General features: G+C 58.9%; 295 protein-coding genes, 3 tRNA genes, 1 rRNA gene, 1 other RNA gene, 4 pseudogenes and 1 riboswitch. Of the genes and pseudogenes, 162 read left to right on the forward strand and 142 right to left on the reverse strand.

Going from position 1 to position 333,315, the window contains the following annotated elements:
* The first annotated feature begins 97 nt into the window (after positions 1-97).
* The 4 genes from rrf to BMS17_RS16595 all read left to right on the forward strand — a co-directional run bounded on the left by rrf (position 98) and on the right by BMS17_RS16595 (position 3,926).
* A 5S ribosomal RNA gene (gene rrf / locus BMS17_RS16580) occupies positions 98-213 on the forward strand.
* 147 nt (positions 214-360) lie between these two features.
* Entirely contained in the window at positions 361-1,020 is a 660-nt protein-coding gene (locus BMS17_RS16585) for a paraquat-inducible protein A (protein ID WP_046030087.1), read from the forward strand.
* Positions 1,007-1,630: a paraquat-inducible protein A gene (locus BMS17_RS16590; protein WP_046030089.1), complete on the forward strand. Its 624-nt coding sequence runs from the start codon at positions 1,007-1,009 to the stop codon at positions 1,628-1,630. The genes BMS17_RS16585 and BMS17_RS16590 overlap by 14 nt, the downstream gene beginning before the upstream one ends.
* Entirely contained in the window at positions 1,623-3,926 is a 2,304-nt protein-coding gene (locus BMS17_RS16595) for an intermembrane transport protein PqiB (RefSeq protein ID WP_077431259.1), read from the forward strand. Before BMS17_RS16590 ends, BMS17_RS16595 begins: the two co-directional genes overlap by 8 nt.
* A gap of 71 nt (positions 3,927-3,997) precedes the next feature.
* On the opposite strand, the gene mksF is transcribed toward BMS17_RS16595, so the two are convergent.
* From mksF to mksB, 3 genes are read right to left on the reverse strand one after another with little or no spacing between them, the layout of a single operon-like run.
* A complete protein-coding gene (mksF, locus tag BMS17_RS16600; RefSeq protein ID WP_077431260.1) occupies positions 3,998-6,838 on the reverse strand; it encodes an Mks condensin complex protein MksF in 2,841 nt (946 codons plus the stop codon).
* On the reverse strand, positions 6,835-7,536 hold the full coding sequence (mksE, locus tag BMS17_RS16605; RefSeq protein ID WP_046030094.1) for an Mks condensin complex protein MksE: 702 nt from the start codon (positions 7,534-7,536) through the stop codon (positions 6,835-6,837). Before mksE ends, mksF begins: the two co-directional genes overlap by 4 nt.
* Positions 7,526-8,800 (reverse strand): Mks condensin complex protein MksB, encoded by a 1,275-nt coding sequence (mksB, locus tag BMS17_RS16610; protein ID WP_046030232.1) that lies wholly within the window; start codon positions 8,798-8,800, stop codon positions 7,526-7,528. The genes mksE and mksB overlap by 11 nt, the downstream gene beginning before the upstream one ends.
* A gap of 207 nt (positions 8,801-9,007) precedes the next feature.
* Between mksB and BMS17_RS16615 the strand changes: the two genes are divergently transcribed.
* Positions 9,008-9,748, forward strand: a complete 741-nt coding sequence (locus tag BMS17_RS16615) for a hypothetical protein (protein WP_046030104.1) — start codon at positions 9,008-9,010, stop codon at positions 9,746-9,748.
* The gene (gene rimI / locus BMS17_RS16620; protein ID WP_046030107.1) at positions 9,741-10,193 is read left to right on the forward strand and encodes a ribosomal protein S18-alanine N-acetyltransferase; all 453 of its coding nucleotides are present in this window, start codon (positions 9,741-9,743) and stop codon (positions 10,191-10,193) included. The genes BMS17_RS16615 and rimI overlap by 8 nt, the downstream gene beginning before the upstream one ends.
* Before the next feature lie 43 nt (positions 10,194-10,236).
* Here rimI and BMS17_RS16625 read toward each other — a convergent pair whose 3' ends face one another.
* Positions 10,237-10,641: a hypothetical protein gene (locus tag BMS17_RS16625; RefSeq protein ID WP_046030108.1), complete on the reverse strand. Its 405-nt coding sequence runs from the start codon at positions 10,639-10,641 to the stop codon at positions 10,237-10,239.
* Positions 10,642-10,808: 167 nt separating this feature from the next.
* Here BMS17_RS16625 and can point away from each other — a divergent pair, with 167 nt between their 5' ends.
* Positions 10,809-11,453: a carbonate dehydratase gene (gene can / locus BMS17_RS16630; RefSeq protein WP_046030109.1), complete on the forward strand. Its 645-nt coding sequence runs from the start codon at positions 10,809-10,811 to the stop codon at positions 11,451-11,453.
* Positions 11,454-11,471: 18 nt separating this feature from the next.
* On the opposite strand, the gene BMS17_RS16635 is transcribed toward can, so the two are convergent.
* The 4 genes from BMS17_RS16635 to BMS17_RS16650 form a co-directional block, all read right to left on the reverse strand.
* Positions 11,472-11,993: an SET domain-containing protein-lysine N-methyltransferase gene (locus BMS17_RS16635; RefSeq protein ID WP_046030110.1), complete on the reverse strand. Its 522-nt coding sequence runs from the start codon at positions 11,991-11,993 to the stop codon at positions 11,472-11,474.
* Between the two features lie 180 nt (positions 11,994-12,173).
* Positions 12,174-13,346 carry a hypothetical protein gene (locus tag BMS17_RS16640; RefSeq protein ID WP_046030111.1) on the reverse strand — a complete coding sequence of 391 codons (1,173 nt, stop codon included), beginning with the start codon at positions 13,344-13,346 and terminating at the stop codon, positions 12,174-12,176.
* A 185-nt stretch (positions 13,347-13,531) separates the two neighbouring features.
* Positions 13,532-13,852, reverse strand: coding sequence for a hypothetical protein (locus BMS17_RS16645; protein WP_046030112.1), 321 nt, complete (start codon positions 13,850-13,852; stop codon positions 13,532-13,534).
* A 215-nt stretch (positions 13,853-14,067) separates the two neighbouring features.
* A complete protein-coding gene (locus tag BMS17_RS16650; RefSeq protein WP_046030114.1) occupies positions 14,068-15,486 on the reverse strand; it encodes a short-chain fatty acid transporter in 1,419 nt (472 codons plus the stop codon).
* Between the two features lie 202 nt (positions 15,487-15,688).
* On the opposite strand from BMS17_RS16650, the gene BMS17_RS16655 reads away from it, so the two are divergent.
* The 4 genes and pseudogenes from BMS17_RS16655 to BMS17_RS16665 all read left to right on the forward strand — a co-directional run bounded on the left by BMS17_RS16655 (position 15,689) and on the right by BMS17_RS16665 (position 19,095).
* On the forward strand, positions 15,689-17,002 hold the full coding sequence (locus tag BMS17_RS16655; RefSeq protein WP_077431262.1) for an MFS transporter: 1,314 nt from the start codon (positions 15,689-15,691) through the stop codon (positions 17,000-17,002).
* Positions 17,003-17,220: 218 nt separating this feature from the next.
* A pseudogene (locus tag BMS17_RS30945) lies at positions 17,221-17,907 on the forward strand (PAS domain-containing protein); the annotation flags it as partial.
* A 102-nt stretch (positions 17,908-18,009) separates the two neighbouring features.
* A pseudogene (locus tag BMS17_RS30950) lies at positions 18,010-18,447 on the forward strand (methyl-accepting chemotaxis protein); the annotation flags it as partial.
* A 51-nt stretch (positions 18,448-18,498) separates the two neighbouring features.
* The gene (locus tag BMS17_RS16665; protein WP_046030119.1) at positions 18,499-19,095 is read left to right on the forward strand and encodes a flavin reductase family protein; all 597 of its coding nucleotides are present in this window, start codon (positions 18,499-18,501) and stop codon (positions 19,093-19,095) included.
* 11 nt (positions 19,096-19,106) lie between these two features.
* On the opposite strand, the gene BMS17_RS16670 is transcribed toward BMS17_RS16665, so the two are convergent.
* Together BMS17_RS16670 and BMS17_RS16675 are read right to left on the reverse strand one after the other, a co-directional pair.
* Positions 19,107-19,475: a cupin domain-containing protein gene (locus BMS17_RS16670; RefSeq protein ID WP_046030120.1), complete on the reverse strand. Its 369-nt coding sequence runs from the start codon at positions 19,473-19,475 to the stop codon at positions 19,107-19,109.
* 76 nt (positions 19,476-19,551) lie between these two features.
* Positions 19,552-20,364 (reverse strand): AraC family transcriptional regulator, encoded by an 813-nt coding sequence (locus BMS17_RS16675; protein WP_046030121.1) that lies wholly within the window; start codon positions 20,362-20,364, stop codon positions 19,552-19,554.
* Between the two features lie 165 nt (positions 20,365-20,529).
* Between BMS17_RS16675 and ddlA the strand changes: the two genes are divergently transcribed.
* A complete protein-coding gene (gene ddlA, locus BMS17_RS16680) occupies positions 20,530-21,624 on the forward strand; it encodes a D-alanine--D-alanine ligase (RefSeq protein WP_046030122.1) in 1,095 nt (364 codons plus the stop codon).
* 135 nt (positions 21,625-21,759) lie between these two features.
* Positions 21,760-22,188: a molybdopterin-binding protein gene (locus BMS17_RS16685; protein ID WP_046030123.1), complete on the forward strand. Its 429-nt coding sequence runs from the start codon at positions 21,760-21,762 to the stop codon at positions 22,186-22,188.
* A gap of 106 nt (positions 22,189-22,294) precedes the next feature.
* Here BMS17_RS16685 and ggt read toward each other — a convergent pair whose 3' ends face one another.
* Entirely contained in the window at positions 22,295-24,112 is a 1,818-nt protein-coding gene (gene ggt / locus BMS17_RS16690; protein ID WP_046030125.1) for a gamma-glutamyltransferase, read from the reverse strand.
* 164 nt (positions 24,113-24,276) lie between these two features.
* On the opposite strand from ggt, the gene BMS17_RS16695 reads away from it, so the two are divergent.
* Positions 24,277-25,386 carry a DUF2817 domain-containing protein gene (locus tag BMS17_RS16695; RefSeq protein ID WP_077431263.1) on the forward strand — a complete coding sequence of 370 codons (1,110 nt, stop codon included), beginning with the start codon at positions 24,277-24,279 and terminating at the stop codon, positions 25,384-25,386.
* A gap of 89 nt (positions 25,387-25,475) precedes the next feature.
* Here the strand turns inward: BMS17_RS16695 and BMS17_RS16700 are convergent.
* A tRNA-Met gene (locus BMS17_RS16700) sits at positions 25,476-25,552 on the reverse strand.
* A 116-nt stretch (positions 25,553-25,668) separates the two neighbouring features.
* Positions 25,669-27,723, reverse strand: a complete 2,055-nt coding sequence (locus BMS17_RS16705; RefSeq protein WP_046030127.1) for a methyl-accepting chemotaxis protein — start codon at positions 27,721-27,723, stop codon at positions 25,669-25,671.
* A 333-nt stretch (positions 27,724-28,056) separates the two neighbouring features.
* Between BMS17_RS16705 and BMS17_RS16710 the strand changes: the two genes are divergently transcribed.
* Positions 28,057-29,274: an MFS transporter gene (locus BMS17_RS16710; RefSeq protein WP_046030128.1), complete on the forward strand. Its 1,218-nt coding sequence runs from the start codon at positions 28,057-28,059 to the stop codon at positions 29,272-29,274.
* Positions 29,275-29,434: 160 nt separating this feature from the next.
* On the opposite strand, the gene BMS17_RS16715 is transcribed toward BMS17_RS16710, so the two are convergent.
* Positions 29,435-30,280: an AraC family transcriptional regulator gene (locus BMS17_RS16715; protein WP_077431264.1), complete on the reverse strand. Its 846-nt coding sequence runs from the start codon at positions 30,278-30,280 to the stop codon at positions 29,435-29,437.
* A gap of 83 nt (positions 30,281-30,363) precedes the next feature.
* Between BMS17_RS16715 and BMS17_RS16720 the strand changes: the two genes are divergently transcribed.
* Positions 30,364-30,987 (forward strand): glutathione S-transferase family protein, encoded by a 624-nt coding sequence (locus tag BMS17_RS16720; protein ID WP_046030130.1) that lies wholly within the window; start codon positions 30,364-30,366, stop codon positions 30,985-30,987.
* Between the two features lie 170 nt (positions 30,988-31,157).
* Positions 31,158-32,063 carry a DMT family transporter gene (locus BMS17_RS16725; protein ID WP_046030133.1) on the forward strand — a complete coding sequence of 302 codons (906 nt, stop codon included), beginning with the start codon at positions 31,158-31,160 and terminating at the stop codon, positions 32,061-32,063.
* 172 nt (positions 32,064-32,235) lie between these two features.
* Here the strand turns inward: BMS17_RS16725 and ychF are convergent, their stop codons facing one another.
* The 8 genes from ychF to BMS17_RS16765 all read right to left on the reverse strand — a co-directional run bounded on the left by ychF (position 32,236) and on the right by BMS17_RS16765 (position 39,152).
* Entirely contained in the window at positions 32,236-33,336 is a 1,101-nt protein-coding gene (gene ychF, locus BMS17_RS16730) for a redox-regulated ATPase YchF (RefSeq protein WP_077431265.1), read from the reverse strand.
* A 22-nt stretch (positions 33,337-33,358) separates the two neighbouring features.
* Positions 33,359-33,943, reverse strand: coding sequence for an aminoacyl-tRNA hydrolase (pth, locus tag BMS17_RS16735; protein ID WP_046030136.1), 585 nt, complete (start codon positions 33,941-33,943; stop codon positions 33,359-33,361).
* 168 nt (positions 33,944-34,111) lie between these two features.
* Entirely contained in the window at positions 34,112-34,711 is a 600-nt protein-coding gene (locus BMS17_RS16740; RefSeq protein WP_018929567.1) for a 50S ribosomal protein L25/general stress protein Ctc, read from the reverse strand.
* Between the two features lie 141 nt (positions 34,712-34,852).
* The gene (locus tag BMS17_RS16745; RefSeq protein WP_003208392.1) at positions 34,853-35,794 is read right to left on the reverse strand and encodes a ribose-phosphate pyrophosphokinase; all 942 of its coding nucleotides are present in this window, start codon (positions 35,792-35,794) and stop codon (positions 34,853-34,855) included.
* A gap of 46 nt (positions 35,795-35,840) precedes the next feature.
* Positions 35,841-35,915: transfer RNA gene (locus BMS17_RS16750), tRNA-Gln, on the reverse strand.
* A gap of 36 nt (positions 35,916-35,951) precedes the next feature.
* Positions 35,952-36,803 (reverse strand): 4-(cytidine 5'-diphospho)-2-C-methyl-D-erythritol kinase, encoded by an 852-nt coding sequence (gene ispE, locus BMS17_RS16755; protein ID WP_077432189.1) that lies wholly within the window; start codon positions 36,801-36,803, stop codon positions 35,952-35,954.
* Positions 36,804-36,805: 2 nt separating this feature from the next.
* Positions 36,806-37,423 carry a lipoprotein insertase outer membrane protein LolB gene (gene lolB / locus BMS17_RS16760; RefSeq protein WP_077431266.1) on the reverse strand — a complete coding sequence of 206 codons (618 nt, stop codon included), beginning with the start codon at positions 37,421-37,423 and terminating at the stop codon, positions 36,806-36,808.
* 4 nt (positions 37,424-37,427) lie between these two features.
* Positions 37,428-39,152 (reverse strand): tetratricopeptide repeat protein, encoded by a 1,725-nt coding sequence (locus BMS17_RS16765; RefSeq protein ID WP_046030143.1) that lies wholly within the window; start codon positions 39,150-39,152, stop codon positions 37,428-37,430.
* 182 nt (positions 39,153-39,334) lie between these two features.
* On the opposite strand from BMS17_RS16765, the gene hemA reads away from it, so the two are divergent.
* The 6 genes from hemA (at position 39,335) to BMS17_RS16795 (ending at position 44,698) form a co-directional block, all read left to right on the forward strand.
* Positions 39,335-40,624: a glutamyl-tRNA reductase gene (gene hemA, locus BMS17_RS16770; RefSeq protein ID WP_046030145.1), complete on the forward strand. Its 1,290-nt coding sequence runs from the start codon at positions 39,335-39,337 to the stop codon at positions 40,622-40,624.
* A complete protein-coding gene (gene prfA / locus BMS17_RS16775) occupies positions 40,621-41,703 on the forward strand; it encodes a peptide chain release factor 1 (protein ID WP_046030148.1) in 1,083 nt (360 codons plus the stop codon). The genes hemA and prfA overlap by 4 nt, the downstream gene beginning before the upstream one ends.
* Positions 41,704-42,534 (forward strand): peptide chain release factor N(5)-glutamine methyltransferase, encoded by an 831-nt coding sequence (gene prmC / locus BMS17_RS16780; protein ID WP_046030150.1) that lies wholly within the window; start codon positions 41,704-41,706, stop codon positions 42,532-42,534.
* On the forward strand, positions 42,528-43,283 hold the full coding sequence (locus BMS17_RS16785; RefSeq protein WP_046030153.1) for a molybdopterin-synthase adenylyltransferase MoeB: 756 nt from the start codon (positions 42,528-42,530) through the stop codon (positions 43,281-43,283). The genes prmC and BMS17_RS16785 overlap by 7 nt, the downstream gene beginning before the upstream one ends.
* Positions 43,276-44,067, forward strand: coding sequence for a glutamate racemase (gene murI / locus BMS17_RS16790; protein WP_046030156.1), 792 nt, complete (start codon positions 43,276-43,278; stop codon positions 44,065-44,067). The genes BMS17_RS16785 and murI overlap by 8 nt, the downstream gene beginning before the upstream one ends.
* Positions 44,068-44,179: 112 nt before the next feature.
* Positions 44,180-44,698, forward strand: coding sequence for an acyloxyacyl hydrolase (locus BMS17_RS16795; RefSeq protein WP_046030158.1), 519 nt, complete (start codon positions 44,180-44,182; stop codon positions 44,696-44,698).
* A 70-nt stretch (positions 44,699-44,768) separates the two neighbouring features.
* Here BMS17_RS16795 and BMS17_RS16800 read toward each other — a convergent pair whose 3' ends face one another.
* The 6 genes from BMS17_RS16800 to BMS17_RS16825 form a co-directional block, all read right to left on the reverse strand.
* Complete coding sequence (locus BMS17_RS16800; RefSeq protein ID WP_046030160.1) at positions 44,769-45,074, reverse strand: YkgJ family cysteine cluster protein; 306 nt, start codon at positions 45,072-45,074, stop codon at positions 44,769-44,771.
* Between the two features lie 118 nt (positions 45,075-45,192).
* Complete coding sequence (locus BMS17_RS16805) at positions 45,193-45,975, reverse strand: SDR family oxidoreductase (protein ID WP_046030163.1); 783 nt, start codon at positions 45,973-45,975, stop codon at positions 45,193-45,195.
* A 105-nt stretch (positions 45,976-46,080) separates the two neighbouring features.
* On the reverse strand, positions 46,081-47,526 hold the full coding sequence (gene phrB / locus BMS17_RS16810; protein WP_139348141.1) for a deoxyribodipyrimidine photo-lyase: 1,446 nt from the start codon (positions 47,524-47,526) through the stop codon (positions 46,081-46,083).
* 20 nt (positions 47,527-47,546) lie between these two features.
* The gene (locus BMS17_RS16815; protein WP_077431268.1) at positions 47,547-48,488 is read right to left on the reverse strand and encodes a MerR family transcriptional regulator; all 942 of its coding nucleotides are present in this window, start codon (positions 48,486-48,488) and stop codon (positions 47,547-47,549) included.
* Positions 48,488-49,450 carry a DUF523 and DUF1722 domain-containing protein gene (locus BMS17_RS16820; RefSeq protein ID WP_077431269.1) on the reverse strand — a complete coding sequence of 321 codons (963 nt, stop codon included), beginning with the start codon at positions 49,448-49,450 and terminating at the stop codon, positions 48,488-48,490. The genes BMS17_RS16815 and BMS17_RS16820 overlap by 1 nt, the downstream gene beginning before the upstream one ends.
* Before the next feature lie 169 nt (positions 49,451-49,619).
* Complete coding sequence (locus tag BMS17_RS16825; RefSeq protein WP_046030179.1) at positions 49,620-50,606, reverse strand: NAD(P)/FAD-dependent oxidoreductase; 987 nt, start codon at positions 50,604-50,606, stop codon at positions 49,620-49,622.
* Positions 50,607-50,802: 196 nt separating this feature from the next.
* Here BMS17_RS16825 and BMS17_RS16830 point away from each other — a divergent pair, with 196 nt between their 5' ends.
* Positions 50,803-51,705, forward strand: coding sequence for a TIGR01777 family oxidoreductase (locus BMS17_RS16830; protein ID WP_077431270.1), 903 nt, complete (start codon positions 50,803-50,805; stop codon positions 51,703-51,705).
* 13 nt (positions 51,706-51,718) lie between these two features.
* Positions 51,719-52,741 (forward strand): ferrochelatase, encoded by a 1,023-nt coding sequence (gene hemH, locus BMS17_RS16835; RefSeq protein WP_046030184.1) that lies wholly within the window; start codon positions 51,719-51,721, stop codon positions 52,739-52,741.
* 89 nt (positions 52,742-52,830) lie between these two features.
* Here the strand turns inward: hemH and BMS17_RS16840 are convergent, their stop codons facing one another.
* Both BMS17_RS16840 and upp read right to left on the reverse strand, forming a co-directional pair.
* Entirely contained in the window at positions 52,831-54,105 is a 1,275-nt protein-coding gene (locus BMS17_RS16840; protein WP_046030185.1) for a uracil-xanthine permease family protein, read from the reverse strand.
* A 2-nt stretch (positions 54,106-54,107) separates the two neighbouring features.
* Positions 54,108-54,746 carry a uracil phosphoribosyltransferase gene (gene upp / locus BMS17_RS16845; protein WP_077431271.1) on the reverse strand — a complete coding sequence of 213 codons (639 nt, stop codon included), beginning with the start codon at positions 54,744-54,746 and terminating at the stop codon, positions 54,108-54,110.
* Positions 54,747-54,910: 164 nt separating this feature from the next.
* On the opposite strand from upp, the gene BMS17_RS16850 reads away from it, so the two are divergent.
* The 4 genes from BMS17_RS16850 (at position 54,911) to BMS17_RS16865 (ending at position 56,861) form a co-directional block, all read left to right on the forward strand.
* On the forward strand, positions 54,911-55,468 hold the full coding sequence (locus tag BMS17_RS16850; RefSeq protein WP_046030190.1) for a hypoxanthine-guanine phosphoribosyltransferase: 558 nt from the start codon (positions 54,911-54,913) through the stop codon (positions 55,466-55,468).
* Between the two features lie 3 nt (positions 55,469-55,471).
* Entirely contained in the window at positions 55,472-55,945 is a 474-nt protein-coding gene (locus tag BMS17_RS16855) for a WbuC family cupin fold metalloprotein (RefSeq protein WP_077431272.1), read from the forward strand.
* Positions 55,946-56,024: 79 nt separating this feature from the next.
* Positions 56,025-56,510, forward strand: a complete 486-nt coding sequence (locus BMS17_RS16860) for a hypothetical protein (protein WP_077431273.1) — start codon at positions 56,025-56,027, stop codon at positions 56,508-56,510.
* A 63-nt stretch (positions 56,511-56,573) separates the two neighbouring features.
* On the forward strand, positions 56,574-56,861 hold the full coding sequence (locus BMS17_RS16865) for a PA4642 family protein (RefSeq protein WP_046030198.1): 288 nt from the start codon (positions 56,574-56,576) through the stop codon (positions 56,859-56,861).
* 96 nt (positions 56,862-56,957) lie between these two features.
* Here BMS17_RS16865 and mqo read toward each other — a convergent pair whose 3' ends face one another.
* Entirely contained in the window at positions 56,958-58,466 is a 1,509-nt protein-coding gene (gene mqo, locus BMS17_RS16870) for a malate dehydrogenase (quinone) (protein ID WP_077431274.1), read from the reverse strand.
* Positions 58,467-59,203: 737 nt separating this feature from the next.
* Positions 59,204-59,437: a hypothetical protein gene (locus tag BMS17_RS16875; RefSeq protein ID WP_046030204.1), complete on the reverse strand. Its 234-nt coding sequence runs from the start codon at positions 59,435-59,437 to the stop codon at positions 59,204-59,206.
* Between the two features lie 205 nt (positions 59,438-59,642).
* Here BMS17_RS16875 and BMS17_RS16880 point away from each other — a divergent pair, with 205 nt between their 5' ends.
* Positions 59,643-60,227: a YajG family lipoprotein gene (locus BMS17_RS16880; protein WP_046030238.1), complete on the forward strand. Its 585-nt coding sequence runs from the start codon at positions 59,643-59,645 to the stop codon at positions 60,225-60,227.
* A 181-nt stretch (positions 60,228-60,408) separates the two neighbouring features.
* On the opposite strand, the gene BMS17_RS16885 is transcribed toward BMS17_RS16880, so the two are convergent.
* A complete protein-coding gene (locus BMS17_RS16885; protein ID WP_046030206.1) occupies positions 60,409-60,615 on the reverse strand; it encodes a hypothetical protein in 207 nt (68 codons plus the stop codon).
* A 194-nt stretch (positions 60,616-60,809) separates the two neighbouring features.
* Here BMS17_RS16885 and BMS17_RS16890 point away from each other — a divergent pair, with 194 nt between their 5' ends.
* Positions 60,810-61,088 (forward strand): hypothetical protein, encoded by a 279-nt coding sequence (locus BMS17_RS16890; RefSeq protein ID WP_046030208.1) that lies wholly within the window; start codon positions 60,810-60,812, stop codon positions 61,086-61,088.
* Between the two features lie 64 nt (positions 61,089-61,152).
* Here the strand turns inward: BMS17_RS16890 and BMS17_RS16895 are convergent, their stop codons facing one another.
* The gene (locus BMS17_RS16895) at positions 61,153-62,319 is read right to left on the reverse strand and encodes a 1-acyl-sn-glycerol-3-phosphate acyltransferase (RefSeq protein ID WP_077431275.1); all 1,167 of its coding nucleotides are present in this window, start codon (positions 62,317-62,319) and stop codon (positions 61,153-61,155) included.
* A 139-nt stretch (positions 62,320-62,458) separates the two neighbouring features.
* Between BMS17_RS16895 and BMS17_RS16900 the strand changes: the two genes are divergently transcribed.
* The 3 genes from BMS17_RS16900 to BMS17_RS16910 are packed head-to-tail and all read left to right on the forward strand — an operon-like array spanning position 62,459 to position 63,570.
* A complete protein-coding gene (locus BMS17_RS16900; RefSeq protein WP_077431276.1) occupies positions 62,459-62,641 on the forward strand; it encodes a CPXCG motif-containing cysteine-rich protein in 183 nt (60 codons plus the stop codon).
* A gap of 9 nt (positions 62,642-62,650) precedes the next feature.
* Entirely contained in the window at positions 62,651-62,911 is a 261-nt protein-coding gene (locus BMS17_RS16905) for a putative signal transducing protein (RefSeq protein WP_046030221.1), read from the forward strand.
* 35 nt (positions 62,912-62,946) lie between these two features.
* Entirely contained in the window at positions 62,947-63,570 is a 624-nt protein-coding gene (locus BMS17_RS16910; RefSeq protein WP_046030223.1) for an SOS response-associated peptidase, read from the forward strand.
* Between the two features lie 114 nt (positions 63,571-63,684).
* On the opposite strand, the gene BMS17_RS30955 is transcribed toward BMS17_RS16910, so the two are convergent.
* Positions 63,685-64,527 carry a methyl-accepting chemotaxis protein gene (locus BMS17_RS30955; protein WP_371916729.1) on the reverse strand — a complete coding sequence of 281 codons (843 nt, stop codon included), beginning with the start codon at positions 64,525-64,527 and terminating at the stop codon, positions 63,685-63,687.
* A gap of 12 nt (positions 64,528-64,539) precedes the next feature.
* Positions 64,540-65,826: pseudogene (locus tag BMS17_RS30960) on the reverse strand (HAMP domain-containing protein); the annotation flags it as partial.
* Positions 65,827-66,040: 214 nt separating this feature from the next.
* Between BMS17_RS30960 and BMS17_RS16925 the strand changes: the two are divergent.
* On the forward strand, positions 66,041-66,856 hold the full coding sequence (locus tag BMS17_RS16925) for a M48 family metallopeptidase (protein ID WP_046030226.1): 816 nt from the start codon (positions 66,041-66,043) through the stop codon (positions 66,854-66,856).
* Positions 66,857-66,978: 122 nt separating this feature from the next.
* Here the strand turns inward: BMS17_RS16925 and BMS17_RS16930 are convergent, their stop codons facing one another.
* The 3 genes from BMS17_RS16930 to BMS17_RS16940 form a co-directional block, all read right to left on the reverse strand.
* Complete coding sequence (locus tag BMS17_RS16930; protein ID WP_046030240.1) at positions 66,979-67,560, reverse strand: TMEM165/GDT1 family protein; 582 nt, start codon at positions 67,558-67,560, stop codon at positions 66,979-66,981.
* 93 nt (positions 67,561-67,653) lie between these two features.
* Positions 67,654-67,776, reverse strand: a riboswitch (yybP-ykoY riboswitch).
* A gap of 41 nt (positions 67,777-67,817) precedes the next feature.
* A complete protein-coding gene (locus tag BMS17_RS16935) occupies positions 67,818-68,816 on the reverse strand; it encodes a class I SAM-dependent methyltransferase (RefSeq protein WP_046030228.1) in 999 nt (332 codons plus the stop codon).
* Positions 68,817-68,849: 33 nt separating this feature from the next.
* Positions 68,850-69,815 carry a 2-hydroxyacid dehydrogenase gene (locus tag BMS17_RS16940; protein ID WP_046030230.1) on the reverse strand — a complete coding sequence of 322 codons (966 nt, stop codon included), beginning with the start codon at positions 69,813-69,815 and terminating at the stop codon, positions 68,850-68,852.
* 315 nt (positions 69,816-70,130) lie between these two features.
* On the opposite strand from BMS17_RS16940, the gene BMS17_RS16945 reads away from it, so the two are divergent.
* From BMS17_RS16945 to BMS17_RS16965, 5 genes are all read left to right on the forward strand, one after another.
* Entirely contained in the window at positions 70,131-70,760 is a 630-nt protein-coding gene (locus tag BMS17_RS16945) for a LysE family translocator (protein ID WP_046033378.1), read from the forward strand.
* A gap of 162 nt (positions 70,761-70,922) precedes the next feature.
* The gene (locus tag BMS17_RS16950) at positions 70,923-72,605 is read left to right on the forward strand and encodes a fatty acid--CoA ligase (RefSeq protein ID WP_046033377.1); all 1,683 of its coding nucleotides are present in this window, start codon (positions 70,923-70,925) and stop codon (positions 72,603-72,605) included.
* A gap of 336 nt (positions 72,606-72,941) precedes the next feature.
* Positions 72,942-74,828: a DUF1302 domain-containing protein gene (locus BMS17_RS16955; protein ID WP_046033376.1), complete on the forward strand. Its 1,887-nt coding sequence runs from the start codon at positions 72,942-72,944 to the stop codon at positions 74,826-74,828.
* A 28-nt stretch (positions 74,829-74,856) separates the two neighbouring features.
* Positions 74,857-76,221 (forward strand): DUF1329 domain-containing protein, encoded by a 1,365-nt coding sequence (locus tag BMS17_RS16960; protein ID WP_046033375.1) that lies wholly within the window; start codon positions 74,857-74,859, stop codon positions 76,219-76,221.
* A 376-nt stretch (positions 76,222-76,597) separates the two neighbouring features.
* A complete protein-coding gene (locus BMS17_RS16965; protein WP_046033374.1) occupies positions 76,598-79,336 on the forward strand; it encodes a LuxR C-terminal-related transcriptional regulator in 2,739 nt (912 codons plus the stop codon).
* Between the two features lie 100 nt (positions 79,337-79,436).
* Here the strand turns inward: BMS17_RS16965 and BMS17_RS29925 are convergent, their stop codons facing one another.
* From BMS17_RS29925 to BMS17_RS16970, 3 genes and pseudogenes are all read right to left on the reverse strand, one after another.
* Positions 79,437-81,479, reverse strand: coding sequence for a beta strand repeat-containing protein (locus tag BMS17_RS29925; RefSeq protein WP_371916730.1), 2,043 nt, complete (start codon positions 81,477-81,479; stop codon positions 79,437-79,439).
* 3 nt (positions 81,480-81,482) lie between these two features.
* Positions 81,483-81,740 (reverse strand): annotated as a pseudogene (locus BMS17_RS30965) (hypothetical protein); the annotation flags it as partial.
* Complete coding sequence (locus BMS17_RS16970; protein WP_077431279.1) at positions 81,688-87,528, reverse strand: matrixin family metalloprotease; 5,841 nt, start codon at positions 87,526-87,528, stop codon at positions 81,688-81,690. The gene BMS17_RS16970 and the pseudogene BMS17_RS30965, both read right to left, overlap by 53 nt.
* A 210-nt stretch (positions 87,529-87,738) precedes the next feature.
* On the opposite strand from BMS17_RS16970, the gene BMS17_RS16975 reads away from it, so the two are divergent.
* Both BMS17_RS16975 and BMS17_RS16980 read left to right on the forward strand, forming a co-directional pair.
* Entirely contained in the window at positions 87,739-88,383 is a 645-nt protein-coding gene (locus BMS17_RS16975; protein ID WP_046026720.1) for an MBL fold metallo-hydrolase, read from the forward strand.
* A gap of 104 nt (positions 88,384-88,487) precedes the next feature.
* On the forward strand, positions 88,488-89,198 hold the full coding sequence (locus BMS17_RS16980) for an OmpA family protein (RefSeq protein WP_046026719.1): 711 nt from the start codon (positions 88,488-88,490) through the stop codon (positions 89,196-89,198).
* Between the two features lie 99 nt (positions 89,199-89,297).
* On the opposite strand, the gene BMS17_RS16985 is transcribed toward BMS17_RS16980, so the two are convergent.
* Complete coding sequence (locus BMS17_RS16985; protein WP_046026718.1) at positions 89,298-89,732, reverse strand: YhcB family protein; 435 nt, start codon at positions 89,730-89,732, stop codon at positions 89,298-89,300.
* A gap of 144 nt (positions 89,733-89,876) precedes the next feature.
* Between BMS17_RS16985 and BMS17_RS16990 the strand changes: the two genes are divergently transcribed.
* The 3 genes from BMS17_RS16990 (at position 89,877) to zapE (ending at position 93,072) form a co-directional block, all read left to right on the forward strand.
* Positions 89,877-90,506, forward strand: a complete 630-nt coding sequence (locus tag BMS17_RS16990) for an alpha/beta hydrolase (RefSeq protein WP_046026717.1) — start codon at positions 89,877-89,879, stop codon at positions 90,504-90,506.
* A 24-nt stretch (positions 90,507-90,530) separates the two neighbouring features.
* Complete coding sequence (locus BMS17_RS16995) at positions 90,531-91,886, forward strand: tryptophan--tRNA ligase (protein ID WP_046026716.1); 1,356 nt, start codon at positions 90,531-90,533, stop codon at positions 91,884-91,886.
* 91 nt (positions 91,887-91,977) lie between these two features.
* Complete coding sequence (gene zapE, locus BMS17_RS17000) at positions 91,978-93,072, forward strand: cell division protein ZapE (RefSeq protein ID WP_046026715.1); 1,095 nt, start codon at positions 91,978-91,980, stop codon at positions 93,070-93,072.
* Between the two features lie 58 nt (positions 93,073-93,130).
* Here the strand turns inward: zapE and BMS17_RS17005 are convergent, their stop codons facing one another.
* Positions 93,131-94,027, reverse strand: coding sequence for a GlxA family transcriptional regulator (locus BMS17_RS17005; protein ID WP_175649035.1), 897 nt, complete (start codon positions 94,025-94,027; stop codon positions 93,131-93,133).
* A 243-nt stretch (positions 94,028-94,270) separates the two neighbouring features.
* Between BMS17_RS17005 and BMS17_RS17010 the strand changes: the two genes are divergently transcribed.
* Positions 94,271-95,407 (forward strand): acyl-CoA dehydrogenase family protein, encoded by a 1,137-nt coding sequence (locus tag BMS17_RS17010; RefSeq protein ID WP_046026713.1) that lies wholly within the window; start codon positions 94,271-94,273, stop codon positions 95,405-95,407.
* 122 nt (positions 95,408-95,529) lie between these two features.
* On the opposite strand, the gene BMS17_RS17015 is transcribed toward BMS17_RS17010, so the two are convergent.
* Positions 95,530-96,570, reverse strand: a complete 1,041-nt coding sequence (locus tag BMS17_RS17015; RefSeq protein ID WP_046026712.1) for an NADP(H)-dependent aldo-keto reductase — start codon at positions 96,568-96,570, stop codon at positions 95,530-95,532.
* A gap of 245 nt (positions 96,571-96,815) precedes the next feature.
* Between BMS17_RS17015 and rplM the strand changes: the two genes are divergently transcribed.
* The 7 genes from rplM to BMS17_RS17050 all read left to right on the forward strand — a co-directional run bounded on the left by rplM (position 96,816) and on the right by BMS17_RS17050 (position 101,704).
* Positions 96,816-97,244 carry a 50S ribosomal protein L13 gene (gene rplM, locus BMS17_RS17020; RefSeq protein ID WP_007905295.1) on the forward strand — a complete coding sequence of 143 codons (429 nt, stop codon included), beginning with the start codon at positions 96,816-96,818 and terminating at the stop codon, positions 97,242-97,244.
* Positions 97,245-97,258: 14 nt separating this feature from the next.
* On the forward strand, positions 97,259-97,651 hold the full coding sequence (gene rpsI, locus BMS17_RS17025; protein ID WP_002555064.1) for a 30S ribosomal protein S9: 393 nt from the start codon (positions 97,259-97,261) through the stop codon (positions 97,649-97,651).
* A gap of 268 nt (positions 97,652-97,919) precedes the next feature.
* Positions 97,920-98,513: a ubiquinol-cytochrome c reductase iron-sulfur subunit gene (gene petA, locus BMS17_RS17030; protein WP_046026711.1), complete on the forward strand. Its 594-nt coding sequence runs from the start codon at positions 97,920-97,922 to the stop codon at positions 98,511-98,513.
* A complete protein-coding gene (locus tag BMS17_RS17035; RefSeq protein WP_046026710.1) occupies positions 98,513-99,724 on the forward strand; it encodes a cytochrome bc complex cytochrome b subunit in 1,212 nt (403 codons plus the stop codon). Before petA ends, BMS17_RS17035 begins: the two co-directional genes overlap by 1 nt.
* Positions 99,724-100,506, forward strand: a complete 783-nt coding sequence (locus BMS17_RS17040) for a cytochrome c1 (RefSeq protein WP_046026709.1) — start codon at positions 99,724-99,726, stop codon at positions 100,504-100,506. Before BMS17_RS17035 ends, BMS17_RS17040 begins: the two co-directional genes overlap by 1 nt.
* A gap of 150 nt (positions 100,507-100,656) precedes the next feature.
* Positions 100,657-101,274 (forward strand): glutathione S-transferase N-terminal domain-containing protein, encoded by a 618-nt coding sequence (locus BMS17_RS17045; protein WP_007905304.1) that lies wholly within the window; start codon positions 100,657-100,659, stop codon positions 101,272-101,274.
* 16 nt (positions 101,275-101,290) lie between these two features.
* Positions 101,291-101,704, forward strand: a complete 414-nt coding sequence (locus BMS17_RS17050) for a ClpXP protease specificity-enhancing factor (RefSeq protein ID WP_046026708.1) — start codon at positions 101,291-101,293, stop codon at positions 101,702-101,704.
* A 167-nt stretch (positions 101,705-101,871) separates the two neighbouring features.
* Here the strand turns inward: BMS17_RS17050 and BMS17_RS17055 are convergent, their stop codons facing one another.
* From BMS17_RS17055 to BMS17_RS17070, 4 genes are all read right to left on the reverse strand, one after another.
* Positions 101,872-102,450 carry a BON domain-containing protein gene (locus tag BMS17_RS17055; protein ID WP_046026707.1) on the reverse strand — a complete coding sequence of 193 codons (579 nt, stop codon included), beginning with the start codon at positions 102,448-102,450 and terminating at the stop codon, positions 101,872-101,874.
* Positions 102,447-103,040: a phosphoheptose isomerase gene (locus BMS17_RS17060; protein WP_046026706.1), complete on the reverse strand. Its 594-nt coding sequence runs from the start codon at positions 103,038-103,040 to the stop codon at positions 102,447-102,449. The genes BMS17_RS17055 and BMS17_RS17060 overlap by 4 nt, the downstream gene beginning before the upstream one ends.
* A gap of 104 nt (positions 103,041-103,144) precedes the next feature.
* Positions 103,145-103,507 carry a YraN family protein gene (locus BMS17_RS17065; protein ID WP_046026705.1) on the reverse strand — a complete coding sequence of 121 codons (363 nt, stop codon included), beginning with the start codon at positions 103,505-103,507 and terminating at the stop codon, positions 103,145-103,147.
* Positions 103,507-105,318 carry a penicillin-binding protein activator gene (locus BMS17_RS17070; protein WP_046026704.1) on the reverse strand — a complete coding sequence of 604 codons (1,812 nt, stop codon included), beginning with the start codon at positions 105,316-105,318 and terminating at the stop codon, positions 103,507-103,509. Before BMS17_RS17070 ends, BMS17_RS17065 begins: the two co-directional genes overlap by 1 nt.
* Positions 105,319-105,494: 176 nt before the next feature.
* On the opposite strand from BMS17_RS17070, the gene rsmI reads away from it, so the two are divergent.
* From rsmI to lpxC, 18 genes are all read left to right on the forward strand, one after another.
* Complete coding sequence (gene rsmI, locus BMS17_RS17075) at positions 105,495-106,400, forward strand: 16S rRNA (cytidine(1402)-2'-O)-methyltransferase (RefSeq protein WP_175648973.1); 906 nt, start codon at positions 105,495-105,497, stop codon at positions 106,398-106,400.
* A gap of 75 nt (positions 106,401-106,475) precedes the next feature.
* Positions 106,476-106,829: RNase P RNA component class A (rnpB, locus tag BMS17_RS17080), an RNA gene on the forward strand.
* Positions 106,830-107,185: 356 nt separating this feature from the next.
* Positions 107,186-107,641, forward strand: coding sequence for a division/cell wall cluster transcriptional repressor MraZ (mraZ, locus tag BMS17_RS17085; protein WP_008025967.1), 456 nt, complete (start codon positions 107,186-107,188; stop codon positions 107,639-107,641).
* Positions 107,638-108,585, forward strand: coding sequence for a 16S rRNA (cytosine(1402)-N(4))-methyltransferase RsmH (gene rsmH / locus BMS17_RS17090; protein WP_046026703.1), 948 nt, complete (start codon positions 107,638-107,640; stop codon positions 108,583-108,585). The genes mraZ and rsmH overlap by 4 nt, the downstream gene beginning before the upstream one ends.
* The gene (gene ftsL, locus BMS17_RS17095) at positions 108,582-108,875 is read left to right on the forward strand and encodes a cell division protein FtsL (protein WP_046026702.1); all 294 of its coding nucleotides are present in this window, start codon (positions 108,582-108,584) and stop codon (positions 108,873-108,875) included. Before rsmH ends, ftsL begins: the two co-directional genes overlap by 4 nt.
* Positions 108,875-110,614, forward strand: coding sequence for a penicillin-binding protein 2 (locus tag BMS17_RS17100; protein WP_175649036.1), 1,740 nt, complete (start codon positions 108,875-108,877; stop codon positions 110,612-110,614). Before ftsL ends, BMS17_RS17100 begins: the two co-directional genes overlap by 1 nt.
* Positions 110,614-112,077, forward strand: coding sequence for a UDP-N-acetylmuramoyl-L-alanyl-D-glutamate--2,6-diaminopimelate ligase (locus BMS17_RS17105; protein WP_077431280.1), 1,464 nt, complete (start codon positions 110,614-110,616; stop codon positions 112,075-112,077). The genes BMS17_RS17100 and BMS17_RS17105 overlap by 1 nt, the downstream gene beginning before the upstream one ends.
* Positions 112,070-113,437 carry a UDP-N-acetylmuramoyl-tripeptide--D-alanyl-D-alanine ligase gene (murF, locus tag BMS17_RS17110; RefSeq protein ID WP_046026699.1) on the forward strand — a complete coding sequence of 456 codons (1,368 nt, stop codon included), beginning with the start codon at positions 112,070-112,072 and terminating at the stop codon, positions 113,435-113,437. The genes BMS17_RS17105 and murF overlap by 8 nt, the downstream gene beginning before the upstream one ends.
* Positions 113,437-114,519 carry a phospho-N-acetylmuramoyl-pentapeptide-transferase gene (gene mraY / locus BMS17_RS17115; protein ID WP_046026697.1) on the forward strand — a complete coding sequence of 361 codons (1,083 nt, stop codon included), beginning with the start codon at positions 113,437-113,439 and terminating at the stop codon, positions 114,517-114,519. The genes murF and mraY overlap by 1 nt, the downstream gene beginning before the upstream one ends.
* A gap of 6 nt (positions 114,520-114,525) precedes the next feature.
* Positions 114,526-115,872 carry a UDP-N-acetylmuramoyl-L-alanine--D-glutamate ligase gene (murD, locus tag BMS17_RS17120; RefSeq protein ID WP_077431281.1) on the forward strand — a complete coding sequence of 449 codons (1,347 nt, stop codon included), beginning with the start codon at positions 114,526-114,528 and terminating at the stop codon, positions 115,870-115,872.
* Positions 115,869-117,086, forward strand: coding sequence for a putative lipid II flippase FtsW (gene ftsW / locus BMS17_RS17125; protein WP_046026695.1), 1,218 nt, complete (start codon positions 115,869-115,871; stop codon positions 117,084-117,086). Before murD ends, ftsW begins: the two co-directional genes overlap by 4 nt.
* On the forward strand, positions 117,076-118,146 hold the full coding sequence (gene murG / locus BMS17_RS17130; protein WP_046026694.1) for an undecaprenyldiphospho-muramoylpentapeptide beta-N-acetylglucosaminyltransferase: 1,071 nt from the start codon (positions 117,076-117,078) through the stop codon (positions 118,144-118,146). Before ftsW ends, murG begins: the two co-directional genes overlap by 11 nt.
* A complete protein-coding gene (gene murC / locus BMS17_RS17135; RefSeq protein ID WP_046026693.1) occupies positions 118,139-119,599 on the forward strand; it encodes a UDP-N-acetylmuramate--L-alanine ligase in 1,461 nt (486 codons plus the stop codon). Before murG ends, murC begins: the two co-directional genes overlap by 8 nt.
* Positions 119,596-120,552 carry a D-alanine--D-alanine ligase gene (locus BMS17_RS17140; RefSeq protein ID WP_046026692.1) on the forward strand — a complete coding sequence of 319 codons (957 nt, stop codon included), beginning with the start codon at positions 119,596-119,598 and terminating at the stop codon, positions 120,550-120,552. Before murC ends, BMS17_RS17140 begins: the two co-directional genes overlap by 4 nt.
* 4 nt (positions 120,553-120,556) lie before the next feature.
* Complete coding sequence (locus tag BMS17_RS17145) at positions 120,557-121,426, forward strand: cell division protein FtsQ/DivIB (protein WP_046026691.1); 870 nt, start codon at positions 120,557-120,559, stop codon at positions 121,424-121,426.
* Positions 121,427-121,441: 15 nt separating this feature from the next.
* Positions 121,442-122,701: a cell division protein FtsA gene (gene ftsA / locus BMS17_RS17150; RefSeq protein WP_046026690.1), complete on the forward strand. Its 1,260-nt coding sequence runs from the start codon at positions 121,442-121,444 to the stop codon at positions 122,699-122,701.
* 71 nt (positions 122,702-122,772) lie between these two features.
* Positions 122,773-123,966: a cell division protein FtsZ gene (ftsZ, locus tag BMS17_RS17155; RefSeq protein ID WP_077431282.1), complete on the forward strand. Its 1,194-nt coding sequence runs from the start codon at positions 122,773-122,775 to the stop codon at positions 123,964-123,966.
* Positions 123,967-124,078: 112 nt separating this feature from the next.
* Complete coding sequence (gene lpxC / locus BMS17_RS17160; protein ID WP_008060300.1) at positions 124,079-124,990, forward strand: UDP-3-O-acyl-N-acetylglucosamine deacetylase; 912 nt, start codon at positions 124,079-124,081, stop codon at positions 124,988-124,990.
* Positions 124,991-125,195: 205 nt separating this feature from the next.
* Here lpxC and BMS17_RS17165 read toward each other — a convergent pair whose 3' ends face one another.
* The 6 genes from BMS17_RS17165 to BMS17_RS17190 form a co-directional block, all read right to left on the reverse strand.
* The gene (locus tag BMS17_RS17165; RefSeq protein WP_175649038.1) at positions 125,196-126,644 is read right to left on the reverse strand and encodes a sensor domain-containing diguanylate cyclase; all 1,449 of its coding nucleotides are present in this window, start codon (positions 126,642-126,644) and stop codon (positions 125,196-125,198) included.
* Between the two features lie 258 nt (positions 126,645-126,902).
* On the reverse strand, positions 126,903-127,127 hold the full coding sequence (locus BMS17_RS17170) for a hypothetical protein (protein WP_046026687.1): 225 nt from the start codon (positions 127,125-127,127) through the stop codon (positions 126,903-126,905).
* A gap of 280 nt (positions 127,128-127,407) precedes the next feature.
* Positions 127,408-128,772: a heavy metal sensor histidine kinase gene (locus BMS17_RS17175; protein ID WP_046026686.1), complete on the reverse strand. Its 1,365-nt coding sequence runs from the start codon at positions 128,770-128,772 to the stop codon at positions 127,408-127,410.
* Complete coding sequence (locus BMS17_RS17180; RefSeq protein ID WP_007916978.1) at positions 128,762-129,439, reverse strand: heavy metal response regulator transcription factor; 678 nt, start codon at positions 129,437-129,439, stop codon at positions 128,762-128,764. Before BMS17_RS17180 ends, BMS17_RS17175 begins: the two co-directional genes overlap by 11 nt.
* A 9-nt stretch (positions 129,440-129,448) precedes the next feature.
* Positions 129,449-132,550 (reverse strand): multidrug efflux RND transporter permease subunit, encoded by a 3,102-nt coding sequence (locus tag BMS17_RS17185; RefSeq protein WP_077431283.1) that lies wholly within the window; start codon positions 132,548-132,550, stop codon positions 129,449-129,451.
* Positions 132,547-133,707, reverse strand: coding sequence for an efflux RND transporter periplasmic adaptor subunit (locus BMS17_RS17190; RefSeq protein WP_077431284.1), 1,161 nt, complete (start codon positions 133,705-133,707; stop codon positions 132,547-132,549). Before BMS17_RS17190 ends, BMS17_RS17185 begins: the two co-directional genes overlap by 4 nt.
* Before the next feature lie 370 nt (positions 133,708-134,077).
* Here BMS17_RS17190 and BMS17_RS17195 point away from each other — a divergent pair, with 370 nt between their 5' ends.
* Both BMS17_RS17195 and BMS17_RS17200 read left to right on the forward strand, forming a co-directional pair.
* Complete coding sequence (locus tag BMS17_RS17195) at positions 134,078-134,335, forward strand: hypothetical protein (RefSeq protein WP_007905458.1); 258 nt, start codon at positions 134,078-134,080, stop codon at positions 134,333-134,335.
* 141 nt (positions 134,336-134,476) lie between these two features.
* A complete protein-coding gene (locus BMS17_RS17200; RefSeq protein ID WP_077431285.1) occupies positions 134,477-135,616 on the forward strand; it encodes a transporter substrate-binding domain-containing protein in 1,140 nt (379 codons plus the stop codon).
* Between the two features lie 67 nt (positions 135,617-135,683).
* Here the strand turns inward: BMS17_RS17200 and BMS17_RS17205 are convergent, their stop codons facing one another.
* The 5 genes from BMS17_RS17205 to norR form a co-directional block, all read right to left on the reverse strand.
* On the reverse strand, positions 135,684-136,433 hold the full coding sequence (locus tag BMS17_RS17205) for a YkgJ family cysteine cluster protein (protein WP_046026681.1): 750 nt from the start codon (positions 136,431-136,433) through the stop codon (positions 135,684-135,686).
* An 83-nt stretch (positions 136,434-136,516) separates the two neighbouring features.
* The gene (locus BMS17_RS17210) at positions 136,517-136,843 is read right to left on the reverse strand and encodes a hypothetical protein (RefSeq protein WP_046026680.1); all 327 of its coding nucleotides are present in this window, start codon (positions 136,841-136,843) and stop codon (positions 136,517-136,519) included.
* Positions 136,844-136,885: 42 nt separating this feature from the next.
* Positions 136,886-137,344 (reverse strand): GNAT family N-acetyltransferase, encoded by a 459-nt coding sequence (locus BMS17_RS17215; protein ID WP_077432190.1) that lies wholly within the window; start codon positions 137,342-137,344, stop codon positions 136,886-136,888.
* Between the two features lie 27 nt (positions 137,345-137,371).
* Positions 137,372-138,274 carry a chemotaxis protein CheV gene (locus BMS17_RS17220; RefSeq protein WP_046026679.1) on the reverse strand — a complete coding sequence of 301 codons (903 nt, stop codon included), beginning with the start codon at positions 138,272-138,274 and terminating at the stop codon, positions 137,372-137,374.
* 281 nt (positions 138,275-138,555) lie between these two features.
* Entirely contained in the window at positions 138,556-140,106 is a 1,551-nt protein-coding gene (norR, locus tag BMS17_RS17225) for a nitric oxide reductase transcriptional regulator NorR (RefSeq protein WP_046026678.1), read from the reverse strand.
* 148 nt (positions 140,107-140,254) lie between these two features.
* On the opposite strand from norR, the gene hmpA reads away from it, so the two are divergent.
* From hmpA to cyoE, 7 genes are all read left to right on the forward strand, one after another.
* Complete coding sequence (gene hmpA / locus BMS17_RS17230) at positions 140,255-141,436, forward strand: NO-inducible flavohemoprotein (RefSeq protein ID WP_077431286.1); 1,182 nt, start codon at positions 140,255-140,257, stop codon at positions 141,434-141,436.
* Between the two features lie 261 nt (positions 141,437-141,697).
* Complete coding sequence (locus tag BMS17_RS17235) at positions 141,698-142,207, forward strand: disulfide bond formation protein B (protein WP_046026676.1); 510 nt, start codon at positions 141,698-141,700, stop codon at positions 142,205-142,207.
* Between the two features lie 830 nt (positions 142,208-143,037).
* Positions 143,038-143,982: a ubiquinol oxidase subunit II gene (gene cyoA, locus BMS17_RS17245; RefSeq protein WP_046026675.1), complete on the forward strand. Its 945-nt coding sequence runs from the start codon at positions 143,038-143,040 to the stop codon at positions 143,980-143,982.
* A 3-nt stretch (positions 143,983-143,985) separates the two neighbouring features.
* The gene (cyoB, locus tag BMS17_RS17250) at positions 143,986-146,016 is read left to right on the forward strand and encodes a cytochrome o ubiquinol oxidase subunit I (RefSeq protein WP_046026674.1); all 2,031 of its coding nucleotides are present in this window, start codon (positions 143,986-143,988) and stop codon (positions 146,014-146,016) included.
* Positions 146,017-146,019: 3 nt separating this feature from the next.
* Entirely contained in the window at positions 146,020-146,646 is a 627-nt protein-coding gene (locus tag BMS17_RS17255) for a cytochrome o ubiquinol oxidase subunit III (RefSeq protein ID WP_046026672.1), read from the forward strand.
* Positions 146,646-146,993, forward strand: a complete 348-nt coding sequence (gene cyoD, locus BMS17_RS17260; RefSeq protein WP_046026671.1) for a cytochrome o ubiquinol oxidase subunit IV — start codon at positions 146,646-146,648, stop codon at positions 146,991-146,993. Before BMS17_RS17255 ends, cyoD begins: the two co-directional genes overlap by 1 nt.
* Positions 146,994-147,004: 11 nt before the next feature.
* Positions 147,005-147,892, forward strand: a complete 888-nt coding sequence (gene cyoE, locus BMS17_RS17265) for a heme o synthase (protein WP_046026670.1) — start codon at positions 147,005-147,007, stop codon at positions 147,890-147,892.
* 76 nt (positions 147,893-147,968) lie between these two features.
* Here cyoE and BMS17_RS17270 read toward each other — a convergent pair whose 3' ends face one another.
* On the reverse strand, positions 147,969-149,378 hold the full coding sequence (locus tag BMS17_RS17270; protein WP_077431287.1) for a PLP-dependent aminotransferase family protein: 1,410 nt from the start codon (positions 149,376-149,378) through the stop codon (positions 147,969-147,971).
* 123 nt (positions 149,379-149,501) lie between these two features.
* On the opposite strand from BMS17_RS17270, the gene BMS17_RS17275 reads away from it, so the two are divergent.
* Positions 149,502-150,002 carry a RidA family protein gene (locus tag BMS17_RS17275; RefSeq protein WP_046026667.1) on the forward strand — a complete coding sequence of 167 codons (501 nt, stop codon included), beginning with the start codon at positions 149,502-149,504 and terminating at the stop codon, positions 150,000-150,002.
* A gap of 63 nt (positions 150,003-150,065) precedes the next feature.
* Here the strand turns inward: BMS17_RS17275 and BMS17_RS17280 are convergent, their stop codons facing one another.
* The 3 genes from BMS17_RS17280 to BMS17_RS17290 all read right to left on the reverse strand — a co-directional run bounded on the left by BMS17_RS17280 (position 150,066) and on the right by BMS17_RS17290 (position 153,155).
* Positions 150,066-150,770: a hypothetical protein gene (locus tag BMS17_RS17280; RefSeq protein ID WP_077431288.1), complete on the reverse strand. Its 705-nt coding sequence runs from the start codon at positions 150,768-150,770 to the stop codon at positions 150,066-150,068.
* Between the two features lie 154 nt (positions 150,771-150,924).
* Positions 150,925-152,442 (reverse strand): HAMP domain-containing sensor histidine kinase, encoded by a 1,518-nt coding sequence (locus tag BMS17_RS17285; RefSeq protein WP_077431289.1) that lies wholly within the window; start codon positions 152,440-152,442, stop codon positions 150,925-150,927.
* Positions 152,439-153,155 (reverse strand): response regulator transcription factor, encoded by a 717-nt coding sequence (locus BMS17_RS17290; RefSeq protein ID WP_046026664.1) that lies wholly within the window; start codon positions 153,153-153,155, stop codon positions 152,439-152,441. The genes BMS17_RS17285 and BMS17_RS17290 overlap by 4 nt, the downstream gene beginning before the upstream one ends.
* Positions 153,156-153,306: 151 nt before the next feature.
* On the opposite strand from BMS17_RS17290, the gene msrB reads away from it, so the two are divergent.
* Genes msrB through msrA form a run of 3 tightly spaced genes read left to right on the forward strand, consistent with a single transcriptional unit; the run spans position 153,307 to position 156,368 of the window.
* Positions 153,307-153,825 (forward strand): peptide-methionine (R)-S-oxide reductase MsrB, encoded by a 519-nt coding sequence (gene msrB / locus BMS17_RS17295; RefSeq protein ID WP_046026663.1) that lies wholly within the window; start codon positions 153,307-153,309, stop codon positions 153,823-153,825.
* 43 nt (positions 153,826-153,868) lie between these two features.
* Positions 153,869-155,632 (forward strand): cytochrome c biogenesis protein DipZ, encoded by a 1,764-nt coding sequence (locus BMS17_RS17300; RefSeq protein ID WP_077431290.1) that lies wholly within the window; start codon positions 153,869-153,871, stop codon positions 155,630-155,632.
* A 31-nt stretch (positions 155,633-155,663) separates the two neighbouring features.
* The gene (gene msrA, locus BMS17_RS17305) at positions 155,664-156,368 is read left to right on the forward strand and encodes a peptide-methionine (S)-S-oxide reductase MsrA (RefSeq protein WP_077431291.1); all 705 of its coding nucleotides are present in this window, start codon (positions 155,664-155,666) and stop codon (positions 156,366-156,368) included.
* Between the two features lie 19 nt (positions 156,369-156,387).
* Here the strand turns inward: msrA and BMS17_RS17310 are convergent, their stop codons facing one another.
* Both BMS17_RS17310 and BMS17_RS17315 read right to left on the reverse strand, forming a co-directional pair.
* Entirely contained in the window at positions 156,388-157,401 is a 1,014-nt protein-coding gene (locus BMS17_RS17310) for a sensor domain-containing diguanylate cyclase (protein WP_046026660.1), read from the reverse strand.
* A 74-nt stretch (positions 157,402-157,475) separates the two neighbouring features.
* Positions 157,476-158,381, reverse strand: a complete 906-nt coding sequence (locus tag BMS17_RS17315; RefSeq protein ID WP_077431292.1) for a LysR family transcriptional regulator — start codon at positions 158,379-158,381, stop codon at positions 157,476-157,478.
* Between the two features lie 102 nt (positions 158,382-158,483).
* Here BMS17_RS17315 and BMS17_RS17320 point away from each other — a divergent pair, with 102 nt between their 5' ends.
* Positions 158,484-159,659: an aspartate aminotransferase family protein gene (locus BMS17_RS17320; protein ID WP_046026658.1), complete on the forward strand. Its 1,176-nt coding sequence runs from the start codon at positions 158,484-158,486 to the stop codon at positions 159,657-159,659.
* A 251-nt stretch (positions 159,660-159,910) separates the two neighbouring features.
* Here BMS17_RS17320 and BMS17_RS17325 read toward each other — a convergent pair whose 3' ends face one another.
* The 7 genes from BMS17_RS17325 to BMS17_RS17355 form a co-directional block, all read right to left on the reverse strand.
* Positions 159,911-160,405, reverse strand: coding sequence for an adenylate kinase (locus tag BMS17_RS17325; protein ID WP_077431293.1), 495 nt, complete (start codon positions 160,403-160,405; stop codon positions 159,911-159,913).
* Positions 160,406-160,419: 14 nt separating this feature from the next.
* Complete coding sequence (locus BMS17_RS17330; protein WP_077431294.1) at positions 160,420-162,342, reverse strand: alkaline phosphatase D family protein; 1,923 nt, start codon at positions 162,340-162,342, stop codon at positions 160,420-160,422.
* 128 nt (positions 162,343-162,470) lie between these two features.
* A complete protein-coding gene (locus tag BMS17_RS17335) occupies positions 162,471-162,836 on the reverse strand; it encodes a hypothetical protein (protein WP_077431295.1) in 366 nt (121 codons plus the stop codon).
* Between the two features lie 229 nt (positions 162,837-163,065).
* Positions 163,066-163,287, reverse strand: a complete 222-nt coding sequence (locus BMS17_RS17340; RefSeq protein WP_077431296.1) for a formate dehydrogenase subunit delta — start codon at positions 163,285-163,287, stop codon at positions 163,066-163,068.
* A complete protein-coding gene (gene fdhF / locus BMS17_RS17345) occupies positions 163,284-166,172 on the reverse strand; it encodes a formate dehydrogenase subunit alpha (protein WP_077431297.1) in 2,889 nt (962 codons plus the stop codon). Before fdhF ends, BMS17_RS17340 begins: the two co-directional genes overlap by 4 nt.
* Positions 166,169-167,731, reverse strand: a complete 1,563-nt coding sequence (locus BMS17_RS17350; protein WP_077431298.1) for an NADH-quinone oxidoreductase subunit NuoF — start codon at positions 167,729-167,731, stop codon at positions 166,169-166,171. Before BMS17_RS17350 ends, fdhF begins: the two co-directional genes overlap by 4 nt.
* Positions 167,728-168,204 carry a formate dehydrogenase subunit gamma gene (locus tag BMS17_RS17355; RefSeq protein ID WP_077431299.1) on the reverse strand — a complete coding sequence of 159 codons (477 nt, stop codon included), beginning with the start codon at positions 168,202-168,204 and terminating at the stop codon, positions 167,728-167,730. Before BMS17_RS17355 ends, BMS17_RS17350 begins: the two co-directional genes overlap by 4 nt.
* Before the next feature lie 374 nt (positions 168,205-168,578).
* On the opposite strand from BMS17_RS17355, the gene BMS17_RS17360 reads away from it, so the two are divergent.
* Together BMS17_RS17360 and BMS17_RS17365 are read left to right on the forward strand one after the other, a co-directional pair.
* Entirely contained in the window at positions 168,579-169,031 is a 453-nt protein-coding gene (locus tag BMS17_RS17360) for a hypothetical protein (protein WP_077431300.1), read from the forward strand.
* Between the two features lie 12 nt (positions 169,032-169,043).
* A complete protein-coding gene (locus tag BMS17_RS17365) occupies positions 169,044-169,412 on the forward strand; it encodes a PH domain-containing protein (protein ID WP_077431301.1) in 369 nt (122 codons plus the stop codon).
* Positions 169,413-169,567: 155 nt separating this feature from the next.
* Here BMS17_RS17365 and BMS17_RS17370 read toward each other — a convergent pair whose 3' ends face one another.
* From BMS17_RS17370 to BMS17_RS17400, 7 genes are all read right to left on the reverse strand, one after another.
* Complete coding sequence (locus BMS17_RS17370; protein ID WP_077431302.1) at positions 169,568-169,879, reverse strand: DUF3077 domain-containing protein; 312 nt, start codon at positions 169,877-169,879, stop codon at positions 169,568-169,570.
* A gap of 538 nt (positions 169,880-170,417) precedes the next feature.
* On the reverse strand, positions 170,418-171,344 hold the full coding sequence (locus BMS17_RS17375) for a TIR domain-containing protein (RefSeq protein WP_175648974.1): 927 nt from the start codon (positions 171,342-171,344) through the stop codon (positions 170,418-170,420).
* Positions 171,345-171,453: 109 nt separating this feature from the next.
* Positions 171,454-173,208, reverse strand: coding sequence for a hypothetical protein (locus BMS17_RS30670; protein WP_256577191.1), 1,755 nt, complete (start codon positions 173,206-173,208; stop codon positions 171,454-171,456).
* A complete protein-coding gene (locus tag BMS17_RS17385) occupies positions 173,205-173,684 on the reverse strand; it encodes a hypothetical protein (protein ID WP_077431304.1) in 480 nt (159 codons plus the stop codon). Before BMS17_RS17385 ends, BMS17_RS30670 begins: the two co-directional genes overlap by 4 nt.
* On the reverse strand, positions 173,681-174,943 hold the full coding sequence (locus BMS17_RS17390; RefSeq protein WP_077431305.1) for a dsDNA nuclease domain-containing protein: 1,263 nt from the start codon (positions 174,941-174,943) through the stop codon (positions 173,681-173,683). The genes BMS17_RS17385 and BMS17_RS17390 overlap by 4 nt, the downstream gene beginning before the upstream one ends.
* Positions 174,944-175,160: 217 nt before the next feature.
* Positions 175,161-175,490: a hypothetical protein gene (locus BMS17_RS17395; protein WP_077431306.1), complete on the reverse strand. Its 330-nt coding sequence runs from the start codon at positions 175,488-175,490 to the stop codon at positions 175,161-175,163.
* 149 nt (positions 175,491-175,639) lie between these two features.
* Positions 175,640-175,724: transfer RNA gene (locus BMS17_RS17400), tRNA-Leu, on the reverse strand.
* Between the two features lie 107 nt (positions 175,725-175,831).
* Between BMS17_RS17400 and queA the strand changes: the two genes are divergently transcribed.
* From queA to BMS17_RS17430, 6 genes are all read left to right on the forward strand, one after another.
* The gene (queA, locus tag BMS17_RS17405) at positions 175,832-176,881 is read left to right on the forward strand and encodes a tRNA preQ1(34) S-adenosylmethionine ribosyltransferase-isomerase QueA (protein ID WP_077431307.1); all 1,050 of its coding nucleotides are present in this window, start codon (positions 175,832-175,834) and stop codon (positions 176,879-176,881) included.
* Positions 176,882-176,895: 14 nt separating this feature from the next.
* Complete coding sequence (gene tgt, locus BMS17_RS17410; RefSeq protein ID WP_128870527.1) at positions 176,896-178,011, forward strand: tRNA guanosine(34) transglycosylase Tgt; 1,116 nt, start codon at positions 176,896-176,898, stop codon at positions 178,009-178,011.
* 43 nt (positions 178,012-178,054) lie between these two features.
* Positions 178,055-178,390, forward strand: a complete 336-nt coding sequence (gene yajC, locus BMS17_RS17415) for a preprotein translocase subunit YajC (protein WP_007982729.1) — start codon at positions 178,055-178,057, stop codon at positions 178,388-178,390.
* Between the two features lie 64 nt (positions 178,391-178,454).
* Complete coding sequence (gene secD, locus BMS17_RS17420) at positions 178,455-180,323, forward strand: protein translocase subunit SecD (RefSeq protein WP_077431309.1); 1,869 nt, start codon at positions 178,455-178,457, stop codon at positions 180,321-180,323.
* 9 nt (positions 180,324-180,332) lie between these two features.
* Positions 180,333-181,247, forward strand: coding sequence for a protein translocase subunit SecF (gene secF, locus BMS17_RS17425; RefSeq protein WP_046026635.1), 915 nt, complete (start codon positions 180,333-180,335; stop codon positions 181,245-181,247).
* Positions 181,248-181,368: 121 nt separating this feature from the next.
* Complete coding sequence (locus BMS17_RS17430) at positions 181,369-181,917, forward strand: glycine zipper 2TM domain-containing protein (RefSeq protein ID WP_046026633.1); 549 nt, start codon at positions 181,369-181,371, stop codon at positions 181,915-181,917.
* Positions 181,918-182,167: 250 nt separating this feature from the next.
* Here BMS17_RS17430 and suhB read toward each other — a convergent pair whose 3' ends face one another.
* Positions 182,168-182,986, reverse strand: coding sequence for an inositol-phosphate phosphatase (suhB, locus tag BMS17_RS17435; protein ID WP_046026631.1), 819 nt, complete (start codon positions 182,984-182,986; stop codon positions 182,168-182,170).
* Positions 182,987-183,132: 146 nt separating this feature from the next.
* Here suhB and trmJ point away from each other — a divergent pair, with 146 nt between their 5' ends.
* From trmJ to BMS17_RS17545, 22 genes are all read left to right on the forward strand, one after another.
* Positions 183,133-183,903, forward strand: coding sequence for a tRNA (cytosine(32)/uridine(32)-2'-O)-methyltransferase TrmJ (gene trmJ, locus BMS17_RS17440; RefSeq protein ID WP_046026630.1), 771 nt, complete (start codon positions 183,133-183,135; stop codon positions 183,901-183,903).
* A 2-nt stretch (positions 183,904-183,905) separates the two neighbouring features.
* Positions 183,906-184,682, forward strand: a complete 777-nt coding sequence (gene cysE / locus BMS17_RS17445) for a serine O-acetyltransferase (RefSeq protein ID WP_046026629.1) — start codon at positions 183,906-183,908, stop codon at positions 184,680-184,682.
* 263 nt (positions 184,683-184,945) lie between these two features.
* The gene (iscR, locus tag BMS17_RS17450) at positions 184,946-185,437 is read left to right on the forward strand and encodes a Fe-S cluster assembly transcriptional regulator IscR (protein ID WP_007948177.1); all 492 of its coding nucleotides are present in this window, start codon (positions 184,946-184,948) and stop codon (positions 185,435-185,437) included.
* A gap of 50 nt (positions 185,438-185,487) precedes the next feature.
* Positions 185,488-186,702 carry an IscS subfamily cysteine desulfurase gene (locus BMS17_RS17455; RefSeq protein ID WP_046026628.1) on the forward strand — a complete coding sequence of 405 codons (1,215 nt, stop codon included), beginning with the start codon at positions 185,488-185,490 and terminating at the stop codon, positions 186,700-186,702.
* Between the two features lie 85 nt (positions 186,703-186,787).
* Entirely contained in the window at positions 186,788-187,174 is a 387-nt protein-coding gene (gene iscU, locus BMS17_RS17460; RefSeq protein ID WP_003443374.1) for a Fe-S cluster assembly scaffold IscU, read from the forward strand.
* A gap of 34 nt (positions 187,175-187,208) precedes the next feature.
* Positions 187,209-187,532, forward strand: coding sequence for an iron-sulfur cluster assembly protein IscA (iscA, locus tag BMS17_RS17465; protein ID WP_003227904.1), 324 nt, complete (start codon positions 187,209-187,211; stop codon positions 187,530-187,532).
* Positions 187,533-187,540: 8 nt separating this feature from the next.
* Positions 187,541-188,062: a co-chaperone HscB gene (hscB, locus tag BMS17_RS17470; RefSeq protein WP_046026627.1), complete on the forward strand. Its 522-nt coding sequence runs from the start codon at positions 187,541-187,543 to the stop codon at positions 188,060-188,062.
* A 51-nt stretch (positions 188,063-188,113) separates the two neighbouring features.
* A complete protein-coding gene (hscA, locus tag BMS17_RS17475; RefSeq protein ID WP_077431310.1) occupies positions 188,114-189,976 on the forward strand; it encodes a Fe-S protein assembly chaperone HscA in 1,863 nt (620 codons plus the stop codon).
* Positions 189,977-189,978: 2 nt separating this feature from the next.
* Positions 189,979-190,320, forward strand: coding sequence for an ISC system 2Fe-2S type ferredoxin (gene fdx, locus BMS17_RS17480; RefSeq protein WP_046026625.1), 342 nt, complete (start codon positions 189,979-189,981; stop codon positions 190,318-190,320).
* Positions 190,321-190,334: 14 nt separating this feature from the next.
* Positions 190,335-190,535 carry a Fe-S cluster assembly protein IscX gene (iscX, locus tag BMS17_RS17485; protein ID WP_007903597.1) on the forward strand — a complete coding sequence of 67 codons (201 nt, stop codon included), beginning with the start codon at positions 190,335-190,337 and terminating at the stop codon, positions 190,533-190,535.
* Positions 190,536-190,627: 92 nt separating this feature from the next.
* Positions 190,628-191,053, forward strand: a complete 426-nt coding sequence (gene ndk / locus BMS17_RS17490) for a nucleoside-diphosphate kinase (protein ID WP_007916882.1) — start codon at positions 190,628-190,630, stop codon at positions 191,051-191,053.
* Between the two features lie 28 nt (positions 191,054-191,081).
* Entirely contained in the window at positions 191,082-192,224 is a 1,143-nt protein-coding gene (gene rlmN, locus BMS17_RS17495) for a 23S rRNA (adenine(2503)-C(2))-methyltransferase RlmN (RefSeq protein WP_007948172.1), read from the forward strand.
* Between the two features lie 17 nt (positions 192,225-192,241).
* The gene (pilW, locus tag BMS17_RS17500) at positions 192,242-193,000 is read left to right on the forward strand and encodes a type IV pilus biogenesis/stability protein PilW (RefSeq protein WP_077431311.1); all 759 of its coding nucleotides are present in this window, start codon (positions 192,242-192,244) and stop codon (positions 192,998-193,000) included.
* Positions 193,000-194,064, forward strand: coding sequence for a RodZ family helix-turn-helix domain-containing protein (locus tag BMS17_RS17505; RefSeq protein ID WP_046026622.1), 1,065 nt, complete (start codon positions 193,000-193,002; stop codon positions 194,062-194,064). Before pilW ends, BMS17_RS17505 begins: the two co-directional genes overlap by 1 nt.
* Before the next feature lie 3 nt (positions 194,065-194,067).
* Entirely contained in the window at positions 194,068-195,177 is a 1,110-nt protein-coding gene (gene ispG, locus BMS17_RS17510; RefSeq protein ID WP_007944259.1) for a flavodoxin-dependent (E)-4-hydroxy-3-methylbut-2-enyl-diphosphate synthase, read from the forward strand.
* A 37-nt stretch (positions 195,178-195,214) separates the two neighbouring features.
* Positions 195,215-196,504 carry a histidine--tRNA ligase gene (hisS, locus tag BMS17_RS17515; RefSeq protein ID WP_046026621.1) on the forward strand — a complete coding sequence of 430 codons (1,290 nt, stop codon included), beginning with the start codon at positions 195,215-195,217 and terminating at the stop codon, positions 196,502-196,504.
* 41 nt (positions 196,505-196,545) lie between these two features.
* Entirely contained in the window at positions 196,546-197,187 is a 642-nt protein-coding gene (locus BMS17_RS17520; protein ID WP_046026620.1) for a tetratricopeptide repeat protein, read from the forward strand.
* Complete coding sequence (gene bamB / locus BMS17_RS17525) at positions 197,180-198,331, forward strand: outer membrane protein assembly factor BamB (RefSeq protein ID WP_077431312.1); 1,152 nt, start codon at positions 197,180-197,182, stop codon at positions 198,329-198,331. The genes BMS17_RS17520 and bamB overlap by 8 nt, the downstream gene beginning before the upstream one ends.
* A 140-nt stretch (positions 198,332-198,471) precedes the next feature.
* Positions 198,472-199,941 (forward strand): ribosome biogenesis GTPase Der, encoded by a 1,470-nt coding sequence (der, locus tag BMS17_RS17530; RefSeq protein WP_046026618.1) that lies wholly within the window; start codon positions 198,472-198,474, stop codon positions 199,939-199,941.
* A 226-nt stretch (positions 199,942-200,167) separates the two neighbouring features.
* The gene (locus BMS17_RS17535; RefSeq protein ID WP_077432192.1) at positions 200,168-201,316 is read left to right on the forward strand and encodes a pyridoxal phosphate-dependent aminotransferase; all 1,149 of its coding nucleotides are present in this window, start codon (positions 200,168-200,170) and stop codon (positions 201,314-201,316) included.
* Positions 201,304-202,095 (forward strand): amidohydrolase, encoded by a 792-nt coding sequence (locus BMS17_RS17540; protein ID WP_077431313.1) that lies wholly within the window; start codon positions 201,304-201,306, stop codon positions 202,093-202,095. Before BMS17_RS17535 ends, BMS17_RS17540 begins: the two co-directional genes overlap by 13 nt.
* A 79-nt stretch (positions 202,096-202,174) precedes the next feature.
* Positions 202,175-202,573, forward strand: coding sequence for a hypothetical protein (locus BMS17_RS17545; protein ID WP_077431314.1), 399 nt, complete (start codon positions 202,175-202,177; stop codon positions 202,571-202,573).
* Positions 202,574-202,751: 178 nt separating this feature from the next.
* Here BMS17_RS17545 and leuA read toward each other — a convergent pair whose 3' ends face one another.
* Together leuA and BMS17_RS30370 are read right to left on the reverse strand one after the other, a co-directional pair.
* Complete coding sequence (leuA, locus tag BMS17_RS17550; protein ID WP_046026615.1) at positions 202,752-204,431, reverse strand: 2-isopropylmalate synthase; 1,680 nt, start codon at positions 204,429-204,431, stop codon at positions 202,752-202,754.
* 91 nt (positions 204,432-204,522) lie between these two features.
* The gene (locus BMS17_RS30370) at positions 204,523-204,819 is read right to left on the reverse strand and encodes a hypothetical protein (protein ID WP_175648975.1); all 297 of its coding nucleotides are present in this window, start codon (positions 204,817-204,819) and stop codon (positions 204,523-204,525) included.
* Between BMS17_RS30370 and BMS17_RS17560 the strand changes: the two genes are divergently transcribed.
* A complete protein-coding gene (locus BMS17_RS17560) occupies positions 204,818-205,174 on the forward strand; it encodes a hypothetical protein (RefSeq protein ID WP_046026612.1) in 357 nt (118 codons plus the stop codon). The genes BMS17_RS30370 and BMS17_RS17560 overlap by 2 nt on opposite strands.
* A gap of 125 nt (positions 205,175-205,299) precedes the next feature.
* Here the strand turns inward: BMS17_RS17560 and BMS17_RS17565 are convergent, their stop codons facing one another.
* Positions 205,300-206,121: a peptidoglycan DD-metalloendopeptidase family protein gene (locus BMS17_RS17565; RefSeq protein ID WP_077431315.1), complete on the reverse strand. Its 822-nt coding sequence runs from the start codon at positions 206,119-206,121 to the stop codon at positions 205,300-205,302.
* Positions 206,122-206,124: 3 nt separating this feature from the next.
* Positions 206,125-207,504, reverse strand: a complete 1,380-nt coding sequence (xseA, locus tag BMS17_RS17570; RefSeq protein ID WP_046026610.1) for an exodeoxyribonuclease VII large subunit — start codon at positions 207,502-207,504, stop codon at positions 206,125-206,127.
* A 252-nt stretch (positions 207,505-207,756) separates the two neighbouring features.
* Between xseA and BMS17_RS17575 the strand changes: the two genes are divergently transcribed.
* From BMS17_RS17575 to tadA, 6 genes are all read left to right on the forward strand, one after another.
* A complete protein-coding gene (locus BMS17_RS17575; protein WP_077431316.1) occupies positions 207,757-208,524 on the forward strand; it encodes a sulfite exporter TauE/SafE family protein in 768 nt (255 codons plus the stop codon).
* Between the two features lie 183 nt (positions 208,525-208,707).
* Complete coding sequence (locus BMS17_RS17580; RefSeq protein WP_046026608.1) at positions 208,708-209,256, forward strand: hypothetical protein; 549 nt, start codon at positions 208,708-208,710, stop codon at positions 209,254-209,256.
* A gap of 185 nt (positions 209,257-209,441) precedes the next feature.
* A complete protein-coding gene (gene guaB, locus BMS17_RS17585; RefSeq protein ID WP_046026607.1) occupies positions 209,442-210,911 on the forward strand; it encodes an IMP dehydrogenase in 1,470 nt (489 codons plus the stop codon).
* 99 nt (positions 210,912-211,010) lie between these two features.
* Positions 211,011-212,588: a glutamine-hydrolyzing GMP synthase gene (gene guaA / locus BMS17_RS17590; RefSeq protein WP_077431317.1), complete on the forward strand. Its 1,578-nt coding sequence runs from the start codon at positions 211,011-211,013 to the stop codon at positions 212,586-212,588.
* A 212-nt stretch (positions 212,589-212,800) separates the two neighbouring features.
* A complete protein-coding gene (locus BMS17_RS17595; RefSeq protein ID WP_077431318.1) occupies positions 212,801-214,177 on the forward strand; it encodes a multicopper oxidase family protein in 1,377 nt (458 codons plus the stop codon).
* Positions 214,177-214,674: a tRNA adenosine(34) deaminase TadA gene (tadA, locus tag BMS17_RS17600; protein ID WP_077431319.1), complete on the forward strand. Its 498-nt coding sequence runs from the start codon at positions 214,177-214,179 to the stop codon at positions 214,672-214,674. Before BMS17_RS17595 ends, tadA begins: the two co-directional genes overlap by 1 nt.
* Positions 214,675-214,830: 156 nt before the next feature.
* Here the strand turns inward: tadA and cmoB are convergent, their stop codons facing one another.
* From cmoB to BMS17_RS17655, 11 genes are all read right to left on the reverse strand, one after another.
* Positions 214,831-215,787, reverse strand: coding sequence for a tRNA 5-methoxyuridine(34)/uridine 5-oxyacetic acid(34) synthase CmoB (cmoB, locus tag BMS17_RS17605; protein WP_046026602.1), 957 nt, complete (start codon positions 215,785-215,787; stop codon positions 214,831-214,833).
* Positions 215,784-216,563 carry a carboxy-S-adenosyl-L-methionine synthase CmoA gene (gene cmoA, locus BMS17_RS17610; RefSeq protein WP_175648976.1) on the reverse strand — a complete coding sequence of 260 codons (780 nt, stop codon included), beginning with the start codon at positions 216,561-216,563 and terminating at the stop codon, positions 215,784-215,786. Before cmoA ends, cmoB begins: the two co-directional genes overlap by 4 nt.
* 152 nt (positions 216,564-216,715) lie before the next feature.
* On the reverse strand, positions 216,716-217,351 hold the full coding sequence (locus BMS17_RS17615; protein ID WP_077431321.1) for a lysoplasmalogenase: 636 nt from the start codon (positions 217,349-217,351) through the stop codon (positions 216,716-216,718).
* 2 nt (positions 217,352-217,353) lie between these two features.
* The gene (locus BMS17_RS17620) at positions 217,354-217,746 is read right to left on the reverse strand and encodes a protease inhibitor I42 family protein (RefSeq protein ID WP_046026598.1); all 393 of its coding nucleotides are present in this window, start codon (positions 217,744-217,746) and stop codon (positions 217,354-217,356) included.
* A gap of 218 nt (positions 217,747-217,964) precedes the next feature.
* Positions 217,965-220,382, reverse strand: a complete 2,418-nt coding sequence (gene lon, locus BMS17_RS17625; protein ID WP_046026597.1) for an endopeptidase La — start codon at positions 220,380-220,382, stop codon at positions 217,965-217,967.
* Between the two features lie 137 nt (positions 220,383-220,519).
* Positions 220,520-221,518, reverse strand: a complete 999-nt coding sequence (gene mvaD / locus BMS17_RS17630; protein ID WP_052961847.1) for a diphosphomevalonate decarboxylase — start codon at positions 221,516-221,518, stop codon at positions 220,520-220,522.
* Entirely contained in the window at positions 221,515-222,582 is a 1,068-nt protein-coding gene (locus tag BMS17_RS17635) for a mevalonate kinase (protein ID WP_077431322.1), read from the reverse strand. Before BMS17_RS17635 ends, mvaD begins: the two co-directional genes overlap by 4 nt.
* Before the next feature lie 3 nt (positions 222,583-222,585).
* Positions 222,586-223,812 (reverse strand): hydroxymethylglutaryl-CoA reductase, encoded by a 1,227-nt coding sequence (locus BMS17_RS17640; protein WP_077431323.1) that lies wholly within the window; start codon positions 223,810-223,812, stop codon positions 222,586-222,588.
* A 203-nt stretch (positions 223,813-224,015) separates the two neighbouring features.
* Positions 224,016-224,393 carry a DUF6124 family protein gene (locus tag BMS17_RS17645; protein WP_046026594.1) on the reverse strand — a complete coding sequence of 126 codons (378 nt, stop codon included), beginning with the start codon at positions 224,391-224,393 and terminating at the stop codon, positions 224,016-224,018.
* Between the two features lie 499 nt (positions 224,394-224,892).
* Positions 224,893-227,301, reverse strand: a complete 2,409-nt coding sequence (locus tag BMS17_RS17650; protein WP_077431324.1) for a glucose/quinate/shikimate family membrane-bound PQQ-dependent dehydrogenase — start codon at positions 227,299-227,301, stop codon at positions 224,893-224,895.
* A 234-nt stretch (positions 227,302-227,535) separates the two neighbouring features.
* The gene (locus tag BMS17_RS17655; protein ID WP_046026591.1) at positions 227,536-228,918 is read right to left on the reverse strand and encodes a carbohydrate porin; all 1,383 of its coding nucleotides are present in this window, start codon (positions 228,916-228,918) and stop codon (positions 227,536-227,538) included.
* Between the two features lie 39 nt (positions 228,919-228,957).
* On the opposite strand from BMS17_RS17655, the gene BMS17_RS30375 reads away from it, so the two are divergent.
* The 3 genes from BMS17_RS30375 (at position 228,958) to BMS17_RS17665 (ending at position 230,099) form a co-directional block, all read left to right on the forward strand.
* Positions 228,958-229,116, forward strand: a complete 159-nt coding sequence (locus BMS17_RS30375; RefSeq protein ID WP_158283918.1) for a hypothetical protein — start codon at positions 228,958-228,960, stop codon at positions 229,114-229,116.
* Between the two features lie 93 nt (positions 229,117-229,209).
* Positions 229,210-229,440: a VF530 family DNA-binding protein gene (locus BMS17_RS17660; protein ID WP_046026590.1), complete on the forward strand. Its 231-nt coding sequence runs from the start codon at positions 229,210-229,212 to the stop codon at positions 229,438-229,440.
* 2 nt (positions 229,441-229,442) lie between these two features.
* Positions 229,443-230,099 carry a Pr6Pr family membrane protein gene (locus tag BMS17_RS17665; RefSeq protein WP_046026589.1) on the forward strand — a complete coding sequence of 219 codons (657 nt, stop codon included), beginning with the start codon at positions 229,443-229,445 and terminating at the stop codon, positions 230,097-230,099.
* A 15-nt stretch (positions 230,100-230,114) separates the two neighbouring features.
* Here the strand turns inward: BMS17_RS17665 and BMS17_RS17670 are convergent, their stop codons facing one another.
* Positions 230,115-230,900 carry a siderophore-interacting protein gene (locus BMS17_RS17670; RefSeq protein WP_077431325.1) on the reverse strand — a complete coding sequence of 262 codons (786 nt, stop codon included), beginning with the start codon at positions 230,898-230,900 and terminating at the stop codon, positions 230,115-230,117.
* The gene (locus tag BMS17_RS17675) at positions 230,897-231,475 is read right to left on the reverse strand and encodes a PadR family transcriptional regulator (protein ID WP_046026587.1); all 579 of its coding nucleotides are present in this window, start codon (positions 231,473-231,475) and stop codon (positions 230,897-230,899) included. Before BMS17_RS17675 ends, BMS17_RS17670 begins: the two co-directional genes overlap by 4 nt.
* Positions 231,476-231,965: 490 nt before the next feature.
* On the opposite strand from BMS17_RS17675, the gene BMS17_RS17680 reads away from it, so the two are divergent.
* The 7 genes from BMS17_RS17680 to BMS17_RS17710 all read left to right on the forward strand — a co-directional run bounded on the left by BMS17_RS17680 (position 231,966) and on the right by BMS17_RS17710 (position 240,218).
* A complete protein-coding gene (locus BMS17_RS17680) occupies positions 231,966-232,451 on the forward strand; it encodes a CS1 type fimbrial major subunit (protein ID WP_046026586.1) in 486 nt (161 codons plus the stop codon).
* A gap of 112 nt (positions 232,452-232,563) precedes the next feature.
* Positions 232,564-235,086 (forward strand): TcfC E-set like domain-containing protein, encoded by a 2,523-nt coding sequence (locus BMS17_RS17685; RefSeq protein ID WP_077431326.1) that lies wholly within the window; start codon positions 232,564-232,566, stop codon positions 235,084-235,086.
* A 40-nt stretch (positions 235,087-235,126) separates the two neighbouring features.
* Complete coding sequence (locus BMS17_RS17690) at positions 235,127-235,867, forward strand: pilus assembly protein (protein WP_046026583.1); 741 nt, start codon at positions 235,127-235,129, stop codon at positions 235,865-235,867.
* A gap of 9 nt (positions 235,868-235,876) precedes the next feature.
* Complete coding sequence (locus BMS17_RS17695) at positions 235,877-236,374, forward strand: CS1 type fimbrial major subunit (protein ID WP_371916699.1); 498 nt, start codon at positions 235,877-235,879, stop codon at positions 236,372-236,374.
* 10 nt (positions 236,375-236,384) lie between these two features.
* Positions 236,385-237,653 carry a hypothetical protein gene (locus BMS17_RS17700; protein ID WP_052961846.1) on the forward strand — a complete coding sequence of 423 codons (1,269 nt, stop codon included), beginning with the start codon at positions 236,385-236,387 and terminating at the stop codon, positions 237,651-237,653.
* Positions 237,654-237,701: 48 nt separating this feature from the next.
* Positions 237,702-238,961, forward strand: coding sequence for a hypothetical protein (locus tag BMS17_RS17705; protein ID WP_046026582.1), 1,260 nt, complete (start codon positions 237,702-237,704; stop codon positions 238,959-238,961).
* A gap of 39 nt (positions 238,962-239,000) precedes the next feature.
* Positions 239,001-240,218, forward strand: a complete 1,218-nt coding sequence (locus tag BMS17_RS17710) for a hypothetical protein (RefSeq protein ID WP_077431327.1) — start codon at positions 239,001-239,003, stop codon at positions 240,216-240,218.
* Positions 240,219-240,266: 48 nt separating this feature from the next.
* Here the strand turns inward: BMS17_RS17710 and BMS17_RS17715 are convergent, their stop codons facing one another.
* Both BMS17_RS17715 and BMS17_RS17720 read right to left on the reverse strand, forming a co-directional pair.
* On the reverse strand, positions 240,267-245,297 hold the full coding sequence (locus tag BMS17_RS17715) for an NEL-type E3 ubiquitin ligase domain-containing protein (RefSeq protein ID WP_077431328.1): 5,031 nt from the start codon (positions 245,295-245,297) through the stop codon (positions 240,267-240,269).
* Positions 245,298-245,450: 153 nt separating this feature from the next.
* The gene (locus tag BMS17_RS17720) at positions 245,451-248,567 is read right to left on the reverse strand and encodes a transglycosylase domain-containing protein (protein WP_077431329.1); all 3,117 of its coding nucleotides are present in this window, start codon (positions 248,565-248,567) and stop codon (positions 245,451-245,453) included.
* A 631-nt stretch (positions 248,568-249,198) separates the two neighbouring features.
* On the opposite strand from BMS17_RS17720, the gene BMS17_RS17725 reads away from it, so the two are divergent.
* Positions 249,199-250,620, forward strand: a complete 1,422-nt coding sequence (locus tag BMS17_RS17725; RefSeq protein WP_046026578.1) for an amino acid permease — start codon at positions 249,199-249,201, stop codon at positions 250,618-250,620.
* 54 nt (positions 250,621-250,674) lie between these two features.
* Here the strand turns inward: BMS17_RS17725 and BMS17_RS17730 are convergent, their stop codons facing one another.
* Complete coding sequence (locus BMS17_RS17730; protein WP_077431330.1) at positions 250,675-251,799, reverse strand: OpgC family protein; 1,125 nt, start codon at positions 251,797-251,799, stop codon at positions 250,675-250,677.
* Between the two features lie 226 nt (positions 251,800-252,025).
* Between BMS17_RS17730 and BMS17_RS17735 the strand changes: the two genes are divergently transcribed.
* Together BMS17_RS17735 and BMS17_RS17740 are read left to right on the forward strand one after the other, a co-directional pair.
* Positions 252,026-253,531, forward strand: coding sequence for a glucosyltransferase domain-containing protein (locus BMS17_RS17735; RefSeq protein WP_077431331.1), 1,506 nt, complete (start codon positions 252,026-252,028; stop codon positions 253,529-253,531).
* Between the two features lie 128 nt (positions 253,532-253,659).
* Entirely contained in the window at positions 253,660-254,034 is a 375-nt protein-coding gene (locus tag BMS17_RS17740) for a GtrA family protein (RefSeq protein WP_046026574.1), read from the forward strand.
* Between the two features lie 145 nt (positions 254,035-254,179).
* Here BMS17_RS17740 and BMS17_RS17745 read toward each other — a convergent pair whose 3' ends face one another.
* Entirely contained in the window at positions 254,180-255,799 is a 1,620-nt protein-coding gene (locus tag BMS17_RS17745) for an FMN-binding glutamate synthase family protein (RefSeq protein WP_077431332.1), read from the reverse strand.
* A 149-nt stretch (positions 255,800-255,948) separates the two neighbouring features.
* Complete coding sequence (locus BMS17_RS17750; RefSeq protein ID WP_027922800.1) at positions 255,949-256,749, reverse strand: LuxR C-terminal-related transcriptional regulator; 801 nt, start codon at positions 256,747-256,749, stop codon at positions 255,949-255,951.
* A 129-nt stretch (positions 256,750-256,878) separates the two neighbouring features.
* On the opposite strand from BMS17_RS17750, the gene BMS17_RS17755 reads away from it, so the two are divergent.
* The 5 genes from BMS17_RS17755 to BMS17_RS17775 all read left to right on the forward strand — a co-directional run bounded on the left by BMS17_RS17755 (position 256,879) and on the right by BMS17_RS17775 (position 261,006).
* Positions 256,879-257,700, forward strand: a complete 822-nt coding sequence (locus BMS17_RS17755; RefSeq protein ID WP_077431333.1) for a carbon-nitrogen hydrolase family protein — start codon at positions 256,879-256,881, stop codon at positions 257,698-257,700.
* 238 nt (positions 257,701-257,938) lie between these two features.
* The gene (locus tag BMS17_RS17760) at positions 257,939-259,264 is read left to right on the forward strand and encodes an APC family permease (RefSeq protein WP_077431334.1); all 1,326 of its coding nucleotides are present in this window, start codon (positions 257,939-257,941) and stop codon (positions 259,262-259,264) included.
* Positions 259,265-259,408: 144 nt separating this feature from the next.
* Complete coding sequence (locus BMS17_RS17765; RefSeq protein WP_077431335.1) at positions 259,409-259,843, forward strand: NUDIX domain-containing protein; 435 nt, start codon at positions 259,409-259,411, stop codon at positions 259,841-259,843.
* A 24-nt stretch (positions 259,844-259,867) separates the two neighbouring features.
* The gene (locus BMS17_RS17770; protein ID WP_046026567.1) at positions 259,868-260,506 is read left to right on the forward strand and encodes a LysE family translocator; all 639 of its coding nucleotides are present in this window, start codon (positions 259,868-259,870) and stop codon (positions 260,504-260,506) included.
* A 2-nt stretch (positions 260,507-260,508) separates the two neighbouring features.
* Positions 260,509-261,006, forward strand: a complete 498-nt coding sequence (locus tag BMS17_RS17775) for a GNAT family N-acetyltransferase (RefSeq protein ID WP_046026566.1) — start codon at positions 260,509-260,511, stop codon at positions 261,004-261,006.
* 124 nt (positions 261,007-261,130) lie between these two features.
* On the opposite strand, the gene metR is transcribed toward BMS17_RS17775, so the two are convergent.
* Positions 261,131-262,048: a transcriptional regulator MetR gene (gene metR / locus BMS17_RS17780; RefSeq protein ID WP_046026564.1), complete on the reverse strand. Its 918-nt coding sequence runs from the start codon at positions 262,046-262,048 to the stop codon at positions 261,131-261,133.
* Positions 262,049-262,156: 108 nt separating this feature from the next.
* On the opposite strand from metR, the gene metE reads away from it, so the two are divergent.
* Positions 262,157-264,469: a 5-methyltetrahydropteroyltriglutamate--homocysteine S-methyltransferase gene (gene metE, locus BMS17_RS17785; RefSeq protein WP_077431336.1), complete on the forward strand. Its 2,313-nt coding sequence runs from the start codon at positions 262,157-262,159 to the stop codon at positions 264,467-264,469.
* Positions 264,470-264,512: 43 nt separating this feature from the next.
* On the opposite strand, the gene BMS17_RS17790 is transcribed toward metE, so the two are convergent.
* Positions 264,513-269,729 carry a dermonecrotic toxin domain-containing protein gene (locus BMS17_RS17790; RefSeq protein WP_077431337.1) on the reverse strand — a complete coding sequence of 1,739 codons (5,217 nt, stop codon included), beginning with the start codon at positions 269,727-269,729 and terminating at the stop codon, positions 264,513-264,515.
* A 204-nt stretch (positions 269,730-269,933) separates the two neighbouring features.
* On the opposite strand from BMS17_RS17790, the gene BMS17_RS17795 reads away from it, so the two are divergent.
* Entirely contained in the window at positions 269,934-270,968 is a 1,035-nt protein-coding gene (locus tag BMS17_RS17795) for an alpha/beta fold hydrolase (protein ID WP_077431338.1), read from the forward strand.
* Positions 270,969-271,082: 114 nt separating this feature from the next.
* Here the strand turns inward: BMS17_RS17795 and BMS17_RS17800 are convergent, their stop codons facing one another.
* Positions 271,083-271,439, reverse strand: coding sequence for a DUF6124 family protein (locus tag BMS17_RS17800; protein WP_077431339.1), 357 nt, complete (start codon positions 271,437-271,439; stop codon positions 271,083-271,085).
* A 545-nt stretch (positions 271,440-271,984) separates the two neighbouring features.
* Between BMS17_RS17800 and BMS17_RS17805 the strand changes: the two genes are divergently transcribed.
* Positions 271,985-272,650, forward strand: a complete 666-nt coding sequence (locus BMS17_RS17805; RefSeq protein ID WP_077431340.1) for a DsbA family oxidoreductase — start codon at positions 271,985-271,987, stop codon at positions 272,648-272,650.
* Between the two features lie 39 nt (positions 272,651-272,689).
* On the opposite strand, the gene BMS17_RS17810 is transcribed toward BMS17_RS17805, so the two are convergent.
* The 11 genes from BMS17_RS17810 to BMS17_RS17860 form a co-directional block, all read right to left on the reverse strand.
* Positions 272,690-273,019, reverse strand: coding sequence for a GlpM family protein (locus BMS17_RS17810; RefSeq protein WP_175649040.1), 330 nt, complete (start codon positions 273,017-273,019; stop codon positions 272,690-272,692).
* A gap of 8 nt (positions 273,020-273,027) precedes the next feature.
* Complete coding sequence (locus tag BMS17_RS17815) at positions 273,028-274,356, reverse strand: sigma-54 dependent transcriptional regulator (protein WP_077431341.1); 1,329 nt, start codon at positions 274,354-274,356, stop codon at positions 273,028-273,030.
* A complete protein-coding gene (locus BMS17_RS17820; protein WP_077431342.1) occupies positions 274,353-276,254 on the reverse strand; it encodes a sensor histidine kinase in 1,902 nt (633 codons plus the stop codon). Before BMS17_RS17820 ends, BMS17_RS17815 begins: the two co-directional genes overlap by 4 nt.
* A 138-nt stretch (positions 276,255-276,392) precedes the next feature.
* A complete protein-coding gene (locus BMS17_RS17825) occupies positions 276,393-277,127 on the reverse strand; it encodes an amino acid ABC transporter ATP-binding protein (protein ID WP_046026553.1) in 735 nt (244 codons plus the stop codon).
* Complete coding sequence (locus tag BMS17_RS17830) at positions 277,124-277,795, reverse strand: amino acid ABC transporter permease (protein ID WP_046026552.1); 672 nt, start codon at positions 277,793-277,795, stop codon at positions 277,124-277,126. Before BMS17_RS17830 ends, BMS17_RS17825 begins: the two co-directional genes overlap by 4 nt.
* Positions 277,795-278,541 carry an amino acid ABC transporter permease gene (locus BMS17_RS17835; RefSeq protein ID WP_046026551.1) on the reverse strand — a complete coding sequence of 249 codons (747 nt, stop codon included), beginning with the start codon at positions 278,539-278,541 and terminating at the stop codon, positions 277,795-277,797. The genes BMS17_RS17830 and BMS17_RS17835 overlap by 1 nt, the downstream gene beginning before the upstream one ends.
* Before the next feature lie 194 nt (positions 278,542-278,735).
* The gene (locus BMS17_RS17840; RefSeq protein ID WP_046026732.1) at positions 278,736-279,650 is read right to left on the reverse strand and encodes a glutamate/aspartate ABC transporter substrate-binding protein; all 915 of its coding nucleotides are present in this window, start codon (positions 279,648-279,650) and stop codon (positions 278,736-278,738) included.
* A gap of 442 nt (positions 279,651-280,092) precedes the next feature.
* Positions 280,093-281,631 carry a glycerol-3-phosphate dehydrogenase gene (glpD, locus tag BMS17_RS17845; RefSeq protein WP_046026550.1) on the reverse strand — a complete coding sequence of 513 codons (1,539 nt, stop codon included), beginning with the start codon at positions 281,629-281,631 and terminating at the stop codon, positions 280,093-280,095.
* Positions 281,632-281,902: 271 nt separating this feature from the next.
* Positions 281,903-282,658, reverse strand: a complete 756-nt coding sequence (locus BMS17_RS17850; RefSeq protein ID WP_007943555.1) for a DeoR family transcriptional regulator — start codon at positions 282,656-282,658, stop codon at positions 281,903-281,905.
* 95 nt (positions 282,659-282,753) lie between these two features.
* Positions 282,754-284,256, reverse strand: a complete 1,503-nt coding sequence (glpK, locus tag BMS17_RS17855) for a glycerol kinase GlpK (RefSeq protein ID WP_046026549.1) — start codon at positions 284,254-284,256, stop codon at positions 282,754-282,756.
* A gap of 75 nt (positions 284,257-284,331) precedes the next feature.
* A complete protein-coding gene (locus tag BMS17_RS17860; protein WP_046026548.1) occupies positions 284,332-285,183 on the reverse strand; it encodes an MIP/aquaporin family protein in 852 nt (283 codons plus the stop codon).
* Between the two features lie 371 nt (positions 285,184-285,554).
* Between BMS17_RS17860 and ybaK the strand changes: the two genes are divergently transcribed.
* Positions 285,555-286,025: a Cys-tRNA(Pro) deacylase gene (ybaK, locus tag BMS17_RS17865; protein ID WP_046026546.1), complete on the forward strand. Its 471-nt coding sequence runs from the start codon at positions 285,555-285,557 to the stop codon at positions 286,023-286,025.
* Positions 286,026-286,131: 106 nt separating this feature from the next.
* Positions 286,132-286,914: a PhzF family phenazine biosynthesis protein gene (locus BMS17_RS17870; RefSeq protein WP_077431343.1), complete on the forward strand. Its 783-nt coding sequence runs from the start codon at positions 286,132-286,134 to the stop codon at positions 286,912-286,914.
* Between the two features lie 112 nt (positions 286,915-287,026).
* Here BMS17_RS17870 and BMS17_RS17875 read toward each other — a convergent pair whose 3' ends face one another.
* Together BMS17_RS17875 and argF are read right to left on the reverse strand one after the other, a co-directional pair.
* Complete coding sequence (locus BMS17_RS17875) at positions 287,027-288,136, reverse strand: ABC transporter ATP-binding protein (protein ID WP_046026542.1); 1,110 nt, start codon at positions 288,134-288,136, stop codon at positions 287,027-287,029.
* Positions 288,133-289,053, reverse strand: a complete 921-nt coding sequence (gene argF / locus BMS17_RS17880; protein ID WP_046026541.1) for an ornithine carbamoyltransferase — start codon at positions 289,051-289,053, stop codon at positions 288,133-288,135. Before argF ends, BMS17_RS17875 begins: the two co-directional genes overlap by 4 nt.
* Positions 289,054-289,460: 407 nt before the next feature.
* Here argF and BMS17_RS17885 point away from each other — a divergent pair, with 407 nt between their 5' ends.
* The 3 genes from BMS17_RS17885 (at position 289,461) to grxD (ending at position 292,433) form a co-directional block, all read left to right on the forward strand.
* Complete coding sequence (locus BMS17_RS17885) at positions 289,461-289,751, forward strand: hypothetical protein (RefSeq protein WP_046026488.1); 291 nt, start codon at positions 289,461-289,463, stop codon at positions 289,749-289,751.
* A 134-nt stretch (positions 289,752-289,885) separates the two neighbouring features.
* Complete coding sequence (locus BMS17_RS17890; RefSeq protein WP_046026487.1) at positions 289,886-291,994, forward strand: molybdopterin oxidoreductase family protein; 2,109 nt, start codon at positions 289,886-289,888, stop codon at positions 291,992-291,994.
* Between the two features lie 97 nt (positions 291,995-292,091).
* Positions 292,092-292,433, forward strand: coding sequence for a Grx4 family monothiol glutaredoxin (gene grxD, locus BMS17_RS17895; RefSeq protein ID WP_007943565.1), 342 nt, complete (start codon positions 292,092-292,094; stop codon positions 292,431-292,433).
* Positions 292,434-292,604: 171 nt separating this feature from the next.
* Here grxD and bfr read toward each other — a convergent pair whose 3' ends face one another.
* Together bfr and BMS17_RS17905 are read right to left on the reverse strand one after the other, a co-directional pair.
* Positions 292,605-293,081, reverse strand: coding sequence for a bacterioferritin (bfr, locus tag BMS17_RS17900; RefSeq protein WP_046026484.1), 477 nt, complete (start codon positions 293,079-293,081; stop codon positions 292,605-292,607).
* Positions 293,082-293,280: 199 nt separating this feature from the next.
* Positions 293,281-293,499 carry a bacterioferritin-associated ferredoxin gene (locus BMS17_RS17905; RefSeq protein WP_007943567.1) on the reverse strand — a complete coding sequence of 73 codons (219 nt, stop codon included), beginning with the start codon at positions 293,497-293,499 and terminating at the stop codon, positions 293,281-293,283.
* A gap of 312 nt (positions 293,500-293,811) precedes the next feature.
* Between BMS17_RS17905 and BMS17_RS17910 the strand changes: the two genes are divergently transcribed.
* A complete protein-coding gene (locus BMS17_RS17910) occupies positions 293,812-294,414 on the forward strand; it encodes a peroxiredoxin (protein ID WP_046026483.1) in 603 nt (200 codons plus the stop codon).
* A gap of 73 nt (positions 294,415-294,487) precedes the next feature.
* On the opposite strand, the gene rnt is transcribed toward BMS17_RS17910, so the two are convergent.
* Positions 294,488-295,165 (reverse strand): ribonuclease T, encoded by a 678-nt coding sequence (gene rnt, locus BMS17_RS17915; RefSeq protein ID WP_046026482.1) that lies wholly within the window; start codon positions 295,163-295,165, stop codon positions 294,488-294,490.
* On the reverse strand, positions 295,162-296,208 hold the full coding sequence (gene pyrC, locus BMS17_RS17920) for a dihydroorotase (RefSeq protein ID WP_077431344.1): 1,047 nt from the start codon (positions 296,206-296,208) through the stop codon (positions 295,162-295,164). The genes rnt and pyrC overlap by 4 nt, the downstream gene beginning before the upstream one ends.
* A gap of 158 nt (positions 296,209-296,366) precedes the next feature.
* Here pyrC and BMS17_RS17925 point away from each other — a divergent pair, with 158 nt between their 5' ends.
* Together BMS17_RS17925 and BMS17_RS17930 are read left to right on the forward strand one after the other, a co-directional pair.
* Positions 296,367-297,272 carry an OmpA family protein gene (locus BMS17_RS17925; protein ID WP_046026723.1) on the forward strand — a complete coding sequence of 302 codons (906 nt, stop codon included), beginning with the start codon at positions 296,367-296,369 and terminating at the stop codon, positions 297,270-297,272.
* A 129-nt stretch (positions 297,273-297,401) separates the two neighbouring features.
* Positions 297,402-298,619: an argininosuccinate synthase gene (locus BMS17_RS17930; protein ID WP_027922848.1), complete on the forward strand. Its 1,218-nt coding sequence runs from the start codon at positions 297,402-297,404 to the stop codon at positions 298,617-298,619.
* Positions 298,620-298,796: 177 nt separating this feature from the next.
* On the opposite strand, the gene BMS17_RS17935 is transcribed toward BMS17_RS17930, so the two are convergent.
* Entirely contained in the window at positions 298,797-299,378 is a 582-nt protein-coding gene (locus BMS17_RS17935; protein ID WP_046026479.1) for a hypothetical protein, read from the reverse strand.
* Between the two features lie 595 nt (positions 299,379-299,973).
* Between BMS17_RS17935 and BMS17_RS17940 the strand changes: the two genes are divergently transcribed.
* Positions 299,974-300,600, forward strand: coding sequence for a response regulator transcription factor (locus tag BMS17_RS17940; protein ID WP_007943575.1), 627 nt, complete (start codon positions 299,974-299,976; stop codon positions 300,598-300,600).
* Between the two features lie 93 nt (positions 300,601-300,693).
* Here BMS17_RS17940 and BMS17_RS17945 read toward each other — a convergent pair whose 3' ends face one another.
* The 8 genes from BMS17_RS17945 to metG form a co-directional block, all read right to left on the reverse strand.
* Complete coding sequence (locus BMS17_RS17945; RefSeq protein ID WP_007898493.1) at positions 300,694-300,873, reverse strand: PA3496 family putative envelope integrity protein; 180 nt, start codon at positions 300,871-300,873, stop codon at positions 300,694-300,696.
* A gap of 107 nt (positions 300,874-300,980) precedes the next feature.
* Positions 300,981-301,619 (reverse strand): endonuclease III, encoded by a 639-nt coding sequence (gene nth, locus BMS17_RS17950; RefSeq protein WP_046026478.1) that lies wholly within the window; start codon positions 301,617-301,619, stop codon positions 300,981-300,983.
* A gap of 29 nt (positions 301,620-301,648) precedes the next feature.
* A complete protein-coding gene (locus BMS17_RS17955; RefSeq protein WP_077431345.1) occupies positions 301,649-302,158 on the reverse strand; it encodes an Rnf-Nqr domain containing protein in 510 nt (169 codons plus the stop codon).
* The gene (locus tag BMS17_RS17960; protein WP_046026476.1) at positions 302,151-302,762 is read right to left on the reverse strand and encodes an RnfABCDGE type electron transport complex subunit G; all 612 of its coding nucleotides are present in this window, start codon (positions 302,760-302,762) and stop codon (positions 302,151-302,153) included. Before BMS17_RS17960 ends, BMS17_RS17955 begins: the two co-directional genes overlap by 8 nt.
* Positions 302,759-303,748, reverse strand: a complete 990-nt coding sequence (locus BMS17_RS17965; RefSeq protein WP_046026475.1) for an RnfABCDGE type electron transport complex subunit D — start codon at positions 303,746-303,748, stop codon at positions 302,759-302,761. Before BMS17_RS17965 ends, BMS17_RS17960 begins: the two co-directional genes overlap by 4 nt.
* Positions 303,735-304,952, reverse strand: coding sequence for an electron transport complex subunit RsxB (gene rsxB, locus BMS17_RS17970; protein WP_077431346.1), 1,218 nt, complete (start codon positions 304,950-304,952; stop codon positions 303,735-303,737). The genes BMS17_RS17965 and rsxB overlap by 14 nt, the downstream gene beginning before the upstream one ends.
* Entirely contained in the window at positions 304,949-305,518 is a 570-nt protein-coding gene (locus BMS17_RS17975) for an electron transport complex protein RnfA (RefSeq protein WP_046026472.1), read from the reverse strand. The genes rsxB and BMS17_RS17975 overlap by 4 nt, the downstream gene beginning before the upstream one ends.
* 144 nt (positions 305,519-305,662) lie before the next feature.
* Positions 305,663-307,714: a methionine--tRNA ligase gene (gene metG, locus BMS17_RS17980; RefSeq protein WP_077431347.1), complete on the reverse strand. Its 2,052-nt coding sequence runs from the start codon at positions 307,712-307,714 to the stop codon at positions 305,663-305,665.
* A gap of 330 nt (positions 307,715-308,044) precedes the next feature.
* Here metG and apbC point away from each other — a divergent pair, with 330 nt between their 5' ends.
* On the forward strand, positions 308,045-309,139 hold the full coding sequence (gene apbC / locus BMS17_RS17985; RefSeq protein ID WP_046026470.1) for an iron-sulfur cluster carrier protein ApbC: 1,095 nt from the start codon (positions 308,045-308,047) through the stop codon (positions 309,137-309,139).
* 135 nt (positions 309,140-309,274) lie between these two features.
* On the opposite strand, the gene BMS17_RS17990 is transcribed toward apbC, so the two are convergent.
* The gene (locus tag BMS17_RS17990) at positions 309,275-310,033 is read right to left on the reverse strand and encodes an SDR family oxidoreductase (protein WP_046026469.1); all 759 of its coding nucleotides are present in this window, start codon (positions 310,031-310,033) and stop codon (positions 309,275-309,277) included.
* A 165-nt stretch (positions 310,034-310,198) separates the two neighbouring features.
* Here BMS17_RS17990 and BMS17_RS17995 point away from each other — a divergent pair, with 165 nt between their 5' ends.
* The 4 genes from BMS17_RS17995 to groL all read left to right on the forward strand — a co-directional run bounded on the left by BMS17_RS17995 (position 310,199) and on the right by groL (position 313,711).
* Entirely contained in the window at positions 310,199-310,930 is a 732-nt protein-coding gene (locus tag BMS17_RS17995) for a HugZ family protein (RefSeq protein WP_077431348.1), read from the forward strand.
* Positions 310,931-310,996: 66 nt separating this feature from the next.
* Positions 310,997-311,476 carry an FxsA family protein gene (locus tag BMS17_RS18000; RefSeq protein ID WP_077431349.1) on the forward strand — a complete coding sequence of 160 codons (480 nt, stop codon included), beginning with the start codon at positions 310,997-310,999 and terminating at the stop codon, positions 311,474-311,476.
* A 248-nt stretch (positions 311,477-311,724) separates the two neighbouring features.
* Positions 311,725-312,018: a co-chaperone GroES gene (locus BMS17_RS18005; RefSeq protein WP_019827816.1), complete on the forward strand. Its 294-nt coding sequence runs from the start codon at positions 311,725-311,727 to the stop codon at positions 312,016-312,018.
* Positions 312,019-312,067: 49 nt separating this feature from the next.
* The gene (gene groL, locus BMS17_RS18010; protein WP_046026465.1) at positions 312,068-313,711 is read left to right on the forward strand and encodes a chaperonin GroEL; all 1,644 of its coding nucleotides are present in this window, start codon (positions 312,068-312,070) and stop codon (positions 313,709-313,711) included.
* Positions 313,712-313,897: 186 nt separating this feature from the next.
* On the opposite strand, the gene BMS17_RS18015 is transcribed toward groL, so the two are convergent.
* Positions 313,898-314,641 (reverse strand): phosphatase PAP2 family protein, encoded by a 744-nt coding sequence (locus BMS17_RS18015; protein ID WP_046026463.1) that lies wholly within the window; start codon positions 314,639-314,641, stop codon positions 313,898-313,900.
* A 54-nt stretch (positions 314,642-314,695) separates the two neighbouring features.
* Complete coding sequence (locus BMS17_RS18020) at positions 314,696-316,645, reverse strand: LTA synthase family protein (RefSeq protein WP_046026459.1); 1,950 nt, start codon at positions 316,643-316,645, stop codon at positions 314,696-314,698.
* A 204-nt stretch (positions 316,646-316,849) separates the two neighbouring features.
* On the opposite strand from BMS17_RS18020, the gene colR reads away from it, so the two are divergent.
* The 5 genes from colR (at position 316,850) to BMS17_RS18045 (ending at position 320,584) form a co-directional block, all read left to right on the forward strand.
* Positions 316,850-317,533 carry a two-component system response regulator ColR gene (colR, locus tag BMS17_RS18025; protein ID WP_046026458.1) on the forward strand — a complete coding sequence of 228 codons (684 nt, stop codon included), beginning with the start codon at positions 316,850-316,852 and terminating at the stop codon, positions 317,531-317,533.
* On the forward strand, positions 317,523-318,806 hold the full coding sequence (locus BMS17_RS18030) for a HAMP domain-containing sensor histidine kinase (RefSeq protein ID WP_046026457.1): 1,284 nt from the start codon (positions 317,523-317,525) through the stop codon (positions 318,804-318,806). Before colR ends, BMS17_RS18030 begins: the two co-directional genes overlap by 11 nt.
* Before the next feature lie 161 nt (positions 318,807-318,967).
* Positions 318,968-319,636 (forward strand): class I SAM-dependent methyltransferase, encoded by a 669-nt coding sequence (locus BMS17_RS18035; RefSeq protein WP_046026456.1) that lies wholly within the window; start codon positions 318,968-318,970, stop codon positions 319,634-319,636.
* Positions 319,637-319,640: 4 nt separating this feature from the next.
* Positions 319,641-320,354 carry a lipopolysaccharide kinase InaA family protein gene (locus BMS17_RS18040; protein WP_046026455.1) on the forward strand — a complete coding sequence of 238 codons (714 nt, stop codon included), beginning with the start codon at positions 319,641-319,643 and terminating at the stop codon, positions 320,352-320,354.
* Positions 320,355-320,356: 2 nt separating this feature from the next.
* Positions 320,357-320,584: a hypothetical protein gene (locus tag BMS17_RS18045; RefSeq protein ID WP_077431350.1), complete on the forward strand. Its 228-nt coding sequence runs from the start codon at positions 320,357-320,359 to the stop codon at positions 320,582-320,584.
* A 197-nt stretch (positions 320,585-320,781) separates the two neighbouring features.
* On the opposite strand, the gene BMS17_RS18050 is transcribed toward BMS17_RS18045, so the two are convergent.
* The 7 genes from BMS17_RS18050 to BMS17_RS18080 form a co-directional block, all read right to left on the reverse strand.
* Positions 320,782-323,817, reverse strand: a complete 3,036-nt coding sequence (locus BMS17_RS18050) for a multidrug efflux RND transporter permease subunit (RefSeq protein WP_077431351.1) — start codon at positions 323,815-323,817, stop codon at positions 320,782-320,784.
* 13 nt (positions 323,818-323,830) lie between these two features.
* The gene (locus BMS17_RS18055) at positions 323,831-324,979 is read right to left on the reverse strand and encodes an efflux RND transporter periplasmic adaptor subunit (protein WP_046026453.1); all 1,149 of its coding nucleotides are present in this window, start codon (positions 324,977-324,979) and stop codon (positions 323,831-323,833) included.
* Between the two features lie 205 nt (positions 324,980-325,184).
* Positions 325,185-326,282 (reverse strand): DUF1513 domain-containing protein, encoded by a 1,098-nt coding sequence (locus BMS17_RS18060; RefSeq protein WP_077431352.1) that lies wholly within the window; start codon positions 326,280-326,282, stop codon positions 325,185-325,187.
* 14 nt (positions 326,283-326,296) lie between these two features.
* Entirely contained in the window at positions 326,297-327,361 is a 1,065-nt protein-coding gene (locus BMS17_RS18065) for an imelysin family protein (protein WP_046026451.1), read from the reverse strand.
* Between the two features lie 27 nt (positions 327,362-327,388).
* Positions 327,389-328,816, reverse strand: coding sequence for a di-heme oxidoredictase family protein (locus BMS17_RS18070; RefSeq protein WP_077431353.1), 1,428 nt, complete (start codon positions 328,814-328,816; stop codon positions 327,389-327,391).
* A 276-nt stretch (positions 328,817-329,092) separates the two neighbouring features.
* Positions 329,093-330,442 (reverse strand): imelysin family protein, encoded by a 1,350-nt coding sequence (locus BMS17_RS18075; protein WP_077432194.1) that lies wholly within the window; start codon positions 330,440-330,442, stop codon positions 329,093-329,095.
* A gap of 245 nt (positions 330,443-330,687) precedes the next feature.
* The gene (locus BMS17_RS18080) at positions 330,688-332,739 is read right to left on the reverse strand and encodes a bifunctional diguanylate cyclase/phosphodiesterase (RefSeq protein WP_046026449.1); all 2,052 of its coding nucleotides are present in this window, start codon (positions 332,737-332,739) and stop codon (positions 330,688-330,690) included.
* Positions 332,740-333,315: the final 576 nt, after the last annotated feature.

Consider the following 333,315-nt stretch of genomic DNA (forward strand, 5'->3'; position numbering starts at 1 on the left):
ACGAACCGAAAGTTCGAGATACTCACAAAACACCCAACTATCGCATACCCAATTTGCTGAAGCGCGGCCAGCTGGCCACGATTCGGTACCCGAATTTCTTGACGACCATAGAGCATTGGAACCACCTGATCCCATCCCGAACTCAGCAGTGAAACGATGCATCGCCGATGGTAGTGTGGGGTTTCCCCATGTGAGAGTAGGTCATCGTCAAGATTAAATTCCGAAACCCCAATTGCGAAAGCAGTTGGGGTTTTGTTTTGCCTTCGAAAAAGTACTCACCTGCTTAACGCACAAAATGGCGCAGTTATTTTCGACTCATGCCTCTAGAATAGGACCAACTTTTTCGGAATCAGAGTCTTTATGTCAGATCCGGTTGACGCCACCAGGCTGTCAGAATTACCGCTGAACGATTTGGTCGCGTGTCATGAGTGCGATTTGCTGATGCGCAAACCCGAACTCGCTCACGATGAGAAAGCGCTGTGCCCGCGTTGTGGTTATGAACTCTACGCACATAGGCATAACGTCGTGCAGCGCAGCCTCGCCTTGGTCATCGCCGCTTTATTGTTGTATGTGCCGGCGAACTTTTTACCCATCATGGAGCTCAATCTACTCGGGCAATCGACGCAGGACACTGTCTGGAGCGGCGTTGTCGGCTTGTTTGATACGGGTATGCAAAGCGTTTCTGTGATTGTGTTCCTGTGCAGCATGGGCATTCCGTTGCTCAAACTGCTCTGTCAATTAATCGTGCTGTTGAGCATTCGCTTTGATATCGGACGCAGCTACGGCTTGCTGCTCTATCGCATTTATCACCATTTACGGGACTGGGGAATGCTCGAGGTTTACCTCATGGGCGTACTGGTCGCGATCGTAAAGCTGGCAGATATGGCGGCCATTACCGTAGGTCTTGGCCTGGTGTGCTTTATCAGTTTGTTGTTGATTCAGGTCTGGTTGGAGGTGGTGATGTCGCCTCATCAGGTCTGGCAGGCGTTATCAGGAGAGGATGCCCATGCGGGCGATTGATGCAGGCATTCTGATTTGTGCGGAATGCCATGAGTTGAACAAGCAGGAAGCTGACACCGACGAGCAAGTTTGCACCCGTTGTGGTGCGCTGGTTCATGCCCGTCGCCCGAACAGCCTGGTGCGCACCTGGGCGCTGCTGATTACCGCGGCGATTCTTTACATTCCGGCCAACCTGCTGCCGATTATGACCATCAATTCACTCGGTAAGGGCGCCCCGAGCACCATCATGTCCGGCGTGATTGATCTGGTTCATTACGGCATGTTTCCCATCGCGGCAGTGGTGTTCATTGCCAGTATTCTAGTGCCGACGTTCAAATTGGTGGGCATCGGCTTGCTGCTGTTTTCGATACAGCGCCGCCAGCCACTCTCGGCTCGCCAACGAATCTGGATGTACCGCTTTATCGAGTTCATCGGCCGCTGGTCGATGCTGGATATCTTTGTGATCGCCATCCTGGTGGCGGTCGTTAATTTCGGACGGCTTGCCAGTATCGAAGCCAATCTTGGCGCCATCGCCTTCGCCAGCGTGGTGATTTTGACGATGCTTGCCGCAGTATCTTTCGATCCCCGACTGATTTGGGATAACACGGAGTCGGACGACGACCATGACTGATTTGCCTACAGCAAAAACCCGACCGGCCTCGAACTGGTCGGCTATCTGGATTCTGCCCCTCATTGCGTTGATCATCGGTGGCTGGCTCGGGTGGCGTGCCTACAACGAGACCGGAATCGAAATTCAGGTGCGGTTCGAAAGCGGTGAAGGCATCCAGGCCAACAAGACTGAAGTGGTCTACAAAGGGATGTCGGTCGGCAAGGTCAAAGCCCTCAAGCTCGATGACGAAGGCGCTTCCAAGGGGGTGATCGCGACCGTCGAGATGAATAAGGATGTCGAGCAATACCTCAGGACCAGCACGCGCTTCTGGCTGGTCAAACCGAGCGTGACCCTGGCCGGGATCACCGGTCTGGAAACGCTGGTCTCTGGTAACTATGTAGCGATCAGCCCGGGTGAAGGCGAGCCTGTTCGCAAATTCAAGGCGCTGGCTGAAGAGCCTCCCTTGTCAGACGCGAAGCCGGGTTTGCACCTGACCATCAAGGCTGATCGACTTGGTTCGCTCAACCGTGGCAGCCCGGTGTTCTACAAGCAGATCAAGGTCGGCCAGATCAAAAGCTACGTGCTCTCGCAGGATCAGAGCACGGTCGAGCTCAAAGTTTTCATCGAACCCACCTACGCCAATCTGGTGCGCAAACACACGCGCTTCTGGAACGCCAGTGGCGTTAGCATCGACGCGAACCTGTCCGGTGTGAAGATTCGCAGTGAGTCGCTTGCCAGCATTGTCGCCGGTGGTATCGCGTTCGCCACGCCGGAGAACCGTAAGGACAGCCCGCCCACCGATCCTAGCCTGCCGTTCCGTCTTTATGAAGACTTTGACGCCGCTGCCGCCGGTATTCGGGTCAAGGTCAAACTCACCGACTTCGAAGGATTGCAGGCTGGCCGTACGCCGGTGATGTACAAAGGCATCCAGGTCGGCAACCTGAAAGCGCTGAAGATCGATCCGGACCTGTCCGGCGCCACCGCCGAATTGACCCTTGATCCGTTGGCTGAAGATTATCTGGTGACCGGCACTCAGTTCTGGGTGGTCAAGCCATCGATTTCCCTGGCGGGTATCACCGGTCTGGAAGCGCTGGTCAAAGGTAACTACATTGCCGTGCGCCCTGGCGACAAAGGCTCTGCGCCGCAACGTGAATACGTGGCGCGGCCCAAGGCGCCGCCGCTGGATTTGCGTTCGCCGGGCCTGCACCTGGTGTTGTTTACCGAGAGCCTGGGCTCACTGGAGGTCGGCAGTCCGATTCTCTACAAGCAGGTCAAGGTCGGTTCCGTTCAGAGTTATCAATTCTCCAAAACCAAGAAGCAATTGGTGATTGGCGTTCACATCGAGAAGGAATACGAAGGGCTGGTCAACGCCTCGACGCGATTCTGGAATGCCAGCGGCATCACACTCTCGGGCGGATTGACGGGCGGAATCCAGGTTAAAAGTGAGTCGCTGCAAAGCCTGATGGCCGGCGGCATTGCCTTCGAAACCCCGCAAGCCAAGGCGCCGCTGCAAAAGAAAATTCCGCGTTTTCGTTTGTTCGCCAACCATGAAGAAGCCAATCAGAAAGGCACACTGGTCACCATCAAGGTCGAGCGCGCCGACGGTTTGCGTGACGGTACGCCTGTGCGATTCAAAGGGCTGGATGTCGGCAAGATTGAAGACGTTGACCTCAGCGATGACCTGCAATCGGTGTTGCTCACCGCGCGGATCACCGAAGTGCCGGAACGCATCGCTCGGGTAGGCACCCAGTTCTGGGTGGTTAAACCTGAGTTAGGGCTGATCAAGACCTCCAATCTCGAAACCCTGGTCACTGGTCAATACATCGAAGTACAGCCCGCACCGAAGAACCTCGGCCCGCAGAAGAATTTCGTCGCATTGGCCAACCCGCCGGAAGCCGCCAAGTCAGAGACTGGCTTGAGTCTGGTCTTGAGCGCCGCTCGGCGTGGTTCGCTGAAAACCGGCGTGCCGGTAACGTACCGCGAAATCACCGTGGGCAAAGTGACGGGCTACGAACTTGGGCAGACCGCAGACCGCGTGTTGGTGCACATCCAGATTGAGCCGAAATACGCGCCGCTGGTGCGCAGTGGTACGCGATTCTGGAACAGCAGCGGATTTGGTTTCGACTTCGGTTTGTTCAAAGGCGCGACGGTGCGTACTGAATCCCTGGAAACGATGATCCAGGGCGGCATCGCCTTTGCCACGCCAGACGGCGACCGGATGGGCAGCGCGGTGCGGCCTGGTCAGACGTTCCCGCTGTTCGACAAGTTCGAAGACGAATGGCTGACCTGGGCACCGAAAATCCCCCTCGGCAAATAAGCTCAGGCAACAGGCATAAAAAAGGCCGCGATCCATTGGATCGCGGCCTTTTCCGTATCTAACGGATTAACTCAGACCGCATCCAGCTCCGGCTCATCCGCTTGCACAACGACGCTGGCCTTCACTTCATCATGACGACGGATGTACTTCCAGTCCGCCTCGTCGATGTAGATCCCGTTCGGCCCGCTGCCACCTTCCAGGTCAATCGCGACACTGGCGCACACTTGTGGCTTCACGCTTGCCAGGATTGGCACGAAGCCCAGTTGCAGGCTGGTTTCCAGCAAGGCTGCCTGGTTTTTCTCGTCGATGTCCGCCGCCTCGTCGAGGTAGTACGGCAGACGCACGCGACCGGCCTGGTCGCGGTCCATCAAGTGCAGCAACAAATACATGTTGGTCAGCGCCTTGATGGTCATCGTGGTGCCGTTGGAGGCGGCGCCGTCGATGTCGGTGTGAATTACCGGCTGGCCGTTGACCTTGGTGATCTCGAACGCGAGTTCGAACAAGTCCTTGAGACCGAGCTGGTTGTGGTTGGCCGCCACCAGCCGTGCCAGATATTCCTTGGCTTCTTCGTTCTTGTTGTCCTGCTCGGCGCTTTGGCTCAGGTCGAACACGGAGAGGGTTTCGCCTTCTTCGTATTGGCCGGCACTGTGGATGATCTGGTCGATGTGCTTGAGCGCTTCCTTGTTCGGCGCGAGCACAATGCGGAAGCTTTGCAGGTTGGACACCTGACGCTTGTTGATCTCGCGGTTGAACAGCGCCAGTTGATGTTCGAGGCTGTCGTAGTCGCTGCGAATGTTGCGCAGGGTCCGGGCGATGTCGGTGACCGCCGCCCGGCGTGCCTTGCCCAGCGTCAGGGCTTCGTCGGTGCGGTGCGCGTAGGCGTTGATCAGCAGTTGCAGGCGACGTTCCATATCGTCTTCGCTGTCGAACTTGGCCACGCCCTTGAGACGGACCTGTGCGTACAGCGCTTCGATCTGACCGTCGCTGCGCAGCAAACCCTGCCAGCTGTCCTGATAGTCATTGAGCAGCGGCAGCAGGTTGTCCATGGAGTCGTCGATCGGGTCCATGAACGGGGTGCCGAACGGCAAGTCTGCCGGCAGCAACTGACGGCGACGCAGGGCGTCGTCGAGGGTGCGTTGCTTGGCTTCCATGTCGCCGATCTGACGACCGACCAGTTGCAGCTTGGCCGACAGTTGCTGGACACGCTCGGTGAAGGCGTCGCTGGAGCGTTTCAATTCATCCTGCGCCGCTTCCATCTGCGCCAATTGCTCAAGTTTGTCGCCTTCTTCGGCGCTCAAGGTTTGCGCGCGACGGAAGTCTTCCAGGGCTTTCTGTGCATCCAGCACTTGCTGGTACAGCGCTTCCGTCTGGGTCTTGCTCGCGGCGCGGTCGGCGGCGACGGCTTGTTGGGTCTTCAGTTGCTTGAGTTCTTTGTCCAGACGCTCTTTTTGATCGCGCAACGCTGCACGGTCAGCCAGGGCTTGCAGCGCCGGCGGCTCGATGTTCGAGATGTCGATGGACAGGCCCGGCACTTCGAAGCGCTCGCCTTTGAAGCCGTCGAGGATCAGCTCCATGGATTTGACCCACTGACCGTCCTCGTCCAGCGTAATCCCATGCTCGCCCAGCGGCAGGCTGAACAGTGCGCTGTTGAACAGGCGCATCAGGCGCTCGACATCCTGTTGCGAGAACTCTTCGCGCAGTCGGGCGTAGCTGTTGTTGTCGGCGTGATCGAGTTGCTGCTTGACCGACTTCAGGCGTTTTTCCAGATCGCGCAGACGCTCTTCGAGGTCTTCGGCGCTGAACTGACGGGACTGCGCCAGCGCACCGGCCAGTTCATCGTGAGCGTCCTTGGCCGCCAGCAGTTGCTGTTCCAGCACCTTGACGTCATCGACCAGGGCGAAGCGATGCTTGAGCACCGACAACTCGCCGAGCCAGCGCTGGATCCCGGTGATTTCCCGCTCCAGACGCATCAGCTCTTGCGTGCCGCCACGCTGATCGTTTTGCAGCGCGTCTTGTTCATTGCGGTAATGCTCGGCCTGAATCGTCAGCTCTTCCTTGCGTGCACTGGCGTAGTCCGACCAAGTGCCGAGCAGGGAATCGAGCAGCGGCGAGATACGGTGCAGCTTGCCACGCAGAATATTGCGCTGGGCAACGCCCGCGGCCAGGGCTTCAACCAGCGGGCCGGCGGTGACCAGCGAGTTGTAATCCTGCTCCATGCGCCGTACATCGCGGAACGCCTCTTCACACGCGGCGATGTAATCGACGCTGCCGGAACGCAGGCTGTGCTCGAACGCATCGAGGAACAGCTGCTTGAGTTTCGCCGCCGTAATTTCGCGCATGTGCAGCAAGTTGATGAACAGCGCACGGAAGGTTTTCAGGCTCTGTTCACTGGTGGAGCGCAGCGGGATCAAGGTCAGGTCGAGTGGAGTCGACGTGTGACCGCCGACCAGCAAACGACGCAGCTCATCCGGCTTCAACTCGTAGGCTTTGAGGCCTTCGCGTTCAAGGTTGGTGAACAATTCTTTCTGGCGCAGGCAGGTGTCGTTCTTCTGGTAATGGGCCAGATCGAGTTTGCCAGCGTAGGCAAAGAATTGGTGACCGAAACCACCGCCCGGGCCGCGGCCGACCACGCCGATCACGTGCGGGCCGTGGGGCAGGGAGACTTCAACGAGAATGTAACTGGTGTCCGAGGCGAAGTAGAAACGCCGGGATTGCTCCAGGCTGTACTTGCCGAAACTCATGTCCGACATGCGCGCCAGAATCGGGAACTGCAAGGCGTTGATCGAGGCGGATTTACCGAGGTTGTTCGCGCCGTAAACCGACAGCGGTTCCTCCAGCGGAAACAGGCCGAGGCTGTATCCGGCGGTGTTCAAAAGGGCAAAGCGGCGAATGCCGTAGCGTTCCTTGCTCATGCGTCGAGCTCCTGTTCTTCGGCAATGGCGCGGGCCATGGCGTCTTCTTCGCTTTCACCCTCGAATTCGCTGAGGTCCAACGGGTCATCGGTTTCCAACAGTTTTTCGTCACTGTCGTCATCGATCAGCACCGGCACCGGCAGTGGCAACACGCTGTGCAGGCTGGCCGCCAGGTCACGGTCCTGCTGCACCGACAGGCAGACATCAAGGAAGCGGTGCATCGGCGGCAGGAAACGGTAGATGCCGTTTTCTTCACTGGCGAAACCGAGTTGAGTCATGCGGCGCATGATTTTTTCTTCGAGTTCTTCCTGAGTCTGCACCTCGGCCTGAATGAACAGGTCGCGGTACTTCTCCAGCAGCGACGGCAGTTCATCGCGACCGAGGCTACCGCCGTCGAGCACGGCGACCGGGTCACGGCCCTGATCGGCCAGATGCTCGACGAGGATGAAGGTGAACAGCGCCAGACGTTGCGCGGTCTTGTTCACCGCCGCGGCGGCCAGGTCCGGCACGAAGTAGTAGAAACCACGGGTGTCGCATACCAGTTCAAAGCCCAATGCCTTGAACAGCGTGCGGTACTGGTCCTGGAAATTCGACAGTTGCGCGTACAGCTCCGGGTCGCGGCGGCTGACGTGGTAGCCCTTGAACAGCTCGCGAAAGATCGGCGCCAGCTGAGACAGTTCGGATAGATCAAGATGCATAGGGAGTGCTCGCAGAATCCTCGGCGGTGTCGCTGGCCGAGAGCAGGGCGAAGGAGCGCAGGCTGACCTGGTGCTCATGAGTGTGGTATTCGCGGCGTTCCAGACGCTCGCGTTTGAAGCGTTTTTCCCGCGACAGGCGCGAGAACCAATAAAGCAATTCGTCGGTCGCGCCGTCCGGTTCCTGCTCCAGCAGCCAAGTCATCAAGTCGGGCATCGGCAGGGCGTCTTCGCAGCGTTCGAGCATTTCGCGAACGGTACGTGGTGCGCGCGGTGCTTCGCCTTTCTGGGTCTTGTGGGCCTTGGGGAAACGCGCCGGTTTTGGTTCGAACCGGGCCAGCGCATACACGTAGGCTTCAACCTGACTGGCGCTGCCAAGGAAGGTGCTTTGCGGACGGGTGAACATCGGCATCGCCGCTTGCGGTACGGCGTCGATGCCCTTGCGACGGATCATCGACAGCGCCAGCGCAGCGCCACGGGTCACGGCGTTGTGGCGGCGGGCTTCTTCACGCAGCGGCAGCAGCAACTCGCGGGCGTGGCGCAGGGTCAATTGGGCGCTGGTCTGCATTTCGAGGATGCGTGCGTGGGTACGCAGCAGCATGTCGTCATCGACCAGGTGGCCAAGGCGCTGCTGCTCGCTGAGCATCTTGAGCAGGACGGTTTCGACCTTGCGCACACCTTGTTCGAAGGCGCCGTCGGCGTTCACCAGGTCGATCATCGGCTCGACGTATTCGTCCCAGGTCGCCAGGACTTCGGCGTAGCGCTGACGCAACGGAATCTGCCGGTCGCTGGTCTTGGCCCTTTCGGCCACGGCCACCAGCGCCTGTTCGTCGTTGTCGAGCTTCTTCAATACGTCGCGTACGCGCATATCGAGCAAGCGCAACTGGCGCGCCAGATCGTTGCCGTCACGAATGTCGAAAGCGTCCTGAATGTAACCGGCCAGGCGTTCGAGGTGACGCAAGTAGGCTTCGATTTCCAGGCACAGGCCAAGACGGTGCTCACGGCGCAGGTAAGCGAGGAAGTCGTGGATCTGCGCATTGAGCTCGAAGCGGTTCGGGCTTTTCGCCACCGGAACCAGAATATCGAGGCGGATCCACACGTCCAGCAGGCTGGTGATGTCCTGCGGCGTACTGTCGAGTTGCTGGGCGGCCAACTGTGAACGCAATTCGTTGAGGCTCAGAGTGCCTTGGTCGAAGTGCTCGCACAGTGGCTCCAGAAGTGCCCAGTGTTCAGCGAGGGCGCGCAAGACGCGCTTGGGTTCGATCATCGGAATGGCCGGCTGGTTGGCGATTAAAAGCCGCGATTGTACTGCATCGCGGGCGTGTCGATTCACTCTCGGGACAGACTGTCGGGTTTCTATCGATCAAGCGCGGGCGATCTTGAGCGAACGGCGGTAGAATCAGCGCACTTTTAGTTATCCACAAGTGGCCGACCTTTGCTTATCGAGTCTCGTCGTCGCGCTTATTTGACCGCCATGCAGGTGGTCAACTGGCTACCGCGCACCGAATTGCCCTTTGCCGCGCCCTCGCGCCCCGAACTGCTCGAGATGCCTGAGCCGTTGGTCGTCGCCCCGGTAGTGCTGGCTCCAGTGCCTGAAACGCCTGTGGAGCCGCTGGTCAAACCGGCCGAACGGGTGAAAATCGAGGTGCCGCGTCCATCGTTGGCCAGTACGCGCACCAACGCCAAGGTCGAAGAAGAGGCTGCTCCGGTCGTCGCCAAGGCGGTACAAGTGCCGCCACCGCGCTTCGCCCTGCAATTGCTGCGCGCCGGTCGTTGCCTGCTGCTGGTGGAGTTACCCACAGGCGAAACGTTCCAGACCCGCGATCCCGCTTATCTGCTACTCAAGGACATGCTGCGCGCTGCCGGTTTGCCGGACAGCCCGCAGATCGTCGGCGAGCCGGTACGCTGGCCGCTGCTGGCTCGCGGCACCATGGATCAGGGCCCGGAAGCGGCTCGCGACTTCGTGCAAGGCTTTCTTTCGGCGCGCATCGAAGACGCGCCATGCGTCTGCGTGTGGCTGATCGGCCTGCCTGCGGTGCGTTTTGCCGGTGAGGCGAACGCCGAATCGTTCAACCGTGAACTCCAGGTCGAAGGCCTGGGCTCGGTCTGGGCCCTGCCGGGTCTGGAATTATTAATGGAAGAGCCACAGCGTAAGGCTGATGTCTGGCAAGCCATGCGTCGGCTGATGGCGCGCTGGAAAGAATCAAATGAGTGACGCTGTATCGTTCCGCCCGATGACCGAGGCGGACCTGGACGCTGTACTGAAAATCGAATACGCGGCGTATAGCCATCCCTGGACACGCGGGATATTCCTCGATGGCCTGGGCAAGTACCAGATCTGGCTGATGTTCGAAGGGCAGCAGCAGGTGGGTCATGGCGTGGTGCAGATCATTCTTGATGAGGCGCACCTGCTCAACATCACCGTCAAGCCGGAAAACCAGGGCCGCGGCCTGGGTTTGACGCTGCTTGAACACTTGATGTCGATTGCCTACAAGGCCGAGGCGCGGGAGTGCTTCCTGGAAGTTCGCGACAGCAATCGGTCGGCGTTTCGCCTGTATGAACGGTACGGGTTCAACGAGATCGGCCGGCGCCGGGATTACTACCCGGCGGTGGGGGGGCGCGAAGATGCGGTGGTCATGGCCTGTACGCTGGTCGACTGAGTCACAGCTATTGCGGCGAGGGAGCAAGCCCCCTCACCGCAGATCAGCGTTTACCGTCCATCGGATCGCGCTGCGCCATCTGCTCCTCGTCCAACCCGTTCCCACCGCCGATGTCATCTTCATCGACAATACTCAAATCCCAATCTGCCTGATCACCGTCGCCCGCCTCATGCGCGTCCCGCGCACCATCCTCATGGATCAGTGTTTCGGGGCTCATGTCGTCATCGGTAGGCTCGTGGTCATCGATCGAGGCACCGGTTATGCCGGCTGTACGCACACGCTCGGCGGACATCAGCCGTTCGCGTTCGGTTTGAGGCAGTTCGTCACCGATTTTGGCGCTGGTCTCTTCGTCGTCAAAATCCAGTTCGTGCATCGAACCCATGCGGTCTTCGTTGTCGTCGATCGGCTCGGGCTGCACCGCATCGAACGGACGTCGTGAATCATTCATGGCAATTGCTCATACTGTGGGCTTACTAGGGTGGACCCACCGGGCTGCCGAGAATTCCGTCGGCATGGAACGCCAGTTTTAAATGTCAGCGGCTATCCGCATTGCGCGCGTGACCCCGACGGGCGGTTGTCTGTCAAAGCTGCGCACCATTCTCGAGGCTTCTTTGTATGAACGACTTACAAGATCTGATTGATAACAACGAGCGTTGGGCTGACGCGATCAAGAAAGAAGATCCTGACTTCTTCGCCAAGCTGGCCCGCCAACAGACACCGGAATTCCTCTGGATCGGCTGTTCCGATGCACGGGTGCCGGCCAACGAGATCGTAGGCATGTTGCCGGGTGATCTGTTCGTCCACCGCAATGTGGCCAACGTGGTACTGCACACCGATCTCAACTGCCTGTCAGTGATTCAGTACGCGGTCGACGTCCTCAAGGTCAAACACATCCTGGTCACCGGTCACTACGGCTGCGGTGGCGTGCGCGCCTCGATGCAGGATCGTCAGCTGGGCCTGATCGATGGCTGGCTGCGCTCGATTCGCGATCTTTACTATGAAAAGCGCGAAGAGCTCGCCAAGTTGGCGACTGAGGAGGAGCGGGTCGACCGTCTCTGCGAACTCAACGTGATTCAGCAAGTGGCCAACGTCGGGCATACCAGCATTGTGCAGAACGCCTGGCATCGCGGGCAGAGTCTGTCGATCCACGGTTGCATCTACGGCATCAAGGACGGTCGCTGGAAAAGCCTGAACGCGACCATCAGCGGGTTTGAACAATTGCCGCCGCAATACCGCCTGCGCCCGGTCGAAACGTTGTAAGACTGATCGAGCCTCGGGTCAACTGAGGCTCCGTCGGTGCAAATGCTGATAGAACAACTCACCGTCGGCATTCGGTGGCTCGTCGTAGCCGGTGATCCATTCGCGGCACTCGGCCGACCCGCAGCGGCAGGCAAATTGTCGCAACAGTTTGTCTTCGGTGCTGGCGTAATCCATCGTCAGGATATCGCCGGGGGCAATGTCCTTCAGCGCCCAGATCCACAGTTCACTCATGTCGAGAAAGATGTTCGGCTCGCACGAGTGGCGCAAGAGTCCGCAGAAGCGTGGGTCGTAGAGGTGAATGCCGGACGACAGCTGCCGGGTATGGCGCTGGCGATAAGGCAGCAGATGCCCGGAGACACGGCAAACCCGGCTGATTCGCGGGAATGCGCGCAAGGCCGCAACGGCCGTCGCTGACTCATTGACGTGGATAATCCTGAAGTCTTTGAAGGAGGGAAACCCGAAACGAACGGGTAACTCTTCAAAGGGATAAATCCCGTCCGGTGGTTGTGCACGCGTTCCGTTCAGGGAATGAGGTTTCATAACGATCCTTGTCGGTTGGGTGTTGCGACGTCCAACGCCAACGATCCTGCCGGCCCCTGCAACACTTGGGTGTGTCTCAAGACTCTCGCAATTGAAACGTTCGGTCTACTGTCAGAACTGACAGGGGAAAAGTGCGCTTTCCCGCATCAGCCATGACGCACGCGGGAAAGCGTTTTTGCATTAAAGGTGGGGCGTCGGTATCGCCATTGCAGGCGCCGGGGCCTGCAGTAGTTTGAGCTGGGATTTGATCGGCGTTGTCGCGCACTGGGCCACGGCTTGTTCGGGTGTCAGATTGCGAATCGAGGTGTAGAACAACTCGCAGGTTTTTTCCGTCTCGGTCACTTGCCAGGTTTGTGTGCAGCTTTTCAGTTGAACATCAGGGTCGCTGCCCGGTTTGCTGCCCATGCCGGCCTGCCAGCACGCAGCACTCAAGTCCTGGCCCATGACCTTCAGGCCCGCAGCATCGGCCTTGGCCTGGGCATCGTCGCCGGTATAGCTGTCCGGGTTGGCGGCGTACCAGATGTAGCTCGGGTGGTTGGACCCCAGCACCGGCACCTTCACGCCGGCTTTCGGGCTGATCGTGGCCAGCCCCAGCACGTTGACGGTCGGACCATATTGCTGCTTGAGCCAGTTACGCACCGGAGCGCCAAAGGCGACCATTGGCAGCGCCTTGCCTTTGGCGTTCAGGCTGACTTCATTGACCATGGTGGTCTGGTAGTCCTTGAAGTAATCGTAAACACCCTCCAGGTCCTTGCCGGCACTGGCCGGCGCGGCGATTGGCGCGATGTCGATGATGGTCTGATAGCCCGGCGTCTGGTCGGCGGGGATGCCGTTGGCGGTCAGCAGCGTGGCCCAGCGATCAGTGGTCGCCGAACGCAGGTAATCCTGGGCTTGTGTCAGGGAGTAATCCGGCGGGAAGTGCAGCAGTTCGACACTTTTACGGTTTTCCAGGGCCATGCCCAGCGGCAGGAACAAGTACCAGTTGTAGGCCCATTTGCCATCCGCATTGAGCTTGCTGGCGCCGGTGTACGCCAGATCGCCTGCGTCGAGCAGCGCTGCCAGTGGTTTTTCGTAGCCTTTTGGTACGCCGCTGATGTCGGCGTAGAGCTGATGGTTATCGGTTTTGACCCGCACTTTGGCCGCGCCATAACCATCGCGTTGCACGCTTTGGGTCAGGTAGTGCTCGACGGTCTGCTCGAGCGTCCAGTTGCGAAAGCAGATCACATTGCAGTTGTTGGGGTAGGCGAACAGCCGGGTGACGCGTTCGGTGCTGCCCAGCTTCAGATCGACATCGGCATGGACGGCGGCACTCAGGGTGAGGGCCGCCAGGGTGAGTCCTGTGAGTTTTAACATGCTCAGATCCTTTTCAGCGTGACCCGTTGATTGGGGGGGGGCACGCCATAGTGGATCAGCGACGTTACACAGAACAATGGGCTTCCCTGATTTTTTGCGCAGGAATTGCGCTGCGTATTTACGGGATTTCCCCGACAGGGTGTCCGGCCCGGGGTAAGTGCCGAGTCGGACGCAAAGCGCAGGCGTTACAACAGTTTCACTGCCAGATGAGTGCCTGCGCGCAAGTACTCGACTTGTGCCAATACGGCATCCTTGACGATGGCCTCTCCGGTATCGGTCAGCTTGGCTTTTTTTGCATCAATGATGGACGTTTGCATCAATTGCATCACGACATCCATCGCTTTTTGAAGGGCGGTCAGATTGTTGTGTTGGCCAAACTCACGGACAACTGCGTCCATACGGCGGTCCGCGTCATCACGAAGTTTTGTGTATTCAACGACTGAAACCCTGCCGTCCTGGTAAATTTCATTAATCATCTCTTCCAGCGTTTTCGATATTAAAGACATGTGCTTGTTCATCCTTGGTCAGTACTGTTTTTACTTTAGAAAATTGTATGAGCTGTCGAAGTTTACTCAGCGATTTTCAGATTGGAGATAGGAACCGACCGGGTTTTATGTCAGGCGCAATCGAGTGTTTACGTAGGAAAAGTCGTGTTGTTTGCGTTATGTCCAAGCGAGTCAACCGATTGCACCTGCCCGAGGCAGGTGCAATCACTGATGTATCAAGGCATCACCGGCGCCGTATACGTCAGCGTCGTGCCCAGTGCCCACAGCAGAAACAGCACCAGCGGCGTGTGCACCAGCAACTGCACAAACGAAAACCCGATCAGGTCCCGTGCCTTCAACCCGAGCACGCCCAGCAGCGGCAGCATGTAGAACGGGTTGATCAGGTTCGGCAGGGCTTCGGCTGCGTTGTAGATCTGCACGGCCCAGCCCAAGTGGTAGTTGAGGTCGGTGGCCACTTGCATGACGTATGGCGCTTCGATGATCCACTTGCCGCCGCCGGACGGGATGAAGAAGCCGAGAATCGCCGAGTACACGCCCATCAGCACCGCATAGGTGTCGTGGGAGGCGATGCTGACGAAGAAGGTCGAGATGTGGTGTGCCAAGGTCTGGGCATCAGCGCCTTTGACCGTGGTCATCAAGGCGGCGATCGAGCCGTACAGCGGGAACTGGATCAGCACGCCGGTGGTGGTCGGCACCGCGCGGGCCACGGCATCGAGGAAGCTGCGCGGGCGCCAGTGCAGCAGCGCGCCGAGCATCAGGAACAGGAAGTTGTAGGTGTTCAGCCCGGAGATGGCACTGAGCAACGGTTTGGTCGAAAACTCGTGAAACAGCCAGCCAGCTGCCAGCAGCACCAGCAAGAGGGTCAGCAGCGGGCTGTATTCCAGCCATTCGCCGGGGCGAGTGCGTGGTTGCAGTGGCGGCAGATTGAAACTCGGGTCGACGCCACAGGCTTTGGCGTCTCGGGCCGTGTTGGGGCCTGGTGCGGTGGCGTAGGCAACGATCAGCGAGACCACGATCAGCGCCAGCAGCATTACACCGGACTGCCACAAAAAGATCGTTTGGGTGAAGGGAATGACTCCGGTGATCGCCAGGATAGACGGCGGCAGGCTGGCCGGGTTGGCTTGAAGTTGTGCAGCGGAGGACGACAGGCCCAAGGCCCACACCGCACCAAGACCCAGATAGACGGCAGCGCCGGCGGCACGGTAATCCATTTTCAGATCGGTACGGCGGGCGAGGGCGCGCACCAGCAAGCCGCCAAACACCAGCGACAGACCCCAGTTCAATAGCGAAGCGACCATGGAAATCAACGCCACCCAAGCCACGGCCGAGCGACCGTTTTTCGGAAGACGGGCCAGACGGTTGATCAGTTTCACCGCCGGCGGCGAACTGGCGACCACATAGCCGCCAATGACCACGAACGCCATCTGCATGGTGAATGGAATCAGGCTCCAGAAGCCGTCGCCGAACGCCATGGCGGCATCAGTCGGTTTGGCGCCCATGAACAGCGTGGCCACGGCGACGATGATCACCGCCAGCGCGGCAAATACCCAAGAGTCGGGGAACCAGCGCTCGGCAAAACTTGAGCAGCGCAGGGCAAAACGGGCGGAGCGGGTATCTTCGATAGCAGCAGCCACGGGAAAACCTCGAATTGTTATGTTTATTGTGGTCTTTCGGGCCATTGAGGCCCGTCTAGACAGATGCCAACAGTAAAACAACCGTTGCTGTTTTGTGACCAGGTTTCACCTAAACAGGACTATGGTCTAACGGCTTGTCCGTGGAAGCGTTTGCGTAGACCATGGGCGCCTTGGTTTTTTACCGGTTGCAGAGTTCTTTTTCATGACCGCCAACACCCCTTCGCGCCCGACGCCTTTTACCCGTTCGGACTACAAGACCCTCGGCCTTGCGGCCCTGGGCGGTGCGCTGGAAATCTACGATTTCATCATCTTCGTGTTTTTCGCCCTGACCCTTAGCCAACTGTTTTTCCCGCCAGAAATGCCCGAATGGCTGCGCCTGCTGCAAAGTTTCGGCATCTTCGTCACCGGCTATCTGGCGCGGCCGTTGGGCGGGATTCTGATGGCGCATTTCGCCGACCGACTGGGTCGCAAGAAGGTCTTCAGCCTAAGCATTCTGATGATGGCGCTGCCGTGCCTGCTGATCGGGATCATGCCGACCTACGCGCAAATCGGATATTTCGCGCCGCTACTGCTGTTGGCCCTGCGCGTTTTGCAAGGCGCGGCGGTGGGCGGGGAAGTGCCGAGTGCCTGGGTGTTTGTCGCCGAGCACGCGCCGGCCGGGCATCGCGGTTATGCGCTCGGTTTCCTGCAGGCGGGATTGACCTTTGGCTACTTGATCGGCGCCCTGACGGCGACCTTTCTGGCGCAAGCGTTCACCCCGGCCGAAATCCTTGATTACGCCTGGCGTTATCCGTTCCTGTTGGGCGGTGTGTTCGGCGTGATTGGCGTCTGGCTGCGCCGCTGGCTGAATGAAACCCCGGTGTTCATGGCGATGCAGGCCCAGCGCGATGCCGCCGTCGAACTGCCGCTGCGCACGGTCTTGCGCGAACATCGCCTGGCGATGTTGCCGGCGATGATCCTCACCTGCGTGCTGACCTCAGCGGTGGTGGTCTTCGTGGTCATCACGCCGACCATGATGCAAAAGACCTTCGGCATGACCGCCAGCCACACCTTCGCCTTGAGTGCATTGGGCATCGTGTTCCTCAATATCGGCTGCGTGCTCGCCGGTTGGCTGGTCGATCGCATCGGCGCCTGGCGCACGGTTATGTTTTATAGCCTGTTGTTGCCGCTGGGTATTGGCGTGCTCTATACCTGCCTGATTACTGGCGGCAACTGGATCGGTCTGGCGTATACGATTGCCGGGCTGAGTTGCGGCGTGGTCGGTGCGGTGCCGTCGGTGATGGTCAGCCTGTTCCCGGCGCGGGTTCGCGTTTCGGGAATTTCCTTCACCTACAACATTGCCTACGCCGCGTGGGCGAGTATCACACCGTTGTTGCTGATCGGCCTGATGCCGTGGAGCCCATGGATTTGCGTGATGTTCTGTTCGGTCATGGGGGCCGTAGGCGTCGGCAGCGCGGCGTATTTTGGTGCGCGGATGCCCAGAGCCGGCCAATGCGCAGCGGCTGGCGCGATGTAATCGCAGGGTAGATCCCTCGCGTTGCAATTATTTTTGTAGGACAACCCTGAGGCACTCTTCAGAAAACACCCACAAGGCCGATGGCTAGGCTGCATCCCGCTCTATTTCCTGCCTATCGGTACCTTCCCATGTTCAACAAACGCTTGAAGCAGGAGCTGTCGGCTCTTCGCGAAGAACTCTCCAGCCTTCAGCAAGTGAAGGACAGCCTGGAAAGCGAGATGCTGGTCCTGACCCTTGATCCTCAAGGGCGGATTCAGTCGGCCAACCAGAACTTCATCGGCGAAATGCTCTACAAGAGCGCCGACCTGGTTGGCCGGCACATCGAAGACATCGTCCCCGTGCATGTGAAGTCCGATGAGTTCCACCGCCGCTTTCAAAGCGCGCTGTCCCGCGGCGAACATTTCGCCGGGGCCGTTCGCTTGCTGCGTGGCAATGGCCGGGAAGCGTGGTTGCGTTCGATTTTTCAGCCGGTGCGCTCGGCGGATGGCCGGATCAAACACTTCTCGCTTTACTCCAGCGACCTGACGCGCACCATCGAAGCGTCTCGCGAGCACGAGAACCTGATCGGCGCGCTGGTGCGTTCAACGGCAGTCATCGAGTTCGATCTGGACGGCAACGTGCTGACAGCCAATGATCGGTTCCTCAGCGGCATGGGTTACAGCCTGGCGCAAATCAAAGGTAAACATCACCGCACGTTCTGTGATCCGCAGGAATTCAACAGCACTGAATACCAGGATTTCTGGCGCCGCCTGAACGCCGGTGAGTTTGTCGCCGGCCGTTTCAAACGCTTCGACAGCCATGGGCGTATGGTCTGGCTGGAGGCCTCTTACAACCCGGTGGTCGACGCCAATAACAAGCTCTACAAAGTGGTGAAGTTCGCCACTGTGATTACCGATCAGGTCAATCAGGAAAACGCCGTGGCGCAAGCGGCGAACATCGCCTACAGCACCTCTCAGCAGACCGACCAGAGCGCCCAGCGCGGCACGGCCGTGGTGACTCAGGCGGTGGATGTGATGCGCGACCTGGCGAAGCACATGCAAACCGCGGGCGATGGCATCGAAGCCTTGAATGAGCAATCGCTGGTGATCGGCACCATCGTCAAAACCATCAGCGGCATCGCTGAACAGACCAACCTGCTGGCGCTCAACGCGGCCATCGAGGCGGCTCGGGCTGGCGAACAGGGCCGAGGGTTTGCCGTGGTCGCGGACGAGGTTCGACAGTTGGCCTCTCGCACCAGCCAGGCCACCGATGAGATTGTCGGTGTCGTGCGTCAGAACCAGGAGATGGCGCGCAATGCCGTGGCCCTGATGACCGACGGCAAGCTCCAGGCCGAACAAGGCCTGGCGCTGGCGGCGGAGGCGGGCACAGTGATCGTCGAGATTCAGGACGGTGCGCAGAAAGTGGTGAACGCGGTCGGGCAGTTTGCCAATCAGCTCACGACTTGATGCCAGCGCGGTGGAAATCGCTACAATCGGCTCTTTTCAGGAGCAGACACCATGAGCGCTTCCCACCGCCGGCCGGTTCCTTTGCCCAAGGCTTACCGTTTGCTCAATCACGGGCCCACCGTACTGGTGAGCGCAGCCCATGACGGTCAGCGCAACATCATGGCCGCCGCCTGGGCCATGCCGCTGGATTTCGAACCGCCGAAAATTGCCGTGGTGCTGGATAAATCCACCTGGACCCGGCAACTGCTCGAGGCCTCGGGGACGTTCGTGCTGAACGTTCCTTGCGCGGCTCAAGCCGATATCACGCAGACCGTTGGTTCGACATCAGGCCTGGAATTGACCCAAGGCCAAGGCCAGGACAAGTTTCAGACTTATGGCTTGCAAACTTTCAGTGGCGAATTGATTGACGCGCCGATGCTCGAAGGCTGCGTTGCATGGCTGGAATGTCGACTGCTGCCGGAGCCCAACAATCATCAGCAGTACGATCTGTTCCTGGCTGAGGTGATTGCCGCTCAGGCCGATGAGCGGGTATTCAGCGACGGACGCTGGCACTTCGAAGGGCAGGATGCATTGCGCACCCTGCACCATGTGGCAGGCGGGCATTTCTTGACAATCGGCGACCCGGTGGACGGCAAGACCCTGGCGTAAACCCGCCAGGTTCACACCCAGACGTCATTCAATGCGGTCCGTTCGCCACCTTCGCTGCCGGTGTTCAGCACACCCTTGGGCTCGATCAGCAGCAACTTTACTTCCTGATCGGCCGACGGTTTGTGCTCGACGCCCTTGGGCACCACAAACATTTCGCCGGCGTTCACCAGCACGTGGCCATCGCGAAAGTCGAGGCGCAACTGCCCTTCGATGACGATGAAGGTTTCGTCGGTTTCCAGGTGATCGTGCCAGATGAAATCCCCTAGCAGCTTTACTACCTTGAACTGATAGTCGTTCATTTCGGCGATGACCCGAGGCGCCCAGTGTGCGTCGATCCGGGCGATTTTTTCAGCGAAGTTCAGGCTTTTGTAAGCGCTCATGAAGCGGTTCTCCAGGTTGATCGTGAACCCACGATAACCCGCGTATCGGTCAGCTTCTTGTACGATTGTGCGAGGCTCAGCGACGGTGCATTTTCATCCAGCGAGCCGGCGACAGGCCGTAGGTTTTGCTGAATTGCCGGGTCATGTGGCTCTGGTCGGTGAAGCCGGCAATCAGCGCGGCACTGACCAGTGGCTGGCCCTGGATCAGCAGCGAGCGGACCAGATCCAGGCGTCGCATCGTCAGGTATCGATAGGGGCTGGTGCCAAACAGAAGGCGAAAGTCGCGTGACAGGCTCCACCGATCACGACCGCTGTGGTGCGCCAGTTCCTCCAGGGTCACAGTGCGATCGAGTGCGCTGTGGATGAACTCCCGCGCACGTTCGGCGGCCACGTAATCGAAGGATTGGCGCGGGACGCCGGTCGCTCCCGAAACGCTGCTCAGGGCTTGCGCCAGATCGTACAGCGCGTCCTGTTCTTCCAACGGGTCGAGCGGGCAATCGAGGCTTCGCAGCAGCACATCGGTGGCGGCGAACAGGCGAGGGTCCGTCGATAGTCCGGTCTTGATGAACGGCAGCGGCTGACCGCCGAGCATCTGCTGGATCAGTGCCGGTTCGATGTACATCATTCGGTATTTGAAACCGGCCTCGGTGCCGGCCTCGCCATCGTGGACTTCGTCCGGGTGCAACACCAGGGTCCCGCCCGGCAGGCTATGGCGCCATCCTCCTCGGTACTGAAAACTCTGCACGCCGGCCAGGGTTCGGCCGATGGCGTAGGTGTCGTGACGATGAAGGTCGTAGCCGTGGCCGGAAAAAAACGCTTCGAAACGCTGCAGCCCGCCGACGTCGGGCGCGCGGTGGAACCAGTCGATGGGGAGCGTCTGCTTGGTCATGGTGTTGTGTCTTGAGCGCGATGAAGAACACGTTAACCCAGTGGTTGACCCTCTGTCTTCCCACCGATAAAACGCGTCCGTCGGGTAGAAAACCGTAGGCAAATGTTGCATGGTTCCCTCTGCTGTCCGGTACACAGTGGGTGGCCAATCGTTGAGGTGTCTTGAATGAGTAAACTGCGGGTAGGCATTATTTTTGGCGGTCGTTCGGCGGAGCACGAAGTGTCGCTGCAATCGGCGAAGAACATTGTCGATGCACTGGACCGCTCGCGCTTCGAGCCGGTGCTGATCGGCATCGACAAGCAAGGCCACTGGCACCTCAACGACCCTTCGAACTTCCTGCTCAATCAGGAAAACCCGGCGCTGATCGCCCTCAATCAGTCCAATCGTGAACTGGCGGTGGTGCCGGGAAAAGCCAGCCAGCAATTGGTGGAAACCTCCAGCCAGGAACTGCTGGGCCACGTCGATGTGATCTTCCCGATTGTCCACGGCACCCTGGGTGAAGACGGTTGCCTGCAGGGCCTGTTGCGCATGGCCGACTTGCCCTTTGTCGGTTCCGACGTGCTGGGCTCGGCGGTGTGCATGGACAAGGACATCAGCAAACGCCTGCTGCGTGACGCCGGGTTGGCGGTCACGCCGTTCCTCACCCTGACCCGCGCCACGGCGGCGCGTACCGGGTTCGCCGAGGTGCAGGGCAAGCTCGGCCTGCCGTTGTTCGTCAAACCGGCGAACCAGGGTTCGTCCGTGGGCGTGAGCAAGGTCAACGACGCAACCGAGTACGAAGCGGCTGTGGAGCTGGCCCTGGGTTTCGATGAAAAAGTCCTGATCGAATCCGCCGTCAAAGGCCGTGAGATCGAGTGTGCAGTGCTTGGCAACGAAGACGCTATCGCCAGCGGGTGTGGTGAAATCGTTGTGAGCAGCGGCTTCTATTCCTACGACAGCAAATACATCGATGACCAGGCGGCGCAGGTCGTGGTGCCGGCAGACATCAGCGTGGAGGCCAGCGAACGCATCCGGGCGTTGGCCGTGGAAGCGTTCCAGGTGCTGGGTTGCTCCGGGCTGGCGCGGGTCGATGTGTTCCTCACCGACAGCGGCGAAGTACTGATCAACGAGATCAACTCGTTACCTGGCTTCACCCGAATCAGCATGTACCCCAAGCTCTGGCAGGCCACCGGCATGACCTACAGCGAACTGGTCAGCCGTTTGATCGATCTGGCGCTGGAAAAGCACCAGCGGCGGCAGGTTTTGAAGATCACGCGCTAAGCTGTTTATTCCAGCGTCGTACTGAATCCCGGGTTTGAAGCGTGGATGTAGCCGAGTGCGTCGTTGCGTCACACAACGTTATCCGGAATGATAGGTTAATTTGTATACAATAATTTCCATTCATGGAGACAAAACGTGAAAGTCAGCGCGCGTAACGTATTCAAAGGCACCATCAGTCAACTGCAGCCGGGCGCGGTCAACGCCGAAGTCTCGTTGACACTCCCGGGCGGCAACGAACTGGTCGCCGTGGTGACCATGGCGAGCGTGAAGAGCCTGGGCCTGGCGGTCGGCAAGGAAGCGGTCGCGCTGGTGAAGGCGCCGTGGGTCATGCTGATGACCGAGTCGAGCGACATTCGCCTCTCGGCGCGTAACTGCCTGGAAGGCATCGTCACCAATGTCACCGATGGCGCGGTGAATGCCGAAGTGGTGATCAAGCTCGATGGCGGCAGCGAGGTTTATTCAATCGTCACCCGTGAAGCGGTTGCAGAGCTGGGCCTGGCTCCGGGTGTGAGTGCGACGGCGGTGATCAAGGCGTCGCATATTATTTTGGGTGTGCCGGCCTGAAGCGTTTGCGTGTAGGAAATGTCTATACGCGACAACCGATCAAAATGTGAAACCTGTAAAAAAGGGCCTACCTCCCGGTAAGCCCTTGTTCATTCCCGCGTACGAATCAATCCCCCAGCGCTTCCCCCTCACGCCGAGGATCGGCCCCTCCGGCCAGCGACGCATTCCCCTGTGGATCCTTCACCCGGACAATCGCCTGGGTGCCGCTGGTCATGTCGATCTCACTCACGCTGTGCCCCTTGTCCTTCAGCGCCTGAATCAACGTCGCGCTGAACTGCCCCCGTTCCAGTTCGGTCGGGCCGTTACGGCTGCCGAAGTTGGGCAGGTTGATGGCGGCTTGTGGGTCGAGGTTCCAGTCGAGCAGGCCGAGGGTGGTTTTGGTGACGTACTCGATAATTTGCGAGCCGCCGGGAGAGCCGAGGGTGGCGAGGAATTCACCGCTCTGACGATCGAAGATCAGGGTCGGCGCCATGGAGGAGCGCGGGCGTTTGCCGGGCTCGACTCGGTTGGCAACTTTTTGCCCGTTTTCTTCGGGGATGAACGAGAAGTCGGTCATCTCGTTGTTGAGCAGGAATCCCTGGACCATCACGTGCGAGCCAAAGGCCGATTCAATGGTGGTGGTCATGGATACGGCGCCGCCTTCGTCATCCACTGCCACCACTTGTGAGGTGGAAATGCGTAGCGGTGAACGGTCCGGTGCATAGGCGACTTGAATGCCTGGCGGGGTGCCGGGTTTGGCCGTGCCCATGCTGTGGTCACCGATCAGGGCGGCGCGGCTGGCCAGATAAGTTGGGTCCACCAGCCCTTTGACCGGCACGGGCACGAAGTCGGTGTCGGCGACGTACTGTGCGCGGTCGGCGTAGGCCAGGCGCTCGGCTTCCGAGATCAGATGCACGGCTTCGGGGGCGGGTTCGGTGCCTGCCGGTTTGTCAGTCTTGACTGGTTTTAGCGGCGCGAGGGCAAAGCGTGGGTCGCGGTTTTCCAGAGCCTGCAAGGTGCCGAGGATCTGCGCCACGGCGATCCCGCCGGACGATGGCGGCGGCATGCCGCAAATCTGCCAGCGTTTGTAGTCGGTGCACAGAGGCACACGTTCCTTGGCCTTGTAGCCTTGCAGATCGTTCAGCGACAGGCTGCCGGGGTTAGCGTGGCCCTGAACCTTGGCGACGATCTCTTGCGCGACAGCGCCTGTGTACAACGCGTTAGGCCCTTCCTTGGCAATGCGTTTCAGCATCGCGGCCAGTGCCGGATTCTTCAACAGCGTGCCGGCAGCTTTCGGGCTGCCATCCGCGTTCATAAAGTAGGCCACCATGTCTGGCGAACTGCGCATGGACGCATCCGAAGCGATCAGTTGATGAAGGCGCGGCGAGATGGCGAAGCCTTGCTCCGCGAGTTTGATGGCCGGCTCGAACAGCTTCGCCCACGGCAGGCGACCGTGCTTGCGATGGGCCAATTCAAGCGCCCGCAACACGCCCGGCGTCCCCACCGAGCGCCCCCCGATCTGCGCCTGGGTAAACGCCATCGGGGTGCCGTCGGTCTGTAGGAAAAGCTTCTCGGTGGCGTCGTGCGGTGCGGTTTCGCGACCGTCGAAGGTGCGCACCGCCTTGCCATCCCAGAGCACGATCAACGCGCCGCCACCAATGCCGGAGGATTGCGGCTCGACCAGCGTCAACACCGCTTGCATCGCAATCGCAGCATCAATTGCCGAACCACCCTGGCGCAGCATCTCCCGGCCGGCTTCAGCCGCCAGTGGATTAGCCGCTGCTGCCATGTGTCTGGACGCGTGGCGGGTTTGCAGGTCGGTGCGATAGCCAGAGGCGACTTCCGGAGCGACAGGCAAGGTCGAGGAGGGCGGAGAATGACAAGCAGCGAGGGTTAACGCGGCGGCGATCAACGAAAGGGTTGAAAGGCGAAGGGTTGAGAACATGTTGGGGCACTCCGTCCGTGGGAAAGTTACCGGGACTTTATCGGCCGACTCGGCATGGCGCAAACCAAGGCCTACAGTAAAGCTGCATTTGCCCTTCAGGAGTCGAAGGATTTTCTGTAGGGTCGAGCGCAACAGATTGGCCAGAAGATCAACAAGAGGCAGACATGCAGACCGAGTTCCCCACCCAGCCAAGTTACCGCACCCAGCGCGAGCAGTTCCTCGCGGCAGCCACCGCGGCCGGTGCGACGTTGACCGAGTACCCGCATCCGCTCAAGGGGCCTTTCGGTGAGTCGTTGAGCACCGATGTGGCGGTGCTGGGCGATCCGGGCGCCAAGCGGTTGCTCATCGCGTTGAGTGGCACCCATGGCGTCGAAGGCTTCTACGGGTCGGGTTGCCAGATCAAATGGCTGCAGGAGTTGGGCAAGCGCTCACTGCCGACTGACGTCGCCGTGGTGTTCATACACCTGATTAATCCTTGGGGCACCGCGTGGCTGCGCCGGGTCAACGAGGACAACATCGACCTGAACCGCAATCACCTGAACTTCGAGCGTGCGTTGCCGGACAATCAGGCTTATGCAGCGCTGCATGAGATCTATGCCTGCACCGAACTGCAAGGTCCTGAGCGTGAGCGTACCGATGCCTTGCTCGACGAGCAGATTCGCCAGCATGGCTGGCCGGCGGTGATGTCGATTGTCGAGGGCGGCCAGCACAGTCACCCTGATGGCCTGTTTTACGGCGGGCTGGCGCCGAGCTGGTCGAACCGCACATTGCACGCGATCATGCAAAAGCACATGGCCCATGCCGATGTGGCCATGTGTTTCGATTTGCACACAGGGGCCGGTGAGTACGGTCATCCGATGTTGCTGACGATCACCGAAACGGCTTATCCGGCCCTTCCAGACGCGCAGGCCATTTACGGCCCATGGCTCTATACGCTGCTGACCGGCGCCGACACATTGAGCGAAACCGGCGTGGCGGCCACGGCGACCGGCTACACCTCGCAGGCGTTGGTCGATGCCTTGCCCCACGTACGGCTGATGCCGTTTGTCATCGAGTGTGGGACGTATCCGGGCGCGGACGTGCATCGCCATTTGCGCGATGACCACTGGCTGCATCTGCATGGTAATCCGAGTGATGCCGTGGGGCGCGGGATCAAGCTGAATCTGCTGGAGCAGTTCTATCCGGCCGACAGCGACTGGCAGGCGATGGTCTGGCTGCGCACCTGGCAGATTTGGGAGGGGGCGCTGTCTGCACTGCCGGCGATTCGCACCTGACGCGGATGACCTTGAACCCTTGCGGTTCAAGGTACTTTTCTCGAGGCATAAAAAAACGGCCTACCTTTCGGTAAGCCGTTTTTAGTACTTGGTGGCTACACAGGGACTTGAACCCCGGACCCCAGCATTATGAATGCTATGCTCTAACCAACTGAGCTATGTAGCCAAGTGGCGCGCATTATTGGCTTGGAACGATGATGTGTCAAGCGTAAATCTAAAATATTTCTCTACGCTTTCAACTGCTTATCCTCCTGACCCGAAAAATCGGGCCAGGGGAGGGTGTTAACCGAGCTGAAATCTCCCGGTATTTGCGCTCAGGGCCTTGCTGCCCTGGCTCAAGGTATCTGCTGCCAGGTTCACTGCCCGCGCGCCTTCAAGCAACCTCACTGCCGCCTGATCGACTTGCTGGATGTTGCCGCTGACCTCATCGGCGGTACTGGCCTGTTCTTCCACGGCGGTCGCGATCTGCGCCAGAGTGTCAGTCACGCCTTGCACCGCATGGGCAATTTCGCCAAGGCGTTCGCCCAGGCCGGTGACCGACTGGGCATCACTTTGTGCCTGGCTACAGGCTGCTTCCATCAGGCTGACCGCCTCATTCACGGTACTGCGCAGGCTGTCGACCGTGCCGGCGATTTGCGCGGTGGAAGACTGAGTGCGTTGCGACAGGCTGCGCACTTCATCGGCGACCACGGCAAAACCGCGACCTTGTTCGCCTGCGCGAGCCGCCTCGATCGCAGCGTTGAGTGCCAACAGGTTGGTTTGTTCGGCGACCCCGCGAATGGTGTCCACCACCAACTGAATCTGTTGCCCTTGTTCACTGACCCTGCCCAGTGCCGCGGCGGTGTCGTTCAAGCGTTGATTGAGCTGCTGAATGCTGGCGGTCGTGCGCTGACTGTCTCGACTGCTGTCGGCGGCAATGCGCTGGGTGTGCTGAGCGCTGCCTGACGCCTGTTCACAGCTCTGGGCGACCCCTTGAGAAGTAGCCGCCAGTTGCGTGGCCGCAGCGGCGATCTGGCTGATTTGCAATTGCTGCGCTTCGACTTCGCCGAGTGCGCCACTGGAGTGCTGATTGAGCGTGCGTACGGCGTTGCTCACTTGCAGGGTTTCGTGATCGACCCCCAGCAAGCTGTTGCGCAATTGCACCACGGCGACGTTAAGGGCGGTGCTGATGGCCGCCAGTTCGTCACGGCCCTGCACCGGGGCTTGCAGGCTCAGATTGCCGTCACGCAAGGCTTCGGCCAGCAGCGTGATACCGCTGGCGCTACGACGGATCGAGGCTTGCAGGCAGATAAACAGGTACAGCGCGGCCAGGAGCAGACAGCCAAAGATTGTCGCCACCACAATGAATTGGCGAATCGCCGAGCCGTGGTAGTAATCCAGGCGCTGATCCAGCGACGTCAATGACTGCTGGCGCAACGCGGCGAGGTCGGTGAGCAGGGCGTCCAGGTTGCGTTCGAACTCTTCCGGCTTGAGCGTAATGCTGCCGCCGAACACCCCGTCATCCAGGACTTTCAGGCTCGCGTCCAGGTGTTTCAGGTTGTCATGGTATTGCCCGGCCCAGCTTTGCAAAGCACTTGGCAAGCGGGCTTCCAGGAGCGTGGCGGTTTTCACCAGCTGCTCCCGGGCATCACCGATACGGCTGCGCAAATCACGCAGTTGCAGACGACTTTGCAACGTGAACTGTCCCGAGACAACAGACGCCTGACCCACGCTGGCCAGGCGGCCGACCCGTTCGATCAGGTCAGGCGCGTGTTGCGTCGAGATCTGCGTCAGCAGGTAGGTTTCCAGCCAGGGCGCGAGTGTCAGGCGATTGTCCATGGCGATCTGTTCACGCAGGGCTTGCAGTGCGCTCAAGGCGTTGGTGAAACGGTCGTAACCGTCTGGCCACCAGCCGACACTGCTCAGGCTTTTCGAGTCCAGGCCATTGAGGGCAGTTTGCAGGGCTTGATACCGGGTCAGCGTCTCGCCCTCGGCCCCTTCGGTTTTCAGTGCATTGCCCAGGTCCGACGTGGCTTGAGCGACGGCAGGCTGAACCGCATCAAACGCGCCCATCGCGGCGATGGTCGCCGGCGTCGGCTGGCGATTGGTTTCCGTGGCGCGCCAGCGAGCAGCGCGATCCCGCTGGGCGGCGAGCAGGTTGTCGAGCGCATCCAGCGCGAGCAACTGACGCACACCGGCACGTTCGCCGGAGATCAGATTGAGTTTGTCGCGATAATCCTGACCAATCATCCACAGGCTGCCCGTCAGCGGCAGGATGAACAGCAGAAACAACAGCTGAAATTTGCGTGCGAAGCCAAAACGCCCCAGCAACCCGATCCCCGGTGATAAAAAAGACATGCCCCATGACTCCTCTGGACACCACGCACCATCGGCGTGCGTCGAGGTCATTGCGACCGCGACATGTGCCCTTTTAAAAGGCCTCGAAAGTTCACCCTCGCCAGCTCCGTAGGCCGACTCTGTAGCGAAACTTCCCATTCTCGGTCCTCTTTGTAAGAGGCCCGCGTTGAAGGTGTTAAACAAGGCAAGATTCAGACCATGGCGTTACGCTATCACCTATCGGCCGATGAAAGATTAGTTCGTTAGCTGGCTAAGGGGATGGCGTTGTCGCACCGAAAAATGGCACATTGATGCACCTGCCCGCATGCACCCATCTGCTATACGGAAATACTCATGGCTATCAGCACTACCCAGACCGGCACGACGTCGGCTCCCGCGACTTCACAAAGCAGCCCTCTAGTCATGCGCATCATCGGCGCGGTGGCGCTGGCGCACCTCATCAATGACCTGATCCAGTCGGTGCTGCCGTCGATTTATCCGATGCTCAAGGCCAGCTATGGCCTGACCTTTACCCAGATCGGATTGATCACGTTGACCTTCCAGCTGACCGCTTCGCTATTGCAGCCGTGGGTCGGTTACTACACGGACAGACATCCCAAGCCCTGGCTGCTGCCCGCTGGCACGGTGTGCACGCTGATCGGCATTTTGATGATGTCGGTGGTTGGCACCTTCCCGTTGATTCTGCTGGCGGCGGGGTTGATCGGTATCGGGTCGTCGACCTTTCACCCCGAAGCATCTCGCGTGGCGCGACTGGCCTCGGGCGGACGATTTGGCCTGGCGCAATCGACCTTTCAGGTGGGCGGTAATGCCGGCTCGGCGTTCGGTCCGTTGTTGGCGGCGGCGATCATTATTCCTTATGGCCAGGGGCATGTGGCCTGGTTCGGATTATTCGCGGTGTTCGCGCTGTTCGTGCTCTACCGGATCAGCCGCTGGTACGCCAACCACTTGAGCCTGTTCAAGCTCAAACAAGGCCAGGCGGCGACTCATGGCCTGTCCAAGGGGCGGGTGACCAGTGCGCTGGTGGTGCTCGGTTTGCTGGTGTTCTCCAAGTATTTCTACATGTCCAGCCTCACCAGCTACTTCACGTTCTACCTGATCGAGAAGTTCGACCTGTCGGTGGCCAGTTCGCAGTTGCACCTGTTCCTGTTTCTGGGCGCGGTCGCGGCGGGGACCTTCTTTGGTGGGCCGATTGGCGACAAGATCGGGCGTAAGGCAGTGATCTGGTTCTCGATCCTGGGTGTGGCGCCGTTCACGCTGTTGCTGCCGCATGTCGATCTGTTCTGGACCAGCATCCTCAGCGTGATCATCGGTTTTATCCTGGCTTCGGCATTCTCGGCCATTGTGGTTTACGCGCAGGAGCTGGTGCCGGGCAATGTCGGAATGATTGCCGGTGTGTTCTTCGGTTTGATGTTCGGCTTTGGCGGGATCGGCGCGGCGTTGCTCGGGCATCTGGCGGACGTGCACGGCATCGAATACGTGTACTTCCTGTGCTCGTTCCTGCCGTTGTTTGGTGTGTTGGCGATCTTTTTGCCGCGAACCAAAAAGGCCTGATAGCTCACCGTCCTGTAGGAGCAAAGCTTGCTCGCGATGGCCGTTACGCGATTTACCATTAGCACCGCGTTATCGTTCATCGCGAGCAAGCTTTGCTCCTACAGGCACAAAAAAGCCGCGTATCAAACGCGGCTTTTTCTTGGGCGGGTGTTTTACAGGCTCAGGCACTGCTATTGCGGAAACTACCGGGTGTGATGCCCACTACTTTTTTGAACGCTCGGGTCATGTGGCTTTGATCGAAGAAGCCGCAAGTGAATGACGCTTCTGCGAGACTGGATCCGGTGCGCAGCAGTTTTTGGACCTGGGCGACTCTTTTCTGAATCTGATAGCTGTGGGGCGAGACGCCAACGCTTTTTTTGAACACCCGGATCAGGTAAAGAGGGTCAAGGTTCACCAGTTGCGCCAGTTCTTCCAGAGACAGATGTTTGTCGAACTCGTCTTCGAGCTTCCTCTTGATCCTTTGCACGGCGTGCTGCTCAACCGCACTGACGGGTTCGATGGGCGCTCCGCTGCGCTCGAAGAGCTGCGTCACCAGATCCAGCAGGATCGTTTCCCGTTCAAGGCTGGAGGGCGATTTTTCAATGATTTGATGTTGATGCAAAAAGGTCCGGGCGAAGTCGGGGGCCTGGCTCAGCGCTGTTTGAAAAAGATGAATATGATCGTCTGAAAAACGCCCTTGAAACACCATCCGATTGACCCATACGGGGTCGATGTAGAGCATTCGATACATCCAGCCCTCATCATGGCCTGGCAAGCCGTCGTGGATCTCCCCGGGGGTAATGGTGACCACACTGTCAGCGACCCCCATGTAGTAATTGCCGCGATAAAAAAGTTTTTCAACGCCGCTACTTATAACGCCGATAGCGTATCGGTCATGTGAATGTCGACCGAAAGATTGAGTGCTGTAACGCGCAGATAGCAACTCACAGTCGCCTTCGGGTATACGCCAGAATTGAACAAAGTCCTTGTCTTTTTGAGGGGCTTTGTTGCGACGACTTTTGTCCATGAATTGTCCAGTTTTGTGCAATACGTATGAAAAAAAGGTCGCTAAATTTAGCACCTGTTTCATAACACAAGCTAGGGGGGACGATGTCTACAAAACTGGTAGTTGGGGATTTTAATAAGTCTTCATGGTCATTTCGTGCGTGGCTGGTTCTTGTGACAGCGGATGTTGAATTTGAAACCCTTCAGATCAAACTGGAACAAAACGACACCCGCCAGCGCATTCTGGAGCACTCGCCTTCCGGCAAGGTGCCGGCGCTGCTGCTTGATGATGTCGTCATCAACGACAGCCTGGCCATCAGCGAATACATTGCCGATTCCTGTCCGGCCGCCAACCTTTGGCCCCGTGATTCAAGGGTCAAGGCTCTGGCACGCGCTGCTGCGGCAGAGATGCACTCCGGTTTCATCCACCTGCGCACGCAGATGTCGTTTGGCCTGAACACAGGCGACATCCCGGAAAGCCTGACCGCCGAGACGGAAGGGGAAATCATGCGGATATTCGCTATCTGGAACCAGCTCCGTGAGGTGAGTGGTTCAACAAAGTTCCTCTGCGGTGACTTCGGCATTGTGGATGCGATGTTTGTTCCGGTGGTGTTCCGCTTCCGTCGTTATGGTATTGCCATCCCTGCGCAACTGCAGGGCTATGTCGAAAATATTCTGGGTTTTGCACCGGTACAACAATGGTTGAAGTTGTCCGCGCAAGAAGTTTAAAGAGAGGTGTTACTGCTAATGCTTAATGCCAATTAATAGTGAGTGGATTTTTGGCACATGGCAGAAAAGACCTTTGGGGGTTTTCTGCTTTGTCGAATCTGATAGTTGCTCACCTGGGGAGTTGTGAGTACTCATAAAGTTAATGCCGGTCTTTATCAATGAGGTTTCTCATGGCGACTAATAATAATCGGGCAATCATTGAATTGACCATCGGTGGACTGATGCTCAGTCTGTCTGCTCTAGCCGTCGCTTTCGCCCATATCGGCGCGGGTGGCGCAGGGTTCTATCGGATGGTGTTCGCCTCGATCCTGTTCTTCCTGCTGCTCAAGGTGCGCAAAACACCGGTGCTCCTCAAAAGTGCGAAGGCGCAGCTGTACACCGCGTTGGCTGGGGTGTTTTTGGCCATTGACCTGGTGCTTTGGCATCAGAGCATCTATATCGTCGGCCCGGGCATCGGGTCGATCCTGACCAACTGTCAGGTGTTCTTCATGACCCTGTTGGGGTTGTACCTGTTGAAGGAAAAACCTTCGATCTACTTCCTGGTCTCCATTAGCTTGGCATTTGTCGGGCTCTATCTGTTGTTGCTACCCGAGATGACCAGTGCGGTAGGGATCAAGGGCGTGGTGTATGGCGTGCTGTCGGGGCTGGCGTATGCCATCTGTGTGTATTTTCTGAAGATCAACACCCAATTGCCGGACGGCGGGGGTGACAAGATCGCACAGATGCTCAATTTGAGTCTTTGGGCGGCATTGGTTCTGCTGACATACGCGCTGGCAACTGGGGAAAGCCTGGCCATCGTGGATGGGCAAACCTTGCTGATGCTGATCATCTACGGGGTACTGGTGCAGTTTGTCGGCTGGTTGCTGGTCAATCGGTCGATCGGAGCAATCAGCCTGGGGTTGGCTGGTCTGATCCTGTTACTGGAGCCGGTGATCACCTATTTCATTGATGTCACCTTTCTCGGCAAGGCCAGCTCAACGCTGCAGATTTGTGGCGCGCTGCTGACTGTCTTTGCGGTTTATATCGGTTCAATCAAACCCCCTGAGAAAGCGCAGCCTTTGCCCGAGGCGACCTGACAGAAGGTTTGTCACTGTGAGCCGTGACCCCGGTCAATACGTTACGCGCAGGCCCGCAAAGTTTGCTTGTAGTCGAGGAGAATGGCGATCCCAAGACGCAAAAATCCCCGTATCAGCAAGTGATTACGGGGATTTTCAGTCTATCGGGTTCCGTGTTAATCCACGGTCACCGTTACACGTTGAAGCGGAAGTGCATCACGTCGCCGTCTTTGACGATGTAGTCCTTGCCTTCCAGACGCCATTTACCGGCTTCTTTGGTGCCGGCTTCGCCCTTGTACTGGATGAAGTCGTCATAGGCGATGACTTCGGCGCGGATGAAGCCTTTTTCGAAGTCGGTGTGGATCACGCCAGCGGCTTGCGGTGCGGTGGCACCGACGCGAACGGTCCAGGCGCGGACTTCTTCAACACCAGCGGTGAAGTAGGTCTGCAGGTGCAGCATTTCGTAGCCAGCGCGGATCACGCGGTTCAGGCCAGGCTCTTCGAGGCCCAGGGCTTCGAGGAACATGTCTTTCTCTTCGCCGTCTTCCAGCTCGGCGATTTCGGCTTCGATCTTGTTGCAGACCGGAACCACCATGGCGCCTTCTTCGTCGGCGATGGCCTTGACGATGTCCAGCAGCGGGTTGTTCTCGAAACCGTCTTCAGCGACGTTGGCGATGTACATGACCGGCTTGGTGGTCAGCAGGTGGAAGCCACGAATCACTGCCTTGTCGTCGGCGCCCATGTTCTTCATCAGCGTGCGCGCAGGCTTGCCGAGGGTGAAGTGAGCGATCAGTTGCTCCAGCAGGCCTTTCTGGACCACGGCGTCCTTGTCGCCACCCTTGGCGTTGCGGGCGACTTTCTGCAGTTGCTTCTCGCAGCTGTCGAGGTCGGCGAAGATCAACTCCAGGTCGATGATCTCGATGTCGCGTTTCGGGTCGACGCTGTTGGAGACGTGAATCACGTTCTCGTCTTCGAAGCAGCGGACCACGTGGGCGATGGCATCGGTTTCACGGATGTTGGCGAGGAACTTGTTGCCCAGGCCTTCACCTTTCGAAGCGCCGGCAACCAGGCCTGCGATGTCGACGAATTCCATGGTGGTCGGCAGGATGCGCTTTGGATTGACGATGGCCGCCAGGGCATCCAGACGCGGATCCGGCATCGGCACGATACCGGTGTTCGGCTCGATGGTGCAGAAGGGGAAGTTTTCGGCCGCGATCCCGGATTTGGTCAGGGCGTTGAACAGGGTGGACTTGCCGACGTTAGGCAGGCCGACGATGCCGCAATTGAATCCCATGGTGTTTCCCCTCGGATTAGAGTCAGGCCTTCTGGCTGTGCAGGTTTTTCATCGCGCGGTTCCATTCACCGGCGAGGATATCCGGCAGCACGCCGAGGGCAAAGTCGATGCTGGCATCGAGTTTTTCCTGTTCGGCGCGTGGCGCACGACCCAGGACGAAATTTGAAACCATACTGGCAACGCCCGGGTGGCCAATGCCAAGCCGCAAGCGATGAAAGGTGTTCTGATTGCCCAGTTGCGCAATGATGTCGCGCAACCCGTTGTGACCGCCATGGCCGCCGCCCTGCTTGAGCTTGGCAACGCCCGGAGGCAGGTCGAGTTCGTCATGCGCCACGAGGATTTCTTCAGGCTTGATGCGGAAGAAACCTGCCAGGGCTGCTACAGCCTGGCCGCTACGGTTCATGTAGGTGGTGGGAATCAGCAGACGAACATCCTGACCCTGATGCGAATAGCGTCCGGTCAGGCCAAAATATTTGCGATCGGCGACAAGGTTTACACCTTGTGCGTTCGCGATGCGCTCAACAAAAAGGGCCCCTGCGTTATGCCGGGTCTGTTCGTATTCAGCACCTGGATTTCCCAGGCCAACGATCAGTTTAATGGCGGTCACGATAGGGGCCCTTCCTTGGAGTGGTGGATAACATCGCTGCAATCGGTGTGTGCGGCGAAAGTGGACGAAAATTGCTCATTTACCATTATGTAAACTCCGCGTTCCCGCCCGCTTTCTCGCTACGTTCCAGTCCGCGATGTTTCCGGTCACTCCGGCGTACAGAGTGAATTACTCTGCAGCGCCTTCTGCAGCTTCTGGAGCAACACGTGGAGCGTGAACGTTGGCAACAGCCAGGTCGTTACCGTGAGCCAGAGCAACAAATTCAACGCCTTTAGGAGCACTGATGTCGGACAGGTGAATGATCGAGCCGACTTCGGCGTTAGCCAGGTCAACTTCGATGAATTCAGGCAGGTCTTTTGGCAGGCAGGACACTTCGATTTCAGCAACAACGTGCGAAATCTCGCCGCCTTTCTTCACTGGAGCAGCTTCGTTGATGAAGTGCACAGGAACGATAGCGGTCAGCTTTTGGCCGGCAACTACACGTACGAAGTCAGCGTGCATCACGTGGCCTTTGGCCGGGTGACGCTGCAGAGCCTTGATGATTACGTTTTGCTTGGTGCCGCCAACGTTCAGCTCGATGATGTGGCTGTAAGCCGCTTCGTTTTCGAGCAGTTTGGCAACTTCTTTAGCCAGCATGCTGATGGATTCAGGGGCTTTTTCGCCACCGTAAACTACAGCTGGTACCAGGCTTGCGAGACGACGCAGGCGGCGGCTCGCACCTTTCCCCAGGTCGGAACGCACTTCAGCATTCAGAGTAAAATCGTTCATGTTGTATCTCCAAAATAACCACATTCGCCCCAGCGTTTGCGACCAGCGCTAAAGGCGATATGGGCAAAAAAGCCCCGCCCCGACAGGAATGCCGGGGCGGGGCGCTTTTCGTCAACGCGATGATTGAAAAGGGCAGGGCCCTTAACGGAACATCGCGCTGATCGATTCTTCATTGCTGATGCGGCGGACCGCCTCGGCAACTACCGGCGCGATATCCAGTTGACGGATACGCGAGCAGGCTTGTGCAGCAGCGGACAACGGGATGGTGTTAGTCACCACCAGTTCGTCCAGCATGGAATTTTCAATGTTTTCGATCGCCCGACCGGACAGCACAGGGTGTGTGCAGTAGGCGAAAACCTTGGCAGCGCCATGCTCTTTCAAGGCCTTGGCCGCGTGGCACAAAGTGCCGGCGGTATCGACCATGTCATCGACCAGAATACAGGTACGCCCTTCGACATCACCGATGATATGCATCACTTCAGAGTGATTGGCTTTCTCACGGCGTTTGTCGATGATCCCGAGATCCACGCCCAGGGATTTGGCAACAGCACGTGCACGCACGACGCCACCAATGTCCGGGGACACGATCATCAGGTTTTCGAAGCGCTGATCTTCAATGTCATCCACCAATACAGGGGAGCCGTAGATGTTATCTACCGGAATATCGAAGAAACCCTGGATTTGGTCAGCATGCAGATCAACCGTGAGAACACGGTCGATGCCGACTACGGTAAGCATGTCAGCAACAACTTTCGCGCTGATAGCCACACGTGCGGAACGCGGACGGCGATCCTGACGGGCATAACCAAAGTAAGGAATAACAGCAGTGATACGAGTAGCCGAGGAGCGGCGGAAGGCATCAGCCATCACTACCAGTTCCATCAGGTTATCGTTGGTCGGAGCGCAAGTCGGCTGAATAATGAAGACATCTTTACCGCGGACGTTTTCATTGATCTCGGCTGTAATTTCGCCGTCGGAAAACTTACCGACAGAGATGTCACCGAGAGGGATATGCAGCTGACGTACAACACGCCGAGCCAGATCGGGGTTAGCGTTCCCCGTAAAGACCATCATCTTGGACACGCGCAGTACCTGAAGGCTGAGGGTAACCTGGATGAGTATAGGAAAATGGCAGGGGCGGCTGGATTCGAACCAACGCATGGCAGGATCAAAACCTGCTGCCTTACCGCTTGGCGACGCCCCTGTATCTGTTGCAACGATTACCCAGTAATCGGTTCCTTTAGAGCAGACTTTGCAGCTTGCGATGCAACATCGAAACGTTGCTTCCTTTTGCTACAAACCCTGTAAGGGTCTCTGTAAGAAGGGCCGAGACTTTATCAGCTTCAGCTTTGCTTGGGAAGCCCCCAAACACACAACTTCCAGTGCCAGTGAGTTTTGCTTCGGTAAATTTACCTAACAAATTCAATGCGTTACGTACCTCTGGATAACGCCTTGCTACTACCGGCAAGCAGTCATTACGACTGTTTCCCTTGGGAACGGGGCGCACTTTAATGGGAGGAGAGTTACGTGTCAACAGCGGATCTGAAAAAATTTCTGCTGTACTTACAGATACTTGCGGTATCAGCACGACATACCACGGTTCTTCGGGGTCTACAGGGGTCAGTTTCTCCCCGACGCCCTCGGCAAAAGCCGCATGGCCACGCACGAAAACCGGGACGTCAGCCCCCAGTCTCAGGCCCAGTGCCGCCAGTCGATCCTCGTCCCAACCCAATTGCCAAAGATGGTTGAGGCCCAGCAATGTCGTCGCGGCATTGGAGCTGCCGCCACCAATTCCACCGCCCATGGGCAGGACTTTTTCGATCCAGATATCAATGCCGAGTGCGCAACCGGATTGCTCCTGCAGTTGCTTCGCGGCCTTGACGATCAAATTGCTGTCGTGGGGAACACCCTCGAACTCGGTATGCAACCGGATCACACCGTCGTCGCGAACGGCAAAAGTAATTTCATCGCCGTAGTCGAGGAACTGAAAAATCGTCTGCAACTCGTGATAGCCGTCATCACGGCGACCGAGGATGTGCAGCATCAGATTGAGTTTGGCCGGGGAGGGCAGTGTCAGGCGAGGCACGGTCATGTTCATTGCCCCAGCTTGCGTGGTTGCCATTCCTTGATCACCAGCGTGACATCAAGGTCAGTGCCGTGAAGTTTTATCTTCTCGGGCAGCCAGAAACCGTTTTGTTGTGTGTAAGTGGTGTATTCAACCTGCCAGCCATCCTGTTCGAGACTGGCCAGGCGACTGTCGGCATCCAGCGTCAGTTTGCTTTTGCTGTCGGGTGCCGGGAGTCCGCGGACCCACCAGGCCAGGTTGGACACCGGTAGTTTCCAGCCCAGTTGTTCTTCGAGCAGCACTTCCGGATTCGGTGCGTCATAGCGACCCTGGTTCGCCACTTCCAGCGAGACCTTGCCAGGTCGGCCGGTCAGGCGTGCGGCGCCGCGACCCAGCGGGCCGGAAAGGCGGATGTCGTAGTAATCCTTACGCTGCAGCCAGAACAGGGTGCCGCTGCCCGAGTCTTTGGGTGCGCGGATGCCGATCTTGCCGTTGATCTGCCAGCCGTCGAGGGCGGTCAATTGCTGTTTGTGTTCACGCCATTGGGCCGGGTTGCCGTGACCTTCGACGGATTCGCGAGCGCCGAAGCCCGCGCAACCGGCGAGCAGGGCAATAAAACTGAAAACAATGAAATGGCGCAAAAACATAATCTTAAAGAGTCTCTGATCCGGTCAGGCGCTTGATGGTGCCGCGCAGGGTAGGGCTGTCAGGTTGTTCCTTGAGGAATTTGCCCCAGACTTGTTTGGCTTCGCGCTGTTTGCCATTGGCCCACAGCACTTCACCCAGGTGGGCGGCCACTTCCTGATCGGGGAAACGCTCCAGTGCCTGGCGCAGATAGCGCTCGGCTACATCGAGATTACCCAGGCGGAAGTTTACCCAGCCGAGGCTGTCGAGCACCGCCGGGTCTTCCGGATTGATCTGGTGAGCCTGTTCGATCAAGGCCTTCGCCTCGGTATACCGCGTGGTGCGGTCGGACAGGGTGTAGCCGAGCGCATTCAGTGCCATGGCATTGTCCGGGTCGCGCTTGATGATCAGGCGCAGGTCTTTTTCCATCTGCGCCAGGTCATTGCGTTTTTCCGCCTGCATGGCGCGGGTATACAGAAGGTTCAGATCGTCCGGATATTGCTGCAAGGCTTTTTGCAGGACACCGAAGGCTTTGTCGCTCTGATTGTTGGCTGACAAGGTTTCGGCTTCGATCAGGTACAGCTGAATCGCGTAGTCAGGTTGCTCGTCGCGCTCTGCAGCCAGACGGCGTTGGGCTTCAGCGGTCCTGCCGTTATTGATCAGAATGTCGGTCTGGCGCAATTGGGCTGGCAAGTAGTCGTTACCAGGCCCGACTTTGCCGTACTCGATCAACGCGCCTTGGGGATCGTTGCGCTCCTCTGCGATACGGCCCAGGTTCAGGTGGGCGGAGTCGACGTGGCTTTCGCGGGCGATCAAGTCTTCAAGCAGGCTCTTGGCCTCGTCCCAGGATTTTGCCTCCAGGCAGACCAGTGCCAGGGAATAACGCAGCTCGTCATCCTCTGGGTACTGTTGCACCAGGCTCGAAAACTCGGCTTTGGCGTCTTCTATGCGGTCTTGCTCAACCAGCATGCGTGCGTAGGTCAGGCGCAGGCGCTTGTCGTCTGGGTATTTCTTGATGCTTTTTTGCAGCAGTGGCAAGGCTTCGTCGCCGCGGTTGAGCACCTGCAGCAGGCGCGCGCGCAGCAGGATCGGAGCAATTTCACCGTCATCGGGCGGATTGTTTTCCAGCAGGGCCAGCGCACCCTTGGCGTCGCCGTCCTGTTGCATCAACAGGGCCTTGCCGAAAATCAACTGACTGTTGTTCGGGTGGCGTTGCAGCAAACGGTCGAAGCTGTTCATCAAACCGTTGCGCGTGTCCTGGTCGGTATCGGCCGCGGACAGGGCCAGAAAGTCAAAATGCGTGTCGCCTTTGCCTTGCAGGACTTTCTCCATATAAACCATGGAGTCGTCGTAACGACCGGCACGGGCCAGTTGCACGGCAGCCGCACGTTGCGCTTCGAGGTCTTGCGGGGCGTTTTTTGCCCAGATCAGCGCGGTGTCCAGGGCAGCCTGATCGGCGCCCAGGTATTCGGCAATGCGGAATGCTCGCTCGGAGATGCCCGGGTCCTGTGTGTTGATGGCCTGGGTCACGTAGTTATCCAGCGCAATGTCGAAACGATTGCGCTGGCCAGCCAGTTCGGCGCTCAGCAGGCTGAAGATGGTTTCTTCACTGAATGAGCTGTAAACCTTGGGCTTTTCAGGGGCCGGAGTGCTGTCTTCGACCGGCGACGTACCGTCCGGCGACACGGGGGCCAAGGCTTGGCAGCCGCTCAGGAAGACAAAAGCGAGGAGCAACGCGGAAGATCTATTCATATAGGAAGAGGACGACTAACCTGCGGTCGGATCATCATGACACAAGCCTTCGGCCAAACATAACCGAGTCTCAATCGATGTCTTTATAGAGACGGGACATGGGGACAATAGTCAGCGGTAGTTGTTCTGGCTGTGACGAAGTAGGACAATTGCCGGCTTCACGTCACCATCAGCGACCTTGAATGGCCTTCCTTGCACTCGGTATCAACCACAAGACTGCTTCTGTAGACGTCCGCGAGCGCGTGGCCTTTACCCCTGAGCAGCTGGTGGAGGCCTTGCAGCAGCTCTGCCGCCTCACCGACAGCCGCGAAGCTGCGATCCTCTCCACCTGCAATCGCAGTGAACTTTATATAGAACAGGATCACCTTTCGGCCGACGTTGTGTTGCGCTGGCTGGCCGACTATCACCATTTGAGCCTCGACGAGCTGCGCGCGAGCGCTTATGTGCATGAAGATGATGCGGCAGTTCGTCACATGATGCGGGTCGCCTCCGGGCTCGATTCGCTGGTGTTGGGCGAACCGCAGATTCTCGGCCAGATGAAATCGGCCTATGCCGTCGCCCGCGAGGCCGGGACCATTGGCCCGTTGCTTGGCCGGTTGTTTCAGGCCACGTTCAACGCGGCCAAACAAGTGCGCACTGACACCGCCATCGGCGAGAACCCGGTGTCCGTGGCGTTTGCCGCGGTCAGCCTGGCGAAACAGATTTTCAGTGACTTGCAACGCAGCCAGGCATTGCTGATCGGCGCTGGCGAGACCATCACCCTGGTGGCCCGTCATCTGCACGAGCTGGGTGTGAAGCGCATCGTGGTCGCCAACCGAACCCTGGAGCGCGCGAGTATTCTGGCCGAGCAGTTCGGTGCCCACGCCGTGCTGCTTTCGGACATTCCGGCAGAACTGGTGCGCAGCGACATCGTGATCAGTTCCACCGCCAGCCAGTTGCCGATCCTCGGCAAAGGCGCGGTGGAAAGCGCGCTGAAGCTGCGCAAGCACAAACCGATCTTTATGGTGGACATCGCCGTCCCGCGCGATATCGAGCCGGAAGTCGGCGAACTGGACGACGTTTACCTGTACAGCGTCGACGATCTTCATGAAGTGGTCGCCGAGAACCTCAAGAGCCGTCAGGGAGCAGCGCAAGCGGCGGAAGAGATGGTCTCGGTCGGCGCCGAAGATTTCATGGTCCGCCTGCGCGAACTGGCGGCGGTGGATGTTCTCAAGGCCTATCGTCAGCAAAGCGAGCGCATGCGCGACGAGGAATTACTGAAGGCCCAGCGCCTGCTGGCCAATGGCAGCAGCGCCGAAGACGTGCTGGTGCAACTGGCGCGCGGCCTGACCAATAAACTCTTGCACGCGCCCAGCGTGCAATTGAAAAAGCTCTCTGCCGAAGGCCGCCTCGATGCGCTGGCCATGGCCCAGGAACTCTTTGCCCTCGGTGAGGGCTCATCGGATAGCTTTTCGGATAAAAAACCGCAATGAAAGCGTCACTGCTCAATAAGCTGGACATCCTCCAGGACCGTTTCGAGGAATTGACCGCCTTGCTTGGTGATGGCGAAGTCATTTCCGATCAGAACAAATTCCGCACCTATTCCAAGGAATACGCGGAAGTCGAGCCAATTGTCGGCGCCTATCAACAGTTGCTCAAAGTGCAAGGCGACCTCGAAGGCGCCCAGGCACTGCTCAAGGACAGCGACCCGGACATGCGTGAAATGGCCGTGGAGGAAGTCCGCGAAGCCAAGGAGCAATTGATCGAGCTCGAAGCCAGCCTGCAACGCATGCTGCTGCCCAAGGACCCGAACGACGGGCGCAACGTGTTCCTCGAAATCCGTGCCGGCACCGGTGGCGACGAGGCGGCGATTTTCTCCGGCGACCTGTTCCGCATGTATTCGCGGTATGCCGAGCGTCGCGGCTGGCGGGTGGAAATCCTCTCCGAGAACATCGGCGAGCATGGCGGCTATAAAGAAGTCATCGCCCGGGTCGAAGGTGACAACGTCTACGGCAAGCTCAAGTTCGAATCCGGCGCACACCGCGTGCAGCGGGTTCCGGCCACTGAATCCCAAGGACGCATCCACACCTCGGCCTGCACCGTGGCGGTGTTGCCCGAGCCGGACGAACAGGAAGCGATCGAGATCAACCCCGCGGACCTGCGGGTCGATACCTACCGCTCTTCCGGGGCCGGTGGTCAGCACGTCAACAAGACCGACTCGGCGATCCGCATCACGCACTTGCCGTCCGGAATTGTCGTGGAATGCCAGGAAGAACGTTCCCAGCACAAAAACCGCGCCCGGGCGATGTCCTGGCTGTCGGCCAAGCTGAACGATCAGCAGACCAGCGCCGCCGCCAATGCCATCGCCAGTGAACGTAAATTGCTGGTGGGTTCCGGTGATCGTTCGGAGCGGATTCGCACGTACAACTTTGCCCAGGGCCGGGTCACCGACCACCGGGTCAACCTGACGCTGTATTCGCTCGACGAAATCCTCGCTGGCGGGGTCGAGGCGGTCATCGAGCCATTGCTGGCCGAGTACCAGGCCGATCAATTGGCGGCGATAGGTGAGTAAATGACGATCATTGCCAGTTTGTTACGCGCCGCAGATTTGCCCGACTCGCCCACCGCGCGCCTGGATGCCGAATTGCTGCTGGCTGCCGCCCTGGGCAAACCCCGCAGTTTTTTGCACACCTGGCCAGAACGCATCGTTCCCAGTGAAGCGGCGCTGACGTTTGCCAGTTACTTGCAACGTCGCCGTGGCGGTGAGCCGGTGGCTTACATTCTGGGGCAGCAAGGGTTCTGGAAGCTGGATCTGGAAGTGGCGCCGCACACGCTGATCCCGCGTCCGGACACTGAATTGCTGGTGGAGGCCGCGCTTGAGCTGTTGCCGGCCACTCCGGCCAAGGTCCTCGACCTCGGTACCGGCAGCGGCGCCATTGCCCTGGCCCTGGCCAGCGAGCGTCCGGCCTGGAAAGTGACGGCAGTGGATCGCGTGCTTGAAGCGGTGGCCCTGGCCGAGCGCAATCGCCAGCGTCTGCACCTCAACAACGCCACGGTGCTGAGCAGCCATTGGTTCAGCGCCCTGGACGGTCAGCGTTTTCAACTGATCATCAGCAACCCGCCTTACATCCCTAGCTCCGATCCGCATCTGGTGGAAGGCGATGTGCGCTTTGAGCCGGCCAGTGCCCTGGTGGCCGGTGTCGACGGGCTCGACGATCTGCGTTTGATCGTCGCCCAGGCGCCGGATTATCTGGACGCGGGTGGCTGGCTGATGCTCGAACACGGCTACGATCAAGCCAATGCCGTACGCGATTTGCTGCTGAGCCGTGGCTTTGAAGACGTCCACAGCCGTACGGATTTGGGTGGACACGAACGAATCAGCCTGGGGCGCCTGCCGTGCTGAATGATCAGGAATTGTTGCGCTACAGTCGGCAGATTCTGCTGCAACACGTCGACATCGACGGCCAGTTGCGCTTGAAAGAAAGCCGCGTGTTGATCGTCGGCCTCGGCGGTCTGGGCTCGCCGGTTGCGCTTTACCTCGCCGCTGCTGGCGTGGGTGAGCTGCACCTCGCTGACTTCGATACGGTCGACTTGACCAATCTGCAACGCCAGATTGTTCACGACACCGACAGCGTCGGCCTGAGCAAGGTCGATTCGGCGATCAAACGCCTGAGCGCGATCAATCCCGAGATCAAACTGATCGCCCATCGCACCGCCCTGGACGAAGACTCCCTGGCCGCCGCCGTGGCTGCGGTGGATCTGGTGCTCGATTGTTCCGACAATTTCTCCACCCGCGAAGCGGTCAACGCCGCTTGCGTCAACGCCGCTAAACCGCTGGTCAGTGGCGCGGCGATTCGCCTTGAAGGGCAATTGTCGGTGTTCGATCCGCGCCGCCCGGAGAGTCCGTGCTACCACTGTTTATACGGGCATGGCAGTGAAGCCGAGCTGACGTGCAGCGAGGCCGGCGTCGTCGGGCCGCTGGTAGGGTTGGTGGGCAGCCTTCAGGCACTGGAAGCGCTGAAACTGCTGGTCGGTTTCGGCGAGCCGCTGGTGGGACGCCTGCTGTTGATTGATGCGCTAGGCTCACGCTTTCGCGAATTGCGCGTCAAGCGTGATCCGGGGTGCAGTGTCTGCGGTTCCACACATGCGTGAAGCGCCGATCGGCGTGTTCGACTCCGGCGTCGGTGGGCTCTCGGTGCTGGCCGAAATCCAGCGTTTGCTGCCCAACGAGTCACTGCTGTACGTGGCCGACTGCGGGAATGTACCCTACGGTGAGAAAACGCCAGAGTTCATCCGCCAGCGTTGCAGCGTTATGGCCGATTTTTTCCAGCAGCAGGGTGCCAAAGCCCTGGTGCTGGCGTGCAATACCGCGACCGTTGCGGGTGTTGCGGACTTGCGACGCGATTACCCGCAATGGCCAATTGTCGGCATGGAACCGGCCGTCAAACCTGCCGCTGCCGCGACCCGCAGCGGTGTGGTCGGCGTGCTCGCCACCACCGGCACTTTGCAGAGTGCCAAGTTCGCCGCATTGCTCGACCGTTTCGCCACCGATGTGCGCGTCATCACTCAGCCCTGTCCCGGGCTGGTCGAACTGATTGAGAATGGCGATCTGCACAGTTCAGCCCTGCGTCAGCTACTGGCCAGGTATGTCGAACCGCTGCTCGGCGCCGGGTGCGACACCTTGATTCTGGGGTGTACGCATTATCCGTTTCTGAAGCCTTTGCTCAAACAGATGATCCCGGATGACATCAGCCTGATCGACACGGGGGCTGCTGTCGCACGGCAACTTCAGCGGCTGTTGGCCGAGCGTGACTTGCTCGCCGAGGGGCCCGTTCGTGCTGCTGAGTTCTGGACGAGTGCCGATCCGGTTCATTTCAGAAATATCTTGCCGATACTGTGGAATACGCCCGGTGTTGTGAGAAGCTTCGACGGGTAACCACATAGCGGGGCGAGCGAGCCATTGGGATGAACTTCTGATCAAACGTCGACTTCTATAGCGTTGAGCAACAAAAAAACCATACGAAATTGTTCGGAAAAGGATGTTTCTAGTGAAGCGACTATTCTGTTTGGCCGCGATTGCGGCCGCTTTAATGGGGCAAAGTTTTACTGCACAGGCAGCAGGTGTGGAGTTCGGGGTCGGTCAGACCAGCGATTCAACCATGACTTATCGACTGGGCATGCAATTCGATTGGGACCAGAGCTGGTTACAAAGTGACGTCGGTCGTGTGACCGGTTACTGGAGTGGTGCCTATACCTATTGGGAAGGTGACAAGCTCTCCAGCAACAACAGCCTGTCGTTCTCGCCCGTATTTGTTTACGAGTTTGCCGGTCAGTCCGTTAAACCCTACGTCGAGGCGGGGATCGGTGTAGCGGTGTTCTCTCATATAAGAGTTGAAGACAACAATCTTGGCTCGGCCTTCCAGTTTGAAGACCGTCTCGGGTTTGGCCTGCGCTTTACCGGCGGACATGAAGTCGGGGTTCGCGCGACGCACTATTCCAATGCCGGTTTGAGCAGTCACAACGATGGCGTAGAAAGCTACTCGCTGCACTACACCTTGCCGTTGTAACGTCAACAGCATCGCGGGCAAGCCATGCTCCCAAATGTGGGGACGTGGCTTGCCCGCGATGGCGTCAGATCTAGCGATACGCCGTAGTAATCCCTTGGCGTTCGTCGATGCACTCCGGTGCGCCCATCTCGAATTCCCGGCAGATCAGCGGGCGCTTTTCGTAGATGGTGCACATCATGCTGTTGCGATCCAGCGCGGCGCACCAGCCGTCGTCCAGGCGCAGCATGACTTCCCCACCCCAATCATCGGTATCGATAAAGCGTTCGGGTACGCCCGTGTCGGTGATCAACATCACTTCGAGCTGACAGCAGCAAGCCGCACAGGTCGAGCACGTAACGACCGGCTCGGCGATTTGCGTATGGGGAATGGTTTTCATGGCACGCAGTGTAAGGCAGTGGGGCGCTGCTGTGTGAAAGCCCTGACGGACGCTTGGTTGTGTGTCTACCCATCCTCGGGCTATGAAGTGGGGAAACCGTCGTCGATGACGGCGATGTTCATGGTCGATCCTGGATCGGCGCAGGGCTGCGCACCATGCGTTTGCCGATGGCCAGTTTCACCTCGCTCGGCGATGTCGACAGGGGCCAAAGCGCCGCCATGAACAGACCCGGAAAAACGATCTCCGCTGGCCGGTTCTTGAGTTTGGCGAAGATGTGCCGGGCGGCTTTACTTACCGGCCAACTGAACGATTTCGGGGCGTCATTATTTGCGGGCTGCGGGGGAGCGACAAACCCAGGGCTGACCACCGTGACTTCGATACCGTCCGGCGCCAGGTCCATGCGCAGCGATTCGAACTGGTAACGCAGTCCGGCTTTTGATGCACCATAGGCCTCGGCACGTGGCAGCGGCAAGTACGTCGCCGGGCTCGCGATGCCCACCAGGTGCGGCGCGGTGCCTTTGCGCAACAGAGGTATCGCGACCTGGATGCAGTAGGCACAGGCGAGCAAATTGGTGCGCACCACATGTTCGACAATCGAAGAGTCGAATTGCTGAATGTCGACGTACTCGCAGGTGCCTGCGTTGAGAATCACGGTGTCCAGCGAACCCCAGTCCTGGACGATTTGCTCGCCGATTTCGCGCACCCGCTGACTGTTGGTCAGGTCACCGGGCACCACCATCACCTGTCCGGGATAGCGCAGGGACAAGACTTTCAGTGCTGGCACCGAGCGTGAACTGACGGCCAGATGAGCGCCGGTTTTCAGTATTTGTTCGGCCAGCGAGGCGCCAATACCGCTGCTGGCGCCGGTTAACCAGTATCGCCGTGGAGGTGTAAAACTCATCCCATTTTCCTTTTCGGCCAGGCAATCGCCGGTCCCAATACGGGTAAGTACAGCAGACTATCTTTGTTCGCCTTGGCAAACGGTGCGGCAAAACGCCTCAGTCCATCACTCATGGCAACCTCCGGCATCGAGTCGCGCGGGCAGGTTCTTGAACGCGGCCAGCGCTCGTTGGCGGGAGGTACTCAGGTTGACGATGGGCGACGGATAATCCGCCACACCGAACAGGCCACCCAGGTTGGCCGGGTTATGCACATCTTTTTGGTTGAGTCCGGCCAGTTCTGGCAGCCAGTGCTTGATGAACGCACCGTCAGCGTCGAATTTCTGTGACTGGCTCAATGGATTGAAAATCCGGAAGTAGGGCGCCGAATCTGTGCCGGTGGACGAGCTCCACTGCCAGCCACCGTTGTTTGCCGCCAGATCACCGTCGATCAAATGCCGCATGAAAAAGCGCTCGCCTTCACGCCAGTCGATCAGCAAATTCTTGGTCAGGAACATCGCCACGACCATGCGCAGCCGGTTGTGCATCCAGCCGGTATCCAGCAATTGGCGCATGGCCGCATCGATGATAGGCACACCGGTGCGGGCTTCTTGCCAGGCCAGCAGTTCTTGTGGGGCGTTGCGCCAGGCGAGGGCTTCGGTTTCCGGTCGAAAGGCGCGATGGCGCGAGACCCGTGGGTAACCCACCAAAACATGTTTGTAGAACTCGCGCCATAGCAGCTCGTTGATCCAGGTGACGGCACCGATCTTACCGCTTTCGAATTCGCCTTGATTGGCTTGCAGGGCGGCGTGCAGGCATTGGCGGGGGGAAATAACCCCGGCGGCGAGATAGGCCGAGAGCTGGCTGGTTCCGGGTTTGGCCGGGAAATCCCGCTCGTTTTTGTAGTCGTCGATCCGGGCGTCGGCGAAGGCATCGAGTCGACGCCGGGCTTGGGCTTCACCGGCGGGCCAGTATTGGCGCAGGCCGTCGCTTGGCGTTTCGAACCCCTCGATGGTTGCCGGGATCAAGTCGCTGCTTACCGTCAGCGGCAACTGGGGGGCGGGTGTTGCGACCAGCCCCGGTAATGAAACCCGCAGCCGGTCGTAGCACACCTTGCGGAACTGGCTGAAGACCTGGAAGTAGGTGCCGCTCTTGGTCAACACGGAGCCTGGCTTGAATAGCAGTTGATCGAGGTAACGGTGGAACTGAATGCCCTTGGCGTTCAGCGTTTCGGCCACTGCTGCATCACGACGGCTTTCATTGACGCCGTAGTCCTCGTTGACGTGCAGGGCGTCGACCTTCAACTGCTGGCACAGGTCGAGCAGCACCGTTGGTGCGTCATCCCAGTGCGATGCCTGGCGGATCAGCAAGGGAATGTTCAGCTCGCCCAGCGCGCGACTCAGTTCGCTCAGGTTGCGCAGCCAGAAATCCACTTTGCACGGTGCATCGTCGTGTTCCAGCCACTGCTGCGGGCTCAACAGATACACCGCCACCGTCGGGCCGCTGGCTGCGGCGGCCGAGAGGGCGGTGTTGTCGTGTACGCGCAAATCGTTGCGCAACCAGATCAAATGCATGTTGGTGTCCGCACGCTTCATTAAAGGAGTCCACGCTGAACCAGGTACTGATGCGCCGATAACGGGCCTTCAGCGAGGGACAAATCAGCGATTTCCGTGGTTCTTGCGGACAGCTCGGCGTGGTGAATGCATACCGTAGGTCCGACAATCATTTTTGGGCATCTGATACCGTTCAATAGTTTCGGCAGCTGCGAAAGATTTATGGCTTTGCTGGAATACAGCAGTACGCCGCGGGCTTGCAGGTGGTCGACCGCCATCGCGAGTTCACCGGCGGGCAGGGGCCAGTCGAACACCTCTACCGGACAATCGGCGCTGCTGATCAGCCAGGCGGTGAGCCATAGGTGAGGTTCCAGTGGCAAATCCGATTGATTGATCAACAGCAGCGGCGCGGCGCGTAACTGACGGTTGTTATGGTAGATGCGTGCGCCGAACTTGCTGCGCAACCAGGAATAAAAAAACACCCGCTCCATCTGCGCGCCAAACTGTCCCTGCCAACGCTGTTCCAGTTCGGCCAGTAACGGGATCAACAAGTGTTCGCACAAGGTTCGCGGTGGATACAGCGCCATGGCTTGATTGACGGTTTCATCGAGGGCGCGTTCGTTCAACTGCAACACGGCTTGCAGCAGTGTGCGGCGCAGTACTTGCCAATCATTTTCGACGGTTTCGGTAAACGCTTGCGGCGTGTCCAGCAGTTGCTTGACCTGGCTGACAGCCACGCCACGGTTGAGCCAGGTGAGGATCATCAGGATGCGCTGGACGTGTTCGGCACTGAACAGCCGATGGCCCTTGGGGGTGCGTTGCGGAACGATCAGGCCATAACGCCGTTCCCAGGCGCGCAGGGTCACGGCGTTGACGCCGGTCTGGCGCGCGACTTCACGGATCGGCAGCCAGCCTTCGTCCAGGGCTTTGTTGAAGTTATCGCCCAGGTCTTCGCTGGCGCTGGTATCGAGTGGGGTTTTCATCAAATTGCGTTTCGCAGGCTGAGGTTTTCCGGATGCGGTTGCAGGTAAATCTGCTGTGCAATGTAGGGAACCGGATGCTGGCGGAAATGGTGCTTGAGCAGGGTCAGGGGCACGACCAGCGGCACGATGCCGTGTCGGTACTGGCCGATGACTTGTTGCATTTCCTGTTTGTCCTCGGGGCTGATGACTCGCTTGAGGTAGCCGCTGATGTGTTGCAGGACGTTGGTGTGGGTGCGGCGTGTGGCGCATTTTTTCAAGGCGCCCATCAGTTCGCTGAAGTAGCGCGGGCCGAGCTCCTCGACGCTGGTCAGGCCCATGTTGCCGAGCAAATTGCCCAAGGTCTTGTATTGCACCGGGTGATGGGCCATCAGCAAGTATTTATAGCGTGAGTGAAATTCGATGAGGCCGTGGCGGGTCAGGCCTTTTTGCAGCAATTGCTGCCAGTTGCTGTAGGCAAACACGCGGGTGAGGAAGTTTTCGCGCAATACCGGGTCGTTGAGGCGCCCGTCTTCCTCTACCGGCAAGTCTGGGTGCCGTGCACAGAAAGCCTGGGCATAGAGGCCGCGACCACTTCCTTGCAGCGACGCACCGTTGGCGTGATAGACCTTTACGCGTTCCAGGCCGCAGGAGGGAGATTTGTGCATGAAGATGTAGCCGCAGATATCGTTCAGTTCGGCGGCCATTTGCTCACCGAATTCAATCAGTGGCCGGGTGACATTGAGTTGTGGGTTAACGGTGCCGACCGCTTGGGGGTCTTCAGGGTCACCCACCAGGCGGATCGGTTCGCGAGGAATACCCAGGCCGATAGCGACTTCCGGGCACACGGCGATGAAATCGAAATAGTCCGTGAGGGTGTGGCTGCACAAGCTCGATTGCTTGTGCCCTCCGTTGTAGCGAACCTCGGCCCCCATCAAGCAGGCGCTAATGGCGATTTTCGGTCGAGTCGCTGGCTGGTCGTGCATCGAAGCACCTCGAATCCGAAACTGTACGGAGGGACGTCTCTGTACAACATTTCTTCATCATAGATCCAAAGATGTACAAGTCAATTTTTCTGTATAAGTTTTTAAGCGTGATAGCGAGGAAGGGCTGCTGTCCATGTCGACAGCAGCAATTGACGCAGGGTGATGCGGTTCACTGCAAGTGTTCCAGCAGGCGGCGAGCCGCTTCCTGGCCGCTGAGCCAGGCACCTTCGACACGACCGGACAGGCACCAGTCGCCACACACGTACAGGCCCAGGTCGGCATCCGCCAACACGCCCCATTCGTGGCTGTTGGCAGGGCGAGCGTAGAGCCAGCGATGGGCGAGGCTGAAGCTCGGGGCGGGCATGGAGTCGTGCAACAGCTCGGCGAATGCCCCGTGCAGTTGCTCGATCACCGCTTCCTTGGACAAGTCGATATGTTGCCGGCTCCAGGCGCTGGTTGCGTGCAGCACCCAGGTGTCCATGGTGTTGTCGCGTCCTGGTTTACTGCGGTTGCGCGCCAGCCAGTCGAGTGGGCTGTCCTGCACAAAACAGCCTTCAATGGGCGTATCCAGTGGCGTTTCGAAGGCCAGGGCGACGGCCCAGGTCGGGTCCATTTTTACCCCGGCGGCGGCCCCGGCGAGCTTCGATGCTGCGGCCAGCAGCGCGGTGGCCTGAGGGGCCGGCGTGGCGATCACCACATGACTGAACGGGCCGTGAGTGAAGCCTTCGGCGTCCTGCAAATGCCAGTGTTCTTCGCCTCGATAGACCTCGGTGATCCGGCAGGCAAACTGCACTTCCAGATCGCCGAGCAGGCCTCGGGTGATGGCGCTCATGCGTGGCGTGCCGACCCAGCGGGTCTGTTCGTCCGGCGACAGGTTGAGTTGGCCGCCTTGGTAGGTGTAGAGCTGCGGCGTCCATTCGGCGACCCAGCCCTGGGTTTGCCAGCGCTGGACTTCGGTCACGAAGCGGCGGTCGCGGGCAGTGAAATATTGCGCGCCCATGTCCAGAGCACCCGCATCGCTGCGCTTGCTCGACATGCGTCCGCCACTGCCGCGGCTTTTATCGAAAAGTTGAACGACATGCCCTGCGTCGGTCAGGGCCTGAGCGGCTGAAAGCCCGGCGATGCCGGTGCCGATGATTGCGATGGGTACAGTCATAGGGGCCTCGTTTACCTCTCTGTACAGACTACGCCGTGGTTCAAACCTGTACAATATTGTTTTTTGGTATAACTTTTAGCGTTCTCGATCTGACAGCTTGGCCTATTGTTAAACACAGAACCTGCCCGATACCAAAGATCCCTGCTTATAAAAATAGACTAGTGATCAGGGTTAAACGCCACGCGAGGAAGAAGTCATGCACATATTGCTGACCGGCGGTACTGGTTTGATAGGACGTCAGCTCTGCCGGCACTGGTTGAGTCAGGGACATCGCCTGACAGTCTGGAGTCGCAAGCCTGAAAAGGTCGCGAAAATATGCGGCGCTCAAGTGCGCGGTATTGCCCGGCTGGAGGACCTCGACCCGGCGCCGCTGGACGCCATTATCAACCTGGCAGGTGCACCGATCGCCGACCGCCCCTGGACGCACAAACGCAAGGCGTTGCTCTGGAGTAGTCGCATCACCCTGACGGAAACGCTGCTGGCCTGGCTCGAAAAACGCGAGCAAAAACCCTCGCTGTTGATTTCCGGTTCGGCGGTGGGCTGGTATGGCGATGGCGGGGAGCGTGAGCTGACCGAGGTCTCGCCCCCCGTCATCGATGATTTCGCCAGCCAGTTGTGCATCGCTTGGGAGGAGACCGCTCAGCGTGCTGAAGCCTTGGGACTTCGCGTGGTACTGATCCGCACTGGCCTTGTGCTGTCCGCGGAGGGCGGCTTTTTGTCGCGGCTGTTGCTGCCGTTCAAACTGGGGCTGGGCGGGCCTATCGGCAATGGTCGGCAGTGGATGCCGTGGATTCATATCAACGATCAAATCGCCCTGATTGATTTTCTTCTGCATCAGAAAGACGCCAGCGGTCCTTATAATGCGTGCGCGCCCAAACCGGTGCGCAATCGCGAGTTTGCCAAGACGCTGGGCAGCGTGCTGCGCCGCCCCTCGTTCATGCCGATGCCCGCCCTGGCGTTGAAAGTGACGCTCGGCGAGTTGTCGCTGTTATTGCTGGGTGGCCAGAAGGCGCTCCCGGTACGCGTGCTGGACGCGGGCTTCACTTTCCAGTTCACCGATTTGCGCGCGGCCCTGGACGATCTGTCCAGCCGCCTCTGAAATAGGACGTTGCATGACCGATCACGCATTGCTTCTGGTTAACCTGGGTTCACCTGCCTCCACCTCGGTGGCGGATGTGCGCAGCTACCTCAATCAATTTCTGATGGACCCGTATGTGATCGACCTGCCATGGCCAGTGCGACGCTTGCTGGTGTCGCTGATCCTGATCAAACGCCCGGAGCAGTCAGCCCACGCCTACGCGTCGATCTGGTGGGAAGAGGGTTCGCCCCTGGTGGTGCTCAGCCGTCGTTTGCAGCAGGCCATGACATCGCAGTGGACCCACGGTCCGGTCGAATTGGCGATGCGTTACGGCGAGCCGTCGCTCGAGTCGACGCTGGTGCGCATGGCAGCGACCGGTCACAGGCGAATCACGCTGGCGCCGCTTTATCCACAGTTCGCCGACAGCACCACCACGACAGTCATCGAAGAGGCCAAGCGTGTTGTGCGCGAGAAAGGGCTCGACCTGCAGTTGTCGATTCTCCAGCCGTTCTACGATCAGCCGGAATACCTCGATGCGCTGGTGGCCACGGCCAAGCCCCATCTGGCGCAGGATTACGATCACTTGCTGCTGAGCTTTCACGGGTTGCCGGAACGGCACCTGAAGAAGCTCAACCCTGGCCACAGTTTTGAAGGGGGTGGTGATTGCTGCGCCGGGGCGCCGCCGGAAGTGGTCGCCACCTGTTATCGCGGGCAATGCCTGCGTACGGCGGCAGAATTTGCCAAGCGCATGGGCTTGCCGGACGGCAAATGGTCGGTGTCGTTTCAGTCGCGTCTGGGCCGGGCCAAGTGGATCGAGCCCTATACCGAAGCGCGCCTTGATGAGTTGGCCAAAAGCGGCGTGAAGAAAATTCTGGTGATGTGCCCGGCGTTCGTGGCTGATTGCATCGAGACGCTGGAAGAAATTGGTGATCGCGGGCTGGAGCAGTTCCGCGAAGCCGGAGGAGAGGAATTGGTGCTGGTACCGTGCCTCAATGATGACCCGCAGTGGGCGCGGGCGCTGAGCGCGTTGTGTGAGCGAGCGCCGCTGGCCCTCTAAAGGCATCGCGGGCAAGCCTTGCTCCTACAGTGTTCGACACAGAACCTGTAGGAGCAAGGCTTGCCCGCGATAGCTATCTTGAGGCCGACTTACAACAGCGGATCATCCGCCTTCTTGTGCTTCCAGCTGTCATTACCCGGCAGGATCAGGTTCAGCGCAATCGCCACCACCGCGCACAGCGCAATGCCTTTGAGGCCGAAGTCGTCCGGGCCGGTCCCGGTGCCGACCAGTACACCACCAATCCCGAACACCAGGGTCACCGACACAATCACCAGGTTGCGCGCTTCGCCCAGATCGATCTTGTGGCGAATCAGCGTGTTCATGCCCACGGCCGCAATCGAGCCGAACAACAGGCACAGAATCCCGCCCATGACCGGCACCGGAATGCTTTGCAGCAGCGCGCCGAATTTGCCGATGAATGCCAGGCTGATGGCAAAGATCGCCGCCCAGGTCATGATTTTCGGGTTGTAGTTCTTGGTCAGCATCACCGCGCCCGTCACTTCGGCGTACGTGGTGTTGGGTGGGCCGCCAAACAAGCCGGCTGCGGTGGTGGCAATGCCATCGCCGAGCAACGTGCGGTGCAGGCCAGGCTTCTTCAGATAATCGCGACCGGTGACGCTACCCACGGCGATCACGCCGCCGATGTGCTCGATGGCCGGGGCCAGGGCGACCGGAACGATGAACAGAATCGCTTGCCAGTTGAACTCGGGTGCCGTGAAGTGCGGAATCGCGAACCACGGTGCGGCGGCAATCTTTGCGGTGTCCACCACGCCGAAATAGAACGCCATGGCAAACCCGACCAGTACACCGGAGATGATTGGCACCAGGCGGAAAATACCTTTACCAAACACCGCGACGATCAGGGTGGTCAGCAGCGCCGGCATCGAAATCAGCATCGCCGTCTGGTAGTGAATCAGCTCAGAGCCGTCGCCGGTCTTGCCCATCGCCATGTTGGCGGCAATCGGCGCCATGGCCAGGCCGATGGAAATGATCACTGGACCAATCACCACCGGTGGCAGCAGGCGGTCGATGAAACCGGTGCCTTTGATCTTCACGGCAAGGCCGAGGAAGGTGTAGACGAAACCCGCCGCCATCACCCCGCCCATGGTCGCCGCGAGGCCGAACTGGCCCTTGGCGAGGATGATCGGGGTGATGAAGGCAAAGCTCGACGCCAGGAACACGGGCACCTGACGCCCGGTGACGATCTGGAACAGAATCGTCCCCAGGCCGGCGGTGAACAGCGCCACGTTCGGGTCGAGGCCGGTAATCAGCGGCATCAACACCAGGGCGCCGAAGGCCACGAACAGCATCTGTGCACCCGACAGCACCGTGCGCCAGAGCGGATCGTTGAACTCTTGCTGCATGCTCAAGCGTCCTTCTGCTTGGTACCGAAGATCTTGTCTCCGGCATCGCCCAGGCCCGGGATGATGTAGCCGTGCTCGTTGAGTTTCTGATCGATGGAAGCAGTGTAGATAATCACGTCCGGGTGAGCTTTCTCGACCGCGGCAATGCCTTCCGGCGCGGCGACCAGCACCATGGCGCGGATGTCCTTGCAACCGGCCTTTTTCAGCAGGTCAATGGTGGCGACCATCGAGCCGCCGGTGGCGAGCATCGGGTCGATGATCATGGCCAGGCGTTCGTCGATTTCCGGGACCAGTTTTTCCAGGTAGGTGTGGGCTTCGAGGGTTTTCTCGTTACGGGCCACGCCCACGGCGCTGACTTTGGCGCCCGGGATCAGGCTCAGCACGCCTTCGAGCATGCCGATACCGGCGCGCAGAATCGGTACTACAGTAATTTTCTTGCCGGCGATTTTCTCGACCGACACAGTGCCGCACCAGCCTTCGATATCGTAGGTTTCCAGCGGCAGGTCTTTGGTGGCTTCATAGGTCAGCAGGGCGCCGACTTCCTGAGCGAGCTCACGGAAATTCTTGGTGCTGATGTCTGCACGGCGCATGAGGCCAAGTTTATGACGGATCAGCGGGTGGCGGATCTCGAGGATGGGCATGGGAAAGGCTCCGGCGGCGGGCAAAAAAACCGGCCTAGATTAATCTATCCGAGGGTGTTGTCCTATAGACATACAGAACGTTAGTCCACAAACGCTTGATCTGACCGTGCGGGATGCGTACCTTTGCCCGCTTTTCCTGAATACGCCACCCCTTGGAGAGCGCCATGTCCGCTGATCTCGAGCATATCCGTCAAATCATGCGAGAGGCTGACTGCCTGTACACCGAAGCTGAAGTCGAGGCGGCTATCGCCCGCGTTGGTGCACACATCAACGAACAACTGGCAGACACTAACCCAGTGGTGTTCTGTGTGATGAACGGCGGCCTGATTTTCGCCGGCAAGCTGCTCACCCATTTACAGTTCCCGCTGGAAGCGTCCTACCTGCACGCCACCCGCTATCGCAATGAAACCAGCGGCGGCGAGCTGTTCTGGAAAGCCAAGCCGGAAGTGTCGTTTATCGACCGTGACGTGCTGATCATCGACGACATCCTCGACGAAGGTCACACCCTGGGCGCGATCATCGATTTCTGCAAACACGCTGGCGCGCGCAAAGTGCACACCGCCGTGTTGATCGACAAAGACCACGACCGCAAGGCTCGCCCGGACCTGAAAGCCGATTTCGTCGGCCTGCCGTGCATCGACCGCTACATCTTCGGTTACGGCATGGATTACAAAGGCTACTGGCGTAACGCTAACGGGATCTTCGCTGTTAAAGGCATGTAAACGATGACTACGCCGCGCTTTCTTGATCAATCCTTGTTCACTGATTTGGCCGGGAAAGCGGCGGCTAATCCTCGTGGGCGTCAACATCATAACTTCCATCAGATGGAAGATGCCTGTCATCGGATGGCCGTAGGCCTGCAGCCGAACACCTACATCCCGCCGCACCGCCATCTGGGTGAAAACAAGGCTGAAACCCTGTTGGTGCTCAAAGGGCGGCTTGGGGTGTTGATCTTCGATGAGTCCGGCACGTTGCTGACAAAGCAGATCCTGCAAGCCGGTGGTGATTGTGTCGGCGTGGATCTGCCCGGTGGTGTGTTCCACGGCATTGTGGTGCTGGAAGCCGACAGCCTGATGTTCGAGTGCAAGGCCGGTCCTTACCGTCCCGTGGGTGAAGGTGAGCTCGCACACTGGGCGCCGCGTGAAGGTGAGCCGGGTGTGGCCGAGTATCAGGCGTGGATGCGCGCTCAATTCGATTGATGTCCGGTACACCACCGCGATTTCCTGTAGCAGCCTTCGGCAGCTGCTACAGTGCTCCGCTTCGTCCCAGGAGCCCGTCATGAGTCTATTGATCCGCAGTTGCGCCGCTGTGTTGCTGACCCTCAGTTTGCCCCTGGCCGCCGCACCTGCGCCGATGCACGCGCAGTACCTGCCACCGGATGACCTGACCCTGCGCGACGCGGAGCCCGAGCAGCAACAGCTCATGCAGGTCACCGAGTATTCCGTGGTCGTGGGTAGCCAACGCCAATCCAGTCAACAGCCGATTCCGGTCACGTCACCGTTGTTGATCCGTCTCAAGGGTAAATCCCTGAACAAAGGCGCGACCATCAGCCAGGTCCTGGTCAACTTCGATGGCGAAAGCAAAAGCCTGAAAAAGCCGGTCTACGACGATAAAAGCAAAACCCTGACGCTGTATTACCCGTTGGCGCAATACCGGGTCGCCATCGACTTGTTGCGCAATGACACGGTGTATTGCCAGTTCTTGAGCTATGCCAATGGCCATGTCTGGGCTGATTTACACACCGCAGCCACTCGTCCGCGTTGAGCCCGGCGGCAAGGGAGGGGTAAACTGCCCGCCCCGTGAAATGTCTGCGAGCTGGAGTCGGCAATGCGTAAAGATAAGAAGCAAGTGATTGGTGACGAGATCGGCGACGAGCAGATCAAGTTGTTCCTCGATTTCGAGCCAGTCGACGCCACTTCGCCGTCGCTGCACAAATTGATCAAGGCCTACCGTGGCCTGCGAATCGATGACTTCGAGCGTTTTCTGACGTTCTTCGTTGCAGCCGGCTTCGACGTTGACGGCCAGGATGAGCACGGCAAAACCTTCGTTGACCTGATCCAGGATCAGCGCAACGCCCCGGATTACATCGAGCTGATCAAAAAGGCTCGCGGCTGATCTCCCAGCCAAACCGATATGTGTGGCGCGGGTTTTACCGGCCATAAAAAAACGCCCCGCTCTCAATGAGAGCGGGGCGTTTTTTATGCGGCCCAATCAAGCGAAGCTTGGGGTCTCGCTGCTTTCTTCAACCAGTTCCAGCGCGATGTTGTTCTGCGTGTTGATCTTGCGATACAGCGCAGCATCGGTTTCCAGGACTTTCTCACGGGCCGGGAAGATTTCCGCCAGTTTGGCAGCCCATTCGCCCTTGGTCTTGCCCGCGAAGCATTTTTCGATCAGCTCGAGCATGATCGAAACCGTCACCGAAGCGCCTGGGGAGGCGCCGAGCAGGGCAGCAAGGGAACCGTCCTTGGCCGCGACCAGTTCGGTACCGAACTGCAGAACGCCGCCCTTTTTCGGGTCTTTCTTGATGATCTGCACACGTTGGCCGGCCACTTCCAGGCGCCAGTCTTCGGCTTTCGCTTCAGGGTAGAAACGACGCAGGGATTCCAGGCGCTGCTCCATCGACTGCATCACTTCGCTGACCAGGTACTTGGTCAGGTCCATGTTGTTTTTCGCCACGGCCAGCATCGGGCCGATGTTGCCAGCGCGTACCGACATCGGCAGGTCCATGAAGGAACCGTGCTTGAGGAACTTGGTGGTGAAACCGGCGTAAGGTCCGAACAACAGGGACTTGTTGCCGTCAACGACGCGGGTGTCCAGGTGAGGTACGGACATTGGTGGCGAACCCACGGCGGCCTGGCTGTAAACCTTGGCCTGGTGGTGCTTGACCACTTCCGGGTTGTCGCAACGCAGCCACTGGCCACTGATCGGGAAGCCGCCGAAGCCTTTGCTTTCTTCGATGCCCGAGGCCTGCAGCAGCGGCAACGCCGCGCCGCCAGCGCCCAGGAAGACGAACTTCGCGTCGACGTCACGGGTATTGCCGCTGTTGACGTCCTTGATGCTGACGGTCCAACCACCGTTGTTACGCTTGAGGCCAGTCACGCGCTTGCAGTACTTGACCTGTGCATCGGGTGCGCTGGTCAGGTGCTTGAGCAGTTGATTGGTCAGGGCGCCGAAGTTGACGTCGGTGCCATTCAAGACGCGGGTGGCGGCGACGACTTCGTCGGCCGGACGGCCCGGCATCATCAGCGGCATCCAGTCGGCCATTTTGGCTTTGTCTTCGGTGTATTCCATGTCCGCGAAGGCGTGGTGCTTGCTCAGCACCTTGAAGCGTTCCTTGAGGAAGGAAATACCGCTTTCACCTTGCACGAAGCTCAGGTGCGGCACCGGGCTGATGAACGTCTTGCACGAGCCGAACGTGCCTTTTTTGGTCAGGTAGGACCAAAACTGCTTCGACACCTCGAACTGGGTGTTGATGTGCACGGCTTTCTTGATGTCGACGGTGCCATCGGCAGCCTGCGGCGTGTAGTTGAGCTCACACAGCCCGGCGTGACCGGTACCGGCGTTGTTCCATGGGTTGGAACTCTCTGCGGCACCGGAATCCATCAGCTCGACGACTTCCAGCTTGATCGCGGGGTCGAGCTCTTTGAGCAATACCGCAAGGGTGGCACTCATGATGCCGGCCCCAACCAGTACTACGTCGACTGCTTCGTTATGCGCCATTTAACGCGTCTCCAAAATCTGCAGCACCAAATTGTCGGCATGGCTGCCAGGCGTTCCGGGGCGTGTCAGTGATGCCCCTGGTACCCATGTCAGTATCGCCATGTCCGAATCTTCGCAATTTTTCGCAACTTCGACGGACGCTACCGGCCGGGCTAATGAGGTCTATGAACTCATTTCAACACGCGACTGGCAATTCGACTTATGGTCGATACATCCGTTTGTGCAACCAAATCCGTAGCGGACAGGCTTCAGGCTCCGGTGTTCGAGGAGTACTCGGTCCTGTGTCGTTGGGCTGTTTCAGACGCTAATGGTGCATGTTCAGACGCAAAACTATTCATTTGCTCGCCACACTCTTGTGAAGTTGTGAAAACCCGTTTTTTTCACGCTCTTTTGAAGACGTGAACCTCAAAAAAGGGCTGTCCCTGCCTGGCACCGTGCCCGGAAGGATTGCCGTCATGGGGTACATGACTGGCAAAACGGGCAAACAGCTCAGTGACCGAGCGTAATGACAGCTCTGCAGATTCGCGAAAAGTGGGGGTTTTGCTCAAGGAGCAGCAAGCGCGCCAGCTTCACTCGATCTGTGTGGGCGGCTCTCTGTGGGCGGTGCGGGGTGTCAATACCGAGGCATTGACGATGCTGCGAGGCCCGATCAGGAGACGTCCTTATAATCGGGGGGAGATTGTATCTAAGAAACGCAGGGAAATGGACGTGTTTAATGACTTTTATTAGGCGTCTGGTCAGGTGGTCAACAGTTGTTGCGCTCGTGCACGTGGCTGACGGGTGCTAACCCGGGCACTCGGCGGCAGGGGATGGTGCAACCAGTTGAGGCGGATTTCTTCGATTTCGACCCAGCCATCGCCCATCGGCTGGAGGCTGCACTGCTTGAATGCCTGGCAATGACCATTGCTGTCGAGCAGGGCAAAGCAGCGATGCAGTGGGCGTGGCGCGAACAAAGAGACGAGATAGCGCATGGCGAAGAACCTTGTGAGGTGACTGCAGTGAAGATTGCCCATTAGCCGTTACGTGCGAGTGTATGGGCGATGACAGGTGTGTGACAGGAACCGCTTTCCCAAGGGTATGTCAGATATTTCTGTATTGATTGACGGCCACTGGTTCGCCGCAGTGGCCCACCGCTATACTGCCAGCCTGTTTGTGCCTGATTCTGGAGAGAAGCGCATGTTGCAACGCCTGTTGTTCGGTTTGATCACTGTGACCAGTTTGACCCTCGTCGGCTGCGCCCACAGCCCGCAACAACTGAACCCTGAACCCAAGCTGACGACTCAGCTGGCACCGGTCGGTCATGGTCAGCCCGTGGTGGTGCGCGTGGTGGACGGTCGTCCGTCGCCAACGCTGGGCACGCGCGGCGGCCTGTACCCGGAAACCAGCGCGATTACCGTGCAGAGCGCGCAGATTCTGCCGAAGTTGCAGGCGCAAGCCGAAGCGGCCGTGCGGTTGCTGGGTTTCACACCGAACGCCAATGCAATGAATGCCCCGCAAATCACCGTGACCCTGACCGAGCTGAAGTATCAGTCGCCTAAAGAAGGCATGTATGTGACTGAAGCGACCATCGGTGCGACGTTCCGCTCCGATGTGCAGAACGCCAACCGTCGTTACAGCGGCCGTTACGGTGCATCGCTGGATCAGCGTTTTGGTATGGCACCCAACCAGGAAACCAACACCAAGCTGGTCAGCGATGTGTTGAGTGATGCGTTGACGCGACTGTTCAAGGACCCGACTGTGGGTCAGGTTCTCGGCGAGTAACTTTTCCGCAGAATCAACAAAGCCCGGAGCCAGCCATGGCCCCGGGCTTTTTTATGTCTGCAATACACCGTTGGCCTGTAGGAGCCGAGCTTGCTCGCGATGGCGAACTGTCAGTCAACGTCAATATTGAATGTGATGCCGCCATCGCGAGCAAGCTCGGCTCCTACAGGTTGGGGTGGTGTCAGGCCGCTTCGGAATAGAAGTCCAGCACGCTCACACCGGTCAGCAAATCCGCTTCCGGCAAGTCCGCATGTTGATGCCCGCCCAGCGCGCAATAGACAAGCCAGTGACGGTCTTGAACGTTGAAGGCGAGGCTTCCCACAAGGTTTTGTTGCTCGTCGCTTGGGGCAATGAGGTAGAGGCGGTCCTGGTTTTCGGCGTGAAGCATGACGGTTTCCATGTCTGTTTGCGTGGGGCCGCAGACTGACGGATTCAGATGACGAAGCCGTGACGCAGGACAGGAATCTGCCAAATGGTGAGTTATTTGTCGTAAAGCAAGTGCAGGCGCAGAGGCTTTCGGTAGAATCCGCGCCGCCGTCGTCGGTTCGACGTCTGCCACACCTGTTTTGCTTGAGGTCCGTGATGTCGCTGCATTTGATGACGCTGTTTACTGCCCATCCCGCCAAGCTGGTCAATCTGCTGGCCTTGCTGCTTGCCTTCCCGGGCGGTTGGCTGCTGCATGCAACCCGTCGTCGCGAGCAACGTGCCATGGCCAGTATCCTGGCCCAGCGCCAGAGCCAGCCTGGCATCGAGCCGACCCTCGATTGGGCGACCTTGCGCATGAACCGCTTTTTCTATCGCTTCGGTTTTGCCTGCCTGGGGCTTGCGTTGCTGGTGTCGTGGATCAGCACGCGGGTTTGACAGCAAACAACGCAGCAATGAAAACGGCGCCCGAAGGCGCCGTTGTCGTATCCAGCCAAAAACCTTACAGCGGCAAGCCTGCCTTGACGCGGTACTGATTACGCACCGGCGTCGCATATTGCAGCACCATGAATGGGCGATGTTCCATCGGGCAGGCCTCCAGACGGCGCTGCCACTCTTCCTGCGCCTTGGCCAACTCATCGGCCGCAAACACTTGCGACGCTGTCGGCACCTGCAATTGCGGGTCGGCGTCTGTCCACTGGGCGTAAGCCAGGTAATGCACCGGGAACAACCGGTAGCCGCCCAGAATCTGCTTGTCCATCTCGACCGCCAATTGCTTGGTGTCATCAAACAGCTCGGTGATCGGCGCGGCGAAGTTCACATGGACCCGGCCCTTGTAGCCCGTGATGCCCTTGGCGATGCTCACATCGTCTTCGCCCGGTACTTTGGTGTAGCTGCCGGTGGTGGCGCGGATAAACAACTCGCGTGCCTTGGCCTGATCGCACGGGTCGTATTCATAGCTGATCGACACCGGGGTGAGGTTCAGCGACTGAATGACTTCGCCGAACGGCTCGTCCTTGCGGCTCATGTGGAACATTTTGAGGATGGCCGATTCGGTGCGGTCGTCGCCGTCTTTCGCCCGGCCTTCGGCCTGGGCGATCCAGATCGAGGCGCAATCGTTGCGGATCGAGTGGTTGATGTAGGCCGACAGCAGTTGATAGGCCGCCATCTTCTCGCGACGACCGGTGATCGAACGGTGCACGATGAAGCTCTTGTTCAGGCGCATCAGGTCGCTGACGAAGGGCTTTTGCAGCAGGTTGTCGCCGATCGCGATGCGCGGTGTCGGCAGGCCTGCGTGATACACGGCGTAGTTGACGAAGGCCGGATCCATCACGATGTCGCGGTGGTTGGCGATGAACAAGTAAGCGCTGCCGGACTTGAACTGTTCGACACCGGTGTACGTGACACCGTCGGTCGCGCGTTCGATGGTGTGGTCGACGTACATCTCGACCTTGTCCTGCAATGTGGCTACCGATGTCACACCGGCGAACTCTCGACGCAGCCGATGAGCTATAAGAGGTTTAAGCATCCAGCCCAAAGTGCCGGCAAAACGCGGGAAGCGGAAGTGGGTGAGGATATCTAGAAACGCCTTGTCGCCGAGCAGCCTGTCCAGTACCGCTGGGACTTCGCTATCGTCGTAAGGTCGGATGGCATCGAATTCGCCCATCATGCTCTCTTGTTAGAAACGGCTAGGGTAAGTAAAGGTTTTGATCGAAAACCAGCGGGGCACGGTCTGAAAAATTAGCCAGACAAAAATAGCCCTGCAAATAGACCGGCGATTATACGCACAAGTCACTTGGGAGACCGCGATGCTGGAACCTGCGCTGTATGAATGTCCGTATTGCGGTGAAGAGGTCGAGACGACGCTGGACTTGTCCGGTGGCGATCAGACCTATATTGAAGACTGTCAGGTCTGTTGTCGGCCGATTACCTTTGTTTTACAGGTTCATGAAGGCGAATGGCATCTCGAAGTCTTCAGTGAAAACGAATGAGGGGTGTCTATGCAGCGCATCTACGAACCTGAAAACCTGATGGAAGGCGAGTTGCTGCAAGGCATGTTGGCCAGCGAGGGCGTCGAGGCGCATCTGGTGGGGCGTGATTTGCTCGGCGGCACGGGCGAACTGCCGATCTTTGGCCTGTTGGGCCTGTCGGTGGATAACGACCAGGCCGAGTACGCCCGCGAGCTGATCACCGCGTACAATGCCGCGCTGCCGCTGCCTGGCGATGAACCCGAGAGCTTTCCCGGCACGCTGGTCTGTTAGGCTGGCGTTCGTTTGATCAAGAGTCGTGTCAGCCCATGTGTGGACGTTATGCCCTGTTTCGCTGGAACCCCGCCTTCGCGGCCCTGCCCGGTTTTCCCGCCGATCAGCAGGCCCAGTGGAATATCTCCCCCAACGACTCGGTATTGATGCTGCGCGCTGGTGCCGAAGGCCAGCGTGAACTGGCCCGTGCCCGCTGGGGCCTGACGCCGCCATGGCTGACCGACCTGTCCCGCACTCCGGCTCACGCCCGTGCCGAAACCGTGGCGGAGCAACCGATGTTCCGCCAGGCCTTTCGTGAACGTCGTTGCCTGCTGCCAGCCAACGGTTTCTATGAATGGCGCGGGACCACGCGCAAGCGCCCGTACTGGTTGACGCCGGGGGAGGGCTCTTCGCTGTTTTTTGCCGCTATCTGGGAAGCGTACCCGGTGCAGGAGCAGGTATGGCTGAGCACTGCGGTGATTACGCAACCGGCGTCGAGCCAGCGGCGACCGTTGATTCTCGATGCGGCGGGGCAGGAGGCGTGGCTCGATCCCGAGACGCCGTTGCATGTGTTGCAGGCATTGCTCGCCAGTGAACCCGCCGCGTTGCGCGAGCGGGTGCTGGCCAATCTGGTGAATGATCCGAAGCTGAATGCGCCGGAGTGTCTGACCCCCGGCTGATTGATCGTTCCCACGCTCCGCGTGGGAATGCCGCCATGGACGCTCCGCGTCCAAAGTGACGCGGAGCGTCACGGGATTCACTCCCACGCAGAGCGTGGGAACGATCGCAACACACTAAACCTTGAACTGATTGATCAACCGCCGCTGTTGTTCGGCCAGTTTGGTCAAATCCGCACTCGCCGCACTTGATTCATCCGCCCCGCCAGCCACTTCATTGGCCACTTGCCCAATGTTGATCACGTTACGGTTGATGTCATCGGCGACTGCACTCTGTTCCTCGGCCGCACTGGCAATCTGGGTGTTCATGTCATTGATCACCGACACCGCCTGCGTAATGGTTTCCAGCGCCTCGGCCGCTTTCGCCGCATGCTGCACGCTTTCGTCCGTGCGGTTCTGGCTGTCTTCCATAACCCGCACCACGTCGCGGGTGCCTTGTTGCAGTTGCTGAATCATGGTCTGGATTTCTTCGGTGGCCTTCTGGGTCTTTTGCGCCAGGTTGCGCACTTCATCGGCCACCACCGCAAATCCACGGCCCTGTTCACCGGCGCGGGCCGCTTCGATGGCGGCGTTTAAGGCCAGCAGGTTGGTCTGTTCGGCGATTCCGCGAATGGCCGTGAGGATCGCGTTGATGTTCTCGCTGTCCTTGGCCAGTGTTTGCACCACGCCGACAGCCTTGCCAATTTCCACGGCCAGCACGCCAATCGAGTTCGAGGTGTCCCGCACAATTTGCATACCTTGGGCCGCCGCCTGATCAGCATGACTGGCCGCTTGCGCAGCCTGGGTGGCGTTACGTGCCACGTCCTGGGCGGTGGCGGTCATTTCATGCACTGCCGTGGCCACCTGGTCGATCTCGGCCATTTGTTTCTGCACGCCGATGTTGGTACGGATGGCGATGTCGGCGGTGTGTTCCGAGGAGTCACTGACACTCTGCACCGAGGTCACCACCTGCGTGATCATCGCCTGCAATTTGGCCAGGAACGTATTGAAGCCTTTGGCGATCGAGCCCAATTCATCGGCGCGGTCACTGGTCAGACGGCGTGTCAGGTCGCCTTCGCCTTTGGCGATGTCGTCGAGCATGGCGACCATTTGCTTGAGTGGCCGGGCAATGCCGTGGCCCACCAGCCAGATCACCAGCAAGCCGACACCGGCGATCAACAAACCGACCATGGCCATGCCGAACGTGTCGGATTTGCGCTGGGCGTTCAGGTCGGCCTGCAGTTTTTGCAGGTCGGCCATCACCGCATTCAGCGGCAGTTGCAACATCAAGGTCCAGCGGGCGTCGGTCTGGCCAATGCCGAACGGCAGGTACAACTCGATCCGCCCTTGGGCCTGGTCGACGGTGTAGGTCACTTCGCCGCGCTTGAGGTTGGCCATGTTGGCAATCTGTTGGCTGTCGAGGATGTCGCTGACCTTTTCACCGAATTTGCTCGGGTCTTTGGTGTAGGCAACAATTCGGCCGTTGCCGCCGATCAGCGCCATTTCCCCGGCACCGCGGTACAGTTTGTGATTCGCGCCCAGGAGCATTTCCTGAATGAAGTTCACTGACAGGTCGGCGCCGACGATGCCCTGGAAGGCGCCGTTGAGCATGATCGGTTCAATAAACGAGGCGAGCATGACGACTTTGTCGCCGACCTTGTAGGGCGCCGGATCGATCACGCAGGATTTTTTGGTTTCCTTGGAGCACAGGTAGTACTCGCTGGCGCGCACGCCGGTGGACAGGGTTTTCTGGTCGTCGACGTCCACCAGTTTGTCCAGGCCAAGGGTGCCGTCCTCATTGCGGAACCACCACGGCAGGAAGCGCCCGTTGCTGGCGTCGATGCCGTTCACTTGGGTGCCGACGTAGGCCGCATCGTTGTGGTCGAGAGCGTTTTTTTCCCAGCCGATGTAGGTGCCGAGGATCTTCGGGTTCTTGACCACGTTTTCCTTGATCAGGCTGATCAACTGCTCGCGGCTGACGGTCAGTTGTGGCTGGCCATCGGCGCCCGGGGTCCCGATCAGTGCGTTGACCCGCACCAGTCCCCCGGCAATCAGCAGTGGCGCTTCAAGTTCGCGCTGGATCTGGCTGACCTGGGTTTGCGCCAGGGACGTCAGGCGTTGTTCGATGACTTGCTCGAATTGCGCCTGGGTCCGTTCCTGGACCATGTCTTGCGTTCGTGCGCCGGAAAACAGCGCGTACAGCACCAGGGCTGCTACTACGCTAAGTACGATGGCGCCAGCAAGGGCCGCTACGGAGAACTGGATCGACTTGAATTTCATGGGTGCTCCGCACGCAAGAGGACGTCTGCGGTGGTGTATCGGCAGCGGGGCAGTCAGCAATGAGCAAGTGCGGCTTAAATGACTGTTTTGGATGTGCCCGTGTCGCAATCAGAAAGGTGTCGAACCTTTGTGCTGCAAGGCAGTCAGTGCTGTATGAATTTTTTGCTACTACCGTCATCCCCAGTCGGGGCGGCGGATTTGAAGGAGTGCCGTGATGAACAAGTCTCTGGTTGCGTGCGTGTTGGGTTCAGCGTTGCTGCTTAACGGCTGCGAGACCGTCAACACGACCAGTGCGGGTGAAGTCGGCGTCGTTCGCCAGCAACACATGACCACATTATTGTCGAGCGCACAGGTCAATCAGTCCTACGCGCAGGATTACAAGCAGACCCTGGGGGAAGCGAGCAACAAAAACGTCCTCGACAAGACCAGTACTGAAGCCACGCGTGTTCAGGCGATTGCCGATCGTCTCATCGCCCAGGCGCCAACGTTTCGCCCGGATGCCGCGCAATGGCAGTGGGAGGTCAATCTGATCAAGAGTGAGGATATGAACGCCAACTGCGGTCCTGGCGGGAAGATCATTGTGTACACCGGTCTGATCGACAAACTGCAACTGACCGACGACGAACTGGCTGCGGTGATGGGGCATGAAATCGCCCACGCCTTGCGCGAGCATGGCCGTGAAGCGTTATCCAAAGCCTATGGCGTGAGTCTCGCGCAGCAATTGGCGATAGCGGCGGGTGCACCCGCCTTGATGGTCGAGGCAGGGAATAACGGCGTGAACCTGTTGATGACCTTGCCCAACAGTCGCACCAATGAAAACGAAGCAGACCTGATTGGCCTGGAGCTGGCGGCGCGTGCGGGCTACAACCCGAATGCGGCGATCACCCTGTGGGAAAAGATGAGCAAGGCTGACGAAGGTGCGCCACCCGAGTTCCTCAGCACTCACCCTTCTTCCAGCAGCCGCACCGCAGCGTTGCAGGCGGCGATTCCGAAGGTGATGCCGTTGTACGAGAACGCGCGCAAATCGTGATGTTTTTGTATCGCCAGTGAGGGCCTCATCGCGAGCAGGCTCGCTCCTGCATTGGAACTCGGTCAAATGTGGGAGCGGGCTTGCCCGCGATGAACGATAACGCGGTCTACCGTCTTAACGCATCAAACCCAACCGCTGCTCTGCATCGCCTTGTACACCGCCACAATCGCCAAGATAAGGAATGCCGACGCCGCCAGGCGACGGATCAGGGTCAACGGCAGCTTGTCTGCGGCAAAGTTACCCGCCAGTACCACCGGTACGTTGGCAATCAGCATGCCGGCGGTGGTGCCGATGATGACCAGCCACAAATCCGGGTATTGCGCCGCCAGCATCACGGTAGCGACTTGGGTCTTGTCACCCATTTCCGCCAGGAAGAAGGCGATCAATGTGGTCAGGAACGGCCCGAACTTGCGCGCGGTGCTGACGTCGTCGTCCATCTTGTCCGGTACCAGGGTCCACAGGGCGGTGGCGGTGAAGCTGGCGGCCAGGATCCAGTGCAGCGTCGCATTCGAGAAGAAACTGCCGAACCAGGCACCTACCGCACCGGCGGCTGCGTGGTTGGCCAGGGTCGCGGCGACGATGCCGGCGATGATTGGCCAGGGCTTGCGAAAGCGGGCAGCGAGAATGAGCGCGAGCAGTTGCGTCTTGTCGCCGATTTCGGCCAAGGCAACGATTGCGGTAGGAACGAGAAGTGAATCCAGCATCATCAGGGTTTTTCCTAAGGGGCGGGTCGACACGGCTATGACACGTACAGCCTTCCCGCCCCGGGTAAGGTGTTCGTGTCATAGGTCTTGTCAAACCCTGCGATCCGTCTGATGCGGACGCTTGGGTCGCATACGCCATGGTCTGAGGACCAAGTATGTTGACGTATGCCGGACGAGCATGGCGCTCGTGGGAGACTACTCCCCTAGGACGGAGCGGATTCTGCCTAGGCACAATCCGTTAGGCAAGCACTTATTTATCAGCCGCGTTTGGCCCGATAGATTCGAAACCCCTGGCCCTCAGCCTTGATGGCGCACACGCCGAGGTGCTCTTCGATCAGCGGTTGGTACTTCAGGAAGCTGTTGGCGACCAGGCGAAGTTCGCCGCCGTTTTTCAGATGTTTGGCTGCTTTTCGCAGCAAGTTCTCGGTGGCGTAGTAGTCGGTGTGAACGCCGACATGGAACGGCGGATTGCTCAGAATCGCACTCAAACCCATGGGCGCGGCGTCGATACCGTCACCGGTAATGACGTCAGCTTCCAGACCGTTGGCCGCCAGGGTCAGGCGACTACTGGCAGCGGCAAAGGCATCGACGTCGAGCAACGTCACCTGATTGTGCGGATAACGACGCTTAACCGCGGCACCCAGTACGCCCGCGCCGCAACCGAAGTCCAGCAAGTGGCCGCTCGGTAGCTTGTCCAGGTGCTCCAGCAGCAACGCGCTGCCACGATCCAGTCGGCCGTGACTGAAAACCCCCGGCAAACTGATGACTTTCAATGGCCCCTCAGCCAGTGGCAATTCGTAGGTCTGGGCCAGGCTTTCCAGCGATTTGGCTTCTGGCGCATTGGCCACCGTGACCAGCCAGAGCTGGCAATGACGGGCGCTGTCGAGCTTGCGCGGCTTGCCGAACGGATTCAGTTGTTTGGCTGCCCCTTCGATGCCGCTGCGTTTTTCGCCCACCAGGTACAATTCGCGACCGGCCAGGCGCGAGGCGAGGGCGTTGAGGATGTAGTCGGTCAGGTCCTTGGACTTGGGCAAGAACACCACGGCGGTTGCGAACTCACGCTCGGGGGCGTCTACACCAAAATGGCTGCGCTCGGCGAAACGTGCGTCCAGCGCGGCTTGATCGCCGGCGTGCCAGCACCAGCCGTGGGCATCGGGCAAGCGGCCCAGCAGGTCATCGGCGGGCAAACCGGCGAGTAACACCGAGCCCTGGAATAATTCGGCCTGACGAAGCAGTACTTCACTGCGCGGATCCATACTCTGCTCCTTGAAAAAAAGTGCGGCAGTTTATCAACTGACGACCCGCAGCGCTGTACCGCTGAAGTAGGCCTGCGCGTTTTCGCTCAACTGCCCGACGATTCGCTGCCGCGCCTCGCGACTGCCCCAGGCGTTATGCGGGGTGACGATCAATCGCGGGATGTCATCGGCCAGCAAGGGATTGCCCGCTGTCGGGGGCTCGACGCTCAGCACATCGGTGGCGGCGCCGCCCAGATGACCCTTGCGCAGCGCATCGGCCAGCGCCTGCTCATCGATCAAGCCACCGCGCGCGGTATTGACCACGAAGGCACTGGGTTTCATCGAGGCCAGTTCGCGGGCGCCGATGAAATGGCGGGTGTGTTCGTTGAGCGGGCAATGCAGGGTCAGCGCATCGATTTGCGGCAGCAATTCATTTAACGGCAGCCGATCCGGGCGGGCAGGTCGGCCGGGAATCTGACCGAGCAGCACACGCATGCCGAACGCTTCGGCCAGCCGCGCGACTGCGCTACCAAGTTCGCCATGGCCGAGCAAGCCGAGGGTTTTGCCTTCCAGTTCGACGATCGGGTAATCGAGCAGGCAGAACTGTTTCGCTTGCTGCCAGCGGCCTTCACCCACGGCTTTTTGGTAGTCAGCCAGGCGTGTCGCCAGGTTGAGCAGCAGCATGATCGTGTGCTGTGCCACCGATGGCGTGCCGTAACCCTGGCAGTTGCAAACGGTAACGCCATGGGCGCGGGCGGCGGCGAGGTCGACATTGTTGGTGCCGGTGGCCGTGATCAGGATCAGCTTGAGCCCGGGGCTGGCGGCGATGGCGGCAGCATCGATCAGGATCTTGTTGGTGATGGCGACGGTGGCGCCCTTTATACGTTCGATCACTTGATCCGGCGTGGTCTGTGCGAACAGTTGCAACTCGTCGAAACAGGCTTGCAGCGGGCCGAGGTCGAGGTCGCCGAGGTCCAGGGACGGGTGGTCGAGGAAAACGGCGCGGCGAGAGTTCGTCATCAACTGTACCTTTTGTGCATTGAACTGAAGGCGTAATCTGCCGAGCCTACCAGATGAAACAAATAGTTACCCATTGCACAAAAGTAGCTAAGTTGACGCGCTATGCGATGAAGCACCGACATCCCTGTAGCAGCTGGCGAAGCCTGCGTTCGGCTGCGCAGCAGTCGTAAACACAGAGCATGCGGACTTCCTGTAAGAGCGCGGTGCCTGATTTCACGACTGCTGCGCAGCCGAACGCAGGCTTCGCCAGCTGCTACAGGGATGTTGTCAGCCTGGATTTTTCATTTCGACCGATCTGCCCCCAAAGGAGCCCCGATGTACTGGACAGAGTTTTTGACCGTTGCCCTGATTCACTTGTTGGCCGTGGCCAGTCCCGGCCCGGACTTTGCCGTGGTGGTGCGTGAGAGCGTGACCCATGGTCGTCGCGCCGGCACCTGGACGGCGCTGGGTGTCGGTACGGCGATTTTCCTCCACGTCGGCTATTCGTTGCTCGGCATCGGTCTGATCGTGTCCCAGTCGATCGTGCTGTTCAACGCGCTGAAATGGGCCGCTGCCGCGTACTTGTTGTACATCGGCTACAAGGCCCTGCGTGCGCAACCGGCCAAAGCGGTCGATGACAATCTGCACAAGGAGGCCGGCGAACGCACCGCACGTGGCGCCTTCACGTCCGGTTTCGTGACCAACGGTCTGAACCCCAAAGCCACGCTGTTCTTCCTGTCGCTGTTCACGGTCGTCATCAACCCGCACACGCCGCTGGCGGTGCAAGCCGGTTACGGGGTTTATCTGGCGGCGGCGACGGCGGTATGGTTTTGCCTGGTGGCGCGCCTGTTCAGCCAGCAGCGTGTGCGCGCCGGCTTCGCCCGCATGGGCCATTGGTTCGACCGGACCATGGGCGTGGTGCTGATTGCCATCGGCGTGAAGCTCGCTTTCACCGAGATGCATTGATCGCGCCGGCGCGTTACTGACATCGAACTCCCACAAATGCTGGCGTAAAGCTAGCATTTGATCGGCTCTGCAAATCATTCCTTTGGCTGATTTGGCTGTCATGGAAGGGCACTAGAGTGCTTAACATTCAGCCAACACCGTGCAGTCAGAAAAGGGATTCTTATGTTGCAGACTCGCGTTATCCCCCCAGCCGAAGGCGCTTACCAGTATCCGCTGCTGATCAAGCGGCTGCTGATGTCCGGCGCTCGTTATGAGAAAACCCGCGAGATCATCTACCGCGACCAGTTGCGCTACAGCTATCCGACCCTGATCGAGCGGGTTGCGCGGCTGGCCAACGTGTTGACGGCAGCCGGCGTCAAGGCCGGGGATACCGTGGCGGTGATGGATTGGGACAGCCATCGATACCTGGAATGCATGTTCGCCATCCCGATGATCGGCGCGGTGATCCACACGATCAACGTGCGTCTGTCGCCGGAACAAATCCTCTACACCATGAACCATGCCGAGGACCGCTTTGTGCTGGTCAACAGCGAGTTCGTGGGGCTGTACCAGGCGATTGCCGGGCACCTGACCACGGTCGAGAAAACCCTGCTGCTCACCGACCTGCCGGAAAAGACCGCCGACCTGCCCAACCTGGTCGGCGAGTACGAGCAATTGCTGGCGGGGGCCAGTCCCCGGTACGACTTCCAGGACTTCGACGAAAACTCGGTCGCGACCACGTTCTACACCACCGGTACCACCGGTAATCCCAAAGGTGTGTATTTCACCCATCGGCAATTGGTGCTGCACACCATGGGCGTCTCGACGATCATGGGCGCCATCGACAGCGTACGCCTGCTGGGCACCAACGACGTGTACATGCCGATCACCCCGATGTTCCATGTGCATGCCTGGGGCTTGCCGTATGTGGCGACCATGCTCGGGCTCAAGCAGGTTTATCCGGGCCGTTACGATCCGGAATACCTGGTGGAGCTGTGGCGAAAGGAGAAGGTCACCTTTTCCCACTGCGTGCCGACCATTCTGCAAATGGTCCTCAATGCCAAGGCGGCGCAAGGCACGGACTTCGGCGGCTGGAAAATTGTCATCGGCGGCAGCGCACTGAATCGCACCCTGTACGACGCGGCCAAGGCCAAGGGCATTCAGTTGACGGCCGCTTACGGCATGTCGGAAACCGGGCCACTGGTGTCGTGTGCTCACCTCAACGATGAGTTGATGGCGGGTAGCGAAGACGAACGCACCACCTATCGCATCAAGGCCGGCGTACCGGGGCCTCTTGTCGAGGCGGCGATCGTCGACACCGACGGCAATTTCCTGCCCGCCGATGGCGAAACCCAGGGCGAACTCGTGCTGCGTGCGCCATGGCTGACCGAGGGTTACTTCAACGAGCCGCAGAAGGGCGCCGAGCTGTGGGCCGGGGGCTGGCTGCATACCGGCGACGTGGCGACGCTGGACAGCATGGGCGTGATCGACATTCGTGATCGCATCAAAGATGTGATCAAGACCGGTGGCGAGTGGATCTCGTCGCTGGACCTTGAAGACTTGATCAGTCGCCACGAGGCGGTACGTGAAGTAGCAGTGGTGGGCATCGCCGATCCGCAGTGGGGCGAGCGGCCGTTTGCGCTGCTGGTGATCCGCGATGGGTATGAGATCGGGGCCCGGGAACTCAAGGAACACCTCAAGCCATTCGTGGAGTTGGGGCACCTGAGCAAGTGGGCGATTCCCAGCCAGATTGCCCTTGTTACTGAAATTCCCAAGACCAGCGTCGGCAAGCTCGACAAGAAGCGCATCCGCCTCGACATCACTGAATGGCAGGCCAATAACAGCGCCTTTCTCTCGACGCTTTAAGCGTCTCCCGGTGTGCCCGAAAGGGCACGCCAGGCCCACCAAGCAAGCGCTTGGCTTGTGAAATCCGAATTTTCAGCCATCCTTGGCGTGCCGACAGGTGTCGGACTGGCAAAGGACTGTTCCAGAGTGGCCGGCAGCTGCAAATCACACTTTAGAGGGATCAAGCTCTACTACCTGCTGGCTATAGTCCGCTCAAGGATTTTTAAGAACGGAGCTCACGTACAAAACGGGGCGATGCATTTTTGGAGTGACTTCGGGACGCCTTGGCTCCCCGTCACCCACAACGTTTTTAGAAGTACTCACTGCCATAACAATAATGCACATGGAGTAGCGTCGATGACATCAGTAAACACGTTCTGGCGCCGGGCGAAATTGCCTCTGGCGGTCAGTCTCGCCTCTACGCTCGCCGGGCCTGCATTCGGCGTCAGTTTCAACGTTGGTGAAATCGAAGGTCAGTTCGATTCGTCGCTCTCCCTGGGTATGAGCGTCTCCACTCAGTCGCCGAACAAGAACCTGATTGGCGTCAACAACGGCGGGCACGGCCTGTCACAGACCTCCGATGACGGTCACTTGAACTTCAAGAGCGGGCAAGCGTTCTCGAAGATCTTCAAGGGTATCCATGACCTTGAACTGAAATACGGCGACACCGGCGTCTTTGTCCGGGGCAAATACTGGTACGACTTCGCGCTGCAAGACGAAGACCTGGAATTCAAGAACGTCGAAAACGACGGTCGCAAAGAGGGCGCAAAATCTTCCGGCGGCCAAATCCTCGACGCCTTTGTCTATCACAACTACTCCATTGCCGATCAGCCGGGCTCCGTGCGTTTGGGCAAGCAGGTGGTGAGCTGGGGTGAAAGTACCTTCATCGGCGGCGGCATCAACTCGATCAACCCGATTGACGTGTCCGCGTTCCGTCGTCCAGGCGCCGAGATCAAGGAAGGCCTGATCCCGGTCAACATGTTCTACGTGTCGCAGAGCCTGACCGAGAACCTGTCGGCTGAAGCCTTCTACCAACTGGAATGGGACCAGACCGTCGTCGATAACTGCGGCACGTTCTTCTCTCAGCCAGACATCGTGGCCGACGGTTGCGACAACAACTTGCGAGTGCTGAACAAACGTTCGCAGATTCCAGCCGTTGCATTGGGCCCATTGGCCACTGCGGGTGTCGACGTCAACGAAGAAGGTGTTCTGGTTCGGCGTGGCGGTGATCGTGATGCCCGCGACAGCGGCCAGTGGGGCGCGTCGTTCAAGTACATGTTCGACCCGCTGGACACCGAGTTCGGTGCCTACTTCATGAACTACCACAGCCGTGCGCCGATCTTCAGCGCCACCGGTGCACCTCAGTCGGTCTATAACACGGCGGCTGCCCTGCCAGGTCCCTTCGCCGCACTCGCACCGTTGCTGGTGGCCGGTAACTCGAAGTACTTCATCGAATACCCTGAAGACATTCGCCTTTATGGCTTGAGCTTCTCCACCACCCTGCCTACCGGTACCGCGTGGCAAGGTGAACTCAGCTACCGTCCAAACGCGCCGGTGCAGTTGAACTCCACTGACATCCTGTTCGCCGGTGTACGTCCTTTGGGCGGCGCACTGGGTAACGCTTCGTTGCTCTCTGCGGCTCCGGGTCAAGATCTGCACGGTTACAACCGTAAAGAAGTCACCCAATTCCAGACCACCCTGACGCACTTCTTTGATCAGGTCATGGGCGCCAGCCGTCTGACCCTGGTCGGTGAAGTGGGCGTGACTCACGTCGGCGGCCTGGAAAGTACCGACGACGTCCGTTATGGCCGCGATCCGGTCTATGGTCCGGGTATGTTGCCAGCCACTGGCGCGGTCAATACGTGCGTGGCGCTCAACACCAGCACCATCAACGGCGCCGGTCCGGGCACCGCCACCAACAACCGCAGCCGCAACTGCAACAGCGATGGCTTCACCACGGCGACTTCGTGGGGCTACCGCGGTCGTGCGATCTGGGAATACAACGACGTGTTCGCCGGTGTGAACCTCAAGCCTAACGTGGCCTGGTCCCACGACGTAGACGGTTACTCGCCAGGTCCTGGCGGCAACTTTGAGGAAGGTCGTAAAGCGGTGAGCCTGGGTGTCGATGCCGAGTACCAGAACACCTACAACGCGAGCCTGGCCTACACCAACTTCTTCGACGGCAAGTACACCACCGTAGATGACCGCGACTTTGTTGCGCTCAGCGTCGGCGTGAACTTCTAAGCACTGTTTTTTCAGGACGAACACACATATGAAAATAACAAAGAGTCTGTTCCACGCTGGTGTTCTGGGGCTTTCGCTGCTGGCGACGAGCGTCATGGCGGCGGTCCCTGCGGCCGAAGCCGACAAGCTGGGCAAGAGCCTGACCCCGATGGGGGCCGAGATGGCGGGTAATGCCGACGGTTCGATCCCGGCCTGGAAACCAATGCCGAAAAACGCCGGCACCGTCGACAGCAAAGGTTTCCTGTCCGACCCGTTCGCCAGTGAAAAACCGCTGTTCACCATCACGGCGCAGAACGTCGACCAGTACAAGGAAAAGCTTGCCCCGGGCCAGTACGCGATGTTCAAGCGCTACCCGGAAACCTACAAGATGCCGGTTTATCCGTCCCATCGCGGTTCCACCGTGCCGGATGACGTGTTCGCCGCCATCAAGAAGAACGCCACCACTACCACCCTGGTGTCCGGTGGCAACGGTCTGGAAAACTTCGAAACCGCTGTGCCGTTCCCGATTCCGAAAAGCGGTGTGGAAGTCATCTGGAACCACATCACCCGCTATCGTGGCGGCAGTGTGACCCGTCTGGTGACCCAGGCCACGCCACAGCCGAACGGCTCGTACAGCCTGGTGTACTTCCAGGATCAGTTCGTGTTCCGCGACAAAATGAAGGACTACGACCCGAAAAACCCGGGCAACATCCTGTTCTACTTCAAGCAGAAAGTGACCGCGCCGGCACGTCTGGCGGGTGGTGTGTTGCTGGTACACGAAACCCTCGATCAGGTGAAGGAACCGCGTTCGGCGTGGGTCTACAACGCCGGTCAGCGTCGTGTGCGTCGTGCACCACAAGTGTCCTATGACGGGCCGGGTACCGCGGCGGATGGCCTGCGTACCTCCGACAACCTGGACATGTTCAACGGTGCGCCGGATCGCTACGACTGGAAGCTCGAAGGCAAAAAAGAGATGTACATCGCCTCCGACAGCTACAAGCTCGACTCGCCGAGCCTGAAGTACGACGACATCATCAAGGCCGGTCACATCAACCAGGACCTGTCGCGTTACGAGTTGCGTCGGGTCTGGCATGTGGTCGCTACTTTGAAGGAAGGCCAGCGTCACATCTACGCCAAACGTGACTTCTACATCGACGAAGATACCTGGCAAGCCGCTGTGATCGATCACTATGACGGTCGCAATCAGCTATGGCGTGTGGCGGAAGCTCACTCCCAGCAGTATTACAACGTGCAAGTGCCGTGGTACACCCTGGAAGCCCTGTACGACCTGCAATCGGGTCGCTACCTGGCGCTGGGCATGAAGAACGAAGAGAAGTCGGCGTATGACTTCGGCTTCACCGCTACCACCAGCGACTTCACACCTGCTGCACTGCGTCAGGACGGGGTTCGCTAACCTGTACTGATCAGAGGCCGCATCCTCAAAAAACGCCCCGACTGGTTCGGGGCGTTTTTTTTTGGACGTTCATAAAGGCCTGTGTAGCAGCTGCCGAACCTGCGAGGCTGCGTCCGGCTGCGCAGCAGTCGTAAAAGCTGAGTGCAAGGTAGTTCTGGAGAGTCGCAACGATTGATTTCACGACTGCTGCGCAGCCGGACGCAGCCTCGCAGGCTCGGCAGCTGCTACGGGGCAGTGTGGTTGCCGGATTGATCGACATATTTGCTTGTAGACTTTTTGTAGCCATTTGTAGCAATTACCTTCATTCCCTATCCGTTTACCGCTAGTCTGCGGACATCTGCAACGCCGCCACCCGTAATTCAAACAAGAGCCGGCCATGACTGATCTGTCCTCATCCCCGGGCCCATCAAGCGTTTCCATCGCGACATTGGACGGACGCTTTTTTCGGCCCCCATTGCCCGACGGCCATGTGCTGCGGCCTCGTTTGTGCGAGCGCCTGAGTGCCGGTCTCGGTGGCAGGCTGTTGCTGGTCAGCGCACCTGCCGGCTTCGGCAAGAGTTCATTGGCGGTAGAGTTCTGTCAGGCGCTGCCGGAGCATTGGCGAAGTCTGTGGCTGGGGTTGAGCCCTCGAGACAGTGATCCGGGGCGATTCCTTGAGCGGTTGCTCGAAGGGCTTCAGGACTACTTTCCGACATTGGGCTGTCAGGCGTTGGGTCTACTGAAAATGCGCCAGCGTCATCAGCCGTTCGCCTTTGAAGAATGGCTGGATGGATTGCTTGATGAGCTGGCCTTCCACCTGTCGCCCAGTACGCCTTTGCTGCTGGTGCTCGATGACTATCATCTGGCGCAAGGTCCGGTACTCGATCGTTGCCTGCAGTTTTTCCTCAATCACTTGCCCGATGGCCTGCTGGTCATGGTCACCAGTCGACAGCGTCCGGACTGGCACCTGGCGCGCTTGCGCCTGTCGCGCCAACTGCTCGAGCTGCATGAGCAAGACCTTCGATTGACCCATGAGGAAGCGCTCACGTTGCTTGATCGCCACAGCAGCTCATTGCGTGGCGAGGCCTTGGAAAATCTGATCCAGCGTAGCGAAGGCTGGGTCGCGGGCCTGCGATTCTGGTTGCTGGCAGCCTCCGAGGCGGGGACTGACAGCGCATTGCCACAGTCGCTGCACGGTGGGGAAGGGCTGATTCGTGATTACCTGCTCGAAGAGGTCATCGATTGTCTGCCGGCTGAAGTGCAGCAGTTTCTTTATGACACCGCGCCTCAGGAACGTTTTTGCAGCGAGCTCTGCGACGCGGTACGCGAAGCCCATGACAGCGCCGAAATTCTGCGATTCCTTCAGGCACACCAAGTGTTTCTGGTGCCGCTGGACGAGCACGGCCACTGGTATCGCTATCACCACCTGTTTTCTGACTTGCTGCGCACTCGGCCTACCGCTCAGACGATAGTGCCGGTCGCCAGTCTGCATTTACGCGCGTGTCGCTGGTTCAATGCCCAGGGGCTGCTCGACGAGGCTGTGGAGCAGGCGTTGCGTGCCGGGCATCTGGATGTTGCCGCGAACCTGGTGCAAAACCTCTCGGAGGAACAACTGCTGGCCGAGCAAAACGTCGGCATGCTGTTGCGCTGGAAAATGGACTTGCCCGATAGCTTGTTGATCAGCACGCCCAGGCTCATCGTGCTCTACAGTTGGGCGTTGGGGATGGCCTGTCAGCTGGACGCGGCGCAGGAACTGGCGGCTCACTTGAGTCGCTTCCTGCCGGCCCCTTCGGCCACTGCGCAGAAGTCGATGCTGGCGCAGTGGCTGGCCCTGAGTGGCATCATCGCCCGGGGGCGTGGCAATCGCGAACTGACGCTGCTCTATTGCACCGAAGCGCTGCAGAGCCTGCCGGCCAAGCGCTACGGACAACGCTTGATGTGCCTCTCGACCCTGTCCAACCTGGCCATTGCCGACGGCGATTTGTGGCGCGCGCGCAGTTTGAATCGAGAGTCGCTGGAATTGGCACAAAGGGTCGGCAACCCGTTGTTTGAAGCACTGGCCCATTACGATCGCGCCCGTGTGTTGCAGGCGCGCGGGGAAATCCTGCGCTCGTTGCAAGAGGTCCGTCAGGGGCTGCAACGCCTGCAAGGGTTATCCCCACAACGACTTTACGCGGTACGTGCACGGCTGACGTTATACGAAGGGCTCTTGCTGGCCTTGCGCATGCAACCGCAAGCCGCTCGGTCGCGCTTGCAAGCGGGTCTGAGTGAAGCGCGTGCCTGTCGCGACATCAGCGTGCTCATCGGCCATTGTGTGATCGCCCGGCTTGAGGGCAGCAGCGGCGAGTTCGCCAACGCCTTCGCCGAACTGGCCGAGGCCGAGCGCCTGATGCACATCTGGGACGTGCCACCGATTTACTATCTGGCAATGATTACCCTAGTCAAATGTGAACTATGGCTGGCCCAGGGGCGCACCGATCTGGCCGAAGCCTGGCTGGCGCGCCTGGGGCAGACCTACACCGGTGAGCACGCCGCAGCGCCACCGGAATTCCATCCACAGTTGCCGCTGCATATCGAGTTACAGCAAGCCTTGCTGGACGTCATTCAAGGGCAATTGATGATCGCCGAAGGGCGGTTGAATGCATTGCTCGAGCATGGGCAGCAATCTGGCCGACAAATGCTCTGCACCTTGGCACTGACTCAAAAAGTCACCTTGTTTTTGGCCAGCGGGCGCGAACCCGAGGCCCGCAAGGCACTGGCCCAGGCGCTGGAAGCGGCGACCGGTGGCGCCTTGCAACCGTTCGACGGGTTGCTGGCTGAACATCCGTGCTGGCTGCGTGGGCAACTGCAATTGAGTGCTGCGACGGATGTTTCGCAGCAACTTGCAGAAAAACTACCGTCGGTGGCCCTTCGTCCGACAGTGGAGTCGTGTTCGGGGGCAGAGCAGCTCAGCGCGCGTGAATTGGCGGTTCTTCAGCTGATTGCCCAAGGGTGCTCGAATCAACAAATCAGCGACCAGCTGTTCATTTCGCTGCACACGGTTAAAACCCATGCGAGTCATATCAACAGCAAGCTTGGGGTGGAACGGCGTACGCAGGCGGTGGCACGGGCGAAGGCATTAGGCGTGTTGGTTTAGCCGAAAACAGTGCACTTGAAACAAAAACGCCCCGATCAAGTCGGGGCGTTTTTGTTTGTATACCCGACCTGTTCGACAGGTCGGGTCTTTCTATCGAGGCTTACGCCACCAGATCGTTGGCGTTGAACGTGTTGACGCCCACCAACTGGATTTCGAAGTCTGCCCCCGCGTTGCCACTGACGTTGCCCGACAACACGTGATCGATGAAACGCACTTGTCCTGCGCCGGTGAAGTCATTGGCACCGATAAAGGTGAAACCGTTGAAACCACCCTGCAGCAGGTTGGCATCGAACTTCGTCAGATCGATTTTATCGCCTTGCAGACTGCTGAAGTCAGTGATGACGTCGCGGCTGGCGCCGGTGCCCATTTGGTTGACGGCACCGAACACGAACGTATCGCCACCAGCACCACCGGTCAGGGTATCGACACCCGCGCCACCGTCGAGGATGTTGTTTTGGCCGTTGCCGGTGATCGAGTTATTCAGGCTGTTGCCCAGGGCCGTGAAGGCACCGGTGCCCAGTAACATAACGTTTTCAACGTTGACCAGGTTGCTTGTAGACAAATTGACCACATTGTCCTGGGCCGTTGCATTGAAGGTGAGGTAAAGGGTGTCGGTCCCTTCATTGGCGTTTTCCTGCACCAGTCCCAGTTCCGAACTCTGGTCGAGAGCGTAGGCATCGTTGCCCTTGCCGCCGATCATCGTGTCGGTACCGAGGCCACCGTCCAAAACGTTGTTGCCGTCGTTGCCGGTCAGCACGTTGTTGAGGCTGTTGCCGCTGCCAGTGAGGTCGGCACTGCCGGTGAGGGTCAGGTTTTCCAGGTTGGCGCCCAAGGTCCAACTTACCGAAGAGCGTACGCTGTCGATCTCGCCGACCAGAGTGCTGGTTTCGCTGACCACATCGCCGAGGTTGTCGACGATATACGTGTCATTGCCGGTGTCGCCGGCCATGAAGTCGGCACCCGCGCCGCCATTGAGGGTGTTGTTGCCGACGCTGCCTTTGAGGGTGTTGTTGAGGCTGTTGCCGGTGCCGTTGAGGTTGGCGCCGATCAGGCTCAGGTTCTCGACATTGGCGCCCAGGGTGTAATCGCCGAGGTTGTCGACGACATAGGTGTCATTGCCGGTGTCGCCGGCCATGAAGTCGGCACCCGCGCCGCCATCGAGGGTGTTGTTGCCGACGCTGCCTTTGAGGGTGTTGTTGAGGCTGTTGCCGGTGCCGTTGAGGTTGGCGCCGATCAGGCTCAGGTTCTCGACGTTGTTGCCCAGGGTGTAATCGATGTAGGAGTAGACCGTGTCGATTTCCGTGGCCGAGGTGCCTTGCTCGACGACCACGTCGCCGATGTTGTCGACCACGTAGGCATCGTTGCCAGCACCGCCGTCCAGGGTGTCCGCGCCGGCCATGCCGTCGAGGATGTTGTCGCCGGCGTTGCCGGTCAGCACGTTGCTCAGGCTGTTGCCATAGCCATTGAGGCTGGCATTGCCGGTGAGGGTCAGGTTCTCGACGTTGTCGCCCAGGGTGAAGGTCACCGAGGACCGCACGCTGTCGATCTCGCTGATCAGAGTGTTGGTTTCGCTGACGATATCGCCCACGTTGTCGACAAAATAGGTGTCGTTGCCGGTGCCGCCGGCCAGGAAGTCGACGCCTGCACCACCATCCAGAGTGTTATTACCAGCGTTTCCGATCATCGTATTGTTGAGGCTGTTGCCAATACCGATGAGGTCGGCACTGCCGGTGAGAGCCAGATTTTCCAGGTTGGCGCCCAGGGTCCAGTTTACCGACGACCGAACGGTGTCAATCTCACTGGCCAGGGTGCTCGTTTCACTGACCACATCACCGAGGTTGTCGACGATGTAAGTGTCATTGCCGGTGTCGCCGGCCATGAAGTCGGCACCCGCTCCGCCATCGAGGATGTTGTTGCCGGCGCTGCCTTTAATGACGTTGTTGAGGCTGTTGCCGGTACCGCTGAGGTTGGCACCGATCAGGGTCAGGTTCTCGAGGTTGGCACCCAAGAAGTAATCGATGTAGGAATAGACCGTGTCGATTTCCGAGGCCGAGGTGCCTTGCTCGATGATCACGTCACCGACGTTGTCGACCACGTAGCTGTCGTTGCCGGCACCGCCATCCAGGGTGTCCGCACCCGCCATGCCGTCGAGGATGTTGTCGCCGGCATTGCCTGTCAGCACGTTGTTCAGGTTGTTGCCATAGCCATAGAGATTGGCGCTGCCGGTGAGGGTCAGGTTCTCGACGTTGGCACCCAGGGTGAAGGTCACCGAGGACTGCACGCTGTCGATCTCGCCGACCAGAGTGCTGGTTTCGCTGACCACATCGCCGAGGTTGTCGACGATATACGTGTCATTGCCGGTGTCGCCGGCCATGAAGTCGGCACCCGCGCCGCCATTGAGGGTGTTGTTGCCGACGCTGCCTTTGAGGGTGTTGTTGAGGCTGTTGCCGGTGCCGTTGAGGTTGGCGCCGATCAGGCTCAGGTTCTCGACATTGGCGCCCAGGGTGTAATCGTACGCTGTCGATCTCGCCGACCAGAGTGCTGGTTTCGCTGACCACATCGCCGAGGTTGTCGACGATATACGTGTCATTGCCGGTGTCGCCGGCCATGAAGTCGGCACCCGCGCCGCCATTGAGGGTGTTGTTGCCGACGCTGCCTTTGAGGGTGTTGTTGAGGCTGTTGCCGGTGCCGTTGAGGTTGGCGCCGATCAGGCTCAGGTTCTCGACATTGGCGCCCAGGGTGTAATCGATGTAGGAGTAGACCGTATCGATTTCCGTGGCCGAGGTGCCTTGTTCGACGATCACGTCACCGGCGTTATCCACCACATAGGCGTCGTTGCCGGCGCCCCCGATCAGGGTGTCCGCGCCAGCCTTGCCGTCGAGGATGTTGTCGCTGGCGTTGCCAGTGATCGTGTTGTCCAGGCTGTTGCCGTAAGCCATGAAGGCGCCGGTGCCCAGTARCAGGACGTTTTCAACGTTTTGCAGGTTGCTCTGGCCCAGATCGACCACGCTGCTCTGGCTCGCATTGAAGGTGAGGTAGAGGGTGTCGGTCCCTTCGTTGGCATTTTCCTGCACCAGTCCCAGTTCCGCACTCTGGTCGAGAGCGTAGGCATCGTTGCCCCGGCCGCCGATCATCGTGTCGATGCCGAGACCACCGTCCAGAATGTTGTTGCCGTCGTTCCCGGTCAGCACGTTGTTCAGGGTGTTGCCGCTGCCATTGAGGTCGGCGCTACCGGTGAGGGTCAGGTTTTCCAGGTTGGCGCCCAGGGTCCAGTTCACCGACGAGCGCACGGTGTCGATCTCGCCGGCCAGGGTGCTGGTTTCGCTGACCACATCGCCGAGGTTGTCGACGACATAGGTGTCATTGCCGGTGTCGCCGGCCATGAAGTCGGCACCCGCGCCGCCATCGAGGGTGTTGTTGCCGACGCTGCCTTTGAGGGTGTTGTTGAGGCTGTTGCCGGTGCCGTTGAGGTTGGCGCCGATCAGGCTCAGGTTCTCGACGTTGTTGCCCAGGGTGTAATCGATGTAGGAGTAGACCGTGTCGATTTCCGTGGCCGAGGTGCCTTGCTCGATGCCGAGGTTGTCGACGACATAGGTGTCATTGCCGGTGTCGCCGGCCATGAAGTCGGCACCCGCGCCGCCATCGAGGGTGTTGTTGCCGACGCTGCCTTTGAGGGTGTTGTTGAGGCTGTTGCCGGTGCCGTTGAGGTTGGCGCCGATCAGGCTCAGGTTCTCGACGTTGTTGCCCAGGGTGTAATCGATGTAGGAGTAGACCGTGTCGATTTCCGTGGCCGAGGTGCCTTGCTCGATGACCACGTCGCCGATGTTGTCGACCACGTAGGCATCGTTGCCAGCACCGCCGTCCAGGGTGTCCGCGCCGGCCATGCCGTCGAGGATGTTGTCGCCGGCGTTGCCGGTCAGCACGTTGTTCTGACTGTTGCCGTAGCCGTTGAGGCTGGCATTGCCAGTCAGGGTCAGGTTTTCGATGTTGTCGGAAAGGGTATAGCTGACGGTGGTTTTTACCAGGTCAACACCTTCATTGGCGCCTTCGACCACGGCGTCGGCAATGTTATCGACGATGTAGATATCGTTGCCCGTCCCACCCGACAAGCTGTCGGCGCCTGCGCCACCGTCCAGTATGTCGTTGCCCGCACCGCCCGATAGCGTATTGCTGGATGCGTTGCCGGTGAGGGCGTTGTCGAGCGTGTTGCCAATGACGGTAAAGGCCCCTGTCCCTACCAGAACGACATTTTCGACGTTCTGCAAGTTGCTCGCGCTCAGATTGACGACGCTGCCCTGGGCTGTTGCGTTGTAGGCGAGGTAAAGGGTGTCGATGCCTTCGTTGCTGTTTTCCTGTAGCAGTCCCAGTTCCGCACTCTGATCGAGGGCATAGGCATCGTTGCCCCGGCCACCGATCATCGTGTCGATCCCGAGGCCACCGTCCAGAACGTTGTTGCCGTCGTTACCGGTCAGCACGTTGTTGAGGCTGTTGCCGCTGCCAGTGAGGTCGACGCTGCCGGTAAGGGTCAGGTTTTCCAGGTTGGCGCCCAGGCTCCAGCTTACCGACGAGCGCACGGTGTCAATCTCGTCAGCCAGGGTGCTGGTTTCGCTGACCACATCGCCGAGGTTGTCGACGATGTAGGTGTCATTGCCGGTGTCGCCGGCCATGAAGTCGGCACCCGCACCGCCATCCAGGGTGTTATTGCCAGCGCTGCCTTTGAGTGTGTTGTTGAGGCTGTTGCCAGTGCCACTGATGTTGGCGCCGATCAGGCTCAAGTTCTCGACGTTGGTGCCCAGGGTGTAATCGATGTAGGAATAGACCGTGTCGATTTCCGTGGCCGAGGTGCCTTGCTCGATGATCACGTCACCGACGTTGTCCACCACGTAACTGTCGTTGCCGGCCCCCCCATCCAGGGTGTCCGCACCGGCCATGCCGTCGAGGATGTTGTCGCCGGCGTTGCCGGACAGTGCGTTGCTCTGGTTGTTGCCATAACCGTTGAGGTTGGCATTGCCGCTGAGGATCAGGGTCTCGACGTTGGCGCCCAGGGTGAAGGTCACCGAGGAAAACACAGTGTCGATTTCGCCGGCCAGGGTGCTGGTTTCGCTGACAACATCGCCGACGTTTTCGACGTAGTAAGTGTCTTCGCCGGTACCACCGGCCATGAAGTCGGCGCCTGCACCACCGAAAAGAACGTTGTTGCCGGCGTTGCCGATCAACGTGTTATTGAGGTTATTGCCGGTACCATTGATGTTGGCGTTGCCGGTGAGCGTCAGGTTTTCCAGGTTGGCGCCGAGTGTGAAGCCCACTGAGGACTGCACAGTGTCGATCTCGCCGGCCAGGGTGCTGGTTTCGCTGACCACATCGCCGAGGTTGTCGACGATGTACGTGTCATTGCCGGTGTCGCCGGCCATAAAGTCGGCACCTATGCCGCCATCCAGGATGTTGTTGCCGGCGCTGCCTTTGAGGACGTTGTTAAGGCTGTTGCCAGTGCCGCTGATGTTGGCGCCGATCAGGCTCAGGTTCTCGACATTGGCGCCCAGGGTGTAATCCACATAGCTGTAAACCGTGTCGACTTCCGAGGCCGAGGTGCCTTGCTCGATGACCACGTCGCCGATGTTGTCCACCATATAGGCGTCATTACCAGCACCTCCGTCCATGGTGTCTGCACCCTCTTGACCATTGAGGGTATTGTTCCCGGCGTTGCCGGTCAGGACGTTGTTCTGGGTGTTGCCGATCGCATCAATGTTGGCACTGCCGGCAAGGGTCAGGTTTTCGACGTTGGCGCCCAGGGTGAAGGTTACCGAGGACAGCACGCTGTCGATCTCGCCGACCAGGGTGCTGGTCTCGCTGACCACATCGCCGGCACTGTCGACGATGTAGGTGTCATTACCGGTGCCGCCGATCAACCAGTCGGTGCCCGCACCACCATTGAGGATGTTGTTGCCGTTGTTGCCGGTGATGATGTTATTGAGGTTGTTGCCGGTACCGTTGAGGTTGGCGCTGCCGGTGAGGGTCAGGTTCTCGACGTTATTGCCCAAGGTGTAATCGATAGAGGCAATCACCGTATCGACTTGGTCGGGGAAGACAATGTATTCGGTGACCACGTCGCCGACGTTGTCTACGTAATAGGTGTCGTTACCGGCACCGCCTTCCATGATGTCTGCACCGGCGCCGCCATCGAGGATATTGTTTGCGCTGTTGCCGGTGAGGCTGTTGTTCAGATTGTTGCCGGTCAGGTTGACCTGCGCGCTGCCCAGCAGTTGGCCGTTCTCGACATTGGCGGCCAGGGTGTAGCTGACGTTGGTCTGGACCAGGTCGGTGCCTTCGTTTTCGGCTTCGATCACCGTGTCCGCAGCGTCGGCAAAGATGTAGGTGTCGTTGCCGACCCCACCGACCAGCGTATCGGCACCTGCACCACCATTGAGGGTGTCGTTGCCCAACCCCCCTATCAATGTGTTGGCAGAGGCATTGCCGGTCAGGGTGTTGTCCAGGTCGTTGCCGGTGACGTTAAATGCACCGGAGCCCAACACCTGAACGTTTTCGAAGTTTTGCAGGGTGGCCACGTTCATGTCGACGAGGCTGTTCTGGGCGTTCGCGTCGTAGGTGAGGTAAAGCGTATCGGTGCCTTCGCCGACATTTTCCTGAACCAGGGTCAGTTCAATGCTCTGGTCGAGGATGTATTCATCACTGCCTTTGCCACCGATCATCGTGTCGATACCGGCGGCGCCATTGAGGATGTTGTTGCCAGCATTGCCAGTCAACACGTTGTCCTGCGTGTTACCGATAGCAAAAGCGAGGTCGGTGCCGGTAAGCGTCAGGTTTTCCAGGTTGGCGCTCAAAGTAAAGCTCGCCGAGGCCAGCACGGTGTCGATTTCGCTCACCAGGGTGCTGGTTTCGATGATGACATCGCCGATGTTGTCGACGATGTAAGTGTCATTGCCTGCACCACCGATAAGCGTGTCTGCCCCGGTGCCACCATCGAGGATGTTATTGCCGGCGTTACCTGTGAGTGTGTTGTTCGAGGCGTTGCCGGTGGCATTGAGGTTGCCATTGGTCAGCAGCGTAAGGTTCTCGACATAGGGGCTGAAGGCGAGGTTGTAGCTGACGGTGGACAAAACCGAATCGATTTCCAGGGGAGAAGACCCCGTCTCGACGACCACGTCATCTTTGTTGTCGACGATGTAAGTATCGTTGCCTGCACCGCCATACATGCGGTCTGCACCGGTTCCGCCATCCAGGACATTGTTCAGGGCATTGCCTTTCAAGACATCGTTGAACGTTGAACCTGTGGCGTTTTCGATCTGACTGCCGTAAGCAATCGCAAGTCCACTGTTGAAGGAGTAGGTGGTCCCGTCTGCGTAGTAGTCGAAGGCGATACCGATCGAACTGAACGCGCCCTCATTCAAGTCCAGGCTGACGCCGCTCAGTTGGTTGCTCGCATCGATCGTGTCGGTACCACCCGAATCCCAGATGGTCTCGAATACGCTTTTGTAGTAGTCCCAGCGATAGACAGTATCGCCCGCCTGGTTATGGGTGTTGGCACCATACAGTGCCTGGATGGCAACGATGTCCAGAAGCATCGGTGTCGTCGGCAGATAGGAATAGTTGCTGTTGTAACTCATGACCGTGTAGCGGACATCGTCCAGCGACGGGTCAAGTATTGTGGAGTTCAACGCATTGGGCGAAAACGGATGTTTCAGACCGATTGCATGACCGATTTCGTGGATGACGGTCAGGTAATCGTAGGAACCTTTGATCGGGTATGGATCACTTGGATCACCGATCCATACGTCTCCGCCCTTGGGCGAATTGGAGGGAATGTATGCCCAGGCAGCCGCCTGGTCCTTCATCAGCGAGTAACCACCAAATCGCAAATCACCGACATTGGTGATGTCGTCGGTGGTCTGTGTGAAGTTGATGTTGGCAACGGAACTCCAGGCCCCCAGCGCATTGATAACCGCACCGCGCTGATCTGAACTCAGGGTGTAAATCGCCTTGTACTCGTTATCCGGGCTGTAGTTGGTCACGAAGTAAGACGTGTTCGGAGCAACAAAGCTATAGCTCAGGTTTGTCGGACCGCCGATGGTCCAGTTGGAACCCAGCCAGTAGGATCCGGCCAGCAGGCTGTCGACTGCTTTGTTGCCGGTTAGTGACGAATTTAAGCTAAACGAGTAACCAGAAGGAGAAGGCATGCGAAATTCCTGAGTGCGCTGCGGCCCTTCCTGGGTGCGGCCGCTACAAAAGTACAATTCTGCACCAGAATCGGCACGGTTGACATCATCTGGCCACTACTTTTTTTTTGCTGACGTCAAGTAATTGGCCTGGCGAACTGTATCGGCGAGTGGCGTAGAATCCTGAGTCACCGTGACTGCCTACTGTCTGATACAGGCCATCGAGTTCCCATGACCGTTACAACCCCTGCACTCATTCGCGAAACCTTCCCCGTCGGCCCTTTGCAGTGCAACTGCACGATCATCGGCGACCCGATCAGCAAAAAAGCGATCGTGGTCGACCCGGGTGGCAACCATGAACTGATCCTGGCGCGCCTCGACGCACTGGGCTTGAAGGTGGTCAGTATCATCCACACCCACGCGCACCTTGATCATTTCCTGGCCTCCGGTCAGTTGAAAGAGAAAACCGGCGCCACCCTGCACCTGCATAAAGAAGATCAATTCCTCTGGGACAACCTGGAGATGCAGTGTCAGATGTTTGGTGTGCCTTACACACCAGTGCCATCGCCGGACCGATGGTTGGCCGATGATGAAGAGCTGGCCTGCGGGTGTGGCGTGGCGTTGCACACGCCGGGTCATACGCCAGGCTCCATGAGTTTCTGGTTTTCAGAGGCCAAGCTGCTGATCGCCGGAGACACGTTGTTCCGTCGCGGAGTCGGGCGCACGGATTTGTGGGGAGGCGATCAGGCGACCATCGTGCGGTCGATCAAGCAGCGGCTGTATACCCTTGACGAAGACGCGACGGTGGTGACCGGCCATGGTCCGGACACGCGTTTGGGTGATGAAATGCGCGAAAATCCGTTTGTGCGAGCCTGATTTGTAACACAGGGAATTTTTGACCGGCGAGGCGATCCAACGCCCGCAAAGGTCCAATGCTTAATTCCGTTGCACCATAGAATGCAAAAAAGTAGGAGCTCTTAATGTTCACCACGCGTCGTTTGATTATTGTCGCTACTGCAGTGGCCTTGCTGTCTGGCTGCGCCTCGCCCAACCCTTACAATGGCCAAAGCCAGGGTCAGGCTGATAGCGGCTCCCAAGGCATGAGCAAAACCGCCAAGTACGGCGGTCTCGGCGCCTTGGCCGGCGCTTTGGCGGGTGCCGCCATCAACCACGATAACCGTGGCAAGGGCGCGTTGATCGGCGCAGCAGTGGTGGGTGCTTCCGCCGCCGGTTATGGCTACTACGCCGACCAGCAAGAGAAAAAGCTGCGTGCCAGCATGGCCAACACCGGGGTTGAAGTGCAGCGCCAGGGTGACCAGATCAAACTGATCATGCCAGGCAACATTACGTTCGCGACGGATTCGGCGAACATTGCCCCAGGTTTCTATCAGCCATTGAACAACCTGGCGGGCTCGCTCAAAGAGTTCAACCAGAACCAGATCGAGATTGTCGGCTACACCGACAGCACCGGTGCACGTCAGCACAACATGGACCTGTCCCAGCGTCGTGCGCAGAGCGTGGCGACCTACCTGACTTCGCAGGGTGTGAGCGGTGCCAACCTCTCGGCTCGCGGTGCCGGCCCGGATAACCCGATTGCCAGCAACGGTGATGCCAACGGTCGGGCACAGAACCGTCGCGTTGAAGTCAACTTGAAGGCGATCCCGGGTCAGCAGTATGGTGCCGTGCAATAAGCGCAATCCCTTTACCAACCTGACTGAACCCCAGGCGTAAAAAAGCCCGCCCGATCCTCAACAGATCGGGCGGGCTTTTTTGTGTCGCGCGAAACCTGATTACTTCTTCAGGCCGTAATGCTCATCGAGCATGCCCGGCGCGTTCGGGGTCTTGGGTGCGTAGTCGCGAGGCGGCTCCTGATTGCGCGGCGGCGTCAGACGCTCCCGTGGGGCTACTGCTGCGTCGGCGTGCAGGGCAGCCAGCAATCGTTGGCGAGTCTGCTCGTCCAGGGCCAGGCGATTGGCACCCTCGGCGAGATGATCCTGAACTTCCTGATAGCTCGCAGTCAGTTTTTTGACCAGGTTTGCAGTGCTGTTGAAGTGGGTGACCACCTCGTTCTGATAACTGTCGAAACGTTCCTGAATGTCATCCAGCTGACGTTGCGTGCTGCTCGGCGCGGCATTCGGCACCAGGCGAGCGATCAGGAATCCAATGGCGACACCCACAACCAGGGCAAGAGTCGGTAACAACCAAACTAAGAGCGAGTGTTCCACGAGTCCTTCCTCTATAAACGGCTTTGCTTTACGTTAACGGCTCGAACCTGCGCTGTATACCGCGATTCACTCGCAATAGATTGGCACAGACAATTTGCTAGACGAGTCGACCCGATTCGAGGTCACGGAGTTCCTTCCTTGCTTATGCGCGAAACCCCTGTAGTGATTGATGGCCCGGTGGGTCAACTGGAAGCCCTTTATCTTGATAATGAGCAGCCGTGCGGCATTGCGCTGATCTGCCATCCGAACCCGGTGCAGGGCGGCACCATGCTCAACAAAGTGGTCTCGACCTTACAGCGTACTGCGCGTGACGCCGGTTTGATTACTTTGCGTTTCAACTACCGTGGCGTCGGTGCCAGCGAAGGCACCCACGACATGGGCACCGGTGAAGTCGACGATGCTCAAGCCGCGGCCGAATGGCTGCGGGCCAAACATCCAGATTTGCCACTGACCCTGTTCGGTTTCTCGTTCGGCGGTTTTGTTGCCGCCAGTCTCGGTGGACGCCTGGAAGCCAACGGTGAACAGCTGAAACATGTGTTCATGGTCGCACCGGCAGTCATGCGGCTGGGCGATCAGGATCAACTGCCGCATCAGGGCCAGTTGACCCTGATCCAACCGGAAACCGACGAAGTGATCGACCCGCAAGCCGTCTACGACTGGTCCGAAAAACTCGAGCGTCCCCATGAGCTGCTGAAAGTGGCAGAATGCGGACACTTTTTTCATGGCAAGCTGACCGATCTCAAGGATCTGATCCTGCCGCGTCTTTCGAATTGATTGCAGTCTGACAAGCGATTACCCATGACGACTCGTACCCGTATCCTCACCGGCATCACCACTACCGGCACGCCACACTTGGGCAACTACGCCGGCGCCATCCGCCCGGCGATTGTCGCCAGCCGTGACAGCAATGCCGATTCGTTCTACTTCCTGGCCGACTACCACGCCCTGATCAAATGCGATGACCCGCTGCGCATCCAGCGCTCGCGTCTGGAAATCGCCGCGACCTGGCTGGCCGGTGGCCTGGATGTGGACCGCGTGACGTTCTATCGCCAGTCCGACATCCCAGAAATCCCCGAGCTGACCTGGCTGCTGACCTGCGTTGCCGCCAAGGGCCTGCTCAACCGCGCCCATGCCTACAAGGCTTCGGTGGACAAGAACGTCGAGACCGGCGAAGACCCGGACGCCGGCATCACCATGGGCTTGTACAGCTACCCGGTGCTGATGGCGGCGGACATTCTGATGTTCAACGCGCACAAGGTGCCGGTCGGTCGTGACCAGATCCAGCACGTGGAAATGGCCCGCGACATCGGCCAACGCTTCAACCACCTGTTCGGTCAGGGCAAAGAATTCTTCACCATGCCTGAAGCGCTGATCGAAGAAAGCGTTGCCACGCTGCCAGGCCTCGACGGTCGCAAGATGTCGAAGAGCTACGACAACACCATCCCGTTGTTCAGCAGCGCCAAAGAGATGAAGGACGCCATTTCGCGGATCGTCACCGATTCGCGCGCGCCGGGCGAAGCCAAGGACCCGGACAATTCGCACTTGTTTACCTTGTTCCAGGCGTTTGCTACGCCGGCTCAGGCCGACGAATTCCGCAGCGAACTGTTGCAGGGTCTGGGTTGGGGTGAGGCGAAGAATCGTCTGTTCCAATTGCTGGACAGCGAACTGGGCGAGTCCCGCGAGCGTTATCACCAGCTGATCGAACGCCCGGCGGACCTGGAAGACATGCTGCAAGTGGGTGCCAAAAAGGCCCGTGCAGTAGCGACGCCGTTCCTCAACGAATTGCGTGAAGCGGTCGGCCTGCGTTCTTTCGTGGCCCAGACTCAAGTCGCCGCCACCACCAAGAAAAAAGCCGCGAAAGCTGCACGTTTTGTCAGCTTCCGCGAAGACGACGGCAGTTTCCGCTTCCGTTTGCTGGCGGCCGATGGCGAGCAACTGCTGTTGTCGCGCAACTTCGCCGACGGCAAAACCGCAGGCCAAGTGACCAAGCAACTGCAAGCGGGCCAGCCTCTGGACGTGCGCAGCGAAGACCTGAGCTTCAGCGTCTGGCTGGAAGGCGAGTGCGTGGCAGATAGCCCGGCATTCGCCGACAGCGCCGCGCGTGACGTCGCCATCGACGCCCTGCGCGTTGCGTTGACGCCGGTTCAGGAATAAATCAGCGGCTCGACCCGACCAAGGGCCGATTGCCATTCCCCCGGGCCGTCGCTACAGTGACGGCCCGTTTTTGTTGCCTTGCTAACGAATTATGACGCCCCTAGAACGATATCAAGCTGATCTGAAGCGCCCGGAATTCTTCCATGACGCCGCGCAGGAAACTGCCGTGCGCCATTTGCAGCGCCTGTACGACGATCTGGTCGCGGCCTCGCAGAGCAAGCCGGGCCTATTCGGCAAACTGTTTGGCAAGAAAGAGCAGGCGCCGGTCAAGGGCCTGTACTTCTGGGGCGGCGTGGGTCGCGGCAAGACTTACCTGGTCGACACCTTCTTCGAAGCGCTGCCGTTCAAGGAAAAGACCCGTACTCACTTCCACCGCTTCATGAAGCGTGTGCACGAAGAGATGAAGACCCTCGGCGGCGAAAAGAACCCGCTGACCATCATCGCCAAGCGTTTCTCCGACGAGTCGCGAGTGATCTGCTTCGATGAATTCTTCGTTTCCGACATCACCGACGCCATGATTCTCGGCACCTTGATGGAAGAACTGTTCAAGAACGGCGTGACCCTGGTCGCGACTTCGAACATCGTGCCGGACGGTCTGTACAAGGACGGTCTGCAACGTGCGCGCTTCCTGCCGGCCATCGCGCTGATCAAGCAGAACACCGACATCGTCAACGTCGACAGCGGCGTTGACTACCGTCTGCGTCACCTTGAACAAGCGGAGCTGTTCCACTTTCCGCTGGATGAAGCCGCTCAGGAAAGCCTGCGCAAGAGCTTCCGTGCGCTGACGCCGGAATGCACGGCAGCGGTCGAAAACGACGTGCTGATGATCGAGAATCGCGCTATCCGTGCCGTGCGCACCTGCGATGACGTGGCCTGGTTCGACTTCCGTGAACTGTGCGATGGCCCGCGTAGCCAGAACGATTACATCGAATTGGGCAAGATTTTCCACGCCGTATTGCTCAGCAATGTCGAGCAGATGAGTGTCACCACTGATGATATCGCCCGTCGCTTTATCAACATGGTCGACGAGTTCTACGACCGTAACGTCAAACTGATCATTTCTGCCGAAGTCGAGCTTAAAGACCTCTACACCGGCGGCCGCTTGAACTTCGAGTTCCAGCGCACGCTCAGCCGTCTGCTGGAGATGCAGTCCCACGAATTCCTGTCTCGGGCGCATAAGCCTTAAACAGATTCGGTAAATAAAAAGGGCCTGCAAATGCAGGCCCTTTTTTATGCGCTGAAGACTAAGCCGCCTGCTGAAACTGCTGCCGATACTGGTTCGGGGAAAGTTCGGTGTGTTGACGGAACAGGCGCGCAAAGAAGCTCGCATCGTCGTAACCGACCTCATAGCTGATGGTCTTGATGCTCTTGCGGCTGCCGGACAGCAAGCCCTTGGCTGTTTCGATGCGCAGGCGTTGCAAGTAATGCAGGGGCTTGTCGCCGGTCGCGGTCTGGAAGCGGCGCATGAAGTTGCGAATGCTCATGCCATGTTCGCGGGCCACGTCTTCAAAACGGAATTTGTCGGCGAAATGGTCTTCGAGCCAGTGCTGGATCTGCAGGATGATCACGTCCTGGTGCAGCTTCTGCCCACCAAAACCGATGCGCCCCGGTGAATAGCTGCGCTGGACTTCATACAGAATGTCCCGCGCCACGGCTTGCGATACGTTGGCGCCGCAGAAGCGCTCGATCAGGTAGATGTAGAGGTCGCAGGCCGAGGTGGTGCCTCCAGCGCAATACAGGTTGTCGGCGTCGGTCAGGTGTTTGTCCTGATTGAGCTGAACCTGTGGGAAGCGCTCGGCGAAAGCGTTGAAGAAACGCCAGTAAGTGGTCGCTTCCTTGCCGTTGAGCAGGCCCGCCTCTGCGAGCCAGAACACCCCGGTCGCTTCGCCGCACAACACCGCGCCGCGAGCGTGTTGCTCGCGTAGCCATGGCAGGACCTGTGGATAACGTTTGCAGAGGGTGTCGAAGTCGTCCCAGAAGGCAGGGAGGATGATGACATCGGCATTTTCCAGGCCGCCGTCCACTGGAATGATCACATCGCTGAAGCTGTTCACCGGTTTGCCATCGGGGCTGACCAGACGGGTTTCGAAGGTCGGCGTCAGGCCCTGGCCCAGCTGTTTTCCATAGCGCAGGCTGGCCAGATGGAAGAAATCCTTGGCTTGCATGAGGGTGGAAGCGAAAACCCGGTCGATCGCCAGGATGCTGACGCGCCGCAGGGGCGTGGAGACTTGCTTAGACATAATTCAACTTTATTTTTATAAGGGAAAGTGGTCATCAAACGGCTGGATCGTCTTATTTTTTGTCGGATGTGTCCAGTGTCCTGTGTCGGACGCGAGGCTTAGTCTCTGGAGGTCAAGTCCTCTAACAATAACGACAGGTGCCGCATGATCCCCAGAACCTTGTTCAGTTCCGAGCACGAACTCTTTCGCGACAGCGTGCGAACGTTCCTCGAAAAAGAAGCCGTGCCGTTCCATGCACAATGGGAAAAACAAGGCTATATCGACCGCAAGCTCTGGAACAAGGCAGGGGAGGCGGGGATGCTGTGCTCGCACTTGCCGGAGGAATACGGAGGGCTGGGGGCAGACTTTTTGTACAGCACGGTGGTGATCGAAGAGGTCGGGCGCCTGGGGTTGACCGGGATCGGTTTTTCCCTGCATTCGGACATCGTGGCGCCGTATATCCTGCATTACGGCAGTGAAGCGCTGAAGCATAAATACCTGCCAAAACTGGTGTCGGGCGAGATGGTCACGGCGATCGCCATGACCGAGCCGGGTGCAGGTTCCGACCTGCAAGGGGTAAAGACCACGGCGGTACTGGATGGCGACGAGTACGTCATCAATGGGTCGAAAACCTTCATCACCAACGGCTTTCTGGCGGACCTTGTGATTGTCGTGGCCAAGACTGATCCAAAGGCCGGGGCGAAGGGCACCAGCCTGTTTCTGGTGGAGGCCGACACACCGGGTTTTGACAAGGGCAAGCGTCTGGAAAAGGTCGGGATGAAGGCTCAGGACACGTCGGAGCTGTTCTTTCAGGACGTTCGTGTCCCCAAGGAAAACCTGCTGGGACAGGCCGGTATGGGCTTCGCTTACCTGATGCAGGAACTGCCGCAAGAACGCCTCACCGTGGCCGTCGGCGGGCTTGCGTCCGCTGAAGCTGCGTTGCAATGGACGCTGGACTACACCCGCGAGCGCAAGGCGTTTGGCAAAGCGATTGCCGACTTCCAGAACACTCGCTTCAAGCTGGCGGAAATGGCCACCGAGATCCAGATTGGCCGGGTTTTCGTCGACCGCTGCCTGGAGTTGCACCTGCAAGGCAAACTGGATGTGCCGACAGCGGCGATGGCCAAGTATTGGGGCACAGACCTGCAATGCAAGGTGCTCGACGAATGCGTGCAGTTGCATGGCGGCTACGGCTTCATGTGGGAATACCCGATTGCCCGGGCGTGGGCGGATGCGCGAGTGCAGCGGATTTATGCCGGCACTAACGAGATCATGAAAGAGATTATTGCGCGGTCGCTGTAATTTGCAGCGAATGGACTGACGCCTTCGCGAGCAAGCCCGCTCCCACATTCGACCGCATTCTTATGGGAGAACTCGGTTAAATGTGGGAGCGGGCTTGCTCGCGAAGGTTTTTTATCAGGCGATCAAGGCGCGGGGTTCGGGTGGTCCTTGTGGATCGCCTCAATCCCCTCCAGCACTTCATCCGACAGCTTCAGCTCGAAGCTGGCGATGTTGCTCTCCAGTTGTTCCATCGTCGTTGCACCAATGATGTTGCTGGTGACGAACGGTTGCTGGGTCACGAATGCCAATGCCATCTGCGCCGGGTCCAGACCATGTTCACGGGCCAGGGCGACGTAACGGCTGCACGCTGCTTCCGATTGTGGATTGAAATAGCGGCTGAAGCGGCTGTAGAGGCTCAGGCGGCCTTTCGGTGGGCGCGCGCCACCTTCGTACTTGCCCGAGAGAAAACCGAACGCCAGCGGCGAATAAGCGAGCAGGCCGCATTGTTCGCGAATGGCGATTTCTGCCAGGCCGACTTCAAAGCTGCGGTTGAGCAGGTTGTACGGGTTCTGGATTGATACGGCGCGAGGCCAGCCGCGGGCTTCGGCCAGGGCGAGGAAGCGCATGGTGCCCCATGGCGTTTCGTTGGACAGGCCGATGTGGCGGATCTTGCCGGCCTTGACCTGCTCGTCCAGCGCTTCGAGGGTGTCTTCCAGCGGCGTGAGGTTGGCTTCGCTCTTGTGTTTGTAGCCCAATTGGCCGAAGAAATTGGTGCTGCGTTCGGGCCAGTGCAGTTGATACAGATCGATGTAGTCGGTTTGCAAGCGCTTGAGGCTGGCATCTACGGCTTCTGTGATGTGCTGGCGGTTGTGGCGCAGGTTCTTGTCGCGGATGTAATCGATGGTGTTGCCGGGGCCGGCGATCTTGCTGGCGAGGATCCAGTCGGCGCGATCACCGCGACTTTTGAAGTAATTGCCGATGTAGCGTTCGGTGGTGGCGTAGGTTTCGGCCTTGGGTGGCACCGGGTACATTTCGGCGGTGTCGATGAAATTGATCCCGGCATTTTTGGCCCGTTCAATCTGGGCGAAGGCTTCAGCTTCACTGTTTTGCTCGCCCCAGGTCATGGTTCCGAGGCAGATGGCACTCACATTCAGATTGGTTCGGCCTAGCTGGCGATAGTCCATCGGGTGCTCCTTGAGCAAAACAATCATAAAAGCAGGTTGAATTATTTTTCGCAATCTGCATAATTGCGCACCTCTTTCTGCAGTGGAAGTGATGCGCCGCCGCCGAAGAATCTTGCCGTTGAACGGACGCGCCGACCCGAGCCCCCGAAAGCGTCTGTATCCGGCTGCCTTTGACTTGTCAAAGTACGCACTATTCAGTAAGATCCGCCGTCTAATTTACAGGGCGGCCCCTGAGGCTATAAAGAATGAAAACTTTTACTGCTAAACCGGAAACAGTACAGCGCGACTGGTTTGTCGTCGACGCTGCAGGTCAGACCCTGGGTCGTCTGGCCACCGAAATCGCGAGCCGTCTGCGTGGCAAGCATAAAGCTGAGTACACTCCTCACGTTGACACCGGCGATTACATCGTCGTTATCAATGCCGAGCAGATTCGTGTAACCGGTGCTAAAACCACCGACAAAATCTACTACTCCCACTCCGGTTTCCCGGGCGGCATCAAGTCGATCAACTTCGAAAAGCTGATCGCTAAAGCCCCTGAGCGCGTGATCGAGACCGCGGTCAAAGGCATGCTGCCTAAGAACCCGCTGGGTCGCGACATGTATCGTAAGCTGAAAGTCTATGCGGGCGCTGTACACCCTCATACTGCTCAGCAGCCCCAAGAACTGAAGTTTTAACGGAATAGTTCATTATGTCGGCGACTCAAAATTACGGCACTGGCCGTCGCAAGACCGCAACCGCACGCGTTTTCCTGCGTCCGGGTACTGGTAACATCTCCATCAACAACCGTTCGCTGGATAATTTCTTCGGCCGCGAAACTGCCCGCATGGTAGTTCGTCAGCCGCTGGAATTGACTGAGACTGTCGAGAAGTTCGACATCTACGTCACCGTGATCGGCGGTGGTGTAAGTGGTCAAGCTGGCGCAATCCGCCACGGTATCACTCGCGCTCTGATGCAGTACGACGAAACCCTGCGTGGCGCTCTGCGCAAAGCTGGCTTCGTTACTCGCGATGCTCGTGAAGTTGAACGTAAGAAAGTCGGTCTGCGTAAAGCGCGTAAGCGTCCGCAGTACTCGAAGCGTTAATACGCTTTCGCGTTCAAAAAAGAACGCCCAGTTTCCTCACGGAGCTGGGCGTTTTTTTGTGCGTGCGATTTATCAAAGAATTGCGCTGTGACAACTTGCCACATCCGTAGAGCCCCTATACTACAAGGCTTGGCAGTGGAGCCCCTCGGTAATTACCTTGTCAGAATTGGGGCTTTTCATTACCATTCGGCAAAATTTTTATAAGCACATAGATTTACTTAGTAGATGCCTGATTTAACAGGCCACAAAGCTGATGGGAGAGGACTGAATGAGCAATGACGGCGTGAATGCAGGCCGGCGTCGCTTCTTGGTAGCAGCCACATCCGTGGTGGGTGCTGCAGGAGCGGTGGGGGCTGCGGTCCCGTTCGTGGGGTCATGGTTTCCCAGTGCCAAGGCGAAAGCCGCAGGTGCACCGGTGAAAGTGAATGTCAGCAAAATCGAGCCAGGCCAGCAGATGATTGCTGAGTGGCGCGGCCAGCCGGTTTTCATTGTCCGCCGTACCGAGGAAATCCTGGGGAACCTGAAAAAGATCGAGGGCCAGCTCTCCGATCCGGATTCCAAGAACTCCACGCAACCTACATATGTTGATCCGGAGCTGCGTTCGATCAAGCCAGAGATTCTGCTGCTGATCGGTATTTGCACGCACCTGGGTTGCTCTCCGACCTTCCGTCCCGAAGTGGCACCCGCCGATCTGGGCAAGGACTGGGTAGGTGGCTATTTCTGCCCTTGCCACGGTTCCCATTACGATCTGGCTGGTCGCGTCTACAAGTCGCAACCTGCGCCTTTGAACCTGCCAGTTCCCCCGCATTCCTATGAGACCAATGACATCATTGTCATTGGCGTCGATACGGAGAAAGCGTGATGAGCAAGTTCATGGATTGGGTTGATGCGCGCTTTCCCGCGACCAAAATGTGGGAAGACCATCTCAGCAAGTACTACGCCCCGAAGAACTTCAACTTCTTCTATTTCTTTGGTTCCCTGGCATTGCTCGTTCTGGTCAACCAGATCGTCACCGGTGTCTGGCTGACCATGAGCTACACCCCGTCGGCGGAAGAGGCGTTTGCGTCCGTCGAATACATCATGCGCGACGTCGAGTACGGCTCGATCCTGCGTCTGCTGCACTCCACTGGCGCTTCGGCGTTCTTCATCGTGGTCTATCTGCACATGTTCCGTGGCTTGCTCTACGGTTCGTACCAGAAGCCGCGTGAGCTGGTGTGGGTGTTCGGCATGCTGATCTACCTGGCACTGATGGCCGAAGCCTTCATGGGTTACCTGCTGCCGTGGGGCCAGATGTCCTACTGGGGTGCCCAGGTGATCATCTCGCTGTTCGGTGCGATCCCGGTCATCGGTAACGACCTGACCCAGTGGATCCGTGGTGACTACCTGATTTCCGGGATTACCCTGAACCGCTTCTTCGCCTTGCACGTTGTTGCCCTGCCAATCGTGATTCTCGGTCTGGTGGTGCTGCACGTTCTGGCGTTGCACGAAGTCGGCTCGAACAACCCGGACGGCGTGGACATCAAGAAGTACAAAGACGAAAACGGCGTACCGCTGGACGGCATTGCCTTCCACCCGTACTACACCGTGAAAGATATCGTCGGCGTGGTGGTGTTCCTGTTCATCTTCTGCTCGATCGTGTTCTTCTTCCCGGAAATGGGCGGCTACTTCCTCGAGAAGCCAAACTTCGAAGTGGCGAACGCCTTCAAGACCCCAGAGCACATTGCTCCGGTCTGGTACTTCACGCCGTTCTACGCGATTCTGCGGGCGATTCCGGACAAGCTCCTGGGCGTTATCGCCATGGGCGCCGCCATTGCTGTGCTGTTCGTCCTGCCGTGGCTGGACCGTAGCCCGGTCAAGTCGATGCGCTACAAAGGCTGGCTGAGCAAGATCTGGCTGTGGGTGTTCTGCATTTCGTTCGTGATCCTGGGCGTGCTGGGCGTGTTGGCGCCAACTCCAGAGCGGACGTTGCTGTCGCAGGTGTGCACCTTCCTGTACTTCGCCTACTTCATTCTGATGCCGTTCTACACCAGGCTCGAGAAGACCAAACCGGTTCCGGAAAGGGTGACTGGCTGATGAAAAAGTTATTTTTTGCACTGATTTTTGCTGCTCTGCCTGTCCTGTCCTTCGCGGCCGAACACGGTGGTCCCGAGCTGGAAAAGGTCGATATCGACGTTTCTGACAAGGCTGCCCTGCAGGATGGCGCGCGTACCTTTGCCAACTATTGCATGGGTTGCCACAGCGCCAAGTTCCAGCGTTACGAACGTGTCGCCGATGACTTGGGCATTCCCCATGATCTGATGCTCTCGAACCTGGTGTTCACGGGCGCCAAGATTGGCGACCACATGAGCATCGGCATGCAGCCGGCGGACGCCAAGGCCTGGTTCGGTGCGGCTCCGCCCGACCTGACGCTGGTGGCTCGTGTTCGTGGTACTGACTGGCTCTACGGCTACCTGAAGTCGTTCTACGAAGATCCGTCGCGTCCATGGGGCGTGAACAACAAGGTCTTCCCGAACGTGGGTATGCCTAACGTCCTGGCGGGTCTGCAAGGCCGTCAGGTCGTGGGTTGCAAGCAGGTTCAGATCGTCGAAGACGGCAAGAAGCAATTTGATCCTCTGACCGGTACGGCGCTGACCCATGAAGCGTGCGATCAGTTGACCATCGTGCCGAAAAGCGGTGCTTTGACCCAAGAGCAGTTCGATGAGAAGGTCAAGAATCTGGTAACCTTCCTGGCTTACTCGGCTAACCCGGTTAAGCTGCAACATCAGCGCATAGGTACATACGTTTTGCTGTACCTGGCATTCTTCTTCGTATTCGCTTATTTGCTCAAGCGCGAATACTGGAAAGATGTGCACTGATAAAGCTTCAAGCTATTGCTGTTAATCGCGCGCGCCCAAGGGCGCCTCTGAAGGTGTAACGAGCCTGGTGAACCAGTCGTTACGGGAGGCGCCCTCTGGGCGCGCTCGTTTTTCCGCTTTCGATAATTTCTACAAGCGAGGAGGACCGCCATGGGCGTGACCAATCGGTTGGCCTGTTACTCCGACCCCGCCGACCACTATTCCCACCGAGTGCGTATCGTACTTGCAGAGAAGGGTGTCAGCGCCGAGATCATTTACGTGGAAGCTGGTCGTCAGCCGCCTAAACTGATTGAGGTGAACCCTTACGGAAGCCTGCCCACCCTGGTCGATCGTGACCTGGCGTTGTGGGAGTCGACCGTGGTGATGGAATATCTGGATGAGCGTTACCCGCACCCGCCCTTGCTGCCGGTTTATCCTGTGGCGCGTGCCAACAGCCGTTTGCTGATTCATCGTATACAGCGTGATTGGTGTGGCCTGGTGGATCTGATCCTGGATTCGCGGACCAAGGAAGCCGCCCGCGTTGTCGCTCGTAAAGAGTTGCGCGAAAGCCTGACGGGTGTGTCGCCGTTGTTCGCCGACAAGCCATTTTTCCTCAGCGAGGAACAAAGTCTGGTGGATTGCTGCCTATTGCCAATACTCTGGCGATTGCCAATTTTGGGTATTGAACTGCCGCGGCCTGCCAAGCCGCTGCTTGATTACATGGAGCGCTCGTTTGCGCGTGAGGCTTTCCAGGCAAGTCTGTCTGGTGTCGAACGCGATATGCGCTAAGGCTTAAGGAGCCGCTATGAACTCCAGTCGACCTTATCTGGTCCGCGCGCTCTACGAGTGGATTGTGGACAACGATTGCACCCCGCACATGCTGGTCAATTCCGAATATCCATCGGTGCAGGTGCCTCAGGGTTTTGCCAGTGACGGACAGATTGTCCTGAACGTGTCGCCACAAGCTGTGCGTCACCTGCACATGGATAACGAGGCGGTCAGTTTTGAAGGGCGTTTCGGCGGTGTGCCGCACACCTTGTACGTGCCTATCGCATCGATTCTGGGTATTTACGCCCGGGAGAATGGCCAGGGCATGGTGTTCGATCTGGAATCGCCTATGGAAGACGAGGAAGAGATCGAGCCGGATGATGATCTTCCGCCACCCGACAGCGAGCCGCCGCGTCCCAGTGGTCGACCCAGTTTGAAAGTGGTGAAGTAATAAAAAAGGCGATCCGGATGGATCGCCTTTTTTATTGTGTGTAGGAGCACGGCTTGCCGGCGATGGCGATCTTGAAGGCGCTATCGCCAGCAAGCTGTGCTCCTACAGGTTGATGGCGATTTCAAGGGCGCCATTGCCGGCAAGCCGTGCTCCTTGCAAGGTGGATGTCAGTCGATGTACTCAAACAGCTTCACGATCTTCTGTACACCTGAAACGCCTTGTACCAGGTTGGTCGCCTGAGCGGCTTCCTGTTTGGTCAGCAGGCCCAACAGGTAGACGATGCCGTTTTCGGTCACAACCTTGATCCGCGAGCCGGGGATGTTGGCATCGGTGAGCATCTGGGCCTTGATCTTGGTGGTCAGCCACGCGTCGTTCTGGCGGGCCAGCAAAGAGGAGGGCGGCAGAATCTGCAATTCGTTGTGGACGGTTTTTACCCGTTGAACAGCGGCAGCGGCCTGTTCGGCTTTGACCTTGAGGTCTTCGCGAGGTGTCTGCCCGGCGAGTAGTACCACGCCGTTGAAGCTGGTGACGACAATGTGTGAGTCCTTGTCCAGGGCCGGGTCGGCCTTGGCGACGTTTACACCGACTTTGGTATCGATCAGGGAGTCGTCGATTTTGCTGCCGAAGGTGCGTGTGCCACGGTCATCCTCAATCGGCGCTTCACGGCTGGCATTAACCACCGAGGTGCAGCCGCTGATGCCGAGGCACAGGGTCAAGGCCAGTAGGCCTAGGCGATTAGGGGTCATTCTTCACTCCCGAACAATTGGCTGTCGATCAAATCGCAAAGGCAATGGATCGCCAGCAGGTGAACTTCCTGAATGCGTGCGGTGACATTGGCCGGTACGCGAATCTCGACGTCTTCGTGCAATAGCAGTGACGCCATGCCGCCACCATCGCGACCGGTCAATGCTACGACAATCATTTCGCGATCATGTGCGGCCTGGATTGCCTGAATTATGTTTGCCGAGTTGCCGCTGGTGGAAATCGCGAGTAATACGTCGCCCGGCTGGCCCAGGGCGCGGATCTGTTTGGAGAAGATTTCGTTGTAGCTGTAGTCGTTGGCAATCGAGGTGATTGTCGAGCTGTCGGTAGTCAGCGCGATGGCTGGCAGGCTCGGGCGTTCACGCTCGAAGCGGTTGAGCAGCTCCGAGGAAAAGTGCTGGGCATCGCCGGCGGAACCGCCGTTGCCGCAGGAAAGCATTTTGCCCTCATTGAGCAGGGCGTTGACCATCACTTGGCTGGCTTGCTCGATGTGCGGTGCAAGTACGTCCATCGCCATTTGCTTGGTGTCGATACTGGCCTGAAAAAGCTGGCGAATTCGGGATTGCATGTCCATCTGTGTGACCTTAATTAGCGCGGCTACTTGGCACATGAATGTGCAGCCCGCAAAGCAAAGAGCAAAAATGTTGGGTGAAGGTGTCCGGTTCGTGACGCATGCGCTTAGCTGTCGAAGGCATTCTGCAGCCAGTTCAACTGATCAACGTTGCTGTCGATGGCAATCACGTCGAAGCGGCAAGGGGAATTGGCCCAACGCGACTCGCGCTGAAGAAAATACTGTGCGGCGAAAATCAGTTTCTGCCGTTTGCGCTCATCGATGCTATCGAGCGCGCCACCCCACTGGGTGTTTTTTCTGTAGCGGACTTCAACGAATACTACTGTATCGCCATCAAGCATGACCAGATCAAGCTCGCCACGTTTACACAACCAGTTCTGCGCCAACAGGCGCAGACCTTGTTGTTGCAGATGCTCGAGCGCATGGCGCTCGGCATCTTTACCGCTTTGCTGGCGTGACCTGTCGGGCATCAGTTCGGGGTATCCGGCAGGCGTTGAACCTGGCCGTTGACGAACTGGGCCCATGGCAACTGGCGCACGACGCGTTGGTTCGCAGTCATCCCCAGGCTGCCCGACTCACCCGCGATGCGGCTGTCCGGCAAGGCCTTGAGTTGCCCCAGGCGTGGTGCCAGACGGTAAGCATCAACGCCCATGGCGTACAGACGGCCGAGGCTGCCTGCCGCTTGTGGCCATTGAGCCGTGACTTGTTTGCGCAGGGGGTCGTTGGCGTCCAGCAACCACGGGGTTTCGCAGAAGCGGATGCCGTTCATGTCGTTGTACTGATTCACGTCGCCGCTGGCGCTGAACACGTGGGACGTGGCGTACACAGGGACGTCGCCGGCGTACTGGAAGTTCAGGGTCGGTTTGATCTGCTGGGCCTGTTGCGGTGTGGCGGCCAGGAAGATGAATTCGATGTCCTGACGACGCGAGGGCTGGGCTGCTACCTGCCCGCCGACAGTGCTTTGCAGGCTTTTGGCGCGGCCTTCGCTCTGGCGCAGCTGGAACATGTCAGCGATTTGCTGGGCCAGTTGAACCGGTTGGTCTACGCGCTCGGTGGCGACGATGCTGCCGCCGTTGGCTTGCCAGTCCTGGCTGAAGGCGCGCAGTACACGGTCGCCCCATTCACCTTTCGGCACCATGATGGCGGCGCGATGCAAGCCGTCGGCGCGAGCACGGCGAGACACTTCACGGGCTTCGTCTTCAGCAGCCAGACCAAACTGGAACAGTTGGGCCGGGCCTTGTTCACCTTCGCTGTAATTGAGCGCCAGGGTGGTAATCGGCAATTGCGGGCGAGCGCTGAGTTGTTTAACCAGTGGTTTTTCCAGCGGGCCGATCACCAGTTGCACGCCATCGGCCTGGGCCTTGCGGTAGAACTCGTCCATCGACGTCAGCTTCGAGCTGTCATAAAACTCGATGGCCGGTGGCTTCTGCCCGGATTGTTGGGCCTGGTAGTGAGCCGCCATGAAGCCTTCACGCAACGCTTTGCCGACCGATGCCAGCGGGCCGTCTTGTGGCAGCAGCAGGCCGATCTTGTTCAGCGGTTGGCTGGCCAGTTGCTTGAGATTGGTCAGTGCCAGCGGCAGATGTACGGCGGCCGGGTGTTTCGGGTTCTGGGCGCGCCAGTTATCGATTGCGGCTTGCTGTTGCTCCAGCGTCCCGGCTGTTTTCACAGCCAATGCCAGGCCCATCCAGCCGCCGAGGTCGTCGGAGGTGTTTGGCTGCAATTGGTCGGTAGGCAGGGAGGCAATCAGGGTCCAGATCGCTTCGTGGTTTTTGCTGGCCGCTTCACCACTCAGCATCGGCGCGATGAAAATACGCTCCCGTGCGGCAGCCAGGGTCTGGCCATCCGCTTCAAGGGCGCGGGCGTGAACAGTGCCAGTGCGAACTTGCTGTTCGGCTGGCAGCTCTCCCAGATATTTCAGGCTCGGATGGCTCAAGGCAGTCAGCGCTGCTTTGGGCTGATTGCGCACCATCGCCAGTTCTGCCGCCAGGGTACTGGCGAAAACTTGTGGGCCTGGCTTGAGTTGCTCGACCGGGACCTGTTGCAGGATTTGCGCGGATTGACCGGCATTCCCCTGACGGTAGGCCTGGTCAGCAGCGCTCAGGCGTAGCAGGGCGGCTTTTTCCGGGTCCTTGCTTTGGTTGGCCTGATCGAGCAGTTGCTCGATGCTGGCATCCGGGGTCCGTGGAAGTTCGCCAAGGCTGGAGGAGGGCGAGCTGGCGCAAGCCGCCAGCAAGGCAGCGAGGCAGAGGGCAGTGAACAGCCGCAGGCAAGCGATCATGTAGTGTTCCTGATACTCGATCAAATTAGCGTGGAATTGTACCCAAGCACTGGCCGGGGCGCGATGTTACTGGCGTGAATCGATCAATTTAGCTCGTGCAAATGTTGCAGCACCGCACAATTGGCAGAAAAAATCGGGAATGGCGAGGCGTATCGCAAGTGTCGCTACGCGCTACAATGTCGCCTTTTACCGATCATGAGGTGTGCGCTTTGACTGCTCCAGGTGCTTTGAATTCCGCTGCTGGCTCGCTTTATGTGGTGGCGACGCCCATCGGCAACCTGGACGACATCAGTGCACGCGCGCTGAAGATCCTGCGCGAGGTCGCGCTGATTGCTGCCGAAGATACGCGCCACTCCCAGCGGTTGATGCAGCATTTCGGCATCTCCACGCCGCTGGCGGCCTGCCACGAACACAATGAGCGAGATGAAGGTAGCCGTTTTATTACGCGTCTGCTGGCCGGCGATGATGTGGCGCTGATTTCGGATGCCGGCACACCGCTGATTTCCGATCCCGGCTATCACTTGGTGCGCCAGGCTCGTGCTGCGGGGATCAATGTGGTGCCGGTCCCGGGAGCGTGCGCCTTGATCGCGGCGTTATCGGCGGCGGGTCTGCCGTCCGACCGTTTTATCTTTGAAGGCTTCCTGCCGGCCAAGGCTGTCGGTCGCCGCGCTCGGCTGGAACTGGTTAAGGAAGAGCCGCGTACGCTGATTTTCTACGAGGCGCCGCACCGCATCCTTGAATGCCTGCAGGACATGGAATTGGTGTTCGGTGGCGAGCGTCCGGCATTGCTTGCTCGTGAAATCACCAAAACCTTTGAAACCCTTAAAGGTTTGCCATTGGCCGAGCTGCGCGAATTCGTTGAGGCGGACAGCAATCAGCAGCGTGGCGAATGTGTGGTGCTGGTCGCCGGCTGGACCGTGCCCGAGACGGAAGGCGCTGTCAGCAGCGAAGCCATGCGCATCCTCAATCTGCTGCTGGAAGAGATGCCACTCAAGCGTGCCGCGGCATTGGCGGCGCAAATCACCGGTGAGCGCAAAAATGTGTTGTATCAGATCGCGCTGGATCAGCAGAAGGGTGAGTAAAACCCGACGTGCAGGAGTGGCCAAAGGCGTTTAGCGCTTGTTCTTCGGCCGCTCTGCCGTTAACCTTCGCGGCGGAGAGTCGATCGGACAGTCGCTGCCCTCTATGAAAATTAGGGGGGGGAGGAAAGTCCGGGCTCCATAGGGCGAAGTGCCAGGTAATGCCTGGGAGGCGTGAGCCTACGGAAAGTGCCACAGAAAATAACCGCCTAAGCGCTTCGGCGCCGGTAAGGGTGAAAAGGTGCGGTAAGAGCGCACCGCACGTCTGGCAACAGTTCGTGGCTAGGTAAACCCCACTTGGAGCAAGACCAAATAGGGTCCCAAGGCGTGGCCCGCGCTGGGACCGGGTAGGTTGCTAAAGATGTCCAGTGATGGCCATCGTAGACGAATGACTGTTCAAGACAGAACCCGGCTTACAGATCGACTCTCCACCTTTTTTATCCCCCCTGTTTGAATCATTGAACAGGGCGCTGGTAGTAGCATTTTCCCTTCGTACAGAATCATCAGCAGAAGCGCTTTCGTAATACCGAAAAAATCTTACTCTTAACAAACTACTTTAACTTTCGAACGCAGCCTTCTGTGCTGATTCAAGTTATCGAACAAATTCATCTGTCAGATTCTCGTTCCTCCTCCTTTCCCTCTCCTAAATCTCAGTTCTGTAAGGGTTTTCCTTCAATCCGCGCCTTGACGGTGCGGTGGCCGCATTCCTATAGTGTGCGCAAGTGGCGGAAAGTGGCATGAAGTGGGTTTTTTGAACGTAAAACGCTAAAATTTGGAGAAACGCTGACGTGTTTCGCGGAGCTAACGCTATCAGTCTCGATGCAAAGGGCCGTCTCGCCATGCCGAGCCGGTACCGTGACGAGCTCGTTTCGCGTAGTTCCGGTCAGTTAATCGTCACCATTGATGCCGTTGATCCATGTTTGTGTGTTTACCCACTCGATGAGTGGGAAATAATTGAAACCAAACTGCGCGCACTGCCTTCGCTTCGCGAAGAGAACCGCCGCCTGCAACGTTTACTGATTGGTAATGCCGTCGATCTCGAGCTCGATGGCAGTGGTCGTTTTCTGGTTCCACCGCGTCTTCGTGAATATGCCAGGTTGGATAAGCGCGCGATGCTGGTAGGCCAACTGAACAAGTTCCAATTGTGGGACGAGGATGCCTGGGACGCGGTTTCTGCCGCTGACCTGGCTGCTATTCAACAACCGGGCGCCATGCCTGATGAACTGCGTGATTTGATCCTGTGACTATTGATAGCGGCTTTAACCACATCACCGTACTGCTTGACGAAGCCGTCGAGGCTCTCGCCGTACGTCCTGATGGCTGCTATCTGGATGGCACGTTCGGGCGCGGCGGGCACAGTCGGCTGATCTTGAGTCAGCTGGGGCCTGATGGTCGGTTGCTGGGATTTGATAAAGATCCTCAAGCGATTGCCACCGGGCAGACGCTAGCGGCCGAAGACGGCCGCTTTGTCGTTGTGCAGCGTAGCTTTGCCGAGCTCGGTTCGGAAGTGGCTGATCGCGGTCTGGCCGGCAAGGTCAGCGGCGTTTTGCTCGACCTCGGCGTGTCTTCGCCGCAACTCGACGACCCTGAACGCGGTTTCAGCTTCCTCAATGACGGCCCGCTGGACATGCGCATGGACCCCTCCCGCGGGATCAGCGCTGCCGAATTCGTCAACACCGCGCCGGTGGAAGAAATTGCTCGTGTGTTCAAAGAATATGGCGAAGAGCGTTTCTCCGGCCGCATGGCTCGTGCCGTGGCCGAGCGTCGTGACATCAAGCCGTTCGAGCGCACCGCTGACCTGGCCGAAGTCCTGAAAATTGCCAACCCTGCGTGGGAAAAAGGCAAGAACCCGGCGACCCGTGCGTTCCAGGGCCTGCGCATTCACGTCAACAACGAATTGGGCGATCTGGAAGCCGGCCTCGAAGCCGCACTGGAATGCCTGGAAGTCGGCGGCCGCCTGGTCGTTATCAGCTTCCATTCGCTGGAAGACCGCATCGTCAAACTGTTCATGCGCAAACTGGTGAAAGGCGAAGCCGACAACCTGCCGCGCAACCTGCCGGTTCGCCACGTTGCATTCGAACCGAAAATCAAAGTCCATGGCAAAGCGCAGACGGCCTCCGACGCCGAACTCAAAGCCAACCCACGTTCCCGTAGCGCCGTCATGCGCGTCGCGGAGAAGCTGCGGTGAGCAAGCTGTTCGCCAAGCCACTGCCCGGCGGAAGCTTTTTCATGCTGCTGCTGTTTGTTGGCGTGCTCGTTTCAGCGATCGGCGTGTCGTACAGCGCCCACTGGAACCGTCAGCTGTTGAACTCGCTGTACAACGAGTTGAGCGTGCGCGACAAGGCACAGGCAGAGTGGGGCCGCTTGATTCTCGAGCAAAGCACCTGGACCGCCCACAGCCGTATCGAAGTGCTGGCGAGCGAACAACTGAAGATGCACATTCCTGGCGCGGCTGACGTGAAGATGGTGGCGCCATGATGAAACTCGAAGGCGCAATGTTCCCATGGCGTTTCCGCGTGGTGCTGGGGTTGCTTGGCATCATGGTCGCGGCGATTTCCTGGCGCATCATCGATTTGCAAGTCGTCGACCGTGCCTTCCTCAAGGGGCAGGGTGATGCACGCAGCGTGCGCCATATTCCGATTCCGGCTCACCGTGGCCTGATCACGGATCGTAACGGCGAGCCTCTGGCCGTGAGTACGCCGGTCACTACCTTGTGGGCCAACGCCAAGGAAATGCAGCTGGCCAAAGAAAAGTGGCCTGCACTGGCGGCCGCGCTGGGTCAGGACCCGAAAGCGCTGGCTGAGCGTCTCGAAGCCCAGGCCAATAAAGAATTCATCTATCTGGTGCGCGGGCTGACCCCCGAGCAGGGCCAGTCGGTGCTCGACCTGAAAGTACCGGGCGTCTACGGCATCGAAGAATTCCGGCGTTTCTACCCGGCCGGTGAAGTCACCGCGCACATGGTTGGATTTACCGACATCGATGACCACGGTCGTGAAGGTGTCGAGCTGGCCTATGACGAATGGCTCGCCGGGGTTGCCGGTAAGCGTCAGGTCATAAAGGACCGGCGTGGACGACTGATCAAGGATGTCCAGGTCACCAAAAACGCCAAGGCCGGCAAGCCCTTGGCGTTGTCCATTGATCTGCGCCTGCAATACCTGGCCAACCGTGAACTGCGCAACGCGATCATCGAGAACGGTGCCAAGGCCGGCAGCCTGGTGATCATGGACGTGAAGACCGGCGAGATCCTCGCCATGGTCAACCAGCCGACCTACAACCCGAACAACCGTCGCAATCTGCAGCCAGCGATGATGCGTAACCGCGCGATGATCGACGTGTTCGAGCCTGGTTCGACCATGAAAGCGATCTCGATGAGCGCCGCGATCGAAACTGGCCGCTGGAAACCAAGTGACACCGTCGAGGTGTATCCGGGCTCCTTGCAGATCGGCAAGTACACCATCAAGGACGTATCCAAGACCGAAGGCCCGGTACTCGACTTGACCGGCATCCTGATCAATTCCAGTAACGTCGGCATGAGTAAGGTCGCGTTCGATATCGGCGGCGAAACCATTTTCCGTCTCGCGCAAAAAGTCGGTCTCGGCCAGGACACCGGCCTCGGCTTCCCGGGCGAGCGCGTCGGCAACCTGCCGAACTACCGCGAGTGGCGCAAGGCTGAAACCGCGACGCTGTCCTACGGCTACGGTATTTCCGTGACGGCGATTCAGCTGGTTCACGCCTTTTCGGCGTTGGCCAACAACGGTCGCCTCGCTCCTTTGACCCTGATCAAAACCGACAAGGCGCCGCAGACCACGCAAGTGCTGCCGGAAGCCGTCGCAAAAACCATGCAAGGCATGCTGACCCAGGTGATCGAGGCGCCGCGCGGTGTGTTCCGTGCGCAGGTGCCGGCCTATCACGTGGCTGGCAAGTCGGGTACTGCGCGTAAGACGTCGGTGGGCACCAAGGGCTACGCCGAGAACTCTTACCGCTCGCTGTTCGCCGGCTTCGGCCCGATGAGCGATCCGCGTTATGCCATCGTCGTGGTGATCGACGAACCGACCAAGGCCGGTTACTTCGGTGGTCTGGTGTCGGCGCCGGTGTTCAGCAAAGTGATGTCCGGGACGCTGCGCCTGATGAACATCACGCCGGACAACCTGCCGCCGACACAAACCGCGAACGCCACCCCCGTTGTTCCGCTGAAAGCCAATGGAGGGCGCGGCTGATGTCTCTGAGTCTCAACAAGATTTTCGCCCACGCTGGCCGCGATCTATTGATCCGCGAATTGGCGCTCGACAGCCGCAACGTGCGCGCTGGCGACTTGTTTCTCGCTGTTCCTGGCGGGCGTTTCGATGGGCGCGCGCACATCGCCGACGCCTTGCAGCGTGGCGCTGCCGCTGTGGCTTACGAAGTCGAAGGCGCGACCGTATTGCCGATCACCGACGTGCCGCTGATTCCGGTCAAAGGCCTGGCGGCGCAGCTGTCGGACATCGCCGGGCGTTTTTATGGCGACCCGAGCCGTCACTTGAATCTGGTGGGCGTGACCGGTACCAACGGTAAAACCAGCGTGACCCAATTGGTGGCCCAGGCGCTCGATCTGCTCGGTCAACACTGCGGCATCGTCGGCACGTTGGGCTCCGGTTTCTACGGGGCGCTGGAAAGCGGCCTGCACACCACACCGAATCCAATCGCCGTGCAAGCAACCCTGGCCGACCTGAAAAAGGCCGGTGCCAAAGCCGTTGCCATGGAGGTCTCCTCTCACGGCCTGGATCAGGGCCGTGTGAGCGCGCTGGCCTTCGATGTGGCGGTGATGACCAACCTGTCCCGCGATCACCTCGATTATCACGGCACCATGCAGGCCTACGGCGAAGCCAAGGCCAAGTTGTTTGCGTGGAGCGATCTGAAGTGCCGGGTGGTTAACCTCGACGACGCATTCGGACGGCAACTGGCCGCCGAAAGGCGTGAGTCGCGTTTGATCACCTACAGCCTGGAAGACAGCAGCGCCTACCTGTATTGCCGCGAAGCGCAATTTGACGACGAAGGCGTGCGCGCCACATTGGTCACGCCGCAGGGCGAGCACCATTTGCGCAGCACGTTGCTCGGTCGCTTCAACCTGAGCAACGTCCTGGCCGCAGTCGGCGCGTTGCTCGGTCTGGACTATGCGCTGGACGAAATTCTCAACATTCTGCCGAAGCTTGAAGGCCCGGCCGGTCGCATGCAGCGCCTCGGTGGCGGTACTCAGCCGCTGGTGGTGGTCGATTACGCCCACACCCCGGACGCGCTGGAAAAAGTCCTGATGGCCCTGCGTCCGCACGCCAAGGGTCGCCTGCTGTGCCTGTTCGGCTGCGGCGGTGATCGTGATCGCGGCAAGCGTCCGCTGATGGCCGAAGTGGTCGAGCGCCTGGCCGACGGCGTACTGGTCACCGATGACAACCCACGTACCGAAGACCCGTCAGTGATATTCGATGACATCCGCGCCGGCTTCAAGGCTGTGGATAAAGTGACGTTCGTGGCTGGCCGTGGCCAGGCGATTGCCCAGTTGATCGCTGGCGCTTCAGTGGATGACGTGATTGTCCTGGCCGGTAAAGGTCACGAGGACTATCAGGAAATCAACGGTGAGCGTCACGACTTCTCCGATTTGGTCGAGGCCGATCACGCCCTGACCGCATGGGAGGTGGCGCATGCTTAAAGCCTTGAAACTCAGTGAATTGACCGGTGCGCTGAACGCTCGTCTGATCGCAGCCGATGCCACGTTCGACGGCGTCAGCATCGACAGTCGCGCGATCAAGCCTGGCCAATTGTTTATTGCCCTGACTGGCCCGCGTTTTGACGGTCATGACTATTTGAACGATGTCGCCGCCAAGGGCGCTGTCGGTGCATTGGTCGAACGCGAAGTTGCCAACAGTGCGTTGCCGCAATTGCTGGTCAAGGACACCCGTCAGGCACTGGGTCAACTGGGCGCGCTGAACCGTTTGGCGTTCACCAACCCGGTTGCGGCCGTCACCGGCTCAAGTGGCAAGACCACCGTCAAGGAAATGCTCGCCAGCATCCTGCGCACGCGCGGTCCGGTACTGGCCACCCGTGGCAACCTGAACAATGACCTCGGCGTGCCGCTGACCTTGCTTGAATTGGCGCCGGAACACACCGCTGCCGTAATCGAACTCGGTGCTTCGCGTCTTGGCGAAATTGCCTACACCGTAGGCATGACCAAGCCTCACGTGGCCATCCTCAACAATGCCGGGACTGCTCACGTTGGCGAGTTCGGCGGGCCGGAAAAAATCGTTGAAGCCAAAGGCGAAATTATTGAAGGGCTAGAGGCCGATGGCATCGCCGTTCTTAATCTCGACGACAAGGCTTTTGAAATCTGGAAGACCCGCGCTGCCGGTCGCAAAGTGCTGACATTTGCCCTGAGCAACCTCAGTGCCGACTTCTACGCCAGCGACCTGGACCGCGATGCTCGCGGTTGCCCGGCGTTCAACCTGCACACACCTGAAGGGGTGGAGCGCGTTCAACTGAACCTGCTCGGCACCCATAACGTTGCCAACGCCATGGCCGCCGCCGCCGCTGCTCATGCCTTGGGCGTGTCGTTGTCGGGCATCGCCGCCGGCCTGGGCGCCGTGCAACCGGTCAAGGGGCGCACCGTTGCGCAACTGGCCACCAACGGCGTGCGCGTAATTGACGACACGTACAACGCGAACCCGACCTCCATGTGCGCCGCCGTTGATATACTCGCCGGCTTTTCCGGTCGCACCGTCCTGGTGCTCGGGGATATCGGCGAGTTGGGCGATTGGGCGGAGCAGGGGCACCGTGATGTGGGCGAATACGCCCGCGGCAAGGTGTCCGCGCTGTATGCCGTCGGCCCCAACATGGTTCACGCCGTAAACGCTTTCGGTCCACAGGCCTTTCACTTCAGCACTCAGGCTGAGCTGATCAAGGCCCTGGGCGCCGAGCAAGACACCAACACCACCATTTTGATCAAGGGCTCGCGCAGCGCTGCGATGGAAAACATCGTCGCCGCATTGTGCGGGTCCAGTCTGGAGAAACATTAATGCTGCTGCTGCTAGCGGAGTATCTGCAACAGTTCTACAAAGGCTTCGCGGTCTTTCAGTACCTGACCCTGCGCGGGATTCTCGGTGTGCTGACCGCGCTGGTCTTGTCGCTGTGCTATGGCCCATGGATGATCCGCACGTTGCAGAACCGTCAGATCGGTCAATCCGTTCGCAATGATGGCCCGCAGTCGCACCTGTCCAAGTCGGGTACACCGACCATGGGCGGCGCGCTGATTCTGTCGTCCATCGGTGTCAGCACCTTGCTTTGGGCCGACCTGAGCAACCGTTATGTCTGGACGGTGCTGCTGGTGACGTTGCTGTTCGGCGCGATCGGCTGGGTCGACGACTACCGCAAAGTGATCGAGAAGAACTCCCGTGGCTTGCCGAGCCGCTGGAAGTATTTCTGGCAGTCGGTGTTTGGCCTGGGCGCAGCCATCTTCCTTTATATGACCGCTGCTACACCGGTGGAAACCACCCTGATCCTGCCGATGCTCAAGGATTACAGTATTCCGTTGGGTGCAGGCTTCATCGTCCTGACCTACTTCGTGATTGTCGGTTCGAGCAACGCGGTCAACCTGACCGACGGTCTCGACGGCCTGGCAATCATGCCGACCGTGATGGTTGGTGGTGGTCTGGGGATCTTCTGCTACCTCTCGGGTAACGTGAAATTTGCTGAATACCTGCTGATCCCTTATGTACCGGGCGCGGGCGAATTGATTGTGTTCTGCGGCGCCCTGATCGGTGCGGGCCTCGGCTTCCTGTGGTTCAACACCTACCCGGCACAGGTTTTCATGGGTGACGTCGGCGCGCTGGCGCTGGGCGCGGCCCTGGGCACCATCGCGGTGATCGTCCGTCAGGAAATCGTCCTGTTCATCATGGGCGGTGTGTTCGTCATGGAAACCCTGTCCGTCGTCATCCAGGTTGCGTCTTTCAAGTTGACCGGTCGCCGCGTGTTCCGCATGGCACCGATCCATCACCACTTTGAACTCAAGGGCTGGCCTGAGCCGCGCGTGATCGTCCGTTTCTGGATCATCACCGTGATTCTCGTGCTGGTTGGCCTTGCCACCCTGAAGCTGAGGTAGAAACTCGTGTCTCTGATCGCTTCTGACCACTTCCGCATCGTTGTCGGCCTCGGCAAGAGCGGCATGTCCCTGGTTCGCTTCCTGGCGAACCGGGGCACGTCGTTTGCTGTCGCCGATACGCGGGAAAATCCACCGGAACTGGCCACGCTCAAGCGTGACTATCCGCACGTGGAAGTGCGTTGTGGCGAACTGGACGTCGAGTTCCTCTGCCGTGCCGACGAGCTCTACGTGAGCCCCGGCCTGGCGCTGGCGACCCCGGCCCTGCAAGCCGCCGCCGCCCGAGGTGTGAAATTGTCCGGCGACATCGAGCTGTTCGCGCGTAACGCGAAGGCGCCGATCGTGGCCATCAGCGGTTCCAACGCCAAAAGCACCGTCACCACGCTGGTCGGGGAGATGGCGGCTGCGGCGGGCAAGCGTGTTGCCGTCGGCGGCAATCTTGGTACGCCGGCACTGGACCTGCTCAGCGATGACATCGAGCTGTACGTGATGGAACTGTCGAGCTTCCAGCTCGAAACCACCGATCAGCTCAACGCCGAAGTGGCGACCGTGCTCAACGTCAGCGAAGACCACATGGACCGTTACAGCGGTCTGCCGGCCTATCACCTGGCCAAGCACCGGATCTTCCGTGGCGCCAAACAGTTTGTAGTGAACCGTCAGGATGCCCTGAGCCGTCCGTTGATGGGTGAGGGCCAGCCGTGCTGGACTTTCGGTCTGAGCAAGCCTGATTTCAAGGCCTTCGGTATCCGCGAAGAAGACGGCGAGAAATACCTGTCGTTCGAATTCCAGAACCTGATGCCGGTGCGCGAGTTGAAAATTCGTGGCGCCCATAACCAGTCCAACGCCCTGGCGGCATTGGCGCTGGGCCACGCTGTCGGTCTGCCATTTGACGCCATGCTGACGGCCCTGCGCAGCTTTGCCGGCCTCGAACATCGCTGCCAGTGGGTCCGTGACCTGGATGGCGTCGGCTATTACAACGATTCCAAAGCCACCAACGTTGGCGCCGCCCTGGCTGCCATCGAAGGCCTGGGTGCGGACATCGAAGGCAAGATCGTGCTGATCGCCGGTGGCGACGGCAAGGGCGCCGAGTTCAATGACCTGCGTGATCCGGTGGCGGCCAACTGCCGCGCCGTGATCCTGATGGGCCGTGATTCCGACAAGATCGGCGAGGCCATCGGCGATGCCGTGCCGCTGATCCGCGCTGGCTCGCTGATTGAAGCCGTGGAGCAATGCCGCGCTGCTGCCCATCCCGGTGATGTGGTGCTGCTGTCGCCGGCCTGCGCCAGTTTCGACATGTTCAAGAACTACGAAGACCGTGGTCACCAGTTCGTCCAAGCCGTGGAGGAACTGGCATGAGCCTGTTGAACATCATCAAGCCTTACCCGTCGCCAATCATCACCGGGCGCGGTATCGACCTCGATTTCCCGATGCTTGCCGGTTGCCTGGCGTTGATCGGCCTGGGGCTGGTGATGATTGCATCGGCATCGACCGAAGTGGGGGCGGTGCAGTCGGGCAGTGCGCTGTATTACATGATTCGCCACCTTATCTACGTGGTGCTGGGCCTGGGGGCCTGCGTCATCACCATGATGATTCCGATCGCCACCTGGCAACGCCTGGGATGGCTGATGCTGCTGGGTGCGTTCGGTTTGCTGGTGATGGTGATCGTTCCGGGGATTGGCCGTGAAGTGAACGGTTCGATGCGTTGGATCGGCTTCAGTTTCTTCAACGTTCAGCCTTCCGAGATCGCCAAGGTGTTCGTGGTGATCTACCTCGCCGGCTACCTGGTGCGTCGCCAGAAAGAAGTGCGTGAAAGCTGGATGGGCTTCTTCAAGCCGTTCATCGTGCTGCTGCCCATGGCAGGGCTGTTGCTGATGGAGCCGGACTTCGGTGCCACCGTCGTGATGATGGGGGCGGCGGCGGCCATGCTGTTCCTGGGCGGAGTCGGGCTGTTCCGGTTTTCCTTGATGGTGGTGCTGGCCGTCGCGGCGGTGGTGCTGTTGATTCAAGTGCAGCCCTATCGAATGGCGCGCCTGACCAACTTTGCCGACCCGTGGGCCGACCAGTTCGGTGCTGGCTACCAGTTGTCGCAAGCATTGATCGCGTTTGGTCGCGGCGAGTGGTTTGGCGTTGGCCTGGGCAACAGCGTGCAGAAACAGTTCTACCTGCCGGAAGCTCACACCGACTTCGTGTTCTCGGTACTGGCTGAAGAACTGGGCGCCGTCGGTTCGCTGTGCACCGTGGCCCTGTTCGTCTTTGTTTGTATTCGTGGCATGTACATCGGTTATTGGGCCGAGAAGGCCAAGCAATTCTTCGCCGCCTACATCGCGTATGGCTTGTCGTTCCTGTGGATTGGTCAGTTCCTGATCAACATCGGTGTGAACGTCGGCCTGCTGCCGACCAAAGGCCTGACGCTGCCATTCCTCAGCTATGGCGGTAGCTCGCTGGTGATTTGCTGTGCCTGTCTCGGCTTGTTGCTGCGCATCGAGTGGGAGAGTCGAACCCACCTGGGCAGTGAAGAGATGGAGTTCCATGAGAGCGACTTCGCCGAGGAGCCACCCCATGGGCGCTAACGTATTGATCATGGCGGGCGGCACCGGGGGCCACGTGTTCCCTGCGCTGGCGTGCGCTCACGAATTCCAGGCCCGCGGTTACACCGTGCATTGGCTCGGGACACCCCGCGGTATCGAGAACGACCTGGTGCCACTGGCCGGGATCGAACTGCACCGCATCAACGCCAGCGGCTTGCGCGGCAAGGGCAAATTGTCCCTGCTCAAGGCCCCGTTCATGTTGCTCAAATCCGTCTGGCAGGCGCGGGCGATCATTCGCCAGTTGCGGCCAGTGTGCGTGGTCGGCTTCGGTGGTTATGTGACCGGTCCTGGTGGTGTTGCCGCCAAACTGGCTGGCGTGCCGGTGATCGTTCACGAACAGAACGCCGTGGCCGGTACCGCCAATCGGTTGCTGGTGCCGTTGGCCGCCCGGGTCTGTGAAGCGTTCCCCGACACCTTTACCCTGTCGGACAGCCGTCGGACCACCGGTAACCCGGTGCGCACCGAGCTGTTCCTCGAAACGGCACGACCTGCCCTGGCCGGTCGCAAGGCGCGTTTGCTGATCCTGGGTGGAAGCCTGGGCGCAGAACCGTTGAACAAATTGCTGCCTGAAGCCCTGTCGCAAGTCGCCCCCGACCTGCGTCCGGAAGTGTTCCATCAGGCCGGCAAAAACCATGATGAAGTGACTGCAGAGCGCTATCGCGCGGCTGGCGTCGAGGCGCAAGTGCAGCCTTTCATCAAAGACATGGCCCAAGCCTATGGCTGGGCCGACCTGGTGGTGTGTCGCGCAGGTGCGCTGACCATCAGTGAGCTGGCCGCCGCCGGTCTGCCCTCGATGCTGGTGCCATTGCCCCACGCGATCGACGATCACCAGACCCGCAACGCCGATTATTTGGCCCGTGAAGGCGCAGCCTTCCTGATGCCGCAAAGAACGACTGGCGCAGCGGATCTTGCCGCTCGCCTGACAGAGGTCCTGATGCAACCACAACGACTCAACGATATGGCCACGGCCGCACGCCGCCTGGCCAAACCCGATGCCACCCGTAACGTGGTCGATACCTGCCTGGAGGTGGCCCATGGTTGAGAATCAGAAAGCCATGCCGCAACCGGAAATGCGCCGCATCCGTAAAATCCACTTCGTCGGTATCGGCGGTGTGGGCATGTGCGGGATTGCCGAAGTGTTGTTGAACCTGGGTTATGACGTGTCCGGTTCCGACCTGAAGGCGTCGCCGGTCACCGAGCGCCTGGAATCTTTCGGCGCGCAGATCTTCATCGGTCACCGCGCCGAAAACGCTGCCGCTGCCGATGTGCTGGTGGTGTCGAGCGCCGTCAACACCTCCAACCCGGAAGTCGCGACTGCGCTGGAACGCCGTATTCCGGTGGTGCCGCGTGCCGAGATGCTGGCCGAACTGATGCGCTACCGTCACGGCATCGCCGTCGCTGGTACGCACGGCAAAACCACCACCACCAGCCTGATCGCTTCGGTGTTCGCGGCCGGTGGCCTGGACCCGACGTTCGTCATCGGTGGTCGTCTGAATGCCGCGGGCACCAATGCCCAGCTCGGCACCAGCCGCTACCTGATTGCCGAAGCCGACGAAAGCGACGCCAGTTTCCTGCACTTGCAGCCGCTGGTGGCTGTGGTCACCAACATCGACGCCGATCACATGGCGACCTACGACGGTGACTTCAACAAGCTGAAGAAAACCTTCGTCGAGTTCCTCCATAACCTGCCGTTCTACGGTTTGGCCGTGGTGTGCCTGGACGATCCGGTGGTGCGTGAAATTCTCCCGCTGGTCAAACGTCCGACCGTTACCTACGGCTTCGGCGATGACTGCGACGTGCGCGCCATCAATGTGCGTCAGCAAGGCATGCAGACGTTCTTCACCGTTCTGCGCCCTGATCGTGAGCCGCTCGATGTGTCGGTGAACATGCCGGGCAACCACAACGTATTGAACGCGCTGGCCACCATTTGCATCGCCACTGACGAGGGCGTCAGCGATGAAGCCATCGTCCAGGGCCTGTCCGGGTTCCAGGGTGTCGGCCGACGCTTCCAGGTCTACGGCGAACTGCCGGTCGAAGACGGTAGCGTGATGCTGGTCGACGACTACGGTCACCACCCGACCGAAGTCGCCGCTGTGATCAAAGCCGTACGCGGTGGCTGGCCGGAGCGCCGTCTGGTGATGGTTTACCAGCCGCACCGTTACAGCCGCACCCGCGATCTGTACGACGACTTCGTCAATGTGCTGGCCGACGCCAATGTTCTGTTGCTGATGGAAGTTTATCCGGCCGGCGAAGAGCCGATTCCGGGTGCTGACAGCCGCAAGCTGTGCAACAGCATTCGTCAGCGCGGGCAACTGGACCCGATCTACATCGAGCGTGGTGTCGACCTCGCGCCAGTGGTCAAGCCGCTGCTGCGTGCCGGCGACATCCTGCTGTGCCAGGGCGCCGGTGATATCGGTGGTCTCGCACCAAAACTGTTGAACAGTCCGTTGTTCGCTGGCGCTGTTGCTGCGCCAAGCGTGGGGAAGTTGAAATGACTGCTGCTTACGCCAACCTCGTCTCCACCGTCGCGCCGAAAGATTTCGGCCGTGTCGCCGTGCTGTTCGGTGGCAAGAGTGCCGAGCGGGAAGTCTCGCTGAAGTCGGGTAACGCGGTACTCGCCGCACTGCAAAGTGCCGGTGTGGATGCGTTTGGCCTCGACGTCGGCGATGACCTGCTGCAGCGTTTGCTCAACGAAAAGATCGACCGCGCCTTCGTCATCCTCCACGGTCGTGGCGGTGAAGACGGCAGCATGCAGGGCCTGCTCGAATGCCTGGGCATTCCCTACACCGGTAGCGGCATTCTTGCTTCGGCGCTGGCCATGGACAAGCTGCGCACCAAGCAGGTTTGGCACAGCCTGGGTATTCCAACACCGCGTCATGCCGTCCTGAGCAGCGAAGCCGATTGTATTTCGGCAGCGACGGAACTGGGCTTCCCTTTGATCGTCAAACCGGCCCATGAAGGTTCAAGTATCGGTATGGCCAAAGTGAGTTCCGCGTCCGAATTGATCGACGCCTGGAAAGCGGCCAGTACCTACGATTCGCAAGTGTTGGTCGAGCAATGGATCCACGGTCCGGAGTTCACCATCGCCACCCTGCGTGACCAGGTGTTGCCTCCGATTGCCCTGGGCACGACGCACAGCTTCTACGACTACGACGCCAAGTACATCGCCAACGATACCCAGTACCGCATTCCGTGCGGGCTGGACAGCGCCAAGGAAAAAGAACTCATGGACCTCACGGCGAAAGCCTGCGAGGCGCTGGGTATCGCCGGTTGGGGTAGGGCAGACGTGATGCAGGATGCCGACGGGCAGTTCTGGTTCCTGGAAGTGAACACGGCGCCGGGCATGACCGATCACAGTCTGGTGCCGATGGCGGCCCGTGCCGCCGGTCTGGATTTCCAGCAACTGGTTCTGGCCATCCTGGCAGCCAGTTTCGAGGTAAGAGGTTAAGACCATGCAAGGCGCGCAGCTAAGACATCAGCCCCCTCCAGCACCCGGCCGCAAGCCGGTGCCTCGGGGTGCCAGCCGAATGGTGGCCAAAGAGCCGATGTCTATGCGCCTGCCGAAAGCCAATTTTGGTTTTCTCAAGGCCTTGTTCTGGCCGGTGCTGTTGGTTGCACTGGGGTTTGGCACTTACGAAGGCGCGCAGCGTTTGCTGCCGTACGCCGACCGGCCGATCACCAAGATCAACGTGCAAGGCGATTTGAGCTACATCAGCCAGCAAGCCGTGCAGCAGCGGATCGCCCCGTACGTGGCGTCGAGCTTCTTCACGATCGACCTGGAGAGCATGCGTACCGAGCTTGAAACCATGCCATGGATTGCCCACGCCGAAGTGCGCAGGGTGTGGCCGGATCAAGTGGTGATCCGCCTCGAAGAACAACTGCCGGTGGCCCGCTGGGGTGATGAATCGCTGTTGAACAACCAGGGGCAGGCGTTCACGCCGCGCGAGCTGGCGAACTACGAACATTTGCCACAGCTGTTCGGCCCACAACGGGCTCAACAGCAGGTCATGCAGCAATACCAGGTGCTGAGCCAGTTGCTCAGGCCGCTGGGCTTCTCGATTGCACGCCTGGAATTGCGTGAACGAGGCAGCTGGTTCCTGACCACCGGCGCTGGCAGTGCCGGTCCCGGGATCGAACTGCTGCTGGGGCGCGGCAACCTGGTGGAAAAGATGCGCCGTTTTATCGCCATCTACGACAAGACGCTTAAAGAACAGATTACGAACATTGCGCGCATCGATCTGCGCTACGCCAACGGCCTCGCTGTTGGCTGGCGGGAACCTGTAGCGCCCACGACAGCCCAACCCGCTGTCGCGAAGAATTAAGAAGAGGCAGGACCCATGGCAAACGTGCAAAGCGGCAAAATGATCGTCGGTCTCGATATCGGCACCTCCAAGGTGGTGGCGCTGGTGGGCGAGGTTGCGGACGACGGCTCGCTCGTAATCGTCGGGATCGGTACGCATCCGTCCCGTGGCCTGAAGAAAGGCGTGGTGGTGAACATCGAGTCCACCGTGCAGTCGATCCAGCGGGCTATCGAAGAAGCCCAGCTGATGGCTGGTTGCCGCATTCACTCGGCATTTGTCGGCGTGGCCGGCAATCACATCCGCAGCCTGAACTCCCACGGCATCGTCGCCATTCGCGATCGCGAAGTCAGCTCGGCCGACCTTGAGCGCGTCCTCGACGCAGCCCAGGCCGTGGCGATCCCGGCTGACCAGCGCGTGCTGCACACCCTGCCGCAGGATTACGTGATCGATAACCAGGAAGGCGTTCGTGAGCCACTGGGCATGTCCGGCGTACGTCTGGAAGCCAAGGTCCACGTGGTCACCTGTGCCGTCAACGCTGCACAGAACATTGAAAAATGCGTGCGCCGCTGCGGCCTGGAAATCGACGACATCATTCTCGAACAACTGGCTTCTGCGTATTCGGTCCTGACCGATGACGAGAAAGAGCTGGGCGTGTGCCTGGTCGACATCGGCGGCGGTACCACCGACATCGCCATCTTCACCGAAGGCGCGATCCGCCACACCGCCGTGATCCCGATTGCGGGCGATCAGGTGACCAACGACATCGCCATGGCGTTGCGCACTCCGACCCAGTACGCCGAAGAAATCAAGATTCGCTACGCCTGCGCCCTGGCCAAACTGGCCGGTGCCGGTGAAACCATCAAGGTTCCAAGCGTTGGCGACCGTCCACCGCGCGAGCTGTCCCGCCAGGCCCTGGCCGAAGTGGTCGAGCCGCGTTACGACGAGCTGTTCACGCTGATCCAGGCCGAACTGCGCCGCAGCGGCTACGAAGACCTGATCCCGGCCGGCATCGTGCTGACCGGCGGTACGTCGAAGATGGAAGGCGCTACCGAGCTGGCCGAGGAAATCTTCCACATGCCGGTCCGCCTGGGCGTGCCGCATGGCGTGAAGGGCCTGGACGACGTGGTCCGCAACCCGATTTATTCCACTGGCGTTGGCCTGTTGATGTACGGCCTGCAAAAGCAGTCCGACGGGATTTCGTTCTCGGGCATCAGCAGCCGCGACAGCTACAGCAATGACGAACCGAAAGCCGCCTTGCTCGATCGCATCAAGAGCTGGGTACAAGGCAACTTCTAAAGATTTACCGCAGCACCGTTGTAGATACAGGCAGTAGGCGAAAAAACTAGAGAATGCAAAGGAGAGGGAAAATGTTCGAACTCGTAGACAACATCCCCGCAAGCCCGGTTATTAAAGTTATCGGTGTTGGCGGTGGCGGCGGAAACGCCGTGAATCATATGGTCAAGAGCAACATTGAAGGCGTTGAATTCATCTGCGCCAACACTGATGCCCAGGCGCTGAAATCCATCGGCGCGCGGACCATCCTGCAACTGGGTACCGGCGTGACCAAAGGTCTGGGCGCTGGCGCCAACCCTGAAGTAGGTCGTCAGGCCGCTCTCGAAGACCGTGAGCGCATTGCCGAAGTCCTGCAGGGCACCAACATGGTGTTCATCACCACTGGCATGGGCGGCGGTACCGGTACCGGTGCTGCGCCAATCATTGCTGAAGTGGCCAAGGAAATGGGGATCCTCACCGTTGCGGTGGTGACCCGTCCGTTCCCGTTCGAAGGTCGCAAGCGCATGCAGATCGCCGACGAAGGCATCCGCCTGCTGTCGGAAAGCGTTGACTCGCTGATCACCATTCCGAACGAGAAACTGCTGACCATCCTTGGCAAGGACGCAAGCCTGCTGTCCGCATTCGCCAAGGCTGACGATGTGCTGGCCGGTGCCGTTCGCGGTATCTCTGACATCATCAAACGCCCGGGCATGATCAACGTCGACTTTGCCGACGTGCGCACTGTGATGAGCGAAATGGGCATGGCGATGATGGGCACTGGCTGCGCCAGCGGTCCGAACCGTGCACGCGAGGCCACCGAAGCGGCCATTCGCAACCCGTTGCTCGAAGACGTGAACCTGCAAGGTGCACGCGGCATCCTGGTGAACATCACCGCCGGTCCTGACCTGTCCCTGGGTGAGTACTCCGACGTGGGTAGCATCATCGAAGCCTTCGCTTCCGAGCACGCAATGGTCAAGGTCGGTACCGTTATCGATCCGGACATGCGCGACGAGCTGCACGTGACTGTGGTTGCCACAGGTCTGGGCGCAAAAATCGAGAAGCCTGTGAAGGTCATCGACAACACCGTTCACACCTCGATGGCCGCGCAGCCGCAACAATCGGCGCCCGCTCGTCAGGAACAGCCAGCGGTAAACTACCGTGACCTGGACCGTCCGACCGTCATGCGCAACCAGGCTCAGGCCGGTGCTGCGACTGCCGCGAAGATGAATCCGCAAGATGATCTGGACTACCTGGACATCCCGGCTTTCCTGCGTCGTCAGGCTGATTGATGGAATGTATCAGGGCTATGAAGTTGATTGGTGTTCAGCAAAGGTCTGGTCTGCTATTATCGCCAGCCTTTGTTGATACCAGTTCGCAATTTGCGCTGAAGCGGCCCAAGCCATGATTAAACAACGCACACTGAAAAATATTATCCGTGCCACAGGTGTAGGCCTGCACTCCGGGGAAAAGGTTTACCTGACCCTCAAGCCCGCGCCTATCGACACCGGCATTGTGTTTTGTCGTGCTGACCTCGATCCTGTGGTGCAGATTCCTGCTCGCGCAGAAAACGTTGGCGAAACCACTATGTCGACCACACTGGTTAACGGTGACGTCAAAGTGGACACGGTGGAGCACTTGCTCTCGGCCATGGCTGGCCTGGGCATCGATAACGCCTACGTCGAGCTCTCCGCGTCCGAAGTACCGATCATGGATGGTAGCGCCGGACCTTTCGTATTCCTGATTCAGTCGGCCGGCCTGGAAGAACAGGACGCAGCCAAGAAGTTCATCCGGATCCTGCGTGAAGTGACAGTGGAAGATGGCGACAAGCGCGCCACTTTCGTCCCTTTCGAAGGTTTCAAAGTGAGCTTCGAGATCGATTTCGATCACCCGGTTTTCCGTGACCGCACACAAAGTGCAAGCGTGGATTTTTCCAGCACTTCGTTCGTAAAAGAAGTCAGCCGCGCCCGTACCTTTGGTTTCATGAGTGACATCGAGTACCTGCGCAAGCACAACCTCGCACTCGGCGGCAGCGTTGAAAACGCTATTGTGGTCGACGCGGATGGTGTACTGAACGAAGACGGCCTTCGCTATGAAGACGAATTCGTGAAGCACAAGATCCTCGATGCAATTGGTGACCTCTACCTGCTGGGCAATAGCCTGATTGGTGAGTTCAAGGGCTTCAAGTCCGGACATGCATTGAACAACCAGCTGCTGCGCAAGTTGATTGAGCAGACAGATGCTTGGGAAGTCGTGACTTTCGAAGACGCCAGCACTGCACCGATCTCTTACATGCGTCCAGTCGCGGCCGTGTAAGCAAAAAACCTCTCTAGTTTTTAAAGGCTACCTTCGGGTGGCCTTTTTTTATGCCCTTGGGAAAGTAATGCGATGTTCGTTCCGGCCTCATCGCGGGCAAGCCCGGCTCCCACAGGTTATTTGGAGAGGCACAGATTTAGGTCCGACGCATTACTTGTGGGAGCCGGGCTTGCCCGCGATGAGGCCCTCCGCTGCAACGCAGGATTCACTGCGAAGCCACCACCCGATTTCGCCCACCTTCCTTGGCCTGATACAGCGCCTTGTCTGCCACAAACAACAGTTGTTCCAGGCTGATTTCTTTTTCTGTCGTCCAGGTGCTGATTCCGATGCTGACAGTAATCGGTGTTTCATCGCCCGCCACCAATGGCATCTGCTCCACCGCCGTGCGGATTTTTTCAGCGATCTGCCGGGCCCCTGCGGTGTCCGTTTCCGGCAGGATCACCGAAAACTCCTCTCCACCGTACCGCGCCACCAAATCACTTGGCCGTCGCACATTGGCGCAGATCACCTTGGCCACGGCCCGCAACGCATCGTCGCCGCCCTGGTGGCCATGTCGATCGTTGAACGCCTTGAAGTGGTCGGCGTCGATCATCATCACCGACAGCGGTTTTGCGGAGCGTTGCGCACGAAACCACTCGTGACGCAGGGTTTGATCCAGGGTTCGACGATTGGCGACACCGGTCAAGGCATCGGTGGCGGCCAGTAACGCCAGTTCCTGCTCGGCATGATGGCGCAGGCGAAGTTCGCGGCACAGCAGCCAGGTCAGCCAGAGTAAGCCGATACACAGGACGCCGGTGGCACCGCTGATCACCAGCGCAGTGCGCTTCCAAGTGGCGAACACTTCGTTGCCGGAGAGCGCGACGATGACCGTCAATGGCAGGTTGCCGACCCTGGAAAAGGTGTACAGGCGTTGTAGGTGATCGACGCTCGACACACTGTCAAAGCTGCCCGCGCCCTCACGCAGGATGCGCACGACATTGGGCCGACCGGCGAAGTTCTTGCCGATGGGGTCGTTGATCAGATGGGGCTTTTGCGCCAGCAGAATTCCGTCGTCATTGATGATGCTCAGGGTGCTGTCGTTGCCGATGTCCAGGCTGTTGAATAACTGTTCGAAGTACGCGAGGCGCATCGACGCCACGGCAACACCCAGAAACTCGCCCGTGGACGAGGAGATACGCCGACTGAAGCTGATCCGCCATTCCTCGCTGTCGTCGCAGTCGCAGCGCGGTTTGAACGGGCGACTGATGAACATGCCGGTGTCGCGGTTAAACGCATGGGCGAGGAAATAGTCGCGGTCCGCGAAGTTACCGGGCTTGGGCTCGATCAGCGATGAATCGGCAATGACTTCGCCGTGCTGGTCCAGCAACAGAATGTCGCCCTTGAAGCGCGCCGTGGTGGAGCGGTCAAACAGCACCATGTGACGAATCTGCGGCGAAACCTGTTTCAGGTCTTCGCGTTGCGAGGCGGCAATCAGGCCTTGCAGGGTTAAATCGTAGAGCTCGACGGTGCGCAGCACGTCAGCGTCGATCAACTGCGCAATGGTGGTCGCACTGCGGGTGGCGGATTGTTGGGCGTTGGCGTGTTCGCGGATCAGCAGAAAGGCAACGATGCTGAGAATCGCGATCACCGTCAGCAAGCTGCCAAGCATCACCATGAGCTCAGGTCGACCGGTCTTGCCTGAAAGGTGTTGGGGGTGGCTCACTGGCATGGGGCTGATGTCTGTTTGAGGCGCATAAAAAAGGCCAGCAAAACGCGCTGGCCTTTACTTATGCAAGCTTAGAAGACATTGAGCGGGAACGCACTTGCGCTAGCCCCCAATGAAAAAAAGCCGCTGATAGCGCGGCTTTCAAGACAACTTTTCAAAGGGAAGAACCGATGAAAAGTGTCGAGGGAAACAGAATCGTTCGATGAGTCAGCTGTCTTTCTCAACCCGCGGCTGGGTGGCAGAAGTGGACGCTTGAGGGGTTTGCGCGGCGTCTTCAGCCTTGGCCGTCATTTCGCTCTGATACTGATCGTAGGCGGCGGCACGTGCGGCATTTTGCGTGACGAACGTCTGCGACTCTTCCGCGATTGCGAACGGAGACAGAAACAATGAGGACAAAACGAAAGCGCTGGCAGTACCCGTAATGTTGGACATCTTTTAAACCTTCTTGCTTGGCAAGTGCTGTTTGGTGCGGGCAAAGATAAGGATCCTGGCCGACGGGAAACAGAGCCAATTCAAGAAAGGACTATTGCGCCAGAAGCAACAGTAAGAACACCAACGCCGCCTCTGTAGCAGCTGGCGAAGCCTGCGTCCGGCTGCGCAGCAGTCGTAAAATCAGACGATGCGGTGTTTCAGAAAGACCGCAAACTCAGACTTTACGACTGCTACGCAGCCGGACGCAGGCTTCGCCAGCGGCTACAGGTCTGTGTGAGGGCTAAACGGGGAGGTGAATGCCGAAGGTGTTCATGCCGTGATCACTGCGCACAAACACATCGCCGCCATGCATCAGCGCGATCGCCTTGACGATAGCCAGTCCCAATCCATGGTTATTTCCGCTGTTGCTGCGTGACGCATCCACCCGATAAAAGCGCTCAAACAACCGTGGTAAATGCTCGCTGGCAATCGGCGATCCAGGGTTGGCCACACCAATGCTCACCTGATGTTCCTCAACCTCGATCCGCACCTGAATCACCTGCCCAGGTTCGGTGTGTTGCACCGCGTTGCTCAGCAAGTTAATCAACGCCCGGCGCAGATGCGCGATCTCGATTCGCACCTGCGCATCACCGCTGACCTGCACCTGAACCTGCGCATCTTCAAGAATGAAATCCAGATACTCCAGCGTCGTCGCCACTTCATTGGCGAGCGAGGTGGACGTCAGTTTGGTGGCCTTGCTGCCCTGATCGGCACTGGCGAGGAACAACATGTCATTGATGATCGAACGCAGGCGTTCCAGCTCTTCGAGGTTCGATTGCAGCACTTCGAAATAGTGTTCGGCAGAGCGTCCGCGTGTGAGTGCCACTTGGGTCTGCCCGATCAGGTTGGTCAGCGGCGAGCGTAGTTCATGGGCCACGTCGGCATTGAACGACTCCAGCCGCGAGTAAGCCTGCTCGACCCGTTCCAGCGTGGAGTTGAATGAATTGACGAACTGATTCAACTCTGGCGGCAGCGACGATAATCGCAGCCGTCCGGAACGCAGCGGCGGTGCCAGGCGCTGGGCTTCCTGAGACAGCTTGATCAGTGGCTTGAGGCCAATGCGTGCGACCCAATAGCCCAATGCAGACGCCAGCAACACCCCGACAATCGCCAGGCTGATCAGGGCGATCAGCAGGTGATGTTGCGTCTGGTAAAAGGTCTCGGTGTCGATGCCGATCATGAAGCGCAGCGGAGGGCGTTGATCCTTGGCCGGGAACTGGCTCACCAGTACTTTCAGCGGGTAGGGATGGTCCGGCAGCTGCAAGTCACGCATGCCCAGCGGCCCTTCGGCAAAGGCGCGGATTTGCGGTGTCGGGCTGCCGTATTCGTAGTGCGGATCACCGCTGGTAATCCAGAAACTGATGCGCTTGTCTTCCTCGCCAAGCAGCTTGAGCTTGTTATTGATCTTCACCCAGTGTTCGGGCGTGCCGTAACGGCCAACGGTGGATTCGAGCACGCTGTAGCGCGCGTCCAGTTCGGCTTCGGGCAGCAATCCCAAGCCCTTGTCGACCTGCTGGTACAAGGCCCAGCCGATCAACAAAAACACCAACAGCGCCACCAGCGTGAACATCCCGCTCAGGCGTAGCGCAATCGAGTTACTGGACACCACGGCTCTCCAGCACATAACCCATGCCACGAATCGTGTGCAGCAGTTTCTCGTCGAACGGCCCGTCGAGTTTGGCCCGCAGGCGCTTGATCGCGACTTCGACGACGTTGGCGTCGCTGTCGAAATTGATGTCCCAGACCATCTCGGCAATCGCCGTTTTCGAGAGGATTTCACCTTGCCGGCGGGCCAGCACACTGAGCAGCGAAAACTCCTTGGCCGTCAGATCAAGGCGAGTGCCGGCGCGGGTGGCCTTGCGGCTGATCAAATCGATCCACAGGTCGGCGATACTCACTTGCACCGGTTCGTGGCCGCCGCTGCGGCGGGTCAGCGCTTGCAGCCGTGCCACCAGTTCAAGGAACGAAAACGGTTTGCCGAGGTAATCGTCGGCGCCGTCGCGCAGGCCCTTGATGCGGTCTTCGACGCGCTCGCGGGCGGTGAGCATGATCACCGGGGTTTGCTTGCGTGCACGCAATGCACGCAGCACGCCGAAGCCGTCCAGGCCCGGCAGCATGACGTCGAGGACGATCACCGCGTAGTCGCTTTCCAGCGCCAGGTGCAGGCCTTCGACGCCGTCGCGCGCCAGGTCCACGGTGTAACCCTGTTCCGTCAGGCCGCGGTGCAAATAATCCGCGGTTTTTTCTTCGTCTTCGATAATCAGAACGCGCATGACCCCGCCTCAGTCTGTGGTCGCCAGCGCCGGTACCGGCGAAGGTTTGGGCCTGTGGAAAAGCCGCTCAAGCCACAAGTATATGACCGGAGTGGTGAACAGCGTCAGCGCCTGGCTGACCAGCAAACCGCCCACGACCGCGATCCCCAGCGGCTGGCGCAGTTCGGCGCCGGTGCCGTAGCCGAGCATCAGCGGCAGCGCGCCGAGCAGGGCGGCGAGGGTGGTCATGATGATCGGCCGGAACCGCGTGATACAGGCCTGGAAAATTGCCTCTTCTGGCGCCAGTCCACGGTTGCGCTGGGCATCGAGCGCAAAGTCGATCATCAGGATGCCGTTTTTCTTGACGATACCGATCAGCAACACCAGCCCGATCAGCGCCATGATCGAAAAGTCCTGGCCGCAAATCCACAGCATGATCACCGCCCCGAGCCCCGCCGAAGGCAGCGTCGAAATGATGGTCAGCGGGTGAACGAAGCTCTCGTAGAGCACGCCCAGAATGATGTACACCGCCACCAGCGCCGCCAGAATCAGCCACGGCTGGCTGGCCAGCGAACTCTGGAACGCCTGCGCCGCGCCCTGGAAATTACCGTTCATGGCCGCCGGCATGCCGATGTCGACCTTGGCCTGGTTGAGCATGATCACCGCATCGCCCAACGCCACGCCGGGCGCGAGGTTGAACGACAAGTTAGCGGCCGGGAACATGCCGTCGTGGGCGATGGACAGCGGGCCGACCGTGGGGGCGTCAAATTTGGCCAGTGCCGACAGCGGCACCATTTCTCCGCTCAGGGGCGAGCGCAAGTAGAAATAGTTCAGGCTTTCCGCCTTGCCGCGTTGCTGGGTGTCGAGTTCCAGAATCACGTTGTACTGGTTGATCTGGGTCTGGAATTCATTGACCTGGCGCTGACCAAATGCATCGTAAAGCGCTTCGTCGACATCACTGGCGGTCAGGCCGAAGCGCGCCGCCGCGCTGCGGTCGATGCTGATGTGGGTGATGCTGCCGCCCAGTTGCAGGTCGTTGGAAATGTCGCGAAACGCCGGGTTGCCGCGCAGCTTTTCCGTCAGGCGCTGGGTCCAGGTGCTGAGGGTCGCGCCGTCATTGCTCTTGAGTACGTATTGGTACTGGGCGCGGCTCGGGCCGGAGCTGAGGTTGATGTCTTGCCCGGCTCGCAGGTACAGCACGATGCCCGGGACCTTCATCAGTTTCGGGCGAATCCGGTCGATGAACTGGCTGGCCGAGACATCGCGGTCGCTGCGTTTTTTCAGGGAGATCCAGAAGCGACCGTTGGCGATGGTCTGGTTACTGCCCGATACGCCGACCGAGTGGGAAAATGCCGCGACAGCGGGATCCGCCGCGACGATTTCGGCCATTGCCAGGTGTTTTTTCACCATGTCACCGTAGGAAATATCGGCGGCGGCTTCGGTCGTACCGAGGACAAAACCGGTGTCCTGCACCGGGAAGAACCCTTTCGGAATGAAGATGTAACCGGCGATGGCCAGGCAGAGGGAAAGGCCAAACACACCGATCATCAACTTTTGATGGGCGAGGGCGCGGCGTAGCAGTTTTTCATAGCCGGCCACCAAGCGTTCGCCGAACGTCGGTTTGCTGTGGGCGTGGTGCACCGGCGCACGCATGAACAGCGCGGCCAGGGTGGGCGCCAGCGTCAGCGACACCACCACCGAAATCATGATGGTCGAGGTGGCCGTCAGGGCGAATTCCTTGAATAACCGCCCGACCACGCCGCCCATGAACAGCAGCGGAATAAAGGCCGCCACCAGCGAGAAACTGATCGAGACCACGGTAAACCCAATCTCGCCGGCGCCCTTGATCGCCGCCTCGCGCATGCCGTCGCCGGCCTCAAGGTGCCGGTGAATATTCTCCACCACCACAATCGCGTCGTCGACCACAAACCCCACGGCCACCACGATGGCCACCAGTGTCAGGTTGTTCAGGCTGAAGCCCATGACGTACATCAGCGCGAAACTGGCGATCAGCGACACGCCCAGTACCGCGGACACGATCAGCGTCGCCGACCACTGGCGCAGGAACAGCGCCATCACCGCCACCACCAGCATGATCGCGATCAGCAGGGTGATTTCCACTTCATGCAGCGAGGCGCGGATAGTCTGGGTGCGGTCGACCAGTACCTTGACCTGCACCGAGGCGGGGAGCATGGCTTCCAGAGCCGGCAACGCGGCTTGAATGCGATCCACGGTCTCGACAATGTTCGCGCCCGGTTGCCGGGAAATCACCAGGTTCACCCCCGGCCTGTCGCCGGCCCAGGCCTGAACGTAGGCATCTTCCGAGCCGTTGACGACTTTGGCGACATCCCTCAGATGAACCGGGGCGCCGTCCTTGTAGGAAACGATGAGTTGGCTGTATTCCTCGGGGTGAAATAGCTGGTCGTTGGTCGACAGGGTCGAAATGCTCGATTCGCCGTACAGCGCACCTTTGGCCAGGTTGAGGCTGGTGCTCTGGATCGCCAGGCGAATGTCCGCGAGGGTCAGGCCAATGGCCGCCAGTTTGTCCGCCGACGCTTGAACCCGGATCGCCGGACGTTGCTGACCAGTAATGTTGATTTGGCCTACGCCATCGATCTGACTGATCTGACGGGAAAGCAGGGTTTCCACCAGATCACTGAGCTCGGTGCCGGGCATTTGCGTGGAGTTGACGCTGAGGATCAGCACGGGGCTGTCGGCGGGATTGACCTTGCGCCAGGTTGGCAGCGTGGGCATGTCCTTGGGCAGTTTGCCGGCGGCGGTGTTGATCGCGGCCTGGACTTCCTGGGCGGCGGTGTCGATGCTTTTGTCGAGGGTGAACTGCAGGGTCAGGTTGGTCGACCCCAAGGCGCTGCTCGACGTCATTTGCGTCACGCCGGGGATGGCGCTGAATTGCACTTCAAGCGGCGTGGCCACCGACGAGGCCATGGTTTCCGGGCTGGCGCCGGGCAATTGCGCGGCCACCTGGATGGTCGGGAATTCCGCTTCCGGCAGCGGCGCAATCGGCAGGCGCGGGAAGGCGATGGCGCCGAGCAGCACCAGGGCAAAGGTCAGCAGGATAGTGGCGACCGGATGATCGATGCACCAGGCCGATACTGAGCCGTGGCCCTTCATGGTTTCGACTCCGATTGCACCACTTGCGGCGGGTCGGTCAGCACTTGCACGGTTGAACCAGGCTTGAGCCGCGACTGGCCATCACTGACCAGCACATCGCCCTGCTTCACGCCTTTGATGATGTCCTGGCCGCTGCCTTGGGCGACAACCTGCACGTTGACGGCTTCGACTTTGTCACCGTTGACCCGGTACACGAAATGTTGATCGAGGCCCCGCTGTACGACGGTGGGCGGCACCACCAGCGCATCTTTCTCCAGGGCTGTCTGAATTTTTACCGTCACCAGCAGGCCGGGCCAGAGTTTCTGTCCGGGGTTGTTGAATTCGGCCTTGGCGCGGATGGTCCCGGTATTGGCGTTGATCTGGTTATCGATCAGGGTCAGGTGACCTTCGCCCAGCAGGTTGCCGGTTTCACCGTCGGTGTCGGCGCCGATGTAGGCCTTCACTTGTGCGCGTTGTGGGTCGCCGATCAGCCCTTGCAGGGTCGGCAGCATTTGCTGCGGCAAGGAGAACTCGACGGCGATCGGGTCGATCTGGGTCACGGTGAACAGGCCTTGGGCGTCGGTCATGCGCAGGAAGTTGCCTTCATCCACCGTACGAATACCGACGCGCCCGGTGACCGGGGAGCGAATCTGTGTGTAGGAGAGTTGCACCTGGGCGGCGTCGATTGACGCCTGATTGCCTTGCGCCGTGGCCTTGAGCTGATTGACCAGCGCTTGTTGCTGGTCGTAGGTCTGCTTGGAAACCCCATCGTCGACCGTCAGTAATTTGTACCGCTTGAGGTTGACCTGTGCGACTTCCAATTGAGCCTGGCTTTCACCCAGTTGCGCACGGGTCTGATCGAGGCTGGCGCGGATCGAGCGGTCATCGATGGTCGCGAGCAAGTCCCCTTTGTTCACCAGTTGGCCTTCCTTGACCAGGATTTTGGTGAGGATGCCGTCAATTTGCGGACGCACCACAACGCTGTGCAAGGACAGCACCGAACCGATGCCGCTGACATAACGTGGGACGTCTTTTTCAACAACGTTGATCACGCGCACCGGGATGGCCGTAGGCGCAGCGAGCTTCGCCGTGGCGGGCTTGACGACATACCAGGTGCCCCACGCGGCCAAAGCAATAAGCAGACCGGCGATCAAGGCGGTTTTTTTCTGAATTTGCATGCGAGTGGGGCGCCGGGCTAAGGGATAGGGGGAGTTTTCAGGTTTATACCCTCCTTTATAACCCTGTCAGCCCGTCAGGAGGGTGACTGCTAACTGACGGCGCTGTCAGTTTGGGAGGGATCTTGATTTTGCTTGCATGACGTTCGGTCAGGTTGACCGCGTTATCGTTCATCGCGAGCAAGCTCGGCTCCTAGAGGTACGTTGGGTCCTTGTGGGAGCCGGGCTTGCCCGCGATGGCGGCAGTTCAGTCAACACAAAACCCGACGGACTCGCTCGCGGCGTGAAGCTTGCAGCTCTCGACACAGGTATACTGCCGCCTTTCGCGGCTCGCTGACCGGGCCCGACTCTATGTGCACCACCCGGAGCTTTCATGACTTCCCCGACACAACCGCCGGTTGCCGACGCTTTGAGCGACGACCAGGCAGACCTGCCAGACAGCGTCGACTCCAGCGCAGACAGCGAAACCAAAGCCGCGATCCCGGCATTCAAGTTCCCGTTCAAACCGGGTGAATTGGCCGCCGCCAAGAACGCCAGCCAGCCTTGGTACAAGAATGGCGCGAAGAATGGCCATACCAAGACGCCAGGTGCAGCGCCTCCGGGCACGCGTCGTTCGATGGGTAAGCGCTGACCTTCGGTTATGTTTTTTGCTGGAAAGAAATCTGTCTGATGCCGAGACAGTTCCCACAAGGATGAGCGACTTGTCCTCTGGGAAGATTGGTGACCCTTCGTCGAAGATTCGTTTCCAAGAATTCTCGACGAAGCCACTGAAATGCCTCTGCTAAAAACGCTCACCGTCCTGTCACTGGTGCTCCTGACCACCGGTTGTGTGTCTTCTAAACCTGATCCACAGATCCGTTTTGGGGTCGAAGCCCTGGTTCCGCCATTTGAAAGCCGTAATGAAAATGGCGAACTGGTCGGGTTGAACATCGATTTGGGCAACGCCTTGTGTGCCGAACTCAATGCCCGCTGTGTCTGGATTGATCAGGATTACGCCACCAATATCGCAGCCCTTGAGGCCAAGCGTTTCGACGTCATCATGCCGATGACCGCTACGGCGGCGCGACGAGAGCGGATCGACTTCACCGAGAACCTTTATCCGTTGAGCAGCCGACTGGTGGCGCGCCAAGGTTCTGGTTTGCAACCGTCGGTGGTCTCGCTCAAAGGCAAGCGCGTCGGCGTTCTGGCGGGCACCAGCCGCGAGGCGTTCGCCAAAACCCGTTGGGCTGAGGCCGGGGTGACGGTGCGCAGTTTCAATCTGAATGATCAACTGATTGCCAGTTTGCAGGCGGGCGAAATCGACGCAACCCTGCAGGACACGATCGAGATTACCCACGCATTTTTGAGCCGGCCTCAAGGACAGGCATTCGACTTTGCCGGCCCTGTGCTCGACGATCCTATGTTGGGCAGCGGTGTGGCAATGGGGGTGCGCAATAACGACACCGTGTTGCGCGATAACCTGAATGCTGCCCTTGAGCGTCTCAAACGAAATGGCCAGTACCAGGCGATAACCCAGCGTTACTTGCCCCCCGCGACTACCGATGCACCCCGTTACTTTCCTAATGAAGAAGGCCTGCCATTTTCCGATGCGGTGCAGGTGGGGCACACGGTTTACCTGTCCGGGGTGATCGGCCTCGGAGCTGATGGCAAATTGGTCAAGGGTGGCATCGGACCGCAAACGACCCAGGCCATGGAGAACTTGCGTGCGGCATTGCAAGGCAATGGTTCATCCCTGGCCCAAGTGGCCAAATGCACGGTCATCCTGGCTGACATCAAGGATTTTTCCGCCATGAGTAAGGTGTATCGCAGTTACTTCCCGGTGGACCGTTTGCCAGCTCGTACGACGTTTGCCGGCCAGTTGGTTGCGGGTGCGAAAGTAGAAGTGGAATGCCTGGCGGTCACGACCCGCTAGTTCTATCGGTGACGGGCCATTGTGCAATGGAGTTGTGCGGTGGCTCCGACGTCTGGAGCCGGGCCTCTCAGGCCGCCCGCAACGAAATAAACGCGTAGTTCACCGGCGCTTCAGTCACCAGTTGCGCACCTGCCGCCTGCACTTGGCCGGCAATTTCATCTCCCGACACATGAAATACCCAGTCAGCCCCTGACGCTGCCAACGGTTGTGCTGTTACGTGGTCGATGACATTGGCAAATGCCGTCATGTCTGGCAGATAGGCCGTAAATCCATCGCCCTTCAGCGCTGTCGTGCGAATGCCCAATAACGCGCAAATCGCGTCCTTGGCCTGGACATCATCACGATCCGCCTGGCGCGAACGCAGGATCAGCTCTTTCAGTTCCTGATCGACCATTTCGCCGCCGATGATCAACTCCGGGCCTTGTTCCCACGACTCGGGCGGGCAGTCCTTGGTCGCCGTGTCCAGCATGATGTGTGGGTTGATTTCCGCCGGGTAGATGCGGCATACCAGCGGTCGGCGTTGGTAAATGCGGCACAGGTTGTCTTCGTCAAGATTCCGGCAGGGACCGACGTTGTAGGCGGCAAAGGTGATCGCCACATAGGCCTCGGACGCGCCGCTTCGAACCACCACCGAACGGCGTTCGGCATGTTCGCGTTGCTGCGCCGGCAGGCCCAGGCCGTTCCCCAGGAAACCCTCGACGAGCACGATCACCTGACCGCCATCGGCCGCCCACATCCGGGCTTCCGTCAGCGTCAGGGGGACGTGGTGGTCATTGCAGCACTTGCCGCAACCTACGCAGGAAAACGTTGTGTTCATGGATTACCGGACCGCCTGTTAACGCATGAAGTGGCGACAGAATGTCGCCGCAGCGCTCGGTCTTGAAGCAAGTTGTACGCCACTCACTGGGCCTTGGCAGTCGGACGGATCGAGTCCCATTCGGTCACGTAGGCGGTTTTGGTCTTTTTGTTGTAGAGGCACAGTTCAGTGCCTTGCTGGCCTTTCATGTGTTTTTGCGGGTATTGGCCTTGCAGCAGGAGGGCGGTGTAGTCGACCCGATCATCGAATTGCGCAGGGTTGCCGACGGGCTTGGCATTTTTCAGGCCGCTGGCCTTGGTGCAACGGGTGAGTACCGCTTTGTCGTAGGCTGCCCAGGCGTCGGGGCTGGAAGCCTGGGCCTGGGAGGCGAGGGCGCTGAGGCAGAGGAAGGTCAGGCTGACGGCTTTCATGTTCGGGCATCCTTGGGGGTGATTGACCAAGGTCTGAGTCTGTCACGTCGGGACAGGTTCCCGGCGAACCACCACCATCCCGGCACTTTCATACAAACGCTGCGCTCGAAGGTTGTCTTCCAATACCTTCAGGTCGACAAAACCCTCGCGGCGTTGCTGAAACACATTGAACGCGTGCAGCAATAAAGCGCGGCCAAGCCCTTGGCCTTGTGCTCGCGGATGCACGACAAGGTTCTTGATGAAGGCGCTGGTCCAGCACTGGCACACGCCAACGACACCGTCGGCATCCAGCGCAATGAAACACATGGAGGGATCGTATTCGGGATCGGTTTCAAACCGCTGTTGCCACAGCTCCAGCGCTGGCACGCGGCCGCCACCTTCGAGATAACCCTGTTCCATCAAGCGATGAACGGCTTCGGCCAATTCAGGCCGGTAGGGGCTGAGGACTATCCCTTGAGGCCAGGTAATCGGCGGCACACCTTGCGCGAGGTTGCGCCGCATCAAAAAGCAAAAGCCCTCGGCCACCTGTTAATGACCTTGTTCAGCGACAGCCTTGGCTGCCTCGATCAGGCATTTGGTCAGCTCTGGCGAAGAGAATTTGGTCAGCACGGCGTTAGCTCCGGCCAAACGCGCTTTTTCGCTGTTCATCGCACTGTCCAAAGACGTGTGCAACAGCACATACAGGTGCGAGAAGTCCGGCGTTTCGCGCAGGGTGCGGGTGAAGGCGTAGCCGTCCATCTCCGACATTTCGATGTCCGAGACGATCAGGTTGATCTGCGAAGCGGTGCCTTGCAGGTCGAGCAGGCAGTCGATGGCTTCCTTGGCGCTGCGGGCGGTGTGGCATTGCAGGCCGAGGTTGCGCAGGGTGTGCACCGATTGTTGCAGGGCAACCTGGCTGTCATCGACCACCAGAATGCGGGCGTTGCCCAAGACTTCGGCGTCTTCCATGCTCAGCTCGGTCGGGGCCGATTCGATTTGCGCCGGAGCGATGCCGTGGATGACTTTTTCGATGTCCAGCACTTGCACCAGCGTACCGTCGACCGAGGTCACGCCGGTGATGTACGAGCGCACGCCGCCGGAACCAAAGGGCGGTGGGCGGATATCGGTGGTCAGGCAATGGACGATCTTGCTCACGGCCTGAACATGCAGGCCCTGCTTGGAGCGGCTGACGTCGGTGACGATCAGGCAGCCACCGTTCGGATCTTCCAGCGGGCGCTCGCCAATGGCACGGCTCAGGTCGATCACCGACAACGAGGCGCCGCGCAGGGTGGCGATGCCTTTAACGTGGGGATGCGACTCCGGCAGCCGGGTCAGCGGCGGGCAAGGGATGATTTCACTGACTTTCAGCAGGTTGATCGCCATCAGCTTGCCGCTGCGCAACGTGAACAGCAAAAGCGAAAGTGAATCTGCGCGGGCTTTATTGGTGGACATAAAAACCTTCTGTGGAAAAGGTGATGGGCGATTGCGGGATCGCCCACAACTACCGATATCGGGTTATCGACTTGTAGCGGGCAGGCTTTAGGGGCTTTGCGTCGCACATCGGTGAATGCATTCTTTGTAGCAGCTGCCGAGCCTGCGAGGCTGCGTCCGGTTGCGAAGCAGCCGTAAACCCTGAATCCCGGATGTATCAGATACAACGCAGCCGATGGATTGGCGAGGACTGCGTCCTCGAACGCAGCCTCGCAGGCTCGGCAGCTGCTACAGGGACCGAGTTATTTCATCCCCAGCCTTTTGGCCATGCGCCCAAGATTCGCCCGGTCCAGGCCTAGCTCGCGGGCCGCGCTGGCCCAGTTGTCTTGGTGCCGCTCCAGGCAGCTACTGATCAATTGCCGTTGATAGTTCTCGGTGGCTTCACGCAAATCGCCGGACACCAGCACCACAGGGTTGGCCACCGGTTGCTCGGTGATAGCCTCGACACTGCCAGTGGGCAAGTCCAGGTCCGCAGCACTCAAACTGAGAATCTTCGGGCGGTCCTTGCAGTTGCCCAGCGCTTTGAGTGAGCTTCGACCAATCAAATGCTCCAGCTCACGCACGTTCCCTGGCCAGTTGTACGCCAGCAATGCGGTCTGCGCGTCGCTGCTCAAACGCAGGCTGTTGAGGCCCATGCGCGAGCGATTTTGCTCAAGAAAGTAGCCACTGAGCAGCAAGACGTCCCGCCCGCGATCGCGCAGTGCCGGTACCAGCAGGGGGTAAACGCTCAAACGGTGGTAAAAGTCGGCACGGTAGCGACCGTTGCGCACTTCTTCGGCCAGGTCGCGGTTGGTGGCCGCGATCAGCCGCACATCCACCTGGTGTTCCTTGTCCGAGCCCAGGCGCTGCAACTGACCGCTTTGGAGCACTCGCAACAGCTTGGCTTGCACTGTCAGTGACAATTCACCGACTTCATCGAGAAACAGCGTGCCGCCATTGGCCAGCTCAAACTTGCCGCGACGATCACTTGTTGCGCCAGTAAAGGCGCCCCGCACGTGACCGAACAATTCGCTCTCGACCAATGTGTCCGGCAGGGCCGCGCAGTTGAGGCTGATGATGGGTTTGTCGGCTCGTGCAGAGGCGGCGTGAATCGCCTGCGCCACCAGTTCCTTGCCGACGCCGGTTTCGCCGGTGATCAACACGGTCAGGTCACTGCCGCCCACCAGATTGATTTCTTCCACCAGACGCTTGTGGGCCTTGCTCTGGCCGATCATCTCGCGGTCCTGCTGACCACTGGCTTGACGGTAAACCTCGGCGCGCTGGTGTTCGTCTTCGGCGCGATTGGCCAGGCGCTCGATGCGCTCGGCAGCGTTGACCGTGGCCGCAGCGAGGCTGGCAAAGGCTTGCAGGGCGTCCAGTTCGATGGGTTCAAACTGTTCTGGATCGAGGGCGTCGAGGGTCAGCAAACCCCATGGGCGCTCGTCGATAAACAGCGGGCATCCCATGCAGTCGTGGACTTCCAGATGATCATCGAGGCCTTCGACCAGCCCGTCGTAAGGGTCCGGCAGGTCGCTGTCGGCGGCAAAACGTGTGGGGCCGTGGCTGCTGAGCAATGCCTCGAAGCGCGGGTGTTCGCTGACTTTGAAGCGTCGCCCCAGGGTGTCGGTACTCAACCCGTCGACGGCCAAGGGCACCAGCCAATCGCCATCGAGGCGCAGCAGGGCTGCGGCATCGCAGGGGAGCAGGGCGCGCATGGCTTCGAGCAGGCGACGATAACGCTCGCCTTCGGGCAATTCGCGAGACAGGTCGGAGACCAGGGGCAGCAGGGCGGTGAGCAAGGATTTTGCAGTCATAGTGACTCCATGTAGTCGGGATGACTATAAGTCAGTGTGTGTCGATATGACTACTGTGTTTTTAAGTTGTTGATTTATAAGATTTATAGTTTTGGCATGGAAACTGAAAGGTCTAAGGAAACTCACACAAAGATCCGGAGTCGCCTTAATGCTTAGCGTCCAAGACCGTGCCATTGTCAAATCCACCGTGCCGCTGCTGGAAAGCGGGGGCGAAGCGCTGATTACCCACTTCTACCGCATGATGCTCTCGGAATACCCTGAAGTCCGCCCGCTGTTCAACCAGGCCCACCAGGCCAGCGGTGATCAACCGCGCGCGCTGGCCAACGGTGTGTTGATGTACGCGCGGCACATCGACCAGCTCGACCAGTTGGGTGACCTGGTGGCCAAGATCATCAACAAGCACGTGGCCCTGCAAATCCTGCCGGAACACTACCCCATTGTCGGATCCTGCCTGTTGCGCGCCATCGCCGAAGTGCTGGGCGAAGAAATCGCCACCCCTGAAGTGATTGCTGCCTGGGGTGCCGCGTATGGCCAACTCGCTGACATTTTGATCGGCGCCGAAACCAGCATCTACGACCAGAAAGAACAGGCCCCCGGCGGCTGGCGCGGGGCGCGGGATTTCATCGTGACGGCCAAGGTCGAGGAAAGCGCTGAAATCACCTCGTTCTACTTCGAACCTGCTGACAAAGGCCCGATTCTTGTGGCGGAGCCTGGCCAGTACATCGGCATGAAACTGATCCTCGACGGCGAAGAGATCCGTCGCAATTACTCGCTGTCGGCACTGGCGAACAACGGTCAGTACCGCATCAGCGTCAAGCGTGAAACCGGTGGGCGCGCGTCAAACCACTTGCACGATCAGTTGCATGTCGGTGCGAGCATCGAGCTGTTTCCGCCGTCGGGCGAATTCACCCTGGCCGCCAGTGACAAACCGCTGGTGCTGATCAGTGGCGGCGTCGGCATCACGCCAACGCTGGCGATGCTCGAAGCCGCGCTGGCCACCGAGCGCCCGGTGCATTTCATCCACTGCGCGCGCAACGGCAGCGTGCACGCCTTCCGTGACTGGATCGATGGTCTGGCCGAGCGTTATCCGCAACTCAAGCGCTTCTATTGCTACGCCGAAGATGATGGCGTCAGCGCCGCTGCGCACAAGGTCGGGTTGTTGAGTCAGGAGCAACTGGGCGAGTGGTTGCCCGAACAGCGTGACCTGGATGCTTACTTCCTTGGGCCTAAAGGCTTCATGGCCGCGATCAAGCGTCACCTCAAGGCCTTGGGTGTACCGCAGCAGCAAAGCCGCTACGAGTTCTTTGGCCCGGCTTCGGCGCTGGAGTAACTGGTCAGGGCGACTCGGGTAAGCCCGCTCCCACAGGTTTTGTGTCGTTCGAGAGATTGCGGGCAAGCACAATTCCTGTGGGAGCGGGCTTGCCCGCGATTGGCCGCACTGCGGTTCCGAACCGTGCAAATCCTTTAAAAGTTAATCCCTCCTTAACCGCTTTATCGTTTATTCCCCCGAATCCACCGGCACGCGCCAGGCTCTCAAACGACGGAGCCTGCGTGTAGACTGGCGGCAACTGATATCAAAAAGGGAAACGCGATGAGCGAGGAATCGATGCGGTTGGGACGCGAACGGCGTTATCTGGTGTTACTGGGCATCATCTGCCTGGCGCTGATCGGCGGCGCGCTGTACATGCAAATTGTGTTGGGCGAGGCGCCATGCCCGCTGTGCATCCTCCAGCGTTATGCGTTGTTGTTTATCGCGGTATTCGCCTTCATCGGTGCGGCGATGCGCACCCGTCGCAGCATTACCGTGTTCGAGACGCTGGTGGTCATCAGTGCCATTGCAGGCGTCGCGGTCGCCGGGCATCACGTCTACACCCAGTTCTATCCTGCGGTCAGTTGCGGCATTGACGTGCTGCAACCGATTGTCGATGGTTTGCCACTGGCGAAGATCTTTCCGCTGGGCTTCCAGGTCGATGGCTTCTGCTCCACGCCGTACCCGCCGATCCTCGGCCTGTCGCTGGCGCAATGGGCGCTGGTGGCGTTCGTGTTGATCGTGGTGCTGGTGCCGTTGCTCACTTCGCGTAACCGCAAAACGCTGCGCTGAGGCAGTTCGCCTCACCGCTGCGTCATCCAAAAAAAACGCCCCGGTCCTCGTTAAGAGGGCCGGGGCGTTTTGCATTTCTGACGGTTGGTAGAAAGACCTTGATGCGCGACAAGAAGGGGTGCGACACGTGTGCGACATGTTGTCACATCGGCAGTGTCGCAAGGCATTTCAAAAGGATTAATTGGCATAAGGTCTGGCAACAAAATTGGACTGCCCGGATGCTGATTCAATTCGCCCGGAAAGTGATGAGGCAGGCAGTTTTAACAAGTGCTGGCGAATTGCCGGAGCCCTTGTCACGTGGGGGCTTTGGCAATCTCGGGAGAGGGTGTAGGGGGCTCGAAGCTGTCTGAACTGCGGGAGATAGACCTACTAATTTTGGTGTTTTTGTTGAGAATCAATTTCGATAACATGCCCGACTTTTACGAAATACGTTAATGATTGTTGCTGGAATGGATAAAAATTATTTCGGGATGAGACATGGTTTATGAATCGTTACATATCTACAATCGCCCGCACTGAATTCCCGGCACTGCTCACCCTTAATCAGGTGCTTGAGCAGAAAGAAGGGCGTCGAGAGGCCTGAAGGCTTCATGCGACTCCCCGGTGTCGGAGCCTTCCAACTATCCGCACCAAATGGAATTGGTCTGTAACAAGGCCTTTGACCACGAATTCGAATAAGAACTTACCGCTGGCCCAGGATTTGTCGAGCAGCGTCTGACGCGCGACGGGCAGCCCTTATTCAATCCAAGAAAAATGCCAACCCTTGGCAGGGTGAAGTGTTGGCGATCAAAACCCAACTGCATTGCGCAAGCTGCTTTAGAGGTCGTGAGATGAGTAAAAACAGGTACCCCAGACTACTAGGCTTATTGCCGCTGATTGGCACGTTGTTGCTGTCAGGCTGCAACATGACCTTGCTCGATCCCAAGGGCCAGGTGGGCCTGGATGAGCGAAACCTGATCATCACCGCAACGCTGCTGATGCTTCTTGTCGTGGTACCGGTCATCGTCATGACCTTCCTGTTCGCCTGGAAATATCGCGCCTCCAACACCGACGCCGTCTACACGCCGAAGTGGTCGCACTCCACCAAGATTGAAATCGCGGTGTGGGCCATTCCAGTGCTGATCATCATTGCCCTGGGTTATGTCACCTACAAGTCGACCCACGCACTGGACCCGTACAAACCACTGGAATCCGACGTCAAGCCGGTCACCATTCAAGTGGTCTCGATGGACTGGAAGTGGCTGTTCATCTACCCGGAACAAGGCATTGCCACGGTCAACAAGATCGTCTTCCCGGCCAACACGCCAATCAATTTCCAGATCACCTCCGACACCGTGATGAACTCGTTCTTCATTCCGGGCCTGGGCGGCCAGATCTACGCGATGGCGGGCATGCAGACCAAACTGCACCTGATCGCCAACCAGAACGCTGAATTCGACGGTATCTCCGCCAACTACAGCGGCGCGGGTTTCACCGGCATGAAGTTCAAAGCAATCGCCACCTCTCAGGCTGATTTCGATGCCTGGGTCAGTGATGTCAAGAAGGCACCTAAACAGCTTGAAAAAGCTGAATACGAAGCCCTTTCCAAACCAAGCCAGAACAATCCAGTAGAGCTCTACTCCTCGTTCACGCCGAACCTGTTCCAGACCATCGTCGACAAGTACGAAGGCATGAAACCGGGTCCGAAAGTGGACCACGAGAAGAAAGAGAAAGAAGTGGCCCAGATGGAAGGGATGGACATGAGTTCGCATTCAGCTGCCGGGGCAGAGGAGTAAACGATGTTTGGTAAATTAAGTTGGGAAGCGGTCCCGTTCCACGAGCCGATCGTGATGGTGACCATCGCCATGATCGCGCTCGGCGGTCTGGGCGTGTTCGCTGCAATCACCTATTTCAAGAAGTGGACCTACCTGTGGTCCGAGTGGCTGACATCGGTCGACCACAAGAAAATCGGCGTGATGTACATCGTCGTGGCCATGATCATGCTGCTGCGTGGTTTTGCCGACGCCATCATGATGCGTTCCCAGCTGGCCCTGGCCACTGAAGGTTCGCCTGGCTACCTGCCACCTGAACACTATGACCAGATCTTCACCGCTCACGGTGTGATCATGATCATCTTCATGGCGATGCCATTCTTCACCGGCCTGATGAACCTTGCAGTGCCGCTGCAGATCGGCGCCCGTGACGTTGCCTACCCGTTCCTGAACTCCCTGAGCTTCTGGCTGCTGGTCTCCGGCGTTGTGCTGGTTAACGTGTCCCTGGGTGTCGGCGAATTCGCCCGTACCGGTTGGGTTGCGTATCCACCGCTGTCGGAACTGGGCTACAGCCCTGGCGTGGGTGTGGACTACTACATCTGGGCGCTACAGCTATCCGGGCTAGGTACGACGCTGACCGGGGTCAACTTCCTGGCCACCGTGCTGAAAATGCGTACCCCGGGCATGAAAATGATGGACATGCCGATCTTCACCTGGACCTGCACCTGGGCCAACGTACTGATCGTCGCTTCCTTCCCGATCCTGACCGCTACCCTGGCACTGCTGACGCTTGACCGTTACATGGATTTCCACATTTTCACCAATGAACTTGGTGGCAATCCGATGATGTACGTCAACCTGTTCTGGGCCTGGGGCCACCCCGAGGTTTACATCCTGATTCTGCCGGCATTCGGGATCTTCTCCGAAGTCATCTCGGCCTTCTCCGGCAAGAAGCTGTTCGGTCACCACTCGATGATCTACGCCTCGGGCGCGATCTCGATCCTGGGCTTTATGGTTTGGCTGCACCACTTCTTCACCATGGGTTCGGGTGCCAGCGTCAACGCCTTCTTCGGTCTGGCGACGATGCTGATTTCCATCCCGACGGGTGTGAAGCTATTCAACTGGCTGTTCACCATCTACCAGGGCCGTCTGCGCATGACCAGCCAGGTGCTGTGGACCCTGGGCTTCATGGTGACCTTCGCCATCGGCGGCATGACCGGCGTACTGCTGGCCATTCCGGGTGCTGACTTCGTTCTGCACAACAGCCTGTTCGTTATTGCTCACTTCCATAACGTGATCATCGGCGGCGCAGTATTCGGCTACATCGCAGGCTTCGGCTTCTACTTCCCTAAAGCGTTCGGCTTCAAGCTGCACGAAGGTTGGGGCAAGGCAGCGTTCTGGTTCTGGATCTCGGGCTTCTTCGTCGCGTTCATGCCGCTCTATGTATTGGGCTTCATGGGCATGACCCGTCGTCTGAACAGCACCACCAACCCTGAGTGGACGCCTTACCTGCACGTTGCAATGTTTGGCGCGATCCTGATCGCTGTCGGTATTGCCTGCCAGTTGATCCAGCTGTACGTCAGTGTCCGTGACCGTAACAAGCCGGAAAACATGTGCGAACACGGCGACCCGTGGAATGCCCACACGCTGGAATGGTCGACTTCGTCGCCACCACCGTTCTACAACTTTGCCGTTCTGCCGAAAGCCGACTGCATCGACCCGTTCACCGAGGCCAAGGAAAACGGTACTGCGTACAAGGCCCCGGCCAAGTACGAGCCGATCCACATGCCAAACAACACCGCGACCGGCCTGGTCATGGGTGCTCTGTTGACCGTGTTCGGTTTCGCGATGATCTGGCACATCTGGTGGATGGCCATCTTCGGCCTCGCCGGTACCGTGATCTACTTCGTTATCCATGCTGCCCGTGATGACCAGGGCTATATGGTGCCGGTCGACGTGATCGAGCGCACCGAAGCCGAGCAGCACAAGCGTCTGGTAGCCGCCGGGAAAATCCCGGCCACTGCCACCCGTGTTGAAACCTCGTTGGAACAGGCTTAAACCATGTCGAACTTAGTGACCAATGCTGGACACACCCATGTCGATGGACATGGGCACGATGACCATCACCACGACTCGGGCGAGATGACCGTATTCGGTTTCTGGCTCTACCTGATGACCGACTGCATTTTGTTTGCGTCGATCTTCGCGGTGTACGCGGTACTGGTTAACAACGTAGCGGGTGGCCCGTCGGGCCACGACATCTTCGAGCTGCCATACGTGCTGGGCGAAACCGCCTGCCTGTTGCTCAGCTCGATCACCTACGGCTTCGCCATGCTGGCGTTGTTCAAAGGCAACAAGAAGGCGGTACTGGGCTGGTTGGCCATCACCTTCCTGTTCGGCCTGGGCTTCATCGGCATGGAGATCAACGAGTTCCACATGCTGATCTCCGAAGGCTACGGTCCTAACCGCAGCGGCTTCCTGTCCGGGTTCTTCACCCTGGTCGGCACCCACGGTCTGCACGTGACCAGCGGTCTGATCTGGATGGCGATCATGATGTATCAGGTCCAGAAAAAAGGCCTGACGTCGACCAACAAAACCCGTCTGAGCTGCCTGAGCCTGTTCTGGCACTTCCTGGACGTGGTGTGGATCTGCGTATTCACCGTTGTTTACCTGATGGGGACCCTGTAATGGCTAACGCAGCTCACTCACACAATGGCCACGACAGTCACGACGACAGCCACGGCAGCGTCAAGTCGTACGCCATCGGCTTCATCCTGTCGGTGATCCTGACGATCATTCCTTTCGGCCTGGTGATGTACCCGTCGCTGCCGAAAGCCATGACCCTGTGGATCGTACTGGTCTTCGCAGTTATCCAGGTGCTTGTTCACCTGGTGTACTTCCTCCACCTGGACCGCTCCGCTGCCCAGCGTAACAACGTGATCGCGTTTGTTTTCGCCGCATTGGTAATCGTTCTGTTGGTTGGCTTGTCGCTGTGGATCATGTTCAGCATCCACACCGTCATGATGGCGCACTGAGGAAAGTCCGGATGTCCTTTAAGCACTTTATCCAAATCACCAAACCGGGGATCATTTTCGGTAACGTGCTTTCTGTGGCGGGCGGATTTTTCCTGGCCTCGAAAGGGCATGTCGATCTGGCCATTTTCCTGGCCGCCATGATCGGCACGTCCCTGGTGGTGGCTTCGGGTTGCGTGTTCAACAACTGCATCGACCGCGACATCGACCTGAAGATGGAACGCACCAAGAACCGGGTGCTGGTCCAGGGCTTGATCTCCCTGAAACTGGCCCTGGCCTTTGCGACCGTCCTGGGTGTTGCCGGCGTCGCATTGTTGTACAAGGTGGCGAACCCGTTGGCCGCGCTGTTCGCGGTGATCGGTTTCATCATCTACGTCGGCTTCTACAGCCTGTACCTCAAGCGCAAGTCGGTTCACGGCACGCTGGTGGGCAGTCTGTCGGGCGCCATGCCGCCGGTGATTGGCTACGTCGCTGTGACCAACAGCTTCGACATGGCCGCACTGACCCTGCTGGTGATGTTCAGCCTGTGGCAGATGCCGCATTCCTACGCCATCGCGATCTTCCGCTTCAACGATTACCTGGCCGCATCGATTCCGGTGCTGCCAGTGAAGCGCGGGATCCAGGTGGCCAAGAAGCACATCCTGATCTACATCCTGGCCTTCCTCGTGGCGACCTTGATGCTGACCTTCAGCGGCTACGCCGGCATGAGCTACCTCGCCGTCGCCGCGGCCATGGGCATGTACTGGTTGTACATGGCCTGGACCGGCTACAAGGCAGTGGATGACACGGTCTGGGCACGCAAGCTGTTCGTGTTCTCGATCTTCACCATTACCGCGTTGAGCGTGATGATGTCCCTGGACTTCAAAGTGCCGACCGAGTTGCTGCTGACGTACGCGCCTTAAGCGTCGGATGCTGTAAACAAAAGCCCCGCCTTCGAGAGAAGTGCGGGGCTTTTTGTTGGGGGGCAAACAGAAAAACTCAGCGATCAAGCAACCGGAAAAACCGCTCGCGCACCTGGGTGTTATCGCTGTGCGCGACATTGAAACGCAGGAAGCTGCTGGCATCGGCCGCTTTGCTCAGCAAGGTGCCGGGCGCCAGCACCAGGTCAATGTCGAGGCCTTTGCTGGCCAGGGTTTCAGCGTGGAAACCTTCGGGCAAGCGGGTCCAGATAAACAACCCTTCACCCGGTAGCGACGATACCGAGCACCCGGCCTCCACCAGCCAGCGCGCCACACGGCTGCTGGATTCGTAGAGGCGGTCGACGGTGCGGCGGGTGTGTTTGGCGAAGCTTCCATTGTTGAGCATGGAGCAGGTGATCTGCTCCGCGAGTTCCGAGGTCACGCCGCCGCAGGCCATTTTCAAAGCAATCATCCGGGCCGCCAAGGGCCGCGACAACACGGTGTAGCTGACACGGCTGTTGGCGGTCAGGGTCTTGGAAAAACCGGAGACGTAACTGACCGTGTCCAGCCCGCCCGCGGCCAGGCGCGGTGTGCGTTTCTGCTGGATGTCGCCATACAAGTCATCTTCGACGATATGAAAACCATAGCGGTGACTCAGTTCCAGCAGGCGATAAACCTGGGCGGCGGTGAACGAGTGGCCGGTCGGGTTATGCAGCGTGCTGTTGGTCATATACAGCACGGGGCGATGGGCAATCAGCAATTGCTCGAACGCCTCAAGGTCCAGGCCATCGCAATCGCGGGCAATGGTGATGACCTTGGCGCCGTGCAACGCCAGATTGGCGTGCATGTTGAAGTAACACGGGTCGTCGAGTACTACCGTATCGCCAGGCTTTATCAACAGGCGCATCAGCAGGTCGATCGCCTGCACGGTGTTGGAAGTGGTGATGATTTGTTCCACCGGTGCCTCGATACCGACGGTCGACAACTTGACCCGTAATGCCTCGCGCAACGGCAGATAACCGCCCACTTCACCGTACTCGCCCATGCGCAGCGTCGTCGCGCGAAGTGTCGCGCGTACGGCTTTGAGCAGTTCTTCGGCGGGCAACCAGGAGGCGGGGAGGAATCCGCAGCCGGGACGCAGCGCACCGTTTTCCAGCAACAGTGCACGACGGACCCGGCTGAGCGTGTCCTGAGGTTGCAAGTCCGGACCGGCAACCGCGGACGGCGGATTGATGGCTCGCTGAACGTAATGCCCGGAACCCTGGCGCGAGACCACCAGTCCCTTGGCGCGCAACCGGTCAAGGGCATCGACCATTGTCGACTTGCCCACGTTCATCAAGCCCGAGAGCTCGCGAATGGGTGGCAGTTTGGCCCCATGGGGGAGGCCTCCCTGGTTGATCGCCATCGTCAGCTGATCGACGATCTGCTGCACCAGCGGCATCCCTGGCTGAAGTTCGATGGCGGCGATGACTGCACGCTGAACCTGCATTTTACTGGTCTCCCTGGCAGTAAAGTTCGTTGGATTCTATACGAACTTACCCTGAACAAGACAAGTGTCTGATGCCTACCATCAACTGCGCTTTTCGCTCTCTTGATGAAGAAGGTTCGGTAGATGATTAAGCAATTGACTCGCGACGAACGCTTCGTCGCCCTGGCAAAAGAACTGGGTTTTGATATCTACGACGAGAACGCTGCTGGCGGACATTACGCGCCGCTGATTCGACATGAAGATGAACTGTACATCAGCGGGCTGGTGCCGCGAATGAACGGCAAAATTCAATACCCTGGCAGGGTGGGGCTGGAGCTCAACCTGGCAGATGCTCAAGAAGCGGCGAGTATCAGTGCGATACGTGGGCTGGCGCTGATTTACGCCGCCATCGGTTCACTGGAGCACATAAAGGCGCTGCTTCGCATAACGGTCTATGTGAAATCCACCTTTGATTTTGTCGATCTCAGTGACGTGGCCAATGGCGCATCGGATGTCTTTACGCATGTACTGGGCGATGCCGGTAAACACACCCGTACGACCGTCGGTGTTTATCAGCTGCCGAAAAACGCGCCGGTAGAAGTGGACATGATGGTGGCGCTGCATTCGTCAGCTCCGTCATCCTGAGTGCAATAAAAAGCCCTGCTTCAAGGGCAGGGCTTTTCGGTCGCTGGCGTTTGCCCGGCTGAGTTACTGCGCGGCGATGCTGTAGCCGGCGAACGCGGTTTGCTGCTGCAGTGCGGTGATGATGTTCTTGCGGTTGACCGCTTGTTCGACGCCGGTGTTATCGAGGAACGTCTCGCTTTCAATCACTGCGTCTTCACCTTCGCCGACGAAGGTGAAGCCGAGGAACTCCAGCGCTTTGCGGTCAACGTTCAGGCTTGAACGCGGGGTGCGCAGCGGCAGGGTGACGTTTATGCCGTCCTTGCTGATGGTGAACACTTCGAGATCTTTCTTGGCGCGAGCCACTTTGCTTTTGCCACTGCTCGGGTTGCTGATAGCCTGGTGAGTCTGGTTCAGCACTTTCAGCGCCAGACCGTAGACGATCTCCTGAAACGCCGGGTCATCCTTGAAGCTGGAGAGAATCCGGCTGATCGGGAATTTGCTGCTCAGATCTTCGAGAGCGGCGATGTCGGCCGCTTCCGCGTCCTTGAGTTGCTTGAGTTCGCCCATCAGCTCATAGGCTTTATCGTCGTCGAAGCTGTCATGTGCCTGGCGAATCGCGGCGCGCAGCTCGCGGATCTGGTCGCTTTCCCGGGTGGACTGAAAAGCGTCCAGGACCATCTCGCTGATGGTCTTGGCCTGTGGCACATGCTGTGAAAGATTGATGGAGTTTTCGTATTCCGCTTTGGACGACAAGGTGACTACGGATTCAGCGGTGTTGGAATCGGACATTGAAATTTCACTACTTCTTTTAACTTGAATTGAGGCGAGAAAGCACAGGGCCTTTTCAGGCCGACTAATCTATTGGACCGTGGCAGCGTTGTCACGGGTGAACAGGCAACTGGTCGTCATTTTTGCGAGCCGTTACCTGAATGTGTACCGCCGACTAGGTCCCGGTTGAATTGAGATTCATCGAGCGAACCGCCCATTGCTCTGCCGTTTGCTGATCCACCGGCAAGGAGAAGCGAAAGGTCGCGCCTCGTCCGGGCAGATCGATCAGCTGGATCTCGCGACCATGCAATTGCAGGATCCGATGCACGATACGCAGCCCCAGCCCGCCATCGCGCCGTGCACCGCCAATGTTGAAGGGACGCAGGAACAGCCCTTCGCGCAACTGTGGTGCGATGCCGGGGCCGGTGTCGCTGACGGTGACTTCGATAAACGGCCCTTGTGGGCGCAGGCTCAATTCGACTTCTCCACCTTGAGGGGTATTGCGCAGGGCGTTGTCGAACAGGTTGGTCAACACCCGCTCGATCAATCCCAGGTCGGCGCAGGCGGAGGACACGTTGGGGGCAAAGGTTGCCTTCAGCTCAATTTGACGTGCTTCGGCGGTCAGCTCGAATTTCTGGAAGATGTCCTGCACCAGATCGGTCATGGAGAAGCGTTCCAGCACCGGTTGTACGAAACCGTGCTCCAGTCTGACCAGTTCGAGCAGCGATTGCGCCAGGCCACCCACTTTTCGACTTTGATCCAGGGCGATGCCCAGATAGCGACGGCGGTCGGCGGGGGATAACGTGGCGTCTTTGAGCGTCAGGGTTTCCAGGTATCCGTGCAGCGAGGCCAACGGTGTTCGCAGGTCGTGGGAAATGTTTGCCACCAGTTCGCGACGCTCCTGATCCTGGCGAGTCAGTGAGCGCCACTGTTCACTCAGGCGGGTTTGCATTTGCCGGAAGGCTGCGTCCAGTACGGCAATTTCATCGTGACTGGCCGCTTTCCCTAGCGGTTCCGCGGTCGGTGGTGTGGAGGGAACACCATCGATGTCGAACTGACTGACTCTTTCGGTCAAGCGGCGCAACGGTCGGGTAATCAGGGCAAATGCCGTGAGACCGGCGATCAGGCACAACAACGCGACCAGACCGATGGACCACAGGGCGGTATTGAGCGCGGCACTGGTGGCGCCGCGTTCGGCGAAGCGGTCGTGTTCTTCGCTGAGCAGTACCACATAGAGATAACCGGCGGGCTGACCGTTGACCCGCAATGGCGCGGCGCTGAAGACTTTGCGTCCATCGACGCTGCGCGGGTCATCGCCGAGAATCGGCAGGGCGTCACCCTTGAGCAAGCGCTGGATCGGCCCAAGGTCGATCCGTTCCCGATGTATCCGCCCTTCGGGGGCGGCGCTGCCGACAATCTTGCCCTCGGAGTCCAGCAGATAGACCTCGACGCTGGGATTGACCTGCATGAGTTTGCTGAACAATTCGCGAACGGCATTGGGCATCAGGCCGCCAGCATCCATCAGTACGGTGTCATGGGCGATGTGTTGCGCCAGATCGCGCGACAGTCCCTGGACCACTTCCAGTTCATGCATTTGATTGGCGCGCACTTGCATCCACGCCGATGTGCCACAGCACACCAGCAACAGAATCGCGAACACCAGGGACAGGCGTTGTGTCAGGGTCAGCCTCATGGCTGTTCCTCCTTGACCGCGAATTTGTAACCGCGCCCCCACACCGTGAGGATGCGCACAGGTTGCGCCGGGTCAGCTTCGATCTTGGCCCGCAGACGGTTGATGTGGGTGTTCACCGTATGTTCGTAGCCCTCATGGCTGTAACCCCATACCGCATTGAGCAAGTCCATGCGCGAGAACACCTTGCCCGGCTGGCGGGCGAAGAAGTAGAGCAGGTCGAACTCCCGTGGTGTGAGGTCCAGGCGCCGCCCGTCGAGCGAAACCTCGCGGGTGATCGGGTCGATGGACAGGCCGTCCGTCATCAGGCTGCCCGAGTCCATTTTCAGGTTGCGGGCCATGGCGTCTACCCGACGCAGCAGCGCCTTGACCCGGGCGACCAGTTCCAGCATCGAAAAGGGCTTGGCAAGGTAATCGTCAGCGCCGAGTTCCAGGCCCAGGATCCGGTGTACTTCGCTGGAGCGCGCACTGGTGATGATGATCGGGGTGTAGCGGGCCATCGCCCGCGCACGACGGCAGATTTCCAGGCCGTCGACACCCGGCAGCATCAGGTCGAGGATCAAGGCGTCCCAGCTTCCTTGCTGCAACAGGCGCATGCCTTCATCACCGTCGGCGCAGTGCACCACTTCGAACTGCTCATCGCGAAGATGCAGGCAAATCAGGTCGGCGATGTGCAGGTCGTCCTCGACCACCAGGACGCGTTTGGTCTGTTCCATAAAGCTCAATCCTTTGTCGCGAATGGGCACATTGTGCGGGTTTTCCTCAGCCTGAGTTATCACGAATTGTTTAACTCCTCGTGAGGATTTGGCGATCAACCCAAGCCTAGGCTGTGTTCCCTATCAGGCACCTGGAATTTTGGAGAAGGCCATGTTTTCACGGCGACAGTTTCTTGTAGCGGGCGGCGGGCTGGGGGCTGCAGCGTTGGTGATCGGTGTGTTGCCAAAATTTGCCGCCAGCACTGCACTGGTCAGTGATGCCGGCGCGGCGGAGGTATTCGAGGTGACCCACAGCGACAGCGAATGGCACGCCCTGCTCAGCGACGAGCAGTACGAGATTTTGCGTGAAGAGGGCACGGAGCGGGCCTACAGCAGCCCATTGAACAATGAACATCGCGCAGGTGTTTTTGCTTGTGCAGCGTGTGATTTGCCGCTGTTCTCATCCGACACCAAGTTTGACAGCCGCACCGGCTGGCCCAGTTTCTGGGCACCGCTGGACAAAGCGGTGGCCACTCGTCAGGACCGATCCTTTGGTGTGCTGCGCGAAGAGGTTCACTGCCGGCGATGCGGCGGTCATCTGGGGCATGTCTTCGACGACGGGCCCAAACCCACCGGTCTGCGTTATTGCATGAACGGCCTGGCGCTGACCTTCAAGCCACGGGTGGCTTGATCCGTGGGCATTTCTTTTCATTCACCTGGTGCAGGTCGACGCTATGTGGCTTTTGGTTCTCGCTTATCTCGGTGGTGTACTGACAATCGTCAGCCCCTGCATCCTGCCGGTGCTGCCCTTTGTCTTCGCTCGAACCGGGCAGCCGTTTATGAAAAGTGGCTTGCCGCTATTGGCGGGGATGGCGCTGACCTTCGCGCTGGTCGCCACGTTGGCGGCGGTGGGTGGCGGTTGGGTGGTGCAACTCAATCAGTACGGTCGCTGGCTCGCGTTGCTGTTCGTAGCACTGTTCGGGTTGACGCTGATGCTGCCCCGACTGGCCGAGCGACTGACACGGCCCCTGGTGGCGGCCGGCAGCCGACTATCGGAGGCCGCCGGCGCCGATGCCCGGCCACGCCCCGGCGCTTCCTTCCTGATCGGCGTTGCCACGGGCCTGCTCTGGGCGCCTTGCGCCGGACCTATTCTGGGGCTGTTGCTGACAGGCGCGGCGCTGCAAGGGGCAAGCATCGAAACCACATTGCTACTGCTGGCTTACGCGGCCGGTGCCGCCACTTCCCTCGCTGTGGCGCTGCTGCTGGGCGGTAAAGTCTTCGCAGCGATGAAACGTTCGATTGGCGCAGGCGAATGGGTTCGGCGCGGTCTGGGGGCCGCGATGCTGGCGGGGGTTGCCGCGATTGCCCTGGGGTTGGATACCGGCATTCTGGCGCGGGTTTCGACCGCGTCCACCGGTGGAATCGAACAGGCATTGGTGGGGCGATTGGCCGGCAAATCCCCGAACAACAGCGGGGCGATGATGGCCGCCGGTGACACGGTGAAAGTGAGTGACAAGGCCTCCGGTGCCTTGCCGATTGAAGGCAACCTTCCTGCACTGGATGGTGCAGTGCAGTGGCTCAATTCCCCACCTCTCACGGCGCAGGCCTTGAAGGGCAAAGTCGTGCTGGTGGATTTCTGGACCTACTCCTGCATCAACTGCCTGCGCACGTTGCCGTATGTGAAAGCCTGGGCCGAGAAATATCGCGATCAGGGTTTGGTGGTGATCGGTGTTCACGCACCTGAATTCGCCTTTGAACGGGATGTTGGCAATGTCACCAAAGCCATGAAAGACCTCGGCATCAACTACCCGGTTGCCATCGATAACGACTACAAGATCTGGCGTGCCTTCAACAACGAGTACTGGCCGGCCCATTATTTTGCAGATGCTCAGGGGCGCATTCGCTATCACCACTTTGGTGAAGGCGAGTACGTCGAATCGGAGAGGGTCATCCAGCAGCTGCTGCGTGAAGCGGGAGCGGTGAAGGTCGCGGATGGCCTGATCAACGCTGATGCGACTGGGGTTCAGCTCGCGCCGGACATGAAGGAAGTGCAATCACCGGAAACCTATGTCGGTTTCCAGCGTGCGGAGCATTTCGTTCCCGAGACCAGCCTTGTGCCGGACAAAGTCGCCGCCTACACCCCACCCGCTGAATTGGCCCTCAATGACTGGAGCCTGGACGGAAAATGGAATGTCGGTTCCGAACGGGCGATTTCCAGCGCCCCCGCCAGTCGCATCGTCTATCGCTTCCACGCTCGCGATTTGCACTTGGTGCTGGGCCCTGCTGCCGACGGAAAACCAGTGCGATTCAAAGTGCTGATTGACGGAAAAGCCCCCGGCGATGCCCACGGCACCGATGTGGCGCCCGACGGCAGCGGCACTGTGAAAGAACAACGCTTGTATCAATTGGTGCGCCAGAGCGGCGGCGTGACGGACCGCACGTTCAGCATCGAGTTTCTCGATCCCGGCGTGTCGGCCTACGCGTTTACGTTCGGTTGAAGCCATTTCGTTTGTCTAGGAGTCATGTCCCATGAAAACCCTGATCACCTGGCGCCGCACCCTGTTGGGGATGGCTGCTGCCGGCATCATCAGTCAGTGCTCGGCCTTCTCGTTCGGTGCCGAAGACGCGGTCATCATTCCCCCGCCGGCCCTGGATGAAACAACCCAGGCCCACAGTGAAAAGGTGGTGTTTGCCGGCGGATGTTTTTGGGGCGTCCAAGGTGTGTTTCAACATGTCAAAGGTGTGAAGCAAGCCGTCTCCGGTTACGCCGGCGGCGCGGCCAGCACCGCCCGATATGAACGGGTCAGCGAGGGCGACACCGGCCATGCGGAATCCGTCGAAGTCACGTTCGATCCGGCTCAGGTCAGTTATGGCACGCTGCTACAGATCTATTTTTCGGTGGCCCACAACCCCACCGAACTGAATCGCCAAGGTCCCGACAGCGGCACTCAATACCGGTCGGCGATTTTCACTGAAAACACCGAACAGCAACGCATCGCCCAGGCCTACATTGCCCAGCTCGACGCCACCCATTTGTTCAACAAACCCATTGTGACCAGGCTGGAAACCTACAACGGTTTTTACCCGGCAGAAGAGGAGCATCAAGACTTTTTGACCGAGCACCCGAGCTATCCGTACATCGTGATCAACGATCTACCGAAAGTGGCGCAGTTGAAGCAGCTGTACCCGGACCGGTACCAGGAGAAACCGGTGTTGGTGAAGGCTGGAATGTAAAATCGACGTGGGGTTGGTTTCACCCCGAAATCACATTCTTGCCCGCCACCTTCGACCGATAAAGCGCCTGATCGGCCCTGGCCAGCAACCCGGTCTGTTGCTCTTCGTCAAAGCGCTGGACCACGCCAAAACTCATGGATACTTGAAACTCGCCCACGGGTGGCAGGCTCGACAATCCGTCGCGGATTTTCTCGGCGAGAAGTCTGGCTTCAGCCAACGAGGTATCGGGAAGGATGATGATGAACTCGTCACCTCCCCACCGCGCCAGCAGATCACCTTCGCGTACGCAGAGCTTCACGCCCTCGACCACCTGCACCAATGCCGCATCACCCAGGGCATGGCCGTAGTGATCGTTGATGATCTTGAAGTCGTCGATGTCCATGGCGATCAGGGACAGCGGTCTGCGAAAGCGCTGGGCTCGTTCGCATTCCAGAGGCAGGGCTTTTTCCATCAGGTAGCGATTGGCGATGGATGTCAGCGTGTCGGTTTCCGCCAGTTTGCGGTTTTCTTCGAGTTGGATCTGAAGCTGCTGATTGACCCGAGACAATTCCCGGGTGCGCTCTTCAACTGTCGCTTCAAGGGAGTGAGTGCGTCGTTCCAATGCTTCAAGCAGGCGACGTTTGTCGTCGATGCTGCGGTGCGCGCCGATCATGCGCGCCACGGAACCGTCAGCATTGCGGGACAGCACATAACCGCGGTCTTCGATCCAGGTGTAACTGCCGTCCAGCATGCGGCAACGATATTCGGCCTGGTAGGTGGGCGCGCGCTGTTGCACGTAATCATCAAACACGGCCATGACCGCGGGGTAGTCGTCAGGGTGAATGAGGTTTTCCCAAGTCAACGCCGTGTTGTCCAGGGAATGAGGCTCGTAGCCGAGCATCTTGTACCAACCGGGATTGCGGTAGACAAAGCCGGTGTTGGCGTTCCAGTCCCAAATACCGTCGCTGACCAATTCCAGAATGGTGTGCAGCAGGTCTTCGCTAAAATCTGACGCATTGAACTTCAACGGCTTGATATTCGACGCTTCCCCCATCACCGCTCTCCCTGACGCACAGATATCAATTGATTCGCCTGGCATCGAGATTAGTGCATGGCACGTTGCCCCCGCTAGTGTTTGCCCCATAACTGCATGGCAAAGTCGACGAAGTGGCGTAGTTTCGGTAAACGGTAGCGATCCTGGGCGTATACCAGGTGCATTGGCCGGCTCGGCAGCCGGTAGTTCTGCATCAGTGCTACCAGTTTTCCGTTGAGCAAATCTTGTTCTACCAATGCATCGGGCAGCATCACGATGCCCATCCCGGTTCGAGCCGCCTGATGCAACCCCGCCGAACTATTGATCAGCATCGGGCCGCTGACAGCCACCATCACTTCACCTTCCGGCCCACTCAGGCGCCATTGTTTTTCGACCGATTGCCAGTCGTCCCCGACCGGGTAAGCAAAGGACAAACAGGCGTGATGTTGCAGGTCTTCGGGCATTTGCGGTATCCCGCGGCGCGCCAGGTATTCGGGAGACGCGCACATGGTCAGGGTGTAGTCGATCAGCGGGCGGGCGATCAGGTTGGACGGCTCGATTGCGCCCAAGCGAAACGCCACATCTAGGCTGTTCTCGAGTAGATCGGGGCGCCCGTTGGTGAGCACCACATCCAGTTTGACTTGCGGACATTGCAGCGAGAACTCACTGAGCGCCGGAGCGAGCCTTTCCGTGCCGAACGTCAGTGGCGCCGTAATGCGCAGGGTCCCACTCGGCGCGTCCTGGCTCTGTTCGGCCAGGCGTTCGGAGTCAGCCACCAGCCCGAGTACTTCCAGACAGCGCTGGTAGTAAGCGGAGCCGAATTCTGTCAGGCGCTGGCGCCGTGTTGTACGGTTGAGCAGGCGCACCCCCAGGCGTTGTTCCAATGCGCGAAGGTGATTGCCGACCATGGTTGTGGACATTTCGCACTGCTGCGCGGCGGCGGTCATGCTGCCGGCTTCCACCACTTTTACGTAAACCGTCATTGCCTGGAACAGATCCATTATCAAGCCCGGCTTTAAGATGATTGAAGTGTTACAGCGTTTATCCAGCTCAGGTGGCTAACCATACTGTAAAAACACCGACCATTGATGGAGCTTGATGTCATGACCGCCGCCTGCCTGATGAGCACTTACCAACCGCTGGCCTTGAGTTTCAGCAAAGGGCTGGGAACACGCCTGTGGGATGAGGCCGGTCGTGAATACCTGGACGCAGTGGCGGGAGTGGCGGTGACCAACGTTGGCCACTCCCATCCGCGCATTGTGTCAGCGATCAGCGAGCAGGCCGGTTTGCTGTTGCACACATCGAACCTCTACAGCATCGACTGGCAACAGCGCCTGGCGCAAAGGTTGACGACGCTGGCGGGTATGGATCGGGCGTTCTTCAACAACTCCGGCGCCGAAGCCAATGAAACCGCACTGAAACTCGCGCGGCTTCACGGTTGGCACAAAGGGGTCGAGCAACCCCTGGTGGTGGTCATGGAGAACGCTTTTCATGGCCGCACGCTGGGCACGTTATCTGCCAGCGATGGCCCGGCCGTGCGCCTGGGTTTCAACGAGTTGCCGGGGGATTTTGTCAAAGTGCCCTTCGGTGATCTCGGCGCTTTGGATAAGGTGCATCAAGCCCACGGCCAAAGAATCGTGGCCATCCTGATGGAGCCGATCCAGGGCGAAAGCGGCGTCCAGTTGGCACCACGCGGTTATCTCAAAGCGGTGCGCGAGCTCTGCAACAGGCACTCATGGCTGATGATGCTCGACGAGATCCAGACCGGTATCGGCCGCACCGGTCAATGGTTCGCGTTCCAGCATGAAGGCATTGTCCCGGACGTCATGACCCTGGCCAAAGGCCTCGGCAACGGCGTCCCCATCGGCGCCTGCCTTGCCCGGGGTAAAGCCGCTGACTTGTTCACTCCGGGCAGCCACGGCAGCACCTTCGGCGGTAATCCGTTGGCCTGTCGTGTCGGATGTACAGTGCTGGACATCATCGAAGAACAAGGTCTGCTGGAGAACGCGAGTCTTCAGGGCGAACGTCTGCTCGCCAGATTACGCAGCGAATTGGCAGACAATCCGAACGTCCTGGCCATCCGTGGTCAAGGCTTGATGATCGGCATCGAACTCAAGCAGCCGATCCGCGACCTGACCTTGATCGCCGCGCGGGATCACGGTTTGCTGATCAACGTGACACGGGGCAAGACCATTCGCCTGCTGCCGCCGCTGACGATTGATGAGCGGGAGGTGGAGATGATTGTCAGAGGCGTATGTCGGGCCGTGACCATTGCCTGACATACGTTCCCGATCGTTTCCACGCTCTGCGTGGGAATGCCTCTTGTGACGCTCTGCGTCACGCTTTCGGGAACGCGGAGCGTCCCTGGTTGCATTCCCACGCAGAGCGTGGGAACGATCAAAAAGTGGACTGAATTCACTGTTCGGTAGTGAGATCAGTGAGATCAGTGAGCGGTGTAGTCCCCATCCGAACAACGCGCCATCCCGGCCTGCCATCACCTCAGCTTGGGGACTCCCCCGCAGTGCAGTAATTACTCAGGCCGTAACAAGCGATCTATAAACGCCGTAATTTCACCGCGATCCTCGAGTTTGATTTTTGTACCTCCAAACCCTTGAAACAATCGCCGGTGCGCGCCGAGCCCGCTCGAGTCTTCACGGCGATGGTAGTTTGCGGCCCACTCCAATAACGAGATCAGTCGCTCGTCGTTGTGTTCTTCTCGCTGGCGAATATTGGCGACGCAATATTCGTCATCGACACACAACCAGATTAGCGCCGTCGCTCGGTGGACAAGTTCGCTGATGATCCAGCCGTAAACACCCTCGATTACCCAGCGTTCTTCACTGGCCGCGATCCGCGCCATGCCCAATACTGCGGCACCCGGGCGGGCAATGCTGTGTTCGTCCGACACCCAGTGAATCCGATCGAGATCGATCCATGGCACCTTGAGGTGTTTGGCCAATCGTTTAGCCAGCCAGCTTTTGCCTGAGCCAGAGTTGCCGATGATCAGCGTTCGGGTGAGGTTCATGGTGACTCGCCGTTTCAGTCGTCATGTTCAGGCGCAACCATCCGGGTCTTGGGCGAGCCGTTTGAGTTGTGCTGATAAATATCCTGGGGTTGTCCTTTCTCATTGAAGAACACTTGGCCGATGCCTGCCGAGTTCCATAGCCGTTCGCCAGCTTCTGCGTGTTCGGGGGTATACGGGACGATGCGCATGCGCCGACGTTTGGTCAGCCAGTTCAGTGGCGAGCGCGGCGAATAGAGCCAGCGATTGAGGCGGTCGAACCATTCGAGCAGGGTGGGCGGAAATTCGTTTTTGATGCCGCTGCTGGTGATCTGCCAGATTTTCGGCCCCGCCTTGCGGTGTCGGATCAATACTTCGTAGACGAAGGAATAATGCACATCGCCGGACAGCACCACGTAGTTACCCGGTGTGCGCGAGTGTCGGAAAATGTTCAAGATCACTTGGGCTGCGCCGCGATGAGCCATCCAGTTTTCGGCGTCCACCAGCAGTGGAAAACCGCACCAGCTAAAGGCTTTTTGCACGGTTTCGATCAGTTTGACGCCGAAGATCGGCGCCGGTGACACGATGATCGCCGACGGATGATCCAGTAATTCCTGTTGCAGTTCACTGAGCGCTTCCCAGTCCAGCAGGCCCGAGGGTTGCTTGAGATTCATCTCGCTGCGCCAACGACGGGTGCGGGTGTCTATCACGACCAGCGCAGGCGTGGTGGGCAGCACGTAATGCCACTGCTGAAAACGCAACAGCGCATCGATCAAGTCATCCTGCAGCGCACTGTCGAGGTAACGATCGCCTCCGGTGGTGCCGAGCAGACGGGTTTTTTCCAGCACATCGCCAAACGCCTGCGGGTTGTTGCCCCAGCCCTGGCACAGCATGTAGGCGATCAAGGCGTTGCCGATGATGCGCTTGGAGAACGGATGGCCGTAGGCCGTTTCCTCCCATTGCGCGCTAAGGTTCCAGTCGTCGGTAATGTCGTGGTCGTCGAAAATCATCAGGCACGGCAGGTGCGCCATGGCCCGCGCGGCACGGCCCAGGCCGGACTTGAAGTCATCGATGCGGGTTTGTTCAAGGGCATAGCGCTTGCGTCTTTCTGGTGTCAGCGCGGGCGGTTGCGGGGCGATCAGGGTCCAGGGAATCGGCGACCAGACCAGCAGGTACATGGCCATGACTTCTGCGAACGTCACCAGGTGATTGTCGGCGCTGCTGCTGGTGAAAATCGGCTTGCGTGCGCCACCGAAAAAACGCTCGCGCAGGGTCTCATTGCTCTCAAGCGCCGGTAGCAGATCCTCACGGTGGTAGTAACTGGCCGGGTGTTCGTAGAGCCTGGCGCTGTCGCTGACCACGGCGCCTTCGAGGTGTTCATCGAACAGGCCCAGGCGCTCGATCAAGGCGTGAATCGCTCGCAGCATCGGCCCGGCGACATCATCGGCGTAGACCTGATCGCCGGTCATCATCAGCAGTGCCGGCCTCTGCAACGCATCGTGTTCCGTCGCCAACAACTGGTCGACGCAGAGCAGGCCATCAATGGCCGGGTGATGAGGTTTTCGGCAAGAGCCATGCAGCAGTTGATCAACCCGGGAACGCAGCACGAAGTTCGGGCAACGGGCATCGCCGTACAACAGGTGCGGCGCCCAATCGGCGATGCCGGATTCAACGCCATCGATCAGCAGGTCATATTCAATCAACGTGTCGCAGGGCAGGGCGGTGTCCAGCGGCACATCGACCAGGTGCACAAAGGCATGCTTGCCGACCGCGATCACCGTGCATTGCCCGCCATCGAGGCGGATATCGCCGACACCCTGCAAGCGCAAGGTCAGCTCCAGCGCCCGGGAACCCACCAGCCACAACACCAGGCGTGTGGGCTCCAGGCGCCGCAACAGCGGGCCGACAAGGACCGGTGGCAGGGCGTGATGGCTGTCGGGGAGTGGCGAAGACATGGGCATGCAGATTCAGGACTCTTGGCGCGCAGAGCACGTGATGATAGCGCAGCCAGCGGTCGGGGTTGTCTGATGGCTAAAGGCTTAAAACCTCACCGGATGTGTCTTGGAAAGGTGGCGGGGCAGGGGGGTAATCACTTGGCAGGAAAGATCACTGCCCACACCACTAACGTGATGAATGCCGCCAGCAGGCTGCACGATCCGGCGATCAAATGATTCCGGACCTGGGACTCCTCCCGCTTGAGTCGGTTGATAACCAACAGCCATGTCCCGACGAAAGCGCCGATGATCGCCATGAACGAATAGAGAAAGTAGGCCGGTCCTCGTGCTGCCTGTGGTTCGGCGCCGATAAAAATCAGCACGATGATCCCGACGATGAAACTGGCCAAGGCCCCGGCCATGTTGGCAAACCACAGATTGAAGCTGCCACGGTTTCTAACGATCCAAAACCAGATCCCCGCTGACGCAGCGAAGAACACCAAGAGGGCGATGAATATCATTGAGTCTTCCTTGTTTGTTGATCACGTGAGGTGATGGCGTTAAGGCCACAATCCACAGTGTTGGACGGCGGGAAGATATCAAACTGGAAGTTTGTACAGAAAGGAAAGATCGAAAGATCGTGACTTGAGTCTGTCAGTCAGGGTGCGCATGCCCTCGAATGCTCGGCTTGAAAATCACTGGAACGCCCCTTGCCCTGTCTTCACAGGACAAGGGGTCATTCGAGAGAACCTAAGCCTCCCAGCCCGCCCCACTGACGGCTGCCTGCGCCAATGGGTGCATGTCTGCCCCCTGATGCTCCGTCTGCCAGGCCAGCAATTCCTTGCGCATGCCGGGCGTCCAGTACATCTGAATGTGATTGCGCACGCCGAGCACGGCCGCTTGCTGGTCGGGTTCGGTGGCGAAGTACTGGGCGATCTGGTTGGCCATTTTGATCAGGTTTTCAGTGCTCATCGGCGCACCTCGGCGGTTGTTCCGGCGGTGCGTGCCTGGCGGCGTTCGGTGAGCAACCGCTGTTGTTCATCGCTGAACGCCTGATAGCGTTTTTGCCACTCCGAAGGGTGGTAGACGCGGCTGACCTCCACGGCGGTAACCTTGTACTCCGGACAGTTGGTGGCCCAGTCAGAGTTGTCGGTGGTGATGACGTTGGCCCCCGATTCAGGGAAGTGGAACGTGGTGTACACCACGCCCGGTGCGACCCGTTCGGTGACCCGCGCACGCAGGACGGTCTGCCCGGCACGGCTGCCGATGCCGACCCAGTCACCCTCGTTGATGCCACGGCTCTCGGCGTCGGTCGGGTGGATTTCCAGGCGGTCTTCGTCGTGCCAGGCGACGTTTTCGGTACGCCGGGTCTGGGCGCCAACGTTGTACTGGCTGAGGATGCGCCCGGTGGTCAGCAACAGCGGATAGCGACTGTTGACCTTCTCCTCGGTGGGCACATAACCGGTGAGCATGAAGCGCCCCTTGCCGCGCACGAATTCCTCGATGTGCATGGTCGGCGTGCCGTCCGGTGCCGCCGCGTTGCATGGCCATTGCAGGCTGCCATGGCGATCCAGTTCGACGTAGCTGACGTTGGTGAAGGTCGGCGTCAGGCTGGCGATTTCATCCATGATTTCTGATGGATGTTTGTAGTTCATCGGGTAACCCAAGGCGTTGGCCAGAGCCACCGTTCCTTCCCAGTCGGCTTTGCCGCCCAGGGGATCCATGACCTTGCGTACCCGCGAAATGCGCCGCTCGGCGTTGGTGAACGTGCCGTCCTTCTCCAGGAACGAAGCGCCCGGCAGGAATACGTGGGCGAACTTGGCCGTTTCGTTGAGGAAAATGTCCTGCACCACCACGCATTCCATGGCCGACAGGGCCGCGGTGACGTGCTGGGTATTCGGGTCGCTCTGGGCGATGTCCTCGCCCTGGCAATACAAGCCCTTGAAACTGCCAGCCAGCGCGGACTCGAACATGTTCGGAATACGCAGGCCCGGATCGGGTTGCAGCGTGACGTTCCACGCCTGTTCGAACTGCGCGCGTACCACCTCGTTGGAGATGTGCCGGTAGCCGGGCAACTCGTGGGGGAAGGAGCCCATGTCGCAGGAACCTTGCACATTATTTTGTCCACGCAGCGGGTTCACGCCCACGCCTTCGCGGCCGATGTTGCCGGTGGCCATGGCCAGGTTGGCGATGCCCATGACAGCGGTGCTGCCCTGGCTGTGTTCGGTGACGCCGAGGCCGTAGTAGATCGCCGCGTTGCCGCCGGTGGCATACAGACGAGCGGCGGCGCGGATGTCGGCAGCGTCTACGCCGCAGATGGCGGCCAGCACTTCCGGAGAGTTTTCCGCACGGCTGACGAACTCGCTCCAGCGGGCGAAATCGTTGCCCTCGCAACGAGCGTCGATAAACGCCTGATCGAGCAGGCCTTCAGTGACGATGACGTGGGCCAGCGCGTTGAGCATCGCGACGTTGGTGCCCGGGCGCAGGGCCAAATGATATTCAGCGCGGGCATGCACCGAGTCCACCAGATCAATGCGTCGCGGATCGATGACAATCAGCCGCGCGCCTTCACGCAGGCGACGTTTGAGCTGGGAGGCGAACACCGGGTGGGCGTCGCTGGGGTTGGCGCCCATCACCAGAATCACGTCGGCCTGCATCACCGAGTCGAAACTCTGGGTGCCGGCGGACTCGCCCAGGGTTTGTTTCAGGCCATAGCCAGTCGGCGAGTGGCAGACCCGTGCACAGGTGTCGACGTTGTTGTTGCCGAACGCGGCGCGCACCAGTTTTTGCACCAGATAGGTTTCTTCGTTGGTGCAGCGGCTGGAGGTGATACCACCAATGGAGTCGCGGCCGTATTTTTGCTGGAGCCGGCGGAATTCGCTGGCGGCGTAAGTCACCGCTTCATCCCAGCTGACTTCCTGCCAAGGGTCGTTGATGTTCTGGCGGATCATCGGTTTGGTGATGCGATCCGGGTGGGTCGCATAGCCCCAGGCAAAGCGCCCTTTGACACAAGAGTGGCCGTGGTTGGCTTGTCCGTTTTTGTCGGGAACCATGCGCACCAGTTGGTCGCCTTTCATCTCGGCGCGGAACGAGCAACCCACGCCGCAATAGGCACACGTGGTGATCACGCTGCGTTCAGGCTGACCCAGTTCGACCACGCTTTTTTCCATCAGGGTCGCGGTCGGGCAGGCTTGCACGCAGGCGCCGCAGGACACGCATTCCGAGTCGAGGAAGTTATCGCCACCGGCAGCGGAGACACGGGATTCGAAGCCGCGCCCGGTAATGGTCAGGGCAAACGTGCCCTGGGTTTCTTCGCAGGCGCGCACGCAGCGGTTGCAGACGATGCACTTGCTCGGGTCGTAGTCGAAGTAGGGGTTGGACGTGTCCTTCACGTCGGCCAAATGGTTCTCGCCTTCATAGCCGTAACGCACTTCCCGCAGGCCGACCTGGCCGGCGACGGTTTGCAGCTCGCAGTTGCCGTTGGCCGAGCAGGTCAGGCAGTCCAGCGGGTGATCGGAGATGTACAACTCCATGACGTTGCGCCGCAGCGTCGCGAGTTTCGGCGTCTGGGTGTGCACGCTCATGCCTTCGCTGACCGGCGTGGTGCAGGACGCCGGGTAACCGCGCATGCCGTCGATTTCTACCAGACACATGCGGCAAGAGCCGAAGGCTTCGAGGCTGTCGGTGGCGCACAGTTTCGGAATCGTAGTGCCCATCAGCGCAGCGGCGCGCATCACCGAAGTGCCTTCGGGCACGCTGATGCTGCGGCCGTCGATGTTCAGGGTGACTTGCACCTGACTGTCGCGGGCCGGGGTGCCCAGATCGATATCGGTGTTCGGGTCGAAGAGAGTGATCATTGGTCGGCCTCCGAAGATTGCAGACCGAAGTCGGCGGGGAAGTACTTGAGGGCGCTGGCGACCGGAAAGGAAACCATGCCGCCCAAGGCGCACAGCGAACCGTATTGCAGGGTGTCGCACAGGTCCTTGAGGATGATCACCTGCTCATCGCGACCGTTCTGGTCTGGTGCGGCCAGCAGACGGTCGATCACCTCGACGCCACGGGTCGAACCGATGCGGCATGGCGTGCATTTGCCACAGGATTCCTCGGCGCAGAACTGCATGGCGAAGCGCGCCATGTGGGCCATGTCCAACGTGTCGTCAGCCACCACCACGCCACCGTGACCGAGCATCGCGCCGATGCCGGCGAACGCTTCGTAATCCAGTGGCGTGTCGAATTGCGACGGCGGCACCCATGCGCCGAGCGGGCCGCCGACTTGTGCGGCTTTCAGCGGTCGACCGCTGGCGGTGCCGCCGCCGTAGTCTTCCACCAGTTCGCGCAGGGTCAAGCCGAAGGCCCGTTCCACCAGACCGCCACGCCGAATATTGCCCGCCAGTTGAAAAGGCATCGTGCCGAGGGAACGGCCCATGCCGTAATCGCGATAGAACTGCGCACCCTTGGCCAGAATCAGCGGCACCGAAGCCAGGGTCAGCACGTTGTGCACCAGCGTCGGCAGGCCGAACAGCCCCTTCAGCGCAGGAATCGGTGGCTTGGCGCGGACGATCCCGCGTTTGCCTTCGAGCGAGTCCAGCAGCGCGGTTTCCTCACCGCAGATGTAAGCGCCGGCCCCGACACGCACTTCCATATCGAAGGCCAAGCCACTCCCGCCGACGTTGGCGCCGAGGTAACCGTTAGTCCGGGCAATCTCCAGCGCCCCATTTAACGTGGCGATGGCCTGTGGATATTCCGAACGCACATAGATGTAGCCGTAGTTGGCGCCGACGGTGATGCCGGCAATGGCCATGCCTTCGATCAGCAGGAAGGGGTCGCCTTCCATCAACATGCGGTCGGCGAAAGTGCCGGAGTCGCCTTCGTCGGCGTTGCACACGATGTACTTTTGCGCCGCCTCGGTAGCGCGCACCGTGCGCCATTTGATCCCGGCGGGGAAGGCTGCGCCCCCACGGCCACGCAGGCCTGAATCGAACACCGCAGTCGCGGTTTCATCGCCGCCAATCGTGACGGCCCTTGTTAAACCTTCGAAACCGCCGTGGGCGCGGTAGTCGTCCAGCGACAGCGGCCGGGTGATACCGGCGCGGGCGAACAACAGGCGTTGTTGAGACTTCAGATACGGCAATTCTTCCACCAGGCCCAAGGCCAGTGGGTGCGAGGACGGGGCGCCTTGCAGCGCATCGAGCACCGACGGCACATCGCTAGCGGTCAGCGGGCCGAAGCCGATACGGCCTTGCGGGGTGTCCACTTCCAGCAAGGGTTCCAGCCAGTACAGGCCGCGAGAGCTGGTGCGTTGCAACTCCAGAGGCACAACGCGTCCCCGGGCATGGGTAATAAGGGCCGCCGCAACCTCTTCGGCACCCACGGCACGGGCCAGCGAATCACGGGGCAGATAGAAAGCCGGCATCATGCGTCCTCCCGGCAAGCATCAAGCAAAGCATCCAGACGCTCAGCGCTGAGCCGCGCATGCACCCGGCCATCCAGCTCAAGCGCCGGCGAACAAGCGCAGGCACCCAGGCAATACACCGGACGCAAACTGATGCTGCCATCGGCGCTGCTGCCGTGGTCGTCCAGTTGCAGACGTTCACGCAACTGCGCGGCCAACTGCTCGGCACCACGACTCTTGCACGATTCCGCCCGGCACAGACGCAGGATATGCCGGGCCGGCGGCGCGGTGCGGAAGTCATGGTAAAAGCTGATCACGCCGCGAATCTCGGCCTGACTCTGATTGAGGGCGTGGGCAATCTCGGGGATGGCGGCATCGGGGATGTAACCGATACCGGCCTGAATCTCATGAAGGATCGGCAACAGTGCACCCGCAGAGCCCTTGTGGCGCTCCAGCACGCTGTTGACCATAGGCAATTGCAACATCTCATCAGGCATACAGCATTCCTCACGGTCACGGACAAACCTGGCGGTTGTCGGTCGTCCGAAAGTGTCGGCTGCGGCATTCACACCACGTCACGGTATCGTGGCATTGTCAGGCCGTTGGCCAGGGCACCCTGAGCGGGCATCTTGTTGTGCCCGGCGCGGTCTTTGCCGCACCTTTTATAGGGCATTGAGGGAGCTTGCCACGCTGGTATTGAATCGACTGCACCAAAGCGACGTGTTTGGTTCTTTCTACGACTACCCGTTAAGTCTAGAAGAGCACTGACCAAGGCGCGCATTGTCTGAAATGTTTTGTGGCACAAGCGCGGCCCACTCGCCCGCTACAGTAACCGTACGATGCCGTCCGACGAGATCGCAAAGGAGCACTCATGAACCGACTCATCCTGCCTGCGCTGGTCATCCTGATCGCGGCGCAATCCCCGGCCTACGCCATCAACGACACATACCGCAAACAACTGGAGCAATCCGGCTGCACCCAGGTCAGCGAAACCCAAGGCTGCGATATCCACAAGAGCAAGGCAGAAAACGCCAAGGCCGGCTTCAGCAACCCCGCCGCGGACAGCTCAAGCACCCCAACCCCCTACGTCGGGCAATGGGTGGCCAAGAACGATGCCGGCGCAACCGTCGCCACCGTCCGCATCGATGCCAAGGAACAGGTGTGGGTCAACGGCAAACCGGTCAACGCCAAGCGTACCGACGGCACGCTACAGTTTCGCCAGGGCAAAATCCTCTTCACCCTCCAGGGCGATCGAAGCCTGCAGAATCAGGACTACTGGACGGACAGCGATGCCGGGACCAAAGGACCGATACAGATTGAATAACAGGAGCGACACATGATTGATTTCAACAACAAGGGATTCTTCAAACTCAAGCAAAACGAAGAATACGCCGAACGCGTCAGCGCGCTGCTGCTGGAAGGGGAACAGGTCATCGACGCCTACAAATCCATGCGCGACGGCGTGGTGTTCACCAACAAACGCATCATCGCCGTCAACGTGCAGGGCCTCACCGGCAGCAAAAAAGACTTCACCTCGCTGCCGTATAAAAACATCGTGGCGTACTCGGTGGAAACGTCCGGCACGTTCGACCTGGATTCCGAATTGGAGATCTATTTCTCGTCACTGGGAAAAGTGAAGTTCGAATTCACCGGCAGGACATCCATGGTAGAAATCTCAAAACTGATCTCCCAACACGTCCTCTGACCCAACACGAAAAAGCCCCGAAAAACTCGGGGCCCCAACTGACTTAATACACATCCAATGTGGGAGCGAGCCTGCTCGCGAAAGCGCCAGACCAGCCACCATCAATGCTGACCCTACCGCCGCCATCAAGCAGCCCACTCCCCATTTTCCAACCACTACCCCTCAGACGAATCCGCCGCCCGCTCAGCCGCCGCCGCAGAACCCCGACCCCGCCTAAGCACCTTCACCGCATCATCAACCACCGCCTTACTCATCGCCGTCAAATAATGCGCAGCCCAGGCATGACGGTCGGTGTCCGTGGCGTACGCCGCATCTTCATTCAGCTTCTTGGCGAGAAACAGAAAGTCAGAAGCCATGGCCAATGCATCGCCTAGGGGAACGCCGCGAGTGACGTGGAAAAGCGGTTGGTCTGCGCAGTAAATGGCAGGTGTTAGGCCAATGGTTTTCAGCTCAGATTGATCGGTCATTGGCCACCTCCGAAGATGGAGAGGCGGTGGGAGAGGACGGACAGTGGGGCGTTACGCAACTGGGAGTCGTGTTGAGGGAAAAGCCAAATTTTGTACGGATTGATGCTGCGCATTATCAGACTCCTTGATATATGGAGCTGCCAGATTCGTTACCACACGAATGGGTGACAGCTGTGCGCAGGGTGGTAAACCGGGTATCAAGGAAACCGGCACGCCCGAAGGCGTCCCACGCACAGCCGCCATGACTCACGCCGCAGGCATAAAAAAAGCGCCTGATGACGTGTCTGGGGCGCTGTTGCGCCTTGAATAACTCGGGTTACCACACCCGGTCGCTGAATTGGCAGCGACGGTGGGAGGGTATCGTGCAGATCCTTTTCCTGCAACCTTCAAAGGCCTCGATCCCAAACTACCCGAGACGAAAAATGTGTTCTGTCCTTGTTTTGTTCGTTGCGCGTGTGGCAGCCGCTACGCTCGTAGTCCGCTCTCGGCCAGAAGGGGCCATTCAGGTGTGTTTGTGACACTAAATACACCGTAAGCATCAATCTGAGTTTTTCATAAGTAAGGTGGACTCCCAGTCTATTTGTTTGTTTATCCCTCCCGGACAAAAAACACCTTGAGCATTTTCATTAAAGTAGAGATCCGTAATTTCCTCTATACAGTCTAGGAATTCCTTAAGGTGTTGCGGTGTACACCAGCGCTTGTCATTTACTTGAAAAAACCAATCCAGCACTTCGGCGCCACTTGAGAGCCGATCAATTGCAAACTCATAAACTTCAGTTCGACTATCCCAAAAAGATACTTTGCCGCGCTCATAATCAAATGTTACGGCTTTTCTCGAGTTGTTAAATATTGAGCTATTTTCCTCTGGTGCCCTTGCATGGGAAAAGGCGGACCTTCTAGACAGTCTTAGTATTTCTTCTAAAATGTCTCTCTCCGAGCGTTTGCTGGATGGTGGTTCCGAATTTGTAGTGCGATTTTCAGTAGAGGGAAACTGGATTGTAGCTATTTTCTCCTCCAGATCAGGCCACCATTTGTTAAATGAGTTCTTTAGGGTTGTGTCGTCCAAACAGCTATCACCAAGTTTTTGATTGATGACCTGAATTAACTTGTAAAATTCAGTATTTGAAAATAGTGAGCATTGAAACTGTAATAGAGGGCCCTGTATGTCTGTTGGTGATACGTTAAATAGTATGGGGCAAACACTTGCTGACCCTATATTTTTTGAGATTGCACCGGCTTCAAACATTATCCACGGCGCACTGATGTTTTCAGGTGTAAGTATGAATATTCCGACTTGAGCCTGTTCTAGTTTTGTGGCTATTTCAGTGCTCCAACGCTGACCTTTTGCGATATCGTCAGGGGTGTAATAAGGCTTTGCTGCCTGCACCACACATGGGATCCACTCTCTTATTGCCTCGGCAATTTTTTTGCTTAAAGATCCTGACCAACTTATGAAAATATCCAAAATGACTTCCTATTGGAAAGTAAAAGAGTAAAGGGGGGGCGGATTTTTTTCGGTTTCAAGAGAAATAAATCTGTCCGCTTTGTTCCCGTTGTATGTGCGTATTACTTTGCTAACCTAAATACATTGGTTGATGGAAATTAGTAAAGGTAGGTATCCACTCCGTATCACCTTTTGAAAGCTTGTAGTGATAGCTGGTAGTGGAGAAAATTATTTGAACATTGTGTTTGGCTGCTAGTTGCTTTAGTTCTTTCATGTAATCGTCTAAGTCTTCATTGTGCAGTTCTTGTTGGCGCGGAGTGTCAAAGATTAAAACTCTGAACCCGTTGTTGATATTCGCAGTGAGTATAGAAAATAGCGCTGCGTGGTAAGCTAGCACTGCGCGAACTTTAGAGCTGCCTTTGAATACATTTAGTTTTTCAATGCCTAGAATAGGTTTGAAGTCAGAATCGATTTTTATATCTCGAGAGATTGTGACTGCGCGCAAGATGTCCAGCCATCTAATCATTTCTTTTGAAAGGTTCAATCTAAAATTTAATATCTCTATAGAAGGATCTCTGGTGACTAAAAAAGATTCTTCCAACGATACGTTTCGATCTCTATCGAGCTTCAGATTTAGGTGGTTTTTTTCTTGCTCATCCAATCTTAAATGTTTGCTTTTTTCTAATTCTAGATCAAAAATCTTTGAAGAGATGTTGCTGATTGCTTTAATGAACAAGTCAACTCCTTCTTTCGCTACGGCCTCTCCTCGCTCATTAGATAGCGCCTGAATGGACTGTTCGAGAATGGACTTTTCAGCACTGACGATATCAAGGCGTCTCTGGTTGGTCGCCGTCGAAATTGCCAGGTCTTTAATCTGATCTCTCAAATAAAGTAAGCTTTTTCCATAAGATTCTGAGCTCGCAAAAAACATGCCGCAATTGGGTGATGAGCAAATTTCAGATAAAGTTGTAAAAGCACTCAGCGACTCCTCGTTTAAGTTAAGTGTTTCAATCTCCGATTCGATCTCTGATTTTATAGAGGTGGAACTACTTATTTTTGACTTTAGTTCTCGCTCCTGTGAGCAAGCTTCTCTGTGTTGTGATTTCAAGTTATAAATTAATAGGTCGAAGCTGTTTAATGCTTCTGATTTTATGTCTTTTGTGTTTTTTAATTCGTTGAGATTGTTTTTTAAATTTTCAACTTCGTGTTCTATGTCAGAGATACTTTTGTTAGGGGCTACCAAGTCGTCTCGCAGTCTACTTAGCTGTCTTCTGCTTTCCACCACTGATTGGTCAAGGTATTTCACCCGCTCCTTGATTTCGATGGTTTTTTCTTTTCTATCATATGACTGTAGTGGAGCGAAGCCGGCCGCGACTCTAACCATTTCGGAAAATTGGTTTTTTATGAAAGAACTTGAAGGTGGGAAGTAATATTCGGAATAGCCTCTATCTTGATCAAGATAAAATATCGGGAGAATAGTTGAAGTGTAGGGGTGTGTTGGAGTGTTGCTATTAGTGATTAACCGTTCTTGTGAATAACCTAGCAAGGGGAGTAGAAATTTGGAGAAGTCGGACTCGCTGTAGAATCGATTAAGCTGGGAGTCGTTTTTTATTACTGATATGTCAAATTTCGATTCATAACGTCGGATAAATGTGAAGTTGTCTCCGCCGATAATTAAAGTGAGATTCGCGGAAAGACAGTGTCTTACAATGTCTTCCCGAAACTCAATCGGGTAACCAAGGCAGAAGACAATTGACTGGATGAGTGGGGTTTTACCACTACCATTATTTGCATGTAGTTGGGTGATCTCCTCTCCAAAAAATAATTTTGGAGATCCCCAGCCAGAACTGTTTTTCGGCTTGATTTCTAATGATGTTAGCTTCATTGTAACTCCAGCTCAATGTTTCGCTCTTTGCAGATATTTCTGTATGCTCTTTTTATTTTTAGTAAGCTCAGTGTGAGTGGCGTGTCGCTATTTATTACTTTGTCTATGAGTTTTTTTCCAGACTCGGTAGCTTCTAACTTTCCTGTAGATAAATCTTTTTTTATAAAGCCTGATACTTCAAGAAATGTCAGCGCCTTTACCGTTCTTATGCGCAAGTTGGCTGACCACCCAAGGCCTTGAGATGAGCCCTTAAAGCCAGCTAATGCTTGTTCAAAACATTCGCCTATCAGTTGACCTATTTCTTCTGCTTTCGGCTTTGTCCGGCCTTTGGCAAGCATGAGAATGGCCATTGCAATGAGGGGGAGATGAAACAGAGATTCGTTCTGAAAAGCGTCTCTGCGGGCGACAGGTATATTTTCCGCTTGAATATATAAAGACTCGCTACTGGCTTTTTCTAATACCTCACGTAAGTTCATATTCCTTCTCCTCTCACTAGTTCAGCGAGAACTCCTCCCAATATTTGCCCCTCTCCAATGGTTTGCATTCCGGGAGTGGAGACGGCAAAGGTCAAAAGTTTGTTAACTTCGCTGTATAGATCCAGTATGCTCAGGTTGGCATTTGCCAGTTTCCTGGCAACTTCGTTAGCTTGTTGGAGGTAGACTGTGAGTTGTAAGTTCGGTATGTTGTGTCTCGAAACTCTAAACCAAGTGTCCCAGTCACTTTTGTATTGTGCGAACTGATTTACTGTGTCGATTGAGAAATTTGATTTTGTTAATGTTCTTTGAAGTATTGATGCGCTTTTTATCGCGTTATTGTCACCTCCGGCTCTCAGGATTTCGAACGCTGTTTTGGAAATGCTCAGTAGGCCCAATATGTCTTCTAAGGCTATTGCGGAAACTTTTTCAAGCTCCAGTTCGGTCATTCCTTCTAGAATTACGCTTGAGGATTTGTTACGAACAAGGTCGACTAAGGTGTCTACTATTTTGGAGACTTCGGGAGGCGTTAAGTGAATTTCGCTGTATTTGTATATTTTTGTTGAAGCTTGTGTTATGAAGGCTTCACGTTCGTCATCAAGAATATTTTCTCTTGGGCTAAGTTTAAATGAAGAAAATGCTTTGAGAATCGAGCTATCAGATTGATGTGCGAGCTTTGGGAAGTTATTTTTTATTTCGGTGATAAGAGTTTTAGTAAGCTTGCCTTTGAATGAGCCATTTCTTAAATCGTTTTCGATGTCTAGAACGTCGTCATCGAAGTTTATGTTGGTGGAGAGCTGAACGCAGTTGCACGTAGGGCCAAAATTTTCTATATGCAGAAATAGGCGGCCGGCAAAGCTTGTTTTTAAATCGTGAGTAGTATCTTTTCTTAATCTCTTCTTTATTCCAAATATTTCTAATGGTGACCATCGCTCATTAGCTTTGCCGTTAGTTTTTACCTGCACAAAGCGGTAGCTGGAACCTGAGGGTGTGATATAGCGTACTACGTAATCGTCATGAAAATCACAGTAGATGCGATCTATATTTGAATGGTCTAAAAGTTGTAGGCTTTCTAGAGCGGCAGCTTTGAATTGTGCATAAAATCTACGCGTTGTTTCTCGCCCTACTACCTCTCTCGGTTTTATTTCTGTAATTGTCAATTTATCAATACCTCCATGTGTGCTGCGTTGCTCCAGCGCTTTGGATGTGGTGAGCTTCCTAAGTGTGGTGATTTCTATTATTTTTGTATCGCAGGTCTGCACATTTCATTAGTGCCCTTCCTTTTTTCGCTTAGAGCATCATCCAATCACGAAAAAAAGCATAGCTGTAATGGTGGCATGTAGACAGCTATTTTAAGAGGTGGTAGCACAAGTAGAGAGGAGGAAGGGGAGATGGAAGCGGATTTATGCTGGATAAGGCGTTTGGATCAGCGTCGGCCGTCTATCCGGCGTTCCCGCTTTATAAGCCGCCGGTCTTCATTCATTGAATTTCTTTCAGATACTCCTTGAGCGAGATGAGCGGCGCATCAAGCTGCTCGATCGTCTGACTATGTGCAAATTCAGCCGCCAACCTATGCAGTTCACGGCCCAGGACTGTATCAACACCACCAACAGCGTTTAGCGCTAATCTTAGGCATTCACTCACTTTCGTCCGAATCCCCTCAACATCCCCCCGCCTTACCAACAACCCAAAAACCTCCCGCTCATACTCACTCATCACCAAATCATCCCGAAGAATCGGACTCGAATCCTCCGTCTCATAAGCAAGCTTGAGGCAGAACAGAGCAACAGTTTCCAGCAGCAGTTCCATGGGGTGAATCCTTGAGAAGGGTCGTACCGGTCGAGGAGGCGAGAAATCAAAGCATCGCCAGCAAGCCGGCTCCTACAGGTCGGCGTTGTGTCAGGCACTTTTTGGCAGACGAAAAAAAAGGCCTTGCTAAGCAAGACCTTTCTTAATTTTGGTGCCCCGAGGGAGACTCGAACTCCCACTCCTTTCGAAAACGGATTTTGAATCCGCCGCGTCTACCAATTCCGCCATCAGGGCTCAATGGCGGCGAAGTATAGAGATGAGATTACCGTCGGTCAATCAGGTACATAGAGAATTTTCACTATTTCGGCTAGACTTCCGGCCCCTGCTAGACGAACCCCATCATGCGCGTTGCTGACTTTACTTTCGAACTCCCAGATTCGCTGATCGCCCGCCACCCTTTGGCCGAGCGTCGCAACAGTCGCCTGTTGACCCTTGATGGGGTCAGCGGCGCCCTGGCACACCGTCAATTCACCGATTTGCTCGAGCATTTGCGCCCGGGCGATTTGATGGTGTTCAACAATACCCGGGTGATTCCGGCGCGGCTGTTTGGCCAGAAGGCTTCCGGCGGCAAGCTGGAAATCCTGGTCGAGCGGGTGCTCGACAGTCATCGCGTGCTGGCCCATGTGCGTTCCAGCAAGTCGCCGAAACCGGGTTCCAAGATCCTGATTGATGGCGGTGGCGAGGCCGAGATGCTGGCGCGTCACGATGCGTTGTTCGAGTTGGGGTTTGCCGAAGAAGTGTTGCCGCTGCTCGACCGCGTCGGGCACATGCCGCTGCCACCTTATATAGACCGCCCGGACGAAGGCTCGGACCGCGAGCGTTATCAGACCGTGTACGCCGAGCGTTTGGGTGCCGTGGCGGCGCCGACGGCGGGGCTGCATTTCGATCAGCCGCTGATGGAGGCGATTGCCGCCAAGGGCATCGAGACCGCGTTCGTGACGCTGCACGTCGGTGCCGGTACGTTCCAGCCAGTACGCGTCGAGAAGATCGAAGACCACCACATGCACAGCGAATGGCTGGAAGTCGGCCAGGACGTGGTGGATGCGGTTGCCGCTTGCCGCGCTCGCGGTGGTCGCGTGGTGGCGGTGGGGACCACCAGCGTGCGTTCGCTGGAAAGTGCTGCGCGCGATGGCGTGCTCAAGCCGTTCAGTGGCGACACCGACATTTTCATCTACCCGGGCCGACCGTTTCATGTGGTCGATGCCCTGGTCACCAACTTCCATTTGCCTGAATCCACGCTGTTGATGCTGGTTTCGGCGTTCGCCGGTTATCCCGAAGCCATGGCTGCTTATAAAGCGGCCGTCGAGCATGGATACCGCTTTTTCAGCTACGGTGATGCGATGTTTATCACCCGTAATCCCGCACCACGTGGCCCTGAGGACAAAGAATGAGTCGCCAAAGTCGTATGTCGTTTGAGTTGCTTGCTACTGACGGCAAGGCTCGTCGCGGTCGTTTGACCTTTCCACGCGGCACCGTAGAAACCCCGGCGTTCATGCCGGTGGGCACCTACGGCACCGTCAAGGGCATGTTGCCGCGGGATATCACCGCCACTGGCGCGGAAATCATTCTGGGCAACACCTTCCACTTGTGGCTGCGTCCTGGCACCGAAGTGATCAAGAAGCACGGCGACCTGCACGATTTCATGCAGTGGAAAGGCCCGATTCTGACCGACTCCGGTGGTTTCCAGGTGTTCAGCCTGGGCGCCATGCGCAAGATCAAGGAGGAGGGCGTGACCTTCGCCTCCCCGGTGGATGGCGCAAAAGTGTTCATGGGGCCGGAAGAATCGATGCAGGTCCAGCGTGACCTGGGCTCGGACATCGTGATGATTTTCGACGAATGCACCCCGTACCCGGCTGACGAAGACGTCGCTCGCGTGTCGATGGAGCTGTCGTTGCGTTGGGCCAAGCGCTCGAAAGAAGCGCATGGCGACAATACAGCGGCGCTGTTCGGTATCGTTCAGGGCGGCATGCACCAGGACCTGCGCATGCGCTCCCTGGAAGGCCTCGACCAGATCGGCTTTGATGGCCTGGCCATTGGCGGTCTGTCGGTGGGCGAGCCCAAGCACGAAATGATCAAGGTGCTGGATTACCTGCCGGGCCAGATGCCGGCTGACAAACCTCGTTACCTTATGGGCGTTGGCAAACCGGAAGATCTGGTTGAGGGTGTGCGCCGCGGTGTGGACATGTTCGATTGCGTGATGCCAACCCGTAATGCCCGCAATGGGCATCTGTTCATTGATACCGGCGTGCTGAAGATCCGTAACGCGTTCCATCGCCATGATGATTCGCCGCTCGATCCGACCTGCGATTGCTATACCTGCCAGAACTTCTCCCGTGCTTATCTGCATCACCTGGACAAGTGCGGCGAAATGCTGGGGAGCATGCTCAATACCATCCATAACTTGCGTCATTATCAAGTGCTTATGGCTGGTTTGCGCGAGGCTATTCAACAGGGTACATTGGCCGCCTTTGTCGATGCCTTCTACGCCAAACGCGGGTTACCTGTTCCGCCTTTGGACTGAGTTTTCTGACCCCAAGATTCAACATTTGCAACTGGAGTGCTAAATGAGCTTTTTTATCTCTAATGCCATGGCTGACGCTGCTGCACCTGCGGCAGGCCCAATGGGCGGCGGCTTTGAGTGGATTTTCCTGGTCGGTTTCCTGGTCATCTTCTACCTGATGATCTGGCGTCCACAGGCCAAGCGCGCCAAAGAACAGAAGAACCTGCTGAGCAGCCTGCAGAAAGGCGACGAAGTTGTGACCACCGGTGGTATCGCCGGCAAGATCACTAAAGTGGCAGACGATTTCGTTGTTCTGGAAGTTTCCGACACTGTCGAAATGAAGTTCCAGAAAGGCGCCATTGCCGCGACGCTGCCAAAAGGCACGCTGAAAGCGATCTAAGTTTCAACTTCATATTCAATCGACGGGGCGCGCAAGGCGCCCCGCGTCATAAACGGGCGGCGTGATGCTGAACAAATACCCTCTGTGGAAATACATTCTGATCCTGGCGGTGCTGGCGGTCGGTCTGATTTATTCCGCTCCCAATCTATATCCTGATGACCCGGCCATTCAGGTCAGCGGTGCAAGTACTGCGCTGCTCGTCAATCAGGCTGATCTGGATCGTGTGAGCACTGCGCTCAAGGAATCCGGGATCAACGTCAAGGCTGCAACCCTGGCTGCGAACGGCAAGGGTGGTCTGATTCGCCTGACCAAGGCTGAAGATCAGTTGCCTGCCAAAGACGTCGTGCGCAAGGCGTTGGGTGATGACTACGTCGTTGCACTGAACCTGGCACAAACCACGCCGCAATGGTTGCGCAGCCTGGGCGCGCACCCGATGAAGCTGGGTCTGGACTTGTCCGGTGGTGTGCACTTCCTGCTGGAAGTGGACATGGACAAAGCAATCGACGCACGTTTGAAAGTGTACGAAGGCGACGTCAAGAGCCTGTTGCGTAAAGAAAAACTGCGCTATCGCAGCCTGCCGCAACTCAACGGTGCCATTCAGCTGGGCTTCACTGATGAAGCAACCCGCGAAGAGGCCCGTGCGCTGGTCCGCAAGAACTTCAACGATTTCGACATTGTTCCGGCCGACCTCAATGGTCAACCGGTGCTGCGTCTGGCGATGACCCCGGCCAAGCTGGCGGAAATCCGTGAATACTCCATCAAGCAGAACTTGACCACGGTACGTAACCGCGTCAACGAGCTGGGTGTTGCCGAACCGATCGTTCAGCGTCAGGGCGCCAACCGCATCGTGGTTGAGCTGCCGGGCGTCCAGGACACCGCAGAAGCCAAGCGTATCCTCGGCAAGACGGCCAACCTTGAGTTCCGTCTGGCTGCTGAGCCGGGTGCTTCGAAAGCTACCTCCGAAACCTTCGAGTTCCGTGAAGGCAAGCGTCCGCCGGCACAGATCGAGCGTGGCCTGATCATCACCGGTGACCAGGTGACTGACGCCAAGGCTGGCTTCGGCGAGCACGGCACGCCAGAAGTGAACATCCGTCTGGATGGTCACGGTGGCGAGCTGATGAGTCGTGCGACTCGCAGCAACGTCGGTCGCAGCATGGCGGTGATCTTCATCGAACAGCGTCCGGTGACCACTTACGTCAAGCAAATGGTTAACGGCGTCGAGAAAGACGTGCCAGTCCAGACGTTCAAGGAAGAGAAGAAGATCATCAGCCTGGCGACCATCCAGTCGCCGCTGGGTGCTCAGTTCCGCATCACTGGCCTGAACGGCCAGGGCGAATCTTCCGAGCTGGCGCTGCTGCTGCGTGCCGGTGGTCTGGCTGCACCGATGTACTTCGCTGAAGAGCGCACCATTGGTCCAAGCCTGGGTGCCGACAACATCACCAAAGGTATTGATGCATCGCTGTGGGGCATGCTGTTTGTCTCGCTGTTCATCATGGTCATCTACCGCTTCTTTGGCCTCATCGCCACCGTCGCTCTGGCGGTGAACATGGTGCTGCTGCTGGCCTTGATGTCGCTGCTGGGTGCAACGCTGACCCTGCCGGGTATCGCCGGTATCGTATTGACCATGGGTATGGCGGTCGACGCCAACGTACTGATCTTCTCGCGGATCCGTGAAGAGATCGCGGCGGGCATGACCGTACAACGGGCAATCAACGAAGGCTTCGGCCGGGCATTCACCGCGATTCTCGACGCCAACCTGACAACCTTGTTGGTCGGCGGGATTCTCTTTGCGATGGGCACGGGCCCGGTCAAAGGCTTCGCAGTGACCATGTCCCTCGGGATCTTTACCTCGATGTTCACGGCCATCATGGTGACCCGCGCGATGGTCAACCTGATCTTCGGCGGTCGTGACTTCAAGAAGTTGTGGATTTAAGGGGCTGCCATGTTACGTACAATCAACTTCATGGGCGTTCGCAACTTTGCGTTCGGCGTCACATTGTTCCTTACGGCGCTGGCCATTTTCAGTGTCTTCCATAAGGGCATGAACTGGGGCCTGGACTTCACCGGCGGTACGCTCATTGAGCTGACCTACGAGCGTCCAGCTGACGTCACCAAGGTGCGTGAGCAACTGGTGACATCGGGTTATCACGAAGCCATCGTGCAAAGCTTCGGTGCAACTACCGACTTGCTGGTGCGTATGCCGGGTGAAGATCCGCAACTGGGTCACCAGGTGGCAGAAGCGCTGCTGAAAGTCGGCGGCGACAACCCGGCGACGGTCAAACGCGTCGAGTTCGTCGGCCCGCAGGTGGGTGAAGAGCTGCGCGACCAGGGCGGCCTCGGCATGCTGATGGCGCTGGGCGGCATCCTGATCTACCTGGCGTTCCGCTTTCAGTGGAAGTTTGCGGTCGGTGCGATTGTTTCGTTGATCCACGACGTGATCGTGACCATCGGTATCCTGTCGTTCTTCCAGATCACCTTCGATCTGACGGTGCTGGCGGCGGTACTGGCGATCATCGGTTACTCGCTCAACGACACCATCGTGGTATTCGACCGGGTTCGTGAGAACTTCCGGGTACTGCGCAAGGCCAGTCTGATCGAGAACATCAACATCTCGACCACGCAAACCCTGCTGCGGACCATGGCGACTTCGATCTCCACGTTGCTGGCGATTGCGGCTCTGCTGTTCTTCGGCGGTGACAACCTGTTCGGCTTCTCCATTGCGCTGTTCGTCGGTGTTCTGGCGGGTACTTACTCGTCGATCTACATCGCGAACGTGGTGCTGATCTGGCTGAACCTGAGCACTGAAGACCTGATTCCACCGGCCAATACCGAGAAGGAAGTCGACGACCGTCCATAACGGCCATCGCATTTCCCGGTAGTTAGCCCAAAAAGGCGCGAGTTGAACTCGCGCCTTTTTTTGTGCTCCAAGGCTGGGAGAAGCGCGGGTTTGTCCCGCATGTGATGGTCAGGAGGTTCATGTGAACAAGTCGATGCTGGTTGGTGCGGTATTGGGTGCTGTCGGTGTGACTGCCGGGGGTGCTGTTGCCACCTACAGCTTGGTTAAAAGCGGCCCTGAGTTTGCGCAAGTACTCGCCGTTGAGCCGGTCAAGACTCAGATCAAGACGCCACGTGAAGTTTGCAAGGATGTCGCAGTGACTCGGCAAGCGCCGGTCAAAGATCAGCATCAGATCGCCGGTACCGTAGTGGGTGCGTTGGCGGGTGGTCTGTTGGGTAACCAGATCGGCGGCGGCACCGGCAAGAAGATTGCTACGGTCGCAGGCGCTGTCGGCGGTGGTTATGCAGGCAACAAGGTTCAGGAAGGCATGCAGGAGCGTGATACCTACACCACGACTCAAACTCGCTGCAACACCGTGAATGACATCAGCGACAAGGTTGTGGGCTACGATGTTCGGTATTCGCTGGATGGCAAGGAAGGCAAGGTGCGGATGGATCGTGATCCGGGTAACCAGATTCCGGTCGACAAGGAAGGCAAGCTGATCCTGTCGCAGAACGAAGAGAATCGCTGAATACTCAGGTTACAGATTGGAAAAGAAGCACCCTTCGGGGTGCTTTTTTTGTGCCCGGAATACGACGGCGGGAACACCGTAAACCTGTAGGAGCCTGGCTTGCCCGCGATAGCGATTTCACCTGCACCATTCATGGTGATTGGCACACCGCCATCGCGGGCAAGCCCGGCTCCTACAGGGGGTGGGGGGAATGCACAAATCGCAGGCATAAAAAAAGCACCCCGAAGGGTGCTTTTTTGTCGCTGGAAGCTTAGCGCTTCAGCGAGGCTGGCAGGTGCGGCTGGATGGCCGTCAGTACTGCTTTGAAGCACTTGGTGTTACCGGCAACGACGTGGCCTTTTTCAAGGAATTCGTGACCGCCGGTGAAGTCGCTGATCAAGCCGCCAGCTTCTTGAATCAGCAGGGCACCTGCAGCCATGTCCCACTCAGACAGGCCTGACTCCCAGAACGCGTCGAAACGACCGGCAGCCACGTAGGCCAGGTCCAGGCTCGCCGAACCAGCGCGGCGGATGCCAGCGGTCTGGCCAACCAGGGCGCGGAACATGCCCAGGTAGTTCTCGAGGTTGTCCATCTGGTCGTCACGGAACGGGAAGCCGGTACCCAGCAGGGCGCCTTCCAGGCTGGTGCGGCCGCTGACGCGCAGGCGGCGACCGTTCAGTTGAGCGCCGCGACCACGGCTGGCGGTGAATTCTTCCTGGCGAACCGGGTCCAGAACAACAGCGTGTTCCAGGCGACCGCGGTATTTGCAGGCGATGCTGACAGCGAAGTGAGGAATGCCGCGCAGGAAGTTGGTGGTGCCGTCCAGCGGATCGATGATCCACAGGTATTCTTCGCCTTCGATGCCGTTGCCGGCGTGCAGGCCGGTTTCTTCACCCAGGATCGAGTGGTTTGGGTAGGCCTTGCGCAGCGCATCGATGATTTTCTGTTCGGCGGCGCGATCCACCTCGGATACATAATCCTTGGCGTCTTTTTCGTCGACCTTGATGGTATCCAGGCGCTCGATGGAGCGGAAAATCAATTCACTGGCGCTGCGGGCGGCGCGCAGCGCGATATTCAGCATGGGCTGCATGGATGTGTCACCTAAGGTTGTTAAAGAAAGCCGGGCATTCTATCAGAACTTTTCTACAGGTGAAGGTTGGTGTTCGCTTTCATAGCTTAACGGTAGTAGGAACTGTAAGATTCGGCTCCCTATTTCTGTGTTCGAGAACGCCTCCCGTGTTGCATAACATTCGTGTCGTCCTGGTCAATACCAGCCATCCCGGCAACATCGGCGGGGCTGCGCGTGCCATGAAGAACATGGGCTTGTCGCGGCTGGTGCTGGTCGAACCCCGGTTATTCCCGCATCACGAAGCCGACGCTCGTGCGTCCGGTGCCGGGGATATCCTTGAAAACGCGCAAGTCGTCGCCACCTTGGAAGATGCCTTGGTCGGTTGCAATCTGGTGCTCGGTACCAGCGCGCGTGATCGTCGCATCCCCTGGCCGTTGCTCGACCCCCGCGAATGCGGTGTGAAAGTGGTGGAGGAGGCGGGGCAGGGTGCCGAGATCGCTTTGGTGTTCGGTCGTGAAGACTCCGGCCTGACCAATGAAGAGCTGCAGCGATGTCATTATCACGTGCATATCCCCTCAGACCCTGAGTTCAGTTCGCTGAACCTGGGGGCGGCGGTGCAGGTGTTGAGCTATGAAGTGCGCATGTCCTGGCTCGCGGCCCAAGGGCAGCCGAGCAAGGTCGAGAAGGAAGAAGTCGCGTCCACCAAAAGTGGTGAGCTGGCGACCATGGATGAGCTGGAGCGATTCTATGAGCACCTGGAACAAACCCTGGTGGCCATCGAATTCCTCGATCCGGAAAAACCGCGGCACTTGATGGCGCGCCTGCGCCGGTTGTACGGACGTAGCTCGGTCAGCCGGGCGGAAATGAATATATTGCGTGGCATCCTCACGGAAACCCAGAAAGCGGCCCGTGGCGAGCTTCTAAAGCGGAAGGATTAAAAATGTTCGAGCGTTTGCGTGAAGATATCCAAAGCGTTTTCCATCGTGATCCGGCAGCGCGCAACGCCTTTGAAGTTCTGACGTGCTACCCCGGCATGCACGCCATCTGGATCCATCGTTTGTCCGCGATGCTGTGGCGCGTGGAACTGAAGTGGCTGGCGCGGCTGGTATCGAACTTCGGTCGCTGGTTGACCGGGATCGAGATCCATCCGGGCGCCAAGGTAGGTCGTCGCTTCTTTATTGATCACGGGATGGGCATCGTTATTGGTGAAACCGCCGAGATCGGCGATGACGTCACTATTTATCAGGGCGTGACCCTGGGCGGCACTAGCTGGAACAAGGGCAAGCGTCACCCGACCTTGGGTGATGGCGTCGTAGTCGGGGCGGGCGCGAAGGTGTTAGGTCCGTTCACTGTCGGTGCCGGGGCCAAGGTGGGTTCCAATGCTGTCGTGACCAAGGAAGTGCCGCCGGGTGCCACTGTGGTGGGTATTCCGGGGCGAATCATCGTCAAGTCTGATGTCGAGCAAGATGCCAAGCGCAAGGCGATGGCCGAGAAGATTGGTTTTGATGCCTACGGCCTCAGCGAAGACATGCCTGACCCGGTGGCGCGTGCCATTGGTCAGCTGCTCGATCACCTGCAGGCGGTCGATGGTCGTCTGGAAGGCATGTGCGGGGCGCTGAAGGATCTGGGCAGTAATTATTGTGCGAAAGATCTGCCTGAGTTGCGTGAAGAAGACTTTGCGTGTGTGAAGGACAAGGATCAGAGTCAGGCCAGCTGAACCGAGTCGACTTCATCGCGGGCAAGCCCGCTCCCACAAGGTCTCGGGTGAAGCACCGGTGGTGTGAGCGCCGAAAATCCCTGTGGGAGCGGGCTTGCCCGCGATGAAGTCGACTCGGTACCACTGGCTGTTTGTGGCCAGTCTTTGCTATGATGCTGCCGCTCTTTTGCGGGTAAACCTGACTAAAGTACTAGGTCTTATAGTTGACTTAAATACTCGGGAATTGCATACTCGCCCCATTCCGAACTCCGTGGTAATTGTCCATGCGACTGACTACAAAAGGCCGATACGCCGTGACCGCCATGCTCGATCTGGCGTTGCATGCGCAGCACGGGCCGGTGTCCCTGGCCGATATCTCCGAGCGCCAAGGCATCTCCCTGTCCTACCTCGAACAGCTTTTCGCCAAATTGCGCCGCAGCAATCTGGTCTCCAGCGTCCGTGGTCCGGGTGGCGGCTACCAGCTGTCCCGCGACATGCAGGGCATCCAGGTCGCCCAGGTGATCGATGCGGTGAACGAATCGGTCGATGCAACCAAATGCCAGGGCCAAGGCGATTGCCATTCAGGCGATACCTGCCTGACTCACCACTTGTGGTGCGACCTGAGCCTGCAGATTCACGAATTTCTGAGCGGTATCAGCTTGGCTGACCTTGTGACTCGCCGTGAGGTACAAGATATAGCCCAGCGTCAGGACCAGCGCCGTTGCAACAGCAAGGCGCCACGCCTGGACAAGATTGAAGCGTCCGCCGTCGAATGACAGCCAAAGAGCTAACGGCACGCCAGCCAGCCTGATTTAGGAGATTTTCCATGAAATTGCCGATTTACCTTGATTACTCTGCGACCACCCCGGTTGATCCGCGTGTTGCGCAAAAGATGAGTGAATGCCTGCTGGTCGACGGAAACTTCGGTAACCCGGCGTCCCGTTCCCACGTGTTTGGCTGGAAAGCTGAAGAGTCCGTCGAAAACGCCCGTCGTCAGGTCGCAGACCTGGTCAACGCCGATCCGCGTGAAATCGTCTGGACCTCCGGTGCCACCGAATCCGACAACCTGGCAATCAAGGGTGCGGCGCATTTCTATGCCACCAAAGGCAAGCACCTGATCACCACCAAGATTGAGCACAAGGCTGTCCTCGACACCATGCGCCAACTGGAGCGTGAAGGCTTCGAAGTCACCTACATCGAGCCGCGCACCGACGGTCTGGTCACTCCAGAGATGATCGAAGCAGAGCTGCGTGACGACACCATCCTGGTTTCGGTCATGCACGTGAACAACGAAATCGGCACCATCAACGACATCGCAGCCATCGGCGAACTGACCCGTTCCAAGGGCATCCTGTTCCACGTCGACGCCGCTCAGTCCACCGGCAAGGTCGACATCGACCTGTCGAAACTGAAAGTTGACATGATGTCGTTCTCGGCCCACAAAACCTATGGCCCTAAAGGCATCGGCGCACTGTACGTCAGCCGCAAGCCGCGTGTTCGCATCGAAGCGACCATGCACGGCGGCGGTCACGAACGTGGCATGCGTTCCGGTACCCTGGCGACTCACCAGATCGTCGGCATGGGTGAAGCTTTCCGCGTGGCCAAAGAAGACATGGCTGCCGAAAACGTACGCATCAAAGCCCTGAGCGACCGCTTCTTCAAGCAGGTCGAAGGCCTGGAAGAGCTGTACATCAACGGCAGCATGACCGCCCGTGTACCGCACAACCTGAACCTGAGCTTCAACTACGTTGAAGGTGAGTCGCTGATCATGGCGCTCAAGGATCTGGCGGTATCGTCCGGCTCGGCTTGCACCTCCGCTTCGCTGGAGCCTTCGTACGTACTGCGCGCCCTGGGCCGCAACGACGAACTGGCACACAGCTCGATTCGCTTCACCTTCGGCCGTTTCACCACCGAAGAAGAAATCGATTACGCCGCGCAGAAAGTCTGCGAGGCCGTTACCAAGCTGCGCACTTTGTCGCCGCTGTGGGACATGTACAAAGACGGTGTCGACATTTCGAAAATCGAGTGGGCGGCACACTGATTTCAAGTCGCCGCGAACCGGCCCTGTAAAACCAAGGTTTGCAGGGCTTTAAGAGCGACTCTCTGATGAGTGAGGATTAAGCATCATGGCTTACAGCGAAAAGGTCATCGACCACTACGAAAACCCGCGCAACGTCGGCAAGATGGACGCGGAAGACCCGGATGTCGGCACCGGCATGGTCGGCGCTCCGGCGTGCGGCGACGTCATGCGTCTGCAAATCAAGGTTAACGAGCAAGGCATCATCGAAGACGCCAAGTTCAAGACCTACGGCTGCGGTTCGGCTATCGCTTCCAGCTCCCTCGCCACCGAGTGGATGAAGGGCAAGACCCTGGACGAAGCAGAAACCATCAAAAACACCCAGCTGGCTGAAGAACTGGCCCTGCCGCCAGTGAAAATTCACTGCTCCGTACTCGCTGAAGACGCTATCAAAGCGGCCGTTCGCGACTACAAGCAGAAGAAAGGCTTGATCTGACTTTCAGGTTTTGGCGACGAGTAAGGAGTCACCGATGGCTATCAGCATGACAGAAGCGGCTGCTCGACACGTGCGGCGCTCCCTCGACGGGCGCGGCAAAGGTGAAGGGATTCGTCTGGGTGTTCGCACCACGGGCTGTTCCGGCCTTGCCTACGTGCTGGAGTTTGTCGACGAGGTGGTTGCAGAGGATCAGGTGTTCGAAAGTCACGGTGAAAAAGTGATTATCGACCCGAAAAGCCTGGCCTACCTGGACGGCACCGAGCTCGATTTCGTCAAGGAAGGGTTGAACGAAGGCTTCAAGTTCAACAACCCCAACGTGCGCGGTGAATGTGGCTGCGGCGAAAGCTTCAATATCTGAGGCTTGTCGTGGGTACTCCTTGTCATTTCGCTTTATTTGAGCTGCAGCCGGGTTTCAATCTGGATCTCGATCAGCTGGCTACGCGCTACCGTGAGTTGGCGCGCAGTGTTCATCCGGACCGCTTTGCTGATGCTTCCGAGCGTGAGCAGCGGTTGGCGCTGGAGCAATCCGCGAGCCTCAACGAGGCCTACCAGACGCTCAAAAGTCCTCCCAAGCGTGCGCGTTACTTGCTCGCCTTGAATGGGGGTGAGCTGCCGCTGGAGGTCACGGTGCATGATCCGGAGTTTCTTCTGCAGCAGATGGAGTTGCGTGAAGAGCTCGAAGACCTGCAAGACAGTGCCGATCTGGCCGGTGTTGCAGCGTTCAAGCGTCGCCTGAAAACTGCTCAGGATGTACTGAATCAAAGCTTCGCGGCTTGCTGGAATGATGCGGCGCAACGTGAACAGGCCGAACGCCTGATGCGACGCATGCAGTTCCTCGACAAGCTCACCTACGAAGTGCGCCAGTTAGAAGAGCGCCTCGACGATTAACCCAGTGCCGCTCCGGTCGCACGCCTGATATACAGATAAGTCCTGATACCAATGGCCCTACTGCAGATCGCCGAACCCGGCCAAAGTCCTCAACCGCACCAGCGTCGTCTGGCTGTGGGGATCGACTTGGGCACTACCAATTCGCTGGTCGCTGCATTGCGCAGTGGTCTTTCCGAGCCTCTGGCCGACGCTGACGGGCAGGTCATCCTGCCGTCTGCGGTGCGCTATCACGCCGATCGCGTTGAAGTCGGTGAGTCCGCCAAGCTCGCCGCCGCTACCGATCCTTTGAACACTGTGCTGTCGGTCAAGCGCTTGATGGGTCGTGGTCTGTCCGACGTCAAGCAATTGGGCGATCAATTGCCGTACCGCTTTGTCGGCGGTGAGTCGCACATGCCGTTCATCGACACCATTCAGGGGCCGAAAAGCCCGGTCGAAGTCTCGGCCGACATCCTGAAGGTATTGCGCCAGCGCGCCGAAGCGACGTTGGGCGGTGAACTGGTCGGCGCAGTGATCACTGTTCCGGCTTATTTCGATGATGCCCAGCGTCAAGCCACCAAGGATGCGGCCAAGCTGGCTGGCCTGAACGTGCTGCGTTTACTCAATGAGCCAACCGCCGCCGCAGTGGCTTACGGTCTGGACCAGCATGCTGAAGGCCTGGTCGCTATTTACGACCTGGGTGGCGGTACTTTCGATATTTCGATTCTGCGCCTGACGGGTGGTGTGTTCGAAGTGCTGGCTACCGGCGGCGATAGCGCGCTGGGTGGCGATGACTTCGACCATGCAATCGCGGGCTGGATCATCAAGGGCGCCGGTTTGTCGGCTGACCTCGATCCGGGTGTGCAGCGTCATCTGCTGCAAACGGCCTGTGCCGCCAAAGAAGCGCTAACCACGGCCTCGTCCGTCGAAGTGGCTCATGGCGGCTGGAAAGCCGAACTGACCCGCGAAGCCTTTGATGCGCTGATCGAGCCGATGGTCGCTCGCAGCCTGAAAGCCTGCCGCCGCGCGGTGCGTGATTCCGGTGTCGAGCTGGAAGAAGTGCATGCGGTGGTCATGGTTGGTGGCTCGACGCGCGTGCCTCGCGTTCGCGAAGCGGTCGCTGAAGCGTTTGGTCGCGAACCGCTGACTGAAATCGATCCGGATCAAGTGGTGGCCATTGGTGCCGCGATCCAGGCCGATACGCTGGCCGGCAACAAGCGCGACGGCGATGAGCTGTTGCTGCTTGACGTGATTCCGTTGTCCCTGGGGTTGGAAACCATGGGCGGCCTGATGGAGAAGGTGATTCCACGCAACACCACCATTCCCGTCGCGCGTGCCCAGGATTTCACCACCTACAAAGATGGCCAGTCGGCCATGGCGATCCACGTGTTGCAGGGCGAGCGCGAGCTGATCAGCGACTGCCGCTCCCTGGCGCGCTTTGAGCTGCGCGGCATTCCGGCGATGGTGGCCGGCGCGGCGAAGATTCGCGTGACCTTCCAGGTCGATGCCGACGGCCTGCTTAGCGTCTCGGCCCGTGAGTTGGGTTCGGGCGTGGAGGCCAGCATTCAGGTCAAGCCGTCCTACGGCCTGACCGACGGCGAAATTGCCAAGATGCTCAAGGATTCGTTCCAGCATGCCAACGACGACAAGGTCGCCCGCGTATTGCGTGAGCAGCAGGTCGATGCCCAGCGCCTGATCGAAGCGGTGCAGGGCGCTTTGGACGCTGACGGCGAACGCCTGCTCGATGCCGAAGAGCGCATGGTTATCGAGATGCAGATGCAGGAACTGACCGAACTGATGAAAGGTACCGATGGTTACGCCATCGAGCAGCAGACCAAGCGTCTGTCGCAAGTGACCGACGCCTTTGCTGCCCGCCGCCTGGACTCGACGGTGAAAGCCGCGCTGGCGGGGCGCAACCTGAATGAGATTGAGGAATAACGATGCCGCAGGTCATTTTTCTGCCACACGAGAAGTTCTGCCCGGAAGGCATGGTTGTTGAGGCTGAGCCCGGTACATCGATCCTCGAACTGGCTCATGAACACCATATCGAGATGGAAAGTGCCTGTGGCGGCGTCTGCGCCTGCACCACTTGTCATTGCCTGATTCGTGAAGGCTTTGACTCGTTGGAAGAGGCTGATGAGCTGGAAGAAGACTATCTTGATAAGGCTTGGGGGCTGGAAGCTCAGTCCCGCCTGGCGTGTCAGGCCAAAGTCGGGACGGAAGACCTGACCGTCGAAATTCCGAAATATTCGCTCAACCATGCGGCTGAAGCGCCGCACTGATTCAAGGAAGCGACATGAGTCTGAAATGGGTTGATGTGCTTGAAATCGCGATCCAGCTGGCTGAGTCCAGGCCGGAAGTGGATCCGCGTTATGTGAACTTCGTCGATCTGCACCAATGGGTGCTGGCATTGCCGGAGTTCAGTGATGATCCGACCCGCGGTGGCGAGAAGGTGCTTGAAGCCATTCAGGCCGCCTGGATCGAAGAAGCAGACTGAGTCTGCGCCGTACGCAGTTAGGCAATACCAAAGAACCCGCGTATAATTCGCGGGTTTAATTTTTCGCAAATTACCGTTTCTGGAGTTACACCATGGCTGTTCAACGTACTTTCTCCATCATCAAGCCTGACGCTGTTGCAAAAAACGTCATCGGCGAGATCACCACTCGTTTCGAAAAAGCAGGCCTGCGCGTTGTAGCTTCGAAACTGAAGCAACTGTCCAAAGCTGAAGCTGAAGGCTTCTACGCTGAGCACAGCGCTCGTGGTTTCTTCGGCGACCTGGTTGCTTTCATGATCTCCGGTCCGGTTGTTGTTCAGGTTCTGGAAGGCGAAAACGCTATCGCTCTGAACCGTGAGCTGATGGGCGCTACCAACCCTAAAGAAGCTGCTGCCGGCACCATCCGCGCTGACTTCGCTGATTCCATCGACGCCAACGCTGTGCACGGTTCGGACTCCGAAGCCGCTGCTGCTCGCGAAATCTCGTACTTCTTCGCAGCTACTGAAGTAACCACTCGCTAAGCATTGGCTTAAGAGTGAAGGTGAATCCATGACTACATCGACTGTAAAAACCAACCTGCTGGGTCTGACTCAGCAGGAAATGGAAAAATTCTTCGACTCAATCGGGGAGAAGCGTTTCCGTGCCGGTCAGGTAATGAAATGGATTCACCACCTTGGCGTCGATGATTTCGACGCCATGACGAACGTCAGCAAGGCCTTGCGCGACAAGCTCAAGGCTATTGCCGAAGTTCGCGGCCCTGAAGTGGTCAGCGAGGACATTTCCACCGACGGCACCCGTAAGTGGGTGGTGCGCGTGGCGTCCGGCAGCTGCGTCGAGACCGTCTACATTCCCCAGGGCAAACGCGGCACTTTGTGCGTTTCGTCCCAGGCAGGCTGTGCCCTGGATTGCAGTTTCTGCTCCACCGGCAAGCAAGGTTTCAACAGCAACCTCACCGCCGCCGAAGTCATCGGCCAGGTGTGGATTGCCAATAAATCGTTCGGCAGCATCCCGGCAACCGCCGACCGTGCCATCACCAACGTGGTGATGATGGGCATGGGTGAGCCGCTGCTGAACTTCGACAACGTCGTTGCAGCCATGCATCTGATGATGGACGACCTGGGTTACGGCATTTCCAAGCGCCGTGTGACCCTGTCGACCTCCGGCGTGGTGCCGATGATCGATGAGCTGTCCAAGCACATCGACGTCTCCCTGGCGTTGTCCCTGCACGCACCGAATGACGCATTGCGTAACCAATTGGTGCCGATCAACAAGAAATATCCGCTTAAGATGCTGCTCGAGTCGTGCCAGCGCTACATGTCGTCCCTGGGCGAAAAACGTGTGCTGACCATTGAGTACACCTTGCTCAAGGACATCAACGACAAGGTTGAACATGCCGTTGAGATGATCGAGTTGCTCAAGAACATCCCGTGCAAGATCAACCTGATTCCGTTTAACCCGTTCCCGCATTCCGGTTACGAGCGCCCGAGCAACAACGCGATTCGCCGGTTTCAGGATCAGCTTCACCATGCAGGCTTCAATGTCACCGTACGCACCACCCGCGGTGAAGACATCGATGCCGCGTGTGGCCAATTGGTAGGGCAGGTGCTGGATCGCACCCGTCGCAGCGAGCGTTATATCGCCGTGCGTGAATTGAGCGCAGAAAACGATATGGCGCAGAACGCCGCGAAATAATTCAAGAGAGGATCTCTATGTCCCTGCGCTTCGCGCTGCTTTTGCTGTGGGCCAGCCTGTGTGCTGGATGTGTCCTGTCGGGCGATTTCAACCCGATGAAGACCAGCAAGGGGCGCGATGAAGCACGTGTGGCTTACGTGCAGTTGGGGTTGGGGTACTTGCAACAAGGCATGACAGAGCGCGCCAAAGTCCCGCTGAAAAAGGCGTTGGAACTGGATAGCTCGGACCCTGACGCCAACGCAGCGCTGGCTCTGGTGTTCCAGGCCGAAATGGAGCCTGAACTGGCCGACCAGCATTTTCGCAAGGCACTGTCTTCCCGTCCCGACGATGCGCGAATCCTGAACAATTACGGCAGTTTTCTTTTCGAGGAAAAACGTTACAAAGAGGCGTACGAGCGCTTTGAGCAGGCCGCCGCCGATACGCTGTATCCTGAGCGTTCGCGAGTATTCGAGAACCTGGGAATGACTGCATCAAAGCTGGGTGAGCGTGATCTCGCGCAGCAGCAACTTGAAAAAGCCCTGCGTTTGAATCGCCAACAGCCACGTGCATTGCTCGAAATGGCTGAGTTGTCCTTCGAAGACAGGCATTATGTGCCCGCGCGTGACTATTACGATCGTTTTAGCCTGCTGACCGAGCAAAATGCACGTAGTCTATTGCTCGGCGTTCGGCTGGCAAAAGTGTTCGAAGATCGCGACAAGGCTGCAAGTGCAGGCCTGCAACTAAAACGACTCTATCCCGGTACGCCGGAATATCAGCAATACCTGTCGGAGCAATGATGAAAGCGGCGCATCCCGAAGTTGTAGCAGCGAATCGCGTTAACCCCGGTGAGACTTTGCGCCAGGCCCGCGAAAGCAATGGCTGGTCGCTGGCCGAAGTGGCCCTCAAGCTCAACCTCACCGTTACCTCCTTGAGCAATCTGGAAGCCGGCGCATTCGACAAGCTGCCTGGGCATACCTTCGCTCGCGGTTATATCCGTGCGTACGCCAAATTGCTGGGCATGGATCAAGCCGTTCTTGTGCAGCAGTTCGACCAATCCACCGGCACTGATTCCCAAGGCAGCAGCGTTCATAGCCTTGGGCGTATCGAAGAGCCGGTCCGGGTTTCCCATACTATTTTGCGAATTGTCAGTCTGTTGCTGCTGATTGCGGTGATTGGTGGCGGTTTTGTCTGGTGGCAGGATCAAACGTCATTGCGCACCAAGGATTTGATCGGTCTGAGCCCGGAGCACGTTGAAGTGGAAGGCGCCGACGGCACCACCCAGATTCATCCGCTGGACGAGCCGGAAGACCAGGCTGTCGCGGAAGGCCAGGCTGACAACGCTACTGCGCTGGCTTTGCCGCAAGCCGAGACGTCCTCTGAAGCGCCGGCTGAAGCTCAAGCCACTGCGCCTGTTGCCGCACCGACAGCACCAACACCTGTTGCTCCGGCGCACAACGCCGCTCCGGTTGCCGTCACCCCGACCCACAGCACGGCGCCTGTTGTCTCCGCGCCGGTCACCCCGGCTCCGACTGTTCCAGCTGTTCCGGCCCCAGTGGTGACTGCTCCCGTGGCCCCGACCAATCCGGCTCCTGCTCCGGTTACGACAGCGCCAGTGGCTGGCCAGGGTCAGGTTCAGTTGCAGTTCACTGCCGATTGCTGGACGCAAGTGACCGATGGCTCCGGCAAGGTGCTGTTGAGTGGTCTCAAGCGTAAAGGCGATAGCGTTTCCGTCAGCGGCAAGCCGCCGTTTTCCGTGCGTCTGGGCTTCGCCCGTGGCGTGCAGGTCAGCTACAACGGCCAGGCGGTTGATGTTGCTCCGTTCACCAGTGGCGAGACTGCTCGCCTGAAGTTGGGTCAATAAGTCATGCACGGCGAATCTCCAATCAAACGTCGCGAATCCCGCAAGATCTGGGTCGGTAACGTGCCTGTTGGCGGCGATGCGCCTATCGCTGTGCAGAGCATGACCAACAGCGACACCAATGACGTCGCCGCCACGGTCGCACAGATCAATCGTCTGGAAGCGGCAGGCGTCGACATCGTGCGTATTTCCGTACCGGACATGGACGCCGCCGAAGCTTTCGGCAAGATCAAGCAATTGGTCAAAGTGCCGTTGGTGGCCGACATCCATTTCGACTATCGGATCGCATTGCGCGTCGCCGAACTGGGCGTCGACTGCCTGCGAATCAACCCGGGCAACATCGGTCGTGAAGATCGTGTACGCGCCGTGGTCGATGCCGCTCGTGATCGCGGGATTCCGATCCGCATCGGCGTCAATGCCGGTTCCCTGGAAAAAGACCTGCAAAAGAAATACGGCGAGCCGACGCCGGCCGCACTGGTCGAGTCCGCCCTGCGCCACGTTGAACACCTTGAGCGCCTGAATTTTCAGGACTTCAAAGTCAGCGTGAAAGCCTCCGACGTGTTCATGGCCGTCGAAGCCTACCGCTTGCTGGCCAAGGAAATCGTCCAGCCATTGCACCTGGGCATCACCGAAGCCGGTGGTTTGCGTTCAGGCACAGTGAAATCCGCCGTGGGCCTCGGTATGCTGCTCGCCGAAGGGATTGGCGATACTATTCGCATCTCGTTGGCGGCTGACCCGGTCGAGGAAGTAAAAGTCGGCTACGACATCCTCAAGTCCCTGCACCTGCGTTCCCGTGGCATCAACTTCATCGCCTGCCCGAGCTGCTCGCGGCAGAACTTCGATGTGGTCAAGACCATGAACGAACTGGAAGGGCGTCTTGAAGACCTGCTGGTGCCGCTGGATGTCGCGGTCATCGGTTGTGTGGTCAACGGGCCGGGTGAAGCCAAGGAAGCCCATATTGGCTTGACCGGCGGTACGCCCAACCTGATTTACATCGACGGCAAGCCGTCGCAGAAACTGACGAATGACAATCTGGTGGATGAGCTTGAACGCTTGATCCGCCAGAAAGCGGCCGAAAAGGTCGAAGCCGACGCTGCCGTTATCGCGCGTGGCTGAGCCGGACTAAAGAGCCGAACGAATTTAAGGATTTAAAGTGAGCAAGTCTCTGCAAGCCATTCGTGGCATGAACGACATCCTGCCCGAACAGACTCCCCTGTGGCGTCATTTCGAGGGCACCGTTTCGCGTTTGCTGGATAACTACGGTTACAAGCAGATCCGCATGCCGATCGTCGAGTTCACCGAGCTGTTCAAGCGCTCCATCGGTGAAGTGACCGACATCGTCGAAAAAGAGATGTACACCTTCGACGACCGTAACGGTGACTCCCTGACCCTGCGCCCCGAAGGCACGGCTGCCTGCGTGCGTGCAGTGCTTGAGCACGGCATCACCGGCGGTGGTCAGGTGCAGAAACTCTGGTACATCGGCCCGATGTTCCGTCACGAGCGCCCGCAGAAAGGCCGTTATCGCCAGTTCCACCAGATCGGTGTCGAAGTGTTCAACCTCGACGGTCCGGACATCGACGCCGAACTGATCGTGCTGACGTGGCGCCTGTGGGGCGAGCTGGGTATCCGTGATGCGGTCAAGCTCGAGCTCAACAGCCTGGGGACTGCCGAGTCGCGCGGTCGCTACCGTGAAGCGCTGGTCGAGTTCCTTTCCGCGCATCTGGACAAGCTGGACGAAGACAGCCAGCGTCGTCTGAAGACCAACCCGCTGCGGGTTCTCGATACCAAGAATGCCGACACGCAAGCCATCCTGGTGGACGCGCCAAAAATGGCCGACTACCTCGACGACGAGTCCCGCGTGCACTTTGAAGGCCTGAAGGCTCGCCTGGACGCCGCCGGTATTCCTTATGTCATCAACCCGAAGCTGGTTCGCGGGCTGGATTACTACAGCAAGACCGTTTTCGAATGGGTCACCGACAAACTGGGCGCCCAGGGCACCGTGTGTGCCGGTGGTCGTTACGACGGTCTGGTCGAGCAAATGGGCGGCAAGCCAACGGCTGGTGTCGGTTTCGCCATGGGTATCGAGCGCCTGGTGCTGTTGCTTGAAACCCTGGAGCAGATCCCGGAAGAAATCTCCCGTCAGGTCGACGTCTACCTCTGTGCCTTCGGCGAAGCCGCAGAGATTGCCGGCCTGGCCTTGAGCGAGCGCGTCCGTGATCAATTACCCAACCTGCGCCTGCAAGTGAATGCCGGCGCCGGCAGCTTCAAAAGCCAGTTCAAGAAGGCCGACAAGAGCGGCGCGCTGTATGCGCTGATCCTCGGTGACGACGAAATGGCCCAGCAAGTGGTAGGTTTCAAACCCCTGCGTGGCCAGGGCGAACAACAAAGCATTGCCTGGGATGCGCTTGCTGCACACCTGGCCACCTGCGTCGTGCAGGGTTGAAGCTGTCTAAACAGCCGAATTAGCGATTAAGGAGTATTGGGGTGTCGAGTACCGAAGACGAACATTTGATGGAATTGAAGGAATGGTGGTCACGCAACGGTAAGCCCCTGGTCACTGGCGGCCTGTTGGCGCTGGTTATCGTTTTCGGCTGGCAGGCGTTCCACAAGTATCAGAGCAATCAGTCGCAAGGCGCCTCGATGCTCTACCAGCAATTGCTCGAAACCACGCTGACACCTGACGGCAAGCCTGACGCAGCCCGTGTTGCCGACCTGGCCGGCAAGCTCAACAGCGAGTTCGGCGGCAGCGCCTACGCGCAGTACGGCAGCCTGTTCGTGGCAAAAGTCGCTGTCGACAGCGGCAAGCTGGACGACGCAGCCACTGAGCTGAAAGCCATTGTCGCCAAACCGGCCAACCCGGCACTGGGCGAAATCGCCCGTCAGCGCCTGGCACAGGTACTGGCCGCGCAAAACAAGGCCGATGAAGCCCTGAAGTTGCTCGAAGGCGATGCCGACAAAGCATTCCTGGCCACTCGCGAAGAACTCAAAGGCGACCTGCTGGTGCAGTTGGGTCGTACCGACGAAGCGAACAAGGCGTATCAAAAAGCCAAGGCGGCACTGTCGGATGAAGCGGCGGTCGGTGGCCTGCAAATCAAGCTGGACGATCTGGCCAAAGGGGATGCGTGACGTGATTCGTTGGAAACATGCAGCATTGCTGGCTCTGGCCATTTTGGCCGCGGGTTGCAGCAGCAACAGCAAAAAAGAATTGCCGCCTGCCGAGTTGGTTGACTTCAAAGAAGAAGTGGTCCTGCAAAAGCAGTGGAGTCGTTCGATCGGTGACGGTCAGGGCGAAACCTACAACATGCTGGTACCGGCGATCGATGGCTCAACCATCTATGCGGCCGACGTTACTGGCGTGGTGATGGCGATGGATCGCAGCAATGGCGACGTCAAATGGAAGAAAGATCTCGAACTGCCTGTTTCCGGCGCCGTTGGCGTGGGTTATGGGCTGGTCATGATCGGCACGCTCCAAGGCGAAATCGTTGCCCTGGACGCGATCAACGGTGAAGAGAAATGGCGCGCTCGCGTGACCAGTGAAGTCCTCGCACCGCCGGCCAACAACGGTGACGTGGTTGTGGTTCAGACTCAGGACGACCGTCTGATCGGCCTGGATGCCGCGACCGGCAACCAGCGCTGGTTGTATGACAGCACGCCTGCGGTCCTGACCCTGCGCGGCACCAGTGCGCCGATCGTGACCAACCGTATGGCCGTGGCTGGTCTGTCGACCGGTAAAGTGGTCGCTCTCAATATTTCCAACGGCGTGCCGGTATGGGAACAACGCGTAGCGATTCCACAAGGCCGTTCGGAGCTTGAACGTGTGGTCGATATCGACGGCGGTCTGCTGCTGTCCGGCGGTACGTTGTACGTCGCCAGCTACCAGGGTCGCGTTGCAGCTCTGGACCTGGAAAGCGGTCGTCAGCTCTGGCAGCGCGATGCTTCCAGCTATGCCGGTGTCGCCCAGGGTTTTGGCAACGTTTACGTGAGCCTGGCTTCGGGCACTGTTGAAGGCGTCGACGAGCGTTCCACCACCGCGTTGTGGAGCAACGACTCGCTGGCCCGCCGTCAACTGTCGGCACCGGAAGTGTTCTCCAGCTACGTTGCAGTCGGCGATATGGAAGGCTACCTGCATCTGCTGAGTCAGGTGGACGGTCGTTTCGTCGGCCGCGAGCGCATCGACAGCGACGGCCTGCGTGCCCGTCCGCTGGTGGTGGGTGACACGATTTATGTATATGGCAACAGCGGCAAACTGGAAGCCCTGACCATTAAGTAAAGGTTTGACTATGCTTGGGGTTTAACCCCCAAGCGGCCTTGTTCTGCAAGGCTTGCGGCGCCTTCAAGCGCTGCCCCGAGCACCAGCCGCTGCCTCGCAGCGGCTTTTGTATTTTCTGAAATAACGAAGTGGAGAGCCGCATGGTTCCCGTAATCGCCCTGGTGGGCCGACCGAACGTCGGCAAGTCCACCTTGTTCAACCGCCTGACCAGGACTCGTGACGCCATCGTCGGCGACTTGTCCGGTCTGACCCGTGATCGCCAATACGGTGAGGCCAAGTGGCAAGGGCGTTCCTACATTCTGGTCGACACCGGCGGTATCTCCGGTGACGAGCACGGTATGGACGAAAAAATGGCCGAGCAGTCGCTGCTGGCCATTGAAGAAGCGGATGTCGTTCTGTTCCTGGTAGATGCCAAGGCCGGTTTCACCGCCGCCGACCAGATGATCGCCGAGCATTTGCGCAAACGTAACAAGCGTTCTTACGTGGTTGCCAACAAGGTCGACAACATCGACCCTGAAATGGCCCGCGCTGAATTCGCCCCGTTGGGCATGGGTCACGCGATCCCTATCGCGGGTGCTCATGGTCGTGGCATCACCCAGATGCTGGAAATCGCCCTGAGCGATTTCCCGAAAGACGAAGAAGAGCCGGAAGACGGCGAAGAAGAGATCGTTGCCGAAGGTGAGGAAGCCAAGCGCATTCCTGGCCCAAGCGAAAAAGACGGTATCAAGATCGCTATCATCGGTCGCCCGAACGTCGGCAAGTCGACCCTGGTCAACCGCATGCTCGGTGAAGACCGGGTAATCGTTTATGACCAGCCGGGCACGACCCGCGACAGTATCTACATCCCGTTCGAGCGTAACGACGAGAAGTACACGCTGATCGATACCGCCGGTGTGCGCAAGCGCGGCAAGATCCACGAAGAAGTTGAAAAGTTCTCCGTGGTCAAAACCCTGCAAGCGATCAAAGACGCCAACGTGGTGATCTTCGTGATGGACGCCCGCGAAGGCGTGGTGGATCACGACCTCAACCTGCTGGGCTTTGCCATTGAGTCGGGTCGTGCGCTGGTCATCGCGATCAACAAGTGGGACGGCATGACGCCGAGCGAGCGTGACTTCGTGAAGGTCGAGCTGCAACGTCGACTGTTCTTCGTCGACTACGCTGACATCCACTTCATCTCCGCTTTGCACGGTACTGGCGTGGGTAATCTCTACGCTTCGGTACAGAACTCGTTCAAGTCCGCCGTGACCCGCTGGCCGACTAACCGCCTCACCCAGATCCTGGAAGATGCGGTCGGTGAGCACGCGCCGCCGATGGTCAACAACCGCCGGATCAAGCTGCGTTACGCCCACTTGGGTGGTGCGAACCCGCCGATCATCGTGATCCACGGTAACCAGATCGAGAAGGTGCCGAAGTCTTACGTTCGTTACCTGGAAAACACTTACCGTCGTGTTCTGAAGCTGGTCGGTACGCCGATCCGCATCGAGTTCAAGGGCGGCGAGAACCCGTACGAAGGCAAAAAGACCACGCTGACCGACCGCCAGGTCAACAAGAAGCGTCGCATGATGTCGCACCACAAAAAGGCCGACAAAAAGCGCCGCGACAAGCGTTGATCGAAGGCTTGCCTGGTCCCTGTGGGAGCGAGGCTTGCCCGCGATAAACGATAACGCGGTGTACCTGATACACCCTGCTATGGCCATCGCGGGCAAGCCACGCCCCCACAGGGATCGGGTTCAAGAAAGGGCGCTTTATGCGCCCTTTTTTTATGGGCACCGGATGGGCTATTCTCGGGCTCTCCCGCGCCGCCGTTAGAGCCGGGTGTAGAGCAGGGAATCACCGATGATCACCAGTAAGCTGCCGAATGTCGGCATCACTATCTTCACTCAGATGTCTCAGCTCGCGGCGCAAACCGGGGCGATCAACCTGTCCCAGGGGTTTCCCGATTTCGATGCGCCGCTGGCCCTGTGCGACGCGGTCGGCCGGCACATCGCCAATGGCCATAACCAATATTCGCCGATGACCGGGCTGCCGGCGCTACGCCAGCAAGTGGCGGCAAAGATCGCTCGCAGTTATGGCGTTCATGTCGATGCCGACCATGAAGTGACCATCACGCCGGGCGCGACCCAAGCGATTTTCTGTGCGATCCAGACAGTTATCCACAGCGGTGACGAAGTCATCGTGTTTGATCCGGCCTACGACAGTTACGAACCTTCGGTGGAACTGGCCGGTGGGCGTTGTGTGCATGTGCAACTGGGGCTGGCTGATTTCAGCATCGACTTCCAGAAGCTCGCCGATGCCATTACACCGCGCACGCGAATGATCATTCTCAACTCACCGCACAACCCCAGTGGCGCATTGATCAGCCGTGCCGAGCTGGATCAGTTGGCGGATCTGATTCGTGATCGCGACATCTATCTGGTCAGCGATGAAGTCTACGAACACCTGGTGTTCGACGGCGTGCCTCATGTCAGCGTGCTGAATCACCAAGAGCTGTATCAGCGCGCCTTCGTCGTCAGTTCCTTCGGCAAGACTTATCACGTTACTGGCTGGAAAACCGGTTACGTGGTCGCGCCGCCAGCGCTGACTGCCGAGCTGCGCAAGGTTCACCAATACGTCAGTTTTTGCGGTGTGACGCCGCTGCAATTTGCCTTGGCCGACTTCATGGCCGAGCACCCGGAACACATCGAAGAGCTGCCGGATTTCTACCAGGCGAAGCGTGATCTGTTCTGCGATCTGCTGGCGCCGTCGCGTTTCGACTTCACCCGAGTGACCGGTACGTATTTCCAGCTGGTCGATTACTCGCAGATCCGTCCGGACCTCAATGACGTCGAGATGGCGCTGTGGATGACCCGCGAGCATGGCGTGGCGAGCATCCCGATCTCGGTGTTCTACCAGACCCCACCGGTCGGCCAGCGCCTGGTGCGCTTGTGCTTCGCCAAACGTGAGGAGACCCTGCGTGAAGCAGCGGCAAAACTATGCGTGATCTGAGTGCACTGCCCAACCTGAATGTCGTGCTGGTCCAGACAACGCTGGCCTGGCATGACCGCCAGGCCAACCTGGAGCATTTCGAGCAGTTGCTGGAACAGGCTCGCGGCGCGGACCTGATCATCCTGCCGGAGATGTTCACTACCGGTTTTTCCATGGAGTCGCAGACGCTCGCCGAACCGGAAAACGGCCCGACCAGCAAATGGCTGCGCAGTCAGGCGGCAAAACTCAATGCGGTGATTACCGGCAGCATCATCATTCAGGCCGCCGACGGCAGTCATCGCAATCGTCTGTTGTGGGCGCGGCCGGACGGGGAGGTGTGGCACTACGACAAGCGCCATCTGTTCCGCATGGCCGGCGAGCATAACCACTACACGCCGGGCGAGCGTCAGGTGCAGTTCGAACTCAAGGGCTGGCGCGTGCGGCCGCTGATTTGTTACGACCTGCGCTTCCCGGTCTGGAGTCGCGATGCCCACGATACCGACTTGCTGCTGTACACCGCCAACTGGCCGGGTGCGCGACGTCAGCACTGGAACCGGTTGCTGCCGGCACGGGCCATCGAAAACCTGTGCTACGTGGCCGCAGTGAATCGCATTGGCACCGATGGCAAAGGCTTTGCCTACACCGGTGACAGTCAGGTGCTGGATTTCCAGGGCGAAACCTTGCTCAGTGCTGGTGAAGCCGACGGCGTGTTCCAGGTGGTGCTGAACGCTGCGGACCTTCAGGCTTATCGCACCCGTTTCCCGGCGAATCTGGATGCTGATACGTTTGAGTTCACCTGATCGCAGCACGTTGTAACAATTGAGGATGCAGATTCTTCCTGGTGGGCCGATAGCAAGGTCTGTCCAAGAGGCGTGACCCATGATTGACGTCAGTTCCATCACCATCAATTCGCACGCCGTGTCTTCGCCTAATGTCGTCACTGGCAAGGCAGACGAAAGCACGCTGCTGCCGATCGCAGAGCCGATCGACAAAGACAGCAAAGTGCTGCGCGTCAACAGTGCCGGGGCCAACATCGACGCGGTCGTCGGTGCCGCTGGTGATCCGGTTACTGCGTTGAAAAAGCAAATCGAAGAAGCCCAAAAGCTGCTGGCCGAACAGCAGGCTCAGCTTGCGAGTGCGCAGAGGAGCCAGGATAACGAGCAGAAAGCGCAAAAGGTCATGGAGATCCAGAACCAGATCGCGGTGACCAGCAGCAACTTGCAAGTGCTGCAAGCGGCGCTGTTGCAGGCGATGTTCAGCGTCGATACCCATGCCTGAGATCTTCGCCGACTGAGCGGGCCCCTTCGCGAGCAAGCCCGCTCCCACATTAGACCGCGATTAAATGTGGGAGCGGGCTTGCTCGCGAAGGGGGCCTTAACCGTTCATACAAAAAACTCAGGCAAACAAAAAAGCCCCGAGGTTCGCACCCCGGGGCCTTTTGCATTGCAGCGAAGGTTTATGCCGCTTTCGCTTCCGGCTGGCTCAGCGAGCGGTTCAGTGCGCTAAACAGCGCCTTGAAGCTGGCGGTGGTGATGTTTTCATCAATACCCACACCGTGCACCGCACGTTCACCGTTCACGCGCAGTTCAATGTAGGCCGCAGCCTTGGCATTGGTGCCCGCGCCGATGGCGTGCTCGTTGTAGTCCATGATTTCCACCGGGATCGGCAAGCCGGCCACCAAGGCTTCCAGCGCGCCATTGCCCTTGCCGCGCCAGTGCAGGTTGGTTTCGCCCTGACCTTTGCTGGAAACTTCCACTTCCACGGCGCTGTGACCGTTTTCTTCCTGCAGGCGATGGCTGACCAGCGCGTACGGGGTGTTGGCTTGCAAGTACTCGCTATGCAGCAGCGCGTGGATCTGCTGAGCGGTCATTTCAAGGCCCAGACGATCGGTTTCACGTTGCACGACCTGACTGAACTCGATCTGCATGCGGCGTGGCAAGTTGATGCCGTATTCCTGCTCCAGCAGATACGCGATACCGCCCTTGCCTGACTGGCTGTTGACGCGAATCACCGCCTCGTAGCTGCGACCGATATCGGCCGGGTCGATCGGCAAGTACGGTACTTCCCACAGCGCATCCGGTTTCTGCTGGGCGAAGCCCTTGCGGATTGCATCCTGGTGCGAGCCGGAGAATGCGGTGTGCACCAGGTCGCCAACGTACGGGTGGCGTGGGTGTACCTGGATCTGGTTGCACTCTTCGACGACCTTGCGCACGCCGTCGATGTCGGAGAAGTCCAGCTCAGGGTGAACGCCCTGGGTGTAGAGGTTCAGTGCCACGGTCACGAGGTCGACGTTACCGGTACGCTCGCCATTGCCGAACAGGCAGCCTTCGACACGGTCGGCGCCGGCCATCAGGCCCAGTTCGGTGGCGGCCACGCCAGTGCCACGGTCGTTGTGGGTGTGCAGGCTGATGATCACGCTGTCACGACGGTTGATGTGACGGCCGAACCATTCGATCTGGTCGGCGTAGATGTTCGGGGTCGCGCATTCGACGGTGGCCGGCAAGTTGAGGATCATCTTGTGCTCAGGCGTCGGGTTCCAGACCTCGATCACCGCGTCGCAGACTTCCTTGGCGAACTCCAGCTCAGTGGCGCTGAAAGTTTCCGGCGAGTATTCGAAGGTCCACTCGGTGTTCGGTTGCATGGCTGCGTATTTGACGAACAGCTTGGCCGCGCTCACGGCGATTTCCTTGATCCCGTCCTTGTCCTGATTAAAGACAATCCGGCGGAAAGAAGGGGACGTCGCGTTGTACAAGTGAACGATGGCTTTTTTCGCCCCGCGCAGGGATTCGAAGGTGCGTTCGATCAAGTCTTCACGGCCCTGGGTCAGCACCTGAATGGTGGTGTCGTCCGGGATGTGGTTGCCTTCGATGAGGGTCCGCACGAAGTCGAAGTCGGTTTGCGACGCTGCCGGGAACGAGGCTTCGATTTCTTTCACGCCAACCGACACCAGGGTTTTCCAGAAACGCAGCTTCTTGACCGCGTCCATTGGCTCGATCAGCGACTGGTTGCCATCGCGAAGGTCAGAGCTGCACCAGATCGGCGCCGCGGTGATGGTCTTTGACGGCCAGGTACGGTCCGGGATGTCGATGGTCGGGAACGCGCGGTATTTCGAAGACGGATCTTTGAGCATGCTCATCGGGGGAATCCTTATTGTGTGGGCCGAAAAAAGGCGGCCTGCCGGTGGATCAAATGTTCTTGGGGAAAAGCGTGGGGCGAGGCACCGCGATTCAGCCCGGCAGTCGTGCGCTGACGAGGCACAGGCTGCGGTGCTGGCGAAGCTGAATGAGGGTGTGAAAGGTTTTCATGCCTTCAACCCTAACCGCGGGGGGAAAGGATGGCAAGTAGTCGAAAAAAATTGAGAGGAATACCCGGAAAGCCGGGTTAATCGAGATTTTATTGCTGCGAATGGCGGTGATTGTTTTGATGATTGCGCGAGGTTTGCGCACTGCGCAATCGGAGAATTGCGACGTCGGCCTCTTGGGCACGGCTATGCTTAAAGCCTGATCATGGCAGGAGTCGGACATGAACGAGTCGGACTGGAAGCGGTATAGCGCGTTGCGCCCGTTGGCTCATGAGCGGATGTGTATCCGGATCATGGAGGAGGTCGAGCGCGCAGTGCTGGACAAAAGCCTGGCGCCTTACGAGCGGATTGAAGCCACTGAAGAGCTGCTTCAGTCCCGGCAAAAGGAGTTGTATTGGGCGTTTGGTGTGTTCAGGTTTTCACGCCATGAGGCGCGATCGCACTTGTTGGGGTTGTGCGCGCGGGAGTTGATCACGGCTGAAGAGTTGACCGGGTTTTCGCAGGAGACCCAGGAGTGGATCAAGCATTGCCTGGCGGACCGGGAAGCCCATGGGATTGAGGACCTTGAGGCTGAATAGCGGCGGCGCCTGTGAGGCCGCCTTCGCGAGCAAGTCGAATCGTCGTACCGCCGCTCCCACATTTAACCGCGATCTAATGTGGGAGCGGGCTTGCTCGCGAAGAGGCCGGCTGCCTCAACAACTATTTATGGCTGAAACGCCCCGATAAAAATCGCCGGATCCACCCGCGCATCATTCAGGCTGATATTCCAGTGCATGTGCGGCCCGGTCGCGCGGCCCGTCGCCCCGACTTTCCCGACCACTGCGCCACGAGCCAGTTGTTGACCGACCTTCACGTCGATTTTCGACATGTGGCAGAACATGCTGATAAAGCCCTGACCATGATCGACAAACACCGTGTCGCCATTGAAGAAGTAATTGCCGATCAGAATCACCTTGCCCGTCGCCGGGGTCTTGATCGGCGTACCGGCAGGCACTGCGAAATCCAGGCCCGCGTGAGGATTGCGCTCTTCACCATTGAAGAAACGGCGCACGCCGAACTTGCTCGAAAGCGGTCCGTTGACGGGTTTGTCCAGCAGCAGGTTGCTTGGCGTATTCGGGCTGAACGTGCGGTAGGCGGCAATCTGTTCCGCCAGTTCGCCTTCAATACGCTTGAGATTGTCCGGGTTCGGATTGACCTGCTGCGTATTCTTCAGCGTGATGTGTTGTTCCGGGTACTTCTTGTTACCAACAGTGAAATTCAATGTGCGGCCGCCGCTGCTGACTTGCTGCGTGCCCGGCTTGACCGTCAACGGCACGCCGACAATCGCCAGCCAATTGTTCTGTTCCTTGACCACCAGCACCGGTTTGCCTTGGTAGCTGGCTTTCGGCGCTTGGGCCGTGCTGCCCAGATCCACCACCGCCACGCCGCCCGGTACCGGTTTGTTCAACAGGCGGGTGATGTAACTGTCGGCATTGGCGTTGAAGGTCAGGCACAACAACAGCAGTGGAGCTAGAAAACGCGGCATGGATCAATCCAGTAGAGAAAGGGTGACAGGCGTCAGGTGATTGTCTTCGACCCGCACTTGCAGTTCGCCGTCGCCGAGTCTGGCCTTGAGGCGCTGGCCATTGTGGGTTTGCCCGGCGCTGCGGATCGCGTTGCCACGTTCGTCCAGCAAGATGCTGTAACCACGGGCCAGGGTCGCCAACGGGCTGACCACTTGCAGGGTCTGCACCTGACTTTGCAGTTGCAGGCGTCGCGACTTGAGGCCTTCGCGTATCGCCCGGGGCAGGCGTTCGGCAAGGCTGTCGAGGCGTTGGCGCAGCAGTGCCAGTTGACGCCCCGGATGTTGCCCGGCGAGGCGGGTTTCCAGGCGAATCAAGCGCTCGCGACGGGTGTTGAGGCTGCGTTCGAACGCGCGGCGCATGCGCATGTCCAGGTCGTCCAGACGTTGCGCTTGCTGGCGCAGGCGTTCGCCGGGATGGCGCAAACGGCGGGAGATACCCTCCAGACGCAGGCGGTCGCGCATCAAACGGTCGCGCATACGCATCACCAGTCGGCGATGCAGGCTTTCGACCCGGCGCACCAGATCGTTGGAATCCGGTGCGAGCAGTTCGGCAGCGGCGGAAGGGGTCGGGGCGCGGACGTCGGCCACGAAGTCACTGATCGATACGTCGGTTTCGTGGCCGACGGCACTGACAATAGGCGTGACACAGGCGTCGACGGCACGGGCCACGGCCTCTTCGTTGAAGCACCAGAGGTCTTCCAGCGAACCGCCGCCACGGGCCAGGATCAACGCGTCGAAACCACGGGCATCCGCGAGTTTCAACGCACGGACAATCTGCGCAGTGGCTTCGCGACCTTGCACGGCCGTGGGGATCAGCGTCAGCTGGATCTGCGGTGCGCGGCGACGGAACACGCTGATAATGTCGCGGATCACCGCGCCGGTCGGTGAGCTGATAATGCCGATGCGTTGTGGATGCGCCGGCAGCGGCACTTTGCGCTCGGCGCTGAACAGGCCTTCGGCGCTGAGCTTTTCCTTCAGTGCATCGAACGCCAGGCGCAACGCTCCATCACCTGCCGGCTCCACTGTGTCGAGGATCAACTGATAGTCGCCGCGTCCCTCGAACAATGAAACCTTGCCGCGGACTTTGACCGCCAAGCCATCCTTCAGCGCCTGACGAACCCGGGCCGCGTTCTGGCGAAACAGCGCGCAGCGCACCTGGGCGCCGCTGTCCTTGAGGGTGAAATACACGTGGCCGGACGCCGGGCGGGCGAGGTTGGAGATTTCGCCTTCGACCCAGATATTGCTGAACACGTCTTCAAGCAACACCCGCGCGCGGCCGTTGAGCTGGCTGACAGTCAGGACTTCACGGTCCAGGCCGAGTCTTGCAAAGGGATCTTTAATCATGGGGCGCAGTTTAATGGCATTCGCACGTGAATCTCTACGTTGACGAAATCCTGTAGCAGCTGGCGAAGCCTGCGTCCGGCTGCGCAGCCGCCGTAAGATCAGACTGCGCGTTGTGTCAGGACGGATGCGGCATTAGCGACTGCTGCGCCCGAGCGCGGACCGGTCGACGCAGGCTTCGCCAGCTGCTACATGGATCGTGTAACGGCTCCGCGACAGGTACAGTCATCAGCGGTAATCAGGGAAGGTTTTCAGATGACTGTTTTTGAGATGTTGCATCAATGGCCATTCGGTCCAATGGATTGGCTGGTGATCGGGCTGGGCATCGCCCTGGCCTATATCGTGTTTGGCATCGCTGGCTTCGGCACGGCGTTGGTGGCGGGGCCGATTCTGATTCTGTTCATGCCGCTGTCGAAAATCGTGCCGTTGCTGGTGTTGCTCGATTTTGTCGCGGCGTTCGGCAATCTGCTGCCCTCGCGACGCGATGTGGCGAAGCCCGAGTTGTTGCGGTTGCTGCCGTGCATGGCGGTGGGCTGTACGCTGGGGGTGATCTTTCTGTTGAACCTGAAATCCGACGTGTTGCTGCTGTTGATGGGGCTGTTTATCAGCGCGTACGCGATTTACAGCCTGTGGGTCAAAACCCGGCCGACACAGTTGTCTGCCGGCTGGGCGGTGCCGATGGGCACGGTGGGCGGGATGTTCGGGGCGTTGTTTGGCAGTGGCGGCTTTTTATATGCGATCTATTTGAACAGTCGCCTGCCCAAAGAGGCGGCCCGGGCGACCCAGAGTGCGCTGATCAGTTGCAGCACGGTGGTGCGGTTGAGCCTGTTTGCCATCGCAGGCGTGTATGCCGAGCTACCCTTGTTGGTGTTGGCCCTGTGTTTGTTACCGGCCATGGCCCTGGGGTTATGGATCGGGCGGCGGTTGACCATGAGGTTGTCCCGCGAAGCGTTTGTGCGGCTGGTGACGTGGTTGGTATTGGCCAGCGGGATTGCCTTGATCGGGCGGTACTTGAGTGCTTGACCCGATTTCGTCAGGTATTAAGCTGCCGGCCGTCCTGACGCCTTCGCGGGCAAGCCCGCTCCCACATGATCTTGGTCCTACGCACATTTGTGCTCACCAGAGATCCCTGTGGGAGCGGGCTTGCCCGCGAAGGCGCCAGTACGAATACCGCAGAACATCCATTTGACGCAGCAGGCTTGCACCATGAATTCACAAAGCATCATCGTCCCGAAAATCTCCACGTTGCCGGTGCACGAGCCCCGGGCTCGCGCGGTCGTGCGGTGGCTGGTGCGCAAGAACATCATCAATGAAGAGCTGACCACCTGTGGCCGCACGGGCAATCGCATGGCCCACGCCATCGCCGAAGGTGCGCGCGATGTGGTCCTGCATCCAGAGGCCCTGCCGTTCGGCGAGCCGATCAATGGCCTGGAGATCGTCACCAAGCGCTGCATCTATACACCGGCCAAAGGTTTCCTGGGCGAGGCGGGCTGCGCCGAGTGCCGCAAGGAAGTAGGCGAAGCCTTGTTCGAAAGCCTGGAAGACTGGATGCCGGGCCGCACCGATAACTTCACCTGCCCTGAATGCGGGCATGAAGATGACATCAACGGATTTCTGTTCCTGCAGGAATGCGGCTTTTCCAACCTGGGTTTTATCTTCAACAACTGGGCTGAAGCCGGGTTCAAGCAGAGCTTTATCGACGAGTTTGCCGATTGGCTCGATCAGCCGGTCATCTGGGTAAAAGTCGAACTGTAGGAGCACAGCTTGCTGGCGATGGCGGACTTAAGGACGCCATCGCGGGCAAGCCTTGCTCCTACAGAATTCGGCGTTAAATACCCGTCGATCGACCGTGTCGATAATAGACAGAGTTTTACATTGAACCCGAGGGGGTGTCTGACTATAATGGCGCGCTTCCATTTTCCCGCTCGGGAGCCCCCGCGATGCTGCGTATCAGCCAAGAAGCTCTGACATTCGACGACATTCTCCTAGTGCCCGGTTATTCCGAGGTGCTTCCTAACGAAGTCAGTCTCAAGACCCGCCTAACCCGTGGCATCGAGCTGAACATTCCTCTGGTTTCTGCCGCCATGGACACCGTTACTGAAGCCCGTCTGGCAATCGCCATGGCTCAGGAAGGTGGCATCGGCATCATCCACAAGAACATGACCATCGAGCAGCAAGCTGCCGAAGTGCGCAAGGTCAAGCGTTACGAAGCCGGCGTGGTCAAGGACCCGATCACGATCGAGGCGGATGCCACGGTTCGTGAACTGTTCGAACTGACCCGCATGCACAACATCTCCGGCGTTCCGGTACTGCACGATGGCGACCTGGTCGGCATCGTCACTTCCCGTGACGTGCGTTTCGAAAACCGTCTGGACGCCCGTGTCCGTGAAGTGATGACGCCGAAAGAGCGTCTGGTCACGGTCAAGGAAGGCGCCGACAAGAACGACGTTCGCGAGCTGTTGCACAAGCACCGCATCGAACGCGTGCTGATCGTCGACGACAAATTCGCCCTCAAGGGCATGATGACCGTCAACGACATCGAAAAAGCCAAAGCCTACCCGCTGGCCAGCAAGGACGATCAAGGTCGTCTGCGCGTTGGCGCGGCAGTCGGTACCGGTAAAGACACCGGTGATCGCGTCGCTGCCCTGGTCAATGCCGGCGTTGACGTGGTGGTGGTCGACACCGCTCACGGTCACTCCAAAGGCGTGATTGATCGCGTTCGCTGGGTCAAACAGAATTTCCCTGAAGTGCAGGTCATCGGCGGCAACATCGCCACCGGCGCTGCCGCCAAGGCCCTGGCCGAAGCAGGCGCTGACGCAGTCAAGGTCGGTATCGGCCCTGGCTCGATCTGCACCACCCGTATCGTCGCCGGTGTCGGCGTCCCGCAAATCAGTGCCATCGCCAACGTCGCCGCTGCCCTCGAAGGCACTGGCGTTCCGTTGATCGCCGACGGCGGCATCCGTTTCTCCGGTGACCTGTCCAAGGCCATCGTTGCCGGTGCCTCCTGCGTGATGATGGGCTCGATGTTCGCCGGTACTGAAGAAGCACCGGGCGAAATCGAACTGTTCCAGGGTCGTTCGTACAAGGCTTACCGTGGCATGGGCTCGCTGGGCGCCATGTCCCAGGCTCAAGGCTCCTCCGACCGTTACTTCCAGGATTCTTCGGCAGGCGCCGAGAAGCTGGTTCCGGAAGGTATCGAAGGCCGTGTTCCTTACAAGGGCACCCTGAGCGCCATCATCCATCAACTGATGGGCGGCCTGCGTTCCTCGATGGGTTACACCGGCAGTGCCGACATCGAAGAAATGCGCACCAAGCCTGAGTTCGTGCGGATCACCGGCGCTGGCATGGCCGAGTCCCACGTTCACGACGTACAGATCACCAAAGAAGCGCCAAACTACCGCGTAGGTTGAGCCTTCAAGCAAATCGTTAAGCAACCGGGGCTGTTCTATTCAGCCCCGAGTTGTTTCTGAATCACGACTGTTTCTGACTTACTTAGACGAGACTGAATCATGGCCCTCGACATTCACGCTCACCGCATCCTGATCCTCGACTTCGGTTCCCAGTACACCCAGCTGATTGCCCGCCGCGTGCGTGAAATCGGCGTGTACTGCGAACTGCATCCGTTCGACATGGACGACGAAGCGATCCGCGAATTCGCGCCAAAAGGGATCATCCTCGCCGGCGGCCCCGAGTCTGTACACGTTGCCGACAGCCCCCGTGCACCACAAGCCGTCTGGGACCTGGGCGTACCGGTCTTCGGTATCTGCTACGGCATGCAGACCATGGCTGAACAGCTCGGTGGCAAGGTTGAAGGTTCCGAGCTGCGTGAGTTCGGTTACGCCCGTGTCGACGTGGTCGGCAAGAGCCGCCTGCTCGACGGCATCGAAGACCACATCGACGCTGACGGCCTGTTCGGCCTCGACGTCTGGATGAGCCACGGTGACAAGGTCACCAAGATGCCGGAAGACTTCCACATCCTGGCCAGCACCCCGAGCTGCCCGATCGCCGGTATGTTCAGCGATGCGCGCGGTTACTACGGCGTGCAGTTCCACCCGGAAGTGACCCACACCAAACAGGGCGGTCGCATCCTGTCGCGCTTCATCCTCGACATCTGCGGCTGTGAAGCCCTGTGGACGCCGTCGAAAATCGCTGAAGACGCCATCGCTCAGGTGCGTGCCCAGGTCGGTACCGACAACGTACTGCTCGGCCTGTCCGGCGGTGTGGACTCTTCGGTTGTTGCCGCGTTGCTGCACAAAGCCATTGGCGACCAACTGACCTGCGTCTTCGTCGACAACGGCCTGCTGCGTCTGCACGAAGGCGAGCAAGTGATGGCCATGTTCGCCGAGAACATGGGCGTCAAAGTGATTCGCGCCAACGCTGAAGATCAGTTCCTGAACAACCTGGCCGGCGAGTCCGACCCGGAGAAGAAGCGCAAGATCATCGGCCGTACCTTCATCGACGTATTCGATGCCCAGTCCAACAAACTGGACAACATCAAGTACCTCGCCCAAGGCACTATCTACCCGGATGTGATCGAGTCGGCTGGCGCCAAAAGCGGCAAGGCCCACGTCATCAAGTCGCACCACAACGTGGGTGGCTTGCCGGAAGAGATGAACCTCAAGCTGGTTGAACCGCTGCGTGAGCTGTTCAAGGACGAAGTCCGTCGTCTGGGCCTGGAACTCGGCCTGCCGTACGACATGGTCTACCGTCACCCGTTCCCGGGCCCGGGCCTGGGTGTGCGGATCCTCGGTGAAGTGAAGAAGGAATACGCCGACCTGTTGCGTCGCGCCGACCACATCTTCATCGAAGAACTGCGCAAAGCCGACTGGTACCACAAGGTCAGCCAGGCGTTCGTGGTGTTCCAGCCTGTGAAATCGGTTGGCGTGGTTGGCGATGGCCGTCGTTACGCCTGGGTCGTTGCCCTGCGTGCCGTGGAAACCATCGACTTCATGACCGCACGTTGGGCGCACCTGCCTTACGAGCTGCTGGAAACCGTCAGCGGCCGGATCATCAACGAAATCGAAGGCATCTCCCGCGTCACTTACGACGTGTCGAGCAAGCCGCCGGCGACGATTGAGTGGGAGTGATCCTGCACAAACCTTGAAGGTTTGATCGCTGGATAAAAAAGCCGTGTGAGCGTGAGTTCACACGGCTTTTTTCATGGGGCCGCTTTGTCGTATGGCGAGCCTGCGTCCCGTCGTCACGGGCGCTTTGCTGTTTCTTTCACAACTGCGGGTGTATCGTATTCGCCTTTTGCGGGCCTTGGGCCTGCCGCTTTTCATGTGAGGTAGTTGAGTTCATGTCGTTTACCCGTCGCCAAATCCTCGGTGGCCTGGCCGGTCTTGTTGTCGTTGGTGTCGGAGCCGGGGGCGCGTCGCGTTACTGGCTGGGCAAGATGGCCGATGCTGACGCGGGCCACGACTATGAATTGATTGCCGCGCCGCTGGACGTCGAGCTGGTCGCCGGTCACACCACCCAGGCCTGGGCATTTGGCCCGTCGGCACCGGGCACTGAATTGCGCGCGCGTCAGGGCGACTGGTTGCGGGTGCGTTTTATCAACCACCTGCCCGTCGCGACCACTATTCACTGGCACGGTATCCGCCTGCCGCTGGAGATGGACGGCGTACCTTACGTCTCGCAACTGCCGGTGTTGCCGGGTGAGTATTTCGACTACAAGTTCCGTGTGCCGGACGCCGGCAGCTACTGGTATCACCCGCATGTGAACAGCAGCGAAGAACTCGGCCGCGGGCTGGTCGGTCCGCTGATTATCGAAGAGCGCGAACCCACCGGTTTCAAGTATGAAAAAACCCTCAGCCTGAAGAGCTGGCACGTCGATGAAGAGGGTGCGTTCGTCGCCTTCAGCATCCCTCGTGAAGCGGCGCGTGGCGGCACGGCGGGGCGCTTGTCGACCATCAATGGCGTCTCGCAAGCAGTGATCGACTTGCCGGCCGGGCAGATCACCCGAGTGCGCCTGCTCAACCTCGACAACACGCTGACCTATCGCCTGAACATTCCTGGCGTCGAAGCGCAGATTTACGCACTGGACGGCAACCCCATCGAGCCACGCCCGTTGGGCAAGGAGTACTGGCTTGGCCCGGGCATGCGTATTTGCCTGGCAATCAAGGCGCCGGCCGCTGGTGAAGAACTGGCTCTGCGCAACGGCCCGGTACGTTTGGGTACGTTCCGTTCGGTGGCCAACACCGACGCGCCGACCCAATGGCCGCCTGCGTTGCCCGCCAACCCGATTGCCGAACCGGACCTGGCCAATGCCGAGAAACTCAACTTCAATTTCGAATGGGTCGGTTCGGTGTCGGTGAACGTCGACAACGGCAAACCGCCGAGCCTGTGGCAGATCAACGGCAAGGCCTGGGACATCACCGACAAAACCTGTGCCGACCGCCCGATTGCCAAGCTTGAAAAGGGCAAGAGCTACATTTTCGAATTGAAGAACATGACTCAGTATCAGCACCCGATTCACTTGCACGGCATGAGTTTCAAAGTCATCGCCTCGAACCGGCACAAGGTCATTCCGTACTTCACCGACACTTATTTGCTGGGCAAGAACGAACGCGCGCAGGTGGCGTTGGTGGCGGATAACCGCGGCATCTGGATGTTCCACTGCCACGTGATCGATCACATGGAAACCGGCCTGATGGCCGCCATCGAGGTGGCGTGATGCGTCAGATTCGTCCCACCGCCATTATCGACCGCAGCCGTGATCGAGACTTTATGCGCGAAGCGCTGGCCCTGGCGGCCCAAGGTGCCGCGCTTGGCGAAGTGCCGGTGGGCGCGGTACTGGTGCAGGACGGTGAAGTCATCGGTCGCGGCTTCAATTGCCCGATCAGTACCAGCGACCCAAGTGCCCATGCTGAAATGGTCGCGATCCGCGCCGCTGCGCAAGCGGTGAACAACTATCGCCTGCCGGGCAGCACGCTGTACGTGACCCTTGAGCCGTGCAGCATGTGCGCCGGGCTGATCGTGCATTCGCGGATTGCGCGGGTGGTGTATGGCGCACTGGAACCCAAGGCGGGGATTGTGCAGAGTCAGGGGCAGTTTTTTACCCAGGGCTTTTTGAATCACCGGGTGTTGTATGAAGGCGGGGTGTTGGCGGAAGAATGCGGGGCTGTATTGAGCGAGTTCTTCAAGGCCCGCCGAGCCAAACCCGCGGATTGAGCCGCACCGGGTTCTTAACCTGGGAACCCGATCAATGTGGGAGCGGGCTTGCTCGCGAAGGCGGATTAACATTCAACTGAAATGTTGACTGACCCACCGCTTTCGCGAGCAAGCCCGCTCCCACATTTCGATCTCCATTGATTTGGAGATTGGAGGTTACTTGCGTGCGACGATGACCGCACGCATTGGCGCCGGCAGCCCTTCGATCGTCTTGCTGTGATCGTCCGGGTCCAGGAAATCACTCAGCGACTGATACTTCATCCACTCCGTCCCGCGCTGTTCCTCGACCGTGGTGACGCTGACATCCACGCACTTCACATCCGTGAACCCGGCGCGCCGCAACCACAACTCCAGCGCCGGCACCGAGGGCAGGAACCACACGTTGCGCATCTGCGCGTAACGGTCTTCCGGCACCAGCACCTGCTGCTGATCGCCTTCGATCACCAGCGTTTCCAGCACCAGTTCACCGCCCTTGACCAGGCAATCTTTCAGCGCCAGCAAATGCTCGATCGGCGAGCGACGATGGTAGAACACACCCATCGAAAACACCGTGTCGAAGCCTTCCAGCTCCGGCGGCAAGTCTTCGAACGGAAACGGCAGGTGCCAGGCATTCGGCTCGGACAGGTAACGCTGCACGGCCTGGAACTGGCAGAAGAACAGCCAGTTGGGGTCGACACCGATCACGCTGTCGGCACCGGCACCGAGCATGCGCCACATGTAATAACCGTTGCCGCACCCGACATCGAGGATGCGCTTGCCCTTCAAATCCAGATGCGGCGCAACCCGCGACCACTTCCAGTCCGAACGCCATTCGGTGTCGACGTGCACACCAAACAAATCAAACGGCCCTTTGCGCCACGGCGACAACCCCATCAGCGCGGTACGCATCTGCGCGCGTGTTGCATCGTCGCAATCGGTGTCGAGCATCAAGCCGTCCAGCAGATCGACTTCGCTCGGCTGGATCTTCGGCAGTGCGTCCAGCGCGCTTTGCCAGCGCTCCAGGTCGCCGTGACCCTTCTCCATTTTCTTGTCGAGTTGTGCTTGCAGGGTGTTGGCCCATTCAGCAAGCGGTGTGCCGGCCAGACGGCGGGCGAGGGGGGACAGATCAATCATGGCAAGGCAATCAACGAGGCAAAGTTAAGACACTGGAACCACGGCATGACTTTCGAGAACCCGGCGGCTAGCAGGCGCTCGCGGTGTTCTTCGAGGCTGTCAGGCTTCATGACGTTTTCGATGGCGCTGCGCTTCTGGGCAATTTCCAATTCGCTGTAACCGTTGGCGCGCTTGAAGGCGACGTGCAGGTCGGTCAGCAGCGCGTGTTCTTGCGGGTCATTGAAGCGCAGCTTCTCCGACAGGATCAGTGCGCCGCCCGGCAGTAACGACTGGCGAATGCGCGAGAGCAGCGCGGTGCGCTGCTCCGGAGCGATGAATTGCAGGGTGAAGTTCAGCGCCACCACCGAGGTGGGCTGGAAGTCGAGGGCGAGGATGTCGCCTTCAATCACTTCCACCGGCAACAACTCCTGGAACATCGAGTCCTGGGCGTTGAGGTATTCGCGGCAACGCTCGACCATGGCGGCGGAGTTATCCACAGCGATGACGCGGCAACCGTCGGTGCGCACATGACGGCGCAAGGCCTGGGTCACGGCGCCCAGCGACGAGCCGAGGTCGTAGAGCACGCTGTTGGGCTGGGCGAATTGCGCGGCGAGCACGCCGAGGTTTTCAACGATGGTCGGATAACCCGGCACCGAGCGCTTGATCATGTCCGGGAAGACCCGCACCACGTCCTCGTTAAAGGCGAAGTCAGGCACCTGGGTCAAAGGCTGGGCGAAAAGACGATCGGATTCTTTGCTCACGGCGGTTCCAGCGGCATGGGTGGAAAAGGCCGGCATTTTAGCCAAATTGACGGGGGGATGCGCGGGTTGTCTGATAAACCGCTGGGCAGATCTGGATCTTGTGTTTATAGGGAGATCGCTTTCGCGGGCAAGCCCGCTCCCACAAGTACAGCGCTATCCCTGTGGGAGCGGGCTTGCCCGCGATGGACTCAACGCGGTTTCTGGGTGAACGCCGACGCCGTAATCCCCCATTGCCCCAGCCAGTAACTGATGATGATCACGTAAGGCGCCGCATCGAACGGCGCCACAAAGCGGCTGATGCCAATCACGCTGTCGGAGAACACAAACGCCAGCGCGCCTGCCGCCGCCAGCAGCGCCGAGCGTTTCGGCACATCGGAGCCCAGTCGGGCCAGTGCTCGCCAGAGCATTGCGCTGATGGCCAGGCCATAGACAATCACCGGAACCAGCAACGGGCCTAAACCGTGGGAAATCAGAATCCCCAGCAGCACCGCACCCACGGCCAGCGCGATGATCAAGGGCAGCAACGCCAACCGCCGACAATCGCTCAAGTAGGCTTTCAAGTACGCCAGATGCGCGACCAGAAACGCGCCGAGGCCAAACACAAACAAGTCCCCCGGCCACGCCAGCAACACGTCGCCGAGCAGCGAGAAAATCAGGCCAAGGCTGATCCAGCGGCGATAGTCGCTGGGCGGCGCGTCGTGCAGCCAGCCGAGCAGGGCCAGCACCGGCAACGGTTTGACCAGCAGGCAAAGCAACGTCGCGTGTACGCTCACGCCATACAGGAAGGTCACCGCGCCCATCAGAGCCAGAATCAGCCAGCCCACGATCAGTTAACCGAGATTGCGCAGTCGAAAGTTTCCACCGGCAACACTTCCGGGGCCCAGGGTTGTTGCGAGGTCAAGCGCAAACGGCCGGTGCCGGCGGCAAACGCCTGAAAGCGCCAAGTCGAAATACCGGCGCTGCCGACGATGCCGGCATCTTCCGGATTGCTGTACACCTCGGGGCTGAGCGCATGCAACACACCACCGGCCGAATCCTGGATCGCCCAACGGTAACCCGTGGACGGGTTGCTCGGCAGGGTCAGGATCAGGTTTTGCCCGCTGTTGAGTTTCACCGGGCATTGGCTTTGTTTTTCCACGGTCACGTTCTGTTTCGGCTGCGTGGCGCAGGCGGCCAGCAAGGAAAGGGCGAGGGGGACAAACAAGCGAGTGGGGGACATAAGGTCAGCGGCTCCGGCATTCACGACGAACGGCGAGCATAACTGAAGATGAGACAAAGTGTGACAACAGCGGGAATTCGCGGTGTTAGGGCTGACGCCATCGCGGGCAAGCCCGCTCCCACAGTGGATTGTTGTGTGACACAAACGCTGTGTCCACTAAAGAACCCTGTGGGAGCGGGCTTGCCCGCGATGGCGATCGAGCAGGCGCTACATCAATGTCAGAACAGAATCTTCGCCACATCCGCAAAGCGCTTGGCGAAATGCACGGTGATCCCTTCCTTCAGATAATCCGGCAGTTCCTCAAAGCTGCCACGGTTAGGCTCCGGCAGAATCAACTCGAAAATCTTCTGCCGCCGCGCCGCAATCACCTTCTCGCGTACCCCGCCAATCGGCAGTACGTGCCCGGTCAACGTCAATTCGCCGGTCATGGCCACGCCTTTTTTCGGTGGCTGGTTGCGTGCGAGCGAGAGCAGGGCGCTGGCCATGGTCACGCCGGCGCTCGGGCCGTCTTTCGGGGTGGCGCCTTCCGGGACATGCAGGTGGACGAAGGCTTCGTCGAAGAACTTCGGATCACCGCCAAACGACTTCAGATTTGAGCTGACGTAGCTGTAGGCGATTTCCGCGGACTCTTTCATCACATCACCCAGTTGACCGGTGAGTTTGAAGCCACGATTCAGCGTGTGGATCCGCGTCGCTTCAATCGGCAAGGTCGCGCCGCCCATGCTGGTCCAGGCCAGACCGGTGATAACGCCGGTGCCGGACAGCACTTGCTCGTTGCGGAAGACCGGATGACCGAGTGAGGCTTCAAGGTCCTTCGGCGCGATTTTGATCACCGCTTTCGGTTCGTCGATCAACTTCACCACGGCTTTGCGCACCAGTTTGCCCAGTTGTTTTTCCAACTGACGCACGCCGGCTTCACGGGCGTACCCGTCGATCAACGCTTTGAGGGCGCTGTCGCTGATGCTCAGGCTGCCTTTGGACACGCCGGCCTTTTCCAGCTGTTTGGGCCACAGGTGACGCTTGGCGATGGCGATTTTTTCTTCGGTGATGTAACCCGACAGGCGAATCACTTCCATCCGGTCGAGCAATGGGCCGGGGATCGAGTCCAGGGTGTTGGCGGTGCACACGAACAGCACTTTCGACAGGTCCAGGCGCAGGTCCAGGTAATGGTCGAGGAATTCGACGTTCTGTTCCGGGTCGAGGGTTTCCAGTAGCGCGGAGGCTGGGTCGCCTTGGTAGCTTTGACCCATCTTGTCGATCTCGTCGAGCATGATCACCGGGTTCATCACTTCGACGTCTTTCAACGCCTGGACGAGTTTGCCCGGCTGGGCGCCGATGTAGGTGCGGCGGTGGCCCTTGATCTCGGCTTCGTCGCGCATGCCACCGAGGCTGAAGCGATAGAACGGCCGGCCAAGGGATTCGGCGATGGACTTGCCGACGCTGGTTTTACCCACGCCCGGTGGGCCGACCAGCAACACGATGGAGCCGCTGATCTCGCCTTTGTAGGCACCGACCGCGAGGAATTCGAGGATGCGGTCCTTGATGTCGTCGAGGCCTGCGTGGTGCTTGTCGAGCACTTTGCGCGCGTGCTTGAGGTCGAGTTTGTCCTCGCCGTACACGCCCCACGGCACCGAGGTGGCCCAGTCGAGGTAGTTGCGGGTGACCGCGTACTCGGGCGAGCCGGTCTCGAGGATCGACAGCTTGTTCATTTCCTCTTCGATGCGTTTCTGCGCTTGCGGCGAAAGCACTTTGCCGGTCAGGCGTTGCTCGAACTGCTCGATGTCGGCGCTGCGGTCATCCTTGGTCAGCCCCAGCTCTTGCTGAATGACCTTGAGCTGTTCCTTGAGGAAGAATTCGCGCTGATGCTCGCCGATCTTGCGGTTAACTTCGGCGGAAATCTCTTTTTGCAGGCGCGCGACTTCGACTTCCTTGCGCAGCATCGGCAGGACTTTTTCCATGCGCTTGAGCATCGGCACGCAGTCGAGCACTTCTTGCAGCTCGCTACCAGTGGCCGAGGTCAGGGCGGCGGCGAAGTCGGTCAGCGGCGAGGGGTCGTTGGGGCTGAAGCGGTTGAGGTAGTTTTTCAGCTCTTCGCTGTACAGCGGGTTGAGCGGCAGCAGTTCCTTGATGGCGTTGATCAACGCCATGCCGTAGGCCTTGACCTCATCGGTCGGCTCGGTGGGTTGGTGCGGGTACTCGACTTCCACCAGGTACGGTGGGCGATGGTGTTTGAGCCAGGTTTTGATGCGCACCCGGGTCAGGCCCTGGGCGACGAATTGCAGTTTGCCGTTTTCGCGACTGGCGTGGTGGACCTTGACCAGTGTGCCGTACTCGGGGAGTGCGTCGGTGTTGAAGTGGCGCGGGTCTTCCTGGGGGGCGTCCATGTAGAACAGGGCCAGGGCGTGGTGATCGGCTTTGCTGACCAGGTCCAGTGTTTCAGCCCACGGTTCTTCGTTGACGATGACCGGCAGTACTTGGGCCGGGAAGAAGGGGCGATTGTGGATCGGGATGATGTAGACCTTGTCCGGCAGGTTTTGGCCGGGCAGGGCGAGGCCTTTGCCGGTGGTGTGGTGTTCGATTTGTTCGGCTTCGTCGTACTCGCTTGGGTCTTCGGGGAATTCTTGCTGGTCGCTCATGGGGCACCTGCGCAATGGGGTATGGGTGTTAGATGGGGCAGGTGGGGGGTGGTTTCAATGGCCCCGGATATTTCCAGATGTGTGTTCAGGGGCGGGACAGATTCAGGGATCTTAACGGCAGGCAGTGTGCCGCTCGCTCAAAACAGGTGACGCGCCAGCCGCCTGGGCCCATCGCCCGCTTGATCAAAAATCCATCGTTCTATCCCTGGCACTGTGCGCAGCGCTGCAAATGCTGCCGACTTATGTTGCTCTGTGCATATCACATGCACGTTGGGCCCGGCGTCCACTGTTGCACACACCTCCAAACCCTCACCGCGCAGTTGCCGCACCCGCTCCAGAATCCGCAAGGTTGCCGGTTTCCAATAGAAAATCGGAGGCTGTGAAGTCATGGCAATCATGTGCAACTCCACGGCTTCGCGCTCCACAACAGCGGCCAATGCGTTGAAATCCCGGCTCACAATCGCTTGGCGGACAGTCGCCAGGCGTTCCGGCAGAAGGTCCAGTCGAGTCGGGTAAAAGGGGCTGCTGTTGGCGAGAAGATGACCTTGACGGGAGCTGACAGTTTTAGGTGTGGCGTCGACGATGGCGATCAAGTCATGCAGCGGCCAATGCTGCCCCGCAGCGAGTTGGACCGGCTCGCAGAGCTGCCGGCTATCGCCAGGCCATTGGACAAACCCGCCCAGCACCGAGCGCGCCGCCGAGCCAGAGCCGGACAGGCGCGCCAGTCTGCCGAGATCGGGGCTGTCGAGTGATTGCCCGCAGCGCAAGGCGAATGCCACTGCCAAGGCACTGAAACCCGACGCTGACGAGGCAATGCCCGCACCCGTCGGGAAGTTGTTGGTCGTGGCGATGCGCAGCGGTGTCCAGTCATCGAAGTATTCGCGCAAGGGTTGCAGATGGCGTTCGATTCCAAGGCGCAGTGAGGTTTGTGCCACAACCAATAGGCCGCTGGCGGTTTTCCACATGATTTCATCGGCAGCGCCCTTCGTCCGGGGCGACAACGTGCAGAAGCTGAGGCACTGACTCAGGGTCATGGAGATTGAGGGATTGTTGGGGAGCGTCTGCCGCGCATCGCTCATGCCCCAATACTTGATGAACGCGATGTTGCTGGGCGAAGAAACGCTGATCCGATTCATTGCACTTGGACCTCCAGGCCGCCCACCGCTAATGGGGCATCGATTCTGCGATAGTGGGCCAGTTCCGGTAGCGCCGGCGCGTCGACCACCAATAGTGCTCCGGCCTGGTCCCCGGAGAGGGCGCCAGCCCCGCAAATTTTTGCTGCACCACCGGCTGCTTCAATGGCGCGGATCACTTGCACAACGGCATTGGGCACCACGCCCAGACATTCCAGGGCCGCTTCATAGTCGTGTACCAACGCCTTGAGTGTTTCAGGTGCCGGGCTGCGGGACTGCAACAGCGTGCGAAAGCGTTCGGCACAGCTGTGCATGCTTGCCAATAGTGGGTTATCCCGGCCTTCGAGCTGGTGTCGGGTGGCGGCGATGACATGCCCGGTACTCTCGCGAGCGGCTCCGGTGTGGTAGATCTCAATGCCGTGTAATTGCAGATGTACCGTGCTCTCGGGCCACGAAATCATCTTGAACCGGTTTCCCGCCTCGCGGCGTCGTTCGACCATGCCACCCAGCAAGCAAGTGTTGTGATCGATCCCTGACGGCAGCCCATGCTGGTAACGTTCAACGCGCATGGCTAGCGGTTGCAGCGGATGCCGTTGCGGCGACAACTTGAAGAGGCGCAACAACGCCGCTGACAGGCTGACCGCCAGGGCTGCCGAACTGCCGAAGCCTGCGTCCAGCGGAATGCTCGATTGCACTCGTAGCGTGCAGCCGCGTATGTCTTCTAGCGCCAGTTTGAGCAGAACTTCGCCCACAGCACATTTGACCAAGTGATCGACGTCGTTTCCTCTGACGCCGATAAAGGTGTGTGTCTGGGGATCGTTTCGAAAGCATACCCAGCGTTGGCGCACTTCCCGGACGTAATCGAGCAGGGCGCCCGTGCTGTATTGCCGATGGATTTGCAGCTCGGGTAACTGAATTTCAATCTGATCATCGTCGCGCTCACGCACCTGCACGGTGCAATACAGCCCCAAGGTAGTAGCGAACACCGGGCAACCCTGCAACGCCGCGTGCTCGCCAATCAGAATAATCTTTGCGGGAGCGCGTGCTTGCACAGCAACCGGTGCCATGACTCAACGCCCCCATTGCACATGAGCTTTTACCAAATGATGTGCTGCTTGCGCCGCCATGATGGACAACTCACCCGCCAGCACCAGCGCTCCGATTATTTCTGCCAAACGCAAAGTGTCGACTCCAGGTTTTTTGGCGCCCGGGACAATCCCCATCAACGCCAGTGCTTCGCGTTGAGTGCACAAACCGGTGCCGCCGCCGACAGTCCCCAGTGGTGTGTCGGGCAACAGGATCGAGGCGTAGAGGGCGCCATGCTCGCGCGCTTCGAGGCAGGTAATGCCGCAAGCACTTTCTGCTACTTGAGCGACATCTTGTCCGGTGGCGATAAAGACAGCCGAAAGAATATTGGCGTGATGGGCATTACTGCCCATTGCCCCCGCCATTGCTGAGCCCAACAGGTTTTTGCGGTATTGGACGTCACACAACGAAGCCGAATCGGTTTTCAGGATGTCGTGCAGGATGTCAGCGCTCAGATGGGCTTCGGCAAAAATGCGTTTGCCCCGACCGTTTAGCACGTTAACCATCGCCGGTTTTTTATCGGTGCAGTAATTGCCTGAGATGCTGATGCAGGGTAGGCCCGTAGCGGGGCTGATCAGCTCGGTTATGGCCCGCTCGCAGGCGATGCTTGCCATGTTCATGCCCATGGCATCGGCACTGTGGAAGCGAAAACGCAGGTAGATCGTGGTGCCGACCAATGCGGGCACGATGTCCTGCAATACAAGGTGACGGCTGTTCTCTTCGCAGAGCTGTTTGATTTTGTCGTAGTTGTTTCGGACCCAGGCTACGAAAGCCTGTGATTGTACGATACCGCTGGAGCGAAACACCGGCGCTCGGGTGATGCCCACATCGTCGACGCGCACCACCGCGCCTCCGGCGGCGCGTAACGCGGCGCACCCTCGGGACACGCTGGCGATCAGTGCACCTTCGGTGGTCGCCAGTGGCGCAAAGACCGGTTCCTGGGCGGTAATCGCTTGCCCATTGACCAACAGGGGGCCGGCAACGCCCAGCGGTATCTGAATAGCCCCGATGAAGTTCTCGCATTTTGCCGGGTGCGCATCAAACGTGTAATTGCCGATGGTGGTGAGTGAGGCCCCAGTGATCAATTGCAACGCCTCACGCCGAATGAAGGACGCTTGGTTGCGCGACAAGGTTTCAGGTAGTTGGTGCAGGCGGACCTCACCCTTGGCCAAGGCCTCTATCCATTGAGCGTCGAATTGAGAGTGGGACATGAGTCACCCGGCGGGTCATTGAGTGCGCAAGGTGGTGCGCGTCCTGTTGATGATCTGCAGAACTGACCCAGGCAGGTACTGTCATTGTTGACAGTTTTTTATATCGATCGGCGATTGGACGGCACTCGTCGAGGCGTTCCGGACAGACAATTAGCCCACATTGACCAAATGTGGGAGCGTCGCACCTCCGCTCCCACTGGGGATCAACGGTGTTGCGCGGGTTTGGGGCGTTCGAGGTTGTCCATCATCCGGTTCGCGGCCAGTTCGGCGAGCATGACGATTTGCTGAATGGCCATGGCGGTGTTGCGATGCGGGCCTTCCAGGTAGGCGGCAAAATCGCCGGCCATCACGCTGGCCTGGGCCAGGGATTCACAGGTGTGGGCCAAGAGGTCTTCGTCTTTGAGGTCCGGTGCAAGCATGAACATGGTGCTGGGTTTGCGGGTGGGCGGTGATTTCAGGGCTGCGGGGTTTAGGTAGTGATTCAGCGCGCGTTCGGCGGCTTCATTGAGTTTTTTGGAATCGATGGATTCGTAGGGGGAAACATCGTCGGTTTCGGGGGGATTTGGTGTTTCTTTGATCATGGTGAAGCTCCATTCGAAGATAGGGAGTTCGCCACGACTGCGACCAAGCAGTTGGGTGGCAAACCGTACGCAGGTTGGTCGACCAGGGAATGGAACCCGGCAGGGCCGAAGCCCTCCCACGCACAGCTCGCCATGAAGCAAGCACGAAAAGTGCGCCATTCTAAACCTGGGCGACCAAACCCGGTCGCTGAATTTGCAGCGACGCCCAAAGCCTATCGTCCCGGCTTCTGACCCAACAACCGACAGCGCTTGTCGGAAACCGCCGCCAGAGCAGCCACCGCTATAGGACGTTCGCCGAACTTCCAGACCAACCACAACCCAAATGTGGGAGCGGGCTTGCTCGCGAAGGCTGTTTAACATTCAACATTTTTGTCGACTGACACACTGCTTTCGCGAGCAAGCCCGCTCCCACATTTGATTTGTGTTGTGGTGTAGACCGCGGCTAAAAAAAAGGCGACCCCCTCACAGGAGTCGCCTTCGTTTTAACCGCCGCTAAAACTTATTCCGACAGTTTGTACGCCATCACATAGTCACCTTGCTTGGTGCCCAGCGAACCGTGACCGCCGGCAACGACCAGCACGTATTGCTTGCCGTCCTTGCCGGTGTAGGTCATCGGGGTGGTTTGCGCGCCGGCCGGCAGGCGGCCTTCCCACAGTTGCTTGCCGTTTTTCACGTCGTAGGCGCGCAGGTACTGGTCGAGGGTGCCGCTGAGGAACGCGACGCCACCGGCGGTGGTGAAGGTGCCGCCCAGGCTGGGTACGCCCATGCTCAAGGGGATTGGAACTGGCGAGCTGTCGCGCACGGTGCCGTTCTTGTGCATCCAGATTTTTTCATGGGTGGTCAAATCGACCGCTGCCACGTAGCCCCACGCCGGTGCCTGGCACGGCAGGCCCATTGGCGACAGCAGGGGTTCAAGGACTACGCCGTAAGGCGCACCTTTGTTTGGTTGTACGCCTTCGGTTTCGCTTTTGCGCGGGCCTTGGGCGGCGATTTCCGCAGCCGGGATCAGCTTGGATTTAAAGGCCATCCAGTCCGGGTTCACGAACAGGATCTGACGCACCGGATCCACTGAGATACCGCCCCAGTCGAACACGCCGAAGTTACCCGGATAAACGATCGAACCTTGCAGCGATGGCGGTGTGAACGGGCCGTCGTAGCGCAGGGATTTGAAGGTGATCCGGCAGACCAGTTGGTCGAACGGTGTCACCCCCCACATGTCGCGTTCTTTCAACGGCGGCGGCATGAAGTTGAGGTCGGACTTGGGTTGGGTCGGCGAGGTGTGATCACCGGCGACAGCGCCTTGCGGCACCGGTACTTCGTTGATCGGCACGATGGCCTTGCCGGTGCTGCGGTCCAGCACGTAGATGCTGCCTTGCTTGGTGGACGCAAGCACCGCTGGCTTCACGCCGTCTGCGGTTTTCAGGTCCATCAAGGTTGGCTGGCCGCCGACGTCCATGTCCCACAGGTCATGGTGGGTGAACTGGAAGTGCCAGCGCGCTTTGCCGGTGGCGATGTCCAGGGCGGTCAGGCCGGCGGCGTGCAGTTCCGATTCTGGGGTGCGATCACCACCGTACTGGTCCGGGGTCTGGTTGCCCATTGGCAGGTAGAGCATGCCGAGTTTTTCATCGACCGCGAACATGGACCACATGTTCGGCGAGTTGCGGGTGTAGGTCTGGCCTTCGGCAATCGGCGTGGTGTCGTCCGGCTTGCCGCTGTCCCAGTTCCACACCAGTTTGCCAGTGTGTACGTCGAACGCACGGATCACGCCGCTTGGCTCGTCGGTGGAGACGTTGTCGGTGACGTGGCCGCCAATCACCACCAGGTCTTTAGTGACCGCTGGAGGCGAGGTGGAGTAGTAACCGCCGGCGGTGAAGCCGCCGATGTTGGCGCGCAGGTCAACCTGGCCCTTGTCGCCGAAGTCTTCGCACATCTTGCCGGTGTCGGCGTTCAGGGCGATCAGGCGGGTGTCGGCGGTGGGCAGGAAGATCCGGCGCGGACAGGCGTTGGCCACGGCGGCGCTGGCGCTGCCGGTCGGGCTCTGCTCGGAGGCGTAGACCGCGTCATCGTGATACGACACGCCACGGCAGGTCATGTGGGCCCAACCCTTGAAGTTCGCCGCGTTTTGCGTGGAGAGCTTCGGATCGAAACGCCAGATTTCCTTGCCGGTGTCCGGGTCCAGCGCGATCACCTGGCTGTGCGGCGTGCACACGTAGAGCATGCCGTTGACTTTCAGCGGGGTGTTTTCGGCGGTGGTCTCGCCCGGATCGTTCGGGCCCGGCAGGTCGCCGGTGCGGTAGGTCCACGCCGGGACCAATTTGTGAGCGTTTGCCGGGGTGATCTGTGCCAGGGGCGAGTAACGATCACCGTGAGCGCTGCGGCCGTAGGAATTCCAGTCACCGTCGGGCATGGCCGGGGCGGTGTTGGTCATGCCGGGCACGCTGTCGCGGTCCAGTTGACCCTTGATTTCACCCGGGTTGGTGAATTGGCTGGCCAATGCGGCCACGCCCGCCACTACCACAGCGACACTCAGGGCGCCGGTGCCCATCGGTGCAGCACCTTCGCGCAGCAACGGACGACGGAACCATGGCAGTAACATGACCAGGCCCAGTGCAAACAACATCGCCAGGCGCGGCACCAGTTGCCACCAGTCGAGGCCTACTTCCCACAGTGCCCAAACGGTGCTGGCGAACAACACCAGTGCGTACAGGCCCAGCGCAGCGCGGCGGGCGAGGATCAGCAACACGCCGGTCAGCGTCAGGCCGATACCGGCCAGCAGGTAATACAGCGAGCCGCCGAGCATGCTCAGCTTGATCCCCCCGGCCAGCATGGCCAGGCCCATTAGCAGAAGCAGGATGCCGAGCAGGCTCGGCAACAGACGGCTTCGACTCAAAGCACCATCAGTGCTCATAGTGTGGTTCTCCGTGACGTTTCAAGTAGTCCCGCGCAAGTTCACTGTAGATGACGATCTGGCGTGGGCATGGTTCAGTTATATAAGTGAAACCTGGTTAGCGCTTGTTCAGGTGTTGCAACCCTTGTAGGAGCAGAGCTTGCTCGCGATGGCGGTGTGTCAGACCGCATCAATGTCAACTGACACTCCGTCATCGCGAGCAAGCTCTGCTCCTACAAGGCTTTGGGGTGTTGTTTAGAACGACGACTGGATCTTGATCCCGCCAATCAGCGCGTCATCGACGTTATCCACACCACCGGGATGGCGGATGTATTGCAGGTTCGGGCGCACGGTCAGCCAGTTCGTCACATGCACGCCGTAATAGAGCTCGGCGCTGTATTCGGTGTCCTGCGGCGGCAAGAAGGCCGGGTCGTCATAGTCGAAGACGGCATGCGCCTGATTGGTGGCTTCAGCGTTTTTGCGATAGGCCGGGTTGACGTGGACGCGGGCCAGCGCGAAGCCGATGTCGTCCTTGGCGCGCGCATCGAACAGGCCTTTGTAGACGACGCCCGCCTGCACATAGTTGTCGATGGCATTGGTCTTCTTGTCGTGCATCGTGCCGTTGGCGAACACGTTCAAACCACGGCTGTGATCGCTGGCGACGCTGGTGATTTGCTGCTGAATACCCAGCCATACGCCGTGCTTGCTCGATGCGCTGCGGTAAGCCTCGCCGCTCAGGGCGGCGGGCTGGCCGTTGCTGTCTTTGTAGACGTCGGTGGCGCTGGCGCTGCTGTAGTAATAACCGGCGCGGTATTCGCCCGGCAGGCCGTTGAGCGTTGGCGACCACACCAGTTCCACGGGCACGATTGCGCCCTGGGTGCCGCTGCCACTGAGCTTGAAGCCGTTGTCGCGATCGAGGTTCGACGGGTTTTGCTCATAGGCGCCAATCTGCGCGTACAACTGCGGCGTCAGGTGATATTTGACCCGCATCGCCCATTGGCTGACGGGCCAGTTGTACCAGATGCTGCCGGCCCAGTTACCGACCTGGGAGCCACAGAACGCCAGGTTCTGGAAGTCGCAGGGGAAGCTGTTGAAGTCTTCGCCTTCACCAAAGCGGCCGGCCTTGATGTCGAGTTTTTGGTCGAAGAACTTCTGCTGATACCACATCTGCGTCAGGCGCCAGGTTTGCCCACGGCCCCAGACTTCCTGAGCCGAGGTGAATCCCCCCACGCGAGGGTCGTTGATGCGGTCGTTGCTGATGTTATTGCCGCTGCGTTCGGTGATGGTCAGCTGAAATTCGGCATCGTTCCAGCCCAGGATTTTCTGCAAATCCAGGTGCGTGCCGAGGCCAAACTGGTCGCTGTAGCGCGCGGTGCGGTCATGGTCGTAGCCACCGTGCAGGTTACTGCCCATTTCACCGGTGTAATCGACTTTGAAGTCGTAGCCTTTTTCCGAAAGTTCGGTGCGCGTGCCGTTCCAGTCACCCAGCATCCAGGGGGAGTCGCTATCGAAGGCGGGCGCTGCCTGGGTGCAGGTGGCGAGGCCCAGGGCGGTGAATCCGCCGATCAGGCGTAGGGCTTTTCGGTGGGCAACAGGCAGTGAGACAGCGCTGTCTCGCGAAGTGTGGAAATCAGGCATAGAGAGAGAATTCTTGATCTTTTTCTAGGAAAGTTACGGATGGCAGCAGGCGTAAAGCAGGTAGCGGAAGCGTTTCAGCTTGGCGGCCGCAAGGATAATGTTCTGTTACAAATAGAGAAAGGGCTTTTCCTGACATGCAGCATTTCAGATTCGGTAACAGTGCCGGGCGGCGATCTTTTCAAGGTCACCTACATTTAAGGGACAAGCGATAGCGCACAGAGCGCTTCCACCAGACCACACCCTCGGCTAAGGTGCGCGGCTTCCCATCCTTTCACCGCTTGAAGGCCCGGCATGACCGAACAGAACAACAACCCGCTGCACGGCGTGACGCTGGAGCAAATCCTCAACGTCCTGGTTGAACATTACGAATGGTCGGGGCTGGCCGAGCGCATTGATATCCGCTGTTTCAAGAGCGACCCGAGCATCAAGTCGAGCCTGACGTTCTTGCGCAAAACCCCGTGGGCGCGAGAGAAGGTCGAGCGCTTGTATGTGAAATTGATGCGCACCAAGCGACCAGTCTGACAATGGTTAACCAACCGACGCCGGGTTCTGCCACGAGGCGTCGTTTTGTCGCCGTGGCGGCGGTACTGGGGTGGCTGGGGCTGAGCATTCAGCTGTACCTGATTCTCTACTCACGCTGGAGCCTTGAAGCCAGTTTGATCGGTGGGCTGGTGAGCTTTTTCAGTTACTTCACGGTGCTGACCAACACGCTGGTGGCGACCGTATTGACCTGTGAATGGACATCCCGCGAGTCAGCGGCGCGACGCTGGTTTTTGCAGCCGTGGGTGAGCAGTGCGATTGTGGTGAGTATCGCCGTGGTCGGCCTGGCGTACAGCCTGCTGCTGCGCCATCTGTGGCATCCCGAAGGCTGGCAGTTTCTGGCCGACGAGCTGATGCACGACATCATGCCGCTGCTGTTTCTGGGCTATTGGTGGTTATGCGTGCCCAAGGGCACGTTACGTCTGAGGCACATCGCGTTGTGGTTGATCTATCCGTTGGTGTACTTCGTATCGGTGTTGTGGCGCGGTCACGTGTTGGCGGTTTATCCCTATCCGTTTGTAGACGTCGACAAGTTGGGTTATCCACAGGTGTTTTTGAATGCGGGTGGGTTGTTGGTGGGGTTTGTGGTGATTGCGGTGTCGTTGACCGCGCTCGACCGGCAATTGGGGCGACGCCGCTAGCGCCGCCCTCACAGGTCACTCTTCGTCGCTGTCATCCAGCCGCCAGTAACCCACGGCTTTGACGAATTGCTCGTTCAGCCCATGCTCATCAAGCAGCACCCGCCGAATCTGCCGCGACACCTTGGTCTCGGTCGCCACCCACGCATACAGATTGCCGCCGGGCACTTGCGCTTGCTTCACGGTGGTCAGCAGATTGTCCTTGCCGCCTTCGCGCAGCACCCAGATCACATGGACCTGCGCGGCGCTTTCCAGACGTTGCTGCTCGGTGCCGTTCTCCACTTCCACAATCACCAGCGCCCGACGATTGGCTGCCAGGCCTTCGAGGCGACGGGCGATGGCGGGCAGGGCGGTTTCGTCACCGATCAGCAGGTAGCTGTCGAACATGTCCGGCACGATCATCGAGCCGCGTGGCCCGCCGATGTGCAGGAACTGACCGGGTTTGGCCTGCTCGGCCCAGGTCGAGGCAGGGCCGTCGCCGTGCAGCACGAAATCGATGTCCAGTTCCAGCGTGTCGAGGTCGTAACGACGTGGTGTGTAGTCGCGCATCGCTGGCATCGGCCCGTTGTTTTTGCCCGCGCCGAGCACCAGGGTTTCCAGCGCCGCGTGTTCCGCCGCGTTTTGCGGGAACAACAGTTTGACGTGGTCGTCGGTGCCGAGGCTGACGAAGCCGGCCAGTTCCGGCCCGCCCAGGGTAATCCGGCGCATACGTGGCGTCAGGTCGACCACGCGCAACACCTCCAGACGACGGCGTTTGATCTCATGCATGACGCGGTGGATGGATTGCACGATCACTTCAGTCATTCGGCTTTCTCCCGGACAGGTGGAACGGCAGGGCCGTCGACAATGGCTTTGGCGGTGTTATTGAGCAGGTCGCGTACCCGCAGGATTTCTTCCGGGCTCCAGCGGCCGTGGTGCATCTGCAAGGCATGACGCAAGTTGTGCACGGCTTCGTGGATCTCGGCCGGGCGGTCATGCCCGCGCAGCGAGCGTTTGCTGACTTCGATGCGCATCCGCACGCCATCCAGTGCAATGGCTTGCTCGGTCAACGACAAACGTCCGGCGTCGGTGATGCTGTAGCGTTTTTTGCCGCCCTCGGCGTCGCCCAGAATCATTTCGCTTTCTTCAAGAAAAGTCAGGGTCGGGTAGATCACACCGGGGCTGGGGCTGTAGGCGCCGTCGAACATGCTTTCGATCTGGCGGATCAGGTCATAGCCGTGGCAGGGCTGTTCGGCGATCAGTGCCAACAGCAGCAATTTCAGGTCGCCGGGGGCAAACACACGGGGGCCACGGCCGCCGCGTTCTCGGCCAGGACCTGGGCGTTTTTCGAAGCCGTCACGGCTGTCGTTGTGCTCTCGATGGGAATGATGGTCTCTCATTTTGTGTCTTCTCTGTCGTGTTTAGATACAACTTAAGATATATCTTATGAGAAATGCAAGGCACCAAGACGAGCGGTCGAAGACTGAGGCAGGGCGCTGCAAGCGCAAGAGGGCTGTGACGATTGCTTCTTTAGAGTAGTTAGACTAATTAATAACAGTTCATTTTCTTACCAATGGCTGTTAAAAAATAATAAGTAGTGCCGTTCTTACAGATATTTAATCATTCTTGTCTGTGTGCTTTTTTAGTTAAAACTGTGTGTAGTATCAGTCTGAGAGTCGAACAGCGTAATTGCTGTTTTTACGACTTTTTTCCTTCTGTTCGAATGCTCTTGTTACTACATGTTCTTCGGAAGTTACGTACTTACTTTCCCAAGAGATTGGTCGATCATGTTCCGGCGTCGAAAGTTAAGCCTCGTGATGAACTCGTACATGACGCTGGCTTGTTAGGACTGCTCTCGGCCCAATCCTTTGAAAAGACAGGTACTCAATAATGCTCAATAAGTTTGCAATCGCCGTCCCGATGACACTCTTGGCACTTGGTTCTTCGCTGGCGTTCGCTGCGGAAGAAGCGCGCACCTCCATCAACATCAGCGCCACCATTCCAACCCAGGTTTTCCACGCCCAACCGGTCAATCCTGACTTTGGTAAAGATGAGAAAATGACCTACAACCTGGTGACCGGTACTTTGAGTCCATTGCGTGCGACGTACGATATTCGGCACACCAATGGTTCGGTCGGCGCCTATGTGGAAGGAGGTCCGCAACCCCTGTTCAACGGTAGCAACAACATCGCACTGACCTATAAATTCAACGGAGTTACCCTGACCGGCGCTTCCCAGGAAGTCGTTGGCGATACCGAGTCCAACGGTGGCATGCGGGCTGATCTGGTGATTGACGCCGCTAAACCCACCGCCACTCAAACGGGTTTCTACACTGCCACTCCGGTGGTGATCTTCGATGCCATCCCGCGCATCTAGTAATACTGAGATGACTTAAGGGTTGTCCTTATTAAGTAACGCTCACCGGTCGATGGGTAGTCAGTATCCGTCGATCGGGTTTTAACGTAACTATCTCTAGAGTATTTCGCTCATGTTCCCGATGACTCACATCGCGACGGCGCTTGCCCTGTTTTTTTGTGCAACCGCTTTGGCTGCGCCTGCAGATAGCGCGTCTACACCTCGAAGTCTGCTGGCGCAGGCCAAAGGTTTGCCGTCTGAGTTCGAAGAGCACTTCTTTGATGTGCCACTGGCGGTGCGCGTGGAACTTGACCAACAGTTTCTGGGTGAGGCGATGGTGGTGTTATCCCGCGACGATCGCATCACCTTAGTTGACTTCACCGATGTCAGCGATAGCACTATCAAGCCCAGCGAGCGCGAGACCTGGGCAAATTATCTCAAGCAAGGTGTCGCACTGGGAGGCTGCCAGGGGTCGTGCCCGGAGCAACTGCTGGCGGTGCATTACAGCCTGGAAAACTCACTGGTTTCGATCCTGACGCAAAACGCCGAACGCGACGAGACGGCGCAGCGCTACTACACGTTGCCCGAAGGCGGCAGCACCGGCCTGATCGTGCGCAATCAGTTGAACCTCAACGGCGGGCAGAACCAGGACTTGGGCGGGCGCTATGGTCTTGAAGCCAGCAGCAGCCTGGGCAACTGGACTCAGGCTGTGAATGTTCAGCTGTCCCGACTCGGCGGGATGGATGACGAGTTGTTTCACGCGGTGAATGAGCTGTACACCCAGCGAGAACTGGAAGGCAATTTTCTGCGACTGGGCCTTTTCACCCCTTCGTCCGAAGGGCTGAGTCGGCAACCGCGCACCTTTGGTACCAGCCCCGATACGGCGGTGGGGGTCATGTACGGCAGCTCCGACAGCCTGGCCATCAACAATCCGAAACCGGCGGTGTATCCGATCTACGTCACCGCCAACCGCCAGGGGTCGGTGGAAATCTATCGCGACGGTTTGCTGATCAATACCCAGGCGATGCCGGCCGGCTTGCAGACCCTCGATACCCGACCGTTACCGGGCGGGATCTACGAAGTGGAAGTGCGTCTGATCGAAGACGGTCAAATCACCTCCAGCACCCAAGAGCTGGTCTACAAGCCCAACAACTGGCGTAACCATGACGAGCGCTGGCGCTACAACCTGTTCGCGGGGCGCGAGTCCAAGGTGCTCAGTAACTGGGACGAGCAGGACGATGGCGACATGACCGCCGGCGCGGCGGTCAACTACTTGTTGCATCCGCGGGTGATCGTCGGCCTGAACGGGCGCCAGGTGCGTGACAGCTTGCAGTACGGCACGTCGGTCGACTGGGCCATCGTCAACAATGCCAGCCTCTACGCCAACATTTATCAAACCGAAGACTACGGCACCGGCCTCGACGTGCAGGGGCTGTATTCCTACGGCAGTGGCAGCGTCGTCGCCAGCCACAACCGCAGTTGGCTCGACACGACGCGGCTCTACGACACCTTGCCGGACGGAACGCGAGTGCGACAACGCAATGTGTTCGTTGGCCAGACCAGCAACTCTTCGTTGTCGCTCAACCATCGATTGACCAGCAAGACCTCGGTCAACGCGCGGGTGTCCCACAGCGAGGGCAATACCGAAGGCGCGGGGGTGGATCTGGGATGGACCCAGCGCACCCGACTGTTCGGCAGCGATGCCAACTGGCGATTGTCACTGTTCGACCGGCCAGGCAGCGTGAGTTCGGGGGACGACCGCAATCGTGGCGTCGACCTGAGCGTCAACATTGCTTTGGGCGGCCCCGGCGAACAGCTCTCCGGCAGCATCGGCTCACGCACCGCGCGTGAGGGCGGGCGGGATAACAACGCCTCGATCACTTACCGCAAAGACCTGCAGGGGCACCTCTTGCAGAGCGTGTCGGCGACCGCCATCACCGACACCTATGGCATCGGTTTGAATGCGATGGGGACGATGCATTCGGACCTGGTCAACGGCGACGGGTTTGTCCAGCGTTCGTCTTTCAACAACGACTTCACCGGCGGCCTGAACCTGGACAGCACCGTGGCCGTCGGCGGCGAAAAAATGGTCGTGACCAGCCAGTACCACCGCAACGGTGCCGGGATGATCATCGATGTCGAATCGGACATCGCGGGCATCACCCTGCGCGCCGACGATTTGAGCGGCGGCAGTGCGGTACTCAAACCGGGTCGCAACTTTGTCCCCATCACGGCCTACAAAAGCAGTTCGGTCAGTTTCGACTTCGAGGGCAACCATGTGCCCGCCGCGACCATCCAGCCGGCGCGCTCCAGCTATCACCTGAACAAGGGCGGCGTGGAATATCGCCAGGTCCGCGTGATGAGCACCCTCACCGTACTCGGACGCTTGATCGACCCCCAGGGCAACCCGCTCAAGGGGCACCACATCATCAACCACGCCAGTCGCGGCGTGAGTGAAGTCGACGGCTTCTTCTCCATGGAAATGAACGCCGGCTCACCGACCCTGGAAGTGCGCCACGGCAATCAGTTGCTGTGCCAGTTCCGCCTCGACCCGAGCAGCGCACGCACGGAAAACAACGTGCTGATGATCGGGGACCTGCGGTGCACACCGGACACATTGGCGGATGCGACTTTCATGGCCCGGACGGCGGGCTGATGGTCCGGCACAACGCGATTAATCAACGAGGTAAGGGACGATGAAACGTCTGTTGGCACTATTTGGTTTTTGTTTATTCACCCAAACGGCACACGCTACGCCGAGCATCAATATCGGCACCGTCTACGACTATCTGGACGGCGATAAAAGTACCTACCTGAAGCGGGTTTTCAACGGCGGCGACAGCACTGCGTTCGTCAAGGTCAACATTCTTGAAATCCTCTATGACGCCCAGGGCAAATCACAGGAAGTACCGCTCAAGACCCAGGCCGACGGCAGTGCCCGCGACGGCCTGATGGCCAGCCCGGCACGACTGATCGTGCCGGCCAATGGCATGCAGGGTACGCGGTTGCTGTACATGGGCGAACGGGCTACAGAGCGCTATTTCCGCGTGCGTTTCGTACCGGTGGTGCCGGAGAAAGAAGATGAGTTCGCCGTTTCCAGTGAAGAACGCGATGCCTACAAGAAAACCCTCTCGGCCGGGGTCAACGTCCTGGCCGGTTACGGCGCGGTGTTTTTCGTGCGGCCCAAGCACACGCGCTATGAAAGCGTGATTGAAAACGCGGCGGCTCTTTACCGCATTCGCAACAACGGCAACACGGTGGTGGTGATCGACGAGTTCAAGGACTGCTCGGTAAAAAACGAACAGGACTGCCAGCCGACGACCAAGCATCACATCCTCGCCGGCCGGACGTTTCAGTTTGAAAAACAGGCCGGTCGCGAATACCACTTCACCCTCGTTGAAGGTGAAAGCAGCAAAAAACTGGACGTAAAGGGTTGAGCCCGGGTGATGACTATGTTGAAAAAAATACTCCCCGTGCTCATCGGTGCATGGGTTTCGAGCACGGCGTTTGCCGCCAGGGAGTCCCACCATTTCGATGTGTTCGTGAGCATTCCAACGTTGGCGTTCTATGTGATTCCGTCTGACCCTGGCTGGATTCATCGTGAGCAGCAACTGCCATGGAACCTGACGGCATCGACACTGGGTGGTTTGCGCAAGTTTTTCGACGTGAAGAACGAAGCAGGCTCGATCGAGGCCCGGCTCGAAGGCCGACCCTATCTATCCAATGGCACCGAAGCCCATGACATCGGCTTACGCGTGCTGTTCAACGGCACATTGTTGAACGACGCGGAAAACAGCGAGGTGGTGTCCATGGCCGACGCCATTGCGGGCAAACGGGTGGTGCTGGAAATCGTCCCGGTGCCGCCGGCCGACGGGGTTTACAAGCCCGGCAATTATTTTGGCAACGTCAACATGATTTTCAATGCGGTCATGCCCGGTGGCTGAGTGATAGAAAATGAAAACGAAAAACACCGTAAGAGTTCCGAGCCTTATTGTTTGGGCAATTGCGACGCTTGGATGGGGGATCGAGCCGGTGATGAGTGCGTCCATGGATATCAGCGCGGTGTTTCGGCCTGATCCTTCGAGACCCATGGATAACAAGTTCATCAATCAAACGCCTGTTACCGGACATTGCCAGCTTCAACCGGAATTTTGCAAAGAGAAGGGGCTGTTTTCTCTACTGGCGCCCATTGATTTTGTGTCCGTCGCGCCCATCGAAGCGCGGCACTCAGATTCGCGTAAAGGTGCATTTTTTCGAGTGCCAGGTCAGTGGCAAGTGCTGCGTGTCAGGAACGCCGTGACTAATGAGTATTCCGAACTGGAAGTGCGCATAGCGTCGATTGGTGGCCGCTACATCCTTCCGGATACCGCTGAAAACCTTGTGGGTGAAGGCGAGCCCACCAGCGTTCAGGGGTGGCACACACGCTTATGGGGCGACTGGACATGGTACCCACCCGCTCCCTGCCAGCCGACGGGAGGTATGTACACCGCGCCGGCCACTCGAACTTTTTTCTGGATGACACCGATTGCGAGTGAATGCGCGGCAACCGCCAATTATCGTATTTCGAACTTGAGTTACGACAAGATGCAGATCGGCTATGAACTGCGTACGCCCAATCCTTTGGGCATGTCGTCCGGCCTGTATACCGGCGACTGGACGTATACCGTCGGTCCCGGAATGGATTTCGATATGGGTGACATCATGATGCCCAGCAGTTCAACCCTGACATTGAACTTCATTCTGGACGTCCAGCACACCCTCAAGGTTGACGTGCCGCCGGGCGGCAATCGCGTTGAACTGGTGCCCCAGGGGGGGTGGCAGTCCTGGTTGACGCAAGGGCGCAAACCGACGCGGCTGTTTCGCGACCAGACCTTCAACATCTCTGCGAGTTCGCGCTTCAAGATGCAGATGGAATGCCAGTACAGCCACGATAGCCGCACGTGTGCAGTGCTGGAACCGGTTTCCGGACATTCCGTGCCGCTGAACGTCAGTGTCAGCCTGCCCCATGGGTTGACGGACGCCGATGGGCAAGCGGTGGATCGTCGCCCTCTGAGGCTCGACGGCAGCGGTACAACGTTGTTCCAGCCAGGATTTTACGTAGACCGCAAACCCGGAACACTGCACTTCGAAATCCCCGCCACGCAAGTGGGCGAAATGATTCATCCGGGTCAGGCACGGCAGTACTCAGGCAGTGTGACCGTGATCTGGGATTCGGACATTTAGACGCGCCATCACCCGATGCTGGTGCAAGTGATTTGTGGAGACGAGACGATGGATGATTCAGCCCGGCAAGGACACCGGACGATAAAACGTGGCGTATGGACAGGGTTACTGGTTGTCGTTTTTTCTGTCCCGGCAGTGGCGGAAGTACACGATATCCGCGCGACATTCCAGCCGGATTCGGCGAACCCGCAAAAAAATCAATTCACTAATCAAACACCTTCCGAGGGATTTTGCGCTCAAGTTCCACAGGCCTGCGCGCCCTTGAAACTGTTCAGCCTTATCGCCCGCATTCCATTTACGGCCAATGCGCCAATCCTCGCCAATCATACGGACCCTCGCCAGGGCGGCATGGCCCGGGTGCCGTCCGACTGGCGCGATGTGTCCGTGACACACAGTTCGGGGGACGTCACAACGCTGCAGGTGCGGATTGCCGCGATTGGTCATGAATCGTTGCTACCGAGGTCCATTTCCGAATTGACGGGTGGCGGGACCTGGGACGATTTATGGGAAGGCGGGCGCTGGTTGTACGCGCCTGCACCCTGCGTAGGAGTGGGGTGGGGCACCGTCGGCAACTTTGGCTATAACAGCTTCTGGGTCGTCCCCGTCGGGGCGGGTGTTTGTAGCAAAAAGGCGAAGTTCGACATTCCTTTGTCCTTTCGTTATCAGTACATCGTTTTCGGGTACGAATTGCGTACGCCCGATCCGCTGAAAATGGCGTCGGGCGATTACACCGGCGTTATTTCCTACACGGTTGGCCCGGGCCAGGATTTCGACATGGGCGATGTCATGATTCCCAGTGACTCCGTGTTGACCCTTAACTTTTCCCTTGAGGTCAGCCATACCCTGAAAGTCGATGTACCGCCTGGGGGGAACCGCGTCGAACTGGTTCCCGAGGGCGGCTGGCAGTCCTGGTTGACGAAAGGGCGCAAACCGACTCGGCTGTTCCGGGACCAGACGTTCAATATTTCCGCCAGTTCGCGCTTCAAAATGAAGATGGAATGCCAGTACAGCCACGATGGCCGCACGTGTGGAGTGGTGGAACCGGTTTCCGGACACGCCGTGCCGCTGAACGTCAGTGTCAGCCTGCCCCATGGGTTGACGGACGCAGCCGGGCAAGCAGTGGATCGCCGGCCGCTACGGATCGATGGCAGCGGTACGGCGTTATTCCAACCGGGGTTTTATGTGGACCGCAAACCGGGAACGCTGCACTTCGAAATCCCCGCCGCGGAAGTTGGCGAAATGATTCATCCGGGTCAGGCGCGGCAGTACTCAGGCAGTGTGGCGGTGATCTGGGATTCGGATGTTTAGATACTCGCGTTATACGCGGTGACAGGGAGTGTATGAAACATGAATAGGGCAACGACGGCGAGCCGCTTGAGTACGCTGGCTCTGACAGGCGCGTTCGCTGCGTCGGCAAGCGCGGCAACCGTGGATATGACGGCGGTATTCCGGCCAGATCCGGCAAACCCCATGCAAAATTCTTTCGAAAACAAAACACCTCAAGGAGGGTATTGCGGGGATCACCCGGAGTATTGTGACAACGGCGTGTTCAGCATCGCCCTGCCCATTCGCTTCAGGTCGGTCGCACCTATCCAGGCGTTGCATGATGAACGCCAGGGCCCGATGTTTCGTGTGCCTTCATATTGGAAGGACATCACGGTTCTCCATGAAGAGACCGGAGAAGCCGAGACGGTCAGAATGCGGGTCAACGGTATCGGTGCGGCCTACACGAACAACGCCCCGCTTCCCGAAGCTGTTTGGCAAAGTGCGTGGGTTTACGCGCCTGCCCCCTGCCAATATGGTGGCGTTGGCTATGGTAACGCCCTGTATTACGCGTTCTTCTGGAGAGTACCGGCCGATGCAGGTGTGTGCGCCAAGCAGGCACAGAAGACAATTGCCGAGACCCTTTCGTTTGCTTATGAGAACACCGGGTTTTCCTATGAGCTAATCACGCCCAACCCGCTCAAGATGACGGCGGGTATCTACCGGGGCATATCGAGTTACACCGTCGGGCCGTACCGGGATTTCGACATGGGTGATCTCATGTTGCCTGACGATGATCTGATCACCCTCAATTTCACGCTGCTGGTCGAACACACGTTGAAAGTCGAGATTCCACCGGGCGGCAATCGCGTCGAACTGGTTCCGCAGGGGGGCTGGCAGGCCTGGCTGACTCAGGGGCGTAAGCCTGTGCGGCTGTTCCGTGACCAGACGTTTAACCTGTCGGCATCCAGCCGTTTCAAGATGAACCTGGAATGCCAGTACGTCAGCGGCAATACCTGCGCGTTGCGGGAACCGGCATCGGGGCACACGGTGGCGCTCGATGTCGGCGTGACCTTGCCCAACGGCCTGACCGACGGGACGGGACAGCCGGTCAATCGTCGTCCACTGTTGCTCAACGGCAGTGGCACCGATCTTTTCCAGCCTGGCTTTTATCTGGATCGCAAGCCCGGCACCCTTCACTTTGAAGTGGGCTCGGAGGACGTGCAGGAAATGCTCAATCCGAGAACTGCCCGTAACTATTGGGGCCAGGTCACGGTCATTTGGGATTCAGAGGTGGGGTGATTGAATCCTGAGGCCCAAGGACCTCAGGACACTCAGGGTCCTGCTCGTTTACAGCCCGGCCTTGTTCAACGCCTCGCGAGTCAGGCGCCGGCTCAATTCCTTCTCCCGATAACCGATATCGTTGAGCAATCGGTCATAGGTGGCATCGGGCATGACGCCTTCGTTCAACAGCTCGCTTTGTGCCACGGGAATTTGCTGCGCGAGGTCGAGCACTGTTTTTCTGAGCACTCTGCGCTGCGCATCGGGGTGGCCAATGGAGCGTGCCCAGTTCCGTTGAGCCGTGCGCAGTTGTTCCAGCAGGTCGGACTTGGTCGCATAAAAACGAGTGTTTCGGCTGTAAGCGTCCGAATAAGTCGCCCTCAGGTATTTGTCCCAGAACGGTTGCTCGATCATCGCGTTCACCAGCCCGTCTCCTTGCTCCAGTGAAATGACCGTGTCAAAAGCCTGTTCGAGCATGGCCTCGTCGACGCCGGCCGTGGGCCGGTAAAGCATGGTCCGGGATTGCCACGGCAAACCCAGGCGTTGGGCGAGCCCGGTTTCATAGGCCAGGAAGACCTCGACTTCATCCGGGGTGCCGGCACGGCTACGAAAATCGGCGCGGGCCACGTCGTCCACGTGTTCCAGGCGAGCGGCACCTTTGGCCAAGGTCACCAAGCGGTTTTCCAGCATCGTGGTCGATGTCGACAGGGCGTTCGCTTCGCTGGCAAGCACCTTGATCCCCATGTTGTTGAACACCTGAGCCCCTGCATCGGCGCAGGTGGTGGGCGCGGTCGCGATCTCGAACAGTTCCTGGCGAAGTTCGCTGTCCAGATCCATGGCCTCGATCATGCGCCAGACTCGGTTGCTGAGTTGTTGGCGCATCTCCCCACCGGCCCGATAGTCTCCGGACAGCGTCTGGCGCTGGATAATCTCGAAGAAGCCTTCTGCGCCAGGCTCGCCCATTAGCGCGTGCCAGGCTTCTTCTCTGAAGGTGCCCAGCCCGCCGGTCTTGTTCCACCAACGGCTGTCGTCGGACATCGGCCATTGATCGATGGCGCGCTCGGCAGCGGGTGAGTAAGTCTGGTAGGGGTTGCGCCCCACGGACCGTCGATAGTCGTGATAGGCAATACGGTTCGCCTCCGACAGATCCCGTACGTTGAGCCGGGTACGCGCCACCAGCAGTGCGTCGTCGGAGCCGGGTACGACGTCCGGTATCTGTGCCAGCGGGTTGTCCCTCAAGTCGAGGAAAAAACCTCGCGGCCGTTTTTTATTAAACAAGCCCTCGGGCCAGGCCTTCACCCCCGTGTGGCTCAAACTCAGGATGCCCAGTTTCGGCATGCGCCCCACGTCCGGCAGCAGGCCCAGTTGCGGGTTGTCATCAAGGCGCAGGGTTTCCATGCGGGTGAGGTTGCTCAATTGTTCGACTGCGGTGGGTGTCAGCCTGATCTGGTTGTCGGTCAGACGCAGCGAGCGCAACAGGTGCATTTTGCCGACGCCATCCGGCAACCGGGTCAGTCGGCAGCCTCTGGCGCTCAGCTGTGAAACCCGTGGAAAGTCTCGCAGCAGTCCATCGGCGGAGGCAGAAAACCCCGTGTGATCCAGGTTCAGGCTGCTGACCTGATCGAGGTAGTACTTGAGGTCGGGCCGTTTTTTCCACCACACCTCAAGGTTGTATTGACTGAACTCTGTCGACAGATCCAGTGCGTAGCCTGCATCAAGGGTGGTGCTGCGCTCACCGAAGACGGTCGACTTCCTTTCGAAACATTTGATGAGGCGTTCGCTAATGTGCAGACCACCCTTGTCCCTGAAAGAATTTGCGCCGGGTCCCCAGCCTTCCGGTTGCTGATAGCGCCATTGATTAAGCAGCACGCGCAGATTGTCCAGGTCGCGTTCCAGGCGATCAAGCGTCGCCAGTGCCTCGTCGGTCGGTCCCAGTGACCTGACGAAGCTGGTGGTCTCCCGCTCGCTAAAAAGAGGGTACAAATCCTGCACCCGTTCCATCGGGGTCGTGCCGGCCCGGGACAGGGCGGGGCCGCGCAGCAGCAACTGGGTCTGCGGGGCGGCGCTGGGCAAGATCGGCGGTTCGAGCAACGCGGTGCGTCGTTCGCCGGGCGCCTCGGTTTTGGCTTTTACCCATTGTTTGAACATCCGCCCCTGGCCCGTGCGGTAACCCAATCGGGCTCGTGCCTGTGCCGGCAATGCCCGGAGCACTGCGTCATAGAAGCTTTCGTGCGGCACGGGGCTGGAGCCGCCGCTGACAGCGTAGCGTGCGAACTCGTCTCGAATCAGCAGCCGAACCGTCTTCGCCTCGTCAATGCCCACACGGCAGCGCAGTGGTCCGTCAGAGGTGCCGTCGCGGATTTCGATGCGCAAATCACCAAAGGTGTCGGCGTGGATCCTGAGCGCGTTCAGCACCAGGCGTTCGGTATCGGCTGTCAGCTGTGCGTCATCGAACAACCCGGCGTAGGCATGGCTGGCGCGTGCTTCGAAGGCCGCCTCGCGGGCCTCGCTTTTCAGCGTCAATGGCAAACTTCGCTCGGTGTCCATTCGTTGCACATCGATGCGGCTGGCGCCGGCCAGCAGTTTGTCGGCAGCGCTGACGGGCAGGTCTGGAAAGTGACGCGTCAGCAGGCGAAGACGAGGGTTGTCGACGGTTTGGCTGGCCTGGTACTGCAGGTTGAAAATCTCCACCTCCAGTTTGCGGGCTTCATCGGCCAACAGGTTGCGCAGGGTTTGCAGGCGCTCAGCGGCGGGCAGTGGGTGGCCGAACAGGTTGTTGAGTTCCGCTTCGTCAAGAAACGCAAGAAGGCTGTGCGCAAACTTGCCGCTCAGCACGTGAGCCACGCTGGTGGAAAGGGTTTGCCCAGGGCCGGCGTCGGGGTTGCCATACTGGCGAAAGCTGCCGCTCAAGTCGGCGTCCTGGTACACCTTCAATGCCTTGTCCACAGGCCAGCCCTCCAGGTACGTTGGCAGCGGCTCGAACCAATAGGACGTGGCGGAAAGCGGTTGGCCGGTCCGGATCTTTGCAATGGCGTGGGCCACGTCCCGGCCAATTCTGAAGCGTTGCAGGCTATCGCTCAGCAATGGCGGGGGCGGGGCATTGTCGACATGCATCCGGCGCAGGGCGTTGTCCTGGGTACCACTGATGCTGCGGATTTGCTCGAGTTGCGCATCGCTCAGGTCCGCCACGCTGTGCCCCAGACGACGCATCAAGGTCGAGCCTTCCCACTCGCGCGGATTCTCGGCTTCATGGCTCCAGGCGCCGACGCCGTTGTGTTTCAGCGCGGGTTGATAAGCGTCGGTGCGGCTCGGATGCTTGACGCGCCAGGTGCCCGTGCGTGGGTCCTGCTGCACGGCGTAGTGCTTGTTCTCCAGCGCCAGGATGCGTTGACCGTCGAGGGCGTGCAGACCTTGTTCGTCGGGGATTGAGTCGGCAGGCAACTTGAGGTTCGGTTGTTCGTAGGGTGTGAGGTCGGGGTGCCACAGATACTGCCGGCCATCGGGCAATTGCACCGGTTTCATGCCTTCGACCAAGGGCGACAGTTTCAATCGTACAAGCTGGCCAATCTGTGCGCCGGCGGCAAAAGCCGCGAGCTGGATGACGTCCGTAACCACCCCGACGATATGCTCGGCGGCCTCGGTAAACTGCCCTTCGGCAAGGTCCACAATGGACGTGATGACCTCGCTTGTGAGCTGGTACGCCGTATACACCATCATCAGTTCACCCAGGCCCGGCACGAACGGCGTGACGATCATCAGGGCCACGTTGAAAATGTCCGAAACGACTTTCTTGAAGTTGTCCCACCAGGCCCAGCGCGCATTGCTGTCTGCGTCGGCGGTAGAGACAGCAATGTGCCGGGCGTCATTGAGGATCTTGTTCAGTTTTCGCTGGTAGAGACGGGTCCAGAAATCACCGGTGACCGGTGTGACGTCAATACGCAGATTGGGATTGGATATGGGCTCCTCTCGCCACGTCGGACGCTGATCGAACGGCCCTTTTTTATGGCCCTGCGTCTCGAACAGACGGGCCTGGAGGCCGGCAAAAAAATGCCCTCGCTGTGGCTGATCGACAAACTGGCTGAAGTACTGGCGATAGGTCATTTGCGACGACTCGATGAAGGCGTTGTCACGCAACTGGCGAGTCAGTTCATTCATGAAGTCGGTGACCGAGGCGTATTCCTTGAGCGGATGCTCGGGGTCATGGGGAACGTACGCAATGATCCTTGAGACATCGCTCGCCTGTTCCAGATCAGGCGATATCAGCACGATGCCGGTCAATGGCGTGTCCATGAGGGCCATCTCGGCGAATTGCACAATCTTGCCTTTGAGGGTGAGATTGCGCTGGCCATCGAGCATCGCAAGCACTAGATCATGGGTATCGGCGACGATGTCGCCAGTCATCACCGCCAGGTGTGTCGCGGCGATGAACGCGGCTTTCTGGTTGTCGACCACTTTGTGTTTCAGGTACGTCTTGGCGAGCGCATCGTCCGGCAACAAAGTGCTTTCAAGGTGCTTGGTGTACCGCGCGCCAATGTCCAGTTCGCGGCACAGGGTCTGGAATTGGGCAATGGACATTTTGCGTTTGATCGGCTTGATATCGAACAGCCCTCGCTCGTCGGGCTGGGTGATGAAATCGGAGGCCGCTTCGCAGGTTTCGTGTCGGGCGAAGTTATGCAAGGCGGCGTCCAGTAGCGAAACATTGCGAACGACAACGCCCCCCGATAGGTTGATGGCATACCAGGGACGCTCTTTGGGTAAATAAAGATGTAAGTAAGTTGTTCTTGTGTTGTCGTCGATCCCGTACTGCTCTTTTAAGGCGGCGCTTAATAAGGGTTCGGCAAATGTATAAATATCCTGTAACTCATCAAGCATTAAGTCCACTTTGTTTTGTGATGCCCAAAGTTTCAGACTGGCCGCTTTCAATAAAGAATGACTGGACGGTGAAGCGGCGGTTATCCAGTGCTCGCGGCCTGTGCGGGCAGCGCTTAGCGCCTTGATCCTCTGGGGTGAAACTTCTTTGAGCGGGGCAGGGATTCGACTTGTTATAAAGTCATAATGGCGGCCTTTGTTATTGGCAGTACGTCCTTGTGGGTCAGTCATTGTTTTAATAAACCTTAAACGTTGAAAGAAGGCTCCAGCCTACCCTCCAACGTTAAAAGTAAAAGTCTGAATTACTGCTGTTAAGTCAGTGTGCGTACTTGCGCATCATTAATTTTATCGATGTCGAAAATATTTAATTACCACCCTCGTCAATCAACGCCGTGCCACCTCGACAGGCAGACACCCGGTGTTACTTCCCGGTTGCAGGTAGGGCATCAGAATCGGCGCCATGCCCTTGAGCACCTGCACCGGCAGCGCTGACGTGAACGTGAACGTTTCGGCCGAGCGACCCGGCACGAAAGCGGTGAGGGTGCCGAAATGGTTGTCGCCGATGTAGAACACGAAGGTCGCCGTGCGATTGAGGGATTTGGAGCTCAACACCCGCCCGCCGGAACCAATGGCCGCAATGCGGTTGTCACCCGTCCCGGTCTTGCCGCCCATGGCCAGGGGGTTGCCATTGGGTAATGTGAAACTGCCGGACACACGTTTTGCGGTACCGGCATCCACCACTTGCGACAAGGCTTCGCGCATGGCCGTGGCGACTTCGGATGGCATCACCCGTTTGCCCACGACCGGGTCGTTGATCAACTTGGTTTCATACGGGGTGTTGGCCGCGAAATGCAGCGTGTCGATGCGCAGTGTCGGCATGCGCACGCCATCGTTGAGGATGGTCCCGATCAACTCGCCCAGCGCCGCCGGACGGTCGCCAGAGCTACCGATGGCGGTGGCCAGTGACGGCACCAGGTGATCGAAGGGATAGCCGACTTTCTGCCAGCGCTGGTGAATGTCCAGGAAGGCTTCGATCTCGAGCATGGTGCGGATGCGGCTGTCGCGGGCGCCCTTGTGCTTGCTTTTGAACAGCCAGCTATAGACTTCCTGCCGTTCGAACTGACTGGCCTTGACGATCTGGCCCCACTTGGCGTCGGGGTTGTTCAGCAGGTAGCCCATCAACCACATGTCCAGCGGGTGGACCTTGGCGATGAAGCCCTGGTCCGGCAGGTCGTAGGCGCCGGGGCCATAGCTTTCGTAGAGCCGTTGCAGGCGTTCGTCGGTGAGTTTTTCAGTGAGCTTGGCACCTTTGAGATGCGTGCGAACGAAGGTGTTGAAGCTTTCCTGACTGGCTTGCGGCAGCATATAACGATGGACCGCCGCCAGACGGATCGGTGTCGGGCGCATGCTGTCGAGGAAGGTGTCGAGCCGTGCCTGGGTGTCCTTGTTTTTGTATTTCTTCCAGAATTTCAGCAGGAACGAGGTGCCTTCGCGGTCGGCGAAATCGGCCAGGTATTCCTGACGGCGAGGGTCGCGGTCGTCCTTGAGCAGTTCTGCGCTGTTGTTGGGGCCCGAATACGTGGCGTAGCGCACCAGGTCGCGCATTAACCGAATGAACGGCAGGTTGATGGATTCACGCAGCGCATCGCGCAGGGTAGGGATGCGGCCGTTGTCTTCCTTGCGAAAGTTATGGAACACGTGCAACCCGCCACCGGTGAAAAACGCTTCGCCGGGGCTGGCCGAGTATTTGCGATCCAGCGCGGCACCCAGCATGGCCGGCAGATTGCGATCTTGATTCTCGATCAGGTAATCGACGGCCCAACGACTCAGTCGGTCCTGATCGGGGACATCGACTTTTTTCAGCTCTGGAATGGTCATCCCGGCATATTTGTCGTGCAGTTCGGAGATGATTTGCAGGTAGGTGGTGAGCACGCGCATTTTTGCAGTGGAGCCCAGTTCCAGCTTGCTGCCTTCGTTGATGTCGAACGGCTGGTCGGTGCTGTCGGTCTGGATGCGTACGCGCGCGCCGTCCGGCGTCAGTTCAAACAGGGTGAAGCTGTAGCGCACCTGGGTGGTGCTGGTGGGGGTGAGCAGGCGTTCGCCCATCAAGCCGATCTGCGCCGCAAATACCGGGTCGGCCAGGTGCTTGAGGTACTCGGTGGCCTGGGATTGCAGCTGGCCTTGCAAGGTACTGGTGGCGGACAGATCAAGGCGATCGAGGTCGTACAGTGGACGATTGAGCAAGCCGCCCAAGCGACTGCGTGCCACGCTGATGCCTTTGTTGGTTTCAATGGGCTGAATGGTCGGCTGGGTTTGCCAGTCGCGATAAGTGACCTTGCTGGCCAATGCCGCAGCGGCAAACGGCCCATCGATCACGCCATTTTGTGCCAGCAGGCGGATGTGGCTGTCAGTGAGATCGACCAGTTCATCACGGCCCTTGGTCAGGTAGTGGGAAGGCCGGCGCTGGGCAATCATCAACGAGAGCATTTCACGCAGGGCCAGGCCTTTGGCGGCCATCGTTTTTGGATCGGTGGCTGGGCTGGCCAGGGTTTCGTTGGCCTTGTCGAAGTCGGCGCCGTACCAGACGCGCAACCCTTCGGCCATGCCATGCACTTCACCGTGACCGGGCACGGCGGACAGCGGCACGCTGTTGAGGTAGTCGCGGACCACATTTTTCCGGGCATCGAGGGTTTCCGGGCCGGCCTGATAGGCGCGCACGGTGGCGGAAATCATCTGTCGGATCTTTTCCGCGCCCGATACCGTCAGGCCATCGGGCGAATGCCGATACTTTTCAAGCTGTGTCGCCAGGGTACTGCCACCCGCCGACTGGCCCGGCAGGTGAATCAACTTCGCCACCTGCGACCACGCCGCCATGCCGAAGCGCGGCCAGTCCACGGCGGGGTTGGCCAAGGGTTGCTTGGGGTCGAGCAGGAAACGGTTCTCGATGAACAACAGGCTGTTGATCACCACCGGCGGGATCGATTCAAAGCTTGAATAAAGCTGCTGCGGATACTTGAACTGGTACAGCGGCAACGCGCGGCAATCGGTGATCGACAGCCCGGCCTGGATTTTTTCCGAATAGGGCACGAACAGGCCCTTGTCGCTGTAGTCCATCAACTTTTTGGAAAAACGGGTCTGCGCCGAGATCACGTAGTCGCGCTTGAGCAACCGGGGCAGGAACTCATTCAGAGAGCTATAGCCCAGACGCAAATCAAAAGGCCCGGCGCCAGGGTAACGAATCGCATCGCTAGGGCCTGGTTCCAGGGTGTAACTCAGGGACGCAGCGAATTTGCTGACTTCCCGCGCCTGAAATTTCGACGTGCGCATTTCCTTGGCAGCGGCCAGGCCCACGACGATCAGAATGATCAGCAACAACAACCAAAACGCCTTCCAGCCGTGTTTGACACGACTGGTACGGGGTTTTTCAGGTAAAGGCGCTTCATCCACTCGTTCAGTCGGGACCACAGTTTTACTCGTATCGGTTTGCCACAAAGCGCCCATAGCCGATTGATCCATTCACGCAGATTGATCTGACTTGTCTGAAGCTTAGACGGTGGTTGGCAAAGGTGAAAAAATTGTGGACAAGGTTATCGCCTATTTTTTTGTATCCACACAAATCCCTGTAGCAGCTGCCGAAGGCTGCGTCCGGCTGCGCAGCAGTCGCCAATCCTGCAACTTCAATTTGTCTGGAAAGCCGCGGTGTCTGATTTACGACTGCTACGCAGTCGAACGCAGCCTTCGGCAGCTGCTACCAGGGGGCGGTGGTGTTATGGCTGAAGAGTCTTGATCTAGAGCTGTTCAGCAGTAAGTAAGGTTTAGGCAAGTGCATGACGATGCACCAATGCTGTGCAATACTCGCCGCCGTTTCAGGGGCGAGTGTAATCGCCTTTAGCCAGTTAATACCTCTCCATAAATCGCTATTTTGCCGAGACTTATGGCTGCATATTGTGATTTATAGAGTGAAAAAACCTGAGCGATGCTTTTTATACTGCACGTCCCGCTGATCCTGGAGGTTTTGTCCTACAGGACGGTCCTGCTCACGAAGTAGACCGGTTTCAGGCAAGCAATGGCTTATCGGTCAGCGCTTCGACACTCGGTGGCTAAATCCAATAACAAGACGAGGATGTCCCCTATGCCTGTCGGCAATCACCTGCCCAACGGCGAGACCGCTCAAGGCGGCCCGCTTAAACGCGAACTCGGCGAACGGCATATTCGCTTGATGGCACTCGGTGCCTGTATCGGCGTCGGCCTGTTCCTGGGGTCGGCCAAGGCCATCGAAATGGCCGGTCCCGCCATCATGCTGTCCTACATCATTGGCGGTCTGGCGATCCTGGTGATCATGCGTGCCCTGGGCGAAATGGCCGTGCACAACCCGGTCGCCGGCTCGTTCAGCCGTTATGCCCAAGACTATCTCGGCCCCTTGGCGGGCTTCCTTACCGGCTGGAACTATTGGTTCTTGTGGCTGGTGACCTGCGTCGCGGAAATCACGGCGGTGGCGGTGTACATGGGGGTCTGGTTCCCCGATGTGCCGCGCTGGATCTGGGCGCTGTCGGCGTTGATCAGCATGGGCACCATCAACCTCATCGCGGTCAAGGCCTTCGGTGAGTTCGAGTTCTGGTTCGCCCTGATCAAGATCGTCACCATCATTGCCATGGTGGTCGGTGGTATCGGCATCATCGCTTTCGGGTTCGGCAACGATGGCGTGGCGCTGGGGATTTCCAATCTCTGGGCCCACGGCGGTTTCATGCCCAATGGCGTGCAAGGCGTATTGATGTCGCTGCAAATGGTCATGTTCGCCTACCTGGGCGTCGAGATGATCGGCCTGACCGCCGGTGAAGCCAAGAACCCGCGCAAGACCATCCCGGATGCCATTGGCTCGGTGTTCTGGCGGATTCTGCTGTTCTACGTCGGCGCGCTGTTCGTGATCCTGTCGATCTACCCATGGAACGAAATCGGCACCCAGGGCAGCCCGTTTGTGATGACGTTCGAGCGCCTGGGCATCAAGACCGCCGCCGGTATCATCAATTTCGTGGTGATCACTGCTGCGCTGTCGTCCTGTAACGGCGGCATTTTCAGCACCGGGCGCATGCTCTACAGCCTGGCGCAGAATGGCCAGGCCCCGGCCGGTTTCGCCAAGACGTCGAGCAACGGCGTACCTCGCCGCGCCTTGCTGCTGTCAATGGGCGCGTTGCTGTTGGGCGTGTTGCTCAACTACCTGGCGCCGGAGAAGGTCTTCGTCTGGGTCACCGCGATTGCCACCTTCGGCGCGATCTGGACCTGGGTGATGATCCTGTTGGCTCAGCTCAAGTTCCGCAAAGGCCTGAGCGCCAGCGAGTGTGCCGGCCTCACGTACAAGATGTGGCTGTACCCGGTCAGTTCGTACCTGGCGCTGGCGTTCCTGGTGTTGGTGGTCGGCCTGATGGCCTACTTCCCGGACACCCGCGTGGCACTGTATGTCGGCCCTGCGTTCCTGGTGCTGCTGACGGTGTTGTTCTATGTGTTCAAGCTGCAACCGACCCAGGCAACGCAAGGTGCGGTGCGTTCGGCGTCGTAAGGCGTAACGCTTGAAATGCAAAAGCCCCGGTCGATTGACCGGGGCTTTTTCGTTTCAGGCTGCCGCGACGTGCAGTGAGCGGTTCAGGTGCTTATTGAATTCCAACCAGACCCCCAACAACCCCATCAACCCCGCCCCGACCAGCGCGGTGAAGATTTGCATGGCAAACGCGTCGTCGGTCATGGCGTTGACCATGTCCGCCAGCGGCGCCAGCAACACGCCGAGGCAGAACACTTCCAGCGAATAGCGCCCCATGCGACAGCATTGCTGTGCCAGCCAGTTTTGTGTCCAGCCCGTGTCTGGCAGCAGTTTCGCCGTGACATAGGCCAGTGCCAGAAAGTGCAGTAATCGCACCGGCGACAGGTCGGTCTTACTGATCGGGTACAGCCAGTTGCTCAACAGGGTTGGCATCACCGCGTCGTGGATATGCGGCCAGCGCCAGGAAACGGTAATCACCCCGGCAAACACTACGTAAATGGCTGCACAGACAAATAACGGCTGGCGCGACAGCGCACGCGTCTCGGGCAGTCGTGGCCTTTGCCCGTGAATCGCCGCCGCACCACCGAGCACAAACAGCAGTTGCCAGGTGACCGGGTTGAAATACCATACGCCGTCCTTGATCGCGGCCAGGTTCCAGCCGAATGACGGCGCCAACAGGTAAACAGTCAACGACACCGCCACCACTGCCCACGCCTTGCGTACCAGCAACGGCAGCACCAGGGGCAACCCGGCCAGTAGCACGATGTACAGCGGCAACGGGTCCATCAGGTTCGGTTTGAAGCGCAACAGCAACTCATCGGTCAACGCTTGTTGAGGGTTGGTGATGAAGTGGTGCAGGCCCATTTCCTCGACCAGATCGCGGGTTTCCACATGGCTGTTGGCGAAGAACACGATGCCCATCAGCATCGCCAGCAGGAAAATATGCACCACATACAACACCCAGGCGCGGCGCAGGATTTTCACACAGGCAATCAGGTAACCGTCACGCGCAAGGATCTTGCCGTAGGCCAGCACCGCTGCGTAGCCTGCCAGAAATACAAAGATTTCCGCGGCATCGCTGAAGCCTACGTTGCGCAAGGTGATTTGACCCAAGGGGTTGTGGGGCACGTGATCCCAGAAAATGAAGATCAGTGCCAGGCCACGGAAAAAGTCGATTCGGTGATCGCGTTCAGTCGTCATGGCTGCGGGCTCTTGAACGGGTGTTGAAGGGGGCGGGCGGCGCCACTAGGTCGTGCGCCGCACATCGGCGGCGCGCAGGGTGCAGGCATTCGTCGGCAATTGCAAAGTGTGGGTATTACGAGATGTCTCAACCGCCTGTCTAAAAGCCCGGCAGCGGTGCGATCTCTGGTTATCGTCGGGTTCAAAGCTTTAGTGGTTGTAGGCGGAATTCCCTTGAGGCGCCGACATGAGCATCTGCGATTGGCTCGACAAAGAACGTGGAGGCCGTCAGGTCTGGTTGCTGTTTGTTCTTGCGACGCTGCTGTATGTCCTGCCGTTTATCCTCGCGGATTTCCCCTACATCGACGACAACTGGCGTGGCCTGGCCGCCGGCATGGGCTGGTCGCAGGAGGGCCGTCTCTTCGCACAATGGTTCTACAACCTGCTGAGCTTCAGCGATGCCGCACCCAATATCTTCCCGTTGCCGCTTTTGATCGCCACCCTGGCCATGAGTGCGGCCCTGACCCGTCTGACGTTCCATTACTTTCCCGTACCGACGGTTGCTCATTGCCTGGTCGTTCTGCCGCTTTGGTACAACCCGTTTCTCCTGCAAAACCTGTCGTACCAATACGACGGTCCGACCATGGCGCTGAGTGTGGTGGCGGTGATCTACGCGATCACGTTTCAAAGCCCCTCGCGCGTCCAGCGATTGACCGTTCCGGCCGTGCTGATAGCATTGGCCATCGGCCTTTATCAGGCCAGCATCAATGTGTTTCTCGGGCTCTGTTGCCTGGAGCTGCTGCGCGGGGCAACCGAGCGATTATCGTGGCCGGCGTGGTGCCGATTGCTCGGCTGGAAAGTCGCGCAGGTGCTGTTGGCCGGATTGATCTACGGCGCCACGGCTTTTGCTTACATGAGTCAAAACCGCACCGCGATATTGAAGGGGGCGGCGGCACCGCTGCTGCAAGTTGAAATCAATGCGGGCCGGGTGCTGGAAAAAATCGTGCTGTTGTTTCATGGCGGCTTTACCTGGGTGTTCGCCGCGCTGTTGCTGTGCGCCATCGCCGGAGGTGTGTGCGTGGGGCAGGGTGTGCTGGCGCGGCAGGACACGGGGCTGCACAAGGCGCTGATAGGGTTGACGTGTCTGATGATGCTGCCGGTCCTGATGTTACTGGTGCCCGGTGCTTCATTGTTTTTTCGAGACTTCAATGAAGGCGCCCGAACGTTGATGGGTTTTGGCGTCGTGCTGGTGGTGCTGTTCTACCTGAGTCATCGGGCGCTTGCGTCGTGGCATGGAAAACTGCCACTGCTGTTGCTCATCCCGCTGCTGGCGATGCTCTCGCTGTCCTTCGCCTACGGGCGCGTGCTGACCCTGCAAAAAACCTTCGCGACCAACGCGTTGTATGCCCTGAGTGCCGACATTGCCTCGCGCCCCGCATTGCGCGATGCCAAGCGCATTTACCTGTCGGTGAGTTATTCGGATCACTGGTTGGTGGCCGCTGCCGGGTCGTTCAAACAGATGCCGGTTTTGCACTATTTGCTTAACACCGACTTTTACATGCTCGCGGAAAACCTGCCGAAAACCGGCATCACCAACGTGGTCAGGGAAAAGGAGCGGCGCAATGCGACACGAGTCGGTTACCAGGGGTATCCGCCGCTGGTGGACAGCCAGTTCTATCGCATTTATCTGCTGGGGGATTACGGCTTTATCGTCATGAAAGAGCCGGTGCCCGTGAAAACGCTTCAGTGGTGAATGAAGCCATTGGGCATGACCGTTAATCAGGAATACCGCGGTACCTGCTATTTCTGACAGTAGACGCACACCTGCCCTGACATTAGGTTGAAGCACTTCTGAAACCGAGAGCGGACCACGGAATGGACATGAAATCTTTATGGAAAGAATTCTCCACCTATGCGGTAGTTGGCGTGGCCAATACGCTGATTCATTGGCAGCTGTTTTACATCCTCACCACCGCCGCCGAATGGAGTCAGGCCGCCAGCAACGTTACGGCGTTCTGTGTCGCGGCAACGTTCTCCTTTTATGTGCACGCGCTGTACACATTTGAAGCCGGAGCGTCGGTACGTCGTTATCTGTCGTATGTCTGCTGCATGGGCGTAGCGAGTTTTGTGGTCGGGCACTATGCCGATGTCTGGAAACTCCACGGCTTGGTAACCGTCGCATCGTTCTCGCTGTTGAGTCTGTTCTGCGGGTTTTTCTTTTCGCGATTTATCTTGTTCCGCGAGCGCGAAGCATGATGGTTTCGCGCTGCTCTGGGGAGGTCGCAGCGCTGTATGTGGTGGTGGCGATCGCGTTATTCGCGAGACTTCACGCCATCACCACGCCGGCCGTCTGGTGTGAAATCTTCGACCGGCGCCTCCTGTGGCTGTTTTCAACCGATGTTTATGCCGCAACTTCCTCATTCGGCTCAAAACTGTCCGCCCGCGCCATCTGCCACATCCGCGAGTAAAACTCGCCATTCACTTCACCGGTGAGTAACTCGCCAGGCTTCAAGAACACATGCAACTGCGAGAACAATTTGATCTCGGTCGCCGACATGCGCCGCACCAAGTGTTTGGCTGACAGTTGTGAAGGGTGATCGAGGCCCGCCGCCGCGAGCATTTCAGCCAGGGCCTTGAGCGTGTTGCGGTGGAAGTTGAACACGCGCTGGGCTTTGTCCGGAACGACGAGGGCGCGTTGACGCAAGGTGTCCTGGGTGGCGACGCCGGTCGGGCATTTGTTGGTGTGGCAGCTTTGCGACTGGATGCAGCCGATGGCGAACATGAAGCCGCGTGCCGAGTTGGCCCAGTCGGCGCCAATGGCCAGTACGCTGGCGATGTCGAAGGCGCTGACGATCTTGCCGCTGGCCCCCAGTTTGATTTTGTCCCGCAGGTTCAGGCCCACCAGCGTGTTGTGCACGAACAGCAGGCCTTCGCGCATCGGCACGCCGATGTGGTCGGTGAACTCCACCGGCGCAGCACCGGTGCCACCTTCCTTGCCGTCGACGACGATAAAGTCCGGGAGGATGCCGGTTTCCAGCATGGCCTTGGCGATGCCCATGAATTCCCACGGGTGGCCGAGGCAGAACTTGAAACCCACCGGTTTGCCGCCGGACAGTTCACGCAGTTGCTGGATGAAATGCATCAGTTCGATCGGATTGGAAAACGCGCTGTGCCGCGATGGCGAGATGCAGTCTTCGCCCATCAGGATGCCGCGGGTTTCGGCGATTTCCTGGGTGACTTTGTGCTTGGGCAGAATCCCGCCGTGGCCGGGCTTGGCGCCCTGGCTCATCTTGATTTCGATCATGCGCACTTGCGGCGTTTGTGCCTGGGCGGCGAAGCGTTCCGGGTCGAAACGACCGTCGGCGGTGCGGCAGCCGAAGTAGCCGCTGCCGAGCTCCCAGGTCAGGTCGCCGCCGTTTTCGCGGTGGTACGCGCTGATGCTGCCTTCGCCCGTGTCATGGGCGAAGTTACCGAGTTTGGCGCCCTGGTTCAGCGCGCGAATCGCGTTGGCGCTGAGTGAGCCAAAGCTCATGGCCGAGATGTTGAACACCGAGGCCGAGTACGGCTGGGTGCACTGCGGGCCGCCGACCATCACCCGAAAACTGCCAGGATCACTCAACGGCGCCGGGCGCATCGAGTGGCCGATGAATTCGAAGCCCGATTGGTACACATCAATCAGCGTGCCGAAGGGTTTGTCGGCGCTTTCATTTTTTGCCCGCGAATAGACCAGCGAACGCTGGGCACGGGAGAAGGGCAGGGCGTCGCTGTCGGATTCGAGCAGGTACTGGCGGATTTCCGGGCGAATGCCTTCCACCAGATAACGAATGTTGCCCAGGATCGGGTAGTTGCGGCGTACCGCGTGAGGGCTTTGCAGCAGATCGAACAGGCCGATCAGGCTGAGCACGCCGGTGACGGCGGTGATCGGCCAGAGCCAGTCGTATTGCAAGAAGGGCAGGCTGGCGAGGGTGAAGATCACGCAAGCGGCAAAGAAGGCGTAGCGGCTCAGGAGTGACAGGCTCATACGGTTTCCTTGGGTTCGGACTCGGTTGTGGCCACAGAGATCCCTGTAGGAGCCGAGCTTGCTCGCGATGACGTCATGTCAGACAACGGAGTTTTTGACCGGACGACCGCCATCGCGAGCTAGCTTTGCTCCTACAGGGTTGCGGTGTGTCAGGCGTTTTGGGCCTGGAGAAAAATCGAAAACAGCTCGGACTGGGACTTGATTCCCAGCTTGCTGTACATGTGTTTCTTATGGACTTTCACGGTTTCGACGGAGATTTCCAGCTTACGGGCGATTTCTTTGCTGGAGCAACCGCTGAGCATCAAACGCCCGACGTCGAGCTCGCGCGCGGTCAGTTGCGCGCCTTTGAGCTGCTGCACCGACGCTTCCAGTTGCACGCGCCAGTCAGGTTGCGGTGGCGACGGCGCAAGGGCCACGACCTCGTTGATTTCGTAGGGCAGGCGCTGACGCAACAGGCCCAGCACCCACGGCTGGATCAGCGACAGCAAGGCGATCTGCTGGCCGCTGAAGCGCTGCTTGCTGCCCAGTGACAGGCACAACGTGCGGTCGCCTTCGAGCTGGCAATTGAACTGGATTTCATCGGCGACCACATTCAGACGAAAGTAGCGCTGGTAATACTCGGTCAGCTCAAAGTGCTCCGGCGCCACTTCCGACAAGCGATAGAGACCGGTGCGCGATTGCTCGCGGCAAGCGATGTAGAACGGGTCGAGCAGGTACAAACCGCGCAGGTAATCCTGAAACAACTGGTCAGGGCTGCCGTCCTCGCCGGGGCATTCGGCGAACACTTGCGGGTGCTGGTCGGCGCTGAAAAGCAGGGCCACCCAGCTGTCGAAGGTCACGTACTGATCCAGCAACCGCACCAGCTGCGTCCAGAAATTAGGCTTGTCCAGCGCGTCGATCAGTTGCCCGACCGAGCGATGCCACGCGATGTCGTCTAACGAAAGTGTCATGCCTCTACCCCTATCGGGTTACCCCAGCGGCGTGATTCCCCGGCCGGTGGCTTGCTGCGCATACTGGCGCACAGTCACCGACCGGGCAATCTTTCTGCCGCCCGGCGTACTCCAGAACAAGGAATACCCATGAAAGTCGAACTCGCCCAGTTGGCGGGCCGTGACAACGGCACAGCGTACAACCTCGAACGCGCCTTGGCGGCGATTGCAGCCTGCGCCGCCGACACACAACTGATTGTCTTCCCGGAAACCCACCTGATGGGCTTCCCGACCGCCGACACCGTGGCCCGCACCGCTGAACCGCTGAACGGCCCGACCGTCAACGCCGTGCTGACCGCTGCCCGCGAACGCAACATCGCCGTGGTGATCGGCATGGCCGAGAACGACAACGGCCGGTTCTACAACACCACACTGCTGATTACCCCCGAAGGCATCGCGTTGAAATACCGCAAGACGCATTTGTGGGCCTCGGATCGCGGTGTGTTCGAACCGGGCGACCGTTACGCCACGTGCGAGTGGAGCGGTGTGCGAGTTGGCCTGCTGATCTGCTACGACATCGAATTCCCGGAAACCGCCCGCGCCCTCGCGCAACTGGGCGCCGAACTGCTGATCGTCACCAACGGCAACATGGACCCCTACGGCTCGACGCACCGCACCGCGATCATGGCCCGCGCCCAGGAAAACCAGGCGTTTGCGCTGATGGTCAACCGGGTGGAAGCGGGCGATGACGGGTTGATGTTCGCGGGCAGCAGTGCGCTGGTGGATCCGCTGGGCACGCTGTTGTTCGAGGCCGGACGGGATGAAGGCCAGTTTACGGTTGAGCTGGATTTCAACCGCTTGGACGCGGCACGCAAGGACTATCGGTACCTGGACGATCAGCGGTTGAAGCTGCCGGGGGAGATGGTTGAGCACGCTGGTGGGTTGCGCGAGTTGCTGATTCCTCGGAGCTGATCCGGTTTCTGCGTCGTCCGGGCTGACGCCTTCGCGGGCAAGCCCGCTCCCACAGTTAATCGGTGATGGACACCAAACTTATGTACACCCGAAGCCCTGTGGGAGCGGGCTTGCCCGCGATGAGGCCCTGACAGGCAACACAGTTCTGTCGGCGTGAAACCTAGAACAACAACGTAACCCGAAATTTAGCGCCGAACTCGGCTCTGCCATAAATCTAATAAATTCGGAGTAGTCGCTCATGGCTCGTTTGCAACGCACCCTGTCATTGGGGTCGGTGGTGCTGTTTGGCATTGCCTACATGACGCCGATCATTGTGCTCGGCACCTTTGGCATCCTCGCTCAATCCACCGCCGGCATGGTGCCGGCCGCGTACCTGGCGGCATTGGTGGCGATGTTCTTCACCGCCATGAGCTACGGCCGAATGGCCTCGGCGTTCCCTGTCGCGGGCTCGGCTTATAGCTACGTACGCAAAGCCATCAGCCCCAAGCTCGGTTTCATCGCCGGTTGGGCGGTGTTGCTCGATTACCTGTTCCTGCCAATGGCGATCTGGCTGATCGGCGCCGCCTACCTCAACTCGGCCTTCCCCGCAGTGCCGCAATGGCTGTGGGTGTTGGCGTTCATCGGCATCACCAGCGCGATCAACATCGTCGGCCTGAAACTGGCCAACGGCGTCAACGCCTTGCTGATGCTGGTGCAGGCGCTGGTACTGATCGCCTTTGTTGCGCTGTGCATCCATTACGTGGGGGGCGACGCGAGCACACCGTTGTGGTCGATCAAACCGTTCTTCAACGGCGACATGCAAATGCCGCTGATCATGAGCGGCGCAGCCATCGCCTGTTACTCGTTCCTGGGCTTCGACGCGGTCAGTACCCTGACCGAAGAAACCCGCGACCCGCGCCGCACCATCCCTCGGGCAATCATGCTGATTACCCTGGTCGGCGGGCTGATCTTCGTCAGCGTCTCGTACTTCGTGCAGATCGCGCATCCTTCGTTCCAGTTCGACAACGTTGACTCGGCCGCCTACGAGATTGCCCGCAACATCGGCGGCGACCTGTTTGTGTCGATCTTCCTGATCGGCCTGATCGTCGGCCAGTTCGCCTCGGGCCTTTCGGCACAGGCCAGTGGCTCGCGTCTGTTGTTCGCCATGGGCCGTGACGGTGTGCTGCCAAAATCGTTCTTTGGCACCTTGCACGAACGATTCGGCACCCCGGTCAACAGCATCCTGTTGTGCGCGGTCGTCGCGTTGCTGGCGCTGAAACTGGACGTCACCACCTCGACCTCGTTCATCAACTTCGGCGCGTTCCTCGCCTTCAGCCTGGTCAACCTGTCGGTGATTTTTCACTACTGGATCGGCGGCGAGAAAAAAGGCCCGCGTGAGCTGGTGCTGTTCCTGGTGTTCCCGTTCATCGGTCTGGTGGCGGACTTGTGGCTGATGGTCAGCCTCGACCACCTGGCGATTTACCTGGGCCTGAGCTGGCTGGCGATTGGCGTGGTGTACCTGGCGGTGCTGACCGGCGGTTTCCGTCGCCAGCCACCGGAGATGGATTTCCAGGAAGCTACATAAGCAATCGGCTTGCAGTACAGAACCCTGTGGGAGCGAGCTCGCTCCCACAAAGGTTCGGCAGTGAGTTGCAGATATTTTTCCCCGTGACGATGCACAGACACTTATGTGAACCTTGCGGCTTTTTCCCAAGGCCAATTCCGATCCATGACCCGTCCATCCGCTGATACGCCACGCATCATCCGCATCGCCGCCGCCCTGTTGATCGGCCCCGACGGCCGCACATTGCTGGTGCGCAAGCGCGGCACCCAGGCCTTTATGCAACCGGGCGGCAAGATCGAAGCCCATGAGCAGCCGGTTCACGCCTTGGCCCGCGAGCTGGAAGAAGAGCTGGGGTTAGTCATCGATCCGTCGCACGCCAGCTACCTCGGGAAATTCTCGGCACCGGCCGCCAACGAGCCGGGTTTTGTCGTAGAGGCCGAACTTTTTCGGCTGGCCATCGAGGAGGACGTCACCCCCGCCGCCGAAATCGAAGAAGTGATCTGGATTGACCCGACCACCGACGGTGATATCACGCTGGCGCCATTGACACGCGACCTGATCCTGCCGTTTTATCGAGCTTCGCTGACCGAACCTGCCTGATCAATTACGGACGAAGGACTGCCCATGATCCCGCTTCAAGATTTGCTGATTTTCGCCGCCGCCGCATTGCTGATGGTGCTGACACCGGGGCCGAACATGATCTACCTGATTTCCCGTTCAATCTGCCAGGGGCGCAAGGCGGGCGTGACGTCATTGTTGGGCGTGGTCGCGGGGTTCTTTGTCCACTTGTTCGCCGCCGCGGCCGGTTTGACCGCGGTGTTCCTGGCCGTGCCGATGGCCTACGAAGTCTTGAAATGGGCCGGGGCGTTGTACCTGGTGTGGCTGGCCTGGCAGGCGGTCAAACCCGGCGCGCGTTCACCGTTCGAGGCGCAGCAGTTGCCGCCGGACTCGTCACGCAAACTGGTCACCATGGGTTTTCTCACCAGCGCGTTGAACCCCAAGATTGCGGTGTTTTACCTGTCGGTGTTTCCACAGTTCATCAACCCTGAACACGGCTCGGTGTTCAGCCAAAGCCTTATCCTTGGCCTGACGCAGATCAGTGTCAGCTTCTGCGTCAATCTACTGATCGCGTTGTTCGCGGCCGGCATCGCCTCGTGGTTCGTCAACAACCCGACCTGGCTGGCGGTGCAGCGTTATTTCATGAGTTTTGTGTTGGCGACGCTGGCGGTGCGGCTGATGCTTGAGCAACGCAGGACGGTTTGAACATGTGGATTGAGCGGCTGGACGCCAGTCATGCCCTGGCCTATCGGGAACTGATGCTCGAAGCCTACGACCGGCATCCGCAGGCGTTCACCTCCAGCGTGCGCGAGCGCGCCGCGATGCCGCTGAGTGGGTGGGAAGGGCGCCTGACCAGCAAACTGGATGTGGTGCTCGGGGCGTTTGTAGAAGGGCGGCTGGCGGGCATCGTCGGGCTGGCGTTCGAGGCGCGGGAAAAGGCCCGGCACAAGGCGACGCTGTTTGGCATGTACGTCTCGGGCACCCTCCGCCAGCGCGGGGTGGGGCAGCAACTGGTGCAGGCAGCGTTGGCCGAGGCGGGCAAGCATCAGGGCTTGAGGCTGATCAAACTGACCGTCACCGCCGGCAACGACACCGCGTTCAACTTGTACAGCCGTTGCGGCTTCATCCAGTTCGGCCTCGAACCCATGGCCGTGCGCGTGGGTGAGGATTACTTCGACAAGATCCATATGTGGCGTGAACTCTAAACCCCACCGACAGATCTTGTAGGAGCCGGGCTTGCCCGCGATGGCGGTGTGTCAGTCGCCGCAGACATTGACTGGAAAATCGCCATCGCGGGCAAGCCCGGCTCCTACCAGGGTATGTGTGTTCCTAGCGAACGGCGCTGACGCCATCCAGCGTCGAGAACGACGTGTCCTTGGCCGTCAGCAAGAAATCACGCATGTACGGCGCATCCAGCATGTCCGCGCGGATCCCTGCGTACAGCGTCGCAAACAAGCCTTTCTCGCCCAGCCGCTTGGCCTTCACGTAACCCCGTGAGCTGTATTCGTGCAGCGCCCAGTGCGGCATGCCGCACACGCCGCGTCCGCTGGCCACCAGTTGCATCATCATCACCGTCAATTCCGAGGTGCGCACTTGCGCCGGTTCGATGTCGGCCGGTTCGAGGAAACGCGTGAAGATGTCCAGTCGATCACGCTCCACCGGGTAGGTGATCAGGGTTTCGGTCAGCAGATCTTCCGGAACGATGTAGGCCTTGCTCGCCAACCGATGCTGGTTGGCCACCGCGAGCATGGCTTCATAGGTGAACAGCGGCACATAGGTAATACCGGCGATGTCCAGTGGGTCGGACGTCACCACCAGGTCCAGATCACCGCGAGCCAGTGCCGGCAGCGGAGCAAAGGAAAACCCCGAGGCCAGGTCCAGCTCGACTTCCGGCCACGCATCGCGGAACTGGTCGATGGTCGGCATCAGCCACTGGAAGCAACTGTGGCACTCGATCGCCATGTGTAAACGGCCTGCCGTGCCACCGGCCAATCGTGCGATATCGCGTTCGGCACCGCGCAGCAACGGCAGGGTGGCGTCGGCCAGTTGCAGCAGGCGCAAACCGGCGCTGGTGAAGCGCACCGGTTTGGTCTTGCGCACGAACAACTGCATGCCCATGCGCTCTTCCAGTTCCTTGAACTGGTGGGACAGGGCCGACTGCGTCAGGTGCAGGCGGTCGGCGGCATCGACCAGGCTGTCGGCTTCGCGCAAGGCGTGCAGGGTCTTCAGGTGACGGATTTCAAGCACCGGATGGCTCCATGAGGAAAACTTGTGATCAACACGAAAAGGTTGAGTTTGTCTCATGTTGGGTTGGCTGTCGACAATAGCGCCATCTTTTACAGGGAGAAATACATCATGGCTCTGGCCCACACACTTGGTTTCCCACGCATCGGCGCGGACCGTGAACTGAAAAAAGCCCTCGAATCCTACTGGAAGGGCGACATTGATCAGGCTGCCCTGGACCGCGTTGGCCGCCAATTGCGTGCCATGCACTGGCAATTGCAGAAAGGCGCCGGGATCGACCTGCTGCCCGTGGGCGATTTCGCCTGGTACGACCAGGTGCTGACCCATTCGCTGACCTTCGGTGTGATCCCCGAGCGTTTCGACAGCACCAAGGATGCCGCCGGCCTGCCGACCCTCGACACCTTGTTCGCTATGGCCCGTGGCGCCACGGCCAGTTGCTGCGGCGGCGAACACAGCACCGCGCAATACGCCCAGGAACTGACCAAATGGTTCGATACCAACTACCACTACCTAGTCCCGGAATTCAGCGCTGACCAACAATTCCAGTTGAGCTGGGAACAACTGTTCGACGAAGTCGATGAGGCCAAAGCCCTCGGTCACACCGTCAAACCGGTAATCATCGGCCCGCTGACTTACCTGTGGCTGGGCAAGGCCAAAGGCAACGATTTCGACAAGCTCGACCTGCTGGAACGCCTGCTGCCGGTGTACAACAAAATCCTCGGTCGCTTCGCCGCGCAAGGGGTTGAATGGGTGCAGATCGACGAGCCGATCCTGACCCTCGACCTGCCGCAAGCCTGGAAAAATGCGTTCGAACGCGCTTACCACATCCTTCAATACTCGCCGCTGAAGAAACTGGTTGCGACCTACTTCAGCGGCCTGGAAGACAACCTCGGCCTGGCCGTCGGCCTGCCGGTGCAAGGTCTGCACATCGACGCCGTGCGTGCCCCGGATCAACTGGGCCAGGTGCTGGATCGCCTGCCGACCTACAAGATTCTGTCGGTCGGTCTGGTCAACGGTCGCAATGTCTGGCGCTGCGAACTGGAGCAGGCGCTGGCTCAGCTGCAACCGGCGCAAGAGCGTTTTGGCGACAACCTGTGGGTCAGCAGTTCGTGCTCGTTGCTGCACAGCCCGGTGGATCTGCGCCGCGAAGACACGCTCGATCCCGAACTGAAAAGCTGGTTGGCGTTTGCCGTGCAGAAGTGTGGCGAAATCGCCGTGCTGCGTGATGCCCTCAACGACCCGCAATCGCCCAGCGTGCAAGCGGCGCTGGCCCAGAGCCGCGCAATTGCGGCCAGTCGTGCCGAGTCGCCGCGTATCCACAAAGCCGCCGTACAGGCGCGTATCGCTGCCATTGGCGTTGCGGACAGCCAGCGCCATTCGCCGTTTGCCCAACGCGTCGAACAGCAACGCGCTCGCCTGAAACTACCGACATTCCCGACCACCACCATCGGCTCGTTCCCGCAGACCGGCGCGATCCGTCTGGCCCGTCAGGCGTTCAAGCAAGGCAGGCTGTCGGCCAACGATTACACCGACGCGATGCACAGCGAAATCCGCCACGCGGTGCAAGTGCAGGAGCGCCTGGGCCTGGATGTATTGGTGCACGGTGAAGCCGAACGCAACGACATGGTCGAGTACTTCGCCGAGCAACTGGACGGCTACCTGTTCACCCGCTTCGGCTGGGTTCAGAGCTACGGCTCGCGCTGCGTCAAACCGGCGATCATCTACGGCGACCTGAGCCGCCCGAACGCGATGACGGTCGACTGGATCTCCTACGCACAGAGCCTGACCGACAAGGTCATGAAAGGCATGCTCACCGGTCCCGTGACCATGTTGATGTGGTCGTTCCCCCGTGAAGACGTGTCGCGCAAAGTCCAGGCGCAGCAGTTAGCGCTGGCCCTGCGGGACGAAGTGGTGGACCTGGAAACCGCCGGCATCAAGATCGTGCAGATCGACGAAGCCGCGTTCCGTGAAGGCTTGCCCCTGCGCCGGGCGCAATGGCAGGACTACCTCGACTGGGCAGTCGAAGCGTTCCGCTTGAGTGCATCGGGTGTGCGCGATGAAACGCAGATCCACACTCACATGTGCTACAGCGAATTCAATGACGTGATCAAGGCCATCGCCGACATGGACGCCGACGTGATCACCATCGAAACCTCGCGTTCGGACATGGAACTGCTGGAGGCCTTCGAAGCCTTCGACTACCCGAACGACATCGGGCCGGGTGTGTACGATATCCACTCGCCACGGGTGCCGGACACCGCCGAGATGGTCAAGTTGATGAGCAAAGCCGTGAAGCGCATTCCAGCCGAGCGCTTGTGGGTGAACCCCGATTGCGGTCTGAAGACCCGGGCGTGGCCAGAGACTGAAGCGGCGCTGGTGAACATGGTGGCGGCGGCCCGACAGTTGCGCAGCCAGTTGGCTTGAAAACAGTGAAACGGGAGCGGCCCAGCCGCTCCCGTTTTGCTTTTTAGCCCTGATCAAAATGCCTGAGCGCGGCTGACTTTTTGCCGATGTCCGCGTAAGGCAGCGCGGCGTTGTCGGCGTGGGTCAGCAATCGATGTTCGGGCAGTTTCAGGTGCGCCTTTTCGAACTCGGCGAACGCAGGGGCCGCCTTGGCGTAGTGGAAGTGGGCATACCACAACAGTTTGGGCGGTTGCGCGGTCACGTCCCATATTTCATATTCCTGCAGGTGATCGCTTCGCCCGTCATGACGTTTGCCCAGGTGTTTGATCGGGCTTGTCTTGCGTATTTCCACGGCGTTGTGACTGATCAGGTCATCCAGCATTCCATCGCTCGGTTGTTGGGTACGCAAGGATTGCCGGGTACGCATCTGGCGTCCGCTGGCAACGAGCTCGGTCGCCTTGTTGCGCAGTTGCTCGATGAGCGGGTGTTGCGGGGCAACCGCCTCGATGGCTATCGCGCGGTGGGTCAACTCGCCGGCTTCACTGGTCATCATGTGCTCCAGGTCCACTGGCAGCATGTCGTGCGCCGCATAAGATTGAATCCTGATCTTGTAAGCCTCCTGGGATTGCAGGCGGCTGCGAGCATCTTCGACCAACGCGCCAAGGTCCCGTTGAGGCGTATGGGTTGCTGGCTCGGGCGGGTTCAGCAGGCGAAACTTGCCGTTTGTACCTTGTTCCCACACTTCATCAAATCCGCCCTGTCCGGTCAGGGTGTATTGGCGCTTTTGCGTTGTCGGCTCCCAGCGCTCCACTCCGATCAGCAATTGATCGTCTTCGGTGGTGAACACTTTTTTGCTGCGCTTGCCGGCAACAGAGGCGGGCGCCTGTTGATCGATGCCCTTGCGTGCGCGCTCGGCCATTTTTTCGAGGCCCTCCAGCAGTGGCACCACGGCGTCCTGATGAAAGTGTTGCGGATAACTGGCGGTCCAGGCGTTCATCCCGCGGCGAAAGGCACCATAAAGATCGAGACATTCCTGCAAGATTTGATTGCGCTGGGCCTTGGTGGCGATGACTTCCGCCAGGCTGAACTGGGTGAACAAGGCCCGGTCGACTTTGACCCGCAGATTTTCTGTCTGGCCTTGCAGGTAGAACCAGGAGACGTCCCGTGAATGATCAAAGCGTTTGACGACTTCCAGCAGGTGACCGGTTCTCAAGTAGAGCAGGTTGGCTTCGTTGAGCCGCCCGCTCAGCATCATGACTTCGCCGGTAATTTGTGCCTTGTGGTTGCTGACTGAAATACGTTCGTACCAGAGGTTGAGATCGCGCATCCCGGCATCGATGTGATCCAGTTCGCGGATGAACTGCACGCGCAGTTTTCGGGTGTCTTCCAGAATCCGCACGCGTTCGCTGATCGCATCGCCCGGCAGTGCATCCAGTTGGGCGACCAGATCGTCGATCCGGTCCATCAACGGATCGGCCCGATGATTGGCCAGGAACACCCGTTGCCTGTACCGATCGGTGATCAGCAGGGCGTCATGGCTCTGCATGTCCTTGAGCACGCGCCGCTTGTTGCCATGGGTCAGGGGGAATAGCTCAGCCAGCGTTTCATAGTGTCGGCTGGCGAGTTCGATGTCGCCGATACACGCGGTTTCGGTGGCCGGTATCAATGCCGGACGCTGCTCAAGCGTGCTGGTGTTGTACGTTTTAATCAGGGCATTGGTGTGCTTGACCCGGGCGTCGAGTTGCGGGGCGAAATCGTCTGCCGCTTCGGTCAACGCGTTCTGACGGCGAAACGCCTGGTCGGCCCACCAACGCGGCAGGCGTTCGCGAATGGCCGCCGGCCAGATCGGGTCGAGCCGGTCCGCCAGGTGCCCGAGCAGATTGCCGCCGCCCAGCCCGCCCCCCTCGAACGTTACCCCATAGACACCGAAGTAAGTGTCCCAACACCCCACCTCATCCAGGCCAACCGGTTGCTTATAGGTTTTCTGGCGGGTGCCGGTCAGTCGCCAGTTTCGTGAGTCGGTGCTGCGTTCAACCTGAAAGATGCGCCCTTGGCGAACGATGAAATCGCCGTCCGCATGCCGGTAAATGTTGCGGTAGATCCCGTGGGTAGCCGGCAGCAGTCCGGCAAGGGAAATCGGCTGTTCATAATCGTAGCCGGCGAAGCGATTGAAGCCATGTCGCGCCTGGTGCTGTGACCTGGCTTGCAATGCACCGGCGTGGCGGCCTGATGCCTCCAACTGACGAAGGCGCGTCAGCGCGCGAGCGCTTTTGGCTGATTGGGGCCTTGCGGCAACCCCCGGAAGAATATCCAAGGCGGCATCGACCAGTGACAGCAGCACCGACTCAATCTCGGTCACACCATCACCCACGTCGCCGCGCAGCAGCGACGCGACAGCCCGGTTGGCACTGCTCCAGGCGTCGTAAAGGGCAATGGCCGAGCCGACAAAGGGCACCACGCCCAAGGCCATTCTCATGTAATTGAACGCCCTCGGACCGCTGAGAGCGTAGCGCTCCAGGTACAGGTCATCGTTGGAACGGGACGTTGCGCGATGGGTTTCGATCAGGCGCCCCATATGGGCATCGAGCAGATGGGCCGCCAGTGACGTGGTTTTTGGCCACGGCTCGCCGACCCCGATCATGGCGTCGAAATGTTTAAGCACGGCCTGATTGATGCGGCTGACATGGGCTGGCACCCGGCCTTGCAACGCTCGTCCTGCCAGGTAGTCGACCATTTCGCGACGCAGGCAAAGATTGAACAAGGCCCCGCGAGCCGCTTCCAGGTTGTCGTAGCGACGCAGGAACTGCCCATCGGGGCTATCCGGCAGATACAGCAGGGTCATCCGGCTGACTTGCTCTTCAATGAACGTCACCCCGGATAAGGTTGTGGGCCCCTCGTTGGGCGTGTCCTTGCCGCCAGCGCTCAGGTACGCCGGCCGGATCACGATGCGTTGGCCATCTACGTTCCAGGCGTCAGGGGTGTTGGCCTCAATGGCGATCTTCAGCACCTGCCATTCGACTTGATTGATCTGTTTTTGCAGACGCGCGCAGGTCCCCTGCAACGTCAGCATCAGGCGCCACGGATCGATCAGGCATTCGCGACGATGTGCCTGCACAAACACGGCCTCGCTGGCCGAGCCGGTGAAGGCATCGCGGATCAGTGTTTCGTAGGCCTGGGGCAGATCAAGTTCCGGCAAGACGTTGCGTAGCCAGGGCAAGGTGATGCCGCGTAGCAATGCCTGACGTTCGGCGGGGTCCGTTGCCGTAACGTCCACCCGCATAAAGCCCAGTCGCAGTGAAAGAGGCTCCAGTTGCATCGAGGGGGTGTTGTCGAGGTTCAGTTGCGCGAGTTCTTCGAGGGACATGTTGTTGCGGGTTTGACTGGGGACCGCGACGAGTTTTTGCGGGGTTCCCGGGGCGGCTCCTTGCGCCAGTTGTTTTTGCAGCGTCACCGAATCGGGCAGATCAAGTTGCACCTCAAAATGCCCCTTGAGCGCGAAGTCCTGGCGCAGGCGGGCCTGCACCTGCTGACGGGTGAAATCGTCACGCGGCGCCAAGGCGGTTTCCAGCTGTTGGTGACTGCGGCGCATCGCCAGGAGGTAAGCCTCGAACAGGGCCTTGAGTTCAACACGCTCGGACGCCGACAAGGTGGCGAGCCACTCGGGCAGCAGGGAGAAGAGCGCGCCACTGCGGCTTTGCTCCAACTGGTGCGAGAACGCCAGGCTTCGTGCGGCGTGCACCGGCACCTGCAAGGTGGCCAGCGTTTGTTTGCGCAGTTTTTCCAGTTCGTCTGCACGCAGTAGCGCCTGAGCGGCGTCGGGCGTGGACTGGCGGATGTGCGCTGCGCTGTCTTCGGAATGGCGGGTGAGTTGATCGAGGCTGTCATGCAGCGGGTCGGTTTCGATTTTTTTCAGTTGCAAGGCCAGCACCAGATCCCGGTCCTGAATCTTGAACACCTGCCGCTCCAGTTCGGTGCGATTGGCGAACTGTTGCAAGCCGCCACCACTGCCGGGCCAGTACAGTAAAAGGCTGTGGGATGAAGCGGCGTCGAGTGGCGCTCGGGTGATCACGAACGGTCCATTGAGCAACTGCGTCGTGACGTTGCCGGTTGGGTCGGTCATCGACAGTGTCAGGCTGGCGGCGATGATGCCGGTATCGCGATTGGCGGCGAGCGGTGTGTCCAGCACGGCCTGGAGCAGGCTGAATTCATCGCTGTCGAGTTGCTTGAGGGCCCGTTGAATGTCGGCCTCTGCGCGCAAGCCATCCTGGTGTGCCTGATAGAGCGCGCTGAACGCGCGGTTGATGGTCGTAAAGTCGAGGGTACGTGACCGGTAAAGCAGGGCGCGGGCGGCGGTGTCGGCGGTCTGCTCTGCCTGCTCCAACGCCTTCATTGCTGCCTCGAAGGGTCGTTGCCGGTCACTTTCAAACGCATCACCCAGCAGCGCTTCGAGGGCATCACGCTGCCGGTTCAACGCGGCTTGGCGCAGGGACCAGGGGATGTCGGCGAACAGGCTGCCAAACAGCGGCGGATCATCTTCGTCAACCACCGTCACTTCAACGTCCGGCGGCAGGGCGAAAATCACGGTGTTGGTGTGATGCGGGTGGAGCAGCAGTTCAGTAATGCCTGATATCAGCGGCTGAGCGTTGGCGGTGTATTCAAAGCGCACGTCATCCTCCGGCAGGCCTTGGGGGATGAGCGATTGCCCGGATAACCAGGCTTCCATGTCGCTGCGCTGAGGGAAGACTTGAATGGGAACGGGACGCTCGGGCAGGTACAGCCACTGTGCGATGGCAGGCCCATCCCCGACGCTGATGACCCAGGCAGCGGGGAATTTCAGGGTGCCGCTGTCGCTCAGAATCAACGTCAGCCGTTCACTCCGCACGGGTTGATTGTCCAGAAAAAGCCCTTCGGCAGGCGGATCGATGATCAATTGCAACGGCTTCAACTGTTCAGCACTCAGGGTTCTGCGGGCAAAGGCCACTTGAGCACAGGCCTCGAAATGGTTGCGATACAACTGCCCGGCCCACTCGCGTCGCGATAACGGCGTACCGGGGGCTCGGGTGCCCCAATAGGCATTCCAGCGTTCGTTGAGCGAGGGTTCGTTACGGTGTGCTCTGTGCGGCGCGGCGCTGAACAGCGCCTGCAAGGCCCGGCTGCTCTCGCGCCAGCGTGTCGTGGCGCTCAGCAGCAGGCTTTCATCGGGGTTGTTTTTCAGGGGGGGAAGGGCCGCCATCACGACCGGCGGGGAATCGGGCAAGGCGCTGAACACACGTTCTTTCATGACGACATAGCTCTGTGCAGGAGAGCGGCGTGTCCGCTCTGAGCGCGTCATTGAAGGCAATTTACGGCCCTGCGTGGCACTACATAGTTATCGTATCGACCATTGGGCGATATTCACGAAACTGTCACGCAACTGTGGCAGCGCGCTTGAACAAACTTCATCAGACTCGCGCTCTACTGGGGTTCTGCGTGTTGGTGTTTTTTCATGAGTGCGTCTTTTTTTTCTAAAGCCATTTTTCTGGCCGCGTTGCTATTTGGCCTGCCGTCGTTGGCGGCCTCTCGTTGTGATGTCAACGTTCCAACCGAACACGTCGATCTGGCGCAGGTGAGCCTGGCGTACCAGAGCATTGGCCGTGCGTCCGACCCGGCGCTGTTGCTGGTGATGGGCCTGGGTGGGCAATTGATTCACTGGCCGGACGAGGTGGTGGTTGCGCTGTGTCAGCAGGGCTTTCGGGTGATTCGTTACGACAACCGCGATGTTGGCCTCTCCACGTGGCGGCAGACCCCGGCCGAGGCCAACCTGACGTTTGAAGCGTTGCGCTACAAACTCGGCTTGCCGGTGTCGGCGCCGTACACCCTGACCGACATGGCCGACGATGCCTTTGGCCTGATGGACGCGCTGCACGTCGAGCAATTTCACGTATTGGGCGCGAGCATGGGCGGGATGATCGCCCAGCACATGGCGGCGATGGCGCCGCAGCGTGTGGAAAGCCTGACCTTGATCATGACCAGCTCCGGTGCCGAAGGCTTGCCGGCGCCGAGTGCGGCGCTGGTGCAATTGTTGTCGCGTCGTGGCGCGCCGAATCGCGAAGTGGCGCTGGAGCAACAAGCTGACTTGCTCGCGGCGTTGGGCAGCCCGTCGGTGACAGATGATCGGCAGGCCTTGTTGCAGCAGGCGGCGCAGTCCTATGACCGGGCGTTCAACCCGGAAGGTGTGAAGCGCCAGATCATGGCGATCCTCGCCGAGCGCAGTCGCGTGGACCTGCTCAATCAGCTACGCGTGCCGACGCTGGTGGTGCATGGCACGGCTGATCCGTTGTTGCCGGTGATGCACGGCGTGCATTTGGCGGCGCATATTCGCGGGAGTCAGTTGAAGTTGATTCCGGGGTTGGCGCATCGCTTCCAGGAAGCCTTTAAAGAGCCGTTGCTGGCGGCGGTGTTGCCGTACTTGCAAGAGCATCGCGAAGACACTTCGCATTGGGCGCAGATTGATCCGGTGCCTGCGCCGAATCTCTTGTAATCCCCCAAATCAAACTGTAGGAGCGGGCTTGCTCGCGAAAGCGTCGTGTCAGTCGACATCTACATTGACTGATACACCGCCTTCGCGGGCAAGCCCGCTCCTACAGTTCCGGATTTATGTGGGGACGACGTTATCCAGCATCCGGTTCACCGCGAGTTCGCCGAGCATGACGGACTGCTGAATGCCGAGCACGGTGTTGCGCTGGGTGCCGTCAACCGTTGCGGCGAAGTTGCTCAACATGACACTCGCTGACGCCAACGTCTCACAGGCGTTGACCAGCAAGGTTTCGTTGTCGGTGTCGGGGGCGACGAGGTAGATCGTGCTGGGTTTGCGGGGCGTGTCTTTGGGGATGACCGGTTTGAGGTAGTAGTCGAGGGCGCGGTCGGCGGCTTTGTTGAGCTTTTTGGACTCAGGGGGTTCGTAGGGGGAAACGTCGTCGGTTTCCGGTGGGTTTGGAGTAATTTTGAACATTGAGGGATTTACCTTTAGTAGGGCTACAACCTCTCTCGCTACTAAACGGTAGGGGTGGTAGCTGTGCGCAAGTTAGTAGACCGGTAACTCCCTCAAACCCGGCGCACCCGAGGGTGCCATGCACACAGCCACCATCAAGTGCAGGTGAAAACCTGACTGAATGACGCTTATGCATCCGTCTTGAGGGGTAATCCGGGCTACTAAACCCGATCACTGGAAATCAGTGACAGGAACCAAGTTACCGACGGGCCTCCAGGCGCACAAGCCGGCGGATTCTGACGTGGTTGTAGGCGACGGCGCAAGGCGCTGTAGCTTTCAGGAAGTAACCCTAAACAGAACTAAACACCCCCTAAAAACACCCCAAAAACCTGTAGGAGCCGGGCTTGCCCGCGATGGCGTCATTTCAGTCACAGCAGGTATCGACTGACACACCGCCATCGCGGGCAAGCCCGGCTCCCACAGGGATTGGGGGATGACTGCCAACGCGGGTCAGTCAGGTGTATCGTGCGAACTTTCCAGCGCCATTCAAGCCAGCGAGGTGTGCGATGAGTAACCCCCTGAAAATCGATTTCGTCAGCGACGTGTCCTGCCCCTGGTGCGTCGTCGGCTTGTACGGCCTGACCCAGGCCCTGGACTTGCTGGGCGATGAAGTCCAGGCCGAGATCCGTTTTCAGCCCTTCGAACTGAACCCGAAAATGGCCCCCGAAGGCCAGAACATCACCGAACACATCACCGAGAAATACGGCTCAACGCCTGAGCAATCGCAGAAAAACCGCGAGATGATCCGCGCCCGTGGTGCCGAGGTCGGGTTCGAATTTCGCACCAGTAAAGACAGCCGCATCTACAACACCTTTGATGCCCATCGCCTGTTGTATTGGGCGGGGCTGGAAGGCTTGCAGTTCAATCTCAAAGACGCCTTGTTCCGGGCGTACTTCACCGAGGGCGGCAACCCTTCCGATCACGCTCAACTGGCGCAGATCGCCGAAGGCGTGGGGCTCAATCGCCAGCGGGCAGAAGCGATTCTGGCGTCGGATGAATTTGCCAAAGAGGTGCGCGAGGAAGAGCAATTGTGGCTGTCGCGTGGCGTGAGTTCGGTGCCGACCGTGGTGTTCAACGGGCAGTACGCGGTGACTGGCGGGCAGCCGGTGGAGACGTTTGTCGGGGCGATTCGCCAGATCATGAGCGAGGCCAAGGGCGGCACCGTGAGTTGATCGTACGACGAGCGAGATTAATGTGGGAGCGGGTGGTGGTCAAGACTGGAGGCGAACCCAGACACTGACGAGCACGGTGGCCGCGATCAACCAGCCCACTGCCGCCACCGCCAGCGAAGCCTCCAGGCGCATCCGGTCGACCATCACGTACAACGTCGCCAGGTAAACAAAGTAGGGAATGATCGACCACATGCCAAACACGATGGTGGTCTTCAAGTCCTCGATTGAGCGCCCCTTGCCGACGATGAAATGCGCGATCAGCGCAAAGGTCGGAAACAACGGCACCAGGCCTGCGATGTAATAGTTTTTGGTCTTGGCCAATGCCGCCAGAATCAGCACCACTGCCGCGCCCAAAGCGGCTTTTAGAATCAGATCCATCAGTGGCTCAGCCCGTACTTTTTGACTTTGTCGAACAGGGTGGTCTTGGCCATTCCCAGTTCCAGGCTGGCCTGGGTCAGGTTGCCGCCGCTGCGCTGCAAGGCGTCGCTGAGCAGGTTGCGTTCGAAGGCCTCGACCGCTTCGGCAAAGGCCAACCCTTGATTGTTGCCACTGGCGCCGGACTTCTTGAAGGCGGGCAGGCCGAGGGCGAAGCGTTCGGCGACGTTGCGCAACTCGCGCACGTTGCCGGGCCAGTCGTGGCTCATCAGGTTCGACACGGTCTGGTTATCCAGCTCCGGGGCGATGCGGTCGAAACGCAGGGACGACTGCTGCAAAAAATGTTCGAACAATTGCAGGATGTCTTCGCGACGTTCGCGCAGCGGCGGTAATTCCAGCGTCACGACATTCAAGCGGTAATACAGGTCGCTGCGGAATTCGCCGGCCTTGCTCGACTGGACCAGGTCGGACTTGGTCGCCGCGATCACCCGGCAATCCACCGCCACGCTCTGGTTCGAACCGAGGCGTTCGAGGGTGCGTTCCTGCAATACCCGCAGCAATTTGATTTGCAGCGGCAACGGCATGCTTTCCACTTCATCGAGGAACAGCGTGCCGCCATCGGCGTGTTCGATCTTGCCGATGCGCCGCTTGCCGGCGCCGGTGAAAGCGTTGGCCTCGTGACCGAAGATTTCGCTTTCGAACAGGTTTTCCGGCAAGCCGCCACAGTTCAGCGCGACGAATTGTTTGGTGTGGCGGCGACTGAAGTCATGCAGGCAGCGCGCGACCAGTTCTTTACCGGTGCCGGTCTCGCCTTCGATCAACACGTTGGCCGAGGTGTCGGCGACGTTGGCGATCAGCTCACGCAGGTTCTGCATGGCGGGCGAGCGGCCAATGATCCGGCCTTCGAGGGAGTCGCGCTCCGCCAGTTGTCGACGCAACGAAGTGACTTCACGGGCGAGGCTGCGTTGTTCCAGGGCCCGACGTGCAACGTCCACCAGGCGTTCGGGAGAGAAGGGTTTCTCCATGAAGTCATAGGCGCCTTTTTGCATCGCGCCGACGGCCATGGAAATGTCGCCGTGGCCGGTGATCAACACCACCGGCAGGCTGCGATCACGGGCCTTGAGCCGGTTCAGCAGTTCCAGGCCATCGATGCCGGGCAGGCGAATGTCACTGATGACGATGCCGGCAAAGTTGTCGCCGACGCGTTCCAGTGCTTCCTCGGCGCTGCCCACGCCCACGCAGGGAATGTCTTCCAGGGTCAGCGCCTGTTGGCAGCCGAGCAGCACATGGGGGTCGTCTTCGACGATCAGCACGCTAAGGTCGTTGTTCATATTGGCTCGGCGGAAGTAGGGCTTACCAACGGTAAACTGAGGACAAAAGAGGTACCACCGCTGGCCGGGTGTTCGACACCCAGTTGCCCGCCGGTGGCTGCGGCCAGGCTGGCGGACAGGGTCAGGCCAAGGCCCAGGCCTTGTTCACCGGGTTTGGTGGTGAAGAACGGCTCGAACAGATGCTTGCGCGCTTCGGCATCAATGCCGTGGCCGTTGTCGCGCACACGAAGGCGATACTTGCCGTCGAACACGTCGCCTTCCAGCCACAGTTCCGGCACCGGTTGAGCCTGCATGGCATCAAGGGCGTTACCGATCAGGTTGACCAGAATCTGTTCGAGGCGGGTCTGGTCGATTTGCACCTGCACGTCGCTGAAGTCGCGATGCAATTGCAGGTGCGCGCTTTCCACCCGACCGCCGAGCAGTTGCAAGGCAGCGTCAATGGCTTTGCCAAGGCTTGCCTGACCTTTGTCGTCACCGCGACGCGCGAAGGAGCGCAGGCTGGCGGTGATCCGGCCCATGCGGTCGATCAGTTCATTGATGGTCTTGAGGTTGGTGCTGGCGACATCCAGCTGACCGCGCTCCAGAAAGCGCACGGTGTTGCCGGACAAGGTCCGCAGCGCGGCCAATGGCTGGTTCAATTCGTGGGCGATACTGGTCGACATCTGGCCGATGGCCGCGAGTTTACCGGCCTGTACCAGTTCATCCTGAGCCCGGCGCAGCGTCTCTTCGGCGTGCCGGCGCTCACGAATCTGGCCCTTGAGCCGTTCGTTGCTGGCGCGCAGGTCGGTGGTGCGTTCGGTAATCCGACGCTCCAGTTGATTGTTGGCTTCCTGCAAGGCTTCCCGGGCCGCGAGGCGGGTGGCAATCACTTTGCGTCGCTCGTTCCAGGCGATCAACAGGAACGCCACGAGGGCGAAGGCCACCGCCACCAGAATCCCCTGATTGATCGCTTCGCGGCGCAAATCCTGAAGCGGCGTGAGCAGGGTGAAGTTCCACGGCGTGTCGCTCAAGGGCCGGGTCTGAGCCAGGTAGCTGATGTTTTCTTCGTCGGACGCCACTTCGCTGTTGGCGGGGAAGGTCAGTTTTTCCACGCCTTCGGCCAGGGTTTCACGGGCCAGCGGTTGCAGTTCGTTCAATGGGAACCAGTAGTACTGGAGACTGCGGGCGAGTTTTTCCTTGGTCTCATCGCTCAACGGCACCACCGACTTCAGTCGTCGTGCCGGATCGCTGGACAGGATGATGATGCCGTTTTCGTCGCTGACGAAGGCTTCGAGGCGCGCCCGTTGCCAGCGTTCTTCCATGGCTTCGAGACGGACCTTGACCACCGCGACGCCGATGATCTTGCCGTGTTCTTCCAGGCCATGGGCCAGGTAATAGCCGGGTTCGCCGTTGGTGCTGCCGATGCCATAGAAGCGCCCCGGCTGACCGCGCACGGCATTCTGGAAATAGGCACGGAAGGACAGGTCTTCGCCCAGGTAACTGTCGACATCGCGCCAGTTACTGGTGGCCATGACGCGGCCAGTGGTGTCCATCACATAGATAGCCCGACTGCGGCTGCGCCGGTTCAGGCCTTCGAGGTATTCATTAACCGTTTGCCGATGTTCTGGCGTCGGGTCGGCCAGCAGCGTGGGTACGCTGGTTTCGAGTTCCAGCAGGCTGGGCAGGTAGGTGTATTTGCTGATTTCACTCTCGACGGCGCGGGCGTGCAGTTCGAGCTGACGCTGGCCGTTCTCGCTGAGGCTGCGAATGCCATAGTGTTCACTGATCCAGAAGCCGGCAAAACCCAATCCGATCATCAGGGCGATGATCAGCGGCGGCAGGAATAAATGGCGAACCAGACGGGGTTTCACGGCAAGTGATGGCGGCGCGGCGCGATAGAGAGTGGGGTCGCATTTCATCACAGATGCCTTGGGTCAACCACAACACAAATCTTCGGATCATCACCTGCCCCTGTAGGAGCACGGCTTGCCGGTGATGACATCCACCATGACGCCATCGCCGGCAAGCCGTGTTCCTACAGGAGAGCGGTGTTTTTCTTAGTGCTGCAGAATCTTGTTGAGGAAGTGCTGTGTCCGTTCGGCGCGGGCGCTGATGTCACCGAAGAACTCTTCTTTCTGGCAGTCTTCGATGATTTTGCCGGCGTCCATGAAGATCACCCGGTCCGCCACTTTACGGGCGAAGCCCATTTCGTGGGTCACGCACATCATGGTCATGCCTTCGTGGGCCAGTTGCACCATCACGTCGAGCACTTCGTTGACCATTTCCGGGTCCAGCGCCGAAGTCGGTTCATCGAACAGCATGACGATCGGGTCCATCGCCAGTGCACGGGCAATCGCCACGCGCTGCTGCTGACCACCGGACAGTTGGCCCGGATGTTTGTGGGCGTGAGCCGACAGGCCTACGCGCTCAAGCAGTTGCAGGCCCTTCTTGGTAGCCTCTTCCTTGCTGCGGCCCAACACCTTGATCTGCGCGATGGTCAGGTTTTCGGTGATGGTCAGGTGCGGGAACAGCTCGAAATGCTGGAACACCATGCCCACGCGCGAACGCAGTTTCGGCAGGTTGGTCTTCGGGTCGGCGATGGACGTGCCATCGACCACGATGTCGCCTTTCTGGAACGGCTCCAGGGCGTTGACGCATTTGATCAGGGTCGATTTGCCGGAACCGGATGGCCCGCACACTACGATCACTTCGCCTTTTTTGACCTCGGTGCTGCAATCAGTCAGTACCTGGAAGTCCCCATACCACTTGTTGATGCTTTTGATAGAGATCATACGGCGAACCTTTTTTGCAGACGCTTGACCAGCTGCGAGGCGGCAAAGCTGATGATGAAGTACACGAGACCCGCGAAAATCAGGAACTCATTGGAGCGGCCAATAATGTCGCCACTGGCGCGCGAAGCATTGAGGAAGTCCACCAGGCCGACGGCGTAGACCAGCGAGGTGTCCTGAAACAGGATGATGCTCTGCTGCAGCAACAGCGGGGTCATCTTGCGGAACGCTTGCGGCAGGATGATCAAGCGCATCATCTGGCCGTACGACATGCCCAGGGCTTGGGCGGCGCCCATCTGACCTTTGGGAATCGATTGCACACCGGCCCGGACGATTTCGCAGAAGTACGCGGCTTCAAACATCATGAAGGCCACGATGCACGAGGCGAATGCGCCGATCGGGGTGTCTTCGCCGGTGATCCAGCGCAGTACGAACGGCACCGCCAGGTAGAACCAGGTGATGACCAGCAGCAGCGGGATCGAGCGGAAATAGTTAACGTAGGCGCCGGCAAGGTTCGACAGCAGTTTGCTGTGGGACAGACGGCACAGCGCCAGGATGGTGCCGAGGACAATGCCGCCGACCACGCCCATGACCATCAGCTTGAGGGTCATGACCATGCCGTTCCACAAACCCGGCAGGGACGGGATGATGCCCGAGAAGTCGAATTCCATCATTTACCCCCTACGGAGATCAGGCCCGGTACGGCGACTTTCTTCTCTACCATGCGCATCAGCAACATCAGGCTCATGTTCAGGGTGAAGTAGATCAGCGTTGCCAGGGTGAACGCTTCGAACAGGTTCGCGGAGAACTCGGCGGTCTGTTTGGTTTGCGCGAGCAATTCCATCAGGCCGATCAGCGAGGCCACGGACGTGTTCTTGAACACGTTGAGGAATTCCGAGGTAAGCGGCGGAATGATGATCCGGTAGGCCTGGGGCAGCAGCACGTTCCAGTAGATCTGTGGCAGCTTGAAGCCCATGGCACGAGCCGCGGATTCCTGGCCTTTTGGCAGGGCCTGGATGCCGGTGCGCACTTGTTCGCAAACGCGAGCGGTGGTGAACAGGCCCAGGCAGACGACGACGCTGAGGAACGCCGAAGTGGTCGGGTTGAGGTCCTGCTTGTACCACTCTTGCAGGTCGGCAGGCAGCAGATCGGGCACCAGGAAGTACCAGATGAACAGCTGAACCAGCAGCGGCACGTTACGGAAGAGTTCGACGTAGCAGGTCGCGATGCCCGATACGATGCGATTCGGCACGGTGCGCATGACGCCCAGGATCGAGCCCAGCGTCAGGGCAATGATCCAGGCCACGATGGCGATGGCAATGGTCCAGCCCAAACCGGCGATGTACCAGTCGAGATAAGTCTCGCTGCCAACGCCGGTGGACTTGAAGAACACGCCCCAGTCCCAGTTGTAATTCATTAGGGTCTCCCCTCAGATCGATCGATGTACAAGTGCCCGCCTGGGGAAGCTCCGTTCCCGCCCGAACCTTGAAGTTCAGGCACACACGAGCGGCTCGACAGCCACCGGTTCGAGTGTTTCCAAAAATGCCAGCAGGGAGTGACAAACTCCTGGGAGGGCCGTGACCCTCTCAGGAGATAAGGTTAGTCAGAAAATCAGGACTTCTTGTCGGCAGCCGCTTTATCGGTCGGACTGGCGATCAGGGCCTTGAGCTCGTTGCTCATCGGGAAGTTCAGGTTCAGGCCTTTTGGCGGGATTGGCTGCATGAACCATTTGTCGTAGATCTTGTTGATCTCGCCCGAGGCGTAGGTGGCCTTGATGGCGTCATCCACAGCCTTTTTGAACGGCTCGTCGCCTTTGCGCATCATGCAGCCGTAGATTTCATAGGACTGCGGAGTGCCGGTCACGGCCCAGTCATCAGCCTTCTTGGCTTTGGCGGCTTCACCGGCCAGCAGGGCGTCGTCCATCATGAACGCAACGGCACGACCCGATTCCAGCATCTGGAAGGATTCGCCGTGGTCTTTGGCGGAGATGACGTTCATGCCCATCTGCTTGTCGGCGTTCATCGACTTGAGGATGCGCTCGGACGTGGTGCCGGCGGTGGTCACGACGTTCTTGCCTTTGAGGTCGTCGAAGTCTTTGTAAGCCGAACCTTTCTTGGACAGCAGGCGGGTACCGATTTCGAAGATGCCGACGGAGAAGTCAACTTGCTGCTGACGTTCCACGTTGTTGGTGGTGGAGCCGCACTCGACGTCCACGGTGCCGTTTTGCACCAGCGGGATACGGGTTTGCGAAGTCACGAGGTTGTATTTGACCTCGAGGTTGGGCATGTCCAGGTCTTTCTTGATGGCTTCGACGATTTTCAGCTGGATATCGTGGGAGTAGCCAACCGGTTTGCCGGAAGCGTCGGCAATGTAGGAGAACGGAATGGAGGCATCGCGATGCCCGAGGGTGATCACGCCGGACTCTTTGATCTTCTTCAGGGTGCCGGTGAGTTCGGCGGCGAAAACTGGAGTGCTGATCAGAGCGGCAGCAATGGCTGCGCCCAGGATATGGGGAACGATGCGCATCAAATTTTCCTCGACATTGTTTTTTTTATGGAGCCAGTTCATCGGCCCTTTTGTGCTTCGAATGCTTGCTGGCCCCGGAAAGGGATGTGGCAGGTGTTCGTCCAAGAGTGTAGAGCATGACTCGTGCCAGGCCAGGAGCCTCACATCAAATCATTGATTTATAAGGATATTAAATATTTGTGGCGGGTTTTTTTGCGAGGAATAATCCGGTTATCCGAATCGACCAATAGGTCGCGTTCGGAAAACCGAATGGCCTGCCCCGCACATAACCCTGTGGGAGCCGGGCTTGCCCGCGATGAGGCCAGCACAGCCACTATTAATGTTGGCTGTTCCACCGCCATCGCGGGCAAGCCCGGCTCCCACAGGGATTGGTGGTGTCTGGGGGAATGTAAAAAGCCCCTGAGTCGTGAGACTCAGGGGCTTTAGTTTGTCTGCAATTCGATCAGGCCGCTTCGATCTTGCTGCGATTCTGTTCAACCTTGCTCAGGTAATCCGCCAGCTTCTGCTGTTCGGCCTCAGTGGTGAACAGCCCGAGTTTGCTGCGACGCCACAAAATGTCGTGCGCGGTGGTTGCCCACTCATCTGAGCACAGGTAATCGATTTCGCGGGTGTAGAGCCCGCCGCCGATGTGTTCACCCATGTCACCGAGGTTCTGCACGCCTTCGAGCATGCGCCAGGTGCGGCTGCCATAAGTGGTGGCCCAACGGCGTGAGATTTCGCTCGGCACCCAGTCGAATTTGTCGCGGATCAGCGAGCTCAATGCTTGCGGGGTGGTCATGTCTTCACCGCCCGGCAGCGGGGCACTGGCGGTCCAGCTTGGCTTGATGTGCGTGAAGTAAGGCGCCAGTTGCGCCAGCGCCGATTCGGCCAGCTTGCGGTACGTGGTCAGCTTGCCGCCGAACACCGACAGTAGCGGTGCTTCTTCGCCGGTGCCCGACAACGCCAGGGTGTAGTCGCGGGTGACGGCCGACGGATTATCGGACTCGTCGTTGCACAGCGGCCGAACGCCAGAATAGCTGTGCAGGATGTCGTCGCGGCTGATTTGCTTCTTGAAGTGGGCATTGACCACTTGGAGCAAATAATCGGTTTCGCCTTCGGTGATCGCCACTTTGGCTGGATCGCCGGTGTACTCACGGTCGGTCGTGCCGATCAGGGTGAAGTGGTTCAGGTACGGAATGGTGAAGACGATGCGCTGATCTTCGTTTTGCAGAATGTGCGCGTGTTCGCCTTCGTACAGTTTCGGCACGATCAGGTGGCTGCCCTGAATCAGGCGGATGCCGTAGGGCGATTCCATCTTCAGGTCGTCACGAATGAACTTGGCCACCCATGGGCCGGCCGCGTTCACCAATGCCTTGGCGCGGATCGAAAACAGGCTGCCATCGGCGCGTTCCAGGTGCAGGTGCCACAAGCCCTTGGTGCGACGCGCGCTGACGCAGCGAGTCTGGGTGTGAACGTGGGCGCCTTTTTCGCGAGCGGCCATGGCGTTCAGGACCACGAGGCGGGCGTCGTCAACCCAACAGTCGGAGTATTCGAAGCCTTTGGTGATTTCACTTTTCAGCGCGCTGTCCGGGCCGAACTTCAGGCTTTTGGAGCCTGCCAGTTGTTCCCGTTTGCCGAGGTTGTCATAGAGAAACAGGCCGGCGCGGATCATCCAGGCCGGACGCAGGTGCGGGCGGTGTGGCAGGACGAAACGCATCTGTTTGACGATATGCGGCGCCTTGGCCAACAACACTTCACGCTCGGCCAGGGCCTCACGCACCAGGCGGAATTCGTAATGTTCGAGGTAGCGCAAACCACCGTGGATCAGCTTGCTGCTGGCCGAAGAGGTGTGGCTGGCCAGGTCATCCTTTTCACAAAGGAACACTGAAAGACCGCGGCCGGCGGCATCCGCTGCGATCCCCACGCCATTGATCCCGCCACCGATGACGGCAATGTCGTAGACCTCTGCGAGAGGGGGCGTAGGCAAGGTGGAAGTGGGCATCGGCTGGCCTCGGTGCTTATTTTATGTATTTGAATTCGAACATTAATGTTCATTTGCGAAAATGGTAGCCCATAAAGAGGCGCGCAGCCAGTTAACTTCGATTGAAAAAACTCATCGAAGGGCGGCTAAAGGAAAATTTACGAACACTAGAAGAATAAAGAGAGGGGGGCGCAGCGATATTTGTAGGAGCACGGCTTGCCGGCGATGACGTACTTGAGGCCGCCATCGCCGGCAAGCCGTGCTCCTACGGGTTGTCTAACCGCCTTCGCGGTTAAACGACTTCCAGGCGAATCTTGTGCTGACTCAGCAACTGCGCCAGCGCGGGCACCGGCGGCTGATCGGTCACCAGGCAATCGATCAGGCTGATCGGCCCCAGGCGAATCATGGCGTTGCGCCCGAATTTGCTGGAGTCCGCCGCGAGGATCACCTGGCGCGCATTGGCGATGATCGCCTGCGACACCCGCACTTCCTGATAGTCGAAGTCCAGCAGGCTGCCGTCTTCATCAATACCGCTGATGCCCACCAGCGCGAAGTCGACCTTGAACTGGTTGATAAAGTCGACGCTCGCCTGACCGACCACACCGCCGTCGCGCCGCACATTGCCGCCCGTCAGCAGAACGTCGAAGTCGTCCTTGGCGCTGAGCATCGAGGCCACATGCAGGTTGTTGGTAATGATCTTCAGGTGATTGTGGTTGAGCAGCGCCCGGGCAATCGATTCGGTGGTGGTACCGATATTGATGAACAGCGAGGCGTGATCGGGGATCTGGGCGGCAATGGCTTCGCCGATGCGTTGCTTTTCATCGCGCATCTGATCGGCGCGCATGGCGTAGGCGGTGTTTTCGACGCTGGAGTCGTAAGCAGCGCCGCCATGGTAGCGACGCAATAAATTAGCTTCCGCGAGCTGATTGATATCGCGGCGGATGGTCTGCGGTGTAACGACGAACAGCGTAGCCATTTCCTCGATACTGACGTAGCCGCGTTCGCGGACCAGTTCGAGGATTTGCTGCTGACGGGGAGGCAGATTCATGGGGCTTCCTTTGGGCTGCCGTGCAAAATTTGCCCATGATGCCGCAGGAATCCGCTCCCGACCAGTTTCCAGTATTGGTCAGCCCTCAGACTGGCTTATTCAGCGTCCTCACGATCCCAGTCACGGGTCCGGCTAACCGCTTTTTTCCAGCCTTTGTAGAGTTTTTCCTTCGAGGCTTCGTCCAGGCTCGGTTCGAATTCGCGCTCGATCACTGCCTTGCCACGCAGTTCTTCCAGGCTGCCCCAGAAGCCGCACGCCAGGCCGGCCAGGTAAGCGGCGCCGAGTGCGGTGGTTTCGCGCATTTGCGGACGCTCGACCTTTGTACCGAGGATGTCGGCCTGGAACTGCATCAGGAAGTTGTTCGCCACCGCACCGCCGTCCACGCGCAGGGATTTGAGGCGTTCGCCGGAATCCTGTTGCATGGCGTCGAGCACGTCGCGGGTCTGGTAGGCAATCGATTCCAGTGCGGCACGAATGATGTGATCCACGCGTACGCCACGGGTCAGGCCGAACAGTGCGCCACGGGCATACGGGTCCCAGTAGGGCGCGCCCAGGCCGGTGAAGGCCGGCACCAGGTAGACACCGTTGCTGTCCTTCACTTTATTGGCGAAGTATTCGGTGTCGTGGGCGTCGTTGATGATCTTCAGTTCGTCACGCAGCCATTGAACGGTCGAACCACCGTTGAACACCGCGCCTTCCAGCGCATACGCGACTTCGCCGCGCGGGCCGCACGCGATGGTGGTGAGCATGCCGTGCTTGGACTTCACGGCTTTGTCGCCGGTGTTCATCAGCAGGAAGCAACCGGTGCCGTAGGTGTTTTTTGCCTGACCGGGCTCGACGCACATTTGACCGAACAGCGCGGCTTGCTGGTCGCCGGCGATGCCGCCGATGGCGATGCCGCTCTTGGTATGGCCATAGATTTCCGAAGAGGCTTTCACTTGCGGAAGCATTTCCCGCGGGATGTCGAGGATCTCCAGCATCTTCGCGTCCCACTCAAGCGAGTGGATGTTGAAGAGCATGGTGCGCGAGGCGTTGGTGTAGTCGGTGACGTGGACTTTGCCGCCGGTGAATTTCCAGATCAGCCAGCTGTCGACGGTGCCGAACAGCAGTTCGCCGTTGCGCGCACGTTCGCGGCTGCCTTCGACGTTGTCGAGGATCCACTTGAGCTTGGTGCCGGAGAAGTACGGGTCGGTGACCAGGCCCGTGGTGTCGCTGATGTATTGCTCGTGACCGTCGCGCTTGAGCTGTTCGCAAATCTCGGTGCTGCGTCGGCATTGCCAGACGATCGCGTTGTAGATCGGGCGGCCGGTGGTCTTGTCCCAGACGACGGTGGTTTCGCGTTGGTTGGTGATGCCGATGGCGGCCACCTGGTCGTGATGCAGGCCGGCTTGCGCCAGGGCCTCGACCATCACGGCGCTTTGAGTGGCGAAAATTTCCATCGGGTCATGTTCAACCCAGCCGGCTTGCGGGTAATGCTGCGCGAATTCGCGCTGGGCGGTGCAGACCACGTTGGCGTCGCGGTCGAAAATGATCGCGCGCGAGCTGGTCGTACCCTGGTCGAGGGCAATGATGTAGTTCTTATTCTGAGTGTCGGTCATGTCGATTGCCTTGGACGAAGTAAGGGGTGAGATCAGGCGCGCAACCACAATGGGCAGAATCACGCGCCTACGGTATCAAGAAGTTCTTGGTTTGCCGTCAATGGCCGGTGTTGCGTCCTTTGTAGCAGGTGTGGCGCCGGGCAGATGACGGGCAATCAGCCCGCGATAAGCGGCAGCACCGAGGCAGGCACCGACAATCGGTGCAAAAACAGGAATCAGGAAGTACGGGATATCACGCCCGCCAGTGAAGGAAATTTCACCCCAGCCAGCGAAGAAAGTCATCAGTTTAGGACCGAAGTCCCGTGCCGGGTTCATCGCGAAACCGGTCAGCGGGCCCATCGAGCTGCCGATCACCGCAATCAGCAGGCCGATCAGCAGCGGCGCCAGCGGTCCCTTTGGCAGACCGTTGTTGTCATCGGTCAGGGACATGATCACGCCCATCAGGATCGCGGTGATGATCACTTCCACCAGGAACGCCTGGGCCGTGGTCAGGGCCGGGTTGGGGAAGGTCGAGAACACCGACGCCAACTCCAGGCTGGCCTGAGTGCCGCGAACCATATGGTGAGTTTGTTCGAAATCGAAGAACAGATTGCTGTACAGCGTGTAAACCAACAGCGCGCCGCAGAAGGCGCCTGCCACTTGGGCCAGAATGTAAAACGGCAATTTGCGCTTTTCGAAGTCAGTGAAAATGCTCAGGGCAATACTGACAGCAGGGTTGAGGTGCGCACCGGAAACTCCGGCGGTCATGTAAATCGCCATGCTGACGCCGACGCCCCAGATGATGCTGATTTCCCACAAGCCAAAGCTGGCGCCCGCGACCTTGAGCGCGGCAACACAACCGGTACCAAAAAAGATAAGCAGTGCAGTCCCCAGGAACTCGGCCATGCATTGGCTCGAGAGCGACGGTTGTTGTAAAGCAGTTGTCATTGAAAACCTCAATTGTTTTTGTTGTCTGGCGCTTTTCTCATCATGGTCCAAGCGCGATTTTCACCAAGGCAGGATCCCCATCCGGGTCTTGGTTTACTGCGGGGTGCTGCTGTAAGACTTTTCGTGCGTATTCATATTCGAAAAAATATAGACAAGAAACACTGCTGTCAAAGGTCGAAAGTGAACCATCGGTCATTATTCAACTATTAGTCACGTGAATGATCGTGTTGTTCACGCGCCCCGTCTTGCCCTGACGGACGGTAAAAGGCGCCGCCAGCCCCTGAAAACAGGGGCGTAATAGAGCGTTTTGCAGGTCAATGACCTAGAATCGAGCGCAGGATTTTTCTACTGCTGCCCAGTCTGGAGCTGTCATGACCCCCGCATTGGATTTGTTGAAAAAAGTTCGGGCCGAACATCGTGTGCACAGTTACGAACATGATCCAAAAGCTGCGTCCTATGGATTGGAGGCCGCCGAGAAGCTCGGGCTCGACCCGGCGCAAGTGTTCAAGACCTTGCTGGCGGCCAGTGAAAAAGGTGAGTTGCTGGTGGCGGTGGTGCCGGTCGTCGGGAGTCTGGATTTGAAGCATCTGGCCCACGCGGCGGGTGTGAAGAAAGTCGAGATGGCCGACCCTGCGGCTGCGCAACGAGCGACGGGGTATCTGTTGGGCGGAATCAGTCCGTTGGGGCAGAAGAAGCGTTTGCGCACGTTTATCGACAGTTCGGCTCAGCCACTGGCGAGCATTTTTGTCAGTGCCGGGCGTCGCGGTCTGGAAGTTGAATTGGCACCGGCAGTGCTGGCCGAACACACTCAAGCGACGTTTGCCGATATCGGGCGCGTTTGAGGCCGGCAGTGGGTGCTGCGCTGTATGGCAAAAATCAGGCGGCTCTGTCACTGGTGCCGGTTTGCCGGGCGCTGCATGCTCGGCGGCCATACAAGGAGAGACAGTCATGCAGCTTGAGTTTCATCAAGTCGATGCGTTCAGTGATCGACCATTCAGTGGCAACCCGGCGATGGTGTATCGGCTGGATACCTGGCTCGCCGACGAACTGATGCAGAAAATCGCCGCCGAACACAATCTCGCCGAAACCGCCTTCGTGGTGCGTGAAGGACAGCATTGGCATATCCGCTGGTTTACCCCGACGACTGAAGTGCCACTGTGTGGGCATGCGACGCTGGCCAGCGCCTATGTGTTGTTTGAGGTCTATAAAGAGCCGGCCGAGCGTCTGGACTTCATTTGCAAGTCCGGCCCGTTGAGCGTGAGTCGCGATGGCGAGCGCTTGTGGTTGGACTTCCCGGCGATCACGCCCTCAGAAGTGGGTGTCACCCTGGACGTCGAGCGCGCGTTGGGTGTGGCTGCGGTCGATGTGCTGGGTTCCAATGAGCTGTTTGTGGTGCTGGAGTCCGAACAGGCTGTACTGGATTGCCAGCCGGACATGGTCGCCTTGGCGACGCTGCCGTGGCCCGGGGCGATTGTGACCGCCAAAGGCAACAAGCATGATTTTGTCTCCCGCTATTTCGCGCCAGCGATTGGCATCAACGAAGACCCGGTGACTGGCTCGACCCATTGCAGCCTGATTCCGTATTGGTCGAAACGGCTGGGTAAAACGAGCCTGACCGCGTATCAGTGTTCGAAACGAGGTGGGGAGTTGTTCTGTCGGTTGGAAGGGGAGCGAGTGAAGATTGGCGGGAATGCGACGCTGGTTGCCAGCGGCACGCTGAGATTGGCCTAACGCTGATCTTTGTAGGAGCAAAGCTTGCTCGCGATGAACGATGACGCGGTGCGTCAGCTAAACCGCAGCGATGCTATCGCGAGCAAGCTTTGCTCCTACAGAAGCGGGGGAGTCAGTTGGTGGTGCTGTAGCGGCGCACGCCTGATTCAACGGCAGGAATCTGCGCGGCTGTACTGCCCGCCGCCTGAAACAACACCAGATGCTCAGCTGCAACACGAATGCCGACATCAGCGCCGACCTGACGATCGACATGGCTGGGGAATATCGATTCCAGCTGCGCCCCGGTCGGCATCTGCAACCGATACAGCGTCGACGCACCCTGGAACGACTTGCCAACAATGCGTGCTTTCAACGAACTGTCCGGCGCGTAGACGATATCGTCCGGACGCAGCAGTACGTCTACCGCGCCGCCCATCGGCCAGGTGTAGGCCCGATTGCCGCGTAGCTCACCCAACTCGGTCTGTACCGATTCCGGGCTGCTGAGTTGGCCACGGATGAAGTAACCCTGGCCAATAAAACTGGCCACGAACGGTGTTTGCGGTTCGTGATAAAGGTTGTAGGGCGTATCCCATTGTTCCAGGCGCCCTTCCTTGAACACGCCGATATGATCGCTCACGGCGAACGCTTCTTCCTGATCGTGGGTCACCAGAATCGCGCTGGTGCCACGCGCCTTGAGAATGTCGCGCACCTCATGGCTGAGCTTGCGGCGCAGCTCGCCATCGAGGTTGGAAAACGGTTCGTCGAGCAGTAGCAGTTGTGGTTCTGGCGCCAGTGCGCGGGCCAGGGCAACTCGTTGTTGCTGACCGCCGGAAAGCTCGTGCGGGAAACGCTTGCCGAGGTTTTTCAGGTTGACCAGTTCGAGCAGTTCTTCGGTGACACGATCCTTTTGCGGGTGCTTGCGGATCCCGAAGGCGATGTTCTCGGCGACGCTCAAATGCGGAAACAGCGCGTAGTCCTGGAACACCATGCCGATCCGGCGTTTCTCTGGGGCGAGGGTGAAACCGGCGCGGGAGATCGTCTCGCCGGCCAGGGTAATTTCACCTTCATGCACCGGTTCAAACCCGGCAATCGCCCGCAGGGTGGTGGTCTTGCCGCACCCCGAGGAGCCGAGCAGGCAGCCGATGTCGCCGGCGTTGAGGTGCAGATTGAGGTTCTGCACCACACGTTGATCTTGGTAGCCGCAAGCGAGGTTGCGCAGGTTCAGCAGTAATTCATGGCTCATGCGTGGTGATATGCCGGTTCGACGAGGAACTCAAGCAGGGCCTTCTGTGCGTGGAGACGGTTTTCTGCTTGATCCCAGGCGACGGAGCGCGGGTCATCCAGCAGGTCGAGACTGATTTCTTCGCCGCGGTGGGCCGGCAGGCAATGCATGAACAGCACATCGTCTGCGGCCAGGTCCAGCAGGGCGCGATTGACCTGGTAGGGCGCGAACAGCTTCAAACGCTTGGCGGTTTCTTCTTCCTGGCCCATGGAGGTCCAGACGTCGGTGCTCACCAGGTGGGCGCCGCGCACGGCGTCCTTTGGATCGCGGACGATCGTCACGCGATCACCGGCCCTGGCCACGAATTCGCGGTTGGGTTCATACCCTTCAGGGCAGGCAATGCGCAGCTGGAAGTCGAACTGGATCGCCGCTTCTATATAGCTGTTGCACATGTTGTTGCCGTCGCCGATCCAGGCCACGGTCTTGCCCTGGATCGAGCCGCGATGTTCGAGGAAGGTTTGCATGTCGGCCAGCAACTGGCACGGGTGCAAGTCATCGGACAGGCCATTGATCACCGGTACGCGGGAGTTGGCGGCGAATTCGGTCAGGGTGCTGTGAGCAAAGGTTCGGATCATCACTGCGTCGAGCATGCTCGACATGACGATCGCGCAGTCACCGATCGGCTCGCCACGGCCCAGTTGGGTGTCGCGCGGCGAAAGGAAGATCGCCTGGCCACCGAGCTGAATCATGCCGGCTTCGAACGAGATCCGGGTGCGGGTCGAGGACTTCTCGAAAATCATCCCCAGGACGCGGTTTTTCAAAGGCTCGAACAGTACGCCGCGGTTACGCAGGTCCTTGAGCTCAACGCCTCGACGGATCACGCTGACCAGCTCTTCGGGCGTGCAATCCATCAGGGAGAGAAAGTGCCTTGCGCTCATCATTGACTACCTTTTTGCTACAAACCGCAGATGCTCAAAGCCTTGTTTAACGGAACAACGGGCGAGACCTGCGGCGTAAGCCGCACGGGGCGACGAAATAGGGGAAGGCGCGATCTTATAATTAAATGTCGCGTCTTACCAATAGGGCTACGGTTTTTATGGGATTTCATAGAGGCTACAGGCTGATCGCCATAGCGCTTTTGAAGCCTTTTTCCTGACAGCAGCCGCTCATTTGTACACCGGGGCTGCGGGGCTTTGCAATCAAGCGGGGCGGGGATGGTGCTGCGGCGGTCGGTTTCTGACCTGACATTCGCAGTAATTGATGGCACTGTGCCTTCACTGAAACACTTGCTAATGCAAAGTGCTGGGTTATAAATAAGTCACGAGCGACGCAGGAAGCATTCGAAATGGAATCGAAAGAACAGCAGTTGATGGAATTACTCGGCCTCACCGCCCGCTCACTGACTCACCTGACCGCGTCCATGACGTCCATGTCTTTCGAACTGTTGCGCAGCGAAGACGAAGTCACGCGGGCCGCCGGACGACGGATGATCGACCGCATGGCAACCATCAGCTCGGGGCTCGATGAACATTGGCGACTGATTGGCGAGCTCACGGGCGTCTATGTCTCCCAGGAACAGATTGAAACCCTTCAGGAAATCCAGCTGCAGCCCCCGCCCAGGCTGCCGTCGAGTTAATCAGCAGCAGTCATCGGCTGGCCTGATAGTCGGCGATTCACAAGACGAACGTCGCTGGCGCAGTCGCGGGTCTGGCGCCATAGTTTTGTTCCCGCGGCCGCTATTGCCCGCCCAGAACAAGACAGAGACTGGCCATGACCAAGACTCTCCATCACCGTGCGTGCCACCTGTGTGAAGCCATCTGCGGCCTGACCATCGAAACCTCTGAGGTTGAAGGTGGCGGCGTGCAAATCACCTCGATCAAGGGTGACCCGCAAGATACGTTCAGCCGTGGGCATATCTGTCCCAAAGCAGTGGCGCTGCAAGACATACAGAATGATCCGGACCGTCTGCGTCAGCCGATGCTGCGTGTGGGCAGCGAATGGCAGCCTATCGCGTGGGAAGACGCCTTCGATCTCGTAGCCGAACGCCTGGCGGTGATTCAGGAGCGGCACGGGCAGAATGCGGTGGCGGTGTATCAAGGCAATCCCAGCGTGCATAACTACGGGTTGATGACTCACAGCAATTATTTCCTTGGCCTGCTGAAGACCCGCAACCGGTTTTCCGCGACCTCGGTCGACCAGTTGCCGCATCACCTGACCAGTCATTTGATGTACGGCCATGGATTGCTGTTGCCCATCCCGGACATCGATCACACCGATTTCATGCTGATCCTGGGTGGCAACCCGCTGGCCTCCAATGGCAGCATCATGACCGTGCCGGATGTGGAAAAACGCCTGAAGGCGATTCAGGCACGGGGCGGCAAAGTGGTGGTGGTCGATCCGCGCCGTAGCGAAACGGCAGCGATGGCCGATCAACATTTGTTTGTGCGTCCCGGTGGCGATGCGGCCTTGTTGTTCGGCGTGCTCAATACCCTGTTTACTGAACAGTTGACCCGCGACAGCCATTTGCCGGTGGACGGTCTGGAAGACGTGCGTCAGGCCATCGCCAGCTTCACCGCCGAAGCCATGAGCCCGCTGTGCGCAGTGCCGGCAGAAATGATTCGCCAGCTGGCGCGGGATTTTGCGGCGGCGAAGACTGCGGTTTGCTATGGCCGCATGGGCGTCTCGACGCAAGCGTTCGGTACGCTGTGCCATTGGCTGGTGCAATTGATCAATCTGGTCACCGGCAACCTTGATCGGGTCGGTGGCGCACTGTGCACCGAACCGGCGGTGGACTTGGTGGCCTCCACCTCGGGCGGGCACTTCAATCAATGGCAGAGCCGCGTGTCCGGTCGTCCAGAGTACGCCGGTGAGTTGCCGGTGTCGGCGCTCGCCGAAGAGATGCTCACCGAAGGGGAAGGGCAGGTGCGTGCGCTCATCACGGTCGCCGGTAATCCGGTGTTGTCCACGCCCAATGGCCGGCAGCTGGAGCAAGCGCTGGACGGTCTGGAGTTCATGGTCAGCGTCGACTTGTACATCAACGAAACCACGCGCTATGCCGACCTGATCCTGCCGTCGACGTCTGCCCTGGAAAACGATCACTACGACACAACGTTCAACATGTTCGCGGTGCGCAACGTGACACGCTTCAATCGCGCGATTCTGGCCAAGCCCGAAGGTGCCTTGCATGACTGGGAGATCTTTGTCGGTCTGGCCAAGGCATTTGCCGCCAGGACCGGCAAGGAACTGAAGCCGACCATCGCGCCTGCGCAAATGATCGACCGTGGATTGCGCATGGGGCTGTATGGCGATGCTTCGGCACAGAAACTGTCACTGGCAACCTTGTTCGATCATCCGCATGGGGTGGATTTGGGTGCGCTGAAGTCCAACCTGGCGCCGCGCCTGAAAACCGCCAATCAGCACGTGCAGGCAGCTCCGGCACCGATCCTTGCCGACCTGGCACGTTTCGCCGCGCTGCAAGCACCGGCAGCCGATGAATTGCTGATGATTGGCCGCCGTCATGTGCGCAGCAACAACTCGTGGATGCACAACTATCACCGACTGGTGAAGGGTAAGCCGCGGCATCAATTGCTGATGCACCCGGACGACCTGGCCAGTCGCGGGCTCAACGATGGGCAGCGTGTGCGGGTCAGCTCGCGGGTCGGCATGATCGAAGTGGAAGTGGTCGCCAGCCTGGACATGATGAAAGGCGTGGTCAGCCTGCCTCACGGCTGGGGCCACGCACGGCCGGGTGTGCAGATGACGATCGCCAGCGGTCAACCGGGTTCCAGCGCCAACGATCTGACTGACGAGTGTCAGCTCGACGAGCTGTCGGGGAATGCGGCGTTGAACGGCGTACCGGTGACAGTGGCAGCGGCGTGATCGTGTCTGTCGGGGAGGCCGAGCATGGCGCTCGGGTTTCCGTTACAATGCGCCACCGTGCCGACCTCTGAGTCGGAAAGTTCAGCCGAGGTGCTCCATGGATATCATCGAAACGATTAAAGAGCAGATTGCTAACAACACCATTCTGCTTTACATGAAAGGTTCGCCGAATGCCCCGCAGTGTGGCTTCTCCGCGAAAGCCGCACAGGCCGTGATGGCATGTGGCGAAAAGTTTGCGTACGTGGATATCCTGCAGAACCCGGAAATCCGCGCGAACCTGCCAAAGTACGCCAACTGGCCAACTTTCCCGCAACTGTGGGTGGGTGGCGAGCTGGTGGGTGGTAGCGACATCATGACTGAAATGGCTGCTGACGGTTCGTTGCAGACCACGATCAAAGCCGCTGTTGAAGCAGCAGCTGCCAACAAGACCGAAGCCTGATTCGGTCTCTGTAGGAGCAAAGCTTGCTCGCGATACAGGCGCCGCGGTTTAGCAAGAACACCGCGTCATCGTTCATCGCTGGCAAACCATGCTCCTACAGGGCATAAAAAAGCCCCGCCTCTATAAAAGAGTGCGGGGCTTTTTATTGTCTCGCGTTTAGCGGGCGCTAACTTACTCGTCTTCGCCCATCTGCGATTGCAGATAGTTCTCAAGACCGACTTTATCGATCAGGCCCAATTGGGTTTCCAGCCAGTCGATATGTTCTTCTTCGGATTCAAGAATGTCTTCGAGCAGTTCGCGGCTACCGAAGTCGCCAACGGTTTCGCAATGAGCGATAGCGACTTTCAGGTCGGCATGGCCGATGCGTTCAATACGCAGGTCACACTCAAGCATTTCCTTGGTGTGCTCGCCGATGTGCAGCTTGCCCAAGTCCTGGACGTTCGGCAGGCCTTCAAGGAACAGGATGCGCTTGATCAGCTTGTCCGCGTGCTTCATCTCGTCGATGGATTCGTGGTACTCGTGCTTGCCCAGCTTGTTCAGGCCCCAATCTTCGTACATGCGCGCATGCAAAAAGTATTGATTGATTGCGACCAGCTCATTGGCAAGAATTTTGTTGAGATGCTGGATGACTGTAACGTCGCCTTTCATGATGGGATCCTGCCCTAAGTAGCTGTCTATAAAGCAAGAGTTTGAGCCGCGCATGTAAGAGTGTCAAACCTAAGTTATTGAAACTTATATGAAAATTAATCGGAATAAGAATGTTTGTGTTCCGCGTCTAGAGCGTAAGCGGTTGATTTTCAGGCATAAAAAAACCGGACTTTAAGTCCGGTTCTTTGAAATGGGGTATTTACGCGGCAGTAAATTCGACAGGGAAGGGAATGGCTGCCTGGGCCGATTGCAATTTGGTCAGGGTTTCACGCACCACTTCCTTTGCAAGGCAGGCGCATTTGCCGCATTGGCTGGCAACGCCGGTGGCCTGACGGACTTCTTTGTAGCTGCAGCAACCCTCATAGATTGCATCGCGGATTTGACCGTCGGTGACGCCAGTGCAGAGGCAGACATACATAAGTGAAAACCGTCGTTGGTTGTGACTCAATTGCGATGGATCTTAATGTTAACGAGAATGATTGTCAAAGTGCTTTCTGAAAGCTTCACGTTATAAGCGCACGTGACCGACGAACGGTTTTTGCCTGGCAATCTGCCAGTCACTGACATGACTGGAAATTGGACGCTCCTGCAAAATCCGTTGAGGACAGCTCAAATACGCCGTGTATGATGTGCGGTCCTTGCGAAGGGGATCGTGTCACAGGGCTGTCGCCTGAGGGTGGCAGGCTGATGCGAATCCAGTTCTTCACGTTAATAGACCAGGAGATATCCAATGAGCGTACTCGTAGGCAAACAAGCCCCGGACTTCACCGTTCCAGCCGTCCTCGGCAATGGCGAAATCGTAGACAGCTTCACCCTGTCGTCGGCCATCAAAGGCAAATACGGCCTGGTGTTCTTCTACCCACTGGACTTCACCTTCGTTTGCCCGTCCGAGCTGATCGCTCTGGACAACCGCATGGCTGACTTCAAGTCCCGCAACGTTGAAGTGATCGCCGTGTCCATCGACTCGCACTTCACCCACAACGCCTGGCGTAACACCCCGGTAAACAACGGTGGTATCGGCGAAGTTCGTTACACCATGGCTGCCGACATCAAGCACGAGATCGCCAAGGCCTACGACGTTGAGTCCGAAGGTGGCGTGGCTTTCCGTGGCGCGTTCCTGATCGACGACAAAGGCGTTGTCCGTTCGCAGATCATCAACGACCTGCCGCTGGGCCGTAACATCGAAGAGCTGGTCCGTCTGGTCGACGCTCTGCAATTCCACGAAGAGCACGGCGAAGTTTGCCCTGCCAACTGGAAAAAAGGCGACAAAGGCATGACCGCTTCGACCGAAGGCGTTGCGGCTTACCTGACCGAGAACGCTGCTGCGCTGTAAGGCAGGTTCGAGGCATAAAAAAACCGGCCCTTGAGGCCGGTTTTTTTATGCGCGGGATAAACCTGACGACAGATCAGTCGTTGAAGTCTTCCCAGCCGCCCATTTCTTTCCAGCGATTGACGATGCCGCAGAACAGCTCGGCCGTCTTCTCGGTGTCGTAGCGAGCTGAATGAGCCTCACGACCGTCGAAGTCGATATCCGCCGCCTGGCAAGCCTTGGCCAGTACGGTTTGACCGTAAGCCAGACCGGCAAGGGTGGCGGTGTCGAAGCTGGAGAATGGATGAAACGGGTTACGTTTCATGTCCAGGCGTGCGACCGCTGCGTTGAGGAAGCCCAGGTCAAAGCTGCTGTTGTGCCCAACCAGAATCGCCCGTTTGCAACTGTTGGCTTTCAGGGCCTTGCGGATGCCACGAAAGATATCGGTGAGTGCAGCTTCTTCGCTCACCGCCATGCGCAGCGGATGATCGAGCTTGATCCCGGTGAACTCCAGCGCGGCGGCTTCGATGTTCGCGCCTTCAAACGGCTCTACACGAAAGAAGTAAGTGTGGTCGGGGTACACAAACCCTTTGTCATCCATCGCGATGGTGGTTGCAGCAATTTCCAGCAGGGCATCGGTGGCCGAGTTGAAACCACCGGTTTCTACGTCGACGACAACTGGCAGGTAGCCACGGAATCTGGCTGCCATCGGATGACGAGGACCGCCTCCGCCGCCTTGACCGTCCTGTTCGTCGTCGAAATGGTCTTCACTCACGCGTGTTCCTCCAGCAGGCGCCAGCGCAGTTTTTCACCGGCGCGCAGCGGGATAACAGTCAGCTCGCCAAATGGCAGGCTGGATGGGGCGGTCCACTCTTCGCGGACCAAAGTAATGCGGTCGGTGTTCGCTGGCAGGCCATAGAAGCGCGGGCCGTTGAGGCTGGCGAACGCTTCGAGCTTGTCCAGCGCATTGCGCTGTTCGAACGCTTCGGCGTACATCTCGATCGCAGCAAAAGCGGTGTAGCAACCGGCGCAACCGCAAGCGGCTTCTTTGGCGTGCTGGGCGTGTGGCGCCGAGTCGGTGCCGAGGAAGAACTTTTCGCTGCCGCTGGTGGCGGCGTCGAGCAGGGCTTCCTGATGCGTATTGCGCTTGAGGATCGGCAGGCAATAGAAGTGCGGCCGGATTCCGCCCATCAGCATGTGGTTGCGGTTGTACAGCAGGTGATGCGCGGTGATGGTTGCGCCGACGTTGGCCGAAGCCTCGTTGACGAACTGCGCGGCGTCGGCTGTGGTGATGTGTTCGAACACCACTTTGAGCGTCGGGAAACGCTCGACCACACGGCGCATGTGCTCATCGATGAAGATTTTTTCGCGGTCGAACACGTCGACATCGCCACGGGTGACTTCGCCGTGAATCAGCAACGGCATCCCGACTTCGGCCATGGCCTCAAGTGCAGGGAAAATCTTGTCGATGCTGGTGACGCCAGAGTCCGAATTTGTGGTCGCGCCGGCCGGGTACAGCTTGGCGGCGTACACGAAACCGCTGGCCTTGGCCTCGCGAATTTCTTCGGGCTGGGTGCGGTCGGTCAGGTAGAGCACCATCAACGGTTCAAAACGACTGCCGGCCGGGCGTGCAGCGAGAATCCGCTGGCGATAGCCGTCGGCTTCAGCGGCGTTGCGCACCGGAGGTACCAGGTTGGGCATGATGATCGCGCGACCAAAGGTGCGCGCGACATCCGCAACGGTATTGGTCAACACGGCACCATCGCGAAGATGAATGTGCCAGTCGTCGGGACGCAGCAGGGTCAGGCGGTCGGACATGAGGGGATTCCAGGCGGGTCAAACTCAGGGGAATGCTACCGGAAAAGACTCTTGCAGGCACTCGCTATCAAGTTTTGCAGGAACGTACCGATATGAACTACGTAGCCGTAAACACGCGTGTGTCGGTCTTTTTGTTGCAGAAGCCAGTGGAGCCTCCCGTGCGCCAGCGTTATTTAGCCTTGCTCAGTGTGTTTGCCAGCCTTCCTGCGATGGCGCTCACTTTCCAGACCCGTCTGGAGAATATTGAGTGGACGGTCGAAGGGGACAAGTTCGAATGTCGCCTGATTCAGCCGATCACCGATTTCGGGTCGGGTGAATTCGTTCGCCGTGCCGGCGAGCAGGCGACGTTTCGTCTGAAAGCCTACAACGCGATGATCGGCGGTGGTTCGGCGACCTTGCTGGCGGCTGCGGCACCCTGGCAACCAGGACGCGGCGACATCAACCTGGGCTCCGTGCGGATCGGCAGCGGCAACGTGCTGTTCAACAGCTCGCAAGCTCAGGCCGGGCGCTTGATCAGTGGGCTCATCGATGGCCGTAGTCCGGTAGTCCGGCACTCCTCCGGCGATGGCCGGGTGTCGGAAGTGCGTCTGTTGCCGGTCAAGTTCAGCAAGGCATTCAACGACTACCAAGGCTGCGTGGCGAACCTGCTGCCAAAGAATTTCGAACAGGTTAAACAGTCCGAAGTCGGCTTCCCGGGTGAGAGCATCGATCTTGATCCACAGGCCAAGGCCAAGTTGCAGGTGATGCTGGAGTTCATGAAGGCTGATCCGTCGGTCAATCACATTGAGCTCGACGGGCACTCCGACAACAGCGGTAATCGCCTGACCAACCGTGAGCTCTCACGCCGCCGCGCGTTGGCGGTGATGGACTTTTTCAAGGCCAACGGTATCCAGGAGTCGCAGATAACCCTGCGCTTCCACGGCGAGCGTTACCCTGTGGCGCCGAACACCAGTGCCACCAATCGGGCGAAGAATCGCCGGGTCGCGGTACGTCTGGAGCGTGTGGCACCGACCGATAAAGTCGCGCCTCAAATCGCATCAGGCACGCCGGCGGCCACTTCCTGACTTGCCGGTCATCGTCGCGCTCTCGACAGATTCTGTCGCTTCGTCGTCATAAGCTGTCGCGCCTCTGTAAATTGTCCCGTTTGAGCGGTAGACTTCCCGGCTTTCCGTAGAACCCCGTGGAGTGATGGCATGGCGGACGTAAACAAGGTCGTTCTGGCGTATTCCGGCGGCCTGGACACTTCGGTGATCCTCAAGTGGCTGCAGGATACTTATAACTGTGAAGTCGTGACCTTCACCGCTGACCTGGGTCAGGGCGAAGAGGTCGAACCTGCACGCGCCAAGGCACAGGCCATGGGCGTCAAAGAGATCTACATCGACGACTTGCGCGAAGAATTCGTACGCGATTTCGTTTTCCCGATGTTCCGCGCCAACACCGTTTACGAAGGCGAGTACCTGCTGGGTACTTCCATCGCTCGCCCGTTGATCGCCAAACGCCTGATCGAAATCGCCAACGAAACCGGCGCTGACGCCATTTCCCATGGCGCCACCGGCAAGGGTAACGACCAGGTTCGTTTCGAACTGGGTGCGTACGCCTTGAAGCCAGGCGTGAAAGTGATCGCTCCGTGGCGCGAATGGGACCTGCTGTCGCGTGAAAAGCTGATGGATTACGCTGAAAAGCACAACATCCCGATCGAGCGCCACGGCAAGAAAAAATCCCCGTACTCGATGGATGCCAACCTGCTGCACATCTCCTATGAAGGCGGCGTGCTGGAAGACACCTGGACCGAGCACGAAGAAGACATGTGGAAATGGACCGTCTCCCCGGAGAACGCTCCAGACAAGCCTCAGTACCTGGAACTGACCTACCGTAACGGCGACATCGTTGCACTGGACGGCGTCGAAATGACCCCGGCCACCGTGCTGGCGACCCTGAACCGCATCGGTGGCGAACACGGTATCGGTCGTCTCGACATCGTCGAGAACCGTTACGTGGGCATGAAGTCCCGTGGCTGCTACGAAACCCCGGGCGGCACCATCATGCTGCGCGCTCACCGTGCGATCGAATCGATCACCCTGGACCGTGAAGTGGCTCACCTCAAAGACGAGCTGATGCCGAAATACGCCAGCCTGATCTACACCGGTTACTGGTGGAGCCCTGAGCGTCTGATGCTGCAACAGATGATCGATGCGTCCCAGGCCCACGTGAATGGTGTTGTTCGCCTGAAACTGTACAAGGGCAACGTGATCGTGACCGGTCGCAAGTCTGACGAATCGTTGTTCGATGCCAACATCGCGACCTTCGAAGAAGACGGCGGCGCTTACAACCAGGCCGACGCGGCGGGCTTCATCAAGCTCAACGCCTTGCGCATGCGCATTGCTGCGAACAAGGGCCGGAAGCTTTTCTGAGCCCGTTGAAGCGGTGATAGAGCTGTGGCCTTGTCGGTGACAAGGCCACAGCTCTGAAAAAGGGAGCAGTTCCTGCCGTACATTGCTTATCCAGCGTTCTTCTTGTTACGCGTTCGATGACTTCTGCTTTTGCTCTCTCTGAATCCTGGAGCGTTGTCCTCCTCGGCTATCGGGCACTCACGCCATAGTCGTCATATCCTGTGAACTCACGTTGTAAGCCACCCAGAACACCGGGCTGTGGCGCTTCTTGGCTTGCCTTGAATACTTGAGCGCGCTTTCCTGCAGCAATGCCTCTGAGTCGGTACAGGTGAGAAACACTGTCAACCTCGCAGTGGTCCTCTGAGATGGCCGGGCCTCCTCAATCAAGGTGTTGAAGTCCATTTTCTTGCTCATCCTTCTTACATCGATGATGTACAAGCCTCTGAACGATGTCGGTAATCGTACTTGATGCTCGACCAGCAGCTCGGTGGAGTCTGTCGGGGGGAGGCGGTCCGGCTTATCTACGTCGGACATGACCTTTATGAAATGCTTTCCTTTCTCAAAATCGGAGGGGGCATAGAGCGATCGGTAGTTGAAATTGAGTGTGGCAAAGAATAGCAAGAGCAAATAAAAGGGAAAACTAATAAGGAACCAGATGTAAATCTCGCGCTCTTCATCGTCGAGAAAGGGAAGAGAAATAGCCGCTGATGCTTCAGACAGTGTTGCGAACAATGCAATGATTGTCATGGGGTTGGTAATTCTTTTTTGGGGTTTCATCATGTTTTATGCTCATAAATAATAGTTTTCTCGGTTAGTTTGTTTTGTCGGTTGGTTTATGTTGCTGATGTTTGTGGGTTTATTTGTTTGTGAAGTTGCTTGTGGGTATGTGCCCTTTGTTTGGTTTGTTGGTGATTGCTATCGTAGCTGGGTTTGTGGTGGTTTCGGCGTGTTTGTTATTCGTATTTAATAAGTATCAGGCGGGCCTTTGTATTTAAGTGTTGCCGATTGTTCGTTTTTAATAATGGTTTGAGTCGGGAGTGGGGTGTTTGGCGTTCAGGGACGAAGTATTTTATCTTGACGCACCGGTTGATTCTTGAGCGTAGTTCAGTTTTTATCGTTTGCCGGGACGTCCGCTCAGTATTTTTTTCATTTCTTCGATGTGAATCGATACAAATAACATTTTGAAAGCGGTGCGTTGGCAGGCAGGTTAAATTTCAGACACACAGTATTTGTGCATTTTTTGTAAGACTTATCCTTGTTGTTTGTAGGGAATGTCTTTCGGTGCGGGTCGCCGAGGGGGGCGGCATGCCACGGATGAAACGACTAGGCTATTGTGCGGGCTCTAAAAATTCGAACAGCGAAATTGGACTTGCCCATGAATAAAGTGCTGATCGTGGATGATCACCCCGTCATTCGTCTTGCGGTACGTATGCTAATGGAGCGACATGGCTACGAAGTCATTGCAGAAACAGATAACGGCGTGGACGCACTGCAACTTGCCCGCGAACTTATGCCGGATATTGTCATTCTGGATATTGGAATACCGAAGCTGGATGGATTGGAAGTCATTGCGCGACTGACATCGACGGCGATGCCGCTGAAAGTGTTGATACTGACCTCGCAGGCGCCTGGGCATTTCTCCATGCGTTGCATGCAATCGGGGGCTGCCGGTTATGTCTGCAAACAGCAGGACCTCACTGAATTGCTCAGTGCGATAAAAGCCGTGTTGTCAGGCTACAGTTACTTTCCGAATCAAGCGTTGCATACCGTTCGGTCCAGCCTTGGAAATGCCAGTGAAGCCGATATGGTTGATCGCCTTTCGGGGCGCGAAATGATGGTCTTGCAACAGTTGGCCAGAGGAAAGACAAACAAGGAGATCGCCGATGGAATGTTCCTCAGCAATAAAACCGTCAGTACTTACAAGACCCGGCTGTTGTTAAAGCTCAATGCTCGCTCCCTGGTCGATCTGATTGAACTGGCTCAACGCAATGGCTTGGTATAAGTGTCGCTATCATTTGACGAGGTCACGATGAGAGGGCGCTCATCAAGAATTGGCACTTAGTAAAAAGCCTCCGTTTCGGGAGGCTTTTAAGTGCTACAAGTCAAAATCGTAATCGGCCAATTGCTTTTGCAGTCGGCGCTCCTCCAGCAAATTGTCGATGGTGCGACGTTTGCTCAGGTTGGTCTTTGCCACTTCAACCACCGGTTCAGCGTCATCGGCTTCAACGGGTGTGAAGTCGTCTTCTACGTCCAATTGCTCTTTGCCAGTGCTCATAAGGTCAACTCCAGGCTAAGACTGCCTTTGGCGCCCCTTATATCGGCAATCGTCCGGCGGGTAAAAAAGATTTTTTCAATCGATACATCAATATTTTTAATAGTGCCTCAATCGTCTGAGGTCTTGTGCTTGTATTCGCACAAATCCTCGATCCGGCAACTGCCGCAGCGAGGCTTGCGAGCCAGGCACACGTAACGCCCATGCAAGATCAACCAGTGGTGGGAATCGAGCAGGTATTGCCTGGGCACAAACTTCATCAGTTTCTGCTCCACCTCGACCACATTTTTGCCGGGAGCAATGCCGGTGCGATTGCTGACCCGGAAGATGTGGGTGTCCACCGCCATGGTCAGTTGGCGAAAGGCGGTATTGAGCACCACGTTCGCCGTCTTGCGACCGACGCCGGGCAGCGCTTCCAGTTCCTCGCGGGTTTGCGGTACTTCGCCGCCATGGCGCTCCACGAGCAGGCGGCAGGTTTCGATCACGTTTTTCGCTTTGCTGTTAAACAAACCGATGGTCTTGATGTATTGCGACAACCCCTCGACGCCTAACGCGTGGATCGCCGCTGGCGTATTGGCCACTGGATAGAGTTTGGCTGTGGCCTTGTTGACGCCGACATCGGTCGACTGGGCGGAAAGAATCACTGCAATCAGCAATTCAAACGGCGATGAATAAGCCAGTTCAGTCTTCGGCTCCGGATTGTCTTCGTGAAACCGGCGGAAAATTTCCAAACGTTTTGCGGCATTCATGGGCGATGCGTTTCCTCGAAAACAGTCAATCAATGGGAGGGCGTCGAACGGGCCCACGCCTGACGTACAGCGATCAGTACCCCCAGCAGGATGAATCCGCCAGGGGCCAGGGTGGCAAGGTGCAGGCCACCATTACCAATGAGTTCGCGCAGCAGACCCAAGCCCACCATCAACACGCCAAACAGAGCGCACAGACGTAGCCGATCAAGGCGTGGGCTCTGGAAAAATCCGTTGTATTCCAGCACAACGCATTGCAAGGCAATCAATCCGGTGTAAAGAGCCAAAGGCTGGTGCCATTGAAGCGACCAGACCTGTGCTGCCATTTGCGCGCAACTGGTCAGCGTGGCGGCCAGCAGGATGCAGGCAAGCAAGCGGGCGGACGGAAGCAGCCGGGATCGCAAGGCCCACATGCCAACGCCATAAGCGCTAATGACTACGATGAACATCAGCCACAGCCCGAGCGCCGCCGTCCAGGAGGTCGTTGCACCGATCAGGGGCGCAAGCATCAGCGAGTTTTGCAGGGTCGATGACTTAGTCATGAGCGCTGTTCCCGATCATGTGTTGCGAGTGTTCATCGAAGTAACGCAAGGCGTCATGAATGGCGCTGATCACCGCTCTTGAGGTGATGGTGGCGCCCGCCACCTGATCGAATTGCCCCTGATCCTTTTTCAACGCCCAGCCCGTGTCGCCGGGGTCGTTCCGAGATTTTCCGGCAAACACCTGGAGCCAGGCATTGGGCCATTCGGCAATCTTTGCGCCCAACCCCGGGGTTTCCGATTGCTTGAGGGTTTTGACCCCCAGTAACTTGCCGCTAGTGTCGATGGCGATCAACAACTCGATCGAGCCTTCGTAGCCCAGGGTCTGGCTGCGCAGCAATACGGCGCTCGGTTGGCCGCCCTTGGTCGCGAGGTAGCCACCCAGCAGTGTGCTGTTGGCCAACGGGATGCCGACGAGGGCAAGTGGCTGTTCCAGCGGTTGATTGTCGTACTGTTGCGGCGGGAGCAGGTCCAGCAGCTTGCGGCTGTCGATCAGCCGTTGTGTCGCGGCAATGCGGGGTGCGCTGGTCTGTTGCACGAGGTAGGTCGCGCCGATTCCCAGTCCGGCCAGTAACACCACAATCACACCACTCGATGCGCGGCTCATGGGGTTACTTGCTCCTGCCTGGACGCGACAAAACGCTCCAGCGCCGGCACACACAGGTTCATCAACAGCACGGCAAATGCCACGCCATCCGGATAGCCGCCCCAGGTGCGTATCAGATAAGTCAGTAAGCCCACGCCGATGCCAAAGAGCAATCGGGCGCCGGGGCTTTTTGCGCCGGACACCGGTTCCGTGACAATGAAAAAGGCCCCCAGCAGGGTGGCGCCGGTGAGCAGATGAAACAGCGGTGAGCCGTGGGAGTCGGAACCCGAACCGTTCCAGCACAGCAGGCTGATGACGAACAGACTCGCGAGCATGCCGACCGGCGCATGCCAGCCGAACACCCGCCGTTGCAGCAGAAATGCACCGCCAGCCAGAAAGGCCAGGTTGACCCATTCCACGCCGCGCCCGCCGAAATGGCCAAACGCCGGGTTGCCGGCGAAGAGTTCATCCATGGTCAGGCTTTTATTGATGCGCAGGCTATCCAGCGCAGTGGCCTGCACCCAGGCGTCCGGTGTCTGGCCGAGGCTGAAGCCGAAAATGTGTTGCAAGCCGCCGAGCAGATCCATGCCGTGGGAGGACGGCCAGTGCGTCATTTGCTGAGGAAAGGTCACCAGCACCAAGGCGAATCCGAGCATCGCCGGGTTAAACGGATTTTTGCCGACGCCGCCATACAACTGTTTGCCCAGAAGTGCGAACGCCGACGCACAGACCGTCAGCCACCACGGGCAGTAAGGGGGCAAGGCCGCCGCCAGCAGGGTCGCACTGACCAGCGCGCTACCGTCGCTCAAGGTTGGCATGAGCGGGCGCTGGCGCAGTCGCATCACGGCGCCCTCAACAGCCAACGCGGTCACCGCCGTCAGTATCAGATTGATCAATACGCCCCAGCCATACAGCCAAAACAGCGTCAGCATCCCCGGCACGGTCGCCAGTAATACCAGCTTCATGGCCTGCTGGAGGCGTTCGTCCACCGGCTCAAGGGGCGACATAGGCATCCACCTGACGCTGTGCTTCCAGCAGCCGCGCGCGAGCCTTGTCGATCAATTCGCTCGGGGTGTCGACGCTTCGTTCAAGCTTGCTGACGTCGGCACGGGCGTAGGCCAGCTCGGTTTTCAGTTGTCGAAGCTGGCTGTCGATGGGACGTTTTTCGACGCGCACCAGGTCCGGTAGAGGTTGGTCGCTCGCTGCTTCAGCGGCGTGCAAAGCATGTTCCGCTTCGCCGAGTGCACGTTGCAGGGCTTCGATCTGCTCGGCCGGTGCTTCGCTGGCCTGGGCTTTCTTGAGTTCGGCGCGACGCATGGCCAACTGGATCTTCGCGCGTTTGAGATCGGCGTCCTTCGCCGGTGCAATGGTTGGCGCAGCGGGTGGCGGTGAAATGCTTTCCAGTTGCGCCAAGGCCTGCTCGGCCACCTCGAATTGTTGTTGCAACACGATCAGTTGCGACTGCTGCTCGAAGGTCGGTGGATGCCCGAAGGCCTTGAGCGACTTGTTCAGTTGCGCCCGACTCATCGCCAGGTCGATCTTGGCCTTTTTCAACGTGGCATCGGCGTTGGCCGCTTTTTGTGCGCGCACGCGTTCAAGGGCTGCCTGTACCGGGTCGGTCGTAGGCGCTTCACTGTGCACAACGGAGCGTTGGGCACGGGCCTGGCGTTCAGCGAGTTTTTGTTCCTCTTCGCGCTGCAGGCGGGCATTGCGCTGTTCAAATCGGCGTCGTGCCCGGTTGCGCTTGGCGGCGCGTGCCTGTTGCTCTTCAAGGCTTGTGGCCAGTCCGCCGACAATCGGCAGCACCGTGTCTAGCGGCAGCGGTCGCATCTCAATGCAGTCCACCGGGCAGGGCGCCACACACAGGTCGCAACCGGTGCATTCATCGACGATCACTGTGTGCATCAACTTGGCCGCGCCGACGATGGCGTCAACCGGGCAAGCCTGGATGCATTTCGTGCAGCCGATGCATTCGGCTTCACGAATGTAGGCTATCTGCGCCGGGGCCGAGCCACGACTGATGTCCAGTTCCAGCACCGGTATTTTCAGCAACTCGGCCAGGGCCTTGATGGTTTCGCTGCCGCCGGGCGGGCATTTGTTGATCGGCTCACCGCTGGCGATGCCTTCGGCGTAGGGCTTGCATCCGGGGTGGCCACACTTGCCGCACTGAGTCTGGGGCAAGAGGGTATCGATGCGTTGAATCAGACTCATGTTTTGATCAGTCCGCTAAATCCGAGAAATGCCACTGCAATCAGTCCGGCGCCGATCAACTCGATCGGCAGGCCTCGAAAGGGCAGGGGAATATCGTTATCGAGTGTGCGCTGGCGCAAATCGCTGAACAGGCTCAGCACCAGCCAAAACCCCAGCCCGGTGCCGAGGCTCAGGGCGGTTGCGTGAAAGAATCCTTTGTCGTCCTGGGCGTTGAGCAGCGTCAGGCCGAGCACGCCCGCGTTGCCTGCCAGCAGTGGCCAGAGGCCGTCGAACGCCAGTGTCGGCAGTAACCGTGACAGTGCTTTCAACAATGGCCCAATCAGCAGAACGCTCAATGGCAAGAACACGAATAGACGCAGTGATGTCAGATCCAGCGGCACCAGCAACCAACGGTTGGCCAAATAGCCCGACAGGCCGACGATCAGCGTCAGGCATGCCGTCGCTATACCCAGCGCATGGACTTGCCGATGCTCATTGCCCACCAGTGGATCGACGCCCAGCGGCCAGTGCAACACGACGTTGTTGATCAGGGCAGCGCTGATAAGCGTAAGCAGTATTTCGGTCATGATCGTGCCGGCAAGAACGGGGGCTTTTTAACTCAGCGGTCTAAAAAGCTTAGGCATTATCCGGCAAGGACGGAGGGGGGGCCAGATATGAAAATCCCACAGTCGCGTCAGGCACGACTGTGGGATCGGTTTACCGCAACACGTTTACTTGATGCGCTGACCCGGCTTGGCGCCGCTATCAGGGCTGAGCAGGTAGATTTCTTCACCGCCAGGGCCGGCCGCCATCACCATGCCTTCGGAAATGCCGAACTTCATTTTCCGTGGCTTGAGGTTGGCGATCATCATGGTCAGGCGACCATTGAGCTTGGACGGGTCCGGATAAGCGCTCTTGATCCCGGAGAACACGTTGCGTTGCTCGTCACCGATGTCCAGGGTCAGGCGCAACAGCTTGTCCGCGCCTTCCACGTGTTCGGCCTTGAGGATCAGTGCGACGCGCAGATCGACGGCAGCAAAGGCGTCGAACTCGATCTGCGGCGACAGCGGATCCTTGGCCAGCTCGCCGTTGCCGGCAGGTGCTGCCTCGCCAGTGTCGGTCTGGCTGGCGGTCAGGTCTTCTTTCGAGGCGTCGGACATGGCTTGCACTTTCACCGGGTCGATGCGGGTCATCAACGGCTTGAACTCGTTCAGCTGATGGTTGCTGAGCAAGGTTGCGTGATCGTTCCAGGTCAGTGGCGCGACGTTCAGGAACGCCTCGGCATCGGCGGCCAGCAACGGCAGGACCGGCTTGAGGAAGATCACCAACTGGCGGAACAGGTTGACGCCCAGCGCGCAGATAGCCTGGACTTCGTCCTGCTTGCCTTCCTGTTTGTTCAGCGACCACGGGGCCTTGTCAGCGATCCAGGCGTTGGCACGGTCGGCCAGGCCCATGATTTCACGCATGGCGCGGGCGAAGTCGCGAGCCTCGTAAGCCTCGGCAATGCTCGGCGCCGCCGCCAGGAATGCGTCAGTCAGCTCTGGCGCGGCATTGCCGGCCACCAGTACACCGGCGTTGCCCTTGTGGATGAACCCGGCGCAACGGCTGGCAATGTTGACGACTTTGCCGACCAGGTCTGAGTTGACCTTCTGCACGAAGTCCTCAAGGTTCAGGTCCAGATCGTCGACGCCACGGCTCAACTTGGCCGCGTAGTAATAACGCAGGTATTCCGGCGACAGGTGATCCAGGTAAGTCCGGGCCTTGATGAAGGTGCCGCGCGATTTGGACATTTTCTGACCGTTGACGGTCAGGTAGCCGTGGACGTTGATGCCGGTCGGTTTACGGAAACCGGCGCCTTCGAGCATGGCTGGCCAGAACAGGGCGTGGAAGTTGACGATGTCCTTGCCGATGAAATGGTACAGCTCGGCGGTGGAGTCCTTGCCCCAGAACGCGTCGAAGTCCAGATCCGGCGTGCGGCTGCACAGGTTCTTGAAGCTGGCCATATAGCCGATCGGCGCGTCTAGCCACACGTAGAAGTACTTGCCTGGCTCGCCGGGGATCTCGAAGCCGAAGTACGGCGCATCGCGGGAGATGTCCCACTGTTGCAGGCCGGCATCCAGCCATTCGGCGATCTTGTTGGCGACGGCGTCTTGCAGCGTGCCGCTGCGGGTCCAGGTTTGCAGCATCTCCTGGAAGTCCGGCAGCTTGAAGAAGAAGTGTTGGGAATCCTTGAGCACCGGCGTGGCGCCAGAGATGGCCGACTTCGGATCCTTCAGATCAGTCGGCGCGTAGGTCGCACCGCATTTTTCGCAGTTGTCGCCGTACTGGTCTTCGGTGCCGCATTTCGGGCAAGTGCCCTTGATGAAGCGGTCGGCCAGGAACATTTTCTTTTCCGGGTCGAAGTACTGAGTGATCGAGCGCTGGGCAATGTGCCCGGCGTCGCGCAGCTTCAGGTAGATCTGGCTCGACAGCTCACGGTTTTCTTCTGCGTGAGTGGAGTGGAAGTTGTCGAAGTCCACCAGGAACTCGGCAAAGTCGGCGCTGTGTTCAGCCTGGACGTTGGCGATCAGTTGTTCCGGGGTGATGCCTTCCTTTTCCGCGCGCAGCATGATGGCCGAACCGTGGGCGTCGTCGGCGCAGACGTAAATGCATTGATTGCCGCGGTGCTTCTGGAAACGCACCCACATATCGGTCTGGATGTATTCCAGCATGTGGCCAAGATGGATCGAACCATTGGCATAGGGCAGGGCGCTGGTGACGAGGATCTTGCGTGGCTCGGACATGGGGCTCGGCTACTTGATGAAACGGAGGTCGGCCACTATAAAGCGCCGGCACATATTTTTCACCCCCGCGACCGGCACCGCGGACCTTTGTAGCAGCTGCCGAAGGCTGCGTCCGGCGGCGAAGCCGTCGTAAAACCGGACACCGCGGTGTTTCAGGTCATCCGGGTTGCCGGGATACACGACTGCTTCGCAGTCGAACGCAGGCTTCGCCAGCTGCTACAGGTTGCATCTGGCCACAGGATAATTGTCACGTCCTGAAAGCATGCCGTCCGGCCAACAGAACAGGTAGGATACCTGCCTGATTTTCCTGTCTTGCTATCGGAGTTGCCCATGAGCGCCGTCAATCGCGCAGCGGTGGAAGCCGTCCTTCGCCAATACACCGACCCTTACCTGAACCAGGACCCGGTCAGCGCCGGGTGTGTGCGCAACATCGACATCCAGGGCGATCGCGTCAGCGTCCAGTTGGAGTTGGGTTACGCCGCCGGCCTGTTCAAGAGCGGCTGGTCACAGATGCTGCAAATGGCCATCGAAGGCCTGGACGGCGTGACGACTGCTCGCGTCGACATCACCAGCGTGATTGCCGCACACAAGGCTCAGGCGCAGATCCCGGGGCTGGCGAACGTGAAAAACGTGGTGGCCGTGGCGTCTGGCAAGGGTGGCGTGGGCAAATCCACCACCGCTGCGAACCTGGCGCTGGCGCTGGCCCGTGAAGGCGCCAAAGTGGGGATTCTCGACGCGGACATCTACGGTCCAAGCCAGGGCATCATGTTCGGCATCGCTGAAGGCACCCGACCAAAGGTCAAGGATCAGAAGTGGTTCGTGCCGATCGAGTCCCATGGCGTTGAAGTGATGTCGATGGCGTTCCTGACCGACGACAACACTCCGATGGTCTGGCGTGGGCCGATGGTGTCCGGTGCGCTGCTGCAACTGGTGACCCAGACTGCGTGGGGCGACCTGGATTACCTGGTCATCGACATGCCGCCAGGCACAGGTGACATTCAGTTGACCCTGGCACAGAAAGTCCCGGTGGCCGGTGCAGTAATCGTCACGACCCCGCAAGATCTGGCGTTGCTGGACGCGCGCAAGGGCGTGGAGATGTTCCGCAAGGTCAACATCCCGGTGCTGGGCGTGGTCGAAAACATGGCCGTGCACATCTGCTCCAACTGCGGGCATGCCGAGCATTTGTTCGGTGAAGGCGGTGGTGTGAAGCTGGCCAATCAGTATGGCGTTGAACTGCTGGCCTCGTTGCCGCTGTCGATGGTTATCCGCGAGCAGGCCGATGGCGGCAAACCGACGGTGATCGCCGAGCCGGACAGCCAGATTGCCATGGTGTATCAGGAACTGGCCCGCCATGTCGGTGCGCGGATCGTGTTGCAGGAAGCGGTATCGCCGGCGATGCCGAACATCAGCGTCAGCGACGATTGATTCGCTGAATAGATGTTGTAGCAGCTGCCGAGGCACGAGGCTGCGTTGGGCTGCGCAGCGGCCCCCGAGGGCGGTCCTGCGGACACGCAACGCAGCCTCGTACCTCGGCAGCTGCTACAGGGTTTTGGGGGGGCGTTAGATACGCAACCCGCCATCCATCTCCAGGATCCGGCCGGTGTAGTAGTCATTCTCGAAAATGTACGCCGCCGAATGGGCGATCTCTTCCGGTTTGCCCATGCGCTTGAGCGGAATACCGGCCGTCATTTTCTCCAGTGCTTCGGGCTTCATGCCCAACGTCATCTCGGTCTCGATAAAACCCGGTGCAATGCCTGCCACGCGGATGCCGTAGCGCGCCAGTTCCTTGGCCCAAGTCACGGTGGCCGCTGCCACGCCAGCCTTGGCGGCGGAGTAGTTGGTCTGGCCGACGTTGCCAGCGCGGGAAATCGACGAGATATTGATGATCGCGCCGCTGTTTTTCAGCTCGACCATTTTGGCCGCGACTTCGCGGGTGCACAGGAACACGCCGGTCAGGTTGACGTCGATGACCGCCTGCCATTGGGCCAGGCTCATCTTGGTCATTTCGCCGTCCTTGACCTTCAGCAGCAGGCCGTCACGCAAGATGCCCGCGTTGTTGATCAGGCCATGGATCGCGCCGAAATCTTCAGCAACCCGGGCGACCATGTCGCTCACTTGCTCTTCGTTGGCGACGTTGCACAGGTAGCTGCGCGCTTCGGCACCCTTGGCCTTGCACGCCGCGACGGTGTCGTCGAGCTTTTCCTGGTTCAGGTCCACCAGCGCCAGTTTCGCGCCTTTGGCGGCGAAATACTCGGCCATGGAACGACCTAAACCCTGGCAACCGCCAGTGATAATGATTACTTTGTCAGTGAGTTGCATTCGCATGCCCCAATAGCAGGTCAGAGTGGTTTCCTTGAAGAGGGCCTCTCGATCTGCACCTGGCGTGGCCTGGCTGCACATGAGAACTGCCCCGATGGCGTGCTGGATACTTATCCCCAGGTGCCTGTCCGTTTTTATGACGGATTCTATATAAGGAGTCATAAATTGAGCGTTGAAGCGGCCAAGAATGCCCGAGAATTGCTTCTCAAGGAATACCGTGGGGTGCTGTCGACCCATTCCAAGTCCATGCCGGGTTACCCGTTTGGCTCAGTGGTTCCCTACTGTCTGGATGACCAGGGCCGGCCGCTGATCCTTATCAGTCGCATCGCTCAGCACACTCATAACCTGCAAAAAGATCCGAAATGCTCATTGTTCGTGGGCGAGCGTGAGGCCGATGACGTGCAAGCCGTTGGTCGGCTGACGTACCTCGCCGAAGCAGAAAAGCTAGAAGACGAGGCGGCCATTGAAGCGGCTGCCGAGCGTTACTACCGCTATTTCCCGGAATCGCAGAGCTATCACAAGGCTCACGATTTCGATTTCTGGGTGCTCAAACCCGTGCGTCACCGCTACATCGGCGGCTTCGGCGCGATTCATTGGGTCGATCACCTGACCCTGGCCAACCCGTTTGCCGGCAAAGCCGAAGTGAGCATGGTCGAGCACATGAATGCCGATCACGCCAAAGCCATCGCGCACTACGTCGAACTGGCCGGCCTGCCGAAAACCGAACCGGCGCAACTGGCTGGCATCGACACCGAAGGCATGCATTTGCGCATCGGTCAGGCGCTGTACTGGTTGCCGTTTCAAGCACCTTGTAATACGCCGACACAAGTCCGGGAAGCCTTGGTTTTCCTGGCTCACGCCGAACATTGGCCCAAAAAAGAAGTCGCCGACGCTTGAATTCACGAAAGGGCGACGTCATCTAAGGCTTACTGGCAAGGCATTCTTGCGTTGAGGAACCATTTGATGCGCCCTTTTTTATTGCTCTTTGTACTGTTCCCGGTGTTGGAGCTGTTCGTATTCGTCAAAGTCAGCGGGGCTATCGGGTTTTTCCCGGCCCTGCTACTGATCATTCTCGGCTCGATGCTCGGCGTTTTTGTGCTGCGTATCGCCGGTCTGGCCACTGCACTGCGTGCCCGTGAAAGCCTGAATCGCGGCGAGTTGCCGGCCCAGACCATGCTCGAAGGCTTGATGCTGGCCCTGGCGGGCGGTCTGTTGATCCTGCCGGGCTTCGTCTCTGATGTGCTGGGCTTGATCTTGCTGATGCCGATCTCTCGTCGCTTGCTGGCCAATAAAATGCGCCAGCGCGCCGAAGAACAGGCGATTCGTCAGCGTGCATTTGCCGACGACCTGCAGCCTCGGGGCGGCCCTGCGCCGCGCGAACCACTGGGGCGAGAGCCCAACGTGATCGAAGGCGAGTTCGAACACCACCGTGACACCAAGTAAACCGCGTCATCTGCACGGCACCTTCGGGTGCCGTGTTCGTTTGCGGGGCAGCGTTGTGAAATTTTTTGCTGGCCCGCCCTTGTAATAAGCTTATGCGCCCTTATGTAACGGTCACCGCAAGGTTTCTGGCGATCACGCCAGACAGACTTCCGCGTCTCGCTTGTCGAGCCGCACCCGGCACCGCCGGATTTGTTAAACCCGCCGGGAATACACCGGCCGATGAAAACCACAATTAGGAGAGATCGACAATGAAGCTTCGTCCTCTGCATGACCGCGTCGTCATCCGTCGCAGCGAAGAAGAAAAGAAAACCGCTGGCGGTATCGTCCTGCCAGGTTCGGCTGCTGAGAAAGCCAACAGCGGCGAAATCCTCGCTGTCGGCACCGGCCGCGTGCTGGACAACGGTGAAGTGCGTGCACTGGCCGTTAAAGTGGGTGACAAGGTTGTGTTCGGCCCGTACTCCGGCAGCAACACCGTGAAAGTTGACGGCGAAGACCTGCTGGTAATGGCTGAGAACGAGATTCTCGCTGTTATCGAAGGCTGATTCCCCGCTCATTTTCCCGCTACTACAAAGTATTTAAGGAATATCGATCATGGCTGCTAAAGAAGTTAAATTCGGCGATTCCGCCCGCAAGAAAATGCTCGCCGGTGTCAACGTCCTGGCTGACGCAGTAAAAGCGACCCTGGGCCCTAAAGGCCGTAACGTGATCATCGAGAAGAGCTTCGGCGCTCCGACCATCACCAAGGACGGCGTGTCCGTTGCCAAAGAAATCGAGCTGAAAGATCGCTTCGAAAACATGGGTGCGCAACTGGTCAAAGACGTTGCCTCCCGTGCCAACGATGACGCAGGCGACGGCACCACCACCGCTACCGTTCTGGCTCAATCGATCGTCAACGAAGGCCTGAAAGCCGTCGCTGCCGGCATGAACCCGATGGACCTGAAACGCGGCATCGACAAAGCGACCATCGCTATTGTCAAAGAGCTCAAAGCCCTGTCCAAGCCATGCGCTGACACCAAGGCCATCGCTCAGGTCGGCACCATCTCGGCCAACTCCGACAGCTCCATCGGCGACATCATTGCCGAAGCCATGGAAAAAGTCGGTAAAGAAGGCGTGATCACCGTTGAAGAAGGCTCGGGCCTGGAAAACGAACTGTCGGTTGTTGAAGGCATGCAGTTCGACCGTGGCTACCTGTCCCCGTACTTCGTCAACAAGCCAGAGACCATGACTGCCGAGCTGGACGGTCCGCTGATCCTGCTGGTCGACAAGAAAATCTCGAACATCCGCGAAATGCTGCCAGTACTGGAAGCCGTTGCCAAAGCCGGCCGTCCACTGCTGATCGTGGCCGAAGACGTTGAAGGCGAAGCCCTGGCGACTCTGGTTGTGAACAACATGCGTGGCATCGTTAAAGTCGCAGCCGTCAAGGCTCCAGGCTTCGGCGACCGTCGCAAGGCCATGCTGCAGGACATCGCTGTTCTGACTGGCGGTACCGTCATCTCCGAAGAGATCGGTCTGAGCCTGGAAAGCACTACCCTGGAACACCTGGGTAATGCCAAGCGCGTGATCCTGTCCAAAGAAAACACCACCGTGATCGACGGTGCCGGCGTTGAGGCTGACATCCAGGCTCGCGTTCTGCAGATCCGTCAGCAAGTGGCCGACACTTCGTCCGACTACGACCGTGAAAAACTGCAAGAGCGTCTGGCCAAGCTGTCCGGCGGCGTTGCAGTGATCAAGGTTGGCGCGGGTTCCGAAGTTGAAATGAAAGAGAAGAAAGCCCGCGTTGAAGACGCCCTGCACGCTACCCGTGCAGCCGTTGAAGAAGGCGTGGTACCTGGCGGCGGCGTGGCACTGGTTCGCGCTCTGCAGGCTATCTCCGAACTCAAAGGCGACAACGATGACCAGAACGTTGGCATCCAGTTGCTGCGTCGCGCTGTAGAAGCGCCACTGCGTCAGATCGTTGCCAACTCCGGCGACGAGCCAAGCGTAGTGGTCGACAAGGTCAAGCAGGGTTCGGGTAACTTCGGTTACAACGCTGCCACCGGCGAATACGGCGACATGATCGAAATGGGTATCCTGGACCCGGCTAAAGTGACTCGTTCGGCTCTGCAAGCGGCTTCGTCGATTGCCAGCCTGATGATCACCACCGAAGCCATGATCGCCGAGATCAAGGAAGACGGCCCAGCTGGCGGCGGCATGCCAGACATGGGCGGTATGGGCGGCATGGGCGGCATGATGTAAGCCAGCCTCACCCCTGTACTAAAAAACCCCGCCTGCGAAAGCAGGCGGGGTTTTTTATTGCCCTGATTCGGGTAAGTCAGGAGACCTGGTCGCTGCCATCGCGGGCAAGCCGAATCGTCGCACCACCGGTCCCACGAGTTAATGCAGTCCCCTGTAGGAACTGGGCTTGCCCGCGATGGCGTCAGTTCAGGCGCTAACTGCTTTTGCTTTGGCCACCGACTCAACCCTCAAAGCCGGCCGGTAAAGAACGTAGTAGTACGATCCCAGGCAAATCAGCCAGCAGAAAATCGCGGTCCACACGTTGTGTGAGAAGAAGTGCGCACCCTGCATCATCCGGCCAATCGAGAACACCGTGCCCAGGGATAAGGCGAAGACAAACGCCGCGCGAGCCATGCGCGGACGGCGATCACGCAGCACGAAGAACAGCGCAAACAGAGTAAAACCGGTGGCGGCATGACCACCAGGCCAGCAGCGGCCGGGCTTATCCGTGTGCGGGCGAGGGCTCAGCAATTCGCTATAGGTTTCGTGGCCGCCAAATTGCTCAAGGCTCCATGGGCATTGCACCGCCGTCACCGCTTTCATGGGCGTGACAAACGAGGTTGCCAGACCCAGAGACAGTACCAGGCAGCCCAGTTCCCGCTTGAACGGTTTGAGCCTGGCCACGAAAAAAGAGGCGATATAGCCGATGATCGCAAACACGGAAAAGGCAATGACCACTTGCTTGGCGCGGTCATGCAGGATGTCTTCCAGGAAGTAACTGTGGCGCCCGATGAAGTCTCCCGCCACTGGATCGAAGAACAACCTGGCAAGGTCCATGTCCAGCGATGTCAGTTCGAGCAACACCAGGATGATCGCCGCAACGGCGGGAACCCCCAGGCACACCCAGAAATTGAGTGGGCGAGGGGCAGGACGGACAACGGTTGATGACATGGTGAATCCTGAACAAGGGAAAAAGCCCCGGGGCATCAGCCCGGGGCTATTCGGTTAACGATCGCTGACTTGACCGGCGCCCTCCTTGGGCGCCTTCCAGCCAAGCAGCTGTTGCTTGAAGCCATAACTCGCGGTTTGGTAATAGGTAATCGCACGGGTGATCAACGGATCATCGGCGGTGGCACGGGATTCGCGACTTTCTGTCAGCGCTTCATCATGACGTCGCAACCCTTGGCGGGGGCTAAGGATCGCCAGATCCTTGCCGTCAAACAACCCCAGGTGTTGATAATTGCCAACCACCACTCGTGGCGGCAGCGGGTTGTCCTGCAACAGGTTGCGACCAAAGAACGTCGATTCATAGTCCAGGTTCAGCAAGCCCAGCAAGGTGGGCGCGAGGTCAATCTGGCTGGCCAGTTGTGCCGTCTCTCGGGCTTCAATCAACTTGGGTGCGTAAATGAACAGTGGAATCTGATAGTTGGCGATCGGCAAGTCTTCCTTGCCGGCGCTACCCGCCGTGTGGTCAGCGACGAAGACGAAGATTGTATTGTCAAACCATGGCTTTTTGCGTGCCTGCTCAAGGAACTGACCAATGGCGTAGTCGGTGTACTTCACGGCGCCGTCGCGACCATTACCGGATTTGATATCGATCCGATTGTCCGGGTAGGTATAGGGACGGTGATTGGACGTGGTCATCAGTTGCAGCAGAAACGGCTGTTGTTTCGCATAGTCGGCGTCAGCCAGTTTCAGGGTCTGGTTATAAAGGTCTTCGTCGGCCATGCCCCAGGCGTTCTTGAAGTGAATCTCGGCTTCATCGACGCTGCTCTGGTCGACCACGCGGTAACCGTTGCCGCTGAAGAACGCGTTCATGTTGTCGAAGTAACCGCGTCCACCGTAAACGAATACGCTGTCGTAACCCACGGCATTGAGCTGTTGGCCCAGGCTTGCAAAACCGCTCTCACGGCCCACGCGCTTGACGATCGAGCGACCTGGCGTTGGCGGGATGGCCAGCGTGATGGCTTCCAGGCCACGGTCAGTACGGGTGCCGGTGGCGTAGAAATTGTTGAAATACAGGCTCTGCTTGCGCAAGGCATCGAGGTTGGGTGTCAGGTTGCGCTGGTCACCGTTGCTGCCCATGTACTTGGCGCTGAAGCTTTCGATGGTCACCAACACGATGTTGGGTTTGCGCGGGGTGCCGGGGTTATCGATTTCCCGGCGGATGTCTTGTGGGTCCTTGCCGATAAAGCGTGCGTTCGGCTCGCTCAGTTCGGCCCGGATCTGCTTGGCGACCACGTCAGCTGGCAGCGTCTTGTAGAACTGTGGGTAGTCCAGTTCGTTGTTACGGAACGCTGCGAAAAACTGATACGGGCCGTTACTGGCCAGTTCGTTTTGATAGGCGTTACCGCCCTGCGCGCGAGGCGCGTCCTGGCTGAGCAATTGCAGGCTCAAACCGGCAACGATCAGCAGCCCCAAGGCATTGAGCAGCCGCCCGCGCAGTGGCGGCAAGGGGGCAGTCATCGCGGCATTGAACGGTTTGCGCAATACGAAACTCAAGACAACGGCCAACACCGCGAGCAGGCTCAGCAGCTTGCCGATCGGATAGGACTCGAGCAGGTTGTTCAGTACTTCGTCGGAATACACCAGGTAGTCGACGGCGATGAAATTGAAGCGCACGCCGAATTCATCCCAGAACAGCCATTCGGCCACCGCAGTGAACAACATGGCGAACAGACTGACCGTCAGCAGGCCCTGAAGAAACCAGCGATGACCGCGCCGGCGCCACAGGGCCGGCGGGCACAACAGCAAGTAGAGGCCCATTGGCAGTGCTGCATAGGCAACGAAGCCCAGGTCATACAGCAAGCCGATGCCGAAAACCGGGAGGAAGCCGCTGCCAGCCTCATCCAGGTGAGTGAGTAGCAGCACCGTTCGGGTCAGAAAGAAAATGGCCAGCCAGGCGCCGGTCACCAGCAGGAGAAAGCGCATTGGCGCGGTCTTGAAGAAGTCCATTGTGGGTGTATTCCTTATTATCAATTGCGCGACAGTGTCAGCCTATCACTGTAATCAGGTTGTGAACCGATAGTGAAAAACTCGTAAGTTCAGCCGTTTGGTTGAGCGAATTGATTCTACGACCTGTAACCCTAGCCCTGAGTCACACTTGGCCTTAAGCTGCGCGGGCCAAGACGGCCGTTACTGTGTACGGAGAAGGTGCCCATGCGAATTCTACTGGTTGAAGACAACCGCGACATCCTGGCCAATCTGGCTGATTACCTGGGCCTCAAAGGCTACACCGTGGATTGCGCACAAGACGGTTTGTCCGGCCTGCACCTGGCGGCCACCGAACATTACGACTTGATCGTGCTCGACATCATGCTGCCCGGCATCGACGGCTACACCCTGTGTAAACGCCTGCGTGAAGACGCCCGCCGTGACACGCCGGTGATCATGCTCACCGCTCGCGATCAACTGGATGACCGGCTGCAGGGCTTCAAGTCTGGGGCCGATGATTACCTGATCAAACCGTTTGCCCTGTCTGAACTGGCAGCGCGCATTGAAGCGGTGATGCGCCGCACCCAGGGTGGCGGTCGTCGCACCTTGCAGGTCGCCGATCTGGCCTACGACCTCGATACCCTGGAAGTAACCCGCGAAGGCCGACTGCTGAAGCTCAATCCGGTGGGGCTGAAGTTGCTCGCCGTGCTGATGCAGAAAAGCCCGCACGTGCTGCGCCGCGAAATTCTCGAAGAAGCCCTGTGGGGCGACGACTGCCCGGACAGTGACAGCCTGCGCAGCCACGTTCATCAACTGCGTCAAGTGATCGACAAACCGTTCGCCAAGCCATTGCTGCAAACCGTTCACGGTGTGGGTTATCGCTTGGCCGAGGGCCGTGATGGAGTTTAAACAGAGCCTGGCTCAACGGATCATCATCGCCTTTGCGCTGATGAGCGTGTTGGTGGCCGGCGCCTTCGCCATGGGCATTGTGGCGACCGTGCACGTGGTGGAAGAAAAACTGATTTCATCAGGCCTGGGCGGCGATTTGCAGCGCTTGTTGCTGATGGACAGCATCGCGGACTGGAGCCACCGCCCCGAGCCGGACCAACTGTTCTACTTCAGCGGCGGGGCAGGCGATTTCGAGCTGCCCAAGGATCTGCGCAACCTGGATTCGGGCTTTCACGAGGTTTTTCGCGATCAGCTGTCGTATCACGCCATGGTCGAAATCGTCGACGGCCGGCGTTACGTGCTGTTGCAGGACCAAAGCGATTTCGAAGAGCGTGAGCGGGTGCTGTTTGCCGTGGTGCTGGTGGGCTTCGTGCTGAGCCTGGCGCTGGCGGTCTTTCTCGGCTGGGTCCTGGCGCGCAAAGTCATGGCGCCGGTGGTTCGCCTGGCGCGCCAGGTGCGTCACCGCGATCAATTGTTGGGTCTGGCACCGCCACTGGCACCGGATTATGCCGCTGACGAAGTGGGCGAGCTGGCCGTTGCCTTCGACGCCACCCTTGGGCGCTTGCGTCAGGCATTGACCCGCGAGCGGTTGTTTACCAGTGATGTCAGCCACGAACTGCGCACGCCATTGATGGTGCTGGCCAGCTCCTGTGAGCTGCTGTTGGAAAACCCTGGTATTGATCAGCGCGGGCGAGCCCAGGTCGAGCGCATCGCCCGTGCCTGTGAAGAGATGCGGGAACTGGTCCAGACTTTCCTGATGTTGGCGCGCGCGCAGCGTGAAGATGCCAGCATGTCGCCGCAGCAGAACGTCAAGCAGGTAGCCGACGGGCTGCTCAATCTGTGGCGAGAACCTATCGAGACCAAAGGGCTGACGCTGATTGTCGAGCAAGGCTCCCCTCCAACCGCCAGTTACAACGCAACCCTTTTGCATGCGGTGATGGGCAACCTGTTGCGCAATGCTCTGCATTACACCGAGCGCGGTTTCATCCGGTTGACCCTGACGGCTACGGGTTTTCTGGTTGAGGACAGTGGTGTCGGCATTCCCGAAGAAAAGCGCGAGGCGATGTTCGAGCCTTTCGTGCGCGGCTCTGAAAAACGCGGTGAGGGCCTGGGCCTTGGGTTGTCACTGGTGCAGCGGATCTGCGAGAACCAGGGCTGGACGGTCAGCCTGACAACCATGGAGCCTAATGGCTGTCGTTTTCAGGTCGAATTACAGGCGTCAGATGGTGATTAAATGACCTGTTGCGAAGGGATGGCCCTGCGCTATTGTTACGATCCTGTAAAACCCTGAAATGGTTCGGGGGTTTGCTTAACGAAATTTTCACAAATGCATGACCTGTCACCGACACAAAAATACATAAGGTTGGTGACATCAGCATTTCAGGAGACCTGATGATGGACGGCCCGATCAAACTCGATTTTTCCGAAAAGTACGATGATCAACACGCTCAACGCTACCTGCGCAAGCATCAGGACGGCCTCGGTCGCAAGCTGTCCCACTGGCGTGACATACAGCTGGCACGCAAGGCGCTGACACTGGTCGGCGAGCCTGGCCTGGTGCTCGACTTGCCTTGCGGTGCAGGGCGTTTCTGGCCGATGCTGGCGGAAAAAGCCAACCGGGCCATCATCGGCGCAGACAACTCGGAATCGATGGTGAAGATTGCCATGCAGGCGCAACCCGCCGACGTGGTGAAACGGGTACAACCCTTGCACACTTCTGCCTTCGACATCGCCTTGCCAGATAACGCCGTCGACAGCATTTTCTGTATGCGTCTGCTGCACCACATCGGTGATGCCGAGCATCGACTGGCCATTTTGCGCGAATTTCAGCGTGTCTCCCGTGACAGCGTGATCCTTTCGTTGTGGGTGGACGGTAACTTCAAGGCCTGGAAACGCAAGCGCTCAGAAGCGCGACGTGGGCAGGAAGGTTACCAAAACCGGTTTGTGTTACCGGCCGCAACGGTGGAGAAGGAATTCGAGCAAGCGGGTTTCCGTATCCAGGAAAAACTGGACTTTATTCCGCTCTACGCCATGTGGCGCGTTTACGTATTACGCAAGAGGTAACAGGATGGCAGTGCAATGTGCAGCAGAAACGGAAGTCGCTCCAAAGGATCGCTTCGATTTTTTCTGGAGCCAGCGCGGTGAATGGGTAGAAGAACCCAACGTTCGCCGCGGTGGGGAAAGTGGTGTGCAGCGTGTCATGGGCAGCGATGGACAACTGCTCTACGCCAAGCGTCAGACCGGCCATATCTATCGAAGCTGGTTGCACCCGTTTGGCCGCCCTACCGTATTGCGTGAGCAAGATGCACTCATCGGTCTGCGCAAGCTTGACGTGCGTGTTCCGGAAATCGTTTTCTGCGGCGCACAGCGCGACCCTGTACACAAATGGCGCGCATTGCTGGTGACCAAGTCGCTGGATGGCTTCGACGAAATCGAAAAGTGGTACGCCGGTGGTGGTCGAGAGCGTCATGGCGAAGCGGTGAATGATCGTGTGTTGAAAGATCTGGCCGAAAACCTCGCCCGCATGCACAAGGGGCGGTGGCAGCACAGCTGCATCTACATCAAGCATGTGTTTCTGCGGGTCACCGGTGAAGGTGAGTCGGCCAAGGTCGAAATTGCCTTGATCGACCTGGAGAAGTGCCGACAGCGTATGACGGCTTATCAGGCGGCTGCACATGACATGAAGCAACTGCGTCGCCACTCGTCGTTCAGCGCTGCGGACTGGAAAAAACTCGTCTACTTTTATGAGACGGCGTTTGGCAGCGCTATCAAGGGTTTATAGCGATGAAACTAGAAATTGCACGAGGTTTGTTTTTAGTTGGAGCCTTGGCAGTTGCTACTTTGGCGGTGGCTGCCTGGGAGCAGCCTCGCACGCAGGTCCTCAGTTCAGTGAGCAGCGATGCTCACTGTCCAATTCCACGGGCAATCAAAGCCTCCTCGGCAGCGCAACCCGACCACGATCTGTTGTTGCTCATGTTCGGACTTGCTCAGGGAATGAGGCCGCAAAGTTGACCCGATTGAAACCAAAATAAAAGGCCTCGCATCTGCGAGGCCTTTTTATTGCCCGATTTCCAAGCTGCTGCTGGATCATTCCCACGCTCTGCGTGGGAATGCATCAACGGACGCTCCGCGTTCGGCCTTTGGTGGGACGCGGAGCGTCCCTGGCTGCATTCCCACGCAGAGCGTGGGAGCGAGCGTCAGCCGTGCGGTCATGCGCGTTCTTTAGCGTCGGGTTTGGCCAGCAATGTGTAGATGCACGGCAACACGAACAACGTAAACAACGTCCCGATCGACATCCCCGTAGCGATCACCGTGCCGATATCAAACCGGCTGACCGCCCCCGCGCCCGTCGCGATGATCAACGGCACCATGCCGAACACCATCGCTGCCGTGGTCATCAGTACAGGGCGAAGTCGAATCGCCGCCGCTTCCTCGACCGCTTCACGAGCCGTCAGCCCTTTTTCCTTGCGCAACAGGTTGGCGAACTCGACGATCAAAATCCCGTGCTTGCTGATTAGCCCGATCAGGGTCACCAACCCGACCTGGGTGTAAATGTTCATGCTCGACCAGCCCAGGAACAGCGGGATCAACGCGCCGCAAATCGACAGCGGTACGGTCACCAGAATCACCAGCGGGTCGCGAAAGCTTTCAAACTGCGCAGCCAGTACCAGGAAAATGATCGCCAGTGCCAGGGCGAAGGTCACCCACAGCGCACTGCCTTCCTGAACGTATTGCCGCGATGCCCCGGCATAGTCGACGGCGAAGCCCACCGGCGCTTCTTCCCGGGCGATCTGCCGCACGACCTCGATGGCTTCGCCCATGCTGACCAGCGGTACCCCTGAAAGGATGGCCGAGTTGAGTTGCTGGAACTGGTTCAGCTGCCGTGGCCGCGCACGGTCGGTCACGGTGATCAGGGTCGACAGGGCCAGCAATTCGCCCTTGGTGTTCTTCACGTAATAGTTGTTCAGCCAGTCCGGATTGTCCCGGAAGGGGCGTTCGACCTGCGCGATGACCTTGTAGCTGCGCCCCTCAATGGTGAAACGGTTGATTTCCGCCTCCCCCAGCAACGTCGCCAGCGTTCCGCCCAGGTCTTGCATGGACACACCCATCTGCGCGGCCTTGGCGCGGTCGATATCGACCACCACCTCGGGCTTGTCGAAGGCCAGGTCGACGTCGACGAAGGCGAACTTGCCGGACTCCATGGCGCGCTTTTTCACCCGGTCCATCACTTGCAGCAGCAACTCGTAATCGTTGGCGGTATTGATGACGAACTGAAACGGCAGGCCCTGGCCGGTGCCGGGCAGGGAGGGCAGGTTGAAACCGAAAATCTGCAAGCCCGGGATGCTTTCCAGTTTGGCCTGGACGTCGGGCAGGATCTGCATTTGAGTGCGGTCGCGCTCGTTCCACGGCTTGAGCAAGAAGCCGCCGATCCCCGATTGCACGCCGTTGAAACCGTTGATCTGGAACGAAGAGTAGTACTCGGGAAACGCCTTGAAGATCGTGACGAACTCGTCGGTGTAGGTGTTCAGGTAATCGAGGTTGGTCGGTTGCGGTGCGCTGGCCATCATGAAAATGATGCCCTGATCCTCGTCCGGCGCCAGTTCCGATTTGGTGAACTTGAGCAGTACCGGAATCAGGCACAGCACAATCACGGCGAACACCAGCACAACTGGCCGGGTGTTGAGCGTGCCGTGCAGCATGCTTTGATAACGACGCTTGAGGCTTTCGAAAATCAGGTCCAGGCGGTGGGCCAGGCCGCTGGGGTTTTCATCGTGACGCAGCAGCAGTGCGCACATCATTGGTGACAAGGTCAGGGCAATGATCCCGGAGATCACCACCGCGCCGGCCAGCGTCAGGGCAAACTCCTTGAACAGCGCCCCCGTCAGCCCCGTCAGAAAGCCGATCGGCGCGTAGACCGCCGCCAGGGTGATGGTCATGGACACCACCGGCATGGCGATTTCCCGGGCGCCTTCGATGGCCGCATCGAACGGTGTCTTGCCTTCCTCGATGTGCCGGTGGATGTTTTCCACCACCACAATGGCGTCGTCCACCACCAGGCCGATGGCCAATACCATCGCCAGCAGGGTCAGCAGGTTGATCGAATACCCCATCATCTGCATGAAGAACATCACGCCGATCATCGACAACGGAATGGTCACCACCGGGATCACGACGGAACGGAATGCGCCGAGGAACAGGAACACCACCACAATCACGATCAGCACTGCCTCGAACAGGGTTTTCACCACTTCGTCGATCGAGGCCTGGATGAACAGCGTGGCGTCGTAGGCAATCTCGGCCTTGAGGTTAGGCGGCAGCTGGGCGTCCAGCTGCGGCATGATCTTGCGCACTTCCTTGATCACGTCCAGCGGGTTGGCGCCGGGCGTGGCCTTGATGCCAATGTACACCGAGGGCGTGCCGCCGAAGGAGCTGATGGTGTCGTAGTTTTCCGCGCCCATTTCAACCCGCGCCACATCATGCAACAGCACACGGCTGTCGCCATCGACCTTCAAGGGAATGGCCGCAAAGGCCTCGGCGGACTTGAGCTCGGTGTTGGCGTTGATGCTGGTCACCACGTACTCGCCTTTCACTTCGCCGGCGGCGGAGAGGAAGTTGTACTGGCGCACCGCGTTGGTCACGTCGCTGGCGCTCAAGCCGAAGCCGGCGAGTTTTACCGGGTCCAGCCACAGGCGCATGGCAAAGACCTGATTGCCGAGAATCTCGGCTTCGGCCATGCCCGGCAAGGTCGCCAGTTTCGGCTGGATGACCCGCGACAGGTAGTCGGTGATCTGCGGGTTGCTCAGCTCCTTGCTGAAGTAACTGATGTACATCAGCGCCGAGGCGTCGGCGGCTTCCTTGCTCAGTACCGGGTCTTCGGCGTCCTGGGGCAGTTGGTTCTTCACTTCGTTGGCCTTGGCCAACAGCTCGGTGAACAAACGGTCGGTGTTGGCGCCGATGCGCGCGTAGATCGAGATGACCGAGAAGTTCTGGCGACTGACCGAGGTCATGTAGTCGATCCCCTCGGCGCTGGCCAGGCTTTGCTGCATCGGTTGGGTAATGTAGCCCTGAATGGTTTCGGCGTTGGCCCCGGGGTACGCCGTCGTCACCGTGATCAGGGCGTTTTCCATTTGCGGGTATTGGCGCAGCGGCAGTTTGCTCCAGGCCTGAAAGCCCAGCAGCACAATCAACAGGCTGACCACGGTAGCGAGGACCGGGCGGCGGATGAACGGGTCGGTAAAAGCCATGGGGATTCCTTGATCAGTCCGCGCGCGGCGGACTGTTCTTCTCGGCTAGGGTCTTGTCGTCGCTGATCGCGATGTGCGCACCGTTGTCCAGTTTGATCTGGCCGGCCGTGACCACTTTTTCGCCGTTCTGCACACCTTTGGTAACGATCACCAGCCCCTCGCGGCGTTCACCGGTTTCGACGAAACGCCGTTCGGCGACCAGGATCGGCTCGCCTTTGTCGTCCTTCTCGACGCTGCCATCTTCAGCTTTTTTCTGCGCGGCCACGTACACCGAATTGCCGTAGAGGGTGTAGGTGATCGCGCTTTCCGGTACGACGATGCGTGGCTGCGGGTTGGGCAGCAACACGTCCAGGTTGGCGAACATGCCTGGCATCAATTTGCCGTCGGGATTGGCCAGGGTGGCGCGCACTTGCACGTTACGCGTGCTGTTCTCGACTTTCGGGTTGATCGCACTGATGGTCCCGGGAAACTGCTGCGCCGGATACGCCGCGACAATGATTTGCACCGGCTGGCCGACCGCGATTTTCGGCACGGACTGCTCAGGCACGAAAAAGTCGGCGTAGAGACTGCTGAGATCTTGCAGGGTGGCAATCATGGTGCCGGTGGCGACATAGTCGCCGACGTCCACCTGGCGAATGCCGATGGTCCCGCTGAACGGCGCATGAATGCTTTTTTTGCCGAGTGCGGCCCTGAGCTGATTGACTGTAGCCTTGCTCTTTTTCAGCACGGCCGAGAGGCGATCGAACTCGCCTTTGGAAATGGCCTGGCTGCCGACCAGTTGACTGCCACGGGAGTAATCGACCATGGCCAACCCGAGATCGGCCTGAGCCGTTTCCAGCAGGGCGGTTTCCACGGCGCTGTCGAGCTGGACGATAGGCTGGCCGGCCTTGACCTTCTGTCCGGACTGGAACTGTACGTCCGTGACCGTGCCGTCAGTCTCCAGGCTCAGGTCCACCCCTTGCAGCGCCTTGAGAGTGCCGACGGTCGGCAGGCGCGCTTGCCACGGCCGCTCGATTGCCGTGGCCACGGCGACGTTGACCGGTGGCTTTGGCGCGGAGAAGCCTTGAATCATCGTGTAGATGGAGAAGGCTTTGTAAGCGGCCAGGACCAGTACAATCAGCAGCACAACACCCAACATGATCAGCATGCGGCGACGCAGCATATTTCCAGTTCCTTGGAGAAAATCAGGTGAGACAGGCAGGCACATTACCCCGAGTGCGCGGGTGATTCCAACTGGCAGAATTTACAGGCAAGCGCAAAACCTGTAGGAGCCGAGCTTGCTCGCGATAGCGGTGTGTCAGTAACCGCGATGCTGGATGTGCAGCCGCCATCGCGAGCAAGCTCGGCTCCTACAAGGGCCGGGTGTATCAGATGAGGTGCAGGTGGTTGTCCCAGAGCCCCGCAGGCAACTCAAGGGGTTTTGCAACAAGGTTTGTCTGGCGGCAATCATAGAACCGGCAGCGTCCCTGCCCGGACGTCACGACAAACCCATCGGCCACCGCACCGACCCCGGCGCAATCGGGAAGTGGCGCATCCAGGCGTACTTCGCCGCTGTCCAGGTCCCAAATGAAAAAGCGGTTGCCCCGTGGCGCGGTCAACGCCACCAGGCGCAGATCGCTGTGCACCGCGACGCTGGCGGTGTAATGCCCCATGGCCTGCAATTGATGCTCAGGCACCGGGAACGCTACGAACGGCTGGCCCGGACGCTTGATCGCCAGCAATTCCGAAGACTCGTGGGATGGCCCCATGAATTGCTGACCGGCGACGATCGTGCCGTCGCTGGCGATGCCGAGGTGGCGCACGCTGTTCATCTGTTGGGCCAGGGTTTCCTTGCTCAACAGGGTGCCGTCGCGTTGCATCAGCACCAGGCTCGGCTCCATGGCATTGAGGTTCATCTCGACCCGGCTTTCGGCCTCGGTGCGAATGCCGCCGTTGGCCACGACCAGGGTTTCCCCATCAGGCATCCACGACACCTGATGCGGGCCGAGGCCGTGCGTCGAGAGCTCACCGCTGTGCACCAGCCGTTCACCTTCGAACTTATACACACCCAGCAAGCCGCGACCTGGATCGGAGGTATCGTTCTCGGTGGCGTACAGCCAGTCACCGCTCTTGTGAATCACGGCATGGCCGTAGAAATGTCGGTTTGGCTGCGAAACGATGGTCTGCAGCAACGTGCCGTCGCGCAGGTCGATCAGGTAGCTTTCGGTGCCCGGACGACGGGCGACGAACAGCGCGATCGGCTGCGTCGGGTGATTGATGATGTCATGGCAACGCTGGCCGACCTGGGTGGCGAACACCCGGGTGCCGTCCAGCCGATAACCGACGGCGTAATGCTTGCCATCGGTATCGTCCCGCGCCGACAGCAGCAACGGGCTTTTGTCCTTTTGCTTGAACAGCGTCCAGCCGCCCAGTGTCACTGCTCCCAGCAGCAAACTACCTAAAGTCAGAGCCTGACGTCGCAGCATGGCACTCGCCCTCATCAGTCACCGTCGTTGGCGTTGAAGCCCAGTTGAATGCCCAGCGCCTTGGCCAGGTCGCCTTCGTGCAGGCGATGGACAACGTTGAGGCTGTCGTAGAGATCGTTGAGCTGCTGGCGGCCGGCGTCGTCTTTGAGCATTTCGGTCAGCGAGCGTTGATTGCTGGCGAACAGTTTCAGTGCGGCGGCGTAGGCGGCATCAATTTTGTCGGCCAATGGCTTTTGCTCAGCCGGCAACAGGCCGCGCAGGCCTTTGTTGTCGACGCCTTCCCACACGGTTTTGGCCGCGGCGAGGCTGGTTTCGATACCGGTCAGGGACGACTGGCTGCGCCATGCATCAGCCTGGAATGGCTGCGGCACGCCCTTGCTCTGACGGCCCATCGGCGTGCCGAGTTTTTTCTTCAAGGTGTCGATGGCAGTGACTTGTACACGCAGCAAATCGGCGATGGCTTCGTGGGAGTCGGCGTAGCGCTGGTTCGGGAATTTGCTCAATTGTGCGAGCATGCCGTCGGTGCTGTTCCAGCTTTGCAGAATTTCTTCGGCCAGCTGTTTCTGACGCTCGCCAATCGCTTTCAGCAGTGGGCAGTACTTGGCTTTTTGCGCGTCGTTGGCCACGTCTGGCTTGCTGTCGAACAGAATGTATTCATAGGCCGAGAGCCCCTGAACCACCACGCTGGACTTGGCCAGGGCCGCTGCATCGATCTGCGGCTGGGCGCTGACCAGTTGTTCAACCTGACGGCCGACCAGGTTCTTTTTGTCCGGCCAGAACTGCACCTGCCACGAACGGTTACCCTCGGCCAACGGACCGATCAGCAGCGGTTGCAGCTCGGCCCAGGCTTTCTGTGCGTGCAGGAAATCAGCGCGGGCGGTGTCGAGGTTTTCCTTGCCTTCGCAGTAGGCGAGGGCGCTGACAGCCAGTTGGCGGTCGGCTTCAACCCAGCGGGTGTAAGTCGGCAGGATCACCGACTTGGCGATGGCGGCCGATGTCACGGCTTGCGGATCCTGCGGTGAACAGGCGCCCAGAGCGAGTGCTGCAAGGCTGGTGAACAACAGTTTGGGGCGGAACATGTCGGGCTCCCGATTCTTTATAAGTGTTTAAAGTGAGTTCAAAAATGCCAGCAACGCAGCGCGTTGTTCGGCATTGAAAGACAAAACCTGTTGCTGCGCGGCCGTCGCTTCACCGCCATGCCAGAGCACGGCTTCGAGCAGATTGCGTGCGCGGCCATCATGCAAAAACTGGGTATGGCCACTGACCGCCTGTGTCAGGCCGATGCCCCACAACGGCGGCGTGCGCCAGTCGCGGCCACTGGCCTGGAATTCGCTGCGGTTGTCGGCCAGACCGTCGCCCATGTCATGCAGCAGCAGATCGCTGTATGGGCGAATCACTTGATTGGCCAGTTCAGGTTCGGCGGCGTTGGCGGCGGTGGTGTACGTCGGTGTGTGACAGGACTGGCATCCAGCCTGATAGAACAGGTTTTTGCCGGCCAGGACGTCGGGCGCACCGACATCGCGGCGGGCCGGTACGGCAAGGTTGCGGGTGTAGAACAGCACCAGACGCAGGATGTTATCGCTGACTTCCGGCTCGCCATCGGGGCCGGTGCCATTGGGCGCCTGTTTGCAGGCGGTTTGCGCATCGGTGCAGTCATCGAAGGGTCTGAGGCTCGTCGTGAGGCCCATGTCGCCAGAAAACGCGTGAACATTTTGTTGATTGAGGTTCGGTTGCCCGGCTTTCCAGCCAAATCGCCCGAGAACGGTCTTCTGTTGCACGTCATCCCAGACCTGGTTCGGACGTCCGGCGATGCCATTTTTGGCCTGCGCCTGCGCCTCGGCATTGGCCAGGATCGCCTCCTCGGGGATCGCTTCAAGCAAGCCCAGGCCAATCATTGGCGGTGCGACACGTGCCGAGAAACGGGTGTCAGGGTGCATCGGGCCGTAGCCCAATTGAGTGATGTTCAGACGCGGTTTACGCAGTTCAATTTCAGTGCCGTCCTTGAAACGCACCGCAACGGGCGTGTAATCAACGCGCACTTTGCCTTCCGGCGCGACACCGGGCACGGCCATGTCCTGGAGCTGCCCGCCATAGACCGGCTCCGGCACCACGCCAAGCTGCTCGATGACGTGAGCATAGGCCGGCGCATTGGGGATCGACAGGCGCACCAGCATCGACACGGCGTTCGGCGCATCCGGTGTTGGCGGATGACCGCGACCGTCCTTGATGTGGCAGCCCTGACAGGCATTGGTGTTGAACAACGGGCCGAGGCCGTCACGGGCGGTGGTGGTCGACGGCGCGATCACCCAGGGGCTGCGAAAGAAACTGTTGCCGACGCTGAAGTCCACGCGCCGTGACGGCGGCAGATTGGCGGACGGCAGGGAAAACGAGTTCTGATCGGTCTTGCGTACGGTCGCGCTGCCACCGGAACGGGCTTCACCGGGTTCGGCCTTGGTAAAACGCGGGGCGTCATCGCAGGCACTCAGGCCCAGGGCCAGCAACAGTGCGGACAAGCGAAGAGGCAGCGGGGGCATCAGACATCCTGCAAGGCGAGCAAAACAAGGGCGCAAAGTCTAACAGGGGATGGGAATTTGAATAAGAGGAATTATCGTTTGCTTGATCTGGCGCAGGGTGATCGTTCCCACGCTCTGCGTGGGAATGCCTCAACGGACGCTCCGCGTTCGGCTTTTGGTGTGACGCGGAGCGTCACGGGCTGCATTCCCACGCAGAGCGTGGGAACGATCGAATCGGTGGTTGGCAGGTATGAAAAAGGCGACCCGAAGGTCGCCTTTTTATTCAGCCAGCGTTGATCAGAATACGTGATCAGCGTTGTCCGGGTTCAGGTCGCTGATACCCAGCGAGCCAGCGGCGGCTTCGATCGCGCCAGTCTGCTTGACCAGGGAAGCGATCGCGTCACGCACGATCTGATTGCCCGCGGTGTTGCCAGCGGCGATCAGTTGGTCGTAGTGCTCGCCTTTGTTGGCGTGATCAACCATGACCTGAAGCTTGGCTTCGGTCGCGGCCAGATCGGCTTTCAGAGTGGTGTCGGCAGCCGGGTCGGCTTTGGCCACCAGGGACGACAGGCTGGCGCCGGTCATTTTGGTGCCGTCGACGCGGGTGTATTCGCCCAGGTACACGTTACGAACGCCTTTGGCATCGTAGAAGTGCGAGTTGTGGGTGTTGTCGCTGAAGCAATCCTGTTCGTCTTCCGGGGAGTTGGCTTCCAGCGAAACCTTCATGCGCTCGCCCGCCAGTTCGCCCAGGGACAGGCTGCCCATGCCGAACAGCATTTTGCGCAGGCCGGAATCAACCGGTTCGGCTTCCAGCGTGGCGCGGTAGTTGTCAGCCACGTTCGGCTTCCAGTTACCGACCATTTCCTCCAGGTCGCTGACCAGCAGTTGGGTCACGGACTTCAGGTAAGCGCGACGACGGTCGTTGTGACCACCGGTAGCGCCTTTGCCTTCCAGGTAGTCGGAAGCAGGACGGTTGCCGGCGCCTGGGCCGGTGCCGTTCAGGTCCTGGCCCCACAGCAGGAATTCGATGGCGTGGTAGCCCGTCGCAACGTTGGCCTCGGAACCACCCAGCTCGTTCAGGCTGGCGAGTTTTGCCGGGGTGATGTCTTTCACGTCAACCTTGTCTTCGCCGACCTGAACTTCAGTGTTGGCGATGATGTTGGCCGTGGCGCCAGGGTTACCCAGTGCGTGTTCGTAGGATTTGTCGACGTAGTCGATCAGGCCTTCGTCCAGTGGCCAGGCGTTAACCTGACCTTCCCAATCGTCGATGATGGTGTTGCCGAAGCGGAACACTTCACTCTGCAGGTAAGGAACGCGGGCAGCGACCCAGGCAGCCTTGGCGGCTTTCAAGGTGTCGGCGTTCGGCTTGGCGAGGAAGGCGTCGACGGCGGTTTGCAGGGTTTTCGCGGTGGATTCGGCATCGCTGTATACGGCGAAGACGATGTCGGCGTAGTGCGCGACAACGGCTTTGGCGGCGGCTTCATCGACTTTGCTGACAGCGGCAGGCGCAGCCGCTGGAGCAGCGGCAGCGCTGGCGACTGGTGTAGGCGCTGGCGCTGCCGTGGTCTTGTCTTTGCCTTCGCCACAACCGGCGAGGGAAATAGCGATGGCCAACAGACTGGCGGTAGCCAGAGGCATACGAATCATGGCGAACATCCTGCTTCAAGAGGGGGTGGAAGGGCGCTTCACGCGCGCAAAACTGCGACATAATGCAAATCTTTCGCATTATGTGTAAAGGGTTGCAGGTGGAAATATTTCTTATTCACACGGGGTTGTGTCGTGGATCAAAAGAAACGCAGCCTCGTTTCACTCGACAGCTGCTACAGAAGCACGGGGGCCCATGTAGGAGCTGTCGAGTGAAACGAGGCTGCGATTTCCGAATCTCTACAAATCTACAAAATAGCCGCGTTACTGCGCTGGGCCTGTTTCAGGTAGGCGCTCAACTCACGTGCCGGCAAGGGTTTGCTGTAGTGATAGCCCTGACCTTCGTGGCAGCCTTCGGAGATGATATAGGCCTCTTGCTCGGCGGTTTCCACGCCTTCGGCAATGACCTGCATGCCCAGACTCTTGCCCAACTGGATAATCGCTCGAACGATGGTTGCATCGTCGTCGTCATCGAGCAGGTCTTGCACGAAGCTCTTGTCGATCTTGATCTTGTCCAGCGGCAGGCTTTTCAGATAACTCAGTGACGAATAGCCGGTGCCAAAGTCATCGATGGCGATCAACGCGCCGGAGCGGCGCAGGCTCAGCAGGTGTTGGGCGGCGGTGCTGATGTCTTCCATGAGGCCGGTTTCGGTCACTTCCAGTTCCAGGCTGCGCGGTGGCAGACGGTACATTTGCAGCAGGTTATTGACCACTCGCGGCAACTCGGCGTGGTGCAATTGCACGGTGGACAGGTTGACCGCCATGCGCAGGTCGGGGAAGCCCTGGTCGTGCCATTCACGCAGCTGTTTGCAGGCCTGATCCAGCACCCATTCGCCAATGGCAATGATGGTGCCGTTTTGCTCGGCCAGCGGAATGAACAGATCGGGCGGCACCAGGCCATGTTCGGGATGTTGCCAGCGAATCAACGCTTCGACGCCCACCACCCGGTGGTCGCGGTAACTGATTTGGGGTTGGTAGACCAGGTAGAACTGATTGCGCAGCAGTGCGTCGCGCAGGTCTTTTTCCAGTTCGCGACGGCGGCGCATCTCGGTGTCGACGCTGGCAATGTAGAACTGATAGCGATTGCGTGAGCGCGTCTTGGCCAGGGTCATGGTCTGTTCGGCTTTTTGCAGCAGCTTCTCGGTGCTGTCGCCATCCTCGGGAAACAAGGTGATGCCAATGGTCGCGCGCAGGCGTATTTCCTGATGATCGAGGGCAAACGCCGCTTCCAGGTCATCGAGAATGCTTTGCGCCAGTTCGGCGGCTTCGTAGGGTTGTTCGATATCGGCCTGGACCAGGGCGAACTGGTCGCCGCCCAGACGGGCGAGGGCGCCGAGGCGGCCACTGTGAGCCCGCAACCTGTCAGCCAGGGCCAATAGCAATTGGTCGCCGGTCTGATAGCTGAATTGTTCGTTAATGCCTTTGAAGTCATCCAGGCCCACCACCAACACGGCGACCCGACGCTGCAATTTGCCGGCGTCGACCAGGATCTTGTCCAGTTGATGCTGCAATTGCTGGCGATTTGGCAGGCCGGTGAGGAAGTCGTACTGGGCCATGCGCAACAGGCTGTTTTCCGCTTCGTGGCGCAGGTGAGTGTTGCGTTCGATGGATTCGAGCAACTGGTTGGCGGTGTTGATCCAGATCCCCAGTTCGTTTTTTTCGTGGCCCTTGAGCTGCGGGATTTTGTGTTCGCTGGGGCGATCCGGGTTGATTTCGGTCAGGTGTTCGATAATCCGCGACAGCGGTTTGGTCAGCAGCCAGTGATAGACCAGGTACAGCACCAGGCCCATGGCCAAGGCGCGCAGCACGCCGGAAATGAAGATGATCACCGAGTTGACGATGAAGCCCTGCCCGTAGGTGGCGGTATCGAGGGTGATGCTCAGGTCGCCGTAATATTCACTGTAAGGGCCGCGACCTACCAGTTGGGTGGTGAAGGTGCGTTCCTTGCCGAGGATCAGGTCGGTCAGCCAGCGACTGTTTGAATGCTGCAATTCGCGGGTTTTTTGCGCGAGCATGGCTTCGTTGGGGTGGCCGATGGAGGCCTGGCGCACGGCGTCGTCCTGGAACAGGCCTTCGATCACTTGCATGCCCATTTCCCGGTCCAGGCTGTAGACCGCCTGGGTCGAGGGGTCGCGGAACATGTCGAGGATGCGTTCGGCGTCATTGGCCACGGCCTGGCGCGTCTTGTAGGCATCGAAGACGATTTGCGCACAGCTCAAGACCACGCCGACGATCAATGCCGACAGGAGCACGACCCGGAGCAACTTCACCGACAAGCTGTTCTTGAGTTCCAGCTTCAAAGGGTTATTCCTTGTTCCGTGCGGGTAGCATCAAGTTGCCATGAGTATTGGCAATCCTGTGTTTGCAGTCAAAGGGACAATCAATCACAGGGGGTTTTTGCCTGTGGGCTTGGCCGATATGCAGTTGCCTAGGGTATTTGTCCGATTAGTACTGTGTCGGTAGTTGGGTCCTTCAACTTGAGGGGGATGGGGACTATTTTTCCTTTTGGTTGATGTTAGACGGGTGTGGCGTTGGGGCAAGGGGTTGATCGCTGGTTTCATCGTCCGATTTTGGCCTGGTTTTTTTGAGGGCGCGTTGAGGCTGTGGGGGGTGTACATATCCGTTGCTGCGGTAACGGCTGCTTAGGGTTTCGCCCTTACGGCGACTCACTTTTTTTTCAAACGCCAAAAAAAAGTAAGCAAAAAAAGGCTCGCCCCGAGCGTCCGGCCCCTCGCTGGGGCTCGGCGTTCCTTCGCTCCGGTATCCCTCCGGGGACACTGCCCTCCGGTCGGCTTCGCTTCGACCTACATGCAGCGTGTTCGACTGCGTCGAACGGCGCTGCGCGCCACTCCCCGGATGAACACCTCCACTCAGCC

The sequence above is a fragment of the Pseudomonas sp. C9 genome (genome assembly GCF_002000165.1).
In the GTDB taxonomy this organism is placed as follows: domain Bacteria; phylum Pseudomonadota; class Gammaproteobacteria; order Pseudomonadales; family Pseudomonadaceae; genus Aquipseudomonas.

Excerpts from the sequence above, each read along its gene's own strand:
- BMS17_RS17340 (WP_077431296.1), bottom strand. The coding sequence starts at position 163,287 with ATGAGCACTGAAAACCTGATCAAAATGGCCAACCAGATCGCCCAGTAC.
- ggt (WP_046030125.1), bottom strand. The coding sequence starts at position 24,112 with ATGTTCTCAACCCTTCGCCTTTCAACCCTTTCGTTGATCGCCGCCGCG.
- BMS17_RS17955 (WP_077431345.1), bottom strand. The coding sequence starts at position 302,158 with ATGACTAAGTCATCGACCCTGCAAAACTCGCTGATGCTTGCGCCCCTG.
- BMS17_RS17710 (WP_077431327.1), top strand. The coding sequence starts at position 239,001 with ATGAATAGGGCAACGACGGCGAGCCGCTTGAGTACGCTGGCTCTGACA.
- iscX (WP_007903597.1), top strand. The coding sequence starts at position 190,335 with ATGAGTCTGAAATGGGTTGATGTGCTTGAAATCGCGATCCAGCTGGCT.
- BMS17_RS16840 (WP_046030185.1), bottom strand. The coding sequence starts at position 54,105 with ATGCAGCAAGAGTTCAACGATCCGCTCTGGCGCACGGTGCTGTCGGGT.
- BMS17_RS17165 (WP_175649038.1), bottom strand. The coding sequence starts at position 126,644 with ATGGTGATGCTTGGCAGCTTGCTGACGGTGATCGCGATTCTCAGCATC.
- grxD (WP_007943565.1), top strand. The coding sequence starts at position 292,092 with ATGGATATCATCGAAACGATTAAAGAGCAGATTGCTAACAACACCATT.
- BMS17_RS16890 (WP_046030208.1), top strand. The coding sequence starts at position 60,810 with ATGTCGCTGCATTTGATGACGCTGTTTACTGCCCATCCCGCCAAGCTG.
- fdx (WP_046026625.1), top strand. The coding sequence starts at position 189,979 with ATGCCGCAGGTCATTTTTCTGCCACACGAGAAGTTCTGCCCGGAAGGC.
- BMS17_RS17280 (WP_077431288.1), bottom strand. The coding sequence starts at position 150,770 with ATGTCCGATTCCAACACCGCTGAATCCGTAGTCACCTTGTCGTCCAAA.
- bamB (WP_077431312.1), top strand. The coding sequence starts at position 197,180 with ATGCGTGACGTGATTCGTTGGAAACATGCAGCATTGCTGGCTCTGGCC.
- BMS17_RS17210 (WP_046026680.1), bottom strand. The coding sequence starts at position 136,843 with ATGAAAGCCGTCAGCCTGACCTTCCTCTGCCTCAGCGCCCTCGCCTCC.
- BMS17_RS17835 (WP_046026551.1), bottom strand. The coding sequence starts at position 278,541 with ATGAATTACAACTGGGACTGGGGCGTGTTCTTCAAGTCCACCGGCGTT.
- BMS17_RS17775 (WP_046026566.1), top strand. The coding sequence starts at position 260,509 with ATGTGGATTGAGCGGCTGGACGCCAGTCATGCCCTGGCCTATCGGGAA.
- BMS17_RS17940 (WP_007943575.1), top strand. The coding sequence starts at position 299,974 with ATGAATAAAGTGCTGATCGTGGATGATCACCCCGTCATTCGTCTTGCG.
- norR (WP_046026678.1), bottom strand. The coding sequence starts at position 140,106 with ATGACTGCAAAATCCTTGCTCACCGCCCTGCTGCCCCTGGTCTCCGAC.
- BMS17_RS17325 (WP_077431293.1), bottom strand. The coding sequence starts at position 160,405 with ATGAACCTCACCCGAACGCTGATCATCGGCAACTCTGGCTCAGGCAAA.
- BMS17_RS16725 (WP_046030133.1), top strand. The coding sequence starts at position 31,158 with ATGGCGACTAATAATAATCGGGCAATCATTGAATTGACCATCGGTGGA.
- BMS17_RS17505 (WP_046026622.1), top strand. The coding sequence starts at position 193,000 with ATGAAAGCGGCGCATCCCGAAGTTGTAGCAGCGAATCGCGTTAACCCC.
- BMS17_RS16695 (WP_077431263.1), top strand. The coding sequence starts at position 24,277 with ATGCAGACCGAGTTCCCCACCCAGCCAAGTTACCGCACCCAGCGCGAG.
- BMS17_RS17050 (WP_046026708.1), top strand. The coding sequence starts at position 101,291 with ATGAACTCCAGTCGACCTTATCTGGTCCGCGCGCTCTACGAGTGGATT.
- BMS17_RS17960 (WP_046026476.1), bottom strand. The coding sequence starts at position 302,762 with ATGAGCCGCGCATCGAGTGGTGTGATTGTGGTGTTACTGGCCGGACTG.
- BMS17_RS16880 (WP_046030238.1), top strand. The coding sequence starts at position 59,643 with ATGTTGCAACGCCTGTTGTTCGGTTTGATCACTGTGACCAGTTTGACC.
- BMS17_RS17635 (WP_077431322.1), bottom strand. The coding sequence starts at position 222,582 with ATGGCACCGGTTGCTGTGCAAGCACGCGCTCCCGCAAAGATTATTCTG.
- BMS17_RS16895 (WP_077431275.1), bottom strand. The coding sequence starts at position 62,319 with ATGATGGGCGAATTCGATGCCATCCGACCTTACGACGATAGCGAAGTC.
- BMS17_RS17705 (WP_046026582.1), top strand. The coding sequence starts at position 237,702 with ATGGATGATTCAGCCCGGCAAGGACACCGGACGATAAAACGTGGCGTA.
- glpK (WP_046026549.1), bottom strand. The coding sequence starts at position 284,256 with ATGACCGACACTCAGAATAAGAACTACATCATTGCCCTCGACCAGGGT.
- xseA (WP_046026610.1), bottom strand. The coding sequence starts at position 207,504 with ATGATTAAAGATCCCTTTGCAAGACTCGGCCTGGACCGTGAAGTCCTG.
- BMS17_RS16865 (WP_046030198.1), top strand. The coding sequence starts at position 56,574 with ATGCGTAAAGATAAGAAGCAAGTGATTGGTGACGAGATCGGCGACGAG.
- BMS17_RS17190 (WP_077431284.1), bottom strand. The coding sequence starts at position 133,707 with ATGCAAATTCAGAAAAAAACCGCCTTGATCGCCGGTCTGCTTATTGCT.
- BMS17_RS17620 (WP_046026598.1), bottom strand. The coding sequence starts at position 217,746 with ATGTCCCCCACTCGCTTGTTTGTCCCCCTCGCCCTTTCCTTGCTGGCC.
- argF (WP_046026541.1), bottom strand. The coding sequence starts at position 289,053 with ATGAGCGCAAGGCACTTTCTCTCCCTGATGGATTGCACGCCCGAAGAG.
- rimI (WP_046030107.1), top strand. The coding sequence starts at position 9,741 with ATGAGTGACGCTGTATCGTTCCGCCCGATGACCGAGGCGGACCTGGAC.
- murF (WP_046026699.1), top strand. The coding sequence starts at position 112,070 with ATGCTTAAAGCCTTGAAACTCAGTGAATTGACCGGTGCGCTGAACGCT.
- BMS17_RS18055 (WP_046026453.1), bottom strand. The coding sequence starts at position 324,979 with ATGCTGCGTCGCCGCATGCTGATCATGTTGGGTGTTGTGCTGCTGATT.
- BMS17_RS16855 (WP_077431272.1), top strand. The coding sequence starts at position 55,472 with ATGACTACGCCGCGCTTTCTTGATCAATCCTTGTTCACTGATTTGGCC.
- BMS17_RS17655 (WP_046026591.1), bottom strand. The coding sequence starts at position 228,918 with ATGCCTGATTTCCACACTTCGCGAGACAGCGCTGTCTCACTGCCTGTT.
- BMS17_RS17750 (WP_027922800.1), bottom strand. The coding sequence starts at position 256,749 with ATGACACTTTCGTTAGACGACATCGCGTGGCATCGCTCGGTCGGGCAA.
- secD (WP_077431309.1), top strand. The coding sequence starts at position 178,455 with ATGCTGAACAAATACCCTCTGTGGAAATACATTCTGATCCTGGCGGTG.
- BMS17_RS17045 (WP_007905304.1), top strand. The coding sequence starts at position 100,657 with ATGGGCGTGACCAATCGGTTGGCCTGTTACTCCGACCCCGCCGACCAC.
- BMS17_RS18050 (WP_077431351.1), bottom strand. The coding sequence starts at position 323,817 with ATGGCTTTTACCGACCCGTTCATCCGCCGCCCGGTCCTCGCTACCGTG.
- BMS17_RS17740 (WP_046026574.1), top strand. The coding sequence starts at position 253,660 with ATGAAATCTTTATGGAAAGAATTCTCCACCTATGCGGTAGTTGGCGTG.
- BMS17_RS17910 (WP_046026483.1), top strand. The coding sequence starts at position 293,812 with ATGAGCGTACTCGTAGGCAAACAAGCCCCGGACTTCACCGTTCCAGCC.
- mksE (WP_046030094.1), bottom strand. The coding sequence starts at position 7,536 with ATGCATCTTGATCTATCCGAACTGTCTCAGCTGGCGCCGATCTTTCGC.
- lon (WP_046026597.1), bottom strand. The coding sequence starts at position 220,382 with ATGAGCGACCAGCAAGAATTCCCCGAAGACCCAAGCGAGTACGACGAA.
- BMS17_RS17945 (WP_007898493.1), bottom strand. The coding sequence starts at position 300,873 with ATGAGCACTGGCAAAGAGCAATTGGACGTAGAAGACGACTTCACACCC.
- rlmN (WP_007948172.1), top strand. The coding sequence starts at position 191,082 with ATGACTACATCGACTGTAAAAACCAACCTGCTGGGTCTGACTCAGCAG.
- BMS17_RS16595 (WP_077431259.1), top strand. The coding sequence starts at position 1,623 with ATGACTGATTTGCCTACAGCAAAAACCCGACCGGCCTCGAACTGGTCG.
- BMS17_RS18070 (WP_077431353.1), bottom strand. The coding sequence starts at position 328,816 with ATGCCCCCGCTGCCTCTTCGCTTGTCCGCACTGTTGCTGGCCCTGGGC.
- BMS17_RS17580 (WP_046026608.1), top strand. The coding sequence starts at position 208,708 with ATGAATTCACAAAGCATCATCGTCCCGAAAATCTCCACGTTGCCGGTG.
- rsxB (WP_077431346.1), bottom strand. The coding sequence starts at position 304,952 with ATGAGTCTGATTCAACGCATCGATACCCTCTTGCCCCAGACTCAGTGC.
- BMS17_RS18015 (WP_046026463.1), bottom strand. The coding sequence starts at position 314,641 with ATGTCATCAACCGTTGTCCGTCCTGCCCCTCGCCCACTCAATTTCTGG.
- suhB (WP_046026631.1), bottom strand. The coding sequence starts at position 182,986 with ATGCAGCCCATGCTGAATATCGCGCTGCGCGCCGCCCGCAGCGCCAGT.
- BMS17_RS16645 (WP_046030112.1), bottom strand. The coding sequence starts at position 13,852 with ATGTCTTTAATATCGAAAACGCTGGAAGAGATGATTAATGAAATTTAC.
- BMS17_RS17760 (WP_077431334.1), top strand. The coding sequence starts at position 257,939 with ATGGCTCGTTTGCAACGCACCCTGTCATTGGGGTCGGTGGTGCTGTTT.
- BMS17_RS17640 (WP_077431323.1), bottom strand. The coding sequence starts at position 223,812 with ATGTCCCACTCTCAATTCGACGCTCAATGGATAGAGGCCTTGGCCAAG.
- prfA (WP_046030148.1), top strand. The coding sequence starts at position 40,621 with ATGAAAGCGTCACTGCTCAATAAGCTGGACATCCTCCAGGACCGTTTC.
- BMS17_RS17965 (WP_046026475.1), bottom strand. The coding sequence starts at position 303,748 with ATGTCGCCCCTTGAGCCGGTGGACGAACGCCTCCAGCAGGCCATGAAG.
- BMS17_RS17035 (WP_046026710.1), top strand. The coding sequence starts at position 98,513 with ATGAGCAAGTTCATGGATTGGGTTGATGCGCGCTTTCCCGCGACCAAA.
- BMS17_RS17540 (WP_077431313.1), top strand. The coding sequence starts at position 201,304 with ATGCGTGATCTGAGTGCACTGCCCAACCTGAATGTCGTGCTGGTCCAG.
- lolB (WP_077431266.1), bottom strand. The coding sequence starts at position 37,423 with ATGTTTTTGCGCCATTTCATTGTTTTCAGTTTTATTGCCCTGCTCGCC.
- BMS17_RS17275 (WP_046026667.1), top strand. The coding sequence starts at position 149,502 with ATGATTAAGCAATTGACTCGCGACGAACGCTTCGTCGCCCTGGCAAAA.
- apbC (WP_046026470.1), top strand. The coding sequence starts at position 308,045 with ATGAGCGCCGTCAATCGCGCAGCGGTGGAAGCCGTCCTTCGCCAATAC.
- guaA (WP_077431317.1), top strand. The coding sequence starts at position 211,011 with ATGGCCCTCGACATTCACGCTCACCGCATCCTGATCCTCGACTTCGGT.
- upp (WP_077431271.1), bottom strand. The coding sequence starts at position 54,746 with ATGCCCATCCTCGAGATCCGCCACCCGCTGATCCGTCATAAACTTGGC.
- BMS17_RS16940 (WP_046030230.1), bottom strand. The coding sequence starts at position 69,815 with ATGACGAACTCTCGCCGCGCCGTTTTCCTCGACCACCCGTCCCTGGAC.
- BMS17_RS17825 (WP_046026553.1), bottom strand. The coding sequence starts at position 277,127 with ATGATCTCTATCAAAAGCATCAACAAGTGGTATGGGGACTTCCAGGTA.
- cyoE (WP_046026670.1), top strand. The coding sequence starts at position 147,005 with ATGTCCTTTAAGCACTTTATCCAAATCACCAAACCGGGGATCATTTTC.
- BMS17_RS17100 (WP_175649036.1), top strand. The coding sequence starts at position 108,875 with ATGAAACTCGAAGGCGCAATGTTCCCATGGCGTTTCCGCGTGGTGCTG.
- BMS17_RS17560 (WP_046026612.1), top strand. The coding sequence starts at position 204,818 with ATGAACGAGTCGGACTGGAAGCGGTATAGCGCGTTGCGCCCGTTGGCT.
- BMS17_RS17815 (WP_077431341.1), bottom strand. The coding sequence starts at position 274,356 with ATGAACAACGACCTTAGCGTGCTGATCGTCGAAGACGACCCCCATGTG.
- zapE (WP_046026715.1), top strand. The coding sequence starts at position 91,978 with ATGACGCCCCTAGAACGATATCAAGCTGATCTGAAGCGCCCGGAATTC.
- BMS17_RS16720 (WP_046030130.1), top strand. The coding sequence starts at position 30,364 with ATGTCTACAAAACTGGTAGTTGGGGATTTTAATAAGTCTTCATGGTCA.
- BMS17_RS18075 (WP_077432194.1), bottom strand. The coding sequence starts at position 330,442 with ATGATTCGTATGCCTCTGGCTACCGCCAGTCTGTTGGCCATCGCTATT.
- BMS17_RS16710 (WP_046030128.1), top strand. The coding sequence starts at position 28,057 with ATGGCTATCAGCACTACCCAGACCGGCACGACGTCGGCTCCCGCGACT.
- BMS17_RS17905 (WP_007943567.1), bottom strand. The coding sequence starts at position 293,499 with ATGTATGTCTGCCTCTGCACTGGCGTCACCGACGGTCAAATCCGCGAT.
- BMS17_RS17335 (WP_077431295.1), bottom strand. The coding sequence starts at position 162,836 with ATGATATTCATCGCCCTCTTGGTGTTCTTCGCTGCGTCAGCGGGGATC.
- tadA (WP_077431319.1), top strand. The coding sequence starts at position 214,177 with ATGCGTCAGATTCGTCCCACCGCCATTATCGACCGCAGCCGTGATCGA.
- cyoA (WP_046026675.1), top strand. The coding sequence starts at position 143,038 with ATGAGTAAAAACAGGTACCCCAGACTACTAGGCTTATTGCCGCTGATT.
- BMS17_RS17840 (WP_046026732.1), bottom strand. The coding sequence starts at position 279,650 with ATGCGCATCGTTCCCCATATCCTGGGCGCAGCCATTGCTGCCGCTCTG.
- murC (WP_046026693.1), top strand. The coding sequence starts at position 118,139 with ATGGTTGAGAATCAGAAAGCCATGCCGCAACCGGAAATGCGCCGCATC.
- BMS17_RS16860 (WP_077431273.1), top strand. The coding sequence starts at position 56,025 with ATGAGTCTATTGATCCGCAGTTGCGCCGCTGTGTTGCTGACCCTCAGT.
- BMS17_RS16945 (WP_046033378.1), top strand. The coding sequence starts at position 70,131 with ATGTACTGGACAGAGTTTTTGACCGTTGCCCTGATTCACTTGTTGGCC.
- BMS17_RS30370 (WP_175648975.1), bottom strand. The coding sequence starts at position 204,819 with ATGTCCGACTCCTGCCATGATCAGGCTTTAAGCATAGCCGTGCCCAAG.
- glpD (WP_046026550.1), bottom strand. The coding sequence starts at position 281,631 with ATGCCCACTTCCACCTTGCCTACGCCCCCTCTCGCAGAGGTCTACGAC.
- BMS17_RS18005 (WP_019827816.1), top strand. The coding sequence starts at position 311,725 with ATGAAGCTTCGTCCTCTGCATGACCGCGTCGTCATCCGTCGCAGCGAA.
- BMS17_RS16905 (WP_046030221.1), top strand. The coding sequence starts at position 62,651 with ATGCAGCGCATCTACGAACCTGAAAACCTGATGGAAGGCGAGTTGCTG.
- BMS17_RS17015 (WP_046026712.1), bottom strand. The coding sequence starts at position 96,570 with ATGGACTATCGCCAGCTAGGCCGAACCAATCTGAATGTGAGTGCCATC.
- pyrC (WP_077431344.1), bottom strand. The coding sequence starts at position 296,208 with ATGTCCGACCGCCTGACCCTGCTGCGTCCCGACGACTGGCACATTCAT.
- fdhF (WP_077431297.1), bottom strand. The coding sequence starts at position 166,172 with ATGATCACTCTCTTCGACCCGAACACCGATATCGATCTGGGCACCCCG.
- BMS17_RS17185 (WP_077431283.1), bottom strand. The coding sequence starts at position 132,550 with ATGAAGGGCCACGGCTCAGTATCGGCCTGGTGCATCGATCATCCGGTC.
- BMS17_RS17205 (WP_046026681.1), bottom strand. The coding sequence starts at position 136,433 with ATGAACACAACGTTTTCCTGCGTAGGTTGCGGCAAGTGCTGCAATGAC.
- BMS17_RS18045 (WP_077431350.1), top strand. The coding sequence starts at position 320,357 with ATGAAACTAGAAATTGCACGAGGTTTGTTTTTAGTTGGAGCCTTGGCA.
- BMS17_RS17695 (WP_371916699.1), top strand. The coding sequence starts at position 235,877 with ATGACTATGTTGAAAAAAATACTCCCCGTGCTCATCGGTGCATGGGTT.
- BMS17_RS16935 (WP_046030228.1), bottom strand. The coding sequence starts at position 68,816 with ATGGATCCGCGCAGTGAAGTACTGCTTCGTCAGGCCGAATTATTCCAG.
- BMS17_RS17735 (WP_077431331.1), top strand. The coding sequence starts at position 252,026 with ATGAGCATCTGCGATTGGCTCGACAAAGAACGTGGAGGCCGTCAGGTC.
- msrB (WP_046026663.1), top strand. The coding sequence starts at position 153,307 with ATGTTTTCACGGCGACAGTTTCTTGTAGCGGGCGGCGGGCTGGGGGCT.
- BMS17_RS17355 (WP_077431299.1), bottom strand. The coding sequence starts at position 168,204 with ATGCCTGATGAGATGTTGCAATTGCCTATGGTCAACAGCGTGCTGGAG.
- BMS17_RS17360 (WP_077431300.1), top strand. The coding sequence starts at position 168,579 with ATGAACCGACTCATCCTGCCTGCGCTGGTCATCCTGATCGCGGCGCAA.
- BMS17_RS17220 (WP_046026679.1), bottom strand. The coding sequence starts at position 138,274 with ATGTCCACCAATAAAGCCCGCGCAGATTCACTTTCGCTTTTGCTGTTC.
- BMS17_RS17765 (WP_077431335.1), top strand. The coding sequence starts at position 259,409 with ATGACCCGTCCATCCGCTGATACGCCACGCATCATCCGCATCGCCGCC.
- BMS17_RS17700 (WP_052961846.1), top strand. The coding sequence starts at position 236,385 with ATGAAAACGAAAAACACCGTAAGAGTTCCGAGCCTTATTGTTTGGGCA.
- BMS17_RS17685 (WP_077431326.1), top strand. The coding sequence starts at position 232,564 with ATGTTCCCGATGACTCACATCGCGACGGCGCTTGCCCTGTTTTTTTGT.
- phrB (WP_139348141.1), bottom strand. The coding sequence starts at position 47,526 with ATGCATTTGATCTGGTTGCGCAACGATTTGCGCGTACACGACAACACC.
- BMS17_RS16925 (WP_046030226.1), top strand. The coding sequence starts at position 66,041 with ATGAACAAGTCTCTGGTTGCGTGCGTGTTGGGTTCAGCGTTGCTGCTT.
- BMS17_RS18020 (WP_046026459.1), bottom strand. The coding sequence starts at position 316,645 with ATGGACTTCTTCAAGACCGCGCCAATGCGCTTTCTCCTGCTGGTGACC.
- BMS17_RS17270 (WP_077431287.1), bottom strand. The coding sequence starts at position 149,378 with ATGCAGGTTCAGCGTGCAGTCATCGCCGCCATCGAACTTCAGCCAGGG.
- BMS17_RS17990 (WP_046026469.1), bottom strand. The coding sequence starts at position 310,033 with ATGCAACTCACTGACAAAGTAATCATTATCACTGGCGGTTGCCAGGGT.
- mvaD (WP_052961847.1), bottom strand. The coding sequence starts at position 221,518 with ATGAATCGGATCAGCGTTTCTTCGCCCAGCAACATCGCGTTCATCAAG.
- BMS17_RS17315 (WP_077431292.1), bottom strand. The coding sequence starts at position 158,381 with ATGGATCTGTTCCAGGCAATGACGGTTTACGTAAAAGTGGTGGAAGCC.
- BMS17_RS17675 (WP_046026587.1), bottom strand. The coding sequence starts at position 231,475 with ATGAGAGACCATCATTCCCATCGAGAGCACAACGACAGCCGTGACGGC.
- cyoD (WP_046026671.1), top strand. The coding sequence starts at position 146,646 with ATGGCTAACGCAGCTCACTCACACAATGGCCACGACAGTCACGACGAC.
- ftsZ (WP_077431282.1), top strand. The coding sequence starts at position 122,773 with ATGTTCGAACTCGTAGACAACATCCCCGCAAGCCCGGTTATTAAAGTT.
- BMS17_RS16655 (WP_077431262.1), top strand. The coding sequence starts at position 15,689 with ATGACCGCCAACACCCCTTCGCGCCCGACGCCTTTTACCCGTTCGGAC.
- BMS17_RS16820 (WP_077431269.1), bottom strand. The coding sequence starts at position 49,450 with ATGCACGACCAGCCAGCGACTCGACCGAAAATCGCCATTAGCGCCTGC.
- metG (WP_077431347.1), bottom strand. The coding sequence starts at position 307,714 with ATGTCCGAGCCACGCAAGATCCTCGTCACCAGCGCCCTGCCCTATGCC.
- BMS17_RS16825 (WP_046030179.1), bottom strand. The coding sequence starts at position 50,606 with ATGACTGTACCCATCGCAATCATCGGCACCGGCATCGCCGGGCTTTCA.
- BMS17_RS17715 (WP_077431328.1), bottom strand. The coding sequence starts at position 245,297 with ATGACTGACCCACAAGGACGTACTGCCAATAACAAAGGCCGCCATTAT.
- BMS17_RS17055 (WP_046026707.1), bottom strand. The coding sequence starts at position 102,450 with ATGACCCCTAATCGCCTAGGCCTACTGGCCTTGACCCTGTGCCTCGGC.
- ndk (WP_007916882.1), top strand. The coding sequence starts at position 190,628 with ATGGCTGTTCAACGTACTTTCTCCATCATCAAGCCTGACGCTGTTGCA.
- BMS17_RS17860 (WP_046026548.1), bottom strand. The coding sequence starts at position 285,183 with ATGACAACTGCTTTACAACAACCGTCGCTCTCGAGCCAATGCATGGCC.
- groL (WP_046026465.1), top strand. The coding sequence starts at position 312,068 with ATGGCTGCTAAAGAAGTTAAATTCGGCGATTCCGCCCGCAAGAAAATG.
- BMS17_RS17645 (WP_046026594.1), bottom strand. The coding sequence starts at position 224,393 with ATGATCAAAGAAACACCAAATCCCCCCGAAACCGACGATGTTTCCCCC.
- iscU (WP_003443374.1), top strand. The coding sequence starts at position 186,788 with ATGGCTTACAGCGAAAAGGTCATCGACCACTACGAAAACCCGCGCAAC.
- BMS17_RS17680 (WP_046026586.1), top strand. The coding sequence starts at position 231,966 with ATGCTCAATAAGTTTGCAATCGCCGTCCCGATGACACTCTTGGCACTT.
- BMS17_RS17200 (WP_077431285.1), top strand. The coding sequence starts at position 134,477 with ATGCCTCTGCTAAAAACGCTCACCGTCCTGTCACTGGTGCTCCTGACC.
- rplM (WP_007905295.1), top strand. The coding sequence starts at position 96,816 with ATGAAAACTTTTACTGCTAAACCGGAAACAGTACAGCGCGACTGGTTT.
- BMS17_RS16885 (WP_046030206.1), bottom strand. The coding sequence starts at position 60,615 with ATGCTTCACGCCGAAAACCAGGACCGCCTCTACCTCATTGCCCCAAGC.
- BMS17_RS18040 (WP_046026455.1), top strand. The coding sequence starts at position 319,641 with ATGGCAGTGCAATGTGCAGCAGAAACGGAAGTCGCTCCAAAGGATCGC.
- BMS17_RS17365 (WP_077431301.1), top strand. The coding sequence starts at position 169,044 with ATGATTGATTTCAACAACAAGGGATTCTTCAAACTCAAGCAAAACGAA.
- BMS17_RS17065 (WP_046026705.1), bottom strand. The coding sequence starts at position 103,507 with ATGCCCGACAGGTCACGCCAGCAAAGCGGTAAAGATGCCGAGCGCCAT.
- BMS17_RS17870 (WP_077431343.1), top strand. The coding sequence starts at position 286,132 with ATGCAGCTTGAGTTTCATCAAGTCGATGCGTTCAGTGATCGACCATTC.
- BMS17_RS16590 (WP_046030089.1), top strand. The coding sequence starts at position 1,007 with ATGCGGGCGATTGATGCAGGCATTCTGATTTGTGCGGAATGCCATGAG.
- can (WP_046030109.1), top strand. The coding sequence starts at position 10,809 with ATGAACGACTTACAAGATCTGATTGATAACAACGAGCGTTGGGCTGAC.
- ispE (WP_077432189.1), bottom strand. The coding sequence starts at position 36,803 with ATGACCGTGCCTCGCCTGACACTGCCCTCCCCGGCCAAACTCAATCTG.
- BMS17_RS17285 (WP_077431289.1), bottom strand. The coding sequence starts at position 152,442 with ATGAGGCTGACCCTGACACAACGCCTGTCCCTGGTGTTCGCGATTCTG.
- BMS17_RS30955 (WP_371916729.1), bottom strand. The coding sequence starts at position 64,527 with ATGATCACGCAGGTGGTGACCTCGGTGCAGAGTGTCAGTGACTCCTCG.
- BMS17_RS17300 (WP_077431290.1), top strand. The coding sequence starts at position 153,869 with ATGTGGCTTTTGGTTCTCGCTTATCTCGGTGGTGTACTGACAATCGTC.
- BMS17_RS18000 (WP_077431349.1), top strand. The coding sequence starts at position 310,997 with ATGCGCCCTTTTTTATTGCTCTTTGTACTGTTCCCGGTGTTGGAGCTG.
- BMS17_RS16675 (WP_046030121.1), bottom strand. The coding sequence starts at position 20,364 with ATGACCAAGCAGACGCTCCCCATCGACTGGTTCCACCGCGCGCCCGAC.
- BMS17_RS16705 (WP_046030127.1), bottom strand. The coding sequence starts at position 27,723 with ATGTCTTTTTTATCACCGGGGATCGGGTTGCTGGGGCGTTTTGGCTTC.
- metE (WP_077431336.1), top strand. The coding sequence starts at position 262,157 with ATGGCTCTGGCCCACACACTTGGTTTCCCACGCATCGGCGCGGACCGT.
- bfr (WP_046026484.1), bottom strand. The coding sequence starts at position 293,081 with ATGAAAGGCGACGTTACAGTCATCCAGCATCTCAACAAAATTCTTGCC.
- BMS17_RS18035 (WP_046026456.1), top strand. The coding sequence starts at position 318,968 with ATGGACGGCCCGATCAAACTCGATTTTTCCGAAAAGTACGATGATCAA.
- BMS17_RS17650 (WP_077431324.1), bottom strand. The coding sequence starts at position 227,301 with ATGAGCACTGATGGTGCTTTGAGTCGAAGCCGTCTGTTGCCGAGCCTG.
- BMS17_RS16615 (WP_046030104.1), top strand. The coding sequence starts at position 9,008 with ATGCAGGTGGTCAACTGGCTACCGCGCACCGAATTGCCCTTTGCCGCG.
- der (WP_046026618.1), top strand. The coding sequence starts at position 198,472 with ATGGTTCCCGTAATCGCCCTGGTGGGCCGACCGAACGTCGGCAAGTCC.
- mksF (WP_077431260.1), bottom strand. The coding sequence starts at position 6,838 with ATGAGCAAGGAACGCTACGGCATTCGCCGCTTTGCCCTTTTGAACACC.
- BMS17_RS16585 (WP_046030087.1), top strand. The coding sequence starts at position 361 with ATGTCAGATCCGGTTGACGCCACCAGGCTGTCAGAATTACCGCTGAAC.
- BMS17_RS17545 (WP_077431314.1), top strand. The coding sequence starts at position 202,175 with ATGATTGACGTCAGTTCCATCACCATCAATTCGCACGCCGTGTCTTCG.
- BMS17_RS17140 (WP_046026692.1), top strand. The coding sequence starts at position 119,596 with ATGACTGCTGCTTACGCCAACCTCGTCTCCACCGTCGCGCCGAAAGAT.
- BMS17_RS30375 (WP_158283918.1), top strand. The coding sequence starts at position 228,958 with ATGGCAGCAGGCGTAAAGCAGGTAGCGGAAGCGTTTCAGCTTGGCGGC.
- queA (WP_077431307.1), top strand. The coding sequence starts at position 175,832 with ATGCGCGTTGCTGACTTTACTTTCGAACTCCCAGATTCGCTGATCGCC.
- BMS17_RS16960 (WP_046033375.1), top strand. The coding sequence starts at position 74,857 with ATGAAAATAACAAAGAGTCTGTTCCACGCTGGTGTTCTGGGGCTTTCG.
- guaB (WP_046026607.1), top strand. The coding sequence starts at position 209,442 with ATGCTGCGTATCAGCCAAGAAGCTCTGACATTCGACGACATTCTCCTA.
- BMS17_RS17215 (WP_077432190.1), bottom strand. The coding sequence starts at position 137,344 with ATGCGGCGCAACCTCGCGCAAGGTGTGCCGCCGATTACCTGGCCTCAA.
- colR (WP_046026458.1), top strand. The coding sequence starts at position 316,850 with ATGCGAATTCTACTGGTTGAAGACAACCGCGACATCCTGGCCAATCTG.
- BMS17_RS17660 (WP_046026590.1), top strand. The coding sequence starts at position 229,210 with ATGACCGAACAGAACAACAACCCGCTGCACGGCGTGACGCTGGAGCAA.
- mksB (WP_046030232.1), bottom strand. The coding sequence starts at position 8,800 with ATGATCGAACCCAAGCGCGTCTTGCGCGCCCTCGCTGAACACTGGGCA.
- BMS17_RS17665 (WP_046026589.1), top strand. The coding sequence starts at position 229,443 with ATGGTTAACCAACCGACGCCGGGTTCTGCCACGAGGCGTCGTTTTGTC.
- ddlA (WP_046030122.1), top strand. The coding sequence starts at position 20,530 with ATGAGTAAACTGCGGGTAGGCATTATTTTTGGCGGTCGTTCGGCGGAG.
- msrA (WP_077431291.1), top strand. The coding sequence starts at position 155,664 with ATGAAAACCCTGATCACCTGGCGCCGCACCCTGTTGGGGATGGCTGCT.
- iscA (WP_003227904.1), top strand. The coding sequence starts at position 187,209 with ATGGCTATCAGCATGACAGAAGCGGCTGCTCGACACGTGCGGCGCTCC.
- mqo (WP_077431274.1), bottom strand. The coding sequence starts at position 58,466 with ATGGCGCATAACGAAGCAGTCGACGTAGTACTGGTTGGGGCCGGCATC.
- BMS17_RS17850 (WP_007943555.1), bottom strand. The coding sequence starts at position 282,658 with ATGAATCTGCCTCCCCGTCAGCAGCAAATCCTCGAACTGGTCCGCGAA.
- BMS17_RS17885 (WP_046026488.1), top strand. The coding sequence starts at position 289,461 with ATGGAATCGAAAGAACAGCAGTTGATGGAATTACTCGGCCTCACCGCC.
- BMS17_RS17935 (WP_046026479.1), bottom strand. The coding sequence starts at position 299,378 with ATGATGAAACCCCAAAAAAGAATTACCAACCCCATGACAATCATTGCA.
- BMS17_RS17535 (WP_077432192.1), top strand. The coding sequence starts at position 200,168 with ATGATCACCAGTAAGCTGCCGAATGTCGGCATCACTATCTTCACTCAG.
- prmC (WP_046030150.1), top strand. The coding sequence starts at position 41,704 with ATGACGATCATTGCCAGTTTGTTACGCGCCGCAGATTTGCCCGACTCG.
- BMS17_RS17290 (WP_046026664.1), bottom strand. The coding sequence starts at position 153,155 with ATGGAACAGACCAAACGCGTCCTGGTGGTCGAGGACGACCTGCACATC.
- secF (WP_046026635.1), top strand. The coding sequence starts at position 180,333 with ATGTTACGTACAATCAACTTCATGGGCGTTCGCAACTTTGCGTTCGGC.
- BMS17_RS16955 (WP_046033376.1), top strand. The coding sequence starts at position 72,942 with ATGACATCAGTAAACACGTTCTGGCGCCGGGCGAAATTGCCTCTGGCG.
- BMS17_RS16965 (WP_046033374.1), top strand. The coding sequence starts at position 76,598 with ATGACTGATCTGTCCTCATCCCCGGGCCCATCAAGCGTTTCCATCGCG.
- BMS17_RS17255 (WP_046026672.1), top strand. The coding sequence starts at position 146,020 with ATGTCGAACTTAGTGACCAATGCTGGACACACCCATGTCGATGGACAT.
- BMS17_RS16910 (WP_046030223.1), top strand. The coding sequence starts at position 62,947 with ATGTGTGGACGTTATGCCCTGTTTCGCTGGAACCCCGCCTTCGCGGCC.
- BMS17_RS17195 (WP_007905458.1), top strand. The coding sequence starts at position 134,078 with ATGACTTCCCCGACACAACCGCCGGTTGCCGACGCTTTGAGCGACGAC.
- BMS17_RS17805 (WP_077431340.1), top strand. The coding sequence starts at position 271,985 with ATGAGTAACCCCCTGAAAATCGATTTCGTCAGCGACGTGTCCTGCCCC.
- hmpA (WP_077431286.1), top strand. The coding sequence starts at position 140,255 with ATGCTTAGCGTCCAAGACCGTGCCATTGTCAAATCCACCGTGCCGCTG.
- BMS17_RS17395 (WP_077431306.1), bottom strand. The coding sequence starts at position 175,490 with ATGGAACTGCTGCTGGAAACTGTTGCTCTGTTCTGCCTCAAGCTTGCT.
- BMS17_RS17690 (WP_046026583.1), top strand. The coding sequence starts at position 235,127 with ATGAAACGTCTGTTGGCACTATTTGGTTTTTGTTTATTCACCCAAACG.
- BMS17_RS17875 (WP_046026542.1), bottom strand. The coding sequence starts at position 288,136 with ATGAGCCATGAATTACTGCTGAACCTGCGCAACCTCGCTTGCGGCTAC.
- BMS17_RS17105 (WP_077431280.1), top strand. The coding sequence starts at position 110,614 with ATGTCTCTGAGTCTCAACAAGATTTTCGCCCACGCTGGCCGCGATCTA.
- cmoB (WP_046026602.1), bottom strand. The coding sequence starts at position 215,787 with ATGATTGATCTGTCCCCCCTCGCCCGCCGTCTGGCCGGCACACCGCTT.
- BMS17_RS16815 (WP_077431268.1), bottom strand. The coding sequence starts at position 48,488 with ATGAAAACCCCACTCGATACCAGCGCCAGCGAAGACCTGGGCGATAAC.
- leuA (WP_046026615.1), bottom strand. The coding sequence starts at position 204,431 with ATGAGCATGCTCAAAGATCCGTCTTCGAAATACCGCGCGTTCCCGACC.
- BMS17_RS17795 (WP_077431338.1), top strand. The coding sequence starts at position 269,934 with ATGAGTGCGTCTTTTTTTTCTAAAGCCATTTTTCTGGCCGCGTTGCTA.
- BMS17_RS17975 (WP_046026472.1), bottom strand. The coding sequence starts at position 305,518 with ATGACCGAAATACTGCTTACGCTTATCAGCGCTGCCCTGATCAACAAC.
- BMS17_RS17575 (WP_077431316.1), top strand. The coding sequence starts at position 207,757 with ATGACTGTTTTTGAGATGTTGCATCAATGGCCATTCGGTCCAATGGAT.
- BMS17_RS17800 (WP_077431339.1), bottom strand. The coding sequence starts at position 271,439 with ATGTTCAAAATTACTCCAAACCCACCGGAAACCGACGACGTTTCCCCC.
- pilW (WP_077431311.1), top strand. The coding sequence starts at position 192,242 with ATGTCCCTGCGCTTCGCGCTGCTTTTGCTGTGGGCCAGCCTGTGTGCT.
- BMS17_RS16670 (WP_046030120.1), bottom strand. The coding sequence starts at position 19,475 with ATGAGCGCTTACAAAAGCCTGAACTTCGCTGAAAAAATCGCCCGGATC.
- iscR (WP_007948177.1), top strand. The coding sequence starts at position 184,946 with ATGCGACTGACTACAAAAGGCCGATACGCCGTGACCGCCATGCTCGAT.
- nth (WP_046026478.1), bottom strand. The coding sequence starts at position 301,619 with ATGAATGCCGCAAAACGTTTGGAAATTTTCCGCCGGTTTCACGAAGAC.
- BMS17_RS16635 (WP_046030110.1), bottom strand. The coding sequence starts at position 11,993 with ATGAAACCTCATTCCCTGAACGGAACGCGTGCACAACCACCGGACGGG.
- BMS17_RS16740 (WP_018929567.1), bottom strand. The coding sequence starts at position 34,711 with ATGAACGATTTTACTCTGAATGCTGAAGTGCGTTCCGACCTGGGGAAA.
- BMS17_RS16805 (WP_046030163.1), bottom strand. The coding sequence starts at position 45,975 with ATGAGTTTTACACCTCCACGGCGATACTGGTTAACCGGCGCCAGCAGC.
- BMS17_RS17310 (WP_046026660.1), bottom strand. The coding sequence starts at position 157,401 with ATGGGGGAAGCGTCGAATATCAAGCCGTTGAAGTTCAATGCGTCAGAT.
- BMS17_RS17725 (WP_046026578.1), top strand. The coding sequence starts at position 249,199 with ATGCCTGTCGGCAATCACCTGCCCAACGGCGAGACCGCTCAAGGCGGC.
- BMS17_RS17170 (WP_046026687.1), bottom strand. The coding sequence starts at position 127,127 with ATGTCCAACATTACGGGTACTGCCAGCGCTTTCGTTTTGTCCTCATTG.
- ybaK (WP_046026546.1), top strand. The coding sequence starts at position 285,555 with ATGACCCCCGCATTGGATTTGTTGAAAAAAGTTCGGGCCGAACATCGT.
- BMS17_RS16990 (WP_046026717.1), top strand. The coding sequence starts at position 89,877 with ATGCGCGAAACCCCTGTAGTGATTGATGGCCCGGTGGGTCAACTGGAA.
- BMS17_RS16900 (WP_077431276.1), top strand. The coding sequence starts at position 62,459 with ATGCTGGAACCTGCGCTGTATGAATGTCCGTATTGCGGTGAAGAGGTC.
- murG (WP_046026694.1), top strand. The coding sequence starts at position 117,076 with ATGGGCGCTAACGTATTGATCATGGCGGGCGGCACCGGGGGCCACGTG.
- murI (WP_046030156.1), top strand. The coding sequence starts at position 43,276 with ATGCGTGAAGCGCCGATCGGCGTGTTCGACTCCGGCGTCGGTGGGCTC.
- BMS17_RS17720 (WP_077431329.1), bottom strand. The coding sequence starts at position 248,567 with ATGGGCGCTTTGTGGCAAACCGATACGAGTAAAACTGTGGTCCCGACT.
- BMS17_RS17330 (WP_077431294.1), bottom strand. The coding sequence starts at position 162,342 with ATGCCCATGTCTTCGCCACTCCCCGACAGCCATCACGCCCTGCCACCG.
- yajC (WP_007982729.1), top strand. The coding sequence starts at position 178,055 with ATGAGCTTTTTTATCTCTAATGCCATGGCTGACGCTGCTGCACCTGCG.
- ftsA (WP_046026690.1), top strand. The coding sequence starts at position 121,442 with ATGGCAAACGTGCAAAGCGGCAAAATGATCGTCGGTCTCGATATCGGC.
- tgt (WP_128870527.1), top strand. The coding sequence starts at position 176,896 with ATGTCGTTTGAGTTGCTTGCTACTGACGGCAAGGCTCGTCGCGGTCGT.
- BMS17_RS17350 (WP_077431298.1), bottom strand. The coding sequence starts at position 167,731 with ATGATGCCGGCTTTCTATCTGCCCCGTGATTCGCTGGCCCGTGCCGTG.
- ychF (WP_077431265.1), bottom strand. The coding sequence starts at position 33,336 with ATGGGATTCAATTGCGGCATCGTCGGCCTGCCTAACGTCGGCAAGTCC.
- BMS17_RS16930 (WP_046030240.1), bottom strand. The coding sequence starts at position 67,560 with ATGCTGGATTCACTTCTCGTTCCTACCGCAATCGTTGCCTTGGCCGAA.
- BMS17_RS16830 (WP_077431270.1), top strand. The coding sequence starts at position 50,803 with ATGCACATATTGCTGACCGGCGGTACTGGTTTGATAGGACGTCAGCTC.
- BMS17_RS29925 (WP_371916730.1), bottom strand. The coding sequence starts at position 81,479 with ATGGCGGGTGCGGACACCCTGGATGGCGGTGCCGGCAACGACAGCTAC.
- BMS17_RS18060 (WP_077431352.1), bottom strand. The coding sequence starts at position 326,282 with ATGCTGCGACGTCAGGCTCTGACTTTAGGTAGTTTGCTGCTGGGAGCA.
- BMS17_RS16765 (WP_046030143.1), bottom strand. The coding sequence starts at position 39,152 with ATGAATAGATCTTCCGCGTTGCTCCTCGCTTTTGTCTTCCTGAGCGGC.
- ispG (WP_007944259.1), top strand. The coding sequence starts at position 194,068 with ATGCACGGCGAATCTCCAATCAAACGTCGCGAATCCCGCAAGATCTGG.
- BMS17_RS17830 (WP_046026552.1), bottom strand. The coding sequence starts at position 277,795 with ATGGAATTCGACTTCTCGGGCATCATCCCGTCCCTGCCGGGTTTGTGG.
- BMS17_RS16665 (WP_046030119.1), top strand. The coding sequence starts at position 18,499 with ATGAGCGCTTCCCACCGCCGGCCGGTTCCTTTGCCCAAGGCTTACCGT.
- BMS17_RS16640 (WP_046030111.1), bottom strand. The coding sequence starts at position 13,346 with ATGTTAAAACTCACAGGACTCACCCTGGCGGCCCTCACCCTGAGTGCC.
- BMS17_RS17070 (WP_046026704.1), bottom strand. The coding sequence starts at position 105,318 with ATGATCGCTTGCCTGCGGCTGTTCACTGCCCTCTGCCTCGCTGCCTTG.
- BMS17_RS16625 (WP_046030108.1), bottom strand. The coding sequence starts at position 10,641 with ATGAATGATTCACGACGTCCGTTCGATGCGGTGCAGCCCGAGCCGATC.
- hemH (WP_046030184.1), top strand. The coding sequence starts at position 51,719 with ATGACCGATCACGCATTGCTTCTGGTTAACCTGGGTTCACCTGCCTCC.
- BMS17_RS16850 (WP_046030190.1), top strand. The coding sequence starts at position 54,911 with ATGTCCGCTGATCTCGAGCATATCCGTCAAATCATGCGAGAGGCTGAC.
- cyoB (WP_046026674.1), top strand. The coding sequence starts at position 143,986 with ATGTTTGGTAAATTAAGTTGGGAAGCGGTCCCGTTCCACGAGCCGATC.
- BMS17_RS16800 (WP_046030160.1), bottom strand. The coding sequence starts at position 45,074 with ATGAAAACCATTCCCCATACGCAAATCGCCGAGCCGGTCGTTACGTGC.
- BMS17_RS17930 (WP_027922848.1), top strand. The coding sequence starts at position 297,402 with ATGGCGGACGTAAACAAGGTCGTTCTGGCGTATTCCGGCGGCCTGGAC.
- mraY (WP_046026697.1), top strand. The coding sequence starts at position 113,437 with ATGCTGCTGCTGCTAGCGGAGTATCTGCAACAGTTCTACAAAGGCTTC.
- BMS17_RS18030 (WP_046026457.1), top strand. The coding sequence starts at position 317,523 with ATGGAGTTTAAACAGAGCCTGGCTCAACGGATCATCATCGCCTTTGCG.
- BMS17_RS17790 (WP_077431337.1), bottom strand. The coding sequence starts at position 269,729 with ATGAAAGAACGTGTGTTCAGCGCCTTGCCCGATTCCCCGCCGGTCGTG.
- cysE (WP_046026629.1), top strand. The coding sequence starts at position 183,906 with ATGTTCGAGCGTTTGCGTGAAGATATCCAAAGCGTTTTCCATCGTGAT.
- lpxC (WP_008060300.1), top strand. The coding sequence starts at position 124,079 with ATGATTAAACAACGCACACTGAAAAATATTATCCGTGCCACAGGTGTA.
- petA (WP_046026711.1), top strand. The coding sequence starts at position 97,920 with ATGAGCAATGACGGCGTGAATGCAGGCCGGCGTCGCTTCTTGGTAGCA.
- rsmI (WP_175648973.1), top strand. The coding sequence starts at position 105,495 with ATGTCGCCTTTTACCGATCATGAGGTGTGCGCTTTGACTGCTCCAGGT.
- BMS17_RS17455 (WP_046026628.1), top strand. The coding sequence starts at position 185,488 with ATGAAATTGCCGATTTACCTTGATTACTCTGCGACCACCCCGGTTGAT.
- BMS17_RS30670 (WP_256577191.1), bottom strand. The coding sequence starts at position 173,208 with ATGAAGCTAACATCATTAGAAATCAAGCCGAAAAACAGTTCTGGCTGG.
- BMS17_RS17755 (WP_077431333.1), top strand. The coding sequence starts at position 256,879 with ATGAAAGTCGAACTCGCCCAGTTGGCGGGCCGTGACAACGGCACAGCG.
- BMS17_RS17370 (WP_077431302.1), bottom strand. The coding sequence starts at position 169,879 with ATGACCGATCAATCTGAGCTGAAAACCATTGGCCTAACACCTGCCATT.
- BMS17_RS17145 (WP_046026691.1), top strand. The coding sequence starts at position 120,557 with ATGCAAGGCGCGCAGCTAAGACATCAGCCCCCTCCAGCACCCGGCCGC.
- hscA (WP_077431310.1), top strand. The coding sequence starts at position 188,114 with ATGGCCCTACTGCAGATCGCCGAACCCGGCCAAAGTCCTCAACCGCAC.
- BMS17_RS17320 (WP_046026658.1), top strand. The coding sequence starts at position 158,484 with ATGACCGCCGCCTGCCTGATGAGCACTTACCAACCGCTGGCCTTGAGT.
- rpsI (WP_002555064.1), top strand. The coding sequence starts at position 97,259 with ATGTCGGCGACTCAAAATTACGGCACTGGCCGTCGCAAGACCGCAACC.
- BMS17_RS17820 (WP_077431342.1), bottom strand. The coding sequence starts at position 276,254 with ATGAAATGCGACCCCACTCTCTATCGCGCCGCGCCGCCATCACTTGCC.
- BMS17_RS16715 (WP_077431264.1), bottom strand. The coding sequence starts at position 30,280 with ATGGACAAAAGTCGTCGCAACAAAGCCCCTCAAAAAGACAAGGACTTT.
- BMS17_RS17180 (WP_007916978.1), bottom strand. The coding sequence starts at position 129,439 with ATGCGCGTTCTGATTATCGAAGACGAAGAAAAAACCGCGGATTATTTG.
- BMS17_RS16980 (WP_046026719.1), top strand. The coding sequence starts at position 88,488 with ATGTTCACCACGCGTCGTTTGATTATTGTCGCTACTGCAGTGGCCTTG.
- BMS17_RS16950 (WP_046033377.1), top strand. The coding sequence starts at position 70,923 with ATGTTGCAGACTCGCGTTATCCCCCCAGCCGAAGGCGCTTACCAGTAT.
- BMS17_RS16875 (WP_046030204.1), bottom strand. The coding sequence starts at position 59,437 with ATGCGCTATCTCGTCTCTTTGTTCGCGCCACGCCCACTGCATCGCTGC.
- ftsW (WP_046026695.1), top strand. The coding sequence starts at position 115,869 with ATGAGCCTGTTGAACATCATCAAGCCTTACCCGTCGCCAATCATCACC.
- BMS17_RS17235 (WP_046026676.1), top strand. The coding sequence starts at position 141,698 with ATGAGCGAGGAATCGATGCGGTTGGGACGCGAACGGCGTTATCTGGTG.
- BMS17_RS17060 (WP_046026706.1), bottom strand. The coding sequence starts at position 103,040 with ATGGACATGCAATCCCGAATTCGCCAGCTTTTTCAGGCCAGTATCGAC.
- BMS17_RS17595 (WP_077431318.1), top strand. The coding sequence starts at position 212,801 with ATGTCGTTTACCCGTCGCCAAATCCTCGGTGGCCTGGCCGGTCTTGTT.
- BMS17_RS17670 (WP_077431325.1), bottom strand. The coding sequence starts at position 230,900 with ATGACTGAAGTGATCGTGCAATCCATCCACCGCGTCATGCATGAGATC.
- BMS17_RS17010 (WP_046026713.1), top strand. The coding sequence starts at position 94,271 with ATGATCCCCAGAACCTTGTTCAGTTCCGAGCACGAACTCTTTCGCGAC.
- BMS17_RS16995 (WP_046026716.1), top strand. The coding sequence starts at position 90,531 with ATGACGACTCGTACCCGTATCCTCACCGGCATCACCACTACCGGCACG.
- cmoA (WP_175648976.1), bottom strand. The coding sequence starts at position 216,563 with ATGCCGGCCTTTTCCACCCATGCCGCTGGAACCGCCGTGAGCAAAGAA.
- BMS17_RS17745 (WP_077431332.1), bottom strand. The coding sequence starts at position 255,799 with ATGAGCCTGTCACTCCTGAGCCGCTACGCCTTCTTTGCCGCTTGCGTG.
- BMS17_RS18065 (WP_046026451.1), bottom strand. The coding sequence starts at position 327,361 with ATGTTCCGCCCCAAACTGTTGTTCACCAGCCTTGCAGCACTCGCTCTG.
- BMS17_RS16975 (WP_046026720.1), top strand. The coding sequence starts at position 87,739 with ATGACCGTTACAACCCCTGCACTCATTCGCGAAACCTTCCCCGTCGGC.
- BMS17_RS17730 (WP_077431330.1), bottom strand. The coding sequence starts at position 251,799 with ATGACGACTGAACGCGATCACCGAATCGACTTTTTCCGTGGCCTGGCA.
- hemA (WP_046030145.1), top strand. The coding sequence starts at position 39,335 with ATGGCCTTCCTTGCACTCGGTATCAACCACAAGACTGCTTCTGTAGAC.
- BMS17_RS17770 (WP_046026567.1), top strand. The coding sequence starts at position 259,868 with ATGATCCCGCTTCAAGATTTGCTGATTTTCGCCGCCGCCGCATTGCTG.
- BMS17_RS17040 (WP_046026709.1), top strand. The coding sequence starts at position 99,724 with ATGAAAAAGTTATTTTTTGCACTGATTTTTGCTGCTCTGCCTGTCCTG.
- BMS17_RS17385 (WP_077431304.1), bottom strand. The coding sequence starts at position 173,684 with ATGAACTTACGTGAGGTATTAGAAAAAGCCAGTAGCGAGTCTTTATAT.
- BMS17_RS17565 (WP_077431315.1), bottom strand. The coding sequence starts at position 206,121 with ATGCCGCGTTTTCTAGCTCCACTGCTGTTGTTGTGCCTGACCTTCAAC.
- BMS17_RS17890 (WP_046026487.1), top strand. The coding sequence starts at position 289,886 with ATGACCAAGACTCTCCATCACCGTGCGTGCCACCTGTGTGAAGCCATC.